Source organism: Pedobacter sp. B4-66 (genome assembly GCF_018492665.1).
Lineage (GTDB): Bacteria > Bacteroidota > Bacteroidia > Sphingobacteriales > Sphingobacteriaceae > Pedobacter.
In genome coordinates this window covers 57,672-409,281 of sequence record NZ_JAFVME010000009.1, presented here as the reverse complement: position 1 = coordinate 409,281, position 351,610 = coordinate 57,672, and the positions used below count along the sequence as shown (strand labels likewise).

General features: G+C 37.6%; 298 protein-coding genes, 1 tRNA gene, 1 other RNA gene and 1 riboswitch (1 of these 301 running past the window's edge). Of the genes, 184 read left to right on the top strand and 116 right to left on the bottom strand.

All coding sequences use genetic code 11. The features are described from left to right. Positions 1–154: 154 nt before the first annotated feature. The gene (locus J1905_RS16755; protein WP_048906978.1) at positions 155–346 is read left to right on the top strand and encodes a hypothetical protein; all 192 of its coding nucleotides are present in this window, start codon (positions 155–157) and stop codon (positions 344–346) included. A gap of 45 nt (positions 347–391) precedes the next feature. On the opposite strand, the gene trxA is transcribed toward J1905_RS16755, so the two are convergent. Continuing rightward, complete coding sequence (trxA, locus tag J1905_RS16750) at positions 392–688, bottom strand: thioredoxin (RefSeq protein ID WP_214228429.1); 297 nt, start codon at positions 686–688, stop codon at positions 392–394. A gap of 125 nt (positions 689–813) precedes the next feature. Here trxA and J1905_RS16745 point away from each other — a divergent pair, with 125 nt between their 5' ends. Continuing rightward, positions 814–1,422, top strand: coding sequence for a DUF1684 domain-containing protein (locus tag J1905_RS16745; protein ID WP_250318125.1), 609 nt, complete (start codon positions 814–816; stop codon positions 1,420–1,422). A gap of 61 nt (positions 1,423–1,483) precedes the next feature. Here J1905_RS16745 and J1905_RS16740 read toward each other — a convergent pair whose 3' ends face one another. Continuing rightward, positions 1,484–2,005: a hypothetical protein gene (locus J1905_RS16740; protein WP_214228428.1), complete on the bottom strand. Its 522-nt coding sequence runs from the start codon at positions 2,003–2,005 to the stop codon at positions 1,484–1,486. Positions 2,006–2,300: 295 nt separating this feature from the next. Here J1905_RS16740 and J1905_RS16735 point away from each other — a divergent pair, with 295 nt between their 5' ends. The 8 genes from J1905_RS16735 (at position 2,301) to J1905_RS16700 (ending at position 10,901) form a co-directional block, all read left to right on the top strand. Beyond that, positions 2,301–2,822 (top strand): DinB family protein, encoded by a 522-nt coding sequence (locus tag J1905_RS16735; protein ID WP_214228427.1) that lies wholly within the window; start codon positions 2,301–2,303, stop codon positions 2,820–2,822. Between the two features lie 89 nt (positions 2,823–2,911). Beyond that, on the top strand, positions 2,912–3,514 hold the full coding sequence (locus J1905_RS16730; protein WP_214228426.1) for an alpha-ketoglutarate-dependent dioxygenase AlkB family protein: 603 nt from the start codon (positions 2,912–2,914) through the stop codon (positions 3,512–3,514). Positions 3,515–3,647: 133 nt separating this feature from the next. Continuing rightward, complete coding sequence (locus J1905_RS16725) at positions 3,648–4,253, top strand: TetR/AcrR family transcriptional regulator (protein ID WP_214228425.1); 606 nt, start codon at positions 3,648–3,650, stop codon at positions 4,251–4,253. A 49-nt stretch (positions 4,254–4,302) separates the two neighbouring features. Then, on the top strand, positions 4,303–4,734 hold the full coding sequence (locus J1905_RS16720) for a DoxX family protein (RefSeq protein ID WP_214228424.1): 432 nt from the start codon (positions 4,303–4,305) through the stop codon (positions 4,732–4,734). A 47-nt stretch (positions 4,735–4,781) separates the two neighbouring features. Then, entirely contained in the window at positions 4,782–5,381 is a 600-nt protein-coding gene (locus J1905_RS16715; protein ID WP_214228423.1) for an LEA/WHy family protein, read from the top strand. Positions 5,382–5,561: 180 nt separating this feature from the next. Next, entirely contained in the window at positions 5,562–8,000 is a 2,439-nt protein-coding gene (locus J1905_RS16710) for a PIG-L family deacetylase (RefSeq protein ID WP_214228422.1), read from the top strand. 158 nt (positions 8,001–8,158) lie between these two features. Next, on the top strand, positions 8,159–9,871 hold the full coding sequence (locus J1905_RS16705) for a sodium:solute symporter family protein (protein WP_214228421.1): 1,713 nt from the start codon (positions 8,159–8,161) through the stop codon (positions 9,869–9,871). A gap of 1 nt (position 9,872) precedes the next feature. Beyond that, positions 9,873–10,901: a sialidase family protein gene (locus J1905_RS16700; RefSeq protein ID WP_214228420.1), complete on the top strand. Its 1,029-nt coding sequence runs from the start codon at positions 9,873–9,875 to the stop codon at positions 10,899–10,901. 74 nt (positions 10,902–10,975) lie between these two features. Here the strand turns inward: J1905_RS16700 and J1905_RS16695 are convergent, their stop codons facing one another. After that, positions 10,976–11,824, bottom strand: a complete 849-nt coding sequence (locus tag J1905_RS16695) for a DUF2911 domain-containing protein (RefSeq protein ID WP_214228419.1) — start codon at positions 11,822–11,824, stop codon at positions 10,976–10,978. A 117-nt stretch (positions 11,825–11,941) separates the two neighbouring features. Here J1905_RS16695 and J1905_RS16690 point away from each other — a divergent pair, with 117 nt between their 5' ends. Beyond that, positions 11,942–14,506, top strand: a complete 2,565-nt coding sequence (locus J1905_RS16690; RefSeq protein WP_214228418.1) for a M1 family metallopeptidase — start codon at positions 11,942–11,944, stop codon at positions 14,504–14,506. A 2-nt stretch (positions 14,507–14,508) separates the two neighbouring features. Here the strand turns inward: J1905_RS16690 and J1905_RS16685 are convergent, their stop codons facing one another. Further along, the gene (locus J1905_RS16685) at positions 14,509–15,306 is read right to left on the bottom strand and encodes a hypothetical protein (RefSeq protein WP_214228417.1); all 798 of its coding nucleotides are present in this window, start codon (positions 15,304–15,306) and stop codon (positions 14,509–14,511) included. Positions 15,307–15,565: 259 nt separating this feature from the next. Here J1905_RS16685 and J1905_RS16680 point away from each other — a divergent pair, with 259 nt between their 5' ends. From J1905_RS16680 to J1905_RS16595, 18 genes are all read left to right on the top strand, one after another. Then, positions 15,566–16,894 carry a cytochrome ubiquinol oxidase subunit I gene (locus J1905_RS16680; protein ID WP_214228416.1) on the top strand — a complete coding sequence of 443 codons (1,329 nt, stop codon included), beginning with the start codon at positions 15,566–15,568 and terminating at the stop codon, positions 16,892–16,894. 4 nt (positions 16,895–16,898) lie between these two features. Further along, a complete protein-coding gene (locus J1905_RS16675; RefSeq protein WP_214228415.1) occupies positions 16,899–17,918 on the top strand; it encodes a cytochrome d ubiquinol oxidase subunit II in 1,020 nt (339 codons plus the stop codon). Between the two features lie 179 nt (positions 17,919–18,097). Beyond that, entirely contained in the window at positions 18,098–18,940 is an 843-nt protein-coding gene (locus J1905_RS16670) for a hypothetical protein (RefSeq protein ID WP_214228414.1), read from the top strand. A 43-nt stretch (positions 18,941–18,983) separates the two neighbouring features. Continuing rightward, complete coding sequence (locus J1905_RS16665; protein ID WP_214228413.1) at positions 18,984–21,761, top strand: outer membrane beta-barrel protein; 2,778 nt, start codon at positions 18,984–18,986, stop codon at positions 21,759–21,761. 90 nt (positions 21,762–21,851) lie between these two features. After that, a complete protein-coding gene (locus J1905_RS16660; RefSeq protein WP_214228412.1) occupies positions 21,852–24,767 on the top strand; it encodes a ligand-binding sensor domain-containing protein in 2,916 nt (971 codons plus the stop codon). A 219-nt stretch (positions 24,768–24,986) separates the two neighbouring features. Beyond that, positions 24,987–28,085, top strand: a complete 3,099-nt coding sequence (locus tag J1905_RS16655; protein WP_214228411.1) for a SusC/RagA family TonB-linked outer membrane protein — start codon at positions 24,987–24,989, stop codon at positions 28,083–28,085. Between the two features lie 10 nt (positions 28,086–28,095). Further along, positions 28,096–29,616: a RagB/SusD family nutrient uptake outer membrane protein gene (locus tag J1905_RS16650; protein WP_214228410.1), complete on the top strand. Its 1,521-nt coding sequence runs from the start codon at positions 28,096–28,098 to the stop codon at positions 29,614–29,616. A gap of 102 nt (positions 29,617–29,718) precedes the next feature. Next, positions 29,719–31,197: a glycoside hydrolase family 30 protein gene (locus J1905_RS16645; protein ID WP_214228409.1), complete on the top strand. Its 1,479-nt coding sequence runs from the start codon at positions 29,719–29,721 to the stop codon at positions 31,195–31,197. A 4-nt stretch (positions 31,198–31,201) separates the two neighbouring features. Then, positions 31,202–32,965: a cellulase family glycosylhydrolase gene (locus J1905_RS16640; RefSeq protein ID WP_214228408.1), complete on the top strand. Its 1,764-nt coding sequence runs from the start codon at positions 31,202–31,204 to the stop codon at positions 32,963–32,965. Positions 32,966–32,983: 18 nt separating this feature from the next. Then, the gene (locus J1905_RS16635; protein WP_214228407.1) at positions 32,984–34,159 is read left to right on the top strand and encodes a multiheme c-type cytochrome; all 1,176 of its coding nucleotides are present in this window, start codon (positions 32,984–32,986) and stop codon (positions 34,157–34,159) included. Between the two features lie 67 nt (positions 34,160–34,226). Further along, positions 34,227–34,808, top strand: coding sequence for a sigma-70 family RNA polymerase sigma factor (locus J1905_RS16630; protein WP_214228406.1), 582 nt, complete (start codon positions 34,227–34,229; stop codon positions 34,806–34,808). A gap of 72 nt (positions 34,809–34,880) precedes the next feature. Continuing rightward, entirely contained in the window at positions 34,881–35,933 is a 1,053-nt protein-coding gene (locus J1905_RS16625; protein WP_214228405.1) for a FecR family protein, read from the top strand. Between the two features lie 165 nt (positions 35,934–36,098). Then, positions 36,099–39,662 (top strand): SusC/RagA family TonB-linked outer membrane protein, encoded by a 3,564-nt coding sequence (locus J1905_RS16620; protein ID WP_214228404.1) that lies wholly within the window; start codon positions 36,099–36,101, stop codon positions 39,660–39,662. Positions 39,663–39,682: 20 nt separating this feature from the next. Continuing rightward, positions 39,683–41,473 (top strand): RagB/SusD family nutrient uptake outer membrane protein, encoded by a 1,791-nt coding sequence (locus J1905_RS16615; protein WP_214228403.1) that lies wholly within the window; start codon positions 39,683–39,685, stop codon positions 41,471–41,473. 20 nt (positions 41,474–41,493) lie between these two features. Further along, positions 41,494–42,615 carry an acyltransferase family protein gene (locus J1905_RS16610; RefSeq protein WP_214228402.1) on the top strand — a complete coding sequence of 374 codons (1,122 nt, stop codon included), beginning with the start codon at positions 41,494–41,496 and terminating at the stop codon, positions 42,613–42,615. A 12-nt stretch (positions 42,616–42,627) separates the two neighbouring features. Next, positions 42,628–45,156 (top strand): beta-N-acetylhexosaminidase, encoded by a 2,529-nt coding sequence (locus J1905_RS16605; protein WP_214228401.1) that lies wholly within the window; start codon positions 42,628–42,630, stop codon positions 45,154–45,156. A 380-nt stretch (positions 45,157–45,536) separates the two neighbouring features. After that, entirely contained in the window at positions 45,537–47,945 is a 2,409-nt protein-coding gene (locus tag J1905_RS16600) for a DUF1549 domain-containing protein (protein ID WP_214228400.1), read from the top strand. Positions 47,946–47,982: 37 nt separating this feature from the next. Further along, on the top strand, positions 47,983–49,401 hold the full coding sequence (locus J1905_RS16595; protein ID WP_214228442.1) for a DUF1501 domain-containing protein: 1,419 nt from the start codon (positions 47,983–47,985) through the stop codon (positions 49,399–49,401). Between the two features lie 211 nt (positions 49,402–49,612). On the opposite strand, the gene J1905_RS16590 is transcribed toward J1905_RS16595, so the two are convergent. Together J1905_RS16590 and J1905_RS16585 are read right to left on the bottom strand one after the other, a co-directional pair. Next, a complete protein-coding gene (locus J1905_RS16590; protein ID WP_173091381.1) occupies positions 49,613–49,942 on the bottom strand; it encodes a DUF3276 family protein in 330 nt (109 codons plus the stop codon). 69 nt (positions 49,943–50,011) lie between these two features. Continuing rightward, positions 50,012–51,802, bottom strand: a complete 1,791-nt coding sequence (locus J1905_RS16585) for an ABC transporter ATP-binding protein (RefSeq protein WP_214228399.1) — start codon at positions 51,800–51,802, stop codon at positions 50,012–50,014. Between the two features lie 111 nt (positions 51,803–51,913). On the opposite strand from J1905_RS16585, the gene J1905_RS16580 reads away from it, so the two are divergent. The 9 genes from J1905_RS16580 (at position 51,914) to J1905_RS16540 (ending at position 58,004) form a co-directional block, all read left to right on the top strand. Then, positions 51,914–53,002, top strand: a complete 1,089-nt coding sequence (locus J1905_RS16580; protein WP_214228398.1) for a Glu/Leu/Phe/Val family dehydrogenase — start codon at positions 51,914–51,916, stop codon at positions 53,000–53,002. 33 nt (positions 53,003–53,035) lie between these two features. Further along, positions 53,036–53,986: a transcription antitermination factor NusB gene (gene nusB, locus J1905_RS16575; protein ID WP_214228397.1), complete on the top strand. Its 951-nt coding sequence runs from the start codon at positions 53,036–53,038 to the stop codon at positions 53,984–53,986. Positions 53,987–53,992: 6 nt separating this feature from the next. Further along, entirely contained in the window at positions 53,993–54,463 is a 471-nt protein-coding gene (locus J1905_RS16570) for a DUF1573 domain-containing protein (RefSeq protein ID WP_214228396.1), read from the top strand. Positions 54,464–54,483: 20 nt separating this feature from the next. Beyond that, complete coding sequence (gene yajC / locus J1905_RS16565) at positions 54,484–54,816, top strand: preprotein translocase subunit YajC (protein ID WP_173091386.1); 333 nt, start codon at positions 54,484–54,486, stop codon at positions 54,814–54,816. A gap of 83 nt (positions 54,817–54,899) precedes the next feature. Continuing rightward, positions 54,900–55,847: a YbbR-like domain-containing protein gene (locus J1905_RS16560; RefSeq protein ID WP_214228395.1), complete on the top strand. Its 948-nt coding sequence runs from the start codon at positions 54,900–54,902 to the stop codon at positions 55,845–55,847. Next, positions 55,847–56,443, top strand: a complete 597-nt coding sequence (gene coaE / locus J1905_RS16555; protein WP_214228394.1) for a dephospho-CoA kinase — start codon at positions 55,847–55,849, stop codon at positions 56,441–56,443. Before J1905_RS16560 ends, coaE begins: the two co-directional genes overlap by 1 nt. Beyond that, positions 56,443–57,384: an MBL fold metallo-hydrolase gene (locus J1905_RS16550; protein WP_214228393.1), complete on the top strand. Its 942-nt coding sequence runs from the start codon at positions 56,443–56,445 to the stop codon at positions 57,382–57,384. The genes coaE and J1905_RS16550 overlap by 1 nt, the downstream gene beginning before the upstream one ends. Next, a complete protein-coding gene (locus J1905_RS16545) occupies positions 57,384–57,542 on the top strand; it encodes a C1orf53 family protein (protein ID WP_158270779.1) in 159 nt (52 codons plus the stop codon). The genes J1905_RS16550 and J1905_RS16545 overlap by 1 nt, the downstream gene beginning before the upstream one ends. A 12-nt stretch (positions 57,543–57,554) precedes the next feature. Then, positions 57,555–58,004, top strand: a complete 450-nt coding sequence (locus tag J1905_RS16540; RefSeq protein WP_214228392.1) for a MarR family winged helix-turn-helix transcriptional regulator — start codon at positions 57,555–57,557, stop codon at positions 58,002–58,004. Positions 58,005–58,023: 19 nt separating this feature from the next. Here J1905_RS16540 and J1905_RS16535 read toward each other — a convergent pair whose 3' ends face one another. Genes J1905_RS16535 through J1905_RS16525 form a run of 3 tightly spaced genes read right to left on the bottom strand, consistent with a single transcriptional unit; the run spans position 58,024 to position 60,040 of the window. Further along, positions 58,024–58,749, bottom strand: coding sequence for a ZIP family metal transporter (locus J1905_RS16535; RefSeq protein ID WP_214228391.1), 726 nt, complete (start codon positions 58,747–58,749; stop codon positions 58,024–58,026). Then, positions 58,749–59,312 (bottom strand): phosphatase PAP2 family protein, encoded by a 564-nt coding sequence (locus J1905_RS16530; protein ID WP_214228390.1) that lies wholly within the window; start codon positions 59,310–59,312, stop codon positions 58,749–58,751. Before J1905_RS16530 ends, J1905_RS16535 begins: the two co-directional genes overlap by 1 nt. After that, positions 59,309–60,040: a class I SAM-dependent methyltransferase gene (locus tag J1905_RS16525; protein ID WP_214228441.1), complete on the bottom strand. Its 732-nt coding sequence runs from the start codon at positions 60,038–60,040 to the stop codon at positions 59,309–59,311. Before J1905_RS16525 ends, J1905_RS16530 begins: the two co-directional genes overlap by 4 nt. 165 nt (positions 60,041–60,205) lie before the next feature. On the opposite strand from J1905_RS16525, the gene glmM reads away from it, so the two are divergent. The 4 genes from glmM (at position 60,206) to J1905_RS16505 (ending at position 65,984) form a co-directional block, all read left to right on the top strand. Beyond that, complete coding sequence (gene glmM / locus J1905_RS16520; protein WP_214228389.1) at positions 60,206–61,594, top strand: phosphoglucosamine mutase; 1,389 nt, start codon at positions 60,206–60,208, stop codon at positions 61,592–61,594. An 8-nt stretch (positions 61,595–61,602) separates the two neighbouring features. Then, entirely contained in the window at positions 61,603–62,751 is a 1,149-nt protein-coding gene (locus tag J1905_RS16515; protein ID WP_214228388.1) for a cysteine desulfurase family protein, read from the top strand. Between the two features lie 241 nt (positions 62,752–62,992). Further along, entirely contained in the window at positions 62,993–63,670 is a 678-nt protein-coding gene (locus J1905_RS16510) for a basic secretory protein-like protein (RefSeq protein ID WP_214228387.1), read from the top strand. A 22-nt stretch (positions 63,671–63,692) separates the two neighbouring features. Next, the gene (locus J1905_RS16505; RefSeq protein WP_214228386.1) at positions 63,693–65,984 is read left to right on the top strand and encodes a GH92 family glycosyl hydrolase; all 2,292 of its coding nucleotides are present in this window, start codon (positions 63,693–63,695) and stop codon (positions 65,982–65,984) included. 93 nt (positions 65,985–66,077) lie between these two features. Here the strand turns inward: J1905_RS16505 and accD are convergent, their stop codons facing one another. Continuing rightward, the gene (accD, locus tag J1905_RS16500) at positions 66,078–66,923 is read right to left on the bottom strand and encodes an acetyl-CoA carboxylase, carboxyltransferase subunit beta (RefSeq protein ID WP_173091397.1); all 846 of its coding nucleotides are present in this window, start codon (positions 66,921–66,923) and stop codon (positions 66,078–66,080) included. Positions 66,924–67,151: 228 nt separating this feature from the next. Between accD and fbaA the strand changes: the two genes are divergently transcribed. Together fbaA and J1905_RS16490 are read left to right on the top strand one after the other, a co-directional pair. After that, a complete protein-coding gene (gene fbaA / locus J1905_RS16495; protein ID WP_173091398.1) occupies positions 67,152–68,231 on the top strand; it encodes a class II fructose-bisphosphate aldolase in 1,080 nt (359 codons plus the stop codon). A gap of 88 nt (positions 68,232–68,319) precedes the next feature. Then, entirely contained in the window at positions 68,320–68,754 is a 435-nt protein-coding gene (locus tag J1905_RS16490; RefSeq protein WP_173091399.1) for a GNAT family N-acetyltransferase, read from the top strand. A gap of 9 nt (positions 68,755–68,763) precedes the next feature. On the opposite strand, the gene J1905_RS16485 is transcribed toward J1905_RS16490, so the two are convergent. The 6 genes from J1905_RS16485 to J1905_RS16460 all read right to left on the bottom strand — a co-directional run bounded on the left by J1905_RS16485 (position 68,764) and on the right by J1905_RS16460 (position 76,945). Further along, the gene (locus J1905_RS16485) at positions 68,764–69,633 is read right to left on the bottom strand and encodes a hydroxymethylglutaryl-CoA lyase (protein WP_350027987.1); all 870 of its coding nucleotides are present in this window, start codon (positions 69,631–69,633) and stop codon (positions 68,764–68,766) included. Continuing rightward, positions 69,611–70,945, bottom strand: coding sequence for an NAD(P)/FAD-dependent oxidoreductase (locus J1905_RS16480; protein ID WP_214228385.1), 1,335 nt, complete (start codon positions 70,943–70,945; stop codon positions 69,611–69,613). Before J1905_RS16480 ends, J1905_RS16485 begins: the two co-directional genes overlap by 23 nt. Before the next feature lie 84 nt (positions 70,946–71,029). Then, positions 71,030–73,996, bottom strand: coding sequence for a protein translocase subunit SecDF (gene secDF / locus J1905_RS16475; protein ID WP_214228384.1), 2,967 nt, complete (start codon positions 73,994–73,996; stop codon positions 71,030–71,032). 132 nt (positions 73,997–74,128) lie between these two features. Beyond that, a complete protein-coding gene (locus tag J1905_RS16470) occupies positions 74,129–74,614 on the bottom strand; it encodes a dihydrofolate reductase (protein ID WP_214228383.1) in 486 nt (161 codons plus the stop codon). Further along, positions 74,611–75,405: a thymidylate synthase gene (locus J1905_RS16465; RefSeq protein ID WP_214228382.1), complete on the bottom strand. Its 795-nt coding sequence runs from the start codon at positions 75,403–75,405 to the stop codon at positions 74,611–74,613. The genes J1905_RS16470 and J1905_RS16465 overlap by 4 nt, the downstream gene beginning before the upstream one ends. A gap of 607 nt (positions 75,406–76,012) precedes the next feature. Further along, positions 76,013–76,945, bottom strand: a complete 933-nt coding sequence (locus tag J1905_RS16460; protein WP_214228381.1) for a hypothetical protein — start codon at positions 76,943–76,945, stop codon at positions 76,013–76,015. A 169-nt stretch (positions 76,946–77,114) separates the two neighbouring features. Between J1905_RS16460 and ispE the strand changes: the two genes are divergently transcribed. Together ispE and J1905_RS16450 are read left to right on the top strand one after the other, a co-directional pair. After that, the gene (ispE, locus tag J1905_RS16455; RefSeq protein WP_214228439.1) at positions 77,115–77,918 is read left to right on the top strand and encodes a 4-(cytidine 5'-diphospho)-2-C-methyl-D-erythritol kinase; all 804 of its coding nucleotides are present in this window, start codon (positions 77,115–77,117) and stop codon (positions 77,916–77,918) included. A gap of 48 nt (positions 77,919–77,966) precedes the next feature. Continuing rightward, positions 77,967–78,383, top strand: coding sequence for an OsmC family protein (locus tag J1905_RS16450; RefSeq protein ID WP_214228380.1), 417 nt, complete (start codon positions 77,967–77,969; stop codon positions 78,381–78,383). Between the two features lie 42 nt (positions 78,384–78,425). Here J1905_RS16450 and J1905_RS16445 read toward each other — a convergent pair whose 3' ends face one another. The 5 genes from J1905_RS16445 to tgt all read right to left on the bottom strand — a co-directional run bounded on the left by J1905_RS16445 (position 78,426) and on the right by tgt (position 84,904). Beyond that, complete coding sequence (locus J1905_RS16445) at positions 78,426–78,704, bottom strand: LapA family protein (RefSeq protein WP_173091409.1); 279 nt, start codon at positions 78,702–78,704, stop codon at positions 78,426–78,428. A gap of 3 nt (positions 78,705–78,707) precedes the next feature. Continuing rightward, positions 78,708–81,518 carry a TolB family protein gene (locus J1905_RS16440; protein WP_214228379.1) on the bottom strand — a complete coding sequence of 937 codons (2,811 nt, stop codon included), beginning with the start codon at positions 81,516–81,518 and terminating at the stop codon, positions 78,708–78,710. A 458-nt stretch (positions 81,519–81,976) separates the two neighbouring features. After that, a complete protein-coding gene (locus J1905_RS16435) occupies positions 81,977–82,582 on the bottom strand; it encodes a DMT family transporter (RefSeq protein WP_250318122.1) in 606 nt (201 codons plus the stop codon). Positions 82,583–82,669: 87 nt separating this feature from the next. Continuing rightward, on the bottom strand, positions 82,670–83,773 hold the full coding sequence (locus J1905_RS16430; protein WP_214228378.1) for an LptF/LptG family permease: 1,104 nt from the start codon (positions 83,771–83,773) through the stop codon (positions 82,670–82,672). Next, positions 83,774–84,904 carry a tRNA guanosine(34) transglycosylase Tgt gene (gene tgt / locus J1905_RS16425; protein ID WP_214228377.1) on the bottom strand — a complete coding sequence of 377 codons (1,131 nt, stop codon included), beginning with the start codon at positions 84,902–84,904 and terminating at the stop codon, positions 83,774–83,776. Positions 84,905–85,064: 160 nt separating this feature from the next. On the opposite strand from tgt, the gene J1905_RS16420 reads away from it, so the two are divergent. Then, positions 85,065–86,186, top strand: coding sequence for a glycosyltransferase (locus tag J1905_RS16420; protein WP_214228376.1), 1,122 nt, complete (start codon positions 85,065–85,067; stop codon positions 86,184–86,186). After that, positions 86,177–86,809, top strand: coding sequence for a 16S rRNA (guanine(527)-N(7))-methyltransferase RsmG (gene rsmG, locus J1905_RS16415; RefSeq protein WP_108206129.1), 633 nt, complete (start codon positions 86,177–86,179; stop codon positions 86,807–86,809). Before J1905_RS16420 ends, rsmG begins: the two co-directional genes overlap by 10 nt. Positions 86,810–86,812: 3 nt before the next feature. Here rsmG and J1905_RS16410 read toward each other — a convergent pair whose 3' ends face one another. Next, a complete protein-coding gene (locus J1905_RS16410) occupies positions 86,813–88,345 on the bottom strand; it encodes a M56 family metallopeptidase (protein WP_214228375.1) in 1,533 nt (510 codons plus the stop codon). Then, positions 88,342–88,677 carry a BlaI/MecI/CopY family transcriptional regulator gene (locus J1905_RS16405; RefSeq protein WP_394353510.1) on the bottom strand — a complete coding sequence of 112 codons (336 nt, stop codon included), beginning with the start codon at positions 88,675–88,677 and terminating at the stop codon, positions 88,342–88,344. The genes J1905_RS16410 and J1905_RS16405 overlap by 4 nt, the downstream gene beginning before the upstream one ends. Before the next feature lie 178 nt (positions 88,678–88,855). Between J1905_RS16405 and dprA the strand changes: the two genes are divergently transcribed. Then, a complete protein-coding gene (gene dprA / locus J1905_RS16400) occupies positions 88,856–89,947 on the top strand; it encodes a DNA-processing protein DprA (RefSeq protein ID WP_214228374.1) in 1,092 nt (363 codons plus the stop codon). A 150-nt stretch (positions 89,948–90,097) separates the two neighbouring features. Further along, complete coding sequence (locus J1905_RS16395) at positions 90,098–91,459, top strand: pyridoxal-phosphate dependent enzyme (protein WP_214228373.1); 1,362 nt, start codon at positions 90,098–90,100, stop codon at positions 91,457–91,459. A gap of 95 nt (positions 91,460–91,554) precedes the next feature. Here the strand turns inward: J1905_RS16395 and murA are convergent, their stop codons facing one another. From murA to J1905_RS16380, 3 genes are all read right to left on the bottom strand, one after another. Further along, positions 91,555–92,880 (bottom strand): UDP-N-acetylglucosamine 1-carboxyvinyltransferase, encoded by a 1,326-nt coding sequence (gene murA, locus J1905_RS16390; protein ID WP_214228372.1) that lies wholly within the window; start codon positions 92,878–92,880, stop codon positions 91,555–91,557. 38 nt (positions 92,881–92,918) lie between these two features. Continuing rightward, complete coding sequence (locus tag J1905_RS16385) at positions 92,919–93,593, bottom strand: DUF4290 domain-containing protein (RefSeq protein WP_214228371.1); 675 nt, start codon at positions 93,591–93,593, stop codon at positions 92,919–92,921. Positions 93,594–93,723: 130 nt separating this feature from the next. Continuing rightward, positions 93,724–96,045, bottom strand: coding sequence for an ATP-dependent helicase (locus J1905_RS16380; protein WP_214228370.1), 2,322 nt, complete (start codon positions 96,043–96,045; stop codon positions 93,724–93,726). Between the two features lie 271 nt (positions 96,046–96,316). Here J1905_RS16380 and J1905_RS16375 point away from each other — a divergent pair, with 271 nt between their 5' ends. Further along, positions 96,317–97,468, top strand: coding sequence for an acyltransferase (locus tag J1905_RS16375; protein ID WP_214228369.1), 1,152 nt, complete (start codon positions 96,317–96,319; stop codon positions 97,466–97,468). 7 nt (positions 97,469–97,475) lie between these two features. On the opposite strand, the gene J1905_RS16370 is transcribed toward J1905_RS16375, so the two are convergent. After that, positions 97,476–99,008, bottom strand: a complete 1,533-nt coding sequence (locus J1905_RS16370) for a PH domain-containing protein (protein WP_214228368.1) — start codon at positions 99,006–99,008, stop codon at positions 97,476–97,478. A 2-nt stretch (positions 99,009–99,010) separates the two neighbouring features. Continuing rightward, positions 99,011–99,526, bottom strand: coding sequence for a PH domain-containing protein (locus J1905_RS16365; RefSeq protein ID WP_214228367.1), 516 nt, complete (start codon positions 99,524–99,526; stop codon positions 99,011–99,013). Positions 99,527–99,900: 374 nt separating this feature from the next. On the opposite strand from J1905_RS16365, the gene J1905_RS16360 reads away from it, so the two are divergent. Beyond that, positions 99,901–101,274 (top strand): dipeptidase, encoded by a 1,374-nt coding sequence (locus J1905_RS16360; protein WP_214228366.1) that lies wholly within the window; start codon positions 99,901–99,903, stop codon positions 101,272–101,274. Between the two features lie 148 nt (positions 101,275–101,422). On the opposite strand, the gene J1905_RS16355 is transcribed toward J1905_RS16360, so the two are convergent. Further along, a complete protein-coding gene (locus tag J1905_RS16355) occupies positions 101,423–103,057 on the bottom strand; it encodes a M56 family metallopeptidase (protein WP_214228365.1) in 1,635 nt (544 codons plus the stop codon). Further along, positions 103,054–103,428, bottom strand: coding sequence for a BlaI/MecI/CopY family transcriptional regulator (locus tag J1905_RS16350; RefSeq protein ID WP_214228364.1), 375 nt, complete (start codon positions 103,426–103,428; stop codon positions 103,054–103,056). The genes J1905_RS16355 and J1905_RS16350 overlap by 4 nt, the downstream gene beginning before the upstream one ends. 189 nt (positions 103,429–103,617) lie before the next feature. Between J1905_RS16350 and J1905_RS16345 the strand changes: the two genes are divergently transcribed. Together J1905_RS16345 and J1905_RS16340 are read left to right on the top strand one after the other, a co-directional pair. After that, entirely contained in the window at positions 103,618–104,520 is a 903-nt protein-coding gene (locus J1905_RS16345; protein ID WP_214228363.1) for a glycoside hydrolase family 25 protein, read from the top strand. 120 nt (positions 104,521–104,640) lie between these two features. Continuing rightward, entirely contained in the window at positions 104,641–105,174 is a 534-nt protein-coding gene (locus J1905_RS16340; RefSeq protein ID WP_214228362.1) for an RNA polymerase sigma-70 factor, read from the top strand. A gap of 14 nt (positions 105,175–105,188) precedes the next feature. On the opposite strand, the gene J1905_RS16335 is transcribed toward J1905_RS16340, so the two are convergent. Then, positions 105,189–106,028, bottom strand: coding sequence for an outer membrane beta-barrel family protein (locus J1905_RS16335; protein WP_214228361.1), 840 nt, complete (start codon positions 106,026–106,028; stop codon positions 105,189–105,191). After that, positions 105,928–107,418: an outer membrane beta-barrel protein gene (locus tag J1905_RS23745; RefSeq protein ID WP_214228360.1), complete on the bottom strand. Its 1,491-nt coding sequence runs from the start codon at positions 107,416–107,418 to the stop codon at positions 105,928–105,930. The genes J1905_RS16335 and J1905_RS23745 overlap by 101 nt, the downstream gene beginning before the upstream one ends. A gap of 140 nt (positions 107,419–107,558) precedes the next feature. Here J1905_RS23745 and J1905_RS16325 point away from each other — a divergent pair, with 140 nt between their 5' ends. From J1905_RS16325 to J1905_RS16295, 7 genes are all read left to right on the top strand, one after another. Continuing rightward, entirely contained in the window at positions 107,559–108,578 is a 1,020-nt protein-coding gene (locus tag J1905_RS16325) for a sensor histidine kinase (protein WP_214228359.1), read from the top strand. Next, on the top strand, positions 108,565–109,281 hold the full coding sequence (locus J1905_RS16320) for a LytR/AlgR family response regulator transcription factor (RefSeq protein WP_284445122.1): 717 nt from the start codon (positions 108,565–108,567) through the stop codon (positions 109,279–109,281). Before J1905_RS16325 ends, J1905_RS16320 begins: the two co-directional genes overlap by 14 nt. An 84-nt stretch (positions 109,282–109,365) precedes the next feature. Next, positions 109,366–110,436, top strand: coding sequence for a FecR family protein (locus J1905_RS16315; protein ID WP_214228357.1), 1,071 nt, complete (start codon positions 109,366–109,368; stop codon positions 110,434–110,436). A 195-nt stretch (positions 110,437–110,631) separates the two neighbouring features. Continuing rightward, positions 110,632–114,003, top strand: coding sequence for a SusC/RagA family TonB-linked outer membrane protein (locus tag J1905_RS16310; protein WP_214228356.1), 3,372 nt, complete (start codon positions 110,632–110,634; stop codon positions 114,001–114,003). 5 nt (positions 114,004–114,008) lie between these two features. Continuing rightward, positions 114,009–115,490, top strand: a complete 1,482-nt coding sequence (locus J1905_RS16305; protein WP_214228355.1) for a RagB/SusD family nutrient uptake outer membrane protein — start codon at positions 114,009–114,011, stop codon at positions 115,488–115,490. A gap of 73 nt (positions 115,491–115,563) precedes the next feature. Continuing rightward, entirely contained in the window at positions 115,564–116,682 is a 1,119-nt protein-coding gene (locus J1905_RS16300; protein ID WP_214228354.1) for an acyltransferase family protein, read from the top strand. Between the two features lie 13 nt (positions 116,683–116,695). Then, positions 116,696–117,118 carry a GNAT family N-acetyltransferase gene (locus tag J1905_RS16295; RefSeq protein ID WP_214228353.1) on the top strand — a complete coding sequence of 141 codons (423 nt, stop codon included), beginning with the start codon at positions 116,696–116,698 and terminating at the stop codon, positions 117,116–117,118. A gap of 13 nt (positions 117,119–117,131) precedes the next feature. On the opposite strand, the gene J1905_RS16290 is transcribed toward J1905_RS16295, so the two are convergent. Beyond that, on the bottom strand, positions 117,132–117,734 hold the full coding sequence (locus tag J1905_RS16290) for a murein L,D-transpeptidase catalytic domain-containing protein (protein WP_214228352.1): 603 nt from the start codon (positions 117,732–117,734) through the stop codon (positions 117,132–117,134). 75 nt (positions 117,735–117,809) lie between these two features. On the opposite strand from J1905_RS16290, the gene J1905_RS16285 reads away from it, so the two are divergent. From J1905_RS16285 to J1905_RS16260, 6 genes are all read left to right on the top strand, one after another. Then, entirely contained in the window at positions 117,810–118,685 is an 876-nt protein-coding gene (locus tag J1905_RS16285; RefSeq protein WP_214228351.1) for an OmpA family protein, read from the top strand. A 121-nt stretch (positions 118,686–118,806) separates the two neighbouring features. Then, positions 118,807–119,820, top strand: coding sequence for an SMP-30/gluconolactonase/LRE family protein (locus J1905_RS16280; protein ID WP_214228350.1), 1,014 nt, complete (start codon positions 118,807–118,809; stop codon positions 119,818–119,820). Positions 119,821–119,830: 10 nt separating this feature from the next. Beyond that, positions 119,831–120,454 carry a bifunctional 4-hydroxy-2-oxoglutarate aldolase/2-dehydro-3-deoxy-phosphogluconate aldolase gene (locus tag J1905_RS16275; RefSeq protein WP_214228349.1) on the top strand — a complete coding sequence of 208 codons (624 nt, stop codon included), beginning with the start codon at positions 119,831–119,833 and terminating at the stop codon, positions 120,452–120,454. Between the two features lie 11 nt (positions 120,455–120,465). Then, on the top strand, positions 120,466–121,614 hold the full coding sequence (gene dgoD / locus J1905_RS16270; protein WP_214228348.1) for a galactonate dehydratase: 1,149 nt from the start codon (positions 120,466–120,468) through the stop codon (positions 121,612–121,614). Continuing rightward, positions 121,608–122,894: an MFS transporter gene (locus tag J1905_RS16265; RefSeq protein WP_214228347.1), complete on the top strand. Its 1,287-nt coding sequence runs from the start codon at positions 121,608–121,610 to the stop codon at positions 122,892–122,894. The genes dgoD and J1905_RS16265 overlap by 7 nt, the downstream gene beginning before the upstream one ends. Next, the gene (locus tag J1905_RS16260; RefSeq protein WP_214228346.1) at positions 122,894–123,856 is read left to right on the top strand and encodes a 2-dehydro-3-deoxygalactonokinase; all 963 of its coding nucleotides are present in this window, start codon (positions 122,894–122,896) and stop codon (positions 123,854–123,856) included. The genes J1905_RS16265 and J1905_RS16260 overlap by 1 nt, the downstream gene beginning before the upstream one ends. Before the next feature lie 67 nt (positions 123,857–123,923). Here the strand turns inward: J1905_RS16260 and J1905_RS16255 are convergent, their stop codons facing one another. Next, the gene (locus J1905_RS16255; protein ID WP_214228345.1) at positions 123,924–124,352 is read right to left on the bottom strand and encodes a VOC family protein; all 429 of its coding nucleotides are present in this window, start codon (positions 124,350–124,352) and stop codon (positions 123,924–123,926) included. A gap of 243 nt (positions 124,353–124,595) precedes the next feature. On the opposite strand from J1905_RS16255, the gene J1905_RS16250 reads away from it, so the two are divergent. After that, positions 124,596–124,778: a hypothetical protein gene (locus tag J1905_RS16250; RefSeq protein ID WP_173091441.1), complete on the top strand. Its 183-nt coding sequence runs from the start codon at positions 124,596–124,598 to the stop codon at positions 124,776–124,778. 3 nt (positions 124,779–124,781) lie between these two features. On the opposite strand, the gene J1905_RS16245 is transcribed toward J1905_RS16250, so the two are convergent. Genes J1905_RS16245 through J1905_RS16235 form a run of 3 tightly spaced genes read right to left on the bottom strand, consistent with a single transcriptional unit; the run spans position 124,782 to position 126,258 of the window. Next, positions 124,782–125,444 carry an HAD family hydrolase gene (locus J1905_RS16245; RefSeq protein ID WP_214228344.1) on the bottom strand — a complete coding sequence of 221 codons (663 nt, stop codon included), beginning with the start codon at positions 125,442–125,444 and terminating at the stop codon, positions 124,782–124,784. 9 nt (positions 125,445–125,453) lie between these two features. Beyond that, positions 125,454–125,870 (bottom strand): VOC family protein, encoded by a 417-nt coding sequence (locus J1905_RS16240; RefSeq protein WP_214228343.1) that lies wholly within the window; start codon positions 125,868–125,870, stop codon positions 125,454–125,456. 13 nt (positions 125,871–125,883) lie between these two features. Further along, entirely contained in the window at positions 125,884–126,258 is a 375-nt protein-coding gene (locus tag J1905_RS16235) for a DUF4890 domain-containing protein (RefSeq protein ID WP_214228342.1), read from the bottom strand. 131 nt (positions 126,259–126,389) lie between these two features. Between J1905_RS16235 and J1905_RS16230 the strand changes: the two genes are divergently transcribed. After that, positions 126,390–128,972, top strand: a complete 2,583-nt coding sequence (locus tag J1905_RS16230) for an AsmA family protein (protein WP_214228341.1) — start codon at positions 126,390–126,392, stop codon at positions 128,970–128,972. A 55-nt stretch (positions 128,973–129,027) separates the two neighbouring features. Here J1905_RS16230 and J1905_RS16225 read toward each other — a convergent pair whose 3' ends face one another. Then, positions 129,028–130,125: a mandelate racemase/muconate lactonizing enzyme family protein gene (locus tag J1905_RS16225; RefSeq protein ID WP_214228340.1), complete on the bottom strand. Its 1,098-nt coding sequence runs from the start codon at positions 130,123–130,125 to the stop codon at positions 129,028–129,030. A gap of 51 nt (positions 130,126–130,176) precedes the next feature. Between J1905_RS16225 and J1905_RS16220 the strand changes: the two genes are divergently transcribed. Continuing rightward, a complete protein-coding gene (locus J1905_RS16220) occupies positions 130,177–132,201 on the top strand; it encodes a thioredoxin domain-containing protein (RefSeq protein WP_214228339.1) in 2,025 nt (674 codons plus the stop codon). Further along, the gene (locus J1905_RS16215) at positions 132,201–132,701 is read left to right on the top strand and encodes an FKBP-type peptidyl-prolyl cis-trans isomerase (RefSeq protein ID WP_173091448.1); all 501 of its coding nucleotides are present in this window, start codon (positions 132,201–132,203) and stop codon (positions 132,699–132,701) included. The genes J1905_RS16220 and J1905_RS16215 overlap by 1 nt, the downstream gene beginning before the upstream one ends. 347 nt (positions 132,702–133,048) lie before the next feature. Here J1905_RS16215 and J1905_RS16210 read toward each other — a convergent pair whose 3' ends face one another. The 5 genes from J1905_RS16210 to J1905_RS16190 form a co-directional block, all read right to left on the bottom strand. Then, positions 133,049–133,474, bottom strand: a complete 426-nt coding sequence (locus J1905_RS16210; RefSeq protein ID WP_214228338.1) for a Fur family transcriptional regulator — start codon at positions 133,472–133,474, stop codon at positions 133,049–133,051. Positions 133,475–133,485: 11 nt separating this feature from the next. Further along, positions 133,486–133,926 (bottom strand): hypothetical protein, encoded by a 441-nt coding sequence (locus J1905_RS16205; protein WP_173091450.1) that lies wholly within the window; start codon positions 133,924–133,926, stop codon positions 133,486–133,488. Between the two features lie 11 nt (positions 133,927–133,937). Continuing rightward, positions 133,938–135,149, bottom strand: coding sequence for an ABC transporter permease (locus tag J1905_RS16200; protein WP_214228337.1), 1,212 nt, complete (start codon positions 135,147–135,149; stop codon positions 133,938–133,940). Then, positions 135,146–135,775, bottom strand: a complete 630-nt coding sequence (locus tag J1905_RS16195) for an ABC transporter ATP-binding protein (protein ID WP_214228336.1) — start codon at positions 135,773–135,775, stop codon at positions 135,146–135,148. The genes J1905_RS16200 and J1905_RS16195 overlap by 4 nt, the downstream gene beginning before the upstream one ends. A 227-nt stretch (positions 135,776–136,002) precedes the next feature. Then, positions 136,003–136,383 (bottom strand): MerC domain-containing protein, encoded by a 381-nt coding sequence (locus J1905_RS16190; RefSeq protein ID WP_214228335.1) that lies wholly within the window; start codon positions 136,381–136,383, stop codon positions 136,003–136,005. Positions 136,384–136,482: 99 nt separating this feature from the next. On the opposite strand from J1905_RS16190, the gene J1905_RS16185 reads away from it, so the two are divergent. The 5 genes from J1905_RS16185 to J1905_RS16165 all read left to right on the top strand — a co-directional run bounded on the left by J1905_RS16185 (position 136,483) and on the right by J1905_RS16165 (position 141,809). Continuing rightward, positions 136,483–137,697 (top strand): GTP-binding protein, encoded by a 1,215-nt coding sequence (locus J1905_RS16185; protein WP_214228334.1) that lies wholly within the window; start codon positions 136,483–136,485, stop codon positions 137,695–137,697. A 9-nt stretch (positions 137,698–137,706) separates the two neighbouring features. Continuing rightward, on the top strand, positions 137,707–139,821 hold the full coding sequence (locus J1905_RS16180) for a TonB-dependent receptor (protein WP_214228333.1): 2,115 nt from the start codon (positions 137,707–137,709) through the stop codon (positions 139,819–139,821). 40 nt (positions 139,822–139,861) lie between these two features. After that, entirely contained in the window at positions 139,862–140,500 is a 639-nt protein-coding gene (locus tag J1905_RS16175) for a hypothetical protein (RefSeq protein WP_214228332.1), read from the top strand. 126 nt (positions 140,501–140,626) lie between these two features. Next, complete coding sequence (locus J1905_RS16170) at positions 140,627–141,166, top strand: Crp/Fnr family transcriptional regulator (protein WP_214228331.1); 540 nt, start codon at positions 140,627–140,629, stop codon at positions 141,164–141,166. A gap of 58 nt (positions 141,167–141,224) precedes the next feature. Then, entirely contained in the window at positions 141,225–141,809 is a 585-nt protein-coding gene (locus J1905_RS16165) for a DinB family protein (RefSeq protein WP_214228330.1), read from the top strand. 346 nt (positions 141,810–142,155) lie between these two features. Here J1905_RS16165 and J1905_RS16160 read toward each other — a convergent pair whose 3' ends face one another. Next, positions 142,156–143,499, bottom strand: coding sequence for a sedoheptulokinase (locus J1905_RS16160; protein WP_214228329.1), 1,344 nt, complete (start codon positions 143,497–143,499; stop codon positions 142,156–142,158). A 443-nt stretch (positions 143,500–143,942) separates the two neighbouring features. Between J1905_RS16160 and J1905_RS16155 the strand changes: the two genes are divergently transcribed. The 8 genes from J1905_RS16155 (at position 143,943) to J1905_RS16120 (ending at position 157,262) form a co-directional block, all read left to right on the top strand. Beyond that, complete coding sequence (locus J1905_RS16155; RefSeq protein WP_214228328.1) at positions 143,943–145,034, top strand: GntR family transcriptional regulator; 1,092 nt, start codon at positions 143,943–143,945, stop codon at positions 145,032–145,034. A gap of 74 nt (positions 145,035–145,108) precedes the next feature. Then, the gene (locus J1905_RS16150) at positions 145,109–147,178 is read left to right on the top strand and encodes a glycoside hydrolase family protein (protein WP_214228327.1); all 2,070 of its coding nucleotides are present in this window, start codon (positions 145,109–145,111) and stop codon (positions 147,176–147,178) included. Between the two features lie 48 nt (positions 147,179–147,226). Next, positions 147,227–148,240: a LacI family DNA-binding transcriptional regulator gene (locus J1905_RS16145; protein WP_214228326.1), complete on the top strand. Its 1,014-nt coding sequence runs from the start codon at positions 147,227–147,229 to the stop codon at positions 148,238–148,240. Positions 148,241–148,510: 270 nt separating this feature from the next. Continuing rightward, on the top strand, positions 148,511–151,594 hold the full coding sequence (locus J1905_RS16140; protein ID WP_214228325.1) for a SusC/RagA family TonB-linked outer membrane protein: 3,084 nt from the start codon (positions 148,511–148,513) through the stop codon (positions 151,592–151,594). A 27-nt stretch (positions 151,595–151,621) separates the two neighbouring features. Next, positions 151,622–153,337 carry a RagB/SusD family nutrient uptake outer membrane protein gene (locus tag J1905_RS16135; RefSeq protein ID WP_214228324.1) on the top strand — a complete coding sequence of 572 codons (1,716 nt, stop codon included), beginning with the start codon at positions 151,622–151,624 and terminating at the stop codon, positions 153,335–153,337. 50 nt (positions 153,338–153,387) lie between these two features. Continuing rightward, on the top strand, positions 153,388–154,761 hold the full coding sequence (locus J1905_RS16130; protein ID WP_214228323.1) for a sugar porter family MFS transporter: 1,374 nt from the start codon (positions 153,388–153,390) through the stop codon (positions 154,759–154,761). Between the two features lie 34 nt (positions 154,762–154,795). Continuing rightward, a complete protein-coding gene (locus J1905_RS16125; RefSeq protein ID WP_214228322.1) occupies positions 154,796–156,280 on the top strand; it encodes a glycoside hydrolase family protein in 1,485 nt (494 codons plus the stop codon). 4 nt (positions 156,281–156,284) lie between these two features. Further along, on the top strand, positions 156,285–157,262 hold the full coding sequence (locus J1905_RS16120) for an ROK family protein (protein ID WP_214228321.1): 978 nt from the start codon (positions 156,285–156,287) through the stop codon (positions 157,260–157,262). A 338-nt stretch (positions 157,263–157,600) separates the two neighbouring features. On the opposite strand, the gene J1905_RS16115 is transcribed toward J1905_RS16120, so the two are convergent. Continuing rightward, positions 157,601–158,062 (bottom strand): Lrp/AsnC family transcriptional regulator, encoded by a 462-nt coding sequence (locus tag J1905_RS16115; RefSeq protein WP_214228320.1) that lies wholly within the window; start codon positions 158,060–158,062, stop codon positions 157,601–157,603. Between the two features lie 174 nt (positions 158,063–158,236). Continuing rightward, positions 158,237–158,419: riboswitch (cobalamin riboswitch) on the top strand. 182 nt (positions 158,420–158,601) lie between these two features. Here J1905_RS16115 and metE point away from each other — a divergent pair. Further along, positions 158,602–160,908 (top strand): 5-methyltetrahydropteroyltriglutamate--homocysteine S-methyltransferase, encoded by a 2,307-nt coding sequence (gene metE, locus J1905_RS16110; protein WP_214228319.1) that lies wholly within the window; start codon positions 158,602–158,604, stop codon positions 160,906–160,908. A gap of 60 nt (positions 160,909–160,968) precedes the next feature. Then, positions 160,969–161,982 (top strand): methylenetetrahydrofolate reductase, encoded by a 1,014-nt coding sequence (locus tag J1905_RS16105; protein WP_214228318.1) that lies wholly within the window; start codon positions 160,969–160,971, stop codon positions 161,980–161,982. A gap of 8 nt (positions 161,983–161,990) precedes the next feature. Here J1905_RS16105 and J1905_RS16100 read toward each other — a convergent pair whose 3' ends face one another. The 3 genes from J1905_RS16100 to J1905_RS16090 all read right to left on the bottom strand — a co-directional run bounded on the left by J1905_RS16100 (position 161,991) and on the right by J1905_RS16090 (position 165,569). Further along, entirely contained in the window at positions 161,991–162,803 is an 813-nt protein-coding gene (locus J1905_RS16100; RefSeq protein WP_214228317.1) for a helix-turn-helix domain-containing protein, read from the bottom strand. Between the two features lie 48 nt (positions 162,804–162,851). Beyond that, on the bottom strand, positions 162,852–163,871 hold the full coding sequence (locus J1905_RS16095) for an SDR family NAD(P)-dependent oxidoreductase (protein ID WP_214228316.1): 1,020 nt from the start codon (positions 163,869–163,871) through the stop codon (positions 162,852–162,854). Positions 163,872–164,369: 498 nt separating this feature from the next. Then, positions 164,370–165,569: a PQQ-dependent sugar dehydrogenase gene (locus tag J1905_RS16090; RefSeq protein ID WP_250318121.1), complete on the bottom strand. Its 1,200-nt coding sequence runs from the start codon at positions 165,567–165,569 to the stop codon at positions 164,370–164,372. 225 nt (positions 165,570–165,794) lie between these two features. Here J1905_RS16090 and J1905_RS16085 point away from each other — a divergent pair, with 225 nt between their 5' ends. Next, positions 165,795–166,562, top strand: a complete 768-nt coding sequence (locus J1905_RS16085) for a carboxypeptidase-like regulatory domain-containing protein (protein WP_214228315.1) — start codon at positions 165,795–165,797, stop codon at positions 166,560–166,562. Between the two features lie 17 nt (positions 166,563–166,579). Here J1905_RS16085 and J1905_RS16080 read toward each other — a convergent pair whose 3' ends face one another. After that, entirely contained in the window at positions 166,580–166,885 is a 306-nt protein-coding gene (locus tag J1905_RS16080; RefSeq protein WP_214228314.1) for a hypothetical protein, read from the bottom strand. Positions 166,886–166,987: 102 nt separating this feature from the next. On the opposite strand from J1905_RS16080, the gene arr reads away from it, so the two are divergent. The 6 genes from arr (at position 166,988) to J1905_RS16050 (ending at position 174,554) form a co-directional block, all read left to right on the top strand. Continuing rightward, entirely contained in the window at positions 166,988–167,422 is a 435-nt protein-coding gene (gene arr, locus J1905_RS16075; protein ID WP_214228313.1) for an NAD(+)--rifampin ADP-ribosyltransferase, read from the top strand. Between the two features lie 151 nt (positions 167,423–167,573). Further along, entirely contained in the window at positions 167,574–168,989 is a 1,416-nt protein-coding gene (locus tag J1905_RS16070) for a sialate O-acetylesterase (protein ID WP_214228312.1), read from the top strand. Between the two features lie 164 nt (positions 168,990–169,153). Then, on the top strand, positions 169,154–169,891 hold the full coding sequence (locus tag J1905_RS16065; RefSeq protein ID WP_214228311.1) for a hypothetical protein: 738 nt from the start codon (positions 169,154–169,156) through the stop codon (positions 169,889–169,891). A gap of 90 nt (positions 169,892–169,981) precedes the next feature. Continuing rightward, the gene (locus tag J1905_RS16060; protein ID WP_214228310.1) at positions 169,982–172,324 is read left to right on the top strand and encodes a redoxin domain-containing protein; all 2,343 of its coding nucleotides are present in this window, start codon (positions 169,982–169,984) and stop codon (positions 172,322–172,324) included. A gap of 73 nt (positions 172,325–172,397) precedes the next feature. Further along, complete coding sequence (locus tag J1905_RS16055) at positions 172,398–174,032, top strand: ABC-F family ATP-binding cassette domain-containing protein (RefSeq protein WP_214228309.1); 1,635 nt, start codon at positions 172,398–172,400, stop codon at positions 174,030–174,032. A gap of 63 nt (positions 174,033–174,095) precedes the next feature. Then, entirely contained in the window at positions 174,096–174,554 is a 459-nt protein-coding gene (locus tag J1905_RS16050; RefSeq protein WP_214228308.1) for a hypothetical protein, read from the top strand. Between the two features lie 17 nt (positions 174,555–174,571). On the opposite strand, the gene J1905_RS16045 is transcribed toward J1905_RS16050, so the two are convergent. Then, a complete protein-coding gene (locus J1905_RS16045; protein WP_350027986.1) occupies positions 174,572–175,465 on the bottom strand; it encodes an SPL family radical SAM protein in 894 nt (297 codons plus the stop codon). Next, positions 175,462–176,172: a DNA alkylation repair protein gene (locus tag J1905_RS16040; protein ID WP_214228306.1), complete on the bottom strand. Its 711-nt coding sequence runs from the start codon at positions 176,170–176,172 to the stop codon at positions 175,462–175,464. The genes J1905_RS16045 and J1905_RS16040 overlap by 4 nt, the downstream gene beginning before the upstream one ends. 139 nt (positions 176,173–176,311) lie before the next feature. Here J1905_RS16040 and J1905_RS16035 point away from each other — a divergent pair, with 139 nt between their 5' ends. From J1905_RS16035 to J1905_RS16020, 4 genes are all read left to right on the top strand, one after another. Beyond that, positions 176,312–177,094 (top strand): AraC family transcriptional regulator, encoded by a 783-nt coding sequence (locus J1905_RS16035; RefSeq protein WP_214228305.1) that lies wholly within the window; start codon positions 176,312–176,314, stop codon positions 177,092–177,094. A 66-nt stretch (positions 177,095–177,160) separates the two neighbouring features. Further along, positions 177,161–177,697 (top strand): dihydrofolate reductase family protein, encoded by a 537-nt coding sequence (locus tag J1905_RS16030; RefSeq protein WP_214228304.1) that lies wholly within the window; start codon positions 177,161–177,163, stop codon positions 177,695–177,697. A gap of 125 nt (positions 177,698–177,822) precedes the next feature. After that, positions 177,823–179,040: an FG-GAP repeat domain-containing protein gene (locus tag J1905_RS16025; RefSeq protein WP_214228303.1), complete on the top strand. Its 1,218-nt coding sequence runs from the start codon at positions 177,823–177,825 to the stop codon at positions 179,038–179,040. Between the two features lie 156 nt (positions 179,041–179,196). Beyond that, a complete protein-coding gene (locus J1905_RS16020; protein WP_214228302.1) occupies positions 179,197–180,390 on the top strand; it encodes a DUF4932 domain-containing protein in 1,194 nt (397 codons plus the stop codon). Here J1905_RS16020 and J1905_RS16015 read toward each other — a convergent pair. The 6 genes from J1905_RS16015 to J1905_RS15990 all read right to left on the bottom strand — a co-directional run bounded on the left by J1905_RS16015 (position 180,350) and on the right by J1905_RS15990 (position 185,453). Continuing rightward, on the bottom strand, positions 180,350–181,672 hold the full coding sequence (locus J1905_RS16015) for an NAD(P)/FAD-dependent oxidoreductase (RefSeq protein WP_214228301.1): 1,323 nt from the start codon (positions 181,670–181,672) through the stop codon (positions 180,350–180,352). The two genes, J1905_RS16020 and J1905_RS16015, sit on opposite strands and share 41 nt — an antisense overlap. A 139-nt stretch (positions 181,673–181,811) precedes the next feature. After that, complete coding sequence (locus J1905_RS16010) at positions 181,812–183,005, bottom strand: calcium:cation antiporter (RefSeq protein WP_214228300.1); 1,194 nt, start codon at positions 183,003–183,005, stop codon at positions 181,812–181,814. A gap of 99 nt (positions 183,006–183,104) precedes the next feature. Continuing rightward, a complete protein-coding gene (locus J1905_RS16005) occupies positions 183,105–183,665 on the bottom strand; it encodes a Crp/Fnr family transcriptional regulator (RefSeq protein WP_214228299.1) in 561 nt (186 codons plus the stop codon). A 245-nt stretch (positions 183,666–183,910) separates the two neighbouring features. Then, a complete protein-coding gene (locus tag J1905_RS16000) occupies positions 183,911–184,102 on the bottom strand; it encodes a cold-shock protein (protein WP_173091516.1) in 192 nt (63 codons plus the stop codon). Between the two features lie 198 nt (positions 184,103–184,300). After that, on the bottom strand, positions 184,301–184,897 hold the full coding sequence (locus tag J1905_RS15995) for a pentapeptide repeat-containing protein (RefSeq protein WP_173091518.1): 597 nt from the start codon (positions 184,895–184,897) through the stop codon (positions 184,301–184,303). A gap of 4 nt (positions 184,898–184,901) precedes the next feature. Then, positions 184,902–185,453, bottom strand: coding sequence for a TetR/AcrR family transcriptional regulator (locus J1905_RS15990; RefSeq protein ID WP_214228298.1), 552 nt, complete (start codon positions 185,451–185,453; stop codon positions 184,902–184,904). A 91-nt stretch (positions 185,454–185,544) separates the two neighbouring features. Between J1905_RS15990 and J1905_RS15985 the strand changes: the two genes are divergently transcribed. Both J1905_RS15985 and msrA read left to right on the top strand, forming a co-directional pair. Further along, on the top strand, positions 185,545–185,793 hold the full coding sequence (locus J1905_RS15985; protein ID WP_214228297.1) for a hypothetical protein: 249 nt from the start codon (positions 185,545–185,547) through the stop codon (positions 185,791–185,793). A 35-nt stretch (positions 185,794–185,828) separates the two neighbouring features. Beyond that, entirely contained in the window at positions 185,829–186,320 is a 492-nt protein-coding gene (gene msrA, locus J1905_RS15980) for a peptide-methionine (S)-S-oxide reductase MsrA (RefSeq protein ID WP_214228296.1), read from the top strand. Here the strand turns inward: msrA and J1905_RS15975 are convergent. Beyond that, positions 186,317–186,868 (bottom strand): hypothetical protein, encoded by a 552-nt coding sequence (locus J1905_RS15975; protein ID WP_214228295.1) that lies wholly within the window; start codon positions 186,866–186,868, stop codon positions 186,317–186,319. The genes msrA and J1905_RS15975 overlap by 4 nt on opposite strands. A 203-nt stretch (positions 186,869–187,071) precedes the next feature. Here J1905_RS15975 and J1905_RS15970 point away from each other — a divergent pair, with 203 nt between their 5' ends. Further along, on the top strand, positions 187,072–187,767 hold the full coding sequence (locus tag J1905_RS15970) for an outer membrane beta-barrel protein (RefSeq protein WP_214228294.1): 696 nt from the start codon (positions 187,072–187,074) through the stop codon (positions 187,765–187,767). Between the two features lie 74 nt (positions 187,768–187,841). On the opposite strand, the gene J1905_RS15965 is transcribed toward J1905_RS15970, so the two are convergent. The 3 genes from J1905_RS15965 to J1905_RS15955 form a co-directional block, all read right to left on the bottom strand. Beyond that, positions 187,842–188,234, bottom strand: a complete 393-nt coding sequence (locus J1905_RS15965) for a hypothetical protein (RefSeq protein ID WP_214228293.1) — start codon at positions 188,232–188,234, stop codon at positions 187,842–187,844. A 145-nt stretch (positions 188,235–188,379) separates the two neighbouring features. After that, the gene (locus J1905_RS15960) at positions 188,380–189,015 is read right to left on the bottom strand and encodes a TetR/AcrR family transcriptional regulator (RefSeq protein ID WP_214228292.1); all 636 of its coding nucleotides are present in this window, start codon (positions 189,013–189,015) and stop codon (positions 188,380–188,382) included. 42 nt (positions 189,016–189,057) lie between these two features. Further along, the gene (locus J1905_RS15955) at positions 189,058–189,231 is read right to left on the bottom strand and encodes a hypothetical protein (protein ID WP_214228291.1); all 174 of its coding nucleotides are present in this window, start codon (positions 189,229–189,231) and stop codon (positions 189,058–189,060) included. A gap of 149 nt (positions 189,232–189,380) precedes the next feature. On the opposite strand from J1905_RS15955, the gene J1905_RS15950 reads away from it, so the two are divergent. From J1905_RS15950 to abc-f, 4 genes are all read left to right on the top strand, one after another. Further along, positions 189,381–189,635 carry a 4a-hydroxytetrahydrobiopterin dehydratase gene (locus J1905_RS15950; protein WP_214228290.1) on the top strand — a complete coding sequence of 85 codons (255 nt, stop codon included), beginning with the start codon at positions 189,381–189,383 and terminating at the stop codon, positions 189,633–189,635. Between the two features lie 11 nt (positions 189,636–189,646). After that, on the top strand, positions 189,647–190,366 hold the full coding sequence (locus J1905_RS15945) for a DUF8737 domain-containing protein (RefSeq protein ID WP_214228289.1): 720 nt from the start codon (positions 189,647–189,649) through the stop codon (positions 190,364–190,366). 104 nt (positions 190,367–190,470) lie between these two features. Continuing rightward, positions 190,471–190,668, top strand: coding sequence for a hypothetical protein (locus J1905_RS15940; protein WP_173091541.1), 198 nt, complete (start codon positions 190,471–190,473; stop codon positions 190,666–190,668). A 261-nt stretch (positions 190,669–190,929) separates the two neighbouring features. Then, entirely contained in the window at positions 190,930–192,528 is a 1,599-nt protein-coding gene (gene abc-f / locus J1905_RS15935) for a ribosomal protection-like ABC-F family protein (RefSeq protein ID WP_214228288.1), read from the top strand. 37 nt (positions 192,529–192,565) lie between these two features. Here abc-f and J1905_RS15930 read toward each other — a convergent pair whose 3' ends face one another. From J1905_RS15930 to J1905_RS15910, 5 genes are all read right to left on the bottom strand, one after another. After that, positions 192,566–193,072, bottom strand: coding sequence for a DUF6265 family protein (locus tag J1905_RS15930; protein WP_214228287.1), 507 nt, complete (start codon positions 193,070–193,072; stop codon positions 192,566–192,568). A gap of 72 nt (positions 193,073–193,144) precedes the next feature. Continuing rightward, complete coding sequence (locus tag J1905_RS15925; protein ID WP_214228286.1) at positions 193,145–193,435, bottom strand: hypothetical protein; 291 nt, start codon at positions 193,433–193,435, stop codon at positions 193,145–193,147. A gap of 32 nt (positions 193,436–193,467) precedes the next feature. Then, a complete protein-coding gene (locus J1905_RS15920; RefSeq protein WP_214228285.1) occupies positions 193,468–194,049 on the bottom strand; it encodes a PhnA domain-containing protein in 582 nt (193 codons plus the stop codon). A 72-nt stretch (positions 194,050–194,121) separates the two neighbouring features. Beyond that, positions 194,122–196,992 (bottom strand): DUF8487 domain-containing protein, encoded by a 2,871-nt coding sequence (locus J1905_RS15915; protein ID WP_214228284.1) that lies wholly within the window; start codon positions 196,990–196,992, stop codon positions 194,122–194,124. Between the two features lie 186 nt (positions 196,993–197,178). Then, positions 197,179–198,807 carry an ABC-F family ATP-binding cassette domain-containing protein gene (locus tag J1905_RS15910; protein ID WP_214228283.1) on the bottom strand — a complete coding sequence of 543 codons (1,629 nt, stop codon included), beginning with the start codon at positions 198,805–198,807 and terminating at the stop codon, positions 197,179–197,181. A 151-nt stretch (positions 198,808–198,958) separates the two neighbouring features. Here J1905_RS15910 and J1905_RS15905 point away from each other — a divergent pair, with 151 nt between their 5' ends. From J1905_RS15905 to J1905_RS15895, 3 genes are all read left to right on the top strand, one after another. Further along, complete coding sequence (locus J1905_RS15905) at positions 198,959–199,528, top strand: HEAT-like fold family protein (protein ID WP_214228282.1); 570 nt, start codon at positions 198,959–198,961, stop codon at positions 199,526–199,528. A 108-nt stretch (positions 199,529–199,636) separates the two neighbouring features. Further along, positions 199,637–200,215, top strand: coding sequence for a nitroreductase family protein (locus tag J1905_RS15900; protein ID WP_214228281.1), 579 nt, complete (start codon positions 199,637–199,639; stop codon positions 200,213–200,215). 48 nt (positions 200,216–200,263) lie between these two features. Beyond that, on the top strand, positions 200,264–200,671 hold the full coding sequence (locus J1905_RS15895; RefSeq protein WP_250318119.1) for a 3-oxoacyl-ACP synthase: 408 nt from the start codon (positions 200,264–200,266) through the stop codon (positions 200,669–200,671). Between the two features lie 2 nt (positions 200,672–200,673). Here J1905_RS15895 and J1905_RS15890 read toward each other — a convergent pair whose 3' ends face one another. Together J1905_RS15890 and J1905_RS15885 are read right to left on the bottom strand one after the other, a co-directional pair. After that, positions 200,674–201,528: a polysaccharide deacetylase family protein gene (locus J1905_RS15890; protein ID WP_214228279.1), complete on the bottom strand. Its 855-nt coding sequence runs from the start codon at positions 201,526–201,528 to the stop codon at positions 200,674–200,676. Positions 201,529–201,560: 32 nt separating this feature from the next. Beyond that, positions 201,561–202,445 (bottom strand): polysaccharide deacetylase family protein, encoded by an 885-nt coding sequence (locus J1905_RS15885; RefSeq protein WP_214228278.1) that lies wholly within the window; start codon positions 202,443–202,445, stop codon positions 201,561–201,563. Positions 202,446–202,577: 132 nt separating this feature from the next. On the opposite strand from J1905_RS15885, the gene J1905_RS15880 reads away from it, so the two are divergent. After that, on the top strand, positions 202,578–205,082 hold the full coding sequence (locus J1905_RS15880; RefSeq protein ID WP_214228277.1) for a S9 family peptidase: 2,505 nt from the start codon (positions 202,578–202,580) through the stop codon (positions 205,080–205,082). Positions 205,083–205,135: 53 nt separating this feature from the next. On the opposite strand, the gene J1905_RS15875 is transcribed toward J1905_RS15880, so the two are convergent. Next, complete coding sequence (locus J1905_RS15875) at positions 205,136–206,242, bottom strand: C1 family peptidase (RefSeq protein WP_214228276.1); 1,107 nt, start codon at positions 206,240–206,242, stop codon at positions 205,136–205,138. A gap of 119 nt (positions 206,243–206,361) precedes the next feature. Continuing rightward, a complete protein-coding gene (locus J1905_RS15870; RefSeq protein WP_214228275.1) occupies positions 206,362–206,970 on the bottom strand; it encodes an outer membrane beta-barrel protein in 609 nt (202 codons plus the stop codon). Between the two features lie 384 nt (positions 206,971–207,354). Here J1905_RS15870 and J1905_RS15865 point away from each other — a divergent pair, with 384 nt between their 5' ends. Beyond that, positions 207,355–208,818, top strand: a complete 1,464-nt coding sequence (locus J1905_RS15865; protein ID WP_214228274.1) for a glycoside hydrolase family 130 protein — start codon at positions 207,355–207,357, stop codon at positions 208,816–208,818. Positions 208,819–208,824: 6 nt separating this feature from the next. On the opposite strand, the gene J1905_RS15860 is transcribed toward J1905_RS15865, so the two are convergent. The 3 genes from J1905_RS15860 to clpB form a co-directional block, all read right to left on the bottom strand. Next, a complete protein-coding gene (locus tag J1905_RS15860) occupies positions 208,825–209,832 on the bottom strand; it encodes a glycosyltransferase family 4 protein (protein ID WP_214228273.1) in 1,008 nt (335 codons plus the stop codon). Then, complete coding sequence (locus tag J1905_RS15855; protein ID WP_214228272.1) at positions 209,829–212,114, bottom strand: glycosyltransferase family 4 protein; 2,286 nt, start codon at positions 212,112–212,114, stop codon at positions 209,829–209,831. Before J1905_RS15855 ends, J1905_RS15860 begins: the two co-directional genes overlap by 4 nt. 404 nt (positions 212,115–212,518) lie before the next feature. Beyond that, positions 212,519–215,113, bottom strand: coding sequence for an ATP-dependent chaperone ClpB (gene clpB, locus J1905_RS15850; protein WP_214228271.1), 2,595 nt, complete (start codon positions 215,111–215,113; stop codon positions 212,519–212,521). A gap of 183 nt (positions 215,114–215,296) precedes the next feature. On the opposite strand from clpB, the gene J1905_RS15845 reads away from it, so the two are divergent. From J1905_RS15845 to J1905_RS15830, 4 genes are read left to right on the top strand one after another with little or no spacing between them, the layout of a single operon-like run. Continuing rightward, on the top strand, positions 215,297–215,641 hold the full coding sequence (locus J1905_RS15845) for a DUF1801 domain-containing protein (protein ID WP_214228270.1): 345 nt from the start codon (positions 215,297–215,299) through the stop codon (positions 215,639–215,641). Continuing rightward, positions 215,642–216,856 (top strand): MFS transporter, encoded by a 1,215-nt coding sequence (locus J1905_RS15840; RefSeq protein ID WP_214228269.1) that lies wholly within the window; start codon positions 215,642–215,644, stop codon positions 216,854–216,856. Positions 216,857–216,912: 56 nt separating this feature from the next. Continuing rightward, on the top strand, positions 216,913–217,215 hold the full coding sequence (locus tag J1905_RS15835) for an ArsR/SmtB family transcription factor (protein WP_214228268.1): 303 nt from the start codon (positions 216,913–216,915) through the stop codon (positions 217,213–217,215). Positions 217,216–217,237: 22 nt separating this feature from the next. Further along, positions 217,238–218,338 (top strand): NADH:flavin oxidoreductase, encoded by a 1,101-nt coding sequence (locus tag J1905_RS15830; RefSeq protein ID WP_214228267.1) that lies wholly within the window; start codon positions 217,238–217,240, stop codon positions 218,336–218,338. Between the two features lie 96 nt (positions 218,339–218,434). Here J1905_RS15830 and J1905_RS15825 read toward each other — a convergent pair whose 3' ends face one another. After that, on the bottom strand, positions 218,435–218,833 hold the full coding sequence (locus tag J1905_RS15825; RefSeq protein ID WP_173091592.1) for an SRPBCC family protein: 399 nt from the start codon (positions 218,831–218,833) through the stop codon (positions 218,435–218,437). A 7-nt stretch (positions 218,834–218,840) separates the two neighbouring features. Then, positions 218,841–219,500: an orotate phosphoribosyltransferase gene (pyrE, locus tag J1905_RS15820; RefSeq protein ID WP_173091593.1), complete on the bottom strand. Its 660-nt coding sequence runs from the start codon at positions 219,498–219,500 to the stop codon at positions 218,841–218,843. Between the two features lie 422 nt (positions 219,501–219,922). Here pyrE and J1905_RS15815 point away from each other — a divergent pair, with 422 nt between their 5' ends. Continuing rightward, on the top strand, positions 219,923–220,579 hold the full coding sequence (locus J1905_RS15815) for an NUDIX hydrolase (protein ID WP_173091594.1): 657 nt from the start codon (positions 219,923–219,925) through the stop codon (positions 220,577–220,579). On the opposite strand, the gene coaD is transcribed toward J1905_RS15815, so the two are convergent. Genes coaD through J1905_RS15800 form a run of 3 tightly spaced genes read right to left on the bottom strand, consistent with a single transcriptional unit; the run spans position 220,563 to position 222,393 of the window. Then, on the bottom strand, positions 220,563–221,024 hold the full coding sequence (gene coaD / locus J1905_RS15810) for a pantetheine-phosphate adenylyltransferase (RefSeq protein ID WP_173091595.1): 462 nt from the start codon (positions 221,022–221,024) through the stop codon (positions 220,563–220,565). The genes J1905_RS15815 and coaD overlap by 17 nt on opposite strands. 2 nt (positions 221,025–221,026) lie before the next feature. Further along, a complete protein-coding gene (locus J1905_RS15805) occupies positions 221,027–221,572 on the bottom strand; it encodes an RsmD family RNA methyltransferase (RefSeq protein WP_214228266.1) in 546 nt (181 codons plus the stop codon). Next, positions 221,563–222,393 carry a DUF3822 family protein gene (locus tag J1905_RS15800; RefSeq protein WP_214228265.1) on the bottom strand — a complete coding sequence of 277 codons (831 nt, stop codon included), beginning with the start codon at positions 222,391–222,393 and terminating at the stop codon, positions 221,563–221,565. The genes J1905_RS15805 and J1905_RS15800 overlap by 10 nt, the downstream gene beginning before the upstream one ends. 52 nt (positions 222,394–222,445) lie before the next feature. On the opposite strand from J1905_RS15800, the gene J1905_RS15795 reads away from it, so the two are divergent. The 4 genes from J1905_RS15795 to J1905_RS15780 all read left to right on the top strand — a co-directional run bounded on the left by J1905_RS15795 (position 222,446) and on the right by J1905_RS15780 (position 226,779). Continuing rightward, positions 222,446–223,876, top strand: a complete 1,431-nt coding sequence (locus J1905_RS15795; protein ID WP_214228264.1) for an ATP-dependent DNA helicase — start codon at positions 222,446–222,448, stop codon at positions 223,874–223,876. Positions 223,877–223,898: 22 nt separating this feature from the next. Continuing rightward, positions 223,899–224,588 (top strand): MCP four helix bundle domain-containing protein, encoded by a 690-nt coding sequence (locus J1905_RS15790; RefSeq protein WP_214228263.1) that lies wholly within the window; start codon positions 223,899–223,901, stop codon positions 224,586–224,588. A 61-nt stretch (positions 224,589–224,649) separates the two neighbouring features. Beyond that, complete coding sequence (locus tag J1905_RS15785) at positions 224,650–225,060, top strand: GtrA family protein (RefSeq protein WP_214228262.1); 411 nt, start codon at positions 224,650–224,652, stop codon at positions 225,058–225,060. A gap of 12 nt (positions 225,061–225,072) precedes the next feature. Next, positions 225,073–226,779, top strand: a complete 1,707-nt coding sequence (locus J1905_RS15780) for an ArnT family glycosyltransferase (protein WP_214228261.1) — start codon at positions 225,073–225,075, stop codon at positions 226,777–226,779. A gap of 53 nt (positions 226,780–226,832) precedes the next feature. Here the strand turns inward: J1905_RS15780 and J1905_RS15775 are convergent, their stop codons facing one another. After that, complete coding sequence (locus J1905_RS15775) at positions 226,833–227,129, bottom strand: Dabb family protein (RefSeq protein WP_214228260.1); 297 nt, start codon at positions 227,127–227,129, stop codon at positions 226,833–226,835. Between the two features lie 303 nt (positions 227,130–227,432). Here J1905_RS15775 and J1905_RS15770 point away from each other — a divergent pair, with 303 nt between their 5' ends. From J1905_RS15770 to J1905_RS15735, 8 genes are read left to right on the top strand one after another with little or no spacing between them, the layout of a single operon-like run. Then, the gene (locus J1905_RS15770) at positions 227,433–228,461 is read left to right on the top strand and encodes an AAA family ATPase (RefSeq protein ID WP_108206048.1); all 1,029 of its coding nucleotides are present in this window, start codon (positions 227,433–227,435) and stop codon (positions 228,459–228,461) included. Positions 228,462–228,464: 3 nt separating this feature from the next. Beyond that, positions 228,465–229,340, top strand: a complete 876-nt coding sequence (locus tag J1905_RS15765) for a DUF58 domain-containing protein (RefSeq protein ID WP_173091607.1) — start codon at positions 228,465–228,467, stop codon at positions 229,338–229,340. A gap of 4 nt (positions 229,341–229,344) precedes the next feature. After that, positions 229,345–230,316: a BatD family protein gene (locus tag J1905_RS15760; protein WP_214228259.1), complete on the top strand. Its 972-nt coding sequence runs from the start codon at positions 229,345–229,347 to the stop codon at positions 230,314–230,316. Beyond that, the gene (locus J1905_RS15755) at positions 230,303–231,307 is read left to right on the top strand and encodes a vWA domain-containing protein (RefSeq protein ID WP_214228258.1); all 1,005 of its coding nucleotides are present in this window, start codon (positions 230,303–230,305) and stop codon (positions 231,305–231,307) included. The genes J1905_RS15760 and J1905_RS15755 overlap by 14 nt, the downstream gene beginning before the upstream one ends. 3 nt (positions 231,308–231,310) lie before the next feature. Next, entirely contained in the window at positions 231,311–232,348 is a 1,038-nt protein-coding gene (locus J1905_RS15750; RefSeq protein ID WP_214228257.1) for a vWA domain-containing protein, read from the top strand. Continuing rightward, entirely contained in the window at positions 232,348–233,097 is a 750-nt protein-coding gene (locus J1905_RS15745) for a tetratricopeptide repeat protein (protein WP_214228256.1), read from the top strand. The genes J1905_RS15750 and J1905_RS15745 overlap by 1 nt, the downstream gene beginning before the upstream one ends. 26 nt (positions 233,098–233,123) lie before the next feature. After that, positions 233,124–234,959 carry a BatD family protein gene (locus J1905_RS15740; protein WP_250318118.1) on the top strand — a complete coding sequence of 612 codons (1,836 nt, stop codon included), beginning with the start codon at positions 233,124–233,126 and terminating at the stop codon, positions 234,957–234,959. After that, positions 234,937–235,725, top strand: a complete 789-nt coding sequence (locus J1905_RS15735) for a tetratricopeptide repeat protein (RefSeq protein WP_250318117.1) — start codon at positions 234,937–234,939, stop codon at positions 235,723–235,725. The genes J1905_RS15740 and J1905_RS15735 overlap by 23 nt, the downstream gene beginning before the upstream one ends. 12 nt (positions 235,726–235,737) lie before the next feature. Here J1905_RS15735 and J1905_RS15730 read toward each other — a convergent pair whose 3' ends face one another. Continuing rightward, a complete protein-coding gene (locus J1905_RS15730) occupies positions 235,738–236,139 on the bottom strand; it encodes a c-type cytochrome (protein WP_214228254.1) in 402 nt (133 codons plus the stop codon). Between the two features lie 65 nt (positions 236,140–236,204). Beyond that, positions 236,205–236,651 carry an SRPBCC family protein gene (locus J1905_RS15725; protein ID WP_214228253.1) on the bottom strand — a complete coding sequence of 149 codons (447 nt, stop codon included), beginning with the start codon at positions 236,649–236,651 and terminating at the stop codon, positions 236,205–236,207. Between the two features lie 299 nt (positions 236,652–236,950). On the opposite strand from J1905_RS15725, the gene J1905_RS15720 reads away from it, so the two are divergent. From J1905_RS15720 to J1905_RS15710, 3 genes are all read left to right on the top strand, one after another. Then, complete coding sequence (locus J1905_RS15720; protein WP_214228252.1) at positions 236,951–238,546, top strand: glycoside hydrolase family 26 protein; 1,596 nt, start codon at positions 236,951–236,953, stop codon at positions 238,544–238,546. Between the two features lie 258 nt (positions 238,547–238,804). Then, positions 238,805–239,950, top strand: coding sequence for a glycoside hydrolase family 2 TIM barrel-domain containing protein (locus J1905_RS15715; protein ID WP_214228251.1), 1,146 nt, complete (start codon positions 238,805–238,807; stop codon positions 239,948–239,950). Next, on the top strand, positions 239,925–243,716 hold the full coding sequence (locus J1905_RS15710) for a glycosyltransferase family 2 protein (protein WP_214228250.1): 3,792 nt from the start codon (positions 239,925–239,927) through the stop codon (positions 243,714–243,716). The genes J1905_RS15715 and J1905_RS15710 overlap by 26 nt, the downstream gene beginning before the upstream one ends. Positions 243,717–243,785: 69 nt before the next feature. Here J1905_RS15710 and J1905_RS15705 read toward each other — a convergent pair whose 3' ends face one another. Then, a complete protein-coding gene (locus J1905_RS15705) occupies positions 243,786–244,532 on the bottom strand; it encodes an Ig-like domain-containing protein (RefSeq protein ID WP_214228249.1) in 747 nt (248 codons plus the stop codon). A 225-nt stretch (positions 244,533–244,757) separates the two neighbouring features. Here J1905_RS15705 and J1905_RS15700 point away from each other — a divergent pair, with 225 nt between their 5' ends. Further along, positions 244,758–245,852, top strand: a complete 1,095-nt coding sequence (locus J1905_RS15700) for a glycoside hydrolase family protein (protein ID WP_250318116.1) — start codon at positions 244,758–244,760, stop codon at positions 245,850–245,852. 45 nt (positions 245,853–245,897) lie between these two features. Here the strand turns inward: J1905_RS15700 and J1905_RS15695 are convergent, their stop codons facing one another. From J1905_RS15695 to J1905_RS15670, 6 genes are all read right to left on the bottom strand, one after another. Beyond that, complete coding sequence (locus J1905_RS15695) at positions 245,898–247,157, bottom strand: OmpA family protein (protein WP_214228248.1); 1,260 nt, start codon at positions 247,155–247,157, stop codon at positions 245,898–245,900. A gap of 18 nt (positions 247,158–247,175) precedes the next feature. After that, positions 247,176–247,385 carry a hypothetical protein gene (locus J1905_RS15690; protein ID WP_214228247.1) on the bottom strand — a complete coding sequence of 70 codons (210 nt, stop codon included), beginning with the start codon at positions 247,383–247,385 and terminating at the stop codon, positions 247,176–247,178. Next, complete coding sequence (locus tag J1905_RS15685) at positions 247,375–248,055, bottom strand: hemerythrin domain-containing protein (RefSeq protein ID WP_214228246.1); 681 nt, start codon at positions 248,053–248,055, stop codon at positions 247,375–247,377. The genes J1905_RS15690 and J1905_RS15685 overlap by 11 nt, the downstream gene beginning before the upstream one ends. A 135-nt stretch (positions 248,056–248,190) precedes the next feature. Next, entirely contained in the window at positions 248,191–250,002 is a 1,812-nt protein-coding gene (locus J1905_RS15680) for a sensor histidine kinase (RefSeq protein WP_214228245.1), read from the bottom strand. Between the two features lie 3 nt (positions 250,003–250,005). Next, positions 250,006–250,650: a response regulator gene (locus tag J1905_RS15675; protein WP_214228244.1), complete on the bottom strand. Its 645-nt coding sequence runs from the start codon at positions 250,648–250,650 to the stop codon at positions 250,006–250,008. Positions 250,651–250,654: 4 nt separating this feature from the next. Continuing rightward, positions 250,655–252,373, bottom strand: coding sequence for a sensor histidine kinase (locus J1905_RS15670; RefSeq protein ID WP_214228243.1), 1,719 nt, complete (start codon positions 252,371–252,373; stop codon positions 250,655–250,657). A 657-nt stretch (positions 252,374–253,030) separates the two neighbouring features. Here J1905_RS15670 and J1905_RS15665 point away from each other — a divergent pair. From J1905_RS15665 to J1905_RS15645, 5 genes are all read left to right on the top strand, one after another. After that, entirely contained in the window at positions 253,031–253,789 is a 759-nt protein-coding gene (locus tag J1905_RS15665) for a hypothetical protein (protein ID WP_214228242.1), read from the top strand. 88 nt (positions 253,790–253,877) lie between these two features. After that, on the top strand, positions 253,878–254,513 hold the full coding sequence (locus J1905_RS15660) for a hypothetical protein (protein ID WP_214228241.1): 636 nt from the start codon (positions 253,878–253,880) through the stop codon (positions 254,511–254,513). Between the two features lie 12 nt (positions 254,514–254,525). Next, positions 254,526–255,938, top strand: a complete 1,413-nt coding sequence (locus tag J1905_RS15655) for an Ig-like domain-containing protein (protein ID WP_214228240.1) — start codon at positions 254,526–254,528, stop codon at positions 255,936–255,938. A gap of 823 nt (positions 255,939–256,761) precedes the next feature. Beyond that, positions 256,762–256,980 carry a hypothetical protein gene (locus J1905_RS15650; protein ID WP_214228239.1) on the top strand — a complete coding sequence of 73 codons (219 nt, stop codon included), beginning with the start codon at positions 256,762–256,764 and terminating at the stop codon, positions 256,978–256,980. A 167-nt stretch (positions 256,981–257,147) separates the two neighbouring features. Then, positions 257,148–257,846, top strand: a complete 699-nt coding sequence (locus J1905_RS15645; protein ID WP_214228238.1) for a hypothetical protein — start codon at positions 257,148–257,150, stop codon at positions 257,844–257,846. A 168-nt stretch (positions 257,847–258,014) separates the two neighbouring features. On the opposite strand, the gene ssrA is transcribed toward J1905_RS15645, so the two are convergent. From ssrA to J1905_RS15630, 3 genes are all read right to left on the bottom strand, one after another. Continuing rightward, positions 258,015–258,381: a transfer-messenger RNA gene (ssrA, locus tag J1905_RS15640) on the bottom strand. A gap of 70 nt (positions 258,382–258,451) precedes the next feature. Further along, a complete protein-coding gene (locus J1905_RS15635) occupies positions 258,452–259,654 on the bottom strand; it encodes a pyridoxal phosphate-dependent aminotransferase (RefSeq protein ID WP_173093039.1) in 1,203 nt (400 codons plus the stop codon). A gap of 64 nt (positions 259,655–259,718) precedes the next feature. Further along, positions 259,719–260,108 (bottom strand): DUF1573 domain-containing protein, encoded by a 390-nt coding sequence (locus J1905_RS15630; protein ID WP_214228237.1) that lies wholly within the window; start codon positions 260,106–260,108, stop codon positions 259,719–259,721. Positions 260,109–260,241: 133 nt separating this feature from the next. Between J1905_RS15630 and J1905_RS15625 the strand changes: the two genes are divergently transcribed. Beyond that, positions 260,242–262,665 carry an alpha-ketoacid dehydrogenase subunit alpha/beta gene (locus tag J1905_RS15625; protein ID WP_214228236.1) on the top strand — a complete coding sequence of 808 codons (2,424 nt, stop codon included), beginning with the start codon at positions 260,242–260,244 and terminating at the stop codon, positions 262,663–262,665. A 108-nt stretch (positions 262,666–262,773) separates the two neighbouring features. Here J1905_RS15625 and aroC read toward each other — a convergent pair whose 3' ends face one another. The 6 genes from aroC to J1905_RS15595 all read right to left on the bottom strand — a co-directional run bounded on the left by aroC (position 262,774) and on the right by J1905_RS15595 (position 268,780). Continuing rightward, positions 262,774–263,865: a chorismate synthase gene (gene aroC, locus J1905_RS15620; RefSeq protein ID WP_214228235.1), complete on the bottom strand. Its 1,092-nt coding sequence runs from the start codon at positions 263,863–263,865 to the stop codon at positions 262,774–262,776. Positions 263,866–263,889: 24 nt separating this feature from the next. Further along, a complete protein-coding gene (gene aroA / locus J1905_RS15615) occupies positions 263,890–265,143 on the bottom strand; it encodes a 3-phosphoshikimate 1-carboxyvinyltransferase (protein ID WP_214228234.1) in 1,254 nt (417 codons plus the stop codon). A 2-nt stretch (positions 265,144–265,145) separates the two neighbouring features. Beyond that, positions 265,146–266,285: a chorismate mutase gene (locus tag J1905_RS15610; RefSeq protein ID WP_173093050.1), complete on the bottom strand. Its 1,140-nt coding sequence runs from the start codon at positions 266,283–266,285 to the stop codon at positions 265,146–265,148. Between the two features lie 46 nt (positions 266,286–266,331). After that, on the bottom strand, positions 266,332–267,165 hold the full coding sequence (locus J1905_RS15605) for a prephenate dehydratase (protein WP_214228233.1): 834 nt from the start codon (positions 267,163–267,165) through the stop codon (positions 266,332–266,334). 329 nt (positions 267,166–267,494) lie between these two features. After that, positions 267,495–268,574: a 3-dehydroquinate synthase gene (gene aroB, locus J1905_RS15600; protein WP_214228232.1), complete on the bottom strand. Its 1,080-nt coding sequence runs from the start codon at positions 268,572–268,574 to the stop codon at positions 267,495–267,497. Further along, positions 268,574–268,780, bottom strand: a complete 207-nt coding sequence (locus J1905_RS15595) for an RNA-binding S4 domain-containing protein (RefSeq protein WP_048906717.1) — start codon at positions 268,778–268,780, stop codon at positions 268,574–268,576. Before J1905_RS15595 ends, aroB begins: the two co-directional genes overlap by 1 nt. Positions 268,781–268,902: 122 nt before the next feature. On the opposite strand from J1905_RS15595, the gene J1905_RS15590 reads away from it, so the two are divergent. After that, positions 268,903–270,087 carry a proline dehydrogenase family protein gene (locus J1905_RS15590; protein ID WP_214228231.1) on the top strand — a complete coding sequence of 395 codons (1,185 nt, stop codon included), beginning with the start codon at positions 268,903–268,905 and terminating at the stop codon, positions 270,085–270,087. A 66-nt stretch (positions 270,088–270,153) separates the two neighbouring features. Here J1905_RS15590 and J1905_RS15585 read toward each other — a convergent pair whose 3' ends face one another. After that, on the bottom strand, positions 270,154–270,471 hold the full coding sequence (locus tag J1905_RS15585; protein ID WP_214228230.1) for an Mpo1-like protein: 318 nt from the start codon (positions 270,469–270,471) through the stop codon (positions 270,154–270,156). Between the two features lie 14 nt (positions 270,472–270,485). Beyond that, positions 270,486–271,139 carry an HAD family hydrolase gene (locus tag J1905_RS15580; RefSeq protein WP_214228229.1) on the bottom strand — a complete coding sequence of 218 codons (654 nt, stop codon included), beginning with the start codon at positions 271,137–271,139 and terminating at the stop codon, positions 270,486–270,488. A 52-nt stretch (positions 271,140–271,191) separates the two neighbouring features. Between J1905_RS15580 and J1905_RS15575 the strand changes: the two genes are divergently transcribed. Continuing rightward, positions 271,192–271,265: transfer RNA gene (locus J1905_RS15575), tRNA-Ile, on the top strand. A 56-nt stretch (positions 271,266–271,321) separates the two neighbouring features. Here the strand turns inward: J1905_RS15575 and J1905_RS15570 are convergent. Next, the gene (locus J1905_RS15570) at positions 271,322–271,744 is read right to left on the bottom strand and encodes a GNAT family N-acetyltransferase (protein ID WP_214228228.1); all 423 of its coding nucleotides are present in this window, start codon (positions 271,742–271,744) and stop codon (positions 271,322–271,324) included. Between the two features lie 310 nt (positions 271,745–272,054). Between J1905_RS15570 and rsgA the strand changes: the two genes are divergently transcribed. Continuing rightward, positions 272,055–272,966 carry a ribosome small subunit-dependent GTPase A gene (rsgA, locus tag J1905_RS15565; protein WP_250318115.1) on the top strand — a complete coding sequence of 304 codons (912 nt, stop codon included), beginning with the start codon at positions 272,055–272,057 and terminating at the stop codon, positions 272,964–272,966. Positions 272,967–273,117: 151 nt separating this feature from the next. Here the strand turns inward: rsgA and J1905_RS15560 are convergent, their stop codons facing one another. Then, entirely contained in the window at positions 273,118–273,585 is a 468-nt protein-coding gene (locus J1905_RS15560; RefSeq protein ID WP_214228227.1) for a helix-turn-helix domain-containing protein, read from the bottom strand. Between the two features lie 368 nt (positions 273,586–273,953). On the opposite strand from J1905_RS15560, the gene J1905_RS15555 reads away from it, so the two are divergent. The 5 genes from J1905_RS15555 to J1905_RS15535 all read left to right on the top strand — a co-directional run bounded on the left by J1905_RS15555 (position 273,954) and on the right by J1905_RS15535 (position 276,457). After that, positions 273,954–274,490 (top strand): GNAT family N-acetyltransferase, encoded by a 537-nt coding sequence (locus J1905_RS15555; protein WP_214228226.1) that lies wholly within the window; start codon positions 273,954–273,956, stop codon positions 274,488–274,490. Positions 274,491–274,621: 131 nt separating this feature from the next. Beyond that, on the top strand, positions 274,622–274,789 hold the full coding sequence (locus tag J1905_RS23835; RefSeq protein ID WP_214228225.1) for a helix-turn-helix domain-containing protein: 168 nt from the start codon (positions 274,622–274,624) through the stop codon (positions 274,787–274,789). A gap of 197 nt (positions 274,790–274,986) precedes the next feature. Beyond that, a complete protein-coding gene (locus tag J1905_RS15545; protein ID WP_214228224.1) occupies positions 274,987–275,307 on the top strand; it encodes an ArsR/SmtB family transcription factor in 321 nt (106 codons plus the stop codon). A 6-nt stretch (positions 275,308–275,313) separates the two neighbouring features. Further along, positions 275,314–275,796 (top strand): SRPBCC domain-containing protein, encoded by a 483-nt coding sequence (locus J1905_RS15540; RefSeq protein WP_214228223.1) that lies wholly within the window; start codon positions 275,314–275,316, stop codon positions 275,794–275,796. A gap of 1 nt (position 275,797) precedes the next feature. Next, entirely contained in the window at positions 275,798–276,457 is a 660-nt protein-coding gene (locus tag J1905_RS15535; RefSeq protein WP_214228222.1) for a DUF998 domain-containing protein, read from the top strand. 420 nt (positions 276,458–276,877) lie between these two features. Here the strand turns inward: J1905_RS15535 and J1905_RS15530 are convergent, their stop codons facing one another. Then, on the bottom strand, positions 276,878–277,366 hold the full coding sequence (locus J1905_RS15530; RefSeq protein ID WP_214228221.1) for a DUF6644 family protein: 489 nt from the start codon (positions 277,364–277,366) through the stop codon (positions 276,878–276,880). Positions 277,367–277,369: 3 nt separating this feature from the next. Continuing rightward, positions 277,370–277,723 carry a DUF6152 family protein gene (locus J1905_RS15525; RefSeq protein ID WP_214228220.1) on the bottom strand — a complete coding sequence of 118 codons (354 nt, stop codon included), beginning with the start codon at positions 277,721–277,723 and terminating at the stop codon, positions 277,370–277,372. A gap of 489 nt (positions 277,724–278,212) precedes the next feature. Here J1905_RS15525 and J1905_RS15520 point away from each other — a divergent pair, with 489 nt between their 5' ends. From J1905_RS15520 to J1905_RS15475, 10 genes are all read left to right on the top strand, one after another. Continuing rightward, positions 278,213–279,496 carry a hemolysin family protein gene (locus tag J1905_RS15520; RefSeq protein WP_214228219.1) on the top strand — a complete coding sequence of 428 codons (1,284 nt, stop codon included), beginning with the start codon at positions 278,213–278,215 and terminating at the stop codon, positions 279,494–279,496. Positions 279,497–279,561: 65 nt separating this feature from the next. Beyond that, on the top strand, positions 279,562–280,431 hold the full coding sequence (locus J1905_RS15515; RefSeq protein ID WP_214228218.1) for a universal stress protein: 870 nt from the start codon (positions 279,562–279,564) through the stop codon (positions 280,429–280,431). 28 nt (positions 280,432–280,459) lie between these two features. Next, positions 280,460–281,443: a PstS family phosphate ABC transporter substrate-binding protein gene (locus J1905_RS15510; protein WP_250318114.1), complete on the top strand. Its 984-nt coding sequence runs from the start codon at positions 280,460–280,462 to the stop codon at positions 281,441–281,443. Between the two features lie 2 nt (positions 281,444–281,445). Then, the gene (pstC, locus tag J1905_RS15505; protein ID WP_214228217.1) at positions 281,446–282,333 is read left to right on the top strand and encodes a phosphate ABC transporter permease subunit PstC; all 888 of its coding nucleotides are present in this window, start codon (positions 281,446–281,448) and stop codon (positions 282,331–282,333) included. Beyond that, positions 282,326–283,189, top strand: a complete 864-nt coding sequence (gene pstA, locus J1905_RS15500; protein ID WP_214228216.1) for a phosphate ABC transporter permease PstA — start codon at positions 282,326–282,328, stop codon at positions 283,187–283,189. The genes pstC and pstA overlap by 8 nt, the downstream gene beginning before the upstream one ends. Beyond that, the gene (pstB, locus tag J1905_RS15495; protein ID WP_214228215.1) at positions 283,165–283,962 is read left to right on the top strand and encodes a phosphate ABC transporter ATP-binding protein PstB; all 798 of its coding nucleotides are present in this window, start codon (positions 283,165–283,167) and stop codon (positions 283,960–283,962) included. The genes pstA and pstB overlap by 25 nt, the downstream gene beginning before the upstream one ends. A 20-nt stretch (positions 283,963–283,982) precedes the next feature. Next, positions 283,983–284,636, top strand: coding sequence for a phosphate signaling complex protein PhoU (phoU, locus tag J1905_RS15490; protein WP_214228214.1), 654 nt, complete (start codon positions 283,983–283,985; stop codon positions 284,634–284,636). Between the two features lie 3 nt (positions 284,637–284,639). Continuing rightward, positions 284,640–284,819, top strand: coding sequence for a hypothetical protein (locus tag J1905_RS15485; protein ID WP_214228213.1), 180 nt, complete (start codon positions 284,640–284,642; stop codon positions 284,817–284,819). 369 nt (positions 284,820–285,188) lie between these two features. Then, the gene (locus J1905_RS23830) at positions 285,189–285,779 is read left to right on the top strand and encodes a TlpA family protein disulfide reductase (RefSeq protein WP_214228212.1); all 591 of its coding nucleotides are present in this window, start codon (positions 285,189–285,191) and stop codon (positions 285,777–285,779) included. Positions 285,780–285,806: 27 nt separating this feature from the next. Continuing rightward, a complete protein-coding gene (locus J1905_RS15475; RefSeq protein ID WP_214228211.1) occupies positions 285,807–288,053 on the top strand; it encodes a response regulator in 2,247 nt (748 codons plus the stop codon). Here J1905_RS15475 and J1905_RS15470 read toward each other — a convergent pair. Then, the gene (locus tag J1905_RS15470) at positions 288,050–289,159 is read right to left on the bottom strand and encodes an acyltransferase family protein (RefSeq protein ID WP_214228210.1); all 1,110 of its coding nucleotides are present in this window, start codon (positions 289,157–289,159) and stop codon (positions 288,050–288,052) included. The genes J1905_RS15475 and J1905_RS15470 overlap by 4 nt on opposite strands. A gap of 300 nt (positions 289,160–289,459) precedes the next feature. Here J1905_RS15470 and J1905_RS15465 point away from each other — a divergent pair, with 300 nt between their 5' ends. Genes J1905_RS15465 through J1905_RS15455 form a run of 3 tightly spaced genes read left to right on the top strand, consistent with a single transcriptional unit; the run spans position 289,460 to position 295,907 of the window. Then, a complete protein-coding gene (locus J1905_RS15465) occupies positions 289,460–290,377 on the top strand; it encodes an endonuclease/exonuclease/phosphatase family protein (protein WP_214228209.1) in 918 nt (305 codons plus the stop codon). A 23-nt stretch (positions 290,378–290,400) separates the two neighbouring features. Then, complete coding sequence (locus J1905_RS15460) at positions 290,401–292,716, top strand: GH92 family glycosyl hydrolase (protein WP_214228208.1); 2,316 nt, start codon at positions 290,401–290,403, stop codon at positions 292,714–292,716. An 8-nt stretch (positions 292,717–292,724) separates the two neighbouring features. Beyond that, on the top strand, positions 292,725–295,907 hold the full coding sequence (locus J1905_RS15455; RefSeq protein ID WP_214228207.1) for a GH92 family glycosyl hydrolase: 3,183 nt from the start codon (positions 292,725–292,727) through the stop codon (positions 295,905–295,907). Between the two features lie 4 nt (positions 295,908–295,911). On the opposite strand, the gene J1905_RS15450 is transcribed toward J1905_RS15455, so the two are convergent. Beyond that, on the bottom strand, positions 295,912–296,829 hold the full coding sequence (locus J1905_RS15450) for a bestrophin family protein (protein WP_214228206.1): 918 nt from the start codon (positions 296,827–296,829) through the stop codon (positions 295,912–295,914). 291 nt (positions 296,830–297,120) lie between these two features. Here J1905_RS15450 and J1905_RS15445 point away from each other — a divergent pair, with 291 nt between their 5' ends. Both J1905_RS15445 and J1905_RS15440 read left to right on the top strand, forming a co-directional pair. Further along, the gene (locus tag J1905_RS15445) at positions 297,121–302,541 is read left to right on the top strand and encodes a PKD domain-containing protein (protein ID WP_214228205.1); all 5,421 of its coding nucleotides are present in this window, start codon (positions 297,121–297,123) and stop codon (positions 302,539–302,541) included. A 1-nt stretch (position 302,542) separates the two neighbouring features. Continuing rightward, positions 302,543–303,571 (top strand): PorP/SprF family type IX secretion system membrane protein, encoded by a 1,029-nt coding sequence (locus J1905_RS15440; protein WP_214228204.1) that lies wholly within the window; start codon positions 302,543–302,545, stop codon positions 303,569–303,571. A gap of 30 nt (positions 303,572–303,601) precedes the next feature. Here the strand turns inward: J1905_RS15440 and J1905_RS15435 are convergent, their stop codons facing one another. Next, positions 303,602–304,060: a MaoC family dehydratase gene (locus J1905_RS15435; RefSeq protein ID WP_214228203.1), complete on the bottom strand. Its 459-nt coding sequence runs from the start codon at positions 304,058–304,060 to the stop codon at positions 303,602–303,604. A 200-nt stretch (positions 304,061–304,260) separates the two neighbouring features. On the opposite strand from J1905_RS15435, the gene J1905_RS15430 reads away from it, so the two are divergent. From J1905_RS15430 to J1905_RS15410, 5 genes are all read left to right on the top strand, one after another. Continuing rightward, entirely contained in the window at positions 304,261–306,651 is a 2,391-nt protein-coding gene (locus tag J1905_RS15430; RefSeq protein ID WP_214228202.1) for a TonB-dependent receptor, read from the top strand. A 231-nt stretch (positions 306,652–306,882) separates the two neighbouring features. After that, positions 306,883–307,383 (top strand): DinB family protein, encoded by a 501-nt coding sequence (locus J1905_RS15425; RefSeq protein ID WP_214228201.1) that lies wholly within the window; start codon positions 306,883–306,885, stop codon positions 307,381–307,383. A gap of 78 nt (positions 307,384–307,461) precedes the next feature. Next, entirely contained in the window at positions 307,462–307,686 is a 225-nt protein-coding gene (locus J1905_RS15420; protein ID WP_214228200.1) for a CDGSH iron-sulfur domain-containing protein, read from the top strand. 148 nt (positions 307,687–307,834) lie between these two features. Beyond that, entirely contained in the window at positions 307,835–310,090 is a 2,256-nt protein-coding gene (locus J1905_RS15415; RefSeq protein WP_214228199.1) for a glycosyl hydrolase, read from the top strand. Positions 310,091–310,195: 105 nt separating this feature from the next. Further along, positions 310,196–312,952, top strand: coding sequence for a glycoside hydrolase family 2 TIM barrel-domain containing protein (locus tag J1905_RS15410; RefSeq protein ID WP_214228198.1), 2,757 nt, complete (start codon positions 310,196–310,198; stop codon positions 312,950–312,952). 130 nt (positions 312,953–313,082) lie between these two features. Here the strand turns inward: J1905_RS15410 and J1905_RS15405 are convergent, their stop codons facing one another. After that, the gene (locus J1905_RS15405; RefSeq protein ID WP_214228197.1) at positions 313,083–315,605 is read right to left on the bottom strand and encodes a beta-L-arabinofuranosidase domain-containing protein; all 2,523 of its coding nucleotides are present in this window, start codon (positions 315,603–315,605) and stop codon (positions 313,083–313,085) included. 218 nt (positions 315,606–315,823) lie between these two features. On the opposite strand from J1905_RS15405, the gene J1905_RS15400 reads away from it, so the two are divergent. From J1905_RS15400 to J1905_RS15360, 9 genes are all read left to right on the top strand, one after another. Continuing rightward, positions 315,824–317,488: a glycoside hydrolase family protein gene (locus J1905_RS15400; RefSeq protein WP_250318112.1), complete on the top strand. Its 1,665-nt coding sequence runs from the start codon at positions 315,824–315,826 to the stop codon at positions 317,486–317,488. Between the two features lie 134 nt (positions 317,489–317,622). Further along, positions 317,623–318,453, top strand: coding sequence for an ABC transporter ATP-binding protein (locus J1905_RS15395; RefSeq protein WP_214228196.1), 831 nt, complete (start codon positions 317,623–317,625; stop codon positions 318,451–318,453). A gap of 8 nt (positions 318,454–318,461) precedes the next feature. Beyond that, positions 318,462–319,241, top strand: coding sequence for a hypothetical protein (locus J1905_RS15390; RefSeq protein ID WP_214228195.1), 780 nt, complete (start codon positions 318,462–318,464; stop codon positions 319,239–319,241). 1 nt (position 319,242) lies between these two features. Next, positions 319,243–319,611, top strand: coding sequence for a GntR family transcriptional regulator (locus J1905_RS15385; RefSeq protein ID WP_214228193.1), 369 nt, complete (start codon positions 319,243–319,245; stop codon positions 319,609–319,611). A 12-nt stretch (positions 319,612–319,623) separates the two neighbouring features. Beyond that, positions 319,624–320,349, top strand: coding sequence for a hypothetical protein (locus J1905_RS15380; RefSeq protein ID WP_214228192.1), 726 nt, complete (start codon positions 319,624–319,626; stop codon positions 320,347–320,349). A 92-nt stretch (positions 320,350–320,441) separates the two neighbouring features. Beyond that, entirely contained in the window at positions 320,442–322,655 is a 2,214-nt protein-coding gene (locus J1905_RS15375) for an outer membrane protein assembly factor BamB family protein (protein WP_214228190.1), read from the top strand. A 192-nt stretch (positions 322,656–322,847) separates the two neighbouring features. Next, positions 322,848–324,284, top strand: a complete 1,437-nt coding sequence (locus J1905_RS15370) for an amino acid permease (RefSeq protein WP_250318111.1) — start codon at positions 322,848–322,850, stop codon at positions 324,282–324,284. A 143-nt stretch (positions 324,285–324,427) separates the two neighbouring features. Continuing rightward, complete coding sequence (locus tag J1905_RS15365) at positions 324,428–325,864, top strand: MBOAT family O-acyltransferase (RefSeq protein ID WP_214228188.1); 1,437 nt, start codon at positions 324,428–324,430, stop codon at positions 325,862–325,864. A gap of 2 nt (positions 325,865–325,866) precedes the next feature. Next, positions 325,867–326,814 (top strand): hypothetical protein, encoded by a 948-nt coding sequence (locus tag J1905_RS15360; RefSeq protein ID WP_214228187.1) that lies wholly within the window; start codon positions 325,867–325,869, stop codon positions 326,812–326,814. Positions 326,815–327,049: 235 nt separating this feature from the next. On the opposite strand, the gene J1905_RS15355 is transcribed toward J1905_RS15360, so the two are convergent. After that, positions 327,050–328,288 (bottom strand): MFS transporter, encoded by a 1,239-nt coding sequence (locus tag J1905_RS15355; protein ID WP_214228186.1) that lies wholly within the window; start codon positions 328,286–328,288, stop codon positions 327,050–327,052. A gap of 99 nt (positions 328,289–328,387) precedes the next feature. Between J1905_RS15355 and J1905_RS15350 the strand changes: the two genes are divergently transcribed. The 5 genes from J1905_RS15350 (at position 328,388) to J1905_RS15330 (ending at position 338,291) form a co-directional block, all read left to right on the top strand. Further along, positions 328,388–329,263, top strand: coding sequence for a LysR substrate-binding domain-containing protein (locus J1905_RS15350; protein WP_214228184.1), 876 nt, complete (start codon positions 328,388–328,390; stop codon positions 329,261–329,263). 95 nt (positions 329,264–329,358) lie between these two features. Then, the gene (locus J1905_RS15345; protein ID WP_214228182.1) at positions 329,359–331,452 is read left to right on the top strand and encodes a CehA/McbA family metallohydrolase domain-containing protein; all 2,094 of its coding nucleotides are present in this window, start codon (positions 329,359–329,361) and stop codon (positions 331,450–331,452) included. A 22-nt stretch (positions 331,453–331,474) separates the two neighbouring features. Next, the gene (locus J1905_RS15340) at positions 331,475–333,922 is read left to right on the top strand and encodes a glutaminase family protein (protein ID WP_214228181.1); all 2,448 of its coding nucleotides are present in this window, start codon (positions 331,475–331,477) and stop codon (positions 333,920–333,922) included. A 6-nt stretch (positions 333,923–333,928) separates the two neighbouring features. After that, complete coding sequence (locus J1905_RS15335) at positions 333,929–335,938, top strand: beta-L-arabinofuranosidase domain-containing protein (protein ID WP_214228179.1); 2,010 nt, start codon at positions 333,929–333,931, stop codon at positions 335,936–335,938. A 124-nt stretch (positions 335,939–336,062) separates the two neighbouring features. Further along, positions 336,063–338,291, top strand: a complete 2,229-nt coding sequence (locus tag J1905_RS15330) for an outer membrane beta-barrel family protein (RefSeq protein WP_214228177.1) — start codon at positions 336,063–336,065, stop codon at positions 338,289–338,291. Here the strand turns inward: J1905_RS15330 and J1905_RS15325 are convergent, their stop codons facing one another. From J1905_RS15325 to J1905_RS15305, 5 genes are read right to left on the bottom strand one after another with little or no spacing between them, the layout of a single operon-like run. After that, positions 338,292–338,699 (bottom strand): response regulator, encoded by a 408-nt coding sequence (locus J1905_RS15325; RefSeq protein ID WP_173093129.1) that lies wholly within the window; start codon positions 338,697–338,699, stop codon positions 338,292–338,294. It lies immediately after the preceding gene. Further along, positions 338,689–339,768, bottom strand: coding sequence for a hybrid sensor histidine kinase/response regulator (locus tag J1905_RS15320; protein WP_214228175.1), 1,080 nt, complete (start codon positions 339,766–339,768; stop codon positions 338,689–338,691). The genes J1905_RS15325 and J1905_RS15320 overlap by 11 nt, the downstream gene beginning before the upstream one ends. A 10-nt stretch (positions 339,769–339,778) precedes the next feature. Continuing rightward, positions 339,779–341,920, bottom strand: coding sequence for a sensor histidine kinase (locus J1905_RS15315; protein ID WP_214228174.1), 2,142 nt, complete (start codon positions 341,918–341,920; stop codon positions 339,779–339,781). Beyond that, positions 341,910–342,611 (bottom strand): hypothetical protein, encoded by a 702-nt coding sequence (locus J1905_RS15310; RefSeq protein WP_214228172.1) that lies wholly within the window; start codon positions 342,609–342,611, stop codon positions 341,910–341,912. The genes J1905_RS15315 and J1905_RS15310 overlap by 11 nt, the downstream gene beginning before the upstream one ends. Before the next feature lie 4 nt (positions 342,612–342,615). Further along, a complete protein-coding gene (locus tag J1905_RS15305) occupies positions 342,616–344,898 on the bottom strand; it encodes an Rv1355c family protein (protein WP_214228171.1) in 2,283 nt (760 codons plus the stop codon). 123 nt (positions 344,899–345,021) lie between these two features. Between J1905_RS15305 and J1905_RS15300 the strand changes: the two genes are divergently transcribed. Both J1905_RS15300 and J1905_RS15295 read left to right on the top strand, forming a co-directional pair. Then, positions 345,022–345,486 (top strand): response regulator, encoded by a 465-nt coding sequence (locus J1905_RS15300; protein ID WP_214228170.1) that lies wholly within the window; start codon positions 345,022–345,024, stop codon positions 345,484–345,486. 337 nt (positions 345,487–345,823) lie between these two features. Further along, positions 345,824–346,291: a response regulator gene (locus tag J1905_RS15295; protein WP_214228169.1), complete on the top strand. Its 468-nt coding sequence runs from the start codon at positions 345,824–345,826 to the stop codon at positions 346,289–346,291. 9 nt (positions 346,292–346,300) lie between these two features. Here the strand turns inward: J1905_RS15295 and rpoN are convergent, their stop codons facing one another. Both rpoN and J1905_RS15285 read right to left on the bottom strand, forming a co-directional pair. Then, positions 346,301–347,773, bottom strand: coding sequence for an RNA polymerase factor sigma-54 (rpoN, locus tag J1905_RS15290; protein WP_214228167.1), 1,473 nt, complete (start codon positions 347,771–347,773; stop codon positions 346,301–346,303). 210 nt (positions 347,774–347,983) lie between these two features. Then, positions 347,984–348,457, bottom strand: a complete 474-nt coding sequence (locus tag J1905_RS15285) for an Lrp/AsnC family transcriptional regulator (RefSeq protein ID WP_214228166.1) — start codon at positions 348,455–348,457, stop codon at positions 347,984–347,986. 431 nt (positions 348,458–348,888) lie between these two features. On the opposite strand from J1905_RS15285, the gene mscL reads away from it, so the two are divergent. Next, positions 348,889–349,317 carry a large conductance mechanosensitive channel protein MscL gene (gene mscL, locus J1905_RS15280; RefSeq protein ID WP_214228165.1) on the top strand — a complete coding sequence of 143 codons (429 nt, stop codon included), beginning with the start codon at positions 348,889–348,891 and terminating at the stop codon, positions 349,315–349,317. 1 nt (position 349,318) lies between these two features. Here the strand turns inward: mscL and J1905_RS15275 are convergent, their stop codons facing one another. After that, a complete protein-coding gene (locus tag J1905_RS15275) occupies positions 349,319–350,185 on the bottom strand; it encodes a ChaN family lipoprotein (RefSeq protein ID WP_214228164.1) in 867 nt (288 codons plus the stop codon). 186 nt (positions 350,186–350,371) lie between these two features. On the opposite strand from J1905_RS15275, the gene J1905_RS15270 reads away from it, so the two are divergent. The 3 genes in view from J1905_RS15270 to J1905_RS15260 are tightly spaced (at most 11 nt apart) and all read left to right on the top strand, a layout consistent with a single transcriptional unit that may run on beyond the window. Continuing rightward, positions 350,372–351,145 carry a LiaF transmembrane domain-containing protein gene (locus J1905_RS15270; protein ID WP_214228162.1) on the top strand — a complete coding sequence of 258 codons (774 nt, stop codon included), beginning with the start codon at positions 350,372–350,374 and terminating at the stop codon, positions 351,143–351,145. Between the two features lie 11 nt (positions 351,146–351,156). After that, positions 351,157–351,528, top strand: a complete 372-nt coding sequence (locus tag J1905_RS15265; RefSeq protein ID WP_214228161.1) for a DUF4288 domain-containing protein — start codon at positions 351,157–351,159, stop codon at positions 351,526–351,528. Continuing rightward, positions 351,518–351,610 carry the beginning of a sensor histidine kinase gene (locus tag J1905_RS15260; RefSeq protein WP_250318110.1) on the top strand. The gene runs 969 nt beyond the window's last position, so 93 of the gene's 1,062 nt are visible here — the first part of the coding sequence; it begins with the start codon at positions 351,518–351,520; the stop codon falls past the right edge of the window. The genes J1905_RS15265 and J1905_RS15260 overlap by 11 nt, the downstream gene beginning before the upstream one ends.

The following is a 351,610-nucleotide window of genomic DNA, read 5'->3' as shown; positions in this document are numbered from 1 at the left end:
TCTTAAAGTAACCCTGTAGCTAAAAGCTGCAGGGTTTTCTTGTTTATAGACAGTTTGTACTATACTGGTTTATTTTATTAAGATTTAGCTACTTAATTGATATAGAATTAATTTGTATATTGTATTATTGAATTTCATCTGTAAATAATACGTTATGAATCAAAAGGAAATCAAAGACGAATATGTTAATGCAGTTAACAAGATCGAGACCATTCTTAAATTCGATAAGCATGTGTACCCAACCGCAACCGATTTTATAGGCCATCTGTTAAAGCTATCTAAAAGCCATCATTTTGAAGTATTAACAAAAGATGGATCCAAGTTAGAAGATGCTATTAATGGTTAAAGCTTATTAAAAATCAAGATCTAACGGTACGAAAAAGGGAGTAGGTTAAACGTATTGACTGATGAGTTGTTGCAGTTGCATAGCCTGAATAACTCCTGATTGTCTCCAAAGAATCTTGCCTTCCTTAAATAATATAAAAGTAGGTACGCCCTGGACGCCATATGCAGCGGCAGCGGCCGGATTCTTATCGACATCTATTTTTAAAATAGTTGCAGTCTCTCCAACCTGTTTCTTTAGTGTATCGAGAATTGGAGCCATAACTTTGCATGGGCCACACCAGGTAGCATAAAAATCTACAAGAACCGGTTTATCACCTTTGATCATTTCTGAGAATGTAGCCATACCGTTATATTTTAGTTTACAAGTGTCAAATTACATTAATCTAAGCTACAAATGGGATGCCATTAACTGTAAATTATATTTTCTAATATATAAATCGATAGCTTTGTCGGCTAGATTTTAATAATATGATTAGATATTTCTTTATACTGTTTATGATGATTCAATTGAACAGTTTTGGACAAAGTTATAAGACGCAGATTGAAAAGCATCGTGAGCATTACAAGGAAGATTTCTTAAAGGATTTTCGTTCTCCTTTAAAACAGGATGACCTTAAGAATTTACATTTTTTTGAAGCTGATAGTAATTATAGAGTAAATGCGAAAGTAGAGCTTTTAAAGAATGAAAGTCCATTTCAAATGCCTACATATACAGGGACAAGCAGAGAGTATATCCGTTATGCTATTCTTAGTTTTAAGTTGAATGGAGTGGATCAGAAGTTGACAGTATATAAAAGCATTTCTTTATCCAAGGTTGAGGAATATAAGAATCATTTATTTCTTCCATTTACCGATGAAAGTAATTCTGAGGAAACATATGGAGGAGGAAGATACATTGATCTAAGCAGTCAAGATATTTCTGGAGATGTAATTGAGGTAGATTTCAATAAAGCATACAATCCGTATTGTGCTTATAGTGATGGATATCAGTGCCCTAAACCTCCTGTAGAAAATGATATTAAGCTTAAGGTCAAGGCTGGCGAAATGATTTATACCGGAGATAAAAAACATAAATAGTTTTTTAGGGTAGTATCCAGAAAATTGTGTAAATGAAATTAGGGTTAATTGATTATATCAATTAACCCAGGTAAGCATAAACCATATTTCGATTTGCATTCTGCTTATCTTTAATACGCTTTAAGTGATCTTTAAATTGCTCATGCTCATCCTGTGAGGCAGTGGCTAGCGCTGCTTGTTTATAATGCTCTTTTGCTGTAGTAAAGTCTTGCAATTCCTCAGCATTTAAGCCAAGGTTCTCATAGATATGAGATTTGCAAACTCCGGGAACAGCTAATGCCTTATCAGCTATATTCTGAGCTAGCTTATGCATCTTTAAAGTAATCAATAGCTTTAGATAATGTTCATAAACATCAGGGAAATCTGCCTCAAGTTCTATACACTTTTTATAATAGTAGCCGGCAGTCTGATAATTTTTAAATTGATAATAGTAAAAACTACCCAACTGGTAATATGCTCTGGCATATTCTGGATCTGAATTGATGATTTCATGAAAAAAGTGAAGCGCTTTTGGCAGTTCGCCATAATGAAGTTCTTCTATTGCCTGTAGATACTTTTCTTCTACAGTGTATAAAATGTCCATAAGGATATATGTATAATTTGATAAGTATTACCTCAACAAATTGATGTTAATAAAATAAATGAGTTTTGTTTAGATCTTGAGATGTTTTAGTTAAAACTAAAATCCATACCCAAGTACATGAGCCAAAGAGACTGGCTAATGTTATTTATTTGGATATGTTTAAGGCGTAGCATGACTTTATTTTTTACAAATATAGTGAAATCTTTTCTATTAAAAAACGGACTGCCATAGGGTTGTCAGTGCGACTAGTTTTCTTTGTGTAAGAAATAAAATTAACCACTAATAACTCTAGATTATGACTACGATTAACACAACCACCGAAACAACGATCGCTCCTTTGTTTATGAATTCAATAGACTTGTTAAATCACTGGCAAGGACATAGAAGACTTACAAGACGCGTAATTGAAGCCTTTCCTGATGAAGAATTATTTAAGTACACTATCGGGGGAATGAGACCATTCTCGGGTATGGTAAGCGAAATTAATAGTATATCAGGACCGGGCGTAAAAGGTATAGCCACAGATGTTTGGACAACGATTAATGAAATGGATCATCATTCTGGAAAGTCTGAGGCAAGTTCAAAAGAAGAGTTGTTGAGGCAATGGGATTCAGTTACAGATGAAATCAATACTTTTTGGGCGCAAATTCCTGAAGCAAAATTTCAGGAAATAGTATTGGCTTTTGGCCAGTATGAAGGGGAGGCTTATGGCATCATTCTTTACTTTATTGATAACGAAATTCATCATCGTGCACAAGGCACAGTCTATTTACGCAGTTTAGGCATTGAGCCACCTGCATTTTGGAATAGAGATTAACATGATTTGTAATTAAGTATTTTTAGCATTAGTTGCCCTCATGGATGTGGGGGTAGCTAAATTTATTAAACAATACTTAAATTGCAGACATGGAAAAAATCTATGGCGATCATATAAATCTTTTAACGTTACCTGGTGAGGCATTTTTTCACCCTGAGTTTTTTACAGAAGAAGATAGCTATATGTATTTGGATAGATTAACTGAAGAGGTTGAATGGAGACAAGAGCCAATAAAGATGTTTGGTAGAGAAGTTTTACAACCTCGGTTTACAGCTTTCTATGGTGATGATGGTGTTAATTACACTTATTCTGGCATTACGATGTATGCAACGCCATGGACGGCTACGCTTCTAAGAATAAAAGAGAGCATTGAAATGATGCTAGAAACTAAATTTAATGCTTGCTTGTTGAATCATTATCGGGATGGTAAAGATTATATGGGCTGGCATAGGGATAATGAAAAGAATCTGGGCAAATTCCCGGTTATTGCTTCGGTAAGCTTTGGTGCTTCAAGAATTTTTCAATTCAGAAATTACAAAGATAAGTTGCCAATTGTGTCAATTGAATTAACCCATGGAAGTCTGTTGATTATGAAAGGTGGGACGCAGCAATATTGGGAGCACAGACTGCCGAAAACAGTGGTAGAGACCCAACCAAGAATCAATTTAACTTTTAGAATGATTAAAGGGTGATCTCGCAATATTATTGCAGTTCAGGTTAAGTAAATTGAGGTTTGTTGTAATTAAGTCAGAAAAGCATTTGAAATTTTAATTGTATATTAAACCCATTACTTTTGTTAACACTGTTAACTAAAATTAAACTAGTATGGGAATCGCGGAACGTAAAATCAGACAAAAGGAAGAATTCAGAGCTAGTATTCTTGAAGCTGCATGGCTGCAAGTGCTAAGCGACGGCTGGCAATCCTTGTCTATCCGTAAAATTGCGGATGCCATTGAATACAGCATTCCCGTTATCTATAATCATTTTGAGAATAAGGAAGCTATTCTATTGGAATTTACCAAAGAAGGATTTCAAAAGTTAGCAGATACTCTTCTTGAAGTGAAGAGCAGATATAGTAACCCGTCCGAACAGCTCGAAGCAATGGCCCATGCTTACTGGGACTTTGCTTTTGAACACAAAGAATATTACCAATTGATGTTTGGGTTAGGAATACCTGCATGTGAAATGGTAAACCAGATTGCCGAAATGAAACTCATGACAAGCGTTATGATATCCACCATACAGGAAGCCATTGCCTCCAGTAATAATACTGAAACTAACTACTTTTTAAAATACCATACTTATCTTTCGATACTTCATGGGCTAGTTTCAATAGAGATGATCCAAAAGGTAGGTAAACCTGATCCAGAGAAGAAGATGATTCTTCAGGATGCTATTTCTGGGTTCATTAAATCACTAGTAATTAATTAATCACCAAAATTTCTATATTTATCAACAAGAGAAAACTTAAAATTTCAAGATGAGAAAACTATTTAACACTAATTTCAACAATGAAGGCATACATTTCATGCTGCTTGTTACACGTATTGCTATTGCTGCATTTATGCTTACACATGGACTTCAAAAATTGCCTTGGCTTTTAGCAGGAGGAGAAATTCAATTTGCCGATCCAATTGGACTTGGCCAGGCTACATCTCTTGTGTTAACTATATTTGCAGAAGTGGTATGTTCTATTTTAGTTTTATTAGGTTTGGGAACGAGATTGGCGGTAATACCTCTTATTATAACTATGTTGGTTGCTGTTTTAATTATTCATGCACCTGATGCATTTGAGAAAAAAGAGCTAGCAGTACATTTCTTAGTTACCTATTTGTTTTTATTAGTGGCTGGTTCCGGTAAGTATAGTGTAGATCACTTAATAAGCCGTAGTATGAACAGTCGCAGACGATAATTGAAGTCTATTTGTATAATTTCACTGGATAATCCGTTATAGCTGTTATGAGAAAGATATTATTAGTTTGCCTGATGGCGATAGGGTTAGCTGGCTGTGGTATAAACAGGCAGGCGCAACAAATAAAAGCACTGGAAAGATGTAAATATAGGGTCACTTCGGCTGATGAAATTACGCTTGCCGGAGCTGATGTGAAAAAGATGATCCTTAATCAGGATATTAATTTGGGGAGCCTTCCCGGACTTGCTTTAGGATTACTAAGAAGAGATATTCCTTTAAGAGCCAGACTAAATTTAGAAGTGAAAAATCCTTCTGGTAATGATGCTGCTATTAATCAATTTGAATATAAAATATTGATCAACAGACAAGAACTAGCTTCTGGATTTGTAAATCAGGAAGTAAATATTGCTGCTGGTCAATCTACAGTCGTTCCCGTTGATATGGAGGCAAACATTTATCCATTTATTTCAAATAGTAAGGTAATGAAAGAGATTACCGACTTTGTACAATCTGGAAAAAATGGTCCTGAACAGAAAGGGATATTAACATTGAAAATAAGACCAAGTATTAAGGTTGCAGGTGGATTGGTAAAATATCCTGGCTTTATTACTATAGATAAAGAAGTAAGCAGTAAAATTCTCCTATAAGAAACGTCGTATTTTTGCAGGATTGTTACGGAGTTTAGTTTTTAATAACACTCCGGATTGATGATTTTTAGTTATTTTCGAGCTATCATGAGTTTGTAAAGAATGTAATAATTCAAGCTTATGATAGCATCATAATAATTAAAAAAAGATTATCTTCCAAGGATAATCTAAGATCTGTATATGAAGTTACGTTTATGCCTGTTACTGCTAACTGTTCTGGTTCCTTCTTTAATTAAGGCTCAGAATATGCAGCAGCTTAATGCTGCCGAGATTAAACAAGGCCTTGAAGGATTAAATGTTGTTGGTAGTGTTTTATACGTTGCCGCACATCCCGACGATGAAAACACCCGTTTATTAGGTTATCTCGCAAAAGAGAAAAAGGTGAGAGCCGGTTATTTATCATTAACCAGAGGGGACGGGGGGCAAAATCTTATAGGAAATGAACAGGCCGAATTACTTGGCTTGATACGTACTCAAGAGTTATTGGCTGCCAGACGAACAGATGGAGCTGAACAATTCTTTACAAGGGCAAATGACTTCGGATTCTCGAAAAACTCTGATGAGAGTTTTAAGATATGGGATAAGCAGAAGATATTGGCTGATGTAGTATGGGTAATCCGAAAATTTCAACCTGATGTAATTATTACTCGTTTTCCTGAAGATGCGCGTGCTGGCCATGGACATCATTCTGGCTCTGCAATACTTGCTCACGAGGCTTTTTCAGCTGCTGCTGATCCGAAACGATTTCCTGAACAGCTTGCTTTTGTAAAACCATGGCAGGCAAAACGTATTCTGTGGAATACCTTCAATTTCGGGGGTAACAATACTACTTCGGAGGATCAGCTTAAGATTGATGTTGGGGGGTATAACGCCTTGCTGGGTAAAAGCTATGGCGAGATTGCTGCTGAAAGTAGATCTAATCATAGAAGTCAGGGATTTGGTTCTTCAAGACAACGAGGTTCGGCAATTGAGTATTTTAGCTATGTGGCAGGAGAAAAAGCCACGAAGGATATATTTGATGGCATTGATTTTACCCTTAACCGAACTCCTGGAAGTGGCGAAATACAAAGGCTTGTTTCTGAGATTAATGCAGAATATGATGTTGCCGATCCATCTAAATCAGTTATAAAACTTTTAAAGCTAAAGCAACTGGTAAAGGGAAAACCTTTTAAACATGATTTGTTAGATGCCTTAATTTTAGCGTGTGCCGGAATCTGGTTTGAAAGTGCAGCAGTAAACTCTTCATATGCCTTAAATGAACCTGTTAATGTAAGGATTCAGGCTATAGCAAGAGCCAGACAAGGATTTTCTTTAAAGATTAGCATTGAGGAGATCAATAGTAAAGCTTCTTTCGATTTACCTCTTAATCAATTCGTATCTCAAGATAAAACAATCTCAACATCCGGCTTTGGGATTACTCAGCCTTATTGGTTGGAGAAGAAACACACTTTGGGTTCGTATGTAGTTGATTCATTATCAAAGATAGGCCTTGCCGAAAACCCGATTGGTTTAAATGGTCTATTTAGGATTAAAATAGGTGATCAGGTGATTGAAAAAAAACGAGCTGTTGTGTATAAATATACTGATCAGGTGCGTGGTGAAATTTATCAACCCTTGATAATTGCTCCACCAGTTACGTCAACTATGACTGAAAAGGCATTTGTATTTAATAATAACGAACCTAAAAAAATATTAGTTCAACTCAAAAGCTTTAAAGACAATGCAGCAGGATTATTAAAACCTGAATTGCCGGCAGGGTGGAAAGCTTCTCCGGAGAGCCTGAATTTTAGCCTCTCTAAAAAAGGCGAAGAAGAATCTGTTGAATTTACGATTACTCCTTCTGGAGATGTTAAAAGTGGTAATTTGATTTTGAATGTTGTTGTTGATGGTAAAACTTACCATCAAGGTTTACACGTGATAGATTATGAACATATCCCTACTCAAACGCTTTTTCCATTTGCGGAAGCGAGGGTAGATAAGGTAGATTTAAAGTTGGCAGGAAAGCGTATTGGCTACATCGCCGGTGCTGGAGATCTTGTTCCCGAATCATTAAAACAGATTGGTTACGATGTAGTTAATTTGACTGCAGAACAGGTTATTAACAGTGATCTTTCTGGCTTCGATGCAATAGTAGCCGGGGTGAGATTGTATAATGTAAGCGAGCAGGTTAAAAGTATGCAGCCCAAGTTGATGAAGTATGTAAACGATGGGGGTACTTTTTTGGTACAGTACAATGTAAATGGACCACTGAAGTTAGATAATTTAGGCCCTTATCCATTTGGTGTATCGCGCGATAGGGTAACTGAGGAGGATGCTAAGGTTACAATATTGAATCCATCAGATCCTGTTTTAAATTACCCAAATAAAATTACGGACAAAGACTTTGAAGGATGGGTACAGGAAAGGGGATTGTATTTTGTTACGGATATTGATCAGAAGTATAGAACTCTGTTAAGTATGCATGACAATGGTGAAAGTGATAAAACAGGATCTTTAATCATAGCAAATTATGGAAAAGGTAGGTTCGTTTACACTGGTTTATCCTTTTTCAGACAGCTACCGGCAGGTGTGCCTGGTGCGTATAGATTATTTGTGAATTTAATATCAGTTAAGAAGTAATATCATCACAACATGGCAGAACATGACAACCAGGTACCAGAGAACCCAGAGCAAGAGCTACCGCCTTTTGTTAAAACCTGGAAACAGTTTTACCGGTTGCTAATTGGTTGGCTTGTATTTTTGATCCTGATCCTTTACGCATTTACAAGATATTTCGAATGAGTGTTATAGATTGGGCAGTATTAATTCTTACACTCGTTGTAATTGTGGTTTACGGCATTTATAAAAGTCGTGGGGCACAAAATATTAAAGGCTATTTGCTTGGTAATCAATCCTTGCCTTGGTATCATGTATGCCTTTCTGTTATGGCTACGCAAGCCAGTGCAATTACTTTTTTGTCGGCACCAGGGCTGGCTTATTCTTCAGGGATGAGTTTTGTGCAGTTTTATTTTGGTGTACCATTGGCTATGATCGTGTTGTGTATCACCTTTGTACCTATATTTCATCGGTTAAAAGTTTACACTGCGTATGAATATCTGGAGCAAAGGTTTGATCTTAAAACAAGAGCTTTGACAGCTTTTCTTTTTCTTGTTCAAAGGGGGCTTTCTACCGGTATTACTATTTATGCCCCTTCAATTATTCTTTCTACCATTTTAAATATCAATACAACTTACACTACTCTGTTTATTGGAAGTTTGGTGGTGTTTTATACTGTTTATGGAGGTACAAAGGCTGTTTCCTATACACAAATGCTTCAAATGAGTATTATCTTTTGTGGTTTGTTTGCTGCAGGCATTATGGTAGTTCACTTATTACCTGCTGATATTGGTTTTGTAAAAGCGATAAGTATAGCTGGTAAAATGGGCAGAGCTAATGCAATAGACTTTACTTTTGACCCTAATAATCAATATACGGTATGGACAGGATTAGTGGGAGGTTTCTTTTTGCAATTATCGTATTTTGGAACAGATCAGAGCCAGGTTGGGCGGTATTTGTCGGGTGCTTCTATTAGTCAGAGCAGACTAGGCTTATTGATGAATGGCCTTGTCAAAATACCTATGCAGTTTCTGATATTGCTAATTGGGATATTGGTGTTTACTTTCTATCAGTACAATAAGCCGCCTATTTTCTTTAACAGTTTTGAGTTGAGTAAACTTGAAAATAGTAAATATAATCCCGAGCTAAATAAAATAAAGGCCGATTATGATAAGGCTTTTGAAGAGAAGCAGGTAGAGGTTAATAAAATGAATTCTGCTTTAGATAATGATGATCAGTTGTTGATTGATCAGCAGCGAAAGGCTCTGCAGCAGGCAGATGAAAAAGAGAAATCTATTAGAAAACAGGCTACAGACCTGATGGTGAAGAATGATGAGCACGCAAATACTAAAGACAATAATTATATATTTTTAAGCTTTGTAACTCAATATTTGCCGCAGGGCCTAATAGGACTGCTAATCGCAATTATATTCCTCGCATCTATGGGGTCAACGGCCAGTGCATTAAACTCTTTGGCATCCACAACAGTAATTGATATTTATAAAAGACTAATCAAAAAGGATGGTTCAGATCATGAATACCTCCAAGCATCCAGACTTGCAACTGTATTTTGGGGGGTAATCTGTGTTATTATGGCACTCTATGCAAGTAAAATAGGTAATTTACTGGAGGCAGTGAATATACTTGGGTCATATATTTATGGTACCATACTTGGTGTTTTTTTGGTTGCCTTTTATGTGAGGCAAGTAAATGGGAGAGCGGTGTTTTTTGCAGCTTTAGCAACTGAATTAGTGATTGTTATTATTGGTAAACTTGATCTTGTTGCTTACTTATGGCTTAATATAATTGGGTGTTTGTTAGTCGTTCTGTTATCTGTGATTATCCAGAGTACGATGAAGAAACCTAAAATTGTTGAGGAGAATAATAATGTGTAATATGATACGAAGTTTTTTAACTGTTTTTATCTTAACTGTTTCAACAGTAATAACATTTGGACAGCAATCGTGGAAAAAGACAACTGATGAACTAATATTTAATAATCCTCCATTTGATCAATGTCATGCTTCTACATTGGTTGAGCTAGACGGGGGAAGATTAATGGCTGCCTGGTTTGGCGGTAACCATGAAGGAAGTAAAGACGTAAGAATTTGGATGTCTATAAATGAGCGTGGAAAATGGACTAGTCCTGTTGCTATTGCCGATGGTAAGGTAAATGGGGAATGGGCATCTCCATTATGGAATCCTGTATTGTTTAAAACAAAAAAGGGAAAACTATTCTTGTTTTATAAAGAGGGGCCTTCGCCAAGGGAGTGGTGGGGCATGATGAAAACTTCCGATGATAATGGAAAAACATGGTCTGCTAAAATTCGCTTGCCTGATGGAGTGCTTGGACCAATAAAAAATAAGCCAATTGAGTTAGCTGATGGTACAATTTTGTCTCCATCAAGTACTGAAACAAATGATAAATGGAGTGCACATATAGAAAGATCTGTAGATGGGGGTAAAATATGGACAATTATACCTGTTGACCCGGAGAGTAAGTTTGATGTAATCCAGCCAAGCATATTACTTCATAAAAATAAGAAGCTGCAAATACTATGTAGAAGTAAGCAAGGGGCAGTAGTTGAATCATGGTCGGAGGATAATGGTAAAACGTGGAGTAAGTTGAGCGCGACTAGTTTGCTTAATCCTAATTCAGGAACTGATGCCCAAACGTTAAAAAACGGAACATTTATGATTGTCTATAACCCAACTGTTCCAGGTAAGGAATGGTTTAATGGGCGATTTAAGTTAAATGTCGCTTTGTCTGTAGATGGCAAAAAATGGAATGATATTTTGATACTGGAAGATGGTGATACTAAGAAAGAGTTTAGTTATCCGTCAATAATCCAATCCAAGGATGGGAAGGTGCATATTACTTATACTTTCGATAGAAAGAACATTAAGCATATTGTCATTAAGTAAGTGAGAGTCTAATAAAAAACCCGGATACTGTAAATGAGTATCCGGGTTTTTTATTGACTTAGTAATCCTGATTGTTACTTTTTAGCCTCTGCTAATAAGCCCGTGTGTAATCTAACATATTCAGGGTTTTTAAGTTCAGTAGCTAATTTTATTCCTTCCTCAGCAGTAGTAGCAGCAGCTTTTTTATCTCCGGATTTTAATTGAACACGTCCTTTTAATAATTTAACCCAAGGTGCTTTAGGATCAGCAGCTTCAGCGGCGGTAGCCCATTCAAGTGCTTTTTTTAAGTCTTTTCCACTATCAAAATAGTAGTATGCAGCTTGGAAGTATGGTTTTTTATCACCTTTCATTGCTTCGTCAATGCTAGCCATTACTTTAGCATCAAAATCAGTAGATAGATCAACAGTTAAACCTGTGTTTTCCCACATTAACTGCAATTTAGCAGTACCTGGATAAACATCTGCAAATTGAATGGTAAATGTTTCTACTTTCTCTTTCAGCTTAGTAGGCTTAACTTTTACACGTAAAACATCATCACTTTCTTTATACTCATATGCACCCCATTGTTTTGATCCTTTGTTTATGATTATTGTCCACTCGTTCTCACCTGGTATAGTAAATAATTCATATTCTCCGGCAGAAAGATCTTTTCCTCCAATTTTTACTGCTTCTGTAAAAGCGATAGTAGTTGCAGAATTGGCGCCTGTTCTCCAAACTGATCCATATGGCTCTAACCCTCCAAATATTTTACGGCCTTTAGTATTCGGACGTGAATAATTGATGGTTACTTTACCAAGACCAAAATCCTGAGAAATGGTTTGTCCAGAGCTGGGCTGAGGCATTTTTATGCCCTGAGCCTTAAGTTCAGATTGTAACGATACTGCTAACGCAATAAATAGTACTGTTGTTAATGTCTTTTTCATGATCATAAATTTGTTTTAGGTGATCAGCGAGCGTAAGCTGAGCTGATCTAAGTTTTGCTGATGCTAAATTACCACTTATTTGACTCTTTAATTCAACAAAATCTTAAATTCGTTGCTATGGTTAATTTGCGTAATTCAATAGCAGTTTTAGCGTTTCTTTTTGTCTCATGTTCGGGTGTAAGATATGTATCGGAGCCTGTCTTGGAGGTAGGAGTATCTAAAAACCTAGCTGTTTATCGTAAATCTGTTTTGAGTAATATCAATTATAAACTGGAATTGGATATTCCAAGAAACAGAGATGAAATTATAAGTGCTGTAGAAGAGGTTACATTTCAGCTTAGTGCTAATAAATATCCATTACAGATGGATTTTAGAGAAAATGCAAAAAAAATAAAAGTTTTGAAGGTAAATGGAGTGAATGTAGATGTAAATCATAAAGATGAACACCTTATTGTAGAGTCCAAATACTTAAAGCAAGGAGTAAATGTAATAAATATAAACTTTGAAGCAGGTGAGGCTGCACTGAATAGAAATAATGATTATTTATATTCTTTATTTGTGCCGGATAGGGCCAGAACAGTTTTCCCTTGTTTTGATCAGCCGGATTTAAAAGCCACTTACAGCCTTACTTTAAAAGTTCCTAACGATTGGAAAGCAATGGCTAACGGTATATTAAAAGATTCTGTAATTACTGGTGACCGGAAAACGTATCACTTCAATAAATCAGATACTTTGAGTACTTATCTGTTTGCATTTGCAACAGGGAAATTTACGTTAGCCGAAGGAAAAGTTGGTAATATGGTAACTGATTTTCTATACAGAGAAACTGATCCTTTAACCATAAAGAGTAGTGTGGATGAAGTTTTTAATATTCACACCAAATCCCTGAAATATTTAGAGAATTGGACTGGGATTCCTTACCCTTTCCAAAAATTTGGCTTTGTAGCTATCCCAGATTTTCAATTTGGGGGAATGGAGCATGTGGGTGCAATTCAGTATAAGTCTTCGGCTTTGTTTTTAGATGAAGGTGCAACTAAAGATCAGTTAAATTCACGGAACAATTTAATAGCTCATGAGACTGCTCATATGTGGTTCGGAGATTTGGTAACGATGAATTGGTTTAGTGATGTCTGGATGAAAGAGGTTTTTGCAAACTTTATGGCTGATAAGAGTACGGAGGAGATTACAGGGAAAGATGTGTTTGATCTTAAATTTCTTACAGATCACTTTCCTGCAGCTTACAGTATTGATCGGACTAAAGGCTCAAATCCGATAAGACAGGATTTAGACAATCTAAAAGATGCCGGAACCCTTTATGGTAATATTATTTATCATAAAGCTCCTATTATTATGAGGCAATTAGAACGATTAATGGGAAAGGAAAAGTTTCAGATGGGTGTAAGGGAATATCTAAAAGAATTTACCAATAAGAATGCTTCCTGGCCTGATCTGATAACAATTCTGGACAGATACACAGATGCTGATTTACAAAAATGGAATAAAGTTTGGGTAAATGAAGTTGGAAGACCAGTAATAGATTATACAATTGAAAAAGCTAACAATAAGATTAAAAAGTTTGTAATTACGCAAAAGTCTGAATACGGGGCTGATAGGATTTGGCCTCAACTAATGGAGGTAACTCTTTATTATCCTCATCGTAATGAAGAACTAACTGTTAATCTTAATGGTAAAAGTGTAGAGTTAAAAGAGGCTGAAGGAATGGAACTTCCGTCCTATGTTTTATTTAATTCATCCGGACAGGGCTATGGTCTTTGGCCATTGGATAAGTCAATCTTTAATGAAATATATTTGATCGGAAAGGCTGTAAATAGATCTTCTGCCTATATCTCATTATATGAGAATATGTTAAATGGCAGATATATAAAACCATTGGAACTGTTAAATCTGTTTATAAAAGGTCTCCATCAGGAAAAGGAAGAGCTAAATCTGAAATTGATTACAAACTACATCAGTAATATTTATTGGGAGTTTATTTCTGAACATGAACGGACCAGTATGTTTGCATCTTTAGAATTTGCTTTATGGAACTCAATGCAGAAACAAATTTTGCCAAATAATAAGAAAGTACTTTTTAAAACTTATCAGGATGTTTATCAGTCTGCCGAAGCTGGTAAACGACTAAATGCGATTTGGGAAACTCAAAAAGTTCCGGCCGGAATAAAACTTACGGAAGATGACTATACTTCATTGGCTTTTTCTCTGGTATTGAGAGATGGAGATAGTTCTATTTTAGATAAACAACTAAAGCGGATAACCAATGTTGATAGAAGAAAAAGGTTTGAATTTATTATGCCTGCCGTATCTTCTTCAATGAAAAAAAGGGATGACTTCTTTAAAAGCCTTGAGCTAAAATACAATAGAGATAAAGAATCAAATGTTGGGGCTGCTTTATATTATCTTCACCATCCTCTTAGACAGAGAAGTTCCTTTAGCTATCTGGAGAAAAGTCTTGATATGTTAAGTGAGATTCAAAAGACTGGTGATATCTTTTTTCCTCAAAATTGGTTGCAAGCTACGTTTGGATATTATCAGAGTAAAGAGGCTTTAAAGATTATTGAGGACTTTTTAGAAAAAAATCCTCAATATAATCCAAAGTTGAAAGCCAAAATTCTCCAGTGTTCAGATAATTTGTTTAGGGCACAAAAGTTACTGAGCGACTAACATTATTGTTGAAGTTCAATGTAGGTGATCCTAAATGTTTGCTTGCTTTTGGTTATTGTGAATTGAGTTGGATAACCATCAGCATTGTATTGATATGTGAAGTTAGTATTTTCACCAGGAGTACCTGTATTTGAATAGCTTAATCTATTATTCACATCGGCAGAAAAAAGCTGAAAATTTATTGCCAGAAATAGAAGCTGACAATGTTGTACATTTTTGAAAATTCCATTTTTCTCATCATAAGTATATGTAATGGAAGTGTTATTTGTAGGAGAGTTTTTAATTGTAATATCTGATGTGTTACCTTTGGAGGAGTAATGCCAGTCACTTTCTTTGTAGGGGTATGAATGACCAGTACCTGAAGCGAGGATAGAGCTCACCTGATTTTGAAGATTTTGTTTTAATATAAGTGAGCCAGTAGGTGAATAGGCTTGCCCTTCGACATCAAAAAATGTAACTTTTAGATCCTTATCTGGAACCCTAATGCAATAAATGGATTGAATAAGTGCCTTGCCGATATACTTATCATATTGAGACGGTAACCCTTCCTTGTATATAATTTTAAATTTATATCCATCAGAAGTTTTAATTTCTGAAATAAGAGCTGAATTCTCATTGTATTTTAGGGTAATAACCAGGTTGCCTGATTCCAATTTTATTGGTAGGAATAGCCCTTTTACAGGTTCTTTAATAATAGGCTCATCCTTCTCTTCTTTAGGAGGTTTGTTTTTTGTACATGATGAGATTAGTAAAACAACTCCACTGATAATAACAACGCATTTAAATTTTAAAATAGTCATCGATTCCTTTTTTAAATTGTAAGCAATTAATACTCATCAAACATATTTATAAATATTTCATTCAACAACCTTATTTTCTTTATAATTAGCTTGTTATTTCTTTGTAAGAAATATAATTATTTTAAATGAATTGAAAATATGTTGAAATAATGATAAAAGTATTGGTTTAAATGCAATCCTAAATTGCATTCCTGTACTTAAAAAATGTACTTTTACTTGACTATTTCTTTTAGCGACTAACGTTTATTAAGCCCCTAATATGGACGATTTTTTAGCTGCCCGACTTCAGATGGCCTTTTCTCTTGGCTTTCACATTGTATTTGCGTGTATTGGTATGGTGATGCCCTTTTTTATGACAGTTGCCCATTTTTATTGGCTAAAAACTAAAAAAGTTGTTTATAAGGATGTTACTAAAGCCTGGAGTAAAGGGGTAGCTATATTTTTTGCGACAGGGGCAGTCTCAGGGACAGTGTTGTCTTTTGAGTTAGGATTGTTATGGCCAACATTTATGGAGCATGCAGGTCCAATTTTTGGAATGCCATTTTCTTTAGAAGGGACAGCGTTTTTTATAGAAGCAATAGCCTTGGGGTTTTATTTATACGGATGGGGGAAGCTTAATCCATGGTTTCACTGGTTTACAGGTATTGTTGTTGGTATAAGTGGACTATTATCAGGGATTCTGGTAGTAGCTGCTAACGCCTGGATGAATAGCCCTGCGGGTTTTGATTTTGTAGATGGAAAATATTTAAATATTGATCCTATAAAAGCAATGTTTAATGATGCCTGGTTTTCTCAGGCACTTCATATGTCCATTGCCGCATTCGTATCTACCGGATTTGCGGTAGCCGGTGTACATGCATTAATGATTCTTAAAGGCAAAAATGTGACATTTCATAGTAAAGCTTTTAAAATAGCAGCCGTGTTTGGAACAGTGGCGGCCTGTTTACAGCCAATAAGTGGAGATATTTCTGCTAAAGATGTTGCTCATCGTCAACCTGCAAAACTGGCGGCAATGGAGGCCCATTTTCATACAGAGAGAAATGCACCGTTAATTATTGGAGGAATACCTGATACTGCCAATAAAAAGGTTGATTATGCAATTAAAATTCCCGGCCTCCTTAGCTTCATGACTACAGGAGATTTTAATGGTGAAGTGAAAGGGTTAGATACGGTTCCAAAAGAGGATCAGCCACCAGTTGCAGTAACTCATTATGCGTTTCAGATTATGGTTGGCCTTGGGATGGCGATGGTATTGATTGCTTTGTTATACTTTATTGCACTTTGGAAAAAGCAGCAGTGGCTTAAAAGTAACTGGCTATTGAAACTTTTTGTGATTGCAACCCCGATGGGATTTATAGCCTTAGAGGCAGGGTGGACAGTGACCGAGGTGGGCAGGCAACCTTGGATAATTCAAGGGGTTATGCGTACTGCAGATGCTGTAACTCCAATGCCAGGAATTGCTTATTCTTTTTACCTCTTTACAGCAGTATATATATCATTGGCCATTATAGTGAGTTTACTCCTATACCGTCAAATTGCCATGGTTGGCAAATTATACGATTCGAGTACTAAACCTCATAAAAATTAAGATTATGATCTATGTTGTTATAGTTTTCCTGTGGACGTCAATTTTACTATATGTTTTATTAGGAGGTGCGGATTTTGGCGCAGGAATTATAGAACTTTTTACTTCCAAAAAGAACCGTTCTAAAACACGTAAAACGATGTATGAAGCAATTGGTCCTATTTGGGAGGCAAACCATATGTGGTTAATCATTGCCATCGTTATCCTTTTTGTAGGGTTTCCTAAAATTTATACTACTGTTTCAATTTATTTGCATATTCCATTGGTATGTATGCTTCTTGGTATTATTGCCAGAGGTACTGCTTTTGTGTTTAGAAATTACGATGCCGTTAAAGATGATATGCAAAAGGTATATACGCCTATATTTATATATTCGAGCTTAATTACGCCATTCTTTCTAGGTATTATAGCCGCAAGTTCGGTATCGGGTCAGATAGATATGCAGGCCCAGGATTTTCTGTCCGCTTATGTTTTTAGTTGGTTAAACTGGTTTTCTGTTGCTGTTGGTATATTTACGGTTAGCATATGTGGTTTCTTAGCTACTATTTTTATAATTGGACAGACTGCAAATGATGATGATAGAAGCTTCTTTATTAGGAAAGCAAGACGTACAATATATATAGTTATGTTTTGCGGAGCTTTAGTTTTTGTTGCTGCTTATCATGAAAATATTCCGTTGGCCACCTGGATTTTTGGAGATACCCTAGGTCTTATAGTTATTATAGCTGCAAGTATATCGTTGGTTATTATGTTTTTCTTACTACAACGGAAAAAGCCAGTCTTTCTTCGTTTGTTAGCCGGATTTCAGGTTACTATGATTTTGTTTGCAGCCACGTATTCTCATTTTCCAGACATAGTGCTAATAAAAAATGGATCGAATCTATCATTGCTTATCCATCAGGGACAGGCAAAAGCAATAGATACCCTGGGGTATGCTTTATTGATTGGCAGTATATTTATTCTCCCTGCATTGGCATATCTGATTTACATATTCCAACTGAAAAAAGAAGTACAGGAAGTTCATTAGTTGGTGTATTTTTTATTGTGTTTGCTAGGTGCATTTATTTGTGTTATTGTGGAATGCTATGGTAATATTAATTGTAACAAGAATATTAAGAAACAAATTTGCCCATAAGGTTAAACCTAAACATGTTTAGTGAGTCATAATTCTAAATTCACAGTTAATGACCAAAACTTTTACTAAATATGAAACCTACATTCTTAAAAATTGCAGCAAATACTTTATTAATTGCTGGTTTTTATATGACTGCGCAAGCACAAAAGCTTAAAGACGTACAAGAAGTAAGTGTTACAGCCCCGGCAAACATAAAGATTGATGGAAGAAACACGGAATGGAATGATACTTTTCAGGCCGAAAATAAACGCACTGGTATTTTTTATACGATGAGTAATGACGATAAGAACTTATATCTGGTTATTAAATCTACTGACTTAACTACCAATGCAAAGATTCTTGCTGGTGGCATTACATTGGCTATAAATACTGAAGGAAAAAAGAAAGAAAAGGAAAGTATTACACTTACTTATCCATTGATTAGTCGCCCTACTCAAGGTGGAGGACAAGGAGGAAGACGTCAAATGGGGGTTATAATGAATGGTGGTGGCAGAGGTTCACAAACCCCTGAACAAAGAGATTCTGCAATGGCAGTAATGCAAAAAAGACAACTTGGTCAAGTCAAAGAAATTAAGATTAGTGGGTTTAAAAAAACTACTGATACGCTTATCTCTGTGTATAATGATTTAGGAATAAAAGCATTTTCCAGTATAGGAAACGATAAGGCTTTCTTTTATGAACTGGCAATCCCATTTGAAGAGTTAGGGATCTCTAAGGATGCACCAAAGGAATTTGCTTATAACGTTAAATTGAATGGTTTGCAGTTGCAAGGGTTAGATGGTGGTGAGGGTGGAAGAGGAGGTTTTGGTGGTAACAGAGGTGGTGGTGGAAACTTCGGGTCAAGAAGTTCAGGTATAGATTATCAGGCATTAACTAGTCCAACTGATTTTTGGGGAAAATACACCATTAAATAATCTACACACAAATTCAACACACATACAAACCACATAACGAAAAATGAATTATTTCTATAATGCATTGAAACCTACTATTGTACTATTTCTACTGATATTCAGTTCTATAATTCTTTATGCCCAAGTGCCATCAAATGAACAAAACCCACCGCCACCACTTCCCACTCGAGAAGTGAGTGGAATTGTAAAGGACTCTACAGACCTTGGGGTAATTGGAGCAACTGTCAGCTTAACATCCGATAAGGATACTTTAAAAACAAGTACTAATACTGATGGTATATTTGTATTTCGAAATGTAAAGTCAGCAACTTACATCATTACAGTTCAGAGTATTGGGTATGTTAAAACCCCGGCAATGCGTTTTAAACAAAACGATACCAGCCCTAGAATTGTAATGGAGCCAATAGTTCTTAAAGAAGAACGTAATACATTAAACGAAGTTGTTATTAATGGTACTCCATCTATTACCTATAAAACAGATACAGTTGAGTATAAGGCTAGCGACTATATTGTTCGAAAGAATGCTACTGTAGATGAACTGCTTAAAAAAATGGAAGGTATGGAGGTAGGAACTGACGGAACTTTAGTTCACCAGGGAGAAACAGTTACTAAAGCCAAATTGAATGGAAAAGAATACCTTGGGGGTGACATTGCAAACGCAATTAAAAATCTTCCTGCTGAGATCGTTGATAAAATTCAGATTGTTGATGATTATGGTGATCAGGCAGCTCGTACAGGCGTTAAGGATGGTGATCCTCAAAAGATATTGAATATTACTACGAGAACGGATAAGTCTGTTGGAAATATGGTGAATCTGAACACTGCCGGAGGGAGTAATGAAAGAAAGGAAGCTGGATTATTTGCTACACGAATTAACGGAAATCAACAGATTGGGATAAACGGTAATTACAAAGATGCGATTAATCTTAATGCACTAAGTGGATCGACAGAGAATGCAAATGCCAGATTCAGTTTGCGGGATAAAATCGGAAAAAAAATAGAGTATAATTTGGGTTATCAATTTCAAAATTCTAATGGAGACAATTTGAATGAGACCGAATCCCTAAGTATTTTAAATAATGGCCAATTGCACTCCAATAGTTCAAGCACCGGTTTGCAAAAATCAAATAACCATAATTTTAAACTTGAATTTGAAGTAAATCTTGACTCAAGTAATTACCTTAAAGTTACCCCGACTTTTCAGTCTAATTCTACTGATAATGATGGTTCTTCCACCTTAAGTCAAAGAGGAAGTAGTCTTTCAATGGGACTGGATCAGGATCGTCGCATAACAAATTCAAATTCGAGCACAGCACCTGGATTCGGTGTTTCTACTTTTTATCAGCATCTATTTAAAAAATACAGAAGGAATTTTTCTGCACAGATAGATCTGAATAAAAATAATCAGGATAACGAGCAGGAAAGATATAACTTCACAACCTATTATACCGAAGCGGCACAAGACGGTAAAGATTCTGTAATTAATCAGATCATAGCACGTAAGAATCGACGTGATAATTATCGCGGAAGTATGACTTATGTGGAGCCTCTTGGAGTCAATACTCAATTTGAGGTGAATGCTCAGGTGAACTATAATGGTTATGACAATACCGCGACTACAAGGGATATTTTAGATGGTGGTTTTTCCGGTATTATAGATTCATTAAGTAACATTTATAACTATTCCTTTACACAAGGCCGGGTTGCGTTGAATTTTAGGTACGGAATGGCTAATACCTCCAAAGTTCGTTTTTCTGTTGGTTTAACAGGTGTACCAGCTTTATTGTCGGGAACTAAAATAAGTCTGGGTACGACAACAAACCGGAGTAGCTTTAACCTGATCCCTATAGCAAGATTTGAATACCGTTGGAGCAGACAGCAAAAAGTATCTTTGAACTATTCAGGGAATGCGGTAGAACCAACGTTTGATCAGATACAGCCTGTAAGGGATGTTACAAATCCAAATAATCCGGTTATTGGTAATCCGGATCTGATTGCCACTTTTGTTCATATTTTAAGAGGTGATTACAATAATTATATAGCAAACTCGAAGCTCAATCTTTCATTAAATGCAAATGGGTCTTATACAGAAAATGCTGTAATCAGAAATGTGGAGACTGTTGACAATCCGGATCCAAATCTCCCTGGTAGCAAAATTAATGAAACACACTTTTTGAACGTTAGCGGAGTTTATAGACTGACCGGTAATTATAACATCAGTAAGCAGCTCAGCAACAGGAAATATAATTTGCAGCTTAACGGTACGGTGAGTTATAGCCATAACCTGAGCATGAGGGACGGTATCTTGAATACTACTGATATCACTGTTCTCGATCAACGCTTTGGCCCAAAAATTAATCCTACGGAATGGTTCGAAATCAATCCGAATATCGGATACAAACACGAAAAATCTAAGTCAACACTTCGTTCTGGTAATAACAATATCAACACGCTTTCTCTTAATTTAGATGGAAGAGTGTATTTATGGGATGTATGGATGTTTGGTTACAATGGTAGTAAGCAGTTCATTAATGGTATAGTCGGAAATACAAATAATAGTCCTCTAGTGATAAATGCAAGTTTGGAGCGCCAACTGTTTAATCGCAGGGGCCAGATTACGTTTCAGGCATTTGATATTTTAAATCAGAATAATTTTCTAAGGACACAGCAACCGGATGATGGTGGTTATGTAAATACAAGAGTAAATCCTGTAAGCAGGTACTTTATGCTTAAACTAAGTATGAGATTACAAAAATGGTCTGGTGCTCAAGGGCGTGGTGGCAGAGGCGTTATGCGCCGTGGCGACGGTAGCTTTATGTAAGATTTGATTTGTAGGTGAGATACCTATGTTAATCAAAAATCCGTATTTTGGGTGACTAACCAAATGCGGATTTTTTTTCTGTTACAATTTATGAGGAAACCCCTATTAATCATCCTAATTGTATCCTGTTTTACCTATTTTAAAAGCCTGGGCCAAATTGGTACACCTCAAATAATAAACTATAACATTGATCAGTATAAAGCCGGAATACAAAACTGGGATATTGTCCAGGACAAGAAAGGCATTTTATATTTTGGTAATAATGAAGGGCTTTTAACTTATGACGGTAGGTTTTGGAATCTTATTAAATTGCCCAATTTTACTGCTGTAAGATCTGTTGAAATAGATTCTGACGATCGAATTTTTGTTGGGGGACAAGATGAGGCAGGATATTTTTATCCTGAAAAAAATGGGATATTAAAATACCATTCTATTATCCCCCTTATTCCTGAAAAATACCGCAGTTTTGCAGATATATGGAATGTCTCTATCATTGATAATGCCGTAATCTTCAGAACAACAAATATCATTCTTTATTATAAAGATGGAGTTGTAAAACCGTATAAACCCGATGTTGAATGGCAGTTTGCAGGGAAGGGCAATCATCAGTTTTTTGCCCATTCAAAGGGGCAGGGTTTAATGGTTTATGATGGAGAGGTATGGAAACCTTACTGCTCAGATCCTGTTTTGCTGAAATCAGCTGTAACATCCATTATGGAATACAATAAGGATACTTTACTGGTAGCTACGTTAAAAAATGGGTTGTTTTTAATGCATAATGGTAAGCTTATCCCTAAATCAACCAATCTTGATCAATTGTTCTATAATGATAGAATTTACGGCGCCAGTAGAATAGATATTGATAAATATGTTATTGCAACAACCTCAGCAGGGGTTCTTATTATCAATAAACAAGGAAAGGTGTTACAGAAGTATACTTACAAGGATGGATTACAGAATAATAATGTAAGAGGATTTATAACAGATCAAAGTAAGAACCTTTGGCTGGCTTTGGATGATGGTATTGATTATATTGCTATTAATAGTGCTGTAAAAAGTATATCTCCAGATAAGAATAAACAGATCACAAGCTATGCCATACGCGACTTTGAAGATAAATTATACATCGGAAGCTCCAATGGATTGTACGTAACTCAAATTGAGTCAGGGGTTACCGATTTAAGCTTGTCGACTGGAACATTTACTGAGGTTAAAAACTCTAAGGGTCAGGTATGGAATCTAGATGAAATAAATAATAAGCTATTAATGGGGCACGAGGATGGATTCTTTGCGGTTGAGAATGATATTGCCAAACAGATATATAACCGTCCGGGAACTTGGCTATTTGAGCCAACCTCAAAAGTTTTTCCTTCAGGAGATATTATCGCCGGCACGTATCTGGGCCTTCAAAAGATAAGCTACAACAATGGAGAATTTACGAATCTAGGTAAAATTGGAGGACGGACTGAATCTTTAAGATTTATTGCTTTTGATGCAAATAATAATTTGTGGGCTTCACATCCTTATCATGGAGTTTACAAGATTGAACTATCTGAAGATTTTAAGAAAATAACGAGATTCACTGTCTATACAGAAAAGCAAGGCTTGCCATCCCATTTATATAATTATGTCTTTAAAATGAAAAACCGTGTTGTTGTAGCAACCAAAGAGGGGATATATGAGTATGATGCATCTAAAGACAATTTTAAGCCTTTTTCTATGTTCAGTGGGGTGCTTAAAAAAATGGGAATTCAATACCTTAAAGAAGATAGTAAGGGTAATTTATGGTTTGTTTCCGAAAAAAAAGTTGGAGTATTGGATTTTGACCACCCTACAGCAACTAAGCCATTTACCATGCATTACTTCCCACAATTGGATGGAAAAATAGTTGGAGGATTTGAATCTATTTATTTCTTAAATAGCGAGAATGTATTTATAGGAGCTAATAAAGGAGTTTATCATTTAAATTATACTAAGTATCTGGAAAATTTATCAAGACCTAATGTTTTGCTGGGATCAGTAAAGCTTTTAGGTAAAAAGGATAGTACAATATTTGGTGGATATTTTATGAACAAGGATAGGATCGCTGATATTCAAGATCAATCCTCAATTTTAAAACTTGAAAATCGCTATAGCTCGCTTCATTTTGAATATTCTTCTACCTTATTTGAGCATCAAGCAAATATTGAATTTTGCTATCAGCTAGTTGGTTTTGATAAGGAATGGTCTGGCTGGACTCATAAGAGTGAAAAGGATTACACTAATCTACCTGCCGGCAAATATACATTCAATGTAAAGGCAAGAAATAGTCTTGGAAATGACTCCGAAGTAGTAGGATATACCTTTGAGATTTTACCTGCATGGTATGAAACTATCTGGATGTTTATGTTTTATCTGCTACTCATATCCGTGATGATTTATATGCTGTTTAAATGGCAAAAGAAGAAGCATATTCTGGCGCAGAACAAGTTAAGTTACTTGCATCAACTGGAGCTTGATAGGAGTGAAAAAGAGATTGTGCGTTTAGAGTATGAGAAGTTGGAAGCAGATGTAAGCTACAAGAATAGAGAATTGTCTACTATGACGATGCATCTTGTTCAACGCGGGAAGGTTTTAGCTAAAATAAAAGAAGTGATTTCTAGTGTAATTAAAAATCATGATATCAATGATAGTTCACCAAGTTTCAGACATTTGATCCGTTTAATAAGGGACGTCGAAAAAAGTGATCAGGACTGGGACAATTTTTCTATGCATTTTAACAATGTAAATGCGAATTTCTTTAACAAGCTTAAGGATCAGTTTCCAGAGCTCACCCCGAATGAACTTAAGTTATGTGCATATCTTAAAATGAATCTTTCTACCAAGGAAATAGCGCAATTAATGAATATTACAATCAAAGCTGTAGAGGTAGGACGATACCGTTTAAGAAAAAAACTTCATATTCAGTCCGAAACAAATCTGTACGACTTCTTAGTCCAAATATCAAGAACTACTGAAGGTTCTTAACGTGCATTATTTATCTGTAAATCAATAGTTTGTTTTGTTTGTGTAGTGGTGATGTAGTGGTATTTCTTATGAAATATAGCCATTCAAATTCTTTTTGTAGGGGCAGTGTAGGGGTATAGAAATATTGTAAAAGTTACTCTCAGGTATAGATTTGAATTAGCCGTAACCGCCAGGTGAAAGCCAAATTAACCAAATATAAACTAATCTAAATCTTATTGTATGAAAAGAAGTCTTACACTTATTTTCTTCGTTTACTGTTTACTTATATCCCCATTGGCCTTGTTGGCACAGGAAGTAGCAGTAACGGGTAAGGTAACAGACAAGGCAGATGGAAAGCCATTGCCAGGAGTTACCATAACATTACAAGGCACTACAAAAGCAACATTAACAGATGCAAGTGGAAATTTCAGAATAGCAGTTCCATCTGTAGGGTCAAAATTAATCATTAGTCAGTTGGGTATGGCTCCTCAAACCATTACAATAACCAATAGCAATCCTCTTAGTGTAGTTTTAGAGGCAGACGTAACCTCTTTAGGTGAGGTAGTAGTGGTGGGTTACGGTACTCAAAAGAAAAGCCTGGTTACCGGAGCAATATCTTCCGTAAAAGCTGAAGAGTTAAAAACAGTATCATCAAGTAGGATAGATCAAGCACTTCAGGGTAGGACTGCAGGAGTAACTGTTATGCCTAAGTCCGGAGCTCCGGGATCTGGCCTTAGTATTCGTGTAAGAGGAACCGGCTCCAGTCGTAGTGCTGAACCTCTATATATTGTTGATGGTGTACGTGCCGGAGGTATTGAGTTTTTAGATCCTTCTGAAGTTGCCTCTTTGGAAATACTAAAAGATGCGGCTTCCGCGGCAATATACGGAGCGGAAGGAGCCAATGGAGTAGTGATCATTACTACAAAAACCGGAAAAATTAATACTTCTGAAGTTTCATATAGTTTTCAATATGGAGAGCAATCTGCTAGAGCATTACCTAAAATGATGAATGCTTCTCAGTATCAGAAGTACATGCAGGAGGGAGGATATTCAGGTCCAACTGTTGAAGAAGCAAATGCAGTTGGGGCAGGAACAAACTGGTCTGATGCAGTACTTCAAAATGCACCTCAGCAGCATCATACCCTAAATTTTAGTGGGGCAACTGAAAAATTCTCATACCTTTTGGGAACAACTTATTTTACTCAGGATGGTATCATCGGAGGAGATAAATCAAAATTTGATAGGTATACTGTACGCTTGAATTCTGATTTTAAAGCTAAGTCATGGCTAAATGTTGGTGAAAGATTTTCATATTCTCACTTCTCAAATATGGGGATTTCAGAAAACACAGAATATGGCTCTGTAGTCGGAAGCATGATGTCTCTAGACCCAATTACTCCATTAACGTACAGCGGAGCATTACCAGCTCATGCTCAAACAGCGCTTAATGCCGGAAGAACATTATTAAAAGACGCAAATGGAAATTACTACGGGGTCTCCAAGTTCATTCAGGGGGAATATGGGAATCCTTTGGCTATGATTGCTAAAACACATGGTCAAACTGCACAAAACAAAATTGTAGGAAATATATTTGCTGATATTGAACCGCTTGCCGGATTGAAAATCACTACTCGTTTTGGTATAGATGCGGCGTTTGTAAGAAATCATGCATGGAGTCCTAAGTTTTGGTTTTCAAGCGAAAGCCTAAATGATATTACAACTGGGTCAGATTATCAGGACAATTATTTCACCTGGAACTGGGAGAACTTTGCTACCTATACCCGGAAATTTGGAGATCATAGTATTACCGCACTTGCTGGTATAGCCTCTATGAAATCAATGTACAATAATCTAAAAGGAAGCTACTCTGGTATATTTAAAGAAGAAGATAAATGGGCATATCCGGATTTTGTACAACAAACGGATAGTAAATTATCTAATTTTTGGGGTCAGTATAATACGCGCACTTTGCAGTCCTATTATGGTAGATTAAATTATGAGTATAAAGATAAATATCTGTTTGCTGCCACGTTAAGAAGGGATGGTTCCTCTCTTTTTGCTCCCGAAAATAGATGGGGTACATTCCCATCTGCTTCAGTTGGTTGGGTGATCTCTAATGAGGATTTTTACGGAGAAAACGCTTCTAAAATATTGAACTATGCTAAAATTCGTGCTAGTTGGGGTCAAAATGGTAGCCTTTCTAACGTGGGTATAGGTTCTTGGCAAAGTTCAATCGGTTTAAATTCAAGATACACAGATGCTAGTGGCAATTTTATACTGGGTGCCGCTCCTACAAACTTACCTTACAGAGATCTTTCGTGGGAAACCAGTGAACAACTTGATTTTGGAACTGACCTAAACTTCTTTAACAGCCGATTAAATTTAACGGTAGATTGGTTCAAGAAAACAACTAAAGATTTGATTACCAATGGTGCTTCGCCTTACTTTGCCGGAAATATACTTAATGATATTAATAGTGGGAATGTGGAAAATAAGGGTTGGGAATTTGAATTAAGTTACAATAACGGTAGAGAAAAAGAATTCAGATACGAGATCGGAGCTAATTTAAGTACAATTAAGAATAAGGTAACTAAAGTAAATCCGCTTGCCCCAGTAATTAATGGAGCTGGTGTTGGTACAGGATGGACTGCTACCAGATTTGAAAAAGGATTGCCAATCTGGTATTTCTACGGTTATAAAACAGCGGGTATATTCCAGAATCAAGCACAAATTGATAAATACAAGACTGATAATGGTCTTAGTGGTTATAGTCCGAAACCTGGAGATCCAATTATTGTAGACACAAATCATGATAAGCAGATTTCAGATGTGGATCAAACTTATATTGGAGATCCGGTTCCGGACTTTACTTATGGGGTAAGAATCAACCTTAGCTATAAAGGTTTTGACTTCTTAACCTTTATACAAGGGTCGCAAGGTAATGATGTATTAATGGGATTTGTAAGGAATGATCGTAGGCTTGCCAATAAACCTGAATTCTTTTACAATGATCGTTGGACAGGAGATGGAAGTACAAATACCTTTTTTGGACCAAAGGCTGATGCAAAAGCTTTTAATAGTGATTTAATGGTTTTTGACGGTTCTTTTGCACGTATTCGTCAGATGCAATTGGGTTATACATTCCCTAATTCATTAACTAATAAGCTTAAGATTAAAAATGCAAGGATTTACATCAGTCTTGATGATTTCTTCACATTTACTGACTATCCTGGCTTAGATCCAGAAGGCGGAAATGGTGGAGGAAATAGTTTAGGTATCGATCGCGGTGCGTATCCGGTTTCGAGAAAGGCTCTAGCAGGTATTTCATTTACTTTTTAAAATAGAAATTATGAAAACAAAAATCATTAAATCAATTATATATGTCGTTGCAGTTGTCACCTGTTTTAGTGGCTGTAAAAAGTTCCTTGATCAACCCGTACCCGGCAAACTTTCAGAGGAGGAGTTTTATAAAACTGACGACGATGCAAATCAGGCGGTAATCGCAGTTTATGATATTCTTCAATCAGATTATTGGAATGGAGGTTGGAACAGTATGTTAATGCTCAAAATAATGCCTTCTGATGAAAGTAATGCAGGCGGGGCTAATGATGGAGATCAGCCTGGATATCAGGATCTCGATAAATACAGAGCAACAGCTCAAAATGATAAGGTTTCTATGACATGGCAAAAATGTTATATCGGAATTTACAGAGCAAACAAAATTATCAATAAAATTCTGCCTGAAAGTGATGTCCGTAAACGCATACTTGCCGAAGCAAAATTTTTAAGAGCATACAATTATTTCGATTTGGTTACGCTTTGGGGTGATATTCCTTTGGTTTTAGATGACCTGGATCCAACGAAATATGCAAGTACAGGTCGTACACCTAAAGCTGAGGTTTACAAAAAAATAGAAAGTGATTTGAAGGAGGCAATAGATGCGCTTCCGCTAAAAAGTGCCTATAGTGCAGGAGATAAATTCCGTGCTTCAAAAGGCACAGCGCAGGCACTTTTAGGTAGAGTTTATTTATATCAGAAAAATTGGCCAGAGGCTGTAAAATATTTAAACCTGGTAATAGATTCAAAGGAATATGATCTTGAGGCTACAACCGCTATGGCTTTTACAAAAAAGGGAGAATTTGGAAAAGAGTCATTGTTTGAAATCTCTTATTCTAATACTTCGGCTTACGATTATGGGAATTTTCCATGGAGTGGCACTCCTGAGAGTAATATACATGTTCAGCTATGGGGTCCAAGAGCTGATGCTCCATATGTGAAGGCTACCGCGGATTCATTGCTTGGTGGATGGGGGATGAACCTTGCTAAACGTAAATTGTATAACGCATTTGTGGCTGCGGGGGATGAAGTTAGAAGGAAGAATACCATTATGTCTATCGAAGAATTAAAAGCAGGTGGTGGATCATTTCCTGAAACCGGAATTTATGATTTTGATGGATGTTTCCAAAGAAAGTACGGATCGTATGCAAGTCAGTCTGGTGGTACCGTTGCTGAGGTTAATTATGGAACAAACTGGCGTTTTATACGTTATGCCGATGTATTGTTAATGTCTGCCGAAGCTAATTACCGGGCAGGTGATGAAGTCGGTTCTCGTCGCGAGCTTAATAAAGTAAGAGTTCGCTCTAAACTTGGGGAAGTATTAGCAAGTGGTGATGCACTTTTTCAGGCAATCGTTAAAGAACGTCAATTAGAGTTGGCTTTTGAAGGCTTCCGATACCTTGATCTTGTTCGTTGGGATTTGGCAGTTCAAGAACTTGGACCACTTGGTTTTATTAAAGGAAAGCACGAATTGCTACCAATTCCTAATAATGAAGTAGTAACTGGAAAATTACCTCAAAACCCTATGTATTAGTGAAATAATAACTAGGATGCTTAATAATAAAGCTATTAAGCATCCTATATCATGTACTTTTTATAAGTAGTGCCTTTAAAGAATAAACCAATTTTAAATTATATGAAGAAAATCATACCTTTTCTTTTAACATTTCCTTTTTTTTTTTCCTGTATACAGCAACAAAATGAGAGTCACGGCCCTAAGGCTAAAGCTGATCAAAATTTTACTTTAGATAAGAAAAAGATCACTGTTTATACCACCGCGCTAGGTTCTAACTTGCGTTTAAGTAATGTTGGATCACTATCGGTAACAGACCTTCCTCAACCACTGGAAACTGAGGTTTGTGTTTTGGTCGATCCTGCTAAAAGTTTTCAGTCAATAATAGGAATAGGAGGTTCCATAACAGATGCTGTTGCAGAAACTTTTTCTAAATTACCTAAGGCTGCTCAGGACGAATTTTTAACAGCCTATTATAATCCTGAAAAGGGCATTGGATATTCACTAGCAAGAACAACTATTCATAGCAGTGATTTCTCAAGTGAAAGCTATAACTATGTTAAGGAAAATGATCCTGAATTAAAAACATTTAGTTTAGCTCATGATGAGGTGCACCGAATTCCTCTAATAAAAAAGGCTATAACAGCTGCCGGGGGTAAATTATCGCTTTACGTTAGCCCATGGAGCCCGCCAGCATGGATGAAGACTAATAACAGTATGTTGAAAGGTGGTAAATTGATGCCTGAATTTAGACAAAACTGGGCGAATTATTATGTGAAATTTATTAAAGGGTATGAAGCTCTTGGAATTCCAGTATGGGGGCTTACTGTACAAAATGAGCCAATGGCTACACAAAAGTGGGAGTCTTGTGTTTTTACTGCAGAAGAGGAGCGAGACTTCATTAAAGAATATTTAGGTCCAACACTAGAGAAAAGTGGGTTAGGTGGGAAAAAAATAATTGCCTGGGATCACAATCGAGATCAGATATTTCACCGTGCAAATATCCTTCTAAGTGATCCAGACGCAGCTAAGTACATTTGGGGCATTGGTTTTCACTGGTACGAAACCTGGACGGGTAGCGACATGTTGTTTGATAATGTTAAACTGGTACACGAGACTTTTCCCGACAAGAATCTTGTCTTTACAGAAGGCTGCGTCGAAAAATTTAATCTGGATAGTGTTAATAATTGGGCACTAGGAGAGCGCTATGGTTATTCCTTAATTAATGATTTTAAAAGTGGAGTAACAGCCTGGACAGACTGGAATATGATTTTAGATGAGAAAGGAGGGCCAAATCATGTAGGTAACTTCTGTTTTGCCCCCATTCATGCTGACACTAAAACAGGGAAACTAATTTTTACCAATTCATATTATTATCTGGGACACTTTTCTAAATTTATAAAACCGGGAGCAAAGAGAATCGCTAGTTCATCAAATAGAGATAAGTTAATTACTACAGCCTTCATTAATCCTGATGGCAAAGTAGCGGTTGTGGTGATGAATAAATCTAATGATAGTCTTCCCTATAAATTATTGATAAATGGAAAAGCAGCAAAAACAACTAGTCAGTCACATTCAATTTCAACAATTATTATAGAATAATCTCATGATCAATAGCATAAAAATTTCAATTATATTTTCAACCGTATTTATTTTATCATGTTTTGTAAACATTCATTATAGTAACGCTCAAGGGTTTTTAAGGGCAGATGGGAAAAAGATTGTTAATGAAAATAAAGAAAACATATTGTTAAGGGGAGTTGGCTTAGGTGGCTGGATGTTGCAGGAAGGTTATATGTTAGGGATTAACAATGAAGGTCAACAACATAAAATTAAACAGCGAATAACTGATTTGGTAGGTGAGCAGGGAACCAAGGTTTTCTACAATAATTGGCTATCTAATCATACTAGAAAAGCAGATATTGATTCAATGAAAGTGTGGGGATTTAATTCGGTTCGCCTGCCTATGCACTACAATCTTTATACTTTATCTATTGAAGAAGAGCCTGTAAAGGGGCAAAATACCTGGCTTGAAAAAGGCTTTTCGATGACGGATTCTCTACTTGCCTGGTGTAAAGCTAATAAGATGTATCTGATATTGGACTTACATGCAGCACCGGGTGGACAAGGTAATGATTTCAATATCTCAGATCGGGATTCCTCAAAACCTTCTTTATGGGACAGTGAGGCCAATCAACAAAAAACTGTAGCACTGTGGCGCAAATTAGCCGAAAGATATGCAAATGAAGCATGGATTGGTGCTTATGATATTATAAATGAACCTAACTGGGGGTTTGAAGATCCTAGTAATGATAAAAATGGAATAAAGGAAAAAAAGAATGCACCTTTAAGAAAACTGATGTTAGACATAACAAAAGCAATACGTGAAGTTGACCAAAAACATATTGTTATCATAGAAGGCAATGGATGGGGTAATAACTATAATGGGATTTTTCCTTTATGGGACGATAATATGGCCTTAAGTTTCCATAAGTATTGGGCATATAATGATCAGGCGTCTGCTAAAGGGATGATAACTATTCGAGATGAGCAGAATGTACCTATATGGTTAGGTGAAACTGGCGAAAACTCCAATGTTTGGTTTACAGAAGCCATCAGGTTGTTCGAAAAAAACAATATAGGTTGGGCATGGTGGCCTTTAAAGAAATTGGGTAATAATAATCCCGTTCAAGTGAAATCTAATCACGAATATGATGTAATTCTTAATTATTGGAAAGGGGATGGTGCAAAGCCAACTGCAGAGGTGGCAAAATCTGGATTAAAAAAGCTTGCGGATGATCTGAAGATAGAGAATGGTATTATCCACTATGATGTACTTGATGCAATGATACGTCAACCCTTCTCAAATGAAACAAAACCTTTTAAAAACAATACGATAAAAAAGAATACAACCATTTATGCTGTTGATTATGATCTGGGTATTAATGGCTTTGCATATTTTGATAAAGACACTGCGGATTATCACGTTTCTACAGGTGTAAATACTACTGGGAATAAAGGAAGAGTATATAGAAATGATGGGGTGGATATAAGTAAAACCTCTAAAGATTCATATTATGTTAGTCATATTGAAACTGGCGAATGGCTACAGTATACAATTGATGTAGAAAGGGCTGGCATTTATACCATAGTTTTAAATCTAGCTTCTAAAGATGTAAATGGACGCTTATCAATTGCTATCAATGGTAAGCAGTTAGAGCCAATGGTTAATATACCGAATACAGGTGATTACACCACTTTTAAAACAGTTCAACTAAAAAATATTAGGCTCAATGCTGGCAAACAAAAATTAAAGGTTTTCGCGAATGCAGGTGGTTTTAATTTTAACTATATTCGATTTATCGAATAGAATAACTAAAATTAAAATATGAAAGGAAATAGGCGTTTAGTGCTGATTTTCAGCGTTATCTCAGTATTTGTTTTCTTGTTTTCACAATGTGTTGATTCTGTTAAGAAAGTGCCTGTAGCTGAAAATGCAGTTGCAGGCAGTAAAACCTGTATACAGTGCCATAAAAATGTGTATGAATCATACCTGAAAAATCCACATTTCTCTACTACATCTCCAATTACAGCAGATAGTCATTTACCAATAGGGGGTAATACAAATGTTTATAATTATGATAAACATATGAAAGTTGTTGTAGAGAAAAGGGATAGTGGGATGTATCAAGTTGCTTATCTCGATGGTGAAGAAAAGCTTGCCAGGAGGTTTGATGTAGCTTTTGGTTCAGGAGAAAAGGCTTTCACCTATGCAACATGGAAAGGGAAATCACTGTATCAGTTGCCATTGTCTTTTTTTAAAAGCCAGGATAGTTGGGCTAACAGCCCCGGTTTTTCAGGCTCCAGGCCTAATTTTGGTCGAGTTATTGAACCGAGATGCCTTGAGTGTCACAGTTCATTTATAGATCATAAAGTAGTAAAAAGTGGAGGATTAACTGTTTCGGATGAGTTGGTTAAATCATCCCTAGTTTATGGGATTAATTGTGAAAGATGCCATGGCCCCGCGGCAAAGCATGTTGAATTTCATATAGAAAATCCAAAGGAAAAGGAGGCCAAGTTTATTACTTTATATAAGTCGTTGTCAAGAAAGCAAAAAGTTGATGCCTGTGGTGTTTGCCATTCAGGAAATGATGCTGAAAAGTTGAAATCTACTTTTTCATTTAAACCAGGAGATGATCTCAACGAATATTACGGAAATTTTTCTGAATCTTTTGATGAATCATCGCTTGATGTTCATGGAAAACAAAATCAGATGCTTTCAGGCAGTAAATGTTTTATTAAAAGTGAAAGTCTTGACTGTTCAACCTGTCATAGTACCCACAATCAAAATAAAGTAGGTTTAACTGCATATTCAAAGAAATGTATGAGCTGCCATTCTACCATCAAGCACACTGATAAAACTCTGGCAAATGCGATGGTTAAAACTAACTGTATAGATTGTCATATGCCTTTAAAACCGTCCAAGCTAATTAGTTTTCAGCAAGCAGGTCAATCGAATGTAAGTCCGTATATGCTTAGATCACACCGCATAGCAATTTATTAAGTGTAAAAAAATTGTAGCGCACTTCGGATTATATTTGTTAAATTTGGTTTAAGCCGACATTAACTTGATGGATTGCAGACTCTTAACTGATGATGAATTAATTGTTCTTTTTAAAGGAAGTTGCCAGCATGCGTTCAAAGAGATGTATTTGCGGTACTGGCAAAAGGTATATCAGATTGCGTACAAGAAAGTACATCATAAGGAATTGGCAGAAGAGTTAACTCAAAATCTCTTTACGGAATTATGGAGAAGAAGAGAAGCAGTTGTAATAAACTCATTAAGTTCTTATCTGTTCGGAAGCCTAAAATATTGCATTATCAACCATTATAAGTCACTCTTGGTTCAGGAAAACTATCATAACTACGTTAAGGCATCCACTAATTACGGTGTGGTTAATAATACAGACTACCTGCTGATGCTTAATGAACTTTCTGATGCACTTGCCAGAGGTATTGCTTTACTCCCTAAAAAGACAGCAGAAGTATTCAGGATGAGCCGTATTGAACATCGGTCTGTTAAAGACATCTCCGAGCAACTCCATATTTCCGAAAAAGCTGTAGAGTACCATATCACCCAGTCACTTAAGTCAATTAGATTCTATCTTAAAGAATACCTCTTTATACTGGTTGCTTTTAGTATGTTTCTATAAAATTCAACTTTTTTCAAATATTTTTTAGGGGTAGAGGCTACTTAGCTTACATATAGTTTAAAAGCTATAAAAATGAGCAGAGAAGCATTTCATCTATTGGTAGAAAGATATCTGGAGAACAGGTGCACGGATGAAGAAAAGGAAATTATTGAAAAATGGTATGGAATGCTTGATAAGCATGACATGGAAGATATTGCTCCTGCGCAAGTAAGTGCATTGGAACAAAAGCTATGGGATAGAATACATGAAGATGCCTTAATGGTAGAAGATGAAATCCCGGTTCGTAAACTTAAACCCCGTTTCAAACTATCAAAAACTTTAATTACTGTGGCTGCGGCTGTTATTGCAGGCTTTGTGGTTATCACTGCATATATATTCTTTAATGTAGATACTAAAAGGCCTGAATTTATGACGGTTGCAGCTACAGATAACATTAACTCTGTTATAAATAACACAACTAAGCCTATGATTGTCTCTTTGGAGGATGGAAGTAGGGTTACACTTCAGCCAAAATCTTTATTGAAGTACCCTAAGCGTTTTTCTAAAACTGTTCGTGAAGTATCTTTAGAAGGAGAGGGTTTTTTTGAGATCAGTAAAAACCCAGCCAGACCATTTTTAGTATATAATAGCAATGTAATCACCAGAGTTGTTGGTACCAGTTTTATCGTAAAAACTAATAGTGCGACCCACGAAACAGAAGTAACAGTTAAAACGGGTAAAGTAATTGTTTCTCCAAATTCAGAGAGTCTTTCCTTCAAAATGGATGGGCTCTTAAAATCAGACAAGGGAGTCGTGCTTACGCCGAATCAGAAAACTGTTTATAATGCATCAGAAAATACGTTTGCAACCACACTTGTTGATAAGCCACTGCCAATAGCAAAAAATAATAAACAGGTTATAAAAGAAAGCTATTCCTTTAATGATGCCAAGGTAGCAGATGTATTAAATCAACTTCAAAAATCATATGGTATTGAGTTCACTGTCGAAGACAAGGAACTATACAATTATACATTTACAGGAGATCTCTCTGAACAGGACTTATACAGCCAGCTAGACTTTTTATGTGAATCAATACAAGCAACGTATGAAGTAAAGGGGACTAAAATAATTATCAAAGAAAAATAACAACACCTAAAATCAACCAAAACTAATAATCTAACCAAACAGCTTATGAAGAAAAAGGAATTTTACTAACCAAACGCTAAAAAAAAACTGACAATGTTGCGGGACATTGCCAGTTAAGAATTCTGTACGAAAAGTTTCATATTAACGAACAAAACTCCTAAAGTTATGAAAAAAAAGCGATTTGTTGCTTTAATAAAAACAGCAATGAGGATATCTATAGCCCAAATATTTCTAGTAGTTCTATTTACTTGTGGTGCGATGGCAAAAAATGCCGGCGCTCAGGGAATATTGAATAAGGAAATCTCAATCAGCATTAATGATGCTAAGGTTACAGAGATATTAAACGAGATACAAAACCAAACAAAAGTTAAATTTATTTACAGCCCATCAGTAATTAAAGCTGATCGGAAAACATCCGCCAACTTTATAAAAAGACGGCTTGGAGATATCTTAAACGAAACATTAAGCCCACTAAGCATCTTTTATAAAGTGATCGACAACAGAATCATTTTGTATGATAAAGACGTTTCTAAAAAAGTAAACGAAGAAAATAACAATAAGGCACCAATACCGGTTAAAGGCAAGGTTACCTCTACTAAAGGAGAAACATTGCCTGGTGTAAGTGTAAAGGTAAAGGGTACTGTAACTGCTACGATTACTGATTTAAATGGAAATTTTGTCATTAATGTGCCAGACGCCAATTCAATTTTAGTCTTTTCTTATATAGGTTTTACATCAAAAGAGATTCCTGTTAATGGACAGAGTACTTTAAGTGTCCAACTTGTTGAAGAAGAAACGTCATTAGGTGAAGTGGTTGTTCTGGGATATTCTACCCAGAAGAAAAAGGATCTTACTGGCGCCGTTTCTGTAGTAAATGTTGCTGATATGATCAAACAGCCTAGCCCATCAGTAAATAACTTGTTGCAAGGGCAGGCATCCGGAGTTACCATTTTAGGATCTGGACAACCTGGCGAAGAACCTCAGGTACGTATCAGAGGGGTAAATACTTTTGGTAATAACAATCCCCTTTATGTAGTAGACGGGGTACCAACACTTAATGTTGCCGATTTAAACCCTAATGACATAGAGTCCATGCAGGTATTAAAAGATGCGGGTTCGGCTTCAATATATGGATCTCGCGCTGCAAATGGCGTTATCGTAATCAGTACAAAAAAGGGAAAAGATAAGGTGAAAGTGCAGTATGATGCTTATTATGGAAGTCAACGCCCTAAAACAGGAAATGTTTGGGGTATTTTATCACCTCAGGAGATGGCTGATTTAAAAAGACTTGCCAAAACAAATTCAGGCGACACTGAATTCGATGATCCTATATATGGAAATGGTTCAACCTATGTTTTGCCCGATTACATCTATCCATTCGGCGCTAGAGAGGGAGACCCCTCTGTAAATCCATCCCTGTATAAATTAAAACCGTTATTTACTTCCGACGAGGAGTACCAAAGCTTTTACAGAATCAATAAAGCAAACAAAACAGGTACAAACTGGTACGATGAAATATTTAATCCAGCTCCAATAACCAGCCAAAATGTTTCTATCAGTGGTGGCTCAGATCTGGGTAATTATCTTTTTTCTGCAAACTACTTTAATCAGAAGGGGACCTTAGACAGGACCTATTTAAAAAGATACACTGTACGTTCTAATACTCAATACAACATTGGGAAATATGTTAGAGTAGGAGAGAATTTATCGTATACCATTACAACAAACCCTAAAATAGATGGGCTCAGTGGCGATAATGCTATCGGACATGCCTTCAGAGAGCAGCCTATTATTCCTGTGTATGATATAATGGGGAATTTTGCAGGTGGCTACGGTGGTCAGTTGGGCGATGCCTATAATCCCGTAGCAATGTTACATCGAACTAAAGACAATAAGGCTAGCGACAACCGGCTATTTGGAAATGTGTATGCAGAGGCTGACCTTATGCCATTTTTGACACTCAGAAGTGCATTTGGAGCTGATTCTTATTCAGGGGCATCCAGATCATTTGTTTATCCTCAATATGAAAATGCAGAAAATACAACCAGCAACAGTTATGCTGAATCTTCTTATACTGGCTTAGAATATACCTGGACAAATACTTTGTCGTTCAATAAAACTTTTAACCTCCATAGTCTAAAGGTATTGGTAGGAACGGAGTACAATAAGAACCGTTACAGTACAATGAGTGGAACTAATAAGGGATACTTTTCATTTGATCCTGATTATACCAATCTGTCAAATGGTAGCGGGCCAATGGAAACCTCAAGCGAAAGAACTGCAGATGCATTATTCTCGTTAATAGGCCGCGTTGATTACGCCTTTAATGACAAGTATCTAATCGGTGCAACCGTGCGGAGAGATGGTTCGTCAAAATTCCTTAAAAATGTATACGGCGTGTTCCCTGCGGTAAGTGCTGCCTGGAGAATCTCTAAAGAAAGCTTTTTATCCAATGTGAAATGGATTACTGATTTAAAAATTAGAGGTGGTTGGGGTATTATGGGTAATCAGGTAAATGTTTCCGGTTCAAACTCATTTACAACTTTTGGTAGCTTAATTGGCCAGTCTTACTATGCAATTGGTGGTGGCAATGCTGTAGTAGCAGGTTTTTATCAAAATCAAACAGGAAATCCTGATGCCAAATGGGAGAAAAACATAAACTCAAATTTTGGTTTTGATGCCACATTGTTTGGCGGTGGAATCGAAATCTCAGCAGATTATTACCAGAAAAATATCAAGGATCTGTTGTATAATCCAGAAATGATTGCAACAGTCGGAGCGGCCACAGTCCCGTTTGTAAATATTGCAGAAATGAAAAACAATGGTTTTGATATTTCTCTAACTGGACATAAAAATGTTGGAAGCGACCTTAAGCTTAATGCAACTGCTACAATTACAACTTACAGCAATAAAATAAAGAAAGTGTCTGGTGATGTGGATTATTTCGACTTAGATTCAAGAAGATTTGATGGTAGTAATATTGTTCGTAATGCTGTAGGTCATTCCGTTAGTCAATTTTTTGGATATAAGGTAGAAGGGTTCTGGAATTCGGATACAGAAATTGAAGCTGCAAATACAGAAGCTCGGGCGGTTACAAACGATCCTAATACCGTGTATCAGGATGATGTTAAAGTTGGCCGTTTTAAATATGCGGATGTAAATGGTGATGGAATGATTACTGCTGCTGATAGAACTTTTTTGGGCAATGCAAACCCTGATTTTAGTTATGGTCTTAATCTTGGAGCCAGCTATAAAAACTTCGATTTTAGCGCTTTCTTTTATGGAGTTCAGGGTAACTCAATCTGGAATCAAGTAAAATGGTGGACAGATTTTTCGCCTTCTTTTGAAGGTGCAAAGAGCCATACTGCACTTTATGACTCCTGGACATCTACGCGTCAAAATGCAAAAGCTCCAATACAGGAAACAACTCAATCCTTTAGCACAAATAGTGTCCCAAACTCTTATTTCGTAGAGAAGGGTTCATATCTGAGGCTTAAAAATTTACAGATTGGCTATACCCTTCCTGCAAATAAGCTTCAAAAGCTGGGAGTTAGCAAATTAAGAGTGTATTTGTCTGCAGCCAATTTGTTTACGATAACAAAGTATTCAGGTATAGATCCGGAAGTTGGAACTTCAAGCGAAACCGGACAGCAAACAGCTTATGGGGTTGATGATGGTTCTTATCCAAGTCAGCGGACATTTTTGCTGGGTTTAAATTTACAGTTTTAATTACCTAATGGTTTAAGGAAATGAAAAAATCAACATACATATTCTTAGTTGGACTTATGTTTATAGCACAACTATTTTATTCTTGTAAAAAGGCATTAATACAACCACCTTTGGGCTCATTGTCAGAAGAGCTTGTCGCTAATAAAAATGGCGTAAATGGATTGTTAATAGGTGCTTATGCTGCTTTAGATGGTATGGAGGGTGGGGATGTCGCACTTGGAGGCGGAGATGCATGGCAAGCTTCACCAACCAACTGGGTTTTCGGATCTGTAGTAGGTGGTGATGCTTCCAAAGGAAGCGATGGAGCCGATCAGCCGGCTATTGATCCAATTGCTAATTTTTACTCAGGAGCAACCAATGCCTTTTATGATGGCAAATGGAAAGCACTTTATGAAGGTGTAACACGTACCAATAATGTTTTAAAGTTCATGGCAAAAGCTACAGATTTAAGCGATGCCGAGCGTAAAAATATAGGCGCACAAGCACGTTTTTTACGTGGTCACTATTATTTCGAGTTAAAGAAGATGTGGAACATGGTTCCCTGGATTGATGAAACCACAACCAATTTTAATCAACCTAATAATGTGGATATCTGGCCAAAAATTACTGAAGATCTTAAATATGCTTATGATAACCTGCTCCCAACTCAACCTGAAGTAGGAAGGGCAAACAAATGGGCTGCAGGAGCATACTTAGCAAAGGCTTATCTATATCAACATAAATTTGATCTGGCTAAACCTATATTTGATGCCGTTATTACACAAGGTCAAACCAGTTCGGGCTTAAAGTATGATTTGAATAAAAAATTCGAAGACAACTGGCTTCCTAGTGCCGAAGATAATCCTGAAGCAGTTTTTGTAATCCAAATGGCTGCAAATGCAGATCCATCTGGCCCATCAAATGCCAATAATGGCGACATGCTTAATTTCCCTTACGGTGATGGAAGTCCTTTCAGTTGCTGCGGATTCTTTCAGCCATCAATAGATCTGATTAACCATTTTCGTACAAACCCAACTACAGGCTTGCCTTATCTTACGACCTTCAATAATTTCCCTATAAAAACAGATATGGGAGTAGATGGTGATGAAGATTTTACTCCGGATGAAGGAACTCTTGATCCGCGGTTGGATTGGACTGCAGGCCGTCGTGGTATACCTTATCACGATTGGGGAATCTATCCGGGCAAACCATGGGCGAGAGACCAGAGTTACGGCGGACCATACGGGCCAAAAAAGAACGTTTACTGGAGTGCAACAGCCGACAGCGATGGAGACCAAGGTACATGGGCGCCGGGAACAGCTGTTAACTATTCAATTATCCGTTTTGCAGATGTACTTTTAATGGCGGCCGAATGTGAAGCTGAATTGGGAGGTTTAGGCAAAGCTGAGGAATATGTAAACCGAGTTAGAGCCAGAGCTGCAGATCACGAAAGTTGGTTATTTAAGTATAAGGATGATGAAGACCCAGCAGCCGGGTTTTCTGATGAACCGGCAGCCAATTATAAAATCAATGAGTATCCAGTCGGAAATTTTGCAAGTCAGGGTAAGGATTATGCTTTAAAATCCGTTTATTACGAAAGAAAAATAGAGTTGGCAATGGAAGGTCATCGTTTCTTTGATTTGGTACGTTGGGGTATAGCCGATCAGGAATTAAATGCCTATTTTAGCTATCAAGGGAAAATTACTTCTGATGTGAGGAATGGTAAATTTTTTAAGGGCAAGAATGACTACTACCCAATACCACAGCGCCAGATAGACTTAAGTCAAGCTAATGGAGCACCGGTTTTAAAACAGAATCCAGGATATAATTAATCTGAACATAACCTAAAACAATGAACCAACCACAACGTTTTTTATCCCTCGACGTATTTCGGGGTATGACCGTCTGTTTCATGATTATCGTGAACACACCCGGTAGCGGAGCACAACCTTTTGCCATGCTGAACCACGCAGCATGGCATGGTTTTACACCAACAGATCTTGTATTTCCCTCTTTCTTATTTGCTGTCGGAAATGCCATGAGTTTCTCAATGAAAAAATTCACCCAGATGGAAAACTCAGCAGTATTGGCAAAAATATTTAAGCGCACTCTACTTATATTTCTCTTAGGGTATCTGATGTATTGGTTTCCTTTTTTTAGTTATAATGAGGGTGGAGGTATCAGCTTATCACCTATAGCAAATACACGCATATTAGGAGTTTTGCAGCGAATAGCGCTTTGCTATTGCATTGTCTCGTTACTAATTCATTACTTAAGTACAAAGAGTGTAGTCATTGTTGGTGTTTTGTTCTTATTAGGCTATTGGGCAGCGCTGTTATTATTTGGAGATGCTGCTGATCCTTTTAGTATGACTGGAAATGCAGGTCAGTATCTGGATTTATATGTATTAGGAGATAAACATATGTACCATGGCGAAGGCATCGCCTTTGATCCGGAAGGAATATTGAGTACAATACCTTCTTGTGTAAATGTGATTATTGGGTATTTAGCAGGTAAATTCATACAAGAAAAAGGAAAGGGTTTCGAAACAATTTCCAGGTTATTATTAGCAGGCGGTGTATTAATATTGATCGCTATATGCCTGAATCCAGTATTTCCAATAAACAAAAAGCTATGGACAAGTTCATTTGTTTTGATAACCTGTGGTTTGGATTTAGTAATTATTGGCGCACTGATTTACGTTGTAGAGGTGAAGTCTTATACAAAATGGACGAGCTTTTTTACTGTCTTTGGGAAAAATCCATTGTTCATTTACATTGTTTCAGAAGTACTGTTAACCATTATCGGCGTAATTTTCCCTGGTCTTAATTTTAACGAATGGATAAGCAGCAGGTTTTTTCAGGTCATTGTACCTGGACCAGTTGGTTCATTGCTTTTTGCAATCTGCTTTATGCTTACCTGTTGGCTGGTTGGTTACATCCTTGATAAAAGAAATATATATATCCGCGTTTAGTTATTAATCAAAATGAAGAAATTCTGTATTCTAGTTGCACTAATTTTTAGTGGTTTTAAAGGTGCTGATGCACAATCGGTATCGTCTTTTAAAGTGAGTAACCTTCACATTACAAGAGAGGTATTGAACAATATTGATGATATGACTCTGTCGGTATTAACAATAACCAATAATGGAAAACAAACCTTGCCCGCTGGAGGATGGAGTATTTATTTTAACTCCAGACCTATAAGTGTTACAGGTACTGACAGCCTTAACGCAAGGATAAAATATGTTAACGGAGATCTTTTTAAGTTGTATCCTTTAAAAGGTTTTCCTACTTTAAAACCTGGGGCATCTAAAAAGATTAAAGTCCTTTCTACTGAGATCAAAAATATTACGGATCTCTCTTCGGGTTTTTATCTGGTTTGGGATAAAGTACCTTCAAAAGGATATAATATTAGCAATACCAATGTAAATCCTGTTCAACAAGTTGAAAAAGTAGAGACAGAAGTAGCGGCTCATGTATTTGACCAAAACAAACAAATAAAGGACATTCCCTTGGATAAACTACCAAAAGTTTTTCCAACCCCTGTTTCCTATAAAGAAGGAGAGGGTGTATTTAAACTAACATCTGGAGTATCTATAGCAGCCGAAATTGAATTTAAGAATGAGGCAAACCAATTTGCTGATGAACTGTCGGCCATCTTAGGCAAAAGACCTGCTCTTGTTCAAGCTGAGACTAAGCGTATGATTGTAATCAAAAAAGGAAATGTAAGTGGTAGCGAATCCTATAAATTAAGTGTTACACCTGATAGAATAGTGATAACCGCTGCCGAACCTGCCGGTGCATTTTATGGCATACAATCTTTAAAAACATTACTCCCTTCCACATCTTGGGGAGCTATTCAAAAAGAAATTGCAGTACCTGCAGTAGAAATTGAGGATGCTCCCCGGTTTGGATTTCGGGGTTTTATGATGGATGTAGCAAGGAATTTTCAATCGAAAAAACAAGTGCTGAAAGCTTTGGATGTGATGGCCATTTATAAAATGAATGTACTTCATTTTCACTTAAATGATGATGAAGGTTGGCGATTAGAGATTCAAGGTCTGCCTGAACTTACTACTGTGGGCTCACAAAGAGGCCATACTGTAAATGATGAGAAAAATATTCTCCCATCTTATGGGTCTGGGGCTGATATTGGTGTAAATTCAGGAAGTGGATTTTATACCAGAGCTGATTTTATCGAGATTCTTAAATATGCCGCTGCAAGGCATATCCGTGTAATCCCGGAGATTGAAACTCCTGGTCATGCCAGAGCTGCCATTAAATCAATGGATGCCAGATATGAAAGGTTAATGAAAGAAGGTAAAAAGGAGCAAGCTGTTCAATACTTGCTACGTGATTTGAATGATAAATCAGTTTATGAATCTGTTCAGGGATGGAAAGATAATGTGATTAATGTAGCAATGCCATCAGCATACAATTTCCTTGAAAAAGTAGTTGACGAAATACGCTTAATGTATAACGAAGCAGACGCACCCTTAGCCACAATTCACTTCGGTGGTGATGAAGTTCCGAGAGGGGTATGGGAGAAATCTCCTGCGGTTGCCAACTTACTCAAAAGTGATACTTCAATTGAAGGTGTAGATGAAATGTGGCATTATTATTTCGACAAAGTAAACAAGATGCTTAAGTCAAAACAATTGTATTTGTCGGGCTGGGAAGAAATAGGATTACGCAAAGCATTGGTAAATGGAGAAAAGAAAATGGTACTTGATGATCGTTTTGCCAAAGAGAACTTTCATGCCGATGTATGGAATAATTTAAGTGGAAACGAAGATTTGGCCTATAAATTAGCCAATGCCGGTTACAAAGTTGTGCTTACCTGTGTTACTAATCTTTACCTCGATTTGGCAACAAATAAAAGTTTTAATGAAACTGGTCAGTATTGGGGAGGTTATGTTGATGTAGATAAGCCCTATTATTTTGTTCCTTATGAACTATTTAAAAATTTAAAGGAAGATGAAAGCGGTAATCCTATAGATAAAAAAGCTCTAGAAGGAAAAACTGTGCTAACTGAATTTGGAAAATCTAATATTGTAGGTATTCAGTCGCCTTTATGGAGTGAAATCATTAAAACTCCGGAAAGGTTTGAGTATATGCTTTTGCCAAAATTATTTGGCGTTGCAGAAAGAGCTTGGGCAAAAAATCCGGAATGGGCGACAGAAACCGATGCTGCAAAAAGTGGAGCTCTTTATAGTCAGGCATGGTCAGAATTTGTAAATATTCTTGGTAAAAAAGAATTGCCGAGACTAAATCATTATTCAGGTGGATATAATTACCGTATCCCAACTCCGGGAGTAGTAATTGAGAACGGTAAAGTGGTTGCCAATGTACAGTTACCTGGTTTTGTAATCCGTTACACTACAGATGGAACTGAGCCAGCAGCAAATAGTAGCATTTACGCCGCACCTGTTGATACAAAAGGAACGATAAAATTAAGTGTGTTTAATACTGAAGGCAAATCAGGGCGTTCAGTTAAAATAGAAAATAAATAAACAGAACAGGACAGCACAGGTTGCTGATAAAAAAATATAATCTGATATTTAATTAATTTATGAGGCTTTTCAAAAAGGTACAATAGCTAAGCTATTCTACGTCTCGTCATTCTGAAACAAACTATCAATGACAGAGTTTAAGCTTTCGTTATCTTAGCCCGGCCCAGCTGCAGAACCTCAGGGAAGGAAGGCTAAGATTTCGCAATTGTAAGTTCGCCCTTCTTTTGCGACAAGCTGAAATAAATTCGGCAGGACGAGCGCTTAACCAATACGGTTATTGTTATTCTTAGCATCTTTTTTAAGATATTAGGATTTCAGAATGACGAGTTTACTTTTTTGATAAACCTCATTTTTTTAACACCAAATATAAAAATCTGATTATGTTGTTACAGTACCTGGCATTCTGGCTTTGGGATTTTTTAGGGCATTTGCATCCATTGGCAGTGCATTTTCCTGTTGCCTTGCTTTTATTTGCTGCTATACTGGAGTTGTTCACTCTAAAAAACTTTAACTCAAAACTCCGTCACGGTATTGATGCTTTAATTATAGCAGGATCACTTGCTGCAATAATTTCTGCTGTTTTAGGTTGGTTGCTATATAAAAATGGCGATTATAGTGGTAATGTATTAACATTACACCAATGGATTGGGTTTACAACAGCAGCTCTTGGTGTGTTAACCCTAATTTCTCTTTATCAGATTCGCAAAAAAGATAAGTTTAAACAAATTATAGTTTACCGCGGGCTGCTGTTTTTTACCGCTATTGGTGTTTCTGTAGCAGGGCACTTTGGTGCTAATTTAACACACGGTGGTGATTTCCTTACCAGCACTTTGCCTTGGAGTAAGGACCATAAAGAAACTAAACCAACTCAGAAGTTTGACTTTGTTGCTTTTAAAGCCAAAGCTGCCGATACCACTAAACTTGATAAAAAACAGGAGGTAGAATTAAGTACAGAGGTAAGAGCCATACTTGCTCATAATTGCTATAAATGCCATGGTGCAGAAAAAGTAAAAGGAGATTTAAGACTCGACGGCAAACATGTTGCCTTTAAAGGTGGAGAAAACGGACCGGTTATTATACCCGGAAAACCTGAAGAAAGTGAATTGTATAAGCGTATTTCCCTTCCTGCCGATCATGAAGATATCATGCCATCTAAAGGAGGAAAACTTTCGCAAAAGGACATCGATATAGTTCGCTTTTGGATAGCAAAAGGGGCGCCTTGGCCAGAAGACGGCAGTAAAGCTACTGTTTTTAGAGTGGCTAAGCTGGAGCCCCGTAATCCGGTTCTTCCTGCAACTTCAAATAACCTGACAAACCCTGTTGATTTGTGGACAAACGACTATTTTAAAAAGAATAAAATATCGTGGCCGGCACTGGTAGATGACAAGATTTATCTGAGAAGAATATATCTAGATATCATAGGGTTATTGCCTACACCGGCCGATCAGGATGCATTTTCGAAAGATACCAGACCAAACAAAAGGGCTTTGTGGGTTAAAAAACTTTTAAGTCTTGACAATGATTATGCATTGCATTGGTTAAGTTTTTGGAATGATGCTTTAAGAAACGATTACTCCGGAACGGGATATATTACCGGTGGTCGCTTTAACATTACAGATTGGTTGTTTAAATCTCTAAAAGCAAACAAACCTTATGACCAGTTTGTAAAAGAATTGATTAACCCTACAGAACAGTCAAAAGGATTTGTAGAAGGTATAAAATGGCGCGGCGTAGTTAATTCAAGTCAAAGAACAGAAATGCAGGCTGCTCAAAATGTTTCGCAGGTATTTTTAGGACTTAATTTAAAATGCGCCTCTTGTCACAACAGTTTTATCAGCGATTTAAAGCTGGAAGATGCCTATGCCTTTGCTAACATTTTTGCTGATACTACACTGGAAATTAATCGTTGCGATAAGCCTACAGGGAAATTTGTGGATGCGAGAATGCTTTGGAAAGAACTTGGTGCTATCGATGCTAAGGCTTCAGTAGCAGAAAAGCGCAAACAATTAGCCGAAAATTTAGTTAGACCAGAAGATGGAAGACTCTATCGTACCATAGTAAACCGGGTATGGGCACAGCTAATGGGACGTGGTTTAGTTGAACCTGTTGATATTATGGACAATGAACCATGGAGTCAGGATCTGCTCGATTGGATGGCGTTTAATTTTGTTGCCAAGAAAGCTGATTTAAAGGAATTGATCTATCAGATTGCCACCTCCAACACCTATCAGCTTCCTTCAATAGGCTTTAAAGAGGTTGCTATGGTTAATAATCCAAACTATAAATTTAAAGGAATGGTTCGCAAAAGAATGTCGGCCGAGCAGTTCACCGATGTGGTAAGTAGTGTGATCACACCTGTATTTGCTGATTCAAATTTGAGGTACAATCCATTTGCTGAAGCCATTAAGGGTAAATTACAAGCAAAACCAACCTTTATCAGAGCGTCTTTAGTTGCAAATAATGGTTTTTTAACCGCTTTAGGTAGACCTAATAGAGAAACCGTTGCAACCAGCAGAGAGTCGCAGGCTAACTTATTGCAGGCACTGGAACTAACCAATGGTGTGATGTTCAATAATGTGTTAAAAACCGGAGCAGAGCGATGGAAAGCAAACTATCCGAACACTGATGTGCTCATTAAAGAAATTTACTTAAAAACATTAGGTCGGGAACCTGTTGAAAATGAATTTAAAGTAGCCAAACAGGCGCTTGGCAAATCCCCGGATGTTGATGCGATACAAGATTTATTCTGGGCTATTGTATTATTGCCCGAATTTCAGATTATCTATTAACCCGAATTATGCTTAACTTAAATATAATCTTATAAAGATGAGTTGGAATAGAAGAGATTTTTTAAAGAATACGAGTGCTGCAACTTTAGCTGCAATGGCTGCTGGTATTCCTCTAACCAATTTGCTATCCTCATGCATTGGCAAAAATAATACTTCAACTGCAGATACCGTTATTTTACTGTGGATGGCAGGAGGTATGGCACATACAGACACCTTTGATCCAAAAAAATATACGCCATTTACCAAAGGTATGCAGGCAAATAGTGTATTAAGTACCTTTAAATCTGTGCCTACTATTTTAGATGGGATTAACTTTTCTGAAGGGCTAGAGTCTATCGGGAAAGTGATGGATAAGGGAACTTTGATCCGCTCGTATAAGGCTGGTGATATGGGACATATTTTGCATTCCAGACATCAATATCACTGGCACACGTGTTATAAGCCACCTCAATCTGTTTCGGCTCCCCATCTTGGATCCTGGATAGCTAAAGAATTAGGGCCACTAAATCCGGTAATTCCAGCTTTTATAGATATAGGACAGCGTTTTACTCTAGGAGAGGGCGAAGAGCTAAAAGCCTTTCACACTGCAGGTTTTTTAGGCAATGAATTTGGCCCATTTTTAATTCCAGATCCTTCTGCCGGGCTAGAAAGCGTGCAACCACCGGTAGGTATGTCGTCGAGCAGATTTGAAAAAAGAAACAAACTTTATTACGATCTGATCAGCAAAAGTCCGCTGGGAGAATATGGAAGTGATTACCAAAAGGAATCCTTAAAAAGATCAATGGAACAGGCTTATATTCTTTTGAAATCTCCAGAAGCTAAGGCTTTTGATTTGAGTCAGGAACCTAAAGAAAGCTATGACATTTATAATACCGGTAAGTTTGGATTAGGCTGCCTAATGGCACGCCGACTTGCAGAACAAGGTGCGCGTTTTATTAGTGTAACAACTGAATACGAGCCATTTAAGGGTTGGGATACTCATGATAATGGCTATACTCGCCTAATAGATATGAAAAAGCAAATAGATGGCCCGATAGCTCAGCTGATTAAAGATTTAGAGAAGAGTGGTCGGTTAGATCGCACTCTTGTAATTCTTGCAAGTGAATTTAGCAGAGATATGATGGTCGAAGGCCGTCCGGACGCTAAAGTACAGGAACAGGTAGAACAACCTGATATCATTCAGGATATAAAAAACTATGGTATGCACCGTCATTTTACTGAAGGGGGGTCGATGCTAATGTTTGGTGGGGGCATAAAAAAAGGGAGTGTATATGGTAAAACTGCCGACGAAAGGCCATGTAAAACGATAGAAAACCCTATAGTGATAGATCAGGTTCACCAAACCATTTATCATGCGCTTGGTATTTCGCCAGATACTAATTATTTAGTAGAAAAAAGACCGTTTTATACTACGCCTGATGGCTTGGGTAAGCCAGTATTGGATCTGTTTGCTTAATTGATTATTTAATAAGAGACTGATCTGTAATTACATTAGGAATTAAAGGTGGCTTTGAATAGACTGTAGTCCTACCAGACTCTGACCTGAGTCTGAGTTGAGTCTGACGAGTTACATGCCTGAGCAATAAAAAACTAAACAGCAAAAAGTATTTTAAATAAAAAACGCCCTGTTCGCAGTTAGCAAACAGGGCGTTTTTCTATTATTTTTCTTAAAATGAAAAGTCGTCGTTTTGAACTCGCGTTCCGGCTCCTTCGTGGTTCTCAGAGTATTCATAACGTTTTTCTACCACATCCTGATGACTTTTAATGTAATCAACAGTCTCATTTAATCCTTCAGCAAATTTCTCGAAATCCTCTTTGTATAAAAAGATTTTGTGTTTTACAAAAACGCCATCTTCAAGTCTTTTTTTACTTTCGGTTAAGGTTAAGTAGTAATCTCCTGATCTTGTTGCTTTTACGTCGAAAAAATAAGTTCTTTTACCAGCTCTTACTTTCTTTGAAAAAACCTCTTCTCTCTCTTTGTTGTCAAATTCTCCCATGGTTGCTATAGCTCTTGGTTTTGGTTCGGGTAAATATAAAGGAATAATTACCAAAGTTCAAAATAGAAATTACACAGATTGACTTTCTTCTTCAAGTAATTGGTTCTGATACATTTCTGCATAAGCACCACCTTTTTGTAATAATTCGTTATGTGTACCCTGTTCAATGATCTGACCATCATCAAGAACTAAGATTTTGTCAGCATTTTTTATAGTAGAAATTCGGTGGGCAATAAGGATACTGGTCTTGTCATTCATGATTCTACCTAGATTATTTAGAATCTCTTCTTCAGTTCTGGTATCAACGGCAGAAAGACAATCATCAAATATCAGAATCTTTGGTTCTTTTATTAATGCACGGGCAATAGAAACACGCTGTTTTTGTCCGCCAGAAAGGGTAATACCTCTTTCTCCGAGCATGGTTTCGAATTTAAGCTCAAAGTCGATGATGTTGTGATAAACGGCAGCATTTCTTGCTGCGGTTTCAACTTTCTGGTCATTAACAGCATCAAGACCAAAGGCAATGTTGTTTTTTATAGTATCCGAAAACAAAAATACCTCCTGTGGCACAAATCCTATCTGGTTACGATAATCTTGCAAATTAAGGTCTTTTAAGGCCTTGTGGTCAATTACTATTTTTCCTCCGTCTACATCATACATTCTCATGAGTAGATTGGCTAGGGTAGATTTTCCAGATCCTGTACGGCCAATAATTGCCACAAATTGTCCCTGCTCAATCTCAAAGCTTACATTTTTTAAAGCTGTGATGCCGGTATCAGGATAGGTGAAGCTTACGTTTTCGAACTTGATATTTCCATTTATGACTCTTTTTTCCTGAGTATCGGAGGTAATATCTGGTTTGAGTTGTAAAAACTCGTTAATTCTTTTTTGCGATGCAGATGCCCTCTGTATCAATGTGGTTACCCATCCAAGCATGGAGACAGGAAAAGTAAGCTGATTGACATATACAATAAACTCAGCGATATTTCCGGGTGTTATTGATCCGTCAATTACTTGCTTCCCACCAACATAGATGGTGAGGATAGTACTTAAACCTACCAATAGGAGCATTGTCGGATAAAACAGCGCTTGCACTTTAACCAAGCTCATTGCACTGTTCTTATAGCCTTCGCTCTCAGCAGCAAAAACTTTTTTGGTATGTCCCTCACGGACATAGGATTTTATTACTCTGATACCCGAAAATCGTTCTTGTACAAAACTCGATAAATTTGAAAGTTGCTCTTGTATCTGCTCACTTTTGTGGTTAATCAGCGTATTTACATAATAAATGATGATAACCAATGCTGGTAAAGGGAGCAAACAAAAGATAGCTAATGTGGCATTTACAGAGAACATTGCATAAATAACTAGTAAAAAAAGAACTCCGGTATTTATAGCGTACATAATTGCAGGCCCCACATACATTCTAACCCTGTTCACATCTTCAGTTGCTCGGTTCATCAAATCGCCTGTATTATTTCTGCGATAGAAGCCGAGACTGAGTTCCTGATAATGGGCATAAATTTCGTTCTTCATGTCGTACTCAATATGCCTCGACATGAGAATTATAGTTTGTCGCATAAAGAAAAGGAACAGCCCCCTTAGCAAATAAAGTACTAAAACAAGAGCACCAAAATACAATAAACTGTAAGAGAAAATGTCGTAAATAATTTCACGACGCTCAAATCCATTAAATAAGCTGTAAATCTGGATGTTTTCGGTAATTAAATTGAAGGCGTGACCAATAACCTGAGCTGGGATTACACCAAAAATATTTGATATAACCACAAAGAAAACTCCTGGAATAATCCACCATTTATATTTATAAAAGTACTTGTTTAAAAACCGAAGGTGTTTCATGAGCAGGTAAAGTTAGCCAAATGGTGATAATTTTTTCAAAGACTTTAGTTAAAACAATGTAAATAATGTTTTTTTGACTAGTTTTGCGGCTTATCTGATAAACAAAATTATATGTCTGGTAATAGTTCTATCGTAAATTCAGTTTTAGATCAAATTGGTGCCTCTGGGCATAAAAAGGTTGTTTATTGTAATGATCCCGATACCGGTTTGAGAGCGATTATTGCTATTCATGATACTACATTGGGCCCTGCAATAGGTGGAACAAGAATGTGGAATTATGCTACAGAAGCCGAAGCACTTGAAGATGTGCTTAGATTATCTAGAGCAATGACATATAAAGCTGCCATTACAGGCCTTAATTTAGGTGGTGGTAATGCGGTAATCATTGGCGATTCTTACAAAGGGAAATCTGAAGCCATGATGCGTAGCTACGGCAGGTTCATTAAAAACTTAAATGGAGAATTCATTACTGCCGAAGATGTTGGTACCAACACAAGGGATATGGAATACATCCAGATGGAAACTAAACATGTTACCGGAGTTCCTGAGTCATTGGGAGGAGCGGGGAATCCTGCACCAACAACAGCTAAAGGTGTGTTTTTAGGTATTAAAGCTTGTGTTAAAGAAGTTTTTGGTACTGATATGCTTGCTGGTCGCTCGGTAGTGGTGCAAGGTATAGGTAATGTTGGAGAACATTTGGTTGAGTTGCTTAGAGCTGAAAATGTAGAGGTTTACATCAGCGATATCAACGAAGATCGTTTACAACATGTAGCCCGTACTTATAAAGCTAAACCAATCTCTGCAGATAAAATTTTTGGTTTAAATGCCGATATTTACGCTCCTTGCGCTCTTGGTGCAACCGTAAATTCTAAAACCATTGAAAAAATGAAGTTTGCTATCATTGCAGGTTCTGCCAATAATCAGCTAGCTGACGAGCAGGTGCATGGTAAATTACTTTTAGATAAAGGGATCTTATTTGCTCCCGATTATCTGATCAATGCAGGCGGTTTAATCAGCTGTTACTCTGAGCTTACAGGATATGGTAAAAAACGTACCATGCAACTTACGGAGAACATCTATAATGCAACACGTAATGTAATTAAGATGTCTAAGAAGGATAATATCCCGACTATATGGGCAGCTAATCGCATTGCAGAACAAAGAATAATAGATATAAAGAAAATAAAATCATCATTTTAATAAACAGGTAATTTACCACTCGTTCTTACATTCATGTTAAACAGAAGGCACTTAAGAATTAAAGCTTTGCAAAATATATTTGCTTGGCACATGACAGACAAAAGAGATTTAGCTTCGTCGAAGAAGGCTCTTATGCACAGTATTGATAATGTATATGAAATGTACATTTGGATGCTTTCTCTATTAGTAGAGGTTACGGAATATACCGGTGTTGATGCATTGGAAAGGGCTAATAAGCACCTACCTACTGCGGATGACCTTAATCCGAACCTGAAATTGCTGAACAACACGTTTGCCATTACTTTAAAGAATAATCCTGATTTCATTGCTGCTGTAAACAAATACAAAATTAACTGGATGTCAGATCCGGAATTTGTAAAAGCAATTTTCAATACTTTGAAAGTTACTCCAGAATACGCTACATATCTTGCAGATCAAGATAATAGTCTAGAAGAATCTAAAACAATCATCAAATTTATCTTTAGAAAAATTATTCTAAAGAGCCACAATATTATACAGGCTTTTGAGGATAAATTTATCAACTGGTCTGTTGATAAAGAGGTGATGCAGGGTATGGTTGCTAAAACTATCAAAAATTTTACATCAGAAGATGCATTTGCAAACAAGCTTACTCCAATTAGTCAGGATTGGGAAGAGGATAGCAAATTTGTTGAAGATTTGTTTATCTACACACTCAGGAATGACAAAGATTATCAGGCACTTATTGCAGAACGCACCAAGAACTGGGAGTCGGAGCGTATTGCTTTGATGGATACTATTTTGATGAAAATGGCGATTTGCGAACTGCTTAATTTCCCATCAATTCCAGTTAAGGTAACTATTAATGAATACCTTGATTTATCAAAAGATTACAGTACGCCGAAAAGTAATTCATTTATTAACGGTATCTTGGATAAAATTATGGGTGACCTTAAAAGAACAAACAGCATTACTAAAATTGGTCGTGGACTTATAGAAGAATAAACATTTATGAAGAAAATCTTGTTACTTGCAGCGGTTGCTTTAACATTAGCATCATGCCAATCTAAAACTGACAAAAACGCTGATGCGGCAACGTCTGTTATTGATACTGCAGAAGCTGCAGCAAAAGCAGACTCTGTTAAAGCAGCAGAAATACGTAAGGTAGATGGACCGGTATTAACTTTTGAAACTACCAAATATCACTTTGGTACAATAGAAAAGGGTGAAAAGGTTTCTTACAGTTTCAAATTCAGAAATACAGGTAAAATGCCTTTAATAATTAAAGATGCCATTGCAACTTGTGGTTGTACTGTTCCTGAGGTACCAAAAGAGCCAATTAAACCGGGACAAGCTGGGGAACTTAATGTAGTGTTTGATAGCGCAGGTAAAACTGGCAGACAAGATAAAGTGGTTTTGGTTAAGTCAAATGCACTTAACAGTGCAATTGAACTACACTTAAGCGGAGAGATTAAAGAATAATAAATTTATAAATTAACAATATGATATCGACAATAATATTACAGGCTGCTGGTGGTAGCAGTATGTTAAGTACTTTAGTGCCAATGGTATTAATCATGGTAGTATTTTACTTTTTCATGATCAGACCTCAGGTTAAAAAAGCTAAAGACCATAAAAAATTGGTTGAAGATTTGAAAAAAGGAGACAAAATCGTTACTACTGCTGGTATACATGGCAGAATTGTAGATATGAATGATACTACTTTCCTTATTGAAGTTGAAGGTGGTACAAAAATTCGTTTCGATAAAACTGCAATCTCTTTAGATGCTACAAAAGCTGCAGCCCCTAAAGCTGTTGACGCTCCAAAGGCATAACTTAAATAATGTTTTTAAAGCCGCTTCCATCCGGAAGCGGCTTTTTTGTTTTATTTTTATCTAAGTTTGTTTACTTTACAATTATGCCGTTTATAAAGCTTACAAAAATAGAACGCAAACGTTTCCTTGTTTTAATTACCTGTTTATTATTGGCAATTGGAGCATGGTTGTTAATGGCATTAAATAATAAATATGTTTATACGGCTAAAACGGTATTGGTCTATAAAAACTTTCCTCAAAAGCGCGCTTTCCACGCACTTCAATCAGATACTGTGGATTTGCAGGTTGAAGGATCTGGTTGGCAGTTGCTATTCGCACGACTAAGGGTTAAACCTCAATCAATAGCCATCAATCTCGAAAAATTAAACAATCGTAACTTTATTCTTTTTTCTGAGCAATTGTTTAGTGTAAATAGACAATTGGAAACATCACAAAAGATAATCTCAGTAAAGCCAGATACACTTTACTTCGATTTCTCAGAAAGAACGGTAAAAAGAGTGCCCGTAAAACTGGTGTCGGATTTTACCTTTGTAAAACAGTACGGGGTATCAGATGATATTGAAATTATTCCTAAATATGTGACCTTATCAGGCCCTGAAGAAGAACTTAAGAAAATTAAAGATTGGCCAACTGATTCTTTAAAACTCAAAGATGCTCAAGGTACCACTGTTTCAAGGATAGCAATGACTCAGAACACAATGAAGAATGTTAGCATTTTTCCAACCAGTGCCGAAGTAAAGGTGCCGATTGATGAGTTTACTGAAAAAACAATAGATCTGACACTGAGAATTATAAACAACAAAGAGTACTATAGTGTTAAGCTCTACCCAAAAAAGGTTAAAGTCACTTTTTTGGTAGCTTTGTCCAAGTATCAGCAGATCAATGAGAATTTTATAGATGCTGTTGTCGATTTAGATGAGTGGAGATCGCTTAAGCATAATCAATTGAGAGTGAAGATAACCCGCTTTCCCGAGTACTGTAAGTTGGTAAATATTGTTCCGGATAAGATTGATTTTATAATAGAAAAGTAATGTTAAAAGTAGGGATTACAGGGGGAATTGGTAGTGGGAAGACTACTATTTGCAGGATTTTTGAAACACTGGGTATTCCGGTTTTCTATGCTGATACCGTAGCTAAAAAAATCATGGTAAATGATGCTATCCTGATTAAAGGTGTTAAAGATGCTTTTGGTGAAGAAAGTTACCTGCCTGGTGGCATCCTTAATAATAAACACATTGCAGGTATCGTATTTAATAATGCTGATGAATTGGCAAAATTAAATGCACTAGTGCACCCCGCAGTTTTTAGAGCATTCGATAACTGGGTCACTAAGTTGCCAAAAGATGTACCATATATCCTTAAAGAAGCTGCTTTATTATTTGAAAGCGGCTCTTATAAAATGTGTGATAAGAATATACTGGTAACTGCTCCTTTAGCCCTCAAATTAGTCCGTGTAACGAAACGTGACGGGGTAACTGAAGATCAGGTTAAAGCAAGAATGGATAAGCAGTTCACTGACGAAAAGAAAATAAAAATGGCTGATTACCTGATTAATAACAATGAAACGGATTCGCTCATTACTCAGGTAATGAATCTTCATCAGCTGTTTCTTAATACCAAACCTTAATGATATTAGAAGATTTTATAGAGATCGATAAAACCGGTCTGTTTTGCAGGTACGGTAATTTTTATCTTGACCCAAAAGAAGCTGTAAAAAATGCAGTGATTTCTCATGCCCATGGCGACCACGCTGTTGGGGGCAATATTAATGTGTATTGCACAAAAGCAACCTCTTTGTTTATGCTTCACCGCTATAAAAAGTTTGCAGGTGGCGAATTCAATATTATGGACTATCATCAAAGCTTTGATGTGAATGGTGTAAAGGTGAGCTTCATCCCAGCAGGACATATTTTAGGTTCTGCGATGGTGTTAATGGAGTATGAAGGAGTGAAATACCTTTATACCGGTGATTATAAGCTGCAACCTGATAAAACCTGTGAACCTGTAGAGTTTGTTGAAGCGGATGTGTTGATCACTGAAACAACATTTGCTGACCCTGAAACGCAACACCCCGTAGCAGAAGAGGAGATACTTAAACTGAACTCCACAAAAAGCAATATTATGCTTGGGGCTTATGCTTTAGGAAAATGTCAACGTCTGATCAGTTTGATGAATGATTATTGTACAGAAAAAAGGATACTTGTTCACCATAGTATGTTGCCTTTTGTGAAAATATATGAGCAAATGGGAGTAAATCTTGGAAAGTATGAAATCTACGATCGTAAGGTAATGAAGAACAATCATGCCAATATGGTCTACATGGTACCTCCAATGGTTTTTAAAAGCTATTTTAAAGCCATTAATGTGATCCGGATATTTGCTACAGGATGGAAGCATTTGCAAAGTAATCATGAAATTCAGTTGTATATATCAGATCATGCAGATTGGAATGATATCGTTTTAACCATCGAGAAAGTAAAACCAAAGCAGGTTTGGACAAATCATGGTAATGGGTTCCATTTACAGAAACATTATGAAAAAAGTTTGGTAGTTAAATTGCTTAACTGATGAAAGAAGGTGTAGATTATTACTTCAATGAGAATGGGTTTATGGTTTTTACAGAGGCTTACCACCTAAAACGAGGATACTGCTGTAAAAATAAGTGTAAACATTGCCCATGGGGATTTGGAAAGGAAAAAGTAAAAGCTACACCACCAAATAAATAAATTAACGAAAAGATGCAGTTGCAGAAAGAAACGCTAACCACGCGATTTGAGAGTATTCATCACCAGGCCATTGTAAATGTGTTCCATACCAGTAATTGGTGTACGGACAAATTGAAACAGGCTATTTTACCTTATGAGGTAACCACTCAACAATTCAATATTCTCAGGATTTTACGTGGGCAAAATCCTAATCCATCTACCATAAATCTTCTGAAATCGAGAATGCTTGATAAAATGAGTGATACCTCAAGGATAGTAGATAGATTGGTGCAAAAAGAACTGGTTGTAAAAGAACCTAATGGTACAGATAAACGTGCTGTAGACATTAGAATTAGTGATAAGGGGATGGAGTTACTTGCGCTGATGGATCAGGAAGTTAGCCTTTCTGTATTTATCTCATCAAATTTAACGGAGCAGGAAGCAGTCGACCTAAATGCATTACTTGATAAAATGAGGGGTTAAAGCAACCCCTTTATAGAATTTAGTGCGAATGTGCTGAACTAAAATATCCAATTAACGCAATACCTATCCCGCATAACACGGCAATCATTTTACGTTTAGATACTTTATGATCAACACTTGATTCAAATAGGATAGTAGTAGAAATGTGTAAGAAGATACCAATTACAATTCCCATAATTCTATTGAAATAGTTTTCAATACCGCCTATTGTTCCATTGCTAAGTCCATAACTTACGTAAAACCCAAGCGGTGCCATTACAGCGAAAATGCCTATGTAAACAAGAATATTCTCTCTTTTGAACTGGTTTTGCATTAAAATACTAGCCAATGCAAAAGCAGCAGGAATATGGTGAAGGGAAATTCCAAAGATCAATGCATTGTGCTGGTCTTTAGCTAAAGGCATTCCTTCAAGAAAAGCATGAAGACAAAGGCTGATCATAATTCCGTAAGGGAAAACTTTAGTTTCATGATGCTTGTGGATGTGACCATGTTCAACACCTTCAGAAAATTGTTCTAAAAATATCTGCAATAAGAAACCTATAAGGATGAAAATTCCGATTTCCTGCGGATCTGAACCACTGTAGGCATCAGGGATTAAATGTAAAACAGTTATAGCGAACAAATAAGCCCCACTAAAAGAGAGAATCAGTTTTAATAGCTGGGATTTGTCGCTTTTTACTAAAAAGATAGCAGAACCTCCTAAAAATGCACTAAAAAATAGAATTAATACTTTCCAGATTTCCATTATAACTGTGGTTGTAATTTTTTATAAATTTTTGATGTTAATAAGCCTATAAGCGTACCAAGTATTGCGCCTACCATAGTATCGATAGGGTAGTGAACACCTACGTAAATCTGAGAAAACGAAATGATAAAGGCCCAAAAGAGTCCAATAGATAGTATTGGTTTCCATCTGTGGTAAAATACAAAGATAAGAAATACAGCAATGGCAAAATGGTTTGTAGCATGGGCAGAAGGGAAGCTGTAGCCGCTTCCACAAGGCACACGATGAATAATCTCATTTGCAAGAGTTATTTCATTGCAGGGTCTGATTCTAGCTACTGAGGGCTTAATCACCCGTGATGCTACTAAATCGCCAATGGCAAAAGTAACAAGCAACATCCCAATAATATACCAGCCTTTCTTTTTATACTCAATAAAAGAGAAAATGATAATGAATAGATAGAGTGGGGCCCAAAAAAAACGATTGCGCATCAATGGCAACAACCAATCAAAAAATGGATTGGCAAATCCTCTATGGATCTTAAGGAAAAGTTCTACATCAAATTGTTGTAAACTTTCTATCATGCTTTTTTGCAAATTAGTATTAACCTGTCAGACTTTGTTTCATCAAATGGGGCTAATCCGTAACTTCCAAAAGTTGCTGAGATTTTTAATCCACTTTTTTCAAACATACGCTCAAAGTCAGCAAGAGTAAAGGCCTGTACACGTTCTTCAAATGCATAAGGCTTACCTCTATGTTCAAAGTTAATGTGTTTGATGATCTTTCCTTCAGCAACAAATTTATTTAGATGAAACTCAATACCTTCAACAGTCTTTGTTTCCTGATGGGTAAGATTTTTTATGATCTTTTGCGTGTTGAAATAATCAATAACTAGCGTTCCATCAGCTTTTAGTCCTTTTCTGAAAGCTTTAATGGCATTTACATGGTCTTTTTCCGTTTCAAAATAGCCGAAACTGGTAAAAAGGTTCATTGCAATGTCGAAATAATTAATGAAACACAATTTCCGCATGTCATGAACAAAGAAATGAAGGTTCTTTTGTTCAAATTGCTGTGCATACTTAATGCTCTGTTCAGATAAGTCGATTCCAGTTACATCATAGCCCTTTTTATTCAGGTAAATTGCATGTCGGCCTCTTCCACAAGCTATGTCTAAAATTCGTGAATCAGCAGCTGGTTTTAGATAAGCAGAAAGGTTGTCAATTAAAAACTCAGCTTCGGCATCATTACGCTGACTATAAAGTATATGATAGAAAGGAGAGTTAAACCAATATTGGAACCATTTTCGCTGCATAGAGCCTGTATTTTGATGTTTTAGAAAAAAAACAAACTTAGATAAAATTGTTCTCATAAAACAATTTTATCGCTAGCTCTCGGACTATTTTTTTACGAATGCATGGTACTCCGTTAACCTGCTTTGCCTATTTTTTGTTATTTTTGAAAAAAAATAATCAACAAATTGACACTAATAAAATCTATTTCTGGAATAAGGGGGACAATCGGTGGTATTGCCGGTAATGGTTTAACCCCAATCGACATTGTGAAATTTACTGCAGCCTACGGCTCGTGGGTAATCGGCAAAACAAATAATAAAAAAATTGTCCTTGGTCGTGATGCCAGGATTTCAGGTGAAATGGTTAATAATCTGGTTATTGGTACCCTGCAAGGTTTGGGTATTGAAGTAATCGATTTAGGTTTGTCTACCACACCGACTGTTGAAATTGCTGTTCCTATGGAAAATGCTGGTGGCGGTATAATCTTAACAGCGAGCCACAATCCAAAACAGTGGAATGCGTTGAAACTCCTTAATGAGAAAGGTGAATTTATTAGTGATGCGGATGGTAAGGATGTTCTTGAAATTGCAGAGAAATCTGAATTTGCATTTGCTGATGTTGATGATTTGGGCAACGTAGTAAGTAACGATACTTACCTACAAAAACACATTGATGTGATCTTAGCTTTGCCATTGGTAGATGTAGAAGCCATAAAAGCTGCTAATTTTAAAATTGCGATTGACTGTGTTAATTCAACCGGAGGTATATTTGTACCTGCTTTATTAAAAGCTTTGGGTGTTGAAACCGTTCATGAATTGTATTGTGAGCCAAATGGTCATTTCCCTCACAATCCTGAGCCACTTCCGGAAAACTTAACGGAAATAGCTAAAGTTGTACAAAGTAAAAATGCTGATCTTGGTATCGTTGTAGATCCTGATGTTGATCGTTTATGCTTTGTTTGCGAAGATGGATCAATGTTTGGCGAAGAGTATACTTTAGTTGCCGTAGCAGACTATATCCTTCAAAACACACCAGGTAACTCTGTATCTAACCTTTCTTCTACCAGAGCGCTTAGAGATGTTACCGAAAAATCTGGTGGAACATACAATGCATCAGCAGTAGGTGAGGTTAACGTGGTTAACAAAATGAAAGCTACAAATGCAATTATCGGTGGAGAAGGCAATGGTGGAATTATCTACCCGGAACTTCACTACGGTCGTGATGCTTTAGTTGGAATTGCGTTGTTTTTAACTCACCTGGCTAAATTTGGTAAATCTATTTCACTGTTGCGTAAAAGCTATCCTGAGTATTACATTTCTAAAAATAAGATCACATTAACTCCTGAAATGGATATTGATGCTCTATTGGTTAAAGTTCAGGAGAAATATAAGGATCAGCCAAACAGTACAATTGATGGTTTGAAAATTGAATTTGATAAAGAGTGGGTACACCTGCGCAGATCAAATACAGAACCAATTATTCGTATCTACAGTGAGGCCGGATCTGAAACTGTAGCTGAAGGTTTAGCTACTAAAATCATCTCCGACATCAAAGAAATATTAAAACTGAGCTAATACTAAAAATGGAAAGAATTTATTTAGATAATGCTGCAACTACACCCCTGGATGCAGTAGTGATAGAGGAAATGGTTAATGTGATGAATTCTTATTATGGTAATCCATCATCCATACATGCCCAGGGACGTGAGGTACGCACATTAATTGAAAAGGCAAGGAAAACTGTTTCCGGACTTTTAAATGCGACGCCTGCAGAGATTTTCTTTACTTCAGGAGGTACTGAGGCAGACAATACGGCTATTCGCTGTGGTATTGCTGCCTTTAATATCAAACATGCCATTACTTCTAAAATTGAGCATCATGCGGTAGAACATACGCTTAATATGCTTTTGCAGCAAGGTGTAATTGATAAGCTTAGCTTTGTTAATGTAGATGCTAAAGGTAATATCGATTACGATCACCTGGAAGAGTTGCTTAAAAACAATGAGCGTTCTTTTGTTTCCCTAATGCATGCAAATAATGAATTAGGGACCTTAACTGATCTGGAGAGGGTAGGCGATATTTGCGAACAATATAATGCTATCTATCATTGTGATACCGTACAAACTATGGGACACTATGTGCATGATGTAAGAAAGCTTAAAGCTCATTTCATTGTATGTGCAGCTCATAAGTTGCATGGCCCTAAAGGTGTTGGTTTCCTTTATGTTAACCATACAGTAAAAATCAGTCCTATGATTTTTGGAGGTGCTCAAGAGCGTAACATGCGTGGTGGAACAGAAAATGTTTACGGTATTGTTGGTTTAGCAAAAGCTTTGCAAATAGCGTACGGAGAAATGGAACAACATCAAAACTATATACAGGAGTTAAAAACATATATGATGGAAAGGTTAAGCAATGAAGTGCCTGATCTATTTTTTAATGGAGAAACAGCGCCTCAAAAAAGCTTGTACACTGTTTTAAATGTTTCTTTCCCGGCTATGGATATTGCTGATATGCTTTTGTTTAATCTTGATATTAATGGGATTTCTGCTTCAGGCGGAAGTGCTTGCTCATCAGGATCTAATATCGGGTCGCATGTACTAACCGGTATAGCTGCTGATCCTAACCGTCCATCGGTAAGATTCTCGTTTAGCAAATACAACACAAAAGAAGAACTTGATTTTGTTGTTGAAAAAGTAAAACAGATTGTTAGCCAAAATGTAACGGCTTAATTAAATAGAGATTAAAGTATCTTTAAAAGCTCAAACATCATTTTTAGATGTTTGAGCTTTTTTGTTTAAACGGAATATTTATAAGAGTAAATAAAAAAAACTCTATCTTGCTTTACTAAATATAAATGCAGTCAAAATAACTCTAATCTTTATATGATTACTTTGTTACCATCATCAGCTAGGGAATCTTCATTTTATTATGTTTATTTGTGTGCTAAATCGATTAAATTTGATGTTTGATATGAAACGGACCACAACATTATTATGCGCTGCAGCTTTGGTGATGATCTCTGGATATCATTTAAAGGCTCAGGAAAAGGAAACCATTAAAAAAAATGGACTCACGCTTCATTTTACCAGTCAGGATCCAACATTTGACCCTGCACTAAAAAAGAAAATGATAGAAACTTTTTTTAAAGTTTATCCACAACTTAGTAAAGAGTACAATAAAAAAACCGATAAGGAAGTCTATTTTGAAATAGATACCGCCTATGATGGGGTTGCAGCAACAGGAGGAGGTAAGGTAACTTATAGCTCAGCTTATTTCAAGAAATTTCCGGGAGATGTAGATGTGGTAACTCACGAAGTAATGCACATTGTTCAGAATTATGGCCGTAGTAAAGGACCAGGCTGGCTTACCGAAGGCATTGCAGATTATGTGCGGTATAAGTTTGGCGTAGATAATCCAGGTGCAGGTTGGGCACTTCCAGAGTTTAAAAGCACACACTCTTATAAAAATAGCTATAGAATAACTGCAAGATTTCTTGCATGGTTAGAAAATCACGGTAACAAGGGGATAGTTCAAAAGATAGACTCAAGTTTGCGTGATCACACTTATACAAATGAAATATGGGAAAAGGAAACAGGTAAATCTTTAGATGACCAGTGGAAAGCATATTCAGAAAACCCAGCATTATAACCACACTTGATATTTTTTAAACATGATTAAACAATTTTTAACCGCCTCATTAGTCCTGGCATCGTCTGCACTTTTTGCGCAGAACGTAGGAAAAGTAACTGATCCGGTAGAATGGATCAATCCGCTAATGGGTACTGCAAGTAAACCAAGCCTGTCAAATGGAAATACCTATCCTACGATAGCATTGCCATGGGGTATGAATTTTTGGACTCCACAAACTGGTAAAATGGGCGATGGATGGGCTTATACCTACGACGCTGATAAAATAAGAGGATTTAAACAAACTCACCAACCATCTCCTTGGATGAATGATTATGGTCAGTTTTCAGTAATGCCTGTAACTGGTAAAATGAGATTCAATCAGGATGATAGAGCGAGTTGGTTCTCTCACAAATCTGAAATTGCAAAGCCTTACTACTATAGCGTTTATTTGGCTGATGCTGATGTAACCACCGAGATTACACCTACCGAAAGAGCTGCTCAGTTTCGTTTTACTTTCCCGAAATCAAACGATTCATACGTAGTTGTTGATGCTTTTGATAAAGGTTCCTACATCAAAATTATTCCTGGTGAACGTAAAATAATTGGTTACAGTACCAGATACAGTAGCGGAAAGCTTGAAAGCTTTAAAAATTACTTTGTTATTTATTTTGATAAACCTTTTACATCGGCGAATGCCTGGAAAGGAAACAGCCTTGCAAAGGATACACTTGAACTACAGAGCGATCATTCAGGTGCTATCGTAGGATTTAAAACTGAAAAGGGTGAGCAAGTAAACATGAAAGTTGCTTCTTCATTTATCAGCTTTGAGCAGGCAGACATCAACTTAACAAGAGAATTATCAAACGATAGTTTCGAAACAACAAAACAAAAAGGGAAAGCGGTGTGGAACAAAACACTAAGCAAAATCTCAGTTGAAGGTGGAACTATCGATCAGGTTCGTACTTTTTATTCAAGTTTGTACCGTACGTTGTTCTTCCCTCATAGAATGTACGAGGTAGATAAATCTAATAAAGTTGTACACTATAGCCCATACACGGGTAAAACTATGCCTGGCTATAGATTTGCAGGTACAGGTTTCTGGGATACCTTCAGAGCATTATATCCTTTCCTTAACTTAATGTATCCTGCAATTAACAAAGAAATGCAGGAAGGTTTAGTAAACGATTATAAAGAGGGTGGATGGTTACCTGAGTGGTCTAGCCCTAGTTATTCGGATTGTATGATCGGAAATAACTCTGCTTCTGTAGTTGCTGATGCTTACATTAAAGGTATGCGTGGGTACGACATCAACACATTGTGGGATGCTGTAAAACATGGTGCTAACAACGAAGGCCCGCAAGCTACTGGTCGTCGTGGTGTTAAATACTACAATGAATTAGGTTATGTACCTTATGATGTGAAAATCAATGAAAATGCTGCAAGAACGTTGGAGTATTCATATGATGATTTTGCGATCTATCAGTTAGGTAAAGCTTTAGGTAAACCGGCATCTGAAATTGATATCTATAAAAAACGCAGTATGAACTATAAAAATCTGTTCGATCCTGCTTCGGGTTTAATGCGTGGTAAAAATCAAGATGGTAAATTCCAGTCTCCTTTCAACCCATTCAAATGGGGTGATGCATTTACAGAAGGAAATAGCTGGCACTATTCATGGTCAGTATTCCAGGATATTGATGGGTTATCTAAATTAATGGGTGGTAAAGATAAGTTTGTTCAAAAATTGGACTCAGTATTTACACTTCCTCCGGTATTTGATGATAGCTATTATGGTGGTGTTATCCATGAGATTCGTGAAATGCAAATTGCCAATATGGGTCAGTATGCTCATGGTAATCAGCCAATTCAGCACATGATTTATTTATACAACTATGCAGGTGCACCATGGAAAACTCAGTATTGGGTACGTGAAACTATGGATAGAATGTATAAAGCTACTCCTGATGGATATTGTGGAGATGAAGATAACGGACAAACTTCTGCCTGGTATGTATTCTCTGCTTTAGGATTTTATCCTGTAACTCCAGCAGTTGATCAGTATGTTGTTGGAGCCCCATTGTTTAAAAAGGTTACGCTAACGTTAGATAACGGTAAAACGATTACCATCAATGCACCAAAAAACAGTGCTGATAATAAATACGTACAAGACTTAAAATACAATGGTAAGCCATATTCTAAAAACTGGTTAAGCCACTCTACTTTATTGCAAGGTGCAACTTTAGATTTTAATATGGTTGAAGCTCCGAATAAAGAAAGAGGCACTAGTGAATCGGATTTCCCTTATTCACTGTCAACAGATACAAACAAATAAGCCTACATTAAAGTGCTGAATTAAGTTCAGCACTTTAGTAGATAAAAAAAAGCCCGGTAAATATTTACCGGGCTTTTAATTGGAGTATTTTTTCTAGTGTTTCATCATTTTAAGGAAAGCAGCAAGTTTTGCTTTCATCATTCTGCGATCTACAATAAAATCAAGGAAACCATGTTCTAAAACGAATTCTGCAGTTTGGAACCCCTTAGGAAGATCTTTCTTTATAGTTTCTTTAATAACCCTTGGGCCAGCAAAACCGATCAAAGCACCTGGTTCAGCGATGTTAATATCACCAAGCATTGCATAAGAAGCAGTTACACCACCAGTTGTTGGGTCTGTAAGTAAAGATATATAAGGAATTTTAGCCTGACTTAATAAGGCCAATTTAGCCGAAGTTTTAGCCATTTGCATTAATGAAAATGCAGCTTCCATCATCCGGGCACCCCCAGATTTAGAGATCATTAAGAACGGAATTTTATGTTTCATTGAGTAGTCAATAGATCTGGCAATTTTTTCACCAACTACTGAACCCATAGATCCGCCAATGAAATTGAAGTCCATACAAGCAATCACAAGGTCTTCACCTTCTATCTTGCCATGAGCAGCTCTAATTGCGTCCTTTAAGCCCGTTTTCTTCATGCTTTCCACCAATCTGTCGGTGTAAGGCTTGCTGTCCGTAAAGTTCAATGGATCTCCTGATGTTAGATTAGGGAAAAGCTCCGTAAACTTATCATCATCAAATAATACCTGAAAATATTCTTTAGATCCTATTCTTAAATGATAGTCACAATATTGGCAAACATATTTATTCTCAACCTGATCGGCAGTATGTAAAGCTTTTTTACAATTTGGACACTTGTTCCATAAACCGTCTGGTGCTTCTTTTTTTTCTTCAGTAAGCGTACTAATACCTTTTTTTTCTCTCTTAAACCAAGCCATGTTATTTCTTGAAAAATGCGAGTACAAAGAAACAAAAAAAAATTAGAAGAGTTTAAGGATACTTTAGTTAAACGATTATGAGTCTGTAAATCTTCTAAAAAATATAAAATAACACATGATAGCTTCATTACCAAGGCTAAACAATATGCTTTAATTGAAAATAATCGCCATATTGGTTTGCCCAAAGTGATATTTTTCCTAACTTCGGCAGATATAAAATTATAAAAAATGAGTTTAAAAGGCTACAAGGGCGTAATTTACGGAGATGCCGTTCAGGAATTGTTTGAACAGGCTAAAAAACATCAATTTGCTTTGCCAGCAGTAAATGTTACCGGTACAAATACCATTAATGCAGTAATGGAAACTGCCAAAGCAGTTAATTCACCTGTTATTATTCAACTTTCTAACGGTGGAGCACAATTCTACGCAGGTAAAACATTAAATAATGATAACTTAAATGCTTGCGTATTAGGTGCAGTATCTGCAGCAAAACACGTTCATTTATTAGCTGAACATTATGGTGTTGCTGTAATATTACACACTGACCACGCTGCTAAAAAATTATTACCATGGATCGACGGATTGTTAGATCACGGTGAGAAATTCTTTGCAGAAACTGGAAAACCATTGTTTTCTTCGCACATGTTAGATTTATCTGAAGAGTCTATCGAAGAGAACATGGAAATCTCTGCTAAATATTTAGCGCGTATGGCTAAATTAGGTATGACCATTGAAATCGAGCTTGGTGTTACAGGTGGTGAAGAAGATGGCGTTGACAACAGCGATGTAGATAGTTCTAAATTATATACTCAGCCTTCTGAAGTAGCTTATGCTTACGAAGAATTAAGCAAAGTAAGTGATAAATTCACTGTTGCAGCTGCGTTTGGTAACGTTCACGGTGTTTACAAACCAGGTAACGTTAAATTACAACCGGTAATTCTTAAAAACTCTCAGGATTTCATCAAAGAGAAATTCAATATTTCTGCTGAGAAACCTATCAACTTTGTATTCCACGGTGGTTCTGGTTCTTCTCAGGAAGAAATCAGAGAAGCTATTTCTTACGGAGCCATCAAAATGAATATCGATACTGATATGCAATGGGCAATGTGGGAAGGTATTTTAGATTATTATAAAGCTAATGAAGCTTATCTTCAAGCACAAATCGGAAACCCTGATGGCGAAGATAAACCGAATAAGAAATATTATGATCCTCGTGTTTGGTTACGTAAAGGTGAAGAAGCCTTTGTTAAACGTTTAACTCAAGCATTTGAAGATTTAAACTGTAAAGACGCAAGCGATAAATTGTAATCCTTGGGTTAAAAGTTACAAAGCGCCGCAGGAATTATACTTGTGGCGCTTTTTTTGTTGCATTTTAAACGTAAAATAAATAAAGGTTATGGACGCACTTCAGGTAATTAAGGTAAACAATCCGCAAGATTTGGATAAAGTATTTGCAATTAGAAAAACCGTTTTTGTTGAAGAGCAGAATTGTCCTCCGGAACTAGAATGGGAAAACGAAGATGTTTCTAAGCATTTTCTTGCATTGCTAAATAACGAGCCTTGTGGCGCGTGTCGTTGGCGTAAAACAGACAATGGATACAAATTAGAACGATTTGCTGTATTGAAAAAGTTCAGAGGAAAGCGAATAGGGCAGGCCTTGGTAGCAGCAGCCTTGTCTGATTTACCTTCTGATGCAGATTATGTCTATTTAAATGCACAACTGGATGCGATGAGGTTGTATTCAAGGTTTGGGTTTATCGCAGAAGGTGAGCAATTTGAAGAAGCCGGTATACAGCATTTTAAAATGGTTAAAAAGCATCATCACGCTTAGGAAAGCAGCTTAATACAACGGAAAAACCTTTTGCGAAAACACAACAGCCTCCTGCCACTTAGCCATGTTCAGGTTTAACACCTCATTCCTGCTTTCTAAGAAAGTAATAAGATCTTCTGTGGCCAGATTACCTGTTAAGTCATCAGTTGCCATAGGGCAACCTCCAAATCCTTTTAGTGCACTGTCAAATCTATGGCATCCACTTTCATAAGCAGCTTCGATTTTCTCCAAACGCGTATTGGGCGTACTGTGCAAATGCAAACCTATCTCTGTGTTTTCAAACCTTTTAACCAAAGAAGGTAAAATCTTACGTATTTTTTCAGGAGAAGAAACACCCGTAGTGTCCGATAAAGAAAGAATCCTTACCCCATTATCCACTAATTCGTCAGCCCACTTTTCTACTATTTCAACATTCCATTCGTCTCCGTAAGGATTTCCAAAGCCCATCGACAAATAAACTACTGCTGTTTTGCTGTGCTTATCGCAAAGATCAAGTATCTGTTTAACTGTATCCATTGATTGTGCAATGCTGGAGTTAGTATTTCTTTGTTGAAACGTCTCAGAAATAGAAAAGGGAAAGCCCAGATAAGTTATCTCATCGTGTGAAACAGCTTCCTCAACACCACGCAAATTAGCTACAATTGCCAAAAGTTTTGAGCGAGTAGCGCTTAAATCAAGTTTAGCTAATACTTCGCGTGTATCACGCAATTGAGGAATTGCTTTTGGAGATACGAAACTACCGAAGTCAAGGGTGTCAAACCCAACCTGCAACAACAAATTAATATATGCAGCTTTAATATCGGTATCAATAAAATCGTGAATACCCTGCATGGCGTCGCGAGGGCACTCTATCAGCTTAATTAACTTTTGGCTCATCATTAGCAAGTTTGGTAGTTTCCGGTAAAAGTTCTGGATTTCCTCTTAAAAACGGACGAATAATTAACCTTGTTCCTCTGTCGTAACTGAAATAGCTCCATACCCAGTTCACAAATACCACCAGCTTGTTTCTAAACCCAACTAGCGTCATTAAGTGAACAAACATCCAGGTAAACCAGGCAAACACACCCTGAAACCTTACTTTATGTATATCTACAACTGCCCTGTTTCTTCCAACAGTTGCCATTGCACCTTTATCAAAGTATCTAAAAGGCTCGGTAGGCTTGTTATTTATAATGTTAATTAGGTTCTCAGCAAGTTGTTTGCCTTGTTGTATTGCAGCTGGTGCAACACCGGGATGCCCATTAGGAAGCTCCTCAGTAATCATGGCAGCTACGTCTCCAATGGCATAAATATTCTCATGACCATCAATTCTGTTGATCTCGTTAACTTTTACACGATTGCCACGTACTACACTCTGAGGGTTTAAGCCTTCAATTACGACTCCCTTTACTCCGGCCGACCAAATTACAGTAGAAGAGGGGATAATTCGCCCATCAACAAGTGTTAATTGCCTGCCGTTGTAAGACTGGACGCGTGCATTGGTCATAACTGTTACACCAAGTTCCTTTAAAAATGCTTCCGATTTCTGTTGAGCCTGAACTGACATGGCTCCCAATAATTCCGGAGAGCCTTCTATCAAATAAATATTTACTTTACTGAGATCCAACTCAGGATAATCATTTTTTAGTACATGCTTTTTGAGCTCGGCAATAGCTCCCGAAGTTTCTACACCGGTAGGGCCACCACCAACCACTACAAAATTCAGTAATTCTGCTTCAGCAAGTTCGTTGGTAGTTATCTGAGCCAATTCCAGATTTTGTAGTATTAAACTCCTAAGGTTTAAAGCTTCGGGAATTGATTTCATGGGCATGGCATTTTTCTCAATTTCTGCCTGTCCAAAAAAGTTACTGGTCGATCCCGTAGAAATTACCAGATGGTCGTATTCGAAAGCACCGATGGTAGTTTCAACAACATTTTCAAGCGGTAAAACCTTTTTAACTTCAGTAACCCTAAATGTTAAGTTTTTTTGACCTTTAAAGATTCTTCTTAATGGAAAAGCAATAGAATCGGCCTCTAAGCCTCCGGTAGCAACCTGATATAGTAATGGTTGAAAAGTATGGTAATTATGTTTATCGAGCATAATTACTTCTACATCTTGATTTCGCAGTTTTTTTGCCAGTTCGATGCCGCCAAAGCCGCCGCCTACAATTATAATTCTGGGTTTGTTGCCTTTAGGAAAACGTTGCTCCATAAAAATCAATTTTGGTAAATATACATAACAAACAAAAAGGCATCCAAAAAGGATGCCTTTAATTATCATTTGTAAGTAATATACTTATTTGTTTTTACCAAGATCGATTACGATAGGTGTAGAGATACATAATGATGAATATGTACCGATGATACGACCAATCAATAAGGCGAAGATGAATCCGCGGATACTAGCTCCACCGAAGATAAAGATTACCAACAATACAAAGAATACAGTTAATGAAGTCAAAATAGTACGACTTAAAGTACTGTTCAATGCAAAGTTGATTAGTTTATTACGTTCCTCACCATGTAAATCTTCTTTACCACTTTCAGCAAGTTTCTCACGGATACGGTCAAATACAACAACTGTTTCAGTCATGGTGTAACCCATTACCGTTAAGATCGCTGCAATGAAATCCTGACCAATTTCTAAAGAGAATGGCAATACACCATCTAAAATTGTGTAGAATGAAAGTACAAGCAGCACATCATGGAACAATGCGATAACCGCACCTAAACCATAGTTTAGTTTCTTAAACCTTACTACAATATAGAAGAACATCACTAAACAAGAGAACAAGATTGCTCCGTAAGCCCCATAAACAATATCGCTCGCAATAATAGGACCTACCTTTTCATTACTTTCAATAGTGTATTTAACACCTGTTTTTGCTAAACCTTCATGTAAAGCTTTCTCAACTAATTTATCAGCACCCTGATCCTGATCAGTGATGTGGTAAGTAGTAGTGATTTTTAATTCATTATCAGCACCTGCTGTTTTAACGATAGTTTCCGACTCAGGGAAAGATGCGTTAAGACTAGCTTTAACATCTTCAGTGTGCATTCCTTTATCGAAGTGAACGATATAAGTTCTACCACCTTTAAAGTCGATACCAAGGTTTAATCCGCCATTTTTGAAGTAGAAAATAAAACCTAAAACAATGATTGCAGTAGAAATAGAGTAATAAAGTTTTCTATGACCAACAAAGTTGAAGGCAATGTTTTTAAATGCGTGGATAGTGTGTTTGTTACCAAACGTAATGTTAGATTTTTTATCTAATAGGTATTCGAAAACTAAACGAGAGATCAATACCGCACAGAATAGAGATGATAAGATACCGATACATAATGTAGTTGCGAAACCTTGAACCGGACCACTACCGAAGATGTAAAGGATAGCACCTAATACAAATACTGTAACGTTCGAGTCAATGATAGATGACATTGCGTGTTTGAAACCTTCTTTGATAGCCAAAGGAGTAGCTTTACCTAAATTAAGCTCTTCTCTAACACGCTCAAAGATCAGAATGTTCGCATCTACTGATAAACCGATTACTAATACGATACCGGCAATACCAGGCAATGTTAATACCGCACCTAGCGATACCAAGATACCCATGATGAAGAATAAGTTGATTACCAATGCAAGGTTAGCAACCCATCCAGCTTTATTGTAATATAAAGCCATGAACACCAAGATCACGATAAATGCAAGCACGAATGATAATAAACCATTGTGGATAGCCGCCTCACCAAGTGAAGGACCAACAACGAATTCACCAACAATTCTAGCCGGAGCAGGAAGTTTACCTGCTTTTAATATGTTTGCTAAATCCTGAGTATCATTTACTGTAAAGCTACCAGTGATAGAGGAAATACCGTTAGGGATTTCGTTCTGTACAGTAGGAGCAGAGTAAACAGTGTTATCTAATACAATAGCAATAGATTTTTTATTGTTTGGATCAGCAGAAGCTTCAGCCGTAATTTTTTTCCATTTTGCAGCACCTTCACCAGTCATGTACATGGTTACCTCTGGACGACCTTTTTGATCGTAATCATGACGGGCATCACTGATTGCCTCACCACCTAAATCCGGTTTACCATCAGATGATAAAGATTTGATAGCATACAATTCAAAGATTTTAGCACCACCAGATTGAGCAATGTCCATCGGTTTAACACTCCACATGAATTTGTAACTCTGAGGAATGATCGAAAGAATTTCAGGTCTTTTAAAGTAAGCGTTTACTTTAGCCGTATCTTTTTGAGCAACCCAACCAACAACTGGTCCCGGACGCAATGAAGGCTGTCCGTTTTGACCTTGGTAAGTAGGGATGTTTAGAACCGAGAATAATGGGTTAGATTTTGCTGCGTCAGCATTTTTAACACCTGCAGAATCTTTAGTGTCTTTATTTTTTGCTAAACCAGCTAATTTACTTCCTGATTTTGCAGCAGTAGTATCTGTTGAAGCTTTTCCCGCTGAAGTAGTATCAGCAACTTTTAAAGTTGAAGCAAGAGTTTTGTTGATGTTTTCCAAAACCGGATAAACCTCTTCGTTGTTATAAACTTGCCAGAATTGTAATTCTGCCGAACCTTGTAACAATTTGTGAACCCTTTCTTTGTCCTGAACACCTGGCATCTCAATAAGGATACGGTTAGTACCTTCTTGTTTTTGCATGTTCGGGCTCACTACACCGAAACCATCAATACGGCTTCTGATAATAACGAATGAACGGTCAATAGCACTAGTAGCTTCTTTTGATAAAAAGCTTTTTACTTCCGAATTGCTGGCATCAGGTTTAAGAAGTTTAGAGTTGTCTTGATTAGAAAAGAAGTCAGCTAACTTTACACCTGGGGAAAGTTTTTCGAATTCATTAACAAATAAGTTAATGAAATCTTTTCCACCAGCGTTCAACTGAGTTTGAGCATTTACTAACGCTTTGTTGAAATTAGCATCATCAGTATTATTAGCTAAAGATTTAACTAACTCTGATAACGAGATTTCCATCGTTACGTTCATACCACCTTTTAAGTCTAAACCAAGGTTGATTTCTTTTTCTTTACAGAACTGGTAATTAAATCCAAAAAGAGGATATACCGGTACTGTTGCCATCGAATCTAAATAAGCTTTTTCCTTATCCAGGTCTCCTTTAGCATAAGCTTTTGCGTCTTTTTCAACTTTAGAAGTAACAAAGTTGAATGAGAGAGAATACACACAGACGATACCTAAAAGTATCGCCATAAATTTTATAAAACCTTTACCCTGCATTTGTTTGTAATTATTAGTCTATATGCTATATATTTTTTTAACAAGTCGGCAAATCTAATTATTTTTTCAATTAATCGGCCACGTTATGAAAGTTTTTATTATAGGCCTTCAACTATTTGCTTTTAAGATTGTTTAATACCGCTCAAGTGTCGAAAATGTGTAAGCTACAGCATTTTTTTCGTCTGGCTGGTAATCTTCTGAATTTATCACTTTCCAGGCCGCTTTATCGATCTTCGGAAAGAACGTATCCGCATCGTAAGTTTCGTGGACTGTGGTAAGATGAATACGATTGGTTTTACTCATCGCATATTCATAAATCTGAGCACCACCTACTATAAATACTTCTTCGTCCTGATCGCAAAGTGCTAAAGCATCATCAAGATTTGTAACCACTTCAACGCCCTCAATGGTCAGATCAGTATTTCTGGTAATAACGATGTTACGGCGGTTTGGCAATGGTCTGCCAATAGAATCATAGGTTTTACGCCCCATGATAATGGTATGTCCGCTGGTTATTTGCTTAAAGTGCTTTAAATCTGCCGGTAAGTGCCATAATAGCTGATTGTTTTTACCGATGGCATTATTCTCAGCAATTGCTACTACAATTGAAATGATCATACCGCTACCGCTCCTTTAATATGAGGATGAGCATCGTAATCTTTCAATGTAAAGTCTTCAAATTTAAAATCAAGGATATTTTTAACCTCGGGATTGATTTCCATTACAGGCAGTTTTTTAGGGTCTCTACTTAATTGCAGTCTGGCCTGCTCAATATGATTGTTGTATAAGTGAGCGTCGCCAAGTGTATGGATAAAATCGCCATATTCCAAACCACATACCTGAGCCACCATCATGGTAAGCAAGGCATATGAGGCAATGTTAAAAGGTACACCTAAAAATATATCGGCACTACGTTGATAAAGCTGACAACTCAATTTACCATCTGCCACATAGAATTGAAAAAAAGCATGGCAGGGCGGAAGCGCCATATGCTCCACATCGGCAACATTCCATGCCGATACGATAATGCGTCTCGAATCCGGATTGTTTTTGATGGTGTTAACGATCTGTTCTATCTGATCAATATGTCCACCATCAGGCTTAGGCCATGAGCGCCATTGTGATCCATATACAGGGCCTAAATTGCCGTCTGCATCAGCCCATTCGTCCCATATTTTTACCCCATTATCTTTTAAATATTTAATGTTGGTATCTCCGCTTAAAAACCAGATCAACTCATGGATAATCGACTTTAAATGCAGTTTTTTTGTGGTAACCATAGGGAAGCCTTCCTGCAAATTAAACCTCATCTGATACCCAAATACGCTGATGGTGCCAGTTCCGGTACGATCATGTTTTTGTGTGCCATGATCAAGCACGTGCTGCATCAAATCTAAATATTGTTTCATCTGATTAATTATAAAAGGCTATTCGATGCAAAAGTACATATTAAATAGAATCTTTAATAAGGTATCTCATCCTTCATCAACGCAAACGCATTAAAATAGCTGCTTAAACTCATAACTTAATGCATTTAGGCTAAGCTGACTATCATTTGGAGAATATGTAAAGGTTCAAAAAGCGACAAATGCGTCATAAAGTCGAAATTGCGACACGGTTCATTTTTATTTTAACCACATTTGATCTATTAAAAAAAGCGATAAAAACAATAGCAACTCTGTGCTGGTCGGTATGTGGCTTTGACTCAAGCAGTATTACAAAATGGCTGATATACGAGTATTGAAGGACTCTTAAAGGACTATTATAGGACTAATGGTCCTATAATAGTCCTTTAAGAGTCAATTGTCGGTCGACCTTTTGACTTAAACTGATTAGAATCGGTACAAGCAAGCCCGAAGAAACGGCGATAATACTAGCTGAAATTTTAATGCGTTCGCCGTGCATCCTTCATGTAAGAATTTAAATGTATGTAGAATTTCATACTTTATGAAATTAAGGTGTTGAAGTACAGTTTTTTGATTTGTACTAAAGTTTTGCATAGAAACATTAATTATTTTAAGGGGTTAATTTTACAGTTATTGTTTGGTACTCGAACTGCTGATTGTAGTTTTCCTCTCTTGTTGCCATTTGGTATGGGTTTGCATTAGGATCCTCCTGTTCGTAATCATATTCTAGTTGCGACGTACGTACGGTGGTTTTAAGCCGTATTGGCATCTTGTTCTCATTGTATGTGTAGTTGTGCGATGCTTGAGCGATCGTTTGTCGATTTACATTTTGTTCTCTATCAGAATAAATGCAATTATTTGGTGATAAAAAAGCAATAAAATTAAATGCATCTTGGAAAGAATATTCGTAATGTAGTAATTTTTCAAAGCCATCGATGCCAAATTGAGGATTTATTGAATTATCATATTGGAATGTTGATTCAAATGTTGTTGCGGTGGTGCCAGCGGATTCTTTGATGATATTTCCCCTCTCGTCATATGAAAAGCTATAAATAGTCCCATCCTTATAAGCTCCAGAAGTATTAACCTCACAAGCTACTAGTGGACCCTTAGCGGCTACGCTGTCTTGATATCTGAAGAATAAGTGACTAGTAATGTCTTCCTTGTTCTCGTTGTAATATTCAATTCTGATAATTCTATTATTTCTGTAAAAGACCTTGTATGTGTTTTTTAGTGTCATTTCATTGGACTCATAATTTTGACCAAACCTGCGGATCTGCGTAGGTTGGTTATCACTATAGTCATAAATGAGATATTCTGTAAGCCCTGTTTTGTCATTAAAGCGGTTAATTCTTTCAACTTTTCCAAACTCATTGTATTGGTATTCAGTTTTGCCATTGTCTTTTATTACAGCTTTTAGGATTACTTTGCTTTCAGTTTTTTGTTCTTTGAAAGCTTCCTTGTGATTTGTTTTTTTACATCCAACTAAAATAATCAGGATGAGCGAGGGTAAAATCACTAAGGTTTTAAAAAGTGTTTTCATGAGGAGTGCATTAAGTTGAGGTGCGGACTTCACTGTTTTACGGTTATGTAAAGCTATGCGGAAACGGGGCGGAATAAAATACCCAATAATGAGTATTTTGAACTTATTACTGATGCACCTTGTTTTTGATTTTTGTAAGTTTGCCAGCTTAACAATAAACGCAAAATCAATGCTTGCATTTGCCAATGCCAAGATCAACCTTGGTCTGTATGTAACTGAAAAACGACCTGATGGGTATCATAATCTTGAAACGGTATTTTATCCGGTAAAAATAAATGATGTTATAGAAATTACAGATGCTGAGGAAACGACTTGTGAGATTAAAGGAATCGATATACCAGGCAGTGCCGAGGATAACATTTGCTTAAAAGCATTTGAGCTACTGAAAAAGGACTTTGATTTACCTGCGCAAAAAATCACATTACTTAAAAACATTCCAGTTGGTGCCGGTTTGGGTGGAGGCTCATCCGATGCTGCATTTCTTGTCAAATTGCTGAATGATAAATTTGAATTGGGATTAAGTGTTCCTCAGATGGAAGATTATGCTAGGGAATTAGGGGCCGACTGTGCGTTCTTTGTCAGCAATAAGCCTGTTTTTGCTGAGGGAAAAGGGGATGAGTTTAGTGATGTAGAGGTTGATCTTTCGGATTATAGGATCTTGCTGGTTAAGCCGCCTGTTCATGTGTCGACTGCAGATGCTTACAGCGGAATTTTGCCTCATAACTCTGGTGTGTCGCTAAAGGAGTTGATTCGTTTACCCTTGAAAGATTGGAAGTCAAACTTAAATAATGATTTTGAAAGCACTGTGTTTCTAAAATATCCTGAAATTGCAGCGGTTAAAGATGTGCTTTATCATGAGGGAGCAATATTTGCTGCCATGAGTGGTAGTGGTTCGTCAGTTTTTGCAATATTTGAAAATGAGGTTCGATTACCTGAATTGGAAAAGAACAACAAAGTGTTTTATAATATTTAGTGTCGCCTTTAAAAAGGTAAAATTTACAAGTTAAAAAGATATTTACAAATGGAAATCAACCTGATACGTAAGAACAACAAGTTTAATTTTGAAGCTCAGAACCCAAGTGGTCAAACTGTGGAGTTGGATGCTAAGCCGGAAATTGGTGGTGAAGGTAAAGGCTTTAGACCAATGGAGATGCTATTGGTAGGTCTTGGTGGTTGCAGCGGAATTGATGTTGTAAATGTGTTGACTAAGCAAAAAGAACCACTTGATGATGTTAAAATAAAGATTAATGCTACTCGTAAGGATCAGGAGATGCCGCCAATATTTGATGTGATTAATATTCACTTTGACCTTTATGGTGCGTTAAATGTTCAGAAAGTAGAGAGAGCGTTGGCTTTAACTTTCGAAAAGTATTGCTCGGTGTCGAATATTTTAGAGCGTTCTGCGACGCTTAATTTCACTTACGAAATTCATCAATAAGAAAAATTATTGTCATGCCGGCCTACACCGGCATGATTTCCTTTAGCTGATGTAATCGCGATCCTCATCGCTCAGCGTATTTTTATGATCTCCCGATTTTATCGGTGTATCAACTCTGTCATAAGTGCTCACGGTAGTTTTCGGTCTGCCGGCCCAGTAGCCAAGTACGAATCCCACAAAAGTACATACACCCACTACCAGCAGTTTAGAAATATCTTTCTTTACAAAAATGAAGTTAAACTCTACGGCGTCTGTATTGATCATTAAAAAAATGGTAATGATGGCTGTGAATGCGATGATAAAAATGGTTTTGGTCTTCATGACTTAAAAGCTATAGTTTAAAATTAATTCTAATATAGGATTTTGGTTATAAACTTTGTTTACAAAAACATATCTGGCGCCCACGTCAAAAATTGGCTGGTAACGCAGCAGGTTCATACTACTGCGCAATTCGAAACCAAAAGTTTTAGGTTCGGCTAAATTTGTATCACTTCCAATATTCTCGTAATGACAAAACATACCCGCCCTCAGGTTTCTGATGTAGGCAAGCGGGCCAATCTCTGCATCGGGAAAAACGATGGGGAAGCGGTAGTTGAAAAGTAGCGTGTTTCTGAGAATGCTTTTTGCCTTGATGTTGCTGTAGCCGTAAACGGTGTTGATTTCCTGATCATACTTTCTGATGCCTGATGTGTTCTGATAATTGAAGTTGGCAAGGAAAGAGTGGTTTTTTAGCAAACCGGGGAAATACAGAAATCCTTCGAAAGCAAACAGCTTGCCACTAAGGTTATCATCAAACGGTTGGTGCATGTACGAAATTCTAAATATTTGGGCCCATTTTGGTGCAATATCTCTCGGAGCTTGTGCGGTGCTGTGGTTAAAAGTGAAATTGTACTCCATTGGGAAAACCAATTTGTTGATGAAAGTTTTTGGCAGATTTACCGGATCATACCTTTTGGTGTAACTGGTTAGTGCATTAAATGAAAAGCTGTAAGTGTCATTTAGCGCGTTTAAACTGATCGGAACCGAAGCCTGGAGTTGGATGTTGTTTTCTCTCCAATCGCCTTGCAGAATGCCTGATTTTGCGTTATAGAAAATTCTTCTGGGACGGTTCCTATACGTGGCTCGTATGATGGGGTAAAAACTTTTTAAGGTAAAGCCAGCGTTGTATTCGAACTTATTGAGATCGCGGTAATAATCCACTCCTGTAAAAAAACTGAAAGTGTTGAGTAGGTTGTCTGAATTTAGTTGCAGCCCGCCACGGTACTCGTTTTCAATATTTGGGATTATGCTGTGCACGTTGAACAGGTTTGTTAGTGCGTGGTATGGTTTGGAAATGTAGGTACTGTCGGGAATGTTGTTGAAAACGCTGCCGGTGTTTTCTTGTTTTTGGACAGCGCCGTCAAAATAAACGAAATTGTTTCGGCCAATGGGCTTTGGCGATAATGGCATTTCCGAAATCTGGTAGCCGGTTAGTTCGTAGTTGTTGAAAACGATGGCGGCTGTGCTGTCGGCCTGAGTTGGATTAAAGGCGCCGTATTTAGAGGCGCTCAGAGCGGTTATCTTTTTTGAAACGGTATCTATGTTGTAAATGTTGTCGATTCCGTTGTAGTGCGCGTTAAAAGCTATTCCTCGATTAATGTAGATCGGCCTGCTTATCTGCTGTTGTGTTTCCTTTATCAGCTGTTCTGTTTTCTCTTCTTTGTCGGTTACCCATATGGCTTTCCCTTTTTCGCTTACGCTGATGTAGGTGATGAGGTTTGCGGTAGGATTGTAAGAAGGAGTTTGAAGAATCAGGTTTTCGGGATTTGGGATGGTGGTTAGGGTGGCGCCGGTTTCTGCGTCAAGTTCTATCAGGTTGCATTTGTTGCTAAGGTCAATTTTTACCGCCACTATCTTTTTCCCATCGGCAGAAATGGAAGGGGAGAAGATCCTGCTTCTTGTGGTTAGTTTTTTCTGCTTCCCGGTTTTTAGGTTGTAACTGCAGATGACACTGTAGCTGCGCTGGCGATATCTTGGGTCGTAACGAATCTCGTCCCAAACAATAACTCCGTTGGCGTAGCTGAACCATGGTTGTTCCTGGTAGCCGATGCGTAACAGTTTGGTTTCGTTTTTTGTGCTGTCGATGATTGCGAAATGTGCCGTCTCAGCTTTGCTTTGTTTGAGGGTCAGAATTCTGCCGTCTTTAATTTTTACAGGAAGGAAGTAGTTGGTTGCAAATTTGGATTCGCTGTTTAGAGCAGGGTAGTTTTCGGTTGGTGATTTTTCGCTTTGACTGGTCCATTCTTTCTTCAAAATTTCGGTGGTGTGATTGTACCATTTTTTGGTTCCCATTTTGGTGAACTTTTTTAAGCTGTTGGAAAAGGGGTAGAGTCTGACTGGTCTTTTGCGAATGTCGGTGAGTAGACTGTCGAAAATGTTTTTCCCAAATTCCTTTCTGATGTTCGAAGCCATCAGGTACCCGAGTTGGTAGTATCCGGGGGTGATGTCTTTTTCTGATCCGAAGCTCGATTTGCTGTAAGAGAATTTCTTGTCTTCGAGTAGGCTGGTTCGGTAAGGCATGATCCATGAAGGTTGTCTGCCGCGACCGGCATTTGTAAGTGCCGTTTCGATGGTGACTGCATCGCCTTCAAAAAACCAAAGTGGGATGCTAACTCCGAACCAGGCGAAGTAAACATACTCGGGAAAAGGGTAGGCTTTTCCACCGGTTAATTTGTCGTATTGAGCAACGTGTCGAAGCTCGTGAACGGCCAGGTTATTTAGCCAGTCCTGACTGTCGAATTGCTGCGGTGGGGTGGTGTAAAATTCTGACTTTTTTGGGGCGAGTTGAACGAAGCCATTTGCGATCACTCCGCGGTTTTGAAGGATCAGTGGGATGGTGGTTTTTTGCCTTCCCAGACTACCGCCAACATGGGGGTAAATGTAGCCGAGCGTATTGGCTATTCTTTGGGCTTCTTTTTCAAATTCGCTCGGAAAGATGATCTTAAACCCCGAAGCATTTATTTGCCTCCATTTTACACTAAGTGGGTTTTGTTCTCCTCCGAAAACCTGAGCAAAAGCACTATGTGAAATTATACTTAATGTTGATATTATTATTGATTTGAATATCAGTTGTTTAAGTTCTTTATTTTGCGTCATTTATTGTGTTTGCTAAAACAATTAGTATTTGTAATTTTTTATGCGTTCGTATTTGTAATTTTTTAATTTATTTAAAAGTATTTAATTTACTGATTTTTAAATAAATATATTAATCTGTTTAAAGTGATGTAATTCTGATTTTTGTGAATTGTTAGCGCTGAAATGATTGGTTTTTGATTTCTGGAGCTAATTTATTTCAGGTTGTCGGAATCTGCCATTAAGGTACACTAATTACGCTTAAAATGCAACAAAAATTCTTCGTTAAAATTTGACGATGTATACGGGAATGGTGAATGTGTTGCTGTAAAATACTGGAGAAATGCGCGGTATTTTGAGGCGAAATGGGTTGAGTTATAGAGCTTGATTTTGGCTTCTGTTTACACTTTGATGTGAGCGTTGTTGGTGAGTTTTTACTGCGCAGAATTACCCTCCTCCCCCTCGTTAGAAGGGGCAGATTGCTAGTGTAAATTCCTTCTTTTTTTGTAGATGGGGTATAGGGAAACTGAGCCTAAAATGAGAGTGGCTCCGAGGTAAAATCCGGTAGACATTGCCTCTTTGGTTCCGAAGAAAATGAAGGCTAAAATGATGCCGTATACGGGCTCGAGGTTGGTGATGAACGCCACCCTAAAAGCCGACAAAGTACGAATCACCGACACGCCGGCAACATAGGCGAGGGCGGTGCAAATGGTACCTAAAACGGTCAGGTAAATCCAGTCGATAACACTCAAATTGAATGTCTCGGTAAGGAGCGTTTTGTCGAACAAACGATACAGTGTGATCCAGAAAAAAGCTCCTGAAATCTCATAAAATCCAATGATTTTATGGTCGCTTTTTTGAACTAATGTGGAGTTTATGGTGGCAAATAAGCTGGATCCAAGGGCTGGAGTAAGCCCGAAAATGATGCCTAAAGTGTACTTTGATTCGAATTTAAAGATAAGATAGATGCCTGTAATGATGATTAAGCCTACGATGACATCCGGTATTAGGATGCGTTGTTTCTTTATTAAAGGCTCTAATAGGCCGTAAAAAGAGTAAATGATATCAATAGGTATTAATTCGCCCAAGATGCCTGTAAAGTCCCATATAAACACAGTAAAATGTAAGATTAAAAGGGGTTTTTGGTTACAGATGTTTCTGGTGTAACCGGGACATTATTTAGGGGCTTTTCTCAGTAAATAATAGCCTAACAAGCCAAAAAATAGGGTGGGAGCAAGTACTGCAAATAACGGAGAAGCGCCTCCTTTTAGGGAGAACATCTTGGCAAATTGGTTCATTACGATATAGCCAAAGCTTAATAATATGCCTATTCCAAGAGGTAAACCAACACCTCCACGTACCTTACGGGATGATAATGCTACGCCAATTAGAGTTAAAACGAAGGCTGAAAGCGGATGTAAGTAGCGTTTGTACTGCTCAAACAACAGATCGTTCCAAATGCCAGTTCCTCTGGTCTTTTCTTTTCTAATTTTGTCTGATAACTCTTTGTTACTCAGGTTCTCAAAGATATTGTCGTAGGCCGAGAAATCATCTGGTCTCATGTCAAGTACAGTGTCCTTTGGTTTTACTAATTCTCTAACAAAGGTTTCTTTTAAGCCATTGATATACCTTACTGAATAATTGGTAAGCCTCCATGATCTTTTTAAAGAATCATACTGTATTTCCTCTGCAACAAGCTTTTTTGTAAGTACATCTCCCTTAAAATTATCAAGGGAGAACCTTGATCCTTTCTTTGTTTTGTTGTCAAAACTATCCATATAGATGTAGGTATTCGCATCTAATTTCATGTGGATATTGTTCTTGCTGGGTGATGCATTCTTCTTTACATAGGTGTTTTCGAAGCTGTTTTTAAGCTGATTTGTATAGGGTAGAATGAAAAGATTTGAAGCCAGATTTACGGAGAATATGACAAATGCGGATACAAAATAGGGTAAAAGGAAGCGGTTAAAGCTTACTCCTCCACTTAGAATGGGTACGATTTCTGTCTGATCAGCCATCTTTGCGGTAAAGAAAATTACGGCAATAAAGTTGATCAAGGGCGAGAGCATATTAACGTAAAAGGGGATAGAGCCTGCGTAATACAGGGTCACAACCTGCCAAAAGGTGAGGTTTGCACTTAAAAAGTCATCCAGTTTCTCCGACAAGTCAAAAATAATGATGATCACCACAAATAAGGTAAGGGTATACAGAAATGTACCCAGATACTTACTGATAATGTACCAGTCGATGATTTTAATCCTGTCTTTAAAGAAACTCATTTACAATTTATTCCCTAAGATAGTTACCATTTTGTTTTTCCATGCATAAAACTCGCCTGCGATGATTTTTTCGCGAGCTTGTTTAACCAACCACAGGTAAAAATGTAGGTTATGTAGTGTAGCAATTTGTGCACCTAGCATCTCTTTTGAGTGCATTAAATGCCTTAAATAGGCTTTAGAGTAAACTTGGTCTGCATGTAGATCGCTATCAGCTTCAATTGGTGAGAAGTCGTTTGCCCACTTCTTGTTACCTATATTAATGATACCGTTTTTAGTGAAAAGCATACCATTTCTGGCGTTTCTTGTAGGCATTACGCAATCAAACATATCTACTCCTAACGCAATATTCTCTAAAATATTGATAGGAGTACCTACGCCCATTAAATAACGAGGTTTTTCGTATGGTAAAATATCACATACAACTTCGGTCATGCCGTACATTTCTTCAGCAGGCTCACCAACAGATAAACCACCTATTGCATTGCCCTCACGGTCCATAGATGCAATAAAATCTGCTGATTTTTTCCTTAAATCTTTATAAACAGAACCCTGTACGATAGGGAAAAGGGTTTGATTGAAGCCATACTTAGGCTCTGTAGAGTCGAATCTGTCACAGCAGCGCTTTAACCAGCGGTGCGTCATGTGAATAGATGAAGCTGCATATTTATAATCGCATGGGTACGGCGTGCATTCATCAAAAGCCATAATGATGTCGGCCCCGATGGTACGCTGTATATCCATTGCATATTCTGGTGTAAACAGGTGTTTTGAACCATCTATATGCGAACGAAAGGTAACTCCTTCTTCTTTGATTTTTCTTACTTTGCTCAAAGAATATACTTGATAACCACCACTATCTGTTAAAATAGGACGGTCCCAGCCGATGAATTTATGCAATCCGCCAGCTTGTTCCAGAACATCCAGTCCTGGTCTAAGATATAAATGGTAGGTGTTTCCAAGAATTATTTTGGCATCGATATCTTCTTTAAGCTCTCTTTGGTGTACTGCTTTAACTGTTCCTGCGGTACCTACGGGCATGAAAATTGGAGTTTGTATCTCTCCGTGATCTGTTGTAACTGTCCCTGCTCTTGCTTTTGAATGTATATCTTTTGCCTCTAAACTAAACTTCATCTGTGTATAATTATTTGATTTTTTACACCTATTAATATATACGTTTAAAAATCTGCGCAAAAGTAGCAAAAAACCAGCTATTTACGGTCTAAATTTTTTATCAACATAAATGTGCATTACAGATTAAAAATGAGAAATTTGCCGGTTACAAAAATACATCGTGGAATTAACCTTAATTGAGAGTTGCCTGCTCGGCGCTTTAATCTTTTGCTTCTTAGTACAGCTATATTTTAGTCTCTTTGTTCACTTAAAACTAGCTTTAGTTAAAATAGATGGTCTTCCTGAAACAGGTAGGAAGCCATTGAGCGTTGTGGTTTGTGCCAGAAATGAGTTTAATAACCTTACAGAGTACTTGCCTTCTGTTCTTGAACAGAATTATCCTGATTATGAGGTTGTTGTTGTGAATGATAGATCGTGGGATGGTACGCGTGAATTATTGGAATCATTTCAGAAACAGTATAAGCACTTAAAAGTTGTTCAGGTAAATGAAGGCGAAAAGTTTATTGCCGGTAAGAAATTTGCAGTTACCATGGGTATTAAAGCAGCGTCGAATGAGTGGCTGGTTTTTACTGATGCCGATTGTTTGCCAGCCTCGCAAGACTGGTTGTTGGGGATGCAACAACCGGAAGATGATAGCGTAGATATCCTTTTAGGGTACTCTCCTTATATGAAACAGAGAGGAATATTAAACGCATTAATTCGTTTTGAGACTTTTTTTACAGCGGTAAATTACCTTTCATTTGCACTAAAAGGTATGCCTTATATGGGTGTTGGCCGAAATATGGCATATAAAAAATCGTTGTTTTTTAAGAATAAGGGCTTCGCTGCGCACATGCATATTCCCTCTGGTGATGACGATTTATTTGTGAATGCACACGCTACTAAGAGCAATACAACGATTTCTATCAATAAAGATGCTCATGTTTGGAGTGAGCCCAATACAAGTTTCGGTGCATATCTGAGACAAAAGAAAAGACATTTTGGTGCAGGAAAGATGTATAAAGGGAAGCACAAGTTTATTTTGTCTTCGCAGATTATCATTCAGTTCCTTTTTTATGCTTTCTTTACTGCATTATTGTTTTTTAAAGCTACCTTATATATAGCATTAGGAGTTTTTGTTTTGAGTATTATAATAAGGTGTTTTGTTTATCCCCGCCTTTTAAAGCGGTTAAGTTATGGTAATTTGAGCTTCTGGTTTCCTATTTTGGATATTCTATTGTTCATTTTTCTAGTGTTTAACGGCATTGTGTCTATATTTGTTAAAAAAGTCCAGTGGAAATAAAGTCTACTCTTATACAGAAATATTTTAAAGAGCTAACAGATCAGCAGATAGCTCAGTTCGATCAATTGTATGAATTGTACAGTTTCTGGAACTCCCAGATCAATGTAATTTCAAGAAAAGACATTGATGAATTATATGAACGTCATATTCTTCATTCGCTTGGAATTGCTAAATTCTGCACTTTTAAAGCAGGAGAGCGGGTATTGGATGTTGGTACCGGAGGTGGTTTCCCTGGAATTCCTTTGGCTATTCTTTTCCCTGAAACTCAGTTTCATCTGGTAGATTCTATCGGTAAAAAGATTAAAGTAGTTACTGAAGTGGCTTTGGCATTGGGTTTAACAAACGTTAAGGCCAGTCATTTAAGAGCCGAACAGATCGCTGATAAGTATGATTTTGTGGTTTCGAGAGCGGTTACAAGGCTTATTGACTTTTATCCTTGGGTAAAAGGTAAGTTTAATAAGGATTCAAAAAACGCCATTGCTAACGGTATACTGTATTTAAAGGGAGGTGATTTGAAGGAAGAGATTTCTGAATCACGACTAAAAGCGGAATTATATCCGCTTTCAGCTTACTTTGAAGAAGAGTTTTTTGAAACCAAATACGTGGTTTACATACCTCAGTAAGGGTTAGTTAGTTGGTTTCGCCTCGAAAGTAACTGTACCCTCCACGAGTTTAATGACGCCATCTCGTGCTGCTTCACCATATTTTGCAATTGCTGCAGGATTGTTTCTTGGTGTTACAATTGCTGATTTGGCAGTAAAGTGTATGCTCTTGTCTTTTTGCTGCTTTACTATTTCTCCGTCGTTAATAATTAAGGGGTTCTCTCCTATGTTATCAATCGTCCTGTTGTGATTCTTCTGAGAATTCGTATTAGTTTGCTCATCTCCTGATGTTTGAGTTGGCTCAACTGGGGGAGGTGGGGGTGGCACAGGCTTATCTGGTGTAACGATTGGTGGCGGAAATTTTACTCCCTTAAGCGATTTAGCCTTTTTTGGGGCTGCCGGTGCATCGGGTTTGACAATAGGCGGAGGGAATTTTACTGGCGGAAATTTTACTGTTTTAACTTTAGGTGGTGGGAATTTAATATTATCCACATTTTTTTTGTGTTTTTCAATAGGCGGTGCATCTGGTGTTACAATTGGAGGCGGGAATTTTACTGTTTTAGCTTTTGCACCTGATTTGATCTTAACAGCTTTTATTTCAGTTGCTTTTTTCTTAGACGTATCCTGTTTTACGGATTGATTTGACTCGTATTTCTCCGGATACAGGTCTATCATCGCATAATCCTTAGTAAACGCCATGGTGGACATGCAAAGCATTCCTCCGGCAATTGGCAGTGCAAACAGGAGTTTGAGCCTTGCTCTTCCTGCTGATCTTTCTTTGTTTAACATGTTAATTCTCCTTTTTAATATTGATTGATTGAATATTTGATTGGTAAGCTGATTAGGAATCATACCGAAGGAGTTCTGTATCAGAAACATGGCATATTCATGTTTCTGGATTTCTGTGTCTGTTGTTATTCCATCGGCAATGTACTCATGTAATAGTTTAATGTCCTTTTTAAGGAAATAGGTAATTGGATTGAACCAAGCCAGAATCTGAATGATCTCGAAAAAGATAATATCTAAGCTGTGCTTTTGCTGTATATGTACCATTTCATGCTTAAGAATGGCGTTTTTCTTATCTATTGAAGGGTTTATAAATAATAGATTGAAAAAAGAAAAAGCGGTAGAGGAACCCGGGAGATCAACATATATTATATTTCCTTTGCGTTTTTTTGGTGCCTTAACTGATAATAAAATTATTCTATAAATATTGATTAGAAGCTGGATGCTAAATAATGCGACAATAGCCGAATAACCTACAATGAGTAAGTTATTGTCAGTAAAGAGCCAATCTAAGCCACTTTTAGTATCTGGTTCAGATAGTTTTATGGTAAATAGAAGGGGTGAGGTGCTATCATTTTGCTGATTGTTTAAAAGGTTGTTGAGGTAGCCTACCTGCAAAAGTGGTATAATAAAAGCCACGATGCTAGTTGCGATAAGATAACCTCTATTTAAAGAATAGAAGGTCTCCCTGTGTAAAAACAAACGGTAAAACCCGTAAAACGCGGCTAAATACAGATTAGCCTCCAGCAGATAGTGCAACCAGTTCATCATTTCTTGTTTTTAAGTTTTTCAGCGAGTTGGATCAATTCGTCGAGCTCGTCCATGTCCATGTTTTTCTCTTTTACAAGGAATGATACCAAGCTCTGGTAAGAATTTTCGAAGTAATTATTCATTACTTTATCAAATGCAAAGTGTTTGTATTCTTCTTCAGTTATTATAGGGAAGTAGATATGTGTGTTGCCGATGGCTTTATGGTCAATAAACCCTTTACCCTCTAATACCCTGATTACCGTTGACACCGTATTATATGCTGGTTTTGGTGGGGTCATTTTATCTATTACTTCCTTCACCAAGCCCTCTTTTATCTCCCATAAAATTAGCATTACCTGTTCTTCCGCCTTTGTAAGTTCTCTCATTACCTATTATATATTGTTGTTAATTAAAGGTACTACTATTTTTATAGTTTTCAAACTATTTTTGTAGTTTGTTTTTAATATGTTGATTTTTAGTTGTTTATTTTGAAATGTTGGTTGGTGGGTAAATAAATATATAATTTAGCCCATGAGTTTAATTTACAAAATTGGCCTTACATTGATTAAGAGTGTGGGGCATGTAACAGCTAAAAGCTTACTGGAGCATTTTGGTAGTGCAGAGGCTATATTTAAAGCGAGTAAAAAGGAATTGCTTCAAATTCCCGGCATAGGGCCTGTTACGGCTGATCAGATTCTGGCTAATGATGCTTTAAAAACTGCCGAAGTGCAATTGAAATTTATCAAAAAGCATAAGGTTGAAGCATTGTTTTATACCGATGATAACTATCCTAAAAGACTAAAACACTGCTTTGATGCGCCTGTATTGTTATACTATAAAGGTACTGCAGACCTTAACCATAGTAGGATTATCAGTATAGTTGGTACCAGAAAGGCCACAGAATATGGTAGGGAGTTGTGTAAGCAACTGGCTGTAACCTTAGCTGATTATGATGTAGTTATTGTTAGTGGATTGGCGTACGGCATTGATATAGCAGCACATAAAGAAAGTCTGTATCAAAATATTCCCACTATTGGTGTTCTTGCACATGGATTAGATAGGATTTACCCTTCTTTACATCAGCCAACAGCACAAAAAATGGTGCTAAATGGAGGTTTGTTAACTGAATTTCCATTATACACGAACCCTGATAAGGAGAATTTTCCGAAACGAAACCGCATTATTGCCGGACTTGCGGATGCTACAATTGTAGTGGAGGCAACGGGCAAAGGAGGGGCTTTAATTACGGCAGATATCGCAAATTCGTACAATAGGGATGTTTATGCTTTTCCGGGCAGGACAATCGATGTGAGCTCTGAAGGTTGTAATTTCCTGATTAAAACGAATAGGGCAGCACTCATTAATCATGCAAAAGACCTGGCTTATTATCTTGGGTGGGATGAGGTAAAGTCGCAAAAGACTAAACAAACTCAAATGTTGATAGGGCTTTCAGCTGAAGAACAGAAAATTGTGGACCTGTTACAGGTATCTGCTATAAGGATTGATGAGCTGGCCATACAATCTGAAATGCCCCAGAGTAAGCTTGCCATGCATCTGTTAAGCCTTGAAATGCAAGGGATTCTGATTTCTTTACCGGGTAAGTTGTATAAATTGAGTGGCTAAGGTTCGGTGTTTACCTATATATTTAATTGTTTGTTAGTCTATTGGAGTACTAGATTAAAATAATATGCTGTGTATTTCGTTATTTCAATATTAAATTATGAATTTCTATTTGTAAATAAAATTCCAATCTTCAATCTGTATTTTTGTGTCATGTGGTACAACAATATTTTAGAAACCATTGGTAATACACCATTGGTAAAATTGAATAACATTACGAAGGATATTCCGGCTACGATATTGGCTAAAATTGAGACAACCAACCCTGGGAACTCCATAAAAGATCGTATGGCTGTGAAAATGATAGAAGATGCTGAAAAAAGTGGCAAACTGAAACCAGGCGGGACTATTATAGAGGGAACATCCGGAAATACCGGTATGGGGCTCGCTATGGTTGCCATTATTAAAGGTTACAAGTGTATTTTTACTACCACTGATAAGCAATCAAAAGAAAAGGTGGATGCTTTGCGCGCCTTTGGAGCTGAGGTAATTGTTTGTCCAACCAACGTTGAACCAGAGGATCCAAGATCTTATTATTCAGTATCTACACGTTTGGAACGTGAGGTTCCTAACTCGTGGAAGCCTAATCAGTATGATAATTTATCTAACTCTCAGGCGCACTATGAGCAAACCGGCCCTGAGATTTGGGCACAAACAGAAGGGAAAATTACCCATTTGGTGGTAGGAGTTGGTACCGGGGGTACTATTTCAGGTACTGGGAAATACCTTAAAGAACAGAATCCTAATATTAAAGTATGGGGTATTGATACTTATGGTTCTGTGTTTAAAAAGTATAAAGAAACGGGGATCTTTGATAAAAACGAGATCTATCCTTATATCACTGAGGGGATTGGAGAAGATTTTCTGCCAAAGAATGTTGATTTTGATGTAATTGACCTTTTTGAAAAGGTAACGGATAAAGATGCTGCTTTGATGACACGTGAAATAGCACGTAAAGAGGGGATTTTTGTGGGTAATTCGGCAGGTTCTGCGGTTGCGGGATTGCTGCAATTAAAAGATAAATTGAAATCTGAAGATGTTGTTGTGATCATATTTCACGACCATGGCAGCAGGTATATGGGGAAAATGTATAATGAAGATTGGTTAAGAGAGCGTGGTTTCTTAAAAGATGAGAAACTTACTGCCGCTACCATTATTGATAAAAAAGACAAAACAGAAATTGTAACTATAGATTGTGAAAAGACTATTCTTGAGGCAATTAATACAATGCATATGCTAAATATCTCCCAGATTCCGGTTACTCAAAAAGAAATGGTTGTTGGTAAGTTGGCTGAGGGCGATATATTAAAGGCCTTAATGGAAAATCCTTCATTGAAATCAGCTAAGGTTCAGGAGATTATGTCATCTGGCTTTCCTTTTGTTGATCTCAACACATCAATTGATAGGATTTCTGCGTTAATAAATAAAGAAAATAGCGCAGTGTTGGTTGAAACTGAAGGGGGTAAGATTGAAATTATCACTCAGTATGACATCATCAATGCTATTTCTGCTTAAATAAGCAACCGAGACAAAAACCACTATACAGTAAAAAAGCCCCGATTTGGGGCTTTTTTATTTATAAGACTATGCTAAACAGCATAACAAAGCTTTTAATGTGTTGGAGCAGAAGCTTCGATACGCGTAATTTGCGCACCTAATGCACGTAAACGAATATCAATATCTTGATAACCACGTTCAATTTGCTCTATATTGAAGATTGTAGATTTTCCTTCAGCAGATAATGCAGCAATTAACAATGAAACTCCGGCACGTATATCTGGAGATGTCATACTGATACCTCTAAGTTTATATTTCTTATCGATACCGTTAACCGTTGCTCTGTGTGGGTCGCAAAGGATGATTTGAGCACCCATATCAATTAGTTTATCCACAAAAAACAGTCTGCTTTCAAACATTTTCTGGTGAATAAGTAAGTTTCCTCTTGCTTGAGTAGCAACAACTAACACAATACTTAAAAGATCGGGAGTGAAGCCAGGCCATGGAGAATCGGCAATGGTAAGCATTGAACCGTCTATAAATGACTCAATTACATAGTGCTTTTGAGAAGGAATAAAGATATCATCACCTCTTAATTCAAATTTGATACCGAGTTTTCTAAATACATCAGGGATTACACCAAGCTCAGAATAGCACACATTTTTAATGGTGATTTCAGACTCAGTCATTGCGGCTAATCCTATGAATGAACCTATTTCAATCATATCAGGAAGCATCCTGTGTTCAGTACCACCTAGTTTTTCAACTCCTTCAATAGTAAGGAGGTTAGAACCAACACCGGTGATTTTTGCACCCATGCGGTTTAGCATTTTACAAAGCTGTTGTAAATATGGCTCACATGCAGCATTATATATGGTAGTAATACCTTTAGCAAGTACAGCAGCCATAACAATGTTAGCTGTACCGGTTACTGATGCCTCATCTAATAATATATATGCACCTTGAAGGTTTGTTGCATCTACATTAAAGAACTCTTTTTTAGAGTCGTACACAAATTTAGCACCTAGTTTTTCAAAACCTAAAAAGTGTGTATCTAATCTTCTTCTGCCTATTTTATCACCTCCCGGTTTAGGGATTGCTGCAGTTCCAAAGCGGCCTAAAAGTGGACCAACTATCATGATTGAACCTCTTAAACCACCACCTTTAGCTTTAAAGGTATCGGATAAGAAAAATTTAAGGTCAATATTTTTAGCTTCAAAGGTGTAAGTGTCTTTTGATAAGCGCTCTATGGTTACACCCATGTCGCCTAACAATTCAATAAGCTTGTTTACATCTTTGATGTCTGGAATATTACTGATGGTAATTTTCTGATCTGTTAATAGAACAGCTGCAATGATTTGCAATGCCTCATTTTTTGCTCCCTGAGGGTGAATTTCACCCTTTAACTTCTTTCCACCAATTATTTCAAATGCGTTCATACTACTATTAAGGATCTAAATTTTAAAATTGGTAAGGATTAATGTTTTTGTTTAGGATTGTTGTTACGTTGCTGACGGTTGTTGTTGTTTTGTCTGCCTTTATTGTTGTTGTTATTTTGTCTGCCACGGTTGTTGTTATTAGAAGGTCTGCTAACAACAGGCTTAAATTCAACTTTATTTAGGTTAACATTTTCATCCAGTTCTAGTTGACCAGCAGATAGTTCACGTAAATTTTTGAAGATGGTTTCATCAGCTACGCTATCTTTATTCCAGGTAACATAAGCCATTTTCATGAAGTTTGCTATGCCTTGTACCATTGCCGCTCTGCGTTCCGGTTCATCAACAGCTATAGCTTTTTCAATCATTACTTCAACAGTTTTGCCGTAATGTTTGTATTTGATTCTTTGCTGAGGATAACCAATATGGTCAGGTTTTATTAAAGCTGCTTCAGGAGTAGGCTTTGGGTATGGGCTATCCACATCTATCTTATAACCGGATATGATGTGTAAATGATCCCAAAGTTTATGTTTAAAGTCGGCAACATCGCGTAAATGGGGATTCAGAAAGCCCATTAGGTCGATTACTGCCTGTGCATATTTATTACGTTCTTCACGATCTGCTAATTCTATAATGTACTTAACCATGTTTTGTACATTACGGCCGTATTCGGCTAGAATTAATTCGTTTCTTGTGGTATTATAGTCGAAATTCATTTAATTTATTTCTATGAAGTAGTCGTTCAGGAATAACGGCTAAATGTCCATTTTTATATAATTCTTGTTAGGATTATTTATAAGCGTTATGATTCTGTCTAAGTTAATACAGATTTAGCAAATATATATCTTATTTAACAATTCGCAATTTAGCAAATTTTAATAATAACTGCTTATTACCCAGTCCCTGAAAAAATACTGTTGCCTTAACGTCAGGTAAAGTGCCTTCTAAACTCACTATTTTACCGAATCCAAATTTCTCATGTTCTACATCCATACCGTTTTGGAATAGATTCGCTGCATCCGGGGCAAAGCCAGGAGTAGGCACGTGTGCCTTTGGTAGCAATGAAGTCGTTTTTGGTCTTGTAGGAGGGGTGCTGGTAGTAGCAGATCCTGATCCTGAGCTTGACATTCCAGGTTTTGGCTTGCTAAAACTATCTCTTTGTTGGGTCCAGCTTTTACGCTCACCATCAAAACTGTCTTGCCCTAGGCTACTTTTTGCTGGTTTGACCACCTCAATCTCTAAAAACTTTGCGTTGATTTCATTGATGAAGCGGCTTGGTTCACAGTTTGTTAAAGTTCCCCAACGATATCTAGATGTTGCGTACGTTAAAGTCAATTTTGTCTCGGCTCTTGTTACTGCTACATAAAATAAGCGCCTTTCTTCTTCCAGATCGGTACGTGAATTTATGCTCATTTGCGAAGGGAAGAGGTTTTCTTCCAGTCCTACAACAAATACGTTTTTAAACTCAAGTCCTTTTGAAGAGTGTATTGTCATCAAAGAAACAGTATCTTTTTCTTTTTCGTCTTGTCTATCATCATTGGTTAACAATGCAATATCCTGCATAAAAATAGCAAGACTTCTGTCTTCAATGTCTTCACGTTCAGCGAATTCTTTAACTCCATTCAGTAATTCCTGGATGTTTTCGTATCTGCTACGCCCTTCAATGCTATCGTCGGTATGCAGTTCTTTTAAAATCCCTGAATGCTGAGCAATGTATAGCGCAGTTTCGTAAGCATCCAATTTCTTTGCTTCAGCTGAAAAGCTTTGTATCATCATAGCAAAATCATTCAATTGATTTGCTATTCTACCTTCTATATATTGTTGAGGATTACATACTACTTGCCACATGGTGATGTCATGTTTGTCGGCAGCAACGATGATTTTCTCAACGGTAGTATCTCCAAGTCCACGACGAGGATAATTGATTACCCTTTTTATGGCCTCTTCATCACTAGGATTAAAGGTTAAACGGAAATAGGCAATTAAATCTTTTATCTCTTTACGTTGATAGAATGAGAGGCCTCCATATATTTTATAAGGAACATTCAGCTTTCTTAAGCCTTCCTCCATAGCCCTTGATTGGGCATTTGTTCTATATAGAATAGCAAAGTCATTAAATTTTAGTCCTTTTGAGCTGCGATCCTGAACAATTGCCTCAGCAACTAATTTACCTTCTTCATTATCAGTAAATGCACGCTGAACTTTAATTCTATCACCTTCTTCATTATCAGAAAATACGTTCTTTTCTAATTGATTTTTATTGTTTGCAATGATGCTATTGGCTACTTCAACAATATTTTGTGTAGAACGGTAGTTTTGCTCTAACTTATAAACTTGTAACTCAGGATAATCACGTTCAAAGTTTAATATGTTTTGGATATTTGCACCCCTAAAGGCATAAATACTTTGCGCATCATCACCCACAACACAGATATTCTGATATGCTGCAGCTAGTTTTTTAACAATAGTATATTGAGAAAAGTTGGTATCCTGGTACTCATCAACCATCAGGTACTTAAATTTCTGCTGGTATTTATTTAATACATCTGGATGATTTTTAAGCAAAACATTGGTTTTGAATAGTAAATCATCAAAATCCATTGCTCCGGCTTTAAAGCATCGTTTGGTATAGGTTTCATAAATAGAACCCATTAGTGGGCGTTTGTTGCTTACATCTTCAGCCTGAATTTCAGCGCTTTGAAGGTACTCTGAGTAAGAAACAAGATTATTTTTAGCAGAAGAGATTCTACCGTAAACAAAATTCGCATTATACAATTTATCGTCAAGCTGCATCTCTTTTAATATAGATCTGATCAGACTTTTACTATCGTCAGTGTCATATATGGTAAAGTTTGATGGATAGCCGATTTTTTCAGCTTCAACCCTTAGTATTTTAGAAAATACAGAGTGAAAAGTACCCATCCAGATGTTTTTTGCTTCTGGACCAACCACTTTCATGATCCTCTCACGCATATCTTTAGACGCCTTATTGGTAAAGGTAAGTACAAGGATATTAAAAGGATCTACCCCCTTTTCAATCAAATGAGCTACTCTATATGTAATAACACGTGTTTTGCCAGAACCGGCACCTGCAACTATCATTGCCGGGCCTTGTGTGTTTTCTACTGCTGCGCGTTGTTGGGGGTTTAAACCTGCTAAATAATCCAAAATCCGTTCCTGTTCTGCTTTGAGGGTATAATACTTAAGAAATTAATCTTTTTAGGTTACAAATCTACATTTTTTAGTAGTTGTTTCAAAAAGTATCTGGTACTGTTTACTGTTTTAGCCAACAGTATATTTATAATATAAAGTATGATCTGTTTGCCGTAAAATGAGACCAAATGTGGAATAAATGAGATTTTATAGGTCATTTAGATTTAATAGATTAACTACTTTTGACAATAGGTTGCCAAATTAAACCAACACACAACTTTATTTTATGAGCTCAATTTCTAATCCAATCCCCGAACGCATCGTTTGGGCGGATGTACTTCGCTTTATTGCCATGTTTATGGTAATAAGTGTGCATTGTACTGATCCCTTTAACATATCTCCTGCAGCGAGGTTAAATCCTGAATATAATTTCTGGGGCACAATTTATGGATCTGTTTTAAGGCCATGCGTTCCATTGTTTGTGATGCTTACCGGGATGTTATTGTTGCCTGTAAGACAGGAGATAGGGCCCTTTTATAAGAAAAGATTAACAAGAGTAATATATCCTTTTTTAATCTGGTCTGTTCTTTATAGCCTTTTTCCTTGGTTTACAGGTGTTTTAGGCTTAGAGCCATCTGTTATCACTAAGTTTTTTGTTTATGCAGGCGATTCGCCATCACAAGCCTTTAGTGATAGTTTGCATAATATTTTAATGATTCCGTTTAATTTTACACCTTTAAGTACCCACATGTGGTACATATATATGTTGGTTGGATTATATCTATTTATGCCAATCTTTTCTGCATGGATAAAGGAAGCTACCGATAAGCAAAAGAGAATGTATCTGTATTTTTGGGGAGCCACGCTTTTTATGCCATATCTGCATGAATATGTTGCTAAATATATGCTAGGTTCTTGTCCATGGAATGGGTCGTTTGATATGCTTTATTATTTTGCGGGTTTTAACGGGTACCTGCTTTTAGGCCATTATTTATCGAAGGGCAACGATTGGAGTATCTCAAAAACATTGCTGATTAGCGGGGCTTTATTTGCAGTGGGTTATGCCATTACCTATGTTGGCTTTGGTAAGATGGTGGCCGATCCTAAATCAACCGAAGAGCAGATTGAATTGTTCTTTCTTTACTGTACTCCAAACGTGTTTTTAATGACCATTTCGGTTTTTCTGGTAGCCCAGAAGATTAGAATTAGCAGCCCATTCTGGATTAATGTTTTTGCTAATCTTACTAAATTTGGCTTTGGAATTTATATGGTTCATTATTTCCTGGTAGGACCAAGCTTTATGGTAGTAGATTTCCTTAAGGTTCCAATTCCTATCCAGATTCCTGTAGCGGCGAGTATTACTTTTGCTGGTGCATGGTTGTTTACCGCGCTTGTTTATAGGTTATTACCGACAAAAGCTAAATGGATAATGGGTTAATCTCTAATTACATCCAATCCTTTTTGGAGATCTCGATTTTATAGGTCCAATAATTTACCAAACTTTTAATATGGGTGTAATTCCCGTATTTGAAATGAATTACACCGGCTGCAGTGTGGATGATCAAATGACCCACATCTGCAGCCTTATGCCAGAAATACTGTTTGGCTGTTATTGCCTGAATCTTATGGGGTTCAATGATTTCATATTCTACATCCCAAATACCGCTTCTTTTAATGATGAAATTCTCATCAACATATAATCTATGTCGTCTGAATTCGAAATACAGCATTACACCAACTATTATTATATATGGTATTATTAGTAATAAGTAATTTCTTAAAATCGGAAGGGCATAAGTGCTTAGTAATACAAATACTGCAATTGGAAACGCAATCCATATCATAGTTTGTAAAAAGATGAACCGGTAATTTGGCTTTAGTTCTGCACCGTTTACTGGAACCTGACCAAGGATCATATTTAAAACCTCATCACGTTCTAACTCATTGCAACCAGGGATTTCAATGTCGGATTTTTTGCTGTCCTCTTTATCCGCAGAATCAAAAGAAGCCTGCTTAATTTTCATGTTCAGCAGATCGAACTTCTTTTGGAAATAGTTTTGACTGTAGGCGCTTAACTGTACTTTATTGGGGGTTAATAGTACATTTTTATGGGTAAACAAGCCGGAGCTAATGGCAAGAGCCCTTTTTTGCTTAATGATCTTGAAGTTGAAATACTTTATAAATGTTCTGATGATGTTAGTGCCCAAAATGATGATTATGGCAAATACAGCAAGGAAACACAGGGAGAAAAGGGTGATGCCCTGGCTCAGCATGTGAGTAAACTGTTCGCGCTCAATCTCTAAGGCATCGGTGTAATCCTTAAACAATTGAAGTGTTCCGAAAATAAAACCGGTTAATAATAACAGACTGGCTCCATAATTAGAGGTTATACCAATTTTAAGTAAGGTATTGGTGCTTAATCTAAGAAGGGGTGAAGTGATTTCTACGGTCTTGTCACTTATTTCTGGACTGGTATTCTCTTCTTCTACCTGGTCGCGACTAAGTAGTTTTTGCTTAAGTATGGTAGCTGTGGCATGATCAATAGCTTTTATTGTAGCCTCTTTCTTTTCGCTTCCCGCGGTATCAATTTCCAGACTATAAACTCCAACTACTTGTTGCAATAGATTTTGATTGATATTAACCTGTTGAATCTTATTCAGTTGAATGGTTAGGGATGTTTTGCTGAAAATGCCATTATTTATGATGAATTCCTGTTTCTTCTCATCCAGAAAAAAGGTGAATTTTTGGTAGCTGAAATAGGCATAGAATGCAAGGACGATTGTTAACAGGCATAGCGAAACAATAAGAATCATTGCTAAATGCCCGGAATCCTTTGATTTAACTATAATCAAGATAAGGGGAAGCGCCAAAGCTCTTACTATTTTTTGAAAGCTATTGGCAAACATGATGATAATGCCTGCTGCTGATTGCTTTCGAGGCTCAGAAAAATCGTATTCCCTGTTAGTTGCTTCGGACATCGTTAATCAGCTTCATTTATTTGTTTCATGAGTAATTCTTTAATGCTTTTGGCTTTCTCAATTTGAATTCCGGGAATATGTAAGCTGCCGGAGCTACCACCTGCGGTGAAAATTCTTAATTCGCCTAGTCCGTATATTCTGGAAAACAAGCCTTCATCTAAAGCAATATGTTGTATTCTGGAGAAAGGGACTACAGTAGTAGATAGGGCTATGATTCCACTGGTGTACATAATGTCTTTTTCCCTAACTGCAAATCCCCTTTTTTTAAGACTAGCGCGGTAAAGAGTTATCATTAACAAGGCAAAAACAACATAAATCCCTAGTATTATATATAGGTATGCCCTTACATCAGCGTTAAATATTAACACTGTTGTAACTCCAATGCCAACAATTAGTAAAAAGATAAAGATATTTATCAGCATTACATTCCAGTACTTCTTGCTTAGGGAATTTAGCGGTACTTCTTCATATTTCGGTAATGATCCGGTATCTAATGTTTCATTGGTAAATTCCTTCATTCCTGCGTTTTTGATGTGTTGAACGAAGTTAAGGAATTATTTGACTAGAGTAGTACGGTTATCTTTTACCTTGTATAATAATCATTGGTATAAATTTGAAAATAGTTCTTGCTAATTTGTAACGGAATAGTTACCTTTATCGTGAGAGCGTTAATTTAAGGGGGTAAGTCTTAGGATTTATCCCTTTTCTTTTTGCGGCCATTCAAAGTTGGTAATCCAAAGTCTAAAATAGCGTACGCTGAGTACCACCAACTGGTATAATTTAATTAGTTTTGCTCCCACAAAATAAAGACTAATAATGGCTTATTTTTCTATAAAATAACCTAAAAGTGCTTTAAACTAACTTAAGAAAAATTCGTAAAAACTAATCTGTTATGCAAGAAATCAAAAAATATGTTGAAGAAAACAAGCAACGCTTTTTAGATGAGTTGTTTGAATTGTTACGTTTCCCATCGGTTAGTGCTGATCCAAAATATAAAGGAGATGTACTAAAAACTGCCGATTATGTTGCTCAAAAACTTAAAGATGCTGGTGCCGATAAAGTAGAGATTTGTGAAACAGCAGGCTATCCAATCGTTTACGGTGAGAAAATTGTTGATGAAAGTCTTCCTACGGTATTAATTTACGGGCACTATGATGTGCAGCCGGCAGATCCGTTGGAATTATGGAAAACTCCTCCATTTGAGCCTACAATACGTGATGGAAAGATCTATGCCCGTGGTGCTTGTGATGATAAAGGTCAGTTTTACATGCATGTAAAAGCTTTTGAATTGATGATGAAGACCAATACCCTGGCATGTAATGTTAAATTCATGATTGAGGGTGAGGAAGAAGTAGGTTCAGCAAATCTTGGCATTTTTGTAAATGCTAATGTAGAGCGTTTAAAAGCTGATGTGGTGTTGATTTCTGATACATCAATGATCAGTATGGAAAATCCTTCAATTGAAACCGGATTACGTGGTTTAGCCTATATGGAAGTTGAAGTTGTTGGTCCAAACCGTGATTTACACTCAGGTGTGTATGGTGGTGCTGTAGCAAATCCAATTACTATATTGTGCAAAATGATTGCTTCATTACATGACGAAAACAATCACATTACCATACCAGCTTTTTATGATAAAGTGGTTGAGCTTACTGATGGGGAGAAGACAGCTTTAAACTCGGCTCCATTTGATTTGCAAGAATATAAAAAAGACCTTGAAATTGATGCTGAGTGGGGAGAGAAAGGTTATTCGACATTAGAACGCACCGGAACCAGACCTACTTTAGAGGTAAATGGTATTTGGGGTGGTTATATAGGAGAGGGTGCTAAAACTGTACTTCCTTCAAAAGCGAATGCCAAAATTTCTATGCGCTTGGTGCCTCACCAAAGTTCAGATGAAATTGCAGAGATCTTTACCAAGCATTTTGAAAGCATCGCTCCTGATTATGTTAAGGTTAAAGTTACTGCACATCATGGTGGTGAGCCTGTAGTAACACCTACCGATAGTATAGCTTACCGTGCAGCTGAACAGGCTATTGTTGATTCTTTTGGTAAAAAACCGATCCCTACGCGTGGTGGTGGAAGTATTCCTATTGTTGCTTTATTTGAAAGTGCGTTGGGTATTAAATCTGTGCTTTTTGGCTTTGGTTTGGATAGCGATGCCCTACACTCGCCAAATGAGAAATATGATATTTATAACTATTACAAAGGAATTGAAACATTGCCTTTGTTCCATAAGTACTTTGCGGAATTGAGTAAAGGGTAGTTGCCTTTTGACTTCAGTCCGCCTATTTAATAAAAACACCAATATTCCTTCTCTCCTCACAGCAGTGAAAAACTGCTGCGCATGTCGATCAGGAACATTGGTGTTTTTATTTATAGTGCTTTATCCTAAGACTGATTTTATTTAATCTTTAGTGTCCGGCTAGTATCTTCGTAACGATAACAATTAGCCCTTTTCTGGCACTTTCATTGTATTCAGTAACAGCCTTGTCTCCCTTAAATACACGAATTGTTTTTAGACCTCTTGGGTATATTACCTCATCAAGTTTAAATCCATTTTTGGTTTTTTTGTAACTTGCTTCCTTACCGTCAACAAGAATTACAGGGTCTGTAAGCGGAGTTCCAGCTAGGTAGTTCACAATTTTTCCAGCTTCTTCTTTTGTCTCATCCTGAGCGATAAACATTGGCAGTTGTTTAGTATATCCACCAAATAACATGTTTGCTTTACTATTTAATAATTTTTTGTCGCTTGGATATTTATCCTCGTTACCTGAATAGATGAAGCCTTTATAGAAATGATAGGTGCCTTTTGTCAGTGATACTGTATCATTAAATTCGTTAAGGTAAGCCAAATAATCATCCTGCCATTCAAAATTATCAGATTCTAACATTTTAAAATTACCCGCTTTCTTATTCTCATTAACCTCAAAGGATATAATGATTATGCCCTCCTTGAAGTTTCGGCCAGTTCCCTCCCTTTTGAAATTGTGGGTATAATCACTCAGGTTAATCGGAATATCTTGGCGACGAGATTCTAACTCCTTTAATTGTGAAACATTGTTTTTTTTCTTCTTATTTTTCATCTTAAGAGCAGAGGTAGTCTCGATCTCGCGCTTTAAATTCCCGATTGGATTGATGTCGGTTTTGGGATGATTTATAATGATTGGGACTACCTTGTCGGTAATCTTAGTAATGATTTTCGCTTCAGCACCGGTGGCTGATGAAAAAATAACCATACCTGCAAAAAGAGGTACTGAGAGCCCATACTTCAGTATGGCAACCTTACGAGATTTTGTTTTGTGTAACATAATGATTCTCCTTTTTAATAATGATTGATTATAAAAACTGTTTGTTAATTGCTGAGGTTGGGTATCAAAAACATTGGAGACCAGCAAGAGCGCATATGCTGATTTACTTTCCAATGTTGAGGCGGCAGTTTCGTCTGCAATAAATTCATGTATATTTTTAATGGCATTTTTATATAGGTAGGCGATGGGGTTGAACCAGTTCATAGCAGTAAAAAGCTCAAAGAAAATCACATCGGCAGAATGCCATTGTTTTGCATGTACCAGCTCATGTTTCATGATGGTTTCCTGACCTTCCAGGTCATTATCTACAGAAATTGTATTAAAAAAGCTAAATGCCTGTCCTTTACTACCTCGTTTTAAAATTTGGTTTAGTAGATAGAGCTTTCTTAAAAAATTGATCAAAAAGACCGCGGTTACCAAGCCGTAGATTATCAAAAACCATTCTATAGCAGATAGGGAAGATTCTTCTGCTTTAAGTGTTGCTATAATAGTGGTCGTTTGGGAGACTGTAACCACAGCTTCTATGTTTTGAGCTAATTGCTGCACCTTTTCAGTAACAAATAGTTCCTTTATCCAATCTGCACGTAAAAGTGGAATGAAAAGAGCGAACGCAGCCGAGCCAACCAAATAGAAGCGGTTTAGCCTAAAGAACGTCTCATTACGAAGTAATACAAGATAAAAAAGATAGAAGAGGAGCAGGTAGAGATTTACCTGCAAAAGGTAGGTTAGAGCGTTCATTTTTGATTCTTTTTAAGGTCTTCAATTAGTTTTAGTATTTCATCAGCTTCTTTTAAGTCTACCTTTTCTTGCTTCAGAAAGAAGGAAAACATCTTTTCAACAGAATTGCCGAAATAGCTATTCAATAATTTGCCTGTAGCAAATTCCTTATACTCATCTATACTGATAATAGGGAAGTACCGATGAGTAGTGCCAAAAGCCTCATGATTTACAAAACCCTTACCTTCTAATATTCTGATAATTGTAGATACTGTTGTGGTTGCAGGCTTGGGGTCTGGAAGTTGTTCTATTACATCCTTTACAAAAGCTTGTTTAAGTTCCCATAGCACTTGCATGATCTGTTCTTCTGCCTTGGTCAATTCTTTCATCATTGGGATTGGTATAAAAATATTTGGTTAACATTCAATTTTAATCCTAATTCAATGTATTAAAACATAGTGGGTTAGAATATAAACCTAATATAGAACTAATATTTTAGTTGCGCAACTAAAATATTAGTTTCTTCAAATATTTTTTTACAACCATCCAAAATTGGCTATATAATGTATTTTTGCAGCATCATGCCGCCAGCACAAAGAAAAACACCTGTTTCGCAAAAGACATCCATTCCCCGAAAAACTACTGTACCGCGTAAAAAAGCTGCTCCAAGAAAAAAGCAAGTGAAGAAAAAGCCCTGGTCTATGCAGTTTAAGTTCTTCCTTGTGGCTGTGCTACTTGTTCTGTTGTCTCCTTTTTATTATGCTTATATTATTAAAGGGTTTACTTCAACATGGAGGTGGTTAAAGGATATGGGGGAGGATCCTGCTTATCGTTCTTATAGGAGCTTTAATATCCGAATACCAAAGAATTACAATATACATGGTATAGATGTTTCTTATTATCAGGGTAAAATTGATTGGAAAAGGGTTAAGGCTATGGAAGAAGATGATGTGCGTGTACACTTTGCCTTTATAAAGGCTACGGAAGGAATGCTTAGTGTTGATCCTTATTTTCAACGAAACTGGCGTGAAGCTGCCAAGGTAGGCATCGTTTGTGGAGCATATCATTTTTTCAGGCCACAGAAATCAGGCAGTTGGCAGGCTAAGTTCTTTCTACAAACTGTAAAGTTTGAAGCTGGTGACCTTCCTCCAGTAGTTGATATTGAACAATTAAATGGAACTTCTCCTGCTAATATGAGAGCTCAATTAAAGGAGTTTGTTTCTTATGTAGAAAAGAAAGAGCAAGTGAAGCCAATTATTTATACAGGTTTGTCATTTTACAACGACTATCTCAAAGGATATTTTGATGATTATCCTTTATGGATTGCACATTATCACCAACCTAAGCTTAAAGTTAATGATGCTACTAAATGGTTCTTTTGGCAACATTCTGATAAGGCCAGAATCTCTGGTATTAATCATGCGGTGGATTTTAATGTTTTTAAAGGAGACAGTACCACTTTTACACAAATGTTGATTAAATAAAGTCCTTTCTGAGAGTATTTAGACTTCACTATGAATCATAAAGAAAAATAAGTGCAGATATAAAAATATATTGAATCATTATTTCTAATATTACTAAAAATTAGTTTTAAATATTGGGATATGCAGGAGCTGATCATTCGCATTCGGGAAAATGAGGACGAATCTGCATTTAATGAACTTTATGAGGGTTATGCACATAAGTTTTTCCAATTCGCACAATCATTTGTGGGGGAGCGAGAGATTGCCGAAGAAATTGTAAACGATGTATTGGTGAAGCTTTGGATGGAGCGCAATAAAAACCTGCACATTAAAAACATGCAGGTTTATCTTTATGCATCCATCAAAAACGGCTGTTTAAATCATTTACGTAGTGTATCTTCAAAAAAAAATAATGAAATTAAGGTAACTGAAGCCTATTATTTCCATCTATCTATAGATCCATCTCAAATCCTGATTAGTAAAGAATTATCTGATAATATGTTAAAGGCTGTCAATGAACTGCCTGCCAGATGCAAACTCATTTTTAAAATGGTAAAAGAAGATGATCTCTCTTGTAAAGAGGTGGCGACTATCCTTGGGTTATCTGACAAGACCGTGTTTGCACAACTATCTATTGCACTTAAGAAATTAGACTCAGCAATTCACAGCAAATAGATATTAAAGTAATACTACGGTGTTGTAGTCAGCACGCGGTTTTGTTCATCCATGGCACCGTTCCTGTCCCTAAGCCTTTTATTATCCTTTGCATTTTTACTGATCTTGTAACTGAAAGACAGGATTACCGTCCTGCTGTCTCCACGATTTTTATAATTGGCACCAGATCCTGCTACATTTATAATTTTTCCACGGGTAATTGCTGAATAAAACAAATCGCTGCCGTTGATGCCAATTGAGCCATTTCCTTTAAATAATTGTTGTTTAATGCCTGCACGCCATGCCATTATTCCCTTAGTTGTATTCTGTCCTGAAAATGATCTACCTCCCCAGTTCATAACCAACTCTGCTGTGCAACTTTTGCTGATCGCAAAACGATTGAACCAGTTGAATGAATATGCAAAAAATGTGGTGTCTATACGTTTATCATCCAAAAGTATGTTCATATGAATTCGTTCCGGGTTTATCGAAAAATCAGTATTCCACCATTTAAATATATCTTTATTGTAGGTGATCATTAGTCCGGCAATCTGCAGGTTACCGGTATTTTCCGGTCGTTTTACATACACATCATTCATAGGCCGAATTACGGATCCGCTGATGTTGGACAAGTCTGAGTAATATAGTATTGTGTTCAGCTGCTCTTTGAATACATGTGTCAACTCAAATGTATTTGTAAAATCAGGTTTTAAAAATGGATTTCCTACTACTTGATTGTAGCGTTGCACCAACGAAAGGAAGGGATTAAGACGGTCATATCCCGGGCGCCCAATTCGTCTGCCATAGCTGAAAAAAAAAATGGTTGGTATTTGTGGTGTCCGGTTTAAAAGAAATAAACAGTGTAGGGAAAGCATTTAGATAACTTCGGTGGAAAGAAGAGTCGGCAACCATAGCGTTTCCAAGCTGGTGCCCATTGGATTGTGTGTGCTCGGCTCTTAAACCTGCCTTTATTCCAAATCTACCAATTTCTTTAAATCCTTCCAGGTAAGCTGCAGAGATCGTTTCCTTGTAATAGAATTGGTTGCTGCGGTTATAGTCAACTTGCTCGGCGCGCACTTCACCCGTAAAATAATTAGCCTTGTTGTCTGTGCTAACCTTGCTGATTTTTAGACCCATATTGAGCTTGATCTTGCTTTTTAACGGTATGGCTAAATCTGTCTTTGCCGAATAGATATTGATTTGCCTCGGTAACATACCGTGTATCCTTTCTTTATTCAACAATTCACCCTGTGGAGTAAATGTGTGATTACTAAATACCTGGTCAATTTGTGTATGGTATTGGCCATAATCCAAATCCATACTCAGTTCCGTACCTAATGAATCAAATTGGTGTACCATATTCAAATTCATCAGTTGGTTTCGGAATTTATTATTGGCATCATTTGCCGAGCAGATTGAAGAATCGAGCTGATGCGCAGCATTGAAGATCCTGTTGCGGTTTTCTCCTCGTTCAGTTACTGAATTCCTGGTTGCGTTTGCTATAAATCCAATAGTGTTTTTTTTGTTGAGGTAATAATCTGCACCAAGTTTGATGTTTCCATAACTGCGGGTATAAACGATTTCACTTTCCTGATCTAATGTTGTCATGGGTGTCCCATCAGGGTTTAGAAAATGCCTGAGGGACGAGGCGTTTTCGAAGTCTTTGGGACTACCAGCCCCGGCATTGGCAAATAGATTTAGTTTACCTACTCTATAATTCATATTTAAAGAGCCATTCGCTTTTCGATAGACGCCTGTTCCCACATTACTGGATAGTGATGCATTATATCCGGGTTGTTTGTTCTTTTTGGTGATGATATTGATGACTCCTCCACTGCCCGCTGCATCATATTTGGCAGGCGGATTGGGCAATAATTCGATCTTGTCCAGCAAATCGGTAGGCAGGGACTTAAGATAAGCTGCAAGATCTGATCCGGATAGGTAAGTTGGTTTGCCATCCACATAAATCGTTGCACCCTTGCCCATCAGGTTAACATTCCCATCATCATTTACCCGCAGTCCGGGCAAACGTCCTAGCAAATCCAGAGCATCAGTTCCTGCAGTGCTAATGAAACCAGAAACGTTGACTATTGTCCGATCTATTTTTCGTTCTATCATTTTTTTTCGGTTATTGATGATGACCTCTTTCAGTAGTTTCGTTTTAGTTACAGTGTCCTTTTTCAAGGTATCATTCTGTGCTTTTTTGTCTTGTGCCTTTGTAATAAGAGCCCCGATCAAGAGGATGAGAATAAAGTATTTTTTCATAGCTCATTTATATGGTTATGCTGTCCAAATTACTTTTGATGAGGGGGTGTAAAGAGTATAATCGTTGAACCCCTGAATCACCTCGATAAACGCCTGAAAATTCACAGTTTATTTTTTAGTAAATAATGTAGTTTTGAGTTATGAAGAAGAAGACAGGGATACTAGTTGTTGCTTTCCTGGTGTTTTACAGTATGATACATCTTGGCAGGTATCTGCCAGATCTTTATAATGGCAAATTTAGCCTGGTAGATGAGCGAAGCTATGATGTGCGTTTGGTCAGTCTAATGGTCGATGTAATACTGTCTTTTCTGTTTGTCTGGAGTACTTACTATACTTTATATCTCTTCTATCCCACAAGAAAATACTTTCAACTGGCAGTTGCCTTGATCACTACTTTCGTCGCCTGCTTCGTTATCAGTTATATAGGTTCCCGATGGTTTTCAGTGGACCATATCCGCATGTCGCAGTTTTTCAGGGGGCAAATCTTGTACAGTGCCTTTTATGTTGTTTTTGCTATGGTATTTTATTTTGTGCAATATGCGCAGTTTAAGGAATTGCGGGAACGGGAGCTGGCTGTTCAAAACCGGGATTCGTCGCTGGCTTTTCTCCGCTCGCAAATTAACCCTCATTTTCTGTTCAATAACCTCAATAATATCTATTCACTAGTCTATCATCAATCAGATCAATCCTTAGCAGCTATTTCCGGCTTATCCGAGTTACTGCGATATATGCTGTATGATACCAGTGAGACAATTAGCCTTGAAAAGGATGTCCATTATCTTGAAAAATACATTGAATTAGAGCAGTTACGATTTGAAAAGCCCTGTAAACTCAACTTTAACTATACTAGTACCTCTTCGGTTCAATTGCCTCCATTCTTGCTCATCCCTTTTATAGAAAATGCATTTAAGCACGGAGCCATTGCTGCTGACCATGCCTGGCTAGATATCAGCATCAGTACTGCGCCTAACCATGAGGTAGTTTTTCGCTGTACCAATGATGTTGGTGTAAAGCATAAGGATCATGTCGGCGGAATCGGGATTGAAAACGTCCGTAAACGTCTGGAGTTACTTTATCCTGGTAATCACCGTTTGGATATTGAAGATGAGGGTAATATCTTTAAGGTTGAATTGAAATTGGGTGCATATGAAAACCGTTAACTCCATTTCCTGCGTTGTTGTCGACGATGAATTTCCAGCGGTGAAGTTGCTGGCAGACTATGTGCAAAGAAGTAGCGGACTTGAGCTGTTGCTCAAAACAACTTCTGCATTGGAGGCTCTTGGCTTCATCAATGATAATCAGGTCGACCTGGTTTTTATGGACGTGCAAATGCCTGAGCTTAGTGGCATGGAGTTAATGAACATCATCAAAAACTCCGGTACCAAAGTTATCCTCACGACGGCCTATACAGATTACGCGGTGGCAGGATATGAGCAAGATGTGGTAGATTACCTGCTTAAACCCATTACTTTTGAGCGCTTCCTGATGTCGGTCAATAAAGCCCGAGCGCGCATATCCAATGAAAAAGCGATCACCATGCAAAGTCAGGTAGCAACCCCCTTATACATTTTTTTAAAAAGTGAATACCGTATCCAAAAGGTTTCCCTCGCTTCAATTCAATATATCGAAGGGCTTGGTGATTACATTAATCTACATACCACTACCGGAAAAATTCTATCGCTGGAGCGTATGAAGAATATAGAAGAAACTCTTCCTCCAAGTTTTCTTCGTATTCATAAGTCTTATATCATCAACATCGACCAAATTGACTTTATAGAAAAAGGTCGCATTATCATCAATAAAGAATACCTTCCTATTGGCGACTCTTATAAAGAGAAAGTAAAGCATCATTTAGGTTTATAGTCGTAGCGGAGAAAAAATATTTTTATTTCTTTTAGGAATATCGATGTACTCAGGTGTCTTTACCTTAGAACACTATTTATACATATGATAAAATCCAGGTTTATTGAATTAATGGCTAAAAGCATGTCTAAGTCTGCAACAGTAGAAGAATTAGATGAGCTCGAAGTTTTTTTTGTTCATTTTCCGGAATATAGAAAGATGCAGGCTTTTACGGATGCATTAACAACAGAGGAAAAACAATCAGATACTTTAATGGAGCAAAAGGTTATTCATAAAAAGATCGATGGCCTTTGGGATAGGATCAGAGTAGAAGAAAGTATTGTAATGCCTGTTAAAGAGGCAAAGATAATGCCTTTAATGTATTGGAAATGGATAGCTGCGGTATTAGTTGTGGGTGTGTTAGCTGTATTCTTCTACGGAAGAAAGCCTGCCGTTCCAGATCAGTTTGCAGGTTCAGAAATGCATCGGATCGACGTTCCTTTTGGGAAAACCAAAGAATTGAAATTGTCTGACGGTACAAAAGTTAAATTGAATGCCGGAAGTACATTTATTTATCCGGAAGTGTTTTCAGCAACAAGCAGGGATGTTAGTCTTAAAGGGGAAGGTTTTTTTCAAGTAGAAAAAAATCTTAAAAGACCATTCCTGGTACATACAGAGAAGCTTGTTGTGAAGGTATTGGGTACTGTATTTAATGTTAAGGCTTATTCAACAGATAAAAAGACAGAAACAACATTGCTTAGTGGGAAAATTCTGGTTGAATTAAATGATAAGCCTGAAAAGAAGATATTAATGTTGCCTAATGAAAAGCTCACTGTTGCTAATGATGTAGAACGTGGTCCAAAAACCGATACAAAAGAAGCTGTATTAGAATATCAATTAGAAAGGTTGTCTCAAGCTAATACCTCGGATGTTAAAGAAATAGCCTGGCTAAGCAATAAAATGATCTTTACGAATGAGAATTTTGAAGAGGTTGTTAAACAAATAGAAAGACGGTTTGACGTGAAAGTGGCATTTGACGATGAAACCTTGAAAAAAGAGGAAATTAGTGGGGTGTTCGAAGAAGAATCACTGGAACAGGCACTCTCATTGATAAAAATGACTACACCATTCAAGTTTAGAAAAGACAAGGGAGTGATCCATCTCTCTGCACCATAAACGCTAATAATTAACCAATAATAAAAAACCAAATTAAACTAAAAATGAAGAAGTTTTATCTGACCGATTCCTGAAGATCCGCAAATAAATAAGGGAAGAATTGCAGTTCTTCCCCTTAAAAATCCGGATTTAATTCACAAGAGTAAGCGTTGTAAATGGACTTACTCTATTCCTTAATTTTCAAAAACAAATGTAATGAAAAAGATTACAAAAGCTTTTGCGTGGCTTTATATGCAACCACCTTTTAAAATAATTTTGCTAATGAAAGGAGCATTATTACTAATTATGTTCACCTGTTTACAGGTTTCAGCGAATGTTTACTCTCAGGAAAAGTTCTCACTTGATTTAAAACAGACAGAAGTAAGCAGCATTTTGACAAAAATTCAAAAACAAAGTAATTACCGATTTTTTTATAATTATTCCAGCATTAAGAAACTGGGTAAGGTAAATCTGCAGGTAAAAGATGCGAGTATCCACGCAATTCTGGAAGCGCTAATGGGCGATAAATTGCCTTATAAAATAGCAGATGACCATGTGGTCATCATCTATGAAGCCGGTACACCAGCTGCCCAAGCTCTTATAAAAGGTAAAGTTGTTGATTCAAAAGGAGAAACACTCATAGGGGTTAGTGTTAAATTGCAGGGAACCAATATTGGTGCTACAACCGATGTGAATGGTGAGTTTGTAATTAATGCTCCTGAAAATGGAGTTTTAGAATTCAGTTATGTTGGATATGAAAAACAGATTGTTCAACTAGCAGGGAAAACTAATCTGACCATTACTATGGTTGAAACGAACTCTAATTTGGATGAGATTGTAGTTGTAGGTTACGGTACCTCTAAAAAAATAGACGTAACCGGATCAATAGCAAGTATTAAAGGCAGTGATATTCAGAACTTACCTGTAAGTACAGTAGCGCAGGCATTAGATGGAAGAGCAACAGGTGTTAGTATTGTACGTAATGATGGATCACCTGGGGCGGCTCCAAGTATTCGTATTAGAGGTACCGGTACTATAAATAATGCAAATCCATTGGTGGTAATTGATGGGGTGCCTTCAACCAATCCGGATGCATTAAGTGATGTGAATCCAAATGATATCGCTTCTGTTGATATATTAAAGGATGCATCATCAAGTGCTATTTATGGTACAAGAGCAGCCAATGGGGTCATTTTGGTAACCACTAAGAGGGGGAGCTATAGTCAGAAACTATCAACCTCTATCAATGCATATACAGGGGTGTCTAAATCTACAAAGTACATTGATTTGCTAACCGCACCTGATTTATATAAACTTAAAAGAGAAAGATATACTAATGACGGGGTTACAATTGAGGCGCCTTGGGAGGATGCTTACTATGCTACTCAACGCACAGACTGGCAGAAAGCTATTCTTGGAAGCGGAAAAGTAAACAATATAGATTTTAATATTCAGGGAGGGAATGATGTTTCTACTTACTACTTCTCTACTTCTTTTTATGATGAAAAAGGTATAATTGATCAATCTTATTTTAAGCGTTTTAGTACTCGTATTAATACAGAGCACAAAATTAAACCTTGGTTGAAAGTAGGCCAAAACCTTCAGGTAACTTATGGAGAAAACAATGGTTTTAATAACAGTAGTTCTCAGACGGGACTACTCTTTTCAGCATTGAGGTTTAATCCTGCTATTCCTACTGTGAATGATGATGGAACATACGGGACATCAAAGGCTTTTGCTAATCAGTTGGGTGATATTAATAACCCTTACTCAACAATTCATCAGGCTGATGCTTATAACCGTAAATACAGGGCTATAGCCAATGTATTTGCAGAAGTTCCTATTTATGAAGACCTAAAATTCCGCGCTAATTATGGTTTCGATGGTACAATTGGTCGTACTTATTCATTTAATATAGAAGACCAAAACCAAGCCAGACAAACTACAAGTTCAACATTAACAGAAGGAGAGTCGGACAATTACTCACAATTGCTCGATCTTGTTCTTACCTATGACAAAGTAATCAGTAAAAGCCATATTACTTTTATGGGAGGATATTCCACGCAAAGTTATAGAGGAAGCTTTTTCTCAGCCGGAAGAGTAGGTTACGATGATACCTCTAAAGATCAGCGGACTTTAAATAAAGGAAATGGGCTTTTAACTGCGGATGGTGGTTATGATGATCCATGGGGTTTGGAATCAGTTTTTGCACGAGGATTTTATGATTATGATGGTCGTTTTTTAGCAACATTGACCTTTAGAGCAGATGGCTCATCAAGATTTGGAACAGGAAACCGCTGGGGTTATTATCCTGCATTCTCTTTAGGATGGAGGTTGTCTAATGAGAAATTCATGAAGGACATTAGCTGGATAAGCAATCTAAAGTTAACAGGAGGATGGGGTGAGTTAGGTAATCAGAATGTAAATGCTTTTCAGTATTTAAGTGAAATTGTTGTAGGTAATACTTATGGTAAAAATGGTTATACTTTTGGAGGTGTTGGTGTTAATGGCGCTGCGGTAACAAGAAGTGCCAATCCGGATATTGCATGGGAGCGGGCTGCAATGACTAATGTGAGTTTAGAAGCAGGGTTTTTAGATAACAAACTAAGTACTACAATCACTTATTTTGACAAAAAAACAAAACAAATGCTTGTGCCTGCTTTATTGATAGGAACAACCGGAAGAATATCTGCTCCGGATATTAATATTGGGAATATGAGCAACAGGGGTATAGAAGCGGAAGTGAATTACCAGTCTGGCGATAGTTTTAAATATTCTTTTGGTGTGAATGGTTCTTTCATCAAAAATAAAGTAACTCAGCTGTATGGGATAAATGCCTTTATCCCTTCATTAGTGTATGGCCGTTCAAGTCAGGAAATTTCAAGAACTTATGAAGGCCAGTCCATCGCTTCTTTTTATGGATGGAAAACTGCAGGGTTGTATCAAACTCAAGCTGATGTTGACAACGATCCTTATTTGAAAAATGACTCTAGAAAAGGTACGATAAAACCAGGTGATGTTCGTTTTGTTGATATTAACGGAGATGGAATAATTGATGGAGGAGATAGAACCTATCTGGGAAATCCTAATCCAAAAGCAACTTTGGGCTTTCAAACCAGTTTGTCTTACAAAGGATTCGACTTAGCCGCAAACTTAACAGGCGTATTTGGTGTGAGTTTATATAATGCAGACAGGATGCAGGGGATAGATCCAACTTATTCTTTTAATCTTTATGCAGAATCATTAAATAGATGGACTGGTACTGGAACCAGTAATTCAATGCCTAGGATGACACTAGATCGTGCAAATGAGAATTATCGTACTTCTGATCTTTTTGTTGAGAGTGGCAATTATGTTAGCCTGAAAAACTTAACAATTGGTTATACATTGCCGACATTTTTGGTTAAAAAGGCCACTTTCAGTAGCCTGAGAGTCTATGTGACAGGTCAGAATTTATTTATGATTACCAATTATTCAGGTTTTACTCCTGAGCTGGGTTATACAGACGGTAACAAACAGAGAGGTGTTGACGTTGCTCAATACCCATCTGTACGTTCATTCACATTTGGTTTAACTCTTAAAATCTAATCTCCATGAAAACAAAATATATAATATATACATGCTTATTTATGGTGGCTGTTTCCACTGCATGTAAGAAAAATCTGGACCTTACTCAAAAAGGTGTTTACAATACAGGTAACTATTTTAGGAACGAAACGGATGCAATAAATACTATTTCCGGTATTTACAACCTATTGGCACAGGAAGATTATATTTCTCATGCTGAAACCACATTTGATGTTGCATCAGATGATTATTGGCGCTCGGGTGACCATGCTGAGGATGAAGCAATAGAGAATTTAACCTACAATGCATCAAATGCGCAGGTAAATTTTAGCTGGACTTATAAATACGAAATGGTTAATCGCTCAACAAATGCAATTATCAATATTCCAAAAATTACTAGTATCAGCCCGGGCATAAAAGATCGTAGTATGGGAGAAGCCTATTTTTTCAGAGCTTTTGGCTACTGGAGGTTAATGGTAATTTACGGTGATGTGCCTATTGTTAGTGAGGAGAATTATGCTAAAAGTAACTTTAACCTGCCAAAATCTCCTACTGAAGAGGTTCGTAAACAAATTGAAGCTGATCTTTTAAAGGCAATAGACTTGTTGCCGGAGAGTTATGGTGGTTCGGATTTTGGAAGGGTAAGTAAAGGTACAGCCTTGGGATTGCTGACCAAGCTGTATATGTATTGGGAAAAACTGCCTGAAGCAATTACAACCGGTGAGAAATTAATTAGCAACAGCAATTATGCATTGGCAACAACTTATCAGGAAAACTTTACCAGAGCTAATAAGAGCAGTACAGAAGTTCTGATGTCTGTGCAAGGACTTCATAATATACTTTCTAATGATTATACTGTCTATTACATTCCAAGAGCTTGGGGTGGTTATGGATTTAGTCAACCACTTAAAGGGCTCGCGGATGAATTTGAAGCAAATGATCCACGTAAATCTGCCACGCTATTAAGTGTGGGAGATAAGATGGATTTAGGTGATGGTAAAGGTCTGACTGAGTTCACATCAGATTTATCATCTACTGGTTTTAGTTTTCGGAAATATGCAGTGTTTTTCCCTGCTGGTTCTTCAGAAGGAAATGGTGTAGATCATAATTACGCAGTACCATTAATGCGATCTTCAGATATTTATCTTTTAGTTGCAGAAGCCAAAATCCGTACACAGGGTGCCGGAGCAGGAGATGCTTTGATTAATCAGGTGAGACGCAGAGCCTCATTATTATTACCTCCGGTTGCAAACGCGGGTATGAAAGAATTGATCCATGAAAGACGTGTAGAATTGGCAGGTGAGGGTGAAAGACATCAGGATTTAATGAGATGGGACAAAAAGAATTTAGTTGATATTGCTGCAATATATAATCTGGCGAAGTCAAAAGCTCCGGTAGATCAAGGTAAAACAGTAACTTTTATCAGGCCTAAGCATTATTATTATCCAATCCCTCAGGTTGAGATTGATAAAAGCAAGGGTGTGTTAAAGCAAAATCCAAATTTCTAATAAAGTATAAAAAGCAGGTGTGCTGAACTTCAGCACACTTGCTTTTTATATTCTAAAATTATACGACTCTTTTATGCAAGAAAGATTTACCACCCTGGATATTTTTAGAGGGATGACCATCTGTTTCATGATCATTGTAAACTCTCCGGGTTCCGGAGCCACACAATGGGCTCCTTTAGATCATGCGGCATGGTTTGGTTTTACACCAACCGATCTTGTTTTTCCTTCATTTCTCTTTGCTGTTGGAAATGCTTTGAGCTTTTCTAAAAAGAAATTTGAGAGCGATGGCAGTTTCCTACTTAAAGTATTCAAACGATCTGCCATCATTTTTTTATTAGGTTATTTGATGTATTGGTTCCCTTTTGTGCATAGGGATAATGGCGAATGGATGTTTAACCCGATCAGCAATACCCGTATTATGGGGGTGTTACAACGTATCGCACTTTGTTATCTATTTGGGTCTTTAATCGTTCATTACTGTTCAAAGAAATCGGCTTTGATCATTTCAATAATTCTTCTGTTCGGTTATTGGCTATTTTTATTATTGTTTGGAGAGCATGGTCAGGAATATACTATGCTGGGCAACGCGGGTACTCGTTTAGATATCTTCATTCTCGGTGATGCGCATCTCTATCATGATAAAGGAGGGCCAATTGCATTTGATCCCGAAGGATTACTAAGTACGTTAACTGGTATTGTGAACGTAATAGGCGGATACCTTGCCGGAGCCTATATTCAGGAAAAGGGAAGGAACTACGAATCCGTTGCTAAACTGCTTCTTGTTGGTACATTGTTGATTTTTGGCGCCTTATTTTGGGGGCAATTTTTTCCAATAGCTAAAAAGCTTTGGACCAGTTCCTTTGTATTGCTTACTGTGGGTTTAGACCTGGTTCTTATAGCCGTTCTCATTTACGCTGTTGAAATCAAGAAGATTAAATGGGGAAATAACTTTTTTCTTGTATTCGGCAGGAACTCCCTGGCTATTTATCTGCTGTCCGAACTATTGTTGGTGATTTTTCAGTTGATATGGGTGAAACCGGGCCTCAGTTTTTACAACTGGATCAACAACGTTATTTATCAGCCATTGTTCCCAGGTGCTTTTGGTACATTGGTTTTTGCACTGAGTTTTATGATGCTTTGCTGGCTTGTTGGTTATCTCATGGATAAAAGGGAGATTTACATCAAAATCTAAATCTATTCAGTTAATGAACATCAGGAGAGCAGAACTTAAGGATGCCGGGGCCATTCGGGTTTTATTGGAACAGCTTGGCTATCCTACGGAAGATGGGTTTGTCGAAAAAAGGCTAGGCGACCTATCTAAGTCGACCGACCATTTCGATATCGTTTATGAATTAAATGGCGAAGTACTAGGCTTTGTTTCCCTTCATTTTATTCCTCAGATAGCTTTTGAAGCTGATTATGCAGTCATTAGCTACTTTATTGTAGATGATAATTCGAGAAGCCTGGGAATTGGTAAAGCGCTGGACGAGTATTGCACCACATTAGCTGTTGAAAAGAAGTGCAAGCGGATTATGGTTCACAGTAATGCAAGGCGAACAGATGCACACAGGTTCTATTTAAGGCAAGGCTTCGTTGAATATCCTAAGGATTTTGTAAAGTTCTTATAGTTGATAACGAACCTTATTCATAAATCCATAGTAACATATCTTTTTGCCCTGATTTAACGAGCTCATCTATTTTACGCATAGTTGCATTTGCAATTACCGGACAACCATAACTCACATTAAATACAGGCAGAGGATAACTTTCAAAGGCAGGTACGGGTGTGTAAGAATGTAAAACTACGATTCTCTTAAAAGCATTGCTGTTTGTTTTTTCAAGTCCATGCATTTTGTAATGGACATTAATACCCCAGTTGCTGTATGCTCTTTTGCCTAGTTTATATTTACCGAGTGAGGTGCAATTACTCCCGATTTTATTGCTGTAAACCGGTTTGTTCGCCGTACTGCCTCCACCATTCCCATGTGCACAAACTCCTTTAATAATTACCTCTTTTTTCTTGAAATCATAAACAAAAAGGCGGTTTTTTCCAGAATGGATACTCATGTCAACCATAATACAATAGGAAGTATTCATTTTATGGGTTTTCGAATATTTTAAAGCTTCTTCAATCTTACTTTCAAGTTTTATATTCTCATTCGAAGCGTATTTATACGACTCAGCTTTCCCTGAAAGAAATATAGATAGGGTGAATAAAAGTAAGAAGATACCTCTTTTTTGCATAGAATAAATATACAGTTTTCCTTACTGGCATAGAGATTGCAGTTTTAATCTTTTGACTAACAAATTAATAGGATTATGAAATTTTCCAGTTTAATACCAGTAGTACTAGTCGCGGCCGTGCTAACCCAGGGCTGTGTAAGTAACAAAAAGTATAACGATCTCCAATCTAATTATGATCAATTGAAGGAAAAGACTAAGGATTTGAATCAGAAATATCAAACCAGTCAGCAAGACCTTTCCGGATCATCAACAAGAGTAAAAAGTTTAGAAGAGCAAATTGCATCTGAAAAGGCAAATTCAGCTTCTTTACAGTCGGCGCTCGACAAATGTTTAAGTTCTACCAACCAAGGGAATGTAAACATCTCTAAATTGGTAGATGAGATTAATGCCTCTAATAAATACATCCAGCACCTTGTGAACACTAAAAATACAAGTGATTCACTTAATTTGGTGTTAACCAATAACCTTACCCGTTCATTGAGCAGGGAAGAAATGAGAGATGTGGATGTGAAAGTGCTTAAGGGAGTAGTTTATATATCTTTATCGGATAATATGCTCTACAAGTCTGGTAGCTACGAGATTTCGGATAAAGCAGGCGAGACACTAAATAAGATTGCCAAAATCATTAAAGATTACCAAAGTTATGATGTGTTGATTGAAGGTAACACAGATAATGTGCCGATCTCACAACCAAACATTCGCAATAACTGGGATTTAAGTGCTTTAAGGGCATCTTCAGTTGTTCAATCATTACAGAACAATTATGGAGTGGATCCGAAACGTTTAACGGCAGGTGGTAGAGGTGAGTATAATCCGATTGCAGGAAATGATTCACCGGATGGTAAGGCAAGAAACAGACGTACTCAAATTATTATAACCCCTAAATTAGATCAGTTTATGGAGTTAATAGGTAAAGCCCCTGAACAGGCTACTGAACCTATAAAAGAATAATTGTAATCAGATTTCTTGATTTGCAATAGATTGCAGATCAGCGTAAAGAAAGCATGACTTTAAGGGGATAAATATTTTTTATTTTTATCTTACGTTATTGTTCATGCTTTTTTTATGCCAAATGATAAACCAAATTAAATCCTGTAGAGCCGTATCTCTTTGTTTAGTGTTCTTTTTAAACCTGCCTGTCCTGTTTGCACAGTCAACCAAAGGTAAGCCTGAAGGAAAAATAGAGAAATTAAGCAAAGAATTAGACGCCATCCTACATCGGGAAGCAAAGGTTGAAGTCATTGCCGGTGGTTTTGGCTGGGTAGAAGGCCCCTTGTGGATAGAAAGTAAAAAGATGTTGCTGGTATCAGATGTTTTGAACAACACTGTTTATAAATGGACTCCCCAAAAAGGAAAAGAGGTTTATCTTGAACACTCAGGCTATACAGGAGAGCAATCCCGGGGAGAAGAGCTAGGATCAAATGGCTTAGCACTTAACCATAAAGGACAATTGCTATTGTGCCAGCATGGCGACAGGAGAGTAGCGCTCATGAATGCTTCATTGGATAAGCCCAAGCCAGATTACACTACACTTGCCAGTGAATATAAGGGTAAGAAGTTTGATAGTCCCAATGATCTGGTGGTTAAAAGTAACGGTGATATTTATTTCACAGACCCACCTTATGGCCTGGAAAAAGGTGTTAATAACCCATCAAAAGCTGCTCCCTATCAGGGAGTATACAAGATTTCCAAAAATGGATCGGTAACCTTATTGGTAGATACCATCTCAAGACCAAACGGAATTGCCTTCTTTCCTGGAGAAAAGAGCTTGTTAATAGCAAATTCCGACGGTGAAAGACCCTATTTGTATCGCTATGATCTCGATAAGAACGGATTACTGATAAACGGCAGTATTTTTCAGAATGACAGAGGTGTCGATGGAATTAAGATTGATAAAAAAGGGAATGTTTTTACAACAGGTCAGGGCGGAGTTTGGATCTACAACAAGAAAGGTGTTTTGCTTGGCAAAATAAAAATAGAAGGCAGTACCTCAAACTGTGCATTTGCAGACAACTACAATACGCTCTTCATTACTGCCGATGACTATTTGTTAAAAGTTGACCTGGTTAAAAAAACAGGTTTGTAAAAATCTCCATATGCCTACATTATCAAAAATCTTAGCACATAAAATTATAGCCATTATTCGTGGCGCTAATCCTTCCGACGTAATACGGATAGCCGAAGCATTGTACACGGGAGGAATCCGCATTCTGGAAATTACCATGAATTCAGCCGAGCCTCTTAAAGTTATAAAAGAGCTAAGTGATAAATTTGATGGGAAAATGATCATAGGAGCAGGGACAGTTCTTGATGTTGAATCAGTCAAAAAAGCGGTTGCAGCAGGGGCAAGCTTTATACTTTCACCAATAGTGGATGCAGAGGTCATTAAAATCGCAAAGAGTCTTGGTATAGTGAACATCCCAGGGGCGTATACTGCCACAGAAATATATCAAGCTTATAAAAATGGAGCTGATATCGTTAAGGTTTTTCCTGCAACATCTCCTTCTTACCTGAAAGATATTGCAGGGCCTCTTCCTCAAATCCCACTATTACCTACAGGGGGAGTTACACTCGAAAATATTAAAGATTTTAAAAAAGCCGGGGCTGTTGGTTTTGGAATTGGCAGTGCGTTGGTTAATACTAAACAAGAAGTCACAGAAGAATACCTTTCAAAACTTACCGAGAAAGCCAGAGCGTTTGTTCAGGCAGTTCACTTATAAAATACCCCAGTATGAAAATTAGAAGCTACGAATTATTCCAGGTGCCACCAAGATGGTTGTTCTTAAAAATTGAAACTGATGAAGGCATTGTTGGATGGGGAGAACCTGTTATTGAAGGGAAAGCAGCAACGGTAAAGGCTGCAGTCGACGAGCTAATGGAATACCTGATAGGTAAAGATCCGATGAATATTGAAGATCATTGGAATGTGATGTACAGAGCTGGTTTTTACCGTGGTGGGCCAATTTTGATGAGTGCGATCGCGGGTATAGATCAGGCATTATGGGACATTAAGGGGAAATTTTACAATGCACCTGTTCATCAGCTTTTGGGTGGAAAGGCGAGAGATAAGATGAAAGTCTATTCCTGGATAGGCGGAGATCGTCCGGCTGATGTAGGACTGGCTGCAAAGAAGATGGCAGAGCAGGGTTTTCTAGCAGTAAAAATGAATGCGACTGAAGAACTCCAATATGTAGATAGTTATGATAAAATTGATGAAGCTATAAAACGCATTGCTGCAGTACGGGAGGCAGTGGGGCCAGCATTTGGTATTGGCATAGACTTTCATGGCCGTGTACACAAGCCGATGGCTAAAATTCTGGCTAAGGAGTTAGAACAGTATCGTCCAATGTTTATCGAAGAACCTGTATTACCAGAAAATAACGAGGACCTCAGGGAGATCGCTAATCATGTTTCCATTCCCATTGCCACAGGCGAAAGGATGTTCTCTAAATGGCAGTTTAAAACCTTATTAAAAGATGGTTATGTTGATATTATTCAACCCGATGTTTCCCACGCAGGCGGAATTACAGAATGTAAAAAGATAATCTCTATGGCAGAGGCTTTTGATGTAGCAGCTGCTCCGCACTGCCCATTGGGCCCCATTGCTCTTGCTGCATGTCTGCAGGTTGATGCAACCTGCCATAATGCTTTTATTCAGGAACAGAGCCTGGGAATACATTATAACCAAGGGAGTGATCTCCTTGATTATTTAACTGATAAAACCGTATTTCAGTATGAAAATGGCTATGTAAACATTCCTGATAAGCCAGGCTTGGGCATTGAAATCAATGAAGAACATGTAAGAAAAATGGCTGCAATAGGACACAATTGGCGAAACCCTGTTTGGAGACATCAGGATGGTAGTGTAGCGGAATGGTAAAAGCAACAAAAATAAGGTATCAGATACTTTTCCTGATTTTCGTGAATGTAGTCATCAACTACATGGACCGCAGTAACCTGGCTGTCGCTGCCTCAGAAATTAGCAAAGAATTTAAGTTCTCATCCGTACAGATGGGATTGATTTTTTCGGCTTTCAGCTGGACCTATCTGTTGTTTCAGATACCTGGAGGGATATTAGTGAACCGCTTTAGTCCGCGTATTTTGTACACATTTAGTCTTATTACCTGGTCGTTGGCAACCATTGTACAGGGCTTTGCCAAAGGGTTTGTTACCTTATTCGGGCTCAGAATGGCAACCGGGGCATTTGAAGCTCCTGCTTTTCCAATCAATAACAGGGTGGTTAGTAATTGGTTCCCGGATAATGAAAGGGCATCAGCAATTGCAGTTTATACTTCCGGACAATTTCTGGGGCTGGCTTTTTTAATGCCTGTGCTTTCAAAAATCCAATTTCATGTGGGCTGGAAAGGGTTGTTTGTCGTAACCGGTTTAATCGGCGTGTTATGGGGAATAGTATGGTACATTTTTTACCGTGATCCTTTAAAACACCCAAAAGCCAATGAAGCAGAGCTTAAACTCATAGAGAGTGGCGGTGGCCTTATGGACGGGAAATCCATTGCAGATGCAGATTCAAAAAAGAAATTTAAGTGGGCAGACCTGAACGAAGTATTGTCGCACCGCAAGCTATGGGGGATTTATATAGGTCAATTTGCTGTTAATTCTACCTTGTGGTTTTTCCTTACCTGGTTTCCAAAATACCTGGTAGATTATCGCGGACTTGATTTTATCAAATCAGGGTACTGGGCTTCCATACCTTACCTGGCAGCATTTGCCGGTGTACTTTGTTCTGGTTTTTTATCTGATTATTTAATTAAAAAAGGCGTATCTGCGGCAAAAGCGCGTAAGCGACCAATCATTATCGGACTTTTAGTTTCCGTTTTTATTTTGGGAGCCAACTTCGTTGATACACCAGGCTTGATTATCTTTTTTATGTCTTTATCATTTTTTGGGGTAGGTTTTGCATCCATTACTTGGATTTTTGTTTCCAGTCTGGCACCAAAACATCTGATCAATATAACGGGTGGAGTATTCAATTTTATCGGACAGCTGTCCGGGATAGTAGTACCGATCGCTATCGGTTTTCTGGCTAGCGGTGGTAATTTTGCTCCAGCATTAATATTTATTGCAATCTTAGGGCTTATGGGAGCATGTTCATATATCTTTCTGGTAGGTAATGTAGAACGTATTAAATCAAACAATTGATGGATTATTTTTTTAGTTGCGATTGGGGAACAAGTTCCTTCAGACTTCGTCTGATTCAGGCTAAGGATCTTAAAGTACTTGCTGAAACAAAGAATAGCCATGGAATTTCAGATACTTATAAACTTTGGCAACAACAAACAGGAACTGCTTTAACGCGATCGGATTTTTATACCGCTATTGTAGCCAGAGAGATAAGGTTATTACAGCACGATCTAAATATAGCTACCAATGATATTCCTGTGCTGCTCTCAGGGATGGCCTCCTCTACAATTGGAATGCTCGACCTCCCTTACCAGAGATTGCCATTTAATCTTGATAGTTCTGATTTAAAAATAGAATTTATAGAAGCTACTGCGGAGACAAATCCGTTTTTAATTATTTCAGGGGCTTGTACCGACTCTGATGTAATGCGAGGGGAAGAAACTAAAATTGTAGGTTGCGAGTCCATTTTAGGTAATGAGGATCAGGAACAATTGTTACTTCTTCCAGGTACGCACCCAAAACATGTTGTAATAAAGAATAATCAGGTAATTAGTTTTAAGACCTATATGACAGGTGAAGTTTTTAAACTACTTTCTGTAAACAGCATTTTGTCGGCTTCTGTGGAGGAGGGGGGAGATTTTGATGATTTTGAAAATCAGAGGCTGTTCCGCGATGGAGTTGCAGCAAGCCAGGATTCAAATCTTTTGCATTCCATATTTATGGTACGAACAAACCAGATTCTTAAGAAGATTCCTTTACGCGAAAATTTATATTATCTAAGTGGCCTGCTGATAGGCGCTGAATTGAAAGACCTAAAGGTCGATGTTCCCATATGTCTGGTAGTCGGAGGTGTTCATGGATCTTTGTATTATTTGGCTTGTGATCAACTTAACTTAAACGTGAATAAGGAAATTGATGCTGATCTTGCGCTTATTAAAGGGCATGAAGTAATTTTCTCAAGATTTAGCAATTTTTATTGATTTACATAAAAAATGCCTGATGAAATCGTTCATCAGGCATTTTTTCTAACTCGCACATTTCGATATCTTATTTTTGGCTTTGTTCAAAATTCACCATCCATTGGATGCCAAATTTGTCTTTAAAACTTCCAAAATAAGCACCCCAGAAAGTATCTTCAAGAGGCATTTCAACTTTTCCTCCTGATGATAATCCGTTAAAAAGACGCTCTGTTTCTTCTCTGCTCTCAGGGTGAAGTGAGATTTGAATATTATTTCCTTCGTTTAATACATGTCCGCAAGAAGGAAGAATATCTGAAGCCATTAATGTAGTATGTCCATCAATAGGCAATGCGATATGCATAATTCCGTTTCTTTCGTTTTCAGGTAGTTGCGAAGCTTCAGGTGCTTCAGTCATTCTATGAACGGCGCTAAATTCTCCGCCAAAAACAGATTTGTAAAAATTAAAAGCTTCTTCAGTTTTTCCGTCGAAGTTTAAATAAGGATTCATTCTAGCCATGTTTTCTAAGTTTTATGTAAGGTCAAAAATTGTTATTAATAAACCATTAATTCAGAGTGAAAACTTAATACCGTTTCTCTCATTGGTTGTTAAACAAATTTATAGAATACACATTGGAGCTAAGCGGGGTGAAAAGGTCAATTTTAGGGGCCGTTTGCGACAAGCTTCTATCAGTACATTTGGTTAACGGTAAAATAACATTTTAGAAGTACCTTTGGTTCTTAATTTTGTATTGTTTGTGCCATGATTAGATTAAATAACGAGACACCATCAAGCGTATTACAAGATGTGAAAATTGGTAACCTGGTTACTGATACATTTAGTAAAACCGGATTGGTAGAGAAAATTGAGATTACTGATGACGGCCTATACCGGATTTATAAGTTTATTCTCGTAACCGGACGAAGCATTACCATTAAAAAGTAGCGCCTAATTTGTGATTAGCCTGCTTATCGTATCATAAGATAAATCTTTGTAGTCATTTATATAAAGGTCGCAGGGCGGAAGTTCCTCTTTGGTATGCGAAGTAAGTACGCCTACTACCTTCATGCCTGCATTTAAAGCTGCAGTAATTCCTGAAAAAGAATCCTCAAATACAATACACTGGTTTGGAGATACGCCAAGGTTTTTTGCAGAAGTAAGGTAAACTTCAGGATCAGGCTTGTGCTTTTTTACATCCTCGCTGGCCATTATGGAACCTAGCGTTTCTCTGATGGCTACATTACTAAGTATTAGTTCAAGATTGGCATATGGGGCTGATGTGGCGACTCCGATTTTTGCACCGTTATTTTTTAGATCATTGATGAATTCAACAAGACCATCAATAGGTTCTACATGCGACTCATATATTTTTCTGAAAAGGCCTTCTTTCTCTTGTTCTAATTGCAGTAGTTCTTCGCCTTCAATTTTTCTCTGTAAGAAGTGACTTAAGATATAGCTGTTTGACTTGCCAAACATATGGTGTGCAAATTCTTCATCGGTAGGGGCTAGGTTTCTTGTCGAAAAAAACTCACGGAAAGCAAGGGAATGATAAGGGTTGGTGTGACATATTACGCCGTCCATGTCAAAAATGACTGCAATTTCTTTATTCATGCAGCAAAGTTAACACTCTACAATCCATTCAATGCCATATTTATCCCTGAACATTCCGGCATACGTACCCCATGGACTGTCGCCGATGGCCCCTTCCACTTCTCCACCTGCTGATAATCCGTTAAATATTTTATCTGCTTCTTCACGGCTTTCGGCATTCACGTGTATTTTAGACCGGTTTTCATTTTCGCTTACGCGCCCCAAAAATCCGGGAACATCGTTGGCTATTAACACGTTGTTTTTGCCAAGTGGCAAGCCGATGTACATTATTTTATTTGCCTCATCTTCGGTTACCTCAAACTCGGGGCCTGATAAGTCTTTAAAACGGATGATTTTTGTAAACTCGCCGCCAAAAACTGATTTGTAAAAAGTGAATGCTTCTTCAGCATTGCCATTGAAGTTGATCCAGGGATTAATTGCTCTCATGATTTCTTTTATTTTATTCAGTTTTTTTCTTGGCGTCTTTTTTATCTGCTTTCTTTTCAGCTTTAAATTCTTTGTAAGCTTTGCGCTGAGTATCATTTAAGACAGCATTTATTTTAGTATCTCTTTCATCTTTAGCGGCCTTTATAGCAGCTTTGTCTTTCTTTTCGCCTTTAGGATTACTATCCTTTACTTTTTTAAAACTCTCCATATTAATTGCCTGTACTTTTGTTTTTTGATCGGCAGTTAGTGATAGCTTTTTGGTTAACTCCTCAGTTGCAAACTGGGCTTTTTCTTCAGGTGTCTTTTTTACTTTTTTATCACCTTGTTGTGCAAATGCCATAGTACCCATGCTGATGAATAGTATCGCTGTAAAGATTAATTTTTTCATATACAATTTTTATTATTCTAGAGTTATAGAGACATAAATATAAGAATGGTTTAATCGAAAATAGTATTAATTATTAATCCGTAATACTTTGGTGTGTTTATTGCTATGCAGATGTTTTAATAATTTTATACATGCTTAAAAAGATATCAATTGTTGTTATAGGTTTATTCGTTGTTCTGTTTGCTGCTGCGGCCGCTATTCCTTTATTCTTTAAAAAGGAAATCGATGCAAAGATTAAATCGTCAATTAACGAGAGCGTAAACGCTAAAGTAGATTTTAAGGATCTGGACTTAACCTTGATCAGTTCATTCCCTAACATGGGAATAAAGATCAACAACCTAACTGTTTTAGGTATCGATAGTTTTGCTAAGGACACATTGGCAAACATTAAACAACTTCAATTGAATGTGAATTTAATGAGTGTGATTAAGGGCGAAACTTATGAAATAAAGTCAATTAATCTTGAAGAACCAAGAATTTTGGCAAAGGTTCTGAAAAGTGGGCAGGCCAATTGGGATATTGCAAAGAAAGATAGCGCTGCTGCCGGAACTGATACTGCTAAAACTACTTTTAAAGTAGCCTTGCAAAAATATGCAATTGAAAAAGGTAAGATTGTTTATGACGATGCTTCGTTAGGTTTCTTCATGGAGATGGATAATTTAAATCATACCGGTACTGGGGATTTTACCCAAGATTTGTTTACCCTTAAAACCCAGTCTGATATAGAAAAATTAACAGTTAAATATGGAGGTATCCCGTATTTGAATAAAGTAAAGCTTGATGCTGATCTTCCTCTTGATATTGATATGAAGAATATGAAGTTCACTTTTGCTGAGAATAAAATTAAATTGAATGAATTGTTGTTGTCAGCAGTAGGGTATCTGGCAATGCCAAACGATAAGGATATTGTTATGGACTTTAAGTTTGATGCAAAGCAATCGGAACTTAAAAACTTCCTTTCTTTGATCCCTGCAATCTATGCAAGCAACTTTAAGGACATGGATGCTACCGGTAAGTTTGCAATGGACGGAAATGCAAAGGGTACTTACAATGAGAAGTCGCTACCTGCATTTAATGTTAATCTTTCTATAGAAAATGGTAAGATAAAATATCCTTCATTGCCATCTGCTATTAACAATATACAAGTTAAATCACAGATCAGTAATCCTGATGGAGTGATGGATCATACTGTTGTAAATGTAACTGCATTTCACATGGAGTTTGGGCAAGCACCTATTGATGGACGGTTATTGTTGAAAAATCCGACTACTGATCCTTTTGTGGATTTAGCACTTAAAGGAAAGCTTGATTTAAAACAGTTGACTGCTATTTTCCCGATGAAGGATATGACATTAAGCGGGATTTTGGACGCAGATGTACAGGCTGCAGGTCGTAAGTCATCAATTGATAAAGGACAGTATGAGGCTTTCAAAGCATCAGGACAAATGGTAGCCAGCAATTTCAATTATGCGGGTAAAAATGTGCCAATGCCTGTTAGTGTGCCTTCTGCAAAAATGACTTTTAGTCCTAAGAACATTAATCTAAGTAATCTGACTGCTAAAGTTGGTAAAAGCGATTTTACAGCCAATGGTACCGTTAATAATTATTTAAGCTATTTCTTTAAAAAGAATCAGGCATTACAGGGAACATTTAATGTTTCATCAAATTTAATTGATGTAAATGAGTTAATGGGGCCAAAAAGTACTGCTGAAACTGAGAAAAAGAGCGATTCGAAATTGTCTGTATTTGAAGTGCCGGGTAATATCGATTTTGACATGACTGCAAAAGCAGGTCGTGTTTTGTATGATAATTACGATATTACTAATGCAAAGGGTGCTTTAGAAGTTAAAAATAAGACCATATACTTTAAAGATATGGGCATGAACATGCTTGATGGTACAGTGAAAATGAATGGCTCTTACGCAACAATAGATCCTAAAAAACCAAAGGTTGATGTGGATTTTGGTATTGAGAAAATGGATATCCAAAAGGCTTTCACAGCCTTTAATACTGTAAAATTATTGGCACCGGTTGCGAAATTTGCAAAGGGAGTGTTTTCTACTAATTTAAAGTTCAATTCAGATCTTGATCAGAATATGATGCCTGTTTATTCTTCTATAAATGCTGAAGGATTAACAAATATTATTCAGGCAGTGCTTGATGGGTTTGAGCCACTAAATAAATTGGCTTCTGCTTTAAGTTCTGATAAGTTTAAAAAACTGGAATTAAACAATGTACTTACCAAATTCAAGATCAAAGACGGACGTTTAAATGTTGCGCCTTTTGATATTAAAAAGGAAGGTATTTTAATGAATGTTCAGGGTTCAAACGGTTTGGATCAGAGTATGGATTATCAATTGGGCTTAAATGTGCCTAGAGCTATGTTGGGCGCAAAGGCAAATGAAACTGCAAATGCTTTCATTGCAAAACTGAACAGTAAGGCAGGAACTAATGTGGCTATGAGTGAAACGATTAAGGTGAATGCGGTGTTGGGTGGAACGATTTTAAAACCTACCATTAGCCTTAAATATGGTGCAGGAGATACAAAAGCAGGAGCGAAGGATGCCGTTAATCAGGTTGTTGCTGAGAAGAAAGAAGAAATTAAAGCGGTTGCACAAGCTAAGGTTGATACGATAAAAGCACAAGCAACTGAAAAAGCTAAAAATGCTATTGCTGATAAGATTAATGGCCTTTTCAAGAAGAAAAGCCAATAAGATGTGATAATATCATGCTATGCCTCTTTGTAATTGCAAAGGGGCATAGTTGTTTTTACACTACCCATTTTTCGCAGGTTTTCAGAAATTTAGGATCAGCATCTGCTCCGATTCCCGGAATGTCTGGAACATCTACATGAAATCCGTTGTAGGTGATGCCGCCAATTACGGGATCAATGAGGTGACCAAGCAGGCAAGAATCCAGATCAAAGAATACCACATTTGGGCTTGCCAAGGCAAAATGCGTATTTGCACTAATTCCTATTCTACTTTCCAACATCCCACCAATCATACATTTTGTGCCGGTTTGCAATGCTATTTCATGAATTTTTTGTGCCTCGAGTATTCCTCCTGATTTGGAGAACTTTATGTTCAAATAATCTGTTGAACCGCTGTTTATAAGTTTGCGGGCATCGTGATGGTTGTAGCAGCTTTCATCAGCCATTATCTTAATGGGGGAGTTTGCTTTTAGCTCTGGTAATTTATCGTCAAACCAGGTGCGCATAGGTTGTTCGCAAAATTGGATGTCTAAATCCCCTATTGCACCAAGTGCAAATAAAGCATCATCAAAACTCCATCCTTGGTTTGCATCTAGTCTGAGTTTCGTTTCAGTACCTACAGCTTGCCTGATTAACTTTACCCGTTCTATGTCGCTATGTACGTCTTTGCCAAGTTTTATCTTGATGATATTGCAGCCTTTGGCTTTCAACACTATTGCAGCCGCAGCCATGTTTTTCGGCGAATCGATACCTATCGTCATGTCTGTTTCTACAGTCCGTTTCTCGCCACCCAGGAATTTATAGAGTGGTTGTTTGTCATGTTTGGCGGCAATGTCAAATAAAGCCATATCAAATGCACTTTTGATGGTGCTGTTGTGAGCAGCATAACCCAGCAATTCGTTCATCCTATCGGGGATTTCGAGGGGATTTTTACCTCTAAGTATCGTCGCAAATTCCTTTGCCATTGCAAGGCAGGTGTCCTGACTTTCGCCAACAATCATTGGAAAGGCAGAGCATTCTCCAATTCCGTAGATATTGTTGGTTGTATGGATTTTAATGAGCACATTCTGAGCGAAATACATAGTGCCTGTAGCAATTGTAAATGGCTCTGTTGGTATGCTGAAACGATAAATTTCGGTGTGGGTAATCTTCATCTTGTCAGAGGTATACTATAAAAGTACAACTTATCTTTTTACCTTTATAGTATGAACTTGGAACCCAATAATTTAATTAAAGCCTCATCTCCTTACTTATTGCAGCATGCTTACAACCCCGTAAATTGGTACGAGTGGGGTGAGGAAGCTTTGCAAAAGGCTAAAAATGAAAATAAATTAATATTGGTTAGTATAGGCTATTCAGCATGCCATTGGTGTCATGTTATGGAGCGTGAGAGTTTTGAAAAACACGAAGTTGCCGAGGTAATGAATCAGCATTTTGTGTGTATAAAAGTGGATAGGGAAGAGCGCCCTGATATTGATCAGATTTACATGATGGCCATACAATTAATGACAGGTAGTGGTGGTTGGCCGTTAAATTGCATTTGTTTGCCAGATCAAAGACCAATTTATGGTGGCACCTATTTTAAAAAGGACGATTGGATCAGTGTTTTATTGAGCGTTGCTAATTTGTGGGCTCATGAACCGGAGAAGGCGCATCAATATGCTGATCGACTTACCGATGGAATCCGTAATTCAGAGAAGGTTATTCCTAATGTTAGGGTTGATGAATATACCAAAGCTCATTTAACTGAAATTATAGAGCCCTGGAAAAGGCATTTTGATATGGCCGACGGTGGTTATAACCGTGCACCAAAGTTTCCATTGCCAAATAACTGGCAGTTTATGCTAAGGTATAGTCGACTGATGCAAGACGACGCTACTCATGTATCTACCATGTTGACACTTGAAAAAATGGCACTTGGAGGTATTTATGATCATATTGGAGGAGGCTTTGCCAGATACTCAGTTGATGGAAGATGGCATGTTCCTCATTTTGAAAAAATGCTTTATGATAATGGTCAGCTGATAAGTCTATATGCCGAAGCCTATCAATACTCTAAGCACTTATTATTTAGAGATGTGGTAGAGGAGACGATCGAGTGGCTGGAAAGAGAAATGACCTCGCCGGAAGGCTTGTTTTATTCTGCTCTGGATGCCGATAGTGAGGGTGTAGAAGGTAAGTTTTATATATGGGATAAAGAAGAATTTGATGCTGTGGTAGGAGAGGGTGCTCACTTACTGGCAAACTATTATAACGTTACAGAATCTGGGAACTGGGAGGAAGAAGAAACCAACATCCTGTTGAGGAAATTTACGGAAGAAGAATATGCTGATGTAAAAGGAATAACTGTAATGGAGCTTCAGCAAAAAATAAAAGACGCAAAAGCGAAGTTATTGGAAGTTCGTAGCAAAAGAGTGCGACCAGGATTGGATGATAAATGCCTTACCTCCTGGAATGCAATGGCCATAAAAGGCTTAGCTGAAAGCTCAGGTATATTAGCTGTTCCACATTATTATGAATTGGCAAAAAGAGCAGCTGATTTCATACTAGCCAATTTACGTACTCCTGATGGTGGCTTGTACCGTAACTTTAAGAACGGAAAAGTAACTATTCCGGGCTTTTTAGATGATTATGCTTTGTTTATTGATGCCTTAATTGCACTTTATCAATGCGATTCTGATGAACGTTGGCTTAATGAGGCTAAACAATTAGCAGATTATGTGCTTGCAAATTTTGAAGATCCGGATAGTCCAATGTTGTTTTATACCTCTGCAAGTGGCGAAGTTTTAATTGCCCGTAAGCATGAAATCATGGATAATGTTGTTCCCTCTTCAAATTCAGTTATGGCTCAGAATTTACATCTTTTAGGGCTATTGTTTGATGACGAACGATATATAGAGAAGGCTTCCGCAATGCTTACGTCTGTGCATCCGCAAATAAAAACATATGGTTCGGCATATTCAAACTGGGCAATTCAATTGCTTAATGAAGTGCATGGAATTAATGAGATTGCGATAACAGGCAGTAATGCAGATGAGGTAAAAAAGGGACTGAATACACATTACATCCCTAATAAAATTACATTGGCAGGAACAAATTCAAGCTTACCTTTGTTAAAAGATAAGCAAAGCATTGAAACAAAAATCTATATTTGCCGAAATAAAGCGTGCCAGTTGCCGGTAGCGACCGTTGATGAAGCATTACAATTGATAACTAAAATAACATCATAATGAGTATTAAACCCAATACAGTAGTATCATTAACGTACGAATTGCATACGACTAATGAAGAAGGACAACAAGTTTTTGTAGAGAAAGCAGATGAGCAAAATGCATTAGTATTTCTTTATGGTACAGGAATGATGTTGCCAAAATTTGAAGAGCATTTAGATGGTCTAAATGTTGGAGATGAATATAGCTTTGAGCTTAGTGCTGCTGATGGTTACGGTGAATTAGATCCGGGTGCTTTTGCCGACTTGCCAAAAGATATGTTTAAAGATGTTGACTTACCTGCTGTAGGTGATGTTATTCCATTACAAGATAATCAAGGTAACCACTTCAGAGCTGGTGTAACCGGTGTTCATGAAGATATTATTACCGTTAATTTGAACCACCCAATGGCTGGTAAAAACTTAATATTTGCTGGTAAAATTTTAACTGTACGTGAGGCTACAGAAGAAGAACTGAGTCATGGTCATGCACATGGTGCTGATGGTCATTCAGGTCATTAAGATTTATCATCCAAAAATTGCAAAGCCACTTAGCTAGTATAAGTGGCTTTGCAATTTGATGTATAATTAATAAATTGGTAAATTGTATTGCTTATGAGAATTTTCAACTACACTAAATGGCCTATAATCTTTTTGATTGTCTGCTATATAGCTGGGGTCATTAAATGCCACAGTCTTAATCCGTTAGATTTTGGTCATAAAACAAGTATTCTACTTTCCTGCGTTTGGTTAATTTCAACGCTATATGTGCTAATCCGGAAATCGGTATCTAGCGATGAAAATACCCCATCATAGTGGGAACGATTCAGAAATAGAATCCGGATATCGGAAAATAAGATTAGGATGTTTTAGTGCACAGCGCTGCTGTTGCATTTTTCGCAAACACCATAAGCAGTTGAGGTCACAGTAGTTGCAGTAAAGCCCTGGGGCATTTTAATCCTTGGTACATTAACCTCCAAACAATAAATTTTAGAACAGGTTGTACAGTTAAAGTGAACATGCTCATCATGGTGGTGATGTTCCGTACAGGAAGCTGAGCAGATTGCATAATTAGCCGTCCCGTTCATGTCCATTATCCTGTGAAGAATTCCTTTGTCTTCGTAAGTATTCAGTATCCTGTATAAGGTAACTCGATCTATTTCTTTACCTAATTTTTTTTCAAGCTCGGGCTGTGAAATAGCAGCAGTATCCAAAGCAATTTCTTCGAGTACACGCACCCTTTGTTTGGTGTGCTTTAAATCATGTGTTCTTAATATGTTGGCCGGATCTATCATCTTTTGTTGATTTATATAGGTTTGGCAGCAGTTAATACAATTGGAGGATTATCCATTGCATTACCGGTATTCAATTTTAAAGTTCCTTTAACCGTTATAGTTTGATACGTAAATTTTATTGGTTCTGTCAGCTCCACCAATACCATAATAGGAACTCCGTTTTTTCCGCAGAAATAGCACTGATTAATAGGTAAAGTAGATAGCATGAACCTGGTTTGTTTCATCCCGTCTTTAATAGGAACGATGTATCCTTCAAGCTCAAATGGCTTATTCGCAAATTTCTTGATGTTGTTATTATAAATCGCAAACATCTCTGTATCCTTAACGATTTTAAAATCCACGCTACCAATAACATCCCAATTGTCGGACATCACCTGATCATCAGGATTGTGTTGTGCCTTAACCGCGAGACCAGTAAAAAGTAATAAGGCAAGAACAATGTTTTTTATCATGATATTGTGTTTTAATTCTTTGATAATATTTTAGAAATGTTCGATCTGTAAGCCTGTACAGCAGGTATAATAGCTGCAAATATACCAATAGCAAGTCCGGCAACAAATAAATATGCTTCTTCACCTAGAAAAATGAGTCCGGATAATCGAGCCTGACTGCTTTCTTGGTTACTTCCTATAAATTGTAATGCAAAATGACCCAGTACTATTCCAATTATTGTGCCCGCTAAGGTTAGCATAATGCCTTCTGCAATTACAATTAGAAATAGCTTGCCTCTGGATGCACCCAGCGTACGCATAATGGCCAGGTCATAACTTCTTTCCTTTAATGAATTGTATAGATTCACAAATACACTTATCGCTGCAATAAACATAATAAGTACAGCAAACCATTGTAAAGTATCTACCCCCACACCTATTAAAGAAAATAACCTTGTGCTTTCCTGAGCCGGTGAGGCAGCCTGCATGTTTGTAGATTCATTTACCATGCGCGGAAACATCACCACCGACATTGGCGAACGGTACTGGATTAGTAAAGAGGTGATTTCTTTGTTTTCAATTTCTGAACTTTCACTTTTTTCATCATGATTATGCGCTTTCTCTTCTTCATGATCATGCATTTTCCAAACGCTCGATATATTAGTTAGTATCAGATTGTCTGTTACGTTTTCTTGTGGCGCTAAAATACCCGCAACTTTGTATGCATGCGTTTTATGAACATCAGTGCTACCTGTAAGGCCATGTGCGCCATAAAAAGTATCACCTATTTTAAGTTTTAGGTTTTCAGCAACTGAGGTTCCGATGGTGGTTTCAAAATCATTTTGCCAGAACTTTCCTTCTTTAACTTTAAGCTTATAGATGCCAACAAAATTACTGTCGGTACCCACAATGCGAACCCCATTGTAATTATCTCCTAAGGCCAACGGTACTGCTTTTTTAACAAAAGGACTTCTGGCAAGTTCCTGAGCTTCTTTCAAGGGGATATTGCCAGTAGGGAAATCTATGTAATAGATGCTACTCAATATGAGCTGCAGGGGACTTCCTTTGGCTCCAACTACCAAATCTATGTCCTTCGAATTGTTTTCCAGCTTATCGCTAATTTGTGTTGAGGCAAGTAGTAATATGGTTAATATACCCGTTCCAAAGGCAATCAGCATAATGTTTAGTGCTGATGACAATGGTTTAGACCATACGCTTTTCCAGCTTATTTTTAAAGGACTCATGATAGTTCGTAAGTATTTGTAAATGTATCCTTAACTCTTTTGTCGTGCGTAGCCACAATAAGTGTAGCTTGATTAATGCCCGATTGATCTATTAAAAGCTCCAGCACTGCTGCGGCATTTTTATCATCCAGACTTGATGTTGGTTCATCAGCAATCAGTAGGGTAGGTCTGTTAATTACCGCCCTTGCAATAGATACGCGTTGTAGCTGTCCATGACTCAATTCACTTGGGTAAGCATTTTTTTTATCGGCTATGCCCAAAGATGTTAATACTTCCTTTACCCGATTTAAGTCGGTAGGAAGATTGGCAAAGCTTTGTGCCATAACCAGGTTTTCCTTTATGGTAAGACTTTTTATCAGGTGAGGACGTTGGAAAATAATGCCAATATTCCTGCCTCTAAACTGATCCAGATCTTTTGATGATAAGTCATAAATAGAAGTGCCATCAATTACAACACTACCTTGCTGAGGCTTCAAAATGCCCGTTAAAATATGAAGCAATGTAGTTTTGCCGCTTCCGGATGCACCAAGCAGCAGCCATTGAGATCCATCATCTACCTGCCAGTCTTTAAAGCCAATCTTGTGGCCGTTCTGATAGTTATGAGATACCGCATTTAATGCAATCATACTTATTTCCTTATTTTAATGTGGCTTTTTAAATAGTTCATGTAAAGTTGTTTGCCATTTACTTTATCATGTTTGCAACCCGGGTTTATCATGCTTATAAAAAGTAGAAACACACCAAATATCAGTTTTTTGTTCATCACCCGCGTCGTTTGTAAAGTTAGTAAATGCAATTTCATTGCAAAAAAGTATTCATGTAAAGTAATTGCTACTGCCCGTTAACCTCAATTTTACTTGTGGCTGCAAGTGCGACTGTATTTCCAGTTTATGTAGTGCGCTCCGGCAATAGTAAAACCACCCATTGGGATCAATATGGACTCTATACTTTCTATTAAATGATGTCCGGTTGCCATCAATCCAAACCCTGTTACCAATACCATTATGGGCAATAGTTTTTTGTGTTTAGGGTAGGAGGTACTCAATGAGTACACACCTATGATGAGCGATAAGCCTATCATAACCAGCTCTACCCAGCTATGGGCTAAAAAGCTTAGACCAAATAGGGGGAGTGCGGTAAGCACGAAAGGCAAAACTGCACAATGAACTGCGCAGGCTAAGGAGGCTGTCATTCCTAGTTGATCTAATTTTTCGGATTTAATAAAGTGCTTCATATTGTTTAAATGTATTGTTCTCTCAGTGTTTAAATCGTGCTCGCAAATATAAATGCAATTTAGTTGCATTTATAATAAATAATGAAATATATTTGCAACATGATTGCATTTGAGAAACAAAGAAAATTACCAGTAACCGTTCTAAGTGGCTTTCTTGGTAGCGGTAAAACCACTTTATTAAATCATATCCTTAATAATAAAGAGGATTTAAAAGTCGCACTGATCGTAAATGATATGAGTGAGATTAATATCGATGCCAGAACTGTTCAGAACGAACATAAGTTGTCGAGAACTGAAGAGCGGCTTGTGGAAATGAGTAATGGATGCATTTGCTGCACCTTAAGGGAGGACCTGATTGCTGAGGTGGAAAAACTAGCCAAAGAGGATCGCTTTGATTACCTGATTATTGAAAGCACAGGGATATCTGAGCCAATTCCGGTAGCTCAGACCTTTAATTATGTTGATGAAAATCTCGGTATAGATCTTAGTAAATTTAGCAGACTAGACACCATGGTAACCGTAGTGGATTGTCATAATTTTAAAAAGGACTTTGGTACTAATGAAATGTTGACGGATAGGGACTGGGTTGATGATCAGGCTGATCGACGGACTATAGTAAATCTGTTAACAGACCAGATAGAGTTTGCTAATGTGATTATCCTCAACAAAACTGACCTGGTTAGCGAAGAAGATCTGAAGCTGCTAAGGGCCGTGATCAGAAAGCTTAACCCATCTGCAAAACAGATAGAAAGTACATATAGTAAAATAGATCTTAAGGAAATCCTCAATACCGGGTTGTTTGATTTTGAAGCCTCCTCGCACGGTGCTGGCTGGATTAAGGAATTAAATGGGGGACATGAGTCTGAAGCCGAAGAGTATGGGATTAGTAGTACCGTATTTCGCTCTGCAAGGCCATTTCATCCTCAGCGCTTGTGGAACTATTTAAATGAAGATTTTCCCAATAATATTCTAAGAACAAAAGGTCTGTTCTGGATTGCTGCTTTACCAGATTATGCACTCAACTTTTCACAGGCCGGTGGTTCTCTTAAAATAGAAAATTCAGGCAATTGGTGGGCAAGTATGCCCTTGCAGGAGCGACTTACTTATACTGATTACCTGGAAAACCGAAAAGACATTGAAAGCAGGTGGGATATGGGGTTCGGAGATCGCTTAAACGAGCTTGTTCTTATTGGGCAGGATATGGATAAAGATCGTCTAAACCATGAGCTGACTTCTTGCTTGTTGAATCATAAAGAACTAATCTGCTATTGGCAGGGAGAGAAATTCGAAAATCCATTTGAAAGTGTTCTTTAGTCAGCCTTTATGAAGAGAAGCATACTTTTATTGATTGCCCTTACTTTTTTATTGATCTCAAATGTTTATGCTCAGGAGGATTCCGTGAGGTTGGATAGCGCTGTTAAAACGCGGGCTAAAACTATTAAATTAAAAGAAGTAGGTATTGTAGAGAAAGGAAAACCTGTTAGCCGGACCAGTATTTCTGTAACGTTATCAGAAAAGCAACTTCAGCAAACCAAAGGTTCCGGATTGGCAGAAACCATTAAAGAGATCCCAGGTGTAAGCATATTAAAAACTGGGTCCACCATTTCCAAACCTGTTATAGAAGGGATGCATGGCAACAGAATACTGATTCTCAATAATGAAATCAGGCTCGAGGCCCAGCAATGGGGATTAGAGCATGCTCCGGAAATAGATCCTTTTCTCGCCAAAAGAATTCATGTAATCAAAGGAGCAGAGTCCGTAAGGTACGGTGCAGAGGCAATCGGAGGCGTTATTATTGTTGAACCTCCTGCTTTACCGACTTCTGGAGGTATTTCCGGAGGACTCAACCTTATCGGTGCATCAAACGGGAGATCAGGAACTTCATCAGCTATGCTAAACGGCGGACTAAAATCATTACCGGGTTTTGGGTGGCGAATGCAGGGTACTCTTAAAAGGTCAGGCAATGTGCATTCTGCTGAGTATTATCTTGGAAACACCGGCGTCAGGGAGTTAAATTATTCCGCTGCGGCGGGATATCATACCGGGAAAGCTAGTTATGAAGTTTACTATAGTCGCTTTGGTACTGAGCTGGGTATTTTATATAGTGCGCATGTGGGTACAAAGGAGGATATCGACGCCCGAATCTCAATTGGCAGGCCGTTGGAGAATTATGGATTTGCCTATAACATTACTGCACCACGTCAAAAGGTTGTTCATGATTTGTTTAAAGCAAAAGCTCATTATGATTTCAGTAATCAACTGTCTTTAGCTATTACTTATGGTTTTCAAAAGAATCAGCGAAAAGAATATGATTTCAGAAGGGGTGATAGGGAAGCGCTTCCTATTACAGATCTGGTTTTGAATACCCATACACTGGATCTGGTTTTTGAAAAGCAAGAAACAAGCGGATCAAAGCGCCTATATGGATTTAATGGGATTGTACAGGTGAATAATAATATCCCCGGAACACTAGCCAATACTTTCATACCAAACTATGATGGCGTTACTGGAGGTGTTTTTGTTATACAGCGCTGGGTAAAAGATGACTTCGAGTTTGAGGGAGGGCTGCGCTATGACTTTAAACTATTTGATGCTGTGGGATACAGGTATGCTAGCGATGGGGAACAGTATTATGGAGGACAGAGCAGGTTTCATAATGTTACTGGGTCATTTGGAACGCTTTGGAAAATTGATGAGCAATGGCAACTGGGTAGTAATCTGGGTTTGGCCTGGAGAGCACCTACCGCAAATGAATTGTTTAGCAATGGCCTCCATCATGGAGCTGGATTGTATGAAATAGGAGACCCTAATATTAAAACAGAGCAGGGCTATAAATGGGTTAACTCTTTAAAGTACTATGAGGGGAAACTTAATTTTACTCTTGATGCTTACGCTCAATACATTAACAATTATATCTATTCGGAACCGGATAAAACCTTTAAACAAACGGTAAGTGGTACCTATCCCACATTCAGGTATAAACAAACTGATGCTTCATTTTTAGGGGCTGACTTCTCGGGGACTTATCGCTTTTCTGAGTTGCTTTCCTATAAACTTAATGCCGCATTAATCAGGGCGCGAGACTTGGATAATCGTAAATATCTGCCTTATATCCCATCTGATAGGGTAGGTCAGAGTATTCGCCTCGATTTTCAATTAAAAAATTTTGGCGACACCTGGCTACAAGCAGGTCATAGTTTCGTTCGTCGGCAAACGCGTTATGAACTAGAAAGTGACTATGCGGTTCCTCCCGGAGCTTACCATCATTTTCAGCTTTCCGGTGGAACAGCGATGAAAATTGGGAATCAGGAGCTGAGTTTCAATCTCAGTGTCGACAACCTATTTAATACCCTTTACAAAGAATACATGAATCGCTATAGGTACTACACGCATGATATGGGAAGGAATATTACTATACGACTGGCCTATAAATTTTAATCGAATAAATCTTATCAATTAACATATAATACTTTACAACATGAACAAATTACGCAATTACTCTTTAGTCGTTTTAGTAGGACTTATCGCAATCACATTTAACGCCTGTAAGAAAGATCCAAAGCCAGAAGTGCCGGAAGAAGAGATTGGCAAGGCAGAGCTCACTTTTCTTGAGGTTGAGCGGGAAGCCCACGGCGATCATTATCATTACAACCCTATTGCCGAAGCAAAGTCTACCATTATTACTTTTGATAGTAAGGGATTGCCGCCGGTAGGTACACATCTTCACCTGATTGAAGGTAAAACTTACAAACTAACACTTAGGTCATTTGATTTCGCAAACCGCGAAATGCAACAAGAATTTCTTGAAAAACACGACATCCATCAGGCATTTATTTTAGGAGCCCCGGATGGTATTTTAACTTATGCTTATGCAGATAGGGATAAAGAAAATAAGAAAATAAATGTTGGTGTCACCGGATATTTAACGGTTGATGAGCATACAGCAACCGGATTTACTTTCCGCTATGTGCTTCGTCATCTTAACCCTGGAGTAAAAGCCAGCATAACGGCTGCAAACTGGAATGATGTAAATTTTTCGGCTAAGTTTGCAGGAGCCAATGATCTGGACTTGAAATTTGAATTGCACCCGGTACATGAAGGTGAACATGAGCATTAAGAAATAATCATCATAATTGAATTGTATACACACTGCGTATACAATTCAATTACGATGATCTTAGGTTGTAAATCATTGTAGATGTTCACGAATTTGTATCTTAGATTAGTTATTTTAATTGCCCTCATGACCAGTGAACAAACCTTTACTTTAAACTTAATTAATTCGTTAAAGACTGTTGGAAGTAAAAGAACCTATTCTAGAGGCGACTTTATACTTAAAGAGGGAGAGGTAGAGAAGAACCTGTATTATGTAGAATCGGGGGCTGTCCGAGTATTTCTACTATCAGAATATGAGGAGCAATCCATTCGTTTCGGCTTTGAGGGTTCAATAATTAATTCCCTTTCTTCCTATTTTAAGGGAAGCCCTTCTGAGTTTTATGTGGAGGCGATTAGAAAAACTACATTGTTGGTGATATCTAAAGAAAAGGTGCAGGGGATAGCGAATCAAGATACTGAAAGCTTGATTGGATATAGTCATTTACTGGAAACAGTAATTAGCCAGCAAATGGAAAGGGAGGTTGATTTGCTTACCGTATCACCAACAGAACGGTTAAAGCGCGTACTGGAAAGAAGTCCAGATCTGTTCCAGCATGTTCCATTAAAGTATATCGCTTCCTATTTGAGGATGACCCCTGAAACACTTAGCAGAATTCGAAATTCTTGATTTCAATCAATAGTCAGAAAGTACTTTGTTTTCATCTTTGTGTAAATTAGTAACAAAGATGAAGATAACGAATAGCCTGCTCATAGAAGAGCTGTTGGCCACAACAGCATGGTCAACTCATACGGTTGAAAAACTTAAGGACCTTGAGATCGATCAGTTAAATGAAAAAAATAGCCCGGCAGAGTGGAGTGCATTGGAATGTATTGAGCATTTAAACCTTTATGGTAATTTCTACCTTCCGGTTATAGAACAAGCAATTCTATCTCAAAAACCAAATAAAACCCCTGGAATATTTAAAAGCGGTTTCATTGGAGATTATTTTGTCTACATGATTAGTGCAAAGTCGGGTAAAATCAAGAAAATGTCGACTACAAAGGATAAAAACCCATTAGGTTCTGTTTTAACATTGACCACAGTCGATCGTTTTTTAAAGCAACAGCAACTGTTAAAAACATTGCTTGAGCAAGCGAGCTATGTTGATATGACAAAATTGAAAACTCCAATTTCCATTACTAAAATGGTCAGGTTGAGATTGGGCGATACCTTACGTTTTATGGTATACCATATTGAACGTCATATAATTCAGGCAGAGCGGACAAAGGGAGATTCTAAACCATCAGGAGCTGGGTCAAATGGTGAATAAACTTTTTGGCATACATTTAGTACTACATTTCGAAATTTTATATGAAAAGGATATATTTTGTACTCGCAATTTCAAGTTTCTTGTTCTTGACTTCTTGCTACACGACAAGAACGGCAGGTAACAGTGGTAAAGTTCCACCAGGACAAGCAAAAAAAGGGACGGGATCAAAATCAGCAAAACCATTTGCACCTGGGCAGCAAAAAAAGAATTAATCAATTCTAAACCACATTGCTAAGTTAGCTGTTTCGCCTATTTTTGCATTGGAGGAAACCCCCGGTAAAAAAGTTGCCAATGCAGACCATAAGAAACAATATGTGATAGATTTTATGGCAAAGAGAAACTATAGCTATCCATTGGTGGATAAGCCACATCCACTGCCTATAATTGCGTTTAAGCAAGCACCAAACGCTGCTTCTTCCTGGTAATTTGAACAGATTAGCTGGGTTTTAAATTGCTCTTCGAATGCGCTACATAGCAACGGATTTCTTTTAAGTGCATTGCCCGAGCCTATAATAACATGCTTTTCATTTTTGATTTCCGAGGGTAAATGTTGGTAAAAATTAAAAAGTTCAAGGCTAATGCCTTTTAAAAACCCAAGAATAAGGTTCTCTGGAGTGAAATTGTCAAATGAAATATTTTCGATATGACCTCTCTTCTGCGAGGTAAAACGAGCACCATTAAAAAGGGTTTCAACGACAGGAAGATCATTCGAATTATCTTTGTACCCAATATCAGTCATGATTTGATAGATATCTAAGCCTAGGGGAATCTTTGCTGCAAACTTCTCCAATGTTTTTTCGAAAAAAGTCTTCAGCATTGCAAAAGCCTGTCCGCCGGATAAAGCTGCACCAACTAGAAGGTATCCACCACCAGGGAAAGGACGTGTATCCAATGTCTGAACATTTAAAAAATGTTCAGAATACACTGAAATCTGGCTACTTGTGCCTACTGTAATATGAATGGATTTATGGAGGTCTTTTACTGAGCCTAAAAACGCAGCCTGATTATCTCCAATAGCAGAGTAAATAGGAATACGGTCTTCGAAATAGCCACAGCAGGTGGTTGATTGAGTTAGTTCTGGTAATAATTTACAATCGATGTTTGCCTTTTCTATCGCAGCGTGGTCAAATTCCAATTTTTCTAAATCAAAGAATCCAAGGCTTGCTCCATTTGAATAGTCAGTCAATGGAGTCTTTTTGTTGGCAAGTTTCATGACCACATAATCCATAATTGTACTGATTTTTTTAGCCTCCTTAGGCACCAAGTCATTAATGCTATTAAAGAAGTGAGTCGTAAGTCCGTATCCTGAGGCCAAATCGTATCCTGTTAATTCAGAAAGAAAAGAAGCATAGGTTTTGTCTTCTAAATAGGATTGGTTTCCTCTTCCGTCCTGCCAGGTGTAAAGAGGACTGATAGCGTCCCCCTCATGGTTTACATAAAGTATTCCATGCATTTGTCCTGTAAGGCCAATCCCTTTAATATTCGGATAGCGCGACGAAAAGTCCGCCAATATTTCCTGTACCTGTTCCATAATGCGGCCAGGAGCTTGTATTTTCTCCCAGCTTTTTGGTGAAGGAAGGTTGGAATCGTTATCTCTTGTTATTGATTCTACTTCTTTGTTTTCATAATTATAAGCTACACCACTGATTGAACTGGTACCAATATCTATTCCAACAAAGTGCATATCCATACTTTTTTTCTCTATCTAATTTACGCTAAATTTTCACCAATCTTGTTTATCGGTCTACAGGCGCAAATGTATAAACTTACTTTACGTTAGCAAACATAAATATGCTTTTTTGTTATAATAAGTTTACATTTATATATAATAAAGATTACATTTTATTTATTGTGTGCTAGTTTTTATGTTTATGTTTTGTTTTAATCTACTGATTTTTAGTTTTTTAAATTATATTATTAGATAATTTAAAATCTTTGTTTATGGTTTTTGAATGTAAACAATTGTTGTTTTTTGTGCATGTTAAGAATGTTTTATGTCACTAAATTAAATAGCTTTAACTGCATTAAATATAATTTAGAACAAATTTGTTACATTTTTATATGTTTAAATGTAATGTGTTATAAATATAAATATTACATTTGAAAACGAACCATTATAAATTACCTATAGATATGAAAGGTAAAATTAGTAGCAAGACTATTTACGATACAATAAAAGATCAAATCCATAAGGAGAGGTTTCCTAAAGGCTCGATGTTGCCCGCTGAACTAACCTTGGCTCAAAAATATTTAGTTTCCAGACCTACTATTGCAAAAGTTTACAATCAGTTACAGGATGAAGGCTTCGTTCAGAAAACCAAGGGTCTTGGAACAATTGTTACTCATCAACATTCAAATACCACTTATACCTTTGGGTTGTTATTGCCTGGTGCAGGAGAATCAGAGATATTTTCGATTATTAACGATCAACTGTTGAGCCAGTCCGAAGCCGGAAGCTTTAATTGCTTATGGGAGGGTGCAACAGCTGGCAGTGCTGAGATTCGAAAGATGCTGATCGAAAGCTATTGTGAAAGTTACATCAATAAAAAAGTAGATGGAATCTTCTTTTCCCCTTTGGAAAGAGCTCCAGACGCAGATGAGTTGAATCTAAAGATTTGCAACGCAATACAAGATGCTGGTATCCCTCTGGTTCTAATAGATCGGAATATCCGAATTTCTCCGGAACGCCGTGCATTCGATGTTGTATCCGTTGATAATTTTAACGCCGGTTCTGTTATGGCTAAGCACCTCCTTGATCAGGGATGTGAGGAACTACATTTTTTCTATCGCCCGGATTCTGCAAGTTCTATCGATTTACGTATTTCGGGAATTCGAGACATGGTAGAAAAGCAGGGACGTTTATTTACGGCCAATAATCTGTTTTGTGGCAATCCTGAAGATTTGGAGTTCGTTAAAAAAATGAAAATAACTTCAGGAAAGACGGGCATCATATGTGCAAATGATTCTACTGCTGCCGTTTTAATGTCCTCTTTAGATGCTTTGGGAGTGGAGATTTGTTCAGATGTTTTGATTTGTGGCTATGATGATATGAAATATTCTAAACACCTCAAACATTCATTAACATCGTTTAGGCAACCTTGTGAAGAAATTGCCAACATCAGCATTGAATTATTGATGCGAAGATTAAAGGACAATAACCGTTTTCCAATTACAATAAACTTAGCAGGAGAAATTGTCGTTCGTGAGTCGAGCCAATTTCTATAAGAGCATATACATGGTCTTTGCAGTGATGCTTTCGCTGTCAGAAGACCTTAATTGCAAACTTTAATAATAAATCAATGAAAAAAAAATTACTTAATTCCTCTTTGGTAATATTGATGATCATCGGCAGTCTGCTCTTCCATGGCTGCGCGCCAAAGCGAGAGGCTGTTAAGCTTGTGTTACGTTCCTCACCCTGGCATTTTGCGGAAGGTTCAGCGCTAAGTGCGCTTTCGCCGAAAAATATGAAAGGAACTTTTGCAGTACCGTCAGACAGTAGCAGTTTTACCATCAAAATGTTGGTTAACCTAAAAGCGGAAAACTCCATCAAGGATCTTCTTCAAATTCCAAATGTACTGACTGTAAAGACTTTTAAACATGATGCGAAGGATCGGAAACAACAAAACTATCCTGCTTTTCCAATGCCTGATGGGTCTATTCCTGTATTGGAAGCGGCGCTTCGACTTCATTCTCCTACGGAATCTAAAGGTCCACGTGATATGCCTATAGGAATTCCCCTGGCAATGTTGAAAAAACCGCAGGGTGAACATGAAGTAGTGCTCCATTTTTCAGGGGTTCGATGGACTTTGTATGTAGATAATGAGCTTCTTGACAACGATTTCGCCTTAGGTTATCCAAAATGGGGAGAACAAAGCACTTGGGAAATAGATCCTTCAATTGTTGCTAAAGCAGAAATCTTCTTCCCGGGAATTGAGCCACAAAAAGTAGCATTGCAGACACCTCGTACTTCAGATGAGATTCAGTATTGGACGCCTTCTGGGCATAACACTTGGGTAGGTGATGTTGCTACTTTCTATCATAAAGGACGTTATCACCTATTTTATTTATTTGATCGCAGGGGACATGCCAGTAAATTTGGAAAAGGAGCGCATTACTTCGAGCACCTCTCCACAACTGACTTCAAAACCTGGACTGAACATGATGCCGCGACCCCGATAGAGGAACAGTGGGAAACATTGGGAACCGGCACCCCTTTTATATTTGACAATAAGCTCTGTATTAGTTACGGTCTGCACACTACAAGAATCTATCCGAAGGAACAAACTACCTTGCCTTTACAATGGGAATACTACAATAAACACGGTGTTACGGGCTCGTTCCGCTATGATACTATTCCAGGCTATCCAGCCGGATCAACTTATTCCATCAGTGAAGATGGTATCAGTAATTTCAAGAAAACAAAAATATTATTCCATCCTTGTGAAAACCCAAGTGTTTATACTGATCCCGAAGGACGCTTACGCATGTTAGCGAATTATGGAGCGAAAGGAACCTGGGGATCAAATTCCATCGATGGAGGTTGGCGATCTATCAATCCTGATTTCCCTCCAGGGGGCGATTGTACATTCTTTTTCCGTTGGGGAAATTATGATTATGTTATCGGTGGTTTTACCGGCTTTTGGTCAAAGCCGGCAAAAGCATCGGAAGATAAATTTGTCGATGGTGTTAAAGCGGGGTTAGACTTTTACAATGGGATGAACGTACCAGCTGTGACAGAAATAAACGACGGCCGTTTCTTATTGGCCGGCTGGATTCCTATGGCGGGATGGGGTGGATCATTGACTATCCATGAAATGGTACAATCCCCTGATGGTAGAATTGGAACAAAATGGATGGAGGAAATAATTCCTGCGACCCAAAAAGAAAAATCATTGGCGAAAGAAATTAAAGAGACTTCTTCATTTGCCACAGGATCTTCTTCTTTCCTGCTAACATTTGATGTAGAACCGGGTACCGATTTAACAGGAAAACTAGGAGCTCTTTTTCTAGGTGCAGACGGAGAAAATCATGCTTGTGAAGTCCAAATTAGCCCAAAAGCAAGAAAAGCACAATATGGAAAAGGACAACTTAAGCATTTCTCAGCTGCGGAGAAATCATTACGTGAAGGAGGTTCTCCAACCGGTGTTCGTAATTATGCTATTGAAAATTTGGCCAATACAGATAAACCGTTCACTGTTCGGATGATTGTTAAATATGAAGATAAGTTTGGCGGTTCACAGATCGACACTGAAATTGCAGGTCAACGCACTATGATCGCTTTCCGTCCGGACTTAAAGGTTGAAAAACTCTTGTTCAGATCGGATGAAACCGGAATCAAAAATGTCAAAATAGCGGCACTTAAAAATTAAGAAAATCTAAATCCATATATTGACCTGCTTTTTATACTAACCAGATAGATGAAAAAGGTAAACCTTAAAGACATTGCGGAATATGTTGGCGTTTCGACGGCATTGGTATCTTATGTACTCAATGGTCAGGCAGTAGAAAAGCAGGTCAATAAATCTACAGCAGAACGCATCATAAAAGCTGCACAAAAATTTAACTACCAGACAAATCAAATAGCCAAAAGTTTGAAGACTCAAAAGACACATACGATTGGCCTTGTTGTTGCAGATATAAATTTTAGGTTCAGTACCGGAATAACCAAATCAATTGAAGAAGAGGCCAAGAAAAATAACTATACAGTAATTTATGGCAGTTCCAATGAAGATGCCGAAAAATTTGCCAAGCTGATTAATGTTTTTGTTAACCGTCGGGTAGATGGATTGATTTTAGTTCCTACTGAAGGTTCTGAAAACGAGATCGAAGTGCTTCAGCGTTCCGGTATCCCATTTGTACTTGTCGATCGTCACTTTCCCGAAATACAGTGCAATTATATTTCATTAGATAACTATAAAGCCGCATATAACGCAACGCAATACCTGATCGATAAAGGACATCGCAGGATTGCTTTTGTAAATTATCGCACAACGCTTTTTCATCTGTTAGAGCGTAACAAGGGGTATGCTGATGCATTAAAGCAGAATAATATCAATTTTGAGGAATTTTGGCTTCAGCAGATTGATAGCGTCGGAGAAAATGACGTTACCACTTGCATCGAACTGCTCATGAAAGCGCCTATGCCATGTGATGCAATCTTTTTTGCTACCGATATACTGGCAATCAATGGGCTTAAATACCTCAGTAATAAAAAAATAAATGTGCCTGAACAAATTTCTGTGTTAAGTTTTGATGAATCAGAGTCATTTGATCTTTTCTACACTCCAATTACTTTCTCCCGTCAGCCGCTGATGGAAATGGGTTGTTTAGCAGTAAACAACCTGATGGAGTTGATGAATGGGAGTGATCATATCAAACAGATAAGCCTCGAAGCAAAGATTATTTCAGGTGCTTCATGCAGGGAGCAATAATTTTTTTACAGAAAAATTTAAACGATTAAAGTGATACTATGACGATGTCTATTTTTTAAAACTGATAATTTAAACGATTAAAGTGAGTGCTTATGAGAGCACATTTTTTTAAACATAAAATTTAAACGATTAAAGTGGTGCAGCATGCTTAAAAACAATTATCCAGGGGTCGTCTACCGAGCGGTTTTAGACCCTGCTGGATTCAAATCGGAAATCAGAAGTTATGAGCCTGATCAACGATTTAAGATTATAACCAAAAAACCAAATATTATGAAAAAAATCTTAATGATGATTTTATTGTTTTTTTGCGCGGGGGCATATGCTCAGCAAAAAACATTAACGGGTACCGTTTCCGACAAGGATCTCCGAGTTCCTATTTCAGGAGTAACGGTAAAATCCAGTCGGCAGACTGTAGTAACCGGTCAGGACGGGAAGTTCAGTATCAGCACTGCTGTTAATGAAACGATTACGCTATCCTACATCGGAATGAAACCTGTTTCTATTGTAGTTGGAGCAGAAAATGAAATTTCTGTTTCAATGGAATACGATGCAGGTAATCTCAATCAGGTGGTAGTTACAGGCTACTCGACCCAGAAAAAGGCAGATCTTACGGGTGCTGTCTCCGTAATTAAAACGGAGCAAATTAAGGATGTTCCGCTTGGTAACCCTATCAAAGCACTTCAGGGAAGAATACCTGGAGTCTACATTACTACCGATGGTTCTCCAGGTGGAGGTGCGACAGTCCGGATCCGCGGTATCGGAACAATAGGAAATAACAATCCGCTTTATGTGATTGATGGGATTCCGACAGAAAGAGGGTTGAATGAGATCAATCAGGCTGATATCGAATCTATGCAGGTGTTAAAAGACGCGTCATCTGCCTCAATTTACGGATCAAGGGCTGCCAACGGGGTAATCATTGTAACCACAAAAAAGGGAAAATCAGGCACTACGAAAATCGATTTTAATTCCTCTATCTCAACTCAATCCTATGTTACAAAGGTCTCGGTGCTCAATACCGAAGAACGCGGTCGGGCATATTGGCAAGCAGCAGTAAATGATGGTTCTGGCAATGATCCGAACATCAATCCGATTTATAAATATAACTGGAATGGGGATTTCAATAATCCTGTACTGAATAACATCATCTATCCTGAATTTATTGATGGCGCAAAGACAATGAGGCCGGCTGATACCAGGTGGTTCGACGAGATTTCGCAGACCTCCTTTATTAAAAGCAATGACCTTACCATCAGCAGTGGGAGTGAAAAGGGTAGCTCACTTTTTTCAGTAAGCCATTATGATAATTCAGGGATCATCAGAGGGTCGTCTCTCAAAAGAACAACGGTAAGGTCAAATTCGGATTATAAAATGTTCAATGACAGGTTGGTTATTGGAGAAAACTTATCAGGAACCTACAGTGTAGGAACATCAGTTCCGGCAGAATCTATTGTAGACTTATCTCTATTAGCGCAACCTATTGTTCCGGTACATACGGTTGACGGAGGATGGGGCGGGCCAGCTGTCGGAATGACTGACCGTCATAATCCGGTAAGACTGATCGAGGATAATAGACAGAACAAATCCAGGTTCTTCCGTATTTTCGGAAATGCTTATGCGAGCCTTAAAATCATTCCCGAGCTGACTCTAAGATCTAGCATCGGTATTGATTATAGTGGGAATTACGATAGAACATTGAGGAAGTCCTATGTCTCCGGCTTTTTGGTGGATCCCGCAAACCAGGTCACAACCAGTCAAAACTACAGTGGAAACTGGGTGTTGCAGAATACCCTGGATTTTAGGAAAACAATCGGATCGCATGATCTTCAGGTACAGGTAGGAAGCGAACAGATTAAATTCACCGCGCAAAATTTTTATGGATCGAGGCAGGGGTATGCACTGGAGAACATCGACTACGCCTATCTTGATGCAGGCTCTACAAATATAGATAATGGGGGCTCCGGTAGCGGCAATTCGCTTCTGTCATTTTTTGGAAAGGCAAATTATAGTTTCAAAAACCGTTATCTGGCATCTTTTACCATGCGAAGAGATGGCTCATCAAAATTCGGATCTGAAAACAGGTATGCTTATTTTCCGGCATTCTCGCTGGGATGGAGATTGAGTGAGGAGGATTTTATTAAGGATTTGATTCCGGTATTGTCTGATTTTAAACTTCGTTATGGTTGGGGAAAGAACGGAAACCAGTCTATACCCAATAATGCTATATATGATCTTTACTCTGCTATCTTTGGTACCGATAATACTTTTAACAGGGATAAAGGAAGTGCTTACGACATCAATGGGGGTAATCCCGGTCAGCTGCCTTCAGGTTTTACCAAAACTCAAAGGGGGAACAGTGCATTAAAATGGGAGACTACAGTTCAATCAAACTTCGGGATAGATTTTGGCTTTTTTAACCAGAAACTCTCCGGGTCTGTTGATTATTTCATCAAAAATACCACTGACATCCTGCTGAATCCACCAAGCCTGGCTGTGATTGGTGAAGGTGGTGATCCATGGGTAAATGGTGCTTCCATGAACAATAAGGGTTTAGAATTTATGGTTAATTATGATGGTAAGATCGGTGACGATTTCAATTTCTCGCTATCGGCAAATGTGTCCACCTACCGCAATAAGATTACTGAGCTTCCAGAAAACTCACTGACTGCCTTTCCTGGTAACGGAAATGACAAAGTTATTCTCGGCAGATCTATTGGTAGTTATTATGGTTACGTTGCTGATGGATTGTTTCAGAATCAGGCCGAGGTTGATGCACATGCCACTCAGAATGGTAAAGGAATTGGAAGGATCCGCTATAAAGACGTTAATGGTGATGGTGTGGTGAACGGTTCGGATCGTGATTACATTGGCATAAGTGATCCGGATTTTACTTATGGACTAAATGTAACTGCAAACTATAAAAAGTTTGATGTTAGCTTTCTGTTACAAGGGGTAAAAGGTGTTATGGTAAATAATGGAAGCAAGATCTATACTGATTTCTCTTCAATATGGCCAGGTACAAACTGGGGAAGCAGAACGCTTGATGCCTGGACACCACAAAACACAGGTTCAGCGATTCCGGCACTAACGCTTGTTAACAGGAATGATGAAAGCAGATTCTCTACTTATTTTCTTGAGCCCGGTTCATATCTGCGCTTAAGAAATGCACAGATCGGCTATGATATTTCAAGTTTAGCTAATAAAATTCACATTAAGAGGGCGCGCTTTTATCTTCAGGGGAGCAATCTGCTGACCATAAAAAACAAAAAATATACTGGCCCGGATCCTGAAGCACCAGGCAGTACATTCCCAATCCCGGCAATTTATACGCTTGGATTAAACATCACCCTTTAATCAGATAAACAACCAGATAAAACAAATATGAAAAGGTTTAAATATTTAATACTTGGTATGGTTTTGCTTAGCTCTGCCTGCCAAAAGGCGCTCGATGAAACACCTCAGGGCGTGATCTCCGGAGAAGCACTTAATACTCCGGAAAATATCGATAAAATGGTTATTTCCGCTTATTCCGGTCTTGGAAATGATGATATACATACTTCATTTTCGCTTTGGCCCTGGGGAAGCATGCGTAGCGGCGATGCCTATAAAGGCGGCGATAGCCCGGGAGATAATACCGATTGGCATAGCTACGAGCTTTTTTCAGCCAATCGCCCTGAGCTTGGAAATACCGATAAGATGTGGTATTTCTTGTATGTTGGCATTTCCCGTGCAAATGATGCACTCAGAAGGATAAATCAGATAGATGAAAGTGCCTATCCTTTAAAGAAAGAAAGACAAGCCGAAGTACGGTTCATTAGGGGACATTTTTATTTTATGCTGAAGATCCTTTATAAATATATGCCCTATATCGATGAAAATCTTCCTGAAAAAGACTACGCAACGGTTTCAAACAGAGCAATGACAAATGATGAACTGTGGAACAAGATCGGCGACGATTTTAACTTCGGTGTAGCCAATCTTCCGGTTTCTCAGGATCAGGTAGGCCGCGTAACCAAACAGGCAGCTATGGCTTACCTGGCAAAAGTGAGGCTTTATCAGGCCTATGTACAGGATGAGCAACATAATGTGACCTCTGTTTCCACCGCCAAACTTGAAGAGGTGATTTCTTTGGTTGACCAGGTTTCAGCTTCTGGCAGGTACGAGTTAAATCCCGATTATGCCAATAACTTTCTCACCCAGTTTGATAACAACAAGGAATCCGTATTTGCGGTTCAATTTTCAAAAGATGACGGTACGCCAAAAGGACGATTAAATATGGGCGTTGCACTTAACTATCCTATGAACAAGGAATTCGGATGCTGCGGTTTCCATTTGCCAAGCCAGAATCTGGTCAATTCTTTTAAAACGGATAATGCCGGGCTTCCACAGTTCATTACTTTCAATAATAACGATGCAAAAGAGGGCGACGATTTTAAGAACAATACTTTTGATCCCAGACTTGATCATACCGTTGCTATTCCAGGGCATCCCTATAAGTACAGCTTAAATTTTGTTTATCAAAAAAGCTGGGCAAGGGCGCCGCAGATCTACGGATATTTCTCTACGTTGAAGGAAACCGTGGCTCCGGATGATCCTTCATTTCAGAAAATTCCGCCATTCATGTCCAGTTCAAAGAATTTTGACGTATTGCGTTACGACGATCTGATACTTTGGAAAGCGGAAGCACTGATAAAACTAAACAGGCACAATGAAGCATTGCCTTTAATTAATAGTATCAGAGAAAGAGCAATTAATAGTACTTCAAAACTGAAATTAGCAGATGGTACATTTTTCTCCAATTATAAAATGGATGTATATAAACCAGGTACAAACTGCAACTGGACGCCGGAGTTTGCATGGCAGGCATTAGTGTGGGAAAGAAGACTTGAATTTGCCATGGAAGGGAACAGATTTTTTGACCTGGTAAGATGGGGGATCGCCTCGGAATACCTGAACAAATATTTTAAGGAAGAATCGTCGAAAAGAACTTACCTTAAGGAAGCTCAATTTAAGAAGAACCGTGATGAGTATCTTCCTATTCCGTTAGCCCAACTCAACTACAGTAGAGATGTTTATAAACAGAATTTCGGATGGTAGAAGGCTAATGTAATTGTGCACTAAAATTTTTATTTATTAAACCCACACAAATGAAACTAAAAGCAAATGTTCTTTTAATCGCCATCATTGCAGCTACTGGAGGACTTTTATTTGGATTTGACACCGGAGTGATCTCCGGTGCACTTCCTTTCCTTAAACAACACTGGCAGCTCAGTGATTCCAGCGTAGAATGGATTACCACAACTGTGCTCATCGGTGCGGTTATCGGAGCCCTCGGCAGCGGTAAGTTATCCGATATTATCGGAAGAAAGCGGATGATCATCATCAATGCCGTAATTTTCGCTGTTGGTGCAGTCGGATGTGCTTATGCGCCAAATGTAACCACATTGATCGTTATGCGTATCCTTATTGGTGTGGCCATCGGTATAACCTCTTTTGTAGTACCGATGTATATTGCTGAGATTTCTCCTAAACGCTCAAGAGGAGCCCTGGTGACACTGAATCAGCTAATGATCACCATTGGTATTTTAGCCTCCTACATCACCGATTATGCATTGTCTGACGACAGCAACAGTGAATCATGGAGGTGGATGTTTTTGGTAGGTCTGGTACCTGCGGTAATCCTTCTTGTCGGAATGTTTTTTCTGCCGGAGACACCCCGATGGTTAATCAGCAAGAATAGAGTGGAGGAGGGAAAACGAGTTTTGGAACAAGTAGAAGATCCTGAACTGATCTCTTCAACACTGATTGATATTGAGAATGAGGTTAAACAGGAGTTGCAAAATAAAAGCTCTGCTATGGATATATTTAAGCCTTGGCTTAGAGTTCCTCTGATGATTACTATCGGGATATTTTTCTTTCAGCAGTTTTCCGGTGTCAATACGATTATCTATTATTCGCCTATCATCTTTAAAATGGCTGGGATTGTAAGTAATACCGAATCCATCATACCTGCAATAATTATTGGAACCGTAAATGTGCTGGCCTGCTTTCTTTCCATTCTGTTACTTGATCGAATTGGACGAAGAAAGCTCTATATTATCGGAATTTGGGGAATGATTCCATCATTGATCCTTTTAGGGGCATGCTTTCATTTTAAGGAAGCCCTTGGTGCAAGTCTACCTGTATTTGCGGTGCTTAGCATCGTTTGCTATATCATCTTTATCGCTATCAGTCTTGCCCCTTTGGGCTGGCTGCTCATATCAGAGATATTTCCGCTAAACGTTAGGGGAATAGGAATGAGCATCGGTTCACTTGCGCACTGGGCGTTTAATGCCATCATCGCATTTACTTTTTTAAAGCTGGTCAATGGGCTGGGTATCGACGTCACCTTTTGGTGTTATGCTGGAATATGTCTGATTGGTGCCATTTGGGGATACTATTACATTCCGGAAACTAAAGGTAAGTCACTCGAAGACATCGAGGCATTCTGGCGCAAAAACAAAGATCCAAGAAAACTTTAATTCACGTTTAAACTTTAATTCACATTTAAATTTTATGAGACACTTCTTATTTATTGCTGCATTCCTCTTCTTAAGCTCAGCGGTTTATGCACAGCTTGGTGTAAAATACGACCCCACCATTCAATCCACTGGAAACATGCAGTATTGGCGACCAAAGGGCGATTTATTTGTAGGCGATTGCATGCCTTATTTCCGTAACGGAAAGTATTCTTTTTACTGGCTTCTGGATTCTGCTCATCACGCCAGCCTTAAAGGGCTTGGTGGCCATCAATGGGCACTAAGTACGACCACAGATTTGAAAACATGGAAACAGGAACCTGTGGTACTTGGAATCGATGAAGAATGGGAAAAATCCATCTGCACAGGTTCAATAGCTTATCACAAGAATACTTATTATGCATTTTATGCCACAAGGCTAATTGATAAGGATGGAAAGGTAAATGAGCAACTAAGCTACGCTACCAGTAAGGATGGTATCCATTTTGATAAACAGAAACCAAATCCGTTTTACACGTCTGCCCCAGGTTATAGTAAAAGGGATTTCCGCGATCCAAAAGTTTTTATTGATGAAAAGACGGGAGAATTTCACCTGTTTGTTTCTAGTTGGCAAGAGAACTCTACATTGAAACATGCCGGAGGGGCTTTGGTACACCTGGTTTCTAAAGACCTTAAAAAGTGGGACCTTAAAGAGCCGGTTCTGACAGGGCAGTCTGCCGTTCCGGAATGTCCGGATTATTTTCTGTGGAAGGGATGGTACTATTTGGTTTACGGACATGATGGGGATACCTATTACGTAAAATCTAAGAGCCCTTATGGTCCATGGGAAGAACCAAAATTTCAGGCATTTAACGAATCCTGGTCTAATGTGCTAAAAACAGCTTCTTTTAAAAATGACAGGCGGATAGCGGCATCCTGGGTTCCTTCAAGAAGAGAAAATAAAGATAACAACAGTGAAATGTTTGGAGGCAATGCTCTTTTTAGGGAAGTTATACAGCGTCCCGACGGTACTCTTGAAACTAAGTTTCCTGAAGAAATGATACCGGCTCATGGTACACCTATGAATATCACATTTGTGAAGGATTCCTTTTCAAAAACTGAAGGAGAAAATACGTTGCTTATTAATGCGCCCAATGGTATAGGAGCGGCCCATATTAAAAATGTTCCGTTGAATGCGAGGGTCACCCTGGAGGTTGAACCACTCGGCCCTAACACGGAATATGGTTTCTACCTGAGGTCAGATGAACATGCGGATAAAGGCTACAAGACGACTTTTTCTGCTGTTAATCAAACGGTATGGTTGGGGAATACTGACATTAAAGCGGTTCAGGGTTTAGATAAAGCGATTAAAATTGATCTGATCATGACAGATGGTATCATAGACATGTCTATAGATGGTAAACGCTGTATTGTTAACCGTACTCTTGAACAAAAAGGGAATGTTTTATGGTTTTATGCCAAGCATGGAGCTGTAAAATTTAAATCAATAAAAGTTAGTCCCTTGTTAGAGCAAACCAGATAATAATATGCTTTTAGGTTTTGACATAGGTGGTACAAAATGTGCTGTTGTTATAGGGAATGAAGATCATCAGAAACAGATTCAAGTCTTAGATAAGCGCATTCTGGTTACTGATCAGCCGGTTTATGAAATGATTGCTTTGCTGTTTCTTACAGCAGAGCAATTGCTAACGGATAATTCAATAACGATCGAAGAAGTAACAGGTATTGGAATTAGTTGTGGCGGACCATTAAGCAGTAAGAAAGGGCTTATACTTTCGCCACCAAACCTCCCTGGTTGGGACAATGTCCCTATTGTTGAAATGGCAGAAAAAAGATTCGGCAAAAAGGTACTTCTTCAGAATGATGCCAATGCCGGAGCTGTTGCCGAGTGGAAATATGGTGCCGGAAGAGGTATTGATAATATGATTTTTCTGACCTTTGGGACAGGAATGGGTGCGGGTCTGATTCTTGATGGAAGACTATATTCAGGTATTTCTGATCTTGCCGGTGAAGTAGGACATCTCAGGTTATCAGAAACAGGACCTGTCGGGTTTGGTAAGGCAGGATCCTTTGAAGGCTGGTGTAGTGGAGGAGGAATAGCCCAGATTGGACAGATGCTGGCAAGGCAGCGCATACAGATGGGCGAAAAGGTACTTTATTGCAAGGGCCTGGAAGACCTTACCAGCATTACAGCCAAAACAATTGCTGATGCGGCGCTGCTAGGCGACGCCACCGCGAAAGAGGTATATATTTTATGTGCACAATACCTGGGGAAAGGATTAGCCTTACTTATTGATATTTTAAATCCTGAAGTCATTGTGCTTGGCAGTATATTTGGCCGTGCCAGAATATTGCTTGAGGAGGAAATGACAAAGACAATCGAAATGGAAGCATTTAGGGATTCCAATAATGTTTGTCAGATTGTATCGGCCGAACTGCAGGAGCAAATTGGTGATATTGCTGCGCTTTCTCTCGCCTTGATCGTTAGTGAAAACACAAAATAATTGGTGATTGACGCGCTTGTTCTACCCGATTTAGTTATTTATTAGTTGTTAACTTAAAAATTTTCAGTAACTTATATTGGGTGGTGCCTTCATTATATTAACAGTTATGAAGAATACCTACATATTTTGACTTCATATGTAGGTATTCTTCTTTTGAACAGGCCTATATATAATAATGTGGAAGTATTATTACGGATTTCTGGATAAAAACAATGCATTAGTAACGTTTGAACGTTTCAAGTTTTAGCCAAATGGGTATTTGTAAGCTTCTTGAAGCAGGGCTCGAAAAGCAGGCCATTTCGATTAATAGTTATAAGACACATCATAGACTGTTTCGGTTAAAAGCTAATGTTGTGTGTATTTTTTATTTCAGCCATAACAAAAGTGCTGTGCGTACTTCCTATACTTTCCACCGAACCCAGTTTGTTGAAAACGAAATCCTGGTAGTGTTTCATGTCTTTGGCATATACTTTTAGGATAAAATCGTAATCTCCCGAGATGTTATAACATTCAACAACTTCATCAATGTTAAGGATATCCTCTACGAATCGGTTGCCTATTTTTTTGTCATGCTGTTTAAGTTTTATGTTGCAAAAAACAATGAAGCCCTGGTTGAATTTTTCCGCATCAAGAATTGCAATATACTTCTTGATGTATCCGCTGTTCTCCAGTCTTTTTATCCGTTCAAATACGGGCGAAGGAGAAAGATTTACGAGTTCAGCAAGCTCCTTATTGGTATGTTTTGAATTGTTGCCTAGTATCTTCAGCAGCAATAAATCCGTTTCATCTAAGTCTTTCATAGAATAATTTTCTTTATAGGCCGTAAAGATAGCCTGTTAAAAGTATAATATGCTTGTATATTTTTATAAAACAGATAATTTATCTAATTATTAGCTTTATTTAAGTTTTAAAATCTTCAAATGTATCTTTGTTGGAGTTTAAAGCTGATTTGTAATAATTAAAGTTCTTTACATGTTTCAACAATCGGAAAAGGTTTTACTTAGCTGTGGATTAATAGGGAATCGTGTGTAAATCACGGACTGTCGCGCAACTGTAAGTAACATCAAGGCTTTTATCCACGAATATCCACTGCCCAAGCGGGAAGGATGATAAAAGCTGTTACAAGTCAGGATACCTGCCTGTTCCGAATTGACGATGCTTTCGCGATTGAAGCTCAATGTCAGATTAGTGCGTATGATGCAGGTAAAGCCTTTTGGGTTAACTATGCCTGAAACCTTATATCCGTATTTTTCTTTCGTGAATTTTCTGCTGCAAAGTATCCTGAGATCATGAAAGGAGTTTTTTACAATGATTATTAACCATTTAAAAAGTTGAAAAAATGTTAACACAAAACCTCGGCTACCCTCGAATCGGAAGCCAAAGACAACTGAAAAAAGCCTGTGAACAATACTGGGCTGGAAAAATCGATCTTACAGAACTGCATAAGGTTGCCCGTACGATTAAAGAACAGAACTGGCAGACGCAAGCTGATGCCGGTATCGATCTGATCCCCTGCAATGATTTCAGCTACTACGACCAGGTACTGGATACGAGTTTGCTGTTAGGTGTTATTCCTCAACGCTATTCACCTGTATTGTCAGAAATAAAGTCTAATAACGAAATTGATCTTTACTTTGCAATGGCTCGTGGTTACCAAAAAGATGGTCTGGATATTACTGCAATGGAAATGACCAAATGGCTGGATACTAACTATCATTATATTGTACCTGAATTTACAGCAAATCAGGAGTTCAGGTTATTTAACGAAAATATCTTCAGTGAGTATAATATTGCAAAACAACAGCTTGGGGAAAAAGCGAAACCGGTACTTCTCGGACCTGTAAGTTACCTGATATTGGGTAAAGAAAAAGAACAGGGTTTTGAGCGCATTGACCTGATTAAAAAACTCGTTCCTGTTTATATCGATATCATTAACCGTTTGAAACAGCAAGGTGCCCAATGGATTCAGCTGGATGAACCTTGTTTGGCTTTAGACCTTTCCAAAAAAGAGAAAGAAGCGTTTGATTATACCTATCGCGCTATTGCCAATCGGGTAAGTGGTGTTAAACTACTTGTTGCTACCTATTTTGAAGCCCTTCTAGACAATACCCAGCTGGCTGTAAATCTTCCAATCACGGCATTGCATGTTGACCTTGTTCGTGCCCCTGATCAACTGGAGGAAGTACTTGCGCTGATCCCGGATAACCTGCAACTTTCGTTGGGTGTAGTAGACGGACGTAATGTTTGGAAGAATGACTATGAAAAATCTCTTGCTTTGATAAATAAAGCTGTGGAAAAATTGGGTTCTGACCGGGTGATCATTGCTCCCTCTTGCTCATTGCTGCACAGCCCGATTGATCTGGATCTGGAAACCGTTATTGATCCTGAGATCAAAAACTGGATGGCATTTGCCAAACAAAAACTGACTGAAGTAAGCGAAATTCGCCAAATCGCTGAAGGCAATACGGCTTTATTGGAAACCAACAAAGCAGCCATCGAAAGCAGACGTACCTCACAAAAGGTGCATAAACAAGCTGTTAAGGATCGTATTTCGGCTATCACTGAAGCGGATGCAACTCGTCAAAGTGCTTTTCCTGTACGTCAGTTTTTACACCACGAACGATTCAACTTCCCCGCGTTTCCGACAACGACCATCGGCTCATTCCCACAAACTGATGACATCCGTCAATTGCGTGCGAAATTCAAAAAAGGTGATTTGAGCCTGGAGCAATACGATCGGGCGATAGAGCAGGCAACTGTTGAAGCGATCCGTTGGCAGGAAGAAATTGGCTTGGATGTACTGGTTCACGGCGAGTTTGAGCGTAATGACATGGTGGAATATTTTGGCGAGCAGCTGGATGGTTTCTTATTCACCAAAAATGGTTGGGTACAGAGTTATGGCAGTCGTTGCGTAAAACCTCCGGTGATTTATGGTGATGTAAGCAGGCCTAAGGACATGACGGTACGCTGGAGCACTTTTGCAGCAGCGCAGACTGAAAAACCGATGAAAGGTATGCTGACAGGTCCGGTAACTATTTTACAATGGTCATTTGTACGCGATGATCAGGGACGCGATATTACCACCAATCAAATTGCTTTTGCTATCCGTGATGAAGTTCTTGCGCTTGAAAAAGCAGGGATCGGTATAGTACAGATCGATGAAGCTGCTATCCGTGAGGGATTGCCGTTAAGAAAAGCCAAACACCCTCATTATCTTAACTGGGCAGTTAATGCTTTTAGGATTACTGCAAGTGGGGTACAGGATAAAACACAGATACATACGCATATGTGTTACAGCGAGTTCAATAACATCATTGAACATATCGCAGCTATGGATGCCGATGTGATCACTATTGAAACTTCGAGATCTCAGATGGAACTATTAGAAGCATTTGCCAATTTTGAGTATCCAAATGAAATTGGTCCTGGCGTGTACGATATTCACTCACCAAGGGTGCCAAGCACGGAAGAAATGACTTCACTATTGGCAAAGGCAGCGAATCTCCTTCCTGCACGTAACCTTTGGGTAAATCCTGACTGTGGTTTAAAAACCCGTAAGTGGCCAGAAACCAAAGCCGCTTTAGTAAACTTGGTTGCTGCGGCAAAACAGGCTCGCGAGCAGATCAGTGTAGAAAGCATTATCTAATATCAAAGGCACTATGGGTTATCCCATGGTGCCTTTTAACTAAATAGACACCAGTAGATTATGTTCTTAGATAAGATCAGATCCGGAGCTTCCGGAATTTTAACTTACGGTATTACTCCTCCGAAATCAGAAACAAGCCCGGAGCGTATTGCCGAAATTGCAGAAAGAACGATTGCACGGTTGATCCCTCTGGATATCGACGCCTTGATCGTATACGATGTACAGGATGAGTCTGCCCGTACTGCTGAGGAGCGACCATTCCCTTTTTTAAAGGCCTTTGATCCATTCCACTTTGCAAGTAGATATCTCCAGGAGCTTGATGTTCCCAAGATCATATATCGCCCTGCAGGAAAATTCACCAATGAGGAACTCTCAAGTTGGTTGGATGATATACACCAGCACAATTTTTATCCAGTTTTTGTAGGAGTACCTGCGCCGGATTTCCCGGTGAAGATCAGTTTGCCGGAAGCCTACCAGCTCTGGAGAAGGCATGAAAAGACTTCGGTAATGGGTGCTGTAACTATTCCCGAAAGGCATGCGGTGCTAAAGGATGAAGATAAACGCATATTGGATAAGGCAGCCTGCGGGGTGTCCTATTTTATTTCCCAATGTGTATTTGATGTGGACTACGCTAAAAAAGTGGTTGAAGACCTCTGCCAGACCTGTAGGGAGCAAGCAATTGAGCCTCCGACTATTATTTTTACACTCACGGCCTGTGGTTCGATTAGAACCTTGCAATTCATGGAATGGTTGGGCATTCATGTCCCGGAACAGCTTAACGAAGAGCTGAGAGCCGCAGAGAATATGTTGGAAAGATCAGTTGGTGTTTGTCTGGATATTGCTACAGAACTGATCGCATTTTGTTCGGAGCGCTGTGTACCCTACGGATTTAATGTTGAAAGCGTGGCGATCAGAAAGGATGAAATAGAAGCGTCAATTCAAATGGTGAATAGAATTGGGGAAATGCTTGGTAGAAAATCTTACTTAAATAATTTTTCTCTCTCAAACTACGAAGATGATGATGACGATTCTGGCTTCTGTTGTCCTTGTTGTTTACCTTTGGCAAGGACATAGAAAAACGATCAACTGTTCATGGGAAGTTGACTGGGTGAGAACCCGTATTTCTTTTTAAAGATAAATGAAAAATGGGAGAGGTCTTCAAAACCCACTTCGAGGTAAATCTCAGTCGGTTTTTTCTTTTTTTTGGCCAGATGGTAATAAGCTAGTGCTAGCCTTTTATCGGTTAGCCACTTTTGGGGTGTGGTATTGAATAGCTTTTTGAAATCTCTGTTAAAGGTTGACAAACTGCGGCCCGTCAGGTAACTCAATTTTTCCAGCGACATATTGAACATGAAATTGCGCTGCATAAAATCGACCAGATCGATCTTGCCCGGAACATCAAAGTTGGCAAGGACGCTGTCCACGCTGGGATTTATTAGCCTCAGGATATTGATTGCCTCTTCAATTTTAAGTGTGGCCAGGCTTTCAGGAAATTCACTTTCCACTTCGAAATAGGGGATTAGCGAAGTCAGACAGCTTTCCAGTAACGGGTGGTTGCTAAAGAGGTATATCTTTTGCTGGGATGGTGTTTTCTTGTTATGGTCAGTTTTTTCGTAGAATTTTTTTAGCCTTTCGGTTGATAAGTGCATAACTACGGTCTTATGTGGTAGGCCATTTTTCGGATAATTGATGATCGTGGCCAGTTCGTTTCTAGGGATTAGGAAAATATCACCTGCTTTGAAACTAAAGGTAGATTCAGCCTGTATGATCTTTGTTTCCCCAGAAATGAACCAGACCAGCATGTGGTCTTCAAATATCAGGTCTGATTTGAACAGCTTATCTTCATAGCAGGAGAGTTTGATGTCCTTGGTCAGGTATTTCGATATATGTTCCATTATTATAAAGCTATTGGTTTTTGCCAGGTTTTCCACTTTTTTTATGATCTAGTTGACTTTGAATTCAATTCCTGTCATTTCCTCGGTTAACTTCCAAAGTTGCTTGGCGTTATCTTCATCTAGTGAATAGGCGAGAACACCACTTTGATGCAGTTTAGTGCTTGTTTTTATAGCTGGGTCTTCAGACAGTAGTTCGGCGACATCAGCATCCTCGCAGTAAACTCCACCAATGTCATTAAGTAAGGGGCTGGTTGCAACCCATACCGATGTTGCAGTGCCTTGTGCTATGGTTTTCAGGCTGGCAAGTATTTCCGGACGCATATTTCCGTGTTCATCAAAGAAGCCCATCTGTTTGAATAATTCCAAATCCGCATCTCTGGCCAATTCGGTTCCAGCGATTGAACCCGGGTGTAATGAGTAAGCCCTTACCTGATGTGATTTAGCGCGGTTATCTAGTTCAAGGGCGAACAAGTTGCTGGCTGTTTTTGATTGTCCATAGCCGAGCAATGTTTGGTATTCCCTATGCTCGAAGTTTGGATCATTGAAATCGAAAGGTGCCATGTGGTGTCCCAGTGATGAAACATTGATCACACGTGCACCATTAGCATCTTTAAGTGCAGGCCATAATCTTGCCACTAGCTGGAACTGTCCAAGATAATTGGTTGCCAGCTGTGACTCGATACCACGGCTGTTCCTATGCAACGGAACCCACATGATTCCGGCATTGTTAATCAACAGGTGAAGCGGTCTGCCAGAAGCAAGGAATTTTTTGGCAAATGTATCAATAGATGTCGGATCAATTAGGTCCATTGCCTCAATTTCTACGTTTGGAATGCCGTCCAGATTCTTTTTTGCTTTTTCAGTATCCCTGGCAGGTACGATCACTGTTGCACCAGCTGCTGCAAGCACCTTTGTAGTTTCCAGACCGATACCAGCATTACCACCGGTTACGATTGCGATCTTTCCTGTCAGGTCAATACCTTTAATAACTTCTCTTGCTGTTGAGATTGCGTTGAAACCTGAACCTAGTGGGTGTTGTAACGCGCCTTGATAATTGTTCTTTTCCATTTTTTTTTGTTTAAATATTATAGGACAAATTTAAATGGTTGCCGAAGGACTAATTTTGTTTAGCGTGTCAATTAACTTTGTTTAACGTGTCAGCTTTTGTGCAGTAAATTGACATTGAACTATAATTTTCTTATATTAGAGTTCAATGTCAATTGAAATCGTAAATTTTTTCATATTGCCTTAGTCTTGGACCGGAATGGGATTCTAAGTCTGACCCATTATATAGTCGTCCTTTGCACACACTTTAAAGGGACCTCGTTCGGACTTCGTTCGACGAGTACCGAACGAGGTCCTAACAAGGTACGTTGAAAAGCCGAAGCATTTTTAGGATCAAAAATTTTTTTAAAGCCAAGATTTCAGAATAATTGTGAACATAATCAGGAAATTTCAGGATAGTTGATCGTTAGAAAGCAAAAAAGAGGTGTCCTGACTAGGGCACCTCTTTTTTGCTAATAGGAATTGTATTTTCACACGCCATAAGGCTGTTTAGTGAAACAATTATTTCTTAGCCAGCTTGTATAATTTGCCGCTGTCTGTTGCTGCGTAAATAGCGCCATCTTTACCTGTGGTTATGCAGCGCCAGCGTTCATTTTTATCAGAAAGTAAACGTTCTTCACCCACAACTTTGTTGTTTTTTAGGACTAAACGAACGATATGTTGTCCACTTAGTGCGCCTATAAATAGGTTATTTTTCCACTCAGCTATGTTGCCAGTATAAAACATCATGCAGCCTGGCGAGACAACAGGATCCCAATAGTAAACTGGCTGCACGGTACCTTCTTTTTGTTGTATACCATCATAAACCTTCTCGCCACTGTATTCAATGCCGTAAGTTACAAAGGGCCAGCCGTAGTTGCCACCTGGCTTAATTAAATTGATCTCATCGCCACCGCGAGGGCCAAACTCTGTCTCCCAAAGGTCGCCGTTATTGGGATTAATGGCTAGACCATCCGGGTTACGGAAGCCATAGGCATATATCTCTGGCTTAGCATCGGTCTGGCCTGTAAACGGATTACCTGCAACAGGTTTGCCATCCTTGGTAATATGAATAATTTTACCGGTGGTCGCACTTAGGTCCTGTGCCTTCTCACGGATATCATTAGATTGACGGTCACCGGAGCTGATAAAAATATTGCCTTGTTTATCAAATACCAAACGTGAGCCAAATTGGCCAGCACCTTTAAAGCGAGGGCTTGCTTCGAATATCACGCTCACATTCTCCAACTTTGTTTCATCAGCCGATAACTTACCTTTAGCTACGGCTAGGGTAGCTCCCTCGCCCGGTTGCGCGTAAGTCCAGTAAATCATGCGGTTTTTAGTAAAATTGGGGTCAATGTTTACATCCAACAAACCACCCTGTCCTTCAAATTGTACTTCCGGGAAACCAGTAATGGTTTTATCAATTTTACCCGCAGTTGTCAATATTTGCATGGTTCCCGGCTTGCTGCTAATCAGTAAACGGCCGTCGGGCAAAGCATGCATGCCCCAAGGACTCTTTAGCTCAGTGCTGATGACTGTAGCGCTATAGGGTGTTTTGGTTTTAACGCTGCTAATACGGGTTTGCCCTGCGAAGGCAGGTTTGTAGGTGCTATTGGCTTTATTTTTTTCAACCGGCTTGCCAGTTTGCGCCATACTGGATGTATGTAATGATAGAAGGGCAATGCCCAGAGTTAAGGGTTTATAAATTTTTGAAAACATAATGCGATTTGGATTAATGCTGAGTAAGTTACAACCTTAAGGGCTTTATGTTTGAATACAACATGTTTTTTACAATAATCAATCCTTGGGCTATACACAGCGATATTGATCTGGATGAAGGAAGTATTGGTACATCTTAAGAAAATAGGTGATGTCGCAGGATTTTTTCGAATCCAGGTTACTCATCTTTGATTTATGAAAATGAACGCTTAAAACTTCAATACTATGAGAACCTCCATAAAAAACTATGTAGCCTGCCTGCTTATGCTGATCAGTACCTCAAATATCGCCTGCAAAAAGGACAGCAATAAAGAAGCAGAAGGAGCTCAGGATGGCTATGTAACCGGAAAGATAACTGATACTCAAAACAATCCATTGGCAAACATCGAAGTAGTTTTTGAAAATATTCTGGTAGGGAATCACAGTTATGTCGCAGGTGTGTCTAATGAAAATGGACTGTATAAGATCAAACTACCAAAAGTCGGCACGTATCACGGTGCGGCTTATATCAAAAAGACCTTTAATGGTAAACCTTACAAAATGTCACTTCACCCTGATAATGATGAAGTTATTGGTAATACTGGCGCGATTGTAAACTTTCAGTGGAAACTTTCTGGTCCCCGACCTAACGGGCTTGAGGGTTTCTATGGAGGCAGTGTGGAGATTCATAACCATCCGGGCAGACCCATTGTTGACGAACACAATATCGAATTTACATTTACTCCAATTGGAAAATTAATAGATGGCTCAGACGGTCAAACGATCAAACGCAAAAGTGGACAGCCGCAAACAATCTACTATGGTCGTCTTACCGACATTCCCATTGGCAGGTATCGGGTCTCAGCCGTTTATATCAATGGCGGACAACGTATCCCACTTGGACTTCGGGAACTTGATTCTGAAGATCCTTATTCAGCGCAGCATACCTTAAATTTTGAGCCTACAACAATCGCTGGTGATAACATGGCCTTTTTACAATATGATTATCAATAAGAGTCAAATTAGACTGTTTAGAACATCCTCGGTGTAATGAACCAGGCTCCTATAAGAGCAATTACACCTATTAGGAGTAACCGCAGGTGCAATTCTTTGTCGATTGTTGTCTTACTGATGGAATAACTGATCAACATCCATATCAGCCATATAATAATCACAGTAAAAAGCATTGAACCATACACCAGTCCGGATAAATCATATCCTCCTCCGCCAATACTACCACCTGAACTACCATCATGGAGCACAAGGCAGAGGATGGTGAAGGGGATGACAAGAAAAGATAATTTCAAAATAAATTTACCTGAAGTAATGTTTGTCATGCCGTAATATAAATCTTTTTTGTTGAGAAGGTAAGACTTATTTATCTTTATCCTTGTACAGGATATCCTGAAAATAAAGTAGTTATTCAAAAAAGTAACGCGATGGACAAAACAGATGAAACTAAAGCAGCTATTCAGGATGCTTTTAAACAAACCTTCTTTCATGGAACGAAAGCTAATTTGGTAATCGGAGATTTTATAGAAACTGGTTTTGCTTCAAATTTTGCGGACAGGAAATTAAAGCATATTTACCTTACTGCTACACTTAATGCTGCTATTTGGGGAGCTGAACTTGCTTCCGGGACAGGTAGAGAAAGAATATATCTGGTAGAAGCTACAGGCCCGGTACATGATGACCCTAATGTAACCGACAAAAAATTTGCTGGTAATCCCACGATGTCGTATCGCTCCGAGCATCCATTTAAGGTTATTGGTGAGGTTACTGTATGGGAAAGTCATTCATTAGAACAAATTAAAGCGATGAAAGATGGTTTGGAAAAGATGCAAAAGCAGGGGGGCGTGGTAATAGAGGAGTAAATTAAATTCCTACATACGCCGTATTTTTTTAAGAAATATAATTTTTATGAGCATCAATTCGCAAAATGTATTAGATTATCCCAATAGCAATACCATTTTTATGGTATAGAATTTTACAAAAAAAAAGATGCCAACCTGGAATAGATAAATTATGAAAAAAACACTTTTTACACTTGTACTTTTTCTTGCGACGTTATCACTGTATGCTAATATTCGTTTGCCAAATATATTAGGTAGCAACATGGTATTGCAACAGAAATCAACTTCTAAGCTTTGGGGTTGGGGTTCACCTGGTGAAAAGATCAAAATTACTACATCATGGGACAAGAAAATTGTTGAGGCATTAACAGATGGAAATGCACATTGGCAAATTAGTATTGAAACGCCACAAGCAGGCGGGCCATATACTATTGTTTTTGAAGGCGAAAATAAAGTCACACTTGAAAATATATTTATTGGTGAGGTATGGGTGTGCGGTGGACAATCTAATATGGAATGGAGCCACAATAATGGACTGACTAGTATTAAGGAGGAGTTTTCGCAGCTCAGCAAGTTAAATATCAAACTATTTAAAATACCTAAAACAACTTCAAAAACACCCCAAGATAATACTGAAGGTAACTGGCTGGCTTGTGATAGCAATACCTTAAAGGCATTCAGTGCTGTGGGTTATTATTTTGGGAAAGAGCTGAATAAAGATTTGAATGTACCGATAGGATTGATCAGCAGTAATTGGGGTGGCACACCTGCTGAAGTTTGGACGCCTGAAAATTTAGTGGAGAGTAATGCGGTTTTAAAAGAAGCAGCAGCCCAAAAAACACCTGCTCCGTGGTGGCCTATCGCCCCGGGTTATGGTTATAATGCAATGATTGCACCCCTTGTTAATTATAATATAGCAGGTGCAATCTGGTATCAGGGAGAAAGCAATACTGCAACTGCATCAAGTTATACTGAATTAATGAATACCATGATAAGTGCGTGGCGTAAGGCTTGGGATAATAATTTTCCATTTTATTACGTTCAAATAGCTCCTTATAAGTATGATAATAATAATATCGGGGCATTATTGAGAGAAGCACAAACGAAGAACCTTTCTACAGAAAAGACAGGAATGGTGGTGGTTTCGGATTTGGTTAGCGATACGCTTAACATCCATCCAATCAATAAGAAAGATGTAGGCTTGCGCCTGGCTAACCTGGCTTTAACAGAAACCTACGGTTTAAAAAAAGGCCCATATAAAAGTCCAATTTTTAAATCTTTAAATGTGAATGGCAGTAATGCGGAGGTAGATTTTGATTACGCAGAAACTGGGTTAATACTTAAAGGTGATAAATCAAAGGAAATTTTTATTGCCGGAGCTGACAAAGTGTTTTACCCTGCAACCGTTAAAATCAAAGGAAATAAAATCATTGTTTCAAATAAGCTAGTAAAAATACCGGTGGCAGTTCGCTACCAATTTAGCAATGCAGGATTGGGTAATCTTTTTAGTAAAGCCGGTTTGCCAGTAGCGCCTTTTAGAACGGATGATTGGGAGGTTGATACAAATAAGCTTGATAACAGTAAGTAAATTTATGACAAAGCAGGTAATTGGACTTCGTTAACTAAAAAAAATAAAGTCGGTTCTTATCTTACTATAAGGGAAATTCATTATAATTAATCAAGGCATTTCAGAATGATATTGATGACCAGAAACTAATGCGTTATCTTTATAATCTTAGAATTTGTTATGCTATGAAAAGATATCTTCTGCTACTTTTATTATTCACGACATTGTCGGGGTATGCTCAAAACACGATCAACAATTACAAATACATATTGGTGCCGGAGCAATACGGCTTTTTTAAAGAGGTGAACCAGTATGGTTTAAACAGCCTAACTAAGAAGCTGCTGGAAGAAAAGGGCTTTACGGTTTATTTTGATAATAAAGATTTACCAGCTGAGATAGCAAATAATAAATGTAAGGCGATGGCTGCCGATCTCATAGAGAAAAAGGGGATGTTTACAACCACACTTACTCTGGTACTAAAAGATTGCCAAGGTAATCTGGTTTTTAAGGGTAAAGAAGGTAAAAGCAGAGAAAAAGAATTTGGTAAAGCTTATAATGATGCTTTAAAAAACACTTTTGCTTCATTAAATGAGCTTCCTTATACTTTTGTTGGTGAAGCAGGAAAGGTTGAAAGTGTAAAAGCACCGGAAACTGCTGTCGTCCCCGCAAATCAACAGGTAGTAGCGGTTGAAAGTACCGAACCCTCAGGAACATTATATGCCCAGGTAACAGCAAATGGTTTTCAGTTGATAGATACCACACCCAAAAAAGTGCTGACGCTATTTAAAACTTCTATACAGGATTGTTTTATTGCAGACAATGCCAAATACAAAGGAATCGTACTGAAAAAAGACGGGAAATGGTTTTTTGAATATTACAATAATGATAAACTGATTTCCGAAGAGTTATTGATTAAGTTTTAATGTTGATAATATAACTTAGTGCTAACCTATATATAAATCATGGGTTTGGGTGTAAATCTTTGTATATTAGGATAAAGATGCTCTCAACTTATGTATAGACTATTAACGTTTCTCTTTGTTTTTGCTACTCCTTTTTTTGCCCCTTGTCAAGAATTGAATGTTCCGAAAGGTCAGCAGTTTGCCTATACCTGGCATGTAGTGGGAAAGGGCACACACAAAACCGATAAGTTACATACTTATGTTTTTCGCTCACTAGGCAGAAATGACAAAGGCGAACATTTATTCGAATGTCGATTAGTGAGAGCTGTAGAAAAAAACTACCTCGGTGCAAGCCCAGATTTAGATACTGATAATCCTAAAGCAACTGTTTTTAATAATTCTGGTGTGTTAACACCCTTGGCGCTACTGCAGCAAACTCTTATAGTAACATTTAGTGCGAAAGGAAAGCTTTTGGATATTGCTGGTTACGATAATGTTCTATTGCGCGTTGACAGGGATTGGGCGCTTCAAAAGGGAATAAGAGGTCAAATAGAAAGTCATAAAGAGTGGCTAACTACTAATATTCAGGATATGTTTTTTCAATTTCCAGATGAACCGATAGGTAGTTCTGGAGAGTGGAAGGATAAAGGTCAGGTTAGTTACAAAATGGAAAAATTATTCCGACATCCCCGCGGAACGGTGAAAATTAATAAGGAAGTTCCTGAGCCTAATAAACTCCAGTCTGCTAATGAACCATTGCTGCAAGTCAGTTTCGTTGGTGAGGGCAATACGAAAGAAAAGGGGATTTATGTCTTAGATCCTAAAACTGGTTTAGTAACGAATTTGAGCAAAAATAGATCTTTTGATTTTACCTATAGTTCTGTAAGTGGGCGTCATGATACCGATTATGTAGTAGAAATTGAAACCAATCCTAAAGAAAGCAATCTGGATACAGCCTGGATTAACATGGCGGTAAAAACGGGTGGATGGTCAGCGGCATTTGGAAGTGGTCGGGACTACAACATGGAGAAGATGCAAGAATATTTCAAGATAAAAGATGCCCAATTCGAAAAAGATCCCTTTTATCAAGTAAATAAACTATCACTGATCCAGAAACTACGTAAGAATCCAAAGGCAGAGGCCTTGTACAGCGAATTGCTGATGTCTATTCCGAATGCTTATCTTTCAGTTCCTGGTCTCTATCATCACCTCACAAATAAATTCCACCAGCTTTTCGAGAAAGATGCGAACCTTGCCTTTGAAGTCGCTGGTTATTTTTATCAAACTAACGATTTCAATAGTTTTCTGCATGAAGCATCGGCACAGAATTTTCTTGATCCTTATTCGTCTTATAAAGAACGTTGGGATAATGCACTGGAAGTAGTTCGGCTAATGCATACAGACAAAAATCTTGGCATGCGTCAAACTGCTGATCCTTTGTTCTACTGGTCTCAAGCTAATAAAAACCCGAAGGATTTAAATAGATTATTGAGTTCTGCTAATGCTTTGTTGAAAATGGACATTAAAACTATGCAACTTGGCAAGGGTGGGAGGTATGGTTTGCTAGTTTATCAACTTTTGGTAAATGCAGGTAAGCAAACTGAAGCAAGCCAGTTGTTGGATGTAGTAATAGGTAAATTGCATGTGGTTGTAGCAGATACATTGTATGATGGTAGAAAGGATGACAGGAGTATTCTGGCTCATGCATACCAGTTGAAATACTTGGAGAGGAAAGGATCGGGTGATGTAAATGCGATCAAGTACTTGTCTTTAGCGGCGCAATATTCACCCTCAGGACCTTCGGATAAAAGCATAATGTCAGGGTATGACAGGCATTTCTTGAAGTCGAAAGAAACCTATCGGCAGGATTTTGTGGAAACGCTATTCAGCTCCGGTGATGAAAAACATGCGCTCAAAACTTTTGCAGCACATATAAGTGCGGAACCGGAAAATCTTGCGGAAATGAAAGCATTATACCTGAAGCATTTTCCTCAGAAGGACTTTAAAACGTTAATAAAGGATGAGGTGATTGTTTCATGGGATAAAGCGCCGGATTTTAAATTGAAGGACCTTGAGAATAATGACAGGACACTGAAGGATTATTCTGGAAAGTGGATGGTGCTGGATTTTTGGGGTACATGGTGTGGTCCCTGTGTTGCAGAACTGCCTGAAATTAATATTTTTAATAAAGAACTGGATGAAGGCAGGTATCCAGGCGCTACTTTCTTAAGTATTGCCTGTAAAGATTATGAACAAACAGTTAAAGAGTTTCTGACTAAAAACAAGTATGATATCCCGGTACTGATGTCGGATAACAAAATACAGTTCAAATATAAGATAGATGGATATCCTTACAAAGTGATGGTATCGCCAACTGGAAGGATGATTACCCTGGAAAGAGGGAAGGATTGGAGGGAGATTTTGAAGCTATTTAGTAGTATAGTAGGTATATGAATTAGAAAAACAAGTCGTAGCTATTTGTAGCAAATTCCACTATCTTTGCCGCTCAATTTAATATCCGCATTTCGTGATTAATGTAAATAATATCTCCGTTTCATTTGGTGGAACTACTTTGTTTAGTGATGTAACCTTTTCGATTAACGAAAATGATAAAATAGCCCTGATGGGTAAAAATGGGGCTGGCAAGTCGACTATCTTAAAAATAATTGCCGGTTCTACAAAACCTACTTCCGGTAACGTAACAGGCCCAAAGGATGCTGTAATTGCTTATTTACCACAGCATTTGCTTACACAGGACAATGTTACGGTTTTTGAAGAGACGATGAAAGCTTTCGAAGAGGTAAATCAGATGCAAAAAGAGCTTGATGAGCTGAATGAGCAACTCACTATTCGTACCGATTACGAAAGTGATGACTACATGAAGCTGATCGAACGCGTGTCGGAACTGAGTGAGAAATTTTATTCGATCGAAGAAGTCAATTATGATGCTGAGGTAGAAAAAGTGTTAAAAGGCTTAGGTTTTGAGCGTAAAGACTTTACTCGACAAACCTCTGAGTTTTCGGGTGGATGGCGTATGCGGATTGAGCTGGCCAAGATTTTATTAAAGAAACCTGATCTGATTTTATTGGATGAGCCGACCAATCACATGGATATTGAAAGTATTCAATGGTTAGAAGATTTTTTAATCAACTCAGCAAAGGCCGTAGTGGTAATTTCACATGATCGTACTTTTGTAGATAACATCACCAATCGTACAATTGAGGTTACCATGGGTCGGATTTATGATTATAAAGCCAAATACACTCACTACCTGCAGTTGCGTGCCGACCGCCGTGTGCATCAATTAAAAGCCTACGAAGAACAACAACGTTTTATTGCCGATAATCAGGAATTTATAGATCGCTTTAGAGGTACTTACTCAAAAACTTTGCAAGTGCAGTCGCGGGTAAAAATGCTTGAAAAACTCGAAGTCATCGAGATTGATGAAGTGGATACTTCGGCATTGCGTTTGAAATTCCCACCTTCACCACGTTCTGGTCAATACCCAGTGATGGTAGAAGAGCTGACCAAAAAGTATGGCGATCATGTGGTATTCGAAAAAGCATCGATGGTAATTGAGCGGGGAGAAAAAGTGGCTTTTGTAGGTAAAAATGGTGAAGGTAAGTCGACCATGATTAAAGCCATTATGAGTGAGATTGACTTTGAGGGAGGTTTAAAAGTTGGTCACAATGCGAAGATAGGCTACTTTGCTCAAAATCAGGCCGCATTACTTGATGAGAGCTTAACAGTATTTGAAACCATTGATCAGATTCCATTAAGTGATGGGAGCATAAAAATCAAAGACCTTTTAGGTGCCTTTATGTTTAGCGGCGATGATACCACTAAAAAAGTTAAAGTACTTTCTGGGGGTGAAAAAACCCGTTTAGCGATGATTAAACTGCTGTTGGAACCGGTAAATGTATTGATCTTGGATGAGCCAACCAACCACTTAGACATGAAGACTAAAGACATTATTAAAGAGGCCTTGCAAGATTTTGATGGTACCTTAATTTTGGTGTCGCATGATCGGGATTTCTTAGATGGACTGGCGCAAAAAGTATTCGAATTTGGTAATAAACGTGTTCGTGAGCACTTTGAAGATATTAAAGGTTTCCTGGCCTACAAGAAAATGAGCAGCTTGAAAGAGATTGAACAAAAATAATTTTTTTAGGGTGTAGCGTTTTTGCTTTTAGATTCGTTTAAAGAATAAACCAACACTCTAACTATGAAAATCTTGACTTCCACAATTTCAGTATTACTTTTATTTTCTATTGGCTTTTCTTCTTGTAAAAAAAATAAGAATGTACAGCCCGAAAACCCTATAAACGGCAATTGGGAGGAAATGGGTTTGGACGGACTGAAGCGATCAGTGAATTTTACCAAACACAATACCTTTTTTCTAACGATTGCCTATAACGATGGAGCTAGCTCTAAATTTATCGGGACTTATCAGGTTAAGGGCGATAAATTGAACGTAACTATCACTGAAAATCTTGAACAGAAACTAGGAAAACCGGTTGAACGGATTTCTACGAATTATGCGCTTTACGAGAAAGCCACCTTTAGTGTAGCGGGTGATACTCTTAAGTTGAATTACATTAGCTACCCAGCTGACGCCCCAGTTAATACACTTGCAAAATTTCGCAGATTGACCACAATCGATGGAGGTGGATTGACACAATAATCTATTTTTCAATACTTTTATGGTGATAGGAGACTATTGCGGAGCTGGTATTTTTGGCACAAGGCCCCCATCTTTTTTGCGAAAGCCTGCCGATAATACAATGGCATCTGTGATCCGTTTGCGAAAAATTTGTGATATTTTTCGAGTAAATGTGGGTAGTGTTTTTCTACGGCTCTTAGCACGAGCGTTTTGCTATCTGAAGGCTCGGACCCGTATAATGTTAGTGTTGCCGGGAATATATAATTGATATGGGCTTTCACAAATTGTTGAAACATATTTTCAAGCTGCATTGTGGTGTCCGTTATGAATGGTAACAAGGGCATTAAGCTAACACCTGTGCTCAGTCCTGCTTGAATAGCCGCCTTTAAAGTCTCCAAACGCTCTGAAGGTGGCGTGGCACCGGGCTCAAAAATATGAGCAATTGAATCCTCGAGAGTTGAAAAAGAAAAGGTAATGAAGGCTTTGTGAGATAGTTTAGGACGAAGATCATCCGGGAGTATTGCCTCAGTGTCGATGGCTTGAAGAAGATCGAAATCTCTGGCAATTAAATCCGATTTAGTAATCATATGTACCGGAAAACGGTAATGCAGAATTACTTCCAGAAGACTCCGGGTAAGCTGTTGTGTCCTCTCGATTTGAAGATAGGGATCTGTAGCTGAGGACAACACAATGATGCCATATTGTTTTTTACGGGCGCGGATCGATAGCTGCCTGTCCAGTAGCTCAACAGCATTACTTTTAATACTTAGCTTCTCTTCCATATTAATCCCGTATTTACTCCCCCTGATATAACAATACAGACAGTTAAAGGAACAGCCACTATAGGGATTTATCGTGTAATCGTCCAGAAACCAGGGATCACGCCGTTTTGTTTTGTTGAGTATTGATTTAGCTATGATTGTTTGTGTCATTTTTTCTTGCTGCGGCCAAGGCCTATTCTAACTTTAGTCTTGAACCATTGTTTTGTTTCAGACGATGCAATATTTGAGTGATAACGGTCGATGATATCAGGGTGAAATCTGGCAACAGTTTTGGCACCCCATCCAATCCCTTTTTTTGTATGAAAATCCGTTGTGCCTGCCAAGGACAAAAGTATGTCGAATACTGGTGCTACAAAAACCGTATCCAGGCCTTTTTTAACTGCGTAATGCGTAGCAACACCAACTGCCCTGACAATCCATTTGTCCTCGTGAATGGCCAGTTGTTTTAGCAAAGGGATGGTCTTATCTGGCATGGTAAGCAAGGCATAACCAAGTACACGTTCTCCAATTATGTCACATACATACCATTCATTACCGAATTGGATGTAGTCGCAGGCTTTACTAATCGATTGCTGGAAATCCTTTGGCATACGCTGCTGCAAGATGATTCCGGCTAGTACCTGGCTACCAATCTCCCTCAATTCGATGATGTGATCCGTAATACTGATTTGCTCTGCATAAGGGATTGTTGAAGCTATTTCCTTAGCGGCGTACTCTAGCAAAGGAAACCTAACTTTCTTTTTGAGCAGGGTGTGATGCAGGACGGTTATGAAAGCATTAGCTTCCTTCTGGTTCAAAACCAACTTTGCTTCAAGTAAGATATGTTTTACGGTTGCTTTACTATTGATCTTTTCCATTTGGAGTTCTGATTACCGGAGATAAAGATAAAGATTATTGATGTTCACTCCCAGATGTTACCATGGTAACTGTAGTTATCTTATTCAAGGTTTGATTACAAGTGAAGAGAAACCTAACTTAGCCGAATATTTATAAAGTATGCGTTTGCAACTGTATGATGTTATCCCAAAACTGCAGCCTTACATAAAGCTGATATGCACTATGGACTGTGATGAAGAAGCAGATACCCATCATATTCGTGTACTGCCCGATACTTGCGTTGAGCTTTTCGTGAATTATACTAGCTCACCTGTTGCGATCATTGGCAACGAATTGCATAAACGAAGCATCATTACTTTTCGCATGAGTCGTCCCATGGATGTGCAGATGCGAAAGGGGGCAGGTTGCTTAGCAATTTGTTTTTATCCCGGTATGGCATATAGTTTCTTTCAAGTCCCGATGCATACGCTAACCGATACTACTATAGCCCTTTCAGATGTATGGAGTGGAGTGGCGGTAGAGATAGAGGATAAACTAGCAGGGATTTGCAATAATAATGAACGAGTAGACTTGGTACAAAAATATTTGCTACAACAATTGGTCTTCGATAAAAAGGACTTACAGGTAGCATATTGTCTGGATCAGGCACAACTCTCAGGTGGTTTAGTATCTTTAAGTAAGCTTACAAATGATATTGGCCTTAGTCAACGCCATCTTTCGCGAAAGTTTCAGCAGTGTGTAGGTTTATCCCCCAAAGAATATCTATGCGTTTGTAGATTCATCCATTCATTGAACCATTTGAAAAAATACCCGACCCTTTCACTTACCGAAGTTGCCTACGAAAGTGGTTATTATGATCAGGCACATTTTAACCGTGACTATAAGGTTTATACAGGTCATTCACCTGGCGAGGTGGTACATGCACCGCACATTTTCTATTAATGTCCGTTTTGTACAATTTGGAATACTTGAATCCTTGCAGTTTTGTAGAATTAAAATATTAACAATATGCGAAAATTAATATTAGGATTGGCTGTAACATTGGATGGATATATTGAAGGGCCCAACGGTGAGTACGACTGGTGCTTTACAGACCAGGACTATGGTCTGAATGAGTTCTTTACTCGTGTAGATGCGATCTTCATCGGTCGTAAAAGCTATGAAATGGCTCAGCAATATGCAGATAGCAATAATGGAGATTTAGTTCCTGGTATGCCAGCGATGACTGAATATGTATTTTCTAAAACGCTGAAATCTGTAAAAGAAGGGGCGATACTTATATCAGACGATAGTATTTCCGAAGCACGTAGGATAAAAGAGCAACCTGGTAAAGACATATGGTTGTTTGGTGGTGCTTCACTCACTGATGCCCTGATGAAAGACGGATTGGTAGATGAACTATGGATGTCAGTACATCCTATACTTCTTGGTAGTGGGAAACCATTATTCCGTAGCCAGGAGAGTCGAACCAAACTAACGCTCCTGGAAAGTAAAATTTACAAAACTGGCTTAGTGTCGCTACGTTACAGTATCGATAAGAAGTAAAGAGTAAGAACTCATCTATTTCCTAATGGAAATAATGGCTTTATAATTATTATTGTTTCTTTCTTCAACAGAAGACCTTATCTTGTAGGTTATTAAGTGTTTTGAAATCTTAAAATCTTATAATTATGAAGTTTTCACTATTTGGAAAGTCTTACACGATTACCGCACTACTAAGTTTTATTATTATTTATAATGGCTTTTCGCAAATTACAGAGACTAAATATTTCAAAGATGTAACGAGTACTCACTTACCCGCAGACGCGGGAGCACATACTTTGGATGTGGTATTGGTTGATGTAAATGGCGATCGACATTTAGACGCCATATTGGCCTTAGAAAATTTACCCAACCGGCTATATATGAACGACGGCACAGGGAAATTCACGTGGAAGAAAGGTGTTTTTGCGGAGAAATCACATGATACAGAACACGTAAGGGTGGGAGACTTTGATAAAGATGGAAATTTAGATGTCATATTCGTTGCGGAAGATGATCAGAATCATGAATTTTATTTAGGAAATGGAGATGGAACTTTTAGAGATGTGAGCGAGCGATTGCCTGCGAAAAGCGAAGCTAATGGCTTGGATATTGGAGATGTAAACGGAGATGGTTTGCTGGATATTATTGTTGGAAATACAGGTCCTACCCCACAAAATTTCTTATGGATCAATAATCAGGAAAAACCCGGACACTTTATTGATTATACCAAAGAGGGGCTACCTGCGCTCCGTTGGGAAACACAATCAGTTAAGTTGGTAGATTTAAATGGGGATGGATATCTGGATTTAGTTGTAGGAAATGAGGTGCCCCCAAATCGTTTATTCTTTAATGATGGGAAAGGACATTTTACCGAAAAGGCAGAAAAGCTGGAACTGACGGTTCCTTTACATACAAGGGAAGTTTTAATATTCGATGCAAATGGAGACAAGCGCCCGGATATCCTTTTTCTTAATTTAACAAGCAATGGAGGTAAATTTGAGAAAGACCCTACCGCTCGTTTATTGATCAATGATGGTAAAGGAAACTTTAAGGACGAAACGGCAAAAAGAATTCCTAAACAGGAATATTCTACTTATGCAGGAGCAATTTTTGATTTTAATCATGATAAGCACCCGGATATTATATTAAGTGCACTTAAGATTCCTCCTTTTGAGCCGATGCAGGTTCAGGCATTGCAAAATGATGGCAAGGGGAATTTTAAATTGGTGACCAGTGAAATGATTCCAGAATCTACTGTAGGCAGAAGCTGGGGAATTGCCGTTGGTGATGTAAACGGAGATGGCAAACCAGACCTTTTTATTGGCCAATGGGGAACACAAGCGAGATTGCTTTTGGGAAAATAAGACCGTAAATTACATGTCCCAATACGTACAGCATCTGTACGATTTCGGACAGGGGCTGGTTTGGTAACACCTGTTTTAAGCTGTCTATTTGCACTATGTTTAAGTTTTGTGTTTTGGCATTAGCTTGGTAGCCCCCCACTAAATCAAGTTACGTTTATGAAAATACCATTTCTGTCGCTGCTGTCTTTCTTAATGCCAATGGCAGCTTATTGCCAGCTATCCGAACAAATATCACCAAAGGTATCTTTGAGTGTAAATGCTAATATTGAAACTTATTTTATTGCCGAGAAACTGGCAGTTGATCATATAAGAAATTATGTATTTAGTAATAAGGAAGCCAGTTTTGATCACCAGCCGATCGTATATTTCGGTTATAAGGAATTTAGAAGCTGGAAGGATCGACCAGTTATCTTAAGAATATCAGAAATTCTGAAGCAATTAAGGGACATCCAGCATGACAATTCTCAACAAATTGAATATCTACTATATCTTCATCAATTTCCCAAAAAAGGATTCAGATGGCCTGTACCTAATGACCTGCCTATGTATAATGAAACTCAATATCCTGGTGCAAAAGCGCTTGGCATAGAGTTGGGGGATAGTTTAGCTTCATTTTATAAGCAAGCACGAGTAGGAGATTTCCTGAAAAAGAATACTGTCTTTTACAAAGGTGCGTTGGCAGAAGCTAGAAAGTACATCAATATTAAGGCTATACCTTATATGGAAAAATGGTATGGTCAGCAGTTTGCAGGTTATGAACTTTACCTCATGCCTGGTATGCCCATTACTGCAGGAGATGATAATTATCGTGCTTTCGGACCGATGCTAACCAGTCCAAAGGGCAAAGTTTCTGCTATGGTATTTAGCTCGAGTATTCAGCTTCCACTCCTGAAAGCGCTGAAAGATTACCAGCATTTTGGGTTCGATAACGCAGAGGTAACCCGGTTTTTAACTGTTCATGAGGTTGGACATTCTTTTGTGAACCCGCAATTGGCAAAGATGAAACCTACAATACTTCAGGACAGTGCTTTATTTACTCCAGCCTTGGCTAAATCTCTGGAGAATTCCTATATAGGAAATTGGGACGTATGCGTAATTGAGCATCTGGTTAGGCTAGGGGAGATAAGAACCGCCGTCGCCATGGGTGATGAAACAGAGGCCAATCGGTTAAGAAAGATGCACGTTACTGAAATGGGCTTTGTCCTAATCCCGATGCTCGAGGAGCTAGCAGTTGTTTATGAAACTGACCATACAAAATATCCTGATTTTAAGAGTTTTTTGCCGGTGATATTTGAAGCAGTACACGGACTTACACCTCAGGATATTGATAAATTGGTTCAGCAGAAGTAGTTGCGCTTGTTTTGACTGAAGGAGCAGTGGGTCTTATCATCATTCTTAGAGCTTGATCTTTCGTGAAGTAAGCCACTATCCAGTTGTATACGGTAGTAATTCTATTTCTATAATGTACTAATGAAATTAGGTGTATAAAAATCCATAACACCCAAGCGATAAATCCTTTGAAGTGTAAATTGGGCGGAATATCTGCTACTGCTTTATTGCGTCCAATTATCGCCATTGATCCTCTGTCATTGTATTTAAAAGGAGTAAGCGGTTTGTTTCTTAAAAGTCGATTGAAATTATTTGCAAGATTTTTCCCTTGTTGTAATGCTACCTGGGCAACTTGTGGATGCCCACCCGGAAAATCACTATCTGTTGTTTGAATGGAGGTATCGCCTACAGCATATATGTTTTTTAAACCCTCTATTTTGTTGTGAGCATCTGTTATCAATCGTCTGCCTCGTCCGTAATATTCACTGGGTATTCCATTAAATAATTGTGAAGTAACACCTGCCGCCCATATTAAGTTTTCAGTTTCAATAAACTGTCCATTACTTAGTATTACTTTATCGTCTACATAGTCAGTAACCTGGGCATTTAGGATTATTTTTACTCCCATTTCTTCCAATTTTCTGTAGGTGTCGTCCTGTGATTTCTTACTCATTGGTGATAACAACTGGGCGCTACCATCTACAATGTATATGTGACTTTGTATACGTACTTTTTCAAATTCGGGATAATCTTTCCTAAATACAGAAGTTTGCATTTCTGCCAACATTCCTGATATTTCAACTCCAGTTGGCCCGCCGCCTGCTACTACTATCGTTAATACTTTTTTTAGTCTGTTTTTGTAAGAGGTGAAAGTTGTTGCTCGTTCCAATTGCCTTAGGAAATAATTCCGCATTTCTAAAGCGTCGTTAATTGTTTTCATTGGAATAGCTTTCTTCTCAACATTCTCCATTCCAAAATAATTAGTTTCTGTACCTGTTGCGAAAACCAGGTAATCGTATTCCAGTTCCCCTGTCGTAAGTATGATCTTGTTTTGTTCAGGAATTACATTTAATACTTCGCCCAACTTAAAATTAAGATTAGACTTGTTCCTTAACATTTTTCTATATGGATAACTGATGCTAGATGGTTCTAAAAAGCCAGTGGCTACCTGATACAAAAGAGGTGGAAAGAAAATGTAATTGTTCCTGTCTACTAGCGTAATTTGATATTCTTTGTTATCGATATTTCTTGCAACGTTGAGCCCTGCAAAGCCACCACCGATTATTATAATTCTTTTTTTCATAACTGAATCCTTTAGCTATATCAATTAATGTTACGGCGTCAAAGTGAAATTTTTTTTTTCTCAATAAATTGTGAAATAGCACTTTTTTGCCCAGTATAAAACGGATCTTAATTGCTCTAGTTGTATGTTTTTAGGAATATTAAGGGTTAAAAATCAACATAATAAATACTACGAAAAGTACCAGGTGCATTAGGCCAACAATGGGGGTTGTTCGTTTGCCTAAAAAGGTCATCAAACTTAATAGTAAGGTGATAACAAAAAGAATCATTTCGGTAGCGGTAAGACCAAATAATACAGTTTTTCCTGTAATTAAGCCAACAATAAGCACCGACGGAACTGTTAAACCTACTGTAGAAACAAATGCTCCATGGCAAAGATTGATAGCCCGTTGAAATTCATTATTGATTGCTGCTTTCACAGCTGTCATAGATTCGGGGGTAAATACAATAATCGCAATCAATACTCCACCAAGTAATGGTGGCAAATTAGCCGCTTTAATCCCATAATCAACAACCGTAGCCATGTTGTGCGAGAGTAGAACAATAGGCAATATCGTCGCAACTAACACAATGGAGCGAATCAGTATTTCATTCTTATTTTCTTTGGATGTTTTATTTAAGCTACCGGTCTCAATAGGCAACGCTGCTGCATGTCTTTCCGCAAAAGGTATTTCCATGAAACCTTTTTTGGGTTGTACATATAGGTGTCGGTATCCTTTCATCTGAAAAAAGAGAAAAAATCCGTATAAGATTATAATCAAGGAGGAAAGCACAATTGCCTGTGTATTACTGAACATCCCGTTTCCGGCTCCCTCGATAAAATTTGGTAACATCATGCCAATACCTCCCAGCATAATGATCATTCCCAGATACGACATGGTGCCTTGTGCATTGTATTCTTGTTCTCCATATTTCAATCCTCCTAACAAAATACACAGACCGATAACGAGATTCATAATAATCATCATTACAGAGAAGATAGAATCCTTGCCGATGGTTGGAAATTCTCCTGGTCCTAGCATTACGGCCGAAATAAGGATTACTTCGATGGAAACAATAGATAGCGTTAGTATTAAAGTCCCGTATGGTTCTCCAAGTTTATGTGCTAATTCATCGGCTTCTTTTACGACACCAAAAGCTGCTCCCACAATGGTAAAGAGTAATATAAAGAAAGCAATTGCAGCCGTACCAGGTGACATGCTATCACCAAGTAAAGAATGTCCGAGCACTGTAAAAAGCCCAACAATTAGCCATATTATTGCAAGTCGAATACGTGTCTTGGTAGGGATGATTTCAGCTATGGACAAAGTGCTTTTTATATTTTTGCTCGACATAATTAATTTCTGTTTAAGATTGTTAATAAACAGAGCAAAATTATCGAGAATAAATCACAGCAAAATTATCCTATGATAAATAATAGCTTTTTAAGATGGTTATTTTTCCTTACGGATTCTGCTTAGACTAACAGGTGTGATGCCAAGATATGAGGCGATGTATTTTAACGGAACGCGCTGGATGAGGCTTGGGGAATTTGACATTAGTGCATCATAGCGCTCCTTTGCAGACAGTAATTCTGATGATATAACTCTACTTTCTATTTTTAGCAATTCTTTTTCAGCTAGTTTTCTTCCCCAATTGGCAATGTGAATATCCTGGTTGTAAAGATTGTTTAGATGTGCTACTTTTAATTCATAAAGTTCACAATCTTCCAAAAGTTCAACGTTTTCATAACCTTTTTTACGCTCTACATAGCTTTTCATTGAAAGAATGGTTTCGCCTTCTTCGCCAAACCAAAACGTAATGTCTTTTTCCTTTTGTGGTGCAAAAGCTCTGACTATACCTTTTTTAATAAAATAAATGTTGGCTTCAATCTTATCGGCTTTTAATAAAATGTGATTTTTGGGATAGGCTACCTCAGAAATGTTTTCCTTTAGTGCTGTTTTTGAACTTTCGGGTATATTATATATCTGATCTATGATTTCGTCTATCGTCATTTAGCTCATTTTTACAATTAATGCTTTGGGATATTGTCGCAATGGGAGATTACAACCGCATAGTCCAGTTTTAAAGACGCGGCAGATTAATGAAATTGACGGAAGTTCACTAGAGCTGAAATAAAAAAGAGAGTATCCAAAAAGGTAAAATCGTCATTCTGAATTTATTTCAGAATGACGATGAGCATAATTAAATAGTAATTAAACCTTTTTAGATACCCTCTTTAGATAAAAACATCAATAACTTAGATGACTTTAACGTTTGTTGCATTTAGGCCTTTTTTGCCGTTTTCAACCTCATAGGTAACTTTGTCGTTTTCCCTGATAGGGCCTGCTAGTCCTGTAACATGTACAAAAATTTCTGCATCTCCGTTCTCAGGTACGATAAAGCCAAATCCTTTTGACTCATTAAAAAATTTTACTGTTCCTTGTGGCATTGTATTTAGCTATTAAAGTAAGTTATTATCGCTTTCGAAAAGTAGTTGCTTAACGAATAACAATATCAGCGTAAAATAAGGATTGTTTAAAAGAATTCTAAGTTTTTTATAAAAAAAATAACAGTAGGTTATTTTTAAGTGCTGTAAGCCTATAACTATCAAGTATAGCGTGAGTAAGAAATTTCATCGAGTGTGACATTAATCATCATGGTAATCAATGTCCAGATTAAATTGGTAAAGCAGTCCAGAAAGGTTCAGTGCAGAAAATTTGGCCTGTTTTACTTTATTAACTGATGGATCCAGACTAAAGTTTCTTGCAGTGCGAAAATCTGTTTTCTCCAAAACGGATCTTACAAAGGTTGCCCCTGAAAGATCGCAGTTATGAAATGTGCTGGAGGTTAAATCAGATTCTTCAAAATCAGTTTCTTTGAGCGAACAATCTGTAAATTTTGTCTTCTTAAGTTTTGTACCATAAAAGGTAGAATAATCAAGATGGCATTGTTCAAAATTGAAAGAAAATAGAAACTTATTGCATTTTGAAAAGTCGATACCCAGTACTTTACAGCCGGTAAAAGTTACATCCTTAAATCCTGTACCTGTAACAATGGTAAGTGAAAAATTGCACTGTTTAAAATGACAATCCATGAAATCGTTATGGCTTAAATCACTTTTAGAAAAATCACAATTTACAAATTCACATTTTATAAATTCTCGGTTCTCCAATCTCTTTTCAGCATAATTAATAGCGGTGAATGTTTTGCCTTCGTGGACTGTAGTTTCGTTGGAATTGTTCATGAGATTAATTTAAGTTGAGTAACTTGTTTACTATCTGTTCTTTTTTTTCAGCACTAATGCTATAAAGACCAAGGTTGTCTGCATACCAAAGCCCATCTGCAACAAGGATAATTATTAAGCTGTTGACATCAAAGTCTGCCACTGGACCGCCTGAAATATGTGACGTAAACCATTCATCCCACATTTTTTTATAGTGTTCATTAATTAATGCTGCCTGTAAAATGACTTTCATGGTTCTCCTATAACGGATATCACTACTTTTTTTTATAACAAATCTCAGAAAGGCAATGGGGGCGATGTTGTTTCCTGAAGTTCTTTTTTCCTCAACAGTCCATTCTGTCAGCTCAACGAGACTTTGGCGTACCAGTTCTTCTAGTAGCTCTTCTTTATTTCGAAAATGATGGATAATACCACCTTTACTTAGTCCGGTTTTATCGGCAATGGCTTGGAAAGTAACCTGATGCCAGTCTGCTGTGGCACCTATTTCAGCGGCAGTATCAAGAATTAGCTGCTTACTCGCTTCTGGGTCTTTCTTTCTTTTATATGGGTTTTCCATACTTCAAAGATACCGAACGATTGGTTTGTTTGCAAATTATTTTATACATTTGTCGCCTCATTTAGGCTTCTTTATGTCCAGATACATCATCATGTCAACAGTAATTAATGCACCAATTGATTTACAGCATATTTGCCAGATCATCGATGGTTTTTTAGGTATTTTAGAGTGGTCTGTTGATCTTGAAGATAGTGATAAGATACTGCGGGTTGTGAGCAATAATGATATTGGTCCAGAGCTGGTAAAAAGCTTGGCGAGAGTAGGGGTAAGCTCTTCCGTAATGGAAGTTTTTGATGAAAACGGGCTTTCCTTGGGAGCAGGTTTGTCTTTTGTCCATTAGCATCGTACCTTTGTGCAATTAAATAGAAAAGTTATATGAATACTGAGAAAGCCATTCTTGCAGCAGGTTGTTTTTGGGGAGTAGAAGAACTAGTTAGACATCAACCAGGTGTTATTTCAACAGTAGTTGGATACACGGGGGGTGATGTTACTAATGCTACTTATCGGAATCATGGAACCCATGCCGAAGCTATAGAGATCGTATTTGATCCATCACGTTTATCTTATCGTGGGTTGCTTGAATATTTTTTCCAGATTCATGACCCAACAACGCGTAATAGGCAAGGAAATGATATAGGTACTTCTTATCGTTCTGCTATTTTCTTTGTAGATGAAACGCAAAGAGAAGTTGCCAATGTTTTAATTGCTGATATGGAGGCCTCGGGTAAGTGGCCTGGCCAAATTGTTACAGAAGTTGTTCCGGCAACTGATTTTTGGAATGCGGAGAAAGAACATCAGGATTATTTACAAAAGAATCCGTATGGATATACCTGCCACTTTGAAAGACCTGAGTGGAAATTGGGTTAAATCCCCTTTTCTCTCAATTCTTTTGCAAGTCCCTTAATGAACAAATAATTTATGGTGCCGCCAATTACACCACCTGCTACCGGGATGAGTCTGCGACTTGCTCTGGAGCCTAAACTCATAAGGATTTTTTCTGCAACCTCCTCCATAATGTTTTTGCTAATGGCAAGTTTAGCATCTGCCTTTACAGATGAGGCGACTATCTTAAAAAAGTCCTCAAAACTGATTTTATATTTTCCGGTGTTGTGATAGGAGATAGCGAGAGTTACCCGGAATTGTTGTGTGATAATGTTGATCACATCCAGAGGGGTACCAACAAGCATGGTTCCTACCCCGCCTATTCCAGTAATTAAGCCTGAACCTGCTGCCAGTAAGGCACATTGATTGATAAATTTATCGATCCCCATAGTGTCAACACCTTTTTTGATGTTAAGTTGGTCAATCTGATTAAAAATCTGCTTAAAACCACCCGTGGCAAGATTCTTAAAACCTGCCCTTACGTCTGTTTTCACCTTTTTAAAATTAACTCTACTAAACGATGGTAAATTCATTCTTATTTATTTTATACAAATGCTTGTACTACTTTCATGCCAAAGCAAAAAATCATGACATGCTGAAATTTCTCTTTGTGTACTATAAATTCGACAAATTATTTAGAGTTGTTTAATTTTCCCTACAGTGAGAAAATTAGTATGTTTGATTATCTCGATTATTCAGTTAATAATTACAACTTTAAATCAAAAACAAACAAACTATGAGAAATAATAAATTGTACGTGCCGATACTTCTGCTTTTTCTAGCTGCGACTTTAAATATTGCTAAAGCACAAACGAGAATAGGTGTAAGAACCGGTGTAAATTTTTCGAATGCGATTATGGAGATGGAAAATGGTGATAAAGGAGAAGCCGAATCGATTCCCGGCTTTCACTTAGGACTTACTATAGACATCCCTATTGCCGGTGATTTCTATGTTCAGCCAGCGGCATTATATTCTGCTAAAGGATTTAAACAAAAGGGAAAAGGCTTTGGTTATAGCAATGACTTTAAAGCTGATGTTTCTTATTTAGAAGTGCCCATTAACTTACTTTATAAACCAAAATTAGTAGGTGGAAATTTAATATTGGGTGCCGGTGGTTATTTAGGATATGGAACAGGAGGTAAGTGGAAGTCTACATCAGGTGTTTTAATTGGCGATATCCAGATAGGAGACAGCGGAGATGTTATTTTTCAGAATGATGGATCAAAGGGTGAATTTGGAACGTATCTATATGGTAAACCGCTTGATTATGGGGCTAATTTTTTAGTAGGATATGAGCTCTTTAATCAATATTCGATTCAATTCAATGGTCAGATTGGCTTGGCAAATTTGCAAACAGAGTTTAATGGAGTAAAAGGGAAAGGTAAAATGAAAAACCAGGGATTTGGCATTTCTCTTGGATATAAGTTCTAATAAGCAGACTAAAACACAAGGGGGACCATATGTAAAAATATGGACCCCCTTGTGTTTTAAATCACTCCAAAATATTATTCGAAAGTGTATGATGCATTAGGACTTAAAATTGTACCTGTAGCTTTACCATCGGCCTTTTTAACACCGTCAACCCAGATTTCTGTAACAAGTGTTGAGTTTGCATTTGGCCCAGTGGCGTTTGCACCAAAGCTAACTACACGAGCAGATGCAGGAATGGTGTATTCCGTACTTGTCCATGTTTGGCCAGTTAAACTAGTGAAGCTTTCTGTTTTTCCAGAGCCATCGACATATACTGCAACACTGATTGCAACACCTGTAGAACCTACAGCTTTAAATACAACTTTGTGAGAACCTGAGGGCCCTTTGTCTTTGTCTTTTGAGCAAGAAAATAATAGAGTTAAACCCAATACAAGGGAAAGGGATAGGATTTTCGTAAATCTTTTCATAGTTTTTTAAATAGATATTTATTTTTTTGATTGAATAATCGCGAAACAAATACCATACCATGTTGGCTCATCAAGATTAACTTTTTGCTTTTTTAGTACACGAATCTGACCATTAATAGGAAAGATTATAGAGATGTTTTTTGTTTTATTTATTGCTATAAGCAGATTCCAAAATCAAACTTATTGCATCTTTTATTCTTTTCATCCCTTCTGGCTTATTGATGTCAATCTCACAGAAAAGACTATCTGTTGTTTTAGCATGAAGTACCATATGATAAATGCCCGACACCAATAGGCCTACTATTGCTCTCAGATCGATGTCTTTACCCTTCAGTTCTTTATCTGTTAATGCGAAGAATTTAGAGCTAAGTTGTTCTCTCTCTTCGCAAACTTGAAACATGATTTGGCTTCTTTGACTTATTTGCCACAGGACAATTTTCTGCATTTCTTCATTTCCATAGAAGTAATCTAGTTGACTGAGAAGAAGTTTTTCTAATACCTGTTTCGTGTCTTTTCCTTGGTTGTCTTCGGTCAGATTGTTTACCTCACCTGAGGCAGCAACCCAGTAGTCTTTACTCTTAACGTAAATTTCAATCAGGTTATCTACTGATCCAAAATAAAGTGTAACTAGTTTACGATCTAAACCGGCGGCTTTTGAGATATTCGTCGCTGTTAGTCCTGTATATCCTTTAGCTTTTACTACAGTTCCAACTGCCTGTATTAATTTCTGCTTTGATCTGTCTTTATCGTTTGATGGTCCCTGATATCTTTTCTTTTCCATAACAAATCAATTGTAATCCCTAATTTACAAATTATCGTAAAACTATCTCTCTTCAATTTTATTTGCTTTAATGCAATAAAACAAAGCTACTAAGCTCCAGATGCATACAAGAAATTTATCTGTACTGTAATCATCGTTTATTATTTCAAGTGCTTTTGCAATAAGGGTTACTACAGCAGAGATTGAAATAATTATTAGAACAATTTTACTTTTCATTCGGCTAATTTAGGGTTTTGGAGGCTAAAAGACCTGTTAATTACAGGTATGTAGACCAATTTGATGTTTTTTCAATGGATTTAAACATAAGTAGGTGTAACTTGTTCTACTATGAGCAGCAATGATGCCGCAATTTTATAGCCATATACATGGAAAATATAGTTCAAAAGGAGTGGGAGGTGGTTGAAAATAAGCTACACAAAATTTTAATATTCAAAGATTTTCAAGAAACCTTTGCTTTTATGGTGAAAATCGCCTTTTTGGCTGAAAAAAATAATCATCATCCAAAATGGTGTAATGAATGGAATAAATTAGAGATTTGGTTAAGTACACATGATGCTGGTGATATCGTTACAGAAAAGGATAGGGTGCTAGCCAAGCAGATTGACGAATTACTGATTTAATAATTTAAAAAATGATTACAGGTATCCCCTTATTTGTTAATGTGTTTTTTGTACTAACGGTTTTGCTTACGCTATTTTTATTTCATGGGGTAGTAAAGAATTCTTCGAGCATTACTGTTCGTGCTAAAGCTAATCTTTTCTTAATTGTTTTGATAATGTGGCTTATAGTTCAGTCAGTATTAGCTTTAAATCATGTGTTTAGTTCGGATACTACTTCCTTTCCACCTAAGATTGCATTGATAGGGGTGTTGCCCGCTATCTTGACTATCATATTAGTTTTTTTGACTAAGTCAGGTAGAAACTTTATAGACGAGCTCCCAATGTTAAACCTTACTTATGTACACATAGTGAGGATTCCTGTTGAGATCACTTTGTATTTGCTGTTTATCTATGGGGCAGTTCCTGAATTAATGACATTTGAGGGAAGGAATTTTGATATTTTAGCTGGTATCTCATCTCCTTTGGTGGTTTATTTCGGTATAACAAAAGGGAAAATGGCAAAGGGATCGTTACTGGCGTGGAATGTGATTTGTCTTTTTTTACTAATCAATATTGTTGTGAATGCTCTTTTATCGGCTCCATCACCACTTCAAAAGTTTGGATTTGATCAACCGAATATTGGCGTTTTGTATTTTCCATTCAGCCTGCTTCCTGCTTTTATAGTGCCAGTTGTACTTTTTAGCCATTTAGTAACTATCAGGCAACTGCTAATTAATAAAGTAAAAGTATAGGAATGGATTGATGCATGTGTAAGATGCACAAGACGTAATTATAAATAGTTAAAATTGTGGCTAATTAGCGAAATTTTTGTATATTGGTATATCAAAAGTTTCTTATGGAAAAGCAGGGTGTAACCGCTCTGAATGAGCCGGTTGAAATAACAAAAGACGAAGTTATCCTGACTACTGAAAGGGATATCGAAACATTCTTTAATGCATTAATGTATCCTCCGGATCCGCTAAAGGATTTGTCGAAGCTAGCTGACTATTATGAGCAATTTCTTCATCAGGTTCATAAGAATCTGGTTATTTGATTTGTTCTGATAAAATTCGTTTCTTCAAAAAAATATTTACATTTGCATTGTAAACGAATAATTACTCCAATGAGAATATCTAAGTAAAATGATGGTTAAGACCATCTTGTAATTCCGAATCCCACGGAACATTTTGGCTTGTAGAATTTGAATCATTTATCTTTTACTTAAATGTAAACAATACACCTGTATTTCTTTAACCGTCTTGTGCTCACGCACAATTTAAATTTTATTCATTTACTTTTTATCAATGATGCTTTTATGGGTATTGTAGTTAAGCAACTATCATATATACACCCCAATAGGGAATATCTTTTTAATAATATTAATTTTTCAATTTCTAAAGGAGAAAAGATCGCGTTAATTGGCGGCAATGGTGCTGGGAAATCGACTTTGTTAGAAATTATTGCAGGACAAATTCAAGCTGCTTCAGGTGATGTTTCATCAAGTGAGAAGCCTTTTTATGTCCCTCAGCATTTTGGTCAGTACGATGATTTAACCGTAGCCCAATCTTTGGGTATTAATCAGAAACTGGAAGCTTTGCAAGCCATAATAAACGGTGACGGTTCTTTATCCAATTTTTCTAAATTGGATGACGATTGGAATATTGAAGAACGGGCTCTGGCCGCACTAGAATTATGGAGTATTGAACATATAAAATTATCTCAGTCGATGCATAAGCTTAGTGGAGGAGAAAAAACAAAGGTGTTTTTATCAGGCATTGCAATTCATTCTCCGTCTATTATACTCTTTGATGAACCCTCAAATCATCTTGATACTGAGAGTCGAAAGCAGTTACATCATCTTATTGAAACCGGAAAGGCAACAATGATAGTGGTAAGTCATGATAGGAATTTGCTTAATCTTCTTGATTTAACTTATGAACTAAATAAAAATGGGATAAAGGTTTATGGTGGAAATTATGAGTTTTTTAAAGATCAGAAAAAAGAGGAACTGAGAGCCTTAGAAGCGCAGGCAGATCATAAAGAAAAAGCGTTGCGCCAAGCTAAACAGATAGCCAGAGAGGCCGCAGAACGCAAACAAAAGGAGGATTCAAGGGGGAATAAGAAGCAGATTAAGAAAGGTGTTCCACGAATTTTTATGAATACGATAAGAAACAAGGCTGAGCAAAGTACGTCTAAACTGCAGGAAGTTCACGCTGATAAGGTAAATGGCCTTTTGCAGAATCTCCAGCAGATTAAGCAAGAATTGCCAGAGCTAAAAGAATTGAAAATGGTTTTTGAGAATGCCAGCTTGCATGTAGGTAAAATATTAATAACTGCTCAGAATATAAATTTTGGCTACCAATCAAAATACATATGGGAAAATCCTTTAAGTTTTCAGGTTAGAAGCGGGGACAGGGTTGCCATAACCGGAAGAAATGGTGTTGGTAAAACCACACTTTTGAAATTGATGATGGGAAGCTTAAAAGCTTCAACAGGAACATTATCCATCGCTGATTTTAAACACCTTTATATTGATCAGGAATATTCGCTATTGGATAATAGGCTGACCATTTTTGAGCAAGTGCAAGAGTTTAATACTTCGCATTTACCAGAACACAGACTTAAAACATTGTTACATCAGTTTCTTTTTAAAGTTGATATGTGGGATAAGACTTGCGGGCAACTTAGTGGGGGAGAAAAGATCAAGTTGATATTTTGCTGTCTATTGGTTAGTAATAATTCTCCAGAACTTATCATTTTAGACGAACCAACTAACAATTTGGATATTCAAAGCCTGGAGGTGATTACCTCGGTAATAAAGGATTACAAGGGGACTTTGTTGGTGATTTCTCATGATGAGTATTTTATCAATGAGATTGGAGTAGAGGAGGAAATAAGGCTGTTGCCTTCCTAAAATACGGGGCCTTTAATTAAAAAAGCCCCGTAAATAATTATTTTGTACGGTTAAATACAAATAGGTCTTTAAACACCCATTTGCCATCTTGGAGGTTACCTCTGGCAATAACAAATTGATTAGCAGAGCGTTTTTCATATAGAATGCGTAAACTTTCGCCTTCTTTCTGGAAGATAGCACGGTCTTTACTCGCTTCCACAAAATTGTAACGGTCATGCTTGTCTTTTTCTTCTAAGCCTAATAAACCCGGCTTAAAATGCTTTACCATCGAGACTAGGCCTAATTCGGTTTGTTCGTATGCCAGTATTTCGTAAAGGTCGGCTTTACCGGCTTTCATCATACGCATAAAACCAAGTATGTTTTCGCCTTCCGGCTGTAACCAAACTCCTTCTATTGTTTGTCCCTCAGGAGTAGTTGCTTTCCAGCTACCTTGAATAAAAGCAACATCAGCAATCGAGCCGCCTTTTGGTTGAGTTTGTGCATAAGTTTTAGGCAAAAAGCCTGTTAATAAAAATAAGAAAAGAAAAGTACAAGCGTGTTTCATAGCAATTAATAAAAAATTTAAGAAACTTAAATATACAGAATCATTTTAATTGCCAGTAGAATTTAGGAACAACTACAAAAATAATGAAACAAGGTTCTCCCATTCTTTTTCCAAAGAGATATTAGGCCTTGATTGACTTGCTCTATTATACCAATAATCAGCATTCCATATGTCTCCTTCCTTTCGATGCAGATAGGCGTGGACATGAGCCGATCGTTTATCATTTAAATGATCAATGAGATCGTGCGCTGTTTTCCAGTCGCCTTTTCCATCATGCCAAAGCGCCTGCAAATGAACAGATAGATTTGAAGGTATCTTCCCGCTAATTAAAGAGTCTTTAAAATCTTGAATGTTGATTGTCATATTTTGCTTACACCCTGTTAAACAAAAGCAATTTAACTTTGCTTACGTACATATTTGGTAAGGATAACAATCAGCTGGCCTTCAACACGGCCTTCAATTTGTTCCTTATTGTCCTCAACTAATTTAATGTTTTTAACCACGGTACCAAGTTTAGCACTTATGCTAGAGCCTTTAACATCAAGTGTTTTTATAATCACAACAGTATCTCCATTTTCAAGCACATTGTTGTTAGAATCTTTATGAAACTCAACTGCTGAGTCGTTCTCATGATCACCTGTAGCTTTTGCCCAAGTTAGGGTATCGTCATCAAGGTACATCATATCCAGGTTATCAATAGCCCAGCTTTCTTGTCTTAGCCTGTTTAGCATACGCCAGCTAACTACCTGTACCCCGGGAACCTCACTCCACATACTCGAAGTTAAACATTGCCAGTGTTTACTGTCTAACACTTCTTTTTTTTCAATTTGTGCTAAACATTTTTCACAAGTCATCACACATTCTTCAGCTGTGTTTTGAGTTTGAGGTGGTACTTCATAAATGCTAAGGTTCTCTTGAGAGCCACACAATTCGCACTTATTTTCACTTCTTTCACGTAGTTGTTCTTCCAGTTTCATATTCATAATTCACAAAACGCGAAGATACTCATTTTAACTAGTTCCTTATTCAAGCCAATTGCTATAAAATGTTTAGTTATAAAGACCTTGTATCTTTACCAAATCAACTGTGTTTGATGGTTTGAAATTAGAACTGCTCATATATTTTTTGAGACTATAAAGTAATTGTCTTGCCTCAGGACGTGTGTTCTGATCAGAAATCAAGTCTATAGAAGAAACCATCAATTTGCCATTTCCAACCTTACATTCAAAAACTAAACCAAGTGGGGTAGCAGTAACCCAGTCATCAATAACCCTTACAATAGGATTTAATTGAGGGGCCACCGCATCAAGTTTGATAGTATTAGAATGCGTCATGGCATCCCACCATTGCCAATTGCTGTGATATTGAGCAGGGAAGTTTGTCAACGCTGGGTGTTTAGGATTGCATAGAATACCTAAAGTAGTTGGTGGTTGCTTGCGTGTCCATGCAGTATTCCAGAATATAGAAGAAAATCCAATCTGTACACTACCACCCATTTCAGGCTTGATTGTCCCTTTTTTAAAGGTAAGTAATACGTTTCGGCCTTCATTAAGGGCTTCAATAGCTTTTGTATCTAGTGTTTGTGTTACCACAACACTGTTTGCAGATTCCGGTAAACTTGCAGGGTATACGAATATATCCCATTGGTTTGCATGACTTCCTATATTAGCTTTTAAAATCAGACGTTGTGCTTTTGTGATTGATTTGATCTGTTGTTTTATTGTGCCCAGTTTTATGGCGTTCCCTAAAGGAATACTTTCACTGGTGAAGCTCCCACTGAATAGTTTATTTCCATTTTCTGATTGGATACTCCAGTTTATTACTGGTTTTTTTATTGGTCCGTCTCCAAAATTTGCTATTTCTAATGGGACTACCAATTCCTCGTCATTGGTGTAATTCATTTTTGGAAATCTGGCTAAAAGCACTACTGAATTACAAAATTGACTATATTCTGTAGCAGTTATATAGTCTTTTGCCTCCCAGAACGGATCAAGAACGCCTACTAGAGCTGTACCTTGTCCGGGGAAATCATTTAGTCCTAAAAGCTGGAAGCCTGCAAAACCAGGAGTGCGTAGTGCAGCTTCAATATCAGCTTTATAACACAGTGCCTGAAGTTTTCCTGAAGCCAGAACAAAGCTATCTGCTAACTTCCCCATTCCATTTTCCTTAAGCTTATCCTGAAATATTTCGAAGTTTTTAGCTTTTAATATACCATCATATTTCTTAATCTCCCTAAAATTAGGATAGACACACCATTGGCCAATTTCATGACTAACGGTAGGTTGTTTCCATTTAGAAATAATATTTGTCCAGTCGTAATCTGACCGTGGTGCTTCCTTGTTAATGATACTGGTTAGTCCGGCACCCCAGCCTTGAATTCTTGGATCAGGAGTATTGTTGAAATCGCTGGCCTCTACTACTGGCCATCCAGCTGCCGTGGTGTATAGCCTTCTTTTATCTTTTGCTTTCCAATAGTTCACGAACTCAGTTAAGTAGTTTACCATATTCTTACCACCTGGTTCGTTTCCATAGGTCATCATTACAAATGACGGATGATTACCATAAGCTCTAATCATTTTCTCACTTTCATCGTAAATGTATTTGTCTAGCGGCTTCCCATCTCCAATTACTGCTCCTTTTTCGCCATTTGACCATGCAGAACATTCTGCCTGTACAAAAATACCTAACTTATCTGCTGCTGTAAATGCGGCTTCCGGTGGGCACCAGGAGTGAAATCGAACATGGTTTAATCCATATGACTTTACCTGGCTTAAAATTTTCGTCCATGAGGTAACATCTGTGGGTGGAAAACCTGTTTTAGGAAATGCAGCACAATCCAAAGTTCCGCGTAAGAAAATCAGGTCATTATTTATGCTTAACTGAGTGCCTTTTGCTTTAAAATCGCGCATACCAAATGATATTTGTTTGCTATCCACTTCTTTTGATACTGCTTGTTTTAGCGTTACATTAAGATTGTATAAGTTAGGGTGAAATTCATTCCATAATAGGGGATTACTTCCCATCGGGTAAGTTATTTCTATAACTTGTATATTTTCTTTAGCAGTCAGGCTTTTTGTAAGAGGTTTTAGTTTTTCAGCACCTGATTTATTGGTAGAAGCCATCAAATCTATTGATATTTCTTTTGAGGTACCTGTGGTATTGTTGATTTCAAGCTTTACTAAAACTTGTTTCTTATCGATATCCGGATAAAGCTGTACATCAGAAATAAAAACCAAAGGTCGCGCTTTCATACTTAACTCACCTATCATACCATTCCAGTTGGTTTGTGTGTGGTCAGTAACACTATGAGCATTGTCGCCCATATTAATGTCCTTTATCTGATTATCAACTCTTATAGTTAAACGATGTGTTCCAGAAGTTAATTTGCTGCCAATATCAAACAAGTGGCCTGTTCCAAGGCTATTCTCCATACCTATCTTCACGTCGTCAACCCATACAGTGGTTTCCCAGTGGCTTCTTTCAATAAAAAGCTGAATGTGTTTACCTTTCCATGAAGCTGGAACATTTACTGTCTTTTGGTACCAAGCAGCACCTCTGTAATATTTAGTCGGTTGCAACCAGAAAGGGATTTTGATGTTTCCTGGCTGACGATATTTTGCATATTCGTCATTCTTAAACCAGGACATATCCAGAATATCTCCAGCCCATGGCGTTTTCGTCGAAACTTCATCTCCTTTACCATTCGTAGTCATCGATCCCGGAAGTTTAATCTCTTCGTTTAACTTACGGGAGTACCATTTCTCTGAAACTCCCTTATCAAATGAATCTGTTTGAAATGACCATGTGCCCGAAAGGTCAATACGGTCTTTGTTCTCCTTTTTTGATTGAGCAAAGGCATTGTTCGTTGTGAGTAGAAGTGCTACAAGGATAAATTGAAGACTTTGGAAATATCTGTTCATAAGGGTTCATTTGGATGGTATAAAGTTTGAGGTTTTATTAGAAACTTGGATGGATTAACTGTTAAAAAAGATGGACTATTTTACTAAATAAGGGAATGATTATAAAGCTAGTAAGCAGAAAGGCCATTTTGTGATACGATATCACAAAATGGCCTTTCTGCTTATTAATGAAATAAGAGGGTTTCTCTATTTCGTTTTATATAATGAAGCGCGCAAAGCTGCAACATCTTCACTTGTAATGTACTCGTCGTAAGTCATCATTTTATCAATTGTTCCATTAGGAGTCAATTCAATAATACGGGTTGCAACAGATTCAGTTAATGCATGATCTCGTGAAGTAAATAGAGCCGTTCCTTTAAAATCTTTTAGACCATTGTTTAATGCGGTGATTGATTCAAGATCAAGGTGATTCGTTGGCTCATCAAACATTAAAAGGTTGGCGTGTCTTAACATCATTTGAGAGAACATACAACGCATTTTCTCACCTCCTGATAGTACTTTTACATTTTTAAGTACCTCTTCTCCAGAGAAAAGCATTCTACCAAGGAAACTTCTTACAAATTGCTCATCCTGATCGGTACCTGAATATTCACGAAGCCAGTCAACTAGATTTTCGTCTTTACCTTCAAAATACGGAGAGTTGTCATTAGGTATATCAGCAGTATTAATAGTTACACCAAACTTAAATTCGCCTGTATAGTTTTTCTCACGACCTGTTAATACATTGTAAAATGCAGTAGTAGCAAGACTGTTTTGAGAAAGAACAGCAATCTTATCACCTTTATTAACCATGAAGTTGATGTTTTTAAACATTACTTCGCCATTTAAAGTGCATGAAAGGTTTTCTACCTGTAAAATCTGATCGCCTGCCTCTCTGCCAAGGTTGTTAAACAAGATAGCCGGGTATTTTCTGCTTGATGCTTTAATCTCAGAAATGTCAATTTTATCTAAGGCCTTTTTACGAGAAGTTGCTTGTTTTGATTTAGAAGCATTGGCGCTAAAACGCTGAATAAACTCCTGAAGCTCTTTAACTTTCTCCTCTAGTTTTTTATTTTGATCACTGCGTTGTTTTAAAGCAAGCTGACTTGATTCGTACCAGAAAGTGTAGTTACCAGAGTAAATGCTCATTTTGCTGAAATCGATATCGACGATGTGCGTACAAACGGCATCTAAAAAGTGCCTATCGTGAGATACCACCAATACGATGCTTTGATAATCAGCTAAGAAATTCTCCAACCAGGCAATTGTATCGATGTCCAAATCGTTGGTAGGCTCATCCAATAATAAGATGTCCGGATTTCCAAATAAAGCTTGTGCCAATAATACACGTACTTTTTGGTTACCATCAAGTTCTTTTAGTTGTTTATAGTGATGTTCTTCTTTAATACCTAAGTTACTAAGCATGGTAGCAGCATTGCTTTCCATGTTCCAGCCATCCATTTCGGCAAATCTGTTTTCCAATTCGCCTGCACGTTCACCATCTTTATCAGAGAAATCCTCTTTTAAGTAGATGGCATCTTTTTCTTTCATGATGTCATACAATTCCTTGTGACCCATCATTACAGTTTCGATTACACTAAATTCATCAAACTCATAGTGGTTTTGTTTTAAAACTGCCATTCGTTCTCCAGGAGTAAAAGCTACACTACCTGTAGTTTGATTTACCTCGCCTGAAAGAATTTTAAGAAATGTTGATTTACCTGCTCCATTGGCACCAATTACACCGTAGCAGTTGCCATGAGTGAATTTTAGGTTAACATCTTCGAATAAAGTACGTTTTCCGTAACGGAGTGATAAATTAGAAACTGAAATCATATTGCTGAAAAATAAGTTGCAAAGGTAGGCATTATTTATAAAATCATTAAGGTTTTTAGCTATATAGGGAAATGCTTATCAGTTTTACATAAGTTTGAAGTTCAAAATTTCTAAATTAGAAAATCAGAAACCGATTTTTAATACAATAAAAGTGAACAAGGAAGAGTTAATTGCAAGACTAGGTGCTTCGATGGAGTTTCAGATGGTGGCCAACTTAACCAGCATTGTTGAAAGTAATGATGTGAAAGTGGTTGATTTACTAGCTATTAGTTTTCACAAAAAAAGGGAAGTTGCCTTTAGATCTGCATGGATGTTAGAGTATTTTACTACCCATAAACCAGATTTGTTTATTGAGCACATATCGGAACTTATGTCTTTACTCGATAAACAGAAAAACCCATCGGCTATGCGTCATTATGCCAAAATTATTGCTCTTATAACTGATAGGAAGGCTAATGATATTTATAAGGAAAAGGTAGCAGCCATAGATTTTGAACCTATTATTGACGTTTTATTTACTTGGCTAGTAGATACCGAAGTATTGGTAGCCACTAAAGTGCATTGTATGCAAACTCTGGCAAATCTCGCGCTTAGATATGACTGGATTAAAGATGAGTTATTAGAAACAATAGATCATTTGGTAGATATTGAAAGCGTTGCTTTTTTTGGTCGGGCCAAGCAAATCAGGAAGCAGTTAAAAAGAATCCCTAAGACCATTTAATACAGAAACTATTACATCACGCAAACACTTCACTAAGGCATAAGTTCTATTTTTGTGACTTATGTGCTTTTTTAAAAATTAGCATAGCATTTGGTAGAGATTATAAGAATGGAACAAGAAATAGATATTTTAAGCAGGATTATTAAACGGAGACGGAGCATCTTTCCTGTAAGTTATACTGAGCAGGAGGTACCCGTTGAAGTAATAAAGCAAGTTCTGGAAAGTGCTAACTATGCACCTACACATAAATTAACACAACCGTGGCGATTTATAGTTTTCAGAAATGAAGGTAAGGCTAAACTTGGCCAGGAGCTTGCACGTTTATATAAGGAAACTACTCCGGCTAATCAGTTTTTGCAAAAGAAGTATGATAGCATTCTAGAAAAAGCAGGACAGGCAAGTTGTATAATTACATTAAACGCGGCATTAAATTCAGATAAAGTACCAGAATGGGAAGAGCTTGCAGCACTTGCCTGTGCGGTTCAAAACATGGCGCTTACAGCTGAGGCCTTAAATGTTGGTGCATACTGGAGTTCTCCGGGAATGATTGCAGATCTGAAGTATTATCTTAACTTAGGGGAACAGGAGAAATGTTTTGGCCTTTTTTACATGGGATATCATAATGAAGAACCCAGAGAGGCACAACGTAGTCCAATAGAAGATAAGATTAAATGGATAGAATCATAATTTATGCAGGATATTAAAGAAACGCTATACCGTCTTTGTTTGAATTTTATGGAACAAAGAATCCAGACTGCTGAAGTTGCCTTGCAACAAGCACGCGAAGCTAGTAACGATGATACTAAAAGCAGTGCAGGTGATAAATATGAAACCAGCAGGGAAATGATGCAGCAAGATATTGACAGAAACAAACGTCTTCTTATGGATGCACAAGAGAATTTAAGACTGCTAAAGGTTATTGAGATAAATCCTGATTCTGAAATTGTAAAGCACGGTAGTCTTGTATATACCAACAACGGTACTTTTTACATCAGTGTTAGTGCAGGTCAGCTTACTGTTGATGGCAAGGCTATATTTGCTATATCCCCTTCATCTCCAATTGGCAAATTGCTTTTGGATAAGAAGAAAGGGGATGCATTTAGTTTTAACGACAAGAAATTTGTTGTAGAGGCTGTAGCCTAAAACTATTTAAAACTCTTATTTATACTATTGTAGAGGTTCTTAGCAGTATAAGTTCCTGGATCAATAATGCGTCGGATAGTGAAAAGCGGATTAGTCTCGTCTCTTTTGGTTGACAAGATGAAAGCCGCTTTAAATCCGTGCTCCTTTAATTTATGTAAAGTTTCCGGCTTCCACACTCCATAAGGATAAGCGAAATATTCTACTTTTTTACCGGTAATGGTTTCCAGTGTTTTGGTAGGCTTATCTATTTGTATCGCCCAATCCTCATCAGTAAACTGAGTAAAGTTTTTATGATTCCAGGTATGGCTGGCAATAACATGGCCCTCATCTGAAAGGGTCTTGATTTGAGTTTTACTCATGTATCGTGGCCTTCCAATAGATACAGTCATGATAAAGAATACCCCTTGAAAACCGTATTTTTTTAGTTCAGGTGCTGCAACAGTAAATTGATCCAGATCCGTATCATCAAAACTAATAATGATTGGTTTCTCCGGCAGTTTAGCTCCATAATTTAGGTAATCATAAAGCTGGTCAGGTAAAATGGTATGATACCCACTGTCGGCAAGCATTTTAATGTGTTGCTTAAAATTAGCAGGAGGAATGATGTCATCATGAGCACGCTTGGAATCACTGGCTTTCCAATCTCTAATTTGATGATAACACAATACCGGTACCTCCTTTTTGCTAAGCACTTCTGCAGCAGTGGCTTCTTTTTTAGCTCTACTACTAGTATCTATGGTATCCTTTTCAGCATTAGAATCTCCTGTTGCCGAAGCGGTTTTACTTTGACCAGTATTAGTGCACCCTGAAGCTAATATCACTAAAACAGCACATAAACTTAAAAAGGTTCTCTTCATTTTAGAACGGTTACTTTTACCTTTAAACAGTATTAGAAGCTTTTTACAATGCTGTTGTGTAGCGTTTTAGGACTCCAGTAACCACTTGCAATAATTCTTCTTACGGTAAATAATGGATCATTTTGGTCACGTTTATCAGCAAGAGAGAAGGCCATTCTGAATCCACGTTTTTTTAGCTCCGGGAATCCTTGAGCATTCCATAAACCAAATGGATACGCAAATTCAGTGATTTTTTTACCGGTAATCTCCTCCAGTTTTTTAGTCGGCTTATCTAACTGCTCTTCCCAATCTTTACCAGTATATTTTTTGAAATTCTTATGGTCGTAAGTATGACTGCCAATTACATTTCCTTCATCAGAAAGCTGTTTTATCTGTTCTTTAGTCATGTAGTCAACAAATTTTCCTTTGCGGCCAATAGATACTGTCATGATGAAATAAACTGCTTTAAACCCGTATTTTTTTAGGGTTGGAGCAGCAATCGTAAACTGATCCATATCTGTATCATCAAAGGTAAACATGATGGGCTTACTAGGCAATGGAGCACCTGTATTCAGGTAGGCATATAATTGATCAGGTAGTATAGAATGGTAACCGCTATCGGCAAGCATTTTAACCTGATCTTTAAAATTTTGTATTTCAACGATATAGTCTTTGCCCACCTTGCCATCTGTTGGTTTCCAGTTACGAACCTGGTGATAACATAGAATAGGAACCTGTTTACGTGCAAGTATGGTTTTAGCATCAGCAACCTTAATCTTGCTTACATCAATTTTTTCGGCTTGTACTTCTTCCATTGATGAAGTTTGTGCTAAAGTATCTTTAACATCTGCATTATCAGTGTTAGTTTGAGATTTAGACTGACAGCTGGCCGTAAAAATTGCTGCTGCAGCTAGTAGGGGTAGAAGATGCTGTTTCATTTATAAGTATTTGTGGCAAAACTATGAAATCAACGGCTATTTTATTGTATTAACTATCATATTTATTACAAATAAAGATTTCTCCTTCTTTAGTATTAATCAATAATTTAGGCGTTTTAATTAACAGTTCAAATGAAGAAACTTTACATTGTATTTTTATTACTTGTTAGTGTGAGTTTTAGTGCTATTTCGCAAACTAAAACCTTTACAATAACAGAAACTATCACTGCGGCACCTAAGGCAAATTACCAGTTGGCCTCCAGATTTTCGCCCAACAAACTTAAAAAGATTGTTTACTCAACTGCTGTTGATCCGCATTGGCTAAAATTGAGCAATCGCTTTTGGTATGAGTACGAAACACCGAATGGAAAACTATGGTATTTGGTAGATCCCATAGCAAAAAGCAAAAAGCAAATCTTTGATAATGCAAAACTGGCTTCCGAAATAACTACAATTATTCGTGACCCATTTGATGCTCAGCATCTACCGTTGGAAAATCTTAAATTTTCAAGTAATGAGAAGCAGATCAGTTTTGAGGTGAAAAGTACTATTGATGAATTGAAAAAGGATCGTAAGGATAAAAAAGATGCTGATTCAATGCAGAAAAAAGTATTCTATTTCAATTATGATATTGCAAGTGCAAAGCTTACCGAGGTTCCTAATTATGCCAAACCTAAAGCAAAGCCATCATGGGGCTCTGTAGCTCCAGATTCTTCTGCTATCATATTTAGCCGCAATTATAACTTGTACTGGATGGATAAGGAGAACTATAAAAAGGCAGTAAAAAATGAAGAAGACAGTACTATAGTTGAGCATCAGTTAACCAAAGACGGCGTTAAATTTTATTCATATGGTAGTGATGGAGATGGTGAAAATAACGAAGAACAAGAGAAAAATAATAAAAAGAGACGTGGAGCTTATGTGTTATGGTCGCCAAACGCCAAGTATTTTGTGCTCGACAGAACAGACTCTCGTAAGGTAAAAGACCTATGGGTTGTAAATAACATTACTGGAGGTAGGCCAACATTAGAAACCTATAAATATCAAATGCCAGGTGAGCCGGAAGCCCCAATTGATGAATTATTGCTATTCAATTTCGCCGATAAATCATTTAAAAAATTGAATACGGCTGCATTTAAAGATCAGAGTGTATCAGTTTGGGGAGCACCTTCTTTGAATAAAGATCGTGACAATGAATTTAGGCCATCTATATGGTTAGGTAATAACAGCAAAATTTATTTATCCCGTACTAGCAGAGATTTAAAAAGAGTTGATGTATGTACTGTAGATATCAATACAGATGTTGTAACTCCGGTAATTGATGAGCGTTTTAATACTTATGTAGAAATTAACCGTCCCGGGTTGGTAAATGACGGAAAAGAAATTATTCATTGGTCGGAAAGAGATGGATGGGCGCACTTTTACTTGTTTGATGGTAATGGTAAATTGAAAAATCAAATTACTAAGGGTGCTTTTCACTGCGAAAATATTGTAAAAATTGACGAGAAAAACCGTGTGCTATATTTTACAGCAAATGGTAGAGAAGCTAAAGAAGATCCTTATTACCTACACTTATACCGTGTCAATTTTGATGGATCAGGAATTAAGTTATTGAACTCAGGCGATTTTGATCATGCCGTAAATATGAATGATGAGAATAGGTTTTTTGTAAATAACTTCTCAAGAGTCAATACCGTTCCTAAATCAGTATTGATGGATAATACCGGTAAAAAAGTAATGGATTTGGAAACTGCTGATCTTTCCTTATTGATGGCAACCGGTTATAAGTTCCCGGAACCTTTTAAAGTAAAAGCTGATGATGGCATTACTGATATTTATGGTGTAATGTATAAGCCTTTTAATTTTGATCCTAATAAGAAGTATCCAATTATTGAGTACGTATATCCGGGTCCTCAAACAGAAGCGGTAAATAAATCCTTTAGTAAAAGCATGGACAGAACTGATCGTTTAGCGCAGTTTGGTTACGTGGTAATTACTGTAGGTAATAGGGGCGGTAATCCTGCCAGATCTAAGTGGTACCATACTTATGGTTACGGAAATCTGCGTGATTATGGTTTGGCTGACAAAAAGGCTGCGGTTGAACAGTTAGCTGATAAGTATGCTTACATTGATGCAAGCAGAGTTGGTATTACCGGACATTCAGGTGGTGGCTTTATGTCAACTGCGGCAATGTTGGTTTATCCCGATTTCTTTAAAGCTGCGGTATCAAATGCCGGAAATCATGACAACAGTATTTACAACAGATGGTGGAGTGAAAAGCACCACGGTGTAAAAGAGGTTATTTCTGCTAAAGGAGATACAACATTTAAGTATAGTATAGATAAGAACCCTGATCTAGCTAAAAATTTGAAAGGCCATTTACTGTTGATGACAGGTGATGTAGATAATAATGTGCATCCGGCAAATACCATTAGGGTAGCTAATGCTCTAATGAAAGCAGGCAAAAGATTCGAGTTTGTGATTATGCCAGGACAGAGACATGCTTTTGGTGATTTAACAGAGTATGGTTTCTGGAAACTCGCAGATCACTTTAATAAATACCTGATAGGTGACTTTTCTCAATCAGATCAAGTAAATATACTGGAAATGGATAGGGAAGTGGAGCAGAAGAAATAGTAAAAGGGGGGTGATACTTAAAGTATCACCCCCCTTTTACTATTAAAGTAGGCTTATTGTAAGCCTAACTTGCTTTTCAATTCTTTTGAAAGTGCAGCCTTTGGCACAACTAAACTTACAGTATTAATTGCAAAATAAGGCTCCGATACTTCAATGTAGCCTTTAAAGGGACCTACATCACCCCATGAATTTTTTACCTTAAAGAATACCTTTCCATTTGCCGATTGTTCAAGACCAATAAGGTGCATCAGGTGATCATCTTGAGTGGTTAAATTCTCGTATAGTTGTTGACGTAACTCTGGTGTATATGCGATTTCTTTAACCTCAGGATTTAACTCTTTTTGTTTTGCATCAGTTGTATCAGCAAATAAGATCGCATAACCTTTTTGCTGCTGGAAATTTCTGTTGCTTACATCGGCATCCCACATAATGGTATATCCATTTTTTACTGCGGTAGTGGTTAATGATACCATTTCAGATAATGGAAGATTGTAAAATGATCCATTTGCAAAATTATCAGGGGCCTCTAAAACAAACTGACTGTAATAAGGATGGTGAGTAAAAGAGGTGATATTTACATAATCGTTAGCATCAAACTTTAATACCTCTTGAGCAAATGTTTTTGCAGTATAACTTTTGCCTTTATATTCGAAATTAGTTGGAGGAACTCCAATTTTTTCATCAAGAATCTGGACGTAACCTTTTAGCCAATCACTATCAAGAGGACGTTTTTTAAGCACACCATCAAGATATGTTTTTAAAGCAGTTTCTAATCCAGTGTGGTTAGGAATTTCACCGCTTAGACCCTGAAAAGACGCCTGAGGCATTGCGCCATACAGTGATATTGAATGTATTAAGTCATGACCAAGACCACCTTCTCCGAATTGTGCTTTCCCCTGACGTAAAATATAGTTTTTTGCTTTTTCTATATACACATTGCGCGCGGTAAACATTTCCGATAAGTTCAGCTCTCCTAAGCCTTTACGTATTCCTTCTGATTCGATAAGGGAAGTGGTTGAGTAATTCCAACAAGTACCTGATTGGCCCTGATTTTTAATGGAAGTAGCAGGATTTTCTTTTACAGGTTTTAGTACGCTATTTTGTGCTTGAGCGGATAAAATAAACCCAAATCCAATTGCAAATAATATGGTTTTTTTCATTTTTTAATTAGCTAGTTCGTCAAAAGTAGGAAACCATCATGAGTTTTTATGAAAATGGCCATAAAAAAAAAGCCCTCGCGAATGCGAAGGGCTCTTTATCTAACCAAATGTAAAGTCTATTAAAAGTGGAATTGGATACCTAAATTAGGTTTGAAAAAGTTAGCTCCAAGATCGAATGAATCAGAACCAGCACCTTTGATTTTATCTCCATCACCATTCTCATAACGAGTGTTGTTGTAGCTTAAACCATTAATTCCGAATTCGATACCGATTCTTTTAGTTGGGAAGAAAGCGAAACCTGGAGATAATGCAACACCAATGTTTGTAGAAGAACCTACTTTGTCACCTACTTTACCGGCGGCGTCAACAGCTTTAGCAGTTCCGAATTCCATTGGTACAGATAACTGACCGAAAAATTTGAAAGACTCAGATAAATTAGCATAGTAACGACCAAAAGGACTAACTACAAATGCCTGGTTTTCAAATTTACTAACTTGTTTATCGTAGCTGTAACCAACACCAGTACCAACTGCAATATTATCACTTACAAAATAACCAACACTTGGTACAATTTTGAAGCTTGTGTTTGACTTAGCACCTTCTGCATCTGATTTACTAGTGCTAAATGCTGCATTACCACCAACAATAATTTTTCCTTTTTCAGTTTGTGCTTGAGTTGTGAATGCCAATGCAGAAACTGCAACTAATGATAATAATAATTTTTTCATTTTCTTATTTTTTAATTTATAATCTGGTCGTTTGCTAGTTTTTATATTCTGACCATTTCCGTTATATAGTCAACACCTGTGCCAAATACAATCTGCTTCATTTTGCTTGAATCACATTTTTTTGTAACTCGCTAACTAGTAGTGGAATAAAATTAAAGAGACATTTCAATATTATTTTAGGGTGACAATTAACTATTAATTGTCATTTAATTAACATGAGAATATATAGTCAGTTTGACTATTATTGTATAATTGTCAGTAATTACGTGTGTGTTTTGGCAGAATTTTAGACACTATACTTTAAATACGCCGAGTCAAATTGGCACTTTCGGTAAAAAAGATAACTTCCTAAAATCATTGTGGCTACTTAAGTGTTATAACTGTATGAGATTATTAATAGAGCGAAAACCAATTAAGGTATATCCTGATCCAAAGCGTGTAATTGCCAGATTCTTTTTTAATGGAGAAGAGCGCGCGGTAGAAGTAGTAAAACAAGTTATGGGGCTTACAGCGGTCGAGGTTTTCGATATCATCTCTCCTTTGCTACAAGAATATTCCAAGCGGCACAGAAGCATTACCAAAATTCTCAATAGGCACTGTAAAAAAGTAAAGGGCTGTATTGAAGTAGCGGGGTTTGATTATGAAGAAATGGATAAGTATCATAAGCTGTTAATTGGTTCTTATTTCACACATGAATATTCTATAGAATCCGCTGCTTTTTTTAATCCTTCCATCGTTGAGGATCCTGATCAATCTGATCTTGTTGAAGGTGAAAGACGGGTAATTATTAGTTTTAGGGCAGTTGGTGAAGGCCATATTTCATCTGTAGTATTCCGGAGAGCACTTATAGATCGTAATCACGACATTACTGTAATACCTGTAGGCAATTATGTTGATGAAGCTGAAGTAGTAAAAAATGCTATTTATAACAAAAAACTATTTCTAAAAAAGGCTGCCGATTCAAAAATAGATTTTGAAGTACTAGATGAGGTTGGTTTAAAATTGGAGGAAAAGTTTGATTATGCAACATTGCGTAAAATTATTTTAGATTCTAAAAGCCTAGAGGAAAGTGATTTAAAGAAACTAGAGTATGATAAAGTGCTGTGGCTATCTGATACTTACCATGAGATTAGTTTTTCTAGAGATACAGATATATCTGACAGGGTTATCTTTCCTATTTCTGAATTTGAACGCAAGGGCATAGAGGATGCAAGATTTGTCCGCTTTGTTAGAGATGACGGTTCAGTAATATATTATGCTACTTATACTGCGTTTGATGGCGCCATGATTATGCCTAAATTATTGCAGACAACAGATTTTTATGAGTTTAAAATTAGTCCTCTACATGGCATAGGGGCACAGAACAAAAACCTTGCGCTGTTCCCACGAAAGATCAATGGGAAATACGCAATGATGTCGCGCATTGACGGCTTTAATAATTATTTGATGTACTCTGATAGGCTCACCGTTTGGGATAATCCGGTTAAACTGCAGGAACCCAAGTTCTGTTGGGAGTTTATACAGATAGGCAACTGTGGTTCTCCAATTGAAACCGAAGCAGGTTGGCTGGTGATAACCCATGGTGTTGGCCCTATGCGCAGATACTGTTTAGGTGCCAGTCTTTTCGATCTAAATGACCCCTCAATAGAAATTGGTAGGCTAAAGGAACCTCTTGTTATACCAAATAAGGATGAACGGGAGGGATATGTGCCCAATGTTTTGTATTCATGTGGTTCTATTATCCACAATGGTGAGTTGATTATCCCTTACGGTCTGTCCGACTATTGTTCTTCATTTGCTGGGGTTAAAATAGATGTCCTGCTCGAAAAACTAAAAAACTCAAATTGAGGAGATTTATAGCGCTAAAATTTGATGGTAAAGGCTGATGTAATCGGCCACCATTTTTTCCTGAGAGAAGTTCTTAATTGCCCAATTGCGGCAGGTTAGGCGATCAATAGAAGATATAGATGAAACTGCTTTAACAGCTTCATCTATATCTTTTACCAGAAATCCGGTTTCATGGTCTTTTATCAGTTCAGGCATTGCTCCCTTGTTAAATGCAATAACGGGAGTTCCACAAAGCATTGCTTCGGCTACACTTAAACCAAACGGCTCGTCAAAACTAATGGGATGTAATAATGCATAAGCTTTGCCCAGCAATTCATTCCTTTGCTCTGGTCCGGCGGCGCCTATAAACTTAATCTCATCATTCAAATAAGGCTTAATCCTTTCGTTGTAGTAATTCTGATCTTGTACAATACCAGCAATAATTAGTCTGCGTTTTGTTTTTAGTGCTATTTGTATGGCTTCCGAAGTACCCTTGTCGGGATGTATTCGCCCAAAGAATAACAAATAGTTTTCAGGTGAATCATTGAAATCGAAATTACCAACTTGAATTCCATTGTATACCGTAGCGAGGTATTTTAAGGAGGGATGTCTGTTACTATTGCTTATAGAAGCATAATGGCTTGTAGCGTTGTATTTTTGATAAACAGATAAAATCTTTTCTGATGAAAAGCCATGGATAGTGGTTATTAACGGAGTTTTAATCAATCCGGAATAGGTAAGTGGTAAAAAGTCGAAATGGTTATGAATCAGGTCAAATTGGTTCGCCTTTTCCATCAGATTGCTGATGTGAAGGCATTCCACAACCTTGGTATCAACCGTTTTATCTTCTTCGTATCCTTTTTTCACCACAGCATCCAATTTTGCTGCCGTGATGGAATCTGATGTAGCGAATAAGGTTACCTCCAAACCTTTACTTACCAATCCTTCAGTTAAATTGGATGCCATTTGTTCCCATGGCCCATAATGCCGGGGTGGAGTTCTCCAGGCTACGGGTGACAGAACTGCTACTTTCAATTAAAATCCTGTTTTTGAGCAGCCAGAAGGTCGCTGCTTTGGATAAATTCGTATTCTGATTCTAAGGCTTTCAGTACAATTAAATGCGAAATCCAATAAGCCAAGGTACTTTCTGCTCCCTGATTTCTATTGATGCCATGTGATTGTAATCCATCTCCACAACCTTTAGTCTCATAGTCATACAAGGGGATTTGAAGCGAGTTTTCGCCTAAAAACCACTGATAACTTAAATACATTTGTTTAATGTAGGTTAAGTCGTGTGTAATTTCATACGCTTTAAAGTACACCATTACCATTCCCATGGTTTCAATAGCTTGTTGGTCGTATATGGCCATTTCTTCTCCATCTTTGAATAGCCAGCCATCATTGCCAACTGGATTTAGGTAGCCTTTTGCTAATGTTTTTTGAGTTAGAAATTCTAGGCTCTCAAAAGCAATATCTTTTGATTCCTGATCTTTGCTGATTTCATAGTGAGACATCAAAGCAAGGGGTAGTATTGCATTATCGTATGTTAGTTTTTCTTCAAACCAATGCCAATCTTCAGCTCGGTGGGTGCGATAAGCCATCTTTAAAGGCTCTGCAAGCTGGTCCAGTAAATTTTTAAAATGCTCATCATAAGGATGGGCATGGATAAAATGTGTTAAACCAATTATAGTATTTGCTATTCCTCTTAAATGATTTAAGCTGCCAAAATGAGGAATTGACTTAAGGAATAATTCTTTTCCAAACTCCCTGTAAGAGTTGTTAGGTGCATTGTTAATTAAATAACCCAATGCCCATACAGTTCTTCCAAATGAATCTTCAGTGCCAACTTCATCTAGGTACTCCCGTTTAAAGCTCAGAAAGTTTCTGAAATTGCCATCCTCGAGCTGCATATATTGAATGTAACTTAAGTAAATAGGTAATAGATCTAAAGAAATTTTGCTCTTGTTTTGCTGGTAGGCAAGGATAGTTAGTGTTAAAGCTCTTGAATTATCATCTAAACAATAGCCCTCTTTGAGATTTGGTATCCCATATTTTGCATGTTGAACAATACCTGTATCATCTGTTAAGCGTTGTATATGTGCCAGAGTAAAGGCTGGCATCATATCTGGATCTATGATTGGCTTATTGCTGATTTCTTTTTCAGAAAGGTATTTTGAAACTGCTTCTTCAAGTACATCAACAAATACTTGTCCTATAGTTGGCCAACGTAAATGCATTCCATATTCATAAGCATTAGATCTTAGTTGGTTCAGTTTGCTTTCATCTTCGAATAACTCATTTACTGTAGTAGCAATTCCATTGGCATCTTTAAAATCAAATAATCTACCACGATGATCTGCCAGTAACTCCTGTGCATGCCAATAGGGGGTTGATAATATCGCGGTGCCTGCTCCAACAGCATAAGAAAGCGTTCCACTTGTAATTTGGGCCTCATTTAAATAAGGCGTGATGTACATTTGGCAGGCTGTCAGATAATCGAATAGCTCTTCTTCTGATACAAATTTGTTGATGAAGGTAATGTTGTCTTCTACATTGAGCTTTCTAGCCAATCTCCTTAGACTATCTCTGTATTCTTCTCCTGAGTTTCGTATAACTCCCGGATGTGTGGTACCTAAAACCACATACATTACGTTTGGGTTTTTAGCTACTATTTGTGGAAGGGCTTCAATAACGGTTTCCAGACCTTTGTTTCTGCTGATCAAACCAAAGGTAAATAGTACTTTTTTGCCTTTGAAGGCTAATGTGTTTTTAACAGGGTTCTCTTGTTTAGGCTCTAAATCTGGCACACCATGCTCAATCAACTGGATTTTATCAAAGGGAATTCCATAAATGCTGGTTAAAAATCCTACAGCTCTATGGCTCATTACAATAATTCTCGAAGAGTGTTTTGCGATTTCTCGTAAAACAGTAAGTTGTACGTAGTTGGGGTCTTTTAGTATGGTGTGAAGAATTGTGATCAGAGGTTTTTGAAGCCTGGCAATAAGGGGCAAAATATAGATTCCGGCTTCGCCTCCGTAAATTCCGTATTCGTGTTCTAAAATGCAGGCATCGGCAACACTGGTGTTTATGTAGTCCGCTGCGCGAATGTAGTCTTTTTGATTTTCTTGCCTTATGATGTATTTTACCTCTTTAGGGTATTCATATTCATCCAATGAATCAGAATCATTCATTGCCACAACGAAGCTGTCTCCGGAAATGGATTCTTTATTAAATCCGATGGCTTTTAGTAAGTTGTTGTTGAAAGTCGCGATGCCGCATTCACGAGGCGGATAGGAAGATATATAAGCAATTTTCATAATTGTAGAGGAATGTATTACTTATATAACACAAATTAAGGCGGAATGTTCTGTATTTCATTTTTGCCGCATCTATCTTTTGGCAGACAATGAAGTTCATTTTTAATTTTTTTTGGGTCCGAAGTCTGCATCGGCTCTTCGACGGCTTTTGTTCGGACCTCGTTCGACTATGGTCGAACGAGGTCCGAACAAGGTGCGTTTAAAGGTGGTGCCAGAGACGACTATATTTTAGGTCCTAAATTGAGTGTCCTTCGGCCCCAAAATTTAATTAATGAGATTTTAAGGAAGTACCAGAACCAATTTAATATCAATCGGATTTTAGTGATATCAAGAAATAAATATAAGAAAAATATTAAATATAAAAGCGGGTGTTATAGAAGATAACACCCGCTTTTTAAAAACTCTTATTTGTTGTTTAAAAAGACAAACTTGTGATCAAACATATCCAGTTTGATTTTACTATCCTTATCGATCTTGCCAGCAAGAATCTCTTTAGATAGCTCATTAAGGATACGTTTTTGTATTACACGTTTTAACGGGCGGGCACCAAATTGAGGATCATATCCTAATTCTGAAAGCCAATCCAAAGCTTCAGGTGTTGCCTCTATTTCAATTCCCATCTCCGCAAGTGTATCCTGTACATGTTTAAACTGCAAGGTAACAATGTCTCTAAGCTCATTGCGATTAAGCGGTGTAAACATTATCAGCTCATCTATACGATTTAAAAACTCGGGTCTGATGGTTTGTTTCAATACCTCAAACAATTCGTTTTTGGTTTTTGCAATTATCTCATCGCGGTTATTATCGTTAAGATCTTTAAAGTTATCCTGAATCATATGTGCCCCAATATTCGAGGTCATGATGATGATGGTGTTTTTAAAGTTTACCACGCGACCTTTATTGTCGGTTAACCTTCCGTCATCCAACACCTGTAACAGAATGTTAAATACATCAGGATGTGCTTTCTCAATCTCATCCAGCAATACCACCGAATAAGGTTTTCTACGCACAGCTTCAGTTAGCTGACCGCCTTCATCGTATCCTACATATCCCGGAGGAGCTCCAATTAAGCGAGAAACCGCATGACGTTCCTGATATTCACTCATATCTATTCTGGTCATGGCATTCTCGTCGTTAAACAGAAACTCTGCCAATGCTTTGGCTAATTCCGTTTTACCAACACCTGTTGTACCAAGGAATATGAACGATCCAATTGGTTTACGTTTATCCTGTAAGCCCGCTCTTGAGCGACGTATAGCATCTGATATAGCTTCAATAGCCTCATCTTGTCCGGCAACACGTTTGTGTAACTCGTTTTCCAGGTTTAATAACTTCTCGCGTTCGCTAGAGATCAGCTTGGTTACCGGTATACCGGTCCACCTGCCTACTACACCGGCAATATCATCCGCAGTAACTTCTTCTTTCAGCATTCGGCTTTCGCTTTGCATACCTTCGAGTTCAACTTTTAGCTTTTCAACATTGTCTTGCGATTCTTTTATTTTACCGTATCGAATTTCTGCTACTTTACCATAATCTCCCGCACGTTCCGCTTGTTCTGCTTCCAGTTTGTAGTTTTCAATCTGCTCCAGTTCATTGTTGATATTATCTACCAAATCTTTTTCGCCTTGCCATTTGGCTTTTATTTCGTCACGTTCGGCAGACATATTGGCAATTTCTTCGCCAAGATCTTTAACTTTTTTATCGTCGTTCTCTCTTTTAATGGCTTCACGTTCAATTTCCAGTTGCATGATTTTACGATTCAGCTCATCAACCTCTTCAGGCACGCTATCCATTTCCAAACGTAGTTTAGAAGCAGCTTCGTCCATTAAGTCGATAGCCTTATCTGGTAAAAAACGATCTGCAATATAGCGCTGAGACATTTCTACTGCGGCAATAATGGCTTCGTCTTTAATCCTCACCTTGTGGTGGGTTTCGTATCTTTCTTTTAATCCACGCAGAATTGAAATTGCATCCTGAGTATCAGGCTCGTTAATCATTACCTTTTGGAAACGACGCTCAAGGGCCTTATCTTTTTCCAGATATTTTTGATATTCATCTAGCGTAGTAGCTCCAATTGCACGTAATTCTCCACGAGCAAGGGCAGGTTTAAGGATGTTTGCAGCATCCATTGCGCCTTCGCCTCCACCGGCACCAACTAAAGTATGGATCTCATCGATGAATAGAATAATGTCTCCATCGCTATGAGTAACCTCTTTAACTACTGCTTTTAAACGCTCTTCAAATTCGCCTTTATATTTTGCACCCGCAATTAATGCACCCATATCAAGTGAGAAAACAGTTTTCGTTTTCAGGTTTGTAGGCACATCACCTTTGATGATTCTAAAAGCGATACCTTCGGCAATGGCTGTTTTACCAACGCCCGGCTCTCCAATCAATATAGGATTGTTTTTGGTACGGCGCGAAAGGATTTGAATTACCCTTCGAATCTCTTCATCACGACCAATAACAGGGTCTAATTTGCCAGATTCGGCATATTCGTTAAGGTTACGCGCATATTTATTAAGGGCATTATAAGTTGCTTCGGCATTTTGATCGGTAACATGACTATCGCCTCTTAAAGCAATAATTGCTTTTTTAAGGTCCTTTTCATTTACTCCCTGATCTTTTAAAAGTTTCGACGTATTATCGTTAACTGATAAAATACCTAGCAAAAGATGCTCTACAGACACAAATTCGTCTTTAAATTCTTTTAGGTACGACTGAGCTTTTTGTAAAGCAGAATTGCTGCCCGAAGTTAAATAGGCATTGCTTCCACTAACTTTAGGGAATTTCTCAATCTGACTATCTAAATGTTGGTTTAAAACATTAAGATTTACGTTTAACTTTTTTAAAACGTATGAAACTACGTTTTCATCAACAGTAAGCAAACCTTTAAGCAGGTGTGCTGTTTCAATAGCCTGTTGCTGATTGCCTTGGGCTATTTCAGAAGCCTGTTGAACTGCTTCCTGGGCTTTTATAGTGAAATTGTTGAAGTTCATGCTAGCAATTAAACAAAGCAAATGCCATCTTAGTTTTTAGTTACTAATCGGAAATTTTGTCGGTACTTTTTGTTTTAAACTGTATAATTGTCTGATAAATAGTCTATTATGGTGAAAAAATGTCTGATCTTAAGAAATCTAATTTAATTTTACGTCCTTTGTAACCATCTACCTTTTTCATAAATGCTGACTCCATTAGATAACTTTTACCTGCAAAAAGAAGAACCTGTACGAGGTTGTTTGCTTGCGTTAAAGGATTTTATATTGGCTTTGGATAAAAATATTACTCCTGAGTGGAAATATCATCTACCATTTTTTTACTACAAAGGAAAAATGTTTTGCTATTTATGGATTCATAAAAAATACCTTAAACCATACATTGGTATTGTGGAAAGCAAGCATATCGATCATCCTGATCTGATTATTGAAAAGAGGGTCAGAATGAAAATAATGTTGATAGATCCTAATGAGGATTTACCAATTGAAACGATGAACGATATACTTAAACAAGCGCTTGCACGATATTAAATGAAGGATTTTATACGATTATATTTAGATGCTTACCGTGGGTTATCTACCCCGGCATGGATGCTTGCCTTGGTTATGCTTATAAACAGGAGTGGAGCAATGGTGATTCCCTTTTTAGGAGTTTACATGATTAATCACCTACATTTCTCATTAGAGGATACAGGGATGGTGTTAAGTTGCTTTGGTTTAGGTGCTGTTTCGGGAAACTTTTTAGGTGGATGGCTTACCGATAAAGCAGGACATTTTAAAGTTCAGTTGGTGAGTTTAATTTTAACTGTACCTATGTTTTTCTTACTTCCGGAGTTAGATACGGTAGTTAAGTTGGCAATTGGTGTTTTTACGTTAAGCTTATTTTCTGAAGCATTTAGGCCAGCTAACTCAGTTTCTATCGCCTATTATTCGAAGCCTGATAATGTGATCCGGTCATTTTCTTTGAATAGAATGGCTTTGAATCTTGGGTTTTCCATAGGCCCTGCGTTGGGTGGTTTTTTAGCAGCTGTATCTTATACATTTTTATTTTATGGTAATGCGATCGGTGCATTTTTGTCGGCCATTTTGTTTTTCGTTTATTTCCGTAACCGTAAAGGGAATGAGAAAAAGAAAAAAGAGGTGGTAGAGGATGAGGGAGATCGTGCTAATTTGTCTCCTTACAAGGATGTTCCTTTTATGCTTTTCAGTGTACTTTCCTGCATTTTTGCCATTTGCTTTCTGCAATTATTAAGCACACTTCCTTTGTACTACAGAAATGTTTACAAAATGACTGAAGCCGAAATAGGAGTTATACTTGCCTTTAGTGGTTTGGTGGTGTTTTCTTTGGAGATGCTTGTGGTTCATATTGCCGAAAAGCGATTTACTGCCCGCACCATAATTGTGGCTGGTACTGTACTTTGTGCGGTATCGTTTCTGGTGTTGAATCTGGCCAAAGGGATTCCGATACTTTACCTATCTATGTTTATAATCTGTTTGGCGGAGATTCTGGCGATGCCTTTTATGGCAACCATTACACTTCAAAGATCTTCCGTAAAAAAGAGAGGTGCTTACATGGGTATAAATGCTCTGTCTTTTTCTGTAGCCCATATATTTTCTCCGCTTGTGGGCACAAGGGTTGCTGCTGAATTCGGTTTCGAAACCTTATGGTGGGGTACGGTAGTGGCTTTAACCGTTGCCGCGGTAGGTTTCTATTTTGTGATGAAAAAGATGAAGTTATCAGCATAGTGTCATCCTTTTTATATTAATAGGTATATCGGGAAAAGTCGATATACCTTTGTGCTATGGATCAGTTAGAGATTTTCAAAGCACTATCAAATAAAACAAGACTGCAGATTTTGCAGTGGCTTAAAGAACCGGAAAAACATTTTCCAGTACAGGAACACGCTTCATTTGATGAGGTAGGGGTTTGTGTGGGGCAAATACAACAAAAGGCTGGTTTAACTCAGTCTACCGTTTCAGAATATCTCTCTATTCTTCAAAAATCAGGATTGCTTGAGTCAACCAGACTAGGGCAGTGGACTTATTACAGACGTAATGAAGAAGCTTTTGCTGCGCTAAGCAATATCATCAAATCAGAAATATAGAACTTATTAAAAAAACAATTATATGAGTACAGAAAGTTTGTTCAGACCTTTTAGTTTGAAATCATTAAATATAAAAAATAGAATAGTGATGGCACCTATGACGCGTTCATTCTCGCCAGATGGAGTGCCAACAGCAGATGTTGCTGCATATTATGCAAGGAGAGCAGCCGGAGAGGTGGGGTTAATCCTATCTGAAGGAACTGTTATTGATCGTGTTTCATCATCAAATGATGCTAATGTGCCACATTTTTATGGAGATGCGGCTTTGGCAGGATGGAAAGATGTAATCAACAGCGTACACCATTCTGGTGGAAGTATGGGGCCTCAGATATGGCACATGGGTGTAATGGATAACCACCATTCAGGATGGGTTCCTTCGTCGCCTTTTGAAGGGCCATCTGATTTAAACAGACCAGGTTTCTCAAATGGGGTAGCAATGACTCAGGAGGATATCGATGCTGCTGTTAAAGCTTACGGAAGTGCTGCTGCAGATGCCAAAAGAATTGGTTTTGATTGTGTTGAGCTTCACGGTGCTCATGGTTATTTAATTGACCAGTTTTTCTGGGATGGCACCAATAACCGTACGGATAGCTACGGCGGTAAAACATTAGGTGAGCGTACTAAGTTTGCGGTAGAGGTTATTAAAGAAGTGAGAAGACAGGTAGGTGAAGATTTTACCATAATTCTGAGATTATCACAATGGAAACCATCTGATTATACTTTGCAAATGGCTAAAACACCACAGGAAATGGAACAATGGTTACAGCCTCTGGTTGATGCAGGAGTTGATATTTTTCACTGTTCACAACGTCGTTTCTGGGAGCCTGAGTTTGAAGGTTCTGATCTTAACTTTGCTGGATGGGCTAAGAAAATCACGGGAAAAGCTACCATTACTGTAGGTTCTGTTGGTTTATCAGGAGAGTTTTTAGCAGCGTTTAGAGGTGAAAGTTCTGAGCCAAGTTCTTTAGAGGAGTTAATGAGAAGAATGGATAGAGGAGATTTTGATCTGGTTGCTGTTGGCAGACCTTTACTTGCTGATGCCAAATGGGTTCAAAAGATTCGTGATGAACGTACTGCCGAATTGAAAGGATTTTCTAAAGAAGCATTAATGCAATTACTATAGTATTTGCAAATAGAGGTAAATAAAAAAAGCTGGTCATGTTGACCAGCTTTCGGACGATTATTAAGGGTATACTACTTACACAAGTGCAAGTATGTATTATTTTAATACTTCCGCTAACCTTGTTGTTTGATGATCAGCAAGCTTTTGCAGGGGACCTGCAGCAAGCATTTTCATCATCATGTTAAGATCTGCAGAGATAATATGTTTTGCGATAGTTCCGCCATTACCATTATCAGCTACTGTCCATTTTAATTGAACATCAAAAGGAGGTTTCTCTGTAGGTATTGCAGTCAATTCCTTGTTTTCTACACGATCAGAGATTTTAATGGCCAGTTTAGCCATATTCTGAATGGTAAAGCTAGCATCATCTGTTGTAGAAGACCAGTTGTAAATGTTCTCAGGCATTAATTGCTGATGATTGTTCATATCAGCCAAAAATGCGTATACTTTTTCAACCGGTAGATTTAACTCTACGGAGCTTTCAATAACTGTCATTATGATTTTACGTTAATTGTTCTAATTCTTTTCCCCAATTTGCTGGGTCTCTACGCCATTTGGTAAGCAAATCAACATCGTTTTGTGCAATGAAGCTGTGCTCAGCAGCATATTCTATAAGTGTATTATAGTTAGAAAGAGTTGAGAAGCGACATTTTGCTTCTTTGAAATTCTCTTCAGCCTGATCGAAGCCATAAGTAAAAATGGCAACTAATCCTGCAACAGAAAGTCCTGCATTTCTTAAAGCATCAACAGCTTGAAGGCTGCTTTTTCCTGTTGAGATTAAATCTTCAATAACAACTACGCGTTGTCCTTCAACTATTTCACCTTCAATTAAACTTCCGGTGCCGTGTTCTTTTGCTTTTGCTCTAACATAAGCGAAAGGCAGGCCAAGTTCTTGGGCTACTAATGCACCTTGAGGTATACCAGCTGTTGCTACACCTGCAATTAAATCTACAGAACCATATTCTTCCTGTATCAATTGCGTAAGCTTTTGTCTGATATAAGTTCTAACAGAAGGATGGGAAAGTGTGATCCTGTTGTCACAATAAATAGGAGATTTCCAACCAGAAGCCCATGTGAATGGGTTATTAGGTTGTAATTTTATTGCTTTAATTTGTAATAAAAATTCAGCTACTTTTAATTCAATATCACTTTTATTATACATGTCTCAAAATTACGGAATTTCTCGCGTTTTGCTGGTAAGCGTAATAAATATTTTATCTATCGCTTATTAGAAAAATGCTGAAAACTCTTGTTTAATTTATTTTAGAACGAGCAAATATCCGTAATAAAAACCAATGCTGAAAGTCTTTTTTGTGATCGGCTGTGAATCAGCGGTATGCATTGTTTCCTCTTAAGTAATTGGCCGAAAGGGAGTCGAAGAAAATATGGTCATCATCCTGAAAGCTTAGCTTTAGTACCTTCTATAATACAGCTCAATAGCTATTAAAATTTTTAAATAATTATTTCTGCTATAATTCTGTATTTTTAAACCTCGATTTTATTAGGGGAACAGCCTAACTAAAAAGGGCGCTTTAGTGTAACTGCTGCGGGGAATTAAATAATAACGAAAACGACCATATTCTGATGAAGACTTACAGAATTTATATTAACGATAACACATTGTTTATTGCCGACTTAATGCCTAAGCAGGTAAAAAAAATTCAACAGCTTGATAAGCAGGATTTTGATTTTCCATTGTTCTATAAGAATTTAGAAAAGGTATCCGGTAAAGACTATATTCTGATTGATTCAGATCCGAAACAATTGTTTCAGAAGATAAAAAAAAGCTGTGAACTTATTAAAGCTGCAGGTGGTTTGGTTAAAAATGCCAAAGGCAATTATCTCTTTATTTTTAGAAATAAAAAATGGGATTTACCTAAAGGGAAGGTAGAAAAAGAAGAGAAAATGAAAGAAGCAGCGCTTCGTGAGGTTGAAGAGGAGTGTGGTGTAAAGATTTTTACCAACGATGAAAAGTTATGTAAAACCTATCACGTTTATACATTAGGTAGTAAATTGGTACTTAAGAAAACCAATTGGTACAGCATGACTGTAAAAGGCGAGCCTAAACTTATCCCTCAAAAAGAAGAAGGAATAACAAAGGCGAGTTGGTTAAGTAAATTGGAGCTTAATCAGGTATTGAAAAATACCTACCCCTCAATAGTTCAGGTTTTAGAGGTAGGCGGACTTTTAGAAAATAATATTGTAGTAAAACCAGTATTACACGCTATAAAAAAGGTATAGCCTGTTGCGGTAAAAACTTACTTACATCACCATTGTTACGCAGTATATCGCGTACAATGGTTGAGCTTATGGCCGAATATTCGGGTTTACTCAAAATAATTATGGTTTCTACTTCGGGCATCATGGTTTGGTTAATCTGTGCAATTGCCTTTTCGTATTCAAAATCGGAAACCGAACGCACACCTCTAACCATGTACTGAGCATTAATCAGCTTGCAGAAATTTACTGTTAGTCCTTCATATAACTCTACTTCTACTTTGGGTTCATCTGCAAAAACAGTTCTAACAATTTCTTCACGTTTATCAGCAGAAAGGAAACCTTGTTTAGCGCTATTTAAGCCAATGCCTACCACTATCTTATCAAATAACGGTAAGGCTCGCTTTAAAATATCAACATGAGCTATAGTAATTGGATCAAATGAACCTGGAAATAGTGCAATTTTCATACTTAAATATTGGAGGTCTTTTCAAAAAAACTAAATGAAGAGTTGCCATATCTTCTGGTTTCGGTATAACCCGGCTGGTCTTTTAGTTTTAATAATGATGGATGTTCTACTATAAGCATACCATTATCAGTTAAAAGGTTGTTTTTCATTACCAATTCCGGAATTAGAGGGATTGTAGGTAAGTCGTACGGAGGATCAGCAAAAATGATCTGGTATGATTTGGTATGGCTTTGTAAAAACTTAAATACATCGGCTTTTTGCACATCAATTTCATTCAACTCGTATTTTGCTATTACTGATTTTACCCAGTATATACAGCCGGAGTGTTTATCAACAGCAGTTACCTGTTTAATACCTCTAGATGCAAATTCGAAGCTGATGTTTCCGGTACCACAAAAAAGGTCTAAAACAGTGCAACTATCAAAATCATAGGTATTGTAAAGGATATTAAATAGGGCTTCTTTGGCCATATCCGTTGTTGGCCTTACCGGCAAGCTTTCGGGTGCATTAAAACGTATACCCTTTAATTTTCCACCAATTATCCGCATTTATCAAGGGCTAATAGACTGCTGTAATAATGAGCAGGCATGTCATCTAAAATTTTGTTGTCAACATCATTACCAGCTGTTGGAATGAAATTAATTGTTTTGAAATACTTTTCAACGCATTTGTATTGGCTATCTCCTTCGTTGATGATACCACTCAGGTGGATGTCAGTTTTTGAAGTATCAATACTAAGCTGATTGATAATGAAGAGCAGGTAATAGTTAAATTCTTCTGAATTTTCGATTTGAAAATAGTTTTGGAATATCAACTTACCACCATCTGTATATATTGCATTAAATGAACTAACTGTAAAGTCGAGTACTAGACTCAGGTTTTCTTTGTCTTTAGATAGCGCTAAAACCGGAGCAGCATGATCAAATAACCTGCAATTTGAAAGAGAGACATTTAAAGTTTCATCAATAAACTTATTTAGTGTAAAGATGGATGTAAAACCAAAATTCGCGAAAGGTTGGGTATAAAGGTTATTGGACTGCTCTTCGGTAAAGAATTTAGCGTAGTCGTTTAAACTCTGCTCGTTGAACAGGTCATTTGGGATAGCTATTGAATTCTCTGTATGTACAGAAGCTTTAATTTCTTTAAATGGTAAACTCAAATAGCTGTCAGTTCTTAATTTTTCAGAAAGTTCTTTGCCTACATTCTGGCATTCCTGCTCATCATAAACTGCTTTAAGCTGATTGCTGCTTTTATCTATAATAGCATACGAAAAACTATCGGCAGTAATTTTTATTAACAGGTTGCAGTCTGCCGCTGTATTAGGGTCAAACTCCGGATCAACTAATAATATGCTATTTTTGCTGTTCATATGAACAAAATTAATCCTTTTTTCTATAACATCACCATTGCATATTTGTTAAATGGATAAAGCGACACTAATAGCCCAGTCTTATCAATTTACTCCTACAGCAGAACAACTCACTTTTTGTAGTGAAATGGCCTCGTTTTTATCACAACAATTGGATGGTCAGTGTTTCATTTTGAGGGGATATGCTGGTACTGGGAAAACTACTTCTGTAGCCGCACTGGTAAAAGCTTTACCCAAGTTTTCTTTGCGCTCTGTTTTATTGGCACCAACCGGCAGAGCAGCAAAGGTAATGAGCAACTATACTGGCAGAAAGGCATTAACCATTCATAAAAAGATCTATAGGAAAAGAACAGCTGTATCAACAGATATGTCCTTCCAGATTGCTCCAAACCTTGCAGAGCATACCTTATTTATAATTGATGAGGCTTCTATGATTGCCGATGAGTGGAATACGCAAACAGGATCGTCATTTTTAAAGGATTTGATGGAGTTTGTGTATAATGGAAAAAACTGCGCTGTAGTTTTTGTAGGAGATACTGCTCAGTTACCTCCGGTAGGCAGTATTGATAGTCCGGCATTAAATAAAGAATACATCTTCTCCAATTTTGGAATGCGGGTAAATGCTGTGGAGCTAAGAGAAGTTGTGCGCCAGGAAAAGGAATCGGGAATATTGGCCAATGCCACCATGCTTCGGAAATTGATTAATGATGATGCCGAAAAAGTTGAGCTACCTAAGTTTATCACTAAAAACTACAAGGATATCTTTAGAATGACCGGCATAAAACTGGTTGAGGGATTAGAATACGCCTATAATAAGTTTGGAATAGAGAATTCTTTGGTGGTTTGTAGGTCCAATAAATCTGCAAATGTTTATAATCAGCAGATCAGAGCTAGATTATTATATCGAGAAGAAGAATTAACAGGTGGGGATCAGATTATGGTAGTGAGGAATAATTATTTTTGGTTGCCGGATAATGAATCTGCAGCTTTTATTGCCAATGGAGATATGGCGCGCATCCGTAGGGTAAGGGGTATTGAAGAACGTTATGGCTTTCGCTTTTGTGAGGTACAGCTGGAGTTTCTTGATTTTCCGGAGGCGGGAGAAATTACCTGTAAGGTGATGTTGGATACGCTTACTGCCGAAACTCCCAATCTTTCTTACGAACAGAGTAATAAACTTTTTGAGGGCCTCAATTTAGATTATGCCCATATCACTAATAAAAGAGAACGTTTAAATAAAATTAAGGACGATCCATATTACAATGCCTTGCAAATTAAGTTTGCCTATGCGGTAACTTGCCATAAGGCTCAGGGTGGTCAATGGGATGCTGTTTTTGTAGATCAGGGCTATTTAACAGAAGAAATGATTGATATGGATTTCTTGAGATGGCTTTATACTGGGGTAACAAGAGCGAAAAGAGAATTATTTTTAGTAAATTTTGCACAAAACCTTTTCTCCTCTCCGGCTGAAGAGCAATTTTAGACGCTAACTTGAACTGACTTTTATGAGATTTGCTTATTCTATTAAACAAAAAATGAAAATTGCAGTGCTGTTATTTTGTATAATGGCTTGTACAATCCTGATTAGATTTTTGGAAGATAAAAGTGTGAAAAGTATGAACGAATCATTCGTTTCCATGTATAACGACCGCTTAATTCCTGCTACAGATCTGTTTTATGTTGCAGAGAATGCTTATGCAAAGAAGTCAATGATTGAAGAGTTTTTGAATACTGCAACTGAGCAATCATTTAGCTCGACTGCTTTTAAGGAACAACTTGCTGATTACAACAGCGCAATAGATTCTTTAATTAAAAAGTATGAGAAAACTTTCCTGGTTAAACAGGAAAAAGAAAAGTTAATAGTTTTAAAAGATGGACTTGAGAGCACAGGACAGATTGAAGATAAAATTTTAAAGTTCGCCGCTAATAAAGATATTGCCAATGCGAGAAAACTCTATGATCAGGAAGGTAGGGCATCTTCAAAGGGTACAATTCAAAAATTATCTGAGCTAATGAGAATCCAAACTCAGGTTGGTGAGGAGCTGATTAAAGACTCTGCATTTATGGTTTCAGGGAGTAAATTGTATTCTACATTGCAGGTTGCTTTAGCCATTGTTATCGGTATTTTAATAGTCGGAATTGTTTTTACATCTAATGTTGTAAAGATCAATAACGATAAATTTAACCTTAATTAGCCATTTGTTAAGGGCTTTTCCATTACAGATTATTATGTTTGCCATTGCAAAAAGTAACAATATGACATCAATAGCCGCCATTGAATTTAATAGCGCTTTCTTTTTCAAGTTTTTAAAATTCGGGTTGGTAGGTTTTTCGGGTCTTATTGTTGATTTCAGTATTACTTATTTATGTAAGGAAAAGCTGAAAATCCATAAATATTTATCGAATTCATTAGGCTTCGTAGTTGCCACCGGTACAAATTACACGTTTAACAGGTACTGGACTTTTGATAATCATAATCCCGCAACTATTATTCAGTTTGGGAAGTTTTTTGTGATTTCGCTAGTTGGATTAGCATTAAGTAATGTTATTATTTATCTGCTAAATGACAGGTTGAAATGGAATTTTTATGTTGCCAAGGCATGTGCGATAGTACTGGTGTCACTTTGGAATTTTTTTGCCAATTATCTTTACACATTTACCGGATAAATCCTATTACTAATGCTGCAAACGAAGAAAAGTTCTGAACAGATATTGTTTATATTTCTGGGGGTATGGACTGTACTTAATATTATTCAGGCAGGTTTTGTAGAGCTTCATGCTGATGAAGCTTATTACTGGGTTTATTCCAGGTTTTTAGATTGGGGATATTTTGATCATCCACCAATGGTTGCCTTGTTTATTAAAATTGGAGATGCTCTTTTATCTTCAATTTTAGGTTTAAGGCTCTTTACAGTGATAACCAGTACGCTTTCGGTTTATCTGTTGTGGCAAATTGTAAGTCGTTATGCCCAAAATATAAAGCTTTTTATTCTGCTGTTTTCAGCGATAGTATTGTTCCATGTTTATGGTTTTATAACAACTCCCGATTCCCCACTGTTCTTCTTTACAGTACTATTTTTTTATGTGTATCAGCGTTATGAGGCCGAGAACAAGATCAAATGGGCTTTAGTATTAGCATTGGTTATTGCCTGTTTGCTGTATAGTAAGTATCACGGTATTCTGGTTTTGTTTTTTACCATACTATCTAACCTGAAATTGTTAAAAAGACCATCTTTTTGGCTTATAGTGGTTATCTCCATAGTTGCTTATGTACCTCATATTTTATGGCAGGTTCATAATAATTATCCATCATTTTATTACCATGTCATAGATCGTTCTGCTGCTTTTTATAAGTTTAATTTTACCTCAGAGTACTTGTTGGCTCAGTTGGCATTGGCCGGACCACTTGTAGGTTGGTTTATGTATAAATCGGCGGCAGTATTAAAATCTGAGGATACCTTTGTTAAGGCGGTTAAGTTTAATTTCTTTGGGATATTTATATTCTTCCTGATTAGCACACTTAAAGGTAGGGTAGAGGCACATTGGACATTGCCGGCAATGTTGTGCCTGTTTATTTTGGCCTATATTGCAATGGCAAAAAAGCCACTGCCGAAATGGTTTGAACGACTTGCTGTGGTTAATATTGCATTGATAATTTTGGTGAGATTAGTGCTTATTATACCAATAGATGCGTTAAAGAAAGTAAAAGTGGTTGACTACTATTTTGGTACTGAGCAATGGACCAAGCAAATTCATGAAAAGGCTGGCGATTATCCTGTAATTTTTAACAATTCGTTTCAAACCCCTTCCAGATATAATTATTATACGCGTAGTACGAAAGGTTTTAGTTACGATTCGAGGTATTATAGGAAGAACCAGTACGATATATGGCCTCTTGAAGATAGTCTTATAAACAGGAAAGCTTATTTTGTTTTGCCGGATAGCCATGGCGATAGCGTTAAGCAGGACACTATTAATACAAGAAAAGGAGTGTTTTATGGATTATGGATCGATAAGGTTAGAATGTATCAGAAAGTTTCTGTTAATCCTGTAGCGGTTCCTGAGGATTGGAAAGCTGGTGAGGTTAAAACTTTGAAATTGAAGATTATTAATCCCTATAATGAGCCCATCTCTCTGGGTAATGCAGGTGAAACCTGGAAATGCTATCTGGAATATGCATTTAAAAAGGATGGTAATATGGATGATTTTAAACCCGTTTTAGAAGATATTGAAAATGTTAAGATTGGAGCTAAGGCATCTGTAGAAATTGAAGCAGCTATAAAAGCACCTGTTGATGCAGGTAAGTATAAAATGATTTTGTCCTTGAGGACAGAGCCTTTTTCAGGAGGCAGAAACAGCAACATGATTAGTGTTGATGTGAAATAAAGAAGGGTTTTCGTTAGTTTAACGAAAACCCTTCTTTATTTTGTCGCTTTAAATTAGTGAGCGTCGTATATAATCACTTTTTCAAATAGAGCACGGAACTCATCTAAAAACGCTGTGTGTAAATGATGTACCTGATAAACATCATGGCCGGCAAGATCTTCAAAAAAGATAGTAAGTGAAAATGTGTAAGTGGTATCAACAACAGCACGTTCTATAGGTGCAGGTGTGCCGATATGCAATGTTTTAACAGATTCTACATTTTCAAGGGTTTCAAGGCTTTTTCTGAAAGCAACTTTTTGTTCCTCAGTAGTGTCGGCTTTAAGCCAGAATAAAACGTGATGAGCTAACATATGATATATTTTTTTTGGTAAATATAAAAAAGAATCGGGGATAGGTCCTAAGATCTATCCCCGAATTCTAACTAGCGTGCATAATAGAAACGAGAAGTAATATGAAAACGCTACAGTACATGAAAATAAAACTATCTTCGGTGTGCCTGATTTAAGTTAAGTAAGATGAGAAATTGAGAAGGCTGGCGTTTTAAATCGTATTAAAAGCAAGTTTTAACATATTTTAACATTAAACAGGGCCTTATACATTTGCGAAAAGATTAAGGTTTGTCTAATTTTCGCAGCGAAAATAAATGGTTCTAAATGGAAGAAGTAAATAATACCACTGAAAGTTTGGCGTATGGAACTGATATCCGCGCGCTGAATGAAATGATTCAAAAAGAAAGCGCATTTATCGATCTGCTTTTTATGGAGATGGATAAAGTGATTGTAGGCCAGAGATATATGGTTGAGCGCCTGATGATCGGTTTGCTTGCAGACGGTCATATTTTATTAGAGGGTGTACCCGGACTTGCAAAAACTCTTGCAATCAATACCTTATCTAAAACTATTGATGCAGGCTTTAGCAGAATACAATTTACACCAGATCTTTTACCGGCAGATTTGTTGGGTACAATGATCTACAATCAGAAAAAGGAAGAATTCGTTATCAGGAAAGGCCCTTTATTCTCTAATTTCATTCTTGCTGATGAGATTAACCGTGCTCCGGCAAAAGTGCAAAGTGCATTGTTAGAAGCAATGCAGGAGCGTCAGGTAACAATTGGTGATACTACATTTGAATTACCTAAACCATTTCTTGTTTTAGCAACACAAAATCCAATAGAGCAAGAAGGAACTTATCCATTGCCAGAGGCGCAGGTTGATAGGTTTATGCTTAAAGTAGTAATCGGTTATCCTAAAAAGGAAGACGAAAAACTAATTATGAGAGCCAACATAGCACCTCAGGGAATGGCAAAACCTAAAGCTATCCTACATCCTGATGACATCATTAGGGCAAGAAAGGTAGTTAGAGAAGTATATATGGACGAAAAGATTGAGCAATATATTATTGATATTGTTTTTGCAACTCGTTACCCTGATCAATACAAACTTGCAGATTATAAGAATCTGATTAGTTTTGGCGCTTCGCCAAGAGCAAGTATCAATCTTGCCCTAGCTTCAAAAGCTTATGCCTTCATAAAAAGAAGAGGTTATGTAATTCCTGAAGACGTAAGAGCTGTTTGCCATGATGTGTTAAGGCATAGAATCGGTTTAACTTATGAGGCTGAGGCAGAAGATATCAATACCGAAACTATCATTACAGGAATATTGAATGCGGTAGAAGTACCATAGCTTATGGATACCAAAGATCTCTTAAAAAAAGTAAGAAAGATTGAAATCAAAACCCGTGGGTTAAGTAACCAGATCTTTTCAGGAGAGTACCAGTCGGCCTTTAAAGGTCGTGGTATGGCTTTTAGTGAAGTTCGGGAGTACCAGGTAGGTGATGAGATTCGTACTATTGATTGGAATGTTACCGCCCGATTTAATCATCCTTACGTTAAGGTGTTTGAAGAAGAAAGGGAAATGACGGTGATGCTGCTTGTTGATGTTAGTGGTTCCAAGAATTTTGGTACACAAGCCCAGCTAAAGCAAGAACTTGCTACTGAAGTATGTGCTGTTTTGGCATTTTCTGCCATACAGAACAATGATAAGGTGGGCGTATTATTCTTTAGTGATAAAGTAGAAAAGTTTATTCCTCCTAAAAAAGGAAGAAGTCATATTTTAATGATTATCAGGGAACTGATTGATTTTAAACCTCAAAATAGGGGAACAAATGTGGCTGAGGCTTTAAGGTATTTTACCGGTGCTATTAATAAGAGGTGTACGTCTTTTTTGATTTCTGACTTTATGAGTAATTCTTTTGAGAATGAGCTTAAAATAGCCAACAGAAAACATGACCTTATTGCACTTAGGTTATACGACTTGCATGAGGAAGAATTTCCTAATCTTGGACTTATTCCGGTACGTGATGAGGAAACCGGGGAGTACGAATGGGTAAATACAGGAGATAAACGTGTAAGGCAAGCCTATAAAGTAGCTGCATTGGAGCGAAATGGTAAACTGGAGGACCTTTTTAAGAGATCCGGAGTAGATTATACAAAAATTGGAACCCATCAATCTTATATTAAACCATTAATGACATTATTTAAAAAACGCGAAGCCAGAAGGTAGAGATATGAAGCAATATTTTAATTTTAGCTGGTGTTTAATGTTATGCTTAGCTTGTTTTACTTATAAAAGTAACGCTCAGGATATAAAAGTAGAGGCTAAACTGGATAAGTCAACCATTGTTTTGGGAGATCAAACAATTTTGCGCTTAAGTGCTCAGTTGCCTATAAATGATAAAATCAGCTTTCCGATTTTAGCGGATACCATATCCTCAAAAGTACAAATTGTTGAGGTTGGTAAAACAGATACAATAGCAGATAAGAGTAATCCTGCTGTAAGGACAATCAGTCGCCAATATACGATCACTTCTTTTGAGGCTGGCTTACAGACTATTCCTGCTTTCTTGTTTCAGGTAAATGCGCAAAGCTTTAAAACTGATCCAGTACCATTACAGGTTACTTCTGTTGCTGTTGATACTACAAAAGCTATTTATGACATTAAACAGCCCCTTGCTGTTCGCTATTCCTTTTTAGATTGGTTAAGAGATCATTGGCAATGGGTGGTAGTTTCACTATTAGGAGTTATACTGATTGTAGGACTGCTTTATTATTTCTGGCAAAAAAGAAAGAATAGGCCTATTCCTGCAGTAGTTAAACCATTGGTGCCTGCAGATGTTACGGCAATAAATAAACTGGTTGTATTAAGGGATAAGAAATTATGGCAACAGGAAGAAGTTAAACAATACCATATTGAGCTTACCGATATTTTAAGAGAGTACCTTGAAAAGCGCTACCATATTAAGGCACTTGAGCAAACCTCAGATGAGATATTTGCAGGTTTAAGGCATATGGAAATTACGGATCAAAACAGAAATAAACTACGTCAGATATTAATGCTGGCCGATCTTGTAAAGTTTGCTAAAGGGAAACCTTTAAATTCAGAAAATGAGCAAAGTATCGAAAATGCAATCAGTTTTGTAAGCGATACTAAAGAGATTAATCAATTACCCGATAATAAAGCGCAAAATGAAACTGTTTAGTGGAATCGAATTTGCCAATCCAGGGTTTTTCTGGTTATTACTGCTAGTGCCTTTGATGATTGGCTGGTACATTTGGCGTAATAAGAGACTTCAGGGAACTATGAGAATATCATCTGTTAAGTCATTTATGGGTGCTAAGAAAAGCGGTTATGGAGTTTTAAGGCATTATAGTATCGTATTAAAATCGTTGGCACTAATTGCAATAATTATAGGTTTGGCCAGACCGCAAAGTGCATTAAGCTGGCAAAACTCGACAACCGAAGGGATAGATATTGTGATTGCTACTGATATTTCAGGGAGTATGCTTTCTGAAGATTTAAAACCAAACAGATTGGAGGCCGGAAAGAATATTGCAATAGACTTTATAAAAGACCGACCTGATGATCGGATTGGCTTGGTTGTGTTTAGTGGCGAGAGCTTTACACAATGTCCACTTACCATTGATCATGATGTGTTAATTAACTTGTTTAAAGGAATTAATAATGGAATGATTGAGGATGGAACTGCAATAGGTATGGGCCTTGCAACTGCAGTTAACCGTTTAAAGGATAGTGAAGCAAAAAGTAAGGTGATTATTTTACTTACTGATGGTTCAAATACTGGTGGTTCAATACCTCCGGTTACTGCTGCCGAAATTGCCAAACAAATGAATGTAAGGGTTTATACAGTAGGAGTGGGAACTAAAGGGTTTGCACCTTATCCTGTTAAAACACCATTTGGTGTACAGTATCAGCAAGTTCCTGTAACCATTGATGAGGGAACGCTTTCGAGCATTGCTAAGATTACAGGAGGTAAATACTTCAGGGCTACAAATAATGATAAGCTAAAGGAAATTTATCAGCAAATAGATAAATTGGAAAAGGCAAAGATTGATGTTACACAGTACCACAAGAAAACAGAGCGTTTTCTGCCTTTTGCATTGATCGCCCTAGCACTTTTGCTGGTTGAATTTGGATTAAGAAATACAATATTTAAAGGAGCTTTAACTTAAGATATGTTACGTTTTGAACACATAGCGTTTTTATGGGGGCTAGCTGCCATTCCATTGTTTATCATTGTCTTTTTTCTGGTACGCCGATGGAAAAGAAGGGCTTTGGCCAGTCTTGGAGATAAGGTTACTGTTAGAAAGATGATACCGGAGGTTTCTTTTACCAGACCGGGTTTAAAGTTTATCCTTTTTACAGTTGCTTTTGCATCTTTAGTTATTGGTGCCGCCAATCCACAGATTGGAACCAAAATAGAAGAAGGTAAAAAGAGCGGTGCAGATTTAATGATTCTTCTGGATGTTTCTAATAGTATGCTTGCAGGAGATCTTTCTCCAAACAGGCTTGAGAATGCAAAAAGAGCAATATCTCAGTTAATAGATAACCTACACAATGATAGAATAGGAATTATCATTTTTGCTGGAGAGGCTTATGTTCAATTGCCTATAACTACTGATTATTCAGCTGCTAAGTTGTTCCTTAATAACATTAGTACTGATATTGTACCAACTCAGGGAACTGCTATTGGTGCGGCTATTGATATGGGAATGAAATCTTTTGATTTCGTAAATGGGACAAGCAAAGCCATGGTACTAATGACTGATGGTGAGAATTTTGAGGATGATGCGATTGCATCTGCAAAAAGAGCAACAGAAAAGGATGTGGCAATACATGTTATTGGCCTCGGTTCTATTGAGGGAGCTCCAGTTCCAATTTATCAGAATGGTAATCCAACAGGTTTTAGGAAAGATGAAAAAGGTCAGACAGTGATTACAAAGCTGAACGAGCAGATGTGTAAACAGATTTCTGATGCTGGTAATGGAGTTTATGTAAGAGCTACTAATGCCAACAGTGGATTGGGAATTGTAATGAATCAGATAGGGAAAATGGAGCAAAAAACATTTGACAGCAAAGTGTTTAAAAATTACGAAGACAGGTTCCAGTTTTTCTTAGGATTTGCACTGATTTTATTAGTTGTTGAGTTCTTCATCTCCAGTAAGAAGAACCTGAAATTAAGTGAGTTGAATTTGTTTGAAGTGAGGAAATAATGAAGCAGTTTATCATCGTTATATACATATTATTACAAGGCTCTTTGCTTTTTGCACAGAAAGAGAAAAAGTATATCCATAAAGGAAATCAGCTATATCAGGAAAAGAAATATGTTGAAGCCGAGGCTAGTTACAGGCAATCTGTAGATAAATCGAAAGCTTCTGTAGAAGGTAATTTTAACCTTGGGGATGCTTTGTATAAACAGAAGAAGTTTGATAATGCTGTTCAGAAGTTTACAGATATTGCGTCTTCTTCTAATGATAAAGCAGTAAAAGCAAAAGCATACCACAATCTTGGTAATTCCTTGTTGGAGTCTAAAAAGCTGGAAGAAAGTATCGAAGCGTATAAGAAATCATTGATGAGTAACCCTAAAGATGATGAGACAAGGTACAATCTGGCTTATGCGCAAGAAAAGCTGAAACAACAACAGCAGAATAAAGACAAAAATAAGGATAAAAACAAAAAAGATCAGGACAAGAAAGATAAGGATCAACAGGATAAGAATAAAGATCAAAATAAGGACAATAAGGATCAGCAGAACAAGGATAAAGACAAGCAGGATCAAGATAAAAAGGATCAGGATAAAAAGGACCAGCAGAATGGGCAACAGCCTCAGCCTGATAAATTGTCTAAAGAAGATGCAGAGAGAATGCTTGAAGCCTTAAAAAATGAAGAAAAGAACACTCAGGATAAGCTGAAAAATAAAAAGGCTAAAGGTGTAAAAGGCCGTATTGTTAAAGATTGGTAGACTGAGTATTTTTGCGCAAAATGAAAATGAAACACTATATATTATCGGTATTATTACTGTGGACCAGTGCCTTGTTTGCAAACGGAATAAAAGCGACTGCAGACGATATAAAAGTTACTGCAACTGTAAGTAAAAATGTAGTTGGTACAGGAGAACCGTTTGAAATTAGTTTTTCTGTAAATGGAAATATAGAGTCGTTTACCCCGCCTACACTTAATGGTTTTCAAGTTGTAGGTGGCCCTAATCAATCTTCAAGCTATTCATCAATCAATGGAAATACAACTGCGAGCATGTCACTTAGTTATGATTTGGTAGCCGTTAAAGAAGGAGAATATGTAATAGGACCTGCAGTTGTTGTGGTTAATGGTAAACAGCTTAAATCGAACTCTGTTAAAATAAAAGTGGTAAAGGGAAGGGCGGTTCCGCAGGGGAACCAAGGAAATCAGGGTAATGCAGCACCACAAGGTGATAAGGTTGCTGAAGGAAATAGTACTGATATATCAAAACGCTTGTTTTTAAGAGCCGTAGCTAATAAAACTAATATTTATATCGGTGAGCAATTCTCGGTTTCTTATAAGTTGTATACTAATATTGATTTGGTAGATAATGCACTTGATAAATTACCCGACTTTAATGGTTTCTGGAGTCAGGAGATAAAAAATAATAACCAGAATGTACAGTGGGAAATTGAGAATTATAATGGCGTTAAATATCATGTAGCCACACTTAAACAGATTATTCTTTTCCCTGAGCGATTTGGTAAGCTTACTCTTGATCCTTTAGCAATGACGTTTGTAGTAAGGCAGGCAGCACCTTCAAATGATCCTATCGAACAGTTTTTTGGAGGCTCTTATAAGGATACAAAGTATAAAATTAAAAGTTCTCCGATTACCATCAATGTAAAACCTTTACCTGATGCAGGTAAACCAGAAGGTTTTACGGGAGCAGTTGGAAATTTTTCTATAAGTGCAATTCTGGACAAGTCTTCAGTTAAGGCTCATGAAGCATTAAATTATACGCTTAAAGTCTCAGGAACAGGTAACTTAAAGTTGTTAAAAGCGCCTGAGCTGACTTTACCTACTGATATTGAAAAGTACGATCCTAAGGTAAACGACAATATTAAAGAGACTATGGGTGGAGTTTCGGGTAGTAGGGAATACAGCTATTTGCTTATTCCAAGACACGAAGGGAATTATACAATTGAACCACTAAAATTCTCGTATTTTAATCCGGTTACAGAAAAATACATGACCTTAAGTTCTGGACAATTTCCTGTTAAGGTAGCGAAAGGAGATCCTGGCTCAAATGTTACAGCGTATGCGACAGGTGATCAACAGGATGTTAAAATGCTGGCCAAAGATATTGCCTATATTAAAACAGGAAACCCTGGCTTGACTAAAGATGGTGAAGGGTTTTATGGCTCTGCACTGTACTATATCCTTCTATTTACTGGTCCTGTCTTATTCTTAGCTGGGTTCGGTTACAGAAAGTGGTACAGAGAAAACAATAAAGATGTAGTGAAAATAAAAGGCAGAAATGCCAATAAAATTGCGGCTAAGCATTTGGCAAATGCCCAAAAACAATTGCTTAGTGGGGATAAAAAAGCTTTCTATGAGGATGTTTATAAAGGCCTGTATGGCTATTTAAGTGATAAATTAAACATCTCGGCTGCCGATTTAAATAAGGATAACATTGGGGAGCAATTAAAATTAAGAGCGGTTAATGCACCAATAATTGACCAATTAACAGAAACACTGGATTTGTGTGAAATGGCAAGGTATGCTCCAATTTCAGGAATATCTGAGCAAGAAGTATTTGATAAAGCGAAAACTATCATTAATGATATTGAAGACAATGCATAATCGTTTGAAACACCTGTTTTATAGTTTTTTACTACTGGTAATATCACCTTTGTTTTTATTTGCCAAAGGGAATCCGGAGGAATTGTTTGCAAAAGGAAATAGTCAGTATGCAAAAGCCCAATACAAGGAGGCCATACAATCCTATCAGGAAGTATTAAATACGGGATACAAATCTGCTGCCGTATATTTTAACCTTGGCAACGCCTATTATAAACTTGGAGAGATGGCACCTGCCATTCTCCATTATGAAAAAGCTTACAAGATTACACCTGGTGATCAGGAAATTCACTTAAATCTACAACTTGCTAATTTGAAAATTGCAGATAAAATAGAGGTAGTTCCTGAATTTTTTATGGCAAAGTGGTGGAAATCATTGGTTTTGTTTTTCTCTACTCATGTATTATCCGTATTTGCAGTTGCATTTTTTCTGTTGGGCTTTGCTTTATTGATTGTTTATCTTTTTGCAGTTTCAGTTTCAATTAAGAAGCCTGCTTTTTATGCCGGGATTACCTTATTGGTATTGGGGTTACTGTCCATTTTTATTGTAAATACACAAAGTAATTACTTAAACAGCAGTAGTCAGGCAATTGTGTTTAATGGTACGGTGAATGTAAAGAGCGGTCCTGATGATAAATCAAAAACGCTTTTCGTTATCCATGAAGGAACCAAAGTTACCATTAAACAAAATGACGACAACTGGCTTAAAGTTGAGCTGCCTAATGGAAACATTGGTTGGATTGAATCTGTTGCAGTAAAGGAGATTTAGTCCCTTTTACAGTTATTTAGTTTCCGGATGTTCCTTTCCATTATGGCAGGTAATACAAGAGATCGCTATAAGTGCTTTTCCATCTTTATCTTTACTGCCAATTGGATGAAAATACTTTTTATTGATTTTCATTGTCATACGCATCATATTTCTGGCTGTTTCTTTTTCCGGTTTTTCATCACTTGCAAAATCAAGTTTTTTAGGGTCATCTGTTCTGGCCGCATGGCAGAAGTTACATTTTACCCCTAAGGCTGTTTTAAAGCCATCCATGACTTCTTTAAGTTGATCACGACTAATGTCTTTAGGGAGGACCTTTAGGTTTTTAGGCTTTTCATCTGCTTGTGGCATAAATGCACTCAGCATAACAACTGCGCTTAATAATACAGATAAAGTGATGGTTTTTTTATAGGTCATTTTAAGTGGTTTGATAAACTAATATACTAAAAATCAATTAAAATATCTGAAAGTAAGATTAACGTTTAATCTGCACTAACTTCCGCCAGTTCCTTTACTTTTTCGAGCGCCTTAGGGAATGTTTTGTCAAAATAATCTTCAAACTCTTTAACCCGGTTTATGTCAACCACTAGTTCCGTTTTACCACCTACAGGTTTAAGGGTGTAGTTCTCCAACGAGTTATTCCATTCGCTTCCCTTGCCACTATTTAAATCCTTTACCCCTGCCTTAACCTCTCCGAGGTGTTTAAATGACATATATTCATGAGGGATACTTTCTTCGATAGTTGAAAACATGCCATCATTTTTATCATTAAGGAATAATATTTCACTGCCCTTTTTCCAGTCGGTTTCTGCTTTAGAGCCCTCACAAAAAACAGCAGTCCACACCGGATAAGTGGTATCACTCCATAATACATCCCATACTTTTTCTTTTGAGGCATTGATTAAGATTTTAAACTCTTGCTTTTCCATAGTTTTAAATTCTAATAGTTAATTAACCTTTGTGCAACTTTAATTGTTTTGCTTAACAAATATGAAGTTCTTTTAGGATAGTAAAAGGGGGTGATCGCGACAATTTAGAGGGGGTAAGAAGTCTAAAATATTTAGCTATTGGTTTTGAATGAACAACAACTATATTTACAATTTCAGACCGGGATATAACTTTGTATTAAAAAAAAATGAAACATAAGAGACGCCTTTACTATTTTGCTATACCTTTTTTTCTTGTTCTTTTTGGCTGTTTGATATATTTCAAACCCCAACTTAAGTCTATGTTCGTTAATGAATTTAAAGATAGATCTTATGAGAAATTGATCGGCATATATGATGAGAAAAATGGTGTCCAATCTGACTTAATAAACAATGTTAAACATGTTTCGGTAATATGGAAGTCTTTTGCTTTGCGATCTAATAAGGATGCTTTGCAAAAAGCAATCTTAGAAAACAAAAATGTTCTACTCACAGTTGAAACCTGGCCAAGTTTCCATAAAGAAAATGTTTCAGTATTAGATAAAGTGCTGAAAGGTAGTTATGATAAAGAAGTCAAGACGCTAGCGGAATTAATAAACCAAAGCAGTGGTACTGTTTTTGTTCAATGGAATCCGGAAATGGAAGTGCCGGTAATACAATATCCGTGGCAATACCAATCGCCATCGAAGTATATAAATGCCTTTAACTATTTTGCGGGTTCCTTAAAAAAACTTGCTCCCAGGGTAAAAGTCGTTTGGGCACCAACCGGTTATCCCGGTGATTCAGAGTTTTGGCCAGGAAAAAAGAATGTTGATGTAATTAGTATAATACGGGGTAGTGGCGCTGAACAATCAGCAAAATTTTATCCCACTGATTTGTCTGAATCGGACAAGCTAAGATTAAAGCTTCATAGACTTCGATTTATGGATAAGCCAGTATTTGTATTGTCTGTAGATGGAATGGGAGACACGAAGAGAACTGATTCGATTCTTCAAAAGATCGAGATAGAAAGAAGTTTATATAAAAATACTATTTATTCAGCGGAAAACTTCAATGAACTCGTTAATAATCAAATTAGAACTAACTTACTTTTAGGCGTTTTCGATCCTACAAAAAAACTTTTATTTGAACCGGAAATAAATGTAGAGCATCTCTTTACCGATTGGGGTGAGATACAAAGGGGAGATTTTTTTAAGAAATTTAACGAGGTAATCGACAGAAAACATGATGTAATTGTTACCATGGAACCTTGGAAAGATGCAAGTAATGTTGCCGATCCGAATGTACTACAGAATACATTAAATGGAAAGTATGATAAAGAGATCTCTAAACTTTATAGTATAATTTCTAATGTAAAACAAACAGTGTATTTGCGATGGGCACATGAAATGGAAATACCTATTCATCGTTATGCCTGGCAGAGTCAGGATCCTGTTGTTTATATAAATGCGTTCCGCTACTTTATGAACTTTGTGAAAGAGAAACCTGAAAATATTAAAAGGGTATGGGGACCTGCAGGAGACAGGGGGTCGGCAGATTGGTATCCTGGTAATGATGTTGTAGACTATATTAGTATCGCGATATATGGGTTGCCAGATAAGAATATTACCGATGAAAATATGCAGGAATCTTTTAGTAATATATTTCAACGTAAGAGTTTTAGAATGAGATTTTTTAATAAGCCAATGTTTATCACGGAATTTGGTGTAAAGGGATCAGAAAAATACCAGGATAAATGGTTAATAGATGCAGCTAAAACCATTCAAAATAATAAACAGATTTTTGGAGTTTGTTATTTTAATTTATTTGATAATCCCAAAGCATGGGGACACATAGAAGCTCCAGATTGGAGCATAAGTAAAAGCTCATTGAAAAAGTTTTATTTGGAATTAAAATAAACTTTTGCTTTTCGATTATAATGTTTTAAGTATTTGTTTAGATTTATTATTTTAGCCTCTTATGAATTTGAAATGCTTTTGATTCAAAGGAAATATTTCGTTTTTTTTCTCTTTTTATGCACATTGTATGCGTGCTCTAATAACCGACAAAAACCATCGGGTAAAGTTTTTATCAAGCAAAAAGATAAGACTTTCACATTATTTAGAAATGGTAAGCCGTTCGAGATCAAAGGAGCGTCTGGTTCTTCACATTTAAATTTGCTGTCTGAACTGGGAGGAAATACCATTAGAACCTTTGATACAACTCATATTGATTCAATACTAAAAAAAGCCAATGAGACAAATATTGCAGTCATAATTGGGCTACCAATACCTGAAAGTAAACATATGTATTTCTATAATAACGATGTAGAGGTATCCAAACAATTTAAATCAATACAGAAGTTGGTGAATAGGGTTAAAAATGATCCTTCTGTTTTGATGTGGTGTGTTGGTAATGAACTTGTTTTTCCTTATAAACCTTCTTACAATAAGTTTTATAGGGCATTTAATGATATTGTAGACATGATCCATCGAGATGATCCTGATCATCCGGTTACCACTACTATGATTAATTTTCAACGTAAAACTGTTTTTAACCTCAAAATGCGGACTGACATAGATATTGTGTCTTTTAATGTTTTTGGTGGAATTAGATCTTTTAGCCAGGAATTAAAAGATTTTTCCTGGTTTTGGGATGGGCCTTACCTGTTAACTGAATGGGGTATTGATGGCCCATGGGATGGAACGCCAGAAACCGCATGGGGGGCAAAAATTGAACCAACAAGTACAAAGAAAGCCGAACAGTATTATTCACGATACAAAGAACAAATACCTTACAAGGATCCAAGATTATTAGGATCATTTATTTTTTACTGGGGTCAGAAACAAGAAACCACTCCTACCTGGTTTAGTATATTTGATGAAGCGGGAAATAAGACTGAAGTAGTTGATGCAGCAGAGGCCATTTGGAAAGGCAAGCAATTAGCAAGCGCTGCGCCTCAAATAAATTATATGCTCCTGAACAATAAAGGTGCTAAAGACAATATATTTCTTAAACCACATGAAAAAAATACTGCTGAAGTCTTTATGTTAAAAGGCGATGTAAGTAATAAAAGAATTGTTTGGGAGATTTATCCAGAAGACTGGTATAAGATCGATAGTGTAAATAATACTAAAAAGCCTTTACCTATAAATGGTCTTGTTGAGCAAATGGGGGACTTGAAGGTTATCTTTTATACCCCGAAAAAGGAGGGGCCATATAGAATATTCGCAACCATATATGATGACAAAGGTTATGTGGCAACATGTAATACGCCATTCTATGTATTAAAAACAGATGAAAGTAGTAGAGCCAGTAATTAATCCAACCAGAAAGCAGAATTTCACCTTACGTCTAATGATTATCATTGGGTTATTTTGTATGTTCTTGTTTCTTAGGGAACTACTATTAACTGATGCTGAAAGTACTGCGTTGTATTGGATGTTGATGGCTACACTTGTTTTCATGTGTATGAAAATACTCCATGAATGGATTCATTACTTTTATATAACTGTACCTGATGCTCCCAAAAAGGAAAAAACTTATACTGTAGATGTCTTTACTACGTTTTGTGCAGGAGAACCCTATGAGATGATTAATGAAACATTAATCGCTATAAAAGCAATAAAATATCCTCATAATACTTTTTTATGTGATGAAGCTGATGATCCTTATTTGAAAAAAATATGTGAGGAGCTAAATGTAATTCATGTCACCAGAGTAAAAAAAATCGATGCAAAGGCCGGGAATATTAATAATGCCTTGAAACAATCAACGGCAGAACTCTGTGTTGTATTAGATCCTGATCATGTACCATTTCCAGACTTCTTAGAACCTATAGTAAATCATTTTAATAATCCTGAGGTTGGATTTGTTCAGATAGTACAATCTTATAAGAATTACGATGAAAGTTTAATTGCTAAGGGAGCTGCCCAGCAAACATTTCAATTTTATGGTCCAATAATGATGACCATGAACAAATACGGAACAGTACTTGCCATTGGAGCTAATTGTACTTTTCGACGAGCAGCTTTAGATTCTATAGGTGGGCATGCAGCGGGACTGGCAGAGGATATGCATACCGCCATGCAGTTACATGCAAAGGGATGGAAATCAGTATATGTGCCTGCAGTGTTAGCAAGAGGTTTGGTTCCAAGTACTTTGTCTGCATATTATAGTCAACAATTAAAATGGTCAAGAGGGGTTTTTGAATTATTGGTTGCTTCTTATCCGAGATTGTTTAAGAGTTTTACCTGGCAACAAAAACTGCATTATGGCATTGTACCGATGCATTATTTATCGGGTGTAATTTTTCTTATAAATTTTTTAATACCCATATTCTCATTAATCTTTAATACCAGCCCAATAAATATTGTATTCTTTAATTTTATAACGATCAGTTTTCCATTAGTGATTTCGATCATTTTAATACGACATTTTGTGCAAAGATGGGTAATGGAAGAGGAGGAACGGGGGTTTCATGTTGTAGGTGGATTATTAATGATCGGGACTTGGTGGATATTTATTATAGGATTATTCTATACGATTCTGCGAAAAAAAGTGCCTTATAATCCAACGCCTAAGGATGGGAGGGAAGAAGATAACTGGGGCTTAAATATTCCGAATATAATCGTAATTGCGATCTCCATCTTTTCAATATTATTTGGATTATATAGAGATTGGAACCCTTACAATTTAATTATGTCTGTATTTGCAGGAATTAATTGTATGATATTGTCCTTTACAATTGCTGCAAGCAGACAGAGTCAGTTTAGAAAATTAAAGCAAAACGTAAAGCCTCTCAATTGGGCAATGGGTTATGTTTCAGAATTTAAAATACGCTTCTGGAAGCTTAGGAGAAAAATATATAGTGGAGTTAGGAGCACTGCCTTAATGATCACTACATTAATTGTTTGTAGCACTGTATATTTTGTAAATACGAGATCTAATACTAATGTAAAACCGGCACCTTATAAATATCATAAAGATATACTAATCCCGGGAATATTTGCTCCTGAAAGAGGCAATGGATTAAGTTCTATGGGGTTGATTAAACAGTATGAAAATCAGAGTAAGTTGCAGTTTGGTATTGTTTCTCTTTATATTCCCTGGGGAGATCAGCCTGAATGCCACTTGCCAACAGCATTGCTTGACTCAATTAATAAGATAAATGCAGTTCCGATGATTAGTTGGGAACCATGGCAAAGCTTGTTTGATAAGGTGAAAAATATTGAAGACTCTAAAAAGGAGGAAAAGATATTTGCACGGATCCTTAGGGGTGATTACGATGATTATTTAAAAAGCTTTTCAGAACAAATAAAGTCGCTTAACCATCCTGTTTTTATCCGCTTTGCTCATGAAGCAGACAACCCGCAATATCCTTGGTCAGCTAAAGGGGGGAATACCGCAGAAGAGTTTAAAGAAGGTTGGAAGTATGTTCATGATTACTTTACCAGAAATGATGTTTATAATGCGATATGGGTGTGGAATCCCTGGAAACCAGATGCGGTTTCAGCTTATTTTCCCGGCAGCAAATATGTTGAGTGGATAGGAGTTACCAATTTAAATTATGGTAAAAGAAACGGCAGCAATAGTTGGTATAGCATGGAGCAGCTTTATCAGCCATTTCATAAAAACCCCGTATTTAAACTCAACTTACCTGTTATGCTCGCCGAAATGGGATCATTACCAGCGGAAGGCAAACAAGATGAGTGGTTTCAAACTGCATTTAGGAGTATGAAAAGTAAATTTCCAGAAATTAAAGCTGTTGTGTTCTTCAATAGTAGCCTGGATAGAAATACAATAGATACGGCTATTGGCAAACCTCTGAATTGGAGAATAGAAGATTTCAGTAAGGTAGGATTAGCCATAAAAAAATACAATAAAAAGCTAAGCTGGATAGATAATAGCGCAATCGCCGAAACTCCTGTGAGTAGTACTGTTGGTAATTCAGTGAACAATACAAAACCCGAAATTCTACCTGAGATAAGAGGCGTAAATTATGCCAAGGGTCAAAACTGGTCGACTAATTATCATGCGTTAAAGAAAAAAGAGATTGTCGATGATATTTTGGAGATGAAGAAAATTGGTTTCAATACTATAAAGTATTTTGGACCAAGTGTATATGATCGTAATGTGCTAAGTGTTGCTGAAAAAAATGGCATTAAAGTAGCTTATAGCTACTGGCTTCCAGATAATAGTGACTTTATTTCTGACAAGAAAGAGCTGGATCGGTACGCCGAAACGGTAATAAGTACAGTCGCTAAACTGAAGGATAGAAAAGATATCATTTTATGGAATATTTCAAACACTCCGTTGCGCAAGTTGGAGCATGATTATTATATGCCAGATCTGTTTTTCCCTAGGGAAGCATATATTTCATGGTTGCAAAAGTTGGTAAGTTCCATTAAAAAGATGGATCCAAATAGACCAGTTACTGTAGATTTATATGCAAATGATAAATTGAGGAATAATATAGCTTTGCTTCATAAAAGAATTCCTGCTATTGATTATTTTGGTTTGGTCATTGATAATTATTCAGATTCAGCTGCTGTGGCAGAAATAAGTAGTTTTAAAGAACCTTGGTTTTTTAGCAAAATAAGTACTTCAGATTTTATAAAAAATAAGAACAATAAAACCAATCTATTTATAGCCAATTGGCAGGATGAAATAACTGATGGATTTGTCGCATTTGATGGGCTTAAAGATTACTCCGGAAAGAATAAATTCGAATTTTATCAGTTGTCAAATAAATGGAGCGGTTCAAAGTTACCTTCAAAAATACCACCAGTAAAGGTTTTACTTCCTTCAGTTACTATATACCCGAATACATTAGTGACTTACCGAGCTCTGGTATTTAATTCAAATGAATGGAGCTTAGCTAAACCTGATGGTGACCTGAAGTTTAAATGGAATCTTGTAAGAACTGATGCTTATGGCAATCCTATTGATTTGAAAGAAGTAGGAGAAGGTAGTAGTATTACCTTAAATATACCAGAGTATCCTTCGAGCTATAAACTATACCTCTATGCAATGAGTCATGATGAGGTGAAAATTGTAAGTACAAAACTTAATATTCCATTGAAATAATAAAATAAAAAAGCAGAGAAATTTTAATTTTCCCTGCCTTTGAAATCAAGTATAATTGATGCTTGTTTCCTATCTTTTTCTCTGTAACACTAAATCAGCTTTACCTTTTTGTACAGCTGATTTTGCTGCTTGTAAATTGGCTGTTTCACCTGTTTTATTCTCTAAGTAAATTGCACAAAAACCAAGTTCGTCAAAGTACCCCATTCCAATAAATGTATCAACATTGGCAAATAGATAAAGATCATCTTCTACACCTAGATAAGTGTATCGCTCTGAGAAAAATTTTATTGATTCTTTAACTACCGCTTCCGTATCTGAAAAAACGAGAACCATAGACTGTAACAGGTTGTTGTCAAAGCCATAAAGTGCACTTTTTATTTTAGCATTTTCACCTCTATAATACAGAGCTGTAGCTGTTTCATCTTGCAATGTTCTGGTTTCTTTACTCTTAACAATACTTTTTGTTGCGCCATATTCAATATAAGGTTCTGCACAAAGTGTACTGTATGGCGCTACATTTATAACAGAGGTTAACGTTACGTTTGCTCCAATGGCCTTAATTGTCGTTTTTCCAATTCTATAAGCATTAAAAAGACCTGAAGCAGATACATATCCAACAGTTTCGTCTGATGATGACCATTTAAATTCAGACTCTTCAATGTCTTTGGATCCTAATTTAATTACGAATTGATGTTCCTTGTCGTAATTCAACTCAAGGGCAGTCTGATCAAGAGAATATACTGGTTCTGGGGCTTTTTTACTGCATGACGTCAATATCATGGCAAGAGCAAGTAGCGTTAATAGCTGTTTTTTCATATTTGTTATTTGGTTAGTGAAGACAGTAATGAAGCTTACGATCAACCGTTGTTGTAAATATATAAAAATGACTCCAGTAATTCGGTGGACCTGGCTCAGGGAAATATCAAAATCAATCTTTTATGAGGTAATAGCTTTTAATAAGGTTAGTTAATTGTATTATTTATAAAAATGACTTATTTTAATAACTGCAAACTTCTATAAGCCAATAAAATATAAAAGAAAATGAATGATAAGTTATTAGCAATAATGATTATGGTCTGGGTATTTGCTACAGAAGTTGCTTATAGCCAAAAGAAAGTCTCTACACAAAAAATGGAGGAAGTGTATAACGAAGTGAAAACACCATTTAAGTATGGGATGGTGTTGGTGCCAGATAGTAAATCTAAAATGGTTGATAGTCCAAGTATTTTTTATAGCAATGGAAAGTGGTGGATGACCTATATTGTTTACGATGGCCAAGGTTATGAGACATGGCTTGCTGAGAGTTCCGACTTGCTAAACTGGAAAACACTGGGTAAAATTATGTCGTTCAGTAAAAACACTTGGGATGCAAACCAAAAGGCGGGATATCTGGCACTCCAGGATTATGAATGGGGAGGTTCTTACAAGCTTGAAACTTATAAAGATAAATATTGGATGTCTTACCTGGGAGGCGCGGATCAAGGTTATGAAGCTGGCAGGTTAGGTGTTGGCATAGCTAGCACAATCAATCCAACAAAGGCTCAGGAGTGGACTCGTTTAAGTAAACCTGTTATGTTACCCACAGATAGCACGGCACGCTGGTACGACAATGGATCGATATTTAAAAGTACTGTGATACACGATAAAGCGAAAAGCTTGGGGGCTTCTTTTGTGATGTTTTATAACGCCGCTAATCAATCGTCAAGCGAGAGATATCCAAAAGCAGAACGCATCGGCTTAGCTGTGTCTGATGATATGGTACATTGGAAAAGGTATGGGGAAGAGCCTGTCGTTGATCATTTTTATGGCATATCTGGCGATGCTTATATCACAAAGATGAAGGACCTTTGGGTGATGTTTTATTTTGGTGCGAATTGGAAGCCTGGTGCTTTCGATCGTTTTGCCTGCTCTTATGATCTGGAAAACTGGACGCTATGGAATGGCCCTGATTTGATAGCGCCTTCAGAAACATTTGATAAAACCTATGCCCATAAACCTCTTGTTATAAAATATAATGGAGTGGTGTATCATTTTTATTGTGCTGTAAGTATAAACGAAAAAGGTGAGGAGGAACGAAGCATAGCCCTAGCTACTTCCGTAAATCTTGGCAAGAGCCCGGTTAAATTTCCTAAATAGAAAAGCGAATTTATAAGTTGTATAAATAAAAAACAGTCCCATAAATCAATTATGGGACTGTTTTTTTATGAATTCTACTCTTCTGTTTTTTGTTTTGCCTTCTTCGCTGGTGTCTTCTGTGACAGGTGCAGTGGAGCCTTTGCCTTCGGTCTCTATACGTTCGGCATTGATTTTATAGGTTTTTACCAGTGCGTCACGAACGGATTCGGCTCGCTTAGTGGATAAGGTCAGGTTGGCTTCCGGTTTTCCGACTGCATCGGTGTGCCCGATAATTTTGATCTTAAGGTCAGTGTCTTCGGTCATAGCTGCTGCCACTTCTTTGATCACGCCCTCATTGTCTGATTTTACTTCAGCGGAATTGGTAGCGAAGAGGATCCCGCTGGTTTCCAGTCTGCCAGTAGTCAGTAATTTAGAACGGTTGTCGGCGCTTCCCTGGGCAAATCGAAAATTGGATACATAGTAGCCTAGTTGTTCGTTGGTATAGTTGGAGCTGGACATGTCGATTTTAAGCTGATTTAAATTGCCGTTTAACGGGGCGGCTTGCGGCAGGTCAAATATTTTTTCCTGATCTAGCCAGATCCTGACTCTTTCTTTTTGGACGCTGATGGCTACATGGATGACATTGCCTACTTTTCTGTCAAAATTAGCTACTCTATATTTATCGGTCTCCAGTTTTTTTGTTACGTTTTCGTAGGACGTTAACTGAATAGCACCTTCGGAGCGATAGGGGGCGATACCAAATTTTAAACAATTCTTGAGGCGGTAATCATAGGAGAGGATATCGCCTTTGTTTCCCCGGTCATACAAGGCGAAGTTAATGGCGGGTACCATATAGCCTCCTGCCGCGGGCCAGTTCATGATAAGATCAAATTCAATGGTGAAGTTTTCTCCGATATTGACTACCGGGCTTACAAATGTGCCGGGATAAAGACGCAACCAATTGCCTTTTGCGGTGTTTAGTGTCACCACTTCTCCTTTACTCCTTGTATACCATTTTAAAGGAAACTGACCCAAGGCATCCTGAGCGAAGTTATCTGCGAGCAGGACTTTTGAACCGGGTACAAAATCATAGGTAGTGGTGGCGGTTAACGCGCTGGTGGAGCTGCCGGTGCCGTTTTCTGTTTTTGCTGCAGTCTGGTTGTTATCAGTACTTTCTGTATTCTTTTTGGCTTTTCCTTCTATTGCTTTGTCAATGGTTTTGGAGGCCATGTCTTCTGCTTTTTGTTTCAACTTGTTTAAAAAGCCCTGGGCCATTAAATTGCTACCGGCCAGCAGTAAGGCCGAGATAAAGATTAATTTTTTCATGTTTATGCTGGTTTTTGTTTAAAACAGATGGGTGAACAGTGAGATTTCCAGGCTGATTTTTCTGATCTGATGTCCTGTTGAGGAGCTTTCATTTGTGGTGCCTGCGCTAACCTTAATCCTGGAAGGGGCTTGATGGGCATCGCTATAGTATGGTGTAAGCTGCACGCAGCAGGCGAGCAGGAAGAAAATGCCTGCGGCGTATTGGGCAAGTCGGTTGTTAATTGTCATTTGCGTATACGTTTAAATTGATGGATTCCAGTCTTTCCGGTGCGAGTACTTCTTGAGCCAGTGCGTACACCAGGTTGAAATGGGTTGATGTTGATTTTTGTTTCATGCTGTTCAGCCAGCCGGCCAGTTCCCTGTTGGTGTTGTGGATGAGCATCCATTGTAGGAAAACGTGTTCACTTTTGCTTGTGGATTGGTCCAGATGCAGCAATTGGAGCGCTTGGAGTTCCCGGTCACTGTAGCTGCACCACAGTAAAGGGTTGATCAGCTGTTCTTCCGTGTTCATATGGTTGAGCTTATAGGCCATAAACTCGACAAAGGCAGTCAGCAGGTTATTGGCTACAGCTTCTTTTTCGGTGTTGGCTTTTGCTTCTTCAAAGCCGCAGATCAGGATGTCTAGGTCTAGGGTTAAAGCATCGGTGTGGTAGTGCTGGCTGGTAAAATAGCCGATCATGCTTTGCGCTTCTGCACCCAATTTTGGGAAAACAACATCATCTTCCCATTTAATATGCCTGTGCATCAGTAGCAAAACAAGTTTGATGCGTTCGATGGCGGCCTCTGCCTGCGCCTCAATTAGAAAATCTGTCTGTTGAAGTTGCAAGAGCGTATCGGCAAGCAGGGCTCTTAGTCCTTTATGTGCGCTTTTAAATAGGTTAAATCTGATCTCTTCCATGTATAGCTTAATTTTAGTATTTCTCAATTGCTGATCTAAATCAGTGCAGGTTTGAAATATGATTCAAAATTAAGCCGGAAAAGGGGGGCGGGGAATAGGGGATACTGTTCAAGTATCTAGGTATTACTGCCTATTTTATTGGGTAAATGGGATATTGACCTTGATTTGGGTGGTGCTTTGACTGTGGTGAACACTGATGCTGCCTTTGAGTAGTTCCAGTCTGTTGTGGATATCCGGGGAATTGCCCAGTGGCTGCTGGGTGTCTTGCAGGTCAAACTGGAAATCTACACTGGAGGTTTGGCGGATGATGGCATAGCGGATTTGCTGGGTGGATTTGCTGGCCATGATGCCATCGGTTAACAGTTGTAGGATCCTGAAGATGTGTATGGACTCGTCGGTGCTGAAATGTTGGTTGATCTCATCGGTTTTTCCCTGCTCAAGGTGATGGTCTGCGAAGGTATCAGTGATGAGTCCGTGGATGCTTTGGGTTAGTCCCAGTAGGTCCATTTGATAAGGTCTCAGCCGATGGAGGATACCACGTACCTCTGCCATGATAGTTGCAACCTGCGCTATTGGGCCGCTGACTTGGTTTTTTAGGGCTGCTTCGCTGAGTTGTTGCAGGCGCCAGGATCTGTTTTTGATCAGGATCAGCTGCTGGCCAATGTTGTCGTGCAGTTCCATAGCTACGCGTTTTTTCTCCTGTTCTTGTCGCTGGAGGAGTTCTTTAAGAAAGGCTCTTTTTTCTTCAATGGTTTTCAGCTGGATCAGCTCCTGCTGCTTCCTGTAAAAATTGAGCCTGTTGGCTAGGGCGAATGACAGGATCAAGGCTTCCAGCAGCGTTCCCCAGTGCATGCTGGTGCGGGTAAACAGGTTATCGGGCAGGATATTAAGGTCTTTTAAATTATACACCGCATTGCCCAGCATCAGAAGACCGAATCCCAGTATAAAATAAATTGCAGGTTTGTATCCATTTCTTAAGCTCTGTACGCCTGCTCCAAACCAGTAGATGAAATAGGGGTACATTAAGTATTGTACAAGTATAAAGGAATAGGCACCTTTCCAGAATATGTCGGTCAATAAAATGAGCAGAGAAAGCAAGCACATCTGTCCCCGGATTTTATAGAAAAAAGGACTGTTCTTTTTGGTCTGCAAAAATGAGTTGGTAAAAAAGATACTCAAAAGGCTAGCAATGGCAATGATGGTGCCTGCACTGTTTAACCAGATGAGCGAGCTCAGGATGTCCGGCAGGAAGCCATTGTAGAAAAACAGGTTCAGGCTCCAGAAAAATATATAGCCCAAATAATATAGATAGGGCTGTTCTTTTGTGAGTATGTAGACAAAGAAGTTGTAAATGGCAAAAGCCATGAGCATGCCGAAGACAATGCCATTCAATAAATCGCTGAGGTGGCTCTGTTCAAAGGCATTTTGTAATGTGATGACTTTGATCGGGAGCCGGAGTATATTATTGCTGCTGGCCTGGATGTAAAATTCTGCCTCGGTATGAATCGGGATGGAAATGGGAATCAGCAGGTTGTTTACCCGTACTTCGCCGGTTGCTTTGGGTTTGTCGGCATAGCTGGTAAATATTTTAATCAGGCTGCCTGCTCTTTTCTGATAAACGCTTACTGATTGCAGTACCGGGGGAGAGTCGACCTGGATATGCCAGTCTGTTTTATTACTTTGGTTAAGGATGCGGGTTTTAACCCATACCGAGGCAGTTGTTGCACCTAAAGACAAGGTCGGGAACTTTGAGGGTTTGAAGTTTTTACGATCCGGTAGCTGGTTCGCTTCCAAGTTGTTCTCTGGATCAACCAGGAATAAAGGATGGGTAAGGGGATAGCTTTTTTCAGGGTCTTTCAATACGATATTCTGGGCGTAAGTTGTCCTTAAACCTGACAGGTTTAGGATCAGTATCGTTAGAAAAACTTTGGTTAACCCCTTGCTCATTTGTTAGCGGTGTTCGATGGCAAAACGCAGCAGGCTGTTTTTGCCGTTCAAGTTTAGTTTTTTCAAGATATTCATCCGGTGATTGGATACGGTCTTTTCACTGATGAACAGTTCATCTGCAATGGTTTTGGTACTTTTATAGCTGCCAACCATTTTCAGTATTTTCATTTCAGAAGGGGTTAGGGTATTTAGCAGTTCATTGGCAGTAGGATTGCTGCTAGCCGCTCTGCGCTGGCTCAACAAAAAAGAACTCATTTCAGGACTGATGTAAGAATTTCCCGTTATGACTGCCTCTATGGCCTGAATGATGTCGACTACGGCATTTTCTTTCAATACATAACCGGCAACTCCAACATCCAGTGCGTGGAGGAAGGTGTCTTTTGCCTTATGCATGGTTAGCAGGATTATGTTTGCCTCGGGAATAATTTTGATCAGCTCTTCGGCGGCTACGAGTCCATTCATTTCCGGCATGTCTATGTCCAGTATGGTCACCATGGGATGACGAGTTCGGGCAATAGCGAGTGCTTCCAAACCGTTTTTGGCTTCAAAAATAACCTCATATCCGGGTTCAGTTTCTATGACTTCTTTCAGCCCCTTGAGGAATATCGGATGGTCATCTGCGATCAATATGGTTGTTTTTATATTCATGTTTTTATACACTAGTTTGCGTAGCAATATTTTTTTCTATAGGTGTTTTTATATAAACTTTGGTGCCGGTGTTCGGTATGCTGCTCATTTTAAGTTCTGCCTGTAAGAGTTTACAGCGTTCGCGGATACCAGACAGACCCAGGCCTGATGAAGGATCGCTGGTGTCATATCCTTTTCCGTTGTCCTGGTAATACAGGTTTAAATGATGTGCTGCTGCTTTAATGCGGATGTTGCAATCGGTAGCACCGGCATGTTTGATCAGGTTGCTGAGCAGTTCCTGGATAATTCTGTAAATATTCATCTGTCCCTCTTTGTTCAGTAGCTGATCCAACTCAGCTATATCCAGATGAATTGTGGTTGGGGTGTCGTTTGTTATATCCTCCACCAGACGTTCTATGGAACTTTTCAATCCGAGGGTATCCATTTGATAGGGCCGGAGAGAGAAAGATACGTTACTAACTTCTTCAATGGCCTTGCCTATATCCTGGGTGATGCTGTTAAACAGGTCTGGGTTTGCGCCTCGGCTTTGTTTTTCCAACACGTATATATCGTTTTTGAGCACTACCAGTTGTTGTCCTACGCGGTTGTTCAGCTCAGCAGTGATGCTTTCTTTTTCATTTTCTTGTGCAAGGAGGAGCTGTTTGGAGAAACCGGCAGTCTGGTCTAGCATCTGGGTTTGCAAGCGCATGGTTTGTTTTTTTACATCGTTCAGTTTTACGGCCAGGGCGAAGGAGAGTACTAGTGCCTGAAGGCAAAGCCCCATTTGAAGGCTCATTGAGGAGTGGAAGCCTTCATAAAAGCCGTAGCTGATCAGCAGGCAAGCCAACGCGGCAAGGTAATAGGCAGCGGGTTTAAATCCTTTTTTTAAACTGTAATAACCGGTAGTCAGCCAATACCCAGCTGCGATCACTAAACAGCCCTGCAGGAGTTGAAATGCCAGTACAGAATAGCCTGGCAGATCAATGAGTATAGGGAGCAGAAATACAATGACCAGCCATTTACTATTGTTGAATAGGATTGGTGCATAATGATGTGTACGCAGATAGCCGTTGCTGAACAGTATGCTAAATGCAAGTGCGATAGCACAGGAGCCGGTGAGCAGTCTTAAGCTCCAGGCCGGTAGCCACTGGATAAAATAGCCGTTCCAGATCAGTAAAAACAGGATGCTGAAAAACAGATAACCTAAATAATAGAGGTAGGATTTGTCCCTGGTCGCGATGTAGATATACAGGTTGTAGATCATCAGGGCCAGTAAAGCCCCGAACATAAAACCGTTGACGATATTTTTAAAATGCTCTTCCTCGTAAATCGCTTCCAGCGTGCCGGCGTATATGGGGACTTTCAGCTTATAATTGTTTTTGATGCGCAGGTAATAGTGTTTGCTTTCACCATTCTTGAGTGCTAAGGGCAGAATAAATCCGTTCACTTTTACCGGACGGTTGGCATAAAGTACTTTATCATTCAATTTCAGGTGTTTAAACCCGCCACCGGTTTGTTCTGTATATAGGTCTACTTCGTTTACCGGTGGTGGTACCTGGATGTACCAGTCGTTGGAGCCGGAATTATTTTTCAGAGTGATGTTGATCCAGAGGGCATTTTTGCTGAGCTGGGCATCTTTGAGTTTATAAAATGCTTCTGCGTTACCTAGCACGATCTCTTTTGCCGCAACAGTTAGGCTTGCGGCCAGTAGGATAAGTAGACAGATGATACGCCTTGGAAACATATTCAAATATAAATAAGATAAAGGGATTGAAAATGGGTAGTAGTACCTATAAATATGATTAATGTCGCTTATTTATCTCTTCAGATCCTCGGGGTAATTTTGACCCCGGATTATTTATGATACAAATACGATAGCAATAAAAATTTGAATATGAAAAAGTTACATGTATACCTGATGAGTGTTTTGTGTGTGTTAAGCATACTCGCCTGTAAAAAGGATAAAGTAAAACCTATGGATGAAGAAAATGCTGCGGTTGTGGCTTTGGTTCGGCCTAAGGGAGTTTCAACGGGAGCTGTGGTCAGCAGACGTATTGGACCGGCTGGTGGAGTGCTCATATCTTCGGAATGTAGCCTGAGTATTAATATACCAGCTGGTGCGTTGAAAGAGGAAACGACCATTGGTATTGAACCCATTACAAGAACTAATGTCGCCGGTGTAGGGCAGTCATTTAGACTTACACCCCATGATCTGCACTTTGAAAAGCCGGTTTCACTGATTTATGCATTTTCGGCGGAAGCAGATTCTGTAGCGATGGTCGAGACATTTGGATTTGCTTACCAGATGGCCAGCGGGGTATGGAAGTTTGTGGGAACGAGCAATTATGATCTCGAGGGAGGGACGGTGACGTTTAAGACGACACATTTCAGCGATTGGTCTATGATGAACCGGGTGTCACTTTCACCGCTTAATGCTAGTCTGGAGCCAGGAGATAAACAGGTGGTTAAAGCGCTGATTTATACGGAGTCGAAATACGAGGATCTGCTGGTGCCACTTACCGGTGAAGGGGGAGTGGAGCCGGGTTATCCGGTAGGAACTCCGGTGCCGCTGCCTTCAAAATATGTTAAATCCTGGAATTTGACGGGGCCGGGGAATCTCATCAGCTCAAACGGAAATGCGGTGACTTATCAGGCACCTGCTACGGTGAACGGCTTTACTAATGCGACGGTGGGCCTGGCCCTGAATGCCCCTGTGACTGGTACGTTTATGTTGTTGTCCAATATCGAGATTATGGGTGATGGATGGGCGGAACTGACTATTGGTGGTAGTTCGTTTACAAAATTCCCGGTGACACCAGCTGTAAAATCCGGACAGAGGTATCTGCTTTCTAATCCTGAAGATGAAGGTGGTGGTCATTTCCTTTTGACCTGGACCGGGGGTGTGGGGAATTATGCTTATGATCTGACTGCTACGGGAAATAAGTTCCATTTTCTGGTTGGAAATGGCGGTTATGTAAGCAGCTATGTCGATCCAATACAAAAGGAACTGCTGCCTAGTGGTGGCAGCATCAACATTACTAAAATGGACAATAAATGGGTGGAAGGTAATTTTACAGTGTCTAATGCCGGTATTGGCCCATTGCTTTTAGAAACTACCCATGTAAAAGGCAGGTTTAGAGCCAGAGTGTACAATCCTTAAGGGAATTGACATCCAGGGAGGAACGGACAGAGCAAGGATCCCCCTAAACGACTAAAATGCTATTTATTCAATTTCAACAAAAAATCAAATGAAAACGAACAACGTAATAAAAATCGATAAGCGACCAATACGCTTATTTTTACCAATTCTTTTACTATCTATAGCCACGCTGCTTGGTATGGTGTATAGTTGTAAAAAGTCTAATGCCGCTCCGGTGGATACTGAAGGTGATTATGGAAACCATCCCAGATCTACTGTACCTGATGAACTTGTAGGCTACTGGATAGCCGGGGTGAGCTCTATAGGTAATTTCTGGGGTTATGATGGCAGCTACCAGGGACCGGCGAATGAGATTGCTGTAGGTTATATGCTGTATAAGGATGGTCGCGCAAAGGAGTATTTCTATTATACCAGTACTTCTACTTATTGCCGAACCCAGGTTTTGGGTTATAAAGAAGGAACAGTGAAGATCGATCCTGCTGCTAAAACCTTTGAAATGTTTTATGCCAGCGGGAATTACCGGTCTTTTAATACCTGTGGTTCCAGCAATCCTCCGGGATTTGGGGAATCCAAAAAATATACCTCCGCAGAGCTGTATCCTGCAAAGAAAATGCTGAGGAACAATTGGCGTATCCAGGAGATCAATGGCAAGAAGGTATTGGTGGTTCCAATAGGAGATGGAGAAGAACAGTATTATGAAAAATCAACAGAACCGCAGAAATAAATCTTAAAGCATATGTTAACTATTTTAACAGCAAGACAGCCATTCGGATTTGGTGGGATGTTGCTTTTATTGATCATCCTGTCGGCCTGTAGTCGGAATAGGGATATCCCGAGGCCGACCAGGGTGACTCAAATACAGTTTAAGGAAAATCTGATGACGGTGGCTGTCGGGCATACAGCTGAGCTGAAGGTGCTCCATTCGCCATCCGAATTGAAAGCACCGGGCTATGAGTGGTCTGTATTGGATGCTCAGGTGGCAAGGGTGGAAAACGGTGTGGTGTATGGGTATCGGGTAGGAGAAACCGAAGTATCGGTAGTTGCCAAAGAATTGGGTTTAACAGCCAGTATAAAGATCAGGGTTTTGCCAATCTTGCCACAAGCGCTGCGGCTGCAGGCTGAGAAAACTTCTCTGCTAGTGGGAGAGGAAACCCAAATTGCTTATGCGATAGAACCGCAGGATGCAAGTGATATAGACAAGCTCGAAATCGAATGGTCTAGTTCAGATGAGACTGTCTGTAGGGTGTCTGAGGGTAAAGTCTTGGCCGTTGGTGCAGGAGCAGTGGAAATTGTTGCCTTGATCAAAGGAACAGCTATAAAAGCAGTACTGACCATACAAGTAGCTCCGGTATCAGTTGAATCGGTTTCTTTAAATGTCCCTCAAACGACTGTATCCGTTGGAGAGGGGGCACGTTTGGTCCCCCGGATTTTGCCAGCAAATGCGACTGATCAGCGATTAATCTGGTCGTCAGCAGATCCGCAGGTCGCCAGTGTGATTGAGGGAAGGGTATTGGGAATAAAGGAGGGGACAACTACGATCCGGGTGACTACTGTTGATGGACAGAAGACCGCAACCTGCCAGGTCACTGTGAAACCTGCACAGGTGCAGCAAATCGTATTGTCCTCCTCTATATTATCCTTAGTTTTGGAACATGAACATGTATTAAGAGCAACTGTGCTACCTGAGCATGCAAAGGATAAATCACTGAAATGGAATTCTTCCAATATCAGCGTTGCTACCGTAGATCAGCGGGGTCAGGTTATTGCCAAAGGGAAAGGGCGGGCTATCATTTCGGCAATCTCTGTCAATAACCCCCGAGTGCAGGCAATTTGTGAAGTGGTGGTTATGAATCCGGAGGAATGGGTATTTACCCAAGTGACGGTCACTAATCGGGTGTCGACCAATGGGTATGTATCGGCAAACCTATCGGGTTTGATCACAAATGGATATTCCATGCCTATTCAGTTGATTTCCTTTGAGTTGGTGTCACATACAGGCGAAGTAATCCTAGGCAATTATCAGAAGCCAATTATTTCGCCGGGTATGTATCAGACACACCCATGTGCGGTCAAGAATATATATCGACCATTTGTAAGGTATGTATTTGAGTTGAAAGGAAAGCGTTATGAACGACGTATTGATATCTGATCGCTCAGTATTGGTTTAGTAATGGGCCTTAACCCGGCTTGAGTGGGGATCATTCTTTTTATTTAATATAAATATATGACAGCTAACTATGGCTATTATATGTTAGCTGGTTAGGTTTAATGTAGCTAATTTATGGTTTTAGCGTAACTCTTTGAATGATAGTTGTATATATGCAAAAAAAGCAGCTCGACAGGAGCTGCCTTTTTTCTGGTGGCAATGAGGGGGATATTATCGAATCGCTAGATCAGTTTTTACTGTTAATAAGGACGATTAATGAAGAAAAGTCTAAATTATAATTTAAGTCCCTTTTTCCAATGAATTGTTCTAGTGTGATGATAATTTTTTTATCCTTCGCTGGTTTTGGGAAGTCAGGCGTTTGGCTTTCAGCTGCTCATTGGCTAGTTCGATCAGCAGGTTGTCAAGTTCAGGGTTTCTGAGTCGGATTTCTTCCTTTTCCAGTTTTGATTTTAGCTTCATGAAGCGATCCGAAAATTTAATGTAATCCTCGTCCAAATCGTATTTGCTGACCGGTCTCCTGTCTTCAGAAGAGAGCTTATTCTGAATTGTCTCATGGCTTCCTGCGCCCTAGAATCGTAGATGAAAAATAACTCAGGAAAGTGAAAATGCAGGTATTTGGAGGTGAGGGTTACAATCATATTCAAATATAATTAACATAAATAGATTGAAAATGGGTAGTAGTACCCACAAATATGATTGATATAGCTTATTTCCCTTTATAGTTGGCCAAGATAACTTTGATTAAAATATTTTATTTAAAAAAACAGAGAATTCAATTTTAATATTAAACCCTTTGAAATGTCCTATGCCAATGGAAATTACAGATCATACAATTCCTGCAGTTCCAGCAATTCTCCAGGATTTGGAGAAACTAAAAAATATACATCGACAGAGCTATATCCCCAAGAAAATGGTTAGGGACAATTGGAGTATTAAGGAAATAAATGGCAAGAAAGTATTGGTGGTCCCAATAGGAGATGGAGAAGTGCAACAATATATGAAATCAACTGAACCGCAAAAATAAGATCCTATAAAATGGTAATTAGTCACTGCCTGGAAAAACAGAACTATCTAAAAAGGAAATGTTCAGCCAGAATAGTCGGTTCAATTTTAAAATTAATATTGTTGGGAGCCATTTTTAGCAGTTGCAAAAAAAACATCCCGAAAGAACCTGAACTGTCCCCAGTGAAGATGATCAAGTCTATTAAGACAGATGATGGTCAATTCGAGCAAAATTTTATAGTCAATTATGGTCCGGACAGACAAGTGTCTTATGTTGGTTCAGCTGATTTCAGATTTGGCTATACCTATAGTTATCTGAGTACACAGATTAGTCGCATTAAACATAATGCAGGAGATTTGCATTATACACTTGTCTTGAATTACTCAAATAACAATGTACTATCGAATGCAGAATTTAAAGTCACAAATACTTCAGGTGTAATCAAATCCTTCCCATTGACCTGCACGACTATTGGAGGTTTTACCACAATAGCAACAAATGTTAATGATTTAACTTTTCTTGAACTTCAGGTAAGTGAAGGAAAATTAATTAAAGCACTAACAAATTCCTGGTACTTAAAAACTTCTATAAGTTTTCAGTATAACGATCAAAAGGGTCGGGTTTATGGGAGTGTGATTCCTATATTTGTATTGAAAAATCCAATTTTCCCTGCAAAAGCCATTTTAGTGAATGAACTTATTTCGCTTTCCTTACAGGCATTTTCTTCAAAACAGCTTACAGAATTTCAGTCCTTAAGATCCTCGGCAATTATAAGTTATACTCAGAACTCAGGAGATTTAACATCTATAAAATGCCAGAGTGATGAGCTGGATCCGGATGGAAATCTTGTTAAAAGTGTTAAAACTGATATCACCTATACTTATTAGTATGGGTTTAATCCATCAGGAAAAAGGATATCAACGGCTACGGTGTTTATAAACAGCTGTTAGATTGTAGGATCGAATAGTTGTGCGAGTTGTTTATGTTTTTAACTGTTTGTATTTCAGTAAAATGTTTTGAATAAAAAAGAGACGCCATAAGTTTGGCGTCTCTTTAAGTGGACCCGAAGGGAGTCGAACCCTTGTCCAGTTGTGTGATAAATTATGCTTTCTTCATGCTTATTTTCCAATTAATTGTAGGGATCTGGCGGGCTGGAAACCGACCTAACCTTTCACCTTAGGTACTTTATCTCGCAAATGTAGCGTACCTTACAAATGCCAGCTCCGTTATTTCGATGCTCCAGATTCTAACCTAACGATGCAGCAGTTAGAGGAACAAAAGCTTATCTAATTCTAAATTAGGCAGCTAAGGCGTAGTTATTTTCGCCAATTATAGTGTGAACGTTATCTTTTAAGTGCTCTCCGTACAACGCACTGCATGCTTACATACTCAGCGCCACCCTGTCAAATCCAGAACGAGCCCATTATATGTGCTGATGGTGTGTGGTTAACTAATCCTTTCCAACCATCAACTTGAAACAAAAGTACTAAAATTATGCCATAGTTCTACCAGGATATTGTTTTAATGCAATATCAAGACAATCCATAGCATTGTTAAGATCGGTAGTGTTTAGAACGTAAGCCATTCTTACCTCATTTTTTCCAAAGCCTTCTGTCGAGTAAAATCCAGTAGCAGGAGCCATCATAATGGTTGCCCCGTTGTGAGAAAAACTTTCGAGTATCCATTGGCAAAACTCATCAGCATCATCTATCGGTAGTTTTGCAACTACATAAAATGCGCCACCCGGATTAGGACAAAACACACCTTCAATGCTGTTTAGTCTTTTAACTAATGTATCTCTTCTTAAAGTATATTCTTTGTTTACCTCTTCAAAATAACTATCAGGAGTATCTACAGCTGCGGTTCCTGCAATTTGCTCAACCATACCTGGGCTTAACCTTGCCTGTGCAAATTTTAAAGCCGATTGTATTACTTCTTTGTTTTTGGTGATGATACATCCCAATCTTGCCCCACAAGCGCTATAACGCTTAGAAACTGTATCAATCACAACTACGTTTTCGTCGATGCCATCCAGATATACCGGAGAGATAAACTCTCTGCCATCATAACAAAACTCTCTGTATGCCTCGTCAGAAAACAAGAAAAGATCATACTTTAAGCAAAGCTCTTTAAGTGCCTCAAGCTCTTCTCTTGAATACAAATAGCCGGTAGGATTATTAGGATTGCAAATAATAATACCTCTGGTTTTGTCGGTTATTAGCTTTTCAAAATCAGCAATAGGAGGGAGTGCAAAACCATTTTCAATATGTGATAATATTGGTACTACAGTTATATTACTCATGCAGGCAAAACCATTGTAATTGGCATAAAAAGGCTCAGGAACAATGATTTCATCACCTTCATTAATACAGGTTTGCATGGCAATAGTGATGGCTTCTGAGCCACCAACTGTAACAAGAATATCTTCAGGGGTAATATTGTAACCCAGTTTGTTATAGTATTCTGCAAGCTTAGTTCTATAACTTAAGGTACCTTCAGATGGAGTATAGGCCCAAACATTAAAATTAATGTTTTTGATCGCATTTAACATAACCTCAGGCGTGGCTATATCAGGTTGTCCAATATTTAAATGGTACACCTTTTTTCCGTCCTTTTTTGCTTGATCAGCAAATGGGGTTAATTTTCTAATTGGTGAAGCGGGCATTTGTACCCCTTTCTCTGAGATCCTTGGCATGGTACAAAAGTAAAAAACCTCGTTGATTAACGAGGTCTTTTACAAGAAATATCTTTATTGGATTCTATTTAGTACTTCCAGCTACTGTTTCGCCTTTAATATAAAGAACTTTAGTAGTGGTTTTAGCATTAGAAGTTATGGTAATGCTTTTGCTAAATGGCAATGCTGCAGTAGGGTTATAGGTAACTTTTATAGTTCCAGTCTCTCCTTTTTTGATTGGAGTTTTTGTGTATTCAGGTACTGTACAACCACAAGTTGTTTCAACTTTGGTAAGGATCAAAGGTTGATCTCCAATGTTAGTAAATTTAAAATCAACAGTTGCAGGTTTGTTGTTAGGGATTTTTCCAAAGTCATAAGTTTCTTTGTCAAATTTAAACTCAGCTGGTTTAGATTGAGCATTTGATGCAACACTTATTCCTAAAATCAATGTAAATAGTAATAATAACTTTTTCATCTTATGTGGGGTTTTAAAAACAAATTTAATGTTTTATACTACAAATCAAAAAGTATTCCAATATATAAATTAACTCACACCGTTAAGTCATACTTTAGAATTTATGTATCTTTGCCCAATAACTGATTTGCTTATGACGCCAAATAGTAAACTTACAACGAACCCAATTGATGCTTCAGAGTTAAGTTTTGATGATTTCAAAACGATTGTTATTAACGACTATAAAATAGCTTACGAGAGTAGACAAGCTAGTTTATTAGGTCGTAAAGAAGTGTTGACTGGCAAGGCGAAGTTTGGCATTTTTGGTGATGGTAAAGAGATTCCTCAGATCGCAATGGCCAAAGCTTTTAAAAACGGCGATTGGCGTTCAGGTTATTACAGAGATCAAACTTTTGCCTTTGCAACAGGCATTTGTACCCTAAAAGAATTTTTTGCGCAATTATATGCAAACCCAAGTGTAGAAGCTGAACCGGCATCTGCAGGCCGACAAATGAATTGTCACTTTGCTACGCGTTCTCTTAATGAAGATGGTAGCTGGAAAGATCTTACGGAGATAAAAAACTCTTCTTCGGATATTGCTCCTACTGGTGGTCAGATGGCTCGTTTAGTAGGTTTGGCTTATGCATCTAAATTGTACAGACAAAATCCTGATTTAAGTTACCTTAAAAATTTCTCGGTTAATGGTAATGAGGTTGCATTTGGTACTATAGGCAACGCATCAACTTCCGAAGGTGTATTTTTTGAGGCAATTAATGCTGCCGGAGTTTTACAAATTCCAATGGCTATGTCTATCTGGGATGATGCTTATGGAATTTCGGTTCCAGCTAAGTACCAGACTACTAAAGAAGATATTTCAGAAGTTTTAAAAGGATTCCAAAGAGATGAAGAATCGGCAGGTTACGAGATATTTAAAGTAAGAGGCTGGGATTATCCGGCGTTATGCGAAACCTACCAGCGCGCCATAGATGTTTGCAGAACTGAACATGTTCCTGTTTTAATACACGTTACAGAGGTTACGCAACCACAAGGACATTCTACTTCAGGTTCGCACGAACGTTATAAAGATAAAGATCGTTTGGAATGGGAACGCGAATACGACTGTATTCCACAGATGCGTAAATGGATGCTCGAATCTGCAATTATAACTGAAGAAGAAATTTCTGAACTGGAAGCAACTGCAAAGAAATTTGTACGTGAAACGCAGAGAGAGGCCTGGAATGAGTTTTTAGCAACTATTAAAGTTGAAAAAGAAGAAGTAATAGAGATGATTAAAAGAATTGCCAACGGTAATCCTGCAATCACAAAAATTGCTTCACTCTTAGCTGGTACACCAGATGCAATGCGTAAAGAGGTGGTTTCTTCGGCACGAAAAACATTGCGTTTTAGCATAAACAATCCTTCTCCTGAAAGAGATAGCTTAATAAATTGGTACAATAGCCAAGCTTCTTTAAATGAAGATAGATATAACTCTAAGCTATTTACTGATGGTATAGACAGTCCGTTTTTAGTTAAACAAGTTGCTGCTCAATATAGTGAAGAAAGCAAAATGGTTGACGGCCGTGAATTGCTGAACGCCTGCTTCGACTCAAATTTTGCACGTGATGAGCGTTTAGTAGCTTTTGGTGAAGATTTAGGAGCAATAGGCGATGTAAACCAAGGCTTTGCAGGTTTACAAGCTAAGTATGGCGATTTAAGAATTACTGATACAGGTATTAGAGAAATGACAATTGTTGGTCAGGGAATTGGTTTGGCATTACGTGGTTTAAAACCTATCGCCGAAATTCAATACCTTGATTATTTATTATATGCACTTAATATTTTAAGTGATGATCTGGCTAGTTTATCTTACAGAACTAAAGCTGGACAAAAAGCACCTGTTATCATCAGAACTCGTGGACATAGATTGGAAGGCGTATGGCATTCAGGATCTCCAATGTCGATGATTTTGGGTTCGCTTAGAGGATTACATATTTGTGTGCCGCGTAATATGACGCAGGCGGCAGGTATTTACAATACCTTATTCAGATCCGATGAGCCTGCATTGGTTATTGAATGTTTAAATGGCTACAGGTTAAAAGAAAAACTACCAGAAAACGTTGGTGAATACACTGTTCAACTTGGTGAGGCAGAGGTAATAAAAACAGGAACTGATGTTACGATAGTGTCTTATGGCGCTACTTTAAGAATAGTAGAAGAGGCTGCAGAAGAACTGGCTCAGCTAGGGATTTCGGTTGAAATCATCGATCCGCAAACACTATTACCTTTTGATACAAATCATATCTGTGCCGAATCATTAAAGAAAACAAATAAATTGTTGGTTGTTGATGAGGATGTTCCGGGTGGTGGAGCTGCATTTATTTTACAGCAAGTGCTGGAAGAACAAAATGGCTACTATCATTTAGATGGACAACCTAGAACGCTTACCGCTAAAGCTCATCGTCCGCCATATGGAACTGATGGAGATTATTTTAGTAAGCCATCTGTTGATGATGTTATCGAAGCAGTGTATAAAATTATGCACGATCATAATGCATCAAAATACCCTTCTATATTTTAAAAGGAATTAAAAAGAGTCCTGTCAGAGTGGCTTACTTGTTAGACTCAACTCAGACTCTGCTTAGACTATTGCCTAATGAGAGCTTGAATTGAGTCTGTTGATTTTCTTTTATGATACTTTGCTTGATTTGTTACGAAGCAAGTGGTCGGCAAGCACTAATGCTGCCATAGCTTCAACAATTACAACTGCTCGAGGTACAACACAAGGATCGTGTCTACCTTTTCCTTTAATTTCTGCAGCTTCACCAGCAGCATTTATCGTTTGCTGATTGTGCATTATTGTTGCAACCGGTTTAAAGGCTACCGTGAAATTGATTTCCATTCCGTTAGAAATGCCTCCCTGAATTCCACCAGAAAAGTTAGTTAGCGTTTTAGGCTGACCTTCATTTGCTAAAAATATATCATTGTGTTCTGAACCCCTCATTTCGCTTCCAGCAAAGCCAGAACCATATTCAAAACCATGAACAGCATTGATGCTTAACATCGCTTTGCCCAGGTCTGCATGAAGTTTGTCGAATACAGGTTCGCCTAAACCAACAGGACAGTTTTTAACAATACAGTTGATCTTTCCACCTACTGTATCGCCATCTTTACGAACCCCATCAATAAATTCAATCATTTGATGTGCTGTAGCCGGATCTGCACAACGTACAATATTTTCTTCTCTGATAGCCAATAAATCAACTATGTTTTTACTTTCAAGGTTGGGTGCTTCAATTTTGCCTACTGTGGATACATGAGCAAAAATTTCAATGTCATGGTGTTTTAACAACAACTTGGCAATGGCTCCTGCAGCAACGCGGGCAGCTGTTTCACGAGCTGATGAACGACCACCTCCGCGATAATCACGAATGCCATATTTAGCATCGTAAGTATAATCGGCATGAGAGGGACGATAAACGTCAGTATTGTGACTATAGTCTTTACTGCGTTGATCTTCGTTAGGAATAAGCATTGCAATTGGAGTACCTGTACTTTTGCCTTCAAATGTTCCTGAAAGGATTTGTACTGTATCACTCTCTTTGCGTTGCGTAGTAATTTTAGATTGCCCTGGTTTGCGTTTATCTAACTCTGATTGTATAAAATCAAGATCGATGGGCAATTGCGCCGGACATCCATCTAAAATAACACCAATGGCTACACCATGTGATTCACCAAAGGTAGTGATGCGAAATAATTGTCCGAATGTATTGCCTGCCATTTTAGAATTATTTTGTGTTTTTAATTAAATCTCTGTAACTGTAAATCCTGCCTTTTGTAAATCTTTCCAGAAATCAGGATAAGATTTTTCTACAACATCCATTTCTTCCAGAACAACCTCATTTATTAACAAACTAAGCGGAGCAAAGGCCATCGCCATTCTGTGATCTTCGTAAGTTGCGAAAGAAACTTTTTCAGGGAAACTTAGCTGATCACAGTTTAGTGTGTAGATAAAGTTGTCTTCATTTAAAGTTACACCAATCTTTGAAAGCTCATTTTGTAAAGCCAAAATGCGATCAGTTTCTTTGATCTTTAAGGTTTCAAGACCAGTAAATTTAAGGTTTTTTCTTAAAGCAGCAGCGCATACAATGATGGTTTGTGCTAAATCCGGACAATCTTTTAAATCAAGAATTTCATCGTTGAAGTTTGTTTCGGAGGTTGTTAGGTTGATTCCTTTATCGGTTTTATATGTTTTTACACCAAAAGCCGTCATGATTTCTCTGATGCGACTATCGCCTTGTAAGCTTTTATCTTTCAGGTAAGGTAAGCCAATCTGAGCATTTTGAACAAGAGCGGCTATGCTATACCAGTATGATGCAGCACTCCAGTCTGGCTCAACAGCAAGTGTGGCCAACTTAAATGTTTGTGGCTTAACAGTGATGTTGTTTTCAGTCCATTCATGATAAATTCCTGCTTCTTCAAGCATATCCAACGTCATCTTAACATAAGGAAGTGAGGTTAACTCGCCTTCAATCTGTAACGTTAGGCCTTGTGGCAAAGTAGGAGCAATCATCAATAAAGCCGAAATATACTGACTGCTGATGTCGCCTTTAATTTTAACAGTATCAGCGCTTTGTTTTAACGGACCATTGATGTTTAATGGAGGGAATCCATCTTGTTCAAGGTAAGTAATGTCGGCACCGATGTTTTTTAACGCTTCAGCAAGAATGCCAATGGGACGTTGTTTCATTCTCTCTGTTCCTGTTAATAAAAAATTACCAGGTAGGGTAGAAAGCATGGCTGTTAAAAAACGCATTGCAGTACCCGCAGGGCCCACATCAACGGTTTGTTGATGTGGGTTGTTTTGCGAGATATTATTTATTATACTGTTTAACGTAACAGTATCAGCAGCATTCGACATATTATCAACTTTTACAGTCCCCTTACTCAAAGAGCTGATAATTAATGCTCTGTTACACTCACTCTTAGAGCCAGTAAGTGTAATTTCTGTATCTATTTGTTTGTTTCCTTTAAAAGAAACAAGCGCATGTTTACTCATTATTAAGATTTAACTTCGGTGTGTGCTTCTGCTGCAATTCCTTTTTCGGCTTTGCCAGCGTTCATAATCTCAGTTTGTTTACGGATAGATTCGCCATGAACAAGTTCTAAGAATTTCTCAGTAAAGTTTAAATCTAATTTTAATGCTTTTGCGAATGAAATTCCTTTGTTAATAATAGCATCCCAACGGTTTACTTGTAAAATTGTAACCTGGTTATCGCGTTTGTACTCACCAATTTTAGAAACGATGGCCATACGCTCACCTAATTTTTGTAACAGGATATCGTCAATTTTGTCGATTTGTTTACGGAAATCAGCTAATTGATCAGAGATTGCTTCGTTTTTAGTTTCTGGTTCACGAACGGTTAAGCGATCAACAAGTTCAGATAAAGCAGCTGGAGTTACTTGTTGTTTAGCATCAGTCCAAGCTACAGAAGGATCAACATGCGACTCGATCATAAGACCTTGCATATCTAAATCTAATGCTTTTTGAGAGATGTAAGGAATTAACTCTCTGTTACCACAAATGTGACTTGGATCGTTAATGATTGGCAACTCTGGGCATAAAGTTTTTAATTGGATAGCAAGTTCCCACATTGGTTCGTTACGGAACGAGCTTTTCTCGAATGAAGAGAAACCACGGTGAATCGCACCTAATTTAGTGATACCAGCACCATTGATACGCTCTAAAGCACCAACCCATAGTTGTAAATCTGGATTTACAGGGTTTTTAACTAATACCGGAATGTCAACACCTTTTAAAGCATCAGCAATTTCCTGAACTGTAAACGGGTTTACTGTTGAACGAGCACCAATCCAAAGGATATCTACGCCAGCAGCCAAAGCCTCTTCAACGTGTTTAGCATTTGCAACCTCTACAGCTGTTGGTAAACCAGTTTCTAATTTAGCTCTTTTTAACCACTCTAAACCGATGCTTCCGATACCTTCAAATTCTCCCGGACGAGTACGTGGCTTCCAGATACCTGCTCTTAAAACAGATACTTTTCCTGTAGCTGCCAATAAATGAGCTGTGGTTAATAATTGCTCTTCAGTTTCTGCACTACAAGGGCCTGAGATAATCAAAGGCTCATTGTTGATGTTAAGCCAGGTGTTAAGCGGTTGAATGTTTAATTGTAATTTCATTGTTTTGGGGTTATTTATGTTAATTTTTTATGTTAAAATTGATTGTTTATACTTTGTCGTTTTTCTGGTACTCACCCAGTATATTAAAGTTTACTGTGTATTTAAGGGCTTGGCGAACAGCTTTGTCATAGGCTTCCATGTTTTTCCATTCCATATCTACATAGAAATAATACTCGTTTCTTTTTCCAAGAACAGGCATGCTTTGTATTTTGGTTAAGTTTACGTCCAGGTCAGCAAAAATGGTTAGTACCTTAACCAATGAACCAACGTGGTTACCTACCTGAAAGCAAATAGATGCCTTATTAACCGGATCTACATCTTCAGTTTTGTCCTTTTTAAGGATCAGAAAACGGGTGAAGTTTTTCTTATTAGATTCAATTCTTCTTTCAAGGATATTTAGTTCGTATAGTTCAGCTGCTAGTGTGTTTGCTATAGCAACTGTATCTGTAAGCTGCTCATCTTTGATGCGCTTAGCACAAGCCGCGGTATCATTACTCTCTATGATTTTGATTTGTGGGTAATCTTCGAAAAATTCAACACATTGACGGATAGCAATAGGATGGGAAGTAGCAAATTTAATATCCTCAAACTTTACACCTGGCAATGCCATGAGGTGAAGTTGGATACTTAGGTAAACTTCGCCTACTACAGCGAAATTGTATTCGCGTATTAAGGTGTAGTTGGGTAAAAGGCTGCCAGCTATTGAATTTTCGATTGCCATAACTACGAAGTCAGCTTCATCATTTTTTAAAACGTCGCATGTTTGCTTAAAAGAGTTACACTCAATAGTTTGAATGTCTCTTCCGAAAAACTTGAATGCCGCTTCTTCGTGAAATGAAGCTTTAATGCCTTGTATTGCTACTCTTGTTCCTTTTTTCATTAGCGTTTTTTCCCTTTTTTAATGGTTATGAAAAACGAAAAAAGTCCCGGCGTTAGACCGGGACTTTTCGTATACATTTATCTTATTAGATACTATTGCATATTAGTCCCGGCTCTTACTAAAGTAGTAAAAGTAACCAAACCAATATGTAGTGATATTTTTCAAAATTCCTGTTGTTTTATGTTGTTATGAAACTCGCATTTGTTAATGGTTGTTTCTAAATTTCCTTTTCGTTTTGCCAAATGTACTAACAAAATTTAATTTGTCAATAGTTAATTTAAAAAAATTATTTATTGTTTGTTGTAAGGTTCTTGTTGTGGTTCAAAATATTAGGCATTTTCCGCTTTAGAAGTTAGGTTGTTTAGGTAAGCAAAACTATCCAAAATGTCGGTTTTTGATACTCTACAGTTGAAATCACATGCTCCAATGCGACTTAGTAATGAGAACATAATTTGTCCGTTTTCATTCTTTTTATCGCTTTGCATAAATTCTAATAATTGGTCAAAGCTTTCCTCCTTAATGTGATACTTAGGGTAAAGTTTTAAAATGTAGGTGCTAATGTCGTTAAGTTCATCATTACTTAGCGTATTGTTTTTAGCAGATAAGTAACCTTCGCAAATCATCCCGATAGCTATTGCTTCGCCGTGGGTTAAAGGGGTTGCGTCGTTTATTAGCGAATAGGTTTCTACGGCATGACCGATTGTATGTCCGTAATTTAATATCTTCCTTAATCCTTTTTCATGAGGATCTTCGGTTACTACTTCATTTTTAATCTCTACTGAACGGTAAATGGCGCTAGCTTCAATTTGTTCGTAATCACTCTTTTGTAGTTCAGCATAATAGTCTTTATCTACAATTAAACCATGTTTAATCATTTCGGCAAAACCAGAAAGCATTTCTCTTTTAGGGAGTGTTTTAAGGAAAGATGTTTCAATAAATACGGCCTGAGGAAGGGTAAATGTTCCAACCATGTTTTTTACGTTGTCTACATCTATACCGGTTTTACCACCTACAGATGCATCAACCTGAGAAAGTAGGGTAGTAGGGATATTGATAAAATCTATTCCACGTTTGTAGGTTGAAGCTACAAAACCGCCCATGTCTGTAATTACACCTCCACCTAGATTGATCATCAGACATTTACGGTCTGCTTCAAAATCTAATAGTGTTTTCCATATTCCGATACAAAAATCTATGTTTTTGTTCTCTTCTCCCGGATCTGTTTCAATCAGGTCAAATCCGCTATAATCGCCCAACATTTCCTGAAACTGAGGTAAACACAGTTCAGAGGTATTACGATCAACAAAGACAAAGATTTTGCTGTATTTATCACTTTCTATAATTTCCACCAATGGTGCAAGATTCGCTTCGAAATGGATGGTGTGTCCGGCACTGTTTAATTTGTTCATTAAATGATTGTTATTTTCTGACCCATAAAATCAATTACATCTCCAACCCGCACCTTCAATCTCTTGCGGTAATCTACCTTGCCGTTATATTTTACAAGTCCGTCTTCAACAACAGTTTGGGCCTCGCCACCACTTTGTACAAGTGCAGTTGCTTTTAACAACTGAATAAGGGGAATGAATTCGCCTTCTAATTTAAATTGTATCATTATAAGACAAACTTAGATAAAATTTTTTACTGTCGAAATTACAATTATTTATAGTGCGTTTTACCAGTGGTAGCTATGGAATTTATACTTTTGCAAACGATTTGACTAACTGACATTCACTAATGGAGACATTCCCCAAAAAATCATTGAATTTTGATGATACTGAAGTTGCATTCCGCAACAAATCTAATTCCGAATTAAATGCTGCCTACTGGCTTTTTAAGATAATAAGCAGTAACTTTTTAACTAAAGTTGGCCCTCCGGTTACCAATTTGTTTTTAAATATTGGCTTACCAATTAAAGGAATTATTAAAGCTACCATTTTTAAACATTTCTGCGGTGGAGAAACCATTGCTGAATGTTCAGAGACAATATCCCAACTTACCTCAGGCAAAGTAGGTACTATTTTAGATTATTCTGTTGAGGGTGAGGATGAAGAAGCTGTTTTTGATTTTACATGCGAAGAGATCATCAGGACTATAGATCAGGCAGCAAAAGATAAACGCATTCCTATTACCGTATTTAAAGTTACCGGAATTGGTCGTTTTGCTTTGCTTGAAAAGATAGACGCAAAACAAGCATTAACGGCTGCTGAAGAAGCTGAATACGAGAAAGTAAAGCAACGTTGTGAAAAGATTTGCAGAACTGCTTTTGATAAAAAGGTACCTGTAATGGTTGATGCGGAAGAAACATGGATTCAGAAAACTATTGATGAGCTTGCTGTTGATATGATGCGTTTGTTTAATAGAGAAACCATTATTGTTTACAACACTTATCAGATGTACCGTCATGATAAACTTGCTGACTTAAAAGCGGATCACCTTATTGCAAAGGCTGCCGGTTATATTTTGGGAGTTAAAATGGTTAGGGGTGCTTATATGGAAAAAGAACGCAAAAGAGCTGAGGATATGGGTTATCCGTCACCAATTCAACCTACTAAAGAAGCATCTGATATTGATTATAATGAGTCTTTAAGATATTGCATGGCTCACATTGATGAGATTGCTTTTGTTTGTGGAACTCATAATGAAGAAAGCTGCAGATTATTAGCTGAATTACTTGATCAAAATAAAGTGGCTCATAATCATCCTCATGTTTATTTTGCACAATTATTGGGAATGAGCGATAATTTGAGCTTTAATTTATCGGATGCAGGTTATAATGTGGCTAAGTACGTCCCTTATGGGCCTGTTAAAGCCGTTATGCCGTATCTTTTTAGAAGAGCGCAGGAAAATACTTCAATCGCAGGACAAACGAGCCGTGAGCTTGGTTTAATTATGAAAGAGAAGAAAAGAAGAAGGTTGTAGTATTATTAGCTATGAACTTTTGAAAAGGTAATATGTGTTGGGCATATTACCTTTTTTTATATCTTTTTATTTTACTTTGAATGGTTGACTTCCTGTTAGTAAGTCCCAGAATAAAATGAAATCGCTAGCTAAGCTGTAAAACGGATACTGAAAAGTAGCAGGTTTGTTTTTTTCGAAAAAGTAATGACCTACCCAGGCGAAGCCATATCCTACAATTGGAACACCTATCACAAAACGTAAGTCGTGAAACAGTATCGATGTAAATAAAAGCAATACAGCCAGCAAGGTTCCAATAAAATGTAATATCCGGCTGGTAAGATTGGTATGCTCGGTTAGGTAGAAGGGATAAAACTCTTTAAGAGATTTAAATCTTTTTTCAGTCATGGGTACAAATTTAACTATAAGATATGATGATCAGCTAAAAATTGCTCCAGATCTTTAGGGTGTTTATCCATTAAAAGTGTGTTAAGGCCCGCTTGTTTCGCTCCAACAAGATGTTGAGGGCTGTCATCAATAAACAAGGTTTCCTCCGGTTTAAGGTTGTTTTCTTTTATCACTTGTTCAAATATCTCCACATTAGGTTTGCGAAGGAACATTTGTTGAGAGTAATATGCTTTTTCGAACAGGTGATTGTTATCGGCAACATTATATTCTCTTTTCAGGTAATCAACAATCCAGTTGTAGTGGATTTCGTTATTGTTGCTTAGTAGAAATGTGCGGTACTTTTGTTTTACTTTAAGTAGTGTGTCATGCACTGCCGGAGAGGGAACACCCACCAATAAACTGTTCCATGCGTTGTCAATTTGCTCGTCGGTTAGGCTTGAATTGTTGGCAGCTTGACGTATTTTGTCTCGAAATTGTGCTGGAGTGATAGATCCGGTCTCAAAATCGTTAAATATTTCATTGTGATTTTTGTGTGCAAAAAACTGCTGAACATCGGTTATACCTAATTGTAAAAGAGCATTTTGAGTTCTTAAGAAGTCTATTTCGAATATCACATTGCCATAATCGAAAATAATATTTTTTATTTTTTGTGCTAAAACTGTTTCCATAATTGGATACAAATATGTAACATTGCACTCGCAAAATCTAATAAGATTTTCGGGGCCTATAGCTCAGTTGGTTAGAGTAGAAGACTCATAATCTTTTGGTCGCTGGTTCGAGCCCAGCTGGGCCCACTGCTTAAGAAGCCGTTTCTAGATAATAGAAGCGGCTTTTTTCGTAGGTGCCTTTTTTATAATCCCATGTGCAAGATTGGATATTCTTTGCCCTGCCCATCTAATTCTGATCTATTTAAAATATGAAATCCAATATTTTTATAAAAACCAACCGCTTGAGTATTTTGCTCATTCACATCTACTTTGGTTACCTTTAAATTATCTATTGCATACATAATCAACTTTTTCCCCACTCCTTTACCACGAAAATCGTTATGAACAAATAGCATTTCAAGATTTTCTTCGGCAAATCCCATAAATCCGACTAAAACACCATCTTCTTCAAATCCCCATAGCGTAACATGTTCAAAATACACAGGCATCTGTTCCTTATAATAAGTAAAGTCTTCCTCTTTCAGGAAATCGTGTGTATTTAGTACGGAACTCTCCCATATTTTTATCAAACGTGGATAATCCGTCACTTTAATTTTTCTAATCATAATTGTAAATTTAGAATAGCAAAAATTGGAATTTATATGCACCAAATACTGAACCTAAGTTAAAAAATACGCTTGTGTGTTCTATTTAATTTCCTTTCGATTTTTATTTCCAAAATTACTTGTTACAAGGTCTATACATTTTTTTGCCAAATCATTGATTAAGCGCAAGTCAGATAGGAAATGGTTCGAGAAGCGCCCAGTTGGGTCCACAAACCCTCTTTACAGTCCGTAAAGAGGGTTTTGTATTTTTAAGAAGATTTTTATGTGCCTTAATTAGTATTTTGAGGCTGTTACCGAGAGCGGTGTACTATTGTGCGAGCTAAGCGGTAATGTGCTTTATGGAAGGTCATCATTTGAACTTCCCTGTACAGGCGATTGGATTATCTTTCAACCTTTTGACGATAACAAAGGAATAATCATTGATATTTTACCGCGTAAAAATACGTTATACAGAAGAAAGAGCGGAACAATATCTGACAGACAGGCTATTGCATCCCATATCGATAAAGCATTTATTGTACAGAGCCTTGATGCCAATTTCAGCGTTCGCCGAACTGAGCGCTTTATGTTTCAGGTATTGGAAGAAAATATACAGCCGATATTGATACTCACTAAATCTGATGTAGAGTTCAATCCTCATCAAGTAGATGAATCGTTGAAACATATCGTTCGACAGATACCCGTATTTTTCACAAGTATACTTTCTCCAGAAACAATCCTTCCTGTTCGGAAATTTGTCAGCCAGGGAGAATCGATCGTATTTGTGGGATCATCAGGTGTTGGGAAAAGTTCATTAATCAATGTATTGTGTGAACGGACAGTATTTTTAACAGCTGAAATAAGCAAATCTTCAGGCAAAGGGAGACATACCTCAACCCGAAGAGAAATGGTACTGATGGATGACAGTGGCATTTTAATAGATACACCAGGTGTAAGAGAATTTGACTTAGCCTCGGACAATTCTAGCGCATTAGCAAATATGTTCGATGTTTCTGATTTTGCAGAATCCTGCCGTTTTGAGAATTGTATGCATGTTGATGAACCCGCCTGTGCGGTCGTCGAAGCTGTAAACAGGGGCCTTTTAGAACCTGATGTATACAGGAGTTACCTCAAGTTGCGACAAGAATCTTGGCATTTTTCGACTTCTGAATATGAAAAGCGCAAAAGAGCTAAATCTTTTGCAAGAATTTCAGATGAGGCTAAGAGAATAAAAAAACGTTGATTGATTTTCATGTTATTAGAGGATATGTCATAATCATGATATATCCTCTTTTTTGTTTCAAGACATTCTTTCATTGTAAAACGAATAAAAAAAGAGGATGCTCATCTTTTTAATAATGAAGCATCCTCTACGTATTAACTGAGTGGCTGTTTTACAAATATAAGGATGGTGATACACCAGAGGCCCGTTTAAACAGCATACTGAAAGAAGTAATACTTTCAAAACCTACAGCAAAACAAACTTCAGAAACTGCTCTCTCTATCTTCAACATTTGTTTCGCTTTTTCAATTCGTACAAAAGTTAAGTATTGATGAGGCGTCATGCCATTCATTTGTTTGAAAATCCGAATAAAATGAAATTTCGAAAGACAGGCCTCCTTTGCAATTTCATTGAGATACATCTTTTCGGCGTAGTTTTTTTCAATATAGTTCATTGCCTGAATGATTCTCTTTTCCAGGTAATTATCATGGAATAATTTATCAAATGAAGGATTGTGCCTTAGCCTGACGACGAGATCTAATTCATCTTTTCGGTCGAAGGGTTGGATAATTTGTTGAGAAACCTTTGTTTGATCTTTATTAATTTTTTGACATATAATAATATTGGAGGATGTTTCCATTTCCTTATTCTTTTTTTACAGCGATTGAGGCGTAGATCAATTTTCGACCCACGCAAAGTCGCAACAATTACTATTTGGGTTAATTGGACAAAAGATTAATGCCACAGGTAATGACACTATTCACAATAAAAGATAGTCTAACCTGTAGCTAGGCCTCTATTGTACAGGAAAGGGAATTTATATTTTTCATAAAGTGTAAATATAGAATTTTTTCTTTTAAAGTAGATCAAGTCTCGATTTCTAAAGAAACAGAAAAGCAATATCGAAGAAGTCCTTTTACTATTAATTAGAGAACTTTGATTTCTTAACGCAGCATGTTTACTGAAATCTTAATCAACTAGTTATACTTTATATAAGAAAGCACGATAATGGACATCAAAATAAGAACAGAAGAAAAAACAGACACAAATGCCGTATTTCATTTGATTGAACAGGCATTCGCTAAAATGGAAGAGAGCGATCACAAAGAGCAATTTCTAGTCGAAAGGTTACGAAAGTCCGATGCTTTCGTCCCTGAACTATCTATCGTTTGCGAATTTGACCGCAAGATCATTGGGTATGTCTTGCTGACTAAGGTTAAAATAATTGACGAGCCCCATAAGGAGACGGGGTCTCTTGCTTTAGGCCCTATTGCGGTACTACCGGAATTTCAAGAAAAAGGAATTGGTGGAAAACTAATTCGATTCGCTCATTTAAGAGCTAAAGATTTAGGGTTTAGCTCGATAATTCTTTTAGGGCACGACAAGTACTATCCCAAATTCGGATACAAAATGCTTAAGAATTATGGAATTAGACTTCCGTTCAGCGTACCGGATGAAAATTGTTTAGCTATTGAACTTGTGGAAAATGCGCTTCAAGGTGTAAATGGAACAGTTAAATATGCAACAGAATTTGAATTGGGATAAGTTTGAATCACCTGGCGAGGCCTTCCCTGGAAGAATCCGTCTTAATTATCACAATCGACAATAACCTTCTAATTTTTTTAACTAAGTTTTCAATCAATTGATAAAAGCACAGCCAGCTGACAAACAAATTATTGCATGATGGCTATCATACCGGTGAAATCGCTGCACGTCTGCATATTGCGGAAAGAACGGTAACCACGCATATCCAAAATATGATGTCCAAAACTAATACTCATAGCCGTCTTGAATTGATTCGAAAGCTGGAATATGGCGTATTTAACGTTCAGAATTGTGGTTAACCCGTTGTTCCTAAGTTAATTTACGTAGTCAAATCTCCTGTTAACGTATTTTTTATTCTTTATGGCATGACGATTTTTGTTGTTGATGTTTAGTAAACAACATCCACAAATCATCAGACCTATGAGTGAAGAAAATGTTAACAAAAATTTGCGCAGTTAAATGGCTTCGTATATATTTGCAGTCAAATAACTGCGTAATGGAATTAAGACGAGATGTATTTCAAGCTATAGCTGACCCAACCCGAAGAGCAATTTTGGTGTTAATCGCTAGTCAAGCATTAACACCAAGTGCTATCGCCGAAGAATTTAACAGTACAAGGCAAACGATTTCGAAACATATCCAAATTTTGACTGAATGCGAACTACTTCAACAAGAGCAAAAAGGGAGAGAAATATATTACCATTTCAATCCTCAAAAAATGAAAGAGGTGGCTGACTTTATTGAACCGTTTAAACAAATGTGGGAAGATAGGTTTGATCGGATTGACATTATAATTAATAAATTAAAAAAACAATAAATAGTAATGAGTAACAAGACACAAATTTTAGCCGAGGAAGGCAAACAGGAGCTTTTCATTATTAGAGAGTTCGATGGACCGAGAGAATTGGTTTTTAGAGCTTTTTCTGAGCCTGATTTGCTTCTCCAATGGATGGGGCCAAAAGAAATGGAAACCACCATTCATAAATTAAATAATCAATCTCACGGCTCCTGGCGATTTTCACACAAAGATACAAGTGGAATGCTACACACTTTTAACGGAGTAATACATGAAGTTTGTGATCCTGAAAGAATTATCAGAACATTTGAATACGAGGGAATGCCTTTTCGAGGCCATGTTTCACTGGAATTTCTGAACTTTGAGAACCTGGAGGGAGAAAGAAGTAAAATTTCTATTCAAGTTATTTATAAGTCTGTGGAAGACAGGGATGGGCACATCCAATCTGGAATGGAAAGCGGCGTAGTTGATTCACATGAGAGATTGGATGTTTTATTAAAATCAATGTGATATGAAACTGCTGAATATTTCCAGGTATAGTTCTATTGTATTTATTACATTACTTGCTCTTTTACATTTAATTGATTCAAACGTAAATCCAAAATGGCAGCCTATTAGTGAATATGCCTTGGGGAAAATGGGATGGTTGATGAATATAGCATTTTGCTCTCTAGGTGTGTCTTTTTTGGGACTAGGGTATTACATCGTAAAAAATATCCCCAGATTAGGCTCTAAGATTGGGGGCTGGCTACTCATCGTTTCCTCCGTAGGAAATTTCGTCGCAGCAATTTGGAATACAGACCGGGCAGGTACTACTGCAGAGCAAATGACCACAAGCGGACAAATTCATAGTAGTGCTGCAGGTTTGTTAGGATTTATGGTTTTAGCTACACTTTTTATTTTATATCAATTCTACAAACAAGAAGTGCTTAATAAATATAAGAATAAGATATTTGTAATTACAGCTTTGTTATGGCTATTTGAAATTAGCTTGATTGTTACTTTGGGAGTGTTTTTAAGCAAAACAAATGGAATATTGACACCTGAAACAGCCGTTGGATGGTTGGGAAGAGTTGTAATAATTTGCTGTGCGATCTGGATTTGGATTTGCTCTACCTTATTTATGAATGCCTCAAATATTAATCTAAAGACACAGATGAAAATAAACTAGTCTGAGACAAATAGAGTTACTATATCAATTTTCTAAAATAAGATTCTAACTCATAAATCATGTGAAATTTATTTGGGTAAGTCGGGGCACCACGTAGCCTAAACGATAGTAGCTTTTTTGCCAAATCATCGATTAAGCGCAAGTCAGATAGGAAATGGTTCGAGAAACGCCCAGTTGGGCCCATTATAAAACAGTCTTACAAAGAAATTTGGAGACGATTTTTGTTTTTCTGATACTGATTACCGTCAGTAACTATGCTTTTAGGAAGCCCCGTAAAAGCAGGTTTTACAATTTTTTTTTAACTGGTGAGGAAACTAATGGGGAAGACAATGGCACGGCTTCTCAAAATCCATAAGTAAGTCAGGATAAAAGCGATGAGGATGGTACAGATATCGAGACCGTAACGCCTTGAACTAAAAATTAATAGGCAAGTAAACGGCCGCAGGCAATAATTGCTACCCAAACCATAATGGAAATTAAGGCAGATATTTTTGAAGACAAAATGATTTTACCCTGAGCTTTCGAATTGATTTGATGTTTGAATATCCATTTGTGAAAAACCAGTACATTAATTGCTGCAAGTATCAATAGAATCATTTTTAGCCAAAAGGTTGGATCTGTTCCCAATGTTTGTGAATTAGTGATAAACAATAATATCCCTGATGGAATAATGAGTAATAAACCTCTCTGTGACCAGGGAAGTAAATGACGTGCTAAACCGTATACTGAAAGATTATTGGAAAATCCCAATAGGCGCAGGTCGAACATAAATGCTGCACCTACCAGAATCACAATCCCAGTGAGGTGCACAATTTCCAAAACAGGGTATAACCATAAGGATTGGCGGATGCCAATTGCCCAGCTGGTATTTTCTAACCAGTGGAGAATATCAGCTATAAATAACAGCACGTTTTAACGCAATTCGTACTTTACACTATCCACAAATATTCGTTCAGCACGCATCTCCGTTTTTTTTGCTTTGTGCGGATAGGCAACTAATCTTACTTCTGTGCCCTTCTTAATCATATCTGAAGTTAACCCGCGCGCTGTCATTCGACTTGTAGGTGCAAGATAAACAGTCCATATTTGCTTTTTGTATTTTACTTTTGCCATAGCATGTGGGTTTTCATAAACAGACTCTTCAATTATGGTTTTAAAATCCAGTACTTTTTTTTGGTCATAATCAGCCCAGCCGTGATGGAAAACTGTGAATGAAAAACAAAGAAAGGACAAAACTATCAGTGAAATGTTTTTTAAATGGTTCATAACCTTCAGATTTAATATTGATTAAATGTAATTTATATATTGTGTTCAATTGTCAGTTCTAAAATCTGTCTCTCAAATGATTCCATGTCAATCTGTTTGCCTAATAACAAACCTTTAAATAATATTGTTTTTGACTAGGGAAATCTGTTGGGACGTTTGTTATCCTGTTGCTTTCATTATCTTATTCATTCGTTGTCATTTGGTCTAATTAGTTGAGCAACACGAGTTAACTACTGGCTCCCGTGATGCGGTTACTTTGATTACTGTCTCTGCTTATAATGATAAACCTAATCCATATTCGGCTATGGTCTATTCGAAGTTTATATTGCCCACCCGATGGAATATTAGTGAACCTGAACCATTGATTGTAGCACTGAGTCAGAATAATCCACTCAACCACTTGGGGATACTGTTTTAAATCTTAATTCCATGGCAATAAAAGCATAATCTTATTTTATTTATATTTGAGAAGCACTAAATGTCTGTATTTTGGAATTACTGATCATATTTGTCCTGACTTTATTGAATGGTTTCTTTGCTTTATCTGAAATTGCACTGGTCTCAGTAAAAAAAAGCAGGATTGAACACTTGGCTGCTCAGGGTAGTGCCAATGCAAAGACAGTGCTTAAACTGCTGGATAACCCGGAGAATTTTCTTTCTTCTGTTCAGGTTGGAATTACCCTTATAGGTATTATTTCAGGTGCTTATGGTGGGGCTGCGCTTACTGATGATATGGTCGTTTTGCTTTCCGGATTAACTTTTCTGGGTGATTCGTTGCATACGGTTTCCTTGATTATTGTGATAGGGGGTATTACCTATTTTACCATTGTAGTGGGGGAGCTTGTGCCCAAGACTATCGCTATGAACAATTCGGAGCGGATTTCTTTGTTCTGTGTTCCGGTGATCAGGATTTTTACTCTAATTACTTTTCCTTTTGTTAAACTGCTTTCTATTTCTACCTCTTTAATTCTCAAACTGTTGGGGATTAAAGAAAATGAAGTTGAAAAAATTAGTGAAGATGAACTCAGGTTTATGCTGAAAACCGCTGGCAAGCAAGGTGTTTTGGGAAATGAAGAAAGCGAGGCTTTTCAGAATCTGTTTTCCTTTACTGATCAGACTGCAAAATCATTGATGACACATAGCTCGGAAGTTGAATGGATCAATTATAATTCAAGTAAGGAAGTTATTTTTAATAAGGTGAAAGAAAGTGTCCATTCCAGGTTTATAGTGGCCGATGGTATCCTGGATAAACCTATGGGGGTGATTAGCATTAAAGATCTGTTGGAGAATTATAGCCGTGAAGATTTTAGTCTTGACCAGATTTTAACCAAACCAATTTATGTGATTATGAACGCTCCGGCTTTTAAGATCCTGAATATATTTAAAGATAGAAAGCAATACTTGGGTGTTGTGGTGGATGAGTTTGGAAGTGTTCGCGGGGTGATTACACTTCATGATTTAATTGAAGCCATTGTTGGCGATTTACCGGACGAAGATGAAATAAATAAAAATCACATCATTCGCAGGGAAGACGGCAGTTACCTGCTTAACGGAAGGACTTCTATTTTTGAGCTGAACCAGTTTTTTGTAAGGGAGATCATCGAAAACAATATATCGCATTATTCAACAGTCTCCGGCTTTATGATGGATCACCTAAAAGCCATGCCTCATGAAGGGGACATTGTTGAATACGAAAATTTTAAATTCGAGATTGTGGATATGGATGGTGTACGGATAGACCAGGTATTAATGACTAAAGTTGATTTAAATTAGTGTAATTTCAAACTTTTCTGTCTGTTATTTGTTTCATATACAGCTTTGTATAATAAAAAAGCATCATGGGAATTTCAGCAGAACCTGGAAACAATGCAGGAACAATAGTCATTTTTACTGACTTTTCTAATGCAGCTTTGAATGCAACAAACTATGCTGTAGCTTTAGCGGGACAGTTGAATGCCTCGCGTCTACTAATCTGTTATTCAGAACATGTTCCAACCACAATGGAAATGAGTACGCAGAGCATCAGACTTACAGAACAGGAACATCAAAGATGTTTAAAACAGCTCACGACCTTACAGGATGAGTTACAATCCCGCTTCAACAAAAGAATGGTTATTGAAACCTCCATAGATCAACGCCCTCTGGATGAGATTGTCAATAGTTATAACCAGGATCAACCTGCGGGGCTTGTGGTGATGGGGATAGCTGGTAAAAACCAGCTGGAGCGAACTTTCATTGGTAGCAACACGATTCGTGTTGCCCGGATTACCGCTATTCCCTTATTGATTGTACCGGAGCATACAACATTCAATGTAATAGAGAAGGTTGTTTTTGCCTGCGATCTGAAGAAAGTTTCACAGACCACACCTGCACTTGCTATTAAACGTATGGTAAACAAACTGGGCGCAAAATTATCCATCTTAAATGTTGATCATAATGAAGAACGCTTTAATCCTGATACTATAGCGGAGATGACCGCCCTGCACCAGTTATGGGATAATGAGCAGCCTGAGTATCATTACACAGATAACGAGGATATTGCCAAGGGGGTAATGGATTTTGCGGATGAACATCAAATGCAAATGGTCATTGCAGTACCAAAGGCATATGGGTTTTTTGAGAACCTATTTCATAGCAGTCTGACCAGGAAGCTAGCTTATCATATTCATTTACCTTTATTGCTGTTCAAAGAAGAAAAACTCAAATGACCTGTCGAGGAAAATCAAAATTTATGGTATGTCCAGATCTTACTTTTTACTACTGTTACTGCCATTAATGTTGTGTTCTTGTTTTAAGGAATACAATGGAAAAATGAATATTGATGGGTCGAGCAGTGTTTATCCATTAACGGAAGCTGTAGCTGAAGAATTCAGAAAACACAATGCTGACATCAGAATCACTGTTGGAATATCTGGTACCGGTGGAGGTTTTAAAAAATTCTTGAGAGGAGAAACCGATATTAGCAATGCTTCACGTCCGATCAGTCCTGAGGAACTGAAAATAAGCCGGGAAAACGGGATTGAATTTATTGAAATACCGGTTTGCTATGATGGTATGGCCATTGTCGTTAGCCCTAAAAATACTTTCGTGGATTACATTACTGTCGCAGAACTGAAAAAAATGTGGTCACCTCAAAGTCAGGGAAAGATCAAGACTTGGAAACAGGTTCGGAGTTCATGGCCGGATTTGCCTTTAAATTTATATGGTGCAGGTACTTCATCGGGAACCTATGACTATTTTACTGAGGCCATTAACGGAAAAGCAAAAGCTTCCAGAGGAGATTATACCGCGAGTGAGGATGATAATGTTCTAGTACAGGGGGTATCTTCAGATGTCGGCGGACTGGGGTATTTTGGTTTAGCTTATTTTACAGAAAATAAAACTAAACTCAAATTGGTTCCGGTTAAATATAATAAAGAAAGTGAAGCTGTATTTCCGAACGATTCAACAGTTCAACATGGGAAGTACCAGCCACTTTCTAGGCCTGAATTCATTTATGTAAACCTAAAATCAGCAAAAAAAGCATATGTACAGGATTTTGTATATTTTTATTTGGAACATGCGGCTTCCTTGGCGCAAGAGGTGGGGTATGTGCCTTTGCCTAAAGCGGTATATCGTTTATCTTATCAGCGTTTTATGAAAGGAAGTACCGGTTCTGTTTTTGAAAACAAATCCACGGTGGGCGCAAATCTGCTACAACTTTTATCCTTGCAAGAGTAATTATGGCCAGTATAAAGATCAAATCTGAGAAAGTTATAGAATGGATGATGGTCCTATGTAGTATGGTTTCTGTACTGACTACAGTGGGCATTATTTTGGTTTTGTCAGTTGATGCCTTTAAGTTTTTTAAGGAGGTATCTTTTGTTGATTTTATAACTGACACGCAATGGACACCTTTATTTCAAGACCAGCATTTTGGCATTATGCCCCTGCTTTGCGGAACCCTGCTCACTACGGCAATCGCCATTTTAGTAGCAGTACCAGTAGGTATCACCATTGCAGTGTTTTTAAATGAATATGCTTCTAAAAGATTTACGGCTGTGGTTAAACCCCTACTTGAAATACTAGCTGCGGTTCCAACAGTTGTTTATGGCTTTTTTGCATTACAATTTGTAACGCCATTACTTCAAAAAATCATTCCTGGTCTGGCAGGCTTTAATGCCCTCTCTCCGGGAATGGTAATGGGAATTATGATTATTCCTTACATCACTTCCTTAAGTGAAGATGCGTTACGGGCAGTGCCAAAATCTTTAAGGGAGGCTTCCTATGGACTTGGTGCCAACAGGTTTCAAACTGCGTTCAAGGTCATTGTGCCGGCAGCCAGTTCAGGTATTGTAGTTTCAGTGATCCTGGCCATTTCCAGGGCACTTGGTGAAACCATGATTGTAGCGATAGCTGCTGGTCAACAACCCAGACTTACTTTTAATCCACTGGAATCTGTTGAAACCATTACCACCTATATTGTACAAGTGAGCATGGGGGATGTACCCCAGGATTCGCTAGAATACCGCACCATATTTGCAGCAGGGATTATGCTTTTTGTATTTACTTTCCTACTCAACAATATCAGTTTCTGGATGAGGAAAAAATATCAGCAGCATTATGAATGAGAAACACTTAATTAGCCCCCGATTCCAAGACAGACTTTTCAAAGTATTTGCCGCTTTATGCACCGGCCTAGTCCTACTTACCTTATTGATATTATTGATTGATATACTCCTTAAAGGGATACAGCGAATCAATTGGTCCTTTTTTACCAACCTGCCCTCCAGGCATCCCGAGGAATCGGGAATTTATACAGCGCTTGCGGGTATGGTAGGTCTTTTATTTTTTACAATAATTATAGCTTTACCAATAGGCATATTGTCTGGTATTTATCTGCAGGAATACGGCAAACGAAACAAGCTGGCAAAGTTTGTAGAAATCAACATTTCTAATCTTGCCGGGGTTCCCTCCGTTATTTATGGGATTCTTGGATTACAATTGTTTGTAAGAACGGCAGGTCTTGGTAACAGCATCATTGCCGGGGCACTTACACTTGCACTTTTAATTATGCCAATCATTATTGTGTCTACAAGAGAGGCTATAAAAGCTGTTCCTGATTCTTTACGTGAAGCCTCATTCGGACTTGGTGCCACCAAATGGCAAACCATACGCAGAGTGGTTTTGCCGGCTTCCTTTGGTGGTATACTTACCGGAATTATACTCTCAACCTCCAGGGCAATAGGGGAAACAGCTCCTTTGATTGTGGTAGGGGCTTTAGCTTATGTCCCTTTTATACCGGAGGGGCCGATGGATCAGTATACCTCTCTGCCTATCCAAATATTTAACTGGACATCACGTCCTCAACAAGGTTTTGTGGTCAACGCCGCCGCTGGTATCATTGTCTTGTTGTTGTTTACTTTTATACTAAACGGTACAGCTATTTATTTAAGAAACAGATGGTACAAAAAGATAGCTATATAACTGAAGGTAGCCCTTATGGTGTTTATAAGCTAAGGGCTGAAGGGCTTAACTTACATTATGGCAGCAAGCAGGCGTTGAAAGATATTTCAATTAAAATAGCGCCAAATACTGTTACTGCCTTCATAGGTCCTTCTGGTTGTGGGAAGTCTACTTTTTTACGCTGTTTTAACCGGATGAACGACCTGATTGAAAATGTGACTATAACAGGAAGTGTGATGGTAGATGATGTTGATATCTACAAAAATATGATTGATGTATATCAGTACCGAAAAAAAATAGGGATGGTATTTCAAAAACCAAATCCTTTTCCCAAATCTATTTTTGAGAATGTTGCTTTTGGTCTGCGCATCAATGGGGAAAGTTCAAAATCTGTTTTGCAGGAAACTGTGGAGGCAGCACTGATACAAGCGGCATTATGGGAGGAGGTAAAAGAAAATCTCAACAAATCTGCGCTAGCCTTATCAGGGGGACAACAGCAGAGGCTTTGCATTGCGCGAGCCATCGCTGTTAAACCATCGGTCTTATTAATGGATGAACCTGCATCCTCTCTTGATCCCATTTCCACAGCAAAGATCGAAGAGTTGATCTATAAGCTGAAGGATCAGTTTACAATAGTAATTGTAACCCATAATATGCAACAGGCTGCCCGGGTTAGTGATAAAACCGCTTTTTTCTATTTAGGAGAACTAATTGAGTTCGATAAAACTGACAAAATATTTACCAATCCTTCAAAGGAGGCCACTCAAAATTATATTACAGGTAGGTTTGGATAATGAATTAAAACATAAAAGATATGACACATTTACAGTCAGAATTGAAGTCATTGAAAACGGATATTATAGAAATGTGGGAGTTGGTGATTTCACAACTTGATAAGTCGCTTATCTCTCTTAAAACATTTGACAAGGATCTCTCGAGGGAAGTAATTTCAAATGAAAAACGAGTGAATTCTTATGAACTAAAAATAGATAGGGATTGTGAAAACATATTTGCGCTTTTTAATCCGGTAGCTGTAGATCTACGCATGGTGCTTGCTACGCTAAAAATTAATAGTAATTTGGAGCGTATTGGTGATATTGCAGAAGGTATCAGTAAGTTAATTACCAACGAAAAGGAATCTTTTGATGAAACTTTACTGGAATGCACCAGGTTCCAGGTGATGTTTGAGGCCTCCATCCATATAGTAAAAGATGTACTGATGGCTTTTGAGAAAGAAGATACACAACTGGCCAGGAGTATTTTTAAGAAAGATGAACTGCTTGATGAGATCAATGCGGAGGCTCATCAATTCATTACAAGGTACATCAAAGACCATCTAGATAAGACCGGGCAGGCGCTAAATGTCCTTTCTGTTATACGCAAACTGGAGCGGGTGGGTGATCAAGGTAAAAATATAGCGGAAGAAATCATTTTCTATCTTGAAGCAAAAGTACTTAAACACAAATAAGACATGCAGCTAAGACATCAAATCCATACAGGAAATGAAGCCTTAGCTCAATTTGTTGGTTTTAGTAAAACGTATGATTGTTTGTCCTTGCACGGCTTATCCATGCAAGCTAAAGAGCGAGACGAAAAGCATTCATCAAGTATCTTCTTTGATGAGAATGAAGCTTGTGAATGGCTTTCATAGCTGGGCCTACCAAAGTGGTCAAGTCTGTTAACTCAGATTTTGACCACTTTTTAACCTTTAACTTTTTGGGAATCAGTATGATGTTGCATCTAATTTCGTACAGTCTTGAAGTTCGATGTTGTGGTCCATAAAAACTTAATTTTTCCGGAAAGATCGAACCAATTGTCTCTCTTTTTAAAGCGATTTTCACATTTTTATATAGTAAATCTAAATTTAAAAGTACATTGATCGCACCATTGAATTGATTTTCTGTGTTTACTTTTGGGGTGGAAACATCAAATATGTTTTATGTTTCTTTCCGTTTAATATAATAAATGACGTTGTTTGTCTTGCAAACACAATCTATTTACTATTATTTTGTATTTCAATATGAAAAAAGCTCTCGTGTTTTTTTGGTTAGTATTATTGTTTTCTGCCATTGGATATCTATTTTGGTACAACGATATCATTTACCAATTGCCAACTCCAATTCCTAAAGATTATAAATCAATTGAGACAGGAAGTTTGATAGTTAACAAAGCTTTGAACAATAACCATAGTAAACCTATTTTTCTCCATTTTTTTAATCCAGAGTGTCCCTGTTCACGATTTAATATGAAGCATTTTAAATCACTGGTTAAAGAGTACGGCGATCGTATTGATTTTAGAGTGGTGGTATTGAGTCCAAAATCTTTTACTTCAGAAACCATCCAAAATAAGTTTGGCCTCCAAATCCCTATTCTATTTGATGAAACTCTTGCTTCAGCTTGTGGTGTGTATTCTACTCCTCAGGCAGTTTTACTAGATCAGGCTCAACATTTATATTATAGAGGCAACTATAATACTACTCGTTATTGTACAGATGAAAAAACTAGCTTTGCAAAAATAGCACTGAGTGGTTTGTTGAAAAAACAAACTAATCTGGTTTTCAGTGAGGCAGCACTAAGATCCTATGGTTGTACTTTACCAGACTGCAAATAATAATTAATTTTTGAACTGATTTAAGCAATGATTTCGAACAATCATATTACTAATTCTGATAACCAAAACCGTCTACTTTTCTTGGGTGTTAAGGAAAGAACGGATCGTTTAATGAATTACTTTTTATGGGGATACTTCATAGTGGGGCTAATCTTTGCTCAATTTTATGATACCTGGTTAATTGCATTTGGAGTAGGTGGGCTTTCTTTGGTGGCTTATTATTCGGTAAAATATTTTTTACCATCATCCGATCTTTATCAATACGTTTTAAGTGCAGTGCTGGGTATTTTTATGGCGCAGTTTATTTTCCAGATGCATGGACTATTCGAAATGCATTTCTTTGCCTTTATTGGCAGCACACTGCTAATCTCCTATGAGAAATGGAAACTACAGATACCTATGCTAATTGTGGTGATGGTTCATCATGCGGTATTTGGCTATTTGCAAAATAGTGGGGTAAGTGGAATCTATTTTACGCAGTTGAATTATTTTGATTTGCAGACCTTTGTAGTTCATATATTGCTGTCCGCCATGATCTTTTTTATCTGTGGATTATGGGCCTACTTATTAAGGAAATCTAATGAAAGACAGGTTGCTCAGACCTTAGCGATGGCCGAACTACAAAAAGAAGCTCAACTATCATTGGTTCGGAAACAGAATGAAGAGGTATTGGGAAGAGCCAATGAGAAGCTTAAGATATCTAATTTAGAATTGGAAAAAGCCAGAGCTGAAGCCGATGGAGCGAATCAGGCCAAAAGCATCTTTCTAGCTAACATGAGTCATGAGATCCGCACCCCAATGAATGGGGTAATGGGGATGGCGATGCTTTTAAAGGAAACTGATTTGAACAAAGAGCAGTATATGTTTGCGGATGTGATTGCTAATTGCGGCGAATCATTGATTAATGTGATCAACGATATACTGGATTTTTCTAAAATAGAATCTGGCAATATGGAATTAGAGTCTGAAGATTTTAATTTACGGAAATGTATTGAAGATGTCCTTGATATTTTTGCAGTTAAATCTGCCGAACTTCAGTTGGATTTAATATATCATATTGAAGAAGATGTTCCTTCGCAAATTGTTGGTGATCAGCTACGACTGAGGCAGGTATTGATCAATTTGGTTGGAAATTCTATGAAATTTACTGAGCAGGGTGAGGTTTTTCTAGAGGTTTCTGTTGGGGATATTTTACAAAATGAACAGTTCGAACTGAAATTTGCAGTACGTGATACAGGTATTGGAATAGCAGCTGATAAATTGGGTAATTTGTTTAACTCCTTTTCGCAGGTTGATTCTTCTACAACCCGTAAGTATGGTGGTACTGGCTTAGGCCTCGCAATCTCAGAAAAGCTTGTCAAACTTATGGGGGGAGAAATTAATGTGGAGAGTGAGTTGGATAGGGGATCGACCTTCTCATTTATGATGCGTACGCAAATTGGAACTAAGTTATTGTTGCCATACGCCAATTATAGCATGGCTGAACATGCTGGCAAAAAGGTAATGATTGTTGATGATAATGATACAAACCTAACCATTTTAAATAAGCAGCTTGGATATTGGAACTTACAACCTATATCCGCCAGTTCGGCTAAACAGGCATTATCAATGCTGTCTCTTGATTCGGCAATTGACTTAGTGATTACAGATATGCAAATGCCTGGAATGGATGGTGTAATGCTGGCCAAGTTGATGAAGCTACGCTTTCCACTTATTCCAATTCTTTTGCTTAGTTCTATTGGCGAACAATTTGAAGAAGATCAACGCGGTCTGTTTTATTCGGTCATGACAAAACCTATCCGCCAACATATCCTTAGCAAACAAGTCTCAAATGCATTGCAAATAAGAAGGCATGCAGAAATAGAAGGACAAGTATCTGATAACAAATTGTCTGCTGATTTTTCAACAAATTACCCTTGCGAATTGCTGGTAGCAGAGGATAAATTAATAAACCAATTGGTAATCGTTAATATTCTTAATCGATTGGGTTATAAACCCGATGTGGTGAAAAATGGAGAAGAGGCCATTGAGGCTGTTAATGAAAAAGATTATGACATTGTCTTCATGGATGTACAAATGCCAGTAATGGACGGTTTAGTAGCAACTCGACTGATCAGAGAAAAACAATTGAAACAGCCAGTTATTATTGCGTTAACAGCCAATACACTAAAAGGCGACGAACAAGATTGTTTAGATGCTGGGATGGACGATTATATTGATAAACCTATTCGCGTGGAAGACTTGATGGATAAACTTGAAAAATGGAGCAATTAGACCTTTATGAAAATCTTCTTTTTATAAAGGAAATAAAGGAATAACCAACAGGCTGCAAAGTATCCCGCCTTACTTACCGCAACCCCGATATTCTCGGGAGAGTGGTTTATTATTCCCCCAAGGAAGAAGTTTGATATATGGTCAAAATCAATGATATGCTGAGCCAGATAAATTGTGATGGAATTCAGGCCAACCACACGGAAGAAAAATGAATACTTTGTATATCCCTTTACATCCAAGATATAGTAGAATAAAACAAATGAGAGTATGGAGTAGCCCGATACAACACACACAAACGAACTTGTCCACAATTTTTTGTTAATTGGGAATACCGTGGCCCATAACAACCCAATTGTTATAAACGCGACAGCCGTTACAATCATATAAGTTAACTTCTTTTTCTGTGAAACTCGTTCATTTGGCAATTGAACCAGTTTTCCGGTAAACATTCCCAATAAAGCCATAGCAATTGCCGGAAGTGTACTCAAAATACCCTCTGGATCAAAATCCCCATAAGCAAATTGACCCGGTAATAGTATTCTGTCAACAGTGCCAACCAGATTATCCTCAAGAGAAAATGGAGTAGCCGAATCAGGCACTAACCAGAGTAATAACCAATAGCCAACTAAAATAACTGTAGCGAAAATGATATTGGTTTTAGTATTAAATTTCACAAATAGCAAGGCTGCAAACATCCAGGCAAGGCCGATACGAGCTAAAACACTTGCATAACGTAGGTGTTCGAAATCCAATTTGAACAAATCGTTATAAACAAAGCCCAATATGACAAGCGTTAGGCCTCGTTTTATAATCTTGAAATAAATTTCCTTGTTAGACTTTCCTACAGACCGTTGCTTGTCCAATGAGAAAGGGAATGAAATTCCAGCGATGAAAAGGAACAACGGAAAGATGGTGTCGTGATGAGTTAATCCATTCCATTCCACGTGTTCCATTTGTTTTCCCAACCAGATCATCGTACCGGAATCAGGGAATAGGTTGGTTATAGCAAGAACTAATCCCGCTAGCCCCATGATAAAAAACATATCAAATCCTCTGAGTGCGTCTAAAGACATTAATCGCGCATTTTTCTGCTCTTGCAATATCATAAAGTATTAAAATTTATTATCTCAAAGAGTAAGATATAAATTATATGTTATTTTTATTGCTAAATAGATCATTAAACTATTTGTTCTAGTATGAAAAAAAACACTTGCAGATAATTATTAAATTATTATGTTTGTACATATGGTGCTATTTATGTTTTTTTATTACTAATTATGTTGTTTAATCGTTAAATGATAGTGTTTTTGTGTTTTGTATGTTTGTACATAAAGATTTTTTGATTGATCTAAGCACGGTAACACATTACTGAATCTTCTAAAACTTAAAATTTATAAAAACCCAAAATGAGATTTACCCTATTCTTTTTAACATTAACATTGTTTTTTTTAAACTGCGAGGCTCAAAAGCAACCTGGGACTTTTAAAGTAATGGCCTGGAATATATTGCACGGAGCAAATGATTGTGAGGATGGAAAAGCACATGCCATACAGATTATAAGAGAAATAAATCCGGATGTAATATTGATGGTGGAAACTTACGGTTCCGGTAAAGAAATAGCCGATTCCTTAGGGTATAATTTTCATTTAATTGCTCCAGAAGGAACTGCTTTAGATGATAAGAGTGTTAATTTGTCAATAATATCAAGATATCCCTTTGGAGAACGAGTTGATACTAAATTTCCTTTTTATTTGGGTGGAAGAGAGGTTATCATCCAAAACCAAAAGATAAGATTTTTCTCGAATTGGTTTCATTATTTACCATGGGAAAATGAGCCTGAAAAATTAGGTAAGACGACAGAAGAGCTTCTTGTTTGGGAAAAATCAGGGGCTAAATACGAAATGATACAAAAGGTGCTGCCCTATATAAAAAAGTATGCTGCAGAAACGGATTCAATACCAATGATTCTTGGTGGAGATTTAAATACCCCTTCTCATTTGGATTGGGGTAAGAATACTAAGAAAATACATAATAATTTGGTGGTTCCCTGGTATTCAACAAAAGTATTAGAAGAGATCGGGCTGGTAGATACTTATAGAACCTTGAATCCAAATGCTATGACCCATCCTGGTATTACATGGCATACTAAAGGCGAAAATGATGACCATCGAATAGATTATATATTTTTCAAAAGCCCAAAGCTAAAAGCAATAAAATCTGAGTCTTATAAGGTGTTTTTTAATGACACAATAAAACTAAATAGTAAAGAAATTTTATACCCTTCTGATCATGGTTTTGTAGTGACAACATTTAAAATAAGGTAAAAGCCATCGTAATTACATGAATAATGAAACTTAAGCCCATATTATTTTGCCTGCTCAATTTTTATGGAATAGTACTGTTTGCCCAAGAAAAAAGACCTATTGATTATGTAGATGTTTTTATGGGGACATCCAATTCACGTTGGATGCTTGGCCCTTACGCCACAATGCCTTATGGGATGATTCAATTAGGTCCTGATAATCAGGGAGCCAATCAAGGGTACAATTGGATGGCAGGTTATGAGTACGCTATAAATAGTGTAGATGGCTTTAGTCACCTTCATGCCTGGACGATGGCGGGCTTGCGAATGATGCCAACCACTGCGGATTTAAGTTATTCTGATGAGCCAACTGATTCGCCCTATAAAGGTGCCGGTGCCGGTTATCATTCACGAATTCAAAAGGAAACAGAAAAAGCTTCGCCAGGGTATTATTCTGTATACCTATATGATCATGATGTTAAAGCAGAAATGGCGGTTACAATCCGTTGTGGACTTCAACGCTATACGTTTCCAGAGAAAAAAGAATCGCGTGTTTTAATCGATTTGCAGTTTCCTGCCGAATATGATTTTAATGTGAAAGATGCTAAAATCACGAAAGTGACTGATACTGAGATTGAGGGTTATGCCAAATCAAGTTCGGGAGGTTTTAATGATTATAAAGTATGTTTTGTACTTCAATTTGATAAGCCTTTTCAAAGTTTTAATGCCTGGACAGGAAAAAAACTAACCAGAAATTGCAAGGAGATTTCAGGAAAAGGAGATGTTGGGGCTTTTGTTACTTATAAAACTAAAAAAGGGGATCAGGTTAATGTGCGTTCGGGTATTTCGTTGGTAAGTATTGAACAAGCGCGCTTAAATTTAAAAACGGAAATGGAGCCATTCGGCTGGGATATAGAAGCCGTTAAAAAGAATGCAGAAACTACCTGGAATACACTTTTGTCAACTATTCAAGTAGATGGTGGCACAGAAACCGATAAAGCAAAATTTTACACCAACTTATATCGTGTTTTTGCTGCTAAACAAACCTGGAATGATGTAAATGGAAAATATGTAGATCCGGCAGAAAACGTTCAAACTCTAAAGTATTGCAAAAGTATATATGGCGGTGATGCGTTTTGGAATACGTTTTGGAATTCTAACGGAGTACTAAGTTTAATCGCTCCCGATATTATGGAAAACTGGGTGGGAACTCAATTGGAGCTGTTTGAGCATACTGGTTGGACGGGTAAAGGACCAACCGGGCTTGAATATTCAGGCATTATGGAGGGCTCGCACGAAATTGCTTTAATGGTGGCTGCTTATCAGAAGGGGATTATCAAAAATAAAACCATTGCGGAGAAAGTTTATGAAGCTGCAAAATTTATGATGATGAACGAAGGGGTGAATATTTATGGAGGTTCAGCCGGAAATCCAAAGCTGAAAGAATACATAAAATTTGGGTATGTTCCGTATGAAATTGGTAAAACTAATAAGGCCCTGGACTATGCTTTCGATGATTATTGTGTAGCACAAATGGCAAAATCCTTAGGTAAAAAAGCCGATTATAACTATTTCATCAAGCGTTCACAAAACTACAAGAATGTTTTTAATACCGATTTAAAGTTTGTAGTTCCAAAAGATTCAAATGGTAAATGGATGCCAAATTACGATGAGTTTTCAAACAATTCTTTTGTAGAAGGAAACGGTTGGGAGTATTCATTTTATATACCTCATGATGTAGACGGATTAATTGGTTTGATGGGAAAGGACTTGTTTAATAAACGATTAGATGATGGCTTTGAGAAATCGGTAGAATACAAATTTGCGGCTCATGCTTTAGACCGTACAACGGGTGAACGAAATGAGTTTTACATTAATCAGGGAAATGAGATAAATATGCAGCCCGCTTTTTTGTTTAATTATTCGGGAAAACCCTGGCTGACCCAAAAATGGAGTCGCGATATTTTGGAGACGTTTTATGGCGCTACACCATATCAAGCTTGGGAGGGTGATGAAGACGAAGGACAAATGGGTGGTTGGTTTGTAATGAGCTCGATGGGGTTATTTGAAATGCGGGGTGGTACTGAAATGAATCCTGAACTTGACCTCACAAGTCCGCTGTTTAATAGAATCACAATTAAATTGGACCCTAAGTTTTATAAAGGAAAAGAGTTTATTATTGAAGCCAATAATAATTCAAAAGAGAATATTTACATTCAATCAGCCACTTTAAATGGCAAGGCGCTAACCCAAACTAAAATTCATTTTAAGGATATTGTGAACGGAGGGAAATTGCAGTTTGAGATGGGGCCATTACCTAATAAAAATTGGGGAGTGGGAAAACAACATATTAAAAATTGATACAAGCAATGAAAAAAATCGGATTACTATTATTTATATACTTCTTTTCTCTAACAACTTACGGTCAGAAAAATACGATTTGGCAAATAGGAAAACAAGATAATAGTGCTGCTGAATTTGCGCTGGCTCCGGCAGGAAAAGGTAGTTTTCTGGCTGATTTTGGTGGCGAAAATACGGTATTCTCAATTGGTCATTCTACTCCTCAAAAACATTGGCCTTATGTATTGCCTGGTCCACTAGATAGTTGGGCTGGTGGCGGATATTGGTCGGGATTTTATCCACGTCATTTTCCAAGAATAGTATTTAATTTAAAGAATCAGGTTTCAAAAGGCACTGCTAAGCTCATTGTTGATTTTGCTGATGTTAATGCAAATAAACCAACGGTATTGCGAGTAGAAATAAACGGACATCGCCAGGAATTAAACGTATCTGCTGGAAATGGAAAAGCATTAGACGGGAACTATTCTGCTGGTAAACAAAATACTGTATCAGTTGAAATACCGGGAAATTGGTTGAAAAACGGATTAAACATCATTCAGATGGGCATGATATCAGGATCATGGGCTGTTTTTGATGACATTAGAATGGAAGGAGATGAGGATTTGCAAATTCAAGATATTGCATCGTCTTTAATTCTTTCTGCGAAAGCTGCACCATTTGAACTGAAACGAGGTAATAAACGGATTCAGCCCCTGCTTATTGATGTTATTCAAATGGATAAAGAGGAATCTATTAGTGTTTCAATTGGTGGATTACCACCTGTTACAAAAACTGTAGAAAAGGGACATGCTATTCTAGAAATACCTATGCCGGCAGTAGCCAGCTCTACAACAAGTTCTACGCTACCTGTTACTATAAAAGCAGGAAATAAAATTATTTACGCAGGTAATGTAAGTCGTTCTAAACAAGGTCTTCAAACTTATGTAGACTATGTGGATTTGCTTATGGGAACCGGCAACTCAAGATGGATGTTTAAGCCAGGGCCTTCATTGCCGCTTAGTATGGTTCAGATAGCGCCTGATAATCAGGATGAAACCTGGAAAGCAGGATACGAATACACTGTGGATAATATTATGGGCTTTAGTCATTTCTCTGACTGGACGATGTGTGGTTTATTAACGATGCCTACAAGTGGTAAGTTGCAGGTAAATCCGGGTACAGAAAAAAATCCAGATGGTGGTTATCGTTCAAGAATTGATAAAAAATCGGAGTCTGCTTTGATCGGAAAATACAGTGTGTTTATGACAGATACCCGTATTAAAGCTGAAATCACATCAACAAGACGAGCGTCTCTTCAACGTTATACTTTTCCTGCTTTGGATTCAGCAAGAATATTGGTTGATTTATTTACTCCAAATGAATACCCTCATAATCTGAAAGATGCAAAAATCACAAAGGTCACTGGTAACGAAATAGAGGGGTTTGCTACTTACTATAATGCATTTACGGGCTATTCATTAGAACAATTGTACACGGTTCACTTTGTGATGCAGTTTAGTAAACCATTTCAATCTATGGGAGGATGGGTTAATGATAGGGTAAAGCCTGTTACCGGATATATTGGAGAATGGAATCGTACTCATGAGTTTGAATCCGCGCCAGTTATTACGAATGATATAAATACAATACAAGGAAAAGGAGATCTGGGGGTGTTCTTAAATTTTAAAACTAAAGAGGGGGAAGCGATAGAGGTGCGAACAGGAGTTTCGTTAGTTGATTTGGCGGGAGCGAGGAACAATCTTCAGAAAGAAATGATAGAACCTTTCGGTTGGGATTTTGAAAAAGTGGTTCAAAATGCGCGGAAGATATGGAATGAGTATTTGGGACGTGTTCAGATAGAGACAGATGACCATCTGCAAAAAGTGAAATTTTACACTAATTTATATCGTGCAATTGCAGCCAAAGCAATTTGGAGTGATGCTGATGGCAGGTACGTGGATGAAGATGAGAAGATTCGTCAGCTTGAGAATAAAGAAGACTGTATTGTGAGTGGCGAGTACTGGAATACTTTTTGGAATAATCAGCAATTGTTTAATTTGGTTGCCCCTGAGATATCTTCAAAATGGGCACGGTCTGGTATTGAGCTTTACAAGAATAGTGGTTGGTTTAATACTGATCCTGCCGGCATAGAGCATACCGGGGTGATGGTGGCAATGCATGGTGTATCGCAGATACAAGGTGCCTGGCAAAGTGGTATCAGAGATTTTGATCTGAAAACAGCTTATTCAGGCTTCAAAAAAATGCTGACTACTGCTCCTCAAAAATATTCGGGCGGAGGTACTGTCGGTGTCGAGGATATTGAGCCTTATATGAAATATGGATACATCCCGCTAGGTATGGGTTCAGTGTCTAATACGATGGAGTATGCCTATGATGATTGGTGTTTGGGACAGATGGCTTTAGCGTTAAATAAAAAAGAAGACTATACGCATTTTAATAAACGGTCTGAAAACTGGAGAAATATCTTTGATAAAGAATCCGGTTTCGCAAGGCCAAAGGATAAAGAAGGAAATTGGCTGCACCCATTTGACCCTTATCATACACCTGGTTTTGTAGAAGGGAATGCCTTTAATTATACCTGGTTTGTGCCGCATAATCCCAAAGGGCTTATTTTTGAAATGGGTAAGGAGCGATTTGCTGATCGTCTAAATGAGGCAATGGAGAAGTCGGCAGTAGCCAACTTTAATGCTTCTGGAGATGATTTTTCTTCGTTTCCTATTAACCATGGTAATGAGCCGGCGATGGAGGTTGCTTATTTGTTTAATTGGGCAGGGAAACCTTGGCTTACTCAAAAATGGACACGTGCCATACAAGAACAGTATTATGGAACTACACCTTATGATGCCTACCCTGGTGATGAGGATCTAGGTCAAATGAGTAGTTGGTTCATCATTAGCGCTATTGGTTTTTTTCAAATGGATGGAGGATGTTCGGCAAAGCCCATTTATGAAATTGGTAGTCCCAGATATCCGCGTACTACAATTCTATTTAACAATAAATATAACAGAGGGGTGAAATTTACAATTGAAGCTCATAATGCCTCGAAAGAAAATAAATATATTCAATCTGCAAAGTTAAATGGGAAGTTGATACAGGATTTTAAGATTTTGCAAAGTGAAGTTTTTAAAGGAGGAACATTGGTGTTGGAGATGAGTAATAAGCCGAATTCGAAATGGGGTATAGTGAAATGATAAATTAATCAATGATTCCGCCATTTTGGGGTTCAACTTCGGGCAGTCTTTCACCGGCCAATTCCAATAATGTTGTTTCTATCATTAAGCACATTGAATTAAGGGCAAGATCATTTGCTTCGGTTCCAAATGGTTGTTCAATCTCATCAGCAATAGCCTCAAAGGCTACAAATGTATAAGCTATAAAAACAACGATAAGAGGTGTGAGCCATTGTAAACTATCGACTAAACCAAAAGGTAATAGGAAGCAGTATGAATAGACGGTGCGATGTAATAGAACACGATAACTATACGGTATAGGTGTAGATATAATTCTTTCGCAACCACCTACAATATCAGATAGCTTATCCAGATTTTCATCAAATCTGGCTTGCTGAATGGAGTCGATTTTATTATCATTTTTAATGTTCTTTATCCATTCGGCCATGAGTTTCATAAGTATGACTGGTTTAAATTTTGTTGGTGCTATGATTTTAAATTGTTCTTCGCTTAGGCGGGTTTTTAAATCCAGGCTGGCGTCCGTGCCTCTCAGTTGATGTTTTAATGCGTAAGTAAAAGATATCAATAACTGAATAAAATTAGTGGTTGACTTGTTGTCTTCTGCAGTGTTAGGTAGGGTCATAGCTTGACGCGCTAATGATCGGGTGTCATTTAACAAAGCACCCCAAAGTTTTCGACCTTCCCAAAAACGATCATAGCTAACATTATTGCGAAAACCAAGGAACAGTGCAAGTACGAACCCAAATAAAGTTAACGGGACGGGATTGAGGGGTATCTTGAATGAAAAAATGGTTCCTCGAAGCCATACTACACAAATGGATATGATAAGGAGCAAAATTAGTCGGGGGAGAACTGTTGGTAGTACAGATCCATGCCAGATAAAGAGCATTTTAAACCAGTGTTCCTTCTTTCTTATTATCATTTGGAAAATTGTTTACTGTGTAAAGATAAAGCAATTCTATAAATTTTGAATCTACAGTGCTGATCCGAGAGCCTTCAAAAGAGTGGTCTTAAGTGTTTGCTTAATAGGTAATGATTGTATTTAACAATTACTTAACTAGCAGTTAATATGGAGGGTTTGGGTTGCGGCAGTTTGACCAAGTGATCACCTTTCATATGAAACTTTAACTCGTGTAAATATTTAGGATAATTACTAATGAATGAAATGAACAATAAGTAAAAAATTCTTTACTTTTATCATAATATTTATAATATGGTAAAACGCTTATTGATATTAACGCTCATTTTATTCTTCTATCATATTTCTATAGGATTTTCTCAAATTGCTATAGATCCGGTTGCGTCGGGGCCCTATACGCCCGGATCAACTATAGCCGCAACTTTTAGTTTGGGATCTGATTGCTTTCGTCCGGGTAATTCATTTGAGCTTTATCTGGTGTCAGATAACGGAACCGAAAGAAGTATCGGATCCTATAACGGGTTCTACTCTACATTTGTAAATGGGGTTATTCCCGCCACCACACCTACTGGAACAGGATATAAACTTAGGGTAAAATCAACTTCACCTGTGCTTACCTCCTCAGATTCTGGTCCTTTTGAAATAAGAGCAGGAGGAAAAGTAACCGCTGCCTTAAATTCTAGTTCTAAAACGAGCATAAATCCACTAACATTTGGAACTTGCAATACTGATGAGAACACGCCAACGAAAGCATTTTCATTTGACAACGAATCGAGTACAGGAAATGTAACTGTAACTTTCAAGAATGAATTGAATCCTGGAGCAGCACTTCAAACAATAGTTTTTAGTTCTGTTGGAGAAGCAAAATCATATACTGCTTCACTTGCTCATTATACCTTATTTGTAAAAGCAACAATGCTTGACGGATCAATAGGAACTCAAGCATATTTTTTGATTAACAATCTTGCTGTAACTGCATTTCGTACCACCACTGGGAATACTGTATGTTTTCCTGTTGGCACATTTGAGTACGTCGTTGATGCTTCTAATAACGGTATTGGAGTGAATTTTCCGGGTAACATTTATAGGGTAGACTGGGGAGATGGGATGCATAATGACTACACTTATTGTGACATCAAGCAAAACAATGATCGGGTAAGGCATACGTATACAAAGTCTTCCTGTGGCTTGTCTTACCGATCTGGAACCCAAACTGTCTATAATGCTTTTGGTGTAAATGTGGGTGTGATAAGCCCATTTTGTGGTGCCATTGGCTCACCCTTATCTACCCCAGCCAGGGTAGTTTCCAGGCCAGAGAACCTGTTTTCTTTTCCTCCGATAGCATGTGTAGATGACAATATTATTTTTAATAATCGTTCTTTACCCGGAGAAGCAACAAATACCAATTCTTTAGGCTGTGCACCAAATGATGTTAAGTACAATTGGTATGTGGATGATAAACTTATTGCTGAAAATGAACCGCTTACTTATAATTTCGTCCATAAATTTACCACTACAGGAAAGCATAAAATACGTTTGTCATCGATAAGCGAAGGTAATTGCCAGGCCGATGACCTGGAGCAAGAAATTTGTGTACAGGAACGACCAAAGCCAAGTTTTAGTTTACCAGGAGGTAATTTGATTTGTTTAACTTCACCAATACTTATCCCGACAAATACTTCGATTTTAGATGACAAGTCGTGTCCGTCAACACCGGTTTATACCTGGGATGTGGTGCCGGCAGATGGAGTATCTTACGTGCCAGGAACTGATAAATCGAGCGTTACTCCACAGTTTAAATTTTCTAAATCAGGAATATACAATATCACGCTCAGTGTAAAAACTGGAACTTGTTCGGTAAAGACAGAAGCACAGAGGGTTGTTGTTAATGGGGAACCACAAGTAACTTTGTCTGGACCCGCAAAACTTTGCCAGAAGGGTGATCTTGTATTTGGCCCTGATGCGACGGATACTAAAACAGTTATTAGTGGAACAGCCGACGAGCTTTCGGATACCTACACGTGGGAAGTTATAGGAGCCGGTGCCTCTTTCGTGGCTCCGTTTACGGCAAACAGTAAATATCCAAAAATTAATTTTGATAATTTTGGTACCTATACAGTTAAGGTAACTCATAAAAATAACTGTGGTAGCATTACCACTTCACAAGAAATAATATTCACAGCTGCGCCGGTTATAACTATCGTCGCTAGTTCAAACCCAATTTGCTACAAAGCATCTGTAGACCTGATAGGGGATATTTCAGGAAGCTACAAGTCATTCACCTGGGGCAGTGGAACTGATAATAATACTGGTTTTTCAGACCCATCTAGTCTTACTACTACATACAGGCCAAGTAAAAAAGAACACAATGCCGGAAAAGCCACCATATTTTTAACGGTTAATACTGGAGTGCCAGGTGATTGTGCTGAGGTTTTAAAGCAACTAGATATTATCATCCGTCCTGAAAATAAATTAACCAATACAGATGCTACTAAGACCATTTGCACTGGAAACCCAGTAGATTTTATTCCAATATCTACCGTAGTAGGAAGTACATTTAAATGGACGGCAATAAATAGTGATGGTTTGGCTACCGGATACAGTGCAACAGGAACGGGAAATATTACTGATGTGATTACCAATACAAGTCCAACAAACAATGCCGTTGTTGTTTATACGATTATTCCTCAAAAGGATGGATGCGATGGAGAGCCATTTGTTTTAACAGTAACGGTAAATCCGAAACCAATTTTAACTGCCACTGCAACAATGTTAACTATATGTACCGGAAATCCATCTGGCATCACATTGAGTTCAAACTTAGGTAATGGTAGTGCCATGTATATTTGGACAAGCACAGCTACCGGAGTTACAGGCAACACCGATCAGGATACTCCAATATCTGTTACTGCAATTAACGATATATTAACCAATAGCGGGCCAACTGAGGGAAGTGTTACGTATAAGATTACCCCTATATTTAACGGTTGCCCCGGTACGCCAAAAACTGTTGTAGTTAAAGTGCATCCTACAATTACTGTGGCCGATGCAGGTGCTGATCAATCACTTTGTAGTGAGCCTGGCTTTACTTTAAATGGTAATGCACCCGGGGTTAACGAAACAGGTAGGTGGACAGTATCGCCTGCAGGGCCTCAAATTACAGACCCTACGGCTTACAATAGCGCTGTAACCTCGATTATTCCCGGTCAGCAATATGTTTTTACCTGGACAATTACCGCGGTAAGTTTGTGTTCTAGTACTGATGATGTGATTATTGATAACTTAGAGTCTCTTGTAAATACCGTCACCAACCCATCAGGAACAACGGTATGCTCTGGGAAACAGGTTACAATTAATGGCGATGTACCTGTTGGAGGCAAGCCTCCATACATTTACAGATGGGAAGTAAGTACAAACCCAAGTGGTAACTGGTCAACTATTCCTGATGCAACTAGCAAGGATTTGACTTTCACCATTACTGCCAGTTCATCATTCAGGCGTATTGTTTCTGGGGGCGCTTGTGAATCTGTAAGTAATGAGGTAAATCTAATTGCTTTGCCACCGATTGCAGACAATAAAATTGGTACAGACCAAATCATTTGTTCGGGCACCATCCCGGCACCATTAACAGGTTCTAGACCTACGGGTGGTGATAACTTAAATTATACCTATAGCTGGGAACAAAGCACTGACAATGGAGTTAATTGGGTAGAAATACAAGGAGAAATAAAACCAACATATGCTCCAGGTGCTTTAACTGTATCTACAAAGTATAGAAGATTAGCCAGCAGTGGATTATGTTCAGGTAGTTTGGCAAACGTTAGTAGTAGCGTAAACATTACGGTTAAACCAGATGCAATTGCCAGTTTTACATTCACATCTGATAAGGGATGTAAACCATTTAATATTGACGATAAAAATATAAAAGCTGTTGTTGATATAGACCGAAATGATATTTATATCTGGTACGCAAATGAAACAGAAATTGGCAGAGGTGCCCAATTTCCCGGTTATCAAATAACAAACGAAAATGAATCAGTTGTTATAAAGCTGGTAGTAACCAGTAAACAAGGGTGTAAAGCTGATGAAATGTCGCATACATTTTCAACCCGACAAAGCATCACGGCTTCGTTTAAACAGGATAAGTCTGAAGGATGCGGTCCCTTGCAAGTTAATTTTGTAAACACTTCCACCTCTCTTGTTGATGCAGATTTTAAATGGGACTTTGGCAACGGTACAACTTCTTCTTTAGTGATGCCTCCTCCAATCACTTTTCAACCAAATCCGCTAGGAAAAGATACCACTTATGTAACTACCTTAAGTGTTACGTCACCCTGCGGAACCAATGTGTTTACTTCGTCTGTTTTTGTTAAAGCACAGCCGATTGCTGTTTTTTCGCCAGATAAAACGGTTGGCTGCTCGCCAATGAAAGTTACATTTAGTAATACCTCTCCAGGTGGTACAAATACTTATTATTATGATTTCGGGGATGGTACATTTCTTACTAAAACAGATAAGCTACCTGTAGAACATGTTTATGTAACAGGAACAGTAAAAGATTACACTGTGAAAATGCGCGCCGAAAACGAATGTGGTAGTCAGGAAAGTAGCTATACTATTCGGGTTTCTCCTAACACCGTTTTACCGGAGCTGGTGGTTAACAGTACAGAGAAAACGGGTTGTGCACCATTTCTTGTTAATTTTTATAACAATTCTAAAGGGGCGAATTTATTTAAATATGATTTTGGAGACGGAGGAAGCAGAATAACAAGATCAGCACCAGAAGTTGTACAATACACATTTAAAAATCCAGGAGTATATACTGTTGTACTTACTGCTTCAAATGGGTGTTCCGATACTACAACAACAGAGACAATAACTGTGCTTGAGCAACCATTAGTTAGTTTTACCGCAGATAACGAGATAGGTTGTCCGGGGCTTGAGGTAAAATTCAGCAATAAAACAACAGGTGGATTATCCTATTTATGGGATTTTGGTGATGGAACAACTTCTACTGAATTCGAGCCTACGCATGTATATAATGGTTCGCATAGATCTTATACTGTGACACTAACAGCAACAAATAGTTTAGGTTGTCCAAATACACTCGCAAAAAGTGATTATATTAAAATTTTGGAACCTCCTGTTGCACAGTTTTCTGTAGATCCTGGTGTGGTGATCAGCATTCCTTCTTATACATTTAACTTTATTGATGAGAGTACTAATAGCCCTACCCAATGGCTATGGGATTTTGGAGATGGAACAACTTCAATAGATAAAAATCCGAAACATACCTATCCGGATACAGGATTGTACAAAGTAACCTTAAAAGTGATCAATCAGAGTGGCTGCTTTGCAACTACAATTAAAAATGTAAGAATTAACGGAGTACCCGGACATCTATTTGTACCAAACTCCTTTATACCTGGCAGTGAGAGTAACGATCTTAGGTTATTTAAAGCTAAAGGCTCAGGTATTAAATCTTGGAGGATGTCGGTTTTTAACAAATGGGGGCAACTAGTATGGGAAACAACAAAGCTTGAAGAAGGACATCCTCTGGAAGGTTGGGATGGAACATACCGTAATAGTGAATTACCACAATCGGTTTATTATTGGAAAATTGATGTGGAATTCATCAACGGATCACAATGGAAAGGAATGACATACGATAATAGCGCTCCAAAACGAACAGGGCCGGTATATTTAATCAGATAACATGGTAAAGACACTAAAGATTTTGTTGATTTTGCTAACCTTTATAGGTATTAGATATGCTTCTGCACAAGATCATATTTATTCGCAGTTTTTTAACCAGCCTATATATTTAAATCCTTCGCTAACGGGTCAATTTGAAGGGGATATTAGAATGAGCCTTATTTATAGAAATCAATGGTCTGGCTTAACTGGTGATCTATCCTATATTTCGGCGTCTGCCGATTTAAATATTGCTAATTTTCCGGGTGGAGTAGGATTGATTTTTAATCGCTCCAGTGAGGGTACTGCATATTTAGTTAAAAACAATGCGGCAGCTACGTATTCATATAGTGTTGGTGGAGATGATTTTGTTTTGTCTTTTGGTATACAAGCTGGTTTTACCAATAGAAGCATAGATTGGAATAAGCTGGTTTTTTCTGATCAGATCGATCCTCGTTTAGGGTATGTTCCCGGGACGATTTCTGCTGCCAAACTGCCTGATATTTCCAATAAGTTTTTCTTTGACGCAGCAACAGGTGCAAATCTTGTTTACCGTAATTTTATGCTAGGTACTGCAGTACACCATATCAACAGACCTGATGAATCCTTTAGTGGAACACAGGCCAAGCTTCCAATGAGAATTACTGTAAATGCCAGTTTTAAAATTCCCTTGACTCAGTATTTTGATTATAATCAAAGCGAAGGCGCTTCTATAATTCCTTCCGTAGTATACTATAGGCAGGCAAGCAGTACCAATTTAAGTATGGGAGCTCAATTTAAATACAAAGGTCTTAATACAGGTCTTTGGTATAGAACCGGGCCACAAAACGGGCCCGATGCAGTTGTTCTCTCTTTGATTTTTGATCTTTTTAAAGGTAATCGGAATGGGGAAAAGCTAAGATTAGGAATAAGCCATGACGCCACGATTTCAAAAATTAATTATACCAATACAAGCGGTACTACTGAGGCAAGTATTGGATACCAAAAATATTTTCCAAATAGCTCCGGTTACAACTATTTTAATGGGTTAAGGTGCTACGATTTCTATTAGACCTTCTATATCGGGTTTAGAATCTTGTTGTTAGATAAAATGATATAGGAACACTACATTGCCAGTGTAAGCCGGTTTTGGCTGGTCTTTAATAACAAGGGTAGCCTCAATAGTAACTTTTGTAACTCCCCTTAAATTTGCTATAGAATTAAGCTTGGCTTTTAGTTGAACCTCACTGTCTACCAGTACTGCCTGACCAAATTTGAAATTCTCTATGCCATAGTTTATTTCCATTTTAATGTTTCGAACATCTGCAATTTGCTTCCATAAATATGGAATTAGTGATAAGGTTAAATACCCATGTGCAATAGTCGTTTTAAAAGGTCCTTCACTTTTAGCTTTTTCTTCATCTACATGAATCCATTGATGATCCAATGTCGCATCAGCGAATTTATTAATCTGTTGTTGATCTATTTTATGCCAATTAGAAACGCCTAATTCTTTACCTAAATGCGATTGATACTCTTCGAAGTTATTGATTATTAACATATATCTATTAAGGACTGTTTTATAATGATCCTTCATGAACAAAACTTGCACTGCACATGATTATGAAGAACATCTTATCCCTTTCAGTGTAACAATATAGCAATTTTGTATAAAGTAGGATGAATAAAGATTAAATATTGATATGGTGTTATGGAATAGCTGTGTATTGATCATCATGAGTAAAACTAAAACTTACTCAATTGAAAAGAAATCTATTTACCATCCTCTTAATTTTAACAGTATTAACTTCGTCCGGACAACATTTGGTAAAAGGAAAAGTAATCGATGAAAACAGCCAACCGGTAGTTTCTGCCAGCATCGTTCTTCAGCAGAAATCAGACAAATCCATTTTGCAGACTAGCATTACAGATAGTACTGGTCTTTTTTTAATTAACGCAAAGCAAGCATTACAACGTGAGCTAATCATTAGCGCCATTGGTTTTGAATCTACATCTATAGATTTATCTGATGCCCTAAATCAAGATACGGCTTTGCTTATTAGGTTAACTAATGAGGGTAAACAGTTAAAGCAAGTAAGTATCTATTCTAAGGCTCCACTTATAGAACGTAAAACAGACCGGATTTTGTTTAACGTAGAAAATAGCTTGTCGGCTATCGGCGGAGATGGGGTGGATGCATTAAGTAAAGCACCTGGTGTTCGTGTAAATGATGAAGGGGTTAATATTGTTGGAAAAAATAATGTTAAAATCATGGTAAATGATAGGCTTTTGCAGCTTTCAGGTGTCGATTTGATTAACTATGTGAAGTCCATTCCGTCTGCCAATATTAAAAGAATTGAAATAATTACTAATCCTTCCGCACGTTATGAAGCAGACGGAAACTCTGGCCTAATTAATATTGTTTTAAAGAAGAATCTATCACAAGGCTTTAATGGTTTAATTAACACCGGTGTTGTTTTATCCAGCCGATACTTGGTTGGATTAACAGGGGTTTTTAATTACAACCTTGACAAGCTTCATATTAGCATCAACCTGACTGGGGTTTATTCTGAATCGTCTTTAAACGCAACTACTGAGTTCTCTACACCAAAGAATTTATGGGAGAGACAGTCGACAAGCCTAATGAAATGGAAAGGAATGAGAGGGGATGTACGGGTAGATTATGATTTAAGTGAAAAAACAACTGTGGGGGTTAAATACATGCAGGGGGTACGTGATTATAAGATTGATTTGCATGAAAACGGGAGGTTTTATACCCAAACTGGTCGTCGTTTAGACTCTACTTTGCTTAATATTGGCAAAGATAAATTGGAGTACACCCTTAGGAATGTTGAAATTTATTTAGACCATAAAATTGATACATCTGGTAAAAAGATAGAATTTGCTTCTAACTATTTTAGATATGGAATGGACGATGATAACCGGTTTCAAAGTAGTAGCTATAATGATCAGCATGAATTGTTGAATAGCTATAAGCCGGTTGGATTGTCAGAAAATGAGTATATAGATATATTTACAAATAAGCTGGATTTAACTTTGCCGTATAAATTTGCCAATCTGGAACTTGGGGCTAAACTTTCCACTATTAAAAGTAAAAACAATTTGATGTATGAGAAAACATTTAGCATAGGTACTCTTAATAACAATGTATTTGATTATTCAGAAAACACACAGTCTTTATATGCCAGTGCAGATAAGGAATTCAGTAAGTGGAGCGTAAAATTAGGTTTAAGATTAGAAACTACTCAAACTAGAGGCAATTCTTCGGTGCAAACAGAGGCAGCAAAAAATAATTACTTCGAGTTGTTCCCTACTTTTTACCTGCAGCGCACTTTGAATGAAAACAATATTTTATCTTTTACATATGGTAGAAGAATTAATCGCCCTGATTACAGTTTACTTAATCCAGCTCGGTTATATAGTGCTATTAATGTCTACGAAGAGGGAAATCCTTATCTGGAGCCATCCTTTAGTAACAACTTTGAGTTGAATTACAATTATAAAGATTGGTTGAGTACCTCTGTTTACTCTAATTTTGTTTCTAATGGATTTAGTTCACTTGACTTTTTTGATACAGAAAACAACATTCAATCTCAGGTAATACGGAATTATGCTAATTCTGTTGCCATAGGCTTGAGTGAAACTATCACATTCAATAAAGTGAGCTGGTGGGAGAATAACAATCAGTTTAATATTTATTTAAACAGGTCTAAATCAAATGGGGCAATTGCTGAAGGAACCTTAAAGCAATTGAGTGGATATGTTTCTACCAATAATACTTTTACTTTAAATGCCAAGAAAACGTTAATGGCTAATGCTACTTTTTGGTATCAGTTTCCTGAGGTATATAATCGCTTGATCAGTGAGGCCTACTATGCTGCCGATTTAAGTTTTAGGGCAATGGTAATGGACAGGAAATTAACCCTTGTAGTTAATGTATCGGATGTTTTTAAAACAAGTCAGCAAAAATATAAAGGCATTGTTAATGGAGTCAATCAGTTTAGTACACAATATAACGACAATAGAAAAGCAAGAATCACTATTCTTTACCGTTTTGGAAATGGTAAAGGAAATAAAGCTGCTAGAAATACGGATGATAGTGAAACTAGTAGGGTGAAACAGGGGATTTAACAACTACTTACGTTTGCTTTATGCATACTGCCTTCAACTTTTGGATTTTTTCAGTAACATCTTTTGCTGAATGGAGTATGCATTTTATTTCGCCAGAGTCGTCTTTGATAGCGCGGTAAGTGTACGCGTGTATCAGAAATAATAGGGATGAGAGGTATTTAGATTTACTATATTCGTTTTCTCAGTAGAATTTGATGAGAATAGTAATTTAGAACAATAAGATAAAGTTAAATGTACCGTAGTATTAATGATTTTTTAGCCGATTGGAAATATGAATCTGAAGCCACAATTAAGATTTTTTCCTTGATTACATCAGAAACTAGTAAAGAGAGAATTCATGAGAATGTACGTTCTTTACAAAGGCTTGCCTGGCATCTAACTCAAACGATCACAGAGATGGGAACTCGTGCTGGTTTACTGGATCAGGATGCTTTAGAACATGAACAAGCACCAGAGAGTATGGAAGCCTTGGTAGAGGCTTATAGTAATTACAGCATATTGCTTAGCAGGGCAGTTCAATTAAGATGGACAGATTCATCTTTAGTGGAAAAGGTGCCAATGTATGGCGATTCCTGGGAGAAAGGTAAAATATTAAGGATACTGGTTGCCCATCAGAGCCATCACCGTGGTCAAATGACGGTGATAATGCGTATGCTTGGATTGCCTGTTCCGGGTTTGTATGGTCCTTCTAAAGAAGAGTGGGCTGAAATGGGTATGCCTGCCATGGATTAAGCAGAGAACGTTTCTAAATTGAAATGATCTTTCCTTGTCTATCTACTTTGTTTTAGCTTTGACCAAAATTAAGAATACATGACAAAGACGAAACTTACAATTAATAATAACGGGTCGGTGAAGATAGAAGGCGATTTTGAGATCGTCGACAGAAATGGTGAAGTGTACGGATTACAAGGTAGAACTACATTATCAATTTGTCGCTGCGGGCTTTCAAAAAATAAACCGTTTTGCGATGGTTCACATAATGGCCATTTTGAACATGAGGCCGTTGCTTTTGATCTTCCTCCTAAAAAGGTTTAATCAACTAATTAAAGTATAATAAGAGGGATTCAGTATAACTGAAATCCCTTTTTTTGTGAGCATCCATGTACAGGATGGTTCGTGACAGTGGGGGATATGGAATCGATATATTTGTTTTACAAATACGAAACCGAATATTAGCCCTTAAATGTATAAAGCCAAATTTGTATTAACAGTACTTTGCAGTTGTGCTATCGGGTTAACGTCCCTTGCCCAGCGAAACAATTTATGGAATGAATTCAAAAATCCATCTACTCTTCATAAACCTATGCCATTCTGGCATTTAAACGGTCAGTTGACTACACAAGAAATTAACCGTCAGGTTGCTGATGCAGCAAAAAGCGGATTTGGCGGTGTAGCTGTTTTGCCAGTAACTGAAGGGGCACAACACCCTACTGGACTACCTTCTCCGGGGATGAGCCCTACATACCTGACTGAAGAGTATTTTAGTCGTTATCAGGATATATTAAAGGCCGCAAAATTTAATGGCATTAAGGTTATTCTTTATGATGATGTAGATTTTCCGAGTGGCTCTGCAGGTGGAGCATTGCAACAAAAATACCCAGAAGCAACGCGTAAAATACTTGAAAAAACAGATACCACAATAACAGGCTCCACGCAAATAGTACTTTCATTACCAAAGGGAGTTGCAATGGCTACAGTAGCCATGAATGTGCGAAGCAAGGAAAGAATAAACCTCTCTGCAATGGTAAAAGAAGATAAACTGACTTGGAATGTACCTGAAGGTAGTTGGAAGATTATGTTTTTTACCTGTAAATTAAATGTAGATAAGATTGTTGACTACATGGATCCTGATGCTGTCCATAAATTTGTGAACTTAACTTATGATCAGTATGCTGGCAGATTCAATAATTATTTCGGCAATGTAATTCAGCAAACCTTCTATGATGATGTTGGTTATGTTACTATAGAACGTGCCTGGACCTTGGGCTTCAATAAGAAATTTCAAGAAATATATGGCCAAGACCCCTCAGTGTTTTATCCGGCTTTATGGGAGGATATTGGACCAGAAACAGAAGCTGCACGAATAGCTTTATTCAATACACGTGCAGAATTACTGGCTGAAGGCTTTCCTAAGATTATAGGTGAATGGGCAAATAAACATGGCTTAAAAACCTCGGGGCATCCTCCCGGTAACTACGAAATTCAGCCGGTAGATATGAATTTAGACATTTTTAAATTCTATAGATACAATCATATTCCTACTATGGATGCCATCTTTTATCAGGGGCACGGAAGGGCTGGGTATAAATTGGTTAGCTCAGCGGCCGCGGCCTATGACAGACCAGAAGTAGCCGCAGAGATCTACGGAGCCTTTTTGGAAGATAAGTTTGATCTGAAAATGATGTATCGCACTGCGATGGAAATCTTTGTAAGGGGTGTCAATACACTCATTCCTCATGGAATGTGGTATGATGTAAAGCCTCAGTCTGTTCGAATACCACCGCTAATTTCACCTTATAGCACTAAAATAGCTCCGGGACTTAAGGATTATAATGATTTTGCAGCAAGAACAGGTACTTTATTGCGTGGTGGGCAGGATGTTTCAGAGATTGGGATTATCTATCCTATAGCCGCTTTGGAGGGGTTTTATCATTTTCAGGCAAAGGACAATCCAGGCTGGGGGAAATTTGCACCACCGAAAACAGACTATCTAAACCTAAGCGATATACTGACCAATCAGGTTCATCGTGATTTTACTTTTATTCATCCTGAACTATTTGCTGGTAATCAATATCAGATTAAAGGTGATAAAATCGAGTTGAACAATAAAGTTAATCAACAAAAATATAGTGTTATCATATTACCCTCAGGCAAAGTAACTTCTTATTATGCACTAAAGAAAATAAAGGAATTTTACGATCAGGGAGGAAAGATAATTGCTACAGGTATTCTGCCAAGTAAATCTGCAGAGTTTGGTATGGATTCGTTAGTAGTGAAAATGGTGAGGGAAGTATTCGGGTCTGATTATAAAAAAACAGGTAACCCAAATATTCAAACCAATCCAAAGCGTGGAATGGCCTTGTTTATTCCTGAAATAAATGATAAAAATATCTCAGATGCTTTTGCGGAAATGGGTATTGCTCCAGACGTAAAATGGGAAAATAACCTCCAGCCAAATAATGGTAATGGAGCGCTGTCTTACCTTCACAAGGTTAAAGATCATAGGAATATCTATTATTTTGCAAACTCTTCTGACGAGGTTATAAATACTAAGGTAACATTAAGAGGTAAAATTGTTCCAGAGATATGGGATCCTTATACCGGTAAAAAAATGAGCGCTACAGCAGTTGCTCATATCAAACATAAGGGGTTAGATTATACAGAGTTATCCTTGTCACTACAAGCGGTAAAGAGTGTTTTTATACTAGAAAAGAAGTAACATTAATGATATATTAAAATCAAATTTCCATCATCAGATTATTCTGCCAATATTTATAAGAATTAATTTTCCTTTAAGAACTATCCCTCTGTTAATATGTTGTTTATGAAAAGAGTATCCCTTCAGTTATTGTTCTTGGTTGTTTGTTTTAATGCATTCTCGCAGAGAACCATTACTAAATATTTGTCAGGAACAGATAAGGACCATACTGTACAGTGGGATTTTTATTGTACAGAAGGAAGAAAAAGTGGCAACTGGACAAAAATAGCAGTTCCCTCGAATTGGGAATTACAAGGTTTTGGCGCCTATAATTATGGCCACGATAAAGTAAAAGCCAATGAGCAAGGTATTTATAAACATGAATTTTTATTAGATAATGTAAAGGCTAAAAAAGTATTGATCATTTTTGAGGGAGTTATGACCGATACTAAAGTGATGGTTAATGGTCAACAAGCCGGTCCAATACATCAAGGTGGTTTTTATCGTTTTAAATATGATATTACTGCTTTAATTAAATCCAATGGAAAAAATCTGTTAGAGGTTACGGTTAGCAAAAACTCAGAAAATGGTTCCGTTAACAATGCAGAGCGTAAAAGCGACTTCTGGATATTCGGGGGTATTTTCAGACCGGTTTATTTGGAGATAGTTCCTGAAACCTTTATTGATAGAATGGCTATAGACGCTAAAGCAGACGGTTCTTTTCTGGCAGAGGTTTATACTCAGAACTTAAAAGGTGATGAAGTTATCCAAGGTCAGGTACAAAAGATAAATGGAGAAAATGTAGGTAAACCTTTTACTATTAAAGCAAATACAGCGGCAGAACATTTAGAGCTAAAAACTAACCTTGCTAACCCGTTGTTATGGAGTGCCGAATTTCCAAACTTATATCAGGTAGTTGTTAGTATAAAAAATAAAGAAGGCATCATTCATCAGGTTAAACAGAAGTTTGGCTTCCGCACCGTTGAGTTAAGAAGAAACGATGGGTTTTATGTAAATGGAGCAAAGATAGTGATGAAGGGAAGTAATCGTCATAGCTTTTGGCCTGAAACAGGACGTACGCTGAGTAATGATATTCACTTATTAGATGTTCAGCTGATGAAGCAGATGAACATGAATGCGGTACGTATGTCGCATTATCCACCAGATGCTGATTTTCTGAATGTATGTGATTCCTTAGGTTTATATGTTTTAGATGAATTAACTGGTTGGCAGGCAAAATATGATACCGTGGTTGGTCGTAAATTGGTTAAGGAATTAGTGATACGTGATGTAAATCATCCTTCCGTTGTGATGTGGGACAATGGTAACGAGGGTGGCTGGAACAGAGGCTTAGATAATGATTATGCTTTATACGATCCTCAAAAACGTACTGTTATACATCCCTGGGAAAAGTTTAATGGTACCAATACCAAGCACTATCCTGATTACGATTATATAGTTAAATCGGTAGCTACCGAGGAAGACGTTTTCTTTCCTACAGAGTTTATGCATGGGCTTTATGACGGTGGGGCAGGGGCTGCACTTGATGATTTTTGGAGCATGATGATGAAACATCCCCACAATGCAGGTGGCTTTATCTGGGCATTTTTAGATGAAGCTGTTATTCGTACCGATAAAAATGGGGTGTATGATTCTGATGGGAATCATGGAGCTGATGGCATTGTTGGTCCACATCGGGAAAAGGAGGCCAGCTTTTATACCATTAAAGAAATTTGGTCGCCAGTATACATAGATCCTAAACCTATTGATAAGAGCTTTAACGGAAAAATACCTGTTGAAAATAGCTATTCCTTTACCAATCTAAACCAATGTACATTCAAGTGGAAGTTAGTTAAATTTCCATTGGCAAATAATAAAGATAGATCTGCAATTGTAAAAGCATCAGGTATACCAAGGGCTCTTAATCTTAAACCAGGTGAAAAGGGCACACTAAACTTAGCTTTACCTCCAACTTGGTCAAAGAATGATGCGCTTTATCTTACTGCATATGGCCCAGATAAGAATGAAATATTTACCTGGAGTTGGTCTATCACTTCGCCAGCTGAACATGCTAAGAATAGCTTATTCTATGGCAAAAATTTCCCCTATTCTACTTCAGAAACAACTGATCAATTGGTAATTAAATCAATGCATAAAAGTTTCTATTTCGACAAGCGTACGGGTTATATTCAAAAAGTGATTACAAACGATAAGACTATATCTTTATCTGGCGGACCGGTTCTAGCCGGGGTAAATACATCATTAAAAAGTTTCAGTCACAAGAAATCTAATGGCGATGTAATTGTGGAGGCCGTATATGAAGGTGAAGGCGCTCTTACGGCCAAGTGGACATTCAATTCGGAGCTCCCAGTCAGACTTGATTATAGCTATAGTCAGACCGGAGAAGTTGATTTTACGGGTATCACTTTTAATTACCCCGAAGAGAAGATTACTGGAATGAAATGGCTAGGCAGAGGACCCTATAAAGTCTGGAAAAATAGGTTAAAGGGGCAGCAATTTGGCGTTTGGCATAAAGCATATAACAATGCAATTACTGGTGAGACTTTTGGCTATCCAGAGTTTAAAGGTTACCATGCAGAGGTGAATTGGGTGGTGATAGAGAACAAAGAATCACCATTTACTGTTTACACAACTGATAAAAATATGTATTTGCAAATGCTACATCCGACAAGGGAGAAAGATGCACTTAAAAATAATAATGTTGAGCCTGCTTTTCCTGAAGGAAGCATAGGATTCTTAAATACAATTAGTCCTATAGGTACTAAATTTCAAGCTGCGGAAGTGATGGGGCCTCAAAGCAAGAAACATCAGGCCAATGGAGAATTGATTAAAGGAACATTGTGGCTTGATTTCGTTCACTAAGTCCAAATATCTATTCTTGTTCAGTACATGTGGGAGGGTATAGCTCCCACATGCTATTCTTATGCCTGCTTAAGAGGTATTCTGAAATAAATTCAGAATATCGATAGTGCTAATAGAATGACGGGATACCTTACTTCAATTCCTTAGCCAGTAAATTGTCAATGCTTGCCAGCGAATCATAAGCCCTAACGCCGATCATCCCGCTTGTAAATTCTGCATCTGTTACAGCAAACAACGGCTTAGCTGATCCATTAAAGTATACTTTAATTTCGCTGCCCCTGGCCTCTATTTTAACCTTATACGACTTTCCAATCTCTAATTTTTCCTGTTGAGATGCAAGCGGTACCCATTTCTGATCAGATGATTTACCCAATTGTATTACTCCTGTTTCAGCATCGATGCCTAAGTAATAACCTTTGTACATATCTGCACCAAGAACAGCATCTGTAACTCTAAAAGCCAATCCCGCATTACCTTTTGAGTTTAACTGTACTGTAGCCTCATAACTCAAATCTTTAAACATGGTACTGCTTGCCATAGCTTTTGAGCCATGTATTCCATAACCCCACGAACCTTTATTGGATGCGGCATGGATTGCTCCGTCTTTAATGAACCAGCTGCCTCCATACAATAACCAATCTTTAACAGTCGCATTGTCAAAATTCTCTTTAAACAACTTACCCGCACTTTCAGGAGTACCAATTACAGGGAAGTTACTTACCCTGATGTTCTCACTTCCAAAAGGAGTAAGGGTTATTTCTTCCGTTTGTTCTGTTGATACTACCGGGCTTCTTGGTACTTCAAAAGCATGCATTTTATTATAAGCCAAAGTCCACGAAGGTATTTTTTTAGCAGAAACCTTTAACTTAACAGGCGTAGTCGCTTGTATAAAAGGATTTTCAGGCATTGCAGTATTTTGCACTTTTATAGATTTCGTAAGGTTATTGCGATCTATCACCAATCCATAATTCCATGGGGAGGCCGATGATACCTCATAGTCAAAAAAGCCCTCTACAGGATGTTTTTTACGGATGCTGTATTTCGCATCCATCTGCAAACCATAAACCAGTGGCCCGCGCTCTACAGTTACCGACTTGTTCACCTGATCTGATACTTTTACCTCCATTGGGAAATTAAGTACAACCTCATCATTGGTGTTCCATGTTCTGTTGATGGTGTAAATCTGACCAGTTTTAACGCCTGATAATGATTTCCCATTGACAGCTATCTGCGGGTTTTTACACCATTCCGGTATCCTTAGTTTCAAAGGAAAAGCAGCAGTTTTTGATAAACCTATTTTAATTCTGATGGCTTCTTCAAACGGATAATTAGTTACCACATTAAGTTTAACTGGAACTGCATCAGCTACAAAAGCATTTACTTCAACCGGTGCATAAGCAATTACGGCTAAACCTTTATCAGGAGTTGCTACCCAGCTGTTTTTCACAAAATAAGGCCATCCCATGTGCATGTTGTACCTGCAACATCCCATACCCGAGTACGGACTCAACAGTAAACCACCATCATAATCCTCGTCGAAACCAGAGTTACCATGTTTACATACAATCTGGTTTGGTTGCGTATAATATAAATGAGATTTAATGTCTCTGCTAAACTGTGCAGGGAGCGTATTAAATGCAATTTTCTCCAATCTATCTCCAATCTCAGCATCATGAATTATTCTTGCTGTGGTTTCCAAACTTTGCATCCATTCTACAACAGTACACGTTTCAGTTCCCTGAAATGAACTTCTGCCAGCCAAAAACTCAGTACCCGATGCAATGCCCGATGACTGACCATGGTCTCTCATTAAATTACCAATTCCTTTTTCGGTGGCGTCTCTGTAAAACGGAGTATTGTTAAGTTGGGAGTAGATTGCCGGAAGTTTAAGCGCCTGACCAACACTCACGCTGTGTTTGGTATGAAAATCATCCCCATAGTGATAAAACTGATTCTTCGTGTAGATATCAGCCCATGGATAAGCCTGCGATTTTAACTTTTCTGCTAACGTTAAAAGAGATTTTTCACCCGTTCTGTTGTATAACCATAACACCAATTCTATATTGTCACCAGTTCTTGATTTGCTCCATTCTGTTAATGGTTTTTTATCCAGATTCTCTAGCTGATACTTAAAATATTTAGCAAAAAAGCCAATTACCCGCTCATCACCGGTAGCCTCATAATAGCTTTGTATAGCATACATCATTGGCATTCTTGGCCACCAATCGTTCATTTTTGCAGGGCCAAAGGCTCCGTTTGCCTGCTGATGCTCTAATGTCCAGTTAATCCACTTCTGAGATTTTGCCTTTAAATCAGGATTATCCAATGTATAGGCCAGCACAATAAGTCCTTTTACATAATAAGGAACACGTTCCCAGCCTTCGCCATTGCCGCCTAACCAATCAGATTCAGCACCAAGATTCGATGCTTCCGGATAAAGCTCCTCAGCATGACCTGTTGCTCCATCTTTTTGCAATTCCAACTGTTTCAATAACCAGCCCTTGGCTTTTATACTACCAAGGGGAAGCTGAATATACGTATCCGCAGTTAGTGGTGCGCGGTTGTACACATATGCTTTACCGGGACTATTTTGAGCAAAGAGCAATGATGGAATCGAAGCAAATGCTAAGATTATTGATTTCTTAACGTTCATATTTATAAATGGCTTTGTGTGTTTAAAGAACAAGTTTATTATAAAATAATAACTGTTTCAGCTCTTATTGATAAATTGATACAATCTGAAGAATTTTTGAAACGAATGGTCGAGTGCTATTAGTGAATGTTAATATTACTTAATGAATGGATAAGAATTTGAGATTCTGCAGATAAGAATGCGCTTTATTTGTTATTGAATTTAGTTGATCTCTAAAAATGAAAAAATACTTATTTGTTGGCCTTACCATTTTTACTTTCTTTTTTGCCCCCTATAATCTCATTGCCCAAATCACCGAAAGGCCTCGTCCGGAAGAATGGAAACAGCTGGTTAAAGGCGCACGTTTTATAGATCGTATATTACCTATGCCAAAAGGAAAGCTAAGTAGCGATACCTGGGGTGCTAAAAATGTATTGCCACGGTATGTAGATAATGGTATTGAAGATAGAACAAGGTCTTATTGGGGGGGAAAGATCCTTCTGGGAGATGATAAACTGTATCACCTTTATGTGTGTGGCTGGCTCGAAAGTTCTCCAAAAGGTCATGCAGAGTGGCCTAATTCTATTGTTTACCATACAGTAAGCAATAATTCAATTGGCCCATTTGTTATAAAAGATACTATAGGTCACGGACATAATCCTGAAGGATTTCGCCTTAAGGATGGTAGGTATGTAATTTACATTATTGATAGCTATTATATTTCAAATGGTTTAAATGGCCCCTGGGAGTTAAAGAAGTTTGATTTTGAAAATAGAGATCGTCCAATTATAGAAGGCTTATCTAATTTAACCTTTGCCCAAAGGGAAGATGGCTCTTATCTAATGGTGTGCAGAGGAGGAGGAGCATGGATCAGCAAAACTGGTATTTCATCTTACAATCAAATTACCGATAGGAGGGTGTACCCTAATGTAAAGGGCGAATTCGAAGATCCGGTGATCTGGCGAGATCAGGTTCAGTATCACTTAATTGTTAATGATTGGCTTGGCAGAATAGCCTTTTATCAACGCTCAAAGGATGGCCTAAATTGGGTTACTGATCCCGGAGAGGCTTACACACCAGGAGTTGCAGTGCATGAAGACGGACGAGTGGAAGACTGGTATAAATTCGAAAGGATTAAAATATTTCAAGATAAGTTCGGAAGAGCTATTCAGGCAAACTTTGCAGTCATAGATACTTCAAAAGCAGATGATAAAGCAAATGACCGTCATAGTTCAAAAAATATAGGTGTTCCATTGAACCCCGGAGTCTTATTAACCATGCTTAACAAGGAGTTGCCAACTGCAAAAAACAAGGTTATCCGGGTTAAAATTACAGCAGAAAATGGATTTAATCCGCAAACAGATATCGACATTAAATCCTTGCGTTTCGGCGCATCATCGGAAGTTAATTTTGGTAAAGGCAGTAAGGTTCTGAGTGTTGAGAAATCAAATAAGGATTTAATAGTGAACTTTGATGCCAAGGGTAATGGAATAACAAAAGACGAATTTGCACCAAAGCTAATCGGCAAGTATTCTTCGGGTAAATTACTTTATGGATACACCCGTGTACCATGGTTAAACTATAATGAGGCAATTCTTTCTGCACGTAAACCAATATTCAGTGCAAACGCCAATAACAAAACGGCCTTAAAAATACCAGTAGAGAACTTTGGTCAGGTTGCATCAAAACAAAGTTCCTTAACAGTTACCTGCCTTATTGGTAATGAGCAGAAAAGTTTAGGCAGTGTAGTGGTTCCGGTATTGCAGCCATACGGTAAAACTGATGTTAATGTACTTACAGATTATAACTTTGAAAAAGGAAAAGAGTATGCATTTTCTGTAACAGTAAGTACCAATAACACAAAAGTTTCTTTATTCGAGTTTAAAGTAATCCCATTTAAATAGCTTCTAAAAGTGTATTTCAATGGTTTTAAGCCAGTGATTTCAAATAATTTGTGAATTAGTTTGGAAATGTAAATACTATATTTACATTTGTACTGTACTACATATGTATTACAGTATTACTTACTCACAAAACTATGATCGAATTAACAAATCTTAGTTTCGGATACAGAAAAAAAGCACTGCTGTTTTGGAATCTGAACCTTAATCTGGAGACTGGCCATATCTACGGCCTGTTAGGGAAAAATGGAGCTGGTAAATCAACCTTACTTAAAAATATTGCAGGTTTAGTATTCCCAACTGAGGGTACCTGCAAGGTTAATGGTTTAAGTGCGGCCAAACGACTTCCTTCTTTTTTACAGGAATTGTTTTTTATTCCGGAAGAGATGGAGTTGCCCTCGCTTTCAGGCAGAGAGTTTGTTCGTCGCACTGCTCATTTTTATCCAAAATTTGATCATTCACTATTCGATAAATTGCTTGCGGAGTTTGATGTTAATGCCGATGATAATTTAAACCAGCTGTCCTTTGGACAGCAGAAAAAGGTAATGATAACTTTTGGCTTGGCCACCAATACCTCATTGCTGATAATGGACGAGCCTACAAACGGGCTTGATATTCCTTCGAAAGTCCAGTTCAGAAGAATCATGGCTTCTTCAATTACAGAAGATCGCTGTATGATCATATCTACCCATCAGGTTAGAGATCTGGACAGTCTGATTGATACCTTACTTGTCCTTCACAAAAAAGAAATTGTACTGAATAAGAGCCTGGATGATATTGGCGACCGCTTACTTTTCAGTACTTCAGGTAATGCCAATAAGGAGGGAATATTATATACTGCACCTAATGCTATCGGTAATAATACCATTAGTATCAACAATCAACAACATAATAATAAGGTTGATATGGAGCTGCTCTTTAATGCAATAATTGATGATCACACTGCTGTAATTGAGTCTTTAAAATAACCGCTATCATGAACGAAACTTTCAACTTTAACCGCTTTCTTAACTTGTTCAAGAAACACACCGCCGAGCAATATAAAACGTATTTAATGTCAACAGGCGTATTAATTGGGGTATTAATTCTAATTCTGGGTTTTATAAGTTACAGTACCAAGGGGCATATGGGGCCTGTTATACAGGCCGCTATGTTTATAAATTTTCTGTTTTTTTCAGGGACTATTTTTACCAGCCTGATCTTTACTGATCTGGGCGATAGAAAGAAATCTATCTCCACTTTAGCACTTCCGGCTTCTCATTTCGAAAAATATCTGGTGGCATGGATTTATTCTTTTGTAATATTCCAGTTGGTTTTTTTGGGTTGTTTTTATGCTATTGATTACTTGGTGATCACGATTTCGAATGCAAATTCGTCAGATAAAATGGAAGTTATAAACGTATTTTCTACTGATAGGAAAGTCTGGGTGTCATTTTTAATTTTCGCTATTTTACATTCCATATGTTTTTTTGGTGCTGTATTTTTTGAGAAGCTTCATTTTATAAAAACGGTATTTAGTTTTTTTATTTTTATAGCGATGCTGTGCCTTTTAAACCCGATTCTACTTCATGCTATATTTCAAGAAGAGATTAACAATGGCATTCCCTTTAACATGGTCGGGCTTATCATAAATAAAGAATATGTATATATTGAGCCAACACAAACAAGCTATATTATTGCAGTAATTATAGCTATTCTGATTTCGGTGATCCTTTGGGTAAGTACCTATTTCAGGCTAAAAGAAAAACAAGTGTAAGATGGAGTTTAGAGAGAATGAAGCGATATACATGCAGATTGCAGGTTATGTAACTGAAAATATCATGTTGGAGAAATGGTTGCCCGAGCAAAAACTGCCCTCAGTTCGTGAATTGGCTGCCGATCTGCAGGTTAACCCCCTTACCGTGGTGAGAGCATACGAATTTTTGCAAGGTAAAGAGGTGATTGCGAACAAACGAGGGATAGGTTTTTTTATCGCACCAGATGCGGTGTTGAAGGTGAAAAACTACAGCAAAGAGCGTTTTCTGGGGTTGGAACTTCCGGAGTTATTCAAAAGCATGTATCTGCTAGGTATTAGCGTAGAGGATATTGCAGAGCGATTTGAGATTTTTAAAGCACAAAACTACTAAACTAAATAAATTATGAAAACCAGCACAATGTTTATAATAGCAGCCGTGGTTGCCACATTTATTGGCCTTACAGCCTACAATTTTAGTCTTAAGGCATCCTTTTTAAAGGGGAATTATAAAAATCCGTATTATGGTTTAACGTTTAACGCCGTTAAAGATGTTAACGAAGTCGAACTTTTGTCGGCCAATAGAATTACCATCCGTATCCAGCAGGGTAAAACGGCAGGGCTATGGCTAAGAGATAGGCTCAAAGGAAATTTGGTATGGACAAAAAACGGAAACACCATAAAAATTGACCTGACAAAGGCTGCAAAAGACGACGGGTTTCAGATATGGGACAATGAATTGATTTTAATTATGCCAAATACGGTTAAGCTAACCAGTCGCGCTTACCATAAGGATAAAGAGGAAGAAAAAAGAGCAAACATTTCAGGTGGTATTAATATTTCAGGTTTCGAGCAAGATTCTATGCAATTGGATTTGGGAAAATACACCAGAACATTTTTAGAAAAATTGAAAGTAGGTAAACTAAATGCGCTGATCGGTAATAAGGAACAAGGCAATGCCAGTTTGGTACTCTCGTCGGCAAATCAAATCAATACGGCTGCTTTTGATATTCCCGGCTCAGGTAGTCTTGACTTAATGGACCCAAATATCACCAAAACACATTATACGATTTCAGATCAGGCAACGATTTCTTTAAATGGCAAAGCATTACAAGCTATTAAAGTCGACTAATTTTTTTATGAAATAAGAATATTACCCGAATCCGGAAATCATTTGATCATATTTTCTGATAATTTAATAAATTAACAGAAAATATTTTCAGTATGACAATTAGTAAAAAGCATATATTAGGTATGCTGGCCATTTCAGGAGTATTATTGGCCTATAAAAGCGATGAAATTGGATCAGTAAGCACTTCTGTAAAGTCTTTTGTAACTAAATATGCCGATACAATAGGTAAATACAAAGATTGGAAAGTTACCGGAGGTAGCCGCGAAAATATTAAGTACTCAAAGCTTAAACAGATCAATACCGGTAATGTAAGCCAGTTAAAGGTGGCTTGGGTATACCATTCGGAAAATAACGACAACACAAAATTCGGTTCAATTCAGTGCAATCCCATCATAGTTGATAAGGTAATGTACGGCGTATCGCCAAAGCTAAAGCTGTTTGCGGTTGAGGCTGCAACGGGTAAAGAAAAATGGCATTTCGATCCGGCTGATTCTACTGTAAATAAAACCTGGCACCGCAACAGTGTTAACATGAACAGGGGTGTGGCTTATTGGCAGGAAGGATCAGATAAGCGCATCATTTATACCGTAGGGCCTATTGCCTTTGCCATAAATGCCAATACCGGAAAATTAATCTCTAGTTTTGGTAAGGACGGAGGGGTAGACTTAAGAAAAGGCTTAGGCCGTGAAGAGAGCAAGGTTTTTATTGCGCCAACCTCTCCGGTAATGATTTATAAAAACCTGTTCTTTTTAAGCGGTTATGTGGGCGAGGAAACCCCAGGGTACATCCGTGCATTTGATGTAAAAACTGGAAAGCAAAAATGGGTGTTTCATACCATTCCAATGCCCGGAGAACCTGGCTACGAAACCTGGGAAGATAAAACTGCCTACAAAAGAATGGGGTCAACCAATAGCTGGTCGGGATTTAGTCTTGATGAAAAAAGAGGCCTTTTGTTTGCCGGAACAGGTAACCCAAGCAATGATTTTTATGGGGGCGACCGTTTAGGGAAAGGACTTTATGCCAATTGCGTATTGGCTATAGATGCGGCTACAGGAAAATTAAAGTGGCATTTTCAAACTGTACACCACGATGTATGGGATATGGATATTTCTAGTCCGCCAATTCTTACAACTATAACCCGTCAGGGGAAAAAGATTGATGCTGTAGCGCAAACCACTAAAACAGGACTCATTTTTGTTTTCGAACGTGCCACAGGTAAACCGCTTTTCCCTATTGTAGAAAGGAAAGTGGCTACCAGTACACCAATTATTGGCGAGAAACTTTGGCCAACGCAACCATTTCCGGTGTTGCCTAAACCCTTTGCAAGACAAATATTAACAGAAAACGACCTGAATACTTTGGTGAGCGATTCATCGCAACAAGAGATTAAAAAGCGTTTTAAAACCTATCGCTCGCAAGGAATATATACCCCACCAACTAAGGAAGGAACCATCATTTTTCCAGGGTACGATGGCGGAGGAGAATGGGGAGGACCGGCCTTTGATCCTGAATCCAATATCCTGTATGTAAATGCCAACGAAATGGCCTGGGTATTAAACCTTGTAGAAAATGAACCTGCAAAAACTACTGCACAAACAAATTTAGAAGCTGGGGCAGGGTTGTATAATAAGCATTGCATGGTTTGCCATGGCCCAGAACGTTTAGGCGCAGGAGATTATCCATCAATAGTTGGTGTAGACAAGAAATATAACCTTACTCAGTTTACGGAGTTACTATCCACCGGAAGACGAATGATGCCTGGATTTAATCACCTCAGCAAAGCAGAAAAAAACGCAATTGCATCCTTTATTCTTGATCTTAAATCTGAACAGGCAAAACCATATACAGGGCCATCAGAAACCAAAACTACAAAAGCACCTAAGCCTTCATATGGTTCTACAGGTTACAATAAGTTCCTTACCAAGGAAGGTTATCCGGCAATAAGTCCGCCTTGGGGTACTTTAAATGCCGTTAACCTGAATACCGGAAAGTATGAGTGGAAGGTTCCTTTTGGTGAATTTGAGGAGCTGAAAAAGAAAGGGGTCCCAACCACGGGTCGCGAGAATTATGGCGGGCCTGTAGTTACTGCTGGCGGATTGATATTTATTGGTGCAACAGCCGATGGTAAATTCAGGGCTATAGATAAAAAAACAGGCAAAATACTTTTCGAAACTGATTTGCCTGCTCCGGGTGTAGCAACACCGGCTGTATATTCAGTTGATGGAAAGCAATACGTTGTTATTGCTTGTGGTGGATCTAAATGGGGTGGTAAATCAAGTGATGCTTACGTCGCATTTTCGCTATGATATGGCTTCTTAATTGTGTTTATTGATGACAGGATCCATATCTCCCTAGTAGATGATAATTGGATTAGTATAGTAATTGAATGCGTCGGCTTGAACTATTTACTTTTTTAATCGTACAAATCAATATAAGTTCCCACTTTTGTTGAGATTTTGAGTGTCACTCAAATTGTAATTGAATTAATACTATAAATATTGAAACAAGTTAGCGAAAAACCTGAAGAGCAGAAGCTCAAAAGAGGTTTGCAAAACAGACATATTCAGTTAATCGCCCTTGGCGGAGCCATCGGAACAGGATTGTTTTTAGGCATTGGACCAGCTGCAGTATTGGCCGGACCCTCTGTAATTTTAGGCTATGCAGTGGCCGGTATTATTGCCTTTTTTATTATGCGACAGTTGGGTGAAATGGTGGTAGAAGAACCTGTTTCAGGTAGCTTTAGCCACTTCGCTTATAAATACTGGGGCTCTTTTGCAGGTTTTGCCTCAGGCTGGAATTACTGGGTGTTGTATATCCTGGTAAGTATGTCGGAGTTAACTGCCATTGGTATTTATGTGCACTTTTGGTGGCCTGAAATACCGCTATGGTCATCGAGCTTATTCTTTTTTATAGTTATTAATGCTTTAAACCTAACTTCTGTTAAAGTATATGGAGAGGTAGAGTTTTGGTTTTCCATAATAAAGGTGGTAGCCATTATAGCCATGATCATTTTTGGTGTTTATTTATTGGTTAGCGGAAGCGGAGGTGAGCAGGCGAGCGTACAAAATCTATGGAATGATGGCGGCTTTTTTGCAAAAGGTTTGTTTAGTGAAGATGGTAAAGGTGGATTTCAGGGACTATTTGCCGCTATTGCATTAATTATGTTTTCGTTTGGTGGATTAGAGTTAATTGGGATAACCGCAGCAGAAGCAGAGCAACCTGAAAAGACGATTCCAAAAGCAACCAATCAGGTGATTTACCGTATCCTGATTTTCTATGTAGGAGCACTTGTGATCCTGTTCTCATTATCGCCATGGAAAAACATTACTACTGATAGCAGTCCTTTTGTAATGGTGTTTGAGAGTTTAAAAGGTTTTCAGTTTATGTTGCTGGGAAAGACTATTTATTTTACAAGCATCATTGCTAATATGCTTAATGTGATTGTTTTAACAGCTGCTTTGTCTGTTTATAATAGTTGTGTTTACAGCAATAGCAGGATGTTGTTTGGATTGGCCGAACAAGGAAATGCGCCTTCTTTTTTATCGAAGCTGAATAAAAACTCTGTACCTATAAATGCAATTTTAATATCTAGCTTATTTGCTGCAATATGTATCATAGTTAACAAGCTAATGCCCGAAAAGGCTTTGGAAATTTTGATGTCGTTAGTAGTATCATCACTCATTATCAATTGGCTGATGATTAGTATCACGCATTTGAAATTTAGAAGAAGTAAAGACGCAGATCGGGTTAAAACCAAGTTTCCTTCTTTTATTTATCCATTATCTAATTACATCTGTCTCGTGTTTCTGATAGGTATTTTGGTGATCATGTGGATAACGGGAATGAAGATGTCAGTAGAGTTGATTCCTGGTTGGATAATACTGCTGTATGTTTGCTACTTATTGGTTAAGAGGAAGAAAGAAAAACAGATTTAAAACATTACAATTTTACACACATTGCACACATTTCCTGATATTTGATACAAAACAAGCCTTTAAATTGGGTATTTTTTTTGGATAATGTGTATCAGTTGAGTTTGTGGGTATAATTAACTTAGTGTATAATCTATATATGCACTATGCTATTTAACTCTTTTGCCTTTGCAGTATTTTTGCCTGTTGTTTTTATTTTATATTGGCTTGTAGCTAGAGGTAATTTAAGATTTCAGAATATATTACTACTGGTATCGAGCTATTTTTTCTATGCTTGTTGGGATTATAGGTTCTTGTTTCTCCTGATATTCTCTACACTATTAGATTACTTTAGTGGAATTAAAATTGAAGCGGCTAAGACGAAAGGAGCAAAAAAGTTCTGGCTGTGGCTAAGTATAGGTGTTAATCTTGGCTTTCTGAGTGCGTTTAAATACTTTAACTTTTTTGCGGCATCTTTTGCAGAGATGATGGGAGGTATGGGGCTGAAGATGGATATGTGGACTTTAAAAATAATTCTGCCTGTCGGTATTTCTTTCTATACTTTTCATGGTTTATCCTATGTGATAGATATTTATAAGGATAGAATTAAACCTGAACGTGATTTTATCAATTATTCTGTTTTTGTGAGCTTCTTCCCTTTACTGGTTGCAGGGCCAATAGAAAGGGCTAGGCATCTTTTACCGCAGATTATTAAAAAGAGAGCGTTTAATTACACAAAGGCTATTGATGGCTTAAGACAGATTTTATGGGGTTTATTTAAAAAGATAGTAATCGCAGATAGCTGTGCCGAAGTAGTTAATCAGATTTTTAACAATCCGGGCGAACAATCAGGAAGTACACTTGCATTGGGTGCAGTTCTCTTTGCATTTCAAATTTATGGCGATTTCTCTGGATATTCTGATATCGCTTTAGGAACAGCGCGTCTCTTTGGAATAGAGCTGCTTAGGAATTTTGCATTCCCTTATTTCTCAAGAGACATTGCCGAATTTTGGCGTAGGTGGCATATTTCACTCTCCTCCTGGTTTAAAGATTATCTTTACATCCCATTGGGTGGGAGTAAAGGAAGTACATGGAAAAAGGTAAGGAATGTATTCATCATATTTATAGTAAGTGGTTTTTGGCACGGTGCAAACTGGACATTTATCATCTGGGGATTGCTGAATGCCTTATATATATTGCCTTCGGTTTTAATAAAAACCAATAGAAACAACCTCGGAATAGTTGCTAAAGGAAGGTTACTGCCAACGATTAGGGAGTTCGGTTTAATTTGTATGACTTTTGGACTTACGGTTATTGCATGGATATTCTTTAGATCAAAAAGTGTTGGGGCTGCATTGAACTATGTGTCGGGAATATTTTCTGAGTCCTTGTTTACTGTGCCGTCAATATTGCCGCTGATAACATTATTTTTAATTACAGTATTTGTGGTAATAGAATGGATTGGCCGGGAAGATCAGTATGCATTGCAGAATTTTGGATTTAAATGGGCCAGACCTGTTCGGTGGTCTTTCTACTTTGCTAATGTTTGGATGATCTTGTTTTTTAGTGGCAATCAACATGAGTTTATTTACTTTCAGTTTTAGCAATGAAAAAGTTTCTATCTCAATCCGCTGTTTTTGTTCTGGTAACTGTTATACTGATAACGGCATCAACCTATATAACTGCCTTTCTTATTCAGAAGAAAAATGGAGTAATTCATTCTCTTCCGGTACATAAAACTTATATCATCATTGGCAACTCGAGGCCGGCTTTGGCATTTAACGACAGTTTGATTAATAATGTTTATAATTTTTCGAGCATTGCTGAAAGCTATTTTTATACTTATTTAAAAGCAGAACAGTTGATAAAGGCTAACAAACATATTGATGGTGTATTTTTAGAGTATAATATGGAGGATATAGGGCATAAAAGAGATGACTGGACTTGGGGGAAAGGCATGATGCAGAACAATAATATCAAATATTCTTATGCAATGCACTCTTACAATTATAAAGTTTTGCTGGAGAAAAATCCGGGCGATTTATTGGCGGTATATTCTGGTCAGATCTTTTTTAGGCAACTAAAAAATGTAATGCTTCTGGATAGTGCTGCTCTTAGAAGTTTCTATGGCGGTTACTTTTTTGATGAGAGCAGTGTTATGAATAGTACAATGAACAAGATTTCAGTAAATCAGAAATATGATCTCAAAAATATTTCTTCATTTCAGAAAGGGCAATTGCTGCGGCTTTTGGATTTATTTAGAAATAATAATATTAAGGTGTATTTGATAAGAAGTCCACTCCATTTTACCAATGGGAAACAATTTAGCCCTGAAACATTAATTGGCTATCTAGGTGAGAGAAATAAAGATCTTGAATACCTTGATTTTAATGATTACCCTGCTAAGACAGATGAATTTAGAGATCCCGCTCACTTAAATAGTAGGGGCTCAAGGAAATTTTCGATATTCTTTAATCAATTGCTAAATGATGGGTTGCTTCTCAAAAAGAATAAAGCCCAGGTAGTTCGTAATGAACTTAGTCGTATTCAGTAAGAACAGGCTGCTCTTTGAAGATGTTTTTTCTATTAGAAGGTTATACACAAGCACTAAAAAGAAAAGCGGAGTTAAGTCCTAAGACTTAACCCCGCCATCTAAATTAACGCTCTCGTATATATAAACGAAGAAATGGAGAAATAGTTTAATCGACCCCCTTGTTTTTTTTATGTATGACAATAAGATGATATTGTGTGAAATCTCTTATACACCTTTATTGGGTTTGTAGTTTGGATTACCTTAAATGTATTAGTGTTTGAAAGGAAAGTTGGCGACCAGAACGTTTAGATTGGTAAACAACAAATATTGCGGTAGCGCAGAGTCCAATTACTCCAGCCAAACAAACGGCTAGTCTTGGGCCGAAAGCTTGTGCTGTCCACCCGATAAGTAAGCTACCAATAGGGATCATGCCTTGATAAGCCATAATGTAGTAACTGATAGCTCTGGCCCTCATTTCGGGAATGGTATGAGTTTGGATGTAGGTGTTAATGGCAGATGTTTGTGCCATCATACCTACGCCACCAAAGGCCATGAATACAAGAGCCAATGATAAAATGCCTGAATAAGCCAATAAAATTAAGCTAACTCCGAATATGGTACTGGCGATTATTATAATACTTTTTAGTGGTTTTGCTGATCTTAAGTTGGCTAAATACATAGCGCTGATAACCGAACCGAGGCCGGCAGCACTTTCAAACCAGCTAAAGGTTCCTGCATCTCCATGAAAGAGGTCTTTAGCGAAAATGGGCATTAAGGTATTAAAAGGGATTACAAAGAGACTACTAATTCCTATCATTAAGATCATACTGCTCAGTTCTCTGTCGCCCGATACATACTTAAATCCTTCTTCCAGTTCTAGCCAAATACTTTTTTCTGATCTTTCGACAACACCTAGGTTTAGTTTCATTAAGAACAAACAGACAAGGACTGGTATGTAGCTTAAGAAGTTCCCGATGAAACAGAAGTCTTCGCCAAAGGTGCTTAAGATTACTCCTGCAATTGCAGGCCCAACAATACGCGCAAGGTTTGCCATAGTTGAGTTTAGCGCAATTGCATTGGGCAGGTCTTCTTTTTGGTCAACCATTTCTACCATTAGCGATTGTCGACAGGTTACATCAAACGCATTGATAATCCCCTGTACCAGACTTAGAAAGATGATAGCTGGGATGTTGTAAAACTTGAAAAAGATAATTGCTGCAAGGGCGCCTGCCTGCATCATGGAAATGACCTGGGTAATGACAAGGATTTTATAACGGTTATGTCTGTCAATTAAACTTCCTGCGTATGGTGATAAAATTAGTGAGGGGATTAGACTGGCAAAGGCTACTAAGCCGAGTAAAAGTGCAGAGCCTGTTAGTCTGTAAACCAACCAGCTTACCGCAGTTTTTTGCATCCATGTTCCTATTAACGAGATGCTTTGTCCATAAAAGAAAAGTTTGAAATTGCGGTATTTTAAAGATCTAAATATATTCATGGTAATAGATGTCTTTGAAGACATTGCAAATTTCGGAATAACTTATTGAGTTGTAAAATTGATTGTTTTAATGATATTGATTAGTTTTAACGATTGATTATGGAGCTAAGACAACTCAGTTATTTTGTAAAAGCAGCTGAACATCTTCATTTTACTGAAGCTGCGGCTGAATCGTTTGTAACCCAATCGACCTTATCTCAACAGATAAAGCAATTGGAGAAGGAACTGGGGATGTTGTTGTTTGACAGGGTAGGCAAACATGTTCGACTTACGGAGGCTGGAGGCATTTTTCTGATTCATGCCAGACAAATATTGCTGGATGTGCAAAAATCAAAGGCAGCGATATCTGAGTTGAATAATCTGGCAATTGGCGAGCTTAAGATTGGTGTTACTTACGCTTTTAGTTCTATGGTATTGCCTGCATTGGCTCCGTTTTCGTCAAAGTACCCGGGGATTAAAATATTTCTGGAATACGGTACACCTGAGTCGCTAGAGATTAAATTAAAGGCCGCAGAGCTTGATATTATTCTTTCCTTTCATGAGGAATCTGATAATCAGGGTTTGGAGATGCAACCTTTGTTTTCTTCTAAAATTGTGATGGTGGTTTCGCGTAAGCATCAATTGGCATCTTTAAAAAAAATATCGGTAGCAGAGCTTGGTGCTTTGGAGCTTATTTTGCCCGGCAAAGGCTTTAGTTCAAGAGACTATGTGAACGAGTTGTTCGGTAAACGTAAGATCACTCCGAAGATTAAAATTGAAATGAATGAGGTAAACTCTTTGCTGACTTTGGTAGAGAATACATCGTGGGTTACCATCTTAAATGAGAAGGCGATTATTAGTTGGGATAGCCTTATAGCCATTCCAATTGCAGGAAAGGAACGCTACAAAAGGGCATTTATTTTACGCCAAAAAGGCATTTATCAAAAGAAAGCCGCCAATCTGTTTATAGAGGAACTGAGTAAGATACTCTGGTAATTTTGATACGCATTGCTGAAATATTGAGACGCATTCCTTATTTAATCAAATTCATATTGCCTTTCTTTGTTTATAACCATTTATAAATTAAGAATATGTGTAAACGATTAATAATAGTTGTACTCATTTATTTGTGCAATGTAAACTTTGCTTCAGCTCAGGTTTCTCAGGTGAACACTCAGAAGTTTGACCGCAAGTCGGGAGTAACAGCAACATATAGCCAAAGCATCCTGAAAATAACCTGGCCTGCCGGAAATAATAATTACGGACAGGTTGATCTTAACATGGAACAGGGTAAGCCATTGTTTAGTCGCCTTTTGATGGGTGTGGCCAAAAAAGCCAAGTTGATTTCAACAGATCTTGATCCTGCTTTTCTGCTTACTATCGGCAAAAGGGATTTGATTTCGCAAAATGGCTGGAACATATTCTTTGATAAGGTTCCTCAAAAGAAATACAAAACCTATAATGTAGAATTGGAAAAATCTGCTGCGACGGTAAAAACGATAGGCAGCAGAACGGTAGTGACCATTTCCTCTTTAAAAGCAGATCGTTTTTCCGGGAACCTTGAAATAACTTTTTACAACGGTAGTCCGTTGTTTAATATCGCTGCGGTTATTTCAACTAAAATAGATTCGACGGCAATTGTGTATGATGCGGGTTTAATAAATAGATCAGCCAGTTGGAAAAATATATCATGGATAAATACGGGAGATAGTTTACAAACTGTAACTGCAATTGATTCTGATGCTTCAAAAAATATAGCGGTAAAATACAGAACTATAGTCGCCAAAGGAAAAGACGGGGTGTTGGCAATATTTCCGGCGCCTCATCAGTATTTCTATCCTTTGGATGAAGCCTTTAACTTGAAATTTACTTGGTTTGGAAATAACTACAGGAAAATGACGAATGGGTATGGCATTGGGATTCGTCAGGATTTAGAGGGCGATAGGAGGTTTGTCCCTTGGTTTAATGCGCCTCCTGAGAGTAAACAACGCCTAAATTTCTTCTGTCTGCTTAATGCAGAGAACGAAAGTGCTGCTTTTACTGAAGTAAAGAAGTTTACACATAACGATAGCTATGTTAAGTTACCAGGTTATAAAACGATGTCGAGTCATTTTCATAATGAGTTTATTATGAGTGTAGTGTTAGCAAATAAACCAATTCCGGAGGTGCCTGATTTTGTTAAGGTATTTAAGAAAACAGGTATAGATATTGTACATCTTGCAGAGTTTCATTACACTGCACATCCAAAAGGACCGGATGAAACAAGGCTAAAAGAATTGCATGCACTTTTTGAACAGTGTAAACGACTTTCTGATAATAAACTTCTTTTGTTACCTGGCGAAGAGCCCAATGAGTTTTTTGGTGGCCATTGGTTGGCACTTTTCCCTAAGCCTGTTTATTGGATCATGTCGCGCAAAAAGGAGGTTCCTTATACTGAAAACCACCCTCAGTATGGTAAGATTTATCATATTGGCGATAAAGACGACATGTTGAAACTGCTAGAAGAAGAAAAAGGATTGGCCTGGACAGCTCATGCACGCACAAAGGGATCAGTTAATGCACCTGATGTGTATAAAGAGGAGGCATTTTTTAAATCTCCTCATTTTATGGGAGCAGCCTGGAAGGCAATGCCAGCTGATTTATCTGAGCCAAGACTTGGCAAACGGGTTTTGGATCTGATGGACGATATGAATAATTGGAATTTGAAAAAGACTGTGATTACTGAAGCTGATCTTTTTACCATAACACCGGAAAATGAGATGTATGCGCATTTAAATGTGAACTACTTAATGATGGATTCATTACCTCAGTTTAATAAGGGCTGGCAACCTGTGTTGGATGTAATGCAGCAAGGTAAGTTTTTTGCAAGTACAGGAGAAGTTTTAATGCCGGAACTCACCATGAACGGTAAGCGTTCTGGTGAGACAATTGCACTTGATAAATCAGGTTTTGCAAATGTTAAGGTTAAGCTAAACTGGACTTTTCCAATGAATTTTGTAGAGATCATATCGGGTGATGGTAATAAGGTCTATAGAGAAAAGATAGATCTTACCAAAACACAGGCCTTTGGATCTCAGTTGTTGCATTTTAAAACTAAGCTTAGCAACAGAACATGGGCAAGGGTAGAAGCCTGGGATATAGCAGCAAATGGCGCTTTTAGTCAATCTTTTTATATTAAACATTAACCAAATAACAACACAAACAAACATGAAACGTTTATTTCTTTCTTTAGGCCTGGCTGCTACTATGTTTAGTGCTTCCGCTCAGCAACGTAAAGCGCCTGCCTATCCACTAATTACACACGACCCTTATTTCAGTATCTGGTCGTTTTCTGACGACCTTAATGCATCGCCAACAAAACACTGGACAGGCACTAACCATGCTTTATCTGGCTTTGTTAAAGTTGATGGTAGGGTTTACAGTTTCTTAGGGAAACCTGAAAAAAGCTTCGAAACGCTAGTTCCTACTGCCGAAGATAAAAGCTACACTGCAAAATATACTGAAACAGCACCAGTTGCAGGTTGGGAAAAAGCTATTTATAACGATGAAGATTGGAAAACCGGAAGTGCCCCATTTGGTGATGGTGATGCCAAAACTCAATGGAAAAGCAATAACCTTTGGATGCGTCGTGAGTTTAACCTGGATCAAATTGACCTTAAAGGCATAAACTTAAGAATCAATCATGATGATAACATCGACTTGTTTATAAACGGGGTTAAATTGTACAACTGTAACTGTTGGACTGGTAAATATGTTTATATCCCAATTGATGAGAAGATAAAAGGTGTATTGAAAAAAGGCAAGAATGTTATCGCTGCGCACATTAAAAATACAGCTGGCGGTCAATGGTTAGATGTTGGTTTGGCTTACGAAAAACCAGCAGCGGCATTGAAATCTGTACTTATAGCTAAACAAAATAGTGTGACTATAAATGCTACGCAAACTATTTATAAGTTTAGTGCCGGTAAAGTAGATATGGAGGTTGCTTTTACATCGCCATTACTTATGGATAATCTTGATTTGTTAGCAAGACCAGTTTCTTATGTGTCATTTAAGCTTAAAGCGAATGATGGTCAAAAGCATGATGCACAAGTTTATTTTGGTGCGTCAACTGATATTGCTACTAACAATTCTGCTCAGGAAGTTCAGGCATCTATTTACAAAAATGGGTCGCTTTCTGTACTTAAAGCTGGTACAACGGCACAACCTGTATTGAAAAAACGAGGTGATGATGTCCGTATTGATTGGGGTTATATGTATGTTGCTGTTCCTCAAAATAACGGCAAACAGTATGTTACTTCATCAGCTGATGCTGTTTCATCTTTTGTAAACGGGAAATCAGGTTCTTCTTCGGCGCAAGGTAAAAGCTTAACATTGGCTACAGTATTGCCCTTTAGTGTTGGTACTACTGCAACTGAAAAAACAGTATTGGTTGGTTATGATGACATTGAATCTGTTCAATACTTTGGTGAAAACTTAAAGCCTTGGTGGAATCGTAAAAATAACCAGACAATAGATAAGCAACTTACACTTGCAAACAATGAATATGCTGCTGTATTGCAAAAATGTGAGGCGTTTAACAAACAGTATTATGCTGCAAACTTAAAATCGGGTGGTAAAGAGTATGCAAATCTTTCGGATATTTCTTATCGTCAGGCTATCTCAGCTCATAAATTAGTAGAAAGTCCGCAAGGTGATATATTATTCCTTTCTAAAGAGAACTTTAGTAACGGTTCTATCAACACTGTAGATGTAACTTACCCTTCTGCGCCATTGTTTTTAGTGTACAATCCTGATTTATTAAAAGGAATGTTAAACGGAATTTTCTATTACAGCGAAAGCGGAAAATGGAAAAAACCTTTCCCCGCACACGATTTGGGTACATATCCTTTAGCTAACGGACAAACTTATGGTGAGGACATGCCGGTTGAAGAAGCTGGTAACATGATTATCCTTACTGCCGCGATTGCTAAGGCCGAAGGTAATGCAGAATACGCTAAAAAACATTGGAAAACACTTGCTATCTGGGCCGATTACTTAAGCAAAGATGGATTTGATCCTGCAAATCAGTTGTGTACTGATGATTTTGCTGGTCACCTTGCTCGTAACACCAATTTATCTGTAAAAGCAATTGTGGCCCTAGGTGGTTACGGAATGCTTGCAGCGCAATTAGGAGATAAAGAAGAAGCTGAGAAGTATACGCCAATGGCTAAAGAAATGGCGAAAAAATGGATGACAATGGCAGATGCAGGAGATCACTATGCCTTAACATTTGACTTAAAGAATACCTGGAGCCAAAAGTACAATTTGGTATGGGATAAGGTATTAGATCTTGATATATTCCCTAAATCAGTTTATAAAAAGGAGATTGACTTTTATTTGAAAAAACAAAATGAGTTTGGTTTGCCATTAGACAGCCGCAGAACCTACACGAAATCTGACTGGATTATGTGGACTGCGACCTTAACTGATAATCAGGCTGATTTTGAGACGTTTATTAAACCAATCCATAAGTTCTCTTTAGAATCAACAAGCAGAGTGCCTTTAAGCGACTGGCATGAAACTACAGATGGTAAGCAGGTAGGTTTTCAGGCACGTAGCGTTGTTGGTGGCTATGCTATCAAATTATTGAATGATAAATTACATAGTAAATAAGCCGATATGCGTATTAATCATTTGTTTTCAACACTATGTATAAGCGGTATAACCATGTTAACTGGTCTGGCGCTCCATACAAAAGCACAAGTAAGTGCCAATCAAAATCCCTATAAAGAATTGCCCTTAGGGGCAATTAAACCCCAGGGTTGGCTAAGAGAAATGCTGGTTCGCCAGAAAAATGGGGCAACAGGTAATCTGGATAAGTTATATCCAATTGTAATGAACGAGAGAAATGGATGGCTAGGTGGTGATGGGGATCAGTGGGAGCGAGGCCCGTATTGGATTGATGGTCTTTTACCTCTTGCTTATCTTTTGGATGATAAAGCGCTTATTGCTAAAACAAAGCCTTGGGTAGAGTGGGCAATTAAAAGTCAACAACCTGATGGGTATTTCGGCCCTACAAAAGACTATAGTTATGAGCGTGGCATGCAGCGCGACAATAGTCGCGATTGGTGGCCAAAAATGGTAATGCTAAAAGTGCTTAAACAGTACTACTCTGCCACTGGCGATAAAAGAGTGATCACAATGATGACTAATTACTTTAAGTATCAACTAAAGGAATTGCCGTCAAAGCCATTAGATCATTGGTCGTTTTGGGCCCGTTACCGTGGAGGTGACAACCTTCAGGTAGTATATTGGCTATATGATATTACCGGTGATAAATTTCTTCTTGACCTTGGGGAGTTAATTCATAAGCAAACTTTCGATTATACCAATGCCTTTTTAAATACGGATATGTTATCTACTTTAGGAAGCATCCATTGTGTTAATTTGGCTCAGGGGATGAAAGCGCCGATTGTCTATTATCAGCATCATCGCGAGAATAAGTATCTGGAAGCTACAGATAAAGGTTTTAGCGATTTACGCAAGCAAAATGGGGTTGCTCATGGTTTGTATGGTGGCGACGAGGCTTTGCATGGAAACAATCCGACACAAGGATCGGAACTTTGCAGTGCGGTAGAAATGATGTTTTCTCTGGAAAGTATGTTAGAAATTACTGGTAAGCTTAATTATGCCGATCAACTTGAAAAGATCGCATTTAATGCTTTGCCGGCTCAGGTTTCGGATGACTTCATGGATCGCCAGTACTATCAACAGGCAAATCAGGTAATGGTAACCAGACATACACGTAATTTTGATCAGGAGCATTCTGGTACAGATGTGTGCTATGGTTTGCTGTCTGGTTATCCATGTTGTACTTCAAATATGCATCAGGGATGGCCTAAGTTTGCTCAAAACCTTTGGTATCAAACGGCAGATAAAGGTGTAGCTGCTTTAGTATATTCTCCAAGTGAAGTGAAAACTACTGTTGCAAACGGAGTTGAAGTGAACTTTAAAGAGGAGACAAATTATCCTTTCGAAGAGACCATCAAGTTTACACTTAGCACCTCTAAAAAAGTAAAAGTGGTTTCTTTTCCTTTTCATCTTCGTATACCTGAATGGTGTAAGAAAGGTTTTGTAAAAATCAATGGACAGATATTTAAAGAGGCTAACGGTAACCAGATTGTTAAAATAGAACGCGAATGGAAGTCAGGTGATGTGGTAGAGCTGGAATTACCAATGCATATCTTTAAAAACAGATGGTACGAAAATTCGGTATCTGTTGAGCGTGGGCCAATTACTTATGCTTTAAAAATGAAGGAAGAGGTAACCAGAGTTAAGAATGTAAAAGATCCGGAAGAATATGGAAATTATTATGATGAGATCAGATCGTCTTCTCCATGGAATTATGGGTTAATTGAAACTGCCGATAACAAGCTTGAAGAGCAATATAAAGTGGAGAAAACAGGAGCTGTTTCTAATTACCCATGGAACCTTCAAAATTCGCCAATTTCTATTAAAACAAAGGGCAGAAGAATTCCATCATGGCAGTTGTATAATGAAATGACGGGGCCACTTCCTTACAGTTTTATTTACGGCCTGGAAACATCGGCAGAAGAAGAAATTACGCTGGTTCCTTATGGTTGTACCAATTTGCGTATTTCTCAGTTCCCGCTGGTCCAGAGAAAGTAAAGTGCCATTCAATACATTGTTAAACTGTGTTAAAGTCATCGTTAAACAATGTTAAAAAACATTTTCCGGTTGTTCAATAATTTATCTTCGGCAGCATAACGATCTTAAATCAATATCTGCTCTTATGAAAGGAACAATTAGAAAATGTTTTTTTTTAATCATTTCAACCCTGCTGTTTATCTCTAATACCTATTCTCAAAACGAAGAGAAAACTGCAGGAAAAGTAGCAGATACTACTAGTAATCTTGCTGAACAACAATTAAGTACAGTTAGTGTCACCGCGAAAAAGCCACTGATCCAAAGAAAAGGTAATAAAGTGATCTTAAATGTTGCCAATAGCATATTGGCCACCGGAAATTCTGCCTTCGATATACTTTCAAAAGCTCCTGGAGTAACTGTAGATAGTGAAGGGAATATTAGTTTGAAAGGTAGAAGGGGGGTAAGTATTATGCTAAACGGTAAGCTGACTTACTTATCAACTGAACAGTTAACCGTGCTATTACGTTCTACCCCTGGTAACTCAATTGAAAGTATTGAAATGATGAGTAATCCTTCGGCTAAATATGATGCAACCGGAAGTGCAGGTATTATTAACATCAAGCTAAAAAAGAATCAGAGCGATGGAACTAATGGCACCATCACTGCGGGTAGTGGCTACGGTAAATATTATAAGTACAATGGCGGCTTAATGCTTAATCATAGCGTAAACAAAGTAAAGTTTTTTGGAGATTATAATTACTCAGAAAATAAAGACTTTCAGGATCTCAACGTAAATCGAAGTAATACTTCGGGAGTAGAGCAAACCTATTTTAATCAAAAGGGTCGGGAAGTCTATCTTCATAAAGATAATACTTATAGAGCGGGAATCGACTATTATTTAAATGATAAAAGTGCATTGGGTTTCTCAATGAACGGATCGTTTAAAAACGTTAATGTAAACAGTGAAAATAGAACGTTGATGGGGAATAAGCCGATAGCTTATGATTCATCGGTGGTGGCTATTAATCCTGGTTCTAGTAAATATACTGATCAAACATATAATCTTAATTATAAGTTCACAATAGATACTTTAGGACAGGAGTTTAATGCAGATGTTGACTACGCACATTTTTATAGTAACAATAAAACAGTCTACAATAATTATTTCTACAATGCATTTGGAAATCCACTTAGAGCACCGCTAATTTATAGAAATGCTACGCCCTCAAATGTTAATATTCTTGTAGGAAAAGTAGACTATACGCTTCCATTGGCCTCTAAAATGAAATTGGAAGCAGGTGCGAAAAACAGCTATGTACGAACGGATAATGATTTTAAATTTGAAAATCTCCAGAATAATACCTGGAATAACGACACCTCTAGGAGTAACAGATTCATTTATAAAGAGCAGGTTAGTGCTGCTTATATCAATTTACATAAGGAATATAAATCGACAACAATTCAAGTTGGTTTAAGAGCCGAATTTACACACTCGGAGGGTAACTCTTTAACGGAAAAATTGATGGTGAAGAGAAACTATCTGGACTTATTTCCTAGCATTTTAATTAACCACACATTTACGCCAAATCATGAAATAGGTATTTCGTACAGTAGGAGGATAGATAGGCCAGACTACCAATCGTTAAATCCATTCCTGTTCTTTTCTGATCTGTATACTTATAATCAAGGGAACCCATTCTTAAATCCTCAGTATACAAATGCATTTGAGTTTTCTTATGGTTATAAAAAGATATTAAATGCAACGCTTGGTTACAGTGTAACACGTGACGTGATTACCACAACACTACTTACCGATAGTGTAAAGAAAACGCTGCTTATAAAAGACCAAAATATGGCAAATGAAAAAACTGTGAATCTGAATGTTAGTGCGCCATTAACACTCAGCAAATGGTGGAGTACAAATAATGAAGTTACTTTGTATCATACCAATTATAGTACACCAGAATTAATGGGAGTGCCTTTTAAAAGTAACAAGTTTACATGGTTGGTAAATACTACGCAAACTTTTCAATTGAATCAAACGCTTAGTGCCGAGCTTATCGCAAGCTATCAATCGGCTCAGATTTATGGAACCTACAAAGTAAAACCGATCTATGGAGTTGATATGGGATTAAGTAAATCCTTTTTCGATAATAAAATGAACCTTAAGCTAGCAGCTACAGATGTTTTTAATCAGCGTAAGGCGAACATCAGCAGTGCAATTAAGCAACAAGATTATAAGCTTTATCAAAAACCTGAAACAAGGGTGTTCAGGTTAACTTTTACCTATAATTTTGGGAGTAAATTGATTAGGGCTGTAAGAGAGCGGGTTAATGGCTCATCTGCCGAACAAAATAGAGTGAAGTCAAATTAATTAAGCGAAATATTTGTGAAGTAATTTCTCTAATTCCTGAGGGAAAAGAGGTTTCTTTAAAAGCTTAATTACATGTGGATTAGCCTCTGCTTTTTTTATATCCCCAAAATCTAAGGTTGATGACAGTATTGCTATCAGGCATTTATCGGTTACTGAAGCAGGGAATTTCTTGTAAATCTCCAAAAACTCAAATCCGTCCATTTCGGGCATTTGTATATCTAACAAGATGAAGTCGGGCAGGTTCGCTACATCATCAACATGTTTGCTTAGATAAGATAAGGCCTCTTCACCTGATTGGCATAAAATAGTTTCATCAAATAGCTTGGAGATCGAAATGATTTTTGAGTTTATTTTTAGATCCACCTCATTGTCATCCACCAGCATTACTTTTTTGTACTTACTTAACATTAGGGATTGTAATTTTAAAAGTTGTTCCATCTGTAGTATTTGAACTTACAGATATCTTTCCATTGATCTTATTTAGTGCTTCTTTAACAATAAATAAGCCGAGGCCGCTACCATGATTAATTTTGCTTTTAAAGAACTGTGTGAAAATCTTTTCAAGGTGCTCATTTAAAATACCCATTCCATTATCGGCAATAGTAATTTCTACAACAACAGGAGTTACATTAACATTGATGTCAACCTTTTTATTCTTTTCGTCTTCTTTTTGATATTTGATTGCATTTGATATCAAATTGCCCAATATTACTTCAATTCTAAAAACATCACCATAAAATGGAACCTCCTGTTTAATCTCAACATGAAAGTGAGTGTCTCTATCACTATAAGAATAAAGTTCAATCAGTTCATTTATTAGTTTCGAAAAATCTACTGAGGTATGTTTGGCAATCGTTTTACTATTTTTATAATATTGTAATGTCTTTTGTATGTAGTAATCCAGCTTATTTGAACAGGTTTCAATTAAACCCCAGTATTCGCCACTAGAATTGAAAAGTCCTTCCATTTTTACCAAATTTACAATACCCATAGTCGAAACAAGGGGAGCTCTTAATTCATGAGAAATACTGTAAATAAATCTATTTAACTCGTCATTGGTTTTTTCCAGTTCAACTATTTTATTCTTTAAGTCTATCTTAGTTTTGTAGGCATCATAAGCATTCTTTATAGAGTTATGTAGCTCTAAATCATTCCACGGCTTAGTAATATATCTATAAATATCACCATGATTAATTGCGTCAGCCAATGCTTCTATATCGGTATATCCAGTAAGTAATATCCTTATTGGGTCTGGATAGGTGTTGATAATACTTTTAAAAAATTCCACACCAGTGGTCTGCGGCATTTTTTGATCCGCAATAATCACATGAACAGAAATATTTTCCAATATCTTTAAACCCTCTGCGGCCGAAATAGCAGTATAGATCTCATATTGTCTTCTAAAGCCTGCTTTAAAAGCATGTAAATTGTTCTCTTCATCATCAATATAAAGAACCCGTACCGTTGGCGCATTCATAAATAAGGTGTTAATTTCCGTTGTTTATAGGCAAGGTAATAATAAATTCGGTACCTTGATTCACTTTTGTTACAACATCAATATTTCCATTGTGATTTTCTATAATTCTAAAAACTATAGATAAACCGAGCCCCGTCCCCTCTCCAACATCTTTAGTAGTAAAGAAGGGCTCAAATATTTTCTGTTTTACTTCGTCAGGCATGCCAGTTCCACTATCCTTTATGCTGATTTTTACGTGTTTGTCTTCTTGCCATGTTTTTATGGTAACAAACTCTTCCTCATTTTGTTCTGGTTTAGATTTAATAGCATAGATGCCATTGGTAATTAAATTCATGAATACCTGATTTATCTTACCCGGCATACACTCAACAAGAGGAAGTACCTGATAGTCTTTTACTATTTTTAAGTTAGAAGGGAATGTACTTCTGATTAGCACAAGTGTAGAATCAAGTCCTTCATTTAGATCCACAGGTTTAGTGTCATTTTCATCAAGCCTACTGAAATTTTTGAGACTTCTGATTATTTCTGCAGTCCTTCTTGCCCCTTCATCAATTCCGGATAACAATAACTTGATCTCTTCTCTTACAAAAGAAATGTCGATTTGTTTTTTAAAAGATTCAATATTAGTGATCTGGGGTTTAATCTCCTGGTTAAAATCAATTGCTTCATACATATGAATAACTGAGTCCAAGTCCAGGATATCAAGTTCAAGAGGTTTGATATTTGAGGTTACAAAGTTTATTGGGTTATTAATCTCGTGCGCAATACCGGCGGTAAGCTGACCCAGCCCTGCCATTTTTTCTGAGTCAACTAATTGGCTCTGCGCTTCTTTTAGATCAGTTAAAGCCAATTCTAATTCTTCTGTACGTTCCTTAACTCTGAATTCTAAAACAATATTTTGTTCGCGCACTAGTCTCTCATTCTCTGTGATCGCCCGTAACGATTCTGCCTGTGATTCTTCTTTTTCCTTTTTAAATGTGTTTATTTTATCTGCAAGTGCAAAAGATAGTAGCGTCACTTCGAGCGCGGACCCAAAAGGCATCATGTTATAGGTAAGTGTATTATAGGGAAGTATGTTGTAGTCTTTCAATACAAAACTACATACGCCAAGCAAAAATACACTCCAGGCAACTAGGAAAAACTTAGCAGGTTTATATCCTAAAGAATATACTCGAGATGCAACCACTAACATGTATAAAGCCGCTACTACCGCCGTAACCTGAATAGTTTGATAGCCAATGTTCAAATGGCCACTAAAGGCGGCTATAAGTGCCAAAATGTAAGGAATGTAAAATAGATTCAGGAACTTATCCATTTTAGGTACATAATGAGCAGTATGTAAAAACTGTTTCATAAATTCAATAGCCGTCATTGCAGCTAGCGAACTTAAAATGTAGACGGAGTATGTGGAAAGCCAAATGTTATCTGGCCATAAAAATTTAAAAGTATACCCTTGAAAATTAGCTTGTGTAAGCGCAATTACAAAAATGTAAATAATGTAATAAAGGTAACTTTTGTCTTTAGTTGATATAAATAGAAACAGGTTGTAAATAAACATTACACTTACAATACCTATATAGAGTCCAAAAATCAAAAAGGAATTTTGAATCTCTTGAATGAAGCTATCACTATTGCCTAGAATCAATGGAGCTTGTAATTGCTCTCCGCCACTAATTCTAATGAAAATTTTATAAGGTTCATTTGGAGTTAGTTCAAATTTAAAGCTAAAAACAGGGTTGTCAAATTTTCTATTGGAATATCGTACCCGATCACCAGTCTTATTTTGGTACACTATCTGATTATTGGCATTTATTAAATAGAAGTCTATATAGTCAATCGTTGGGAGCTGTAATTGTAACATCGTAGAAGGACTGTTACTCTCGTTTTTAACATTGAATTGCAGCCAATAAGCAATGCTGGAGACACCTAAATTTGGTACTGCAGTATTTTCTTTAATAAAGTTTTTGTTTTTTATAGCACCATTAATGTCCAAGAGACCACTGGAGTCTGCATAAATTGAAGTGCTTTTTCCAAAGTTACGTTCCAGCTTGCCATTTTTTACACGGAGGGTATCCTGGCAAAAAGATGTGGCAGGCATTAGTGAAAATGTTATTACCGATAACAGGATAAACGCAAAGAATCTAGTCATCATATTTTGGAATAACTAGTTGGTAATCTATTTCAACTTCTCCTTTCGGACCCATTTCAAAAGTATGTTGTACCGGATTGTTTCTCAAATCGAAAATCCTGTTTCTATCAAACTCTTCAGCAGTTTCTAGAGTTTCTGCATTCATTTTTCTTAGTACCCGGGCAATATAGCTATCATTAGGATAAACAAATTCACCTCCTTTACCAAGGCCATCTTCTACTACAAAACCAACTTTTTTTACCATAGGCAAAGTATAATCGGCACATATTGTAAATAAAGATGCCAATCGAACCTGGTTTACAATCGCAATTCCAGCTCTAACCAAAAGAATACTTATACCAATACCTGCTACGCTCTTCGCATTCCATAGTCCACAAAGTTCACCGGTGCCATCATCAAAGTATTCATTAATTATTGTTGCTACATTGGGATCCATAGTTCCAACAGCCTTTTCAACGGGAAGTGGATGGACGCCATCTGCAATATGCACCCTTACACCACCAACCACTTCCCCATTTTCAGTTTCAGCGACAATACCATGTACGTTAGGTAAAGTCATCCATTGCCTGTTATTGGTTGTAATATTTGTTATACCATAATCTTTTAGTACCTGAACATGCCCTTCAAGATATTTCTCGCACGTTTCAGCATCTTTAATTGCGGTAAATGAACGGAACCTCAGTTTTACTCCCATAAATCTAATTAAAAATCAATGTATCTTTCAAAAGCCTGCGAACAGATTTTACGGAAGCTTCATCTGCATAAGATAACCTAAACATAAATACACCTTGTTTTTTTTCTAATATGGGAAAAATTTCTTTAAGAGCGCTTTGAAGATCAGAAAGATCTTTTGCCATTTTATCAGTTAATTCCTTACCATTGCCATGATTTAATCTCGCAAAGAGAAATAATGGTGCAGAGATTGGATGAAATGCTAATCCTTCAAGATTTGCCTTTAACCATACACGTTGTACAATTTCACCTGCTTGAACAAAGCTTTTAGCACTGTAATCAGGCATAGTAATCAAACCAATGCCAGAAGAACTTACAATTGCATTTTTTGATAGTTTTTCGAATGCGGCACCTCCTCCCCAATGATTCAGTAACTTGATAACACCTGGTTCAGATGCAACAATTAATCCTGTTTTATCCGACTCTGAAAGTTCAAGACTTCTAATATCAAGGCCATCTTTTGTTTTGTTTACATCTTCATCAGTCCAGCGTATTTCCTTATTGTAAAAATCGTAATGACCCTGCGGGTACAAGAAGCGAACTCTTTCAACTTTGGATACAATATCAGCTATTGTCTTAATTTGCTCTTTATCTTCTAATATGTCAAGAGTAACATCAATATCTGAGTGTTTAACGTTTTTCAAATTAGAAATGACCTGATCATCAATTTTTTGACCTGTTCCAGATTTTCGATTAGTCATCCTAAGGCCTATGGCACGAAACATTTCGCTATCGTGTTGCTGTGACGACTCCTGAAAGGCAAACGCCGCCACTAGTCTTTTGTTAGATGAATTCGGAAAGTATTTTGGTTCTACTAGTAATCCTGAATTACCAGCAGCAATTTTTAACGTTTCAATAGTAGCACCAAAAGCAATATTAGAGGTGATATTGTCAAAATCTCCCCATGAAACAGAATGTTTCTCATCGTGGAAAAGGAAAAGCTTTCCTTTAGACACAAACCATTTCCATGGTTGATTATTTCCTGCCGACGGAGCTAGAGTGGCAGTAGAAACCAGCTCTTTAATTCTTTCATCATTAAGAATAACCGTGTTAATGTCGATATGCTCTGTTGCTTTTTCCATTTCATCTAGCGAAAGGTCTTCGGCGGGATATTCTTTAACATTATAATCCTGATCGGGCCTAGGTTGTTTATCACCAATCAGGTCACTCATGTCAACCCAATACCTGCCAGACTCATGATATTGATCTAGAATGATTCGTCTACAAACATCTGCCCCTAACGCACCTCCAAGTGTTACAGCTGATGCCAGCTGTGGCCAAGTGGTAATCGTTTGGCCAACTTCTATCATAGAAGCCTTTAGTCTTGTCGATACGGTTTCAATGCCTATCATTGCCAACAAAAAAGGTACTTTTTCTTCATTGGTTTTAAGATATTTAACCTGACTATAGTCGAGATGGTCTATTAAGCCATGAAGTATCGGGCGGTCTGGCTCCAGGTCAAATCTTTCAACATCTAAGGTTCCACGGTCACTTGTATCCATTACTACAGGAATTCCTAAAGGTTTGGCAACATTTCTTAACTGAATCTTTATGTCTAAACTGTCACATTCGTCTACTACGATGTCAAGATTGCCACCTTCAGTAAAGTAACGCTCCATGTTTTCTTCGGTGAGTCCATCATAAAAACAAGTTACCTTAAGGTAAGGATCTATTTCTTTAATTTCTCTTGCTACAATTGCTACTTTTGGTAATCCCAGATTATGAACACCTGTTCTTATTCTATTTATGTTAGTTAGCTCAAGTACGTCAAAATCAGCAAGTCTGATTTCACCAAAACTTCTTTCCATTGCCATCGTAATAGAAATGGACTGACCAACAGAAAGACCTACAACTCCAATTTTTTGTTTACCTAGGATGTCGCGCTCTTCTCTTGTTATTTTATAAATATTTCTGTTGGTTCTTACCTCGATGAACTCTTCTTCATCCAGTAAGTGAACCAATCTGTTAGACCATGGGTAAAATACCCATACTCCATATTCCTGCATAGACAGATTCCCAATGTGAATTTTTTTTAATTGTTCTAATTCCTCTTGACTGGGTTTTTTCTTCGGTAGTGTAGATTTTATTAAATCATCCAACTGAGTGTCAATTTGGTCATGTATGGAAATATAAGGCTTATTCTTAAGTAATTCCTCAAGCTTATTTTTGTCATCTTTCAAATAAATTCGAAAAAATAAAGGCTCTGTAGCCATAGTGTCTTCCACCAAGTGGTTCTCAAGTAATAGCATTGTAATAATAGATAAAATTATGCCCCCAATTATTTATTTCAATAAATACAAAAATAGTATATTTGCTAGATATTTAACTATCTTAAGTAGGGGTTTAAATAATTTTGCACAGTTTTTTAATTTATGGATAGGCAATTAATAAGTGTATTGTATGTTGACGATGAAATACATAATCTAAATGCCTTTAAAGCTTCTTTTAGAAGGGTTTTTAAAGTGCATACGGCAGAATCTGCTGCAGATGCTATCCAGGTATTGGAAAAGGAGTATGTTAATATCATTCTTACAGATCAACGCATGCCTGTTACTACAGGTATAGAGTTTTTAGAATCAATCATTGAGAAATATCCTGATCCAATTAGGATGCTGCTTACAGGGTATGCGGATATAAATGCGGTAATTGAAGCGATAAATAAAGGGCAGGTTTATTTATATCTTACTAAACCTTGGGAGGAAGCAGATCTTCAGTCGGCTCTTGAAAAAGCATTTGAGGTGTTTTCTTTAAGAGAAAGAAACAAGGAATTAACCAATGAACTTCTAGTAGTTAATGAACAACTAGAGTTTATGTTGAGACAAAAATTACTGTCGTAGGTACCGTCTTTAATTGGAGATGCAATTAATAGCGTTTACGTAATTGACATAAAAAAGACCAAATTTTTTGAACCGCAGATTACCTTTGCACTATGATATGTAAAGACGAAAGTCCGTATCAAGAAGTATGTGAGAAGGTGTATATGCGCAGCGGAAATTTTTACAATTGGCAGAAGAGATTTTTCGGGTGATCATTCGGAAAACAAAGAGTTTAGAATTCGAATCAAACTATTAAGTAATATAATTATATAGTTGTACTGAAAAATAATTTTTAAGCTAAATAACTTCATTAAAACTTATAAAAGTAATATATTTAACAAAAAACATTTCGGAGATTATGAGTAGTGGTGCTTCAATAAACGTTTTATATGTAGATGATGAACTTCATAATCTAAACTCTTTTAAAGCTGGATTTAGGAGGGTATTTAATGTTTATACAGCAGAATCTGCTATGGAAGGAAGGAGAATCCTAGAGACAGTAGAGGATATCCATGTTGTAATTACAGATCAAAGAATGCCGGTTATGACTGGTATTGAATTCTTAGAATCTATCTTGCCTGACTTTCCAGATCCGATAAGAATACTCCTTACAGGATATGCGGATATAAATGCCGTTATCGATGCAATAAATAGGGGACAAGTTTATAAATATATTCAGAAACCCTGGATGGATGAAGATTTGAGGATCAACATAGAAAAAGCCTTTGAAATATATTCTTTAAGAAAAGAAAACAGGGAACTTACCCAACAGCTTATATTAGCAAATAAGCAATTAGAGTTTTTACTAAGACAAAATAATTTGTAGTAAAAAAAATTAAAGCTCTTTTCTCAAGCGGGCAACCGGAATATTCATCTGCTCTCTATATTTCGCAACAGTTCTGCGGGCAATGTTATATCCTCTATCTTTAAGTATTTCAGTAAGCTTTTCATCAGCAAGGGGTTTACGTTTATCCTCATTGCCAATGCAGTCTTCAAGGATTTTCTTAACCTCTTTGTTAGAAACTTCTTCACCACTTTCGGTTTGAATTGCTTCTGAGAAGAAAGATTTTAATAGAAAAGTGCCAAATTCTGTTTGCACATATTTTGAATTGGCAACTCTCGAAACCGTAGAAATATCCATATCTATTTTATCGGCAATGTCTTTTAAGATCATTGGACGCATTTTGCGCTCATCCCCGGTAAGCAAATATTCATATTGATATTGCATGATGGCATTCATGGTTTTCAGCAAGGTTTGTTGCCTTTGTTTGATCGCATCAATAAACCATTTTGCAGAGTCCAGTTTTTGTTTTACAAACTGAACTGCCTCTTTCATTTTTTTGTCTTTTTGAGATGCCTTATCATAGTGATCAAACATATCAATGTAAGAGCGGCTAACTCTTAATTCTGGTGCATTTTTTGAATTAAGTGTAAGTATCAAGACCCCATCATTGTTTGAAACATGAAAGTCAGGTATAACTTGCAATTGCTTAGTCGTTATCTGATTAGAATCTCCCGGTTTAGGGTTAAGCCTTAATATTTCTGCAATTATTTCTTTAAGATCCTCACTACTTAAGCCTAATGATTTTTCTAGCTTATCATAATGCTTTTTTGTAAACTCATCTAGATAGTTCTCTACAATTTCTATAGCTTTTAGGATAATTGGATTATTAGGATCTTTACGCTTTAACTGAAGTGTTAAACATTCTTGCAAATCGCGAGCAGCAATACCAGGAGGGTCAAATGCCTGAATAACTTTAAGCATTTCTAGAACATCCTCTTCTTCAACCATTACATTTTGTGAAAAAGCAAGATCATCGATCATAGAGGTAATGGGGCGTCGTAGGTAACCATCATCATCCAGGCTTCCTATAATTTGTTTGCCAATAATAAAGTCCTGATCAGATAAGGGAACAAGGTCTAATTGTTCTTGTAGGCTTTCAAAAAAGGTGCTTTCAATGGCAATAGGGGTTTCTTTTTTCTCATCATCGTCATCATTGTTGTTATACGATGTGCTATAGTCATTTACACTATCATCCTGTAAATAATCATCTACATTAAATTCATCAACACTTTCTTCCTTTGGTCCGCCATCAAAATCGTCTGGGGTATCATTTAAATCATCATATTCACTTTTAGGTTCTTCTGCAATCATCAAGCTTGGGTCTTCCAGAGCCGGATTTTCTTCCAGTTCTTCCTTAATCCTAGTATCTAAAGCAACAGTGGGGACCTGCAGCAATTTTATAAATTGAATTTGCTGAGGTGATAATTTTTGAAGGAGTTTTTGTTGTAAATGTTGTTTAAGCATAGAGTAAGTGGATAGGTAATTTTATATACCTGTTTCAAAAATACGCATTTCGTTCATATTATAGCAATTGCCACAATTTTATTATAGAAAATAGCTGATAAACAGCGCGAAATGTATTAGTCGTTTTTAGCGAAATATTTCTTCTACTTTACAATAATTGATTTTTGAGAATTATAACTTCGGATGGAGGTTATATGAGTAAACATTGATTTAGGAAAGTTTATAAGCGGTGACGTGTTTATGTTCTGCTATTACTATAAAAGAACGCACACCGCCTAAATGAGGTATAAGTCCGAGCTTTGTATTCAAAAAATTATAGTAGGCCGCTGAACTGGTTGTAACCACTTTAAGCTGGAAATCAAAATCTCCTGCTGTATGATAACATTCCATTACCTCATCGAATGTGGAAACTGCCTTATGAAAATTATTTAATGCCTCAGCAGAATGATCATTTAGTTGAACAAGAGTATAAACGGTTAATATCTGTTGGAGCTTTTTCAAATCGAGCAACACGATCGAAGATTTTATAATGCCTCTACTTCTTAAAGATTTTATTCTTTCGTGCGTTGTTGATTCTGATCTGTATACCTTATTAGCAATTTGCTTTACTGGCATCTCTGCATTTTCTTGTAAAAGCATTAAGATCTCAATATCTATTGAGTCTAATTCTGGGAATTTAAGCATAGTTTCCATTTAACAATTTTATTGTTCCCGGCAACTTTTCAGAATTAGTTGCTGCAAATATATAATAATATTTGATAAGTGGAGATAGCTAGAGTAATAATGGCAATGGTGTTTGTATGCAAATAATATTTTGCGTATTGGTGTTTTGTAGATGCTTAGGCAAATTATAAATGGAGAAGTTTATCGCTCGTCATAATATTTACTGAAGTTAAAGGAGCTGGTTGATAGGTGGTTTTATAATTAACAACTTTGTATCAAGTTCAAGTGGACTCATGGTTAATGTCTGTCAAAGGGATTCCTATAACAGGTTAAATTTAGGTTAAAAGTGGTTATGTCTGGATGGGCAGCCACTTTTTTGAATTTCTCTAAAAACAATTCTTTGATATGAGTGTTTAATTTTCTAATTTTAGTTAAAACATAACTAAACTATTATGGGATTTGTAAAAGAATTTAAAGAATTCGCCATCAAGGGCAGTGTAATGGATCTTGCTGTCGGTGTAATCATCGGTGGTGCTTTTGGAAAGATCATTGACAGTGTTGTTAATGATCTTATTATGCCATTAATTTCATCAGTAGTCGGATCAGTTGATTTTAGTAATATGTATGTAGTGCTAAAGGGAAGCGTTGCTGAAGGAATGGCGCTTGTTGAGGCAAGAAAAGTTCCAGGCGCAGTGGTTTTTGCTTATGGTAATTTCATTACAGTAGCTATTAATTTCCTATTACTTGCTTTAGCAGTATTTATGCTTGTAAAAGGTATTAATTCTATGAAACGCAAACAAGAGGCCGTTGCAGCCGCACCTGCAGGGCCAACAAAAGAAGAAGTTTTACTTACTGAAATTAGAGATTTACTTAAAAAGTAAATCAAAAGGTTTTTTTGACACCTGGGTCGGTTATTATGATATAGTCACCCAGGTGTTTGTATTTTTGCCAGTCTGGAGCACCAAAATCTGTCGAAGGAAAGCAAGATAGATTGGATATATTAAGCTTTTTTAACGAGTTTTTTAATTTTGCTAGAGTACCTAATTTCTCATCACTATGAAAACGGCCATTAAGTTGTAACACTTTTGTATTCTTGTTCTTTTTTAGATACTTAACTATAGACCAAGACATCGCTGCATCCCAAAAGTTTTGTGTTTGATATATTTTCATACCACCCATGTTATGGCTTCCCAATTCTTTAATGAACTTATCATAATATCTTCCGGTTGCAGTATCAATAGGTAGCGGTGGCAGAAAAGATTTTGATTCTTTAGGTAAGATATTTAAGGCATCTAAACCTGCTTTGCTAACCATATTGCTATATCTGGCTGCTCCATTGGCTCCAATCACATTTATTTTATTGGTTTTAGCATATTCAATCAGGGATCTGTAATCTTTATAATTGTTCCATGCTCTAGCTTCTTTTGTAAAGTTTTTCTCAGAGATGTAGCCACCCAAATATTCGTTTATTACTGGTTGTACGTCGGTATGGAACATTTCCATTGAAAGGGCTAATTTTGGATAAGCATTATGCATTTGTTTAAAAATCTCCATTTCCAATACATGCCCGACAGAATCATTATGTTCTTCACCAAAAAATAATACATCTGTTTTATCCAGGTCTTTAATCAGCTGATCAATAGATATAGTTTTTTCGTTTTTAACATCATATATTTTATACAGCTGTGAAGTTTGAGCAATGGCTAAAAAGGGTAGGCAAATGCAAAAAATGGGAAGAAGAAGTTTCATGCCCAAAAGTAAGAGATATTTTCACCGATTAAAAATGCACGTTTACCGACCTTTAGCATTGTTATAAATTTATAGTATTGGCCAATGGGTAGGTTCTATATACATTTGAGGTAGTTAAATAAAGTATAAATTAAAGCAGAGCACTATAGTTCAATAAGTTTTATTGGATTGATAAATTAAGAAGCAATGGAAAAATTCACAAACAACAACAGTTCTAGCAGATTATGGAGTGGGCTGATTATACTGGGGGTTGGTCTGGTGTTCTTTTTAAAGAATTTCGGGATAGATATACCACAATGGGTTATTAGCTGGCACACATTATTGATTGTGATCGGTTTGCTGGTTGGTTATAAAAGGAATTTTGATGGTGGCGGATGGTTGATTATGGTGCTGGTAGGCGGTTTTTTTACCCTTGAAGACATTGCAGAATTTGACATGTCTAAGTACTATTTCGCCATTGCATTTATTATTCTTGGGTTGTTCATGATTTTTAAGCCCAAAAGAAAAGAGCTAGATAGAGAGCGATGGAAAAAGAGATGGCAGAAAAAACATGCTGATTTTGGCAACTTTAATGAGCCAGTAAATACTGATGGACCTAAAGAATATACTGATATTGATAAAGATGATATTCTCGATTCCGTGAATGTTTTTGGAGGTAGTCATCAAAATGTGTATTCAAAAAATTTTAAAGGTGGAGATGTAATCGCAATTTTTGGTGGTTCAGATATCAACTTAACTCAGGCTGATTTTGAGGGTACGATCATTCTTGATGTGGTTGCAATATTTGGAGGATTAAAGATTGTAATTCCACCAAGCTGGGAAGTGAAATCAGAAGTTACTGCCATATTCGGTGGTATGGATGATAAGAGAGCTATGGGCCAGGTAATAGATGGGCCAAGAAAAATAATAATTATTAAGGGGGTGGCATTATTTGGCGGGGTGGATATTAGAAACTTTTAAAACCCTACATTATGAAATGGTTTTTAGTAAGATATATTTATGAAATAGTTTGTGGAGATGGCAACTATAAACCTCAGTTTGACGAGCAGTTAAGATTGATGTTTGCAATAGATAGTAATGAAGCTTTTTTTAAAGCAGAATTAGCCGCGGAGAATTTTCATCCTCCATTTGAAAACTGTCACGGTGAAGTGGTGACATGGAAGTTTATTTGTATTGCAGACCTTCACGAAATTCAGACGCCTGAAGATGGAACCGAAATAGCATCAATAATGCATGAACCAATTGATGTTGCCGTTTTTTTAGATCAGGTAGAAAAGAGACAGGTTTTTTTAAAAGAACGTATACAACTAACCACCAAAGAATTAGATTGTTTTGACAACTAGGCCATTATCAGTTCCTCAGATACAGAAGTTTGCCTTTGCTATATTTTTAGCCTGGGTAGCAATTTTTGTGTTCTTATTTTAT

What these genes read in the sequence shown, in the direction of transcription:
- J1905_RS16755 (WP_048906978.1), top strand. Translation starts at nt 155, where the DNA reads ATGAATCAAAAGGAAATCAAAGACGAATATGTTAATGCAGTTAACAAG.
- trxA (WP_214228429.1), bottom strand. Translation starts at nt 688, where the DNA reads ATGGCTACATTCTCAGAAATGATCAAAGGTGATAAACCGGTTCTTGTA.
- J1905_RS16745 (WP_250318125.1), top strand. Translation starts at nt 814, where the DNA reads ATGATTAGATATTTCTTTATACTGTTTATGATGATTCAATTGAACAGT.
- J1905_RS16740 (WP_214228428.1), bottom strand. Translation starts at nt 2,005, where the DNA reads ATGGACATTTTATACACTGTAGAAGAAAAGTATCTACAGGCAATAGAA.
- J1905_RS16735 (WP_214228427.1), top strand. Translation starts at nt 2,301, where the DNA reads ATGACTACGATTAACACAACCACCGAAACAACGATCGCTCCTTTGTTT.
- J1905_RS16730 (WP_214228426.1), top strand. Translation starts at nt 2,912, where the DNA reads ATGGAAAAAATCTATGGCGATCATATAAATCTTTTAACGTTACCTGGT.
- J1905_RS16725 (WP_214228425.1), top strand. Translation starts at nt 3,648, where the DNA reads ATGGGAATCGCGGAACGTAAAATCAGACAAAAGGAAGAATTCAGAGCT.
- J1905_RS16720 (WP_214228424.1), top strand. Translation starts at nt 4,303, where the DNA reads ATGAGAAAACTATTTAACACTAATTTCAACAATGAAGGCATACATTTC.
- J1905_RS16715 (WP_214228423.1), top strand. Translation starts at nt 4,782, where the DNA reads ATGAGAAAGATATTATTAGTTTGCCTGATGGCGATAGGGTTAGCTGGC.
- J1905_RS16710 (WP_214228422.1), top strand. Translation starts at nt 5,562, where the DNA reads ATGAAGTTACGTTTATGCCTGTTACTGCTAACTGTTCTGGTTCCTTCT.
- J1905_RS16705 (WP_214228421.1), top strand. Translation starts at nt 8,159, where the DNA reads ATGAGTGTTATAGATTGGGCAGTATTAATTCTTACACTCGTTGTAATT.
- J1905_RS16700 (WP_214228420.1), top strand. Translation starts at nt 9,873, where the DNA reads ATGATACGAAGTTTTTTAACTGTTTTTATCTTAACTGTTTCAACAGTA.
- J1905_RS16695 (WP_214228419.1), bottom strand. Translation starts at nt 11,824, where the DNA reads ATGAAAAAGACATTAACAACAGTACTATTTATTGCGTTAGCAGTATCG.
- J1905_RS16690 (WP_214228418.1), top strand. Translation starts at nt 11,942, where the DNA reads ATGGTTAATTTGCGTAATTCAATAGCAGTTTTAGCGTTTCTTTTTGTC.
- J1905_RS16685 (WP_214228417.1), bottom strand. Translation starts at nt 15,306, where the DNA reads ATGACTATTTTAAAATTTAAATGCGTTGTTATTATCAGTGGAGTTGTT.
- J1905_RS16680 (WP_214228416.1), top strand. Translation starts at nt 15,566, where the DNA reads ATGGACGATTTTTTAGCTGCCCGACTTCAGATGGCCTTTTCTCTTGGC.
- J1905_RS16675 (WP_214228415.1), top strand. Translation starts at nt 16,899, where the DNA reads ATGATCTATGTTGTTATAGTTTTCCTGTGGACGTCAATTTTACTATAT.
- J1905_RS16670 (WP_214228414.1), top strand. Translation starts at nt 18,098, where the DNA reads ATGAAACCTACATTCTTAAAAATTGCAGCAAATACTTTATTAATTGCT.
- J1905_RS16665 (WP_214228413.1), top strand. Translation starts at nt 18,984, where the DNA reads ATGAATTATTTCTATAATGCATTGAAACCTACTATTGTACTATTTCTA.
- J1905_RS16660 (WP_214228412.1), top strand. Translation starts at nt 21,852, where the DNA reads ATGAGGAAACCCCTATTAATCATCCTAATTGTATCCTGTTTTACCTAT.
- J1905_RS16655 (WP_214228411.1), top strand. Translation starts at nt 24,987, where the DNA reads ATGAAAAGAAGTCTTACACTTATTTTCTTCGTTTACTGTTTACTTATA.
- J1905_RS16650 (WP_214228410.1), top strand. Translation starts at nt 28,096, where the DNA reads ATGAAAACAAAAATCATTAAATCAATTATATATGTCGTTGCAGTTGTC.
- J1905_RS16645 (WP_214228409.1), top strand. Translation starts at nt 29,719, where the DNA reads ATGAAGAAAATCATACCTTTTCTTTTAACATTTCCTTTTTTTTTTTCC.
- J1905_RS16640 (WP_214228408.1), top strand. Translation starts at nt 31,202, where the DNA reads ATGATCAATAGCATAAAAATTTCAATTATATTTTCAACCGTATTTATT.
- J1905_RS16635 (WP_214228407.1), top strand. Translation starts at nt 32,984, where the DNA reads ATGAAAGGAAATAGGCGTTTAGTGCTGATTTTCAGCGTTATCTCAGTA.
- J1905_RS16630 (WP_214228406.1), top strand. Translation starts at nt 34,227, where the DNA reads ATGGATTGCAGACTCTTAACTGATGATGAATTAATTGTTCTTTTTAAA.
- J1905_RS16625 (WP_214228405.1), top strand. Translation starts at nt 34,881, where the DNA reads ATGAGCAGAGAAGCATTTCATCTATTGGTAGAAAGATATCTGGAGAAC.
- J1905_RS16620 (WP_214228404.1), top strand. Translation starts at nt 36,099, where the DNA reads ATGAAAAAAAAGCGATTTGTTGCTTTAATAAAAACAGCAATGAGGATA.
- J1905_RS16615 (WP_214228403.1), top strand. Translation starts at nt 39,683, where the DNA reads ATGAAAAAATCAACATACATATTCTTAGTTGGACTTATGTTTATAGCA.
- J1905_RS16610 (WP_214228402.1), top strand. Translation starts at nt 41,494, where the DNA reads ATGAACCAACCACAACGTTTTTTATCCCTCGACGTATTTCGGGGTATG.
- J1905_RS16605 (WP_214228401.1), top strand. Translation starts at nt 42,628, where the DNA reads ATGAAGAAATTCTGTATTCTAGTTGCACTAATTTTTAGTGGTTTTAAA.
- J1905_RS16600 (WP_214228400.1), top strand. Translation starts at nt 45,537, where the DNA reads ATGTTGTTACAGTACCTGGCATTCTGGCTTTGGGATTTTTTAGGGCAT.
- J1905_RS16595 (WP_214228442.1), top strand. Translation starts at nt 47,983, where the DNA reads ATGAGTTGGAATAGAAGAGATTTTTTAAAGAATACGAGTGCTGCAACT.
- J1905_RS16590 (WP_173091381.1), bottom strand. Translation starts at nt 49,942, where the DNA reads ATGGGAGAATTTGACAACAAAGAGAGAGAAGAGGTTTTTTCAAAGAAA.
- J1905_RS16585 (WP_214228399.1), bottom strand. Translation starts at nt 51,802, where the DNA reads ATGAAACACCTTCGGTTTTTAAACAAGTACTTTTATAAATATAAATGG.
- J1905_RS16580 (WP_214228398.1), top strand. Translation starts at nt 51,914, where the DNA reads ATGTCTGGTAATAGTTCTATCGTAAATTCAGTTTTAGATCAAATTGGT.
- nusB (WP_214228397.1), top strand. Translation starts at nt 53,036, where the DNA reads ATGTTAAACAGAAGGCACTTAAGAATTAAAGCTTTGCAAAATATATTT.
- J1905_RS16570 (WP_214228396.1), top strand. Translation starts at nt 53,993, where the DNA reads ATGAAGAAAATCTTGTTACTTGCAGCGGTTGCTTTAACATTAGCATCA.
- yajC (WP_173091386.1), top strand. Translation starts at nt 54,484, where the DNA reads ATGATATCGACAATAATATTACAGGCTGCTGGTGGTAGCAGTATGTTA.
- J1905_RS16560 (WP_214228395.1), top strand. Translation starts at nt 54,900, where the DNA reads ATGCCGTTTATAAAGCTTACAAAAATAGAACGCAAACGTTTCCTTGTT.
- coaE (WP_214228394.1), top strand. Translation starts at nt 55,847, where the DNA reads ATGTTAAAAGTAGGGATTACAGGGGGAATTGGTAGTGGGAAGACTACT.
- J1905_RS16550 (WP_214228393.1), top strand. Translation starts at nt 56,443, where the DNA reads ATGATATTAGAAGATTTTATAGAGATCGATAAAACCGGTCTGTTTTGC.
- J1905_RS16545 (WP_158270779.1), top strand. Translation starts at nt 57,384, where the DNA reads ATGAAAGAAGGTGTAGATTATTACTTCAATGAGAATGGGTTTATGGTT.
- J1905_RS16540 (WP_214228392.1), top strand. Translation starts at nt 57,555, where the DNA reads ATGCAGTTGCAGAAAGAAACGCTAACCACGCGATTTGAGAGTATTCAT.
- J1905_RS16535 (WP_214228391.1), bottom strand. Translation starts at nt 58,749, where the DNA reads ATGGAAATCTGGAAAGTATTAATTCTATTTTTTAGTGCATTTTTAGGA.
- J1905_RS16530 (WP_214228390.1), bottom strand. Translation starts at nt 59,312, where the DNA reads ATGATAGAAAGTTTACAACAATTTGATGTAGAACTTTTCCTTAAGATC.
- J1905_RS16525 (WP_214228441.1), bottom strand. Translation starts at nt 60,040, where the DNA reads ATGCAGCGAAAATGGTTCCAATATTGGTTTAACTCTCCTTTCTATCAT.
- J1905_RS16515 (WP_214228388.1), top strand. Translation starts at nt 61,603, where the DNA reads ATGGAAAGAATTTATTTAGATAATGCTGCAACTACACCCCTGGATGCA.
- J1905_RS16510 (WP_214228387.1), top strand. Translation starts at nt 62,993, where the DNA reads ATGAAACGGACCACAACATTATTATGCGCTGCAGCTTTGGTGATGATC.
- J1905_RS16505 (WP_214228386.1), top strand. Translation starts at nt 63,693, where the DNA reads ATGATTAAACAATTTTTAACCGCCTCATTAGTCCTGGCATCGTCTGCA.
- accD (WP_173091397.1), bottom strand. Translation starts at nt 66,923, where the DNA reads ATGGCTTGGTTTAAGAGAGAAAAAAAAGGTATTAGTACGCTTACTGAA.
- fbaA (WP_173091398.1), top strand. Translation starts at nt 67,152, where the DNA reads ATGAGTTTAAAAGGCTACAAGGGCGTAATTTACGGAGATGCCGTTCAG.
- J1905_RS16490 (WP_173091399.1), top strand. Translation starts at nt 68,320, where the DNA reads ATGGACGCACTTCAGGTAATTAAGGTAAACAATCCGCAAGATTTGGAT.
- J1905_RS16485 (WP_350027987.1), bottom strand. Translation starts at nt 69,633, where the DNA reads ATGATGAGCCAAAAGTTAATTAAGCTGATAGAGTGCCCTCGCGACGCC.
- J1905_RS16480 (WP_214228385.1), bottom strand. Translation starts at nt 70,945, where the DNA reads ATGGAGCAACGTTTTCCTAAAGGCAACAAACCCAGAATTATAATTGTA.
- secDF (WP_214228384.1), bottom strand. Translation starts at nt 73,996, where the DNA reads ATGCAGGGTAAAGGTTTTATAAAATTTATGGCGATACTTTTAGGTATC.
- J1905_RS16470 (WP_214228383.1), bottom strand. Translation starts at nt 74,614, where the DNA reads ATGATCATTTCAATTGTAGTAGCAATTGCTGAGAATAATGCCATCGGT.
- J1905_RS16465 (WP_214228382.1), bottom strand. Translation starts at nt 75,405, where the DNA reads ATGAAACAATATTTAGATTTGATGCAGCACGTGCTTGATCATGGCACA.
- J1905_RS16460 (WP_214228381.1), bottom strand. Translation starts at nt 76,945, where the DNA reads ATGAAAACACTTTTTAAAACCTTAGTGATTTTACCCTCGCTCATCCTG.
- ispE (WP_214228439.1), top strand. Translation starts at nt 77,115, where the DNA reads ATGCTTGCATTTGCCAATGCCAAGATCAACCTTGGTCTGTATGTAACT.
- J1905_RS16450 (WP_214228380.1), top strand. Translation starts at nt 77,967, where the DNA reads ATGGAAATCAACCTGATACGTAAGAACAACAAGTTTAATTTTGAAGCT.
- J1905_RS16445 (WP_173091409.1), bottom strand. Translation starts at nt 78,704, where the DNA reads ATGAAGACCAAAACCATTTTTATCATCGCATTCACAGCCATCATTACC.
- J1905_RS16440 (WP_214228379.1), bottom strand. Translation starts at nt 81,518, where the DNA reads ATGACGCAAAATAAAGAACTTAAACAACTGATATTCAAATCAATAATA.
- J1905_RS16430 (WP_214228378.1), bottom strand. Translation starts at nt 83,773, where the DNA reads ATGAGTTTCTTTAAAGACAGGATTAAAATCATCGACTGGTACATTATC.
- tgt (WP_214228377.1), bottom strand. Translation starts at nt 84,904, where the DNA reads ATGAAGTTTAGTTTAGAGGCAAAAGATATACATTCAAAAGCAAGAGCA.
- J1905_RS16410 (WP_214228375.1), bottom strand. Translation starts at nt 88,345, where the DNA reads ATGATGAACTGGTTGCACTATCTGCTGGAGGCTAATCTGTATTTAGCC.
- J1905_RS16405 (WP_394353510.1), bottom strand. Translation starts at nt 88,677, where the DNA reads ATGCTAATTTTATGGGAGATAAAAGAGGGCTTGGTGAAGGAAGTAATA.
- dprA (WP_214228374.1), top strand. Translation starts at nt 88,856, where the DNA reads ATGAGTTTAATTTACAAAATTGGCCTTACATTGATTAAGAGTGTGGGG.
- J1905_RS16395 (WP_214228373.1), top strand. Translation starts at nt 90,098, where the DNA reads ATGTGGTACAACAATATTTTAGAAACCATTGGTAATACACCATTGGTA.
- murA (WP_214228372.1), bottom strand. Translation starts at nt 92,880, where the DNA reads ATGAACGCATTTGAAATAATTGGTGGAAAGAAGTTAAAGGGTGAAATT.
- J1905_RS16385 (WP_214228371.1), bottom strand. Translation starts at nt 93,593, where the DNA reads ATGAATTTCGACTATAATACCACAAGAAACGAATTAATTCTAGCCGAA.
- J1905_RS16375 (WP_214228369.1), top strand. Translation starts at nt 96,317, where the DNA reads ATGAGCTCAATTTCTAATCCAATCCCCGAACGCATCGTTTGGGCGGAT.
- J1905_RS16370 (WP_214228368.1), bottom strand. Translation starts at nt 99,008, where the DNA reads ATGTCCGAAGCAACTAACAGGGAATACGATTTTTCTGAGCCTCGAAAG.
- J1905_RS16365 (WP_214228367.1), bottom strand. Translation starts at nt 99,526, where the DNA reads ATGAAGGAATTTACCAATGAAACATTAGATACCGGATCATTACCGAAA.
- J1905_RS16360 (WP_214228366.1), top strand. Translation starts at nt 99,901, where the DNA reads ATGCAAGAAATCAAAAAATATGTTGAAGAAAACAAGCAACGCTTTTTA.
- J1905_RS16355 (WP_214228365.1), bottom strand. Translation starts at nt 103,057, where the DNA reads ATGAACGCTCTAACCTACCTTTTGCAGGTAAATCTCTACCTGCTCCTC.
- J1905_RS16350 (WP_214228364.1), bottom strand. Translation starts at nt 103,428, where the DNA reads ATGATGAAAGAATTGACCAAGGCAGAAGAACAGATCATGCAAGTGCTA.
- J1905_RS16345 (WP_214228363.1), top strand. Translation starts at nt 103,618, where the DNA reads ATGCCGCCAGCACAAAGAAAAACACCTGTTTCGCAAAAGACATCCATT.
- J1905_RS16340 (WP_214228362.1), top strand. Translation starts at nt 104,641, where the DNA reads ATGCAGGAGCTGATCATTCGCATTCGGGAAAATGAGGACGAATCTGCA.
- J1905_RS16335 (WP_214228361.1), bottom strand. Translation starts at nt 106,028, where the DNA reads ATGCTTTCCCTACACTGTTTATTTCTTTTAAACCGGACACCACAAATA.
- J1905_RS23745 (WP_214228360.1), bottom strand. Translation starts at nt 107,418, where the DNA reads ATGAAAAAATACTTTATTCTCATCCTCTTGATCGGGGCTCTTATTACA.
- J1905_RS16325 (WP_214228359.1), top strand. Translation starts at nt 107,559, where the DNA reads ATGAAGAAGAAGACAGGGATACTAGTTGTTGCTTTCCTGGTGTTTTAC.
- J1905_RS16320 (WP_284445122.1), top strand. Translation starts at nt 108,565, where the DNA reads ATGAAAACCGTTAACTCCATTTCCTGCGTTGTTGTCGACGATGAATTT.
- J1905_RS16315 (WP_214228357.1), top strand. Translation starts at nt 109,366, where the DNA reads ATGATAAAATCCAGGTTTATTGAATTAATGGCTAAAAGCATGTCTAAG.
- J1905_RS16310 (WP_214228356.1), top strand. Translation starts at nt 110,632, where the DNA reads ATGAAAAAGATTACAAAAGCTTTTGCGTGGCTTTATATGCAACCACCT.
- J1905_RS16305 (WP_214228355.1), top strand. Translation starts at nt 114,009, where the DNA reads ATGAAAACAAAATATATAATATATACATGCTTATTTATGGTGGCTGTT.
- J1905_RS16300 (WP_214228354.1), top strand. Translation starts at nt 115,564, where the DNA reads ATGCAAGAAAGATTTACCACCCTGGATATTTTTAGAGGGATGACCATC.
- J1905_RS16295 (WP_214228353.1), top strand. Translation starts at nt 116,696, where the DNA reads ATGAACATCAGGAGAGCAGAACTTAAGGATGCCGGGGCCATTCGGGTT.
- J1905_RS16290 (WP_214228352.1), bottom strand. Translation starts at nt 117,734, where the DNA reads ATGCAAAAAAGAGGTATCTTCTTACTTTTATTCACCCTATCTATATTT.
- J1905_RS16285 (WP_214228351.1), top strand. Translation starts at nt 117,810, where the DNA reads ATGAAATTTTCCAGTTTAATACCAGTAGTACTAGTCGCGGCCGTGCTA.
- J1905_RS16280 (WP_214228350.1), top strand. Translation starts at nt 118,807, where the DNA reads ATGATAAACCAAATTAAATCCTGTAGAGCCGTATCTCTTTGTTTAGTG.
- J1905_RS16275 (WP_214228349.1), top strand. Translation starts at nt 119,831, where the DNA reads ATGCCTACATTATCAAAAATCTTAGCACATAAAATTATAGCCATTATT.
- dgoD (WP_214228348.1), top strand. Translation starts at nt 120,466, where the DNA reads ATGAAAATTAGAAGCTACGAATTATTCCAGGTGCCACCAAGATGGTTG.
- J1905_RS16265 (WP_214228347.1), top strand. Translation starts at nt 121,608, where the DNA reads ATGGTAAAAGCAACAAAAATAAGGTATCAGATACTTTTCCTGATTTTC.
- J1905_RS16260 (WP_214228346.1), top strand. Translation starts at nt 122,894, where the DNA reads ATGGATTATTTTTTTAGTTGCGATTGGGGAACAAGTTCCTTCAGACTT.
- J1905_RS16255 (WP_214228345.1), bottom strand. Translation starts at nt 124,352, where the DNA reads ATGGCTAGAATGAATCCTTATTTAAACTTCGACGGAAAAACTGAAGAA.
- J1905_RS16250 (WP_173091441.1), top strand. Translation starts at nt 124,596, where the DNA reads ATGATTAGATTAAATAACGAGACACCATCAAGCGTATTACAAGATGTG.
- J1905_RS16245 (WP_214228344.1), bottom strand. Translation starts at nt 125,444, where the DNA reads ATGAATAAAGAAATTGCAGTCATTTTTGACATGGACGGCGTAATATGT.
- J1905_RS16240 (WP_214228343.1), bottom strand. Translation starts at nt 125,870, where the DNA reads ATGAGAGCAATTAATCCCTGGATCAACTTCAATGGCAATGCTGAAGAA.
- J1905_RS16235 (WP_214228342.1), bottom strand. Translation starts at nt 126,258, where the DNA reads ATGAAAAAATTAATCTTTACAGCGATACTATTCATCAGCATGGGTACT.
- J1905_RS16230 (WP_214228341.1), top strand. Translation starts at nt 126,390, where the DNA reads ATGCTTAAAAAGATATCAATTGTTGTTATAGGTTTATTCGTTGTTCTG.
- J1905_RS16225 (WP_214228340.1), bottom strand. Translation starts at nt 130,125, where the DNA reads ATGAAGATTACCCACACCGAAATTTATCGTTTCAGCATACCAACAGAG.
- J1905_RS16220 (WP_214228339.1), top strand. Translation starts at nt 130,177, where the DNA reads ATGAACTTGGAACCCAATAATTTAATTAAAGCCTCATCTCCTTACTTA.
- J1905_RS16215 (WP_173091448.1), top strand. Translation starts at nt 132,201, where the DNA reads ATGAGTATTAAACCCAATACAGTAGTATCATTAACGTACGAATTGCAT.
- J1905_RS16210 (WP_214228338.1), bottom strand. Translation starts at nt 133,474, where the DNA reads ATGATAGATCCGGCCAACATATTAAGAACACATGATTTAAAGCACACC.
- J1905_RS16205 (WP_173091450.1), bottom strand. Translation starts at nt 133,926, where the DNA reads ATGATAAAAAACATTGTTCTTGCCTTATTACTTTTTACTGGTCTCGCG.
- J1905_RS16200 (WP_214228337.1), bottom strand. Translation starts at nt 135,149, where the DNA reads ATGAGTCCTTTAAAAATAAGCTGGAAAAGCGTATGGTCTAAACCATTG.
- J1905_RS16195 (WP_214228336.1), bottom strand. Translation starts at nt 135,775, where the DNA reads ATGATTGCATTAAATGCGGTATCTCATAACTATCAGAACGGCCACAAG.
- J1905_RS16190 (WP_214228335.1), bottom strand. Translation starts at nt 136,383, where the DNA reads ATGAAGCACTTTATTAAATCCGAAAAATTAGATCAACTAGGAATGACA.
- J1905_RS16185 (WP_214228334.1), top strand. Translation starts at nt 136,483, where the DNA reads ATGATTGCATTTGAGAAACAAAGAAAATTACCAGTAACCGTTCTAAGT.
- J1905_RS16180 (WP_214228333.1), top strand. Translation starts at nt 137,707, where the DNA reads ATGAAGAGAAGCATACTTTTATTGATTGCCCTTACTTTTTTATTGATC.
- J1905_RS16175 (WP_214228332.1), top strand. Translation starts at nt 139,862, where the DNA reads ATGAACAAATTACGCAATTACTCTTTAGTCGTTTTAGTAGGACTTATC.
- J1905_RS16170 (WP_214228331.1), top strand. Translation starts at nt 140,627, where the DNA reads ATGACCAGTGAACAAACCTTTACTTTAAACTTAATTAATTCGTTAAAG.
- J1905_RS16165 (WP_214228330.1), top strand. Translation starts at nt 141,225, where the DNA reads ATGAAGATAACGAATAGCCTGCTCATAGAAGAGCTGTTGGCCACAACA.
- J1905_RS16160 (WP_214228329.1), bottom strand. Translation starts at nt 143,499, where the DNA reads ATGGATATGCACTTTGTTGGAATAGATATTGGTACCAGTTCAATCAGT.
- J1905_RS16155 (WP_214228328.1), top strand. Translation starts at nt 143,943, where the DNA reads ATGAAAGGTAAAATTAGTAGCAAGACTATTTACGATACAATAAAAGAT.
- J1905_RS16150 (WP_214228327.1), top strand. Translation starts at nt 145,109, where the DNA reads ATGAAAAAAAAATTACTTAATTCCTCTTTGGTAATATTGATGATCATC.
- J1905_RS16145 (WP_214228326.1), top strand. Translation starts at nt 147,227, where the DNA reads ATGAAAAAGGTAAACCTTAAAGACATTGCGGAATATGTTGGCGTTTCG.
- J1905_RS16140 (WP_214228325.1), top strand. Translation starts at nt 148,511, where the DNA reads ATGAAAAAAATCTTAATGATGATTTTATTGTTTTTTTGCGCGGGGGCA.
- J1905_RS16135 (WP_214228324.1), top strand. Translation starts at nt 151,622, where the DNA reads ATGAAAAGGTTTAAATATTTAATACTTGGTATGGTTTTGCTTAGCTCT.
- J1905_RS16130 (WP_214228323.1), top strand. Translation starts at nt 153,388, where the DNA reads ATGAAACTAAAAGCAAATGTTCTTTTAATCGCCATCATTGCAGCTACT.
- J1905_RS16125 (WP_214228322.1), top strand. Translation starts at nt 154,796, where the DNA reads ATGAGACACTTCTTATTTATTGCTGCATTCCTCTTCTTAAGCTCAGCG.
- J1905_RS16120 (WP_214228321.1), top strand. Translation starts at nt 156,285, where the DNA reads ATGCTTTTAGGTTTTGACATAGGTGGTACAAAATGTGCTGTTGTTATA.
- J1905_RS16115 (WP_214228320.1), bottom strand. Translation starts at nt 158,062, where the DNA reads ATGAAAGACTTAGATGAAACGGATTTATTGCTGCTGAAGATACTAGGC.
- metE (WP_214228319.1), top strand. Translation starts at nt 158,602, where the DNA reads ATGTTAACACAAAACCTCGGCTACCCTCGAATCGGAAGCCAAAGACAA.
- J1905_RS16105 (WP_214228318.1), top strand. Translation starts at nt 160,969, where the DNA reads ATGTTCTTAGATAAGATCAGATCCGGAGCTTCCGGAATTTTAACTTAC.
- J1905_RS16100 (WP_214228317.1), bottom strand. Translation starts at nt 162,803, where the DNA reads ATGGAACATATATCGAAATACCTGACCAAGGACATCAAACTCTCCTGC.
- J1905_RS16095 (WP_214228316.1), bottom strand. Translation starts at nt 163,871, where the DNA reads ATGGAAAAGAACAATTATCAAGGCGCGTTACAACACCCACTAGGTTCA.
- J1905_RS16090 (WP_250318121.1), bottom strand. Translation starts at nt 165,569, where the DNA reads ATGTTTTCAAAAATTTATAAACCCTTAACTCTGGGCATTGCCCTTCTA.
- J1905_RS16085 (WP_214228315.1), top strand. Translation starts at nt 165,795, where the DNA reads ATGAGAACCTCCATAAAAAACTATGTAGCCTGCCTGCTTATGCTGATC.
- J1905_RS16080 (WP_214228314.1), bottom strand. Translation starts at nt 166,885, where the DNA reads ATGACAAACATTACTTCAGGTAAATTTATTTTGAAATTATCTTTTCTT.
- arr (WP_214228313.1), top strand. Translation starts at nt 166,988, where the DNA reads ATGGACAAAACAGATGAAACTAAAGCAGCTATTCAGGATGCTTTTAAA.
- J1905_RS16070 (WP_214228312.1), top strand. Translation starts at nt 167,574, where the DNA reads ATGAAAAAAACACTTTTTACACTTGTACTTTTTCTTGCGACGTTATCA.
- J1905_RS16065 (WP_214228311.1), top strand. Translation starts at nt 169,154, where the DNA reads ATGAAAAGATATCTTCTGCTACTTTTATTATTCACGACATTGTCGGGG.
- J1905_RS16060 (WP_214228310.1), top strand. Translation starts at nt 169,982, where the DNA reads ATGTATAGACTATTAACGTTTCTCTTTGTTTTTGCTACTCCTTTTTTT.
- J1905_RS16050 (WP_214228308.1), top strand. Translation starts at nt 174,096, where the DNA reads ATGAAAATCTTGACTTCCACAATTTCAGTATTACTTTTATTTTCTATT.
- J1905_RS16045 (WP_350027986.1), bottom strand. Translation starts at nt 175,465, where the DNA reads ATGACACAAACAATCATAGCTAAATCAATACTCAACAAAACAAAACGG.
- J1905_RS16040 (WP_214228306.1), bottom strand. Translation starts at nt 176,172, where the DNA reads ATGGAAAAGATCAATAGTAAAGCAACCGTAAAACATATCTTACTTGAA.
- J1905_RS16035 (WP_214228305.1), top strand. Translation starts at nt 176,312, where the DNA reads ATGCGTTTGCAACTGTATGATGTTATCCCAAAACTGCAGCCTTACATA.
- J1905_RS16030 (WP_214228304.1), top strand. Translation starts at nt 177,161, where the DNA reads ATGCGAAAATTAATATTAGGATTGGCTGTAACATTGGATGGATATATT.
- J1905_RS16025 (WP_214228303.1), top strand. Translation starts at nt 177,823, where the DNA reads ATGAAGTTTTCACTATTTGGAAAGTCTTACACGATTACCGCACTACTA.
- J1905_RS16020 (WP_214228302.1), top strand. Translation starts at nt 179,197, where the DNA reads ATGAAAATACCATTTCTGTCGCTGCTGTCTTTCTTAATGCCAATGGCA.
- J1905_RS16015 (WP_214228301.1), bottom strand. Translation starts at nt 181,672, where the DNA reads ATGAAAAAAAGAATTATAATAATCGGTGGTGGCTTTGCAGGGCTCAAC.
- J1905_RS16010 (WP_214228300.1), bottom strand. Translation starts at nt 183,005, where the DNA reads ATGTCGAGCAAAAATATAAAAAGCACTTTGTCCATAGCTGAAATCATC.
- J1905_RS16005 (WP_214228299.1), bottom strand. Translation starts at nt 183,665, where the DNA reads ATGACGATAGACGAAATCATAGATCAGATATATAATATACCCGAAAGT.
- J1905_RS16000 (WP_173091516.1), bottom strand. Translation starts at nt 184,102, where the DNA reads ATGCCACAAGGAACAGTAAAATTTTTTAATGAGTCAAAAGGATTTGGC.
- J1905_RS15995 (WP_173091518.1), bottom strand. Translation starts at nt 184,897, where the DNA reads ATGAACAATTCCAACGAAACTACAGTCCACGAAGGCAAAACATTCACC.
- J1905_RS15990 (WP_214228298.1), bottom strand. Translation starts at nt 185,453, where the DNA reads ATGGAAAACCCATATAAAAGAAAGAAAGACCCAGAAGCGAGTAAGCAG.
- J1905_RS15985 (WP_214228297.1), top strand. Translation starts at nt 185,545, where the DNA reads ATGTCAACAGTAATTAATGCACCAATTGATTTACAGCATATTTGCCAG.
- msrA (WP_214228296.1), top strand. Translation starts at nt 185,829, where the DNA reads ATGAATACTGAGAAAGCCATTCTTGCAGCAGGTTGTTTTTGGGGAGTA.
- J1905_RS15975 (WP_214228295.1), bottom strand. Translation starts at nt 186,868, where the DNA reads ATGAATTTACCATCGTTTAGTAGAGTTAATTTTAAAAAGGTGAAAACA.
- J1905_RS15970 (WP_214228294.1), top strand. Translation starts at nt 187,072, where the DNA reads ATGAGAAATAATAAATTGTACGTGCCGATACTTCTGCTTTTTCTAGCT.
- J1905_RS15965 (WP_214228293.1), bottom strand. Translation starts at nt 188,234, where the DNA reads ATGAAAAGATTTACGAAAATCCTATCCCTTTCCCTTGTATTGGGTTTA.
- J1905_RS15960 (WP_214228292.1), bottom strand. Translation starts at nt 189,015, where the DNA reads ATGGAAAAGAAAAGATATCAGGGACCATCAAACGATAAAGACAGATCA.
- J1905_RS15955 (WP_214228291.1), bottom strand. Translation starts at nt 189,231, where the DNA reads ATGAAAAGTAAAATTGTTCTAATAATTATTTCAATCTCTGCTGTAGTA.
- J1905_RS15950 (WP_214228290.1), top strand. Translation starts at nt 189,381, where the DNA reads ATGGAAAATATAGTTCAAAAGGAGTGGGAGGTGGTTGAAAATAAGCTA.
- J1905_RS15945 (WP_214228289.1), top strand. Translation starts at nt 189,647, where the DNA reads ATGATTACAGGTATCCCCTTATTTGTTAATGTGTTTTTTGTACTAACG.
- J1905_RS15940 (WP_173091541.1), top strand. Translation starts at nt 190,471, where the DNA reads ATGGAAAAGCAGGGTGTAACCGCTCTGAATGAGCCGGTTGAAATAACA.
- abc-f (WP_214228288.1), top strand. Translation starts at nt 190,930, where the DNA reads ATGGGTATTGTAGTTAAGCAACTATCATATATACACCCCAATAGGGAA.
- J1905_RS15930 (WP_214228287.1), bottom strand. Translation starts at nt 193,072, where the DNA reads ATGAAACACGCTTGTACTTTTCTTTTCTTATTTTTATTAACAGGCTTT.
- J1905_RS15925 (WP_214228286.1), bottom strand. Translation starts at nt 193,435, where the DNA reads ATGACAATCAACATTCAAGATTTTAAAGACTCTTTAATTAGCGGGAAG.
- J1905_RS15920 (WP_214228285.1), bottom strand. Translation starts at nt 194,049, where the DNA reads ATGAAACTGGAAGAACAACTACGTGAAAGAAGTGAAAATAAGTGCGAA.
- J1905_RS15915 (WP_214228284.1), bottom strand. Translation starts at nt 196,992, where the DNA reads ATGAACAGATATTTCCAAAGTCTTCAATTTATCCTTGTAGCACTTCTA.
- J1905_RS15910 (WP_214228283.1), bottom strand. Translation starts at nt 198,807, where the DNA reads ATGATTTCAGTTTCTAATTTATCACTCCGTTACGGAAAACGTACTTTA.
- J1905_RS15900 (WP_214228281.1), top strand. Translation starts at nt 199,637, where the DNA reads ATGGAACAAGAAATAGATATTTTAAGCAGGATTATTAAACGGAGACGG.
- J1905_RS15895 (WP_250318119.1), top strand. Translation starts at nt 200,264, where the DNA reads ATGGAACAAAGAATCCAGACTGCTGAAGTTGCCTTGCAACAAGCACGC.
- J1905_RS15890 (WP_214228279.1), bottom strand. Translation starts at nt 201,528, where the DNA reads ATGAAGAGAACCTTTTTAAGTTTATGTGCTGTTTTAGTGATATTAGCT.
- J1905_RS15885 (WP_214228278.1), bottom strand. Translation starts at nt 202,445, where the DNA reads ATGAAACAGCATCTTCTACCCCTACTAGCTGCAGCAGCAATTTTTACG.
- J1905_RS15880 (WP_214228277.1), top strand. Translation starts at nt 202,578, where the DNA reads ATGAAGAAACTTTACATTGTATTTTTATTACTTGTTAGTGTGAGTTTT.
- J1905_RS15875 (WP_214228276.1), bottom strand. Translation starts at nt 206,242, where the DNA reads ATGAAAAAAACCATATTATTTGCAATTGGATTTGGGTTTATTTTATCC.
- J1905_RS15870 (WP_214228275.1), bottom strand. Translation starts at nt 206,970, where the DNA reads ATGAAAAAATTATTATTATCATTAGTTGCAGTTTCTGCATTGGCATTC.
- J1905_RS15865 (WP_214228274.1), top strand. Translation starts at nt 207,355, where the DNA reads ATGAGATTATTAATAGAGCGAAAACCAATTAAGGTATATCCTGATCCA.
- J1905_RS15855 (WP_214228272.1), bottom strand. Translation starts at nt 212,114, where the DNA reads ATGAAAATTGCTTATATATCTTCCTATCCGCCTCGTGAATGCGGCATC.
- clpB (WP_214228271.1), bottom strand. Translation starts at nt 215,113, where the DNA reads ATGAACTTCAACAATTTCACTATAAAAGCCCAGGAAGCAGTTCAACAG.
- J1905_RS15845 (WP_214228270.1), top strand. Translation starts at nt 215,297, where the DNA reads ATGCTGACTCCATTAGATAACTTTTACCTGCAAAAAGAAGAACCTGTA.
- J1905_RS15840 (WP_214228269.1), top strand. Translation starts at nt 215,642, where the DNA reads ATGAAGGATTTTATACGATTATATTTAGATGCTTACCGTGGGTTATCT.
- J1905_RS15835 (WP_214228268.1), top strand. Translation starts at nt 216,913, where the DNA reads ATGGATCAGTTAGAGATTTTCAAAGCACTATCAAATAAAACAAGACTG.
- J1905_RS15830 (WP_214228267.1), top strand. Translation starts at nt 217,238, where the DNA reads ATGAGTACAGAAAGTTTGTTCAGACCTTTTAGTTTGAAATCATTAAAT.
- J1905_RS15825 (WP_173091592.1), bottom strand. Translation starts at nt 218,833, where the DNA reads ATGACAGTTATTGAAAGCTCCGTAGAGTTAAATCTACCGGTTGAAAAA.
- pyrE (WP_173091593.1), bottom strand. Translation starts at nt 219,500, where the DNA reads ATGTATAATAAAAGTGATATTGAATTAAAAGTAGCTGAATTTTTATTA.
- J1905_RS15815 (WP_173091594.1), top strand. Translation starts at nt 219,923, where the DNA reads ATGAAGACTTACAGAATTTATATTAACGATAACACATTGTTTATTGCC.
- coaD (WP_173091595.1), bottom strand. Translation starts at nt 221,024, where the DNA reads ATGAAAATTGCACTATTTCCAGGTTCATTTGATCCAATTACTATAGCT.
- J1905_RS15805 (WP_214228266.1), bottom strand. Translation starts at nt 221,572, where the DNA reads ATGCGGATAATTGGTGGAAAATTAAAGGGTATACGTTTTAATGCACCC.
- J1905_RS15800 (WP_214228265.1), bottom strand. Translation starts at nt 222,393, where the DNA reads ATGAACAGCAAAAATAGCATATTATTAGTTGATCCGGAGTTTGACCCT.
- J1905_RS15795 (WP_214228264.1), top strand. Translation starts at nt 222,446, where the DNA reads ATGGATAAAGCGACACTAATAGCCCAGTCTTATCAATTTACTCCTACA.
- J1905_RS15790 (WP_214228263.1), top strand. Translation starts at nt 223,899, where the DNA reads ATGAGATTTGCTTATTCTATTAAACAAAAAATGAAAATTGCAGTGCTG.
- J1905_RS15785 (WP_214228262.1), top strand. Translation starts at nt 224,650, where the DNA reads ATGACATCAATAGCCGCCATTGAATTTAATAGCGCTTTCTTTTTCAAG.
- J1905_RS15780 (WP_214228261.1), top strand. Translation starts at nt 225,073, where the DNA reads ATGCTGCAAACGAAGAAAAGTTCTGAACAGATATTGTTTATATTTCTG.
- J1905_RS15775 (WP_214228260.1), bottom strand. Translation starts at nt 227,129, where the DNA reads ATGTTAGCTCATCACGTTTTATTCTGGCTTAAAGCCGACACTACTGAG.
- J1905_RS15770 (WP_108206048.1), top strand. Translation starts at nt 227,433, where the DNA reads ATGGAAGAAGTAAATAATACCACTGAAAGTTTGGCGTATGGAACTGAT.
- J1905_RS15765 (WP_173091607.1), top strand. Translation starts at nt 228,465, where the DNA reads ATGGATACCAAAGATCTCTTAAAAAAAGTAAGAAAGATTGAAATCAAA.
- J1905_RS15760 (WP_214228259.1), top strand. Translation starts at nt 229,345, where the DNA reads ATGAAGCAATATTTTAATTTTAGCTGGTGTTTAATGTTATGCTTAGCT.
- J1905_RS15755 (WP_214228258.1), top strand. Translation starts at nt 230,303, where the DNA reads ATGAAACTGTTTAGTGGAATCGAATTTGCCAATCCAGGGTTTTTCTGG.
- J1905_RS15750 (WP_214228257.1), top strand. Translation starts at nt 231,311, where the DNA reads ATGTTACGTTTTGAACACATAGCGTTTTTATGGGGGCTAGCTGCCATT.
- J1905_RS15745 (WP_214228256.1), top strand. Translation starts at nt 232,348, where the DNA reads ATGAAGCAGTTTATCATCGTTATATACATATTATTACAAGGCTCTTTG.
- J1905_RS15740 (WP_250318118.1), top strand. Translation starts at nt 233,124, where the DNA reads ATGAAACACTATATATTATCGGTATTATTACTGTGGACCAGTGCCTTG.
- J1905_RS15735 (WP_250318117.1), top strand. Translation starts at nt 234,937, where the DNA reads ATGATATTGAAGACAATGCATAATCGTTTGAAACACCTGTTTTATAGT.
- J1905_RS15730 (WP_214228254.1), bottom strand. Translation starts at nt 236,139, where the DNA reads ATGACCTATAAAAAAACCATCACTTTATCTGTATTATTAAGCGCAGTT.
- J1905_RS15725 (WP_214228253.1), bottom strand. Translation starts at nt 236,651, where the DNA reads ATGGAAAAGCAAGAGTTTAAAATCTTAATCAATGCCTCAAAAGAAAAA.
- J1905_RS15720 (WP_214228252.1), top strand. Translation starts at nt 236,951, where the DNA reads ATGTTCGTTAATGAATTTAAAGATAGATCTTATGAGAAATTGATCGGC.
- J1905_RS15710 (WP_214228250.1), top strand. Translation starts at nt 239,925, where the DNA reads ATGAAAGTAGTAGAGCCAGTAATTAATCCAACCAGAAAGCAGAATTTC.
- J1905_RS15705 (WP_214228249.1), bottom strand. Translation starts at nt 244,532, where the DNA reads ATGAAAAAACAGCTATTAACGCTACTTGCTCTTGCCATGATATTGACG.
- J1905_RS15700 (WP_250318116.1), top strand. Translation starts at nt 244,758, where the DNA reads ATGAATGATAAGTTATTAGCAATAATGATTATGGTCTGGGTATTTGCT.
- J1905_RS15695 (WP_214228248.1), bottom strand. Translation starts at nt 247,157, where the DNA reads ATGAAAAAATTAATCTTTATCTCGGCCTTACTGCTGGCCGGTAGCAAT.
- J1905_RS15690 (WP_214228247.1), bottom strand. Translation starts at nt 247,385, where the DNA reads ATGACAATTAACAACCGACTTGCCCAATACGCCGCAGGCATTTTCTTC.
- J1905_RS15685 (WP_214228246.1), bottom strand. Translation starts at nt 248,055, where the DNA reads ATGGAAGAGATCAGATTTAACCTATTTAAAAGCGCACATAAAGGACTA.
- J1905_RS15680 (WP_214228245.1), bottom strand. Translation starts at nt 250,002, where the DNA reads ATGAGCAAGGGGTTAACCAAAGTTTTTCTAACGATACTGATCCTAAAC.
- J1905_RS15675 (WP_214228244.1), bottom strand. Translation starts at nt 250,650, where the DNA reads ATGAATATAAAAACAACCATATTGATCGCAGATGACCATCCGATATTC.
- J1905_RS15670 (WP_214228243.1), bottom strand. Translation starts at nt 252,373, where the DNA reads ATGTTTCCAAGGCGTATCATCTGTCTACTTATCCTACTGGCCGCAAGC.
- J1905_RS15665 (WP_214228242.1), top strand. Translation starts at nt 253,031, where the DNA reads ATGATGAACCGGGTGTCACTTTCACCGCTTAATGCTAGTCTGGAGCCA.
- J1905_RS15660 (WP_214228241.1), top strand. Translation starts at nt 253,878, where the DNA reads ATGAAAACGAACAACGTAATAAAAATCGATAAGCGACCAATACGCTTA.
- J1905_RS15655 (WP_214228240.1), top strand. Translation starts at nt 254,526, where the DNA reads ATGTTAACTATTTTAACAGCAAGACAGCCATTCGGATTTGGTGGGATG.
- J1905_RS15650 (WP_214228239.1), top strand. Translation starts at nt 256,762, where the DNA reads ATGCCAATGGAAATTACAGATCATACAATTCCTGCAGTTCCAGCAATT.
- J1905_RS15645 (WP_214228238.1), top strand. Translation starts at nt 257,148, where the DNA reads ATGATCAAGTCTATTAAGACAGATGATGGTCAATTCGAGCAAAATTTT.
- J1905_RS15635 (WP_173093039.1), bottom strand. Translation starts at nt 259,654, where the DNA reads ATGCCAAGGATCTCAGAGAAAGGGGTACAAATGCCCGCTTCACCAATT.
- J1905_RS15630 (WP_214228237.1), bottom strand. Translation starts at nt 260,108, where the DNA reads ATGAAAAAGTTATTATTACTATTTACATTGATTTTAGGAATAAGTGTT.
- J1905_RS15625 (WP_214228236.1), top strand. Translation starts at nt 260,242, where the DNA reads ATGACGCCAAATAGTAAACTTACAACGAACCCAATTGATGCTTCAGAG.
- aroC (WP_214228235.1), bottom strand. Translation starts at nt 263,865, where the DNA reads ATGGCAGGCAATACATTCGGACAATTATTTCGCATCACTACCTTTGGT.
- aroA (WP_214228234.1), bottom strand. Translation starts at nt 265,143, where the DNA reads ATGAGTAAACATGCGCTTGTTTCTTTTAAAGGAAACAAACAAATAGAT.
- J1905_RS15610 (WP_173093050.1), bottom strand. Translation starts at nt 266,285, where the DNA reads ATGAAATTACAATTAAACATTCAACCGCTTAACACCTGGCTTAACATC.
- J1905_RS15605 (WP_214228233.1), bottom strand. Translation starts at nt 267,165, where the DNA reads ATGAAAAAAGGAACAAGAGTAGCAATACAAGGCATTAAAGCTTCATTT.
- aroB (WP_214228232.1), bottom strand. Translation starts at nt 268,574, where the DNA reads ATGAACAAATTAAACAGTGCCGGACACACCATCCATTTCGAAGCGAAT.
- J1905_RS15595 (WP_048906717.1), bottom strand. Translation starts at nt 268,780, where the DNA reads ATGATACAATTTAAATTAGAAGGCGAATTCATTCCCCTTATTCAGTTG.
- J1905_RS15590 (WP_214228231.1), top strand. Translation starts at nt 268,903, where the DNA reads ATGGAGACATTCCCCAAAAAATCATTGAATTTTGATGATACTGAAGTT.
- J1905_RS15585 (WP_214228230.1), bottom strand. Translation starts at nt 270,471, where the DNA reads ATGACTGAAAAAAGATTTAAATCTCTTAAAGAGTTTTATCCCTTCTAC.
- J1905_RS15580 (WP_214228229.1), bottom strand. Translation starts at nt 271,139, where the DNA reads ATGGAAACAGTTTTAGCACAAAAAATAAAAAATATTATTTTCGATTAT.
- J1905_RS15570 (WP_214228228.1), bottom strand. Translation starts at nt 271,744, where the DNA reads ATGATTAGAAAAATTAAAGTGACGGATTATCCACGTTTGATAAAAATA.
- J1905_RS15560 (WP_214228227.1), bottom strand. Translation starts at nt 273,585, where the DNA reads ATGGAAACATCCTCCAATATTATTATATGTCAAAAAATTAATAAAGAT.
- J1905_RS15555 (WP_214228226.1), top strand. Translation starts at nt 273,954, where the DNA reads ATGGACATCAAAATAAGAACAGAAGAAAAAACAGACACAAATGCCGTA.
- J1905_RS15545 (WP_214228224.1), top strand. Translation starts at nt 274,987, where the DNA reads ATGGAATTAAGACGAGATGTATTTCAAGCTATAGCTGACCCAACCCGA.
- J1905_RS15540 (WP_214228223.1), top strand. Translation starts at nt 275,314, where the DNA reads ATGAGTAACAAGACACAAATTTTAGCCGAGGAAGGCAAACAGGAGCTT.
- J1905_RS15535 (WP_214228222.1), top strand. Translation starts at nt 275,798, where the DNA reads ATGAAACTGCTGAATATTTCCAGGTATAGTTCTATTGTATTTATTACA.
- J1905_RS15525 (WP_214228220.1), bottom strand. Translation starts at nt 277,723, where the DNA reads ATGAACCATTTAAAAAACATTTCACTGATAGTTTTGTCCTTTCTTTGT.
- J1905_RS15515 (WP_214228218.1), top strand. Translation starts at nt 279,562, where the DNA reads ATGGGAATTTCAGCAGAACCTGGAAACAATGCAGGAACAATAGTCATT.
- J1905_RS15510 (WP_250318114.1), top strand. Translation starts at nt 280,460, where the DNA reads ATGTCCAGATCTTACTTTTTACTACTGTTACTGCCATTAATGTTGTGT.
- pstC (WP_214228217.1), top strand. Translation starts at nt 281,446, where the DNA reads ATGGCCAGTATAAAGATCAAATCTGAGAAAGTTATAGAATGGATGATG.
- pstA (WP_214228216.1), top strand. Translation starts at nt 282,326, where the DNA reads ATGAATGAGAAACACTTAATTAGCCCCCGATTCCAAGACAGACTTTTC.
- pstB (WP_214228215.1), top strand. Translation starts at nt 283,165, where the DNA reads ATGGTACAAAAAGATAGCTATATAACTGAAGGTAGCCCTTATGGTGTT.
- phoU (WP_214228214.1), top strand. Translation starts at nt 283,983, where the DNA reads ATGACACATTTACAGTCAGAATTGAAGTCATTGAAAACGGATATTATA.
- J1905_RS15485 (WP_214228213.1), top strand. Translation starts at nt 284,640, where the DNA reads ATGCAGCTAAGACATCAAATCCATACAGGAAATGAAGCCTTAGCTCAA.
- J1905_RS23830 (WP_214228212.1), top strand. Translation starts at nt 285,189, where the DNA reads ATGAAAAAAGCTCTCGTGTTTTTTTGGTTAGTATTATTGTTTTCTGCC.
- J1905_RS15475 (WP_214228211.1), top strand. Translation starts at nt 285,807, where the DNA reads ATGATTTCGAACAATCATATTACTAATTCTGATAACCAAAACCGTCTA.
- J1905_RS15470 (WP_214228210.1), bottom strand. Translation starts at nt 289,159, where the DNA reads ATGATATTGCAAGAGCAGAAAAATGCGCGATTAATGTCTTTAGACGCA.
- J1905_RS15465 (WP_214228209.1), top strand. Translation starts at nt 289,460, where the DNA reads ATGAGATTTACCCTATTCTTTTTAACATTAACATTGTTTTTTTTAAAC.
- J1905_RS15460 (WP_214228208.1), top strand. Translation starts at nt 290,401, where the DNA reads ATGAAACTTAAGCCCATATTATTTTGCCTGCTCAATTTTTATGGAATA.
- J1905_RS15455 (WP_214228207.1), top strand. Translation starts at nt 292,725, where the DNA reads ATGAAAAAAATCGGATTACTATTATTTATATACTTCTTTTCTCTAACA.
- J1905_RS15450 (WP_214228206.1), bottom strand. Translation starts at nt 296,829, where the DNA reads ATGATAATAAGAAAGAAGGAACACTGGTTTAAAATGCTCTTTATCTGG.
- J1905_RS15445 (WP_214228205.1), top strand. Translation starts at nt 297,121, where the DNA reads ATGGTAAAACGCTTATTGATATTAACGCTCATTTTATTCTTCTATCAT.
- J1905_RS15440 (WP_214228204.1), top strand. Translation starts at nt 302,543, where the DNA reads ATGGTAAAGACACTAAAGATTTTGTTGATTTTGCTAACCTTTATAGGT.
- J1905_RS15435 (WP_214228203.1), bottom strand. Translation starts at nt 304,060, where the DNA reads ATGTTAATAATCAATAACTTCGAAGAGTATCAATCGCATTTAGGTAAA.
- J1905_RS15425 (WP_214228201.1), top strand. Translation starts at nt 306,883, where the DNA reads ATGTACCGTAGTATTAATGATTTTTTAGCCGATTGGAAATATGAATCT.
- J1905_RS15420 (WP_214228200.1), top strand. Translation starts at nt 307,462, where the DNA reads ATGACAAAGACGAAACTTACAATTAATAATAACGGGTCGGTGAAGATA.
- J1905_RS15415 (WP_214228199.1), top strand. Translation starts at nt 307,835, where the DNA reads ATGTATAAAGCCAAATTTGTATTAACAGTACTTTGCAGTTGTGCTATC.
- J1905_RS15410 (WP_214228198.1), top strand. Translation starts at nt 310,196, where the DNA reads ATGAAAAGAGTATCCCTTCAGTTATTGTTCTTGGTTGTTTGTTTTAAT.
- J1905_RS15405 (WP_214228197.1), bottom strand. Translation starts at nt 315,605, where the DNA reads ATGAACGTTAAGAAATCAATAATCTTAGCATTTGCTTCGATTCCATCA.
- J1905_RS15400 (WP_250318112.1), top strand. Translation starts at nt 315,824, where the DNA reads ATGAAAAAATACTTATTTGTTGGCCTTACCATTTTTACTTTCTTTTTT.
- J1905_RS15395 (WP_214228196.1), top strand. Translation starts at nt 317,623, where the DNA reads ATGATCGAATTAACAAATCTTAGTTTCGGATACAGAAAAAAAGCACTG.
- J1905_RS15390 (WP_214228195.1), top strand. Translation starts at nt 318,462, where the DNA reads ATGAACGAAACTTTCAACTTTAACCGCTTTCTTAACTTGTTCAAGAAA.
- J1905_RS15385 (WP_214228193.1), top strand. Translation starts at nt 319,243, where the DNA reads ATGGAGTTTAGAGAGAATGAAGCGATATACATGCAGATTGCAGGTTAT.
- J1905_RS15380 (WP_214228192.1), top strand. Translation starts at nt 319,624, where the DNA reads ATGAAAACCAGCACAATGTTTATAATAGCAGCCGTGGTTGCCACATTT.
- J1905_RS15375 (WP_214228190.1), top strand. Translation starts at nt 320,442, where the DNA reads ATGACAATTAGTAAAAAGCATATATTAGGTATGCTGGCCATTTCAGGA.
- J1905_RS15365 (WP_214228188.1), top strand. Translation starts at nt 324,428, where the DNA reads ATGCTATTTAACTCTTTTGCCTTTGCAGTATTTTTGCCTGTTGTTTTT.
- J1905_RS15360 (WP_214228187.1), top strand. Translation starts at nt 325,867, where the DNA reads ATGAAAAAGTTTCTATCTCAATCCGCTGTTTTTGTTCTGGTAACTGTT.
- J1905_RS15355 (WP_214228186.1), bottom strand. Translation starts at nt 328,288, where the DNA reads ATGAATATATTTAGATCTTTAAAATACCGCAATTTCAAACTTTTCTTT.
- J1905_RS15350 (WP_214228184.1), top strand. Translation starts at nt 328,388, where the DNA reads ATGGAGCTAAGACAACTCAGTTATTTTGTAAAAGCAGCTGAACATCTT.
- J1905_RS15345 (WP_214228182.1), top strand. Translation starts at nt 329,359, where the DNA reads ATGTGTAAACGATTAATAATAGTTGTACTCATTTATTTGTGCAATGTA.
- J1905_RS15340 (WP_214228181.1), top strand. Translation starts at nt 331,475, where the DNA reads ATGAAACGTTTATTTCTTTCTTTAGGCCTGGCTGCTACTATGTTTAGT.
- J1905_RS15335 (WP_214228179.1), top strand. Translation starts at nt 333,929, where the DNA reads ATGCGTATTAATCATTTGTTTTCAACACTATGTATAAGCGGTATAACC.
- J1905_RS15330 (WP_214228177.1), top strand. Translation starts at nt 336,063, where the DNA reads ATGAAAGGAACAATTAGAAAATGTTTTTTTTTAATCATTTCAACCCTG.
- J1905_RS15325 (WP_173093129.1), bottom strand. Translation starts at nt 338,699, where the DNA reads ATGTTAAGTAAGTACAAAAAAGTAATGCTGGTGGATGACAATGAGGTG.
- J1905_RS15320 (WP_214228175.1), bottom strand. Translation starts at nt 339,768, where the DNA reads ATGAATGCGCCAACGGTACGGGTTCTTTATATTGATGATGAAGAGAAC.
- J1905_RS15315 (WP_214228174.1), bottom strand. Translation starts at nt 341,920, where the DNA reads ATGATGACTAGATTCTTTGCGTTTATCCTGTTATCGGTAATAACATTT.
- J1905_RS15310 (WP_214228172.1), bottom strand. Translation starts at nt 342,611, where the DNA reads ATGGGAGTAAAACTGAGGTTCCGTTCATTTACCGCAATTAAAGATGCT.
- J1905_RS15305 (WP_214228171.1), bottom strand. Translation starts at nt 344,898, where the DNA reads ATGCTATTACTTGAGAACCACTTGGTGGAAGACACTATGGCTACAGAG.
- J1905_RS15300 (WP_214228170.1), top strand. Translation starts at nt 345,022, where the DNA reads ATGGATAGGCAATTAATAAGTGTATTGTATGTTGACGATGAAATACAT.
- J1905_RS15295 (WP_214228169.1), top strand. Translation starts at nt 345,824, where the DNA reads ATGAGTAGTGGTGCTTCAATAAACGTTTTATATGTAGATGATGAACTT.
- rpoN (WP_214228167.1), bottom strand. Translation starts at nt 347,773, where the DNA reads ATGCTTAAACAACATTTACAACAAAAACTCCTTCAAAAATTATCACCT.
- J1905_RS15285 (WP_214228166.1), bottom strand. Translation starts at nt 348,457, where the DNA reads ATGCTTAAATTCCCAGAATTAGACTCAATAGATATTGAGATCTTAATG.
- mscL (WP_214228165.1), top strand. Translation starts at nt 348,889, where the DNA reads ATGGGATTTGTAAAAGAATTTAAAGAATTCGCCATCAAGGGCAGTGTA.
- J1905_RS15275 (WP_214228164.1), bottom strand. Translation starts at nt 350,185, where the DNA reads ATGAAACTTCTTCTTCCCATTTTTTGCATTTGCCTACCCTTTTTAGCC.
- J1905_RS15270 (WP_214228162.1), top strand. Translation starts at nt 350,372, where the DNA reads ATGGAAAAATTCACAAACAACAACAGTTCTAGCAGATTATGGAGTGGG.
- J1905_RS15265 (WP_214228161.1), top strand. Translation starts at nt 351,157, where the DNA reads ATGAAATGGTTTTTAGTAAGATATATTTATGAAATAGTTTGTGGAGAT.